This is a genomic window from Tenacibaculum sp. 190524A05c (genome assembly GCF_964036595.1).
Taxonomy (GTDB): Bacteria; Bacteroidota; Bacteroidia; order Flavobacteriales; family Flavobacteriaceae; genus Polaribacter; species Polaribacter platacis.
Window position 1 is genome coordinate 210,172 of record NZ_OZ038523.1, and the last position, 461,373, is coordinate 671,544.

The following is a 461,373-nucleotide window of genomic DNA, read 5'->3' on the forward strand; positions in this document are numbered from 1 at the left end:
AAACACCGTTTAATGCTCCGTAAACAGATTTAATTAAGCCCATTTGAACTCCTAAATCCATTACAGATTCTGGTGAAGGAACTTCATTTAATTCTATAGTTAAATTTGGTTCTAATGAAGCGAATTCTGCTTTAATTTCATTAATCAACTCGTTTAATTCAAATAAAAACGGTTCTTTCGAAACTTGATCAATAACAACGGTAGCAAAACTTTCTCTTGGAATAGCATTTCTTAAACTCCCTCCATTAATTTCTGAAATACGTAAACCATAGTTTGTGAATCCATCAAATAATAAACGATTCATGATTTTATTCGCATTTCCTAAACCTTTATGAATATCCATTCCAGAGTGACCTCCATTTAATCCTGTAACAGAAAGTTCGAAAGCGATTGTATTTTCAGGAGTATTTTCACTTTCATAAGTTCTAGAAGCAGTGATGTCAACACCACCAGCACAACCAATTCCAATCTCATCATCTTCCTCTGTGTCTAGGTTTAGTAAAATCTCACCAGTTAAAATACCACCTTCAAGTCCCATAGCACCAGTCATACCAGTTTCTTCGTCAATTGTAAATAAAGCTTCAATAGCAGGATGAGCAATATCTGATGAAGATAAAACAGCCATAATTGAAGCAACTCCTAATCCATTATCTGCTCCAAGAGTTGTTCCTTCTGCTTTTACCCAATCTCCTTCAATAAACATTTTAATTCCTTCGGTATCGAAATCAAAATTAGTATCTGCATTTTTTTGATGTACCATATCAAGATGACTTTGCATCACGATAGTTTTTCTATTTTCCATTCCAGCTGTAGCAGGCTTTCTTATGATAACATTACCAACCTTATCTACAAAAGTTTCTAAATTTAACTCTTTACCAAAGTCAACCATAAACTGGATAACACGTTCTTCTTTTTTTGAAGCACGAGGAACAGCATTTAAATCAGCAAAGTGATTCCATACAGTTTTAGGTTCAATATTTCTAATTTCTAAGCTCATCTTGTTAAGTTTGTTTGATGACTCAAAGGTACATTTTAAGATAGTAAGAAACAAAGACAACTCAACTTGTTTTATCTTTCCTTTTATTACAGATTGTTGTAATTTCGCAATATGGATTTTTCATCAAAACTTCTCGAAAATGCAGTTAATGAAGTAAGCAGATTACCTGGGATAGGAAAGAGAACTGCATTACGGTTGGTACTTCACTTATTAAAACAACCAAAGGAGAATACAAAGTATTTAGCGGATGCTATTATGCAATTAAGAAATGATGTGAAATCATGCAAAAAGTGTCATAATATTTCGGATACTATTCTTTGTGATATTTGTAGCAATCCTAATAGAAAAGAAGAATTGGTTTGTGTAGTTGAAGATATTAGAGATGTAATGGCTATTGAAAATACAGGTCAGTTTAGAGGATTGTATCATGTTTTAGGAGGAAAAATATCTCCAATTGAAGGAGTAGGACCACAAAACTTAAATATAGAATCTTTGGTAGATAAAGTAAAAAGTGGTGAAATAAAAGAATTGATTTTTGCTTTGAGTTCTACAATGGAAGGTGATACTACCAATTTCTATATTTATAAACAGATTGAAAAATATAATATTACAACTTCAACAATTGCTAGAGGAATATCAGTAGGGGATGAGTTAGAATATGCGGATGAGGTTACTTTAGGAAGAAGTATTATTAATCGTATACCATTTATACAATCAATAAAAGGATAAAAATTACTAGAATCTTTATCCTTTTGTCAATGTTATATTAATTGTAGCAGAATCTACTGTTTAGCCCAAGTAAATCTTCCGATAATCATATCTCGATTGTTATTTTCAAAACTAATCGGTGCATCTGTTCCTGAAGTGAAACCATGTCTTTTAATATAGTAAGTTCCATCATCATTGTTGGTCCACTCACCATTATACGAGTTCTGAGAATCTAATGTACATTGATTATTAATTGTACTGTACTGCGTAAATGTAAACTTTCCGTCGTTAGTAAAAACATACGTGCTTTGTCCTGTACATGCGTCCACATTAAAACCATTATCCTTTTCCAAATTCCAGGTTCCGATGATTGGATCTTGAGTTTGAACTGGATCTTGAGTTTCTCCGTCTGAAGAATTATCCGATGAACATGAAATAAAAGAAATAATAACGAATGAAAGTAAAATTACTCGTTTCATAATAGGGGATTTAAAAATTAGAAGCGAAATATAGCCAATAAATATGAACTATTCCTCATTTTCTTTATTCTTTTCTAATAATGATTTTTCGTATTTATCCCAGCTTTTTTTAGCTCTAACTTTTTTATAAAGTCTAACACTCATCATTAATAGAACAGATACTAAAACAATTCCAATTACCCCCCAAATCCAATTAATCGCATTTTTTAAAACAACTAAAAAGACTACAGCGAATAAAATAATAGTTGCCACTTCATTCCAAATACGTAGTTTCAAAGAGGTGTATTTTACTTGATCTTTTTGTAATTGTTTATACATACTGTGACACTTTCCGTGATAGAAGTACAGTGCTAAAACAAAAGCTAATTTTACATGCATCCAAGGCATTTCCAGATAATAAGGATTTTTAATTAGCATCCAGAAAGCAAAAACACTTGCTAAAACAGCAGAAGGCCAGGTAATGATATACCAAAGCCTTTTCTCCATCAGTTTATATTGAGTTTGAAGTATTTCCTTTGCAGGTTCTTCTTTCTTCTCAGCTTCCGTATGGTAAATAAATAAACGAACCATGTAGAATAACCCAGCAAACCAAGTAACTACAAATATGATATGTAATGATTTGATGTAAAGGAAATCCATTCTTAATTGTTTTTAAAATTATTTATCCAACCTGCTAAAACATCTACCCATTCATCATTATCGTTAATACAAGGAACAGTGTAAAATTCTTCTCCACCTGCTTCTAAAAACTCTTCTTTACCTTCCATTGCGATTTCTTCTAAAGTTTCTAAGCAATCAGAAACAAAAGCAGGAGTAACAATAGCTAGTTTTTTAATGCCGTCTTTTTCAGCTTTCTTTACTAATGTTCTATCAGTATAAGGTTGTAGCCAAGGATCTACTCCTAAACGAGATTGAAATGTTGTTGTTACATTTTCTTCGTTTAATCCTAATTCTTTGATTACGTTTTTAGTGGTTTGAAAACATTGATGACGATAACAGAATTCATGTGCTTTTGATGGCGTGTTACAGCAACTACCATCTATTTTACAATGAGATTTTGTAATGTCAGATTTACGAATATGACGCTCAGGAACTCCATGGTAAGAGAACATGATATGGTCATAATCTTTGTCTGATAAATAATCTTTGATGCTATTTGAAAGTGCTTTTACATATTCTGGTTTGTTGTAGAATGCAGGAATATCTGTGATTTTCATATCCGAAAAGAACTCTTTTCTTAATTCTTCGGCTAAAACAACAATAGTTTCAGTTGTAGCCATTGCGAATTGAGGATATAACGGAATCATTAAAACATCTTTAACTCCCTTGTCATATAATTCTTGTAGTCCTGATTTTAATGAAGGATTTCCATAACGCATTGCCAATGCAACAGGTAAGTCTGTTTTCTCTTGAACTTTAGATTGTAGTCTTTCAGATAGAACAATTAATGGAGAACCTTCTTCCCACCAAATTTTTTGGTAAGCTGCAGCTGATTTTTTCGGACGAGTATTTAAAATAATTCCTCGTACAAGAAATGATCTTAACCAATAAGGAACGTCAATAACACGTTCGTCCATTAAAAATTCGTCTAAATATTTTTTTACATCTTTAGGATTTGTGCTGTCTGGTGATCCTAAGTTTACTAATAAAACTCCTTTCATTTTTTATATTTTATTGGATGCAGGCTTTATCTTTAAGGTTAAACCTATCTTTGCCAATCGTGTTTTTATTTAAATGTTTGATTGATAATTCTTTTGCTAGAACTAAATATTTTAAAGCTCGATTATTATAGTTTTTATAACAGTCATAATTTGTATAATCTTTTTTGTGAACTAAAACATAATTGAAATTATATTTTTGCTGTATTTTAGTATCTACTTTTGATAACTCATCTTCTTGGTAGATGTATATTTTAAGGCTGTTATTTTTCCAATCTTGACTTGCAGTTTTATTGGTTGCAGAACATGTTTCTGTGAATGAAATTGATTTTGGTCTTTTTCTTTTAAGCCAGGAATTTTTATAACTGTAACTTTTAACAACTTCGTTATCTATATAGAACTTGAGAAGATAATCAGGTTGTTCTTTTTCGATTTTAAGTTCAAATAAACCTTCTTTATCCAATAATTTTTTTTCAGACAAGCCATCTACTGAAACTAATATAAAAGGAAATTGATCCTTAAAATTTTGAGAAGTAATAAGTTTTCCTTTAATAGTATTTTGACTATTAATATTACTACTTAGAAATATGATAATGAAAAGTATGTTTTTCATGTTCCCTAACTTGTAACTTCTAATCTTGACTTAATTTGATTTGTTGCTTCATAAAGTGTAATTGCTAAACTATGAATTACATTCATGCTAGAATTACGCCCATACATTGGAATAGAAACAGTTGCATCAACTAAATCTATATTTTCTATTCCGTTTCTTTCACTACCTAAAAGTAATACCAATTTTTCATGATTTTTAAAATCAAAATCTTGAATTGTTATGCTTTCATCAGTAATTTCAATACCAATTATTGTGTTTCCTTCTTCTTTTAATGTACTCATCAAGTTATTGAAATCATTGTATTGTTCTGATTCAATTTGATTCAAAGTATTGCGAGCAGTTTTTTTTACAATTCTGTTGTCCATTGAAGGAGAACTTTCATGTAAATATATTTTAGAGACACCAAAGCTTTCAGCAATGCGAAAACACATACCGATGTTTTCTGGTGTTCTTATGGCATCACAAACAATTGTAATAGGAAATTGTTGTGCTTTGTTTTCTATTTCGTAATGCGTTAGTTGTTTCATTTATACTTCTAAATCTAATAAGAATTCATTCCATAGACTATCCTTGAATTTTGATTTGAAAAATCCAAAATGACCTATAGTTTTAACATTGTACTCTTTCGGAACTAAATGTTTTCTTGTAATCTTAGCGTTAAAATATTTTTTTGTCATCCAATCAATCGCTTTTCTTGGAGCGAAATGATCATTATCTGTACTGTAGGAAGTAATTTTTCCATTTAGTTGATGATGATATAATTCTTCTTTTTTCTTGTAATGAAATAGGTAATTTCGCTTTCGTCCCCAACTAGCAAATTCTTGTGCCATAGATTTTGGTAAATTTTCCATGCCTGTAATTTTTTTACTTGGCAAGTAGCCAAATAAAGAAGTAAGCACAGGGAAAAGAATGTGCCAATTGAAAAACATTTCTAGTTTTCCAAATCCGTTCCAGAATTTAAAATATCCAGACTGACTAGCGACTAGTAAAATATTGGTGATGTATTTATTTGATGGTGTTAAGCCTAAAATTTGACCGCCAATACTATGACATACACAATCAATTTGTGATTGAGGATGGTTTTCTTTTATAAAGTTTAATACACTATTAATGTCGTTAACTGCCCAATTTGTTAAAGAAACATCAAAATCTTTTAGGTTTTCTTTTTTAGAACCTCCGATTCCAGCATAATCAAAAGTGTATACGGTTCTACCTTTAGAACTTAAGAAAGTTGCAAAGTTTTGATAATAGCCTTGTAAAACTCCTGTTGCTGAGCAAATGATTACCACTTTATTGTTTGAATCAATTGGTGAGTATTTTGTTAAACTTAAAGAATAACCAAGAGGTGTTGTTAATTCTATAGTTTCCATTCTTATGAGTTTAACGATAATACATATTGTTTTGGAGTGGTTCCAAATTTCTTTTTGAAAGCCGCAATAAAATGACTTGCTGTACTATATCCAACTTGAATTCCAACTTCATTCACATTGTATTGATTGCTTTCTAATAGTTTTCTGGCATGTTCCATTTTATAATCAAAAAGAAAACTATAAACAGTGTCTCCGTAAACTTGCTTGAATCCTTCTTTTAATTTCTTTAGATTCAGTCCTGTTTCGTTTGATAATTCTTGTAATGTTGGCGGTTCTGCCATTCTTGAAATAATGATGTCTTTTGCTTTTCTGATTTTAGAAACATCTCTTTCATCAACTAAAAACGGACAGTATTCACCCTCAATAGATTCATCTTTTTGAAAGTGTAAACTCAGTAATTCATATATTTTACCTTTAATGTATAAACTACGTAAAGAGCTATTCACATTTGCGTTGATTATTTGTTTTAAGACAATTAAAACAGTTGGTTTTATAGTTGCGTTATCATAGTATTTTCTATTCTTATTTTCATCACTTAAAAAAGGAATATATCCAGCTTCGCTAGAAAATAAAGAGTGGAACTTTTTAATAGAAACTAATAAAGAAACTAAAGAGCTCTTAGGTTGAATTTCTAAATTTAAAGGTAAATCTTGTTGCGGATTATAAAGTAAAATAGAGTGCTCTTCAAGAACATCAAAAGTGTAGTTTCCATTATTAAAATGAAACTTTGCATTTCCGTGTATACAAAAATGTAATTGTATGAAAGAGTTATCTATGTCTCGTTCAAAGCGTTGGCTTTCCATGGTGTCGTTAGAGAACTCAAGTAATAAAAAACCATTTTCGAGATTCGTTTCTAAAAAAGTGCTTTCAGCGATATTTTTCAAAAGTCAATATGTTTACGAATTTGATGTTTTTATTTAGAATAATTCTAGATAATAAACTCTGTAATCCTTGCTATTAGTGCAAAAGTAAAGAAAATCAGTGGTTTTTAGAAAAAATGACGTAGAAAAACCAAAAACGACATTTTAAGTTCCTCTAGCGATATTTTTATCTAAAGTAACTTTCTATTTTTGTCGAGGTTTTATGTAAAATAAGAATATTGGAAGATACTAAACATAAGAATTTCTACAGCATTGGAGTGAGCTATATAAAAGCTGACGCTCAAACGCGTGGGAAGTTTTCATTGTCTGCTGAGGATAAAAAAGCTTTATTAGAGGAAGCGAAGTCAAATAATTTTGACGGTGTTTTTGTATTATCAACATGTAATAGAACAGAAATTATTGGTTTTGCTGAGCATCCATTTCAACTAATAAGTATGTTATGTAAACATTCTAATGGATCAGTAGAAGAGTTTGCGAAAATATCTTATGTACATAAAAATCAAGAAGCAATACAGCACCTTTTTAATATTGGTACTGGTTTAGATAGTCAGATTTTAGGTGATTACGAAATTGTTGGCCAATTAAGAACTGCATTTAAACTTGCTAAAGAACACGGAACTACCAATGCTTATTTGGAGAGATTACTAAATAACGTAATGCAGGCGAGTAAGCGAGTAAAGAACGAAACGAAATTAAGTTCTGGTACAACTTCTGTTTCATATGCAGCAGTGCAATACCTAATTGATAATCTTCAAGATTACAATACCAAGAATATTTTGGTGTATGGTTTAGGTAAAATGGGTAAACATACTTGTAAGAATTTAGCTGAGTATACACAGAATAAACAAGTTACTTTAATAAATAGAACAGAACAAAAAGTTGATGAATTTATTAAAGAACATCCTTCAATTAACAAATCTAAAATTGAAAATTTAACACAAGAGATTGATAAATCAGATGTGATAATCGTTTCAACAGGAGCGTCTGAAGCTACAGTTACTTTAGAAAATATTCCTTTAGATAAAAATTTATTGATTTTAGATTTATCTGTACCGGCAAATGTTGATCCAAGTATTAAGAATTTAAACAACGTTAAGTTGGTTAATGTTGACGAGTTGTCTAAAGTTACTGATGAGACTTTAGCTATTCGTAAACAAGAGATTCCATTTGCAAAAGAGATCATTGAAGAACATAAGCAGGAGTTTAATGAATGGTTAAATCACCGTCGTTTTACTCCAGCAATTAATGCCTTAAAACAATCATTAGAGGCAATTCAAAGAGACGAAATCAATTTTCACAAAAAGAAAATAAATAACTTTGATGTAGATCAGGCGGAAGCCATTACATCGAGATTCATACAAAAGATAACTACACAGTTTGTGAAACACTTAAAAACCGAAGAAACTTCTGTAAATCAGAGTATTCAAGTAATGGCGAAAGTGTTTGGAACGAATTTAGAAAAAATCGATGCAGAAAATCATTAGAATCGGTACTCGTGATAGCGAGTTGGCTTTATGGCAAGCCACAAAAGTTCAAAAACTTTTAGAAGAATTAGAATACAATACAGAAATTGTACCTATTAAATCAACAGGAGATATCGTTCTAGATAAGCCTCTTTATGAATTAGGAATCACAGGAATTTTTACTAAGAATTTAGATATAGCAATGTTAAATGGTGACATTGATATTGCTGTGCATTCTATGAAAGATGTTCCAACAGTATTACCAGAAGGCATAGTTCAGGCAGCTGTTTTAAAGCGTGCAAACTATAATGATATTCTAGTTTTAAAAGATAACGAGGAGTTTCTTGCACAACCTGAAGGAGTAATTGCCACAAGTAGTTTGCGTAGAAAAGCTCAATGGTTAAATAGATATCCTACTCATAATGTTGAAGACTTAAGAGGAAACGTAAATACGCGTTTACAAAAGGTAAAAGATAATGAGTGGAACGGAGCTATTTTTGCTGCAGCTGGTTTAGAACGTATTGGAAAAAGACCTAAAGGAGCCGTGAATTTATCATGGATGATTCCTGCACCTGCACAAGGAGCAATTATGGTTACAGCTTTAGCAGAAGATGATTTTTCTGTAGATGCTTGTAATCAATTAAATGATGTTGATACGGAAACATGTACATCAATTGAAAGAGAATTCTTAAATAGATTAGAAGGAGGTTGTACTGCACCAATTGGAGCATTAGCCTACATTAATGAAGTTGATAAAGAGTTAGTGTTTAAAGGAGTTTTGTTGAGTAGAGATGGAAAAAAGAAAATTGAAGTAAGTAAAAAAGTTCCTGTAGGTAGACATAAATATGTAGCTAAAGATTGTGCCAACTATATTATCGAAAGAGGAGGAAAGATTTTAATGATGGAAGACCTTGGAGTTGAAAAAGAGTTTTCAATTTTTTCAACTAAAACATTATCTGAAGCACAAAAGAAATTGTTGCCAACTACAGTAAAGGTTGAGGACAGCGATTTTATTAAAATTCGTTTCAATCGTATTCCACCAAAAGTAGTTAAGCAAGAAATAGATAATGTAATCATCACAAGTAAAAATGGAGTAGAGTCTATTCTAAATAGTTTTACCGTCGATGAATTACAATTTAAAAATATATACTGTGTAGGAAGAAGAACTAAGAAATTAATTGAGCAAAAAATTGGTAAAGTAGCTTTTTCTGCAAGAAACGCAGACAAACTTTCTCAGTACTTAGCTGAAAATATTTCAGGTCAGGAAGTTACTTATTTCTGTAGTGATTTACGATTAGATAATTTACCTACCAAATTAGCTCAAAATAATATTTCTGTTAACGAGGTAGAAGCATATAAAACCATGTATAGTCCATCAAAAGTTGATGATAAAGTAAATGGTGTTTTATTTTATAGTCCTTCTACTGTTGAAAGTTATATGAAAGAAAATACAGCTGACAAAATCGCATTTTGTATTGGAGATACAACAGCTAAAGAAGCGGCTAAGTTTTTTAAAGAAGTAAAAACGGCTAAGTTGCCAACTGTTGAAAGTGTGATTGAGTTAGTAAATACGCATTTTGTAAAAGCTTAAGAGATGTTAAGAAGACCAAGAAGAAATAGAAAATCTGCCGCAATTAGAGCAATGGTTGAAGAAACGACCTTATCTGTAAATGATTTTATTTATCCTGTATTTTTAATAGAAGGTACAGGTAAAAAAGAAGAGATTGTTTCTATGCCAGGTATTTATCGCTATTCTCTTGATTTATTATTGGATGAGATTCGGGAATGTGTTGATCTAGGAATTAAAGGTTTTTGCGTTTTCCCTTCTTTAGGAGATGATAAGAAAGATAAGTATGCAACGGAAGGTCATAATCCAGCAAGTTTATACAATACAGCATTAAAGGAGATTAAAACTAAATTTCCAAACATTGCAGTTATGACGGATATTGCTATGGATCCATATTCAAGTGATGGTCATGACGGAATTGTTGAGAATGGAGAAATTCTTAATGATGAAACTCTAGAAATTTTAGGTAAAATGGCTTTAGCACAAGTAGAGGCTGGTGCAGATATTCTTGGACCATCAGATATGATGGACGGAAGAGTAGGATATATCAGAAATATTCTTGATGAAGCTGGGTTCACTAATGTTTCAATTATGTCATACACCGCTAAGTATGCGAGTGCTTTTTATGGTCCATTTCGTGATGCTTTAGATTCAGCGCCGAAATTTGGAGATAAAAAAACATATCAGATGAATCCTGCAAATAAAAATGAGGCTTTAATTGAGGCTGATTTGGATATAGCAGAAGGAGCAGATATGATAATGGTTAAACCGGCTTTAGCGTATTTAGATATAATCAAGTTATTGAAAGATAATTATGACGTGCCGATTACCGCATATAATGTAAGTGGAGAGTATGCAATGTTAAAAGCAGCATCTGAAAAAGGATGGCTTGATGGTGAAAAAGTAATGATGGAAAGTTTATTGAGCATTAAAAGAGCAGGAGCAGACATCATTCTTACTTATTTCGCAAAAGAGGCAGCAAGGATTTTGGCTTAGAAATAAAATGAATAAAATAGCTGTAGCTGGAAATATTGTTCCGCCTGTGTATCATTTAATTTTAGAAAAAGGATACAGAATTAAGTTTAAGGATAACTATATTGTGGCTACAAAAAATAATACAGAACTAATCGCTCAAAACTTTGTTGAATTGGGAGGATTAGTTTTTCTCTTTGAAAGCAAAGGTGAAAATTGGAAAGTTAGCGATGATAAAATTGATGATTGTTTAACTTTTATAGAACAAAACCAATAGAAAATGGAATTTAAAAAATCACAAAAACTATATAACAAAGGACTAGTAAATTTAGTTGGAGCAGTAAATTCTCCAGTTCGTGCTTTTGCATCGGTAGGAGGAAATCCTCTATTTATTGAAAAGGCAAAAGGAAGTAAGATAAAAGATGTTGATGGGAATTCTTACATTGATTTAGTGTTGTCTTATGGACCAATGATTTTAGGTCATCGTCATAAAAAAGTTCAAAAAGCAATAACAAAAGCTTTAAAAAATGGATATTCTTTTGGAGCTTCTACAGCGAACGAAATTAAACTAGCAAAAATTGTTTGTGATGCTTTTCCAGGAATGGATAAAGTTCGTTTTGTGAATTCTGGAACAGAAGCCGTTTTAAGTGGAACGCGTTTAGCTAGAGCTTACACAGGTAAGGATAAGATTATCAAGTTCGCTGGATGTTACCATGGGCATCAAGATTCTCTATTAGTAGCAGCAGGATCAGGTTTGGCGACGTTAAGTTTACCAGGAAGTAAAGGTGTTCCTGAAGGAGCTGTTAAAAATACCCTAATCGCAAACTATAATGATTTGGATAGCGTAAAAGCTCATTTCGAAAAGCATGACGATATTGCTGGTGTTATTTTAGAACCAGTTGCTGGAAACATGGGAGTGGTAATTCCTCAGAATGGATTTTTAAAGGAGTTAAAGGCGTTTTTAGAATCAAAAGGAGCATTATTAATTGTTGATGAGGTAATGACTGGATTCCGTTCTAAATTCGGTGGAGCGCAAGAGTTATTAGGTGTTGAAGCAGATATTACTTGTTTAGGTAAAGTAATTGGTGGAGGATTCCCAGTTGGAGCATATGGTGCTCGTAATGAAATTATGGAAAATGTAGCTCCTCTAGGAGGAATGTATCAAGCAGGAACTTTAAGTGGAAATCCAATTGCAATGGCTGCAGGTATTTCAACATTAACAGAGTTGAAAAAACAAAATCCTTATGATTTATTCAATGATATCGCTGCACAAATAGAAGAATACTTGTTAGCATCTGCTAAAAAATATGGAATTGAGTTATCTGTAAACAGATTCGGGTCAATGATAAACCCTTTCTTTACAAGTACTCACGTAACTAATTTTGAAGAAGCTCAAAGTTCAGATACTAAGAAATTTGCCGTATTTTTCTGGGAAATGATTAGAAATGGAGTATTCTTACCTCCATCTCAATTTGAAGCATGGTTCTTATCAAGTGCAATAAGCAAAAAAGATCTTAATAAGATTGAGAATGCAATTGATAAATCGATGGAAGCTGTTTCTAAAATGTAAATAAAAAATTAATGAGATTTGTAATTATAATATTCGTTTCACTGCTAACCTTGTCATGCGCAAATAGAACTATGGGACAAACTGATCGAGAAAATAAGATCGTGAATCTTTATGAAGGTACTCTTAATGGAGCAGGAGCCGAAGGTTTTGAAAAAGGAAATATTATAATTCAATCACAAGAAGCATGGCAATCAATTGTAAATAAATTGAATAGCGTAAATGAAGTTACGAGTCAATTTAATTCAACAATAGATTTTTCAAAAAATAATGTAATAATTGCAGTAGATCGTGTAAGGAGTACTAGTGGTTTTTCGATTAAGCTAAGTAAGGCTCAAGAGCAAAAAGATATGCTAGAACTTAATGTTCTTACAAAAGGTCCTGGACCAACGGATATGGTTGCTACAGTAATTACACAACCAATTCATATAATATTAATTAATAAAACAGACAAAAAGATAATTTTTGTAGAGAAATAAAATGATAAAGAACGATTTATTTTTAAGAGCCTTAAAAGGAGAAACAGTAGATAGACCACCGGTGTGGATGATGAGACAAGCAGGTAGATATTTACCTGAGTTTATGGAAATTCGTGAAAAGTATGATTTCTTTACAAGATGTAGAACTCCTGAATTAGCTTCTGAAATTACAGTTCAACCAATTAGAAGATATGGTATGGATGCTGCTATTTTGTTTTCAGATATTTTAGTAGTACCACAAGCTATGAATGTTGAGGTTGAAATGAAACCTAATTTTGGACCATATTTACCTAATCCAATTCGTGATAAAAAATCATTAGATCAAGTAATTATTCCTGATGTAAATGAAGAATTAGGTTATGTTATGGATGCTATTAAAGCAACCAAAGAGAAATTAAATGATGAAATTCCATTAATAGGATTTGCGGGGTCTCCATGGACAATTTTATGTTACATGGTGCAAGGTCAAGGTTCTAAAAACTTTGATAAAGCAAAAGAATTTTGTTTTACACAGCCAGTTTTGGCACACCAATTGCTTACTAAGATTACAGATACCACAATTGCTTATTTAAAAGCAAAGGTAAAAGCAGGTGTTAATGCTGTTCAAATTTTTGATTCTTGGGGCGGAATGCTATCACCAACCGACTATCAAGAATTTTCATGGCAATACATCAACAGAATCATTGAGGCGTTAAAAGATGATGCACCAGTAATAGCATTTGGTAAAGGTTGTTGGTTTGCTTTACAAGAAATGTCAAAATCGAATGCATCAGCATTAGGAGTAGATTGGACTTGTTCTCCAAGAAATGCAAGATATTTGACCGGTGGAAATATAACTTTACAAGGTAATTTTGATCCTTCAAGACTACTTTCTCCACCAGCTGAAATTAAAAAAATGGTCACTGAAATGATCAACAATTTTGGAAAGGACAAATATATTGTTAACTTAGGGCACGGGATTTTACCGAATATTCCTGTTGAAAATGCAAAAGCATTCATTGATGCGGTAAAAGAGTACAAAGTTGAATAAATAAAAAACAAATAATAATTCCCATGAAAAGATTAGTTTCATTTCTGTTAATTATTCTTGCGACAAGTGCATTTGCGCAAAAGAAATACTATAACCAAGCGGTGAATAGTTGTGCGGGTAAATCTTCAGAAGAATTAATAAATAAATGTATTAAAGATAGTTACTTGTTGAACTATGATTTTACAACAGATGAAGGTAAAGTTATTAGTACAAAGAGTATAAAAAAGCCTATCGTTATATTGGCCGCTGCAGGTTGGTCTGCACCATGTATTGGTCAAATTCCAGCATTAAATGAAATCGTTGATATATATCACAACGATGTTCAGTTTATCATGATTTTTTGGGATAAAAAAGATAGAATAGGAAGATTCAAGAGTAAAGTTGATTCTAGAGTTATTCTTGTTCCAGCAGGAGAAAATGATAAAGTAGCTAAAGGAAATTTAGATATCAGTGGATTCGTTCATAAATTAGATTATCCAACTGCTTATTTAATTGATAAAACAAAAAAGTTTGTTGCTGTTAAAAGAGGAGCCGCAATTCCTTCAAAAACGGTAACACGTGAACAAGCTAATGAAACAAACGCTTCTGAATTAGAAGATTTTGTAAAGCAAGTATTGAATTAATACTTAATAATATTTATAATATTCAAACCTCTTTCTTACTTTTGAAAGAGGTTTTATTTTTTAGCTATGATACAATCAACCATTAACGCCGTGAAAGCATATTTTGATGCTTTAGCAATTATCAAAAAATTAAAGTTGTGGAATTACTTTTTAATTCCTGTAATTATTAGTGCAGTTACAGCATTAATAATTGGATCATTAACTTATTTTTTATCAGATGATTTAGGTTATTATGTTGCTAAGCTGTGGCCATGGGAGTTTGGAAAACAAACGTTTACTTCTATTGGTAATTTTTTGAGTGGTGTTGCAATTGTTGCTGTTGGATTTATATTGTATAAACACATTGTTTTAGCATTATCATCTCCCTTTATGAGTCCGGTTTCTTTAAAAATAGAACAGCACTTTTATGGAAATCAGCATGAACATAAAAAGAATACATTTTCACAAGCCTTAGCTAGAGGAATAAGACTTAGCCTTCGAAATTTAGGAAGAGAATTGGGTTTAACTTTAGTTATTTTAGTTTTAGGATTAATTCCTTTAATAGGCCTTTTTTCATCGGTGTTATTATTTCTAACTCAAGCATATTATGCAGGTTTCGGTAATATGGATTATACTTTGGAGCGTCACTACAGTTATAAAGATAGTATCACTTTCGTAAGAAGAAACAGAGGAACTGCAATTGGAAACGGAATCATCTTTATGTTGTTCTTACTAATTCCTGTAATTGGGGTAGTTTTAGTTTTACCATTTTCGGTTACTGCGGCTACTACAGAAACAATGAAAAAAATTAAATAAAAAATACTATAATCTTTACATTTGCCGAATAATTAATATAGAATGAAAGATCAGTTTTACGCATATATTGAAAAATTACAAGACACGATAACGAGTAAGTTAGAACAAATAGATGGAAAAGCTACTTTCAAAGAAGATCTATGGAAAAGACCTGAAGGCGGTGGAGGAAGAACTCGTGTTATTGAAAATGGTAATGTTTTTGAAAAAGGAGGTGTAAATATTTCTGCAGTTCATGGAGAACTTCCTGAAGTTTTAAGAAAACAGTTTAAAGTTGAAACTGGTGATTTTTTTGCTTGTGGTTTAAGCTTGGTATTACATCCAATAAATCCTTTTGTGCCAACAGTTCATGCCAATTGGCGTTATTTTGAAATGTATAATGAAAAAGGAGAAATTGTAACCCAATGGTTTGGCGGAGGACAAGATTTAACGCCGTATTATCTTTTTGATGAAGATGCCGTTCATTTTCATTCTGTATGTAAAGAAGCGTGTGATAAGCACAATGAAACCTTTTATCCAAAATTTAAAGAAACTTGCGATAACTATTTCTGGAATGCACATAGAAATGAGGCTAGAGGAGTAGGTGGTTTATTCTTCGATTATTTAAAAGAAACTGAAGAGTTTTCAATGCAGAATCGTTTTGATTTTGTTACAGAGGTAGGAAATAGTTTTTTAAACAGTTATGTTCCTATTGTAGAAAAAAGAAAAGATACACGTTATGCTAAAGAACATAAAGATTGGCAAGAAGTAAGAAGAGGAAGGTATGTTGAGTTTAATCTGGTTCATGATAGAGGTACTTTATTCGGATTAAAAACAAATGGAAGAATAGAAAGTATTCTAATGAGTTTACCACCAACAGTGCAATGGAAATATAATCATGTACCAGAAAAAGGAACCGAAGAATCGAAATTATTAGAAGTGTTGGCTAATCCAAAAACTTGGGTTTAAGTTATTTCCAAATTATATTTTTTTGAACTACGGTTCTGTTTCTATTTTTAATTTTCTGAAGTCTTGCTTTCAGTAATTGTTTTCTACCATCTAAACTGCGGGTATAAACGAGATTTGCCATATCAACTCGCTTATTCCAAAATTCGAGAAATACATTAGCATTTTTCTTATTTGTACTAAATAGTTCTGGAACAGTTGTGTATTTGTACTTTTTGAATTTACTCGTTACCCAAGATTTTTTATATTCTCGAATTAAATATTTAGGATTTTCAATGGATTGTAAAATTTCATTTAATAGGTTTACGAATGTTTTACTTTCATATCTATTAGCACCATAAATAGTGATACCAACTTCTCCTTTACCTTTAAGTTTAGTTTTAAGTTTTACGCCTTTAGGATTGCTAGTAATAATATCGAGTTTAATCATAGTATCTAAAACAGCTAAGGCTATTTTATGAACTCTTGTGTCAACTAATCCATATTTAACATAGCTTCTCACATTTTGAAATAAGCTGAACAAAAACCAAATAAATAGACTGGCAATTGAAAAGTATAAAATGGTTAAAATCTTATCATCTTCTATATAAAAACTTAACCCGATATATGCGATTAACATAAAAATGACTAGAGCTGTTTCTCCAAAACTGTACAGAATTGCATTCACATAATCTAATGCTGTAGATTTTGTCTTTTTAATTTTAGGATTAACGAGAGTTAATTCATCGTATATTTTCTTTCCGTTAAAAATGGAGTTCTTCCATTTATTGGCAATATGATTTCTGTTTTCGGAAAGAAGAACGGTTTTTAAGTTAAGACTTTCAACATCATTCGGAAAAATCTTTTCGGGTAAATCTAATCTAGAAATTCCATTTTTAATAGTAACTTCATTGTTGTTTGAAACCCCTAAAAAAGAACCAAATCTTCTTGATAATAATTCAAGATCTTTTCCTCCAGTTTCATCTGTTGGATCAACACAAGCTAAATGCCAAATTAACCCCACTTTATTTGGGTTTTCTGGGTTTATTCGAATTGCTCTTCCTCTCATTTGATTTGAAGTAACGAAAGAACCTACAAAGGAAGCCAGAATTAGACTATTAATTGATGGAGCATCCCAACCTTCACCTAAGAGTGATTTTGTTCCAATAAGCACTTTAATATGCCCTAGTTCAAAAAGCTTGGTAATAATTTCAACTATGTTTTTAGAAGATGAAGATTTACTTTGTACAATAACATAATTTTCATCTGATTCTAAATAGGTGAACTTATAATTATTAATATCGTCCAAAGCTTCTATTTGTTCTATTTGCGATTGATGAATAATTACAATGGAACCGGATAAAACTGCCAGAGCTTTGGGATAGAAAATGAAATTTTTAAGTTGAAGAAAAATTGGAATGACTCCAATTTTATCCATCACATCAATTTTATCTTTTGGTGTATTTAAATACTCTTTTCGAATGTAATCTGTAAGAATAACACAGCTTAAATCTTCTTTTAAGTTTTTCTGTTCTTGTCTTACAATTTCTATAATGCTTTTTAGCTTACTCGGACTATTACTTAACGATTTATATAAAAGTTCATCTCCTTTAAGGTTAACTTTATTTCTACTAAATACAGAAAGCTTTCTGAGTTTTTTCTCAATTTCAGATAATAAAGGTTCGTATTCTTCATTTTCTTCTCTGTCAGTTACTAATAAACCTTGAAGTAATATTTGAATCCATTCATTAGAGGCTTCAGGAAAATCTACAAGTTCTTCTTCTTGAAATCCCAGTGTGTCTAGTTTATCTTTTCCAATCGGGATGTTTAAAGAGTTTAAGAATATTAAGATCGAAGAGAAAAAGTCGGGATGTTTATATAATTCTTCTAAATAACTCGATGTGAACTTAAAATACCTATGATTTTCTACTAAACTTATAAATTCTTCATTGTGAAATAAAGAATCTACAAATCGGTTGACATTTTCTTTGAAATTGGTAATGTAAATAGATTCATCTGACTCTGGTTTTGAAAGATAGATGAGATCTTGATGCGGAGCTAAGTTTTTTTCTTTTACTAAATCCGGTATAACAATTTCATCGTCTATTTCACCACAAAGATTAAAGTATTTAATAATTTCAGATTTATCGCTGTCATAAGGCGGAGTTGCTGTTAAGGCGACAACAGTTTGTAAATGTTGTTCCTTTAAGTCAAATAAACATTTCCACCAAGCATTTTTTAAATGATGAGCTTCATCTAATAGTAAAACCTCAATTTGATGTTTTTTAAAAAAAGCATAATACTCTTCTTTGTTTTCAAATGTTTTAAAGAACGTATATAAAGCTTGATATGTAGTAAATGTAATATCTGAAGGTTCTTTTAAATTAAAGGAGTACTTATTAAAATCATTCTGAGCTGTAAAGAAAGATTGTAACCTGTTTTCCCATTGATTTCGTATCGTTAAAGTTGGGGCAAGAACCAATGTTTTTTTATGTAATCGTCGCACAATTTCAATACCTAAGATTGTTTTACCAGATCCTGGAGGAGCAACAATATGAAAATGGTTATCTTCAATATGATCAGAGAAATTTTCAAGAACTTTTGCTTGATAAGGTCTCCATTGTAACTTAAATCTCAATTTTTCAAATATCATAGCAGTGTATTTTTGAATGGATTTAAAATCCTAATGTAATCTATTATGAATAGCTTTTAAAATAGTGGTTATGCTTTCTTCAATTGAACTTGTTTCCTCTATTTGTATAAAAGGATTTTTAGGAGTTTCATAAGGAGAATCAATTCCGGTCATATTTTGTATTTCTCCTTTTTCGGCTTTAGCGTATAAACCTTTTACATCTCTTTCCTTACAAGTCTTTAAGCTTGTGTTTATAAAGATTTCTAGATAGTTTTCAGGCCCAACAATTTCTTTTATTTGATGTCTACTTTCTTCTAAAGGAGCTATAAAAGCCGAAAGTACAATTGTTCCTGAATCTAAAAACAGAGAAGCGATTTCAGCCATTCGTCTTAAGTTTTCTTTACGATCTTCAATTGAAAATGACAGATCTTTATTTATTCCCTTTCTCAATACATCTCCGTCCAATACATAATTTGGAATATTTTGTTCACTAAGCTTCTGTTTTAATTCGTTTGCTAAAGTGGATTTACCTGCACCAGATAATCCTGTAAAAAGTATAAAAAAAGGACAAATAGTAGTTATTTCTTTCAAATGTTTAAACGCTTATAAAGTGTCAAATATATTAAATCAAACATTCAGTTTTTTATGTTAATGCAAGGTTAATGGAGAATATAACCTCCTAAATATTAAAAAGTCGCCTTATTTTTGAAAGATGTCCAGAAAAATAATACTTCTTATAATAGCTTCGATAATTGGATTAATTGCCTTGTCCTATATTCAAGCCCGATTAATTAAAAATACGTATTCCTTACGAAAAGAAGCATTTACCGATAATGCGAGCAATACTGTTAGCAAAATAGGAAGCTATGGTTCTCCAATTGATTCAATCTTTGATGCAATTTCGGATACATTTGTTAAAGATCTTGATCGATATAATTTAAATAAAATATCAAGTGAACAATTATTGAATAGATTACGAACTATTTCAGATTCGCTAAATCCAAGATTTATAAAAGAGTATGAGAAAGAAATAGACTTTAATGATTTAGGCTATAATCTAAAATATCACCGTCAACTTAAAAACTTAGTTATTTTAGATAGTTTAAAAACAGATACTATTTTCAAGAGAAAAAAAAGGGAAAAAGGACTAAAGTTAATTGGGTACGATTTTGAAAGTAATTCAGATTTACATTTGGGAACATCTACCTGGGAAACCAATAGAACTTTTGAAGAAATAAATGAAGGCAAAACAGAAAAAATCAGTTACCATATTATTTTTGAAACATCTAATTATATTAACATTGATGACTGGGAGAAAATAATACTAAATGAAATGAGAAGTTTACTCATATTTTCATTTTGTATATTCCTATTTGTAATTGGATTGTTTTATTATTCCATAAAGAACCTGATCACTCAAAAGAAGATTGCAGACATTAAAACAGATTTTGTCAATAATATTACTCACGAATTAAAAACTCCTTTATCGACCTTAGCTCTTGCAACAAAAATTTTAAAAAATGAAGAACATCTATCTCCAATGGTTGTGAGTACTATAGGAACAATAGAGCGACAAAACATTCGTTTGCAAAAATTAATCGATCAAGTACTAAATAATAGTTTAGGTTACAAGGAACTATCATTGGAAAAGCAACCTGTACAAAGTGTTGATTTTATTTCAGAAATTTTAAATGATTTTGAAGTGAGTCATAAAGAAGAAGTAAGTCTAGGTAAGTCGATTTCAAATGAAAATTTAGAATTAAGTATAGATAAGTTTTATACAACAACGGCCATTGTAAACATATTGGAAAATGCAGTGAAATATGGTGCGAATAAGATTGAAGTAACTGCAAAGAATGATAGAGATTACTGGAAGATTAACATTAAGGATAATGGAATAGGAATCTCGAAGAAGAATCAAAAGCTAATTTTCAATAAATTTTACAGAGCAGAAAATAAGGATGTTCACAATGTAAAAGGTTTAGGTTTAGGGTTGTATTACAGTCATCAAATAATAAAAGCACATAACGGCTCTATTAAAGTTGAAAGTGAGAAAGGAAAAGGAACTACATTTACGATAGCATTACCATTGAAATAGGCATAAACATGGAAAAGTATCATATTTTATTAGCAGAAGATGATCCAGATTTTGGAAATTTGCTACAGCAATATTTACAAATGTCAGGTTACCGAGTAACATGGGTTAAAGATGGCGAAGAGGCTTTAAAAGTATTTACGCAAAATTCATTTGATATTTGTGTTTTAGATGTAATGATGCCTAAGAAAGATGGTTTTACCTTGGCCGAGGATATCATAAACGAAAATCCAGAAATTCCTTTCGTGTTCTTAACGGCTAGAAAGTTAAAAGAAGATAAGTTAAAAGGATTGAAATTAGGAGCTGACGATTATATCGTTAAACCTTTTGATGCAGATGAATTAGTACTTCGTTTGAAAAATATCATTAAAAGGTCGAGTAATACAGTTACTAAGGTGATCAAAGAAGAAACTATTCAAATCGGAAAGTATACGTTTAATCAAAGAAGGTTAGAACTAATTTTTGATGGAGAAGTTCAGCAACTAACCGAAAAGGAAGCCAATCTTATTCTGTTTTTATTTGAGCATAAAAATCAAATGTTGAAGAGAGAAGAAATATTAAAAGAAGTTTGGAAAAATGAAGACTATTTTTCTGGAAGAAGTATGGATGTTTTTATTAGTAGACTACGTAAATATTTCAAAAAAGACTCAGCTATTTCAATAGAAAGTTCTAGAGGAATAGGTTTAGAATTTAAGGTAAGTTAATAGGGTTGTATTAACGGTTAATCCTAGGTTAACGCATTGAAAAATATCGTTTTAAATTAATTTTCGAAGTAATTTTGAGGTATAAATTTTAAAAATAGATATCATGAATTTACTAAGATTAACAATTGCTTTAGTTTTAATTGCTTTAACTGCATGTGCACAATCACCAAGAGTGCCAACTCCACCTCAAACTCCTAATAACTCACATACCGAAGTTGTAACATCTGGATCAAGAGTTAGCAGTTCTACCAGTGTTTCTGATTCCAATGGAAGTTATAAATTCCGTTCAAAGTTTCATTCTTCAAAAAGAGATGGTGTAGAAAACATTTTATCAGACGCTTTAGATGGAATTAAATTGTACAGAAAGAATAATAAACTAGAATGGGAAATTCTGCAAGGTGGAGAAGTGTTGTTCGAGTGTAGTTTGAATAAAAACAGATTATCAATTTTTGTTGATAAAGAATTATCTACTGGAAAATTTAATAAGCGAATTAAAAACTTAGGAGAAGAATTACAAGCTTATATTTCTTCACATAAACGTCATAGTTTTAATAGAAGAGCAAACACAATTGCACGTGCCGAAAATAGATTGGAAAGAGCTAAACGTGAGTTACAAGAGTCTATAAAAAACCTAGAAGAAGTAAAAAGAGCTAACGAGCAGTAAGCGTTATGAAATTCAGAATAGTAATAATATTTCTACTCTTAAGCGGTTCAATTTTAGCACAGTGCGACAATTTTAAAATGTTCGAACATTTCAAAATTGAAGATAAATATGATACGGTAAACTATCATGTTTATGCACCTGGTGGATTGACAAGTAAGAAGAATATTCTATTTTTTATTCATGGTTCAAATTCAAGACCGTTTTATGAATTCTTTGAAAAAGATGGAAAAAAGTTTAGAGGAAGCAGTGTTCCTTTCAATCTAAAATCAATTCCAGATTCTTACGCTTTTGTAATAATATCCAAAAAAGGAGTTGTTTTTTGCCATGACGAGAAAAAAGAATTTGAACCTTCCGATGAATATTTTGATAATCTATCACTGAAATACAGAGCGCAGCAAGTTGATAGAGTAATTCGAGATATTACTTTAAATCATCTCGTAAGTCCCAAAAAAGTAGTGGTAATTGGGCACTCAGAAGGAAGTGATGTCGTAGCTAAATTAGGTACGATAAATAAACAAATTACTAATATTGGATTTTGGTCTGGCAGTGGAAATTCTCAATTATATGATTTTCCATTATTCATTAGAAAAGAAGTTTTAGCGGGAAAATTAACAGAAGAAGAAGGATTAGAAGAGATAGAATCTTTGTTTAATAAGTATAAAGATATAATGAAAAACAAAGAAGATTTGACTAAATCTTGGTACGGACATCCATATAAACGATGGGCTAATTTTTCAGAGCCTCCAATTGAAAATTTATTACAAATATCAATTCCGTTATATGTGGCAATGGGAGCTAAAGACACTTCGGTGCCTGTAGAGTCTACATATTTAATTCCCGTTGAGTTTATTAGGAACAGTAAAGAGAACTTAACCTTTAAAGTATATCCGAATCTAGATCATAGTTTTAATGAAAAATTAAAAGATGGAAGTATAAAAAGGAATTGGAACAAAGTATTCTCTGAGTTTATGGAATGGGTAAGCTTAAATTAATTGCATATTGAAAGAATTCGATGTAAACTTCTAATAACGAAGTAGGTAAAAGTAGTTGTTGTTCTCAATTTGTTGTATATGAATACATTAAAAAACTGCTTTTTCTTGAACAATACATAAAAAAAGGATGTTGAAAATAGTGTTTTTTATGGTTTTCATAAAAAAAACATCGATTCATGATTGATTTCATAATAAATAAATGAATTAAATTTACTATTTTTGCACTGCAAAAGAAATCAATCAATATTATGGCAAGATTTGAATTAAAACTTCCTAAAATGGGTGAGAGCGTTGCTGAAGCAACAATTACTTCTTGGATTAAAGAGGTAGGAGATATGGTGGAAATGGATGATACCGTTGTGGAAGTTGCTACTGATAAAGTAGATAGTGAAGTACCTAGTGAAGTTGAAGGAAAACTTGTTGAGATTTTATTTGAAAAGGATGATGTTGTACAAGTTGGACAAACTATTGCTATTATAGAAACTGAAGGTGAAGGAGCCGAGGTAGTTGCTCAAGAACCAGCAGCTGAGCCTGTAAAAGAATCTACAGAGGTTGCTGCTAAAGAAATAGAAAGCACTATTGAAGAAGTAAAAACTTCAGTTAATGGAATAGATACTTCGTCAAGTGATCGTTTTTATTCTCCATTGGTCAAGAGTATAGCTAAGACAGAAGGAATTTCTTTGGAAGAGCTAGAAGGGATTAATGGAACAGGAAAAGAAGGAAGAGTAACTAAAAGTGATATTTTATCATATTTAGAAAATAGAAGTAATCAGCCTAAACAAGCTGCTAGTAATAATTCGATTCAATTTGATATTGAAAAACCTAAGAAAGTGGAAGCTGCTCCAGCTCCAGTTTCAATTTCAGGTAAAGATGAGATTATTGAAATGAGCAGAATGGGGAAACTTATTTCTAAGCACATGGTTGCTTCAGTTCAAACTTCAGCTCACGTACAATCATTTATCGAAATTGATGTTACAAATGTTGTAAACTGGAGAAATAAAGTTAAAAACGCATTCCAACAGAGAGAAGGAGATAAGTTAACATTTACTCCAATCTTTATGCAAGCTGTTGCACAAACCATAAAGAAACATCCATTAATTAACATTTCAGTTGATGGTGATAAAATCATCAAAAGAGGAAATATTAATTTAGGAATGGCTGCGGCATTACCTGATGGAAATTTAATTGTACCTGTAATTAAAAATGCAGATCAGTTAAGTTTAGTGGGAATGACAAAACAGGTGAACGACTTAGCGCAAAGATCTAGAGCTAATAAATTAAAGCCAGATGAGATTCAAGGAGGAACGTATACAGTAACTAACGTTGGTAGTTTTGGAAGTATTACTGGAACTCCAATTATCAATCAACCTCAAGTAGCTATTTTAGCTTTAGGAGCAATTGTTAAGAAACCAGCAGTTATTGAAACTCCAGAAGGTGATTTAATCGGAATCCGTCACAAAATGATTGTATCTCATTCTTACGATCATAGAGTTGTGAATGGTGCCTTAGGAGGAATGTTTATTAAAACGTTTAAAGACATTATTGAAGCTTGGGATGTAAATCAAGATTTTTAATATAAAAGATGATATTATTATAAAAGGCTCAAGAATTTCTTGAGCTTTTTGTTTATCATATATTTGCACAAATTTTTAAAATCAACAAAAAATGAAAAAAATAGCAATTGCTTTATTATTGTTAGTATCAACAATAACTTTTGGACAAGAAAAAGTTTTATTAAGACTTAACTATAAAAAAGGAGATAAGTACCAAACTCATATGAAAATGAAACAAGATATGGGAGTTATGGTTATGGATATGGAAATGACGATGGAGATGTTTGTTGAAGCTGTGAAAGACAAGAAATATGATCTAAAAAATAATTTTACTTTCTTTTCTACTGTTATGGAACAAGGTGGAGAAAAAATGGTCTATAATTCAAAAATGAAAGATGAAGAGCTAAGTGGTGAAGCTAAAAAAATGGCTAGTACTATGAAACCTTTATTAGAAACAACTATCTTTTTAAATATGGATGATTTAGGAAATAGTAAACTCATAAAATTGGTTCCTGAAGTAGCTGGTGTTACTCAATTAAAAGATCAAATGAGTTCAGTCCAATATCCAAAGGAACAAGTATCTGTAGGTTCAACATGGGTAAATGTTCAAAAGACTAATAATATTGGAATGGAAATGACATATACAGTTACTGAGATTACAAAAGATTACGTTTTAGCTGATATTACAGGGAAGGTAAGTTTAATGCCAGGAGCGAAAATTGGAGGAAAGTTAAAAATTGATCGAACAACTGGAATTCCAAGTTATATGAATATGAAATTGGAAGCGGAGATGATGGGAGTTACAATGAAAATGGATTCTGAAGTTAACATGAAGAAAATATAAATAATAAGTGTTGTAATAAAAAAGACCCAGAACTATTCTGGGTCTTTTTTATTTATAAATATGATGTAAAGCTTTTTTCAAATCTTCAAATTCAAAATTGTAGTGTTGTTCTACTTTTTTAGATGAAACTCTACTTCCGGCTAATACAATAACTGCAAGTTCACCTAAAACAGTTTTTAATACAAATCCAGGAACATTAATAGGCGTAACTAGTTTCTTAAGTACTTGTCCTAAGGTTTTGGTAAAGGATGAGTTGGTTTGATGATTTGGTGCAACACCATTATAAATTCCCTTAAAGTTTTCATCTTCTACAGCCTTAACATATAAATTACATAAATCTTCAATATGAATCCAAGGAACATATTGTTTACCATTTCCTAAAGCTGATAAAAATAGGGGAGTGTTCATTTTTTGTAATGCTCCACCATCTTTACTTAGTACAACTCCCGTTCGTAAAATTGTAACTGGAACATTGTTGTTTTGGAATTGATGCGCTGCATTTTCCCATTCAATGCAAATTTTTGCAATAAAATCATTTGCTGGTTCATCTTCTTCAGAGTAAACTTTTTCGGATGTTATAGCTCCATAATATCCAATTCCCGAAGAACTAATAAATCCTTTTAAAGGCACGTTTAATTCTTTAACTTTTGAATATAGAAGATTCGCTGACTCAACGCGACTATTGATTAATTCTACTTTTCTCGATTTTGTCCATTTTTTATCCGCTATTCCTGCACCTGCTAAATGAATAATATAATCGAGATTCTCAAAGGCGTTATCGTCAATAAAACTTTCTTTAATATCCCATTTAAAATGATTTTCCTTTCTAGGATTTCTAGTCAAAATTTGTACTTGATGATTCTTTTGTATTAGTTTTTTTTCTAGAACTTTTCCAATCAATCCTGTACCTCCAGTTAGTAAGATTTTTGCCATACTATAAAAATAAAAAAACCGTGATGAAATAGCATCACGGTTTTTAAAGTATTTATGTTAAAAAAGCTTATTTCACGTCTTTTAAAGTATTCGTGATTAAAGTTTTTAGTTGGTTTTTATGTGCTTTAGTAATTACATCTCCCGTTCCATTACTAACCCAAGATTTAATTCTTTTTAAGTTATATAAAGCCATGGCTTTAGAAGCATTAGTAAATCGAGATTTTCTCTTACCATTAACCATATTTAAAAGCATTTTAGTGTACTCTGTTTGTAGGTTTTGACGGAAAGAATTCACCGAGCTATAGATGTCATTTTTGAAAATTGCATTATTCAAATCTGTCATAAACTCAGATAATTTGTACTTATTACCATATAATTCTGAATCAGAAATTCTTTGTAATGTATTTGGATGTAGAATATGAGCTAAAACTCTTCTTTGATATCCTAACACTTGAGCATGTATTTTAGGGTCTTCAGGTCCACCAAAGAAATTATACCCTCTTCTTTGTCTTGCTAAATAATTATATAAATCTCTTGGTGCTTTGAAAGCATTTGGAGCAAAGATATAAGTCTTTAAAGCATTCATTGCTCTTTTTTGATCAGCATAACTTACAGGAGTATAAGGTTGAGTTTCTCCTTGTTGACCTTGCATAGCTCTATCTACGTAAACTCCACCAACGAATCTAGAAATCACATCACCAGCTCTTGCTGCTTGTCCGTTTAAAATGTAGTATGCTGTGCGCATTTCCTCGTAAGACTCACCTGGTTTAGACATTCCTGATTTCAGTTTTCTAATCATGTTATTAGCCAACTTAATTCTGTCTATAGAATATGCAATTTGATCATTAGATAAATCACCTGTCATTACTCGTGGATCAATTGCTTTTCCTGGTGATCTCATATCATCTGCATCATTACCAAATATTAATTCTGGTTTTGTTGATTGAGCTAATAGTGCATCCATTTCAGTTTGATTTTTAAATGGAGTGTAACCGAATTGAATCGCCCAAATATCATATGGTCCAACAGCCATATCGTAGTATTGACCTTGCTTAGTTCTATCTAAAGTTAAGTTGATAGCTGCATAGTCCATAACAGAACCTGTTAAACACTTACCTTCAATGAAATTTGCATCTGCAAGTTGAGCAGGACTAAATAATTGACTGGCTTTCATGTTATGATTTAAACCTAAAGTATGACCTACTTCATGCATGATCAAAGATTTCATTGCTTCTTTTTTCATTCCTTCCATCTCCATGTCAGAAGCTCCAGTTGCAGCTAAAACCGCTTTACCAAACATTGTGTTTTCATGCATTAAATGTCCTGCAGAACAATACATGTGATTATCTTTATTATGAAATGCATGCTTTCTTGCTTCTTCTTCATTATCAAAGCTAGAAATGCTACTAAATATATTATCTAATCGTACACGATTTGTAAAGTGTACATATTCTAACATAATATCTGCACCTAAAATTTCTCCTGTTCTAGGATTAACAAAACTTGGTCCATAACCACCAAAAGGAGGATTTGGAGAAGAAGTCCAACGTAATACATTATAACGAACGTCTCCAGCATCCCAGTCTGCATCATCTGGTTGAACTTTAACAACCATTGCATTTTTAAATCCAGCTTTTTCAAAAGCTTCATTCCAAGCTAAAACTCCTTCTGTAATGGTTTGTCTCCATTCTAATGGAGTAGAGTTTTCAATCCACCATGTAATTGGTGTAACTGGCTCTGAAACCGCAGCATTTGGATCTTTTTTTACTAGTTTCCATCTGTGTACTAAATCTCTGTAATTAATAGTTTCAGTACTCGTCATGTCATTTACTTGAGTAGTAAAGAATCCTACTCTTGGATCATCAAAACGAACTTCATAACCATCTTCTGGCATACTCATAAACGTATGGAATACTTTAATAGAAACGTATCTTCCATCTTTAATTGCTCGAGACCCTCCATTTAAAACAGTTGGATTGTTGTATACATATTCTGTTTTAATGTTAGTGTTTTCAGGGTAATTTTTGATTGAATTTATCTTAGATTTATTCTTGTCAAAACGACCTAATTTGAAAGAAAATGGAGATCTTCCTGGAAAACTTGGTTGCTTAACTCTTGTTAATGCTTCAGATAAAAATAAACCATTAGCATTAATTAAATATTCACCTTTTTCATCGTCTGAAGCTAAAACCTTAGAGCTTTCAATAATAGCGTCACTTGTGTTCGCTTCAGAAGATTTAGATATAGCATTGTCTTTATCGAAATAGAAAGATGTATTTGGAGCTACAAATTCGATTTTATTGAAATGTTTTTTAATGTGAAAAACAGTTGCTCCTCTATATGATCCTCTAAACGCATTTGCTTCTGTTACACCATCTGCAATTTGAGAGAAGTAAATAAAATCTTTATTTAATTGATCTTTTTTTACTAATAACTTAACATCACCAGTTATAGAATCTTGGTAAATTGTAAAAAGCCCTTCAATTTTATTACTCTTTTTAGTTAAACTAGCAATAGTCTTTTTAGGCTTTTCCTTCTTTTTAGGCATTTCAGTTTTTGCCTTAGAATCTTTATCTTTTTTCTTCTTTCTTCTTTGCGCATTAATATCAGTAACACTAATCAAGAAAAGCGCTAAAAATGCAGTTAAGACCAGTCTTGGTCGTTTTGTAAACATGTTAAATGGTTTTAAATAATATTTAATAAAATGTGAAGTTATTATTATTTTACCATGAAAAATGTTAATGATTTTATAAATAAATGCTAAGGTCTTTGCTTTTTGTTATTCCTACAAAGCTGAATAATTTCTTCAATTCTTTTTAGTCTGGTAGATTCTCTTTTAGCACTATGGAGCCAATACAAGTAATTTTTTCTGTAGGAAGGAGCAAAGTTATTGTAATTTTCAAAAGCTTCAGGATTTTGGTCAAATACAAGTTTTAAATCCTCTGGAATAATTAGATTTTCAACATTATCTAAATCTGTCCAAGAACCATTTTCTTTAGCTATTTGAATTGATTTTAATCCACTTTCTTGCATTAAGTTTTTTGCTGATAATTCATCAATGTAGGATTTGTTTAGTTTACTCCACACACTTTTCGGTCTCCTTGGACAAAAATATTGTTGTCTTTTTCCGTTTCCTAAGCTTTTAACTGTTGAGTCAATCCAACCAAAACATAATGCAACTTTTACAGCTTCTTCCCAAGTCATTGAAGGAATGGTCATTTCTTTTTTATAAAAAATTAAATAAACCCCGTCATACTTATCGTGATTGGAAATCAACCAATCATACCATTCAACATCTCGTTCAAAATATAAAGTAGGTTTAGTTGTTAAGCGCATATTTTCCTTTTACATATTTTCTTGAAGGAATTGAATCTAATATATATGGAATAGAGGCAAAACCTTTTTTGGTAATTTTAAATACACCAAAATGTAAGTGAGGTTCAGTACTATATCCAGTATTTCCTGAATATCCAATAGGTTGATTTTTTTTTACTGAATCTCCTTTTTTAACCAGAACTCCATCTTTTTTTAAATGGACATATTGAGTATAAAGACCATCTTCATGATAAAGAAGTATGTAATTTCCGTCGTTTTTAAACTTTTTGCTTCTGCCTCCTTTATTCGAATCCTTTTTTAATCCTACAACAACGCCATCTCTCATAGCACAAATAGTTTGGCCAACATTCATTCTAAAATCAATTGCATATCGAGATAAGCCTTTATGTGTAAAATTTGTGTTATTTCCTTGAATAATTTTATAACGTTTCCCTTTTAAAAAAGGCAAGGCGTAGTTATACAAGGTGTCGTATTTTTTTATAAAATATGATGTTCCATATTTTATACTGAATTTATAATTCTTTAAAATGGATATCGTATCCATTTCAGTAAGAGTTAAAACAAGTTTCTTTTCGTAAGCTTTAATATCTGAGGTGTAAACCTCTTTTGTTGTTGTGTTTAATATTTTTAAATGAGTAGGGCATCCTAAAGTATTATGAGCATATACTGCAGTTTGCACCTTATCTTGTTTAAATGATATGTATCTCGGTTTGTCCTGGGCAATCGCAAAGGAAATACTGAGTAAAGCAATAAGTAAAAACACAAATCGCATTTAACGTATTATTCTTGAAGGAAAACTTACGATACTTTCATGACCATTTGGTCCAACAGCACTTACTCCAAAGAAAAAATTGTCAATAACAATTCCTTCAAGCTTAGCCTCCGTAACATTTTCTACGTATTTAAAATTATCCCAAGTAGGGGAAGTAGTGTCGCGCCAATATATTTTGTAACCTTTTGCACCATCAACTTTATTCCATGAAAATTTCGCTGAAGCTTCTACAATTCCTCCTATACCAACGTTTTTTGGAGATAAAGGAGCAGACGCAATACTCGCAAGATTGATGGCGTTTACAGCAGTTAATTTTTTTGCATAACCAAAATTCACGAACTTAAGTTTATCACCATACTCAATTCCATTTTCAGTTCGAATATCTTGATGTTGTTGCGTGTAATTTTCATGAGCTTCCATAATTCTAATTCCAGCAAATCCTGCATCATTAAATGGTCTATGATGTCCTCCACGGCCAAAACGATCTAATCTGTAAATCATTTTAGGATTCATTTCAGGCATATATGTTTTTGTTGTTTTATAGATATATCGAGCTAATTGTCTTGAAATTCCATCTACTTCGCCACCATAAAATCTACGAGCTCTTCTTTGTCTTTCTGTTTCGGTAGGTGGAGTTGGTTCAGAGAAAATTCGAAATGTACGGTTATCAATTACACCATCTACACCAGTAATATTTCCAATCATATCATTGTTCATAATACCAATAATATCCCAACCTTTTTCTTTCGCATAATTTGCTAATCCTTTTCCTCCGAATAATCCTTGTTCCTCTCCAGATAAGCCAACATAAATTATGCTGTTTTCAAATTTATATTTACTTAAAACTCTTGCTGCTTCCAATGCTCCTGCCATACCAGTAGCATTATCGTTAGCTCCAGGAGCATCATCAGTATAATTGTTAGGGTCTGAAATTCTTGAGTCAATATCACCACTCATAGCCACGAAACTATTTGGATTTCTAGTTCCACGTTGAATTGCAACTACATTTACAACCCAAACATCTTTCGTAATTCTTTTATTTGTTCCTTTTTTCACTAAATCTCTCTGGTAGAATACTTCCAAGCAATTATTACAATCCTTAGATATTTTTTCGAATTCTTTCTTTATCCATCTTCTTGCAGCTCCAATTCCTCTAGTTTCAGATATAGTGTCACTCAACGTATGTCTTGTTCCGAAGTTCGCAAGTTTAGTAATGTCTTTTTCAATTCTTTCAGCAGAAACAGCATTTACGATATCGTAAATTTTAGGATCTGTTTGACTATAACTGATATAGGCAAAGGATAATAAGAATATGATTAATGTAGCTCGTTTCATAAAGTGATAATTTGGTTTATGGTCTTTGGACGTAAGAAGTGATTAAACATTTCAAAAAGGATTAATCTTTATAATACCAAAAAGGAATAACGACATCAATACTTTTTAGAGTGTCTTTCTTTTTGTTAATATATTTTCTTTTAAGTCTTAGAATATGTTTTCCGTCAGTTAAATTTTTAGTTGGGATAAAAGTTTGAAATCCAGTTTGATTTTTGGTGTTTTTTCCAATTAAAAAATCAGATTTGAAATTAATGGTGTCAATATTAACTTCATACATCTCATTAAAAACTTCAACATATTTTCTAGCGAGACTATCTCTCTTTTTTCGTGAAATTCTATTTGAATTTCCATTGGTAAAACTCATACCCGTTTGAAATCCCCTTCTATCATTTTCTGGTTTAAGTGATGGATGGTACTTATAAATTCTATCTTCAACGCTTTCCGAAAAAACCTTAAAGAAATTGATATATGGAGTAGTTATAACTTTAGATTGAATACTTGCAGTTTTAACTAAATCATTTTTTTCAACTAACATATCCTCATATTCCTTAGTGTTCAAGTAAATGTTAGAATTCAGTTTAGTGCTTTCTAAATAATTTGAAGTTTGAAATTTAAATGAACTTAAAAAGGTGATTGCGATATAAATCGGAACCAATAAAAAGCTTATCCTTTTAGTGAACTTATTGTCTAAGAAATTATATACTAATGGTCGATATAAGAATGAAAGTGTAATAAAACTAAAAACCCAATAAAAAGGAAAGTAAAGTTTTGAAAGCCATTTCTTCTTTTTTAAATAGCCCTGAGTAATAAAATCAATAAAAACTAATATGGAACCAATCGAAAGAAATATGAGTATGATAACTCCTGTAGTAATTCGTACTTCTTTTGATATTTGCTCATTACTTATTAAAAATGTAGAAATAAATACAATTGATAAAATGGTTATTGTAATCGAAATCACGTAAAAAATCAAAAGAAAAGAAACAGCAAATAGAACACTGCAATAATTTTCTAGAATAGCCACATAACGATCAAAAGAAACAATCTTTTTCTTTAAGTAATTTTTGAATCGATCTTGATAGTTTAGAGTTTCAAAATCAATATCACCAGAAACATAACGTAATCCTAAAGCTCCAATCCATAACCCTCTTAAGGTAACATGTAATAATAAATTAAATATAAGAATGTAGCAGGCGATCAAAGCAACTATGGCAACCACAAAGGTTACAAATTGTTTTTCTGTTTCTGAAATTGTTAAAGCTAATTGGATTTCTGGTAGTGCAGTAAATAAACCAAAAATTGCGAACCCCGAGATAATTAATTCTAGTTGCCAACTATCTTGTTGTAATCGATCTAATAATTCTTGAAATTTCCTATTCTTAAAATTATCACTCATGTTTGGATGTAAAGTTTAACTAAAAGTACTGAGATTTTTTATAAAAACAACAAAACCATTTCTAATTTGAAATGGTTTTGTTGTTTCTTAGTTGTAAGTAAGATTAATTTTCGTTTTCTAATTTCTTTGTTAAAAAGAAACCTGAGAATAAACCAAAACCTCCCATTAAGAATATCATTGCTGGGTAAACTGCTTCTTCTTCTAATCTTGTATATGTTGTTAATAATAATGCTAAGAATACACCTAAACCAATTCCCATAAGTAATAATGATAAGTTCAAAACAATCATTCTACCAGTTAATGTTGATTTTTTTCTTTCTCCTTGCATAAAAATCTTTGCATCCGCTCCTTTTTCAATTAAAGCCAGTCTTTCTTTATTTCTTGTTGAATAGAATAAATAAAAGATTCCGAAAATTACTGCGAATAAGAACATAAATACTATTGCTACTTCCATATTATTGTTTTTTAAATATTATTTTTAATGTGTTTGCAGGTATGACGAAAACTTTTCAAATGAGGTTACAGATTTTTCAAAAAAAAGTTTTTTTAATTTTTTTGTAACCTTTTTTAGAAATAGCCTGTCATAACAAAAGTGGCTATTATCAACGATCAAACATACATAGAAAAAACCTTAAACGGAGATACTAATGCTTTTGCTTTTTTAGTAAATAACTATAAAGTAATGGTGTTTAGTTTAGCAATGAAAATGCTTAAGAGTAGAGAAGAGGCAGAAGAAATTTCTCAAGATACTTTTATCAAAGCATATAAAAACTTGTCCAAATTTAAGGGCGATTCTAAATTTTCTACTTGGCTATATAAAATAGCTTATAGAAGTTGTTTAGATAGTTTGAAGAAGAATAGAGAAAAATATCATACAGATACTATTGATGAAATCACGATTAATAAAATTAATAGTACAGATAATATTTTAGAAGAAATATCAAGAAAAGAAAGAGCTGTTATAATAAAGGAATGCTTAGATAAGTTACCAGAAGAAGAACGAACTATATTGTGGATGTTCTATTATGACGAATTGAGTTTGAAGGAAATTTTAGAGATTACAGATTTGTCAGAATCAAACTTAAAGGTAAAATTACATCGAGCACGAAAAAGATTATTAACAGTAGTAAAAAATAATGTAGAACCTGAAATAATTAATCATTATGGGAGAAAATAAGCATATTGAAGAATTGGATGCGTTTGCGAAAAAATATGTTCAGGAAGTTGAGCAAGAAATTCCCTCGTTAGATTTTACATCTAATGTGATGAACACTATTATGGAAACAAAAAGTAGCGAAGTATTTAAAGCTACTCCGTTAATATCTAAGAAAGTTTGGTTTTTATTGTTTTCAATTTTAACCGTATGTATAATTTACGTTTCTAAAGGAAAATCTATTTTAGAAACTTGGACGTTATCGAATAAATTTAAGTTTAAACCAAATCTCGGCTTTGAGTTTCCAAATTTATTTCAAAGTATATCCGTTTCAAATACCATGTTAATGGCGTGCTTCTTTTTTACGTTATTAATTTTTATTCAGTTCTATTTCTTTAAAACGAGATTCGAAAAAGATATTGATTCTTAATGCTTTAATTAGATAAAGGGGTTTTGCTATTTTCTTAAAATCTGTATCTTGTAAGAAACTTTAAAAACATGTCCCTTATGAAAAACACAATTTTTGCACTTTTTGCGGTTTGTTTTATCACACTTGCTTGTGTAGATAAAAAAGCAGAAGAAAAGAAGAAAGAAGCAGCTGAACTTGAACAGAAAATAGAAGCTGTTGATAAAGAGGTAAATCAAGATGTAGACTCTTTAGAAAAAGAAGCTAAAGAGATTGAAGAGGAGTTAAAAGAATTAGATAACCTATAAAACCCAAAATCATGAAATTATTTAAATATGTATTAGTGATAATGCTTGTTAGTTTTGTAGGTGTTGCAAGTGCCCAAGAATCTAAAGAAGCAAAGAAAGAGAGAAAAGAAAAGAGAAAAGAGCTTAAAAAGGAGATGAAGGAGAAAAACAAAGAAATGAAGGAGAAGAAAAAGGAACTTAAGGAAAAGAAAGCAGAGCTTAAAGAAGTTAAAAAAGAATTGAAAGAAGGAAGAAATGAGATTTTAGGAGCGCATAAAGAAAAAATGAAAGGTATGTCTAAAGAAGAAAAGAAGGCATATTTAGAAGCGAATCCTGATCTTAAGGAAAAACTAGAAGCTTATAAAGAAGAAACAAAGGATAAAAGAAAAGAGCTAAAAGCTAAAAAGAAAGAGTATAAGAATGCTAAGGCTAACGCAGTTCAACAAAAAATAGAGAACAAGAAGAAGAAAATATCATTATACGAAAGTAGAAATGCTGCTGCTATTAATAAAGTTACAAAAACCAAAGAACGTTTAGCTGCTCAAAAAGAATCAGGAGAAATCACTGAAGAAGAGTATAACAAGAAAATGGAAAAAGTGGCTAAAATAGATGCTCGTATTCTTAAACACAACGAGAAGCTTTTTAAAATGAGAGTTAAGCTCGGTCAATCAGAAGAAAAATTATTTAAAATGCAGAAACTTGATAAACCAGTTCAAGAATAATTGTAAACATTACAAATAAATAAACACCGAATAAAACTAACTTATTCGGTGTTTTCATTTTATCTAAAAAAATATACGCTGCTTATTTTTCCGTTGGTAATTTCATAAAGAGCTAGAGCTTTAAAACTAGTTCCATTAGCCGTAACGTATTCTTCATCAATTACTTTATTTCCATTTACTATTCTTTTTAAGACCTTGCAGTGTAAATCTGGAGTATTTTTAAAAAATGGAGTGTATCGCTTTCTCATTTCATCAATACCTTCGTAATTCAACGTATTTGGAAATGTGTAAACTTTTACATTTTTAGCGTAAGGTTTTAAGAAAGCTTCAATATCTCTATTATTATATCCTTTAAGTTGTTCCTCTGCTAAAATACGAGGAGATACTTCGGCAGTTATAGCTAGTTTATTAGCTGCCTTATTTACTGTAATTCTAGAAATATTATTAATGTTTTCATCTTGGAATTGATGAAAAATCGACCAAGTTTTATCTGTTTTAGGATTAAACTTATAAATAACATTTTTAAATGGTATTAAAATTGTTCCATTTGGTAACCAACAAATGTCTTGTGCTGTAGCAGTTGAAGTAATTTTTTTAGTTTCCTTGGATTTCGGATTTAAAGACCAAACTTCCCAATTTTCTCCATTTTTTTTCATAAAACTTACTAATGTTGAATTCGGAATTTTATGAAATGATCTTCCAACATTTTTAGAAATCATTGTGTTCGTTTTCTTCTTAATATCACTAACAAACAGCTGTAGACTATCATTTACAATTGCGGAACAAATCAAAGTGTTTTTATCATACCACATTGGATAAGCTACAACTAAATCTTCTATTAACTCTGTGTCTTTTCCAGTTTTAAAGTCATACTTATAAAAACGTTGTTTTCCATCTTTATCTAATCGAACTGCAGAAACATTTTTAGAATTAGGAATTTTTTGAGGAGAATATTCACCTCCTTGTGGTGTACTATTGATATAACTTAATTTATTGTCGGTTAAATTGTATTTGGCAATATCAGTTTGTCCGTCTCGTGTAGAAGCAAATAATACTAGGTTATCATTATAAAAATGAGGTTGGCTGTCATATCCATCATTATTGGAAATGTTTTTGCCATTTATCAATTTCTGTTTCCCGTTTTCTGTGACTATATCAAATAAATGAATTTCGGTATTCATTTGAGAATAAGATATAATAGGAATTAGAAGTGCTATTAGTTTTTTCATTTGTTTTGGTTTGATAAAACTAAAATACTAAAACTCCTTTGAAGGTTCTTCATTTTAACATACCAATAGTTGAGTTGTTTATAAAAACTGAAACCATCGTATAAATTTAATGTAAAGTCGCTGTATTTTTACCTGAATAAAAATTGAGGGTAATCATGAGAGTAATTAAAATAATGACTGTATTGGTCATTGGTAGTATTGGATTTTTTTGTTGTAAAACAAAAGACAATACATCTGGTCAACAACAGGCAAAGGAGAAACAAATATCAGCAAATGAAAAGAAGTTCATTACTTCATTTGAGCAATGGAACCAAACATTGGAACCATTGGTTAGTGCGCATAGAGGTGGACCTTATCCTGGATTTCCAGAAAATGCAATTGAAACATTCCAGAATATTGTAAACCAAACACCAACAGTGATTGAGTGTGATGTTTCTATGACAAAGGATAGTGTTTTGGTTTTAATGCACGATCGAAATTTAAATAGAACTACTACTGGTGAAGGAGCAATTAAAGAAGCTACTTTTACGGAACTTCAACAATTAACTTTAGTGGACAATGATGGTAATAAAACAAATTTTAAAATACCAACGTTAGATGAAGTTTTAGCTTGGGGGAAAGGAAAAGTTTTATTCACATTAGATATAAAAAGAGGTGTGCCATACGATAAAGTAATTGAGGCTGTAGAAAAGCATAATGCAGTTTCTTATGCTGCTGTAATTACTTATAGAGTACAGGATGCTGTGGAAGTACATAAATTAAATAAGGATGTAATTATATCAGTTTCTGCCGGAAGTGATGGTGCCTTGGAACAAATTGAAAAAGCTGAATTGCCTGTAGATAAATTATTAGGTTTTGTAGGAACTAGACAACCAGAAAAATCACATTACGAGAAATTAAAGAAATTTGGAATTAGAACTATTTTAGGAACTTTAGGAAACTTGGATAAAAGCGCCGTAGCCAAAGGTGATGATAATGTGTATTTGACTTATATTGAGAATGGAGCAAATATTATAGCAACAGATAGACCATTGGAAGTTGCAAAGGTTTTGGCTGAAGCCAATAAGTAACTTCAAGTTGAATATTTGTAAATATAAAAAGCCGCTTAGTGTTATACTAAAGCGGCTTTGAATTAAAAAAATATATCTAAACAAATGCTTATTCTAAACCAGTAATTCTGAATTCGGCATAATCTAATTCTTCACCACCTGTATCCGAAATAGTAATTGAACTAAGATATTCCATATCAACAACATTATCACTTTCGATAAATTCTATATATTGATTTTCAAAAATGAAAAGTCCTTCTTCATTCTGTCCCATATATTGAAGAGATATGGCATCTTCAACTGTTTCAGATCCTCCATCATCTGGAATTAATAAAGATGAAATCCTAGCGTCTTTAAGTTCAATAGTAAAGAAATGATCTTTTGGATCTGTTTTTAATGCTACTGTCATAGTAAAAGTTTCACCGTCTTTATTTAATCTTAGTTCAGGCTGTTCAATGGTAATTTTATTTCCATTTGTATCTTCTTTTGTTTCTATAATTTGAACAACAGGAACACCAATTCGTTCTCCTTTTTCGTTTTTATCAACTGAAACTATTTTTAACTTTTTACCGATAAATTCATTTAAGGAATTGACTTTTTTACTTTTGAATTTGATGAATTTTTTATTCTTCTTTCTAGGTGTTTGAATTAAGGATATTGTATTACCATCATCCTTACCTTCAATGCTAATTGTAGTTTCAATAAAAGCAACAGTTGAGTTTATCTCATTATTTGAAATACTAGTAATAACTTTCCAATTACCTTTTCTATTACGCTTAATACTTAATCTTCTTTTTCCTTTAAAATCTCCAGTTTCAGCACTGTATTTTATTTTAGTGCTACTTCTTGTGGATAATTTTTTCTCAATAGTTTCTTCTTGATCATTTATCAATTCTTCATTTTTGTCCTCATTACAACCAATACATACGAATAGTAATAAGAAGTAAGAGATAAATTTTATAATAGTTTTCATAATAAAAATATTGCATTAACACTACAAATATGATTTGATTTGGTTAATGCAATATTTAATTTTTGCTGAACTATACTTTTCAACTTATAAGTATAGATTTCTGATTGCTAAATAGATTTATTTGCTTGCCGCAATCCATTTATCAATTTTATCTTCTAATAAAGCCAAAGGAATACATCCCGTTTCTAATACTTGATTATGAAACTCTCTGATATCGAAATTCTCTCCTAATTGGTCTTTTGCCTTCTTGCGTAGTTCTCTTATCTTTAATTGTCCGATTTTATAAGATAAAGCTTGCCCAGGGTTCGCCATATAACGTTCAATCTCAGAAATAATACTAGCTTCACTTTCTGCTTCATTATCTAATGAATATTGAATAGCTTTTTCACGACTCCAACCTTTAGCATGTAATCCAGTATCAACAACTAAACGAATAGCTCTGTGCATCTCCATTCCTAACATTCCAAAATATTGATAAGGATCAGTATATAAACCTAATTCTTTACCTAAATTCTCTGTATATAAAGCCCATCCTTCCCCATATGCACTATACCAAAGTGTTTTTCTAAAATCAGGTAAATCTGTATTTTCTTGTGTTAGTGAAATTTGATAATGATGCCCTGGAATTGCCTCATGTAGGAATAAAGCTTCATCTGAAAACACATTATACTTCGAAGCATCTGGAATTGGAGTATAAAATACACCCGGACGAGTTCCGTCTAAAGAACCTGGATTGTATTCTGCACTCGCAGAAGCTTCTCTAAACTTCTCAGTCTGTTTAACTACAAAAGGAGTTTTTGGCTTATTACCAAATAACTTTTCTAACTGAGGCTTCATTTTTTCATGAATGGCATTGAAGTTATCGATAATTTGTTTTGGTTCAGTATATGGCATTAAATCTTTGTTGTTTCTAACAAAATCAAAGAACGCTTTTAAATCACCTTCAAATCCAACTTCTTGTTTAACCTTCTCCATTTCAGATAAAATTCGAGCAACTTCTTTTAAACCAAGCTCATGAATTTCATCAGCTGTCATTTTTGTAGTTGTATAATTTTTAATGGCATGTTGATAATACTTTTTTCCATCTGGAATTGCATCAATTCCACTAGCTTCTAGTCCAGCATTTAAATAATCTGATTGTAAAAACTCAGATAAAGCTTTAAAAGAAGGAAGTAACTTTTTATCTAAGATCTCAGTATATTTTTGAGTTAATTCTTTTTTCTCAATAGCTGTAAATTCAGTCGGCATTTTCTTGATAGGAGAGAAGAATAAGTGATCTTCAAGTTTAGTTTCAGCTAATCCTTTGAATTGAGGAATCACTTTATTTATTAAAGATTTAGGTAACACGTATCCTGCTTTAATTCCTTCTTGCATTCTAATTTTCGCTGATTGTAACCAAGTATTAAACTTATCTAATCGACTTAACCAATTCTCATAATCTTTAACCGTTTTAAAAGGCTGAGCGCTGCTTCCGCTTGCCAATTGTCCCATTACTAAGTTAACGGTCCACATTTGATTAATCGGTAATAATTGATCATTCTTAAAACTTCCTTGTGCTAAAGACATATCGCAATCCCAAGCCAATACAGCTTTACTCATTTGTTGACTTTCTGAAAGTTTATCATCAGAAAAGTCTTGAAGTTTTGCTTTATAGTTAGTAAAGAAGTCTTTAGATTCTAAAGCATATTCATCAGATAAAAAATTAGGAAATTCATTGTTATATCTATTATCACCAGCAAAAGTAGCATTCAATGGATTTAACTTTAATTTTCCTTCGTTATAATCTTTTAAAAGTTGATTAAATTCTTGATTTGGTTCTACTTCTTTTTTGGGTTGTTCTTGTTTACAAGAAACTAGTATTGTAGTAGCAGCTACAATAGATAAAATGGTTTTTTTCATGTTAAGGCTTATTGTATAAAAACAAATATACCAAAAAGAAAAGATGAGATTTTGTTAAAAGATATAGCTGTTATTACTGTATTTGAATCATGTAAGATGCTATAAAATCATTTTCAAATTTCAAGTGAACATCAAAATTTCCTTTTTTAATAATATTAGTATGGAATTTAATAATTCCTTCATGATATAGAATATTGGAAAGAGGTAGTGAAACTTCTTGATCATTTTTGTCAAAATAGATTAAGGAAATTTTATTTAAATCCAATTGTCTTTCAGCGCGATATTCAAAATTAATATTTTGAGATGATTCATATTGAAGAAATAATTCATCTGGAAAAGTAGGAGAGATGTTATGTTGAAATGTAGTATCGTAGACTATTGGTTTTGATACAAAAGAAGTATTACTTAGAGGAACATCTAATAAAGTCCATTTTTTATTTATAGGTTGATGATTCCTTGAAAAAAGTTTTGGTTTAGTTAAAAAGTATCCATCGTTATATAAATGAATGAATTCAGATTCTTCATTTAAAAATCCGCTTGACCAAGTCGGATCACATAAATACCATTTGTTATTTAACTTAACTGCATTCCATGTATGATTAGGATAATTGATTTCATTGGTATTAATTGATGAGTTTCTGCCATATCCATTAATCAATTTACATTCTATTCCTGCTATAAAAGCCATTTGTTGCAACAAATAAGCATATCCAGTGCAAACAGTTTTTTTGTTTTCTCGTAATTGTTTAAAGATAGTTTTTCTGTAATCCATATTCCATTTGATGAATTTTTCGGGGTTGGTTTTATATTCATCTCTCTTTTTTGAAATACGTTGCTTTATTTCAAAATCGTAATCTACATTCTTACATATCCAAAGGTAAATTGCGCGAAATTTTTCAACATCGGTTTGAAGTTCGTTTGTTAATTTGTGAGTTAAAGTTGAAATGTTTTTCAAGCTTTCACCATTGTGAAGTCTGGCGATTTTATTAGCTTTTTTAAAACTAATATGTTTAAAGTCGGAAACTTGAGCTCCAACTTTAAACATTATTAGAAAAACTACTATGGTTATTTTATTATTCATTTTTTATCTAATTCTTTTTCCAAAACTTCTTTTTTGATTTAAAAGGCTTTTTCACAGTAACTTCTCCTAAAAATACACATCCTGCCATTTCAATATTTACTTTTAGTTCAATATTGGAAACAGATGTGTCATTTTCAATTTTAATTTTTTGAGTATCCATTCCAACAAAACTAAAGATTAATACATCTCCTTTTTTTAGCTTTTGTGGGAAAACAAATTTTCCATCAAAATCAGATTCAGTTCCTACGATGGAGTTTTCTAGTTGTATAGAAACACCTGGTAAAGGTCCCGCTTCATCAGATACGACTCCTTTAACAACAAATGTGTTTTGAGGTTTGGTATTTTTTTGGTTTTTTAATTTTTGTGCGACTATTTCGGTAGGAGTATTTTCTTTTTGAGCGTTAGAGATTCCAAAAGAAAATAATGCTAAACAAGCAACTCCAATTCCTTTAAAATAATTTAATCGATTTGGTTTTGTAGGCTCAACATATGATCCCAACTGATAATCATTGAATCGACCACAGGTTTTTTGGTTGCTATTATTATTGAAGTAATTAATAATTTCTTGAGAACTCCAACCTGTAAAATCTATGACTTCCTTTTGGCAAGAATCACAAAATCCACCAAGTTCAGTTTTTTTAAAACCGCTAAACTTTTCAGAGCATGGTTTGTTAATTTCTAGAGTAAATTTACTTTTCATAATTTAATTTTTGATGTTGATTTGATTCAAACATACGAGGTAATGAAAAGTTATAAAATCCAGAATGAGTTATTGGGTTGTATTAATGAGTGAATGAGTAGAATAAAAAAACCTCTCTGTTTCCACAAAGAGGTTTTATAAGATATTTTACAAACTATAACTTAATTAAGTCCGAAAAAGGATTAAAGTAGATTTTTATTCTTTAAAAAATAGTTTAATGTATTCATAGCTTTATGCGTACATAGCAGTATGATTTTTACAATTTGTACTAGTTTTTTAGTAATTTCCGAGAATATAACTTATTGTCAATAGTTTTAATTGTAACTAAATATATACCTTTTGAAAGGTTAGATATATCAATGTAATTATTTTTTGATGTTAGGATATTTTTACCAAGTAAGTTTGAAACTTTAATAGTTTTAAATAGTTTATTATCCAGGTTAATATTTATAAAATCTCTTGAGGGATTTGGATAAAATAATTGTTTATTCTCTAGATTATATAGGTCAATACTTAATGTATTATCAATGTAGTTAGCAGTTAGAGTTTTATTCTTATTGATTTGAATTGTTAAAGGGTTTTCATTACCATTTGCATCACCAGACCATTTATCAAAAGTAAATCCATTATTAGGAGTTACAGAAACTGTAACTTCTGTACCGAATTCATAAAGTCCGTCAGGTGAATTTGGTTCAAATGTAACGTTACCATTTTCGGAGTTTACTTTTAATTCATATTTTAATTTATTAAAAACAGCTGAAATTTGAGTATCTCTTGTAATTGTAAAAATAAAAGGATTTGAAGTTCCGAAAGCGTCATTCGTCCAATTGACAAATTCATAACCCAAATTAGGGGAAGGAGTAATTGTAATTTCCGTCCCTTCTGCATAAAAGTTGCTTTCAAAATTAGGGGAAGGATCAACTATAAAAAATCCATTATCAGCTGATGTTGATATTGTGTAGTAATTAGGACAGTTAGTGCTAAAACTACTATGATTATCAACAACCCCTTTCCAATTAGTATTACTGTAGTTAACATTGTCAACATTAATACAATTTAGATTTGGGTTATCTTTAGTAAATAAAAAACTGAAATTTGTGTTATTCCCATTTGCTAAATTTAATGATATCAGATCGTTTGCATCACAAACTACCTCTGTAATATTTGGGTTTTTTGAAATGTCCAATCGTTTTAGTTGATTAAATCTTGCAAATAAACTTTTTAATTCTAAGTTATTGGAAATGTCAATATTAGAGATTTTATTTCCAGAAAAATCTAACTCATAAAGCTTACTTTGATTTGTAACGTCTATTTCTGAAAGTAAATTTGAATAACAATTTAACCTCAATATTTCTTTATTATTAGATAAATTTAATTCCGAAATTTGATTTGACCCACAATGTAAATATGTTAATAATGGACAACTAGGAATATCTAAACTTTTAATTTTATTTACTCCACAACTTAAATAATTTAAATTATTGTTCTTTGAGATATCAAGTGTTTCTATATTGTTTGATAAGCATTCTAGCCTCTCTAACTTTACATTATTTGTAACATTTAAAACTTGAATTTTATTAAATGACGTAATCAGCCATGTCAGCTCTGTATTTTTTGTTACATCCAATGAACTCAATTCATTTGAACTGGAAATAAAACGAATCAATTTAGTATTATTTGAAATGTCCAATTCAGAAATATTATTATTACCACAATATAATGTTCTAACAATTGAATTATTAGATACATCTAAATTGTTAATTTCATTATTTGAACAAGAAATAAAATCAAGTAAAGGATTATGGGTAATATCTAAATTGGTCAATTTATTTGAACTAACATCTAAAGAGGCAAGTTCAGTATTTAATGATAAATCGATAGTGGTAATTTCATTTGAAGCACATAGAATTTGTCCAATTTTTAAATTCTTAGTTGTATTTAAGGTCTTAATATTATTATTATTAATTTGAAACAAACTAAGTTCTGTATTGTTTTCAATATTAATTTCTTCAAGATTGTTGTCGTTCAAAAATAACTGAGTCAATTTGGTATTCTTTGAAACATCTATTACGCCAAGGGAATTGTTATTACAATTTAAAACTCTCAAATGAATAAAGTGCTCGATTCCTGTTAGATCAGAAATATTTTTGTTATTAACATCAATTTTAGCAGAAAAGGATGGATCTAGTGTATCTCCAAACCCCTGAGCTTCCGAAACTTGTATTTCACCATCGTTATTGGTATCTATTTTCGGTGAATTTGCTAATAGTGCTGCTTTAAAATTAGCATCGGGTATATCTAAAATTTGTGCATTAATGCATAATGAATAGCTTAATAAAAGCCACAAGATGTAGTTTTTTTTCATAATACTTTTTTTTTGCAAATTTATTAATTTAAATGAATAGATCATTTGAAAATAATAAAAGTTTAAGGATAACTTAAGACGAACAAAAACCTCTCTGTTTTCACAAAGAGGTTTTATAAAATATTGTTACATACTTATTATTTAATCAAATCGTAAGAACGCTTAATAAAGTTTGTTAAATCTTCACCATGAAGTAAGTTTTGAGATAATTTAGCTAAGTCAAAAGCTTGAGAAATTAATTGCTTTTGTTTATCCTCATTAGCATTTAAAATGTCAGAAACTAATTCGTGGTTTGTATTAACAACAAGATTATACATTTCTGGTATACTACCCATTCCCATCATTCCGCCGCCAGTAGCTTGCATTTCTTTCATTCTACGCATAAATTCTGGAACTGTTATCAAGAATGGAGAACTAGAAGAATCCATTGCTTCTAATTGAACTGTGTAACTAGAGTTGTTTACAGCTCCTTCAATAACTGGTTTTAGTTTTTCTTTCTCTTCTTCAGAAAGTTTAGAAATAACCGTGTCATCTTTCTTAATTAGATTGTCAATATGATCAGCGTCAACACGTTTGAATTGAATTTTAGCATCACCAGATTCCATTTCTAATTTTTGCATTAAGTGAGGAACGATTGGTGTATCTAGCAACAATACTTCATATCCTTTTGCTTTAGCGTCTTCAATATAACTGTGTTGTGCATCTTTATTCGCTGCATACAAAATCACATGGTTTCCATCTTTATCTGTTTGTGCTTCCTTAGTTTTTTCAACTAATTCATCAAACGTAAAGAAAGTGTCGTTCACAGTTGGATATAAAGCGAATTTTTTAGCTTTATCAAAGAATTTCTCTTCAGATAACATTCCATATTCAATAATCACTTTAATATCATTCCATTTTTGCTCAAAGTCAGCACGATCTTTTTTGAATAAAGAAGCTAATTTATCAGCCACTTTTTTAGTGATGTATCCTGATATTTTCTTTACAGCTCCATCGGCTTGTAAATAAGAACGTGAAACGTTTAATGGAATGTCTGGAGAATCAATAACACCCTTAAGCATTTGTAAGAAGTCAGGAACAATTCCCTCTACATTATCAGTTACAAAAACTTGGTTTTGGTATAATTGGATTTTATCCTTTTGAATATCCATGTTTTGAGTTAAACGAGGGAAATATAAAATTCCTGTTAAGTTAAATGGATAATCAACATTTAAATGAATGTGAAATAAAGGCTCTTCAAATTGCGTTGGATACAATTCTCTGTAGAATGTTTTATAATCTTCACTTTCTAAATCAGCTGGTTTTTTAGTCCAAGCCGGAACAGTATTATTAATAATATTATCTACTTCCTTTGTTTCTGGTTTTGCATCTTCTGCCGCATCTTCAGGAAGAGGTAATGTTTCTGTTTTTGTTCCGAATTTAATCGGAATTTGATTAAAACGATTGTATTTAGATAATAATCCAGAAATTTTAGAATCTTCTAAGAAATCTTTTTCATCTTCTGAAATATGTAAAATAATCTCTGTTCCTCTTTCTGTTTTATCGTGGGCCTCTAGTGTGTATTCAGGAGAACCATCACAAGTCCAATGTGCCGCAGCTTCATCTTTGTATGATTTCGTTATGATCTCAACTTTATCAGCAACCATGAATGCAGAGTAAAAACCTAATCCAAAGTGACCAATAACACCTGTTTCATTGTTAGAATCTTTATATTTTTCTAAGAACTCTTCTGCTCCAGAAAAGGCAATTTGATTGATATATTTTTCAACTTCTTCTGCCGTCATACCTAAACCTTGGTCTTTGATATGAAGCGTTTTGTTGTCTTTATCAATTTTAATTTCAATTTGAGGATTACCATACTCAACTTTTGCTTCACCAATAGAAATTAAGTGCTTTAATTTGGTAGTGGCATCTGTAGCATTTGAAATTAATTCACGAAGAAATATCTCGTGATCGGAATACAAGAATTTTTTAATTAGTGGAAAAATATTTTCAACCGATACATTAATACTTCCTTTACTCATAATATTATATTTATAATTTTAGTCAAAGTTTTCATGCTTGACTAGTCAAAAAAAGTACCAAAAGTTTAAAAGTGTCAGGTTGGCAGTAGACTATTTTTAGATTTAACAGAATTGTTAAATACTATCGAGGCCAGTAAACCAATTAGAGAACTGACTAAAAAGAAGATGAATAAGTATTGATAACCAAGTGCACCGCCAACTTCATCTAAATAGTAACCTTCTATTGGTCCTAAGAAAATATCTGGAGAAAATCCTACTACGGAAACTATTCCAACAACAGTTCCTGTCATTGTTATTGGTATTTTGGCTTGTTCTAATACTGTGAAATATAATACTCGTAAAGTGTAAGCTCCAATAAGAGAACTAATAAGAGGTAATAATAGAGAAAAATGTAAAAGATTCTTATTGAATACAAAAAGTAAACTTCCTAAAGACATAATTGAGAAGCCAATAATTAACCATTTCGAAGGATTGGTATTTTTGGCAAAGAATATTACCAACAAACAAATAACAGGCCTCATGTAAGAAAAGTAAGTTCCTAATTCTGCAGACTCTGTTGAACTGTAACCGTAAATTTCACTAGCATATTGTGTAAATATATCAGCAACTCTATATCCGATATAAGAAGTAAGAATGATAATCATTAATATCCATACTACAGGATATCTGAAGGCTTTAGATATATTATATCGGTGTCTATTATTCGAATTTATTTTTGAAGATTCTCCAAATTTTGGTAATAATAATATTAAGAAAGCAATAACCATTGTGAGTATTGAAGTAACTAGGTATACTTTGTTCATTGCGCTTTGCACAACAATTTTTGAAGAATCAACATTATTTGTAATAGAAGAAATTATATATACACCAATTGTTCCAATAATTGCAGCTACTAATCCTCTTCCCCCTTCAAGTAAACCAAAAGCGTAAACTTGTTTTTCTTTTCCTCCCCATAATCGTGTCGCTTTAACTAACGGAGACCAAAAAAGCATTATTGTAGTAAAGCCCCAATACACATATAATATATATAAAGTAGAAAGTGATGGGTACATTACCCAAAAAAATCCACCAAGACTTGTTAAAAATAGAGCAATACTCATTAAGTACTTTAATTGGAATTTATCAGCGATTAATCCACCTAAAAAATATGAAACCATTGCGGTAACACCGTATAAAGTATAACAGAAGCCAATATCTTTATTGGTAATTTCAAAAGCACTTAGAAATGTAGGTCTGAATATTCTGACCAATACAAAAGGCAACGCATAAACCACCTCTGCTGCTAAAATCAAAAAAGTAATTTGGAGGGCTCTTTTGTAATTCATGTAGCCAGTTTGTAAATAGTTTAGTTAGAATTATTAAGGGGTTAATTAATATTATTAAAGGATAAAAGGTAAGTATTTTTACGTAAGATTTAAAAAATATTTTATCCTTTTTAAATTTCAGTCTAAAAAAACACTTGTATATCAGTTGATTATAAATACGAAAAGGTTTCGTTAATTTGACTAGCTGTCATCATGGCATCGAAAGGATTTTATTATAGCCCATTTTTGTACAAAAATGATAAAATTCATACTTTTACAGGCTTTTAATTTGAAAACAACTAAATTATAACCAATATATATTATGTATAGTTCAAAAATTACTGGTTTAGGATATTATGTTCCTGAAAATGTGGTTACTAATGATGATTTAACCCAATGGATGGAAACTAGTGACGAATGGATTCAGGAAAGAACTGGAATCAAAGAACGTCGTTGGATAGATCCTAAAACAGAAGATACTACTGCTGTAATGGGAGCTAAAGCTGCTAGAATAGCTATTGAAAGAGCTGGATTAACAAAGGATGATATTGACTTTATTGTTTTTGCAACATTAAGTCCAGACATGTACTTTCCAGGAGGAGGAGTACAAATTCAAGATATGTTAGACATGCCTACTATTGGAGCATTAGATGTACGTAATCAATGTTCTGGTTTTATATATTCTTTATCTGTTGCAGATCAATTTATCAAAACAGGAATGTATAAGAATATCTTGGTAATTGGTGCTGAAAACCATTCAGGAGGATTAGAAAGATCAACTCGAGGTAGAGGTGTAACTGTAATTTTTGGAGATGGGGCAGGAGCAGCTGTACTTTCAAGATGTGAAGAAGAAGGAAAAGGTATTTTATCTTCTCACTTACACTCAGAAGGAAAACACGCCGAGGAATTAGCGTTAATTGGACCATCAACTAATCGTTGGGTTCCTGAAATTATTGAAGCAAATGATCCTGAGGATACTTCTTATTTCCCACATATGAACGGTCAGTTCGTATTCAAACATGCGGTAGTTCGTTTTTCAGAGGCGATTGTAGAAGGTTTACAAGCTAATGGACTTGAGAAGGATGATATTGATATGTTAATTCCACATCAAGCGAATTTAAGGATTGCACAATTCATTCAAAAGAAATTCCAATTACCTAATGAAAAGGTTTACAACAATATTATGCGTTATGGTAATACTACTGCAGCATCAATAATTATTGCGTTAACTGAAGCATGGGAAGAAGGAAAAATAAAAGATAATGATTTAGTTGTATTAGCAGCGTTTGGTAGTGGATTCACTTGGGGATCTGTAGTGATTCGTTGGTAATAAAAACAATAGGAAATATAAAAAAAGCCGAAGAATTTATCTTCGGCTTTTTTTATTCAAATATTGCTACAGCTCTTACGGGAGAACCTGTTCCGCCTCTAATTTTTAGCGGTAAACCGATAAATCTGAATCTTCCACGACCAATTAGTTTATATAAATTAATCATATTTTCATAATGTGTGAATCCTAATTCTCCACAAATATGATGAACTTCTTTATTTGAAATTTTAGGAACACCTGGAGACATGGTTTCCACTCCAAATGCTGCAATTTTTTGCTTTCCTAACCATCTTGCACATTCTACTGTTATTCCAGGTCCTTTGCTCCAATTATCAGTATTAAATGCTTTTCTGTAATGATCTGTATATATTAAAATAGTATCACCTTTTTTTATATGTAGCTTATCTTTACGAAGTGCTTCTTTTAAATCATCTGAAGAAATCAATTCTTGAAATTTTTTATGTGATAAATCTAAACAAATGCCTTCTGTGTAAAACATAGACAATGGCATGGTATCAATAGATTGCCCCTCATATTCCTTTGCCATATGATTCATCGCATCAACATGAGTTCCTGTGTGTTCGCCCATCTGTATTTTGTAAACTGCAGGTGTTTGGGTGGTTGGATTGATTTCATTGTCCCACTCTTCGTGAGTATTATGAACTTCCATAGTTACTTGAGGCAAACTTTTGTATACAGGCATGCCCTCATATATTTCTTGGCTTAAATCAATTATTTCAGCCATTTAATTCAATTTTTACATTTTGATTTTCTAATTCTTTTAAATACATCTCAGGAGTAAAATCATCTCCGTCAAATTCATCCGTTCTTTTTCTTTTCATTTCCAATCTTTTTATTGCTTTTAGAAAACGTCTAATTTCTAAATCATTGGTAACAATTAACCCCGGAACAGGAACAGATTTACCACCTTCATTTTTAGCAACCATTGTAAAATAAGAGGAATTGCAATGATTTATTTTTCCTGTTTGAATATTTTGTGATTCCACTCTAATACCCACTACCATAGAAGTTCTACCCACATAATTTACTGAAGCTTTCATGGTAACCAATTCTCCAACTTCAATAGGATTTAAAAAATCAACAGTATCAACTGAAGCTGTAACGCAGTAGGTTCCTGAATGTTTAGAAGCACAAGCAAAAGCTATTTGGTCCATTAAATTTAGAATGTATCCACCATGAATTTTTCCGCTAAAATTAGCATGAGAAGGAAGCATTAATTCAGAAATAGTAATGATTGTATCTTCTACTTTTTTAAATTTATTTGTCATCTTTTTTAGATCTTAATCCATTGAAATGAGGTGAGTTTTCCTCTTCAACTTTAGTAATAAAATATCTTGTGTCACCTAACCAAAAGAATTTCCCGAATCGTTCAATGTAGGTAAGTTTAACATAACGTCCTTGGAACTCTTTTAGGTTTTTTATTACTTGTTCTTCTTTATCTTCTACCGAGAATTTGAAAATTTGAGCTCCAGAAATCCCTTGACTAATTTCTCCCTCCCAGGTTTTTACAACTAATCCTTTTCTACTGAATTTAATTAATTCACCAGATCTTTCTCCTTCACTATAAGTAGCATAATAAATGAATACGTAATACGCTGTTGCTATCAAGAAAATTCCTAATAAAATAAATGCTAGTATTTTTTTCATACAAACAAAATTACAATTTAATTGGTTGTTTTCATCTTTAGGGATTTCAAAATCACTTTAAAGTCTTATTTGTTGTATTTTTCAAGTCCTTTTTTTCCCTTTCAGTAGTTTTTTTTCCCTATTCAATAAGTTTAACTACTGATTTCACAGGGATTATAATGTTCTTTGTTGTAAACGTAACCGCTTTAAAATGAAAATTATGACTCCAAAAAAAATGACTTTATTGCTGTTGTTTATTTCCGTTTCTGGTTTAACTCAAGAAAATACGGCGAACGAAATATTCAACATTGCAAGAAACGGATCCTTACAAGAATTGAAAGAATTACTAGCTATTCACCCAATGTCAATCGATATGCCAAATGAAGCGGGATATAACGCATTAACATTAGCATGTTATAATAGTAACAATGAAGTAGCTAAATATATTGTAGAAAATACAAAAAGCATAAATGCCAATAATGGTTATGGAACGGCTTTAATGGCTGCTACGGTGAAAGGGAATGTTGAGTTGGTAGAATACTTGGTTCAGCACAATGCGGATATGGATATTTCAGATGCTAATGGTAAAACAGCTTTGCATTATGCAGTTGTTTTCAATTCTTATGAGATTGTCGAATTTTTAATTAAGTCAGGAGCAAAGTTCGATTTGAAGGACAATAGAGGAAACACGGCAAAAGATTATGCCAAACTTAAGAGCAATAAGAAAATTCTAACCCTATTTAAAGTCTAATTATTATGAAGAAAAAACTACTATTAGTTTTTGTGTTTGCGAGTTTATATTTGTCAGCACAGGTATTTTCAACAGGAACTCAAACCTTAAAAGATGATTTAAGTGTTAATCTAGAGATCGATGGAACAACAACTACCTTAACCTTGAATGGTCCTGCCAATGCTTGGTTTGCCGTTGGTTTTGATAACAATGCAACTAACATGTTTAGTAGTTCTGATGTTTTTAGAACAGATGGTTCTACAATTACAGATGCAACCACAGCAGGAAATCAATTACCACCAGCAGATGCAAGTCAAGATTGGAATTTAGTATCAAATACCGTTGCCGGAAATATCAGAACTATAATCGCAACAAGACCTAATAATTCTGGAGATTCTAGCGATTTTGTGTTCAGTAATTCGGCAGGAAGTATAGATGTGATTTGGGCTTTTGGTAGTTCTACAAGTTATGCTTATCATGGAGGAATAAATCGAGGAGCAACTACTTTAGGAGTAACGTTAAGCAATAAAAAGTTTGATACTTTAGATTTTGATATTTTCCCAAACCCAATTTCTAGTAAAATTAAAGTTCAATTACCAACATCTATAGAGAGTGCTGATATTGCTTTTTATGATGTGTCTGGTAGATTATTAAGAAGGGAGCAAGCTACAATTTTTGGTAATAATGAGTATATAATTGATGAATTAGGAAGTGGAGTTTATTTTATTAAAGTAAGTGCAGATGGAAAAATTGGGAGTAAAATGATTGTAAAAAGATAAGCCCCATATTATAAATTTTCTATAACCGATTGCCTCATGGTAATCGGTTTTTTGTTGTATGTTTGTTATGCTTCAAAAAGATCTAAAATGAACTATATTTTATTTGACGGAGATGTAAGAACATCTCTTTTACCTTTTACATATACAAGACCAGTTGCTGATATTAGAGTAGGAATTTTAACTATTCGTGAGAAATGGGAAAAATACTTAGGATTAACAACTACAACCATTACAGAAGAGTATTTAGAAGAGAAATATCCTATGGTTGAAATGGAAGAAAACATTATGCTAAATGCTTCATTTCTTCCAATTCCTGAATTGGTTGAAATGATCAAAGGATTAAAGAAGAATGAAGCTATTTTTAAAGGGGAGGATGTTATTGCTTTTTATACTTCTCAAGATCAGGAAGAAGTAGATTTTGATTCTTATAATCAAATAGAATTTGAGGAAGAGATTATTCAAATAAAGAATACATGGGATATTTTTTCTAAAAATGATGAAGCTATTCGTCAAGATTTTAATTTTTTAACAGAAGGTAGAACTTCACAACCCATTCCCGAAACAGTAAATTGTGTTGGTAGAGAAAATATATTTCTAGAAGAAGGAGCAAAACTTACGTTCGCTACATTAAATGCTACAACGGGACCTATATATATTGGTAAGAATGCAGAAATTATGGAAGGCGTTGTTGTACGAGGAGCGTTAGCAATGTGTGAAAATTCTGTACTGAAGTTGGGAGCGAAAATTTATGGAGCAACTACTTTAGGACCTTATTGTAAAGTGGGAGGAGAAGTGAATAATTCTGTATTATTTGGGTATTCAAATAAAGGACATGATGGATTCTTAGGAAATTCAGTTTTAGGAGAATGGTGTAATTTGGGTGCAGATACCAATAATTCTAATTTAAAAAATAATTATGCAGAGGTAAGATTATGGAATTATGAGACTGGAAGGTTTGCTAAAACTGGTTTACAATTTTGTGGATTAATGATGGGAGATCATTCTAAATGTGGTATTAATACTATGTTTAATACAGGAACAGTTATTGGAGTTTCATCCAACATTTTTGGAAGTGGATTTCCTAGAAACTTTGTTCCATCATTCAGTTGGGGAGGAGCATCTGGCTTTACAGAATATAAAATGAACAAAGTAAATGAAGTTGCCGAAGTTGTTATGAAAAGAAGAAATGTAGTTTATAACGAGTTAGAAGAAAAAATTCTGTCCGCTATTTTTGAAGAAACAAAGAAATACAGAAATTATTAAAATCAAAAAATATATAAAGTTATCTAATAGAGAATGAGATTTTACATATTAGTAATAGTTTTATTATCCAGTTTTAAACTATTTTCTCAAAACGAAAAGTATAAAGATGTAATTAGAAATGTCATAGAGAATTATAATTATAGCAAAATAGATAGTTTAGCTAGAATTGCGGGGTATGCTAAAGGAGATAGTCTTAAAAGTGTTGTAGTTTTCAAGGTAAATCATAAAGGGAAAACATTTGATGTAAAGGCAACAGGTTCTTATGTATTATTCAATGAGTTAAGTGAAAAGATTTTTAACTCTATGCCAAAGTTATATTTCGATGTAAAGTTAAAAGAAGGTCAACACTTTATGTTTGAGATGCCTTTGGTTTATAGAATTAGGTAGTTGAAATTTAATGTTAAATAACAGAAACTTGTAGGTTTTGTTTTTTGATTTTGAAGATTACTAACGAAACAGTAATTAACTAAAATTAGGCCTAAGTTGTAACTCCCTAAATTAGAGAAACAACTAATACACGATTGAATTGAGAATTACACTATACTTATAAAAAAGAAAAATAATTAGAATATTTAACGATAAAATTGAGGGAGGGAAGAAGTCTTCAAAAAATAGCTACATATACGCTAATCATACATAAATTGGTTTGTAACAAATTCTGAAAATTATAACTGTAATAGTGCTGAATATTTTATCGATTCTCATCCAATTCTAGGATAAGTAAATTAGGGTTTAAAATATTATTAAAAAAAAATTCGGGTTTGTATTATAAGAGATTATAGAATCAATAATTTAGATATGGGAAGTATTTTTTATACTTATTTGGTTACGAAATTAGTTTTTACAGCATTTTTTGGTGTTGGGTTATATGCATATCTAAAAAAGGAGACTCCATATTTTATACCTCATTTAATCATTTTGATTGGTGTATCAGGTTTGATTTATGATTTTATAGCACCATCGATTTTTAGTAATGTGGATTTATATCAAACAACTCAACTTTTAGAAAAGGAAGATGTGGATAAAGTATTCATATTTGATGAGAGAGGTACTGTACTACTCAAATTTAGATCTGAAAATGATATATCTAAAGTTCTTGATTTTATTAAAAGAGCAGAAAGTTATTCATCTAATATTGGGCACATCCAAAAGAGTTATGAAATGGAAATTTTATTATCAAATAATGAAGTTATAAAGTATGAAATAGTAAAAACTAGAAGTAATGGTATTGTAATATTTTTAAAAAATAAGTTTAAGGATAGATATTATCATATCGGTAGATATAGAAACATGGATGTTTCTTTATTGAGTTTTTAATAGTTATAAGTCAAATTAGAATTAAATATTACTATTAGTATAATAGATGGTAATTCGTAGTTATTTGAAAGAAAACGAATGTAAAGCATTACAAATTCATTAAAAAGTCATTCTTTTACTTTACCATGCATTTCAAAGATAGAATAAGATGAAAAAACCGTTACTACTTTTACTAAAACTTTATGCAGTTCTATTAGTAATATTTTTTTTGGGTATTGCAATAACAAAATTTATTTCTAATAAAGATTCAGATTATTTAAGAGAGTTCAATTTAAAAATTGAAGGTATTGTAGAATCGAGAAAAGAATTAAACATTGGAGGTAACTTTGGAATTATAAAGATTAGGATACTTAAAAGTAATAAGAAGTTTTATGATGGTAGAAATGAAAAACGAACAAGACATATGGGATATATTGATAAGGAAATGGCGATTATCCCTGTTTCGGGTGTATCAAATATTCAAGTAGGAGATTTAATTAATATAAATGTGACACACATTAGTGTTTTAAAATTAGAAGAAGTTATTTACAAAAACCATTTGGCTTTACCGACTAATTCATATGCGTATTCTGAGATTAATTCATATATCTATGATAATAAAAATTTAAAGTAATATTTACTGAAAACCAAAAAACCAAAAAACCAAAAAACCGAAACTAGCACGTTTCGGTTTTTTTGGTTTTGTAACCTTCCTTTTTCACTTATAGCAACTTCCCCATCAACTTCAATTTAATAGTAATTGATAATTGCATAATAGTAGTTTTTTCGTTGAATAGTTAATAACAAGAATGATGCCGAAAAAGGTTTTTTCTATTTTATTATCAGTAAAACTTATAATTTATTTAAATAAATGTTTTTAAAGTATTGATAATGTTGTTTTTATTGTAAAACTGAACTGATTTTTTAATAGAAATGAATAATTTAACTTAAGTAATAAAAAATTTCAAATCCTTTTTAATATTTAAAATAAGATTCTTAATTTTAAAGAGTATTTTTTAAAATATACCAAATAAAAAATCTAAAAATTTATTATTATGTTAAAAAACATTGAAAATTTAGGAAAGTCCCTTAGTAAAAAAGAACAAAAACAAGTAAGCGGTGGATGGGGAACCATTCGTTGTAACACAAACAGAGATTGCTGGGATGCATATCCTTTCTTAGGTCCTGGAGATGTTTCTTGTAGAGATAGTCTTTATGGGTTTGGAGGAAGAGTTTGTATCTTCAATTAATGGATAGTCCTCAAAATTTAAAAACCTCGCAAATTGCGAGGTTTTTTTATATAGAGTAGTGTAGTTTTAAACGATATACTATAGATTCGGAATTACCAATTCTTGACCTGGATGAATTAGATCAGCTGATTTTAGGATATTCGTGTTCGCTGCGAAAATTTCTTTATACTTCATTGCATCACCATAATAGTGTTTTGCAATTTTACCTAAAGTTTCTCCACTTTTAACCGTGTGGTTTGCAAATACAGAAGTATCCTCAACTGTAATATCAGCTACAATATCAGTTGGGTTATCACCACCTACCTTTTTAATTTCATCCCATAAAAGGTTTTTCTCATACTGATTCTTTGCAGTTCCAGAGATATGTAAAACTCCATTTTCTTCTTTTACATCTCCGTTTTGAATTTCTAATTGTTCACCTAGGTTTAAAACACTTTGATATTTTGCTTTCATATTGTAAAAATTTTATTTGTCTTAAATATATTAAAAAACCTCGCAATTTGCGAGGTTTTTTTGTTTCTTCTTGGTTGTGATTTTTAAAATCTATAGGATAAAGATAGTTGAGCAGGATTGTTACCAAAACCAAAGGCATAAGATGAAATGTCACCATTGATAACATTAGTTCCTGTAGTTTCTGTAAAATCTCCAGTTGTATAACTAAATCTAGGTAATAATTCTACTCCAAAAGCCAAATTATCATTAAATACATAGTTAACACCTATAACACCTGCTAAAGATGGAGTATACGTAGTTCTTTCAGTTTCAAAGAATGTTGTTGCATCTCTAGTAAATTTATTGTTGTTGTATGCAAAAGCAACATCAAATCCATAACGAAATTCAAGATTTTTAGTAATGTCTTTTCTAAATTCTTTACCAATACTAACTTGAGCCCCAATATTAAATTGTTCATCATCACCTCTTACAGGATCATCAGTTTCTGATTCTGTATTATTTAGGTTTAAAGCCAAGACACTAAAACGCCATAAATTTTTGGATGTACCGGTTTTGTAGTTCAATCCAAATGAATTTAACGAAGAGAAGTTAATTCCAACTTCTTGTCTTTTTTCTCCTTCTTGAGCAACTGTTGTGCTAATTGTAGCACATAATAGCAATAGACTTAATAATGTTTTTTTCATAATTTTTGGTTTTAAATTTATTTATATGGTTAAGTCTACAATGTCGCAAGAATGATACCAAAAACATCAGTTTTAGTGAAGTGATTGTATAATTAACAATAGATTATAATTGGATGTTTTTTATGTGGTTTATTATAAGGTTGTTACGTTCCAATTTTAGAGGACTTCATTACGAAAAAATTTTATCCCGAAAAATATGGAGAAGTAAACATTTTAATAGATTCCTTCATTTCATTCGGAATGACCATAACACAATTCTTTTTTTAATTTAGAATAACAAAAAAAGGCCATCATTTTTATGATGGCCTTTAAATTTATATATGTTATGTTCTATAGGTGAATCACTTCATCGTAAGCATCAGCAACTGCTTCCATAACCGCTTCACTCATTGTTGGGTGAGGGTGAATTGCTTTTAAGACTTCATGTCCAGTAGTTTCTAATTTTCTACCTAACACAGCTTCTGCAATCATATCTGTAACACCAGCTCCAATCATATGGCAACCTAACCATTCACCATATTTTGCATCAAAAATTACTTTTACAAATCCTTCTGGAGTTCCAGCAGCTTTTGCTTTACCTGAAGCAGAGAATGGGAATTTACCAACTTTGATATCATAACCAGCTTCTTTTGCTTTTTCTTCTGTTAATCCTACAGAAGCAATTTCTGGAGTAGCATAGGTACAACCAGGAATGTTTCCGTAATCAATAGATTCTGTATGTAATCCAGCGATTTTTTCAACACAAGTAATTCCTTCAGCAGAAGCAACGTGTGCTAAAGCTGGACCAGGAGTTACATCTCCAATTGCATAATATCCTGGGATATTTGTTTGATACCAATCGTTTACTAAAATCTTATCTCTATCAGTTACAATTCCAACATCTTCTAATCCGATGTTTTCAATGTTTGTTTTAATTCCTACTGCTGATAATACGATATCTGCTTCTAAAATTTGTTCTCCTTTTTTAGTTTTAACAGTAGCTTTAACGCCATCTCCAGAAGTATCAACAGATTCAACAGAAGAGTTAGTCATTATTTTGATTCCAGCTTTTTTGAAAGAACGTTCCATTTGTTTAGAAACATCTTTATCTTCAACAGGAACAATATTCGGCATATATTCTACAATAGTAACCTCAGTTCCCATAGCGTTATAGAAATGAGCGAATTCTACTCCAATGGCACCAGAACCAACAACAATCATTGATTTTGGTTGAGTAGGTAACGTCATTGCTTCACGATATCCAATTACTTTTTTACCATCCTGTGGTAAACTTGGTAATACACGAGAACGTGCTCCAGTTGCAATTACAATATGATCTGCTGAGTATTCTGTTACTTTTCCGTCCTCTCCAGTTACGTCAACTTTTTTACCAGTTTTTATTTTTCCGAAACCATTGATTACGTCAATTTTGTTTTTCTTCATTAAGAATTGAACACCTTTGCTCATTCCATCAGCAACACCACGACTTCTTTTGATTACAGCGTCAAAATCTTTGTCAATAGCTTCTGCTTTTAAACCATACTCATCAACATGCTTTAAATAATCATATACTTGAGCAGATTTTAAAAGTGCTTTTGTAGGAATACATCCCCAGTTTAAGCATATTCCACCTAAACTTTCTTTCTCAACTACAGCTGTTTTAAAACCTAATTGAGAAGCTCTAATAGCTGTAACATATCCTCCAGGTCCTGAACCAATTACTATGATGTCGTATTTCATAATTTATATTTATCTATTAGTTGTTTATTTACATTTTTTGTGGATTAAAAACCATGTCTTTAATTCCAAATTTTTTGCTCGTAAAACCTAATAAGGCATTTACCGAACTGTGAATTATTATTAATGCTACAATTGCAGCAAAGGGTACTCCTAAAATTTGATAAGGAACATAATACGTCCACGTCCCCAAATTTATGGCAATTATTTCACCTAACGTAGGAAAAAAGGCTACCATAAATAATGTTAAGTATTTTTTTGAATTCTCAGAGAGGGTAGGAGTAGCTTGATAAACTTGATTTTCAATTTGGTACATCAAAATAAAAGCGGCTCCCCAAGCAAAGAAAATCCATAATGGAACTTGTCTAGAAATATCATGATATTCCCAGTATCCATATGATGTACCTGCATGTTCAACAGCAATTCCAATAATTCCAGTAATTACAAAACCAATGACTAAGGCAATGCTAAAGGTTTGTTTTTTTATGTTTTTGTAGAATGAGTGTACAATCTTTAGGGCCAATAATATGGCTAATACTAAATCATATTGGTGTAATAATCCTATGGCTATTCCGCCAATAATTAATTTGATTGTATTTTTAATTAAGATTCTTTGCACTATTTACAGTTTTCGTTATAAAACTTAACTGCGTTTATCATTCCACCTAAAGCAGCTCTATCTTCCATACTTAAATCAGTATATTTTTTGCAATCAGAAAAGAACTCTTTATAGATTTTTTTATCATCTTTTTCGGATAAAAGTCCCAAAACCTGGTCTCCTCCGTGTTTTCCGAAATAATAGATTGTTTGTTTATTATTACCTAAAGATTTAGGAGTATTACCAGTAAAATCAAATAAATGATCAACTTTATTTTTAACGTAGAGACTTATTTTTCCGTTAACTAATTCTTCAAGAAGTATAATTTTCCTCTTCGTCATTTTGAAAACGAAAGTCTTACCATTATCAAAAACTACCTTTTTTACTTTCTTATAGTTTAAAGTTTCTTTTTTAAAATTCTCTAACTTTTTAAATCGAATTTTATTCCCTGATATTTTAGCTAACCCTTTAACTTCTTCATTATTTCGAAGAAAGATGTTGGCTTTGTCAAATTCATCTTGAGCAAAAACAGATAGTTGAATAAAAAAGAATAGAATAAATTGTTTTTTCAAAGTAATCATAACTATATATTTACTTTACATTCTCTCAGGAACATTAATCCCTAACAAACTAAATGCTGATTTAATAGTATCCGCCACCTTTTTAGATAGCTGAACTCTAAATACTTTTTTATCTTGATTCTCTTCACCTAAAATTGAAACATTTTGATAAAACGAGTTGAATTCTTTTACTAAATCGTACGTGTAATTTGCAACCACAGCAGGAGAATAGTTCTTAGCTGCTTGTTGAATTACTTCTGGATATAATTCTAATTGCTTAATTAATTCTTTCTCCTTATCATGTAAATCAATAGATGAAACAGAAGAATTGTAATCAAAATCAGCTTTTCTTAAAATAGACTGGATTCGAGCATACGTATATTGTACGAAAGGTCCAGTATTTCCTTGGAAATCTACAGAAGCTTGAGGATCGAATAAGATTCTCTTTTTAGGATCAACTTTTAAAATGAAATATTTTAAAGCACCTAATCCAATAATTTTATATAAAGACTCCTTTTCTTCATCAGAGTACCCTTCTAATTTTCCTAACTCTTGAGAAATCTCACGAGCAGTATTCGTCATTTCATCCATTAAATCATCAGCATCTACAACTGTTCCTTCACGTGATTTCATTTTTCCAGAAGGTAAATCTACCATTCCGTAACTTAAATGATATAATTGATCAGCCCAGTTATAGCCTAACTTCTTTAAGATTAAGAATAATACTTTAAAGTGATAATCTTGTTCATTACCTACAGTATAAACCATTCCGTTTAAATCTGTAAAGTCTTTAGCACGTTGAATAGCCGTTCCAATATCTTGAGTCATATATACTGCAGTACCATCTGAACGCAATACTAATTTCTCATCTAAACCATCTTCAGTTAAATCACACCAAACAGATCCATCTTCTTTTTTGAAGAAAACTCCATCTTTTAATCCTTGCTCAATAACGTCCTTACCTAATAAATAGGTATCACTTTCATAGTATAACTTATCGAAGTTTACACCAATATATTCGTATGTTACGTCAAATCCTTCATAAACCCAACCATTCATTGTTTTCCAGAGGTCAACGACCTCAGGTGAGCCTTTTTCCCATTTACGTAACATTTCTTGAGCTTCTACAAAAATTGGAGCTTGCTTTTTAGCATCATCCTCAGAAATTCCTTGTTCAACTAATTCTGAAATTTCTTTCTTGTATTCTTGATCGAACTTTACGTAGTAATTACCAACTAATTTATCTCCTTTTAAACCTGTAGATTCTGGAGTTTCTCCGTTTCCAAAACGTTTCCAAGCCAACATTGACTTACAAATATGAATTCCACGGTCGTTAATAATTTGTGTTTTATATACTTTGTGACCCGCCGCTTTTAGAATTTCAGAAACTGAATACCCTAATAAAACGTTTCTTACGTGTCCTAAGTGTAATGGCTTATTTGTATTCGGAGAAGAATACTCAACCATTCTCGCATCCGAGTCTGAGCTTACAAATCCGTATGATTCGTTTGATGAAATTTCATTGAAGAAGTTGATGTAAAAACTATCATCAATAACTAAGTTTAAGAATCCTTTTACCACATTAAATTTAGACACTTCTTGAATGTTTTCTACCAAGTAGTTTCCTAAATCTTCACCAATTTGTACTGGATTTCCTTTCTTATATCGAAGTAGTGGAAAAATTACCACAGTAATATCTCCTTCGAAATCTTTTCTTGTTGCTTGAAATTCTACAGATGGGATTTCTGTATCGTATAACTTTTTAAACCCTTCTTTAACGTTCGCTTCTAGTAACGATTGTATGCTCATTAGTTGACTTATTTCATTTAAATCGAGTAGCAAAATTACATAATTTTATTGGTTTATGTAGCCGAATTCTATTCATATTGCCGTAGCTTTGCAATATGGATAAAGACCTTGAAAATCTTAAAGAATTATCACAAGAGAAACTTGCTGAAAACAAGAAATATTTTCAAAAACTGAAAAAGCGCACACCAAAGCGTCTTGATTTAATAGTGCAGGAGATTCATGAAGAGGAATTTGAACGAACAGATTGCTTGAATTGTGGGAATTGTTGTAAAACTACAAGCCCTATGTTTACTTATAAAGATATTGAGCGTATTTCGAAGCATTTAAAAATGAAGGTTGCAGATTTTGTGTCTCAATATTTACGTATTGATGAAGATGATTTTCACGTATTAAAAACTTCTCCATGTCCGTTTTTAGACTTGAATGATAATTCGTGTTTCATTTATGATGTGCGTCCTAAGGCTTGTGCTGAATATCCACATACGAACAGAAAGAAATTTATTCAGCTGGCGAACTTAACTATTAAAAATACAGAAATTTGCCCGGCAACTTATAGAATTGTTGAGGAATTGAAGAAAAAATTACCAATTTCTTAATTTTATTAACGTAGTTATAGTAACAATACGTCCATTTTTTAGTAAACTTGTTATGTAAATCAAACATAACATGGAAGTAATTAAGACCTATTTTGAAAACATGCCAACGCTGCATAGAAGTATGCTTTTGGTTGGTGGAATTTCATTTTTCTGGCTCCTTGAAAGTGGAATGCCTTTATTTAAATTTGGTTACAACAAATGGAAACATGCTTGGCCGAATTTATTTTTTACAGGAACTACAGTAATAATCAATTTTGCTCTTGCATTTCTTTTATTACAAACTTCTTTTTGGGTAGATGAAAATCAATTTGGATTGATCAATTGGTTGCCAGAAATGCCATTATGGGCTTATATTATATTAGGTGTTTTATTTCTAGATTTTTTTGGAGCATACTTAGCACATTTGGTAGAACACAAGTTTATTCCCTTGTGGATGGTACATTTAGTTCATCATACCGATCATAAAGTAGATACTACAACAGCAAATAGACATCACCCAATAGAAAGTGTAATTCGTTTTGCGTTTACATTATTAGGTGTGTTTGTAGTAGGAACACCGTTTTACATCATAATGTTATATCAATCATTATCATTGGTGTTTACGCAGTTTAATCATGCGAATTTGAAAATGCCAAGGAAATTAGATAAGATATTGAGTTATGTAATCGTTTCTCCGGATATGCATAAGGTTCATCATCATAATTTGTTGCCTTACACAGATTCAAACTTTGGTAATATCTTTTCTATTTGGGATCGATTATTAGGAACTTATATGGAATTAGATAGAGATGAAATTGTATATGGAGTAGATACCTTTCCAGATGAAGTCAAGAATTCAAACTTAACAGAATTGTTAAAACAACCGTTTCAAGGATATCGAAAACCTACGAATCTTGAAGAATTAAAATAAAAGAAAAGGTAAATTCAATTGAATTTACCTTTTTTATTGTGTTACATACGGATTCCATCTTGAGGGTAGAATAATTCTTCTTTTTCTGCTTCAACAACGGCAATTGGAACACAGTGAACTCCATTTCCAGAAACATCAGTACTTGAATTAAAATTCCCGTTGTTATCCCAACAGTAATATTCATTTGCACCACCGTTAATTTGAATTAAACTACTTTTTTCTAGTTTTTCCACTCCCTTTAAGTTTAAAATACTTTTTTTCATTATTCGATTTTTTAATTAATACTGGTTGCAAATTACAATGACGAAAAAGAGTATGAGTAAGGGGATTGCCTTAATTATATTAAGTATTTACCACTAAAAATTAAGGTGTAAAAAATGAATTTAAAGGAGGATTAACTCTGTTCTTATATTAAATTTTTCCTTTTTGCGAAGTGTATTAATTTTTTGGTTTAAATGTAAATATTCCTCAATAGGTAAATCTAAGTCTATACTTATTAAATAATTTAAATCAGTTTTTAGAGTATCAAGTTTTGCGAAATCTTCTTTCGATTTTATAACGACGTTTTCTGGTTTGAATTTTTTAATATAATCTGTTCTAGTGACATTTAATTCTCTTGGAGGTGGTGCATTTTTTAGTAGTTGTTCCTTAAATAACTCTATTCTAATGTCGTAATAGTGCAATTTTCTAGATTTGAATTCATATTTAGATAATACGCTAATTAAAGGAAAGTTTACTGAGTCAAAATTAGAATATAATCGAGTTAATTCTTTTAAAGTAATTCCTTTTCCTAATAGAATAAAAGGCTTTTTGTATTTATTAGGAATTTTACAGCTTAAAAGAAAACCAGGAATCATGCTAATATCTGCTTTCTTATCATTTAATATTAATTGTGTCGTTTTTAAATTCGATTTACTCAACTTGATAAAGTTGGTACTATTTTTTATAGTGTCAAAATGAATTGTTTTTTTCGATTTTATATCTATAAAATGAAATGTTTTATCAACTTCTATAGCAGATAAAGGCGATTTAAAATATCTACTATTATTAAAAATCAGTAAGGAATCTCCAGGCTTATATTTCAAATATTCTTTATGAGTTTTATTATTAACAGTTATTGAAATAGAATCTTTTTCTAAATTAAATGTACCATAAAGAGTAATACCGAAACCATTATTAATGGCAATGGAATCTCCTTTAAAGATAATTTCAAAATCTCCAGTTTCAGCTGTATTCCACCAAGTACCTTGTAAATCTTTTTTGGAAACAGAATTAGAACAAGAAGACAAAATAATAACTAGTAGAAAGAGATTTAGCCGTTTTATCATAGCCTTTTTTCTTTTAAATATACGAATTCACAATAAAAAAGCGAGCATTTGCTCGCTTCCTTCCTTTAAATTCTAAAACACTTGTATCTTTTATCTGTTAAACTTAAATCCGTTTCAGATTTAAAATATTGAACGTGATTGTAAGACGCTGTACTAGCCGAGTAACACATAAACTGCCAATTCGGTGATGGCGGTCCATCAGGATCTTCTGGTACTAATGGTGTTGAGTTTAATGGATTACCAAATCCGTTTCCTCCTTGAATCGTTTTTTGGTCAGATGTTGAGATTTTTTCCACTCCCTTTACATTTAAAATGCTTTTTTTCATGATTTAATTTTTTAATTAATACTGGTTGCAAGTTACATTGAGTAAAGAGAGTTTGATTAAGGTGTTTACCTTAATATAGGTTGGATAAAGCTCCAGATTTTATGGAGTTAATCAAATAAATTAAAAGTTGATTAACTCTATTCTATTTCTAACTTTTTTCTTTTTATGAAACCAGTTTATTTTCTGATTTAAATAACCTTTTACTGATAAATCTAAGTCAATACTTATTAAATAGTTCAGATTAGTTTTTAGCGAATTTAACTTATTAAATTCTCTTTTGATTGCATGGTAATGATTTGCGGATTGAACTTACCTTGGTGATTTATTCTATAAATACCTTTTTTGACGAAGGAAAAAGATTAAAGCTTTCTTTAAAAAAGCAAATTTTATTTAAAAATGATGTAGCAATTATAAGAAAACATATAAAAGAAGGCTGTACTAAAAGACTGCCTTCTTAATAATATTATAGAGGATAGCAAACAGTATAAAAATCAGTATTATCTGTATAAGAACGATATCCTGGATCATTTAATGCATTTCTTCTGTAGCATAAGAATTTCCATTCATGGTCACTATAATTATCATCATCTTCACCATAATCAATTGGTGAATTAGTAGGATTACCAAATCCATTTAAAAAACCACCACCACCATCAATTTTTCGTAGTTCTTTAGTGGTTAACGTTTTTACATTATTAATATTTGAAATATTTTTTTTCATGATTATTTTTGATTTAGAAGGTTAATGTTTTTACTATACAGGATCAACAGGTCCATTATTGTTTCCTCCACTAGTGTTATTACTTCCACCTGAAGTGTTTGTGTTACAGTTACAAAATAGAGGTTTAGGAATAGTGCTTTGAAAATAAGAATCTAATGCACACCATTCAAAACAGGGAATGGCTCTTCCTCCTCCGTTAATGGTTTTTTGCTCTATTTTGTTTAGAGCTTTTCCAAAGTTTAAAATGTTTTTTTTCATGATTAATATTATTTAATTTATACATGAATGTAAAAAGGTTTAGAAGCTTTTTTATTAGAATGTTTCCGAACTTATTGTTATAATTTGTAAATGATATGGTCTTACCATTTAAAAATAAAAAAAGCGAACTTTGGAAAGTTCGCTTAGGTCTTAGAATATTATTTTAGGAATTAATATGGCCAACAGATATAAACACTACCAGTTTCGTCATAATTAGAAATATGACTAAAACTATTTGGATTTTGATACCTTGTGTAACAAGCAAATTTTCCACCAGGAGTCCAATAATCTTTATCGCCCTCACTTAATGTTGAACCTTTTGATCCTGTTGAACCTGAACCTGCTCCAATTCCACCTTTACCTTGAATAGCTTCAGTTTCATTTTTAGTTAATTCTTTAACTCCATCTAACTTTAAAATTCTTTTTAACATGATTGATCTTATTTTATGGTTAATACTTTAAAGTTATCTAAATGAGAAATGCAGAAGTCTTAGAATTTTCCGAAACAGTTGTTTTAGTGTATAAAAGGACATATTTATTTTTTAAGTGTAGAAATAAAAAAGGCGAACTATGTAGTTCGCCTAAATTTTAATTTAATACTGGTCCTAATGGATCAGAAATTGAATCGTCAAATTGATAGTTTGCATCAAAAGGAAAACAAACGGTAGTTGCAGAGCTTAAATCTATTGGTGAAATAAAAAAGCGATTTCCTGAATTGTTACGATAACATTTAAAAGAAACATTCGGATTATCATCTCCAATTCCAGATAAATGCCCTCCGCTAATTTTTTTTTGCTCTTCTTTTCCTAATAATTTTACATTTTTAAAATCTAACATGATTGATTATATTTTTTGGTTAATACCTTAAAATTAAATCAACGTTAAAAGGATAATTAGAAAGATTTTCTGAAATGTAGGTTATAGTTTCTGATTTGTAGAATTTCAAGAGTTAGTGTGTTTTGCTAACAATTGTAAAATTTTCTTACCTCTTGCTGTACATCCTTTACTTTCGTGTATAACTTTCGTCCTTATAATATGTTCAAGTTCAGGGTGAACCCAGTCTCTATGTTTACCAAACAAATACAAAGTATTCATAGTATAGGCTTTTACCGCAATCTTTTGTTCGGTTATCAACCAATCAAATCCAGTTTCTATAATTAAAGTTATCTGTTCGCTAGTTATAGTTTCTTTGGTTTTATTATTTGATGTATTGGTGTAAGCAGTAGCTAAATGTTCACAAATTTTTGCACAAGTTCTAAGAGCTCCGTCAAATTGTAAATTTTGTAGACCTTTTGTAAAGGTATCTAAATGAGGTAAAACATGGTTAATTCCATGATGTGTACAAATCCATTCTAAAATCCAAGCAGCTTTAATTGACAATTTATTATTTACATCAAATGTTAAATCTACTAGAGGTTTAATCAATTCAGGCTGTTCTAATACAATATTTGCAGCATTATTTCGATTTACTCTTTTAGGATTTTCCATACTGTGTAGTACAGAAATTAAAAAATCAATACTCATATTGGTATGGTTTATGTACTTTTACATTATAATTACTAAATATAAGGACAAAAGAAAGAAAGAATGATAAAAGTTAATTTGTTAATTGTCTTAAGTTTTGTAGTAACTTCATTCACTGCATTTTGCCAAAAAACAAATCAGTTCGATGCTAATGGAGAACGTGATGGACTTTGGCGTAAATATTATAATAATGGAGATTTACGTTATGAAGGTGAATTTAAAAATGGGAAGGAAATAGGAACATTTACTTTTTATAACAGAGGATCTTCTTATCCTGCTATTGTAAAAGTGTTTTCAAGTAAAACAGATACAGCTTCAGTAAAATTCTACAATAAAAGTAGAATTAAAACTACTGGGAAAATGATTGGAAAGAAAAGAGTAGGGAAGTGGATCTATTATTTTTCTGATGGTAAACGTGTATTCTCTGAAGAAAATTATGATAATGGTATTTTAAACGGAGTTGTTAAAAACTATTACGACAACGGAAATGTAACAGAAGAAACGTATTATAAAGAAGGTAAAAAGCACGGAACATCTAAAATTTATACCGAAAACGGAGTTTTAATTGAAGATGTGAACTACGAAAATGGAAAACTGAATGGGGAAGGAAAATACTTCGATATAAAAGGTGTTATTAAGGAGAAAGGAATGTTTAAGGATGGTGAGCGATTTGGAAAATGGGAGTATTACATTGATGGAGAAGTTTCTAAAAAAGGTCGTCCTAGAAAGAATTTATTGAAAGATGATGCTGAACCTGAAGAGGAAGAAGAGTAAAACTTTTCTATAAATTCAATTTATCACCCTATCAATATTACTCATATTAAAAAACAGATTCTTATTCGTAAATTTGCAGCCTAAATTTAGCAATATATGAAAAGAGTAGTGGTTGGACTTTCAGGAGGAGTAGATAGTAGTGTTACCGCTTATTTATTAAAAGAACAAGGATACGATGTAATCGGATTGTTCATGAAGAATTGGCATGATGATTCTGTTACCATTTCTGATGAATGTCCTTGGTTAGAAGATAGCAACGATGCTATGATTGTTGCTGAGAAATTGGGTATACCTTTTCAAACGGTTGATTTAAGTGAACAATACAAAGAACGTATTGTTGATTATATGTTCGACGAGTACGAGAAAGGAAGAACACCTAACCCTGATGTTTTATGTAATAGAGAGATAAAGTTTGATGTTTTTATGGATATTGCATTAAGCTTGGGAGCAGATTATGTTGCTACAGGTCACTATTGCAGAAAAGATGAGGAAATTATAGATGGAAAACCAGTATACAAACTTTTAGCAGGAAAAGATGGTAATAAAGATCAATCTTATTTCTTGTGTCAATTATCTCAAGAGCAATTATCCAAAGCATTATTCCCAATAGGAGAACTTACAAAACCAGAAGTAAGAGAAATTGCTAAAGAAGCAGATTTAATTACTGCTGAAAAGAAAGATTCTCAAGGTTTATGTTTTATTGGTAAAGTCAGATTACCTGATTTTTTACAGCAAAAGCTACAACCAAAAGAAGGTGTAATTGTACAAGTTCCAAATTCTTTTGAGCCTTATAATAAGCCATTACCAAGATTCGAAAATAAAGAGGCAGAGCTAACTTATAAATCAAAGAAATATGAATACGCTATAGCTGATGGAAAAGTTGTGGGTAAACATCAAGGAGCTCATTATTTTACAAAAGGACAACGTAAAGGGTTAGCCGTTGGTGGTACTAAAGAACCATTGTTTGTGATTGAAACAGATGTAGAGGAAAATGTAATCTTTACTGGAGAAGGTAAAAACCATAAAGGCTTATACAGAAATGTTTTATTTGTTTCTAATGAAGAATTGCATTGGGTTCGAGAAGATTTAGCACTAGCTACAGATGAAACTATGGAAGTTGAAGCAAGAATTCGTTATCGTCAGGCTTTAGAAAAAGCAAAATTGTATAAAGTTGAAAACGGATTGTTTGTAGAATTTGAAAATCCACAATCTGCAATTCAAGAAGGACAATTCGTAGCTTGGTATAAGAATGAAGAACTATTAGGTTCAGGAGTTATTTCCTAATCTATTTTGAATATAAAATTAAATAAAAACAGTAACTTACAATCATGAAGAAGTTACTGTTTTTTTTATCACTAATTTTTAGTTGTAGTTTATTTGGGCAAGAGCATGCTTGGGTATATTTTAAAGATAAACCAAGCGAAGCTACTTTTATGTCATCTCCATTAACAATGCTTACACAAAGAGCATTAGATCGTAGAACAAAACAAGGAATTGCTTTAGATAGTAAAGATGTTCCAATTGAAACTTCCTATTACGATCAAATTAAAGCGGCAACGGGAATATCTGTAAAAGCGAAATCAAAATGGCTAAATGCGGTTCATGTTCTTGGATCAGTTTCAGATATTAACGCTTTAACTACGAGTTTTACTTTTGTAGACCGAATTGAATTTGCGAACAGATCATTAAATACGAGCAGTACTGTAGTAGCAAAATCGGCGAAAGTCATAAATAATCATAAGAATAAACTTGAAACTAAAAAACCTACCTATAACTACGGAGATGCAACTAACCAAATTGAAATGTTAGGTGGAGATTTTTTACATGAGAATGGATTTACAGGAAATGGAATACATATAGCAGTAATTGATGCAGGATTTCCAAACGTAAATACATTACCGGCTTTTTCTAGAATAAGAACCAATAATCAAATTTTAGGAGGTTATGATTTTGTGAATAGAAGTGATAATTTTTATACAGGAAATTCGCATGGAACTCATGTGTTATCTGATATAGCAGCTTATAAAGATGGAGATTTTATAGGAACAGCTCCAGATGCTTCATTTTATTTGTTTAGAACAGAAGATGCTGCAAATGAAACTCCTTTAGAAGAATCGTTATGGGTTGAAGCTGCAGAAAGAGCAGATAGTTTGGGAGTTGATATTGTCAATACATCTTTAGGATATTCTACATTTGACAATTCGAATTATAATTATAGCTATAGCGATATGGATGGGCAAACCACTTTCATAACTCGTGGTGCTGAAATTGGAGCTTCTAGAGGAATGCTAATGGTTACTTCGGCCGGTAATTCTGGTAATAGTCCATGGAAATATATTAGCGCCCCAGCGGATGCAAATTCAGTATTTACAATTGGTGCAGTTAACCAATTAGAAGTTATTGCAAACTTTAGTTCTTATGGTCCTACTTCAGATGGAAGAGTAAAGCCAGACGTTTTAGCACAAGGTCAGAACGTTTATATTGTAAATTATTTCACTGGTAATAATGCTACTTCAAATGGTACATCATTTTCTTCTCCAGTAATTGCTGGGGTTTTGGCTTGTTTTTGGCAAGCTTTGCCTGATAAAACTAATTTTGAAATCATGACATTAATAAGAGAGTCTGCCGATAAATTTAGAAATCCTACGGATCATCATGGGTACGGAGTTCCAGATTTTAATGCTGCATATAATTTAACTTTATCGGTTGACGAAGATTCTTTTGATAATTTTAAAGTATTTCCTAATCCTATAGACGATTTAGTTACTCTAAATGGAATTGATGGAGATTTAAAGGAATATTCGCTAAAAATATATAGTGTCTTAGGGAAGCAGATTCTTCATAAACAGGAATTGACTTCGAATAGCATAAACTTATCAAATTTAAAAACTGGAATTTACTTTTTGAATTTAAGTAATGGTAATAAAAGTAAAGTTATCAAACTAATAAAGAAATAGAATTTCTAAGGTTTACGCTTCGGAATTAGAAGACCAATTACTAAGATACTTCATTACATTATTAATGGCTTTGTTTAACACAAAAGCTAGTTGAAGTTGGAATCAAGATTAATTGATGAAATAAGCATTGAAATGAAAATAAGAACTAAAAAAGATGTTCAGAAATTAGACGAAAAAATTAAAACTGAATTAGGAATAGATGTAAGCGAATATAAAAACGAAGATGTTGCAGAGAATTTTGCAGAATTACTAATGTTACCTTCATATATGGTATCATGGGTAATAAGACCAATTATCTTTTCATTTATTCTTTATGTCATTGGATTTTATACATTGAATTTAGTTCATGTAGAATATCTGTTATATGCGTTACTTGGGTTCTTGTTTTTTATGTTATCAGGTGTAGCTTTTGGTTTTCTGTTATTAATGTTTAAGATGAAAAAGGATATTTGGAGTATTGCAGATTACTCTTTGGATATTTTAAAGCTTTCAGTGGAAGATTTATCAAGTGTGAATAATCAAATTACTGAAGAGAATAAAAAGGATGTACTCTCCCTTTTATTTAAAGGAATCATTCATATTGTTACCATTCCTATGCTTTCCCAGTCTGTTGCGAAAAAAGTTCCTGTTTTAGGGAATCTTGCTGGAGGAATTATTAAGAGAGTATTAGTGGCGATATCCGATAAGTTAGAGTTTGAAGAAGATAATATTGACGATTTTGCAGAAGAAACAACTCAAGGCGATAGTAAAATTTTAAGTTCCTATATTTTTACAATTACCAAAGTATCAGAAGGTTTAGAGAAATTTGTGAATTTTACATTCAAGGTTGCAAGATTTCCTATAATCATTTTTGCTCTTTTTTCCTTTGTGTTATTGTTTCTCTTCTTATATTTAATTCACTAAAAGATCAATTTTGACAAATAAAATCACACAACTTTTTAATATACAATATCCTGTTATTCAAGGTGGAATGATTTGGGTATCTGGCTGGAAATTAGCTTCAGCAGTTTCAAATGCAGGAGGATTAGGTTTAATTGGTGCGGGATCGATGTATCCTGATGTTTTAAGAGAACATATTCAAAAATGTAAGAAAGCTACCGATAAACCATTTGGAGTAAATGTTCCAATGCTGTATCCAGATATTGAACAAATCATGGATATAATTGTAGAAGAAGGAGTAAAAATAGTTTTCACTTCTGCGGGTAATCCTAAAACTTGGACGAGTTTCTTAAAGGAAAAAGGAATTACTGTAGTTCATGTAGTAAGTTCTGTAAAGTTTGCTTTAAAATCTGAAGCCGCGGGAGTAGACGCTGTAGTTTGCGAAGGATTTGAAGCTGGAGGACATAACGGTAGAGAAGAAACTACGACGTTTACTTTAATACCTATGGTAAAAGAACAAGTAAAAATTCCAGTTATTGCGGCTGGTGGAATAGGATCGGGTAGAGGAATGTTAGCAGCAATGGTTTTAGGTGCAGATGGTGTGCAAATTGGAAGTAGGTTTGCAGCCACAAAAGAATCATCAGCGCATAATCATTTTAAGGATACTATTGTTAACGTTAAAGATGGAGATACATACTTAACTTTAAAAGAATTGGCTCCCGTACGTTTAGTACGTAATAAATTTTTTAACGATGTACAGGAATTGTATCAAAAAGGACCTACAGTAGAAGAGTTGAAAACGTTACTAGGTAGAGCTAGAGCAAAACGAGGAATGTTTGAAGGAGATTTAGAAGAAGGAGAATTAGAGATTGGACAAGTAGCTGGATTAATTCATGAAATAAAACCAGCGAAACAAGTGTTAGATGAAATTATAGCGGAATACACGCAAGTAAAAAATAATCTATAAAAAAGAGCTTCTTTATGAAGCTCTTTTTTATAATTTTAATCTATTCCAGAATGACTTTTTGGGAATTAAATTATTTCGATTATTATCAAATGTCTCTTTCATATTTGACTTAATTAACAAATCAAATAATGCTGAGTATCCATTTTTAATTTTGTACTTAATCTCATTTTTAAAAAGAGGAAAAAAAGTATATAAATTAATAATAGTACCTTCTCTTTTTATCTTTGTGAAATCTTCATCAAAAGTTACAGAAGGTAAAAGTACACCGCCAACAAAATTCGTTTCATTACTATATGGACCGTAGTTTTCGTCAGCACAAATAGTATGTCCAATGCCCATCCAAGTTTCATTAAAGTGTGGGAATTTCGCAGAATGCTTTAACATTGAAATTAAGTAATCGTTTTTGCTTTCACCTGTATAGACTTCAGAAAATGTAATGTCTTTTGGAATTAACATCATTAGTTCGCTAAACTCGAGTTCCTTTTTATTTTCAACTTCATCAGGAACGTTCATTTTTAATGAACTCATACCTGAACTTAATAAGATATTAAAGGAATACTTTTTAGGCTGTATAAAGTAAATATGTACTTTAAAATCGAATGCTATAAATTCGTGAAAAACGGAAATTTCTTCACTTTGAAAGTATTTATCCAAATGCTCAGAAATCCAATCATCATGATCATCAAAATATTCTTTATTCGCGAAATAGTCAAAGATATCTTGATTCATTATAGAAATTTCTATTTAAAAGTTTACGTAATCTACAATCTCCAATCCGTAACCGATCATACCAACACGTTTCTCTTGTTTGGTATTCGATACTAATCGAAGTTTATGAATATTTAAGTCATGTAATATTTGAGCTCCAATCCCAAAATCTTTATTGTCAAAAGCAATTCCAGGAGCTTTCATTTCACCTTGCTCTTGGTTTTCTTTTAATCCCTTTAAACGATTTAATAAGTTTAAAGATTGATTTTGTTGATTAATGAATAAAATAGCTCCACGTCCATCTTCATTAACTACATTAAACATTCTATCTAACTTTTTATCTGCATCATTAGTTAATGTTCCTAAAATGTCATTATTCACAAGGTTTGAGTTTACACGAGTTAAAATAGGCTCGTTTTTACTCCAAGTTCCTTTAGTTAATGCAATATGGATTTGGTTATTCGTTGTTTGTTGATAAGCTCTAAGTCTAAATTCTCCAAAACGAGTTTGAACTGTGAAGTCTTCTTTCTTTTCAATTAAAGAATCATGCTCCATTCTATAGGCAACTAAATCTTCAATCGAAACAATTTTCAAATCAAACTTTTTAGCAACTTCTATTAACTGTGGTAAACGTGCCATTGTTCCATCTTCATTCATGATTTCCACAATTACCCCAGCAGGTTGTAAGCCAGCTAGACGTGCAAAATCAATCGCAGCCTCAGTATGTCCTGTTCTTCTTAAAACACCACCTTCTTTTGCTTTTAAAGGAAAAATATGTCCTGGTCTAGCTAAATCAAATGGTTTAGTGTCTTTATTAATTAATGCTTCAATAGTTTTTGATCTATCTGAAGCTGAAATTCCTGTAGTAACTCCATTACCTCTTAAATCAACAGAAACAGTAAATGCAGTTTCCATAGGATCGGTATTGTTATTTACCATCATTCCTAACTCTAATTCTTTACACCTATTTTCAGTTAACGGAGTACAAATTAATCCTCTACCGTGCGTAGCCATAAAGTTGATCATCTCAGGAGTTACTTTCTCAGCAGCTGCTAAAAAGTCTCCCTCATTTTCTCGATCCTCGTCATCAACTACAATAATTACCTTTCCGGCTCTTATATCGTTAATGGCTTCTTCAATGGTGTTTAATTGAATTTTATGAGTAGTTTGTGTTGCCATGTTGTGTTATGATGTTTTCTTCTTAAAAGAGAATATTTTTATGAAAAAGTTTTTAATTCGAGCAAATAATCCGTTGATATCAAACAAGCCTTTATCTTGGGTTGCACGAACTGTTAAAATAATAGCCAAAGGTAACATAATACTTACAGCTAGCCAAGAACCTGCAACAGCAGAAAGCGTACTTTCTTCTGCCATATTTCTTCCAAATGTATTGGTAAAGAAATATAAAACGTAGATGGCAATTGCAAGAATCATAGGTAATCCCATTCCTCCTTTACGGATAATTGAACCTAAAGGAGCACCAATAAAGAAGAGTATTAAACAGGATAAAGAGAATGCTACACGATTATAGAATTCAATATCATAAAGGTTCAGTACTTTTCTTCGATATTTGAACGAGTTTTTATTAGCGGTAAAATTATTAATAGTACGATCTACTTTTGAAATTGCCGAATTAATAATATCTCTTTGCTTTTCAATTTCAAAGTTTTCTAAAATTGAACTCGATAATTCTTTATTCACTAATGAATCAGGAAGTTGGTATAAATCTTCTGCCTGACTATTTCTAAACAAACTTTTAGCTCTTGACACTACATAATCGTCATATCCAACTTTTAAGTCTGGCAAGGTATCTTTAAGCTGTTTTAAACTAAGCATATTAAAGTTTTTAGTATGCTTAATCTGATCTAAGTCATCATCAGAGAAGGAGGAAATATCAATATTTAGAATATACTCGTCAAAATCGGCATAGGAAGCTTTCATCCTAAATCGATCTCTATATGAAGTTTTAGTATCTACATGATGTTCATAGAAGTGTCCATTATTCAATTTTAATGTCATGTAACGACTTCCTTCTTCAGATATTAACTCTCCATCTTTGGCAGATATAATTTTATTATTTCCTTTTTTAGCAGATAAGTCATAGATCAAAACATTTTTCAGAAGATTATCTTCCTTACCATATTTCTCATCAAACTTAATTTGATAATTGGGAATATCAGAATTAAAACTTCCAGGAACTAAAGCAAGTGCTGGTTGCTTTTTTCGAATATTAATTTTTAGGTTGATTTGCTTAAGAATGGCGTATGGATACACATAATTCAAAAACACAAAGTTCAATCCACTCATTAATATGGCAAAAAACACTAATGGACGTACCATTCTTTGTAAAGAAACACCAGCGGATTTTGCGGCTGCGAATTCATAGTTCTCCGATAAACTTCCTAAGGTCATTATGGAAGAAAGTAATACACCAATTGGCAGCGCTTGTGGAGCAACAATAAGAGTGGTGTACCATAAAAATTTGAAGATAATTCCGATACTAATTCCTTTACCAGCTAAATCATCAAAAGCCAGCCATAAAGCCTGCATTACCAAAACAAATAGAATGATAAAGAAGGTTGCCAGAAACGGGATTAAAAAACTTTTTAATATATACTTATCTAGTTTTTTCACGAATACAAAGGTAATGAGCTTAATTATAATAAACACAAAAGTTTTGTTAATTGCCAAACAAGCTATCAACAAAACTTTGTTAAAGTATATATGTTAGATTTAATCGATCAAATAACCTTGTTTTTCGTATTTCGCTTTGTCAAACGAAAATAAATTTTCCGAAATAGGTTGATCACTTTTGAACTTATTTATAGTAAATGTTGTCACGGCTCCATTAGATCCAATTTGTACTAATTTATAGATATGCTTTGTCTTTGCATCAATACCTAATTGTACCTTGATAATATCAGAGTTACTATCGATTGGAGTTAAATCTACATATTGAACTTTACGTCCTTTATTATTTTTAACGGTTCCCATTGCATAGTTATATCCTTCTTTGTAGAAAGTCAATAACTTCGAAGGATAAATAAATCCGTCTTCTTCTTCTAAATCACCGTCAGTAATAGTAACTTCTTTTTCTTCTGTATTGATAACAACCAATTTTTTACCATTGAAAACAAAATTGTTTCCTAAATAGTTTAGATTGTATTTTTCTCCAGCAATTGTAATGTTACCTCTAATTGGCGGATCGTTTGTAATACCAGCCTCTTCATTAACTAGGGTAGAGGTAAAACCAATGGTCATATTTTTATATGCACCCATTTTAGAAGATACTTCATCTAACAAGCTTTTAGCCTGAGTAGAAGAATCTTGTGCCGTAACACTTGTACCAATTAATAATGCTATTAATAATAATCCTAATTTTCTCATACGATTTGTTCTTTCTTTAAAATGGTCTAATTACTTTTCTCGTTTTCTAATAATTGTTCAAGAGCTATAAAATCAGGAACAAGAACCTGTCTAGCTTTACTACCTTCAAAAGGTCCAACAATACCCGCAGCTTCTAATTGATCAATTATTCTACCAGCTCTGTTGTACCCAAGTTTTAATTTTCTTTGTAATAAAGATGCTGATCCTTGTTGTGCTGTTACAATGATTTCGGCAGCTTCTTTAAACAATTTATCTCTGTCTGCGATATCTATATCAAGATTTGTGCCACCGTCTTCACCAACGTATTCAGGTAACATATGAGCTTCAGGATAAGCTCTTTGAGAACCGATAAAATCGGTAATTTTTTCAACTTCTGGTGTGTCAACGAAAGCACATTGAATACGTGTAATATCATTACCTCCAGAATATAGCATATCTCCACGACCAATTAATTGATCGGCACCAGGAGCATCCAAAATTGTTCTACTATCAATTTTAGAAGTAACTCTAAATGCTATTCTTGCAGGGAAGTTCGCTTTAATAATACCTGTAATCACATTAACAGACGGACGTTGAGTTGCAACAATTAAGTGAATACCAATCGCTCTGGCTAACTGAGCTAAACGAGCAATAGGCGTTTCTACTTCTTTACCAGCCGTCATAATTAAATCCGCAAATTCATCAATAACAAGTACAATGTACGGTAAAAATTGGTGACCGTTTTCTGGATTCAGTTTTCTAGCTTTAAACTTCGCATTATATTCTTTTATGTTTCTAACCATTGCTGATTTCAATAAATCATAACGGTTATCCATTTCAATACAAAGTGAATTTAACGTATTTACTACTTTTGAAGTATCTGTGATAATAGCTTCTTCGCTATCTGGAAGCTTTGCTAAGTAATGACGTTCTATTTTATTGAATAAAGTAAGTTCTACTTTTTTAGGATCAACAAGAACGAATTTTACTTCCGCAGGATGTTTTCTATATAATAATGAAGTTAAAATAGCATTTAATCCAACCGATTTTCCTTGTCCAGTTGCACCGGCCATTAGTAAGTGAGGCATTTTCGCTAAATCAACAACAAATGTTTCATTCGAAATGGTTTTACCTAAAGCTAAAGGTAATTGCATCTGACTTTCTTGGAATTTCTTAGAAGTAATTGCCGAATACATAGATACAATAGTTGCCTTTTTATTTGGAACTTCAATACCAATGGTTCCTTTTCCAGGAATTGGAGCAATAATACGAATACCTAAAGCGGATAATGAAAGCGCAATATCATCTTCTAAGTTTTTAATCTTAGAAATTCTTACACCAGCCTCAGGTACGATTTCATATAAAGTAATTGTTGGTCCAACAGTTGCTTTAATTTGGGCAATACCAATTTTATAGTTTTTTAGTGTTTCAACAATCTGATTTTTATTAGCCTCTAATTCTTCAGGATCAATTGAAATACTATCGTTGTATTGTTTTAATAAGTTAAACGTTGGAAATCTAAATTGACCTAACTCTAAAGTAGGATCAAACTCTCCAAAGTCTTTAACAAGTTTATCAGATAAGTTTTCAGTAACACTCTTTTCTTCAGCTACTTTCTCAATAGCAATTTCAACTTCATTTTCTTCTTCTTGAGGTTTTACTGTTTTTTTAATATCTAACAACGCTTCTTCTTCCTTAGATTCTTCTTCACTAGGAATACTTGAATGATTACTAATTGTAGGCTGAAGGTTTTCTACAGATAATTCAAACTCAGATTTATCATCTTTTACAGGTTCAGGAGTAACAACTGAAGGTTCTTCTTTAATTACTTCTGAATTCTCAATAGGATTATCAGTAACATTTTCTGGTTTATCTGCACGTTTTAATTTTTCTCCAATTCGTTCAGGAGTTAATTTAAATCGAACTACCAAATAAGATATTAAGAAAAAAGCTAAAACAATTGCCAAACCAGTTCTTCCAATAAAGGTTCTGATATATTCATTTAATTCAAAACCAACAACTCCAGATAAAAGCGCATATTTTTTCTCAACAAAACCAATGGCAATTGAGATCCAAAGCATATTGAAAAGTCCCCAATTCCATTTAGAAACCATACTTTTTATTCCTTTTTGTAATAAAAAGCTCATTCCTGTCAGAAAAATTAAAAAAGGAAGTACAAAGGCAGCTAAACCAAAACCGTTATAAATAAAAATATGACTCAGTTTAGAACCAATTTTACCTAAAAGGTTCTTTGCTTGAATCTGTTTATTTGAAAATTCTGTTAGAATACTCTGATCATCTTCCCATGAAAAGAAAAAAGAAATAAAAGCAATACACAAGAAAGCAGCAAATAAAACGAAAAATGCTCCTAGAATGGTTTGTGTTTGTCTGTTTTTAAAGAAATCTGAAATTTGCTTAAAAACAGAAGGTTTACTTACTTTTTTTGTCTTTTTAGAAACGCTTTTTTTAGCCATTTAATTGAAAAAAATTAGACTGGTAAATATAGAAATATTACAAAAATAACTCGATTATTTTTGGAACGTATATTATAGAACCCACAATTAAAGAAATTATTGCCGCAAATCCTGCAGCTCCTGCAGCCACATCTTTAATGGTTCCGATTTTATTATGATACTCAGGATGAATGAAATCAGCAATTTTTTCTACTGCTGTATTTAAAGCTTCTGCCACAAGCACAAGTCCAGTTACCGCAAGTTGAATCATCCATTCTGTTGCAGATATATTAAAGGTAAAACCCAAGATAACGGCAAAAAGCCCAATAAAAAATTGGGCCTTTATACTATCTTCAGTGGTTGCAAGAATAAGAATACCTTTTAGAGCATAACGAACTCCTTTTAGTCTTCTTTTAATAAAACCATCTTTGTTTTTTTTCATTTATAAAGCCTTTAAAGCTTCATTATAATTTGGTTCGTCAACTATTTCAGGAACTTGTTCCGTATAGGTAATTTCTCCATTTTCATTAATTACAACAATACAACGAGAATGTAATCCATTTAATGGGCCATCAACGAATTCTAAACCGTAATCTTTTCCGAAATCTCCAGATACAAAGTCAGATAACATTTCAACATTTTCAATACCTTCTGCACCGCAAAAACGACCTTGTGCAAATGGTAAGTCTCTTGAAATACATAATACTTTAGTGTTTTCTAATTGAGCCGCTTCTTTATTAAAATTACGAACCGATGTAGCACATGTTCCAGTGTCTACACTTGGGAAAATATTTAGAATTAATTTTTTTCCTTTATAATCGCTTAATGATTTTACCGATAAATCAGTTGCAACTAATTTAAAATCTGGTGCCTGAGAATTTACATTTGGTAAAGTTCCATTTGTGTTTATTTCGCCTCCTTTTAAAGTTACTGTAGCCATGTTTTCGTTTTTTTATTCCAATCAAAAATAACTAAAATCTACCAACTTTAAACTATCTTCGCTTACTTATTAAAAGGAAAGATTTATTCAGTGAAATTATCAAATTACACATCTGAATTTAAGTACAATTGGAAGTTAGCAGCTCCCGTTATGCTAGGAATGTTAGGACATACTTTTGTGAGTTTTGTCGATAACATTATGGTAGGACAATTAGGAACAGCGGAATTAGCAGCAGTTTCATTGGGTAATAGTTTTATGTTCATTGCAATGTCACTTGGTATTGGGTTTTCAACAGCTATTACTCCGTTAATTGCAGAGGCAGATGCTGCCGAAAATTTCAATAAAGCGAAATCTACATTTAAGCATGGTTTGTTTTTATGTACAACTTTAGGAATTCTAATGTTTTTAATGGTTTTCTTTTCTAAACCATTATTGTATTTCATGAAGCAACCCGTTGAGGTGGTAGAATTGGCTATTCCATATTTAGATTTAGTTGCTTTTTCCTTAATTCCGTTGATTGTATTCCAGGCTTTTAAACAATTTAGTGATGGAATGTCTATGACTAGATATCCCATGTATGCTACAATTGTTGCAAACGTGGCGAATGTTCTGTTAAACTATTTATTAATTTTTGGAAAGTTTGGTTTTCCTAAGATGGGTATAATTGGAGCTGCTTACGGAACTTTACTTTCACGATTTATAATGGTAATCTATTTATGGTGGTTATTAACTCAAAAAGACAGAACTAAAAAGCTAGTAACAAATATTAAATTATTTGTTTTAGATAGTGTAATGTTGAAGAAAATTATAGGATTAGGAGCTCCGAGTGCAATGCAAATGTTTTTTGAAGTTGCGATTTTCACAGCAGCGATCTGGTTAAGTGGTTTGTTAGGGAAAAATCCACAAGCGGCAAATCAAATTGCATTGAATTTATCATCAATGACATTTATGGTTGCCATGGGATTAAGTGTTGCAGCTATGGTTAGAGTAGGAAATCAGAAAGGATTAAAAAATTATATAGAGTTACGAAGAATTGCTTTTTCAATATTTTTATTGGGAGTCCTATTGGCAATCGGATTTGCAATTATCTTCTTTCTATTCCACAAAAGTTTACCAAACATTTATGTGGATTTAAACGATGCGAAGAACTATGCGGATAATATGGAAGTAATTAAGATAGCTTCTACATTATTAATTGCTGCAGCGTTTTTCCAAATAAGCGATAGTATTCAAGTAATGGTTCTAGGAGCTTTAAGAGGATTGCAAGATGTAGCTATTCCAACATTAATAACTTTTATAGCCTATTGGTTAATTGGTTTCCCGGTAAGTTATTTTCTAGGAAAGGAAGAAGCTTATGGAAGCTTTGGAATTTGGTTAGGCCTTTTAGCAGGTTTAACTTCTGCATCAATATTACTATTTTTGCGATTCAATTACTTAACACAAAAATTGATTAAAACAAAACATAATGAACTTACCTAAATTTTTATTAGCGGATAATAGTAATCACCCAGAAGATATTTTCGTATTACATACTGAATATCCTCGTTTTTTAATCAATTTGAAAGATGATGAAGTAGAATGGTTTGAGGATTTAGAAGGGGAGAATGAACAAGAACTTGCAAATGAATTGGAAAGTCTAATAGAACAAGCAGGAGAATTCTATGATTCTGAAATGGAAGGATTAGAATAAAATATAAAGGTTCGATTGTAGTTAATCGAACCTTTTTTTTGCAATTTAACGTCTTCCCCCAATGAAGTTAAATGCATATAATATGTTTATAGATTTTCCACAATATTGAAAGCTCTTCTTACAGCTCCTTCCATATATCCTCCAAACTCTTTTGATGTTTCACTTCCGGAAATAAGTAATTGTCCATTTAAAAATGATTTTTGATATATGCTATGTCCATTATGTTGATGTGGCATTATAAATTGATTATCAGGAAAAGTTGATAATTCTTCATTTCTCCAAACCTTTTCTTCATAAGAGATATGTTGAGTTGCTTCTTCACCAAAGAATTTTATCAACTGATCTATTACTTTTTGTTTTCTTTGTTCTAGGCTTAAAGGAGCTAGAGCTCCATTTAGGAATCCCATTAAAGCAAAACCATTATCCGAAGCATTGCTATGATCGTATAGTTCAGTAAAGGGACCAACATTACTAAACGCAACTCCAGAAAGACCATTTTTTCTCCAAAAAGGTGTGTCATAAACAACAGAAAACTTAATCGAATCTCTCATCCAAGTATGCGTTTTATTGGCAATTTGAATTACATCACTAGGTAATTCAGGAGAGAATTGAATAGAATTCACCAATAATTTTGGAGGCAAGGTTGAAATTACGGTATCGCAGTAATAAGTTGAATTTGTTGTTTTAACTAGAATTTTATCACCTGAGCTATTAATGTCTGAGACCTTCTCATTTAAAAGAATGCATCTTTGTAATTCATTCGAAAGTTTATCGAGTAGAGCAGAAGTACCTCCATCAATTCTATAACTAATTTCCTGATTTGGTGGTAATTTGAATCTTTGTGGTGGATTGGCACTCATGGCTTCAAATAATGCATCACCCTCCATTTGCTGCTCAAATAGGTTTGCATTTAATTCTTTACATAAATTGAGAAGGAATGTATTATATTTCCATAACCATGTTGCACCTAGCTCAATAGGAGCAGACCCAATTTTTTTAGTATATATTCTTCCACCAAGTCTTGAGTTGGCTTCAAGAATTTTAATTGAATAGTTTCCTTTCTTTTTTAATAGATAGCCAGTAACTAATCCAGATAATCCTCCGCCAATTATTAGAATCTCTTTTTTCATATGTTTAAAAAAAGTAAAGTCAATAGTACAAATATTGACTTTACCTAAAATTGTATTAATCTATAGTATGAGTTCCATGAGTAACCGCAGCTCCTGCTCTTAGTGCAGCTGCTACAAAGGTAGCTTCAGCTATTTCCTCTTGTGTTGCTCCAGCTTTTAATGCTTTTTGTTTATGAATCTCTAAACAATAAACACATTGTGTGCTTAATGCAACACCCAAAGCTATAAGTTCTTTATATTTTGCTGGAATCGCTCCGTCTTCCATAGCTATTTTATCGAACTGCTGAAAAGCCTCCATTGGTTTCGGGGCTTTTTTACCAAGGTTACCTAACTTTGAAAAAAGCTCTTTAATTGTTAAATGCATTGACTTACTATTTTTAGTTTCTTCCTGCAATTACACCACCATCAACATCCCAGATAGCTCCTGTTACCCAAGAAGACTTATCAGATAATAAGAATGTAATACTATTGGCAACATCATCAGCTAATCCGTTCCTTCCTATTGGATGGAAAGCATTAAATCCTTCTAAGGCTTCATCAGCTGCACTTTTACTTCCGAATACTCCATGATATACTGGTGTTTGAACAACAGCAGGAGATACAGCGTTTACACGAATATTGTAGTCTGCCAATTCCATAGCTAAATGTTGAGTTAATGAATGTAAACCTGCTTTTTGCATAGAATAGGCAGAAGAAGGAGTTGCCTTAACAGCTTGTTTTGCCCACATAGAACCAACATTTACAATTGCACCTCCATTTGTTTCTTTCATTTTTTTAGACGCGGCTTGCGTAATAAAAAAGAAACCTCTGTTCAAATCTAAATAAGAATCATAGTCCTTTACGGTGTGATCTAAGAAAGGTTTAGGCCCAAAAATTCCTGAAGCGTTAACTAGAAAGTCAACATTATCAAGTTCATTAATTTTCGTTACTAGTTGAGAAACCTCTGTTCTATTCGTAATATCAACTTTATGTTTTACTAAGTTATTTTGATCTTCCACTTTATCAATACTTCTTCCTACAATATGTACCGTAGCGCCGTCATTAAGTAATTGTTGAGTAGTTGCATAACCAATTCCGCTTGTACCACCCACAACGATGGCTACTTTATTTTTAAAATTATTCATGTGTTTGTATTTAATTATTAAATGAACAGACAAGTCTGTATTTTTTGTTGTAAAATTTTTTAAATTATTTTTTCGCAAATTCCTTTAGCTTGGTCTATAGGCCATTGATCTTGGTGTAAATGACTTTCTGCCACAGCACTTTCGTATAATAAATAGATTTGTTTAGCTAATGTTTCTGTTTCAATTTTAGAAAGGTCTAGATTATCAGCAATTAAGTCAGCAATAAAATCAATAAGCTGATTTTTTTGAGTTTGAATCTCAGTTCTTATTCTTTCATTCTCTTTAGGAATTTCAGAAACTGTTTTAATACACCAACATCCGTTAAAATCCTTTTCTTTAAAGAATAAACCTAAAAAATCAAATACTGCCAATACTTGATCTTGACCTTTAGTTTTTGATAAACAAAATTCTTTAATATCATATGTGAACTTTGCATGTTTATACCTTAAGTAAGCAAGACAGATATCTTCTTTAGATTTGAAATGATTATACAAAGTAGCCTTAGCTATTCCTGATTCAGAAATAATTTCATTAATACCTGTTGAATTATATCCATTTCTATAAAATAGAGTAGAAGCTGTTATAATAATATGTTGTCGTACATCCCGTTTCACAATACAAAGATATAATAAAAATAGACAACTCTGTCTATTTTTCTAAAAAAAACGGAAAACTCCAATTAAAGAGATTACCTTTCTTAACAGAAATATTGTTTTTACCAGGTTTTAAATTAGAAGTATTAATGTATGCGATTACTCCTTGTTGCCTGGTTTTTTCATGGTTTCTCCTCACGATTTCTGGGTTAATAATAGTATCGTTAACTTTTATAGAAATGTAATTTTTATAACATTGATCTAAAAGCTTACTTTTTTCTTCTTCTTTTAATCCTTTTGATTTATAATTACAAAGCTCTTTTGCTTTATTTCTTTCGTGAAGAAAAAGCGGTATAAAGACTTTCATTATCTGTTTATTAATAATATCAGATTCTATTTCTGGATTTATTAGAAAGGTGTTCTCTTCATTATTTATTTTATAGTATCCCGCACTTGCAATACTTTTTGACATATATTTCTTAGGATTACTCAAGAAGATAATGTTGGTATTCTTATAATGATAGAATACAACAAATCCACCACCAATTAGTAAAATAAACATAAATTGAAGTACTCTTTTTGTTCTTTTTACCCTTGAAGTCAATACCATATTAACTTGTAATATTGATTTATATAAAGGACCAAACATTATTGTAGAAACTAATTTATTTACTTTAAATGCAAATATTTGGAGTTTATATTTTTCATGGTTCATTTTAAGGTTAGCCAAGAATCCACTAATCATCTGTAGAATTAAGAGGAAACCAAAAACCCAAATTGGTAAAACCAAAATGAAATGTGGTATTATATCTAAAAAACCATTATAAAATAACAAGTAAATACTAAATATAATTGCGGCATTAGCATATATTAAAAGGAAAACAAAGGCTACTGAGAAAATAACACTACAAAGTTTATCAACCTTTTCTATAGAATCTTTTATAGTTGGTAGTATCGATACTAATCTCTTGGCATAAATCTTAGAAAAAAGACTATCCTTAATACTATAATCAGGATAAACAGAATTTAATCCCACTAAACCAATCCAATATGCTCTCAGCGCAAAATGGATTAAAAAAAGAGAAACTAAAAGGCTTACTGCCAATAAACCTAAATAAATAATTATATAAGAAGGTCTGTACAAATCAGGATTTAAAATATTAATAAAAGTATTCGTAACCCAACCCACAATATCAAATAGTTTGAATGTACCAAATATGGCAACAGCAGAGACCAATAGTTCGGCTTCCCAGCTTTCATCTTTTAGACGTTGTAGCCAATGTTTAGAAGAGTCTTTTTTCGTTTCGTTAGCTTCCATTTCTGTAGTATTTTCTGCGAATATAAAATTTTAGAATGAGATAAGTTTCATATTTGCTGTATCTTGCGCTGCATTATGTTATACTATATCGAGATGAGAAAACTACTGTTTTGTACTTTGATATTCCCATTAGTGCTCTTGGCTCAAATTAATGAGAGCGATACGTTAAATTTTAAGGCTAAGCTTGCATTAACAGGTTTCTGGCAAGGAGGTAATGTTGAAACTTTAATTTTCAGAGCAAAATCGGATTTAAGCTTTAAACCATGGGGAAATACTGTGTTTAAAACTCAAAACTCATATGTATATCAAGAGTTTGGAAAGGAGAAGGCCGATGAAGATATTTTAAGTCTTAACTTTTTGTATTTTAATCCTAAAAGAAAGATTTATCCTCTATTACTTGGTTTTGTCAGTACAAATTTCAGAAGAGAGATTAACCTAAGGTATTTGTTTGGAGGTGGAGTTACGTTTCAATTATTGAATAAAAAGAAGAATTGGTTAAAAATGTCTTTATCTAGTGAGTATGAACGAACCAATTTTAAAGAAACAAGTTTTAATACAACTCGTTATAATGGTGAAAAGTCTATTAATACCTTAAGAGGAACTATTTGGTTAAATGGAAGGTATGAGCTGGTTCAAAATAAGATGATTCTTACACATGAGAGTTATTTTCAACCATCTCTAATAAGAGGAGACAATTATCGATGGCAGGCTGATTTTGGTTTAGAATTTCCAATTTGGAAGTTTTTAAGTATAAAGGGGAACTACCTACATACTTTTGAAAGTATTGTTGTAGCTGATCAAAAAGAAGAAGATCAATTTTTAACATTAGGTTTTACACTCAAGACGTTTTAAGCTCTATTAGAAATACATAACTCGTGTTTTAAGAATATTTTAAGAAGCAAAAAACAATTCTGTTTAGTTAATTTGTATATTTGTTAAACAAAACTAACAAAATATGAGATCAACTATTCTAAAATTTCTAGGAATCATAATAATAATGGCATTTACTAAGCCAGAAGAAGTTCAACAATTTCAAGGAAAAGCAATTTATTTTTCTAAATCTAAAATGGAATTAGGAAGATGGGGAGCAAGAATGAGTGAAGCTCAGAAAAAACAAATCAAAGCTCGTTTAAAGAATAGATTAGAGAAAGAATATGTCTTAAACTTCAATAAGAAAGAGTCGTATTTCATGGAAGAGGAGAAGATAGATGCTATTTCAGGAGCTACAGATTCTTGGGGTAAAAACTTTTCTCAAGGTAACCAATACAAGAATGTACAAGACAATGAATTGGTGCAGAGTCAAGAATTTTATGGGAAACGTTTCTTAGTTAAAGATAAACTTCAAAAAATCGATTGGAAGATTGAGAAAGAATCGAAGAAAATCGGAAACTATTTATGTTTTAAAGCAACAGCTACTATACCTTCTAAAGAATTAACATGGTATGATTTCGCTTGGAGTGATTTAAGGAAGGCTGAGAAAAAGAAGGATTCTTTAGGAAATGATATTGAGCCACAAATTGAAATGACTAAAGTAGAAGCTTGGTATACTCCACAAATTCCAGTAAGTCACGGACCTGGAGAATACTGGGGGTTACCAGGATTAATTTTAGAAGTTACTACAGGAAATAGAGTAATGTTGTGTTCTAAAGTAGTAATTAACCCAAAAGATAAAATTGAGATTGAAGCTCCTGAAAAAGGAAAGGAAATAACAAAATTAGCTTACCAAGAAGTTATTAAAGGAAAGATGATAGAGATGAGAAATAACCGAGGAAGAAGAAGACGCTAATTCTTCATTCACATAAATTTCGATCAAACTATTCATCATGAAGAAAATTACTTTTCTATTTTTCTTATTTGCCCTTACCAGTGTTTTTAGTCAAATCACAATGAAAGGTGTAGTTAGAGATACTTTAAAATCACCTTTAGATTTAGCTAATATTATTGCAATAAATCAAGAAACTAATGTTTTAGAATCTTATGGTATCACAGATGCTAAAGGTGCTTATTCACTCAAATTAAAAAAGAATAAATCGTATAAAATTCAAATAAGCTATATCGGAATGAAAACTTTTGAAGAAGTTATTTCGGTAAAAGAAGCTAATGTTACTAAGGACTTTATATTACAACCTGATAATTCATTAGACGAGGTTGAAATTACCTATGAAATGCCTGTAACAATAAAAGGCGATACATTAATTTACAATGCAGATTCTTTTAAAAACGGAACGGAAAGAAAGCTTGAAGATGTTCTTGAAAAACTACCTGGAGTTGAAATTAATGAAGACGGACAAGTTGAGGTAGAAGGGAAGGTTGTAAATAAACTAATGGTCAACGGAAAAGACTTTTTTGATGGTGATACGAAGTTGGCAACAAAAAATATTCCTTCAAACGCAGTAGATAAAATTCAAGTACTTCGAAATTATGCTGAAGTTGGACAATTAAGTAGCGTAAGAAATAATCAGGACAATGTTGCCTTAAATATCAAGTTGAAAAAAGGAAAAGAGAACTTCTGGTTTGGTAATGTTACCGTTGGTGGAGGTTCTTCACCCGATGAAGGCCTATACTTGGTACAACCTAAACTTTTCTATTACAGTCCGAAATACAGTATTAATTTTATTGGAGATGTAAATAATATTGGGGAAGTAGCTTTAAACAGACGTGATATTCGAGGATTCGGTGGTGGATTTAGAGCTCCGAGTAGAAGTAGCGGAACAAGCATAAATTTAGGTGATAACAGCCTTAATTTCTTAACAAACCAAAACAATGCTTTAAAGATTGAGAATAACCTAGCAACAGCAAATTTTAGTTATTCTCCAAAATCAACTCTTGATTTAAGTGGATTTCTTATCTATAATAAAAGCAGAATTTTATCTAAAGAAACGAGTTTTGTTCAATATACGAATGAAGAATTAGGTATTCCAGATGAAGCAACGGAACAATCGAGTACAGAACGTTCAGATCAAGGATTATTAAAATTAAGTGCCTCTTATAAACCAAACGTAAATAATCAAGTGGATTATGACGTAATTGCCAGAATTTCAAAAGACACACAAGATCAGGATTTATTTTCTTCTGTAATTGGAAATACCAACCAGTTTGATGAAGTTACTCCATATAGTGTTAATCAGAATTTGAACTATTACTACACTTTAGACGATACTAATATATTCGCTTTTGAAGCGCAACATTTGTTCAAAAACGAAGATCCTTTTTATAACGCTGTGTTAACTAATACAGCAGGGAATACAGATCCTTTCGATTCTACAGCCGATGCTTTAGGATTGGATACAACACAGGATAATTATAACATTAATCAAAATAGAAGGATAAAGTCAAACCAATTGGATGCGAAGTTAGATTACTATAATTTGATTAATACAAAGAGTAATATCAACTTAACATTCGGAACCATTATTAGTAGTCAAAAGTTCAATTCGAATATATTTCAGTTTTTGAATGATGGAACCACTTTTAATCCAACTCCGACTATCAATGATTCTAAAATTGTTAATGATGTTGAATATAATTTCAGCGATATTTATTTAGGAGTTCATTATCGAGTAAAAGCTGGTAAATTCACATTAACACCAGGATTTTCGTTACATGCATACGGAAATACTAATACTCAATTCGGTCAAGAATTTGGAGAAGATTTCTTTAGAATACTTCCAGATTTTGAAACAAGAATTCAATTTAAGAAAAGCGAAGCGTTAACGTTCAGATATGAAATGAGAAACCAATTTACTGATGTGACTCGTTTAGCAGAGGCTTTAGTATTTAATAACTTCAATAATATTCAGTTTGGAGAGCCAGAATTACAAAATGCTTTATCACATAATTTGAGCTTATTTTATAGTAGTTTTAATTTATTCAACTATACAAACGTATTTGCTAGAGCATCTTATTCGAGTAATATAGATCAAATTCGAAGCTTAACTACATTCGAAAATGTAATTAGAACGAGTACATTTTTCAATTCAAACTTCGCAGATGAGAATGTGAATTTATTTGGTAGAGTTCAACGAACATTTGGAAAGTTTAGAACGAGTTTGAATGTTAATTTAAATTACAGTAAAATCAACCAGTTTATTCAGGGAATTCAATCGTTGAATGAAGGATTTACACAAACCTATACACCTGGTGTTAGAACAAACTATTTAGAAGCTCCAAATGTTAGTTTACGTTATAGATATAGCGTAACAACTAATAACCAGGGAAGTAGAAAAACAACATTTACAACAAATGCTCCATCTATAGAATTTGATGCGTATTTATGGAAAGCGGTTACGTTTAGAACCAATTATACCTATACAAATCAAGATTTAGGAGATGGAAATTCTCAGTCATTCCAAAATTGGGATGCAACCATATCGTACAGAAAAGATAGAGACGCGAAATGGGAATATGAAATCAAAGCGACCAACTTATTAGATATTGATTCTCAAGTGCGAAACAGTGCGAACAACATTTCAGTATTTAATTCTGAAACATTCATCCAACCCCGATTTATAACATTTAGGTTTGTTTATAACTTATAAACTAAAAATATTGGTTTATTTATTTGAATTAATGAAAATCAGGCCTAAGTAGCTGCCCAAAAAGGGCAGCTTTTTTTTATGCTTTATAGTAAAGTTATTTTGCTCTTTGAACTAGCTCTAATTTTTCAATAGAAGTTTTTGTTGTAAACAATCCGTAGTTAATAAAGGCATTCTTCTTTTCAATTTTATCAATAGTTCCTACAGCATTACCATCAACTAATCGAACACGATCACCAGTTTTAAAAATATATTCAGCTTTTGCTTTAGCAATCTTTTTCTCTTCTTCTTTTTTCTCTTTTCTAACCTTAACTACTTTTTGTAAAACTTCTTGTTCCACTTTTTTAATCGCTTCTTTTTGTTTTTCAGCGATTTCTTTTTCTTTTACTTTTTCTGTCTTTGTCTTCTTTTTAGGCGGATTACGCTTTGTGTATTTTGTTTTTTCAGAAGCCACCCATTTAAAGAAGTTTGCGGATAACTCTTTCTTATTATTAGTTTGGAAATATTTATTTAATAACTCATTTAGTCTTCTTCCCAAAGATAACATTCGTTGGTTATTATCATACAATTCCTGGAAACCTTCGAGTTTTTCTCTAATCTTTAATTCTTTCTCTTGTAAACTTTCTAAATGTTCTTGTTCTTTTGATTTTTGTTTCTCAAGAGTATCAGAAGTCTTTTGTAATCTATTTCGCTCTTTTTGAAGCTTGGAAATGGTCTTGTCTAAACGAACCTTTTCGCTTTCTACTCGTTTTTTAGCTCTATTAATTAAGCTATACGGAATTCCATTCTTTTGCGCTACTTCAAAAGTAAATGAACTACCAGCCTGACCAATAAATAGCTTATACATTGGTTCTAATGTACGTTCATTAAATTGCATATTCGCATTAGTAACATTCTCTAATTCGTTAGCTAATACTTTTAAATTCGCATAATGCGTAGTTATAATTCCGAAAGACTTTTGCTTGTAGAATTCTTCTAAAAATATTTCAGCTAAAGCTCCACCCAATTCTGGATCAGAACCTGTTCCGAACTCATCAATTAAAAATAATGTTCTATCGTTACATTTTCTCAAGAAGTAACGCATGTTTTTCAATCGATAGCTGTATGTACTTAATTGATTTTCTATAGATTGATTATCTCCAATATCTGTAAGAATTGTATTGAAAATAGCTGTTTCACTTCGCTCATGCACTGGGATTAACAATCCACTTTGTAGCATTACTTGCAACAACCCAATGGTTTTTAATGTAATACTTTTTCCTCCTGCATTCGGACCAGAAATAACAATGATTTGTTGCTTCTCATTTAGAGATAAGGTCTGAGAAATAGTCTCAATTCCTTGTTCAGCATTTTTCCTCCAAAGTATTGGATGAATAGCATCTCTAAAATAGATTTTCTTCTCTTTAGAAATTTTTGGCAATAAACCATTTATAGCTCTCGCGTATTTAGCTTTTGCAGCCGTAAGATCTAAATGTGTTAAAAAGGAAATATATTGTTCTAATAACGGAGTGTACGGTCTGATTTCCTCTGCTAAAGCTCTCAGAATTTTTACAACTTCCTGTTTTTCTTCGTACAGTAAATTTTGTAATTCTCTGCTAAATGAAAGTGTTGCTTGTGGAGCGATATAAACGATATTCCCTGATTTAGAAGAACCAAGAAGACTTCCTTTAACTTTACGTCTGTGCATTGCTAAAACCGCTAAAACACGTTGGTTGTCAACAATAGTTTCTTTAATGTCATCTAAGTATCCACTAGCTAAACTGCTACTTAAAGCTTTAGAAAAACTTCCAGAAATCTTTCCCCTAACAGAATTAATATCTTTTCTAATTTGCTTAAGTGTTGGAGAAGCATTATCCGCAATTTCTCCATATGAAGTAACAATTTTCTGAATTGCATCAGAAACATAAGTTGTAAACTCTAATTCTTCGCTAAGTTTAAATAGTGTAGGGTAGTAGTCTTTAAATTTCTTTAAAAACTTCTTTTGTTCATTTACAGTTTCTGTAACTGAGGCGATTTTCAAAAAAGCATCCGGTTCTAGATAACTATTTTCAATTGTTAATCTTTTTATAGATTCTGTTATGTTATCAAAACCGTGATTAGGAATTCTATTTTCGTTCTCAAAAGAAGCTAAATATTCATTGACCAGATGTAACTCAAAAAATAATTCTTCAGTATCACCAATAGGTTGAATGTTAGAAACAGCATTTCTACCTAATTCTGAAATACAAAACTCACTTACTTGTTCTAAAACCGTTGCGAACTCTAAATCTTGTAATGTTTTTTCTGATATATTTTTTTTCAATTTCCTATTTTTGAGAACAACAAAAATAACAAGAATGCAAGTAAATATAGCTGAAAGTTGGAAACATATTTTACAACCTGAATTTGAACAAGATTATTTTAAAAACTTAGTTCAATTTGTTAAAGAAGAGTACAATGAGTTTACTTGCTACCCTAAAGGCTCAGACATTTTTGCCGCATTTGATTATTGTGCTTTTGATGATGTAAAAGTTGTTATAATTGGACAAGATCCATATCATGGAGTTGGTCAGGCAAACGGTTTATGTTTTTCGGTTCATGATGGAATTTCTCATCCACCTTCTTTAATAAATATTTTCAAAGAAATTGAAACAGATCTTGGAATTACATATCCAGAATCAGGAGATTTATCACGTTGGGCAAAACAAGGAGTTTTGTTACTTAATGCAACTTTAACTGTAAGAGCTCATGAGGCTGGAAGTCATCAAAAGAAAGGTTGGGAGCAATTTACAGATGCTGTAATCGCTTCTATTTCTCAACAAAAAGAAGATGTTGTGTTTTTACTTTGGGGAGGATATGCAAAGAAAAAAGGAGCGAAGATTGACAAGAAAAAACACCATGTGTTAACTTCAGGTCATCCTTCGCCTTTAAGTGCAAATCGAGGATACTGGTTTGGAAATAAACATTTTTCACAAACCAATGAGTTCTTGACTCGCAAAAATTTATCGGTTATAAATTGGTAAAGAATTAGTGTTTTTTAGCTTTTGGTGGTAAACATCCACATGGTGGTTTTTTTCGTTTTACAACTTTTAGAACAATCTTCTTTTTACCATACTTTTTGTAGTATTCATTCAAGTAGATAGTTTCTCTTTTTTTACCATCAATCATAAAGAAGATTTTATGATCTAAAAGAATGTCATTCAAAATAGATACTTTGAATTGTAAATGCCTCTTTTCTTTATTGATGTAATTATACGGTAAGAATAATTTATTAATGCTATCTCTTTTGTTCAATGCACCAATACCTGAAGCTCCTTTGGCGTTTTTAATAACTTTTGTGTCTTTCCAAGGGAAATCTGGAGATTCGACTTTAAACGGAATTAAATAGACGTTTAATTTATCAAAAGACTTGTCGTAGTGTACAGGAATGTAATCGATATAAGTTTCTTTGAGAATCGAATAATCAAGATAAACAAGTTGATTTGGTTTTACACCGTCAAAAACAAAATTATCAGGAGTAATTAAACCAATGTCATACAAATTGTCATCTTTGTTACCATTCTTTGATTTTTGTACAACTGGAGGTGAAGCAATATAGTATTTAGAAACATAAAAGTTTTTAAACTTTTTATTGTTCGTTTTATTTTTTTGATGACCAAAAGGAATTCCTGAAACCTCTTGATTTGCTGTATTCCAGCTAAAACCATTAGGTCTTTTTACAGAATATGATCCATTACTATATTTCGGACTTACAACTTTACCACTATCGATGATAATACTTGTATTACAACCATATAATGAAATTTGTTGTTTGCTTTTATGAGGTAATGTACTATTAGCAATACTGAAACTTATATATCCAGTATTTTTAACATCGTAATTATTTTGTGATTGTCCTTTAAAACTGATCAAAAAGAAAAGCGCTAATACCTTAATAATTTGAGTAGTTGATTTCATCTTGAATAACTTTTTAATTCAATCAAACTTATTGATTTCAAGAAAAAAGTTAGTTTTAAAAACTACGAGAGTGTGTTTTTTGGGTATAAGAAATGTTATTTTGGTTATAAGAAAATTTAGTTTTGAATATTATTCCATTGCTATTCGAGGTAAAATAGTTTCGTTATAGTAAGGTAGCGTAATTGCATCTAAAATATCTTCGGTTACATCTGGATAATTTACTTCAACAATTTTATCAGAGCTTAACCACTTTTTAATTTTAGGTAATTGTTTCTTATTAAACTTCTTTAAAACTGGAACTCCCATTTCTTTTAAAGCTAAAGCGTTACATTGTTGTTCATATTGGTTTTTCATAGGAACTACCATTAGTTTCTTACCTAGAAATAAAGCTTCTGCCGGAGTTTCAAATCCTGCACCACATAAAACGCCTTTTGAGGAAGCAATGCTTTTTATGAATTCCTTTCCGTCAATTGGACGAATAACTACATTATTATGTAATTGAAATTGATTGGTGTGTTTTGAAAACACTTCCCATTTTACCTTTTTAAACTGAGATAAAATCTTGATTAGTTTTTTATCTCCATAAGCTGGTAAATACACCGTGTAATGACTTTTTTTTGTCACATTTTTATACCGAATTTCTTTTCTGATAATTGGTAAGAATGTAGCAGAGGAGTAGGTTTTAAAATGAAAACCAAACTTGTTTTTGGCAGGTGCATAATATTTTAAGATCAATCTTTCAAACTTGAAACTTCCATATTTCGGAGCTTTGTCATCTGCAACTGCATTTTGATGACTTAATGAGATGATCGGTACATTTCTTAATTTACATGCCCAAGCAGACACAGGTTCAAAATCATTGATGATTAAATCGTAATCTCGAACAGGTAGATTTTTTATCTCTTTCCAAAGTTTACCAAATTTGGTTTTTTTCAAAGTTTCCCATAAGTCAATTCCTCCTTTTTTACCAAAAATGAAGCTTAAACCATATAGTTTGTATTTTACCTCAAAAGGAAATTTTAATTCACATTGATAACCACTTACTAAAATATCTACTTCAGCTCTTTTTTGTAAGTAAGGTACAACTTCTAATGCTCTACTAGCATGACCGTTTCCAGTTCCTTGGATTGCGTAAAGTATTTTCATATTATTTGGTTGATTTTTTAATATTGAACTCTAACAATAAATCTTCAAAAAGCTGACTGTTGGATTGTTCTGCTTTTACAAGTTCTACATCAGATACTTCAATGGTTTCAGGGACTTTTTGTGCGATATCATCTTTTTCGTATTCATATAATTTCCATTCTTTATTCACATACTCAAGAGCTGTAAGATTTTCTATCCAATCTCCAGAGTTTAAATACATAGTTTCTCCTTTTTCATTTTGAATCACCTTCATTTCAGGTTGATGAATATGTCCACATACTACATATTCATAATTATTATCAATTGCGATTTCAGAAGCAGTTGTTTCGAAGTTATTAATAAATTTAACGGCACTTTTAACGCTGTTTTTTATCTTTTTACTGAATGATAATCTATTGTAGCCTAAAGCTTCACTAATGCAATTTACGGCTGTATTCAGCATAATTAGAAAGTCATAACCAATGCCACCTAATTTTGCTAACCATTTTGAGTGTTGCATAGTAACATCAAAAACATCACCATGGAAAAACCATCCCTTTTTACCATCAATGTCTAAAACCACTTTGTTTACGATTTCAAAACTACCTAAGCGAAAACCTTTAAATTTTCTAAGCATTTCATCATGGTTTCCAGTGATATAATAGACTTTAGTTCCAGAAGTAATAAAAGTCATCAATTGCTTTATAACTTTCATGTGTGCTTTTGGAAAATAACGTTTATTGAATTGCCAGATATCGATTATATCTCCATTCAAAATAAGTGTTTTAGGATTTATGGTTTTAAGATAGTTATGAAGTTCAGCAGCTCTACAACCAAAAGTTCCTAAATGTACATCTGATATTACAACAATATCCAGTTTACGTTTCTTACTTTTTTTCATTCTTAAGTTTGATAGGTTTCATTCTGAATTAAGTTTGATTGAGAATGAATTGAGGGTTTCGTAATTAATTTGTACCAAGTTATGTTTTAACTGTTTTGATATGGTAAAAACTTAATTAATAGATTGTTATAAAAACTTGAAGAGAAAGTAATAATTGTAAACTTTGTGTAAATAAAAAAGCTCGAGTTTTAACTCGAGCTTTTTTATTATTATTTAGAATAGGGTTTATTTGTTATATAAAACCCATGTTCCTTGTTCTATTAAAGGAATTGCTTGTTTGTATTTAACTTCTTTTTCCTCACCTGACATAACATTCTTGATAGTTACGCGCTCATTACGACCAATTTTTGGTTGTTCTCTTACAACAGTCTCAACAATTTGTTGCTCTTGAGTTTGTTGGTTACGCGCATTACTAAATGCTTGTTGAGTTGAGTTTTGAACTTCATCTTTACGTAAGTCTAACTTTTCTCTTTGTTGCTCACGTGCTTCAGAAATTTGAGACTCATCTTCTGTAGGTAGTTTTCCTTTAAATAAGAAAGAAAGTACTTCTTTATTGATCTTATCAATAGTTTCTTGGAAAAGTTCGAAAGCTTCAAACTTATAAACTAATAAAGGATCTTTCTGCTCATATGTTGCATTTTGAACTGTTTGTTTTAACTCATCCATTCTACGTAAATGGTCTTTCCAGTTCTCATCAATAATTGCTAAAGTGATGTTCTTTTCAAAGTCATTTACTAATGATTTTGCTTCACTTTCATAAGCTTCTTTTAAGTTTGTAACTACGCGAATTGTTTTTGTACCATCAGTAAAAGGCACTACAATTCTTTCATAACGATCTCCTTCGTTTTCAAATACATTCTTGATAACTGGGAATGCTTGAGTAGCATTTCTTCCTGCGTCATTTTTGTAGTTTTCTGAAACGATTTTGTATAGTTCATCTACTAAGTCTTGTTCTGCTTTAGTATTGAATTCTTCTTCTGAAAAAGGAGAAGTCATTGATGAAAAACGAATCAATTCAAATTCAAAATTTTGGAAATCCTTATTCAATTTATTTTGACGTACAACTGCATCACAAGTATCATAAATCATATTTGCGATATCTAATTGTAATTTCTTACCATCTAAAGCATGACGACGACGTTTGTATACAAACTCACGTTGAGAGTTCATTACATCATCATATTCTAATAAACGTTTACGAATTCCGAAGTTGTTTTCCTCAACTTTCTTTTGTGCTCTTTCAATAGACTTTGTAATTAAACGATCCTGAATTACTTCTCCTTCTTTTAATCCTAATCTATCCATCATCTTCGCAATTCTATCAGAACCAAATAAACGCATTAAGTTATCATCTAAGGCTACGAAGAATTGAGAAGAACCAACATCTCCTTGACGACCAGCACGTCCACGTAACTGACGGTCAACACGACGAGAATCATGACGTTCTGTACCAATGATTGCTAAACCACCAGCCGCTTTAACTTCATCAGATAATTTAATATCGGTACCACGACCTGCCATGTTTGTTGCAATAGTTACCTGTCCTGGTTTTCCTGCTTCAGCAACAACATCAGCTTCTTTCTTGTGTAATTTCGCATTTAAGATGTTATGAGGAATTTTGCGCATTGCTAACATTCTTCCTAGTAATTCTGAAATTTCAACAGAGGTTGTACCTACTAAAACAGGTCTATTTTCACCAACTAGCTTAACAATCTCATCAATTACAGCATTATACTTTTCTCTGGTAGTTTTGTATAATAAATCCTCTCTGTCATCTCTTGCAATTGGTTTATTCGTAGGAATTTCAATTACATCTAATTTGTAGATTTCCCAGAATTCACCAGCTTCAGTTACAGCTGTACCCGTCATTCCTGAAAGTTTACGATACATTCTGAAATAATTCTGTAATGTTACAGTTGCAAAAGTTTGCGTAGCATCCTCAATTTTTACATTTTCTTTTGCCTCGATTGCTTGGTGTAAACCATCAGAGTAACGACGACCGTCCATAATACGACCAGTTTGCTCATCAACAATCATTACTTTATTTTCAACTACAACGTACTCAACATCCTTTTCAAATAAAGAGTATGCTTTTAAAAGCTGATTCATTGTGTGAATTCTTTCGCTCTTTACGCTAAAGTCTCGATATAATTCTTCTTTTAATTCAGCTTTTTGCTCTGGTGTGCTATCTGCATTTTCAATTTCAGCAACCTTAATACTAATATCTGGTAATACGAAGAACGTATCATTTTGTGTTTTCTCAGAAAGGTGAGCAACACCTTTATCAGTTAAGTTGATCTGATTATTTTTTTCTTCAATAGTAAACCATAATTCTGCATCTACTTCAGGCATCAACTTGTTGTTATCTTGCATGTAGAAGTTTTCAGTTTTTTGAAGAACTTGTTTAATACCTTCTTGAGATAAGAATTTAATTAAAGCTTTATTTTTCGGAAGACCTCTGTACACTCTTAATAATAAGAATCCACCGTCTTTGGTATTTCCTTCTTTTAATAATTTCTTAGCTTCAGCTAAAACACCTACTAAATATTTGTTTTGTAGAGAAACTAAATCAGCAACTAATGGTTTTAATTCATTAAACTCATGAAGATCTCCTTGAGGTACAGGACCAGAAATAATTAATGGAGTACGAGCATCATCAATTAAAACAGAATCTACCTCATCAATAATAGCATAATTTGGTTCACGTTGAACTAAATCTTCTTTTGAAGAAGCCATGTTATCTCTTAAGTAGTCAAAACCGAATTCGTTATTCGTTCCGTATGTAATATCGGCGTTATAAGCTTTTCTTCTTTCTTCTGAATTTGGTTGGTGAAAATCAATACAGTCTGTTGATAATCCATGGAATTCAAAAATAGGAGCCATCCAAGCGCGGTCACGTTTTGCTAAGTAATCATTTACTGTTACTACGTGAACACCTTTTCCACTTAGAGCATTTAAGTATACTGGTAATGTAGAAACTAATGTTTTTCCTTCACCAGTCATCATTTCAGCAATTTTACCTTGATGTAAAACAGAACCACCAATTAACTGAACATCATAATGAATCATATCCCAAGTCACTTCTTTTCCAGAAGCATCCCATGAATTTGCCCAGTACGCCTTATCGTTTTCTAAAGTAATATGTGGTCTTGATCCAGATAACTCACGATCAAAAGGAGTTGCAGTTACCTCAATTTCTTCGTTGTTTGCAAAACGCTTAGCTGTTTCTTTTACTAAAGCAAAAGCTTCTGGCATAATCTCAGCTAAAACACCTTCTGAAGCAGTATAAGCTTCATCCTTTAGTTTATCTATTTCAGCATAAATTTCTTCCTGACGATCAATATCAGCTGTTTTTACTTCATTTTCTAATGTTGAAATTGCGTCATCAAATTGCTTTGTTGCTTCTTTGATTTTAGACTTAAATTCAATAGTTTTTTCTCTTAGTTGATCGTTTGTAAGGTTAGCAATAACAGTTTCAAAAGATTTTACTTTATCAACAATAGGTTGTAAAGACTTTAGATCTTTTTGTTGTTTATCTCCTACAAAAATTTTTATAATCGAGTTTAAAATGCTCATTTTGTGTGAGTTTTATTCTGAATTAAATTCAGAGTATAAATTAGTTATTTGGTGCTTAAAAGTAAGCAAAAAAAAAGCCTCTAAAAGAGACTCTTTGTATTTATGTTTTAATATTCATCTTCGTTCCAAAGATAATCCTCCTCTGTAGGATAATCTGGCCAAATTTCAATGATAGAATCATAAATCTCACCTTCATCTTCGATATCCTGTAGATTTTCTACCACTTCCAAAGGAGCACCAGTACGAATAGCGTAATCAATTAATTCGTCTTTGGTAGCCGGCCAAGGTGCATCTGCTAAATAAGATGCTAATTCTAGTGTCCAATACATTTCTAAATCTGTTTTTAGTGTTTTGCAAAAATAAAATTTAAACTGAAAAAGTCAAGTTTTTTTTTGAAAATGTAAAAAATAGTATAAAAAGAACTTATTTAAAGCTTTTTAGGTACCCATTTTACCTCTTCAGCTTTCAATAGGAAAGTCAACTTTCGTGCCAACACAAAAAGGTAGTCAGAAAGTCGGTTTAGATACATTAAAATACTATTATCTATTGGTTCTTCCTCATTCAAAGCAACGCTTAAACGCTCGGCTCTTCTACATACACAGCGTGCTATGTGACAGAATGACACGGTTTGGTGTCCGCCTGGTAAAACAAAATGCGTCATTTGAGGAAGATGTTCATTCATAGTATCCATTTCCTGCTCAAGAAACTCGATTGATTCATTATTAATTTTAGGTATATTTAATCTTTCTTTTCCGTTTTTTAAAACCTCTTTTTCCAGAGGAGTAGCTAACATTGCCCCAAGAGTGAATAATTCATCTTGTATTTTAATTAGGGCATTCTTGGAGATATCATCAATATCTTGATCTCTAATAAGACCAATATATGAGTTTAATTCATCTACAGTACCATAACTTTCAATTCGTAGATGATATTTTGGAACTCGAGTTCCTCCAAATAGAGCAGTAGTTCCTTTATCTCCAGTTTTAGTATATATTTTCATTTATTTGGTTTGTGCAATAATTTGAATGAAGATATTAAAAATCTATCTTTTATTAATGTTAAATCAGGAAACTTTTAATTTTTCTAAAATGTATTCCGGACAACGAATTGGACGCATAGATTTACTATCAATAAATGCTAATGTTGTACTTCCTGTACATATCAATTCCTGATGCTGATTTTTGATTTCATAGTCAAATTCTATTTTAACACTTGGAGCCTTTTTAAGTATGGTATGAATAGTTAATTCATCATCGTAATAGGCCGATTTTTTAAAGTTACAATTAAGGGAAATAACTGGGAGAATTATTCCTGTTTTTTCCATATATTTGTACGTAATCCCAAGGGAACGAAGCCATTCTGTTCGACCAATCTCAAAATATTGAGCGTAATTTCCATGATAAACTACCCCCATCTGATCAGTTTCGCCGTATCGTACTCTTACAATTGAACTGTGATTAATAATCATTAGGTTTTTTTATTTCGAATCTTACGTAAAAAAAAAATAATAATCAATACCAATTTGATTTTTTTTTACTGAAATTTATTCACACTTTTGTTCGCCCGTAGGGAGGGTAATTAAACATATTTTTTTTCGCAATTTTTTAATTGCGAGCGTAATTTTTTTTCTGAAAAACTTAAATGAATAAATCTGCTGAATTAGTTTGGTTAAATTGCTTGTCTTTCATAAAAGACAATATTAAGCCTCAGGCATACAAGACATGGTTCGAACCGATAAAACCTGTTAAGTTGTCTGGAGAGGCATTAACTGTACAAGTTCCCAGTAAGTTTTTTTACGAATGGTTAGAGGAGCATTATATTAAATTATTACGTGTTGCACTTATTAAAGAGTTAGGTGAGCATGCAAAGTTAATATATGACGTACGTATGGAAAATACGTATAGTAGTAACAGTCCTCAAACTGTTAAAATCCCAAGCGCAAATAGAAACCCTTTAAAACCACAAAAGGTTACAGTTCCGTTAGAATCTAAAAGAGAACTTAAAAACCCTTTTATTATTCCTGGTTTACAAAAGGTAAAAATAGAATCTCAACTTAATCCTAATTATAACTTCGAAAACTTCGTTGAAGGAGATTCAAACAGGTTAGCTCGTTCGGCAGGTATCGCTGTGGCTAATAAACCTGGAGGAACATCTTTCAATCCGTTGTTAATTTATGGTGGAGTAGGATTAGGAAAAACACATTTAGCTCATGCTATTGGTGTTGATATAAAAGATAAATATCCAGATAAGACAGTTTTATATATTTCATCAGAAAAATTTACTCAACAGTTCATTGATTCTGTTAAGTCTAATACTAGAAATGATTTTATTCATTTTTATCAGATGATCGATGTGTTGATTATTGATGATGTTCAGTTTTTATCGGGAAAAGCAGGTACACAGGATGTTTTCTTCCATATTTTCAATCATTTACATCAAAATGGAAAACAGGTTATTTTAACTTCTGATAAAGCGCCTGTTGATATGCAAGATATTGAACAGCGATTATTGTCTCGTTTCAAATGGGGATTATCTGCTGAATTGCAAAATCCTGATTACGAAACAAGAATTTCTATTCTTCAAAGAAAACTATTTAGAGATGGTGTGGAAATGCCAGAAGATATAGTTGAATATATTGCTAAGAATGTGAAATCTAACGTTAGAGAATTAGAAGGCGTAATTATTTCTATGATTGCCCAAGCTTCTTTTAACAGAAAAGAATTTACTTTAGAATTAGCAAGACAAATTGTAGATAAGTTTGTTAAGAATACGAAGAAGGAAGTTTCTATAGATTACATTCAAAAGGTAGTTTCGAAATATTTCGATATGGATGTTGCTACATTACAATCTAAAACTAGAAAAAGACATGTTGTTCAAGCACGTCAGTTAGCGATGTATTTTGCAAAACGTATGACGAAGTCTTCTTTAGCTAGTATCGGAAGTCAAATCGGACAAAGAGACCATGCAACTGTTCTTCATGCTTGTAAAACTGTTGATAACTTAACAGAAACAGATAAGCAATTTAGAAAGTACGTTGAAGACTTGACTAAAAAACTAACATTCTAAAACCACTTTTTATATGAGGGTACTTATGGTTTGTTTGGGGAATATATGTCGTTCGCCATTGGCTGAAGGTATTCTTAGATCTAAAGTGTTTTCAGACTCTATTTTAGTTGATTCGGCTGGAACTTCAGGATTTCATCAAGGTGAATTACCAGATCCAAGATCTATTGCAATAGCAAAAGTTAAAGGAATTGATATTACGGATCAAAGGTCGAGAAAATTTGTTGTTGAAGATTTTGATAATTTTGATTTGATTTATGCAATGGATCAAAGTAATTTCAATAATATTTTAGATTTAGCAAGAAACAGTGAAGATGAATCTAAAGTTAAAATGATTTTAAACGAATCAAATCCTAATCAGAACTTAAATGTTCCGGATCCTTATTATGGAGGAGATCAAGGATTTGAAAATGTATACAATATGTTAGATGAAGCATGTGATGTAATTGCTTCAAAAATCCAATAGTATTTTTATGTTAGGTAAGTTATATTTAATTCCTACAACTTTAGGAGATACAGAGCCTTTAGAGGTAATGCCTATTTCTGTTAAGAAAGTAATTGAAACTCTAGATTATTTTATTGTTGAAAATGAAAAAACAGCAAGAAGATTTATTAAGAGAATAACACCTGCTAAAGTTCAATCAGAACTTCATTTCATGAAAATAGATAAGTTTTCTCATGAATTGGAAACTAGAAATTACTTGGATGTTTGTCAGCAGGGAATTTCTGTTGGAGTATTGTCTGAGGCTGGAGTTCCTGGTGTTGCAGATCCTGGAGCAACAATTGTAAAACAAGCTCATGAAAAGGGAATTCAAGTGATTCCATTGGTAGGTCCTTCATCAATATTGTTAGCAATGATGGCTTCCGGAATGAATGGACAAAACTTTGCTTTTAATGGATATTTACCGATTGATAAATCGGATAAAAGAAAAGCTTTAAAGGAATTAGAAAGACTTTCAAGAGATAAGAACCAATCTCAGATTTTTATAGAAACTCCATACAGAAATGGTAAAATGTTAGATGACATAAGAGCAACATTACATCAAAATACTAGATTATGTGTTGCATGTGATATTTCTTTACCTACAGAGTATATAAAAACGTTTACAGTAGGTAAATGGAAATCAGAAAACCCTGATTTACACAAAAGGCCTGCAATTTTCATTATACAGGCCTAATAGTTATTAATTTATAAAAGTGTTTTTTAAATTACACAGTAGCTTTTTTATCTGCTATAATGTGAGAAACATCATATCCAGCAAACTTCTTTAAATACGATTCAATAGACGTTCCATAAGAATCTTTAAATTTAAAGTTACCGTAAGAACGTAAAAACTTTTTTACGTTACCTGCTCCAGCTAAATGGGCTGCAGCTAAAATTCCAGACTCCGTAATAACAATACCGTTAATACGTTTTCCTACAAAACGGGAAATATCCCTTCTTAAAATCCATTTATTCACCTTACATAAGGCAGTGAAAGCCCTCTCTTGTAATTCAGGGTTTTTCAGGAATTTTTGTGTATCATAAATTTTAAAACGACGTAATGTCCCTTTTCCAAATTGATACTTTCCTAAATATCCTAATGTATTTACAACGGTGTATTTACCTTGAGATTCTTTAAAAGCTAAAGCTTCTTTAAATCCTATAAAGTTTTTCTCTAGGATTAATAAGTCCTCTGTAGTAGTGTAGTTAATTGGCTTAGTTTCGTTTAATAAAATCCCCTTTTTATTTGTAAAACTAAATAGCATAATAACAATTAAAATTGCCCCTAATTTTCTGATAATTAATATACTTTCTGTTTAGCGGGCGCAAATATATGACAAAATTATACTTCAAAACAAAACTTCAGATTTTGTATATTTTGCTGTTTTATCAAAAATTTATTTTTCTGGATGTATTTTTTATAAATTAATAATTCACCCTTTTGATTAATTGTTAAATTATCTAAAAAGGGGGTAACGAATTATGAATAATTTTTTGTTAAAATTATCTCTTAATTCCTTGATTACTAATCCATCGCTGATATTTTGCTGCATTTCTGTTGTGTTGAGACAGTGTTTTAGCAAACTCATGAAAACCAATATTGTCTATACTAGCACACATAAAAAAGTAGTCGTGCTTCGCAGGATTTAAAACTGCATCAATTGATGAAATATCAGGCATTGCTATTAAAGAAGGAGGTAAGCCTGCATTTTTATACGTGTTATAGGGAGAGTTTTTAGTGTTCTCAATATCTCTGAATAAAACACGTTTAACGATAAAATCTTGACCATTAACTTCTCTTAAAGCATAAATAATTGTTGGATCTGCTTCTAAAGGCCATTTATTCTTATATCTATTTAAGTATAATCCAGCTACTTTTGGTCGTTCCGATATTTGAGCAGTTTCTTTTTGAACAATAGAAGCTAATGTAATTACTTGATCTTCATTTAATCCAAGTTTACTTGCTTTGTCTAATCGGCTTTTGTTCCAAAATTGATTGTACTGCTTCAACATTTTGTCTCTAAACCTTTCAGCCGATGTGTTCCAGTAAAATTCATACTGGTTAGGAATATACATTCCTAAAACTGATTTCTCTGTAAAATCATTCTCTTGAAGAAATTTAGGATCTTTAAAGGCATTTAATAAAGATATACTGTCCGTTTCAAGTTGCTGTGCAACTCTTCCAGCTAATTTTTCTAAAGTATCTTGATTGTTAAAGGTTACTTTAACTGCTGTTTGATTTCCAGAACGAAATAAATTTACCAAGTCATTTAAGTTCATTCCTTTTTTTACAACATACATTCCACCTTTAGGAGTTTTGAACTTCTTTTTATCGGCAACCCAAAGAAAATCTTCATAACTAGGAATAACATCGTTTAATGAGTTCTTAAAAGTATCCATTTCACTATTAGAGGAAACATAAATAGTGGTGTTTGCAGTTACAACAGGTGAAAAGATTTTATTGTAAAAATAGAATCCTACTGCACCAACAGCTACAAGTAGAATACTTATTGTTATTAAGATTTTATTTTTCATTTATTAATTGAAATAAAATTTCATCTTTAAAACTTCCTTTTGAGAGTAACCAGTCTTTTTTAATGCCAATCTCTTGAAAATGATGTTTTGTAAATAATGAAATGCTTTTGTGATTGTCTGAAGCAATATTAGCAAATAATTGGTGTAAATTAAGAATTGAGAAGCTATAATTTATGAGTAATTCCAGTGCTTCTGAAGCGAAACCATTTTGTTGATGGTTTTGGTCAATAAGAATGCCAATTCCTGCTCTTCTATGTTGTGGGTTAAAGTCGAACAAATCAATCAATCCAATTTCCTTTTGAGTTTCTATTTCCTCAATTACCAGTCTTAACTGTTTGGCTTCATAAATATCTAAATGACAATTCTCAACATATTGTTTCAATAAGTATTTTGAGAAAGGTGTTTGCGTATGACTTACTTCCCAAAAGAGCTCATTATTTTCTATGTTAAAAAGAAATTCTAAATCTTCTGGTTCAATTGCTCTAAGTCGAATATGTTTGCCAACTAGTGTTTCCATTAAATTTCAATTTGTCCTTTAAATACAAATTGAGCCGGTCCAGTTAAAAAGATATTTCTATAAGATTCTCCTTCAACATCAAATGAAATAGATAGTTTTCCTCCTTCAACTTCAATATTGATATCCTTATCTTCAGTTTTATCAATGGTATGCATTGCAATTGCAGCAGCTGTTGCACCAGTACCACAAGCCAAAGTTTCATTTTCAACTCCTCGTTCGTATGTTCTTATTCTAAATGAATTAGAATTTAACTGTTCAACAAAATTGACATTGCTTCCTTCAGTACCATATACGTCATTTCTGATTTGCTTTCCTTTATTATAAACATCAAAAGATTCTATGTTTTCTACCAATTCTACATGATGTGGAGATCCAGTATCTGTAAACACATACCCATTTTTTTGTTGTACTTCATTAACATCAATCATTTGTAATGAAACAATACCATCATTTATAGTTGCATGGTGAAGGCCATCTATTGCATTAAACGTAGTTTTATGTTCTATAACATTTAATTGGTGTGCAAAAGCAACAATACAACGACCACCATTACCGCACATTGTACTTTCGTTTCCATCTGCATTAAAATACACCATTTTAAAATCGGTAGTTTCATCATTTTCTAGTAAGATTAAACCATCTGCTCCGACTCCAAAATTACGATCACATAAAGTATTAATTATCTCACGATTTTCTTTTGGAAAAAAAGATGTTCGATTATCAATTAAAACAAAATCGTTTCCTGTTCCTTGGTATTTGTAAAACTCTAAATTCATTAGGACAAATATACATATTTACTGAGTAAAATAAGGTTGTTAAATAGCGGTTAAAGTCCGTTAAAGAGAAGTTAAACAGATTGTGTTAAAATGTTAAAATTGTATATTTGAGTAGCTTAAAAATTTAATAAACATGAAAAGAGTTTTAGGAATATTGACTATTGCATTTTTGGGAGGAGTTTCTTCAATAGGAGTTTATAAACTATTTGTAGAAAAACCACAAATTATAGTAGAGAAAACAGTTGAACCAGCATTATCAACTATGAATGCTAGTTACACACCAGCTGTATTAAATACATCTTCAGTACCATCTGATTTTACAGAAGCAGCTGAAAAAACCGTGAATACAGTGGTGCACGTTAAAAATACCGCAGTAAAAGAGGTGTATAACCCATTTGAAGAATTCTTTGGTTCTGGAAACGGAAAAAGGAAACAAGAAAGAGTAGGAACAGGTAGTGGAGTAATTATTTCTTCTGATGGTTATATCGTAACGAATAATCATGTTATTGAAGGAGCTACAGAATTAGAAGTTACTTTAAATAATAAGAAAAAATATAAAGCTGAGTTAATTGGAGCAGATACAAAAAATGATATCGCTTTGTTAAAGATAAACTCAGATATTGATTTACCATACATCACTTTCGGTAATTCAGATAATGCAAAAATCGGAGAATGGGTACTTGCAGTTGGTAACCCATATAATTTAAATTCTACGGTTACTGCTGGTATTGTAAGTGCTAAAGGAAGAGATTTACAAGGAAATACTAATATTGATGCGTTTATCCAAACAGATGCAGCTGTAAATCCAGGAAATAGTGGAGGAGCATTAGTAAATACAAGAGGAGAATTAATAGGTATTAACACAGCAATAAGTTCAAGAACAGGTTCGTTTATAGGATATTCTTTTGCTGTTCCATCTAATATTACAAAGAAAATAATAGACGATTTGTTGGAGTTTGGGAATGTTCAAGAAGCAGTTATAGGATTTAGTTTTAGACCTGATAGAGATGAAGTAGAAGGAGTAGAGATTGTTTCAGTAACTCCTGGTGAAGGAGCAGCTCTTGCGGGACTTCAGGCAGGTGATGTTATTACTAAAATTAATGACGTAAAAATCAGTAAGATTTCAGATTTAAAAGGACAGTTAAATGCAAAAAGACCAGGACAATCTGTTAATGTAACTATTGATAGAAACGGATCTGATTTAGTAAAAACTGTTACACTTACTAAAAGAACTGTTTTTGAATCAAGAAGTTTTCAAATACAACTTAAAGATTTATCTGAAAAGGACAAAAAGGATAGAAACTTAGAAAATGGAGCTAAAATTGTAAGAACAACTAATCCTGCATTTGTAGAATTTAATGTTGGAAAAGACTATGTAATTACGAAGATCAACGGGAAAAAAGTATACTCAGCTTCTGAAGCAGCAACTTTATTAGATAGCTATTCTCCAAGAAGCAGTAGAAGACTAATTCTTGAAATGGTAAGTCCAGATGGACAAGTTGAAAGATACGGTCTGTAAAAAATATTTTAAGTAAATTAAAACTCGATATTTTTAATATCGAGTTTTTTGTTTTTTTCGGTTACGAAATCGTTTGAAATAACTACTTTTGCACCAAATTTTTAAAAATTTAGTTAACACAACTATGTCAACAATAACAAATTACGAAAAAGAAGTGGTAAATCAGGCTCAAGTTAGAAGAGCTACTACTGAATTTATCAATATTGTAAACGATTTATGGTATGATAAATCAATTGAATTAGTATTGTTTAGAAACCCTTTAGTAGATAAAAGAGCTAGTGAGGTTTTAAACTTAATTAACTATGCGAAGGAATTCGTTACTAAGCCAATTTCTATTCAAGATGCATTAGCTATTGCTAAAGCAATTCAAAGTATAGAATTACCAGCTTCTAAATTAGATATAGGTAAATTAGCTTATGAGTATCACTTAGTTGATGATGCTAGTGCTGATACTGTTGATTTCGTAAAAAATCAATTAAAAGACGCTACTGATGCAAATGCTATCCAACCTAAAGATGTTGTTCTTTATGGATTTGGACGTATCGGTCGTTTATTAGCAAGAGAATTAAGTTCTAAAATGGGTAAAGGTTCTCAATTACGTTTGAGAGCTATCGTTACTCGAGGTAAAATTGATCAATCAGTATTAGAAAAAAGAGCTTCTCTTTTAAGTATTGATTCTGTGCACGGAGATTTCTTAGGAACTGTTCAAATTGATGCAGAAAACAATGCATTAATCATCAACGGAACTACGGTAAATATGATTTCTGCTTCTGGACCAGAAGAGATTGATTATACGGCATATGGAATTAATGATGCTTTAGTAATTGATAATACAGGAGCTTTCAGAGATAAAGAAGCTTTAAGTCGTCATTTACAAGCTAAAGGAGCAAGCAAAGTATTATTAACAGCACCAGGAAAAGGAATTCCAAATATTGTTCATGGTGTAAACCATTTAGAAAACAATCCAGATTCAATCGATATTTTCTCTGCTGCATCTTGTACTACAAATGCAATTACACCAGTATTAAAGGTGTTAGAGGATAACTTCGGAATTAAAAAAGGACATTTAGAAACTATTCATGCATATACTAACGATCAAAACTTGGTAGATAATATGCATAAAAAATACCGTAGAGGTAGAGCTGCAGCTTTAAACATGGTAATTACTGAAACAGGAGCTGGAAAAGCAGTTTCTAAGGCATTACCGGCATTAGAAGGAAAATTAACTTCAAATGCAATTAGAGTACCTGTACCTAATGGATCATTAGCTGTTTTGAATTTACAATTAAATTCAGAAACTACTGTTGAAGCAGTTAATGCAATTATGAAGCAATATGCTTTAGAAGGAGATTTAGTTGAGCAAATTAAGTACTCATTAAGTAACGAATTAGTATCTACTGATATCGTTGGAACTACAGCTCCTTCAATTTTTGATAGTAAAGCTACAATTGCAGATGGAGATACAATTGTAATTTACGTTTGGTATGATAACGAATATGGTTATTCTCACCAAGTAATGCGTTTGGCTAAGCACATAGCAAAAGTTCGTCGATATACTTATTATTAGTAGACAACTACTATTTCAACTTTAAAAATCCGAGGTAATTACTTCGGATTTTTTTTGTTTAAAAATAGTAAATTGCAAAACCAATTTTATAAACCATTACGAATGAAGTCTATTATTTCACTTATGCTACTATTTACTATGATACATCAAGTTAATTCTCAAGAATTACCATATTATGAAATACCTGAAAATTCAGAAAGCTATACCGCAGGGGCAGTTGCAAGCAGAATGATTGACGGCTTAGGATTCAGGTTTTATTGGGCTTCAGAAGGATTAACACAAAAAGATTTAGAGTTTAAACCAACTCCAGAATCGAGAACATCAGGAGAAACAATTGATCATATTTTAGGATTGTCTCAAGTGATATTAAATGCTGCAGAGAATAAACCAAATGATGGTAAACAGCCAGAAATGTCTTTCAAAGAAAAAAGAGCAAAGATTTTAAATAACTTGAAAAAAGCTAGTGATATTTTAAAGGATAAATCAGATTTATCTGAGTTCAAAATTATTTTTGGTGATAAGAAGTATCCGTTTTGGAATGCTATAAATGGCCCAATTGCTGATGCTTTATGGCATTGTGGACAAATTGTTTCATTTAGACGTTCGTCAGGAAATCCATTTCCAAAAGGAGTTAGTGTATTTACAGGTAAAGTAAGAAAATAATGACGATTAAAGAGAAAATAGAATCTTTAAGAGAAGAGTTGAACAAGCACAACTATAATTATTATGTGCTTGATAATGCTACAGTTTCTGATTACGAGTTTGATATAAAATTAAAAGAACTTGAAAAATTAGAAGAGCAGCATCCAGAGTTTTTTGATGAGAATTCACCTACACAAAGAGTAGGTGGGCAAATCACTAAAAACTTTAATACGATTACGCATAAAAACAGAATGTATTCTTTGGATAATTCTTATTCTAAGGAAGATTTATTAGATTGGGAAAAGCGTATTCAAAAAATGTTAGGAACTACAGAAATTGAATATACATGTGAATTGAAGTACGATGGAGCTTCAATTAATTTAACTTTTGAAAACGGAAAGTTCGTAAGAGCTGTAACAAGAGGAGATGGTGTTCAAGGTGATGAAGTAACTGCAAATATTAGAACTATTAAATCAATTCCATTAGTTTTATCAGAGGATTTTGTTTCAGATTTTGAAATGAGAGGAGAGATTATTTTACCTCTTGAAGGATTCAATTTAATGAACGAAGAAAGAGTAGCTAATGGAGAAGAACCATATAGAAATCCAAGGAATACTGCTAGTGGTAGTTTGAAACTACAAGACAGCGGAGAGGTTGCAAAACGTCCGTTAGATTGTTTGCTGTATCAAGTAGTAACGAATGAAAGAAAGTATAAAACTCATTTTGAGAGTTTAGAAGCTGCTAGAAAAGCTGGCTTTAAAGTTCCGCATACGATTGAATTAGCTAAATCTATTGAAGAAGTTTTAGAGTTTGTAAATAGTTGGGATGAAAAGCGTCATGATTTACCTTATGAAACGGATGGTGTAGTAATTAAAGTAAATTCATTAGAACAACAAGATGAACTAGGCTACACATCAAAATCTCCAAGATGGGCAATTGCATATAAGTTTAAAGCAGAACAAGTTTCTACGGTTTTAAATGAAATAACATATCAAGTAGGAAGAACCGGAGCAATAACACCAGTAGCTAATTTAGAGCCTGTATATTTGGCTGGAACAATTGTAAAAAGAGCATCACTTCATAATTCAGATCAGATTGAAAAACTAGATGTTAGGGTTGGTGATACGGTTTATGTAGAAAAAGGAGGAGAAATTATTCCAAAAATAATCGGAGTTGATTTGTCAATGAGGCCTTCAGATTCTGAGCCGACTCGATATGCAACTCATTGTCCAGAGTGTGGAACTGAATTAGTTCGTACAGATGGAGATGCTAAACATTATTGTCCGAATGAGTTTGGTTGCGCTCCGCAAATTACTGGGAGAATCCAGCATTACATTAGTAGAAAAGCAATGGATATTGATGGCTTAGGTGCTGAGACTGTAGATTTATTGTATAAAGAAGGGTTAATTGAAAATTATGCTGATTTGTATGAGTTAACTATAGATCAAATTATTCCGTTAGAGCGAATGGCAGAAAAGTCCGCTCAAAATATGGTTGAAGGAATTGCGAAATCTAAGGAAATAGCTTTTGAAAAAGTATTATTCGCATTGGGAATTCGATTTGTTGGGGAAACTGTTGCAAAGAAGTTAGCAAAGCATTTTAAATCAATAGACAATCTAATTAGTGCTGATTTTGATACGTTAATTAATGTAGATGAAATCGGAGAGAAAATAGCCGAAAGTGTAATTAATTTCTCTAAAGACGAGAAAAACTTAGCTACTATTTCTAGATTGAAAAGTTATGGAGTTCAGCTAGAGATCTCTCAAGAAGAATTGGAAAATCAATCTACTAAGTTAGAAGGAAAAATAATTGTTGTTTCAGGAGTGTTCCATCAAATGAGTAGAAATGAACTGAAGAAAGCTATTGAGGATAATGGAGGTAAAGTAAGTAGTTCTATTTCTAAAAAAACTTCGTTTATTGTTGCAGGAGATAATATGGGACCGAGTAAATTAACGAAAGCTCAAGATCTTGGAGTATCAATAATTACAGAACAGGATTTTATAAATATGATTAATTAAGATATTTGTCGAAACTAAAAAAAATAAAGTTCTCACTATTTGTGGTTTACGCAATTATATGTGCTATTAGCGTGTATTTAATTGTTGTAAACCATAAGTATAAGTTTGAAATTAAACCTTTTCCAACTTTAGTTTTAGTAACCTTGTTTTTAATTGAAACAAAAAAGTATACTAAAACTTTTATCGCCTACTTGTTATTAAGTTTAGTAGGAGATGTCCTAACCTCAATTCCATATGGATTTAACCCAGGAATAATTTCATACGGACTATCATATTTAGTTTTGGTGAATTTCCTTCGGAAATATTTGAGTAAAGAAACCTATAAATTACTGATTATTTACTTGTTACTATTTGGGTTTCTGTTCACGGTAATATATGTGTTTGTATTGAATGATCCAGGGAACTCGATGTTGCCCATTCTTTTTTATGGTGTTTGTATTTGTTTAGTAACATCTTTCATTTTAATGAACTATATAGAGAGTATGGAGCATGGAAACTTTATTCTGTTAGTTGCAATTGGATTTAGAATTATTTCTGATTCCATTTATGCTATTGTTCTTTTTAGTGAAACAGATATGTATTTCGATATCTTTTCATTGAGTACATTGTTAGTTTCAAATTTCTTGTTTTACAAGGGGTTTTTGTTTAACGAACAGCAGGTTTCGGATTTTTTTAGTAGAATTGATAGACAATAAAGAATTTCTTACATATTGAATTTAATTACTAAAATAGTATTACTTCTAGGTTTTATTGGATCTAGTGCATTGTATTTATACATGATTGGTACGGTGGATCCTAGTAATGATGTCCTAAGAAATTCAACGAAACCACTTCCTGTTATTTTTCTATTACTACTTTACAGCTTCGAAAGCAAAAAAATAGATCCTTTTATTATTTCAATGTTTTTGTTGATTATGATTGCTGATATTGTGAGCTCTGCATTAGATATGTTTTGGCTCGCTATTGTAATATACGGCGTTGCCAATATGATGTTGGTGAAAATGATGTATGAAACATTGTCTAATAAAGGGAAAAAAGAAATACCCGTTTATTTTGGTGTATCAGTAATTCTATTTTTAATTGTTTTTGTATTTGTAATTCAAGACAAAGGAGATTGTTATTTTTCAATCTTGTTTTATGGGCTAACTGTATCCTTATTATTTACGATTGCCTTGCTGAATTATAAGTATAAAATGATCTTCGCAAATGGATTATTATTTTTTACAATAGGAGTAAGGGTAATTTCTGATTGTATTTATGCAGTTGTTATTTTTAATATTTCAAATGTGTATTACGATTTAGTTTCTCTTTCGATATGGGTAATATCCTGTTTTCTCTTTTATAAATCTTTTATATTAAGAGAGAAATATTTCAATTTTAATCAATCTTTAAATGAATAATCAAAACAAAAAGGCATTAGTAATTTCTTTATTATTTATAGTTATCTCAGTATTTGAGATATATGGTACAATTCAGAATAGCAAGTTACTTGAGTTTATTTTTAAACCGTTAATTACGGTTTCATTGGCTTTACTCTATATCGTTTCAGTTAAAAAGCCAAGTTTTTTATTTATTTCAGCCTTGTTCTTTTCATTTTGGGGAGATGTATTGTTACTTTTTCCTGAGAAGTATTTTGTATTAGGATTAGTTTCTTTTCTATTAACTCATCTCATTTTTATTAAAATTATAAGAGGTTTTATTTCTAATGTAGATTCGAAATTATTTCTAAAATCAGCTATTTTCTTCGTAGCTTATTTTGGAGGGATCATTTATTTAATATTTGAAAACTTAAATGAGCTTTTAATTCCAGTTTTAGTTTATGGATTAGTCATTTCAACCTTCGGAACTTTTGCTACAGTAAATTATATAAAAAACAAAGCAACCGAAAATTTATGGTTGCTTGTTGGTGCTTTAATCTTTATTCTGTCCGATAGTATTATCGCGATTAATAAGTTTTATATGGAAAATGCTTTGTTAGGAAGTTTAATCATGATAACCTATATAGTAGCGCAATATTTTATTTGCAAAGCAATGATTGCAAAGTCTATCCAATAATAGTATTTATAAATTTAAAAAAGGAATATCTTTTTTATTCAGGAATAATAAAATACCTCCTGAAATTAAAGTAATTATGGCCATTATAAATAATGTTCCTCCATCGTTGTTATGTTCGATTCCTATTTTAGTCAAATGAGAAAATATTGCTCCTCCCATTAATCCTACAGTTAATCCAGCTCCAAGCCAAACTCGTTTTGGTAAAAAGAGTAAAATAGATGCTATCAATTCAAGAACTCCAGTTCCAATTCTCATTAATTGTTCATTTTCTCCGGCTACTTTGGTAAATAAATCAATACTCTCTTGAGCACCAGAAAATTTAAAAAATAATGTTTGAAGCATAATTACAGCCGCGACTAACTTAAGTACTAATGGTAAATATTTTTTCATGTTGTTATAGTTTAACCATTTAGACGGCGAAACTTGTTTAACTTACACGATAATAACTTTTCCATTTGCCGATTTGTTTTTATCAGCATCAAAATAAAAGTCAACTCTACCTAAATTAACTCCGTAAGCTCCAACTTGATTTACCAAAACATTTTCATCATTTAAATTCTTTACTAAAGTAGGTTTAGGTAAAAAAGTATGCGTATGTCCACCAATAATTAAATCGATGTCTTTGGTCGCTTTTGCTAAGTTTAAATCAGAAATTTTATTAGGATTTCTTTTGTAATAATATCCCAAATGAGAAAGACAAATAATTAAATCACAATATTCCTCTTCTTTTAGAATTCTTGTAGTGTCTTGAGCAATTTCAACAGGATCTAAATACTTTGTTTCTTTAAACATTTTTGGATCAACCAATCCAGTTAGTTCAATACCAAGTCCGAAAATACCAATTTTAATTCCATCTTTTACAAAAGTTGTATAAGGTTTTACATGAGTATCTAAAACTGTGTTTTTAAAGTCATAGTTGGCAGAGACAAAACTGAATTTGGCATGTGGTAATTGCTTGTATAAACCATCAATACTATTATCAAAGTCATGATTACCAATTGTCGCTGCATCATATTTTAGCATACTCATTAGCTTGAATTCTAATTCGCCACCAAAATAATTGAAATAAGGAGTTCCTTGAAAGATATCTCCAGCATCCAATAACAATGTATTCGGATTTTCTTTTCTTATTTCAGTTACTACAGATGCTCTTCTTGCAACACCTCCTTGATTGGCATACTTATAATGAGTTGCTTCAAAAGGATCAATATGACTGTGAGTGTCATTTGTATGTAAAATGGTGATTTTAGTTTCTTTTTTAGTTGTGAAACTAGGTAATGTTAATCCGCCTAAAGCTGTAAAGGCAGAAGCAGCTGAGGTTTGTTTTATAAATTTTCTTCTATCCATTTTTACAGTTTTTTAAAGCGTCCATCTAAATTACTCACTAATGTATCTTTACTTTTAAAATAATCGATAATAGCATCTCTTACTTTATAATCTAGTTTATACAAGTTCACTGGATTTTTAAAGAAGTTCATTTTGTCACCACCACTTTGCAAATAATCAGATGTTAATACAAAGTACGTTTTTGAATTATCAATCGGTTTATCATTCACTAATAAATTCGATGACTCATTCTTAACGGTTAACTTAACTTGTTTCGATAATGGATGAGCTTTGTTATTTTCAACTAAATAAGTAACTAACTCTTTAATTTTGTCTGCAGTAAGTTCTACTACAACTAAACTATTTTCAAAAGGCATTAATTCAAATGCGTGCTTATTTGTAATTTCTCCGGCCGGAATTCCAGCTCTAATTCCACCATAATTAAACATGGCGAAATCAATATTCTTTTCAGTTAGTTTATGGAATAACGGATTCGCTCTCTCAAATGATAAATCAGCCATTAAATTACCCAGACTACTTTCAAGTTCTCCATCTGTTCTAACCAAATCTTTCGGAGTATAGGAAATAACAGTATTTATAGAAGCTACCATTTTTTCTCTAAAAGGAGCTATAACTTCTTCAATGTTTTGATTTCCAGATAAGGTAGAATCAACTTTAATGGTTTTAGCGGTGATTTTCACCAAAGATTTTTGTTCTTCTTTACAGTTGAATAGTAAAACTAAAGAACATAAAAGCAATAGTCTTTTCATTTATATAAACAGATTAATTGAAACTTAACTGGGCTAAAGTACGATTTAAAAGACTAAAAAATGTTAATATTATTTTTAGACAAAAGCGTGAAAACTTTAAAATTTAACACCATTAAGAAAATTTGTATATTCTGCATACAAACCCTTTTTGGTATGAAATAAAGCAGTAATTTTATACTCAAATTTAAAAAGAGTAATGCAAAAATTTATAGGAACGGGAGTCGCATTAGTTACTCCTTTTTTTGAAGATGGTTCTGTTGATTTTGATGGATTAGAAAGATTAGTGAATTTTCAAATCGATAATGGTATAAATTATTTAGTTGTATTAGGGACAACAGGAGAACCTGCTACTTTATCTTCGGAAGAGAAGGAAGCGGTTAAGTCAAAAATTATAGAGGTTAATAATGGTAGATTACCTTTAGTTTTAGGTATCGGAGGAAATAATACAGCCGCTGTAGTTGATGAGATTAAAAATACGGATTTAACAAGTTTTGATGCTATTCTTTCTGTATCACCTTATTATAATAAGCCTACTCAAGAAGGAATTTATCAGCATTTTAAAGCAGTTGCAGAGTCTACGGATAAACCGATCATACTTTATAATGTACCAGGAAGGACTTCTTCTAATATGTCTTCAGAAGTAGTAGTTCGTTTAGCGAATGACTTCGATAACGTTATAGCTGTAAAAGAGGCTAAAGGAGACATGGTGCAAGCCATGCGAATTATACAACATGCTCCTAAAGATTTCTTAGTGATTTCTGGAGATGACATGATTGCATTGCCAATGGTTTTAGCTGGTGGAGCAGGAGTTATTAGTGTAATTGGTCAAGGTTTGCCTAAGATGTTTTCAGATTTAATCCAATTAGGATTAGATGGAAAACCTCAAGAAGCTTATGAATTACAATATAAAGTAGCGGATAGTATTGATTTAATTTTTGAAGAAGGAAATCCAGCAGGAATTAAAGCCATGCTTCAAAAACTTGGAGTGAGCGAAGATGCAGTAAGATTACCTTTAGTTAAAGCATCTGAGAGTTTGCAAACACGAATTTCAGATTTTATCGATCACGTATAAATCTACTTCTACATAAAATTTTATGAAACAAAACCATACGCTTGTACCTAAAGTTTATGGTTTTGTGCCATAAAAAGGTTGGTTATCTATGATATTGAGGATATTTAATCTCGGGAACATTAAATATACTAACGATCATGAAACTAACTAAAACTTTAATCTTACTTGTATTTTCTATCTATTTATACAGTTGTAAGTCTACAGATTTGCCTAAAGCAGAGACTTTAGGAGAAGAAAACTCATCTTTTTCATACATTCCTTTAGATCCATTACCAATTTCTACAGTAATGGGGAATAGTTGCAAACCTTGTGATCCAGGAAAATCAATTCCATTTAAATCATTATTGAATTCCTTTCCAGACCAAACGGTACGTTTATCAATTGCTAAGATTGAAGCCGACGGATCTGTAAGCTACGGAAGTGCTGTAAAGGCGAATGCTTCAGGAGAAACGTATGAGGTTACATTAGATTATATTAATGTTGATGTCACACGAATTCCATTTTTTTACAGAAAAAAACAAGTAAATAGGCCATCATCAGGTGATAGTTCTGATGGAAAATCAAAAGATATTAAAAAAACTATTTATGAAGTTGCACCGAACGTTCGTTTTCCACAAGAACATTATGGAAATAGTGAAGGAGTTATGTACTCTTTAAATACTAAAATAAAAAAGCAGAGAGACAGCATTAAAAACCAATTAGAAGTTAATGGTGGTAACTGGGAGGAAAAAGTTGTGCCTGTTTATATAGGTGTTGGGTTACGTGTTGTTGCAAGAGTAACAACTTTAGAATCAGGTGTTAATCTTTCAGGTTTAGGAGTGATTGCAAGCGAAGCAAAAGCAGGTAGATTAAAAGGTAGTTTAAGTGTTCAAACATTAGGGATTACAGGGAAAACTGTTGCTTCTTCTTTACCATTACCAAGTGAAATAAATGAAACTACAATTCAAAATGCAATCCTTGCAATTGGCACAATTAAAGCACAATTATACTCCAATCCTATTGAAGCGGGTTCAGGAAATGATACAAATGAAAATAAGGATATTGTAATCACACCAAGAGTAGTTGGAATTTACAAACCATTTAAAGGAGGACAAGATGTGGTTAATTCAATTATATCAGAATTGGCTAACGATCGAGTACTATGGTATCGCCCGTGTAAAAAGCAGCCTTTATATCCAACAAGTTGTTCATCTTCAAGTCAGAATTAATTAGAAAATATATACTGTTCAATATCAATAACGGTTATACTTTAATAAGAAAATAAACTAAGTCCATGGTCTAGAATTATGGGCTTTTTTGCATCTTTGTTATATAAACAGAGAAATTATGTTATCAAAGAAAATAGAATCAGCATTAAACAGACAAGTACAGATAGAAGCACAGTCTTCTCAAGTATATTTAGCAATGGCGTCTTGGGCGGAAGTTCAAGGTTTTGAAGGAGTATCGCAATTTATGTATGCGCATTCAGATGAAGAGCGTATGCACATGTTAAAGTTAGTAAAGTTTATTAACGAAAGAGGAGGACATGCAATGGTTCCTGCTTTAGAAGCTCCGTCTCCAAAGTTTGGTTCATTTAAAGATATGTTTCAAACATTATTTGATCATGAAGTTATGGTTTCACAATCAATAAACGATTTAGTTCATATTACTTTAGAAGAAAGAGATTACGCTACACATAACTTTTTACAGTGGTATGTTGCAGAGCAAATAGAAGAAGAAGCTTTGGCAAGAACAATTTTAGATAAGATAAATCTTATTGGAGACGATAAAGGAGGTTTATACTTATTTGACAATGATGTTAAACAATTAGTAGGGCAGGAAAATACTCCTGAATAAAATTTTTTAATAAAATTTTATATACAGGTTTTAATATGTTTTATATATTGGACCAAATTATTAATATAAAAATATGTTAGAAAAGATTTTAAAACTCAAGGGAGTTGAAGTGTTAACAAAAAATGCACAGAAAGACCTTTCAGGTGGAGTTTCTTTCACTCATGCAGGTAACGGAGGTTCATGTCCTGAATCAAATTGTAAATCAGATTCGGATTGTAGAGTTGGTCGTAGCTATTGCAGAAGTGTTGGAAGCGGAAATTGTTATTGGAAAGAATGTTCTCCAGGATAGGCCAAAAAAATGTTAAAAAGTTCACCTTTTTTAGGTGAACTTTTATTTTAATAGTTTATTAGATTTTTAATTATTAATTTTGCCAAATGCAAAAAATGAACAGGAAGATATTTTTCGTTTTCACGTTATTATTACTCGTTTCTTGTGGAGAGTATCAAAAAGTATTAAATAGAGGTACAATTGAAGAGCAGTATAAAATGGCTGTGAAAATGTATGAAGCTAAAAAATACAGTAGGGCTTTACGTTTATTTGAGAAGGTAACCCCAGCATATAGAAATAAACCTCAAATGGAGAGAATTCAATATATGGTTGCTAACTCTAATTTTAATGAAGAGAATTTTAGTATTGCCGGATATTATTTCAACCGTTTCTCTCAGAACTATCCAAAAAGTTCGAAAAGAGAAGATGCTGACTTTTTATCAGCACTAAGTTATTACAATGCAGCTCCTGTTTACAGTAAAGATCCTACAGATACAAATAAAGCTTTAGAGTCTTTCCAATCGTTTATCGATAAGTATCCAAATTCTTTACGCTTAGACGAGGCAAATAAATATTACAACGAGTTACGTTTCAAGTTAGAAACAAAAGCCTTTGAAATAGCAAAAGGATATTACATGACAGCTGAAACTGATTCTAGAAATTACAGAGCAGCAATTACAGCCTTTGATAATCTGATTTCTGATTATTTAGGAACACGATACAAAGAAGAGGCTCTATATTTAAGATTTAGATCGTCTCGCGATTTAGCAATGAAGAGTAAAATCAAAAGCAAACCAAGACGTATAAAAAACGCAATTAAATCATACGAAAAGTTTAAACGCAATTTTGCTGAATCTAAATTTGACAAAGAGTTGAATGAATTGTATGATGAATTAATAAAAGAACAACAAAGAATAGAGCAATTAATAGTTAATAGTAAAAGTTAAATATGAATTATAAAGAAACGAAAGCGGCTGTTAGTACAGTAACGTATGACAGAGAAGCAGTAGAGGCTCAAACAGATAACATTTACGAAGCGATTTCTATTATAGCAAAGAGAGCAACGCAAATTAATTCTGATTTAAAAAAGGAATTAGTTGATAAGCTTGACGAGTTTGCTACATATAACGATAGCTTAGAAGAAGTTTTCGAAAATAAAGAGCAAATAGAAGTTTCTAAATTTTATGAGCGTTTACCAAAACCAACTGCAATTGCAGTAGAGGAGTGGTTAAACGACAGAGTTTACCATAGATCTCCAGACGCTAAATAATGTCTGTACTTCAAGGTAAAAAAGTACTACTAGGAATAACGGCTGGTATTGCAGCATATAAAACTGCAGGTCTAGTACGTTTGTTTATAAAATCAGGCGCAGAAGTCAAAGTTATTATGACTCCTGCGTCTAAAGATTTTATAACACCTCTAACTCTTTCTACACTTTCTAAAAATCCAGTTCACTCCACTTTTTACGATCAAGAAGATGAGAATGAATTATGGAATAACCATGTTGAATTAGGACTTTGGGCCGATTTAATGATTATAGCTCCTGCTACGGCTAATACATTATCAAAAATGACCAATGGCGTTTGTGATAATTTATTACTGGCAACCTATTTATCTGCAAAATGCCCTGTTTATTTCGCACCAGCTATGGATTTAGACATGTATAAGCATCAGTCTACTAAAAATAGCTTAGAAAGTTTACAGAGTTTTGGTAATATCATGATTCCAGCTACTTCAGGTGAGTTAGCAAGTGGTTTGGTTGGAGAAGGAAGAATGGCAGAACCAGAAGATATTGTAAAGTTCATTGAACAGGATATCATGGATAAATTGCCTTTAAAAGGGAAAAAGTTATTATTAACTGCGGGTCCAACTTATGAAGCAATTGACCCGGTTCGTTTTATAGGAAATCATTCTTCAGGTAAAATGGGATTTGAAATAGCTAAAGCTGCTGCTAATTTAGGAGCAGAGGTGTTTTTAGTTTCAGGTCCGTCACATCAAAAAGTGAACCACTCTTTGATTCATAGGATAGATGTTACATCAGCTCAGCAAATGTATGATGCTTGCCATAACCATTATATGGATGTGGATATAGCTATTCTTTCTGCTGCAGTTGCAGATTATCGTCCAAAAAATGTGGTAGACAAAAAAATAAAAAAGAAAGATGCTTCGTTAGTAATAGAGCTAGAACCAACTCAGGATATTTTAAAATCTCTTGGTGCGGCAAAAAAGAATCAATTTTTAGTTGGTTTTGCCTTGGAAACGAATGATGAAGTTTCAAATGCAAAAAAGAAAATTGAAAGTAAAAACCTAAACTTAATAGTGTTAAATTCTTTACGAGATAAAGGAGCAGGTTTTGCTGGTGATACAAATAAAATTACTATTATTGATTCTGATTTTAATCAAACAGAGTATGATTTAAAATCGAAGAGTGAAGTGGCTGTTGATATTATTAACGAAATTATTACAAGAATTAATGCGTAAAATTGTCTTTCTTATTCTATTGTCTATCGGGATTGTTCAACCCATTCTTGCTCAGGAAGAATTAAATGCAATTGTAGTTGTGAACTCTGATAAAATTCAGAGTAGTAACAAACAAGTGTTTTCAACTTTGGAACAATCGGTAACAGAGTTTATCAATCAAACAAGATGGACAAACAAGAAAGTACTTCCACAAGAAAGAATCAATTGTGCTTTTACAATTATAATTAACGAGCAAAACGGAAATAACTTTACTGCGAGTATTCAAGTGCAATCTGCGCGTCCAGTTTACAATGCTTCTTATGAAACTACTTTATTGAATATTAATGATACTAGTTTCAATTTTCAGTATAATGAATTTGAACCGTTAATCTATAATCCAAATAGTTTCGAATCTAATTTAGTTTCTGTAATTGTATTTTATGTGTATACTATTTTAGGAGTTGATGCTGATACATTTGCATTAAAGGGAGGAGATAATTACTTAAAGCAAGCTCAAAATGTTATGCTACAGGCTCAACAAAGTGGTGATGCTGCTTGGCAAAACGAAGTTGGAGAGCAAAATAGGTTTACACTTATTGATAATTTGTTATCGTCTAAATTCAGTGTATTAAGAACTATTTATTACGAGTACCACAGAAAAGGATTTGATCTTTTTATAGAGAAAGAACTTGAGGCCAAAAATGCAATAGCTGAAAGTATTATGGATCTAGAAAAATTATTCAATATCACTGTAGGAAATTATATGATTCGAATTTTTATAGATGCTAAATCAGATGAAATAGTTAATGTGTTTTCAACTGGAAAAGCAACTGGAAAAGAGTTGAAGCTTAAAGAAACATTAGAAAGAATTTCTCCTACGCAAAACAGTAAATGGCAAGAAATTAAGCTTTAATTCTATATTTCTTCATTGAATGGAACAATTCTACAAATGGATTTCTGAAATTGATCAAAAGGAAGGATTCAATAAAGAAATCCAAGCATTTCATTTTGGTATTATTGAAGGAGAAAATGGTTATTTTTTATATTTAACAGGTTCAAAAGAATATTCTTTAGATAATGACGACTGGGCTTGTAATGATGATTTTGAACCTGAAGAGAAGTATTTTGCTTTACCCGGAGATCTTACCAAAGATAAAAACTGGCAGGATATTTTGAAAATCTCATCCGATTTCCTTTATAATTACACTCAATCTAAAGAGTTTTCGAATTCTATTTTTAAAAATGCTGTTGCAATAACAACTGGATTTGATGATGGAGGTTTACATAGAATTGTGTAATAATTAGTGAACGAATTACTCATTTAGAAGCAAGGTTAAATTGTTATGTTGTTGTTTTAAAATTCCTTATTTTTATCGGCTATAAAAGTTAGCTTTTGTTACATCATTTATCAATACAAAATTACGCGTTAATAGATGAGTTATCCATCAATTTTTCTGATGGTTTGTCTATTATCACAGGAGAAACAGGGTCTGGAAAATCAATACTCTTAGGGGCACTTGGATTAGTTCTTGGAAATAGAGCTGATTTAAGTTCTTTAAAGAATAACGAATCAAAATGTATTATTGAAGCTGAATTCGATCTTACAGCTTATGCATTGCAAGTATTTTTTGAGAAGAGCGATCTAGACTATGAAGACAAAACCATAATCAGAAGGGAAATTTTACCTTCAGGGAAATCTCGTGCTTTTGTAAATGATACTCCTGTTATTTTAAGTGTCTTAGGAGAGTTAAAGTCTAAACTTGTAGATATTCATTCTCAACATCAGACTTTACAATTATCTGATAGTTTATTTCAGTTTTCTGTAATTGATGCTTTAGCCAAGAATGATAAACGTATTGCTTCTTATAAAAGAGGATTAAGAAAGTATAATTTACTTGCAAAAGAACTTCGAGCGTTACAAGAAAATCAGGAAAATGAAAATCAGCAATATGAATACAATTTACATCTATTCAAAGAGTTGGAGGAGGCAGATTTTCAAGAGAACGAACAACAAGACTTAGAAGCTAAGCTTGATGTTTTAAACAACGTAGAAGATATAAAAACAAGTCTTTCTGAGGCTCTACAAATAACAACAAGCGAAGAGGTTGGTGCGCAGAACCTACTATATTCTTTAGAGAATGCTTTACAGAAAATAAGTGCGTTTTCGAAAGAATATGAAGACTTGCATAATCGAGTTGCAAGTATAAAAATTGAATTAGATGATGTTGCTGCAGAGTTAGAACGTTCAAATGAATCGATTGAGTTTAATCCGAATGAACTTGAAATCGTTAATGAGCGTTTACAGTTAATGTATTCATTGCAAAAGAAACATCAAGTTGGTTCGTTAGAAGAGTTGGCTGTAATTCATCAACAATTAGCTGAAAAGGTAGGTGGAGTTGAGAATGCTTCAGAAATTATAGATAAGAAGCAACAGGAAGTAAATGATGTAGCTAAAAAGTTAGATGAAGTTGCTTTACTAATTTCAAATCAACGTAATAAAGCAATTCCAAAACTAAAGAAAGAATTAGAGTTTTTACTTTCAGAATTAGGTATGCCAAATGCTCGTTTTTCGATAGAAATAAAACCATCAGAGAATTACTTATCTAATGGTAAAGACGAGTTAGCATTTTTATTCTCGGCAAATAAAGGAGGAAACTTTGGTGAATTAAAGAAGGTTGCTTCAGGAGGAGAATTATCTAGAATAATGCTTTCTATCAAGAAAATTCTTTCTGAAAACACGAAATTACCAACTATAATTTTTGATGAAATTGATACTGGAGTTTCTGGTGAAGTTTCTAATAAAATAGCATACATAATGCAGGAAATGAGTAAGTACATGCAAGTAATTGCAATAACTCACTTACCACAAATTGCCTCAAAAGGTCAAGCACATTACAAAGTGTTTAAAGAAGATAAAAACGGTAAAACAGCATCGAATTTAAAATTACTTTCTAATGATGAGAGAGTTGTTGAAATTGCAGAGATGTTAAGCGGAAAAGATATTTCAGAAAGTGCATTAACACATGCGAAAGAACTATTAAATTAAGGAGTATGAGTGATAATAGAGCAGAGGATTTATTTTTCGAAGCGGATCAAATGATCGAAGAGAATCAAATAGTTGAAGCTAAAGAAAGATTATATGATTTATTAGAAGAGTTTCCTGATTATGGAAGAGCTCACAATCATTTAGGTTGGTTGTATAACTTAAAGTTTAATAACTATCCAAAAGCGAAAAAACATTTGGAATTAGCAATTAAGTTTGCACCAGATTACCATGCGGCTTATAGTAATTATTCATATTTGTTAATAGATATGAATCTTAATGATGAAATGATTACTTTTGGCAACAAGGTCATTACAAATTCTGTTGTTGATAAGTCTACAATTTATAATAAAATGGGACAAGCATTTGAATTAAAAAAGGATTTAATGAATGCGCATAAATATTATAAATTAGCTATCGGAGAAACATTAAACAACAAAACTTTAGACTCAATATATGCGTCTGTAACAAGGGTAAAAAGAAAAATGAGCCTTATGCAACGCTTAAAATTAATTAACCAATAGGAAAATAAACACTAAAACATGTATAACTTATTAAAAGGTAAGAAAGGAATTATTTTCGGAGCTTTAGATGAGAACTCTATTGCTTGGAAAGTTGCAGAAAGAGCTCACGAAGAAGGAGCTGAGTTTGTATTAACTAATGCACCAATTGCTCTTAGAATGGGGCAATTAAATGAATTAGCTGAGAAAACTGGATCGCAAGTTATTCCTGCTGATGCGACTTCTATGGAGGATTTAACGAACTTAGTTGAAAAATCTATGGAAATTTTAGGTGGTAAATTAGACTTTGTTTTACATTCAATCGGGATGTCAGTTAACGTTCGTAAAGGAAAGCATTATACAGATCCTAAGTATGATTTCACAACTAAAGGTTGGGATGTATCTGCTGTATCTTTTCATAAAACAATGAACGTTTTATATAACAAGCAAGCTATGAATGAATGGGGAAGTATTGTTGCTTTAACTTACATGGCAGCTCAAAGAGTATTCCCAGATTATAATGATATGGCTGATAATAAAGCGTATTTAGAATCTATTGCACGTAGTTTCGGATACTTCTTCGGAAGAGATCACAAAGTTCGTGTAAATACAATTTCACAATCGCCAACAGTAACAACTGCTGGTAGTGGAGTAAAAGGATTCGATGGATTCTTAGCATATGCAGAAAAAATGTCTCCATTAGGAAATGCTACTGCATTAGAGTGTGCTGATTATACAATCTCATTGTTCTCTGATTTAACAAAGAAAGTTACATTACAAAACTTATTCCATGATGGAGGATTCTCTAACATGGGTGTGAGTGATGCAGTAATGGAACGATTTACTGAAGAATAGATTTTTCTTATTACAAGAATTGAAATACAAGAATGCAAATCTTTAGATTTGCATTTTTTATTGTTTATAGTTTATGAGTAACATTTCGTTCATAGAAAAAGAATTAGAAGGACTTAGAAAAGAATTAAATCAACACGAGTTATATACATCTCTTAAAAATATAGATGATGTAAAAACTTTTATGGAATCTCATGTATTTGCAGTTTGGGATTTTATGTCGTTGCTAAAGGCATTACAACAAGAGTTAACGTGTACAACATTACCTTGGTTTCCTAAAGTAAATACAAAAACAGCTCGTTTTATAAACGAAATTGTTTTGGGAGAGGAAACAGATGTAAATGAATTGGGAGAGCCTAGAAGTCATTTCGAAATGTATGTAGATGCAATGAAGCAAGCTGGAGCGAGTACTTCAACCATAGCCAATTTTATTTCTGAAGTATATGACGGAACGAGTATTGAAAACGCTTTAGGGAAGAGTGAAGTATCTAAAGAGGTTTTAGAATTTGTAAAATTCACTTTTGATGTTATAAATACCAGAGAACCACATTTAATTGGATCTGTATTTACATTTGGTAGAGAAGATGTAATTCCTGATATGTTTATTGAAATTGTTAAGAATACAGAAGAAGAGAAAAATACCAATTATAGTAAGTTAACATATTACTTAAATAGACACATTGAACTAGATGGAGATGAACACGGACCTTTATCATTAGAAATGATAGAAGAATTATGTGGTGATGACCAACAAAAATGGGATGATGTGTTGTTTTATGCCAAAGAAGCGCTTAGAAAGAGAATTCAGCTTTGGGATGGTATAGTAAAAGAAATAAACGCTTCAGTATTAGCTTAAATGAAATTGAATTTCTCCATAATTATTCCGGTATATAATCGTCCAAATGAAATCGATGAATTACTTGAAAGCTTTATTAAACAAGATTTTAGTGATGCTTATGAAATTATAATTGTGGAAGATGGTTCTGATAATTCTTCAGAAGAAATAGTAGATAAGTATACTTCAAATCTGAATATCAAATATTATTACAAAGAGAATTCAGGAGCTGGAATGTCGCGAAATTTCGGTATGGAAAGAGCAACAGGAAACTACTTCATTATTTTAGATTCTGATGTTATTTTACCAAATACTTATTTGAGTAGTGTGAAGAAGGCTTTGATACAGAACTTTACGGATGCTTTTGGCGGACCGGATAAAGCTCATGAGAGTTTTACTCCTTTACAAAAGGCAATCAATTATTCTATGACTTCTGTTTTTACTACAGGAGGAATTAGAGGAAAAAAGAAAAGTGTTGGTAAATTCCAACCTAGAAGCTTTAATATGGGGATTTCCAAGGAAGCTTTCGATACAACAAAAGGATTTAATCATTACAAAGTAGGAGAGGATATTGACTTATCTTTTCGATTATGGGGAGAAGGTTACGAAACGCAATTAATTTCTGATGCTTATGTGTATCATAAGCGAAGAACAAGTATCAAACAATTTTTCAAGCAAACCTTTTCTTTTGGAACAGCGCGTCCAGAATTAAACAGGAGATTTCCAAGTACAAAGAAAATTACCTTCTGGTTTCCAAGTGTTTTTATTTTAGGATTAGATCTATTTTTAATCTTAGCCATATTCGGATACTGGCAATTTTTAATATGTTACGTTTTGTATTTTGTAGTTTTGTTTTTAGATTCTTTACTACAAAATAAAAGTATTAAAGTTGCTTATTTGAGTATTATAACCACACTTACTCAATTTTATGGTTACGGTTTAGGATTCTTAAAATCTTTTCTATTTAAGAGTTCTGAATAATTTTTAAAGAATTTTCAAATCATTACAATACGTCATTACGAGGAACTAACGACGAAGTAATCTCACTTTTGATTGATAGATTGCTTCATTTCCTTGTACTTCATTCGCAATGACGATAAAATATCTTTGCAGCAATGACATTTTATTAATAGGAATTTTATGAAGAAGTTATAATATTTAAAATTCTTTTTATTTCTTCTGAGTCAGAGACTGTTTGAGGTATTTCATCAAAATTCAAGGCAGGACTTTCTTCAATTGTAATTGAAGCAGAAGCATGAACCTCGGTAAAACCCGCATTTTTGAATTCAGCAACGTTTTTCGAGTTGAGTCCAGATCCAGGTAGAATGATAATCTGATTACTAAATTTCTCCTTTAGATCTTTTAATAACATTATTCCTTCTAAAGCTTTGTTTTTTTGACCAGAAGTTAAAACTCGATTTACTTTTAAATCAATTAATTGCTGTATTCCTTCGATAGGATTCGTAACCAAATCAAAAGCTCTATGAAATGTAAAAGGAAGAGGATAAGCTAATGAAATTAATTCTTTAGTTCTTTCTAAGTCAATAGTATTATCTTTCATTAAAACACCTGAAACAATCCCATTTGCACCTAATGATTTACATTTTATAATGTCTTGTTTCATAATGTCGAATTCGGCTTCGGAGTACACAAAATTCCCGCTTCTTGGTCGAATAAGAACAAAGGTTTCTATGGATAATTCCGAAATTACCTTTTGAATCAATCCATAAGAAGGCGTAATTCCACCAGAATTCAATTCAGAACACAACTCTATTCGATGAGCTCCAGCTTGTTCTGCATTTAATGCCGATTGATATGAATTTGCACAAATCTCTAATTTCATTATTCAATAAGTATTTCATCAATAAAGGTCCAAGCTCGGTAACCACCACCTTGTCTTCCTTTAGGGATAACACCAAAATTAGGAATCTCAATTTTAATCGTTTTGGCTTTTGCATTTTTTAACTTTGCTTGGAAATCCACTAATAATCCTTCATTATTGATATTGAATGTTTGTTTTTCGGTATTGTCAAATTTTATTGACAGCTTTTGAGGTGCATAAATCCACTGACCATTACCATTATAAAATCTTGTTTTAATTGAGTTGATTGTCGTTATACTATCTAAATCTATAGTTATAGTTATATCATCACCAAAGAAACCTAACCATTCTTTATCCCCGTAGCGTTTATTACTTCCAGAAATTCCATTAATTAAAGCTTGTTTTCCTCCCGCGTTATAAGATTCGTTTGGTTCTACACTTAGTGTAATGTTTTTTCCAACGGCTTTGTGTAAGTTAATTCTGTTTTGATGGATATTACTTATTTTATTGGCTCCCTTAAAACTAGCAGCTTTTATTGTAGTTGTTTCATTGATATCTATTGGCTTTGTATATACATTGGAGTTTTCTGTTGGATTGTTACCATTTAAAGTATATCTAATTTGTGCGTCTTTGGTAGCAGATGAAAGAGAATACATAAGCTTGTTATCTTCATTTCTTCCAAGATTTCCAGATACTTCATATAAATGATTAGCGAAATTTACTTTTTTAGATGTTAGTCTATCTTGAAATTGAATTAACCTATTTTTAAAATCTTCAAAATTTTTATGGTCAGGTTTAGACCATAGCACTTCTGCTAGTGCAATTGCTCTCGGAAAAGCCATATATTCAACTTTTTCAGGAGTTTTCATATACTCTGTCCAAACGTTTCCTTGAGCACCTAAAACATATTTAGATTCTTCTTTAGTCAATTCTTCTGGAATAGGATTAAAACTATAAACTTTTTCAAGTGGTAAAAAACCACCAATAGCTAAAGGTTCATTTTCATTTTCTGATTGATAATAATCAAAATAACAATGAGACAATGGAGTTAATATCACATTATGATGTTCTTTTGCTCCTTTAATTGCACCTTCATTTCCACGCCAAGACATTACTGTTGCATTAGGAGCTAAGCCTCCTTCTAAAATTTCATCCCAACCAATAATTTGTTTCCCCTTGGAGTTGATATATTTTTCCATTCTAGAGATAAAATAGCTTTGTAAACCATTTTCATCTTTTAGGTTTTTCTCTTTGATTAATTCTTGACAGAAAGTAGAGTTTTTCCATTTTGTTTTGGGAGTTTCATCTCCGCCAATATGAATGTATTTGCCAGGAAATAGTTCAATAACTTCGTCAATTACATCTTCAAGAAACTTAAAGGTTGTTTCCGAAGGACAATATACTTCATCAAAAACTCCCCATTTTGTGGCTACTTCAACTTTTTCTCCAGTACATCCTAATTCTGGATAAGCGGCAATTGCAGCTTGGGAATGTCCAGGCATTTCTATTTCGGGAATAATTTCTACAAAGCGTTCAGATGCATATTGTACAATCTCCTTTATCTCTTTTTGCGTATAATAACCGCCATATCTTATTCCATCATATTCTTGTGGTTGATCATTATAGTGCCCAATTAAAGTTTCATCTCTAAATGCGGCTATTTCTTGTAGCTTAGGATATTTCTTTATTTCAATTCTCCAACCTTGATCTTCCGTTAAATGCCAATGAAAAGTATTGTATTTCAATGATGCAATAACGTCAATGTATTTTTTAATGAATGATATAGAAAACATATGTCTCGCAACGTCTAAATGCATTCCTCTATAAGCAAATTCAGGTTTATCTTTAATTTCTAAACATTGTATTGCAATTTCTTTTGTATCATTATTTGTTGGTAATAATTGTATTAACGATTGTACCGCATAAAAAGCTCCTTTAGCGGTTTTGGACTTTATTTGAATATCTTTTTCAGTTATTGATAAATGATATTCTTCGTCATTATTAATTTTTTCGTCAATTGAAAAAAGTACTTGAGTTTTCTTTTGAAGTGAGTTTGGAGAAATTCGAAGATTTGTTTTTAAATATGATTGAAAGTAATCGATCACTAAAGATAATTCTTGATCACCAGTAATATGTGTGTTATTAGAAAGTAAAAAAACTCCTTCAGTTATGTTTTGAAAATTAGGCAAAGGAATTATACTTGGTTGAATTGGTTTCTCAATCTTTTTTGCGCACTGTGTAAATGTTAATAGAAGAAGAATGAAGTACTTTAAAATTTTCATTTTAGTATATTAGAATCCTAAAAATAAGAATCTAAACCAAATGAAACCTAAAACAATTCTCCTTTTCTTGATAGGATTATTAGTAACGAATTGTAAAAACAAACCAATTACTCCCGCTAAAATTACCAAACCTTTAATTTCTTATGTGAATCCGTTTATTGGAACGGGTGGTCACGGACATACATATCCTGGAGCAACAATGCCATTTGGAATGATGCAATTAAGTCCTGATACTCGATTAGATGGATGGGATGGATGTTCTGGTTATCATTATTCCGATGAATATATTTATGGATTTTCTCATACACATTTAAGTGGTACGGGTGTTTCAGATTATGGTGATGTTTTATTAATGCCAACAAATGATATTCTTTTTAATAATGGTTCGGATAGTAAAAAAGGGTATCGATCTAAGTTCTCTCATAAAAAAGAAGTTGCAGAGGCTGGTTATTATAAAGTTCATTTAGATGATACAAATATTGATGTTGAATTAACAGTTTCAGAACGAAGTGGTATGCATAAATATCAGTTTCCTTCTAGTGAAAACCAAGTGGTAATTCTCGATTTAATTCATCGTGATGAATTATTAGATGGAGTTATTAATATGGTTTCTGATAAAGAAATATCTGGATATCGATTTTCAAAAGCATGGGCTACCGATCAGAAATTATTCTTCTATATTAAATTTTCGCATTCAATTGAAGGTAAACTAGATCACTTAGTTCCAAAGAATAGAGAACAAATTGCTGGTTTTGTTTTTGAAAACCCAAAGAACGAACCAGTTTATGTTAAAATTGGAATCTCTGCTGTAGATATTGAAGGAGCGAAAAAGAATTTAGATCAAGAAATCGGTAACAAGTCTTTTGAAGAAGTTAGGAATGATGCACAACAAGCTTGGACAAAACAATTAGAGAAAATTGTAGTAGAAGGTGATAATGAAGATTATAAAACTAATTTCTATACGAGCATGTATCATGCAATGGTTGCTCCAAATATATATCAAGATGTAGATGGAAGATATAGAGGAATGGATTTAAAAGTTCATGAAACTAAAGCCTTTGATTATTATACAGTATTTTCTCTTTGGGATACGTACAGAGCTACACATCCTTTGTACACTATTATTGAACAAGAACGCACGAATGATTTTATTAATACTTTTTTAGCGAAGTATGACGAAGGAGGAATTATGCCAATTTGGGATTTATCTGCAAATTATACAGGTTGTATGATTGGTTATCATGCTGTTCCTGTAATTGCTGATGCTTATTTGAAAGAAATTCAAGGATATGATGCAGAGAAAGCTTTACAAGCTATGAAACACTCAGCAACTAGAGACAAATTGGGATTAGCATCGTATAAAAGTCTTGGATATATTCCTGTGGAAAAAGAAAGTGAATCCGTTTCTAAAACCTTAGAATATGCTTATGATGATTGGACGATTGCTCAAATGGCTAAAGTCATGAATAAGTCTGATGATTATAAAACTTACACAGAAAGAGCTCAAAATTATAAGAATATTTTCGATCCGAAATCTCAATTTATGAGAGGTCGTTTTAGAAATACTTGGTTTGCTCCATTTGATCCTTATGAAGTAAACTTTAATTATACAGAGGCTAATGCTTGGCAGTATAGTAATTATGTTCCTCAAGATATTTCAGGATATATGAAGTTGCTAGGAGGTAAGTCAGTTTTAGAGAAGAATCTGGATACACTATTTAAAGCGGAAGCAGAAACTTCTGGTCGTCATCAAGTTGATATTACAGGATTAATTGGTCAGTATGCACATGGAAATGAACCAAGTCACCACATGGCATATTTGTACAATTTTGTTGGTAAACCTCATAAAACTCAAGAAAAGATTCAGCAAATTTTAACTGAACAGTACACAAATTCACCAGATGGAATTTCAGGAAATGAAGATTGTGGGCAAATGAGTGCTTGGTATATTTTTAGCTCTTTAGGATTTTATCCTGTAACACCAGGATCGAATCAGTATATCATAGGAAAACCTTTATTTGATAAAGCTTCCATCAATTTAGAAAATGGTAAAGTATTCACCATTCAAGCCAACAATCTCAATGATAATAATAGTTACATAAAAGAAGCATTCTTAAATGGAGCATCGTTGAATAGAACGTATATCACTCATGAAGAAATTATGAATGGAGGAACTTTAGTTTTTGAAATGACAAATACTCCTTCAGATTGGGGAACAAAAGAAGAAGAACTACCTATAACTAAGATTGACGAACATGTAATAGTTCCTGCACCTTTCATAGAAAAAGGAGATGTAGCCTTTAAAGGAAGTACCGAAGTTGTATTGTCAAATGTTGAAAAAGATGTAAGTACTTATTATTCATTAAACGGAAATACATTTCAGGAATATAAGAGTCCTTTTACCATTGAAGAAAAGTCGACATTACAAGTTTATTCTCAAAAAGGAGAAATTAAAAGCTCCGTCATTACTACAGATTTCTATAAAATTGATCCAAATATTAAAATCGAATTAAAAACTAAATATGCGAATCAATATAATGCAGGAGGAGATAACGCTTTAATTGATGGAATTTTAGGAACAGAAGATTTTAGAACAGGAACATGGCAAGGATACTGGAATGAAAATGTTGAGGCCATAGTAGATCTTGGTAAAATTAAAACAATTTCAAATGTGCAAGTCAACTTTTTGAGAGACCAACGTTCTTGGATTTTCTTACCAACCAATGTTGAAATCCATCATTCTGTAGATGGAAAAAGATTTCGAAAAATTAAAGATTGGAAAGCACCAAAATCTTTTAATACGGATGATGTGGAAATATCAAGTGTTATTGCTTCTCAAAAAATTAAAGCAAAATATATTAAGGTAGTTGCAAAGAAACTTGGAAAGTTACCAGAATGGCACTTGGGATATCCTCATGATGGACGATCATGGATTTTTATAGACGAAATAATGATAAAATAATAGGATGAAAGGAAAAAATAGAATAAAAAATACGATGATTTTTACAGTAGGTTTGTTTGCTATTACATTCTTACAGAGTTGTAATTCGAATACTGTTTCAAATAAAGAAGTAGTAAATGAGATTCTAAACACAGAGAAAATAACACCAGTTGTTATCGGAACTTGGAATTTTCCAAAAGCTATTGAAGCAGCAAGTCAAGTTCTTAAAAATGGTGGATCTGCATTAGATGCCGTTGAACAAGGATGTAGAGCGGAGGAGGCAAATGCAGAGAATCAAACCGTTGGAATTGGAGGATTACCTGATAGAGATGGAAATGTAACTCTTGATGCTTGTGTGATGAATGAAAAAGGAGATTACGGAGCCGTGGTTGGAGTTCAAAATATAAAGCATGTAGTTTCTTTAGCCAGAAAAGTTATGGAAGATACACCACATGCATTGTTATCTGGTAGAGGTGCAGAGCAATTTGCTGAATCTATAGGTTTTGAACAGGAAGAATTATTAACGGAGTCTTCTAAAAAAGCTTGGGAAGAGTGGAAGATAAAATCGGAATATAAACCGATTATTAATATAGAAAATCACGATACGATTGGAATGCTAGCAATGGATGCTGAAGGAAATATTTCGGGAGCTTGTACCACAAGTGGATTGGCTTATAAAATGGCAGGCCGAATCGGAGATTCTCCAGTTGTTGGAGCAGGATTATTTGTGGATAATGAAGTAGGAGCAGCAGTAGCAACAGGATTAGGGGAAGAGGTATTAAAAACCGTTGGAAGTTTTTTAATTGTAGAGCTAATGCGACAAGGGAAATCCCCACAAGAAGCATGTGAGGAAGCCATTAAAAGAATTGTAAATAAACCGAATAGTAATTATAAAGATTTCCAAGTATGTTATATCGCCATGAATAAAAAAGGAGAAGTAGGAAGTTATGCAATTCATGAATGGTTTAGTTATAACATTTATACAAACGGAGAAAGTAAAAACGTAAAGTCAGATTTTTATCTGAAACCATAATTAATAATATATGTCTACAACCAATAAATCTTACAAAACAGCTTTTATTTTTTTAACAACATTATTTTTCCTTTGGGGGTTTATCACTGTTTTAGTTGATAGTTTAGTACCTCGTTTGAAAGATGTTTTTGAAATGTCTTATGCAAAAACAGTTCTAGTTCAATTTGCCTTCTTTACGGCATTTTTTATAGTATCTGTTCCAGCAGGAAAATTGTTAAGTAGAATAGGCTATAAGAAAGGAATAGTTTTAGGATTAACAATTATGGCAATTGGTTGTTTATTATTTTATCCGGCTTCATCTTACAGAAGTTTCTTAGTGTTTTTAACAGGATATTTTACCTTGGCTGGAGGAATTACAGTTTTGCAAGTTGCGGCTAATCCATATGTGGCTTTATTAGGAAGTGAAGATGGAGCTTCTAGCCGTTTAAATTTATCACAAGCCTTTAACTCATTAGGTACAACTATTGCTCCAATTGTAGGTGCATTATTTTTGTTAAGTGATACAGTTAAAACATCTGAAGAAATAGAGCAATTATCTGAAGCAGCGAAATTAGACTATTATGCAGCTGAGGCAGCTACAGTGCAAACACCGTTTCTTTTTATAGCTGGTTTTATTGGAGTCTTAGCTTTAGTTTTTTCATTTATTAAGTTGCCAAAAGTAATGGAAGAAAGTCCAAAAGGAGGATATCTTTCATTATTAAAGAATAAGGTAATGCTTCTAGGAGCGTTAGGAATTTTTGTTTATGTTGGAGCAGAGGTTTCTATTGGTAGTTTTTTAGTAAACTATTTTCAGGATATGGATTTGGCAGTAATCATTTCTCAAAACGAAACAATGATGAATATTGCAAACACAATTGCTAGTGTTTTTAATAAAACCTTTTCAAATTCAGATCCTAAGTCTTTGTTAGGAATATTTGTAATATTTTATTGGGGTGGAGCAATGATAGGACGATTTATAGGAGCCTATTTAACAAAAATTATTTCACCAGGAAAAGTACTTGCCATCTTTGCAATTTTAGCTGTAGTTATGATCGTGATTTCTATTGCTACAACTGGTTTAATTTCAATGTGGTCTATATTAGCAGTCGGATTATTTAACTCTATAATGTTCCCAACAATTTTCACATTGAGTTTAGAAGGTTTAGGCGATTTAAAAGCTCAAGCTTCAGGATTATTATGTATGGCCATTGTAGGAGGTGCTATTGTGCCTTTTGTATTTGGAGGACTAATTGATAATTTCGGATTCAAAACAGCATTTATACTTACGCTTTTATGTTACGCATATATTTGGTATTTTGGTCGAACTAAGTCACTTAAATAAGAATATATAAAAAAAGCTCGCAAATTTGCGAGCTTTTCTTTTTATATAGAGATTTAATCTTATTTCTCTGGATTCATAATTCCTAAGATATATCCACTAGATAGATACTTCTTAGCTAATTTTTGAATGTCTTTAGCTGTTACAGCATTTACTCTTTCTTCAAAAGTAAAGATGTCATCTGGATTGTTTTTAGAAAAATCAATTCCTTGTAATGTATTTAACCAGAATCTGTTTTTCTTCATATCTTCTTTATGATCATTAATCATAGCTTTTTTAGCTTTCGATACATCTTCCGCAGATGGACCGTTTTTAATTAACGACTCCACTTCAGCAATTGAAATATTCTTTAATTTTTCTACATTTTCTGGAGCACATGGGAATGAAATAGACATGCTATATCTTCCATATGGTAATTTTCTCATATTACTTCTGGCTCCAGCAGAATATACTCCACCTTCTTTTTCGCGTAATTTTTCAATTAACTTAATACTTACTACTTCTCCAATAAAATCAAAAGTTAAAGCATCTTTATCATTGTAATCAGCTTCTCCTTGGTACATAATTCTTACCATACTTTTAGGATCTTTTCCTTTTTCAACAACTTTCTTGTGCATTCCGGTTAATGGACGGAAAGAACTTACTTTATATGATTCATTAGAGTTTTTACCCGGTAAACTTGCAATATAAGTAGTAGCAAACTTGGTTAATTGTGCTTCGTCAATATTTCCAACAAAGTAGAAGTTGAAATCTCCAGCATCTGCAAAACGCTCTTGATATTTCTTATAAGCTAAGTTGTAATCCGCTTTCTCATATTTTTCAGGAGAAGGGAATCCAGTATAACGAGGATTTCCAGCATTAGTGAAATCACTCATTTCTTTTTGGAAGAAGAAATTAGGATTTGCTAATAAATTTCCTAAGAAACTTTTTTGCTTATTTACATAAGAATTAAATGCCTTCTCATCTTTATTTAACGCTGTAAAGTATAAGTGGACTAATTGGAATAATTCTTCTAGATATTTAGGAGCTGCAGATCCTGAAAATCCTTCGCTTAATCCACCGATATATGGATTAACTCGGGCAATTTTACCAGACATCATTTTGTTCATATCATTTAATCCAAAACCATTAACACCAGCCTCTGATAATCCTCTATTCGCAAAAGATGTTGCTTGTAATTCTGCATCTGTATATAAAGAAGTACCTCCATAACTGAATGATGTAAATAAAATTTCATCATTTTTAAAGTCAGTCTTTTTGAAAGTTACTTTAGCACCATTGCTTAACTCAAGAGTTTTTGTTCCTAGCTTTTCATTAGTTGTAACCTTTACTACTTTTCCAGGAGTTGGCATTTTAGTAATCATAGAAGCAGCAACAACTTTGTCTTCATATGGTTTTAAATCCATCGTTTTAACGTCGTTTAACGCCTTAGTTACTTGTGCTTCTGTTACTATCTTTTTTGGTCCAGTAATTACTACAACGCGGTTGTCATCATGTAAAAAGTTTTTAATTAAACCATTTACTTCATCAATTTTAATTGAAGGTAATAAACCTAAAGTAGCTTTATAATTCCATTCTACACTTGGAACAGGACGGTTATTTAAAAATCCTGATACCATTCCTCTTGTGATTCTTGCTGATTCTCTTTTGTCTTTATCTTTAAATGATTTTTCAATACGAGAAATAATATTCTTTTTAGCTCTTTCGAACTCTCCAGGTTGGAAACCATATCTCTTTACTCTTTCATTTTCTGTTAATAAAGCTTCTAATCCTTTCAATTGTCCATCTGCACTTGTACTAGCTACAGATTGAAAAGCCATTCTATCTTTAGCCCATGTTCCACCATAATAGCTGTAACCGTAAACAAAAGGGGGATTTTCATCATTTGCTAGTTCTTCAAATCTGTTATTAATCATTTGATCAAATAAATTATTGATTAATGAATTTCTGAAGTCAGCAACAGTAGTACGAGGTTTTTTATCTTCATAATCTTTGTACATTAATTGTACTCTAGAAAATGCAGCTTCTTTATCAGCTTCAATAGCGATAAAAGTTTCTTTGTGATTTTTTAAAGTGTATTTTGGAACTTTTCTAGGGTTTGTAGCCGCAGGAATTTTTCCAAAATGATCTTTAATCTTCTTTTCAAGAGTGGCAACATCAACATCTCCAACAGCAATTACTGCCATTAAATCTGGACGATACCAATCTTTATGAAAACGACGAATACTTTCATATTTAAAGTTTTCAATGCTTTCTTTTGTTCCAATTGGAAGTCTTTTTGCATATTTAGAACCGTAAGCAACTTTGTCTAAATAGTTTTCTAACATTCGAGAGTTTGCATCTCTACGAGAACGGAATTCTTCAAGAACAACTCCACGTTCTTCGTCAATATCCTTGTCTAATAATGAAGCAGCATGTGCCCAGTCTTCAATAATTTGAAAACCTTTCTCTAGTTTTGCTTCATCGTCACTCGGAATTGGTAAAATGTATACTGTTTGATCAAAACCAGTATAAGCATTTAAATGTGCACCAAATTTTACACCAATTGATTGTAAATAGTCAACTAATTCGTTTTTCTTAAAGTTTTTGGTTCCATTAAAGTTCATGTGCTCCATAAAGTGAGCTAAACCTAATTGATCTTCATCTTCAAGAACAGATCCCGCTTTAATTGCTAAACGTAATTCAACTTTATCCGCTGGTTTAGGATTTTGCTTGATAAAGTAGGTTAAACCATTCGAAAGTACTCCTGTTTTAACGGAAGGGTCATTTGGAATGTTTTTGGTTTTTTGTGCTATCGTAACTTGAGATACGAATAGCGCGATAGTTAATAATTTTAGGATATTTTTCATAGTAAATTAAAAGTTTTAACAATGGCGAATATACATTGAAAGTTATTTAACAAATAACTTTCAATGTTAATAAGTGTTAATGGTTCAACAATTTTATAAAATTGAAGTGATGTTTTCTGGAGGTCTTCCTACGATAGCCTTTGATTTATTGACTACTATAGGTCTTTCGATAAGTTTTGGATTTTCTATCATAGCGGTAATAATTTCTGAATCACTTAAGTCTTTCCCTTTATAATTTTCCTTCCAAATTTTCTCGTTTTTACGAACAAGTTCCAATGGAGAAATAGAAAGCAATTGAATTATTTCAGTTAATTCTTCTTTTGTTAACTGGTCGTCTAAATATTTAACTACGGTAAAATCTTTACCGCTTTCTTCCAAAATGGCTAATCCTTGTCTAGATTTAGAGCATCTAGGATTATGGTATATTTTTATCATAATATAGTTTTAGTCTAATTTTCTTTTTGTCCCATCATCATTAAATATGCTTTTAAAAACGGATTTATATTTCCATCCATAACAGCATCAACATTTCCAGTTTCGTGAGCAGTTCGCACATCCTTTACTAATTTATAAGGATGCATTACATAATTTCTAATTTGGCTTCCCCACTCATTCTTCATTTTGTTTGCTTCAATATCGGCACGAGCTGCTTGTCGTTTTTGTAGTTCTATTTCATATAATTGAGATTTCAACATTTGTAATGCTGTAGCTCTATTATCATGTTGAGATCTAGAATTAGAACACTGAATTTGAATTCCAGTAGGTTTATGGTGTAATTGAACTTTAGTTTCTACTTTATTTACATTTTGTCCACCAGCACCGCTAGATCTTGCAGTTGTAATTTCTATATCTGCTGGGTTAATTTCAATTTCGATAGAATCATCTGCAACAGGATAAACATATACAGAAGAAAAAGAAGTGTGACGTTTTGCATTACTATCGAAAGGAGAAATTCTAACCAATCTATGTACTCCATTTTCCCCTTTTAGCCATCCGAAAGCATAGTCTCCATCCACTTCAATAGTCACTGTTTTTATACCAGCCGTATCACCACTTTGATAGTTTAGGGTTTTTAATTTAAATCCATGTTTTTCTGCCCACATCGTGTACATACGCATTAGCATTTCAGTCCAATCACAACTTTCAGTTCCTCCGGCTCCAGCAGTAATTTGAATAACAGCACTTAAACTATCACCTTCTTCAGAAAGCATGTTTTTAAATTCAATGTCTTCTAAAATTGTACTTGTTTTTTCAAACTGTTCAGCAATTTCTTTCTCATCTACATCACCTTCTTTGTAGAAGTCATAAAGCACATTTAAATCTTCGCTAAGCGTAACTATTTCATTATAATCATTAACCCACTTTTTCTTTAATCGTAATGATTTCATAAGCGTTTCAGCCTCCTTCGGGTTATTCCAAAAATCAGGATTAGCAGTTTTTTCTTCCTCATTCGAAATCTCTATAAGTTTTTGATCAATGTCTAAATAATCTCTAAGCTTTTCTACTCGATTTTTAATGTTTTTTAATTGGTCGAATGTAATCATGAGAGCAAAAATAAGGTAAAAAAAAGATTTACTATTTTTATCTTTCTTTAAATCTAAACCAAAAAATTATATGAGATTTTCACTATACATTTTATGTTGTTTTTTTTCATTTACTTCATATGCTCAATTTTTTCAAGGGAAAAAGGAAGTGAAGAAAAGTAATGGATTTATCCCATTTTACTACAATGAAAAAACAGACGAAATCTTTTTAGAAATAGATAAATTAGATACCGAAATTTTATATGTAAATGCGTTATCAGAAGGTGTTGGGTCTAATGATATTGGTTTAGATAGAGGTCAACTGGGTAGTGGAGTAGTCGTAAAATTTAAAAAAGCAGGAAATAAGTTGTTGTTAATACAACCTAATCAAGATTTTAGAGCAGTAACTAATAATGTAGAAGAAAAAAAATCTGTAAAAGAAGCTTTCGCAAAATCGGTATTGCATGGTTTTAAAATACTAAAAGAAAAGAATAATAAATATTTAATAAATGCTACTAATTTTCTAGTAAGAGATGCACATAAAGTAGCAGCGAGATTAGCTTCAAATAATCAGGGTAAATATCGTTTAGATAAGAGTAAAAGCGCATTTCATTTGGAAAGAACTAAAGCTTTTCCAAAGAACGTAGAATTCGACGTTATGCTAACCTTTTCTGGAAATGCAAAAGGATATAATATTAGAAGCGTTACACCAAATCCTTCTCTGGTTACAGTTCATCAACACCATTCTTTTGTTGAATTACCCGATAATAATTATAAACCACGTGTTTATGACCCTCGTTGTGGTTCATGGCAGATGACATATTTAGATTATGCAACTCCAGTAGATCAATCGATAAGAAAACGCTTTATTTATAGACACAGATTGGAAAAGAAAAATCCTAATGCCCAAGTTAGTGAAGCAGTTGAGCCAATCATTTATTATTTGGATAGAGGAACTCCTGAACCTATTCGTTCTGCTTTGTTAGAAGGCGGTAGATGGTGGAATCAAGCTTTTACCGCTATTGGTTATAAAGATGCTTTTCAGCTGAAGATGTTGCCTAAAGATGCTGATCCTTTAGATGTGCGATATAATGTAATTCAATGGGTACATCGTTCTACAAGGGGTTGGAGTTATGGAGGGAGTATTTCAGATCCTAGAACTGGTGAAATTTTAAAAGGTCATGTAAGTTTAGGTTCTTTACGAATTCGTCAAGATTTTTTAATTGCTCAGGCATTGCAAACACCTTATAAAAATGGTAATTCTGATGATAAATTTGCTCTTGAAATGGCTTTAGCTAGAATTCGCCAATTGTCTGCACATGAAATTGGTCATACTTTAGGTTTTGCTCATAATTTTGCCGCTAGCACAAATAACAGATCTTCAGTTATGGATTATCCTCATCCACAACTTAAAATTAAAGATGGGAAAATTGATTTTTCTAATGCTTATGACATCAAAATTGGAACTTGGGATAAAGTTACTGTTGCTTATGCGTATCAAGATTTTCCAAATAATGAAGAGGAAGGATTAACTAATATTCTAAATGATGCTTCAAAAAAAGGATTACGATTTATTTCTGATGCAGATGCAAGACCAAAGGGAAGCGCACATGCTTATGCTCATTTATGGGATAATGGAAAAGACGCTTCTGAAGAGTTAATAAATGTGCTTAATATTAGAAGAGTGGCGATTAAAAACTTTTCAATAGATAATATTAAAACAAAGCAACCTTATTCTGTATTAGAAGATGTTTTTGTACCGCTATATTTTTTCCACAGATATCAAACGGATGCAGCTTCAAAGTTAATAGGAGGTTTAGATTATTCTTATGCTGTTAAAGGCCAAAAAGAAACTGTAGTTGAGAGAATAGAAGGAAAGACCGAAAGAAGAGCATTACAAGCACTTTTAAAAACCATTGATGTAAAAGAAATAGCAATTCCAAAACGTTTATTAAAACTTTTTCCGCCAAGAGCATATGGATATGGAAGAACAAGAGAAAGTTTTAAAAGTAAAACAGGAGTCGCATTTGATCCTTATGGTGCGGTTCAAACTAACGTAGCATTTACATTAAGTTATCTGTTGCATCCTGAACGTGTAAATCGTGTTATTCAACATTATAGTATTGATAATACTCAGTTAAGTCTTAGTGAAATACTTAACAGTTTAATTGACGTTTCTTTAAAGAAAAATTATAAAGATTCTTATTATCAATCATTGAATACAATTGTATTGAAAGAAATTATTTTAAATTTATTTTATTTGCAGAATAGTTCAGTTTATTTCGAAGGAAAGGCAATTGTCAATGAAAAAATTAATGACATAAAATTGTATTTAGAGAAAAATAGAAATACAATAAACAATCAATTTATAGTATTGATTAATGATTTCAATAAAAATCCTTCAAAATATAAAAAGAAACCTGAGGCATTAAAAATGCCTGATGGTTCTCCAATTGGATCAAAATAATTTTCTATAAACTAAAATATACTCTACGAATGGAAATAAACTTAATAAGCGATACTGTAACAAAGCCAACTGAAGGAATGCTAAAAGCAATGATGAACGCGAAGGTGGGAGATGATGTTTTTAAAGGAGATCCAACAGTAAATTTATTACAGGAAAAAGTTGCAGATATGTTTGGGATGGAAGATGCTTTATTTTTTCCATCAGGAACAATGGCAAATCAAACCGCTATTAAGTTACATACCCAGCCAGGAGATAAGTTGTTTTGCGATAAATGGGCTCATGTATATAATTATGAAGGAGGAGGAGCAGCTTTCAATGCTGGAGTTTCATGTAAATTGATTGATGGTGATAGAGGAATGTTTACAGCAGATCAATTACGTTATGCAGCAGAAGGTAGATCAGATATTCATGTACCATATTCAAGGTTAGTTTGTATTGAGAATACTACGAATAAAGGAGGAGGAGCTTGTTGGGATTTTGAAGAATTAAAAAAAGTTGAACAGGTTTCAAGAGAATTTGATTTAGCTTATCATTTAGATGGAGCAAGATTATTTAATGCTTTAGTTGCAAAGGATGAAACTCCAAAACAGTATGGCGAATTATTCGATACCATTTCAATTTGTTTATCAAAAGGACTTGGAGCTCCAATAGGTTCAATATTAGTTGGAAGCAAAGATCATATTTCAAAAGCGCTAAGAATTAGAAAATTATTCGGAGGTGCGATGCGTCAGGTAGGATATTTAGCAGAGGCTGCAAATTATGCTTTAGACAACCATGTAGAACGTTTAGCAGAGGATCATAAAAAGGCAAAAGAAATAGAAACTACATTAAGTGAACTTCATTATGTAAAGAAAGTAGAGCCTGTTGAAACGAATATCGTAATCTTCTATGTAAAAGATAACTTAGATCCAATACAATTTATTGATTCAATGAAAAGTAAAGGGATTTTATTAACTCCAATGGGTGAAGGAAAAATTAGAATTGTTACCCATTTAGATTACACTGATACAATGCACGATAAACTTCTAAAAGAGTTAAGAAACTTTTAAAAGAACACTCGAACAATAGGAGAGAAGGCAGAACCGTAAATACTCTTATTGTTATCATATAAAACATCATAACGCATACCAATTGCAAAATTGTTGCTTATTTGGTATGCTCCTCCTAAATAAAGAGAAGGATAGTTGTAACTATCTTTAATATCACCAAAAGTACTGTTGACAAATAATTGTTCGAATTCAGCAGAAAGCTGTATTTCATAAATTGGGTTGAAGAAACTTAATATTCCTGCACTATACACGTTTGATTTTACATCATTTCGTTTTGAGTATTGATATCCAAGATTTACACCTAATGCTACAGACTCGTTGAATTGGTATATTGCTGTGGGTAATACAGCTATGTTAGTAGTATTATTTCCGAAGTTTAATCCAACAGCACCACCAAATCGTACATTCTCCCAAAAGCTACTTTCGTCATTTTCTTGAGAAAAACCGATGATACTAAAAGAAAGTATAGCGAGTAAAAAAAGTTTTTTCATTAGGCATCTAGTTTAGCTAAATCTTTATAATTCTTCTTTAATTTACGTAGTAAAATTCCGTAAAGAAGGTAATAAAAAAGTGCTAAGAATGCAAGAGTTATTGTAATTACAATAGTTTGAGAAACGATAAACATTGTAATTAATTTAGAACGATCTGTTATGTTAACTGCTTCTTCTGGCATCAACATTTCAATTCCGTTTGGCGTATTAAAGATGATAATATTGAAAATAACCATTAATAAAATTCCACCAATAATGTTATAAGCAACGTAGTATTTTACCGTTTTACGCGTTTTAATGATTTTGGTCATTAGACTTTTGGTGTTATCCGTAGTGTTAATGGATATGTAGTTTTTATAGAAAAGATAAAGGAAAACAATTACAACAAGAATATTCACATAATATGAATAATTCAATAACGTCAACATATTCAATTCACTGTAAACATCAATATATTTTGTTTTTGAAACAAGAATATTAAGAATTGCCAGAAAAACAAATTCTAATAATCCAATAATAAATATCCATTTTACGATTGATGATGATCGTAATTTGGTCATTCTATAAATATCAACTTTTGATACTTTTTTGTCATCCTCAGGTTGATTATCCCAAGCTTGTTTATATTTATCTAATACATCCATATGGTTATGGGTTTAGTATTTTTTTTAATTTATCTTTTGCTCTGTTCATTTTAACACGAGCATTAACTTCACTAATACCTAGAGTTTCTGATATATCTCTGTAAGATTTGTCTTCTAAATACAGAAAAACTAACGCCTTGTCGATATCATTTAAATTTTGAATGGCTTTGTACAAGGATTTTAATTGTCGTTCTTCTGTATCATCATAATCAACAGATTTAATCTTAAACGCAATATCAGAAATATCCTGTGTTTTAACGGATTTTGTAGACTTACGATATAATGAAATAGCAGTATTTAAAGCTACTCTGTACATCCAAGTACTAAATTTTGCATCCCCTCTAAATTTGGAATAATTTTTCCAAACTTGAATTGTAATTTCCTGAAACAAATCATTATGATCATTTGAATTTGTAGTATAAATTCTACATATCTTATGAACTATATTTTGATTCGATTCGAAATCGTTTAAAAATTTGTCTTCAAGACTTTCTGACACTATTTTCTCAGGTTAGTTTAAACAATAAGTAGGCCGAATATATAAAATGTTACACATTAACAATTAAAATTTATGATAAAGCTAGAAATTTCTTATCTTTGTTTAATAAAAGCCTTGTAAAGTTGAACAATATAAAGACAGTTTTTACCATCAAAGACCTTGAAAATATCTCAGGAATCAAGGCCCATACGATACGTATATGGGAAAAACGATATAATTTATTGGAGCCAAATAGAACGGATACTAACATTCGTTATTATTCTACTGAAAGCTTGCTGAAATTGTTAAATGTTGCGCTTTTGAATAAGCATAATTTCAAGATTTCGAAAATCGCTGAAATGTCAGAAGAGCAAATTGTAACAAATGCTAGAGAATTAGCTTTTAAGTATGCAGTGAATGATGAAGCAATTAATGCTTTTAAAATGTCGATGTTCCAGTTTGATAAGGTGCTATTCAATAACACTTACAATAAATTATTACACAAAAAGACATTTAGACAAATATTTAAAGAGGTTTTTCTACCTTTTTTAAACCATATTGGATTGTTATGGCAAACAAATACGTTAATGCCAGCGCATGAACATTTCATTTCTAATTTAATTATTCAAAAAATACAATTGAATACGGAGAAATTAGAATATGCCGCTACTAATGAAGATTACACTTATGTTTTATTCTTGCCAGACGGAGAGATTCATGAAATTGGTTTAATGTACTTAAATTACGAATTGGTTTTAAGAGGGTGTCAAACTATTTACTTAGGTCAGAGTTTACCGTTAGACAATTTAAATTACTTTTTTGAAGGCGAGTTAAAGGTTTGTTTTATTACTTCAATGACTGTTAAACCATATGACGATAAGTTACATGATTACTTTAAAGAAATAGATGATATCTTAAAAGGAACAGATCATAGACTTATTGCTGTAGGTAAAAAGGCTGAACAGGTAAAAACTCTTGATTTCAATTCTAATATTTCATTATATCCTTCTGTTATAGAGATGCTTGAGGAATTTTAATTTTTTTGTTTAAATATTTCTTAAAAAGATTAAACATTTAATTTTTTTTTATACTTTTATACAAACAAAATTTATCCTCTTGAATAAAAAAATTTCAATAATTGGTTCAGGTTTTTCGTCCTTAGCGGCTGCCAGTTACATGGCAAAAGCTGGATATGAGGTTACTGTTTTTGAAAAGAACAATACCTTCGGAGGAAGAGCAAGTCAGTATTTAACTCAAGGTTTCACGTTCGATATGGGACCAACATGGTACTGGATGCCAGATGTATTTGAAAAGTTCTTTGCAGATTTTGGTAAAAAACCTTCAGATTACTACCAACTCGAAAGATTAGACCCAGCTTATCAAGTATACTTCGGAGAAAACGATAGTATTACCATTCCAGGAAACTTTGAAGAAATCTGCCAGATTTTTGAACAAGAAGAAAAGGGGAGTTCTAAACATTTAAGAAAGTTTATAAAAGCGGCAAAAGATAATTATGACATTGCCGTAAAAGACATTGTTTACAGACCCGGTGTTTCCCCCTTAGAACTAGTAACTCCAAAAACAGCGGTAAGAGTTGGACAATTCTTTTCAACCATTAGGAAAGAAGTTCGAAAGAATATCAAAAGTCAAAAACTAATTCAAATATTAGAATTCCCCGTTTTATTTTTAGGTGCTAAACCTAGTAATACTCCTGCTTTTTATAATTTTATGAACTATGCTGATTTCGGCTTAGGAACATGGCATCCAAAAGGCGGAATGTATAAGGTTGTAGAAGGAATGGTTACTCTAGCAGAACAACTTGGAGTAAGTTTTGTAAGTAATGCAAATGTTGAAGAAATCGTTCTAGATTCTAATAATAAAGTAGAAGCCATTATTATTAACGGTAAAAGATTAGAAACAAATTTAGTTTTAAGTGGAGCAGACTATGCACATACAGAAACACTTTTACCTAAAGCTGTAAGACAATATTCCACAAATTATTGGAACAAAAGAGTTTTTGCTCCTTCTTCATTATTATTTTATGTAGGATTCGATAAAAAATTAAAAAATGTAGAACATCATACTTTATTTTTTGATACTGACTTTGATGTTCATGCTGAATCTATTTATGACACGATAACTTGGCCTGAAAAGCCATTGTTTTATGCTAGTTTTCCAAGTATAACTGATGGCGCTTTAGCTCCTGAAGGAAAAGAAGCAGCAACATTTTTAATTCCGTTGGCTCCGGGTTTAGAAGATACTCCTAAATTAAGAGAAAAGTATTTTAATATCATCATGGAAAGATTAGAGCAATTAACTGGACAAGATGTAAAAGAAAATATTATCTTTAAAGAGAGTTATTGCGTAAATGATTTTATTAAGGATTATAATTCCTTTAAAGGAAATGCTTACGGATTAGCTAATATTCTGACACAGACAGCCTTTTTAAGACCAAAGATTAAAAGTAAAAAGGTTAAAAATTTATATTTCACAGGACAATTAACGGTTCCCGGACCGGGTGTACCCCCGTCATTAATTTCGGGTAAAATAGCTTCAGACTTAATTCTAAAAACTTCCCTTTCATGAAAAGTATTTTTGACAATGTTTCCTACAAGTGTAGCAAATTAGTAACTAATAGTTATAGTACTTCTTTTTCATTGGCAACAAGAATGTTATCTCCTTCAATACGAGAACATGTTTATAACATATATGGTTTCGTTCGATTCGCAGATGAAATCGTTGACACCTTTCATGATTATGATAAAGAAGGATTGTTAAATAGGTTTGAAAAGGACTATTATCTTTCAATGCACCAAGGAATTAGTTTGAATCCGATTTTGAATGCATTTATTCATACCGTTAAAAATAATAATATTACAGATGATTTGGTTCAAGCTTTCCTTAAAAGTATGCGAGCTGATTTATCGAAGACAGAATATAAAACCGAAGAAGAATATAACGAATACATTTATGGTTCGGCAGATGTTGTTGGGTTAATGTGTTTAAGAGTATTTGTAAAGGGAGACGAAGAAAAATATAACAAATTAAAAGAACCAGCTATGCGACTTGGTTCAGCTTTTCAGAAAGTAAATTTCTTGAGAGATTTAAAGGATGATGTAGAGCTATTAAATCGTTCGTATTTTCCAAACGTCAATTTAAAACAATTAGATAATAAGTCTAAAGAAGAGATTATCAAAGAAATAGAAGCAGATTTTGAATTTGCTTTTTCTAATGGTATTCTTCAATTACCTGTTGAGGCAAAATTTGGGGTATATATGGCTTATAGATATTATAGAAAGTTGTTGAAAAAGTTAAAAGCAACTCCATCCGCTAAGATTATGGATACCAGAATTAGGATTTCTAATCCAATGAAGATAAATTTGTTGGCAAGAAGTTATGTGAAATATAAACTAAACCTTATTTAATGATATTTGCGTTAGTTACTTTAGGTACATTTTTATTGATGGAAGGTATTACTTGGTGCACACATAAATATGTGATGCACGGTTTTGGGTGGTATTTACACGAAGATCATCACCAACCTGGTTATCCACATGTTTTTGAGAAAAATGATGCTTTTTTCGTAGTTTTTGCTATTCCGAGTATGATGTTATTTTTCTTTGGAATTAGACCAGAGCTGAACTTCTTGTTTTTTATTGGTTTAGGTATTTTATGTTATGGTATTGCTTACTTTTTAATTCACGATGTATTGATTCATCGTAGATTTAAGTGGTTTGATAAAACAGATAACTGGTATTTTAAAGCGTTACGTAAGGCGCATAAAATTCATCATAAAAAAATGGGTAAGCAGGAAGGTGAATGTTTCGGAATGCTTTTCGTACCATTTAAGTATTTCAGAGAATATTTAAAATAGTGATATACTTATATTTACTTCTGAATTTAGGATCATTGAGTATTCCTTTACTGTATTCTTTTGAAAAGAATATGAGATTTATAAAACATTGGAAAGCCGTTTTATTATCACTTACCATTGTAGCTACAATTTTTTTAATTTGGGACGCTATTTTCACCCAAAATGGAGTTTGGGGATTTAATCCTGATTATCATTTACCTTTTTTACTTTTCGGAATGCCAATAGAGGAGTGGATGTTCTTTTTTTGTATTCCATACGCTAGTATATTCATCCATTATTCATTAGAATATTTCAAACCAAATCTTTTAATTCCACAATCAATTACAAGAGCAATTACAATAACAATAGTCGTAATACTTATTCCAATTTTGATCTACAACTTTGGAAAAGCATATACTACGGTGAATTATTTGTTTCTTATTGCTTTATTAGTAGTAAGCTTCTTTTATGGAATTGAACATTTAAGACGATTCTATATTGCATTCTTAATCATATTAATTCCGTTTTTCATAGTAAATGGAATCTTAACTGGAACTGGATTGGAAGAGCCTGTTGTTTGGTACAATAATGATGAGAATTTAGGAATTCGTTTGTTAACTATTCCTGTTGAAGATATTGGATATGCATTTACAATGCTATTTGGGAATGTATTTTTAATCGAAAAATTTAAGAAAAAGGAATAATAAAAAAAGCCTTCCAAGATTGAAAGGCTTTTACAAAACTCCGATATTGGTTTTAATAACGGGCAATTGAGTTAATTTTTCTTGATAAATTGTTTAACACCTTTAGGTCTTTTCACAAAATAGAACCCTGATTGTAAATTACTTATTGGAATTGATAATTCTTTAGTCTCTTTAATTTTTCTCCCATTTATATCATATATTGTAATTGTTGTGCCTAGTTCAACTCCTCTAATATTTATAATCTTATCAGAAGGGTTAGGGTAGATTACAAAGTTGTTATTATTACTTCCTATGGTTTCATTTGTATCGAAAGTGTTACTAACTCTTCTAGCAGTACCATTATTTAATAATACCATGTTTAATGAGGAGCTACCATGCAACCAAATTGGTTTCGATATTTCAGAATTCCATCTAGAAGATATTCCAGAGTTAGATTGAACTCTTGCATCTCCCCAATATCCTTCTGCATATCCGCTCCCAGGACCAAATTTAGAGGTATCTTCATCCCAATTCACATTTATATAGTCTACAGCTCTAATAACATCTTTATTTGCATAAACATATTCGAACATCGGTGTATACCATTCATTCCATATTTGATTATGTGATTTATTCTGACAACCAGTGTTTGCTGTACCATCAATAAATCCGATATTACAATTTGTTCCTGAGCTTACGTCATATCCTTGAGGAGACGTTTCCGATAGTTTTACAGGTTTATTTTTTCTTCTAGCTAAATTCACTATCTCATCAGCTAATTGTCTTTGTGTTGCAGCTTGATAGCCATTTCTTTCATATACTCGATCTGGTACTAAAAACCAAGAGTATCCTAACCAATCCACATAGTCATCTCCAGGCCAAAAATCCTCTATATTTTCTCTTCTTCTATCAATCAAATCATCTACAGGAGAAGCACAAGCTTGCCAAACGTAAGCTACATTTGTTACTCCTTCAGCTCGCATTACATCAACAAATCGTCTCCAAGCTCTTTTAAATTGGTCACTATTATATCTATTCCAAGCACCATCGAATTCAAATCCTAATCTTAAATATATAGCAATATCACTATGATCTTTAGCAAACTTTGCGAAACGCTTAATATTTGCATCCCAGCCACCATTTCCTAGTTCATTTAAACAACCGGCACACCAAGTTTCTGATTCATTCCCTTCTGCAATACTCATTCCAATAGATAAACTAGAATTAGGAAACCCTACTGCACCACTATGACTATTTAAAGGACCAGCTCCCCAGTTAATATCGATGTTAGTTGGTGTTCCATTTGGATCTTCTCCTAAAGCACCATATTGAGGATTACTAGAATTTAGCAAACTGTAAAAAGCCACATATTGTGTAACACCTCCCATTGTTGGATATAAACCAGAGTCTTTATATTCTGCTACTGTTTTTAAATCTTGTCCTACTGTCAATAGGATTTGTTCATTAGGTGGTAATAGTTTTGCTACTAAACCAGATGGAGGATTTGTATCACAAGAATTGGAACAAGAACCACCACAATCAATGCCTGTTTCACTTTCGTTTTGTATTCCATCATTACATGTTGGAGTATTACTTGTGTCACAATTATTAGTGCATGATCCACCACAGTCAATACCAGTTTCGTCACCATTTTGAATTCCGTCGTCATAGGTTGGTGTATCAGGATTAGTTGTACTACAGGTTTCAGTACAACCTCCAGATTGTGCTTGTTGTTCATCTACCCAACATTGTCGACAAGCATAAAAATTATATCCATCCGGACAATCACCTGAACACTCTCCAGTTGGAGGAGGAGTTGTATCACATGGTTGACAATCTCCACCACAGTCTATTCCAGTTTCATTACCATTTTGAACTCCATCATTACAAGTTGCACTAGGAGGATTGTTATCTGAACTACATGTTTCGGTACATCCATCAGATTGCGCTTGTTGCTGATCTGTCCAGCATTGCCCACAAGCGTAATAGTTATATCCATCCGGACAATTACCAGAGCAGTCTCCAGTTGGAGGAGGAGTTGTATCGCATGGTTCGCAATTCCCGCCACAATCTATTCCAGTTTCATTACCGTTTTGAATTCCATCATCACAAGTTGCAGGAGTTGGATTTATCGAAGTTGATGAAGCGTGAATATACCTTGTATTATCTCCAAATTTAGAGATCCAATGATTACGCACAGAGGTATTTACTTCAACTCGAGAATCCCCCCATTCTGGTCCCCAACCATGAATAGGCCAGTTTGAATTTATATAAGCTAAAACACGAACATCATTGTCTTTAACTACTTTATCCAGTAAATTTAGATAGTTATTAAAATCTGATGAAGAACCTGTAGCTGGAGCTTGAGCTGCAGCTTCAGCAATCATTATTGGATGGCCATTTTCTTTTGCAAAATCAATACTTGACTGTAAACTTGGATCAATAGTAGAGCCTTCACAATTTGTTGTTCCGTTAACTTCAATACAAACATCATTATTAAAAACAGAAAAAGCTACCCAATCTACATATTGACTTCCAGGATATAGCCATTTTGTATCGTTTAAACCTCTTACAGGATGATAAACAAAGTCAACATTAGTTACTCCATTAACATTTCTAATTCTACTAGCAATGTAATTATAGGCGTTTATATATTCTTGTCTATCTAATTCTGAAATTGAATCTGGATTATCAAATACATTTACACCATTATCTGCTTGTTCAGTTAGCCAGTCTACAACATATTGTTGATTGTTGTTATAAGCGAATAAAAGCAAACTTACCTCATATCCAATTCTTAAATAAAACTTAGTATCAGGACGACTCTTCATCGTTTGAGAGAAATTATCAATTTGTTCATCCCATTTTCCAGAATTTACATCAGATAAAGCATCCCACACGGCGTTGGTATTTAGTGGTTTACTGTCGTCCGTCATTTGACCATATCCTCCAGCAGCAGTATTATCTTTAAAACTTAAAGCCACTAATGCATAAGGATTTTCTTGAGTATTTCTAACATGATCTAAGAATAGCGCATTTGGATCATCATCTCCTTGTTCAATTCTGCCTAAGTATAAAGTAGCATAATGAGAAGATCCAGCAGGCGTTAATCCAGTTCCAGACTTGTATCCGTCATATTCATTTTGAAACGTTTGCCCGATCAGCATTAAAGTTTTTCCTTGTCCAGGATCGTACTGCTGTGAAAAAATAGGTGTTTGTATTATTAATGATAACATTAATAATGTTAAAAGAAGGGGGGACTTAAACATAATTTAAAAAATTTATAGGTTAATATTTGATGTGAAATTAACATTAACACATGATTAAAATTATGTATGTCTTTAAATTAAGTTAATAAATTACGAATAATGTAATTTTTTAAGATTAACCTGAACCCTTGATTTTAGTACTAAATCGATAGAAATGAATTTTAACGTAAACGTTTAAGTAGTTTTAGGTTTGTCTTAGAGAATTTAATGTCTGTTGCATTATGTATTTTTTTTAAAAGTTAAACAAAAAGCTTTAGAATTATTAAATTAGATTTATGGTTAAAAGAATAACATGGTTTTTATTAATATGTTTTATGAGCATGTCTTGTAAAAATGATAATGAAAAAAATAAAATATTATTAGAGTCAAACAACTTATCTAATAAGTTTTATGAAAAGGAAATAAGTCAATTAAGAACATATTTTGAAAATAAAAGTATAGAACAACCTAATGCTTTTAAGGAAGATTATGATAAAATTAAAATAATAGAGAAAAGTATAATCGTAATAAATGGACTTAAAACGGTTTCTGATAAAAAAGGGTGTATTCGTAAATTAAAGAAAAAAGTTCAAGAGTTAATAGAAATAGATACTTTAACCTTTGTTTGTTTGAAAATAAATGAAAAGGATGAATTTTTGTTCGATTCAGTTTTGAAGAATGATTGTAATAGAATACTTTACAGAGTGTACAAAGAATTCTATAGACTAAATTATGCCGTCTTCTAAAATTGTATTATTTCAGGCTAGATAGCTTCATTTTCACTTTATAAATTCTACTTTGTCCATTCATATAACTTTCTGCCATTTCTTGAAAGCTTTTGAAATCAGAAGTTTTAATATCCTTCGTATTATCTCTTTTACTGGTAAAGTAGAGTATTCCTGAAGATGTATCATAAAAAGGAGAATAATCCATTCGAGAAGAATTGATGGATTTACCAAGGTTTTGTCTTTTAGTAAAATCTCCGTTTTTATCCTTGAAGCTTACATATAAATCACCACTGCCGAAGCCGTCTTCAGCTTTATAAACTGTATAAATCAAGAAATCTTCATTAGGAGAAATAAAGGCATTGAATTCATATCCTTTTCCATTAACATTTTCATTTAGTTTTAATGGCTCTACGTAGTTTGAGATATTCCACTTTGCAAAAAGAATATCGTCTTTTGTTGTAGCTGTAAATTGATCTGAAGTGTAGTATAGATTGTTATTCTTACTTAATGATGGATAGAACTCGTTGTGTTTCGTATTTACTGGAGCTCCAATATTCTTGGGTTGAGACCATTTTGAGTGAATCGATGTTCGTTCGACATACCAAATATCATAATCGGTAGCTTCATTATCTTTTCCATGAGGACGATTCGAAGAAAAATATAATCTTAGGTTATCTGGAGAAAGAAATGGTTCAATATCTCTATAAGTTCCAGAGAAAGAAACAATTTCAAAATTGGTCCAAGTATTATTTATTTTTTTAGCTTTTACAATCGCTCCTTTGCTTTCATTTAAATTTTGAACTGTGAAGTAGGCTTCATTACCATTTGATGAAAGTGTAAAATCTCTACAGCTTATAAATTGCTTAAAAGACTCGTCTATAGGAAGAACCTTTTCTGTTTGAGAAAAGCATATGAATGAGAATAAAAAAATGTACCCTGAGATTATCGATTTCATGATTGTTGATTTTTCCCAAAGTACATTTAAATATGTTTACTAAATATTCAGATAAATAACTTTAACTAAAATTTAGCAGCTAACTTTTCCTTTATTTTATCTAAAGATAAATTATGAATACTACCTACATGGCTGTGATCTTTTGAAGCATCTGACACATAAGTTCCATTTTCTACTTCACTGCTTATTTTTAAATAAGCATCTCTAAAAGACATGCCATTTGTAACTAATGTATTGATATTATCTACGGTGTAAAGATATTTGTATTTCTCATCATTCATATCAACATCTTTCACAATTACTTGATTAATACTATAATTGAAAATCTTTAAAATAGTCTTCAAATTTTCAAAAGCCTTAATCATATTTTCCTTTAACAATTGATAATCTCTGTGATAACCACTTGGTAAACTATTAGTAAGTAACAGCATTTCTGTTTGTAAAGCTTGAATTTGATTACATTTACCTCTTACCAATTCAAATACATCAGGATTTTTCTTGTGAGGCATAATACTACTACCAGTAGTTAACTCATCAGGGAATGTAATAAAGCCAAAATTCTGACTCATATACAAACAAATATCCATAGAAAATTTACTCAACGTATTCCCTAAATTTCCTAAAGAACTAGCAATAATTCTTTCGTTTTTTCCTCTTGCCATTTGAGCGGCAATTACGTTATATTTTAACGTTGCAAATTCAAGTTCTTCTGTCGTCATTAGTCTATCAATAGGAAAAGAACTACCATAACCAGCAGCTGAACCTAACGGATTTTGATCGACAATTTTAAGTGAAGATGAAAGTAACTCTATGTCATCTAACAGCGTTTCTGCATATCCTGAAAACCATAATCCAAAAGAAGACGGCATTGCTACTTGTAAATGAGTATAACCAGGAAGTAACTTATCTTTATATTGTTCTGCTAATGAAATAAGTGTATTGAAAAGTGTTTTGACTTGTTCAATAATAGTCAATAATTCATTTTTATAATATAATTGTAAAGCCACTAAAACTTGATCATTTCTTGATCTTGCCGTATGAATTTTTTTACCGGTTTCTCCAAGTTTTTTAGTGAGTTCAAATTCAATTTTAGAATGAACATCTTCAAAATCTTGTTCTATGATAAATTCATTGTTTTCAATCTGTTGTAAAATCAAATCAAGTTCTTTAATTAGAGCTTCTGATTCTTCCGATGAAATAATACCTACGGATGCTAACATCATTGCATGAGCTTTTGAAGCTATTACATCGTATTTTGCAATATGGATATCGATTTCTCTATCGTTTCCAACAGTAAAATTTTCAATGGCTTTGTCCAAAGAAAATTCTTTTTTCCAAAGTTTCATCTTTATTTTTTTAGGTAATTACTTGTTCTAAAATTTTGATATAAATATCAATTCCTTCTTTAATTTCATCTACATAAATGAATTCATCAGCAGTATGTGAACGTGTGCTATCTCCTGGACCTAATTTTACAGATTGACAACTTAATACCGATTGATCCGAAAGAGTAGGAGAACCATAAGTTGTTCTACCAATTGCCATTCCAGCTTCAATTAATGGATGATTCTTGTCTATTGATGATGAATTTAATCGTAGACTCCTAGGCTTCATTTCACAAGGTGCTTCCTTTTCTAGAATGTCGGCGATTTCTTTATTCGAATATTTATCATTTACTCGAACATCTATAACTAAATCAACAGCAGAAGGAACTGCATTGTGCTGTTTTCCAGCATTAATTTGAGTAACTGTCATTTTAACATCACCTAAAACTTCTGAAGTTTTATCAAACTGATAATTTTTGAACCATTCTAAAACTTCAATAGCATTGTAAATTGGATTATCAGAATTTGGATGAGCAGCATGACTAGGAGTTCCCTTAACTTTTCCATCAAAAACGATTAATCCTTTTTCTGCAATAGCGAGTTGCATTTGCGTTGGCTCACCAACTATTGCAACATCAATTTTAGGAATAATTGATAACATACTATTTAAACCATCAGGCCCGCTACTTTCTTCTTCAGCAGAACCAACAAACACTAAATTGTATTTTAAATTTTCTTGATGATAGAAATAACTAAACGTTGCCAAAAGAGCAACTAAACATCCTCCAGCATCATTACTTCCTAATCCATATAATTTTCCATCTTCAACAATGGCTTTAAAAGGGTCTTTAGTATATCCATTATTTGGATACACTGTGTCATGATGCGAGTTTAAAAGAATTGTGGGTTTACTTTCATCAAAGTATTTATTTACTGCCCAAACATTATTCTTAGTTCTGTTATATTCAATATTATGAATAGTACACCAATAGGCTAATAAATCACCTGTTTTATCTTCTTCCGAAGAAAATGAAGGAATCTCTATGAGTTTCTTCAGTAAATCAATAGCACTATAGGTAAGTTCTTTCTGTGTCATTATTGTTGAAATGTTGTACATTTTATATCCTGTTCAAAAGGCATTTTATTGTTTCCAATGTGTACAGTTGCCACACCTTTTTGTATGGATTGTAAGCAATTGTGTATTTTTGGTAACATTCCGTCATGTATAATACCTTCTTTTTTTAGTTGTTCAAATTTTTGACTGTTAATGTGTTTGATAACCGAATCATCATCTTCAATATTTTTTAAAACTCCATTTTTCTCAAAGCAGTAATAAAGTGAAACTTTATAGTCTTTGGATAGAGCAATAGCCAATTCCGATGCAATAGTGTCTGCATTCGTATTTAATAATTGTCCGTTTTGATTATGAGTAATTGCACAAAAAATAGGTGAAATATCGTTTTGTAATAAAACATTTATTGTTTGCGTATTTACATGAGTAACATCACCTGCAAAACCATAGTCAATATCTTTAATTGGACGTTTAATCGCAACTATACTGTTTCCATCAGCACCTGAAAAACCAACTGAATTTGAATTTCTTGCTTGTAATTGAGCAACGATGTTTTTATTGATTTTTCCACCATAAACCATTGTGATTATGTCCAATGTTTCGTCATCAGTAATCCGCCTACCATTTTTCATTTTAGGTTCAATTCCCATTCTAATGGAAAGTTCTGAGGCTGATTTTCCTCCTCCATGAACCAATAATTTTGGAGAATCGAGTCTCGCAAAGTCATCCAAAAATTCATTCAAGAGAATTTTATTGTTGATGATATTTCCACCAATTTTTATAATTTTTAGAGACTTCATATTATAAGTTTTCAAGAATGTTTTTCAAAACTACTTGTGCTGCGTAAGTTCTATTATTCGCTTGATCAATAACAATTGAGTTTTCTGAATCTAAAACAGCATCCTCAACAACTACATTTCTTCTTACAGGCAAACAATGCATAAACTTAGCATCATTCAGTTTTTTTTTGGTAATCATCCAATTATTATCTTGAGTAAGTATTTTACCATAATCGCCATAAGCACTCCAGTTTTTTACATACACAAAATCGGCATCTTTTAAAGCTTCTTCTTGATTGTAATTTACCGTTGTATTCTTAGTAATATCTGAATGTAGTTCGTAACCTTCAGGGTGTGTTATGGAAAAATCAACAGGCAATTGTTGCATCATATTTACAAACGAATTCGCAACTGATTGAGGCAATGCTTTCGGATGTGGTGCCCAAGAAAGAACTACTTTAGGTTTCTTGTCTTTAGCAAATTCGTTAATAGTAATTGCATCTGCCAAGGCTTGTAAAGGATGAGCTGTTGCGCTTTCTAAATTCACTACAGGAATCTCAGAATACTTCGTAAAACTTGTAATGATGGTTTCTGCGTAGTCTTGATCTTTATTTTTTAAGGTAGGAAAAGCTCTTACAGCAATAATGTCTGCGTATTGAGCAATAACTTTTGCAGCTTCTTTAATATGTTCAGAAGTCGTAAGATTCATAATAGTTCCGTCTTCAAATTCTAAATTCCAAGAATTATTTATTTGCAAACACATTACATCCATTCCAAGATTTTTAGCTGCTTTTTCTGTGCTCAGTCTAGTTCTTAAACTGGCATTGAAAAATAACATTACTAGTGTTTTATTAACTCCTAAACCTTTATGTTTAAAAGGAGTTTTTTTAATTTGAATTGCTTCGTTTATAGTTTGAGATATGTTGGTTATATCATTTATATCAGTATATTTTTTCACGGTTTTGAGTTTTAGTATAATGTCATCCTGTCCCGATGTTTCGGGAGTTTCAGGATCTCAAGAGAATTTGAATTATCATTAATGAGATGCTGAAATAAATTCAGCATGACGACATTAATTCTATACTTTCTGTAACTCTAATGCTTTTATTAATGCATTGATAAATACATCTACATGTTCTTTCTTAACTGTTAATGAAGGAAGAATACGTAGTAGGTTCGGGTTTTTTGAGCTTCCAGTGAAGATATGATGATTAAAAATCAAATCTTTCCGTAGTTCCGCTATTGGAAAGTCAAACTCCAATCCAAGCATTAATCCCCGACCTTTTATGTTTCTGATTTCTGATATTTGTTGAGCCTTATTTATGAAATAAGATGAAACTTCTTTTACATTATCTAATAAGTTTTCTTTTTCTATGGTTTCTAAAACGCTTAAAGCAGCAGTACATGCTAAATGGTTTCCACCGAAAGTTGTTCCTAACAAACCAAAAGAGGCTTTAATTTTTGGATGAATAAGTATTCCTCCAACAGGAAATCCGTTCCCCATTCCTTTAGCCATAGAAATAATGTCTGGTTCAATTCCGTGCTTTTGAAAAGCGAAGAAATCTCCAGTTCTTCCGAATCCAGATTGAACTTCATCTGCAATGAATAAACTTCCGTATGTATTACATAAAGTTGTTACTGTCTTATAGAATTCAGTAGTTGCCTCATCTAATCCACCAACACCTTGAATGATTTCGGTAATTACAGCACAAACATCTCCTTTAGCCAATACATCATGTAGAGAAGCGACATCTCCATATTCAATAAATTCGACGGCTTGTTGCGCATTTACTGGTGCTACAATTTTAGCATTATCAGTTGCGGCAACTGCAGCAGAAGTTCTACCATGAAACGCATTTTTAAAAGCAACTATTTTGTGTTTTCCTGTATGAAAAGAAGCTAGTTTAATCGCATTTTCGTTTGCTTCGGCACCTGAATTACACAAGAATAATTCGTACGATTCACAATTAGAAAGTGTAGTTAACTTATTAGCTAGTTCCTGTTGTAAAGGGTTTTGAATTGAATTACTATAGAAACCAATATTGGAAAGTTGTTTGGTTAGCTTTTCAACATAAGTAGGATGTGAATGACCAATTGAAATTACTGCATGTCCACCATATAAGTCTAAATACTGTGTTCCGTTTTCATCGTACACGTAAACATCATTAGCTTTTACAGGTGTAATATCGAATAATGGGTAAACATTAAATAAACTCATATTTGTTCTTTTTTAATCGTGTTAATTTTGTTGTATGAGGCTACCATTCCTTGAATTAATGAGGAACTTAAACCTTTGTGTTCCATTTCATTTAGTCCTTCAATAGTACATCCTTTAGGAGTTGTAACTCTATCTATTTCCTGTTCTGGATGATTTCCAGATTCTATAAGTAAATTAGCTGCACCTTCACTCGTAAACATGGCCAATTCTTGAGCTTCTTTCGCGTCAAAACCTAGTTGGATTGCGGCTTGTGTTGTGGCTCTTATTAAACGCATCCAGAAAGCTATTCCACTCGCACAAACCACAGTTGCCGATTGCATTAAGTTTTCTGAGATTGCCATGGAATTCCCGAGTCTATTAAAAATAGCTTTTGCCAATTCAATACGATCATTTCCTTTTATATTTGCACATAAACAAGTCATTGACTTTCCAACTGCAATAGCAGTATTTGGCATTGCTCTAATGATATGATGATCTTGTCCTACAACAGCTTCAATCTTTTCAATTGAAAATCCAGTAATTGTAGAAATAATAACATGTTTATCCGTTAGCGAATCTTTGATGCTATTTAAAATACTTTCAAAGTGTTTTGGCTGAACGGCAAAGATTAAAATATCTGAATTTTGAACTGCTTCCAGATTATCAGTTGTTACCGTTACATTTCCATATCCATTGAATTCCTCTATTTCTTGAAGATTCCTTTTTGTTAGATATAGGGTTGTAATAGCATTATTAATAATTAAACCTTTCGCTATTGATTTTCCTAAGTTCCCTGTTCCTATGATTGCTATTTTCATAATTAAATAGTTTAGAAAAAGTTAGCTTTTAGTTGTAATCCTTCTGATTCCTCAAACCCAAACATCAAATTCATGTTTTGAATCGCCTGTCCAGAGGCACCTTTTAATAAATTATCAATACAACTTGTAATTAATAATTGATCTTCATGTTTGTGTAAATGAATTAAGCATTTATTGGTATTTACAACCTGTTTGAGATGAAGAAAATCATCACTAATAAAAGTAAAAGCGGCATCTTTATAAAAGTCTTTGTAGAGTTCAATTGCTGTATCTAAAGAATCATCAAATTTGGTGTAAACTGTAGCAAATATTCCTCTTGAAAAGTTTCCTCTATTTGGTAAGAAATGGACCTTGTTGTTACTGTTTCCATTTAGATGTTCAATAGTTTGATAAATCTCACCTAAATGTTGATGTGTAAAAGGTTTGTAATATGAAAAATTATTATCTCTCCAAGTATAATGTGTTGTTTTAGATAAACTTGTTCCAGCGCCCGTTGCTCCTGTAACCGCATTTACATGAACGTCAGTTTTGATTAACTTGTGATGAGCTAATGGAATAATAGCCAGTTGAATTGCAGTAGCGAAACAACCAGGATTCGCAATATACTTTGCTTGTTGAATTGCAGTTTTATGAATTTCTGGTAAACCATAGATATATGAATTTCCTTGAAATACCGAATCGTTTTCCAATCTGAACTCATTACTCAAATCAATGATTTTAGTGTTGTTCGAAAATTCATATTGTGCTAAGAATTTTCCTGAATTTCCATGTCCTAAACATAGGAAAACAACATCTACTTTTGTATTTACTGAATCTGTGAACTTTTGATCTGTAGTTCCCACTAAATCTTGATGTATGTGGCTAATTTTATTTCCGGCATTGGAAGTACTAAAAACAAAATCTATTTCCACTTCTTTGTGATGTATTAATAATCTTATTAATTCTCCAGCTGTATAGCCAGCACCACCTATAATTCCAACTTTAATCATGATTTACAGTGTTTTGAAAGATTTTAGTTTGATTTCCATAGATGTTTATGAATCCTTTAGCATCTTCAGCAGTCCAAGCATTATTAATTTCACCATAACTTCCGAATTTTGATTGTAATAAATCGTTTTGAGACGTAATTCCATCCAGAGAAAAATGATATGGTTTTAAGGTAATAAATACTTCACCTGTAACATGTTTCTGACTACTACTTAATAAGGCTTCTAAATCTCTCATAACAGGATCTAAATATAATCCTTCATGAAGATGAGTTCCATACCAATTCGCGATATAATCTTTATGCTGCAATTGCCATTTTGTTAGTACGTGTTTTTCTAATAAATGATGTGCTTTTATAAGTACTAACGCTCCAGGAGCTTCAAAACCAACTCTACCTTTTATTCCAAGAATAGTATCTCCAACATGAATATCTCTACCAATTGCGAATTTAGAAGCGAGTTTATTTAGTTCTTCAATAATTATTGATGGATTTCCTTCTTTATCATTTAAAGCAGTTGGTTCTCCATTTTTAAATCTAATTGAAATGGATTGTTCAGTTCTAGTTTCTAGTTGAGATGGAAAAGCTTCGTTTGGTAACGGTAGGTGAGAGGTTAAGGTTTCATCTCCGCCAACACTAGTTCCCCATAAACCTTTATTAATAGAATATTTTGCTTTTTCCCATTTCATGTCAACACCATGACCTTTTAAGTATTCAATTTCTGCTTGTCTACTTAATTTTTGATCTCTAATTGGTGTAATGATTTCAATTACTGGAGCTAGTGTGTTGAAAATTAAATCGAATCTAACTTGATCATTTCCTGCACCTGTACTTCCATGAGCAATATATTCAGCTCCAATACTTTTTGCATAATTGATGATTTCAATGGCTTGAATAATTCTTTCTGCACTTACAGATAAAGGGTAGGTGTTATTTTTTAGAACATTACCAAAGATTAAATATTTAATTACTTTCTCGTAGTAATTATCAATAGCATTTATGTTTTTATAGGTTTTCACACCTAATTCATAAGCTTTATTTTCTATGTTTTGTATTTCGTTTTGAGTAAATCCTCCTGTATTTACACTAACCGCATGCACTTCAAAGTTTTTATCTTTTGATAAATGAACAGCGCAATATGAGGTATCTAATCCTCCACTATATGCTAATACTAATTTTTTCATTTTTTCTCTTTTTTTAAGAATAAATGTTGTTTGATGCTTTTCAACCTGGTGAATGTTTTTTCTTTAATTCTCCTTTTAGGCTGACTATTATTTTCTGTAGCTGGATCATATAACATTCCAGTACATAAACACATTTTTTGATTCGTTCTTTGTAAAACATCGTAATTCACACAAGTTTTGCATCCATTCCAAAAGGTTTCATCTGTTGTAAGTTCTGAGAAGGTAACAGGTTTGTAACCTAAATTGCTATTCAGTTTCATCACAGCTAATCCTGTTGTGATACTAAATATTTTAGCTTCAGGGAATTTCATCCTAGAATGATCAAAAATCTTTTGTTTGATTTTCTTAGATAAACCGTAACCTCTGTAATTCGGATGAACAATTAATCCTGAATTGGCTACAAATTTTCCATGACTCCAAGATTCGATATAACAAAATCCGGCAAAGGTTTTATCATCTAAAGCGATGACAGCATTTCCTTCTTTCATTTTCGAAATAACATACTCTGGTTTTCTTTTGGCAATACCGGTTCCTCTAATTTTAGCGGCATTTTCAATAGTTTCGCAGATTTCCTGTGCATAAACACTATGTGAAATATCGGCAATAATGATTTCCATTATTTTGATGTTTTATTATTTTGTTTGTCTTAATTGTGTATTTGAAAGAGAACCGGACTCACCTAAGTTCTAAGAGTAGAATTGCCCTTACGGGCGCGGGAAAAAGCGTCGTACAACAATGCGGTTATCTGTTGTGATAACTTCTAAAGGTAAAATGTAAGATGTTGTTGTAAAATGCATAATAGGATTAATAAGATGGTTCAAATATTACTTGATTCTTGAGCAAGAATGACTAGCTACGTCGCGCGGGGCGGCGTCGGCGAATGTAAATTTGATTTGTCTTATTGTTTGAATGCATGGGTCAAATGTATAAAAAAATTGGATACACAAAACTTTATTTTGAAAAAAATACAGTTCGTCATGAAAAAATTACAACTCGGTAATGTTTAGTTTTAAAATAAACAATGTGTATGCACCTTTGTAGTGTAATTAATCTTAAAAACAACACATTATGAAAATTTTAGCAGTTTTAATAGTCTCATTAACTACATTCTTAAGTGCCTATGCTCAAGATGCTCAAACTATCACAGTAACAGTATCTAATGCTACTTCGAATACAGGAACAATTAAATTTGGATTACATAATAAAGATACATTCATGAGGAAAAATCCAATTCAAGTTGCAGAAAGTAAAATAGAAGATGGAAAGTGTAAAATAGTTTTTGAAAATGTACCAGCAGGTGAGTATGCCATAACTTGTTTCCATGATAAGAATAGTAACGGTAAAATGGATTTTCAATCGAATGGAATGCCATTAGAAGATTACGGAGCTTCAAACAATGTTATGAACTTTGGACCACCACAATATGACGATGCAAAATTTACAATTACTGATAAAGATGTATCTTTAGATATTAAGTTATAAATTACGCCAATCAGGTGGATAATCTGAGGAAATTAATTAAGAATTACAACTCGTAATATGAAATCAAAAGAAGAACTTTTTTCAATCAATTATTTTAAAAAAGAAATAGGACATACTTTAAAATTAACCTTTGGTTTTGGTTTCTTCTTTTGGCTAGTTGGTGGAGATTATACGGTAAGACTATTATTAATTTCCATCGGGATTTCAGCTATGTATTCATTTGTACTCGCACTTACCCAAGGAGTTGTAAATGATTATTTGAGTAGTAAATGGGATTGGATTAAACAAACAAATCAAAGAATTTGGTCAGGAATTTTATTCACAGTTTTATATACAATTCCTGTTATTCTAGCCATCAATTATATACTCTTTGTGAAGATTCAAGGAATGCCTTCTGAGGATTTTTTTAAAAGAGGGATGATTTGGACACACCTGTTTTGGATTCAGTTTTCTTTCGGAGTATCAGCTTTTCTTCATGCTCGTGATTTCATGTTTAATTGGAAAAGAGCTGCAACACATGAGTCTAAACAACAACAAATTGTAGCTAAGACGGAAACGGCAAAATTTGAAACATTAAAAAGTCAAATAGATCCACATTTTCTTTTCAATAGCTTAAATGTATTGACTTCATTAATAGGTGAAAACCCATTGCAAGCAGAAAGATTTACAACAAAACTTTCTAAAGTTTATCGCTATGTTCTAGAACAAAGAAATAAGGAGCTAATACCAATCACAGAAGAATTAAAATTTGCGAAAACTTATATGGAATTATTACAAATGAGATTTGAAGATGCTCTGGAATTTGAGGTTCCAAGTTCTGTGAGCAATAGTGATTTGAAAATAGTTCCATTGTCTTTACAACTGTTATTAGAAAATGCTGTAAAGCATAATGTGGTATCAAGTTCCAAACCATTGAGAATTTCAATATTTGAAGATGGAGGATATTTAAAGATTCAAAATAATATTAACCCTAAAGAAGCTATCGGTAAAAAAAGCACCAAAGTTGGATTACAAAACATTGCTGATAGATACGGATTAATATCTGAAGAAGAGGTGCATATAGAAAATGATAACAAAACATTTACAGTGAGTTTACCACTGTTAATAAAAACAAACAACACGATGAAAAGGATAGACGATTTTGAAAATAATAGATATATAAAGGCAGTAGAGAAAGTTGAAAAAATTAAGGAATTCTATCAGAATTTAATTACATACTTGATTTTTGTTCCAATATTCATATTTATTAACCTGCGTTTTTCACCACAGTTTCACTGGTTTTATTTTCCAATAATTGGATGGGGAATTGGAGTTTTATTCCATGGTTTAGAAGCTTATAACTACAGTCTTTTCTTAGGTAAAGATTGGGAAGATCGAAAGATTAGAGAGTTAATGGATAAAGAAAAATTTTAAGCTATGAGAACTGAAGAGGATCAATTAAAATATATAAAAGCAAAGAAGAAAGTTCAACAAATAAAAGAGTTTTACAGTCACTTATTGGTCTACGTAATTATTATACCGATACTGATATTTATAAACTTAAAATTTACACCAGATTACCAATGGTTTTGGTTTTCGATGGTAGGATGGGGAATAGGCTTAGGCTTACATGCACTTCAAGCATTTGAAGGATACAAAATCTTTTTAGGTAAAGATTGGGAAGAAAGGAAGATTAAAGAATTCATGAAAGAAAAATAAAATGCAAAACGATTATAAACAAGAACATAAATATTTAAAGGCAAAAAAGAAGGTAAAAGAAATTAAAGGATTCTATATTCACTTAACATTGTTTCTTTTAAACACTCCTATAATTATTGCGGTTAATTTACTTACATCACCTCAATTTCAATGGTTTTGGTTTTCAGTGTTAGGATGGGGTGCTGCTGTTGGAATCCATGGATTTCTAGCTTTTAATGAAAATCTTTTAGGAAAGGATTGGGAGGAGCGAAAGATTAAGGAATTAATGAGTAAAGAAGATTAGAAATGGAAAAAAGATATTTAGAAGAGGAACGCTATTTAAAAGCAAAGAAGAGAGTAAAAGATATTAAAGGATTTTACGGCCATTTGACGGCATATGTTGGCGTAAACATTTTTTTAACAGCTATTATTGTTTTCGGAATGATGAACGATGGACGTAGCTTTATTAATTCAATTACACATTTTGGCGCTTATTCAACCTGGTTATTCTGGGGAATTGGAATATTTTTTCACTGGTTAGGAGTTTTTGGTTTTGGAAACGTAGTTTCTAAAGAATGGGAAGAAAGAAAAATCAAGGAGCTTATGGAAAAAGAAGATAAAAGAGATCGTAGAATGATTAATAAATAGATTGAGTTATGTTTATAGATGATAGAAAAGATGAGGCTCAATATATAGCCGCAAAGAAAAGAGTAGAAGAATTAAAGAAGTTTTACAAGCATCTAACTGTTTATATAGTTATTAATTTATTTATTTCAGTTATGAAGGTTCGTAGAAACTTAGGAAATGGAGAAACTTTAGAGGAAGCAATATTTGATTTTGGAACATTTGCTATTTGGATTTTTTGGGGAATTGCTATCGTAATACAAGCGTTTAAATTATTTGGATTGAACGTTATGTTTGGTAGAGATTGGGAAGAAAAACAAATTAGAAAATATATAGATAGAGATAATTTAAAATCTGATAAATTCAGATAATTCAACTAAATCATTTAGCAATATGAGTTTTAAAGTAAAAGAAAGTAAATTAGCTCGAGTTCAAGAGAAAGTAGGGAGAATTAGATCTTTTTATAATCACTTAATTCTGTATACAGTTGTCAATTTGATTTTTGCATTTTCAGCGAATTTCTCAGAAATAAATATTCATATCTATAATGGATTTAAAATTAGCAATCAATGGGCGAATTTTGATTCGTATAAAATCTATCCATTATGGCTGATATGGGGAGTAGTATTAGTTATAAATGCTGTGACTACATTCGGTATTCCAATAGTGTTTGGAAGTAGGTGGGAAGAAAAAAAGATTGAAGAATATATGAAAGAAGATAAAACCAAAATCAATAATATTTAAGTAATAAAATAAAGTTTAGCTACTAATGAATGTACTTATCATAGAAGATGAAAAACCAGCTGCAAGAAGATTAAATAGAATGTTGAATGCATTAGATATTCAAGTAAATACAATGCTACATTCTGTTGAAGAAGCACTAAATTGGTTTCAATCAAATACACATCCTGATTTAATTTTTCTTGATATTCAATTATCTGACGGATTGTCTTTCGAGATTTTTGAGGAGATTCCGGTTAAATCAGCCATTATTTTTACTACAGCTTATGATGAGTATGCCTTAAAAGCATTTAAATTAAATTCAATTGACTATTTATTAAAGCCGATTGATGATGATGAGTTAAAAGTTGCCGTTGATAAGTATAAGCAGCAACAGCCTGCTGAAAGTAGTTTACAAGTAAACATTGACGAAATTCGTAAGCTATTAATAAACCCAATTGATAGAAAGTATAAGAAACGATTTACCATTAAAATTGGTCAGCATATTAAAATCATTCATACCGATAATATCGAATGTTTATACTCAGAAAATAAGTCTACTTACATTCACACTAATGAAAATAGAAACTATTTAATAGATCATTCTTTAGAACATTGGCATGATCAATTAAATCCTGAGTTATTCTTTAGAGTAAACAGAACTTACATAGTCCATATCAATGCTATCAAAGATATTGTTGCTTACAGTAATTCAAGATTAAAACTTGTTTTACATTCATATGATGAGCAAGAAATTATTGTAAGTAGAGAAAGAGTAAAGGACTTTAAAAATTGGATTGATTAACTATGTTTTCTTTGTTGTAAAGCTAATAGGCCAAAAATCGGACCTAAAGCCAAAATAGTAAAGAGGTGTTCTTTATTTATGTAAGTGCTTGCCAAATTAATGGTTTGTAAGCTAATTATAGTTAATGAAAAACCAATACAGTTTACAATAGTTAAGGCAGTTCCTTTAATTTCAGGATCGGCGTTTTTTGCAACCAAAGTTGAGAATAAAGGAGAATCCATAATAACAGTGTAACCCCAAATCAGTAAGAATAATAGTAATAATTCCTTATTAAGATGAAAAAGAGTAGGAGATAGCAAACAGCAAATTCCTGATATGCTTAAGGCTATCATTGCAATTCTTTTTTCTTTCCATTTTAAAGACAAATATCCTGCACTAACACAAGCAATACTACCAATTGAAATGATTATAAATGCCCACAAGGAAGTATTAATTGAATCATTGGCATGTGAATCATTATACATCTTAAGAATTACAGGAACAAAAGTCCAGAAGGTATATAACTCCCACATATGACCGAAATAACCAAAAGCTGCAGATCTAAAAGGTTTGTTTTTAAAAACATCAATAATTGCGCTTAATTTTAACTTTGAACTTTTCTTTCGATGTGGTCCATCAGGAACAAAAGCTAAAATAGCACCACCTCCTAAAACGGCAAGAATTGAAGTACTTGCAATTACAGATTCCCAAGGGAAAGAGGTTTTTAAAACAGATAATAAATGAGGAAAAGCGGTTCCTAATACTAATGCTCCAACTAAATACCCTAAAGATTTTCCTAGATGTTTCTTAAAATGATCTGCTGCAATTTTCATCCCAATTGGATAAATTCCGGCTAAAAAGAACCCCGTAAAAAAGCGCAATACGATTAAGCTAACAATTGTATTAGAATTAACCATAATACCTAAATTAAATAGGGCGCCAATTAATGCACAAAAGAAAAATACTTTAGAAGGAGAAAAACGATCTGCAATATTTAGTAATGCAAAAATCAAGGTTCCTGAAATAAACCCAAGTTGTACTGCTGAAGTTAAATTTGCTAAAGAGTTTTCTGATAAATGAAATTCATCTATTAAATAACTCATCACTCCATTACCTGCAAACCATAATGAGGTACATAGAAACTGAGCAGTAACTATTATAATTAAAAAAAAGACTTTCCTATGCAAAGGTTGAATTTTAGGGAAAAAACTTACCACTTTAAATATAGTAAGCTTTTTTTTAATTATGCTTAAGTATTATAGTTTTTTTGATTTAATAGTGACAAAATTATTATTGATAATCAAAATTAACTTCAAAAGAAGAACTTTTTAAAATTTTGACATTCAGTAAACTATTTATTTTGTTTAAAGTTTGTTGCTTTAATAAAATCTGTAATTAAGTAACTTATAAATTTCCCAACTTGAGTTGTGGCTGTATTTTCATTAGAAACAGTTGGAGCTCCTTCACAAATATGTAAATAAGATGCGTTTTCATGTTTTGCAAAGTAATTTACAAACTGTCTTGTTTGTTGTGGAGTAAAACCACTTGGAGTCATTGCGCTACTTGGAAAGTATTGGATACAATCTAAATCTATTTCAATACCAAATGATTTTTCAGAAACAAAATTCAAAGCTCGTTGCAATTCACTGTTGAAAGATGTAGTTTGATATACTTCCATTTCTTCATACATGTTATATTCTATATTAATATGATCATGTATGTATTCGAATATATATTGTGGAGTATAATTTTCATGTAAACCAAACATGAAATACTTATCTAGAAATTGATTTTTTAAAGCATACGAAAACCCATTTCCACTATGTCGTTCTTCTAACTTTCTTAAATCAGTATGTGCGTCAAGATTCACCACATTGATGGCATCTTTTTTTGCTTCAGATAAACCTTTTAAATTACCATAAGCATTGTTATGTCCACCTCCTATAATAATTGGTGTTTTTCCGCTTGAAGAAATTATTCTAATCCATTTCGAAAGTTCAATATCTATGGCTTCAACAAGTTCATTCCCTTTTTCTCGATCAGAAGGATTGAAATTCACAACTTCATCCAAGAAATCTAAATACCCTAGAACCAAGATCTCAGTTCCATTTATAAACTGATTTTGTTGCGTGTTTAATAAAGCTTTTAAAGCAGGAATAAACGCTGTATGAGCACCAGGATTTCCATAATTCATTTGTACACCGATATCTTCAGGAACACCAATAATAACGAACTTAGCATTTGAGCTGTTCAATTCATCTTCAATGTTCTTATGATCAGAAATACATTGAACACATTCACCCAATTTTGTTTCACCATTTCTAGTGGAAACAAACTCATTAATATTTTCTTGAGAAAATGTTTGTAACATGATTAGATACGTTTTCCGTTAAGATATACAGATTCAATTACATTAGAACCGAAGCTGTACGGTAAATATCCATATGAAGGAATTTCTTTCGTGATAAAGAAATTTGCTTTTTTACCCTTAGTAATAGAACCAACTTCGTCAGATAAATCCATTGCATAAGCTCCGTTTATAGTTGCTGCATTAATTGCTTCTTCTGGAGTCATTTTCATTTTTATACAAGCCGTAGAAACTACAAAATTCATATTTCCAGAAGGAGTTGAACCAGGATTATAATCTGTTGCTAAAGCCAATGGTAAATCAGCATTAATTATATCTCTAGCAGGAGTATAAGGAATACTAAGAAAGTAAGAACAAGAAGGCAACGCTACGGGCATTGTATCACTTCCTTTTAAGGCATCAATATCACTTTCAGTCATTATTTCTAAATGATCCACAGATAAAGCTCCTTTAGCAACACTTGCTTGTAATCCTCCAATAGAGGTAAACTGATTCACATGAATTTTTGGAACTAATCCATATTTTTTACCTGCATCAATTACTCTTTCTGTTTGTTCAACAGAAAAATAACCAGTTTCGCAAAATGCATCAATAAAATCGGCTAAATGTTCTTTACCGATTTGTGGAAGCATTTCGTTGATGATTACATCAATATAGGCTTCTTTATTTTCTTTATATTCTGAAGGAAAAGCGTGTGCTCCTAAAAACGTTGCTTTAATTGGTATAGAAAAAGTTTCTTTTAACTTTCTAATTACACGAAGCATTTTTAGTTCAGCTTCAACAGTTAAACCATAACCAGATTTAATTTCAACTGCACCAGTTCCTAAACTTATGATTTCTTTTAATCTTTTACTTGATTGCTCATACAATTCTTCCTCTGAGGTTTGTTGTAATTTTTTTGCTGAATTTAAAATTCCACCACCACGATTGGCAATTTCTTCATAAGTCAAACCATTAATTCTATCTACAAACTCCTGTTCTCTATTACCAGCATAAACAATATGTGTATGACTATCACACCAAGAAGGGAAAACCATTTTTCCTTTACAATCAATTAGCATTGCACTTTGATAAGAAGGAATTTTGTCCATTGTGCCATAATCGATAATTCTTTCATTTTCAATGGCTAAAAAAGCATTTTTAAGCGTTGGTAGAATTGCCATATCCTTACCAGATACTTTTTTAATGTTTCTTTCTCGTACTTGTATTAATTCCTTGATATTTATCAATATTGTTACCATAAAAGCTTTTTAACTTTGAGTAAAACAAACATACATTAAAAAACCAATTATTATGTTATTTTTTCTAGGGATTACAAGCGGATTAATATTTTTAGCACTTTCACTTTTACACATATATTGGGCTTTTGGAGGAGTTTATGCTTTAGGCGGCGTAATTCCAACAAAATCAAATGAGAGTAGAGTTTTCAAAGCACCACCTTTCTTAACTTTTTTAGTAGCTCTATTTCTTTTGTTAGTGGCTATGGTGTATTTAAATGCCGCTGAGGTTTATGGTATTACTTTTCTCCCAAAGTTTTTACAAGAATTTGGTGTACTTATTTTTGCTTCAATTTTTATCATTAGAGCAATAGGTGATTTTAAATATGTGGGTTTCTTTAAAAAAATAAAAGGAACACAATTCGCAAAGAATGATTCAAAGTACTTTTCGCCTTTATGCGTATTTCTAGGAATAGCTGGAATTTTAATTGTAATCTTGGGAAATTGATTAATTTAGTTGGAACAAATATTTTTAAATGATACCAACTACAGAATACGTACCGTACTACACACCATTTATTTCATTATTACCAGAAGAAAATTCAATTATAGAGAATTTAGAAGCAGCACAAACTGATTTTGAAAACACACTTAGAAACATTTCAAAAGAAAAAGAGAACTTTTCTTATGCTGAGGGAAAATGGACTATAAAAGAACTCATTCAGCATATTATAGATACCGAACGTGTTTTTTGTTATCGTGCACTAAGTTTTGCAAGGAATGATCAACAAGATTTACCAGGTTTTGATCAAGACTTATTTGTTGTGAATTCTGTTGCACAGCAAAGAGATTATAACGAATTGTTAGATGAAATGGTTGTTTTGAGAAAAGGAACTATTCAATTATTCAAAAGTTTTACTCCTGAGGATTTATTAAAAATAGGAACTGGTTCTGGAAATAAGATTTCTGTAAGAGCTTTAGGAATGGTTATGGCTGGTCATCAACAACACCATTTAAACGTTGTAAAAGAGCGTTATTTATAATTAAGGGATTTATGACAACGGATTTAATCGATACAAATTATGTTTACAATCATAGGTTTTTTAGAATTTGGAAAGAACTATTGTTGCTTTATGGAGCTTTATTGATTGGATTGACAATGTTTGATGGAGCAGAGATTATAAAAAAATATGAGTTTTACATAAGTATATTTTCAAAATTCTTTGCGTTTTCAGCAATGATTTTAGGCCTTATGAATGGTTGGTTATTTTTAAGAATTGGAGAAGTATCTGTTACAAATGAAGAATTAGTTTTTGAGTTAAAGGACTCAAAAAAAGTAATCGAATTAAAATCAATTAACGAAGTAATATTCGGTAAAGAATATGGGAAATTCTATTATTTGAAAATCCAGAAATCTGAGTTAACAGTTGAACTTGATAAAAATCAATTGGAGGAATTAAAAAGTATTTTTGAAGAATTAGATATAGAAATAAAACACAGACACTATATGGATAAGATATCGCAATGGTTTAGAAACTTAACTTCTCGAATCAAATTACCATAGTAATTTCTGTGGAAATATTACTTTTAAAACATTTCATTTTAATAAATTTCAACAGCATAATGCTGCTTAAATTCATTATTTACAGGTAATTCAATAATTCCGTCTTTAGTGGTGAAATCTTGATTTGTAGTTTCTAAATCAGCTGCTCCCATCCAAGGCTCAAAACAAATAAACGGCGCATCTTTTTTTGTCCAAAAAGCAAAGTATTCCCAGTTTAAGGAATGAAAGTTAATTCCATGATTATGTTTCGAAGATTGTAATGAAATGATATTCGATTTGATATTCTTATAGATTAAAGCATCATCTTCAAATAAAGTGTAATCAAGAGAAAGCTTGGTAGGTAATTCGACTGTTGATGGCTTTTCTATTCGTAGTCCATTTTCTTTGTTTAATGAATATTGAAGAGGTTTTTCTTGATGTTGAAATGCTATATAATAATCAGCAAATGAAGTGTTATTTACTAAAGGACATTTAAACGCAGGATGCGCTCCGATTGAAAAGAATATAGACTGATTATCAACATTTATAACTTGATAGGTTATTTCCAAAATATTCGCCTTCAATTCATAGGTAATTTGCAGCTTAAATTTATAAGGATATATTTCTAAGGTTTTTTCAGAAGAAGCTAATTCGAATAAAACCTTATTCTCAGACTGAGAAATAATTACAAATTCGTTATCGCGAGCAAATCCATGTTGCGGTAAATTATATTCTTTATCTGCAACATAATAAGTATGATCTTTTAATTTTCCAACAATAGGAAATAGAATAGGAGCGTGGCGTTTCCAAAACTTAGGATCCCCATTCCATAGATAATCTAATTGAGTTTCTTTTGAATAGAGTTTAGTTAATTCTGCCCCAAATAAGGCGATATTCGCCTTGATTTTATCGTTTTCTAGTACAATCATTTCTTTTTCTTTGAAATAAAAAATCCTTACCAACAAGGTAAGGATTATAAATTTTAATATTCGATTTTATCGTCTTTTTCTGACCACTTTTGAAATGGCTCTAATGCGATATCTCTTCCTACTTGTTCAAAAGGAATACTTCTTTTTTCATAAGGCAAAGGAATCTCTTTATAAATGAATTCATCATCAAACCCAATATTTGCAGCATCCACTTGATTGCTTCCGTAATAAACTTTATCTGGTCTTGCCCAATAAATTGCCCCTAAACACATCGGACATGGTTCACAAGAAGTATATACAATACAACCATCCAATTGAAAAGTTCCTAAATTTTTACAAGCATCTCTAATGGCAGTAACTTCTGCATGTGCTGTAGGATCATTTGTTGAGGTAACTTTATTATTTCCACGACCAACAATTTCTCCGTCTTTAACAATAATACATCCAAACGGACCACCTTCATTGTTTTGCATTCCTCTTAAAGCAGCTTTTACTGCTTCGCTCATATATTCTTCGTGTGTATTCATGTTTTTATTTTAAAGAAAAAAGGGCAACAAAAATAGTAGATTTTATAATACGAAAGCATTTTCAAGCCTTCTTTTCCAAAAAATAGATTTATTCCAACGAGTTTCGGCTCCATAAAAAAGGTTCTTATGCTTTACATAATGCGCCCAAACGGATTCTATTTGTGAAGTATATTGTTTTGAAAATTGATTCATTTTTTCAGGATCCGTTAAATCCGAAAGTTGAGATGTTTTCAGTAATTCAGAAACTTGCATGGCATTAGCCATGGCATTAAAAATTCCTTGAGAAGATAAGGGATCAAAACTTAAAGCAGCATCACCTAATGCTAACCATTGTTGACCAACTGCCGTATTTAGTTTTGTAGAATTAGCACTAACCACACCATGAAAGTCCACTTCGTCAGTATGATGCTCTACTAGTTTATTTATAGTACTGTTCTTATGTAATAGCTGTGAGAATGAGGTAAAGTTTTTGAACACTTTTTTGTCAAATATATCTGAATCTGTTTGATAAGAAATTACCCGTTTGTTTTCTGGTAAAACCGCAGAATACCACCAGCCAAATTCATCACTTATAATAGAACTCATGGTGTTTTTAGATGTATTTGGTACCGTTAACCAACAAGATATTAAAGAATCAAAATGTGTTCTTTTTATACCTAAACTTCTAGCAAAATGAGAATTTCTGCCTGTAGCATCAATAACAAAGTCAGTATCAATAGTAATTGATGTTCTGTTTTTAGGATTATCCTTTTTACTAATAGTCTTCCATTTTCCACTCGAATAATCACTGTTGAATAATCGATATCCCCAAAATCCTTTTACACCTTTTTCTAAGGCTTTTTCTCTTAGAAATAAACCTAATTTTTTTCGATTAACACTTTTTGATAATCCATCTGGGTTTCTCAAATGATCAAGTATTTGTAATTGATCACTTCCCCAGTAGGATTGCATTCCTAAATTATTTAGAAATAAGTTTTCATATTGATCATCATTTAAAGATAATCCAAGAGCGTTAAAAACACGTTTTGTAGCTGGAGCCAATGATTCTCCAACTTTATCTACGGGTTCTTCTAGTTTATCTATTAAGGTTACATTATAGGTTTCAGATAAAGAAATGGCAGCAATGCAACCTGCAATGCCGCCACCTATAATTAATATTTCTGTATTATGATTTGTATTCATAGTACAATAGCTCATTATTTTGGAATAAACCTAGAGAAACGAGTCATTTTCTCAGGAATACCAACTTCTGTTTTCTTAAGAGGTACATCTTGATGAGACTTATTCTTGGTTTTATTAATTCCATGTAATTTCGAAGCTAATAAATTTACTGTATGAATCACATTTGGAGTAGGTGCATAATCTTTAGTTAATTCATCCTCAACTAAAGTTAATAATTCTCCTTTAGCTCCTTCCAGTAAAAGTTCTTCGTTTAATAAATCTTTATGAGATAATTTTTCAACTGCCGATAATAATAAACCTTTGGTTTCAGTATTTAAAGCATCAACATCTAAAGTTACGGCTAAATCATCTAAAGTAGCTCTAAGTAAAGCTTGTTCTTGTTCTGGAGTAGGCGTAATTCCAACTTGCATTTCTTTTGGGAAATTAGGATCATTTAAAACTCCAGGTCGCTTTTGGACAACAGCTAGTTTATCAAAATACTTAACCATGCTGTTAATTTGATTCGTGTAGTTTGGAGCAGCACCATCCAATGGAAGATCACTTAGCCAGTCGGCTCTATCAGCAAAAGCTTCCATACGAGTTTCTTCCGCTAAGCTTTTATCTACAGTTTGATCGTATCGTTTTTCATTTAAAATATTATTAGGAACTCTTGCAGGCCAAAACGTAGGTAAATACGGATCATAAGTTGTGGTATATCCATCTCTACAACTTGCTGTATCCGTTTGCCATGGAATTGCCATCCAACGTGTGATTCCACCAGCAACTTGTCCGCCTAATATTGGACCTTTAGCTAAGGTTAACGTATCACTATTCATTGTTGGTCCGTAATAAACATTATTTACTGGAGGAGTAGCTTTTGCGTGTTTTACTCTAAAAGGAGCCATGTACATTCCAGAAGAACGCATAGGCCAAGTCATTTCACATCCTGGATGGAATGCATCAGCTAAACAAAAATCCATTGCAGCTTTAGTTAGCATATCAGGCTGTTCATGAATAGGTAAATCATCAATGGTTTTTTGTTGTTCATGAAACGGACAACCTTCTGTATCCATATAATCAGCATCAAAATCTCCAGTTACCCATTGATCTAGAAACTCTAATTGTAATTCTGATAAAGTAGCATGTTGGCGCACAGATCCTGTTGAAGGAATACTAATTGCATCTCCATATAACCAAGGCCATAATTGAGGAGCTTCAGCACCAGTAACATCAATTCTTCTAAAATTATTAGAAATAGTTCTTCTCATTTCTAAAAAAGCCGGAGAAGGATTACCTAGTTTCTTGATCCATTGTTTAGAAGTGTAATTGAATTGTCCTCCCCAACCAAAAGCTCCAGCGAATCCAGCATTTACCCATTGTAAATCTGTCATACGTTGAAATATTGGTAATATGTCTTTTGTAAAAGAAGGACGTTGTGGTCTTGTTAACATTCCAGATTTTACAGCAACACTTCTCATTAAATCCCACATTGTTCTCACCGATTTTTGCATTGGAGCATAATCTGGTGGAGCACAAACAACCCAAGCAGGATCAACCTTTAATTTTGTTCCATTATATTCAACTTCGGCAGTAATTGGTCCATCCGAAGTATCATCATACCAACCTTCATTATTGGCAAAAGTAATTGCGATATCACCGTCTATGTTTTCAGATTTTCCATGACCTCCCAACATGATTAGTCTTCCTTTTTCGTCAGTTCTCATTTCACCTAAATACACTTTCTTAGATAAAAACTCACCTTCGAAAATTGGTCCATCTTGAATATTTGTTCCAGAAATAGATTGCGCACCACCATCAATTAATAAGGTTTCACGATTTGGAACATTTATATTTCTTAAAAATGAAGGCGGAGCATCAGCAGCTTCAGGTATATCTAATGCCAATTGAAATTGATACCAAGAAGCTTTTTGATTCGCTAAATGTGAATGCCATGTGATATTTGCATTTTCAGCAGTTAATTCTTTTATAGCTTTTCCAGCAGCATTAAAACCATAGATTCTAAATTGTGCTGCTTGTCTTTTTAAAGCCCCTAATTCATCTCTATACGCATAAGGATCTTCTTGTGCGATAGGTTCGTCAGTTAATGGTCCTAGGAAATATTCGTTTTGACTATTTCCAACTCTCATTATTCCTATTGGTGGATAAATACCAGCAGTTACAATGCAATCATCATCCTCATCCGTATTTCCTTGAAACTCCGGATTTCGCTCTTTTGGTTCTTCTAAAAGTTCTCCATTCGCTTGATGACGAGCTTCTGCGCTTGCTGCATAAACTAATTTTCTAACTTCAGCGATTGATCCTAATGGCTTATGTTGAGATAAAGTTCTCCAAATATTAAAGGCTAAATTACTACCGAATTCTGCCTGACCGATTGCAGCAACATTTTGTTGAGGTAAATGAAGTTTAGCTATACAGATGTATGGACTTTCTTCAGTACTCCAAACTACTTGAGCATCATCAATAGGCATTGTTTCAGGATTTGTTCTTAACTGAATTTCAAATCTGAATGTAGCATCGCCTTGTAGTAAACGTTTTTCAAGATCGATTTTTAAGTAATCATTTTCATTAAACGGAGTTCCTTTATATGTGTTTTCGGGAACCAAACGATATTTTACAATTTGGTTATCTCCTAATTTAAAAGGAAGTATCGCCCAATAACTTGCACTTAAAACACTTGCTTCTTCTTTAGTCATTGCTTGAAGAATTGCAGCAAGCTCAGGATGTTTTTCGATATAAGAATCATAATCTCTATCAATTACACCGGCCGTTGTGAAACTACACATTTGTTGGGCGTCTCTTGCAAAAAAGCGATCAATATTTTGCATGATGAAATCCGCATTTGTTCCACCATCTAAAATATTTTCACCATCCACTCCAAAAAGTTTAAGTCCAACACCCAAAGTAGAATGTAAATCTGGTGAAGTAGGAGTAGTGTCACTTGAAAATCGAACAGCACATTCGTAAGAATCTCCAGCAAATATTCCTAGTTTGAAGCGTTCTTCAATATCTTTATTAACAACAAAATTACCATAAGCAATTCCATGTTGTTTTCTAAAAACAGCTCTTTCTGCAGGTTTTTGTCCTCGTTCAATTCGTGTTTTTTGTCCCATTTCAACAAACATCTCTTTTAGACGTTGTGTTACAATTTCAATATCACCATCACAGTTCCAGCATGATGATGATTTATCATTTTTAGAATTTTCCATTGATTTTGGAGTTTAAAGTTTTGAGATTAATTAGTCTTAAAAGTAAATTTAAAAGGTGATTTTTATAAGGAATTATCCCCAAACGTATCCATTTTAGTAATGGGTGTCTCCTTTTTAGGATTTAATGTAAATCGTGATTAGTAAAGCTTATGTTATTTAACATTTAGGTGCCTTTTTAATACTCTTTTTTAACAGTTTTATAAGATTTTGATTTAGGTTGTTTTGTAGATTCGCTGGTTAACGACAAAGAGTTAATTGTCCATAAGATTATGATAAAATAGTAAGTGAGTGTCCTATAGTAATCATGATTTTTAAGGGATGTTTTCTCTAGTTATTACTAACCAATTATTATCTGAAAATGAAAACAATAGTATTCACGATTGTATCGTGTTTTTTCTCACTTACACTCATAGCTCAAACTATTAAAGGAAAGGTTGTAAATAATCAAAATCAACCTCTTCAAGAAGTAAACATTTTAAATAAAAAAACAGATAAGCATACACATTCTGATGAATTTGGGAATTTTATGCTTGAAAACGTTTCCATAGGTGATACGTTGTATTTTTCTCATATAGGATTTGAAAGCAGATCATATGTTGTAAAAAGCTTGACGGAAGAATTAGTAATTAAATTAAAGTTGAAATCAATTGCTCTTGAAGAAGTAGTATTAGCACCAAGAGTAGATATTTTAAATTTAATTACAGATATAGATATTCAAACAAATCCTGTCAATTCTTCTCAGGATATTTTAAATAAAGTTCCAGGGTTATTTATTGGTCAACATGCAGGTGGAGGTAAAGCTGAACAGATTTTTTTACGTGGTTTTGATATAGACCATGGTACGGATATTAATCTTTCAGTAGATGGTTTACCTGTAAATATGGTTTCTCATGCGCATGGACAAGGTTATTCTGATTTACATTTTGTAATTCCCGAAACTGTGGATAAAATTGATTTTGGAAAAGGATCATATTATGAAGACAAAGGAAATTTTGCAACAGCAGGTTATGTACAATTTCAAACCAAAGAAAGATTAGACAAAAGCTCTATTAAACTAGAAGGAGGGCAATTTGATACTTTTCGTTTGTTAGGCATGTTTAATGTGCTAAATGAGGCTAAGCATAACGCATATATTTCTACAGAATATTTAGCTACAGATGGAGCGTTTGAAAGTCCTCAGAATTTTAGTAGAATAAATGTTTTCGGGAAGTATACAGGGTATTTAAATCCAACAGATGAATTAGGAGTTACACTTTCTCACTTTACTAGTAAATGGGATGCTTCTGGACAGATTCCGCAAAGAGCAGTTGACAGTGGATTAATTACCCGTTTTGGAGCAATTGATGATACTGAAGGAGGAAATACATCAAGAAGTAATATCTTAATTAATTACGATAAAATGATAAGCGATTCTGAAACGTTGAAGAGTTTTGGATACATCAGTAAGTATGATTTTGAGTTATTCTCTAATTTCACCTTTTTCCTTGAAGATCCTGTAAATGGAGATCAAATAAAACAAAAGGAGGATCGAACAATTTTTGGAGTTTCGAGTGAATATAAAAAAGTGTTTTCGGGAGATAAATTTAATGGACATTGGAATGCGGGAATTAGTTTAAGAAATGACAGAAGTTTCAGTAACGAATTATCTAGAACATTGAATCGTCGTCAAACACTTCAGAGAATACAATTTGGAGATATTAACGAAACAAACTTAGGTGGTTTTATTGGTTCAACTATAGAATTTGGTAAATGGACATTTAATCCATCTGTTCGATTAGACTATTTTAATTTCCAATATAACGATACCTTGCAAACACAATATGAAACTCAGAAAGAATCAAAAGCAATCGTTAGTCCTAAGTTTAATGTTATTTATGATTATTCAGATAATTTACAATTTTATGTAAAAACTGGTAAAGGATTTCATTCAAATGATACTAGGGTAGTAGTAGCTGAAGAAGGTAGAGAGATTTTACCAGCAACTTATGGTTTTGATACTGGTTTAGTGTGGAAACCAACATCGAAAATGTTTTTCAATTTAGCTTACTGGTACTTATATGTAGAACAAGAATTTGTTTACGTTGGGGATGCGGGAATTGTAGAACCAAGTGGAGAAACAAGACGTCAAGGAATTGATATAAGTTATCGTTATCAGCCATTATCGTGGCTATATTGGAGCGTTGATGCGAATTATACACATGCAAGATCAATTAATGATCCTGATGGACAAAATTTTATTCCATTAGCTCCAGATTTTACTTTAGTTAGTGGATTAAACATAAACTTTAAAGATGGGTTTTACGGAGGAATAAATGTTCGTCATATTGATAATCGTCCAGCAAATGAAGATAATTCTATTGTAGCTGAAGGTTATACTGTTGCAGATTTAAATGTGGGTTACCGTTGGAAAGATGTTAGTTTTGGAGTTCAAGTTCAGAATCTATTTGATGTAGATTGGAATGAAACTCAATTCGCAACCGAATCAAGATTACAGAATGAAGTAAATCCAGTAGAAGAGATTCACTTTACGCCAGGAACACCGTTTTTCTTAAAAGCCTCCATTCAATATAATTTTTAAGAACTAAGATTACATAATTTAAAAATCTCTCTAGAGAAATCATTTATGATTCTTTTAGAGAGATTTTTTAGTTAATAATTATTCATTAATGCATAGATGTAAATACTCCGAGACTAGCTTTATAACCATGAAACCAAAAACCACTTTTAAACCTATAAACATTTAAAGCTATGTCTCAGAGAAATTTACTTTATTTGAATATCAATCACGTTACTGTAAATCAATGTTATTTACGGCTTCAGCAATTTCATATCCCAATCGCAACCCTTCAATTGCATCTTGTTCTATATGTACACCTAATGGTACACGAGAGTATGCATTTTCTCTTGCCATTTCTGTAAAAGAAGTGAAACTTCTTGGTGAACCATTAAATGATATGTTTACAGCGTTGGTGTATGTATTGTCAGTAAAACTGATATTATCTGTACCAAAAAAGTTGATGAAAACTCCCGCTGCGGCAGCTGCAAATGTTGCATGGCCTGACGGATAGCTTGGAAAAGCTGGATTTTCTTCCTGTATAAATCTTGATAAATTAGTTGTAAAACTTTCGTCAATGTATTCTGTTATATAATTACTTGGACGTTCAATATTGTAGGTGTATTTGTCATCCCAAGCTGAAACAGCAGCATCGTTTATTGAAAAACCTAACCTTAATAAAAGCTCAAGTGCCTTATCAAAACTTAAATCATAATTTTTAATTAATTGATTTGCAATGGAAAATTGTCTTCCTGGAGGACTAATCATCAGTCCTTCTACATCATCAGCCCAAAATTCTGCAATCCATAAATCTTCATTGTTTTCAGAATTAGCTGTAATGGTTGTTTGATATACATTATTCATTTGCTGATAATAATCACTGGATGTAGAGGTGCTATATTGAAGAACATCATCAAGTGCAACACTAGTAGATTCTTGTGGAGTAATAGCAAAAGTTCTTACTTCTCTCCAATATGGAAACCAAGCATCTTCACTTTCTTTAGCTTCCCATAAACCTACACCAACCGGAGCAATATAACTTTGTGGAGTAGGATTATCTATTTGCCATTCCGCATCTCTATCACTTTTACTAAAATCAATTACACGTTGTGCTACATATTTTCCCCAGTTTTCAGAGTTTTCTATTTGAGATGAAGACAGTCCATCCGATAATGAAGATGTCTTTGTGTTTTCAAACTCTGAAATACGTTGTCTTACACCAGATTCAAGATTAATCATAAAATGATCTATAACTTCTGCATAAGCTGTGTTTAAAGCCAAGTTCAGATTTACGTTGTCTTCTAAATTAGAGGAATTGATATTAAAATTAGAATAACGCTCTGAATTTGAAGAATAGTCATTCATAAACGGAACAGCGGTTTCGTAACCAGTTAAATGAATATAAGCGAGAGCTCTAGTAACACTATTAGGTCTCATATTCTCTGTGTGTTGATCTATAGAAACCCAGAAATTATTCCATTCTGTAATTAATGTAGTTGTATCGTCAGACACCGAGATAGCCGTATCTGTATCTATAATATCGGTATCTGTATCAGTATTACAAGACTGAAATATTGTAATGCTTAGGGATATTAATACTATCCATTTTAAAGATTTTACTTTCATAATTTTAGCGTTTTTTAAAAACTTAAATTCGTTTAATTCAAGTTTATAATTCGTAAAAATGTATTCTTCTCTCGTTTTTTAGGCCGTAAACAATTTTGAAAAGTGTAGTTGTATCGTCAATAATTTTAATTTTTGTTTTTAATACTTTTTATTAACCTAAGTTCGATTGTACTAGAAAGACAAATTCCCATAAATACCAATCCCCTAGTTTGTCAAGGAATATTATTTTTATTAGTAGCTAATTGATCGAACCTAGGTTTTAATAAAAACTAAATTGTATCCATTTGCTTATAGTACGTTTGAATTGTTTTTTACCCAACCTCTTTCTATGGAAAAAAGCAGATTATTTACTTACACCTCAATTTATTGAGTTTAAGTCATTGTTTATCAGTTGTATAGGATTGTATGGTTTTTTAAAAAAAAGAGTCTGATTGTAATTTATTTCGGGTAAGATGAAGTGTCAACTTCGTTAAAATGATAGATTAACTTGAAGGTTAGGAGCAAAGCCGCTCGTTTTTCGAAATGTATTTGCTGTAGGATTTTGAAAAATATTTACAGTATTATCTTGATCATAAACATTTAAGATAGATAAACCAATTACGGTTTTAAAGCTTTTAGAAGTGCTATAAAAAGTATAAGAAGAAGAAAAATCAAGTTGGTGTGATCCGTCAAAACGATCTGAAAGTGATAAGTTAGAAGTATCAATAGTAGGATCATCAGGATAAATCACAGGCATTCCTGAGAAATAGCGCCAAGAAAGTGCGAATTTCCATCGGTCAACATTTATCAAGTTTGTTAAGTTTAAAATATGGCGTTGGTCAAAAAAGGCATCTGAAGTAATGTTTCGAAAAGTCGTTTCTGTTTTACTTAAAGAATAACTTGCCCAAGCTTCAATATTATTCCATTTCTTTTTTACAAATAAATCCGCGCCTATACTTGAAATATTCCCGCGAATATCTTCTATTTTCAATGTTATATCGTTCGATCTTTTCTTGAAAAATTCTAAATCAATTAACCATTCTTTTTGATTCAACACAGCTCCAACCATAAACTGTGTTCCTTTTAACGGAGCAATTTCTCTATTAGGTAAAAACCAAAATTGATTGGTAATATTAAAATCATCAAAATCATTTACGAATTTCTTTTGTATAAACTGATTTGAAGTTCCAAAAGAAGATTTAATATATAATTTGTTATTTACGGCATAACTAGCTGTAAGTCTTGGATTCATAAAGAATTCACCAGTGGGAGCATAGTAATTATTGTGAATTCCTAAATTAATATCTAGTTTGTCGCTCCAGTTTTTGTGTAATGATAGGTAAGTTGAATGAATTGTTGCTTTTTGATCTCTTCTTGCATCCAAGTTATTTTCTTGCTCCAATTCATTACTAGTCAATTCATGGTTAATCACATTATAACCTGCATCTAGTTTTGTATTCGGATTAAACTGATAGCTAGCTTCAGCAATAAAACGTGTATCTGCGATTATGTTTTCGTATTTAAGAAAACTATTACGTTGATCTCTATTAAATCCTTCACTAACATTGTTAATGCGCATATTCGATTTACTAAATCGTAATTCGGTATTGAATTTATCAGAGAACTGTGCTTTCCATTTACCAGTGATTCCCCAGTTGTCTAAGTCTAAATCTATAAAATCAGTTTGATCAGGATTTTGCATTTCTCGAACTTCAGCAAATAAATCATTTTCAATATTTATAAAACTTACCGTTGCAGAATGTCGCTCATTGATCTTATAATTCAGTGCAATGTTCATATCTGAAAAACCAATATCAAGATTTGTAGAACCTACTACATTTTCAATTCGACTACCTTGAAATATTAATGTTGAAATGGTTTCTAACTTAGGAGAATTAAATCCTGGATAACTTCTTCTGTATGCCGCTAAAAGAGAAAGTTTATTTTCTATTAGTTTTGCATTCACCGCAAGACCTGCAAATAAAGTATTCCCTATAATTTCATAACTATTTTTATTAGGAATTCTATTCTTAGTTTTCATATTGATTAAACCACCAACACGACCACCGAATTTGGTAGGAAGCATATTTCTTTGAACTTCAATATTGTCTATAACGGCAGCACTATAAGGAGAAATGGCACCTAAAAAATGACCTGAATGGTAAATTGGAATATCATCTATTTGAACTAAATTTTGATCATAAGTATTACCTCTAAAATTCAAATTTCCTGATTTTCCACTCGGTGAATGTATACCAGGAATATTACTAATGACATTAAAAATATCACCATCTGTTTCTCCCGCTAACAATCCCAACCTTTTGGTTTGAATTTGAATGCTATGGTCACCAATTTTTGAGTCAATTCCTTTGGTTAAGTAGTTCGTTAAAACAATTTCATTTAAACGAAACTGTTTAGTGTAAAACTTCAAAGGAGTACTTCTTTCTAAATCTTTCGCTTGTAAATGAATAGTTACATGAAAGTAGGATTCTAAATGAATCGAATCTAAAGGAAATACATTTTTAAGTGTAAAAACTCCATTAGAAAGGTCTAAATTTTGTTTTGGTTTGTCCTGGATTTGATAGACTAAAGAAGTTATAGGTTCATTTGTTTCATCTTCAATGATTGCAAAACTAAAATCTTTACGTAGAGGAAGGACTAAATAATTAGTGCCTTTTTTCTTAAATTTTACGGGAATTTTCTCTTCAATTATAGTAATACATTCTGAAATACTTGCACAGTTAAAATCATTCTCTAAAAGAATAGTATTAAAGAAGGTATGGTTATAAGAAAGGTTTATATTGAATTTTTTTTCAATTTGATTCAGTTTATCTGAAAGCGAAATGCGATTACTCTTCTGAGCAGATAGAGGAGTAGTTAACAAACAAATAAAAAAAAGTAATTGATAAGAGAAAAATCTCAAATTCATTTATTCAAAAATTACGGTATTATCTTCACCAATAACATACTTTATTTCCATAGTAACAAATAAAGTTTGTAATGCCGTATCTAAGTTTTTATGAGTTAAAGTTCCTGAGAATTCTAAATGTTCGTACTTTTTAGGTAATTGAATTTTAATAGTATAGTATTTTTTTAAATCTGAAATAACTTCAGGTAAGCTAGTTTTATTGTATTTACTATAACCATTCGTCCAGTTTGGAGCAGTGTTAATATGTGTTGTTTCTTGTAGTTCGTTTTGCTGAACTATTGCAGATTTTCCTTTGGTTAAGATTAACTCATCATTTTGATAAGCAACTTTAACTTTACCTTCATAGCAGATTACTTCAAAAACAGTATTAGAAGTATTTACATTGAACTGTGTACCCAATACATTAATATTTCCTCTATCTGTAATTACCTTGAAAGAAGATCCTTTAGTAACATCGAAAAATGCTTGTCCTTTTAAATGTATTGTTCGATCGTTATTCCAATTTTTTTCTTTGTAAGAAATTTCAGAGGCGGCGTCTAGTTTTATTGTGGAACCACTAGGTAATTCAATAGTTTTATTCTCTGCAATTTGTGTATTTATTGTAATGGTTTGATTAAACAACAGATTCCATGAAAAATATCCCGCACTAACTAAAATTAGGATGCTTGCAGCAATTTGTAACCAACGATTACTATTGCTAGTTTTCTTTGATGGTGGAGTAGGAGCAATGACTAGTTTTCTTCTTTTCTTAAGTTCCGCTAAACCGTTTTCAGTATCGAATTTTTTAACTTTCCAAGTATCAATTTCATCCAAAACAACCTTAAGCTCATCTAATTCGCCAGAGTTTTCTAGTTCCTTTTTTTGCTCATCGCTTAAACTATTATCGAGCCATTTAGCAATTAAATTATCTTTAAGTAATTTTTTATTCACGCTTAAACATTTTACTATTCAGTTACTTAACGTTTTACTAGTTGTATTACCCAACCTTATATGGAACGTTTTTGTAATTCAGTTATTTCTTTAAGTTTAATTAATGCTTTGGAAATACGTTTTTCAACAGCAGTTTGACTAATTTCAAGTCGTTCAGCTATTTCTTTATAAGTCAGTTTTTCAATTCTATTTAATAAAAATGCTTCTCTTTGTTTTTCAGGTAATTCAGAAATTACAGTTTCTAATTTTTGCTGAAATTCTTTAGTTCTTAAATGAAAATAAGGATCTTCAATATCATGTGAAGGCATGCTATTCTTTTCGAATTTTAAGGCTACTTTTTTAGATCGTATCACATCAATAAATAAGTTTTTAGAAACGGTATATAAAAAAGCTGCTGCTTTTTCATAAATAATACTGCTACATTTTTGCCAAAGTTTAATAAAAGCTTCTTGTACAATATCTTCAGCTTGATTTAAATCTCCAAACTTAAAATATAAATGGTTTCTCAAACTTTCAGCATGAGTATTATATAACTGATCATAAACATGTTCCTCGCAAACAGAGAAATTGCCTTCCATTGTGTCCTAATTAATTAAAGTAAATATAGAATAATTTTAAAGATTGCTGTTTTTGAATCAGACAAATTCATAAGGAAATATTCAGTCTTTAAAAACTATACTTAGGCTTAAAACAAGAAAACTCCACTTTATTCTTTTAATTATTGATAAAGTGAAGTAATCTATGGATTTCAAATTAAGGACAATTAATTTTTAGAATATCTTTTGATTCTACTGGAAGTAATAATCCTTCTAGATAGAAATCGTATAATTTTATTGATTAAAAGGATCGCCATATTTCTCGTCGGTAATAAAATTGTTATCCGTAAGTGTTAATAGAAAATCTACTAGAGATTGTTTTTCTGCCTCCGTCAAGTTTAAACGACGAACGTTGTTTCCTTGTCTTAATCTATTATCTAGGTTAGGACTATTTTGCACACCACTGTTATAATGTTCAATTACTTGTCCTAAGTTGGCGAATCGACCATCATGCATATATGGTGCCGTTAATTCAATATTTCTAAGCGAAGGAACTTTAAATCTTCCTCCACCAGCACCTTCATCTGTAATGGTTGCATCCAGACCAATGTTTCTTGGAGCATCTCCAACAAATACATTAGTGTTATGACATTCAAAACAACGTGTTCGGTTGCTTATAAAAAGTGCTTTTCCTCTATTTTCTGATTCCGTAAAATTTGGAAAATTGTTTTCGATATTATTTACCTGCGCTAAACCTTCATCAAATTTAGATTCATAAGAAACCATTGAACGTATAAATTGAGATAATGCTAAAGCAACCCTTTCACTAGATATTGTCGCATCACCAAAAGCATTGATGAATAGTGATGTATAATGATCTTCTTGTGATATTTTATCTTCAAGTTCTGTAAGTGTTAAACCCATTTCTACTAAATCTTGTACAGGCATTAAGGTTTGGTCTTCTAAACTTTCAGCTCTTTCATCCCAGAAAAAACGACCATTATCATAAAATCGAGCATTTGCTAATCCCATTGAATTTCTAGCAGTTAGGCCACCTTCAAATCCAGTACTAAATTGGTTTGGATCTGAGAATCCGTTTGACTGTATATGACATGAGGCACAAGAAATCGTATTATTTTTAGAGAGATTCGTGTCATAAAATAAAACTCTACCTAAAGTGGCACCATGATCTGTAATAGGATTGTTATTAGGTGTATTATCTTCATTTTCTACATCATTATCTAGAAAAGAATTTGGTAATTCAATATTTGCATAGTTGAAAGGTGTTGCAGGTAGGTTTAAAAGATTAGTATCAATAATGATATCCTCTGTTGGATTATCAGTAGTAATATCAATATAGTCATTCTCGTCATCGTTCGAGCAAGATGCAAATGCAACCGAATAAATTAAAAGAGGGATAAGAAATTTTTTCATGTACTTAGGTAAATTAATCTGTTAGTTTTTATCTGTAATTTCTTGTATTACGTATAGACTATAGAATTACCCAACCTTTAGAATTGATTTTATCTCATATTTTTAAATTTCTATGAAGAAGTTTAAAGTTTGATATTAATTTTGATTCTTTTAAATCATTGGTTTACATAGGGTAGGGGTTCCTGAAATGAAACTACATTTGGTTCGAAAAAATAATATTGCTTTGATAGATATATTATTTACATAAAAAGAAAACCACAGCATTTTGCTGTGGTTTCTTTATTTAAAAAGTAAAACTTTGGAATATTAGCGATTCAATAAAAATTGATCAAATTCTCTTTTATGTCTTGAGAAACTTAGTGTTTCTTTTAGTTTATAAAATTGTTCCTTATTTGGACAGTTTTGATAACTCAACTTTAAAAGTTCTAATTTATCCTTATCAAAGCTAAATTCTTTCACAATTGCTCTAATTCTTTTAACTGAAAAACAATTACGTTCAATGTGTTGTTTAGCTAATTTTAATCTTTCTTTAGAAAATCTCTCATCTTGAATAGATTTTAATACATAGTCGTATTCACTTTGAGATAATGGTCTACAATCGTTAAATCCAGAATTATTATTCATTTGAGCGATTTCACGATCTATAAATCTAATTAATCTTTGCTTTAAAAAGTTATCATTTATTAATTGTTCAGTATAGTAAAAGTTCTCTAAATCATATGAATAAGGAAAAGCAAATTGTAATAATTCAAATCTATCTCTATCAGATTGTAATGTTTCCGTTAACTTCATAATTTGCCTTGTACTTAAACAGTTATTTGAGATAAATTGCTTTATTGAACGGATGCTATAATTTCTTCTATTATGCACCTCATTATACATGTTTCTAAACTGAAAATTAGCCATTGGTCTATTACAAGCATTTGTTGTTAATCCGTGATAATAATCCGCATTAGGATAATTTATTTGAGAAATAGCACTTTGATTTGCCTGTGTATTATGATATAACTTCATGGCAAAAGAAAAACTATTGAATAGATCATAAACTTGAAAGAAGTTTCTTTTATCAATTACTCTAGGATACGCATTTACGCAAATTCTATATTTTCTTCTATCACTAGAGAAAAAACGACAAGCATCAATAAGTTCTGAAACGTAAATATCGTTATGAGAAGAATAATTTAAAGCTTTATCTAAGACTACTTCTGATGAATATTTCTTTTGTGAAAGCTCATTTTTAAAAGATTCGTACTTCGTCTTCTTTTGTCCGAAAGAAGAAACAACGAGGCATAAAGCCGATAATAATAGTATTCTTAGTTTCATAAGTTTTATTTTTAAGTTATGGTTATACTATTTTCAAACAGCATGCCAATAATTTAAAATCATAAAATCGAAAGATCTTTTCTTAGTGTAAGTGTTTTATAATCAGTTGTTTTTATAAGGTAAAAAAAACCACAACAAAATGTTGTGGCTTTATCAATATATTTAACTTTTAAGGATGTTTTTATTTTAAACTTCCTGTCATGTCTTCTGGTTTTACCCATTCGTCATATTCTTCGGCAGTAACGTAACCTAAATTAATCGCCTCTTCTTTTAATGTAGTTCCGTTTGCATGAGCCGTATTTGCAATTTCTGCAGCTTTATAATATCCAATTTTAGTATTTAAAGCTGTAACTAACATTAATGAATTGTTTACCAATTCTGTAATTCTTCCGTGGTTAGGCTCAATTCCAGCAGCACAATTTACATCGAAAGAAACACAAGCATCTCCAATTAATTGCGCAGACTGTAAAACATTAGCAGCCATCATAGGTTTAAATACGTTTAATTCGTAGTGACCTTGAGTTCCTCCAACAGTTACTGCTACATCATTACCCATTACTTGTGCACAAACCATTGTCATTGCTTCTGCTTGAGTTGGGTTTACTTTTCCAGGCATAATAGAAGATCCTGGCTCATTTGCAGGAATAATTAATTCTCCAATTCCTGAACGTGGTCCAGAAGCCATTAAACGAATGTCGTTTGCGATTTTATTTAAAGAAACAGCTAATTGTTTTAATGCAGCATGAGTTTCAACTAAAGCATCGTGAGCAGCTAAAGCTTCAAATTTATTTTCAGCAGTAATAAATGGTAAACCAGTAAAGTCAGCAATATATTTCGCAACTAAAACATCATATCCAGCAGGAGTATTTAATCCAGTTCCTACTGCAGTTCCTCCTAATGCTAATTGACTTAAATGCGCTAATGAATTTTTTAATGCTTTTAAACCAAAGTTTAATTGAGCTACATATCCAGAAAATTCTTGACCCAAAGTAAGTGGAGTAGCATCCATTAAGTGCGTACGTCCTATTTTTACAACATTAGCAAAATCTTCAGATTTCTTTTGTAAAGTATCTCTTAATTGCTCTACACCAGGAATAGTAACTTCAACTATTTTCTTGTAAGCAGCAATGTGCATTCCAGTTGGGAAAGTATCGTTAGATGATTGTGATTTGTTTACATCATCGTTTGGTTGAATCGTTTTTTCACCTTCACCAATTTTCTTTCCAGCAATTTCATGAGCTCTGTTTGCAACAACTTCGTTTACATTCATGTTACTTTGAGTACCAGAACCCGTTTGCCAAATAACTAATGGGAATTGATCATCGTGTTTACCAGCTAAAATCTCATCACATACTTGTGCAATTAAATCACGTTTTTCTTGAGCTAAAACACCTAATTCACAATTGGTATAAGCAGCAGCTTTTTTCAAGTAAGCAAATCCGTAAACAACTTCTAAAGGCATTGTTCCAGCAGGACCAATTTTAAAGTTGTTTCTAGAGCGCTCAGTTTGTGCTCCCCAATATTTATCGGCAGGTACTTTTACCTCACCCATTGTGTCTTTTTCAATTCTATATTCCATTATTATATTATTAATTTTAAAAGAGTTCCCAAAGTTAAGAAAACTACTAGAATTGTTACTTTAAATAATTGTTGAAATATTTTATGAAATGATAGAAAATAAAGAAAATATATCCTATTTTTGCAATCAGTAATTATTTATCAAAGAATAAGATGTTAAATTTTTCAGAGTTTTCAGGATTAGTATTATTTATGTTCATATTTACAACTGGTTTTTGGTTGTTAATTTTTTTATTAACTTTTGTGGTTCCTTACTGGATTGGTGGAACTATTTGGGAAAACTTAAAATTAAAGAGAGAAGCTAAAAAAGCTGCTGAAGGAAAGTAGTTTTAAAGATATATTTTTCAAAAGCCCGCAATTTTGCGGGCTTTTTTTATTTTTAAGAAATTAAAATCAAGATTTTACTATGAAAAATATATTGCTATGCTTAATTAGTTTCATAATTATAAGTTGCCAAACTCCAAAGTCAGAAAAGAAAGAAAATATAAACAGTCAATCCGATTTCACTAAGCAAGAACGATTTATTGATAATTATGCAAATGAAACGCTGAAGAAAGGAAATGTAAATTCCATTTCTCTCGCAGTGTATAAGAATGGAGAAACTTATCATAACTATTATGGTAAGATCAAAGAAAATCTAGGAAAACCTAACGATAATACCCATTTTGAAATAGCTTCAATTTCAAAAGTATTTGCAGGATCTCTTGTTGCAAAAGCGGTTATTGAGAGGAAGATTCAATTAGATGATGATATTAGAAACTTTTTAAAAGGAGATTATCCGAATCTAGAATTTGAAGGAACACCAATTACGATAAAAAACTTATTAACTCATACTCTCGGCTTTAAGGAAAGGAGACCTCCAAAACTAGATAAGATTTGGAAGGATATATCTGAAGGTAAATACGAAAATAATTCAATTGAGTATTCTGTAGATGAATTTCTTGAAGAATTAAAAACAGTAGAACTTGACAAGAAGCCAGGAACGTTTTATACCTATAATTCTGTAGGTTCTGAGTTATTAGCATACATTTTAGAACAGGTTTATAATGATTCTTTTGAGAACATATTGGAATCTTTTTTGAAAAGTTTAGATATGAATGATACATATTTAGAAGGTTGCCGAGAAGAAAGCAAGTTTTTAATAACAGGTTATAATGAAAAAGGAATACAAGCTCCAAAAACTAGAAACATACTTTTAGGTGCAGGAGGGGCAATGATTTCGACATTACCTGACTTAGTTAAGTTTATGAAATTTCAATTAGAAAGTGAAGATCCATTAATCAAAGAATCAACAAAAGAGTTGTATTTAGATAGAGAAGGAGATAAAACAGGTTATTTATGGGATGTTGATTCAGCAGAAGAGGAAGGCTTTTATTATAAGAAAACTGGAACTTCAGATGGAGTTCAAAGTGTTATACTTATTTGTCCTGATGCAAATTACGGATTGATTTTAATCGTTAATAATACTTCGGAAAAAGCTTTTTATGATTGGGCAACTTTATATGACAGAATAGAGTCCGATTTGATAAAATTCCCTAGAATGAATTTAGTTTCTACTTTGAAAAATGATTTTATTGAAAAAACTGATAAAGCAATAGCGACCTATAAAAGTGAAATTATGAATAGTTCAACGTATTATGCGAAAGCAAGAGATTTGAATGTTATCGGTTATCAATTAATACGCGAAAATAGAGTAGAAGATGCTATTAAAGTATTTGAGTTAATGACATCTGAATTTTCTGATAATCCTTATGTATATGATAGTCTAGGCGAAGGGTATTTTAAGAATGAAAACTATAAAAAAGCATTAGAAAATTATGAAAAATCTTTTGCTTTAGATTCTACCAATACAAATGCTAAAGAGTATATTTCAAGGATAAGAAAAATATTAGAATAAATAAAAAGGCTCACAATTTGTGAGCCTTTTTATTTTTAAAAATCTATATATTATCCACCAAATCCTTCACCACCGCCATCGTATTCTCTTTGTGGACGTTCTCTTTTTTTCTTTTGATTAAATCTATATGTAAAATTTAACGATATTTGACGTTCTCTCCATTGGAAATCTCCTTCTGAAATTGTAGAAGGATTTTCTCTTCCTCCAAAGAAAGTAGTATTTTCTCTTCTTCTAGAGTTGAATAAGTCACTTACGTTAAAAACTAAAGTAGCTTTATCATTAAATAGATCTTTACTAAAAGCTAAGTTTGCTACGAAAATTCCTTCTCTATCACTTTGAGCATTTGATTGTGGTCCACGATATCTTAATCTTGTTTGCCACTGAATATTAGCTGGTAATGTGATTCTAGCATTTAATCTTGCAAACCAAGTACTTTCATTTACCTCATCCAATTTTTCCGTTCTTGATTGTAAGTTTGAATTTTCATCTAAATACGTGTAAGTAAATTCAAATGGATCAGTTTGAAATTTAAAAATATTAAAAGATCCAGAAAGTTTTATTTTTTTGGAAACATTGTAATTACTAGTAAACTCAAAACCATAACGTTTTTCATCATTTTGATTTACAGGTTGCCTAACAAAAACGTTTGTAGTCCCTCTAATTTCATTGATTGCAACAGGTCGAATGATATCAGTAGAAATTTGATAATATAATGAAGCTCCTAATGTAAATTTTCTGATTTTTGTGTTGTATCCTAAATCAAATGAACTAGTAAATGTCGGTGTTAAGGCAGGATTTCCTCTGAATATATTCGTGGCAGAACTACGCGTTTCAAATGGATTTAAAAACCAAAAACGAGGTCTTTGTAAACGTCTGCTATACCCTAAAGTCAAATTATCGTTGTCGTTTAACTCATATCCTAAATTAATTGTTGGAAATAACTCTGTAAAGTTGATGTCTGAAAATTGATCAGTAGTAAATACAGTTAAATCAATATCAGTACTTTCAGAACGCAGACCAAGTAAGTATGAGAACTTATCTATTTTACTTCCAAATTGAGCGTAAAACGCATAAATATTCTGCTTAAAGTTGATAGCATTCGACGGATCAAAAGTGTTGTTAGGATCTAGAATTTGTACTCTAAAGTCTGAGTCTAAATCTTGAAATGTAGATTTGTGTCCAGCTTCAAATTGACTATTTTCTCCAATTGGTAGAACGTAATCTATTTGAATTAATTTATCCACTGAACTAGTGATTTGAGAGTTTTGTTCAGATAAAGCTCCATTCACAGTAATTGGAGAGTCTTCAACTTCATTGTTCTCGCTATATTGTAAATCAATATTTAATTTTTGACCATTACCATCAAAGTTATTCGTGTAGTTTATCGCGTACTGTTTGTCTGTTCCATCTTCTTCCTCATTTTCAACACGATCTTCTTGAAGTAAAATTTGAGTTGGATCTGTATTTAAAAAACGATCTGTATCATTGGTAGCAATATCATCACCTAATGATTTTCTGTAAAAGAAAGTACCTGTAATAGAGCTATTTTTACTTAAATAATACTCTAAACCAACAGATGAATTAAAATTATTACTTTTTCTATCAAAAGTTCGATCTTCAATTTGAGTACTGTCAATTTCACGTGTAGTATCATTGATGTAAGAAAACTTTGTGAAAGAGTTTCCTGGGCCTCTTCGATGTCTGTATCCTAAATTTGAAAATATATTGAACTTCTTTGTTCTATAGTTTACATTTCCGCCTAATTGAAATAAATCAGGGTTTCCAATAGTTGTGTTTACAGATCCGTTAAAACCAGTAACTTTTCCTTTTCGTAGAATAATATTCAAAATACCAGCTGTTCCTTCAGCATCATATCTAGCAGATGGAGAAGTGATTACTTCTACTTTTTCAATGGCATCGGCAGGTAAATTTCTCAAAGCGTCTGTTCCATTTAAACCAACTAAAGCAGAAGGTTTACCATCAATTAAAATTCTGACGTTTTCATTTCCTCGCAGACTTACAGCTCCTTCTGCATCAACATTTACAGATGGTACATTATCCAACACATCTGAAGCATTACCTCCTTTAAGTGTCATGTCTTTACCAACATTGTAAATCTTTTTATCTAAACGTATTTCAACTGTAGATTTTTCAGCTATAATTTCAACTTCATCCAGAGCTTCGGCATCCTCAGAAAGTGTTATAGTTCCTAAATTAATATTTTCTGATACTTGTTTTTGAGCAAGTTGTTTGGTTTTAAACCCAATGAACTCAACTTTCATATCGTAAAGTCCTTTAGGGATAGTAACAAGAAAATTACCTTGTAAATCAGTTACTCCACCAGTAACTTTTTTCGTTTTTACATTGGTTAGAATTAATGTGGCGTATTCTAAAGGTTGTTTTGAAGAAGCTTCAATGATTTTTCCGCTAACACTTACTTTAGGTCCTTTTTGGGCGTATAAGGCGCAAGTTAACAGTAAGAATAGGGTAGTGATTTTTTTCATTTTGGTAATGATAATTGATTAACTACATTTAGACAGCGAAGTTCTATAATGGTTTAATCACATAATGTTAAAAGACTGTTAAACAAAAAAGCTGCATCGTTAAACATAACAGATGCAGCTTTTTAGTTGTAAATATTAACTTTTTACTTCTTTTTTTTCTGTGCAGCTCTCTTTTGAGCTTCTTGTTGTTCTTGAGCTTGTTTCATTGCAGCATCTAAACGCTCTCTAAACTTACTTTTCTTAACAGGCTTCTTTTTGTTCTCTTCAATTTGAGCATGAATCTTAGCCTCATCAATTACGTAGTTCTTAATTACGAACATAATTGTAATTGTAAGTAAATTCGAAATGAAATAGTATAAACTTAATCCACTTGCATAGTTGTTAAAGAAGAATAACATCATGATAGGAGAGAAGTAAATCATATACTTCATCATTTTGCTCATATCTGGCATACCTTCTTGAGGTGGAGCCTGCATAGCTGATTGTTGACTTTGGTTCATCTTCATGTAGAAGAAAATAGCAACAGAAGCTAAAATTGGGAATAAACTTATGTGATCTCCATAGAAAGGAATCTCAAATGGTAACTTCGCTACGATATCATAAGAAGATAAATCATCAGCCCATAAAAATGCTTTTTGTCTGAAATCAATATTTGTTGGGAAAAACTTGAATAATGCAAAGAATACTGGCATTTGTAATAATGCTGGTATACAACCAGACATCATACTTACTCCAGCTTTTCGTTGAACCGCCATAATTTCTTGTTGGCGTTTCATTGCATTTTCATTTCCTGGATATTTCTTGTTGATTTCCTCCATTTCTGGACGAATTACCTTCATTTTAGCACTTGATAAGTAAGACTTATATAGCACTGGAGATAAGATAATTCGGGTAACAATCGTCATTAAAATTATGATTAAACCATAATTTCCAATGAAACCTTTTAATAAATTAAATACTGGATAAAAAACAGTTCTGTTTAAGAACCCGAAAATTCCCCAACCTAAATCTGAAATTTCTTTTAAGTCAGTTCCTTCGTAAGTTTTTAGTAAATTATACTCAGTTGGTCCGTAGAACCACTCCATGTTATAATTAAGTTCTCCATTTTGTAATGCTAAAGGAGTATTTAAACTATACGTTTTAGTGAATACAGAATCTTTATCTGCTCCTAAATAATCAACTGATTTTAATTTAGCATCATTAAAAGGTGTATCTGTAGATAAAACAGCAGAGAAAAAGTGTTGTTTATAAGCAACCCAATCTACATCATTTGCAACTTCATCATCCTTCATTTGTAAATACTCTACATCTCCATCTTCTTTATAGTAGTAGTATGAGTACATGTTTTCTGTACGCATACTTTTTTCTTTACGTAAGGCTTTTAAATCCCAAGTTAAATTGATTTGTTGTGCGCTATTAATAACATTGCTTAATCCTTGTGATCGAACAGCGAATCCAACTCTGTAATCGTCAGGTTTAATTTCATAACGATATTCTAAAAATTGAGTTTCAGATACTTTCAGTTTCATAGAAAGTACTGTGTTTTCTCCATTTTTAGATAATTCAGGATTAAATAGTAATTCTTTAGTATTTAAAATTCTATTGTCTGTAGTTCCGAAATTAATATTAAAAGATGCGTTTTGATCTTTTACAATATGTAATGGTAGAGAATCATAAGTCTTATAATTCTTAATTAAAGCTTCTTTAATTTGTCCACCTTTATTACTAACAGTTAATTTTACTAATTCATTTTCTATAACAGTATCACCTTCTTTTGATGCAGTAGCACCATAAGCGAAAGCACCTAATTGATTTTGTAAAGCAATTTGCTTTAGCGAATCGTTTACGATAGTATTATCAGTAAGGGCTGGAGTTGTGTTTTCTTTTTGAGTTGTTTGCTCAGTTTTGGTTGTGTTAGATTGATTTTCTTCAATCTCAGGCTTATTAGAGTTCATCCACCAAAGTAGGATTCCACCTAATAATAACATTCCTATAAAAGAGTTGAAGTCAAATTTTTTTTCTTCCATTGATAAATTTTAAATGTCAACTTGTCATTCCTCAAAATAATTGCCTGAGAAAAACGCGACAAATGTAGCAAAACTACACCGTTTTTTAGTTGTTTCGTTAGAATTAATTTATTTCACCTATATAGCTCAATTGGTGTTCCATTTTCTATTTTTGTTACATCTATTTTCTTTATTTATGAAAAAATATACTATTCAAAAGTCACCATTTGTAGTTCCAACAACAGATGGGAAATTAATAGAAGAGCATTTTGGAAATGCTACTACGAAAGAACCTAAAATAAGTATTGCACATATGGTTGCTCCCCCAGGATGGAGTGAACCTTTTCAAACTCCAGAATTTGAAGAGTATACTTATATTATTAAAGGTAAAAAGCAATTTATTGTGGATGGTGATACCATTGTTCTGGAAGCAGGACAATCAATCAAGATTGAGAAAAATGTAAGAGTGCAATATTCCAACCCTTTTAAAAAAGAATGCGAGTATATAGCTATTTGCTTACCCGCATTTTCTATAGATTTGGTACATAGAGAAGAGGAATAATTTATTCCTCTTCATCATCACCTTGTATTTTATCTACAATGGCATCTTTGATTTTATCTTTATTGTCATTATATAATTTTAACCACTTATCCCATGTTTTCTTTCGAGCATTTACTTCGTTCACGGTTAATTGTATTGATTCAATTTGATATTTTGTTGGAATAAATCTGTAAATATCATCTTTTGTAGGAGTAAATTTAGCTTTTGGTCCTTCAGGTGTTATTTTATTTAATTCGATTGTTTTTAAATCCATGCTTTGTAGAAATCCATCTTCGTCAAAATAGTTAACTTTAAAATTTAGAAGTAAATTTACTTTATGGTGTTTCTTTTTTAATTTAACACCAGTGTATTTATATAAATAACCATCAAATTTTAAAATTTTGAATTTATCATTAATAGGGTTCTTATAAATTGAAAACTCAAAGGTTTGATTCATAGAGTCAATAACTACCTTCTTACTATCTGGTTTTTCGCTATAATTGAAATAGTAGAGTTTTTCATTATGCAACTTTTTAAAGTCAGTAGTTGTTTTTAAAGAAATAAATTTTTGTTCTGCACTATTTTCTTTAGCAAATTTTTCAGGCTTATATATGACAGAACCAATATGATTAATTACTTGCTTTATAATAATAATAGCTGCTTGAGTTCCTATGCTTTCAATACCAACACTATCTATCTCCTTTAATTTTATTTTAGATCCTAGTACTAAAGTTGATTTTGGTTTTATTCGACCTATTTCGCCTATACCATTAGAATCTTTATAATAATAAGTTGTTGTTTTTTTTGGTTTCTTTTTTCTAGTATCTGTTGAAGTTTGACTAAATGTACTTATTGAGAAAAAGATTAGAAATGAAAGTAAAAGTTTACTTGAATTCATAGAAAATTAGATTAGTTAGTAATGCTTAAAAATAAAATATTTTTCAGTACAAAGTGTACCTAATAATGGGTAAATAAAAAAGGATTGCAAGAAGAAATTCTTACAATCCTTTAATTATTTGGTTGATTTTTTTGAACTTAGATATTAAGCTTCGTTATATCCTCCTCTACCATCACAAACTAAAATTCCACAGTGATCGTATTGACAAGTTTCTCCGTTCATTGCTGTTTTACAAAAGTTAATACAAGCTTGTCTTGGATCTACTAGAGTTAATCTTCCTCCGCCGATTTCTTGTTGAGCAACTTTACTTAATGTCTTTCCTAAGTTTAAAATGTTTTTTTTCATTTTAGAATAATTTATTTTGTTAATTACGGTAAAGATTGTGAAGATTAAAGCCAGTTACAATAGTGATTGTAAAAGCGTATCTCTTTTTTTCAAATTCGTTGGAGTTATTTTTTAGGGTAATTATTATGACATCATTTATGAACTGATAGCATCAAAAAAAGCTACCAATGGTAGCTTTTTAATATTGTTTTTCTGGATTAAGTTTAGGGTAAAAAACTCAAGAAATTCACGTTATATTCAGCATATGTACAATTACTACCAGTACGTAATGGTCTTGCAACGATAACAAAATCTCTCGGAGTATTTAGATACGATGCATTTATAGTACTAATTGCAGTTACACCATCAATATCAGTATCATCTGTAATAATTGTATTGTGTTTAAATCCATTATTAAAGTTATTTGTATTTAGTGGATGGGCAGTTGATGTAATAGAATTATTATCAACAGTTGAAATTAAAGGACTAAATCCTTTTGGGAAATACAATTCTATACAATGATCAACCAATATTTCATTCCAGAAAGTATTGAAAATTTGATCTCCTGGATATGGAGAAGAACAAATTTGAGAATTGTCTTCACAAGTTTTTATCGGTCGAGGAGGAGTTTGAATTCCAGGAAGAGTATTGTTTACAGCTTGATTCGAACTGCTAGATCCTGAATAGTTTTCTAATTCTTGAATAAATTTTGTTTTAAAGTTAGAACTAACATCAGGTCCTAATAACTCTTGTATAGAGACAGCATTCCTTCCTTGAAGAATTGAATACATTTCCATTCGCATCATTGGATTATTCATTATCACTCGAGTACTAATAAAAGAAACCCATTGAAGCGTTTTTTCAAAATTATCATGTACTTGTGATGTAGGTTGCACTAAACCACGAGTAACTGATTCTTGTTTGGAGTTGAAGCTGTTTTCAGGTTCAATTAATTCGGTTTCATTATTACAACTTAAGGCAATAAATAGGAGGATTAATAAAGGTTTTTTAAGATTCATTTGTACGACATTTTATCTATTTGGTAGAACGAAAATAAACGTAGAACAGAAGTGAAAAATGCTAGTGTAACCTAAAATTTCATATTCGTAATTGAAATTTTCATTTCTGTAAATGAATTTAAAAAATTTTTTGAAGCGTATATTCTTTTCTCCTTGCTGCTACTGGAATTTTTTCTCCTGTTTTTAGTATTAAAAACCCTTGTTTTTGATACTTAACAACTTTGTTCTTATTCACTATATAAGATTGGTGACAGCGCACAAATGTGTTTTCTGATAGTAATTCTTCTGTTTTCATCATAGATTTTGAAACCACAACCTTTTCAGATACATTGGTATAAAAAGTGGTGTAGTTTCCATCAGATTTACAATAAAGAATATCATCTTCATTAATTGCGAATACAGCATTTGAAGTTCTAAGAATTATACGTTTGTTGATGCCGTTGTAATAGTCGTTTGATACTTTTATAAGTTGTTCGATGTTATTGTCAGAACTCGTATTGTCAATAGCTTTTTGAACTGCTGTATTGAATTCTTCATCGTCTACAGGTTTTAGAATATAATCTAAAGCCCCAACTTTTATAGCTTTTATGGCATGAGTATCAAATCCCGTAATAAAAATTACTTGAATATTTTTGTTACTAATTTGCTTCAAAACATCGAAACCTGTTCCATCTCCTAAATCAACGTCTAATAATAATAAATCGGGATTATGTTTTTCTATTTCAACTTTAGCTTCCGCAACACTAGAGGCTTCAGAAACGATTTTAATTTCCTGAGGAAAGTTTGAGGTTAACCGATCAATTACATCTGATCTTACAAGTTTTTCATCATCAATAACAATAACGTTAATCATTCTTAGTCAATTTAAATGGGATTTTAAAAGATACTATTACACCTGTTTCATTAATGTCTAGCGAATCTTTATCTGTAATTTGTATTCCTTTTCCTGTTGATTTTTTTAAATAATCATGTATTAATTCCAACGAAGTCGATTTTTTAATATCTGAACTTTCGGATTGTAAACCACGACCATTATCTTCAATTTTACATTCAAGAAAACTTTTCTTTTGTGTAAGAGTTAATACAAGTTTCCCTTTATAATTAATGCCATTAAAACCATGTTCTATGCTGTTTTCTATCATAGGTTGAATTAGCATTGGAGGAATAAAAATAAAACTATCTTCTTCTAAATTATTCAGTTGAATATAAAATTCGAATTTATCAGGAAAACGTACTTGTTGTAATGCATAATATTCTTTTAAAGCTTTCAATTCATCTTTAAATAACACATAGTTTTGAGTTGAATTCTCCAAAATTAAGCGCAATAATCTAGAAAACTTAATCAGGTAATTTTTAGCCTTTAAAGGAGTGTCTTTAATTAAATTTTGAATGGTGTACAACGTGTTAAATGTAAAATGCGGATTCATTTGAGATCGTAACAAACGTTGTTGCATTTGCAAACTTTGTTTTTTGACTTTATACATTCGTTGTCTGTAAAAGAATATGCTTAAAATAATGAGAATTGAAACAATTATAATTAAGGTGAATAATCGTGTAATACTTTTAATTTCAATATCTTTTTTTTCGGCTAAAATTTCATTTTCCTTTTTTAGAGCTTTCTCTAAAGCAACTAAATCTTCTTTATATTTTTTTGTGTATTGATCTTTTTGGTAATTAAAGATACTATCCAGACTATTACTTAGTTTTGTTGGGTCTTTATCTGTTACAACTGCCAATTCTAATTGTTTTTGTAAGATGCTCCTTAATACAGTTTCATTACCGTTTTTAGAATTTAGATAAAAGGCAGAATCTAAATACGTGTAGGCTTTATTATATTTTTTTAAAGCAAAGTAAGCCTCAGATATATTATAGTATAATCGAGCTTTTTGATCTGCTGAAGTTCTATTTTTAGGAACTTTTTTAAGATGAGATAAACTTCTAATGAAGAAGTCTAATGAACTCTTGAATTTTTTTTCATCGAAAGTTTGAATACCATATCTGTTGTACAAATTATACTTCGTAGTTTCATTTAAACGACTCTCAATATTTAGTAAACTATCTAGTAATTTGTAAGCCCTCTTTTTATTTTTTAATTGATATTCATATTCTGATTGAAATATGACAGCTTCTCTAATAGAAGGAACTGTATTAGGAATATTACTATATGCGTTTATTTGTTTTTTATTGTATAAAATAGCCTGTTTGAAGTCTTCATTGGCTTTATATGTGTTTTCATATAGATAGTTAACAAACACTTGATTATTATAATCTTTATCATCCAATAAGCTCTCTAATTTGTCGACTATGGAAATGCAGTCGCCATATTTTCCTTGAGAATAATATACATACCAACTTTGGTAGAAATAATCTATCTCACGATCGTATTGTAAAGAATCAGCACTAAAATCAGTAGCTTTATGAGAATAATGAGCGGCACTATCCATAACACCTTTAGCATAAAAGTAAGATCCTAAGGCATAATTATTTTCTGCTTTTAAAGAGTCGGACAATTCAGGGAAAAGCTTGATGAGTTCAATTCCTTTCTTTAAAAAGTAATAGGTAGAGTCTTGATTTTTAGTTGATTTTTGTTGGAGTTCTATTAAATTAGATTTAGCTTGACTACTATCTTTTACTTGATCATTACAAGCTAAACAAAGAAGAATAAAAACTACGAAGAAAAATCTTTTCGACATCAATAAAAATAATAATGTACTAATGTATAAAATTAATAATTGATGATTTAATTCTTATTGGAGACAAATAGAGTAGAGAAGAAGAAGATATTTTAGAATTGATATTTCATGTCAATTGCATATTTAACCAACTCATTACCATTTTTTAAATTCAATTTGCGAATCATGTTTTTGCGATGAGTATCTACAGTGGTTTTGGCAATAAATAAAGTTTCAGCTATCTCTTTTGAAGTTTTTCCATTAGCGATTAAACTTAATATTTCCTTTTCTCTGTTAGATAACACAACCTTATCAGATTTCCCGATGGTGACTTTTTTGTCGATATAATCATTCATAAAATTGAAAGCAACATTAGGATCGAAGAAAGTGTCTCCTTCTGCAACTGTAACAATTGCTTTTGATAGCATTTTTATTCCAGAGTTCTTTAATAAATAACCCGATGCACCTGCATCTAACATTTGTTTAATTGCATCAGGTTGATCAAACATAGTTAAAGCTAATACTCTAATGTGTGGAAGTTTAGTTTTGATAAGTTTAGTTGCTTCAATTCCATCCATTTTTGGCATGCGGATGTCTGTAATAACCAATTTGGGTTGTTTTAGTAATACGAGTTTTACAAGATCCTCTCCATTATTAACTGTTCCAATAATATTTACATTCTCATCATATTCGAAGAAAGATTTTACACCATCAATAAGCATTTGATGATCTTCAGCCATAGCTATTGTTATCATAATTATGTAGTCTTTTTATCAAAAATAGAAAATTGCAGCTCACGTTTTCTACTTATTGATAGGTATTATATCGGAATGTTCAGAATAATAGAAGTGCCTCGATTCAGAGCAGAATCAATTTGAAATGTACCATTACAATGTTCTATTCTTTTTTTAATAGAACCTAATCCCATTCCGTTTTTAAAGTCAATTTCACTTTCTTTAAACCCTTTACCATTATCTTCTATAATAATATTTAAATTTTCATCAAAAAGAGACAAATTGATAGTTGCTTCAGATGCTTCTGCGTGTTTTATAACATTAGTTATCAATTCTTGAATTATTCTAAAAACCATTATTTCAGTATTAGTATCTAGTTTTTTTTCCAAACCAAAATCTACAATTTCAATCTTTAGTTTGTTTGCTGAAGATACTTTTTCCGTCATGTGTTTTACCGCGACTAATAATCCTTCATTAGCTATAACTCCTGCATTTTTAGCATGAGCAATGTTTCTAACTTTTAAATAGGTTTCATCAATTAACTTTTCGGTTTTATTATATAAATCTTCTTGATTAAAATGTTTTTTTTCTCTATTCAGTTTTAAGTTTTCAAAATGTAGCTTTAAGGTAGCTAAAACGCTACCAATATTATCATGTAAATCTTCTGCAATTCGAATTCGTTCTTTTTCCTGACCTTCAACCATGGCATTAATCGTGGTTATTTCTTGTTCCTTTAAAAGCGTTAAATTCTTTTGCTTTTCTAATTCCTTTTGTTTTTCGGCTAACAGTTGTTTTTTTCTTGAGTTTTTAATGTTTAGATAAGCAATTAAAGTACCTAATAAAAGAAATACCAGTGTAATGTATAGAAAGTTTTGAGTTTGTTTTTTTTCTAATTCGGTTTCCTTTCTTTCTTGTTCACTTACTAAATTTTGTTGTTTTAATTCAAGGTTTTCTTTTTCTTTTTCTAAAGTTTTTATTTGAACTTTTGTTTTGGATATTATTGTGTTATGTTGAAGAAATTTATATTGATAACCCAAAAAACGAACTTTTCTAGCGTAATAATATGCAGAATCGTATTGTTTCAGTTTAGCGTGCAAATCAGCTAAAAATGCTTTCTGATTATATAAATATCTCAGCGAATCATTAATGTTAATATATTTTGAAGATTGATGAAGATAATTAACTCCTTTTTGATAATTTCCATTTAAAGATGCAACTCTAGCTAAATTAAGTAGAGCTTTAAACTTGGTCACGAGGAAGTAATTTGAGTTGTCAATATATTTTAAGCTATTCTTATAGAATTTCTTGGCATAATTAGGATTGTCTCTTATGAAATAATTTCCCTTATCCATAAAATATATTGACTTTAACTTATAACTTGGTTCATTTTGAAATATGGAATCATAGGATTTAAAAATCACATCATATTTTGATTTTAATTTTGTTTTTTTCTCATTATATAATGTTGTTTGACCCAATAAATTAAATGAGAAGGAATAATAGTGTAACCAATCATTTACATTTCTACAATAACTTTTATATAAATTTAAATATTCGAGATAATCATTATCGTTTTGTAGTGAAGAACGAGAATAAAAAGTAAGTAAAGATTTTAAACAAAAATTAATCAAGAGCTGATAATCAGTTTTTCTTGCTTCGGTATAAGCGGTAAGAAAATACTGATAGCTGTTAGTACGTTCACTATTATATAACAAGTCGTGGTATCCGAAAATTAAATTAATAATGGAATTGTCAAAGTTATTTCTTGTTAGTTCTAATTCAGGGCGTGTAACTATTATTTCTCCATTATTAGATACCAAATAATTTAAAAGTAGTAAATTCTTTATTCTAGATGTTGATTCTTCCAATAAACCTTTATTCGAGGGATTATTTTCAAAATTTAAGGTGTTAATATTTCTGAAAAAAGAATCGAATAAACTAAAATCTTCAGAGTTTGCTTTAACCGGCAAACTCTGAAGAATAAATATTATTAACAGTAAAATTCTATATTTCACGAGTAACTCTTAAATTAGAGGTAAAGCAATGATCTCCAGTTGCTTTGTTTGAAAAGTCAACTTGGTCATTTATCCAGTGGTCCATTGAAAGGTATAAACCAATTGGAGGAATATGATTATCGTCGTTGTATCTATCATCTTCCGTCTTACCATCTCTGTAAGAAAATTCCTCATCAAAAATATTATCCATTTTATTTTGATTTTTAACTAAACCTCTAAATACTCTTACACCATGAATGTTGTCAACGTTTATCTCTTCATTTTCAATTATGTTTGTTGTGGTAATATTAGTTTTGGTGTTCTTTTCGAATCCAATCAGAGGTATTTCAATAAATAAAATGTTATTTCCCAAATTATCAGTAGTAGTTGAAACACGAATCTGATTATGATTGTTATGATTTACAAAGCCTAAATTACAAGTCCCTTTATAGTTAAGTAATTCAAGTTCAACATAACTCAATATACTGCTGTTTTCTTTCAAATGAAATTTTCCATAAACACAGTAAAAAGTACCGTAATTTTGACTGGCAATTAAGAATTGATGCCTACTGCTATCCTTTAAATTAATACTAGTAGTTAAATTTGACATAATATAAATTTTAAATTTGGTTAAAGGTATATCTTGAATTATCCAATATGTCTACCTATAAATAGGTAATTTAATCTCCTTAAATATAGGGAGATAAATTTAATGTAAAGTAAAAATGGTAAGAAGTATACCTAAAAGGATAGCCGTAAACTTTTGAAAATTGAATTTATGGTTTTCGGAACTTTCAAAAAGTATAATAGTGGAGATATGTAGAAATACTCCAATAATTAATGCTGTAATTTCTTGATGATAATGTTGTAACCAATCTAAATTTTCACCTAAAAAGTACCCTGCAGGACTCATTAAACTAAATAAGAAAAGAAAAGAGAAGGTCCTTATTTTAGAGATTCCTGAATGTAGAAAGAATGTGGTTAAAATAATGGCAATTGGTATTTTATGTACAACAATTGCCCATAATAAATTATCATTAGCGTTATGAATAGGTAACCCTTCAGAAAAAGCATGTAAGGATAAACTTGTAAATAATAGCCAAGGAAATGTATTTGAGTTGGAATGCAAATGAACATGACCATGTTCAGCACCTTTAGAAAATGATTCTAAAATGGATTGAAATAAAATTCCTACTAATATTAATATACCTAAAGTGTGTAAATCATGTTCGTCATGACTATGGCCATAAACTTCAGGTAATAAATGTAAAACCGTAACAGATAATAAATATGCACCACTAAAGGCTAATAGTAGCCTAGTGTAAAGTTTATTAGGTTTCTTGTATAATACAAATGCTCCACCTAATAAAACAGCTCCAATTAAGAGTAAGTAACTCATTTAGCAATTAATATTAATCGACTTGAATTTTCCTCGTCAAATTCATTTAAATTATAATCTCCAAAAGTATTTATAATTGTTAAACCTGCATTATGAAAATAGGATTTCATTTTGTCTAAATCTAAAAATTTAACTTTTTCTGTGTATGAATGTTGCTTTTCATCAGCAAAAAAAGAAATATGCTTTAAAATGAATCCGTCTTTAATTTCTCTCTTAATAGTAAAGGTTATACCGTCAATTTCCTTTACTTCACTAGTAACTAGGTTATTTTTAATTTTCTGAACATTTAAAAAGTCTAGGACTAAAACTCCTGAACTCTTAAGTCCAGCTTTCATCCCTTCTAAAACTTTTAAATCTTCTATATCATCATCAAAATAACCAAAGCTTGTAAATAAGTTAAAAACAGCATCATACTTATTTTCTAAAGATTTACGCATATCCCAAACCTCAAAATGTAAGTTCTCATTTTCAAATTGTTTAGCGTAATCAATACTGTTTTTACTTAAATCACCACCTGTAACTTTGTAACCTAAAGAATTTAAATAAATAGAATGTCTTCCTTTACCACATGGTAAATCAGCTATATGAGAGTCTTTAGGAAGTTCTAAATAATTTGTGATATTTTGCATAAATAATTGTGCATCATTATCATCTCTGTGCTTGTAAAGTATATGATAGTATGGTGTGTCAAACCAGGAAGTAAACCAATCTTTTGTCTTCATAAGGATAAGTTGGACGCAAAAGTAATGAAAACTTACAGTTTTAAATGTATTTTTGTAGCCTTAAATAGTCTAGATGGATAAAGATTTTAAAATGGTAGCTACTACCATTTCCGGATTAGAAGGAGTTTTAGCTGAAGAGCTTAAAAAATTAGGAGCAAGAGATGTTAATGAAGCAATCCGAAGTGTATATTTTAGAGGAGATAAAGGTTTTATGTATAAAGCAAATATTGCTTTAAGAACTGCTATTCGAATTTTAAAACCTATTAAAAGAAGTAAAGTTTTTGATGAAGAGGATTTATATGAAGCAATTCAACGCGTAAAATGGGACAGAATTTTAGATGTTGAAGGAACTTTTGCAGTTGATGCTGTAGTTTATTCTAGAAACTTTACATCGAATTCACATTATATCTCTTTAAAGTCAAAAGATGCAATTGCGGATTACTTTATGTTTAAGTATAAGAAGCGTCCGAATGTAGATTTAAAGGATCCTGATATTAAAATTCATATTCATATCCATAAAGAATGGCTTACTATTTCATTAGATAGTTCAGGAAATTCTTTACATAAAAGAGGATATAGAAGTGCAACCAATATAGCACCGATAAATGAAGTTTTAGCTGCTGGTTTAGTTTTATTATCTGGATATAGAGGAGAGGAGAACTTTATAGACCCAATGTGTGGTTCTGGAACTTTATTGATAGAAGCAGCAATGATCGCCAATAATATTCCGGCAAATATTAATAGAAAGCATTTTGCTTTTGAAAACTGGAAAGATTATGATGAAGATCTGTATTTCGTAATCCAGGATTCGTTGCTTAAGAAAATTAGAAATTCTCATTTCAAAATAATGGGATTTGATAAAGCTCCTTCTGCAGTTAAAAAGGCTAGACAGAATATTATTAATGCCAACTTAGAAGAGTTTATAGGTGTGCACCACGTAAATTTCTTTAATTCGAAAAAAGAAGTATTTGGAAAAACAACAATATTGTTTAATCCACCTTATGGAGAGCGTTTAAATATTAATGTTGAAGATTTTTACAGAAGTATTGGTGATACATTGAAACATGGATATCCAAATTCTACAGCATGGTTAATTACATCTGATATTTCAGCGTTAAAACATGTTGGATTAAGAACTTCCAAAAGAATACCAATCAAAAACGCAGATTTAGATTGTCGTTTCGTTAAATACGAATTATACGAAGGAAGTAAAAAACAAAAAAAAGAAGTGCCTAATTAAGCACTTCTTTTTTTTCTAATTCAAACTATCTATTTGCTTATCTGCTTTTTAATAAATATTTATTAAAGCTTTTTCCGTTGATTTTTGTGTATTTTGAATCAATATCATAACCAACTTCCATATTTTTTATATCAAATTTACCATCAACTTCAGTGTATTTGATATTTAAATCTTCTTCAAATTTTACATTATTAAAAGAAACTCCGTTTTTAAATTTTGTGTACTTGAAAATAGCCGTTTCCTTGAATACTGAATTAGCAAAGCTTACGAATCTTCTGAAGTCTGCATATTTAAACGTTGCAGGTTCATCAAATAAAGTGTTCTCAAAAGTGATGTTTCTTGAAAATTCAGCATATTTAAACGTACTATCTTCTAAGAATTTAGTTCCACTAAAGTCTGCATTTTCATCAAAGTCAGAGTATTTAAACATTGCTTTTCTTTCGAATGTACAATCTCTAAAAGTAACATCGTTTTCAAAGTTTGCAATAAAAGTGTATCCACTGTCTTCATGAGGAATGTATGCTAAGACATCATCTTTAAATTTACAGTTAACAAAAGAAATTTTTCCGGAAATGTCTTTTTCAACGGTATTTGATCCTCCGCTATTCCACCATCTTCGTCTTTTTGGTAAAGAAGGTAAAGCATCATCCATATAAGTAAGGTCTAAAACACCTTCTATTGTTGCGTTACTAATTGTTACGTCCTTTCCGTTTTTTATATCATTTAAAATATCTGAAGCGTCTACTGTTTTTTGAGAGAAAAGTACAGTAGCAAAGAATAAGGTTACTATTGTAGTTATGTATTTCATGATGTTAAATTTAATTCGTTTTTATTATAAAGACACACCAACTTTTGAAATGTTACACAAAAAAAAAACACTCGATAAAAATCGAGCGTTTTATATAATGTTCTTAAACTAAGTCTTAGTTTACAGAATCGCTTAACCCAGCACCAGCTTTAAACTTAACAACGTTCTTAGCAGCGATTTGGATTTCTTTACCAGTTTGAGGGTTTCTTCCTGTTCTAGCAGCTCTTTTAGAAACTGACCAAGTTCCCCATCCAACTAAAGCAACCTTATCACCTTTCTTTAAAGCTCCAGTTACGTTGTTTGTTAAAGAATCTAAAGCAGCTTTAGCAGCAGCTTTTGAAATTCCTGCGTCAGCAGCCATCGCGTCGATTAAATCAGACTTGTTCATAATTTATAGATTTTTAAAATTAATTAATGTTTTTTGCATTAATGCTTAACAAATATAGATTTAATGCGGTATTGCGCAAGTTTAGGGGGGTAAAAACCAAGGATTTGTTAATAAGTTGTATCAATTTGTTAATAACCCCAATAAAAAAGAGGTTGAAATCACCTATCCCACGTGAATAGTGGGCTACAGCATGATGGCATCTTTCTCAAAGGTATATCCATTTAATAAACTAGGAATATCTAACATTTTTTTACCAGATAATTTAATCTCATTTATAATTAAATATCCATCCTTAACAGCAACTTTGAGTTCCTTTTTGGTGGTAACAATTGTTCCTGCTTTTAAATTATGATCAGAAAGCTCTTTATCAACACCATAAATTTTTGCTGAAATTTCATTTTCACCATTCTTTATATTCGTCCAAGCGGCAGGATATGGATTTAACCCTCTAATATGATTATATATTTCAGAAACAGATTTAGTCCAATCTACTTTGCAATTATGCGGGAATAATTTTGGTGCAGCTTTTTCCTCTAATTCTGGTTGCTTTGTTGTTTTAACTTCACCTGAAGAAATAAGATCAACTGTTTTCGTAACTAAATCAGCACCTAAATACATTAATCGATCGTGTAATTCACCTACAATTTCATCTTCTTTAATTTCAATCTCACTTTTTAAAATAATTTCTCCAGTATCTATTTTATCATCAATAAAGAAAGTAGTTACTCCGGTTTTTGTTTCACCATTTATAATAGCCCAATTGATTGGCGCAGCTCCTCTATACTCAGGTAGGAGAGAGGCGTGTAAATTAAATGTACCTTCTTTTGGCATTTTCCAAACAACCGTTGGTAACATTCTAAACGCAACAACAATTTGCAAGTCTACATTCAAATCTTTCAATTCCGCCAAGAAATCTTCACTTTTTAAGTTCGTCGGTTGTAGTATTGGTAAATCTTGTGTTAACGCATATTTCTTAACTGCAGATTGATTTAACTTTCTTCCTCTTCCAGCTGGTTTATCAGGAGCTGTTATAACACCTACAACATTATATTTATCTTCAATAAGTTTCTTTAAAATGGTTACTGCAAAATCTGGAGTTCCCATAAAAACAATTCGTAAGTCTTTCATCTATTTTATAAAGTAAGTATTTGAGTTTGTAATTCCTATTATTTCTTCAGCCAATAGTTTTCGCAAATGTATTAAAATATCCTGCTCAGGATAAGAAAGTTCATGCTGTAGTTCTTTTAAAGATATATTCTCTTTTTTACTAATAATTTTAAGTAGCAATGGAGATAAATTATCCTTTGTTCTAATTCGATTTTTACAAACATCACACTTTCCACAATTGGTATTTGATATTTGTCCAAAGTAATTTAAAACCTGAATATTTCGACAGATAGTATCATTTTCAATATAGTTTATAATGTTTTCAAGTTTCTTGTATTTGTACTTTAAAAACTTTGATATCTCTTTACTATACCTATTAATTGCTTTGTTGTCTTCTCTTGGTAATAAAAATGTTATTTCACTATCGGAGTCAGATTTATGATAATCAAGAATTTCTTCCGACTCGAGCTTTTTTAATAACTCTATTACCTTAAAAGAAGTAATCCCTAGTTTTTTAGCTATTGAAAATTCATTAATCTTTACTTCAGCTTCAAATAATCCTGTATACATTCGAAGAATAGTATCTAATAATTTAGATTTTAGATTTTGATTTTCCTTATAACTAATTAATTGATTAGAACTAACCTTAAATTGAACGGTGGAAGTCTTTTGTTTTCCTTGTTGAAAATCTAGAATGCCATAATTGTTCAATAATTGTAATGCATTGAAAGTTTTACTTGGTGAAAAACCATATTTATTACAAAATTGTAAAATATTAAAGCTATAATTTTCATCTGTTATTTCGCCTAAAGCAATTTGAAAATGCTGATATAGCTTTTTATGAATTTCTTTTATTTCTAATATTGACGGTTGAGATTGTGCGAAAATACTTTTGGCATTTTCTATATCTGAAGGATTAGTTAATAATATAGCAAAAGCCTTTTCTTTATCTCTTCCAGCTCTTCCTGCTTCTTGAACATAATTTTCTACGGAAGAAGGTATATTATAATGTATAACTGTTTTTACATTTCCTTTATCTATTCCCATTCCAAAGGCATTTGTAGCCACCATTATGGGTGTTTGTTCTGTCATCCAATTTTCAAAAGCTTCATTTTTTTCTGTTAAAGATAAACCACCATGATAATAGCTGCTTTTAAAACCGTTGTAATTTAAATAATTGGAAAGTTCTTTCGTCTTTTTTCTAGAGTTAACATAAATAATACTCGGGTTATTATATTTCCCGAAAATTTGTTGAAGCTTTGAAAGTTTGTCATTAGTTTTAATGACGGTGTAAGAAAGATTATCGCGATTAAAAGATTGTTTTAAAATTTTTGGATTATCTAATTCTAAAATATCTTCAATATCCTTTAGTACCTTTTTAGTAGCGGTAGCTGTTAAAGCCGCAACATTAGTATCAGGAGCAATTTCTCTTAAAACATTTAGTTTGGTGTAGGAAGGCCTAAAATCATGTCCCCATTCAGAAATACAATGTGCTTCATCTATAACAAAAAAAGAAATTGTTAATTCTTTAAGTTTTTCTTGAATAAGTTTTGATTGTAATCTTTCAGGAGAAAGGTATAGGAATTTATATCTACCATATTTAATATTATCAAATAAGGTTACAATTTCATCAACTGAAGATCCAGAGGGAATATTAAGAGCTTTTATTCCCTTATTTTTTAAATTATTGACTTGATCTTCAATTAAAGCAATTAATGGAGAAATTACGATACAAACACCATCTACAAGCATAGCTGGTACTTGAAAAGAAATTGATTTTCCTCCACCAGTAGGTAATAAAGCAATGGTATCTTTCTTTTCTAGAATTGTATGTACAATTTCTTGTTGTTTAGCTCTAAAAGAAGAAAATCCCCAATAGGATTTTAATATTTCTAATGGATTTGACATTTACATGTGGCTCAATATAAAATTACAACGGTTCCTAACAGTATCAAAAGGTACATTTATAATTTCATAACCGAGCTCTGAATATGCTTCATTTAAAAATTTACTTATGGTCTCAGATTGCTCAAAAGTTTCGTAGCGTTCGTTGTCTGACCTGTAAATTTCTTTCCAAGGAAGAAATTGAAAAACTTTTGTGTATTTATATTTTTCACTTTTTTCTAAAAATACAGAAGGAAATTCTGTATCAAAATATCTCATATAGGCATGAATACTTGGAATTCCTCGATCGAAAAAAACTATTCTCTGATTAGAGTTTTCAGCATCAATAAATTGTTGTTCCCTTCCTTCTAATAGCTTGGTACTAAATAAAATAGGGTCTGTTAAGAATAATTGTTCTATTCCTTCTTCCTGTGCTTTCTTAGTCACTTCCCTTGAAATTTCAGGCATACATTTAAATCCCTGACGTTTTAAAAACCTTAACACAGAAGACTTCCCTGTACCTGGTCCACCAATAAAAACAATTTTTTCTTGCATGTGGCAAAAATAAAAGTTTCGTTAATTATATGTAATAAATAGTGTAATTTTGTTCTCCTGTAAATTTTTAGGATATATTTTTAGCTAAAAAAACAGTTAAATTAACAATCAAAAAGAATCACATGTCGGACAGAGATGCTTTTTATATTAAATTAAAAACCAAATTAGAGGAAACAACTACGTTTCCTACAAAATACTTATATAAATTTATCGTTCCTTCTAATGGAGATCAAGTACAACAAGTAAAGGATCTTTTTGATAAGGGAGGAGCAGTTATCAATACAAAAAAATCGAGGACAGGAAAATATGTTAGTGTTTCTATTCACTTAAACATGAAAAGTGCAGATGAAATTATAGCATATTATAAGGAGGCTGAGAAAATCGAAGGAATCATATCATTGTAATTTTATGAAAAACAGCATCATCACATTTATTTCTTTGTTTTTAGTACTAGTTAGTTACGGTCAAAAAGACAAAGTATTACTTACTATTAATGAAGAACCAGTTTACGTTTCTGAGTTTAAAAGAGTTTATGAAAAAAATCTAGATCAGATTAACGATAGTGAAAAAGGTATCGATAAAAATTTAGATCTTTTTATTAACTACAAACTTAAGTTAATTGAGGCTTACAAGCTTAAATTAGATACTTCTAGAAACTACAAAAGCGAATATAGAAGTTATAAAAATCAGTTGATGACTCCTTATCTTCAAGATGAAGATTTTAAGAAGAGTCTTGTTCAACAAGCTTACAATAGAACAAAAGAAGAAGTAAGAGCAAGTCATATTCTTATTTCATATTCTAAAAAAACAGCAAAAAGAGACACAACTGAAATTTTAAATGTCTTAGATTCAATTCGAACAAGAATTGATAAAGGAGATGACTTTGGTGAGTTGGCAAAAGAATTTTCTGATGATCCTTCTGCTCAAATGAATGGAGGTGATTTGGGGTATTTTTCTGCATTTAGAATGGTATATCCTTTTGAAGAAGCTGCATACGCTACAGAAGTGGGTAAAGTTTCTAAACCATTTAAAACAAGATTTGGATATCACATATTAAAAGTTACAGATAAGAGAAACTCAAAAGGAGCTTATGAAGTAGCACATATTTTAGCCAGAGATAAAAGTATCATAGGAAAGGTGAAAATTGATTCTTTGTATAAGAAAATTCAAAACGGAGAGTCATTTGGAGACATAGCTAAAAAATATTCAGAAGATAAAGGGTCTGCAACTAATGGAGGTGTTTTACCAAGATTTTCTTCAGGAAGAATGGTACCTTCTTTTGAAAATGAGGTTTTCAATTTAACTAAGGAAGGAGAAGTAAGTAAGCCTTTTAAAACTAGATATGGTTGGCATATTGTAAAGTTGATTAAAAATTATCCAATAAAATCTTTTCAAGAACTGAAACCAGAATTAGAGGCTAGAATTAGAACAAGTAACAGAGGTAAACTATCTCTTCAGAAATTAGTTTCAGATTTAAAATTAAAGTATAAAATCGTTAAAAACACTGATTTATTGAATCGTGTAATTAAAGATAGAGACTTTGAATTTCCAGAATCAGATGAAAATACTGCTATTATAACAGTTGAAAAACAAGGAGCTACATTAAAAGAATTTTTGGATTACATTAAGAATAAGAAGTATTTAAGTGTAGAAAACCTTTGGAGTAAGTTCGAGGATGAAAAAGTTCTGAATTATTACAAAGAAGACTTAGTTAATTTGTATCCTGAATACAAGAATACACTTCAAGAATACAAGGATGGATTGTTGTTATTTGATTTAATGAAATCTAAAATTTGGGACGCTTCTCAAAATGACGATGAAGGATTAACGAATTATTTTGAAAATAATAAAAAGAATTATAGCTCAGAAGATATTTCAAAAGTAAAAGGGGAGGTAATTAATGATTACCAGAAGTATCTTGAAGAGCAGTGGTTAGCTACTTTAAAGAAGGAAAATAAAATTAAAATTAATAAGAAAGTTTTAAAGAAGCTTAAAAAGCGTTACAACCAATAAATTAAAGTGAAAAAATTAGTTCTACTTTTTTCAGTACTCCTTTCTGTGAGTTCTTGTGACAAGATAAAGTCGTTTGATATATTCACAAAAAAAGAGGAGAAGAAAGAGCCTGTAGTAGCTTCTGTCGGGGAAACAAATTTGTATTTATCTGAGTTAGAAAGTGTCATTCCAAAAGGCATTTCAGATAATGATAGTATTGTTTTAGCGAAAAGTTATATCAATACATGGGCTAAACAGCAATTGTTGTTGCAACGAGCTGAAGAAAATATATCTGAAGTAAATAGTAATAAAATTGACGAACTGATTAAAGCTTATCGTCAAAGTTTATATATAAATGGTTACAAGGAAACTTTAATCAAACAACAACTTGACACAATTATAAGTGAAGCTTCAATAGAGGATTATTACCAAAAAAATAAGGACAATTTCAAGCTCAATGAAGAGTTACTTCAAATTAAGTATGTATACTTTGGTAATGATTTCTTAGATAAGGACGAAGCTATTGAAAAGTTTAAGTCTACAGAAGAAGAAGATTTAGAAGATCTTGAATCTTTAACAATTAACTTTAAAGATTATCAATTAAGAGATTCTACTTGGATCACATATGATAAACTACTTCAAAAAATTCCTCCATTTCGATACGAAACGAAAGAAAAATTGTTAAAAATATCAAAATTCATTAAGAAGGAAGATAGTTTAGGAGTATATTTGGTGGCTGTGAACAATGTGCTAATGAGAAACGACATTGCTCCACTAAGTTATATTGAGAATAATATTAAACAATTAATCTTACACAATCGTAAGATAGAATTAGTTAGAGATATAGAAAAAACGTTGATTAATGATGCAATTAAGAATAATGAATTTAAAGAGTATTAGTCTTTCACTTTTTGTAATGTGTGCAAGTTTAAATGTTTTTGCACAAAAGGTAAAAATAGATGGTGTAGCAGTTGTAGTTGGAAAGAATATTGTTTTAGATTCTGATATCGCTAAGTTTAAGCAAGAAGTTGAATTACGAAGTGAGGGAAAAGTGAAAATTTCTGACTGCGAAATGTTAGAAGAATTAATGCAACAAAAGCTTTTAGCGCATCATGCAGTTGTTGATAGTGTTACAGTTTCTAAATCAGAAATAGATTCTAGAGTAGATAGAAGTATTCAGTTTTTTACACAGGAATATGGTGATGTTGATGCTGTTGTTAAAGCTTATGGATTTAACGATTTAGAGGATTTAAAAAAGGAATTATCTCGTGTTCAAAAAGAAAATGCTTTAATTGAAAAAGAACAAGTAAAGGTAACAGAAGATGTCGATGTAACTCCAGAAGAAGTACGATTGTATTTTAATGGATTAGAAGCAAAAGGAGAATTACCTGAGTTTCCAGCTGAAGTTCAATTGGCTCAAATTGTTTTAAAAGCTGAACCTACAAAAGAAGAGGAGCAGAGAGTTATAGATAAGTTAACTGAAATTAGAAGACAAATAGTTGAAGATGGAGCAAGTTTTAAGTTAAAGGCAATTATTAATTCAGAGGAGCCAAGTGTTGGGCAAACCGGAGGTTTCTTAGGCGCTGTAACAAAAGATACTCCTTTTATCAAAGAATTTAAAGAAGTTGTTTTTACTCTTGATGAAGGCCAGATTTCGGAACCTTTTAAGACAGATTTCGGATATCATATCGTTTTATTACACAAGATTAAAGGTAAAGGAAGAGAAGTTTCTCATATTTTAATGAGACCAGAAGTGTCTGACAATAAGTTGAAAGAAACGAAAGAAGAATTAGAAAAAATCAGAAAAGATTTAGAAGAGAAGAAAATTACGTTTGAAGAAGCAGTTAAAAAATATTCAGAAGATAAAGAAACTAAGAATTTTGGAGGATTATATTTAAACCCATATACAGGTGAACCAACATGGGAGTTAACTAGAATGGATCCTGCGTTATATGGACGTGTTAATGAATTGCAAACAGGAGAATATTCTGAAGTTTTCTATGAGGAAACAAAAACACAAGAGAAGATGTATATGTTGATTTTGATGAAATCAAGAACTAACACTCATACTGCAGATTTAGTAAAAGATTATGTGAAAGTTCAACAGTTAGCATTAACGAAAAAGAAAGAGGAAACTATTGAAAAATGGTCTAAGGATAAAATATCAGAAACTTATATTAAGCTTGGAGATGACTATAAAAAGTGTACTTTTAAAGCTAATTGGAAAAAAGAAAACTAAAAACGTATGTCTGAAGTTGCAGCAGTAGATAATCTTGTTAAAAAGTACGCTCAGTTACAACAAGAAATAGGTAAGGTAATTATAGGGCAAAAAGAAGCTGTAAATTTCACTTTATTATCCATTTTTTGTGGAGGGCATTCGCTTTTAATTGGTGTTCCTGGTTTGGCAAAAACTTTATTAGTCAACACGATCTCTAACTCTTTAGGTTTAGGATTTAATAGAATCCAGTTTACTCCAGATTTAATGCCTTCAGATATTTTAGGAAGTGAGATTTTAGATGAAACTAGAAAATTTAATTTCATTAAAGGACCTATATTCTCTAATATTATTCTTGCGGATGAGATTAACAGAACTCCTCCTAAAACACAGGCTGCACTTTTAGAAGCAATGCAAGAGAGATCTGTAACCATTGCTGGAAATCAATACAATTTAGACCTGCCGTTTTTTGTTTTAGCAACTCAGAATCCAATTGAACAAGAAGGAACTTACCCTTTACCAGAAGCTCAATTAGATCGTTTTATGTTTTCTATCAATTTAGATTATCCATCTTTTGAGGAAGAAGTAGAAGTTGTAAAAAGTACAACATCTTTAAACGAACAGAAAGTAAATGCTTTGTTTAATGCAACTGAAATTGTTGAAATACAAAAGCTAATTCGTAAAATTCCAGTTGCGGATAATGTTATTGAATATGCGGTTTCATTAGTTGGTAAAACAAGACCAAATTCAGATTTGGCTACTGATTTAGTAAAAAGTTATATCGATTGGGGAGCTGGACCTAGAGCTTCACAAAATTTAATTTTAGCGGCCAAAGCCCATGCTGCTGTGAATGGAAAGTATTCTCCAGATATTGAAGATGTGCAGGCAATTGCAGTTCCTATTCTATCGCACAGGGTTGTGAAGAACTATAAAGCTGAAGCTGAAGGAATCACAATTAAAGAAATTATTACTTCTCTTTTCTAGAATTCTTATAATTTGAAATTTTATGATTATACTTATATCCTCTAGAGATATTAAGTATGAAAAATTATTTGGACACCTCAGATGATGAATTTGAATTAAATTTCATCAATTGTAGAGTAAATCCTGGAGATTTTACTCATGAAGCACATCTAAGACTTGCATGGATAAATATTGTGAAATATGGTGCTGAAAAAGGTCAGATTAATATACTTAACCAATTGAAAAATTTTGTTATTCATGTTGGTGCTAAAGATAAGTTTCATACAACTTTAACTGTTGCTTCTTTTAATGTGATAAATCATTTTATTCAAAAATCAACTAGCCATAGTTTTACCGATTTTATTGAAGAATTTCCTTTGTTGAAATTTGATTTTAAAAAGTTTATCTATGCACATTATTCACTAGAGTTGATTAATTCAGAACTGGCCAGAAGAAAATATGTATATCCAGATTTAATACCATTTGAGTAATTGAACAAACAAAAAAAACTCGAAACAATGCTGTTCCGAGTTTTAAGTTTTATAAATAGTGATAGATTATTTTTTCACAATTCTTTTTGTAAATGATCTTTGTCCATCGCTTACTTCTAAAATATATACACCAGTCTGTAAATTAGTAAGATCAATTCTTCTTTCAACAGAACCACTTTCTAACGTTTGACCGATATAGTTTACGATTCTATATGTCGCATCTCTATCGTCACGTAAATTAATGTTCACAAAATTTACTGCTGGATTTGGATAAACAGTAGCGTCAAAAATTGGTTCTTCATTTCCAAGCTCACCATCAATTTCAATAGCAGCTAAAGGATTGAATTCTATTCTAGCAGAACTTCCAATATTTACTGTATAATCTTCAACTTCACCGTAAGAGAAAGTCTCACAAGCTGTTGGAGCTCCATTCCATTTCATAGAAACTCTCATTCTTGTTGCTCCTACATTAGCAGAAGTTGGTACATTAAATGTGTATGATAAATTACCAGAACTAGAAGAAGATCCAGAAACAACTTCTTCGCTAGTTTCGAAAGTACCATTTTGATTAAAGTCAATCCAAACTTTCCAATTTTCTGTATAAGATGATCCAGTGAATCCTGCACTTACAACAATTGTATTGCTACCGTAAGATAAGTTACCAGTTTGACTTGTAAAGTTTCCGTATCCTCCATTAGCACTTGTACTGTTAGAAATTCCACCGATGGCAACATTATCGATATATTCATAGTTGACGTTGTTTCCTATTGAAGCACAATAAGAAACACTTGATGGTAAAGTGGTTACACTTACAGAATTACTAGAATTAGATACATTACCAGCAGCATCTAAAGCTCTTACTGTAAATGAATATGTTGTATTCGCTGTTAAACCAGATACATTATAACTTGTAGTTGTTACCGTAGCTAATTTAGTCGATCCTCTATAAACATCGTATCCTGTAACTCCAGTATTATCTGTTGATGAACTCCAAGCTAAACTAACAGATGTTTGAGTCGTGTTAGATGCAATTAATCCTGTTGGAGTAGAAGGTGCTTGTGTATCAGGAGTAGGTAATGTAGTTACATTTACTGAATTACTAGAATTTGAAACATTTCCTGCAGCATCAAAAGCTCTAACAGTAAATGAGTATGTAGTATTTGCAGATAAGCTAGTTGCATTATAACTTGTTGAAGTTACTGTTGCGATTTTAGTAGATCCTCTGTAAACATCATATCCTGTTACTGCTGTATTATCTGAAGAAGCACTCCAAGCTAAATTTACCGTAGTTTGAGTTGTATTTGAAGCAACTAAACTAGATGGAATTGTTGGAGCTTGCGTATCTGGAGTTGGTTCTGTTCCGCCATCTATAGAATGTGTTCCTAAACCAGATGAAGTATTACTTGCGAATGTATCCCATTCAGAAGTGGCATAAGTTGTGTTTGGAGAAGTAACCGAAGATTTTCTTCTTAATGTTACATCTTTTCCAAAGTTTGAAGTACTACTAGGAGTTCCGACAACGTCAATTAAAGAGCTGTTTTTGAATAGAGCTACGGCATCGTTTCCGTTAAAATTTGTAACTCCATTATTTGTGATGTTAGCAGCTTCAGTAATCGCTGTACTAGCACTTCCATGAGCAACAACATAGACTTGTCCATTTGCTAATTGTCCAGAAAGATTTAAAGTACTACTCCATGAATTATTTCCATTCGTAGTCTTTCTTAAAGAGTATGAAGATAAATCAACTGTTGATCCTGTAAAGTTTGCAATTTCAATCGCTTTATTATAAGATGATCCTTCAACATATTCCGAAATAATTAATTCAGTTGCAGTTCCAGAACCACTTCCACCTCCAGTAGTTGTGGTAACATTTGCTCCATTACTATTTCCTGAAGTATTAGCTGCAGCATCAAAAGCTCTTACATAAAATGTATATGTTGTACCTGCTGTTAATCCTGTAACATTATAAGAAGTAGATGTTGAAGTTCCTATTTGAGTTGATCCATTGTATATTGTATATCCAGTAACACCTACATTATCTGTTGAAGCAGACCAAGCTAAATCAACTGAAGTTGATGTAATATTAGATGCAATTAAAGCTGATGGGTTAGAAGGAGCTTGAGTATCACTCCCACCTGTGCTTCCGAATAGATCTTCAGCTTGTGGACCTCCCCAAATTTGAGTCGCTAAGGCTGGATTATCAATAAAAGGATTTCTATTTCCTTGCTCTGTTTCTAAAACAGGATTTCTTTGTTTTTCTAAATCAGAAACTGGATCTTCGGCATTCCATTGTAAGAATAAATCGATCATATTTGGATCGGTAACAACCGCATTTCCAACTCCAACATTAGTTGGTAACGTTTGATTTCCGTATCTCAAATACATATACATCATCATTCTTGCAACATCACCTTTCCATTCGTCACCAGGAAACCAATGTCCTTGTGCTGTAATGTAAGAAGGAGTTCCACTTCCAGCCGCAAATTTTCTATTGCTTCTAGAAGAGTTTCTCTGTGCATCGCATGGTCTCAAGTTATGAGCATCTGCACCAGGGCCAGAAGTTCCTAAATTTGGACTTGCAAGAGATTTTGAATACACATGTTCTCTGTTCCAAACACCAGATCCTCCACCATTATCGTCTCTTCCTCTTGTTCTATCATTTGTGATGTCAGAATCTGTGTCATTCCATCCATAAATTAATAGTACTCTAGAAGAGTTTGTTGGATCCAAATCTGTTTGTTTTAATGCATTCCAAACACCTGGAGTATAACTTAAAAAGTTAGTGTGTGTTGAAATGATTTTTGTAGCTAGTTCGTCTTTTAAAGCAGATCCGCTTAAGTTCAAATTTACATCGTTGTAGTACGACGGAATTTGAGCTTCTATTGATAGAGACACTATCAATAAAAGTAAGGGTAGTAATTTTTTCATTTATTTATTTATTAAAACCGAGCAAATTTCCCGATCCTATGTTAACAAAATATTAACAAAACATTATGAATATAGAAGTTATCAACAAAGTTATTAGCAAATCAATGAAAATCAACTTATAAGAGTATATGTAAGGAAAATTAGACGTTATTTCTATAGAAAAGTGTAAATTTGCAAGCCAAAAGAGGAAAAAACAAAATGAAGATATCATATAACTGGCTACAACAATTTTTACAATTAGACTGGTCTCCTGAAAAAACAGGAGAATTACTAACTGATCTTGGGTTAGAAGTTGAGGGTATTGAGTTAAAAGAAAGTATTAAAGGTAGCTTAAAAGGTGTAGTAGTAGGAGAGGTGTTAACATGTAAAAAACACCCAAATGCGGATAAGTTAAAAGTAACTACTGTAAATCTTGGTCAAGGTGAACCTGTACAAATAGTTTGTGGAGCTCCAAATGTTGATGCTGGACAAAAAGTACCTGTAGCGACAATTGGTACAATGTTATATGATGAGAAAGGAGAAGGTTTCAAAATCAAGAAAGGTAAAATTAGAGGTGAGGAAAGTCATGGAATGATTTGTGCTGAGGATGAACTTGGTCTAGGAAATAGTCATGATGGTATTATGATTTTAAAGGAAGATTTGGTACCAGGAACTCCATGTGCTGATGTGTTTAAAATTGAAACGGATCATGTCTTTGAAATCGGATTAACACCAAACCGTGCCGATGCTATGAGTCATTATGGTGTTGCTCGTGATTTAAGAGCAGGTTTAATGCAAAAAGATGTAAACCTTGAATTAATTTCTCCTTCTGTTTCAGATTTTCATGTTGATGAAAGACGATTAAAGATCGACATTGAAGTTGAAAATAAAGAGCTAATTCCTAGATATTGTGGAATTACAATTACAGATGTTGAAGTTAAAGAATCTCCAGAGTGGATTAAAAATAGATTAAAAGCCATTGGAATTGCACCAAAGAATAATGTAGTTGATATTACGAACTACGTATTACATGAACTTGGTCAGCCTTTACATGCTTTTGATGCTTCTAAAATTAGAGGAAATAAAGTTGTAGTCAAAACTTTAGAAGAGGGAACTAAATTTGTGACTTTAGATGAAGTTGAAAGAGAGTTATCTGCTGAAGATATTATGATTTGTGATGCTGAAGATAACCCGTTATGTATTGGTGGAGTTTTTGGGGGATTAAAATCTGGAGTTACGGAAAATACGACAACAGTTTTCTTAGAAAGTGCATATTTTAATCCGGTTGCTATTCGTAAAACAGCTAAACGTCATGGATTAAATACTGATGCTTCTTTCCGTTTTGAAAGAGGAATTGATATCAATCAAACAAAGTATGCATTAAAAAGAGCAGCTTTATTGATTGAAGAATACGCTGGTGGAAAATTGTCTTCTGATATTTTAGATTTCTTTCCTGAAAAAGTGAAGGATTTTGAAGTATTCTTATCTTTTGATAGTGTGTACAGATTAATCGGTCAAGAAATTCCAAAAGAAACAATAAAGAATATTTTAGCATCTTTAGAAATTAAAATTAATAGTGTTACTGAAGCTGGTTTAGGTTTAGTAATTCCTTCTTATAGAGTTGATGTTCAAAGAGAAGCTGATATTATTGAAGAAATCTTAAGAGTTTACGGATATAATAACATTGAATTCTCACACAAATTGAATGCATCAATTTCTTTTGATGATGATAAACAAGTTAAAGTTGAGAATACCATTGCAAACCAATTAGTATCAATTGGTTTCAATGAAACTATGTCAAATTCTTTAACTAAAGAAGATTATATCTCTTTATCTGAAGACTTAAATGCTAACTTTAATGTAGAAATGTTGAATCCTTTAAGTAGTGATTTAAAGGTAATGAGACAGTCTTTATTATTTAGCGGATTAGAGAGCATCGCATATAATATTAACAGAAAGAATAATGCTTTAAAATTCTTTGAATTTGGTAAAACATACCACAAATTTGAAAGTGGATATGAAGAACAAAAGCATTTAACTTTATTTGTTACGGGAAGCAGAGTAAAAGATTCTTGGAAAGTAGCGAATACAGCTTCTGATTTCTTCTATTTAAAAGGAGTAATCTCAAGTTTATTCGAAAGAGTTGGACTAACAAACTTAAAAACATCTCCAAGTAAATCTGATGTATTCTCGGAAGGACTTACCCTTAGTTTAGGAAAAACGAAGTTGGTAGATTTTGGAGTTGTTAAACGTTCTATTTTAAAGGAATTCTCAATTAAACAAGAAGTGTTATTTGCAGATATTAAATGGGATGTAATTCTACCATTAGTTGGTAAAAAGAAAATTAAAGTAGCAGATTTACCTAAGTTCCCAGCAGTAAAGAGAGATTTAGCTTTATTGTTAGATCAAAAGGTAGAATTTAAAGAATTATATAATTTAGCTTTCCAATCAGAACGTAAATTATTGAAAGAAGTAGATTTATTCGATGTTTATGAAGGAAAGAATTTACCAGAAGGTAAAAAGTCATATGCAGTAAGTTTTGTGTTACAAGATGAAAACAAAACACTTAACGATAAGCAGATTGATAAAATAATGCAAAAATTACAGCAAACATTCGAAAAGAATGTTGGTGCAGAATTAAGATAGTATAAGCTCCTTTTGGGAGCTTTTTTTATAAAATAAAAGTAAGTAATGTATAAATTAATTATTCGTCCTATTTTTTTTCTTTTCGATCCTGAAAAGATTCATCATTTTACATTTTCATTAGTTAAGTTTCTTTCACGGATTCCATTTGTGAGTGGAATTTTTAGAGGGTTATATCAAGTTAATGATAAAAAATTAGAACGTAATTTATTTGGGTTAACATTTAAGAATCCGGTAGGATTAGCTGCGGGTTTTGATAAAAATGCTGTATTATATAATGAGTTAGCTGATTTTGGTTTTGGTTTTATAGAAATCGGAACGGTAACTCCAAAAGGTCAAGTTGGGAATCCTAAACAACGCTTATTTAGATTAAAAGATGATAAAGGAATTATCAATCGAATGGGATTTAATAATGAAGGATTAGAAGCTGCGATACAACAGTTAAAAAAGAATAAAGGAAAGGTAATTATTGGAGGTAATATTGGTAAGAATACAGCCACTAAACCAGAAGACTACACTGCGGATTATACTTTATGTTTTGAAGAATTACACCCACATGTAGATTATTTTGTGTTGAATGTAAGCTGTCCGAATGTTTCGAGTCATGCCAAATTGGAAGATGCTGATTATTTAAAAGAGTTAATTACGGAAGTTCAAAAAATTAATAATACAAAATCTGTTCAAAAACCAATTCTATTAAAAATTGCACCAGATTTAAATACAAATCAGTTAGATGAGATTATTACTCTAGTTGCTGATACTAAAATCGATGGTGTAATTGCGTCTAATACTTCAGTAGATAGAAAAGGATTAAAAGCTTCTGATGAGAGATTAAAAGAAATTGGAAATGGAGGATTAAGTGGTCAACCGATAAAAGATAAAAGCACGAAGGTTATTAAATATTTATCGGATAATTCAAATAAATCATTCCCAATTATTGGAGTAGGTGGTATCCATTCTGAAAAAGATGCATTAGAAAAAATAGATGCAGGAGCGGATTTAGTTCAAATTTATACTGGATTTATATACGAAGGACCAGCTTTAATAAAACGTATAAATAAGGCTATTTTAAAAAGAGCTTAATACATGTTAGAAATATTAATCTCTTTCGCGTTATCTACTGGTGCTTTAGCTATATCTCCTGGTCCTGACAATATTTTTGTATTAACTCAAAGTATTGTAAATGGAAGGAAGTTTGGAATTGCAACAGTTTTAGGACTTATGACAGGTTGTATAATTCATACTACTTTAATAGCGTTTGGTGTTTCAGAAATTATACGAACTAATGAGAATATTTTCTTTATTATAAAGTTATTCGGAGCAGCTTATTTGCTGTATTTGTCTTATAAAGTCTATAAAAGTGATGCAAAAATTGCTTTTTCTACAGAGAATGTAGAGAAGAAATCGACATTCGAATTGTTTAAAACTGGATTTTGGATGAATATTTTGAATCCAAAAGTTACTATATTTTTCTTAGCGTTCTTTCCACAGTTTTTATTTTCAAAAACAATCTCTACTGTTATACAATTCTATGTGTTAGGTGGGATTTTTATTTTGGTTTCATTTATTGTATTTTCTTTAATAGCCATTTTAGCAGGCTCTATTTCTGAGTTCATTAAGAGAAACCAAAATGTGGGTGTATTCCTAAAGTGGTTACAAATTATAGTGTTTGTGGGAATTGCAATTTTTATTTTAATTCCAGATTAAATCACCATTCCATTCGTTTTACTAAATTTTCTATATGAGCGAAATGATGGTTACAATGCCAAGCATAAATACCGATATTTTCTTTTAAGGTTACTTTTTCATTTCCATCAGGATGAATAAAATATTGCTCTAATTCTTCTGGTTTTAATAGTTTTAGAAAGTAAACCCATTTGGCATGTAAAGTTTTTAGCGAGTTTAATGAAAGCTCTATTGGTCCATTTTTAGAATCTGGAAGTTCTGCCCACCTTTCTTCATAATACGCCTTAATAACAGGTTTGTCTTCGGTTAAAGTCCACTTAAAACGCGTGTAGGAATTATGATGACTATCAGCACAATGATGTACTACTTGACGAATAGTCCAACCTTCATCACGATAAGGAGTATCCAATTGATCTTGATTAAGATTGGAAACTAATTTTTGAAGTCTATCAGGAAAATCTTCAATTACTTGAATCCAATTTTCAATATGTTCTGTAAGTATTTCTGAGGGTATTTCTGGCTTTCCAATTGGATATTTTAGATGTTCCATGCTATTACTTATTTGTTAGTCGTTCTAGGTTTCTTTTAGAACTTCTATTTTCAGGATTTATACTAAGTGCTTTTTTATAACTTTCTATAGCCTTTGCAGTATCTTTTTGCTTCTTATAGGCATCTCCGAGACTATCAAATGTATTAGAACTTCTAGGATATAATTCGGTATTAATTTTAAAAATATAAATAGCTTTTTCCATATCGTCATTTCTTAAATAACTATAACCTGTTCGATTTAGATTTCTTTCTCTAATTACAGGATTTAAACTATCTCTTTCTTTAATTTGTTTGTATCCTTTTAATGCGAGTTCATAATTGTTTTCTTCAAGGTATTCACTAGGAGTTTTTTCTCCGTCTTTTAACTTTAAAAAAGTAAATTTTTCACCTTCATGTTCTCTTTTCTCAGCTAAAACAATCTTACTTTCCTTAGTGTTGAAAATGAGTTTTTCATTTAATTCCTTGGCATAGAATACACTATCATTAACTTTTAATGGCTTTAAATCAGAGTTTCGCCATTTTAAGTATAATTCTTGATCTTTAAACAATACTTCAATTACTTCATCAGCATTAAAGAAGTATCTACCAGAAGCATTATTGATAAAGTCTTGGTCATTTTTTTTAGAGGTACAATTTATCAATAAAATTGCGCATAGAAGTGAGAAAAAAAGTTTAGCTTTCATAGAGTTCATTTAAGTATTAAAAATAAGACGAAATTTTTTATTTGATGTTACAGCTTTAAGACTTAAATTCATTTGGTTGGCATAACTATTGACTTACTATAGTAGAATAGATAACTGTTTTAATATTAATTCACTGTATATAAGTGTTTTGTGGTTTTTTATTCTGATATATAAAAATTGAAGTAAGATATTTAATGTCATATTGACAGATATAAAAGATATGAGTAGATCAAAAATTATACATTTGGACAACTTGTCTTTACAAGATATGTTGAATGAAGATTCAGAGTTAATTCCTTTATTAACTCCAGAAGACGAGGAGATTATCAATAAAGAAGAAGTACCAAGTGAGTTACCAATACTACCTTTAAGAAATACCGTTTTATTTCCAGGAGTAGTAATTCCAATTACTGCAGGTAGAGATAAATCTATCCAATTAATAAAAGACGCTAACAAAGGGAATAAAACATTAGGTGTAGTTGCTCAAAGAAATAGTGAAGTAGAAGATCCAACGTTAGATGATATCTATCACACTGGAGTTGTTGCTCAGATTTTAAGAGTGTTAAAAATGCCTGATGGAAATACAACTGTTATTATTCAGGGTAAAAAACGCTTTGAAATTAATGAGTTGATTCAGCAAGAGCCTTACATGAAAGCAAAAGTTTCTGAAGCTATTGAAGAAAGAACTATTGATGATCAGAAGGAGTTTGATGCAATTATTGAATCCATCAAGGAATTAGCTTTAGATGTAATTAAGGAAAATCCAATGTTACCATCAGAAGCTTCTTTCGCTATCAAGAATATTCAGTCGAATTCGTTTTTAGTAAACTTTATTTCCTCTAATATGGATTTAAGTGTTGCTCAAAAGCAAGTTTTACTTGAAAAAGATAGTTTAAAAGAAAGAGCGCTTTTAACATTAAAAAATCTTGATAAAGAATTACAAAAGTTACAATTACGTAATGATATTCAATCTAAAACTAGATCAGACTTAGACAAACAACAAAGAGAATATTATTTACATCAGCAATTAAAAACCATTCAAGAAGAGTTAGGCGGTGTTTCTCATGATCAAGAACTTGAGGAAATGAGAGCACAGGCTAAAAAGAAAAAATGGTCAAAAGAAGTAGGAGAGACCTTCGATAAAGAAGTGAATAGACTTCGAAGAATGAATCCTCAAATGGCTGAATATGGTGTACAACGTAATTATTTAGAGTTATTACTAGAATTACCTTGGGGAGAATATTCTGAAGATAAGTTCGATTTAAAAAAGGCACAGAAAATATTGGATCGTGACCATTTTGGTTTAGAAAAGGTAAAAGAACGTATCATAGAACACTTAGCTGTATTAAAGCTACGTGGAGATATGAAATCTCCAATAATATGTTTATACGGACCTCCAGGTGTGGGTAAAACTTCTTTAGGTAAATCTGTTGCAGAGGCATTAGGAAGAAAATATGTACGAATGTCTTTAGGTGGATTGAGAGATGAAGCAGAGATTAGAGGACATAGAAAAACATATATAGGTGCGATGCCTGGTCGTTTAATTCAGAATTTAAAAAAGGCTGGTACTTCAAATCCTGTTTTTGTATTAGATGAAATTGATAAATTAGGACAAAGTCATCAAGGAGATCCGTCTTCAGCAATGTTAGAAGTTTTAGATCCAGAGCAAAATACTGAGTTCTACGATAATTATTTAGAAGTTGGTTATGACCTTTCAAAGGTATTATTTATAGCAACAGCAAATAATATTAATCAAATTCCTTGGGCATTAAGAGATCGTATGGAGATTATTAATGTAACTGGATATACTATTGAAGAAAAGGTAGAAATAGCCAAGAAATACTTGTTACCTAAACAATTAAAAGAACACGGATTAAAAGATGAGCATTTAAAGTTAGGAAAATCTCAAATCGAGAAAATTGTAGAAGGATATACTAGAGAGTCTGGAGTTCGTGGATTAGAGAAACAAGTTGCGAAAGTAGTACGTTATGCTGCCAAGTCAATTGCAATGGAAGATGAGTATAATGTGGCATTGACAAATGAAGATATTGAAACAATTTTAGGCCCAGCAAGATTAGAACGTGATAAATATGAAAATAACGATACAGCAGGTGTTGTTACTGGTTTAGCATGGACAAGTGTTGGTGGAGATATTTTATTTATAGAATCTATTTTATCTAAAGGAAAAGGGAATCTTTCTATTACGGGTAATTTAGGAACTGTAATGAAAGAATCTTCAACAATTGCAATGAAGTATATAAAATCAAATGCGGAAGAGTTTGGTATCAAACCAGAGGTTTTAGACAATTATGATGTTCATATTCATGTTCCTGAAGGAGCAACTCCTAAAGATGGACCAAGTGCGGGGGTTACCATGTTAACTTCTTTAGTTTCTGTATTCACGCAGCGTAAGGTGAAGAATAAAATAGCGATGACTGGAGAGATTACGTTAAGAGGTAAAGTGTTACCAGTAGGTGGAATTAAAGAAAAAATATTAGCTGCTAAAAGAGCAAATATTAAAGAGATAATTCTTTGTGCAGATAATAAGAAAGATATTGATGAAATTAAGGAGAGTTACTTAAAAGGATTGAAATTCCATTATGTAACAGAAATGAGTGATGTTATTGATATTGCTCTTACAAAGCAAAAAGTAAAGAATGCTAAAAAGTTATAAAAAAAACTCCCGAATGGGAGTTTTTTTGTAGAGTAAAGTTATGTCATAGGCTGTATTATTTGCTAGAGTAATAGTATTCATTATTTGCTTTATGGAAAGAGTTGGCAATCATATGTAATTGTTTATCGGACATTTTAGAAGTTTTCTCTAGAATCTTAACATATTTATCTACCATTTTTTTAGATGTTGGATATCCTATATTATTTCCATTCATATCAATAGAGATATCAATAAAGTTTCCATTCTCATCTAAAATATACCAAAAAGGAAAACTGTTATTTCGTATGCTTTTAGTCTCTAAGTAATTTTCAGCTTCCTCTTTAGAGAGTTCAACGTTTACAATTACGTAGCTTTTATCGTATAGTTCTTTACAAACATCTTTTTGGATTTGCTCTTTAAATTTATCGCTGAGTTCACAGGATTTCGAGGTATAATTGACAAATACATATTTGTTTTCTTCTTTAGCCTTTACAATAGCTTTTTCAATTCGTTCTTTACTATTTTGTGCAAATAAAGAATTTAGTGGAGTGATAATTAGAACTAGTAATAGAGTAATTAATTTATACATATGTAATATAATTTTGAGGATTAGTATGTATTAAATTTAGCTAAAAATATGATTTTTAGTACGTTAGCTCATCTATACTTTATAACGGTTAATCGAAAGAAACTTGCCTTAGAACGTAGCATTTTTAAAGGCTATTTTTTGAGTTTATTTTGTTGTAAAACAGGTAGTTGTTTTGTTGTTGTAAATAAAAAAGGCCTCCGATTGGAAGCCTATTTTTGATAGTTAATTGTAAGGAAAATTATTTACTAGTGTAAAGTTGTTGGTTATTCTTATTGAAAAAAGAATTACTAATTAGTTTCAAATTTGATTCAGTAAAATTTGATGTGTTTTTAATAATGGCTAGAAAACTATCCATATTTTCCTTGTTAGGATAACCTATGTTTTGCTCACCGTCTACAAAAGAGGTAGCTACAAAATTTCCAGACTTATCTAGTACATACCAAAATGGAAATTGTACAGAATCACAATTACTTTCTCCAAAAGCTTTAACTGGATTTGAGCAGTGCACAAAATCTGATGTTTCTTCTTTCGATACAGTAATGTTCACAACAACATAATTAGAAGCAAAAACCTGTTTAAAAGAGTCTGTATTCATTAAAGATTTCATCTTTTCACTTACTTTGCAAGAAGATGATAAATAATTAATAAATACATGTTTGTTTTCTTTCTGAGCTTTTACTAAAGCATTCTCAATAAGATCTGAGTTAGAATTTTGCTGTTGAGCGTTAGAAAAATTGAATGAAATGATAACTAGAAGTATAAAAATATTTCTATACATAATTTAGGGGAATAAGGGATTTACCCCACGAAAGTATGTAAAATTCTGTATGCTAACAAATTAATTTATCAACAATTTGTGAATATGCTATTTTTTTAACTATAAAAATAAACATATGTTAATTTGTTTTAATTAAACTACTGACTTGTTTACTATTTAATATTATTCATTACATCTTTTAATGCTTTTAAGAATACTGAATTTCTTACTATAGTTTCTCCATAGCAATTATTTTTGTTTGGACATTCAGTAATACAACCCGTAGTACCACAAGTATTAACTATTCTACAAGTTTGACTTTTGTCTTTAAATTTATAATCTTGACCACCAGATAGTAAAAATCCTTCCACTTCATGAGTATTCCTATTGAAAACTGGACCTCCAGAATTTCCAGCGAAAGTATCAAGATTAGCATTAAATATATATGGGTTGTTGTTTTTTGTTACCCAAGCTTTATCGGCTAATTTTTGTGGCAATCCCAGAGGATGACCTATCGTGTATAAAGCTTGGTTAACCTCTATTTTCGAGTTCCAATTTAAATTTAAAATTCTAGATTTATCCATTTCTTCATTCGTTCTAATTATGGCATAATCTAAACCTTTTTTATTTTTACCAACTCTTTGAACCTTTTTACCTGTAATTATTTGAGATTTTTTGATTACAATATTTTTAGATTCATCATTATTTAGTCTATAGTCTAAAATAAAGGCTTTATTCATAAGATCAGCATTTGATAATATACAATGTCCCGCAGTAATTAATACATTCTTGCCAACAATAAATCCCGTACATGTTGTATGTTTATAAGCAATAGATGGCTGTTTTACAAACCTTTCAGAGTCGCAAGATTTAATCATTGGGTCATCAACCAAATTAGTTGTTTCTAGCTTAAATGAATTATTAGTACTTTTTTTTAATAAAGAATTATTCACGATTAGTACAATTCCATTAGAGTTTTTTCGTATTGTATCGTTATTTGTAAATTGTACTTCCGTTCTATTGTCTTTACTATATTTTATATCAATACCATATATATCTCTAGACGTTTTGTTGTAGAAGTAAAGATTTTTAAGTAATGCAGCTTTAAAAATATCTTCTAGTTTGGAGTTTTCTATATAATTATTAAAACTTTTATCTCTGGTAAACTCATCTCTGTTAAGTTTATCAGTCTTAATAAGGTAAAGCAGTTTTAATTCTTGTGGCGATAACTTTTTAGATAATTCTTGAGGAGTAACTTCTATTTGACTAAAAGTATTAAAGTATGAAATTAGAAAAATAATAAGTAGAGTAATTTTTTTCATGATTAAAATTATTTAAGATTTTACAATTTTAATATGTATTACATTTTTAAATCTACCTATAATTAGGTAATTATTAAGTTACTTCCACTTGATATTACAGCCTATACTTGGTTTTTGAATTTCTAAAGGTGATGCGTTTTGTAACAATAGTTCTATAGCATATCTGAAGTCTTTACCTGTTACTGATGTATCATTACCTGGACGAGAATCATCTAGTTGTCCGTGATACACCGATTTTAAGTCATGATCAAAAAGATACAAATCAGGAGTACAAGCTGCGTCGTATGCTTTTGCTACTTCTTGAGATTCATCATATAAATAGGGGAAAGGATAATTTAGATTTTCTGCTGTTTTCTTCATTAGTAACGGCCCATCTTGCGGATAGTTTACAGCATCATTACTACTAATCGCAATAAATGAAATTCCTTGTTCTGCATAATCATTGGCCATTTTCACTAGCTCTTCATTAATATGAATTACAAAAGGACAATGATTACAAATAAAGAATATAGCTGTGCCTTTTTCACCTTTTACATTTACTAATTCAACGAAGCTATCGTCTACTGTATTTAACAACTTAAAGTTTGGAGCTACTGATCCTATTTTAAATTCATTTGATTCTGTAAGTGCCATGTTCTTTGTATAATGATTATAAATCTCTTAAATCTACTGTTAAACCGTTTTTCAAGCTACCTTTTGTATCCAGCTCAAAAATTTTAGAAGCAACATATTCAGGAGTATATAATTCTTTATTTTCCTTTAAATCAATAAAACGTTGCACATTTCTAAAATCAGAACTATTTGTTGTTCGTATCTGAGATTGCATATTTGTATCTACAACACCAGGGCGAATTCCAAAAGCCTTGGTAGGATTATCAACATACTCTTGTTCTTGAGCTATAGTTGCAGTCATCATATCAATGGCAGCTTTTGAACTACAATAAACACTCCATCCAGTGTATGCTTTTTTAGCCGCACCGGAAGAAATAGTTATGATTTGCTTCAAACAGTTTATTGACGAAAGTTCTTTAATAAATATACTTGAAAAGGACAACGGAATTGTGGTATTCAGAACAATTGATTTATGAATGTCTTCAGGAGAAATATGTTCTAAGTTTGCTATTTGACCTAATCTACCTGCATTATTGATTAAAGTAATGGATTCAATAGGTGTAGATTTAAGTTTTTGGATGAGATTTTCAAATAATAGAACCGAGTCGTTTAGATTTGAAAGATCAACTTTAATTTCATTTATAATTTCACTATTATTTGTAGTTCTCGATAAAGAATAAACCTCATAACCGTTATTGGAGTAGTGGTTGGCAAGGGCTTTACCAATTCCTTTACTTCCGCCAGTTATAATTAAGATTTTACTCATGTAATAGTTTTTTATATAAAGATAAGGTTTCGTTTACAGTTCTTTGAATACTGTATACATTAAGTATGCGCTCTTTGGCATTGACACCCATTTTAGCGCATAGTTCTCTATCATTTGCTAATTTTGAGATGGCTTTTCCTAATCCTTTTGAGTCTTTTAAAGGAACTACAATTCCAGAGTTTTCTTCGATAAGCTCAGTGCATCCTCCGGCATCTGTCATAATAACAGCTTTACCAATACTCATGGCTTCACTAATTGCTCGCCCAAAGCCTTCACTTAATGAAGATTGAACATACATGTCACTTCCAGCAAGTAAGTTAGGTACGTCGTTTCTCTTACCTAAAACATGTATTCTATCTTTGATTTTACTGTTATTTCTAATTTTATCTAAATGAGGTACATCTGTATTTTCACCAATTAATACGTAATGAATTTTCTCATTAGAATCTAGAAAATTGGATGATTCTAAGAAGTACTTTGTTCCTTTTACTTTTCTATGATTTCCAATTGAACAAACCACAATAGCTTCTTTTGGAATTCCTATTGTCGTATAATCAAAAGGCGTAACATCTGAGAACCATTCCGAACTATATCCTTTAAAAATACGAACAGCTTTCTTTTTATGCTTTCCGAAAAGTTGCTTTTTAACGTGATTATATACAAAGTTGCTATTGCCAATTATAGCGTCGATTCTCGGATTTAAATAGGTTAAATATGAACTAGGATCATACCAGTGTAAACTAACAGAACCAAAATAAATAACAGCTTTTACTTTTGGAAACTTGCGAAGTGTAATTAAACCACTTCTAGCTGCTTTTCCGCTAATAAAATGAACAATATTAATATTGTATGTTGTAATAAGATCAGCAATTTTGTCTTGATATTCTGAATCTATTTTCTTTTCAGGGTGAAGTTTTAAAAAGAAAGCACTTTCATCTTGAGATTTAATATAATCACTTACTTCTTCATTAATAGCCCCAATTAAATAGGCATTTACACCTTCTTTTTTAAGGCCTAAAAATAGGGCGACTTGTGCAATTTGAGTGTTTAAATTCCCTCCACCTAAAACAAAAAGTACATTCATCTTAATTACTTATAAAACGTTTTGGCTTCATTCCAAAAAACATCCATTTCAGCCAAACTCATATCAGATAACTCTTTTCCTAATTCTTTAGCTTTCTGTTCTAAATATTGAAAGCGATTAATGAACTTTTTATTAGTTCGTTCTAGTGCATTTTCAGGATTTACTTTGATGAATCGAGCGTAGTTAATCATAGAAAATAAAACATCTCCAAACTCTTTTTCAATATTTTGTTGATTTCCATTTTCAATTTCTTCGTTTAACTCATTAAGTTCTTCTTGAACTTTTTCCCATACTTGATGCGGTTCTTCCCAATCAAATCCAACTCCAGCAACTTTGTCCTGAATTCTATTGGCTTTTACCAAAGCAGGTAAGCTTCGAGGTACGCCTTCTAAAACTGATTCTTTACCTTCTTTAAGTTTTAGTTTTTCCCAGTTTTGTTTTACCTCTTCTTCATTTTCAACAGAAACGTCACCATAAATGTGTGGATGTCGTTCTATTAATTTATCTGAAATAGAATTTGCAATATCAGCTATATCAAAAGCCTTTTTTTCACTTCCAATTTTAGCATAAAAAACGATGTGCAAAAGCACATCGCCTAATTCTTTTTTAAGCTCTTCTAGATCGTTATCTAAAATAGCATCTCCTAATTCGTAAACTTCTTCAATAGTTAAATGTCTTAAACTCTCTAGAGTTTGTTTTTTATCCCAAGGACATTTTTCTCGAAGCTCATCCATAATGTCTAAAAGACGATTAAAGGCTTCTAATTGTTGTTCACGAGTATTTGACATATGTCTATTCTTCTTCGTCTGTAGTAACTTCTTCTTGTGCTAATGTCGAGAAATCAAAATTCGCTTTAGCTAAGATATTGTACCACTGAATTACTTTCTTAATGTTTGAAGTATATACTCTTTCATCATCATAATCAGGTAATACTTCTGAAAAATATGCAGTTAATTTGTTTGCACTTTCTTTATGAGAAATAGCTTCTTTACCATCTTCTTTATCTGCTATATTCTTAAAAACGTCAGCTAATGGAATATCATCAGCATAAGTAAAAATTGCGATGTTCTCTAATAAACTAACATTATGAGTTGCTGTAATCGGCATACGTTTTTCATCTAATAATGACTTAACGATTACACCACTTTTAGTTTGTGATAAAATTTCAAATAAACCTGGTTTTCCAGATACAGCTATAATTTTACTAAATTCCATGTATTTAATTATCTTTTTAATTTAGGAAAGCGCATTCTATAATCAGATCTAATCTTTCCTTTTGAAATATTTTCTAGTTTTTTCTTAATTAATCTTTTCTTTAATGAAGACAATTTATCCGTAAATAAAACCCCTTCAATATGATCATATTCGTGTTGGAAAACTCTTGCAGCAAGTCCAGATAAAACTTCTGTCTTTTTTTCAAAGTTCTCGTCATGATATTCAATAGAAACGGTAGGTTTTCTCCAAACATCTTCTCGTACATCAGGAATACTTAAACATCCTTCATTAAAAACCCACTCTTCACCTTCTTCTTCAACAATTTTAGCATTGATAAAAACACGATTAAATCCTTCAAGAACCTTGCGGTCTTCATCGCTTAAATCTTCATCAGCTGCAAAAGGAGAAGCGTCGATTACGAATAAACGAATATCTTTTCCAATTTGTGGAGCAGCCAAACCAACACCAGAGGCATTGTACATTGTTTCTTTCATGTTGGCAATTAACTCTGTAAGATTAGGATAATCTTTGTCAATTTCTTTCCCAACTTTTCTTAAAACAGGATCACCATATGCGACAATCGGTAAAATCATATACAATTAAGTTTTAAAATGCACGCAAAAGTACAAATAACGTTTTTTACTTTAAATTATTTGCTATATAAATATGATTGAAGAATTATAGTAGCACTAATTTCATCAACTAAGGCCTTATTTCTTCGTTGTTTCTTTTTCAAACCACTATCGATCATTGTTTGAAAAGCCATCTTCGAAGTAAAACGCTCATCAACTCGTACAATAGGAATTGAAGGAATATTTTTCTTCAGTTTTTCTAGAAATGGAACTATAAGTTGTTCACTTTCACTATCGGTATTGTCCATTTGTTTAGGTTTACCAACTAAGAAAAGTTCAACAGTTTCTTTAGAGGTATAATCTTTAAGGAAAGGAACTAATTCTTCCGTTGGAACCGTAGTTAACCCTGATGCAATTATTTGTAACTCATCAGTAACAGCTATTCCTGTTCTTTTTAATCCAAAATCTATAGCAAGTATACGCGCCAAATTATTTTATTTTTGGCAAAAATACTCATTTTAAACAAGGAAACGATTTCTGTTTAAAAAATGTATTTTCGCTATTCAATTTAGATACTGATTTATATTTGCATAAAATATTTTACAATGACAGAAATTCGTTCAATTATAGAAAAAGCTTGGGATAATAGAGAGCTTTTAAAAGAAGAAGAAACCGTAAACGCTATAAGAAAAGTAGTTGATTTATTAGATTTAGGAGAGTTACGTGTAGCGGAACCAACTGCAGACGGATGGCAAGTAAACGAATGGGTTAAAAAAGCAGTTGTTTTATATTTCCCAATTCAAAAAATGGAAACTTTAGAGGCTGGTATTTTTGAATATCATGATAAAATTCCTTTAAAAAGAAATTATAAAGAAAAAGGAATTAGAGTAGTACCAAATGCAGTTGCACGTCATGGAGCGTATATTTCTGCCGGAACTATTTTAATGCCAAGTTATGTGAATATTGGAGCTTACGTAGATGAAGGAACAATGGTGGATACTTGGGCAACTGTAGGTTCTTGTGCTCAGATTGGTAAAAACGTTCACTTATCAGGAGGTGTCGGTATTGGAGGTGTTTTAGAGCCTTTACAAGCTGCTCCAGTAATCATAGAAGATAATGCTTTTATTGGATCGCGTTGTATTGTTGTGGAAGGAGTTAGAGTAGAGAAAGAAGCTGTTTTAGGGGCAAACGTTGTATTAACAGCATCTACTAAAATTATTGACGTAACAGGAGATGAGCCAGTTGAAATGAAAGGTAGAGTCCCTGCTCGTTCTGTAGTAATTCCAGGAAGTTATACGAAGAAATTTGCAGCTGGAGAGTATAATGTTCCATGTGCTTTAATTATTGGAAAACGTAAAGAAAGTACAAATAAGAAAACATCGTTAAACGATGCACTTAGAGAATATGATGTAGCTGTATAAAAATTACATATTTTTTTTTAAGTTTGCCTTAATTAAAAATTACAATAATGAAAAGAAAAATTTTAACGGCGATTACAATATCGACCGTGTTATTTTCTTGTACAGAGAATACAAGTAAATTGCTAGAAAAAGATTATGAGAAAAATGAACGTGATCAGTTACGTAATAGTAGTAGCTTTATTACAAATAGTGATGATTTAGTATCAATAGACCCAAATGGATCAACATCATCCTTGTCTCAAGATTTAATTATTGAAGTTCACAGAGATAAAGATCTAGATGATGATAGATTGTATTACAGAGTAGGAGAACTTGATGCAAGTAATACTATAGAGTGGAAAAGTATTGAGTATTACACGGCAGGTAACCATCCTAGCATAGGGTATAATGGTCATAATATTTTTGAAGTACATAGAGATAAAGATACTTATGACGATCTACTGTATTACAGATACGGAACATTAAGTAACGATTTGAAGATTTCCTGGTCAAATATTCAATTTATGACGGCGGGAAATCAGCCGTCCGTTGATATCAATAATTCCAATAATGTAGTCGAAGTACACAGAGGTAAGACGGATAATGATTTATATTTCAGAACAGGAACTATTACATCTCCAACTAGCTTTAGTTGGAAAAATATTTCATTTCTAACGACAGGGAAGTATCCTGATGTTTCTATAAATGACAGTAATATTGTTGTTGAAGTTCACGAAGATAAAGATGAAAGTGATGATGATATGTATATTTGGATTGGAGAATTAGCATCTAATGGTTCTATTTCTTGGAAAACTAAGCAAAGATATACTGATGGTATTAGACCTTCCGTAAGTGTAAACAACAGTAATATAATAGTGGAAGTTCATCAAGATCCAGATTTCTTTGATAGTGGAATGTACATATGGATTGGAAGAATTAATTCCGATTTCTCAATTACTTGGTTAAGTAAATCTAGATATACAGATGGTAATGAGCCTACAGTGTCAGTTAAAGGAAATAAAATAATTGAGATGCATAGAGCTGATGGAGGAAGGTTTTCGACTCAAATGTATTACAGAGTAGGAGAAATCTTATCAAATAATACTGTAAGTTGGAAAAATAATGTGCCTTACACGCGTGGTAGACTTCCAAGCGTGTCATTTTAGAGAGAATAAGATTTAATAATTTTAATATAGATCAAGTATAATATTTATATTGTACTTGATTTTTTTATGAACAGAATAGTAATATATACAGGAGCCTTTGGCAAGAATTATGGAATGGTTCCTCAAAAAAAAATAAAAGGAGTAGACTTTTTCTGTTTTACAGATGATAAGAAAAAAGTAAATTCTCCTTGGAAATCTATTGAATTGAAAAGTGAACATATTGATGAAGGTAGAAAAAATAGACATCCAAAAATTCTTCCTCATCTTTATTTTAGCGATTATGAAATAAGTATTTATTTAGACTCTAATTTTCTAATTGTAGGTGATATTCATAAGTTATTGGAGAGTCTAGGTAATTTTAAAATGGGAATTTTTGATCATAATCAATGTAGTGATAATAGAGATTGTATTTATGATGAATATGATGTTTTATTGAAGTTAGGAGCGGATAGAGGCTGGTATAAAGATGATCCAATGGTAATGAAAAATCAGATTGAATTTCTAAAGAAAGAAGGATATCCTAAAAACAATGGATTGATTTCTTCGGGGGTTTTAGTAAGAAAGCATAACGATCCTGAAGTTATTAAAGTAATGGAAGATTGGTGGAATATTGTATCTACTATGAGTAAAAGAGATCAATTGAGTTTCGATTACGCTGCTTGGAAAAATAAGTTCAAACCAACTATAATTAAAGGAGATTTAAGAAGAGGAAATCCTTATTTTTACTTCGTTTCTATGGCTCAACGAAGCTATACTTTTAAGGTTTTAAAATATAGAATTAAACGATTCTTCGGTATTAAAAAGCACCCATAAATGATTAAAATTTCAATAATCATATCATATTACAAGGCATTAGATAACTTAAAATTAATTCTAGAAGCCTTGAATCATCAAAGTTCTCGTGATTTTGAAGCAATTATTTCTGAAGATGATAATAACGACGAGACAATTCAATTTCTTAAAGAACATAGAAAAGATTATAACTTTTCTATTTTACATGTAAATCAGGAGGTTGACGATGGTTTTAGAAAAAATCAAATGTTAAATAAATCGATAAAAGCTTCCAACGCAGAAACATTAGTTTTTATTGATGGAGATTGTATTCCACATAAACATTTTGTTAAAGCATATATTGAAAATGTTCAAGATAATGTAATGCTAAAGGGAAGAAGAGTAATGCTTGGTGAAAAGATTACGGAGAATATTCAACAGAATAAAACTATAGAACCACTAAAAGGATTATCTGTATTTTTCTCTGATTCTGGTAAAAAGAAAGAAGCAATTTATTTAGGAAACAAGAGTTTACTTTTAACCATGAAAGATAAAGGTCTGCTGGGCTGTAATTGGGGAATTCAAAAGAAACATTTAATAGATGTAAATGGTTTTGATGAAGATTATATTAGAGCTGCTGTTGGAGAAGATACAGATATTGAGTGGAGATTAAAGAGAAACGGTATTGGAAGTAAATCAATGAAAAACAAAGCAATTGTTTATCATCTACATCATGAAAGAAGCTATTCAAATGAAGGTGTAGAGAAGAATAGAGTATTGTTAAGAGAGAAACTAAAATCAGACAATTTTGTTTGTTTAAATGGTTTGGAAAAACGTTAAATTATGAAATTAGGTTTTGATGCCAAGAGGGCATATCATAATACTACGGGATTGGGAAATTATAGTAGAGATCTATTAAAAATATTAGCTGCTTTTTATCCAGATAATAGTTATGTATTGTACAATCCAAAACCTAAAAAAGTAGATCGTTTAAGTGATTATAAGAACTTAATAGAAAAATTACCTCACTCTTTTTTAAATAAAAAGTTTTCTTCTTTTTGGAGACAGGGAGCTATTGTAAATCAATTAAAACAAGATAAAATTGATTTATATCATGGGTTATCTGGTGAGATTCCAAGAAATATTAAAAAAGAAGGAATACCTTCCGTTGTTACTATTCATGATTTAATCTTTGAAAGATATCCAGAACTGTATTCTTTTTTTGATAGAAAAATTCACTTTAACAAGTTTAAGTATGCAGCTCAAAATGCTGATAAAGTTATAGCAATAAGTGAACAAACAAAAAATGACATTGTTGAATTCTTAGCTATTGATGCATCTAAAATTGAAGTAATTTACCAAGGTTGTCACTCTGTTTTTAAGGAGATTGCAACAAGTAGCGAGATTGAAAAAGTTAAGAGTAAATTCAATTTACCCGAAAAATTCATACTTAATGTTGGTACAATAGAAGAAAGAAAGAATTTACTAAGTATTGTTAAATCTATAAAGAACTTAGATGTTCATCTTGTTGTTGTTGGACGAAAAACCAAATACTATAATCGAGTTTTGGAGTATATTAAGACAAATCAATTAACGAATAGAGTTCATTTTTTAGAGGGAGTTGATTTAAAAGAATTGTCAGTATTATATCAAAGTGCAGAGATTTTTGTTTATCCTAGTATTTTTGAAGGCTTTGGTATTCCAATTATAGAGGCTTTATATAGTAGAACACCTGTAATTACATCAAAAGACGGCGTTTTTCCTGAAGCTGGAGGTCCTGATTCGTGCTATGTTGATCCTAATAATATCGATGAATTTACAAAAGCTATTGATCTTTTATTAAAAGATGAAACTAAGCGCAATGATATGATTGAAAAAGGTCATAAATTTGTTCAGAAATTTAATGATGAAGTAATTGCCAACGCTATTATGAAACTATATAAAACGGTTTTAAATGAAAACTAATAAAACCATTTGTTTTTTTAATTCAACCAAAACTTGGGGAGGTGGAGAAAAGTGGCACTACGAAATGGCTACGTACTTGCATACACAAGGATTTAAAGTTTTGGTAATAGTTTCTCCAAATAGCGAACTAAGTCAGAAACTTAATAAAATAGTAGTTCCGAAAGAAGAAATCAAAGTATCGAATTTTAGTTATTTAAGTTCTTCCAAGATTAAAAAAGTAGTGAACTTCTACGAAAAGCACAATGTAGGAACTGTGGTCATGAACTCTTCTGAAGATATGAAATTAGGAGGGATTTCTGCAAAAAGAGGAGGAGTTGAGAGAGTAATTTACAGGAGAGGGAGTGCAATACCGATTAAGAATTCATTTATCAATAGATATTTCTTTAAAAAGGTTTTAAATGAGGTTTTAGCCAATTCTGAAGCTACTAAAACTACTATAAATGCTAAAAATCCAGGTTTATTTCCAAAAGATAATATTACTGTAATTCCTAACGCTATAGATGTAAATGGTTTTGATGCATTAGATTCAAAAGCATTATATCAAAAAGAAGGTAATGAAATCGTTCTTGGTAATTTAGGAAGAATGGTTTTTCAGAAAAATCAAGAGTTTTTAATAGATGTTGCCTTAGAGCTTAAAAAGAGAAATTTAGATTTTAAAATCTTAATTGGTGGAGATGGTAAGCTTGAAAATGTTATTAAAGAAAAAATTCAGCAGCATAATTTAGAAGAAAATATAAAGCTACTTGGTTTTATAGATAATCCAAAGAGCTTCATGAATAGTATAGATGTGTTTTTACTACCATCTAGATGGGAAGGTTTTGGATATGTTTTAGCTGAAGCAATGTTATGTGAAAAACCATGTGTAGCCTTTGAAATTAGTAGTAATTCTCAAATAGTAGATGATAAAGAAAATGGGTTTTTAGTCCCTTTTGAGGATGTGATAACGTTTTGTGATAAAATTCAAATCTTTGCTAAAAACAAAGACCTTATCAGTAAAATGGGAGCACAAGGAAGATTGAAAATTGAAAATGAATTCAATAGCGAACTTATACAAAATAAAGTAAAAGAGTATTTACTTTCCTAGTTTAGATTGTTTATTACGTTCTCTGAGCTTAAGGTATTTTAAGACGCTATATTCAGCAATATATGTACTCCATACATATCCTTCATAACCATTTAAAATGTTACCTCTAACAAAATATTCTTTGATAAATGCCAAAGGGTATTTAAAAATTAGTAATAATAAATTAACGCGTTTTTTCTTCTTAAAATATTCTTCAGAAACTAAAGTAGCATATCTGTTTTTCTTATAATTAATTTGTTCTACAGTATTCGCTGTGAAGTGATAGAATGCATTTTTAAAACGTCCCTTTTTACCTTTAAACTCTACAGTTTCGTGTACTTTTTTATTTGAGAAGTTAGCGAATGTTCTATTAAACAATCTTAGAACAGGCGTATTCCTTAAGTATCCATATTTGAATATTTTTCCTAAATAAACATGTTTTCTATTTAGGTAATAGGCTTTATGAGAAATTGACTCTTTTGAAAATTCAGATTGAATTTCTTCGATAAGTTCATCGGTTAATACTTCATCTGCGTCAATAGATAAAACCCAGTCAAAACTACATTGTTCAACAAGATATCTTTTCTGTTCTCCATAACCATTAAATTTCTTAGTAAAAACTTTCGCGCCAAAAGAAGAACAAATCTCGACGGTTTTATCTGTACTGTTAGAATCAACAATTACAATTTCATCACACCAAGTAAGTTTTTCTAAAGTACGAGCAATATTACTTTCTTCATTAAAAGTAATAAGAGCGGCACTTATTTGGTGTTTATTCATTCTGTAATAATTTTATGAAACAAACATAATGTAATTTCATCATTTTCTAGGATTCTAATTTGTGAATAGTACAAATTAGTTTTTAAACCTTCTGTTTTACATTTTAAAAGGTATTAATAGAACAGATATATGTAAATTTGCCCTACATTTTTATGAAAAAAAAATACTTAAAAATGATTCAGGATACATTACTATACTTAGAACAAGGAAAGACAATATTATATCCAACTGATACAGTTTGGGGATTAGGTTGTGATGCAACTAATAACGATGCTGTTAAAGAAATTTATAAGCTTAAAAACAGAGCAGAAAGCAAAAGCTTAATTGTCTTAGTGAATTCTTTGGAAATGCTAAAGAAGTATGTTTCAGTCCCGAAAGCTGCAGTAGAAATTCTTTCAAAAACGAATAAACCCACAACTATTATTTATAGTAATCCAACTGGAATTGCTTCAAATATTATAAACAAAGAGGATAATACATTAGCAATTCGTATTGTTCAACATGATTTTTGTCAAGAACTCATAGAAGCTTTCGGTAAGCCAATTGTATCTACATCTGCCAATGTTAGTGGAAACCCTACACCAAAATCATTTTCTGAAGTAGAAAAAGCAATTTTGGATAGCGTAGATTATATAGTAAATTTGCAGCAAGATAAAGTATCAGAAAAATCTTCAACTATATTAAAAATTGAAGGAGAAGAAATAATTGTGATTCGAGAATAGAGTATATGCAAGAGAAGTATTATAAAGAAGCCATTACGAATAAAATATTTGAATACATTACAAAAGCTACTGAAGAACTTCAACTAGAGAGTTATGTTATTGGTGGTTTTGTACGTGATTTTATTTTAAAAAGAGGTAATGCAAAAGATATTGATATAGTAACTGTAGGAAGTGGAATTGAACTGGCGAAAAAAGTGGCTAGTTTATTACCGAATACTCCTAAAGTACAAGTTTTTAAAACGTATGGTACAGCAATGTTACGTTTTCAGGATATTGAAGTAGAATTTGTTGGTGCTAGAAAAGAGTCATATACAGAAGATAGTAGAAACCCTGAAGTATCAGAAGGGTCGTTGCAAGATGATCAAAATAGAAGAGATTTTACCATTAATGCTTTAGCTTTAAGTCTGAACGCCTCTTCTTTAGGAAAGTTATTAGATCCATTTGGAGGAATAGCTGACTTAGAACACAAAATTATACGAACTCCGTTGGATCCAGATATTACCTATTCTGATGATCCTCTTAGAATGATGCGTGCAGTTCGATTTGCTTCTCAACTAAATTTTGAAATCGAAGAAAAGTCGTTAGCAGCAATAACTAGTAATGTTAAGAGAATTGACATTATTACTAGAGAACGTATTGTTGATGAGTTGAATAAAATTATTGCTTCTCCAAAACCTTCGGTAGGATTTTTATTGATGGAGAAAACTGGATTATTAAAGAGAATAATTCCTGAATTAATTGCTTTGAAAGGAGTAGAGGAAGTAGAAGGTCAAAAACATAAAGATAATTTCTATCACACTTTAGAAGTAGTTGATAATATTTCACTTCATACCAATGATGTCTGGTTACGTTGGGCAGCTTTATTACATGATATTGGTAAAGCTCCAACAAAGCGTTTTGATAAAAAAGTCGGTTGGACATTCCATTCACATGAATTTGTTGGTTCTAAGATGGTTTACAAGCTTTTTAAGAGACTAAAAATGCCATTGAATAACAAAATGAAGTTTGTTCAGAAAATGGTTATGTTGAGTTCGAGACCAATTGTACTAGCATCAGAAGTTACAGATTCTGCTGTTCGTAGATTAATTTTCGATACTGGAGATGATATTGATAGTTTAATGACGCTTTGTGAGGCTGATATTACAACTAAAAACCCAAAGAAATTTAAGCGTTACCACAAGAACTTTGAAATAGTTAGACAGAAAATTAAAGAAGTAGAAGAGCGAGATAGAGTTCGTAATTTTCAACCACCAATTTCAGGTGAAGAAATTATGAAAACCTTTAACTTAAAACCTTGTCGTGAAATAGGTCAGATTAAGGAAGCGATAAAGGAAGCTATATTAGAAGGTATTATACCAAACGAATATGAAGCTTCCTATAATTTTATGCTAAAAAAGGCTGAGAGTTTAGGATTAGAATCTAAACTAATGAAATAGTATTAGTTAGATAGTATTCTCCATTCATTTCCTTCTTTGTCATCAAAACCAATGAGTCCCTTATTTATATCAAAATACATATAATCTAATGAAGGTGTTTGCCAATTTGGACTTATTGAATCTTTATCTGTTAAATCGACTTTAATGACCCTATCAAAGACTTGGTTGTTAAACGAAAGTGTTATTTGTTCTGAATAATCTATATCAATTAACTGACCAAGGTTATTGAAACTAGAATACTCAATAGTCGTTCTTAAGTAGGATTCTTCAGAAACTTCTCCGGTGGTTTGATTGAATACCTTTGGCCATTTCCTAACATGAAATTCTAAATAACTGGTAAAATCATTTGGATGAAATAAAGTCGACTGTAAGAATAGTTGTTGTCCATCGAAGTAAAAATATTTTTTCACTCCTACAGGCATTGTAGGTCTTTGATGTAAGTGTTTATCGTTTATACTTTTTATTACATTGAACTTAAGAAGTTCATCATTGCCTTGATTCTTAAAAATAAGTTGATCATTTAATTCAGGAAGTTCAAGTAATAAATCTTGATCTTCTGATTGATATTGAAAATAAGATAGTTCTAAGGTACTATCATTACCGAAACTAACATTTTGATAACAAGATGTAATAAAAAAAAGTGAGGTTAAAAAAAGAATAAAAGATTTTTTCATAGTTGTTAGTATATACAATTATTGAATAAAACTAACGGATTTAGACTTTCAAGTGTCCAAAATCGTGTAACTTGGATTATTTAGGACAAACTTTAATAAAGTATAGAACGATTTCCTAGTAAGAATCGTTTATGGGTTTTAAGTTTTCATAACTTAAAATACGAGTAAACTCTTCTAAGTCATTTTTTAATTGATTAAAAGATAATTTAGCTATATCCTTTGTATTGTAGTCTTTAGAAGCTTCTAAAAAATTTACGGTAATGTTTTTACTTTTAAGCCTTTCATCTTTTTGATAAACAAATTTTTGAAAGTCTACCAAAGTTTTGAAAGAAATAGTTTTAAAAGATTTCTCATTTAAATCGAGTGTGATAAAATAATTTGAAATGTATCCTGCTTTAATGGTTTCTGTGAAAAACCATTTAGTTTTTTCGTTTTTCAAATAATCTTGAAACCCAATTTCACTTAGTTTATTTAGTGGATATTTTTGGAGTAGCTTAGTTCTTTTTCTATTTCTCAAAAACCAAGAAAAAAAAGCGAGAATAGAAACCCAAAAAGTAAGACTTACAGTACCAATGAATCCAAATAAATAATTGTTGTAATTTAAAGTTTCTATATTGAAATAAGTCAAAATTAACGTCATACTGAAGAATAAAGTACCAAAAACAATAAAGCAAAATTTAATCATAAAAATTGCTTTAGTTTTATTGAGTTCAATAAACTTTTTCATTGGTTAACTATTTAAAAACAGTTGGTCTATTTTCTTAGAGCAGTTTTCCCAAGAATATTCCAAAGCGGTTTCTCGAATATCTATTTTTATGTTATCCGCTTTTTCTATGAGTGGTATTACATCCTCATAAGTGGCATCAATATCAAATAGAAATCCATTTTCTCCATGTTTTATGATGTCTGGACAAAATCCTGTTTTAGAAGCTACAGGAACACAATTAGATAACATTGATTCTAATATTGGTACCGGACCTCCTTCTAAAATTGATGGAGATACAAATGTGTCAATTTTCGAATATAAATCAGGGAATTCAGAATAATCTCTATTATTGTGGTAAGTGAAATTCTGCAAGCCTGATAATTCGTTGAACTTCTCAAATTTCTCCCAGTTTTTACCAAAAATATGGAAGTGCTTTTGAGGCATGTTTTTGATGATTTGAAAGACTAATTCCGGGTTTTTTCGTTCACCAAAATTTGAACAAAATCCAACATCACCACTTTTTCTTTCGTGTGAATAAAAGAACTCTGGATCAGAAGCAATATGAATAACCTCCAACTTTTCAGGTTTTATACCAATACCAATTAAGTCTTGTTTTACTTGAGAGTTTAAACAAATAACCTTGTCTGCTAAATTTAAACACCAAGCTATATGTGTTTTTGAATACGATGTTGTGTAATGTGCATGTGTAAACATTACGATATTCTTTTTCCTTAAAATTTGAGGGTTATGGCGCATCGCCCTACAGAAATAGTGCGGATAAATAAAGTAATATCCATCTGCTTCAGGTAAATTTCTAAGTTTCGCATGAAAATATGGAGATGCATTTAATCCTGAATGTTCTGATAATCTTCGAACTTTGGTTCCAAAAATCCAGTTTTTATCTGCTTCACGAGCTACATAAACTAAATTATCAATTGTAGATTTTTTATCTACTTTGATGAATTTAGATTTTAATATAGCCAGAAGGTATTTCCATTTATAAATGATATTGAAAATTAGAAATTCCTTCATTTTTATGAATCAATATTTTGCATGGTAACAAGTTTGAAGTATTCTCCTTTTTTAGATAATAATTCATCATGTTTTCCTTGTTCTACAATTTTACCCTTGTGTAAAACAACAATATTATCTGCATTTTGAATTGTGGAAAGTCTGTGCGCAATAACCATAGAGGTTCTATTTTGCATCATATTTTCTAAAGCAGATTGTACTAGTTTCTCAGATTCAGTATCTAAAGCAGAAGTAGCCTCGTCTAAAATCATAATTGGAGGATTCTTTAGAACGGCTCTGGCAATAGATAAACGCTGTTTTTGACCACCAGAAAGTTTGTTTCCACTGTCACCAATATTGGTTTCAAATTGTTCTGGTTGATCTTTAATGAACTCATAAGCATTAGCGATTTCAGAAGCTTTAAAAACCTCTTCATCACTAGCATTTTGATTACCAATCTTTATGTTTTCTTTGATAGTATCATTGAAAAGAATAGAATCTTGCGTTACAATCCCCATTAAGTTTAAAAGAGATTTCTTAGTCAAAGATTTGATGTTTACTCCATCAATTAGAATTTCACCTTTAGTAACATCATAAAAACGGGTAATTAGATTCGCTAAAGTAGATTTTCCACTTCCAGATTGCCCAACAAGAGCAACAGATTTACCTTTTGGGATTTTAAGTGAGAAATCCTCTAAAACATAATCATCTTGATATTTAAACCATACATTTTTAAATTCAATATCATGATCAAAACTTGTTTTATTAGTTGCATCAGGCGCATCTTTTAATTCATCTTCAGTCTCTAATATTTGTAAGATACGCTCGGCAGCAGCATTTCCTTTTTTAATGGTATAACTTGCTTTAGAGATAGACTTTGCAGGAGTGATAATATTATATGCAAAACCTAGAAAACCTATTAATGTTCCCCCAGCAATTGTTTTATCAATCAGAACAATTTTACCTCCGTACCAAATAATTACACAAAACACTAGAATTCCTAATATCTCACTAACTGGTCCAGCCAATTGAGTTTTGATCATCAATTTATTTGATAATTTTTCGAACTTACTAGTAGAGTTTTGAAATTTTCTATTGAATAATGTATCCGCATTAAACGCTTTAATTACTTTAAGTCCACCTAGCGTTTCATCAAGTATAGACAGAAAAATACCTTGTTCTTTTTGAACCTTATCAGATGTTTTCTTTAAGTTTTTTCCAATTACATTAATAATGAAACCTGAGACAGGTATAAATATAAAAATGAAGACTGTCAGTTTTACACTAATAAATAACATTACTGCAATTGAAATTAGTATCATTAATGGATCTCTGAAAATAAGTTCAAGTATTGATAAAAATGAGTAATGAACTTCAATTACATCATTTCCTATTCTTGCCATTACGTCACCTTTTCTTCTTTCCGAGAAAAAAGACACAGGTAAGGATACCGTTTTAGCGTATAAATCGTTTCTAAGATCTTTTAAAACACCGTTTTTAAGAAACGTGATTGAGTAAAATGCTAAGTAACTAAATAAATTCTTGAAAATAGTTGTAACTATCATTAAAGCAATAACAATCATTAATGCTTTTCCTGGATCGGATTGTACCAATTGATAGGTGTAATAGCTTAAATTACCGTTTACATACTCGTTTAAGCTCATAATGCCATTGTAAACGGGTTTAGCTATTTCTTGGGCATTTTCCTTCTCTCCAAACAACACATTTATAAGTGGCATTATAATAATGAATGTTAAAGCAGAAAATACCGCGTAAAGTATATTAAAAAATATATTTAAATACGCGAATCTTTTATAGGGATTCGCGTATTTTAAAATTTTCTTGAAGTATTCCATTTAAACTCCTAATTGTTTTTTTATTCTAGATATTCGTTCGTCCAATAATTGTTCCACTTTATCTGTACTGTCAATATTGGTCAAATCGTCTTGAACACTAATGTAAAACTTAATTTTTGGTTCAGTTCCACTTGGTCTACAAGCTACTTTTGTTCCCTTTTCTGTTTCATAAATTAAAACATTGGATTTAGGGATGTCAATTGTAGATTCTTCACCTGTTATAATGTTTTTTCTAATAGATGATTTATAATCATTTACAAATGTTACTTTTTCACCATCTATTGTTGCTAGAGGAGTATTTCTTAAATCCACTAACATTTGTTTAATTTCTTCTGCACCATCCATTCCTTTTTTAACCAAAGCAACAAGATGTTCTTTATAGAAACGATTATTAATGTAAATATTCAATAACTCGTTATAAAAAGAGCTGTCATTACTTTTAGCGTCTGCAGCAATTTCACAAGCTAATAGGGTAGAGGTAACAGCATCTTTATCTCTTACAAAATCACCAACCATAAACCCAAAACTTTCTTCGCCACCACCAATAAACTCTTGTTTTGGATGGTCTTTAATCATTTTAGCAATCCATTTAAAACCGGTCAAACCAACTTTTGTTTCAACACCATAACTTGCTGCAATATCATTAACAAGGTGAGTAGATACAATAGTAGATCCAACAAATTGATTACCATTTAATTTCCCTTGGTTTTTCCATTGTTTAATTAAGAAATCAGTCATAACACTCATAGTTTGATTTCCGTTTAACAATTTCATTTTTCCATTTAAATCTCTAATAGCAATTCCTAATCGATCGCTGTCAGGATCAGTACCAATTACGATGTCGGCATTAATTTTATCAGCATATTCCATTGCCATTGCCAATGCTTCTGGCTCTTCTGGATTTGGAGATTTTACTGTAGGGAAGTCTCCATTTGGTTCAGCTTGCTCTTCAACAACATGAACATTGGTGTATCCTGCACGTTTTAAAACTTCAGGAATAAGTTTAATAGAAGTTCCATGAAGTGAGGTGAAAACAATTTTTAAATCTTCTCTCCCTGAAACATCAAACGTTCCATTTTTTACAGATGCATTCCAAAAGGCTTCATCAACTTCTTCACCTATATAGGAAATTAAACTTTCGTTTTTATCAAATTTAATATCACTATAATCTAAAGAATTAACTTCAGTAATAATTCCTTTGTCTTGTGGAGGAACTATTTGTCCACCATCCGTCCAATACACTTTATAACCGTTGTATTCAGGAGGGTTGTGTGATGCCGTTAAAACGATTCCAGCATGACAGTTTAAGTGATTTACTGAAAAAGATAATTCAGGTGTAGGTCTTAAATCTTCAAAGACGTAAGACTTTATATTGTTAGCAGATAAAATTTCTGCAACTAATGTTGCGAATTCTTTACTGTTATGTCTACAATCGTAAGCAATGGCAACCTTTAATTCTGTGTTTGGATAAGATTGATGTAAATAATTACTTAATCCTTGAGTTGCTTTTCCTAAAGTATATTTATTAATTCTATTTGTACCAGCTCCCATAATTCCTCTCATTCCTCCGGTACCAAACTCAGCATCTTTATAAAAACGATCGGGTAAATCATCCGCATTTGATGCTATAAGTTCTTTAATTTCATTTTGAGTTTCTTGGTCAAAAGTAGGAGACAACCAAAGTTTTGCTTTCTGTAGAATTTCTTCCATTTTAAATTTTGTTTGGTAGTGGTTTATAAATTTTGTTCTTCTTTAACTTTATAGTGCTTTTGTAGAGGATTACTTTTTATGATTAATTCCCCTAAGAATCCTGCTAAGAATAATAGTGTTCCTAAGATCATTGAGGTTAAAGCGATATAAAACCAAGGGTTTTGAGTTACTAATATAGAAGGAATATTATTAAAAACTCTATATAATTTTATAACTCCTACATAAAAAGCCATTGTAGTCCCTACAATAAACATTAAAGTTCCCCATAAACCGAAAAAGTGCATGGGTCTTTTCCCAAATTTAGATAAAAAAGAAATAGTAATTAAGTCTAAAAAGCCATTTACAAATCTATCCATACCAAATTTTGTCTCACCGTACTTTCTAGCTTGATGTTGAACAACTTTTTCTCCTATTTTTGTAAAACCTTCATTTTTAGCTAAAACAGGGATGTAGCGATGCATTTCGCCACTAACTTTAACTGCTTTTGCTACATCTTTTTTGTAGGCTTTTAAACCACAATTAAAATCATTTAGTTCTAATCCTGAGGTTTTTCTAGCTGCCCAATTAAATAATTTAGAAGGTATATTTTTGGTTAATACATTGTCGTATCGTTTCTTTTTCCAACCAGAGATTAAATCATAATCTTCTTTCATGATAAGATCATATAATTCAGGGATTTCTTCTGGATTGTCCTGTAAATCTGCATCCATAGTAATAATAACATTACCATTTGCAGCACCAAAACCTGCATCTAAAGCCTGCGATTTACCATAATTTCGTTGAAAACGTATACCTTTTACTTGGGGATTTTTTTTAGATAATTCTTGAATGATATTCCAAGAAGTGTCAGTACTTCCATCATCAATAAAAATTACCTCATATAAAAACTGATTGGATTGCATAACTTTTGCAATCCAATCATATAATTCTTGTAAAGATTCTTCTTCGTTTAAAAGTGGTATTACTACCGATATATCCATAATAAATTTAATGTCTATTATAACGGAGTAAAGTTACAATATTATTGTTGTTAAAAAGTATCTTCCTCTCTTTTTTGCATAATAGCTCCAGTAATAGCTGAGATAATAAACCCAAAGAAAGCAGAAATAACAATAGATAAAGGAATTGTAATTGCTGGGCTTTGGAATTTTTTAGTCATAGATTCAGCTGATTCAATTTGCTCATCAGTCATTCCAGCATCAATCCAAGCTTGTCTTGTAACTTCCATAACTTGATCTTGGAAACCAGGTTCAATTACTTTAGTAAAAATTAATGAGTACACCGTTGAGACTAAAACACTTACTACAGCAATTCCAACTCCAACCTTTAATGCTTGTCCAAATGAAAGAAATCCACCATTATCATGCTTGAATTTTTTTATTCCAAGTACAATTAATGCAATCATAGGAATAATTCCAATGTAACCAACGGTTTGAAGGTTCTCAAGTAAATTTCCTGATGCATAAAATGCTAAGTGAATAAAAACTCCTGCGATTCCTAAATAAAGACCATAATTTAAGATTATGTTCTTGCTGTTTGCTTGATTTTCCATGTGTTCTTGATTTGATTAGTTTAAATTATTAAAAAATTACGTAAAACATCTTGTTAGTATTCAATGTTTTAAAAATGTTACAAAAAAATCATGTAAATTTATTGTTAATGATTAAAAAAATGATTGTAAATTTGCCTCGGCAAGTTCTACACAACCAGCTCCCTTTGAATCCCCCAGGGCGGGAACGCAGCAAGGGTATTAGGTCGTAGCGGTGTGATGTAGGTAGCTTGCCATTTTTTGTTTCATCAAATTTCTTTTCTCGGATGAAACTTTTCAACAACTTCTTTTAAATAACTATTGTCTAAATGAACATAAATTTCAGTTGTGGTAATACTTTCATGACCTAATAATTGTTGAATTGCTCTAAGATCTACACCTTCCTTCAATAAGTATGTGGCAAATGAATGGCGTAATGTATGTGGTCCAACACTTTTATTAATGTTAGCTTTTGCACATAAATCTTTAAGAATTATAAATATCATTTGTCTTGTTAAACGCTTTCCACGTCTATTTAAAAATAATATGTCAGAGTCTTCTTTTTTAGGAGTAATTAGACTTCTAATATGTGATATATATAAATTAATAAATTTCATGGTTGATGTATGTATAGGTACAAAACGCACTTTATCTCCTTTTCCTGTTACTTTTATGAATCCTTCATCAAAGAACAAGTCAGAGATTTTGAGATTAATTAGTTCACTTACACGCAAACCACAACCATAAATGGTTTCTAAAATAGTTCGGTTTCGTTCTCCTTGAGGATGACTTAAATCAATAGATCCAATAATTTTATTTATTTCTTCATTGGAAAGTACATCTGGTAGTTTTCGTCCAATCTTAGGAGATTGTATTAAATCCAGAGGATTATCTTCTCTATATCCTTCAAAAACCAAATAATCAAAAAAACTTCTAAGCCCTGAAATAATTCTGGCTTGAGTTCTTGGACTTATAATTTTTGAAACTTCATAAATGAATTGTTTAATTTGATCTTTATCTATAGTAATTGGACTAACATTTATTTCATAAGTTTCTATATAGTTAACCAGTTTTAAAATGTCTCTAGTGTAGTTTTCGATAGAGTTTTCAGATAACGCTCTTTCGATTTTTAAGTAGCTCTTATAATCAGTAATCTTAACTTGCCAACCCATTGAAAATTGTAAAAAAAACTTTGATATTTGAAAAATAAAGTTACATTTGTTAAGCAAACTTATAATTATAAAATTAAAAATTATGAAAAAATTTCTTTTAACAATTGCTATGGTAGCTTTTGGATTTGCTGCCAATGCTCAAAAAGCAGGATTTAACGTAGGTGCTGATGTAACTTATAATTTTGATGCAGAAGTATTCGGTTTAATGGGAGAAGCAAATTATTTATTTGAAGTGTCTGATGAGTTTAGAGTTGGACCGGCTATATCTTATCAATACGCTTTTGGTAAAGATATAGAAACTGCTTTAGGAACTATTTCAGTTGATGGAAGCGGTGATTTTACAGCTGCTGGTGCTGCACGATATGATATATCTGAACAGTTTATAATTGGAGCTGATTTAGGTTATTATTTTGATGCTTCTTCATTTTATTACAGACCTTTAGTTGGTTACAGATTAAATGAAAATACTGTAATTCAATTAGCGTTACCATCTAGTGATGCTTCTAATAGCTTATCATTAGGAGTTATGTTTGGGTTATAATATTTAATCACATTATAATTTAAAAAGGAGCTTTCGAGCTCCTTTTTTTTATGCAAAAAAAGTAACTACTTGTCCTATAATACTTAAGCTTTTTTAATATAAAAAAAGTAAAAAAAAGCTTTACTGAAGAAATAAATCCACCTACTTTCGCGCTCCTAAAATTATAATTACAATTAAAATTTATGAAAAAAATTCTTTTAACAATTGCTATCGCAGTATTCGGATTTGCTGCTAATGCACAGGACGGTACTTTAAATGTAGGAGGTAATATCGCTTTACCAATCGGAGATGCAGGAGATAATTATTCTTTTTCTTATGGAGGAGAAGTAAATTACTTATTTAACTTATCTGAAGATTTTAACTTAGGTGCTTCATTTTCTTACATTCAGTATTTAGGAAAAGAAGTAAATGGTTTTGATGTACCAAGTGTTGCATTTTTACCAGTTGCTGCTGCAGGTCGCTATAACCTTTCTGAAAAATTCGTAGTAGGAGCTGATTTAGGTTTTGCTATTGGTGTTGATGAAGGAAATGATGGTGGATTTTATTACAGACCTATGGTAGGTTATAAAGTTATGGAGAACATAACTGTACAAGCTACTTATGCTGGTATTAGCTTAGACGGTGGAACTGCTGCTAACATCGGATTAGGTGCTTATTATTCTTTCTAATAAGATTAATAGAAATAATTAAAATAAGAAAAGGAGCTGATAAGCTCCTTTTTTTTGTTTACAGATTAAGTATATTCGCATTTTAAAAGTTTTATTATGAGAAAATTTTTTATCATTTATTTGTTCTTGTTTTCCATTAATTATAATCTAACAGCTCAAGAAAATGAGTTTAACGTGGGAATTAATGGTGGAGTAACAATTGGAAATATTGAAGGAGTATCGAGTATGGCTTTAGGATTCGATGCAAATTATCTTTTTGATGTATTTGAAGGTGTTAAATTTGGTCCATCTTTAAATTTTATTTACTTCGTAACTCAAGAGGAGAATGGAATTAATCCTGATGCATTTATTTATTTACCAATCGGTGGATCAGTTAAATTTCACAGTGAAGGTGATGATTTTTATGTAGCCTTAGATGGTGGTTATGCTATCGGAATATCACCAGAAGGTGATAATGGTGGTGTATTTATTAAACCGATGGTTGGTTACAATATCAATGAAAACTTTAATGTAAACCTTTTCTATTCTGGCGTGAAAAAGAGCGGACCAACTTTTGGTTATATCGGATTAGGAGTAGCCTTTAATATTTTTGGAGGTAATAGTTATTATAGTTTATAAGAAACCATATCATGAAAATTATCATAATCAACGGACCAAATTTAAATCTATTAGGAAAAAGAGAACCGGAAATTTATGGTTCTAAAACTTTTAACGACTATTTCAAAGAATTGAAAAATAGATTCTCTGAGATAGAATTAGATTATTTTCAATCAAATATAGAGGGAGAAATAATAGATAAACTTCACGAGGTTGGTTTTGATTATGATGGCGTAGTTTTAAATGCAGCGGCATATACACATACTTCTGTTGGTATTGGTGATGCTGTAAAAGGAATAACAACTCCTGTTGTAGAAGTACATATTTCTAATGTACATTCTCGCGAAGATTTTAGACATGTAAGTTACATTGCAGGTAATGCCAAAGGCGTTATTACAGGCTTTGGATTGGATAGCTATATTTTAGCCATTCAAAGTTTTATGAAGTAACTCTTAGGAATTACATCCCCCCATTTTTCATTGTAAGATCTATTTTTGAGTTGATATTTTGTACAAAAATAAATACCTCAAGAAAAGTAATGCTATAAACGGAATTATAGAGTACGTAAACTTTTGAATTCCGGTAAAATGAATAATTGGTATTAAGGCTAATAGTATAATTAGAATTAGGAAATACTTCTTAATCCAAGTTTTTTGAGTTTTACCCAATAAAAAGAATGAAACCACAAAATTTGGAGCAAAAGCCCATAGGAAATTGAAATTATTTGGCGCGGTTGAATGATTGGTGAAAAACCATAAAAAGACAATTAAAACACCAACGAGTCCAGTACTAAAAAGCAAAATAAAATCTAAAATCTTAGTCTGCTTTTTCTTTTTGTAATCTTTGTAAGTAATTATCGCTACAATGATTAATAATAATGTGAAAACTAGCAAAGGACTAGGAAAGTCTGCATTTACAGATTTAGTTTCAAAATCTAATAGTGTTTCGGTTTTTTTAATTAAGGATTCTCCATTACTTATTTTACTGACTTCGTAAGCCTCATATAAATATTCAGGTAGATATAAATATTCTTCCGCAGATGCTATTTTATCCAATCGATTACCTAAGGCTATATTTATTCCAAAACTTCCCCAAGAATTAGGATGAATTTTTTCATTCATCAAAGTCCTAATAGATTTATCTTCTGTTATAAAACCTTCACTTAAATTAAGTTTCTCCTTAAGAATTGATTTAGTAATATCTCTAGGTCGAGTAGCACAGTTGTCAAAAAAAGGATCATAAAAATAACTTGCGTTTTCTGGTTTAACGTTTTGCTCTAAAAACTGAAAGAATTCATTTCTCTCTTTTATATTTAGATTCAATACTTGCTGCTTCACCCATCGTTCGTCTTGTTGTGCAGATTTTAAAGCATAATGAAATGGATATCTAGCCAGTTTATATTTCATGAAACCTCTAACGAAGTTTGCATAAAAGTTAGGATCGTTAAAATCAAATATCCCATAGTTATACAATAAATCAAGATTTAAAACGGGATCTTTAACTCGAATGGCTGTATGACCAAACTTTTCATACAAGTTAACTCCAGGTCCAGAAGTAACAATGCTAATTTCAGAATAAACAGAAAGTTGAACGGTTTGAGCAAAATTAAATTGAGAAACTAATAGAAGAAGTAAAACGTATTTTTTAAGCATAACTATCGGTAAAAACTGTAATCAATTTTAAGTGAAAATATGTTCGAGAATAAAGCATTTCCAACACTTCCAATATTGGTTAACGCATAATCGATTTGTATTCCTCGATATCTAAAACCTAAACCAAAATTCGGTTGAACAGATAAAGATTCACTATTATCAAACTCTCTTACATTTTGGAAATTTCCAGCACCAACTCTTAAGAAGACAAGATTATCATAATCTAATTGAAAACCAAAAGCAGGATCAACACTTAAAAAACCAGTTGAGATGATATCATTAGTTTCTGCAAATCTCATATTTAAATCCAAAGCTGTTAGCAAATGAAAATACCTTCCAATATTAAAATTTTTAGCCATTCCAACTTGTAACTTAGGCTTTGTAATTTCAGTTGTTTCTGGTAATTCTTGATTTTGCCCAGGAATGGCATTTCTTATCTTTTCAAATTCAGCTTCGTTTATAGCCCAAGTATTGAAGGTAGTTGTAATATCTCTAGCCATGATTCCAAACTTCCAATCATTTTTCTGAAACTGAATTCCTAAATCGAAACCGAATCCCCAAGAAGTGGCAAAATCACCAATAATTCGTCTAATTATTTTAGCATTTCCACCAATGGTAAAGCCATCTAAAGGCATTTTACGAGCATAACTTACATTGAAAGCATAATCTGCTGCAGAGAACAAGTTAATTCGATTAAAATCAATATTTCCTTGACTATCGATTAATTCTGTAGTATTCAATATATCATCTACACCAAATCTTATAATTGATAATCCTATCGAACTTTCTTTATTAATTGGCATTGCAAATCCAGCAAAATTATACGTTGCAATTCCTGAAAAATAGGAGGCATGCATTAGAGATCCTTGGTAATCTTCTATTCCTACTAAACCTGCAGGATTCCAATATGTTGAATTTACATCATTAGAAGTTGCCACTACGGCTTTACTCATTCCTAATGCAGCTGCATCAACACCAATATTTAAAAATTCATTAGAATAGTTTCTAAACTGCCCGTAAGACAATGAAGAAATAAGTAGTGAAAAATATAGTAACTTGATTTTCAAGATCTCAATTTATTTAAATAACAAATATCTTAATTCCTTGTGAAATAACAGATAATTTAACTAGTTATTGTTCTAAGAATATATATTTAACTTATCCTGAATAAAGTTTACAATTTGATTTTCAATCCAAAACGCTTCATCATTAAATGTGGTAACAAATCCTACATGACCACCATATTTAGGAGTCATTAAGTAGAAATTATCTGAGTTTTCAGCAATGTCATACGGAAAACAATCTAAAGATAGAAATGAGTCATCTTTAGCGTTTATAAGTAATGTTTTTCTATCTATATTAGGTATGTATGGTTTACTGCTCGCTTTAGCCCAATAATCTTCAGGTCCATCAAAACCAAAAACCGGAGCTGTGTATATTTCTTCGAAATCTCTAAAAGAAGAAGCTTTTGCGATACGCTTTTTATCTGGATTGAATTCAGGGAATTTAGAAGCCTTTAAAACTACTTTAGATTTTAATGTTCTTAGGAATTCTTTCATATAAATTTTATTCTTCAGCTTACTTAATTCAACTTGTGCTGAAGCCAAATCAATAGGAACAGAGACCGCGATTCCGCCTTTAACCGTTTCTGGAACACCAACATTGAATTCTCCCAAATATTTTAAAATAAGATTACCTCCTAAACTAAAACCACATAAAACAATATCTCTGTAATTATAATTTTCGATTAAATAGTTTATTACGAATTCTACATCATCTGTTTTACCAGCGTGATAAGTTTTTAAAATATTGTTATCCTCTCCGCTACAACTTCTTAAATTCATTGAAATTACATCGTAACCATGATCTTTTAAAAAATTAGCTGTAGAAGCCATATAACTAGATTCAGAACTTCCTTCTAGTCCATGAATTAATAATACTGCTGAAAATGAGTTTGAAGTTAAAAAGTCTAAATCGATAAAATCATTATCCCAAGTTGTAATTCTTTTTCTTTCATAGTTTGGTTTTTCTTTATTTGCAAAAAATTTATAAAGCGTGTTAATATGCGGGTTTCTAAAAGGAAACTTAGTGGTTAGTTGACTTTTCAGTAATGGCATTTTAAATCTATTAGTTGAATTAATTGTTAAAAAAAATCTATTTCATATTTTAGTCAAAAATCTATCAAAAACATGAACATTAAAAAGCACATTCCAAATATAATCACTTTAGGTAACTTACTTTGTGGTACCATAGCAACAATTTATGCAGTAAGAGGTGATTTTTATACAACAGCAATTTTAGTTGGAATTGGAATAGTCTTTGATTTCTTTGACGGTTTTGTAGCAAGATTGTTACAAGTTCAAGGAGAATTTGGAAAGCAATTGGATAGTTTAGCTGATATGGTAACAAGTGGAGTAGTACCAGGAATTGTAATGGTTCAATTTATGCTGAGTAGTACATTATATAATCAGCTAGGAGTTTCTTCTTGGGATGCAGCCTTAGATATGGGATTGAATATTGATAATTGGTTTTCCTATGAAGTTCTTGGATTATTACTTACACTTTTTGCTGGTTACAGATTAGCAAAGTTTAATATTGATGAAAGACAATCAAATAGTTTTATAGGATTACCAACTCCAGCAATGAATTTATTTGTACTGTCATTACCCTTAATTTCAGAGTACACTACAAACATCTTAATTCAAGATATAATTCACAATAAATATGTATTGATTATAATAACAATACTATTAAGTGTATTAATGGTTTCAGAAGTAAAGTTATTTTCTTTGAAGTTTAAGAATTATGCTTTTAACAAAAACATCTTTAAATACACATTTTTGTTATTGTCTATAGCGCTTTTAATTACGTTAAAATTCGTTGCGATTCCAGTAATTATTTTGCTATATATTCTATTATCTCTATTTAAGAATTTAAAGAAAGAGGCAGTTAAAAATTAAGAAGAATTAAAACTTCTTCTTTTTTAATTCGAAGTCTTTACCAAGATAAACTTTTCTCACGGTTTCATCCGCAGCTAATTCCTCTGGAGTTCCTTCTTTTAGGATACTTCCGTTGTACATTAAGTATGTTCTATCGGTAATAGCTAAAGTTTCTTGTACGTTATGATCGGTAATAAGAATTCCGATATTTTTATTTTTTAAGTGAGCTACAATACTCTGAATATCTTCTACAGCAATAGGATCTACACCAGCAAAAGGCTCATCTAATAAGATAAACTTAGGATCTGAAGCTAAACAACGTGCAATTTCAGTTCTTCTTCGTTCACCACCAGAAAGTAAATCTCCTCGGTTTTTACGAACATGACCAAGACTAAATTCTTCAATTAGCTCTTCTAATCGTTCTTTTCTTTCTTCTTTAGTACGATCAGTAAATTCCAAAACAGATAGAATATTATCTTCAACTGATAATTTTCTGAAAACAGAAGCTTCTTGTGCCAAGTATCCGATACCTTTTTGTGCGCGTTTGTACATTGCATCTTCGGTGATTTCGTCACTATCTAAAAAAATCTGACCAAAATTTGGTTTAACCATACCAACAATCATGTAAAAAGAAGTGGTTTTTCCAGCTCCATTCGGACCTAGTAATCCAATAATTTCACCTTGTTCTACTTCAAGGGAAATTCCTTTAACTACTTTACGACTACCGTAAATTTTCTGGATATTATCAGCTCTTAATTTCATGATTGTATGGCTATATATTTTTTCTAAAAGTGCTTAAATTTTACGAATACTCTTCTTAAAAAGTTATTAAACTTCTTCTTCTAAAGCTTCCCAGAACTCTACAGCTCTGCGTAAATGAGGAATAACAATTGTTCCACCAACTAAAGTAGCAATCGACATGGTTTCCATCATTTCTTCCTTAGTAACACCGTTTTTATGAGCAGTTTCTAAATGATAAGCGATACAATCATCACAACGTAAAACTGCTGAAGCTACTAAACCTAATAATTCTTTTGTTTTTACTGATAAATGACCTTCTGCGTAAGCATTAGTGTCTAAATTGAATATTCTTTTAATTACTTTATTATCTGAAGATAAAATCTTTTCGTTCATTTTAGAACGATAATCATTGAACTCTTGGACTTTTTTCGACATTTTTCTGTTGTTTTTTTATTACAAATTTTGAAATGTGAATACTTATTTCATATAAAATCATGATTGGTACTGATACGATTACCTGACTAGCAATATCCGGAGGAGTAATGATAGCAGCTAGTATTAATACTAGAACCAACGCATGTTTTCTGTATCGTTTTAAAAATTCTGGAGTAATTAAACCAACTCTTGATAAAAAGAAGATGATAATTGGCAATTCAAAGAAAACCGCAACCCCAATTAATGTATTTGTTACCAATCCTATGTAAGCATCTAGTTTGAAGTTATTAACTACAGCATCACCAATTGTGAAATTATAGAAGAAATAAACTGACATTGGAATGATTACATAATAACTAAATAGTATACCTAAGAAGAATAGGAAGGAAGCCCAAAAAATAAAACCTCTTGATTTTTTACGTTCATTATCTAATAAACCAGGAGAAATGAACCTCCAAATTTCCCATAATACATATGGGAAAGAGATGATAAATCCTAAAATTAAAGAAGACCAAATAGCCGTCATTAATTGTTGTGTTGGATTTAATGCTTGAAGTGTTTGCTTGAATTGAATGTCACAGAAACTACTTTCCATTCCTAATCCCGTAAATACTTTACAGAAGAACTGATAGGTATCGAAGTCTGGTTTTAAATGGGCTAGTAGAACTTTATCAAAAATCGTTTTGATATAAATGAACACCATTATGGCAACAATAAAAATTGCTGAAATACTTCGTATTACATGCCATCTAAGTTCTTCTAGATGATCTAAGAAAGACATTTCCTTTTCTGCCATGACTAAAAAATACCTTCTTTAATTAAATCATGAAGGTGAACTACACCAACATAAGTATCATTATCGTCTGAAACTAAAATTTGAGTAATACTATTCGATTCTAATGTATCTAAAGCATCAATTGCCATAGCATCTATGTGAATCGTTTTTGGGTTCTTACTCATTATATCAGAAGCCGTCAAATTCTCAATATCTGTCGTTTTACTCAACATACGCCTAATATCACCATCAGTAATAATACCAGTGATTTTATCATTATTATCTACAACAGCAGTTACACCAAGTCTTTTTTCTGAGATTTCAACAATAACTTTAGTCAATTTATCCGATGGAAGAACTTTTGGTAGTTCGTTATTCTTAATTAAATCAGAAACTCTTAAATATAAACGCTTTCCTAATGCTCCACCGGGATGATACTTTGCAAAATCATTATTTGTAAAACCTCTTAAATCTAGTAAACAAACGGCTAACGCATCACCTAAAACTAACTGAGCGGTTGTGCTATTAGTAGGAGCCAAGTTATTTGGATCAGCTTCCTTTTCAACATAAGAGTTCAGCAAGAAATCTGCATTTTTCCCTAAAAAAGAATCTGGATTTCCGGTGATTGCTATGATTTTGTTTTTTGAATTTCTAATTAATGGAACTAATACTTTTATTTCTGGAGTATTACCACTTTTCGAAATACAAATTACTACATCATCTTCCTGAATATTACCTAAATCACCATGAATTGCATCTGCAGCATGCATAAATACGGCAGGTGTTCCTGTAGAATTTAAAGTAGCTACAATTTTATTTGCAATGTTGGCGCTTTTACCAATTCCAGTAATGATTACTCTTCCTTTTGAATTTAATATGAAGTTAACTGCATCAGCAAACGAATTGTCCAAAAAATTAGTTAAATTAGCTATACTATTACTTTGAAGAACAATAGTTTCTTTTGCTTTGGCTATTATTAAGTCTGTATTTTTCAAGTAAAACAAGGTTTAATTTGAAGATGTAAAAATAGGAATATTTTAGCTACTAGAACTTTCATTTTATAAGAAACTTATATGTAACTTTAATGTAATTATGTTTTGTGTATTAGTTTGAATTTTTAATTTTACCTTCTGGGAACAATATGAAAATGAATTTATACGATGCTTTAAAAAAGTTCTTTGGTTTTAATCAATTCAAAGGACTTCAAGAGGATGTGGTAAAAAGCATTTTAGACGATAAGAATACGTTCGTTATAATGCCAACCGGAGGAGGTAAGTCTTTATGCTACCAATTGCCAGCTTTAATGAAGGAAGGTACAGCAATTGTAGTATCCCCACTTATTGCCTTAATGAAGAATCAGGTAGATGCCATTAGAGGTATATCTGAAACTCATGGGATTGCTCATGTGTTAAACTCATCCCTGAATAAATCTGAGATAGCTCAGGTAAAATCTGATATTTCCACAGGTGTTACAAAATTACTTTATGTAGCTCCAGAATCTTTGATTAAAGAAGAATATGTTGATTTTTTAAAACAACAGAAAATTTCTTTTGTAGCTATTGATGAAGCTCACTGTATCTCAGAATGGGGACATGATTTTAGACCAGAGTACAGAAACTTAAGAAACATTATCAAACAAATTGATAATGTTCCCGTAATTGGTCTTACTGCCACAGCTACCGAAAAGGTACAGGAAGACATTTTGAAAACATTAGGTATGACAGACGCTAATGTATTTAAAGCGTCATTTAATCGACCTAATTTATTTTACGAAGTACGTCCTAAGACTAAAGAGGTCGAGAAAGATATTATACGATTTATAAAACAGCGAGAAGGTAAGTCTGGTATTATTTATTGTTTAAGTAGAAAGAAAGTAGAAGAAATAGCACAGGTTCTTCAGGTAAATGGAGTAAATGCACTTCCTTATCATGCTGGTTTTGATGCTAAAACAAGAGCGAAACATCAAGATATGTTCTTAATGGAAGATTGTGACGTAGTTGTTGCAACAATTGCATTCGGAATGGGAATTGATAAACCAGATGTGCGTTATGTAATTCACCATGATATACCAAAAAGTTTAGAGAGTTACTATCAAGAAACAGGTAGAGCTGGGAGAGATGGAGGAGAAGGGCATTGTTTAACTTTCTATGCTTATAAGGATATTGAGAAGTTAGAAAAGTTTATGGCTAATAAACCAGTTGCAGAACAAGAGGTTGGTCATGCTTTACTACAAGAAGTTGTGGGTTATGCCGAAACTTCTATGAACCGAAGAAAGTATATTTTACATTATTTCGGTGAGGAGTTTGATGAAGTGAATGGAGAAGGTGCGGATATGGATGACAATATGCGTAATCCTAAGAAAAAACACGAAGCAAAAGAAGAAGTAGCTACAGTTTTAAAAGTAATAAAAGAAACGAACGAGATGTACAAAGCAAAAGATATTGTAAGTACACTTGTGGGTAAAGAAAATGCACTTTTAAAATCTCATAAAACTACGGATCAACCATTTTTTGGAGTAGGAAAAGATAAAACTTCAAGTTATTGGATGGCGTTAATTCGTCAAATTCTTGTAGTTGACTTAATTCGCAAAGAAATTGAGCAATACGGAGTTATTAAAATAACTAAAGAAGGGAAAGAGTATTTAGAAAATCCGCAGTCATTTATGATGACTGAAGATCATGAATATAAGAGAGGTGATGATGGATCTATAATTACAAATGCAAAAGCTAATAACGCAGGAACAGATCAAAGATTAGTCGGAATTTTAAAGGATTTACGTAAACAAGTTGGTAAGAAGCTTGGAGTACCTCCTTTTGCAGTTTTTCAAGATCCTTCTATTAATGATATGGCTTTAAAATATCCAATTACGTTAGATGAATTAGCTACAGTTCATGGAGTTGGAGAAGGAAAAGCAAAAAAATACGGTAAAGATTTTATTAGTGTTATTTCGCAGTACGTAGAGGATAACGATATAATACGACCAGATGATTTAGTAGTTAAAAGTACTGGAGTTAATTCTGGATTAAAACTGTACATTATTCAGAATACAGATAGAAAATTGCCATTAGATGATATTGCAAAATCGAAAGGTTTAGAAATGAATGAGCTGATTAAAGAAATGGAGGCCATTGTATTTTCTGGAACTAAGTTGAATATTGATTATGCAATTGAAGATCTTTTGGATGAAGATCAGCAAGAAGAAATTTATGATTATTTCATGGAAGCAGAAACTGATAAGATTCAAGAAGCATTAGATGAATTTGATGGAGATTATGACGATGAAGAGTTACGTCTAATGAGAATCAAGTTTACAAGCGACGTAGCAAATTAAAAATATAATTTGATGAACGATAAAGTCACAACATATATTGTGAATCAAGAAAAATGGGCGCAAGAATTACAACTTTTGCGCTCTTTTTTGTTAGAATTAGATTTAGTAGAAGATATAAAATGGGGAATGCCTGCATATATCTATAAAAACAAGAATATCATCGGTATTTCTGCGTTTAAAAATTATTTCGGAATGTGGTTTCATCAAGGTGTTTTCCTAAAAGATGAAAAGAAGCTTTTAATAAATGCTCAAGAAGGAAAAACAAAGGCAATGCGTCAGTGGAGATTTAATTCTATTGATGAGTTGGATAAAAAAACGCTACAGGAATATGTTTTAGAAGCTATGAAGAATGTTGAGCTAGGTAAAGAAATCAAGCCTCAGAGAAATAAAAAACCTCTTATAATTCCTCCTCAGTTGCTAGCTGTTCTAGATAATAATAACCAACTCAAAGAAAAGTTTGAATCACTTTCATTAACCAAAAAACGTGAGTTTACAGAATATATATCTGAAGCAAAAAGAGAAGCTACAAAAGAAAGTAGATTACAAAAGATTATACCTATGATTCAATCGGGTATAGGCTTAAATGATAAATATAGAAAGTAAGGTTATTATTTAACGTACACCTTATCTATTGTTGAAGTACTATCGCAGCGAATTACATATAAATCTAGTTTTTCACTAGTAACATAATACTCAGCACAAGGTTTTAAACGAGGTTTACTTTTCCCAAAGTTAACATCTCCCTTTTTTAAAATATAAGATATTTGAGCAGTGTCAATTTTATGAAGTTCAATCGTTTTAATTGCATCTTCTGAGAATAATCTTTTCTTGATTCGTATACTCTTTAAAGTACGAGCGTCCATTCCGTAATCAAAAGTTACTTTTTTGTTTTTCCAGAAGAAAGAAACAGCTAAAGTTCCTAAGGCTACGCCAATCATATAAAATCCAACTCTCTTTAATAATTGCATGGTTCAAATTTAGACCGCAAAAATACTTAAAAAAGTAGAAATTTATAAAATCAAAAGGTTAATATCTCTATAAGGAAGATCAAACCAATCTGCAACCGTTCTATTTGTGAGCACACCATGATAAAAATACATACCATTTCGTAAGCTTTTATCAAATCTAGCAGCATTTTCAAAACCACCTTCTTCAGCAATATTTAATAAATATGGAGTTAAAATATTACTTATAGAAACAGATGCAGTTCTTGAATACCTAGAAGGAATATTAGGTACGCAATAATGAATTACATCATGTCGTAGAAAAGTAGGTTTACTATGCGTTGTAACTTCAGAAGTTTCAAAACATCCACCACGATCGATACAAACATCAACAATAACTGAACCTGCTTTCATTTGCTCAATCATTACTTCTGTTACAATAATAGGTGATCTGTCAATACCTCGAATAGCACCAATAGCAACATCACAGCGCATTAATGCTTTTAGTAATGATTTAGGTTGAACAGTTGAAGTATAAATTGGTCCTGGTACAGCTTCTTGTAAACGTCTTAATTTTGTAATAGAATTATCAAAAACCTTAATTCTTGCTCCTAAACCAATTGCAGCTTTTGCCGCACATTTACCAACAGTTCCTGCTCCTAAAATAACAACATCTGTTGGAGGAACTCCACTAATATTTCCGAGTAATAAACCATTACCACCACCTACAGTTGTCATATGTTCAGCAGCAATATGCATAGCTGCAGCACCAGCAATTTCACTTAATGATTTTAAGATAGGAAAAACTCCATCTTCATCTTTAATATAATCATATGCGATTGCAGTTATTCGCTTTTTGGCTAAAGCTTTAAAATATTGTTTATCCTGAGTTTTTAATTGTAAAGCAGAAATCAAAAAAGCTTGAGGATTCATTAATTTAATTTCATCCAAAGATGGCGGTTCCACTTTTACAATTAAATTACAACTGAATACTTCCTTAATATCATAAGATATTTTCGCTCCAGCTTCCGAATATTCTTTATCTGAATAATTAGCGCCTTCTCCAGCAGAAGTTTCTACTACAACTCGATGTCCGTGTGCAACTAAGGCAGCAACAGCATCAGGTGTAAGACTTATCCTTTTTTCTTCAAAATGTGTTTCTTTAGGTAAGCCAATAAATAATTCACCTTTTTGCTTTTTAATTTCAAGCATTTCAGGTTGCGGTAGTAATTGTTCTTTGGTAAAAGGAGATAAGCCCATTAATTTTATTTCAGTTGAATATTTCTTTGATTATCGGAGTTTAACTCGATATGGATGTTAACAGAATTTAAAGGTAATAAATTTTTAATATTCTGAGGCCATTCAACTAAACACCAATTGTCATTATAGAAATAATCTTCAATCCCCATATCTAAAGCTTCTTCTTCATCTTTTATTCTATAAAAATCAAAATGATAAACTGTTTCGTTTTTATCCGTAACATATTCATTTACCAAAGAGAAAGTAGGGGAGCTAATCGTGTCTTGAACACCCAAAATAGAACAGATTTCTTTAATAAGAGTAGTTTTACCAACTCCCATTTCTCCATTAAATAATAGAATCTTATGTTTTGAAGAAGCAATAACTTCCTGAGCAATTTCTCGTAATTGATCTAAAGAATAATCCTTATTCATAAAAAACACGCTTATTTTGTATTATATACGGCGCAAGGTATAATAATTTCTTCTAAAGAAATACCTCCGTGTTGATACGTATTTTTATAATATTTTACGAAATGATTGTAATTATTTGGGTATGCAAAGAATAAATCTTCTTTGGCAAATATAAACGGACTGTTAATTGTTATGCTTGGTAAGAAAATATCCTTTGGATTTTTAACTGCGTACACATCTTTGTCTTCATAAGAAAGACTTCTACCTGTTTTATATCTTAGGTTCGCACTAATATTTTTGTCACCAATTACTTTGGTTGGGTTATTACAGTTAATTGTTCCGTGATCGGTTGTAATGATTAATTTTTGACCTAATTCTTTTGCCTTTTGAATAATTGAAAGTAAAGGTGAGTTTTTGAACCAGCTCACTGTTAGTGATCGATACGCTTTATCATCACCAACTAATTCTTTAATTACTTCCATTTCGGTTTTAGCATGAGAAAGCATATCCACGAAGTTGTATACAACAACAGTTAAGTCGTTTTGTTTAGTTCCGTTATAGTTTTCTTCTAAATCTTTTCCATTCTTTAAAGACGTTATTTTGTAGTATTCATGCTTAAGGTTTAAGTTCATTCGTTTGATTTGTTCAGATAAGAACTCAGCTTCGAATAAATTTTTACCTCCTTCATCGGTATCATTCTTCCAGTAGTTAGGATAACGTTTCTCCATTTCAGAAGGCATTAAACCAGAAAAGATTGCATTTCTTGCATATTGAGTCGCTGTAGGAAGAATACTATAAAAAGAATATTCATTTTCCTTTTTGTAGAACTCGTTAATGTAAGGTTCTAAAACTCTAAATTGATCGTATCTTAAGTTATCAATAACTACCCATAAAGTTCCATTTTCCTTATCAATATTAGGTGCAACATAATCCTTAAATAATGTATGAGACATTGTTGGTTTATCTTCACTCGTTAACCAATCTTGGTAGTTCTTTTTTATAAACTTAAAAAACTGAGAGTTTGCTTCAGACTTTTGGCTTTCCAAAATTTCAAGCATACCAGAATCATTAATATCCTCAAGTTCTAATTCCCAATGAACAAGTCTTTTGTATAAGTCTACCCATTCTTCATAAGTATTTACCATAGATAAATCCATGGCAATTTTCCTGAATTCTTGTTGATAGTTGTGCGTAGTCTTTTCAGAAACAAGTCTAGAATGATCTAAATTTTTCTTTAGACTTAACAATATTTGGTTTGGATTAACAGGTTTTATTAAGTAATCCGCAATTTTAGAACCAATCGCTTCTTCCATTATAAACTCTTCTTCACTTTTGGTAATCATTACCACTGGAAGATTAGGCTGTTTTTGTTTGATTTGATTTAATGTTTCTAGTCCAGAAATTCCTGGCATATTTTCATCTAAAAAAACGATGTCAAAACTAGCGTCATTAACTAGGTCTACTGCATCTGCGCCATTGGTACAAGTTTCAATATTGTAGTTTTTCTGTTCTAAAAAAAGTATATGTGGTTTTAATAAATCGATTTCGTCATCGACCCAAAGGATGTCTATTTTTCTCATATGATTCAGTTACTAAAAATCAACGAATAAAAAATTCGTTTAGTGTAAAAGAACAAAAAATTAGCCTCTTATTTTCTAAAGAAAATATTAAAGTTAGCCATATCTGTTCGTTTGCTCTAAAATAAATCAAACAAACTTAAAAAGCCTTTTTTTATTTAATTACTTTTGCTTTAAGTAAATATCATAAAAAAATACGATTGACGACCTCTAAAACGAATAAACTTAAAATTCTAAATGATCCTATTTATGGATTAGTTTCAATACCAAATTCTTTAATTTTTGATATCATTGAGCATCGCTATTTTCAGCGATTACGTAGAGTAACACAAATGGGTTTAACCAATTTGGTTTATCCTGGTGCAAATCATACTCGATTTCATCATGCCATTGGTTGCATGCATTTGATGCAGAAGGCCATTCAAATTTTAAGAACAAAAAATGTTGCTATTTCAGAAGATGAAGCAACTGCACTAAGTATTGCAATTTTGTTACATGATATCGGTCACGGAGCTTTTTCTCATGCTCTGGAATATAGTATAGTTAATGGTATTACTCATGAAGAGATTTCTTTAAAGTTTATGAAGAAATTAAATGAGGAGTTTGATGGACAATTAAGTTTAGCTATTGAAATTTTTGAAGGAAAGTATAAACGAAAGTTTTTCAGTCAATTGATATCAAGTCAACTTGATGTTGATCGATTAGATTATTTGAAGAGAGATAGTTTCTATACCGGAGTTACTGAAGGAAATATTTCCTCAGATAGATTAATAACAATGATGAATGTAAAGGATGATGAACTTGTTATTGAACGAAAAGGAATATACTCTGTGGAGAAGTTTTTAATAGCAAGAAGGTTAATGTACTGGCAAGTATATTTACATAAAACATCGTTATCAGCAGAAACACTTTTGGTTAAAGTTTTACAACGAGCGAAAGAGTTAGCTAAGCAAGGAATAGAGTTAGCATCTACAGAATCTTTAAAGTACTTCTTATATAAAACAATAACAGAGGAGAATTTTAATGATGAAGCATTGGAGGTTTTTTCAAGATTAGACGATTATGATGTATTTACATCAATAAAACAATGGTGTTTTCACGAAGACTTTGTGCTTTCAAGGCTTTCTAAGATGATAATTGAAAGAAAGTTATTTGGAATAGAGTTACAGGATAAACCATTTTCTGAGAAAAAAATCAATAAATTAAAAAGCCAATTAAAAGAAGCATTTGATATTCCAGAAGAGTATATAGATTATTTTATCTTTTTAGATACGGCATCAAATCAAGCGTATAATATTGAAAAGCCGATAAAAATATTAAATAAGAAAGGTAAAGTAAAAGACATAGTAAAAGCTTCAGACCATCTTAACTTAAAGAGTTTATCTAAACCAGTAGTGAAATATTACTGCTGTTATCCTAAGAATTTTTAGTACACTATTTTATCAATAGTAACCTTAAACAAAAAAAATAATTACTTTTGCAGGTAATGAAATTCACAGCAAAACAGATAGCAGAGATCTTACAAGGAGAAGTAGTAGGAAACCAGGAGGAGTTAGTATCTAAATTATCTAAAATAGAAGAAGGCGAAAAAGGTTCTTTAACATTTTTAGCTAATCCTAAGTATAATTCATATATATATACTACAAAGGCTTCTATTACAATAGTAAATAAGAGTTTTATTCCTGAGAAGGAAATAGAAACCACTTTAATTAAAGTAGAAGATGCATACAAATCGTTTTCTACCTTATTGGAGTATTACAATCAGGTTAAGAATAATAAAGTAGGTAGAGAAGAACCACATTATATATCAAAAACTGCCAATATTGGTAGTAATGAATATATTGGTGCTTTCTCTTATATCGGTGAGAATGTAGTAGTCGGAGAAAATGTAAAAATTTATCCTAATTCTTATATCGGAGATAATGTAACTATTGGAGACAACTGTGTGATTTTTGCAGGCGTTAAAATTTATTCAGAAACCGTAATTGGAAAGAATTGTAAGATTCATTCAGGAAGTATTATCGGATCTGATGGTTTTGGTTTCGCTCCTGATGAAAACGGCGAATATAAGGCAGTTCCTCAAACAGGAAACGTAATTATTGAAGACAATGTAGATATTGGTTCTAATTCAACTATAGATAGAGCTACTTTAGGTTCAACTATTATTAGAAAAGGTGTAAAGTTGGATAATCAAATTCAAATTGCACATAATGTTGAAGTAGGAAAAAATACTGTTATTGCTTCTCAATCTGGAATTGCTGGATCAACTAAGGTTGGTGAGAATTGTATGATTGGTGGTCAAGTAGGAATTGTAGGACATATTTCTATTGGAAATAATGTTAAGATTCAGGCACAATCTGGAATTGGAAGAAATTTGAAAGATGGAGATGTAGTTCAAGGTTCACCAGCATTTGGATATTCTGATTGGAATAAATCATATGTCCATTTTAAAAATTTACCGAAAACAATAACAACACTAAATAGAATAGAGAAGGAATTGAATTCTCTTAAAAACCGAAATGAGTAAGAAACAAAACACTATTAAAAATGAAATTACATTATCAGGTGTAGGATTGCACACTGGTAACGAAGTTGTAATGACATTTAAACCGGCACCTATAAATCATGGTTTCGCGTTCAAACGTGTAGATTTAGAAGGACAGCCAATTATTGAAGCCAAAGCTGAGTATGTAACAGATACTCAACGTGGAACTAATATGGAGAAAAATGGAGTTCAAATTAACACTTCAGAACACGTATTAGCCGCAGCAGTTGGATTGAACATTGACAACTTATTAATTGAAATAAACGCATCTGAACCACCAATTATGGATGGTTCTTCTAAGTTTTTTATAGAAGCTCTAGAAAAAGCTGGTATTGAAGAACAAGATGCAGAAATTGAAGAATATATTGTAAAAGAAATCATCTCTTATAAAGATGAAACAACTGGTAGTGAAATTATTTTAATGCCTTCTGATGAATACCAAGTAACAACAATGGTTGACTTTGGTACTAAGGTATTAGGAACTCAGAATGCTACTCTAAATTCAATATCTGAATTCAAAGAAGAAATTTCTAAAGCAAGAACATTTAGTTTCTTACATGAAATTGAAATGCTTTTAGAGCATAATTTAATTAAAGGAGGAGACTTAAATAATGCAATTGTATATGTTGATAAGGAATTATCAGAAAGTACAACAGAGAAGCTTAAAAAGGCTTTTAAGAAAGATGATATTAAAATAAAACCTAATGGAATTTTAGATAACCTAGAATTACATTGGGCAAATGAAGCAGCAAGACATAAATTATTAGATGTAATTGGGGATTTAGCTTTAGTTGGAACTCGTATTAGAGGGAAAGTAATTGCAAATAAACCAGGACATTTAGTAAATACTACTTTTGCTAAAAAGTTGGCGAAAATCATTAAAAAGGAAAAAAGAAATAACGTTCCTACATATGATTTGAATCAACCACCATTAATGGACATTCATCAAATTATGGATGTACTTCCTCACAGACCTCCATTTTTATTAGTAGATCGAATTTTAGAGCTTACTGATAAGCATGTTGTTGGTATGAAGAATGTAACTATGAATGAAGATTTCTTCGTAGGACATTTCCCTGGAGCTCCTGTAATGCCTGGAGTATTACAAATTGAAGCAATGGCACAAGCAGGTGGAGTATTGGTGTTAAAGTCAGTTCCAGATCCTGAGAACTACCTAACGTATTTCATGAAGATTGATAAAGTGAAGTTCAAACAAAAGGTTTTACCTGGAGATACGTTAATATTTAAAAGTGAATTAATAACGCCAATTAGAAGAGGTATTGCACACATGCAAGCTTATGCTTATGCAAATGGAAAACTTGTTGCAGAAGCAGAATTAATGGCGCAAATAAGTAAAGTAAAATAGTATGAATCAACCCCTAGCTTACGTACATCCACAAGCAAAAATTGCTCGAAATGTAGTAATTGAACCGTTTACAACAATTCATGCTAATGTAGAAATTGGTTCTGGTACATGGATAGGATCTAACGTAACTATTATGGAAGGTGCTAAAATTGGAGAAAATTGTAGAATTTTTCCAGGTGCCGTAATTTCTGCCATTCCTCAAGATTTAAAGTTTAATGATGAGGAAACAGTAGTAGAAATTGGTAATAATGTTACGATTAGAGAATGTGTTACTATAAATAGAGGTACTTCAGACAGACATAAAACGGTTATTGGAGATAATTGTTTAATTATGGCGTATTGTCATATTGCTCATGACTGTATTGTGGGAAGTAATTGTATTTTTTCTAATAATTCTACTTTAGCAGGACATGTTACTATTGGAGATAACGTAGTATTAGCAGGAATGGTAGCAGTGCATCAGTTCGCATCAGTTGGTAATCATGCATTTGTAACTGGTGGTTCATTAGTTAGAAAGGATGTTCCTCCATATGTAAAAGCAGCAAGAGAACCTTTATCTTATGTAGGAATTAACTCTATTGGATTACGTAGAAGAGGTTTTACAACCGAAAAAATCAGAGAAATTCAAGATATTTACAGAATATTATTCCAGAAGAACTACAATAATTCGCAAGCAATTGCAATTATTGAAGCAGAAATGGAAGCAACCTCAGAGAGAGATGAAATCGTTCAGTTTATAAAAGACTCTCACCGAGGAATAATGAAAGGATATTACAAGACAAATTAATCAATAAAAAATGGCATCAACTTCAGATATTAAAAAAGGGCTATGTATTAAGTACAACAGCGATATTTTTAAAATTATAGAATTTTTACACGTAAAACCAGGGAAAGGTCCTGCTTTTGTAAGAACAAAACTTAAAAGTGTAACAACAGGAAAGGTAATTGATAATACGTTTTCTGCTGGACACAAAATTGAGGATGTTCGTGTAGAAACACATAAATTTCAATATTTATACGCAGAAGGAGATGATTTACACTTCATGAATACAGATGATTATAACCAAATTACACTTCAAAGAAAAGTTGTAGATGGATCTGAATTTATGAAAGAAGGAGAAGTTGTAACAATCTTAATTAATACAGAAGACGGTTTACCTTTGTCAGTTGAAATGCCTTCTCACGTAATTTTAGAAGTTACACATACAGAACCTGGTGTAAAAGGAAATACAGCTACTAACGCTACAAAACCAGCAACAGTTGAAACTGGAGCAAGAGTAAATGTTCCTTTATTTATAAATGAAGGAGATAAAATAAAAATTGATACAGAAAAAGGATCTTATTCAGAAAGAATTAAAGCATAACCTTTTTAAAATAATGAATCCCGCTAAAGCGGGATTTTTTCTGTCATGAAATTTAAACAAACACAAACATTACAAGGAATAGCTGATTTATTAAGTTTAAACTATGTAGGTGATCCAAATTTTGAAATTACTGGTTTAAATGAAATTCATGTTGTTCAAAAAGGAGAAATTGTTTTTGTAGATCATCCGAAGTATTATGACAAAGCTTTGGAATCTAACGCAACCACAGTTCTTATAAACAAAGAAGTTAATTGTCCCGAAGGTAAAACGTTATTAATCTCTGATGATCCATTTAGAGATTTTAATAAGTTAACAAAGCATTTCAATCCGTTTATAGCTTCAAAAGAGAGTATTTCAGAGTCTTCAATTATTGGAGAGAATACCATAATTCAGCCTAATGTATTTATTGGAGAAAATGTGAAAATTGGTAAAAACTGTATTATTCATGCCAATGTCTCGATTAATAATGATTGTATTATTGGAGATAATGTTACTATTCATTCCAATACGGTTCTTGGAAGTAATGCATTTTACTATAAGAAAAGACCAGAAGGATTTGATCCATTAGTATCTGGTGGTAGAGTGGTTATTGAAGATAATGTAGATTTAGGAGCTTCTTGTACAATTGATAGAGGAGTTACTGGTGATACTACTATTGGGCAAGGAACTAAAATTGATAATCAAGTTCATGTAGGTCATGATACCTTAATTGGAAAGAAATGTTTGATTGCCGCCCAAACAGGAATCGCAGGTTGTACAGTAATTGAAGATGAGGTTACAATTTGGGGGCAAGTAGGAGTTGTGAGCGGTTTAAGAATAGAAAAAGGCACAGTTTTAATGGCACAAACAGGTGTTATGAAATCATTGAAAAAAGGTGTTTATTTCGGAACTCCACAAAGAGAATATCGCCAAACCATGCGAGAATTAATATATTTAAAAAACGAAGTAAATAAAGATAAAAAGTAACGGAAATTTAATTGGTAATACTCAATTAAAAAACTATTTTTGCTACACTTAAATTAAAAATGAACCAATGAGCGTTTTAGTAAATAAAGATTCAAAAATTATTGTACAAGGTTTTACAGGAAGTGAAGGTACTTTCCATGCTGGTCAAATGATCGATTATGGTACCAACATTGTTGGTGGTGTAACACCTGGTAAAGGAGGACAAGAACATTTAGGTAAGCCTGTATTTAATACTGTTGATGAAGCAGTGCAAAAAGCAGGAGCAGATACATCTATTATTTTTGTACCACCAGCATTTGCTGCTGATGCAATTATGGAATCTGCTGAAGCTGGAATTAAAGTAATCATTTGTATTACTGAAGGAATTCCTACTGCAGATATGGTAAAAGTGAAATCTTATATTGATGCTAAAGAAGATTGTACTTTAGTTGGACCTAACTGTCCAGGAGTAATTACTCCAGAAGAAGCTAAAGTTGGAATTATGCCAGGTTTTATCTTTAAGAAAGGTAAAGTAGGTATTGTATCTAAATCAGGAACATTAACTTACGAAGCTGCTGATCAAGTTGTAAAGCAAGGTTACGGAGTTACTACAGCAATCGGAATTGGAGGAGATCCTATCATTGGAACTACAACTAAAGAAGCTGTAGAGTTATTAATGAACGATGACGAAACTGAAGCTATCGTAATGATTGGTGAAATTGGAGGTCAGTTAGAAGCAGAGGCTGCTCGTTGGATTAAAGCTGATGGTAACCGTAAGCCAGTTGTTGGATTCATCGCTGGACAAACTGCACCTGCTGGAAGAACAATGGGACACGCTGGAGCTATCGTTGGTGGAGCTGATGATACTGCACAAGCAAAAATGAAAATTTTAGCTGAAAACGGAGTTCACGTTGTAGAATCTCCTGCTAAAATTGGAGAAATGGTTGCTAAGGTTTTAGGATAAGCCATTAAAATTTTCAGATAATATAAATTCCCGTTTTTTAGCGGGAATTCTTTTTATATTTACAAACAACTAATTAAATAGAATGAAACTTTTAGAAAACAAAACAGCTATTGTTACTGGTGCTACTAGAGGAATTGGTAGAGGTATAGCAGTAGAATTTGCAAAGCAAGGTGCTAATGTGGCTTTTACGTACAGTTCATCTGTGGATGCAGCTAAAGCTTTAGAAAATGAATTAATTGAGTTAGGTGTAAAAGCTAAAGGATATCAATCAAACGCAGCTGATTTTGATGCTGCTCAGGAATTAGCTAAAACTGTTTTAGAAGAATTTGGCACAATCGACGTATTAGTTAATAATGCCGGAATTACTAAAGATAACTTGTTAATGCGTATTTCTGAAGACGATTTTGATAAGGTTATTCAAGTAAACTTAAAGTCGGTTTTTAACTTAACGAAAGCTGTAATTAGACCAATGATGAAGCAACGTAAAGGTTCTATCATCAATATGAGTTCTGTAGTTGGTTTAAAAGGAAATGCTGGACAAGCAAATTATGCAGCTTCTAAAGCAGGAATTTTAGGATTTTCAAAGTCAGTAGCTTTAGAGTTAGGATCTAGAAATATTCGTAGTAACGTAGTTGCTCCAGGATTTATAGAAACTGAAATGACAGCTAAATTAGATGAGAAAGTAGTTGAAGGATGGAGAAATGAAATTCCTTTAAAAAGAGGAGGAACACCTGAAGATATTGCTAATGCATGCGTGTTTTTAGCTTCTGATATGAGTGCTTATATCACTGGACAAACATTATCTGTTGACGGTGGTATGTTAACTTAATCATTGGATTTATTACAATATAAAAACGCACTATCATTGATAGTGCGTTTTTTATTTATACTGCTTTTACTTTTAAAAACTTACTCTGAAACTAGCATTTGGCGTTACTCGTAAAGAAGTATTCTCTATTTGATTAATTACGTTATTATCTAGATCAAAATAAGTGTTTAATATGTTTCTTTTGTCTAATACACTCCATACAGAAACTCCGGCTGCGGCATTTGCTTTTCCAATTTTAAATTGATATTGAAGAGAAGCATCAAATCTAATATAATCAGCTAATCTAGAGCTGTTTGGGTTATCAAAATTAATAGTTCTAATAATTGTGTTATCAGACTGTAAAGGCTTTGTAAAAGGACGTCCTGTGTGCCAATTTAGACCTAAAGCTAGCTTTATATCATTATAGGTATAATTTGCAGCCAAATTAATAACACTTCTAACATCAACATTATTAGGAAAGCTTTCTGCATTATTCAAACTAGCAAAATCATAATTATTAACATTATAACTATAGCTTAACCAGGTATTAAAGTTTTTAAAACGCTGATTAATTAAAAAATCGAATCCTTTAACATTGTAGTTTCCAATATCGTTTACAAATTGAAATTGATTTTGGAATCCTTGACTTCTAGCACTTATATCATTTACATTTTTAATGTAAAATTCTCCACTTATAAGTAGATTGTTCTTCTTGTAAAACACACCTAAACTAGCTTGTTTGCTCGTTATAATCGGAATATCCTTTTCATCAGATAAAACCCAACGACGTTTTTCAATCCCTAAGAAATCTTCTTGTAAATCAATTATTTGTGATACAGATTGACTTTTTAATTCTCCTGTAGCTAATAAACTAAAGTTATTTAAGAACTTATAATTAAATGTAATTCTAGGTTCTATTAAGAATCGATTAAACTTCTCAAAATAATTCAATCGCGCACCAGCTTTTAATTGAATTCTATCTGTTGTATAATCAAATTGACCATAAGCAGAATGGGAGAGAAGCACTTGTTTAATATATCGTCTAAATTCCGGATTATCAACATCCTCTAAGTTACTAATAGCAACTTGCGAGAATTGGTAACCAGATAGAAAGGAAACAGATTCATTGTAATTATAACAAGCATCAATTTTTAATCCATTGTCCTGAACAACATTCTCCTGAATTAAATTCTGACTATTTAAAATGTCAGCATTAGTCGATGATAAATCGTAATGCGTAAAATATTTTTGAGCACTAATTTTAAAATCATCATGAATTTGTTTTTCATAGGTTATTCCTGTAGTAAAACTTTGTTGATTCAAATTACTTTCTAACTCTAAATCTCCAGTAGATCCCGTTAATTTTTGATCGTAAGATAACTCATTTTCAATATTTAAGAATACTAATTTTAATTTGTCATCTCTACTAATATCCCAAATAAACTTCGAATATATATCGTGGAAACTAAACCTTTCATCTTTTACCAAAACGCTATTATTGTTGAGTAAAGCACTTAAGTCAGAATCCTGAAAAGCTCTTTTAAAATATTGGTTATAGGTTGGAGTATTAATAAAATCTGTAATTGATCTTCGGGCGGCTAACTGTAATTCCGTAGTTTCTGATATGGGAATTCTAGTTAAAAAATCAGCACTAATCATATTTAAACCAAACTGTGTTTTGGTTCCAGTACTAACTTCATCAGGTAATTTCATGTCAATTACACTAGAAATACTTTCTCCATATTTAGAACTACTTCCACTTTTAGATAAGTTAATATCATAATCTAAATATGGGTTAAATGCAGAGATTAATCCAAAAAAGTGCCCAGATTTATACATTCTTATTCCATCAAAAAGAATAAGATTTTGATCATGAGTTCCGCCTCGAACATTGATATTTGAGATACTTTCATCTACTGTGATAACGCCCGGAAAAGAGTTGATAATTTGCAGAACATCAGGTTCAATTAATCCTGGTAAAATCCCGAGTTTATCTGTTTCTAAATCAATAGATCCGTCACTATTTTTTGAAATTCCAGATGTTAAATATCCTTGAACCAAAACTTCATCTAAAGGCTCAAATTCGGAATAACTTGACTTTGATTTTAGTTTTGTCTTTTGCTTTTTACGAATTACAATCAACGAGCCATTCAAAATTTCGAATTGTAGGCTCGTTTTTTGCTGTAATTGCGTTATAACTTCTGAGAGTGTTAGAGAATCATCAGGAACTGTAATGAATTGATTTTTAACAGAATTGTCTGCATATGAAAAACTAACATTAAACTTCTTTTGTAAAATTTCTAAGACCTCTCTAAGAGGTTTTTTCTCTTGATTCGAATCTTGAGAATAAATAGAAAAGAAGTTGAATGTTAGTAAATAAATTAAGAAAAATAACCTATTTCGTATGTTCACTTTTTAAAATAATAGCGTTTTCGTTTTGTTCAAAAACTATATTGAAAGGTAAAGTTAATGTCTTTAATGCAATATCAATATCGTTATGAACAAATTTTCCTGTGAATAATAAAGATGTATCTACATTTTCAGTGGTTACTTTTACATTGTATTGTCTCTCAAATTCTTGAATTACATTACTGTAAGGTTCACTAATAAACGTACTTTCGTTGTTAATCCAAGTAGGTGATACGTTTTCGAATTTTTTTCGAGTAACAACTCCTGATCTGAAGTAATCTCCAGGAGCTAGTCTTTCTTCTTTATTATTATAAGTTACAAGCACAGATCCTTCATAACAGGTAACTTCAAAACTATTATTTCTATTTTTTACGTTAAACTCTGTTCCTAAAACACTTACAGTACCAGAATTGGTAACAACATCAAATTTAGAACCTTTAGCCACTTTAAAAAATGCTTCTCCTTTTAGTTTCACCTGTCTTTTATTACTCCAACTTTTTTTATTGTAAGTAATTGAAGAAGATGCATTTACAGTTACCATAGAATTATCAGGTAATGTTGTATTTACCTTATTTGCTGCAATAGCGTTAACTGTTGTATCTGTGTTATTTAGAAAGTAAAGTAAGCTCAATCCAATTACAAATACTGCTGCAATTTTACTCATTACATTAAATGAGATTAACTTACTCTTTTTAGTTTTCTTTTGTTCAAGAATATGTTCTAAAACTCCATCTGATTTATAATCAGGAGCCTTAAATTGTTTTAATTTATCTGATAATTGAACCAATTCATTATAATCCTCGAGAGCTTCAAAAGCTTTTTGCTCTTCGGGATTCAAATTGTTATCCAACCACTTTTTTATTAATTCTGCTTTTTCCATACTACTAATACTCATATATAGAACAGATTAGTTTTAAAAATTCCTACCCTGTATGTTATTATAATCCTTTTATATCTTCTCTTAATTTCTTCAAAGCCCCATAAATTCTCTTCTCAACAGCTTTTACAGATATCCCTAAAATCTCAGCGATTTCCTTAAAACGCTTGCCTTCAATACGATTCATCATAAATGCAACACGTTGTGCTTCAGTTAAATTAGAAAGCGCATTTTGTATTTTATCTAAGTATTCATTTTCCTCCATAACGAATTCAGGAGATTCGTTGGTATGACTTTTTTGGGGAATTTCAGCATATTTTAATTTTACTTTTTCATGATTAGCCTGATTAATCATTAAATTATTAGCTGTGGTATATAAAAAACTCTTCGCTTTGTCTGGGGTAATTTTATGACAGTTTTGCCAAACTTTTAAAAATGCCTCTTGTACCTTATCTTCGGGATTCAATTTTTCTCCAAACTTATAATAGAGGAAAGTATAAAGTGATTTAGAGTATTTATTAAAGAAAGACGAGAAAAGTGTTTCATTACAAATGTCTTTGTCTATAGGTTTTTCCATTAAAATTTTAAAAATTTCTCTAAAATTAAAAAAAAATGAATAGCAGGGTAGGAATTTTTAAAAGAGAATTGTTTCAGAATAAAGAAGGCCTCATTTAATAATTTAAACCTAAAAAAAATAAATGATAATCATGAAAACTTCAAACAATCCTAAACTGTTAAAATTTTTAGCGATATCAGCTTTTATGTTGATGAGTTTTTTCTCTTGTCAGAAAGAAGCTGTTGATATTTCGCAACCTAATGATAATCAAACGTTTCAAGCAAGTTCAGAAATTAGTCAATTAATGTCAAGAACTGCCACTAATGATGGTTCAGTAGATAATATTATTGATAAAGCGAACTGTTTAGAGGTAAAATTACCTGTAACTGTAGTAGTTAATAATATTGAAATCATCATTGATTCTCAAGATGACTTCCAAGAAATTGAAGATATTTTCGATCAATTCGATAATGATATTGATCAGTTAGATATTCAATATCCAATTACAATTATTTCAGGAGATTTTACTGAAACTACAATTAATAGCCAAGCAGAATTAGAAGAGTTAATTCAATCATGTGCTGGTGAAAATGAAACAGATGATGATATCGAATGTATTGATTTTCAGTACCCTATTTCAATTTCAATTTTTAATACTTCTTTTGATGTAATTGAAACTAAGAAGATAAATAACGATCAAGAATTATATGTATTTATTGAAAACTTAGATGATAATACATTGGCAAGTTTAAATTTCCCAGTTACTATGGTATTAGCTGATGGTTCTACAGTAGCGGTGAATAATAATGAAGAATTAATCAGTACAATTAATCAAGCAAAAGATTCTTGTGATGAAGATGATGACTATGATTATGGAGATGATGATCTAGATTGTGATGTGAATTCTATCAAGAGAAATTTAAAAGAATGTTTCTGGGAAATCAGAAATGATAACGGAGCTTCAGGTTTCAAAGCTAAATTTAATGAAGACTTTACTTTCGTAGTTACGAATCCAAATGGAGTTGAAGAAGCGAGTGGAGCTTGGACGGTTACACAAGATGGAGATTACGCTTATGTTCAGTTAGATTCTAATTTCCAAGACTTTAACGGAAGCTGGAAAGTTGTTGAATGTGGAGATAACTTCTTAGAAATGACTGACGCTGCAGGTAACTTCACTAAGTTGGTTAAAGATTGTCCAGATAATTCTAATTTACCAGCGGTAAAAGAATTTATCAAAGAATGTAAGTGGTATATGTACTATTTAAAAGTAGGAGGTGAAGATTTAACTGCTCAATATCACGACTATCACTTTGATTTTAAGGAAGATGGAACGTTTATAATGACTACTGGTAATGATCAAGATTTACATGAAGGTACTTGGGTAGCACAAGAAATTGCTACTGGAGGAATTGCAATTACGTTATCGTCGCCAACTTTAACTAGTGATATTAATGATTACTACTTATTAGCAAGATTAGATGATGATAAAATGGTGCTTCAAGGTGAGCAAGAGCATACTTTAAAATTAGAAAGAGTTTGTGATGATAATTCAGGATCTGGAAATCAAGTTGCAAGAGTTAAAAATGCGATGAAAGAATGTACTTGGTCTGTGTATTACTTTGATTTAGATGGAGTTGACGTAACTCAAGAATTTCCAATTTACTTTTCATTTAACGAAGATGGAACATTTGCAGCTGAAGGAAACGGAGCTAACTATAGCGGTGAATGGGAAGTTATGATGTTAAACGACGGATCTACTGGAGTTGTAATTAGCTCTTCGGATTTACCATCTCAATTAGTTGATGAATATGTTGTTACGTTTGATGACAATGATAAAATTCATTTAGTAGATGCTCAGCAAAATACTCTTAAAATTAAAAAGGAGTGTAACTAAAAAAGAATTAAAAAGAAAATCGATTGTGCTATAATAGGGAGGTTTGCTTTAATCGATTTTATTATCCCCCATAATTTTTAATTATTTATTACTGCAACAAATAGGTCTGTATTTTCATACAGACCTATTTTTTTGGAATATAACTTTAGATATATTTTGGTAAAAGTTTAGGTGAAGTTGGAAAGAGATAATTAATTAGTGTGTCATATGATTTTTTAAAGTTCTTCAAATACTAAAAAGTAGCGTTTTTTTGACCTCTCTGAGAATCGCGTATTTGATTTTAATCTGTACATTTTCCCGAATACGAGATTTTGAACGCACCAGAAATTTTACAGATTTAGTTAGAATTTTTAGGGATTGTTAATTCTCTAATCAATTATATAAAATAAATAAGTCTGTATTTTCATACAGACTTACTTTTTCTATGGGGATTATTAAAATAATGATTTTCACGAGAAATCATTTTTCAAATTCATCAAAAGTTCCATCGCTATATAAAAGGATAACTTTTATAAGAGTTTTTAAATCATCAGCAGGAACTTTGTGTTCTTTACTTGTTGGCTCAGATTCGCGTATTTCGTTTTGAGTTTCATTTTTTATCGTCTGCGTGAATAATGATGGAGAAGTAGAATCTTCATTGTTTTTCGGAAAACTACCTTTACCATATAACAGCCAATCTAAATTAACTTCTTCAAAAGCTTTGTCTACTTTTAAAATAAAATCTAAGCTTGGTTTATTTCTACCAGATAATAGGTGAGAAATACTAGAGCGGGGAACATCAATTTTTTCTGCAAAATTTGATGAAGTCAAATTATAATAATCCAATATTACTTTTAAACGTTCAATCATGCTACAATTGTAAACAAATATTTAGTTTACGATTGTAAACATAATGTATTTTTCAATTGTAAACAAGAAAAATCAAGTATTTCTTCAATAAACCATGTTAGTAGATTAAAGTTTTACATCAATTAAAGACACATAAAAGACTCAAAAACAGATAATTAAAATCATAAAATAAAGAAAAACTATAAAGAAGTGGTTTTTAATGGTTTACAAATGGAATTTTGGGATTTTAAGAATAATAAGAGGTTTATTTACGTGTTACAAATGTAAATAGTTGATTATATTGGCCAGATTGAGAGAATTGAAGCTTTATTTTTGAATAAAATGAAGACATTATGGAAGAGATGTGCTCGATATCTCTTATTTAATGGGTAATTGTCCTTAAAAGACTGTTTACAACGACTTATAAACACTATTGTGTACCATAAATATAATTATATAGTCTATTTTAGATATTCTTATAGAAAATTAATGGTTATTTAGTATAATAAACACTTGTTTACATACGTAAACCTTTTATTTATGGAATAAAAAAAGCACCCAACAAAGTGAGTGCTTAATTATGTTTAAGATTGTAAACAGTTCAGTTTACTTCTCATTTTTTTTATCTATCCATTGTTTCGCATTTACAAATGCTTCCAACCATGGAGAAACTTCATCTTTTCTATTTTCAGGATAGTAAGGCCAGTTCCATTGGAATGTAGATCTTTCGATATGTGGCATAGTTACCAAATGTCTACCTGACTTATCACACATCATTGCAGTATTGAAATCTGATCCGTTTGGATTATGTGGATATCCTTCATAAGCGTACTTCGCGACAATGTCGTATTCAGATTCTTCTTTTGGTAAATTGAATTTACCTTCACCATGAGAAATCCAAACTCCCAAAGTAGTACCTTCTAATGAAGATAACATTACAGAGTTATTCTTTTGAACTTTTACAGATGTAAATGAACTTTCGTGTTTATGAGAATCATTATGAACCATTTTTCCATGTTCATCATGATCTGGATTTATTAATTCTAATTCCATCCATAATTGACACCCGTTACAAATACCAACAGATAACGTATCTTCTCTATTGAAGAAGTTCTTTAAAGCGGTATTTGCTTTTTCATTATATAAGAAAGCTCCAGCCCAACCTTTAGCAGAACCTAAAACATCTGAATTAGAAAAACCTCCAACTGCTCCAATAAATTGAATGTCCTCTAGAGTTTCTCTTCCAGATATTAAATCAGTCATATGAACATCCTTCACATCAAATCCTGCTAAATACATTGCATTAGCCATTTCACGTTCAGAGTTAGATCCTTTTTCTCTAATAATTGCAGCTTTAGGTCTAGGCAATGAACTATCAACTTTGGGAAGTTTTCCTGTAAAGTTTTGTGGGAAAGTGTACTCTAAAGGTTGATTTTTATAATTATTAAATCTGTCTTCTGCTAAATTATTAGCGGTCTGTTTCTGATCTAATAAATAAGAAGTTTTGTACCAAGTATCTCTTAATTCACTTACAGACAATGAATATAAATCATCGTTATTCTTGATATTCAATCTATCAGCTTCTACAACTGAACCAATTTTAAAGAATTCAATTGTGTTTTCATTTAAGATAGATTCTATAGAATCATCTTTAGATTGAATGATGATTCCGTTATTCTCAGAGAATAATAATTTAATAGAATCTTCTTCATTTAATCCAGATAAGTCGATGTTGGCTCCAGTATTCGTATTAGCGAAACATAATTCAAGTAATGTAGTAATGAAACCACCAGAAGCGATATCATGACCAGCAACAATTTTGTCATCTTTTATTAATTGTTGAATTACATTGAATGCTTTCTTAAAAAATAAAGCGTCTTTAATTGTAGGAGCTTCATTTCCTATTTTATTAATTACTTGTCCGAAAGAACTTCCTCCTAATTTGAAAGTATCTTGAGATAAGTTGATGTAGTAGATATTTCCTGCATTTTGTTGGAAAACAGGTTCTACTACTTTTGTAATATCATTACAATTTGCAGCTGCAGAAATAACAACAGTACCTGGAGAAATTACATCTTCATTTGGATACTTTTGTTTCATTGATAAAGAATCTTTTCCAGTAGGAACGTTAATTCCTAAATCAATAGAAAACTCAGAAACTGCTTTTACTGCTTTATACAATCTTGCATCTTCACCTTCATTTTTGCAAGGCCACATCCAGTTAGCAGATAAAGAAACTGATTGTAAACCATCTTTTAACGGAGCCCAAACAATATTAGTTAATGCTTCTCCAATTGAGTTTAAACTTCCTGCTGTAGAATCAATTAAACCAGAAATAGGAGAGTGGCCAATAGAAGTAGCAATTCCTTCTTTTCCTTTAAAATCTAAAGCCATTACACCAAGATTGTTTAAAGGAATTTGTAATTGACCCACACACTGTTGTTTAGCAACTTTACCACCAACACAACGATCTACCTTATTCGTTAACCAATCTTTACAAGCAACTGCTTCTAATTGTAGTACTTGGTTTAAATAATCGTAGAAATTTTCTTTAGAATAATTTACTTCGCTATAGTTTCTAGAAACTGTTACGTCGTTCATTATAGTTTTTGGTGAGCTTCCAAACATATCGTTCAGTGCCAAGTCCATTGGTTTATTACCTTTTGTTTGAGATTCGAATGTAAATCTATGATCATTAGTAACATCACCAACAGTATACATAGGAGATCTTTCTCTTTCAGCAATTCTCTCTAATGTATTTATATTTTCTTCAGAAATAACTAATCCCATTCTTTCTTGAGATTCATTTCCGATAATTTCTTTGTCAGATAAAGTTGGATCACCAACAGGTAACTGATCTAAATCAATTTTACCACCAGTATCTTCAACTAATTCAGATAAACAGTTTAGATGTCCACCTGCTCCATGATCGTGAATAGAAACGATTAAGTTTTCTTCACTTTCTACCATTCCACGTACTGCATTTGCTGCACGTTTTTGCATTTCAGGATTAGAACGTTGAACTGCATTTAATTCAATTCCAGTAGAAAACTCACCAGTATCTGCAGAAGAAACAGCTGCTCCTCCCATACCAATTCTATAATTTTCACCACCAAGAATTACAATTTTATCACCATCTTTTGGAGTATCTTTTAATGCTTGCTCAGCTTTACCATATCCGATTCCTCCGGCTTGCATTATTACTTTATCGAAACCTAATTTTCGTGCTTCTTCTTCATGTTCAAAAGTTAGCACAGATCCACAAATTAAAGGTTGTCCGAATTTATTACCAAAATCAGAAGCTCCATTTGAAGCTTTGATTAAAATATCAATTGGAGTTTGATACAACCAATCACGCTCATTCATTCCTTTTTCCCAAGGACGATTTTCTTCTAAGCGAGAATATGATGTCATATAAACCGCTGTTCCTGCTAAAGGAATAGAACCTTTTCCTCCAGCTAAACGATCTCTAATTTCTCCACCTGAACCTGTTGCTGCACCATTGAAAGGTTCAACAGTAGTAGGGAAGTTATGCGTTTCTGCTTTTAATGAAATAACAGATTCAAATTCTTTAGTTTCGTAATAATCTGGTTTATCTGCAGACTTAGGAGCAAATTGCTCAACTTTTGGTCCTTTAATAAACGCAACATTATCTTTATAAGCTGAAACAATATCATTAGGATTTTGTTTTGATGTTTCCTTAATCATTTTGAATAGGGAAGTAGGTTGTTCCTTTCCATCAATAACAAAAGTTCCATTAAATATCTTGTGACGACAGTGCTCTGAGTTTACTTGAGAAAATCCAAACACTTCTGAATCAGTTAATTTTCTTCCGATTCTTTCAGAAACTTCATTTAAATAATCAATTTCTTCATCACTCAATGCTAAACCTTCTTGTTCGTTATAAGATTTAATATCTTCAATTTCTAAGATAGGTTCTGGTGTAATATTTATAGTAAAAACTTCTTGATTAAGAGCATTGAATTTTTGAGAAATCATCGGGTCGAAATCTGTAAAATCTTCATTTACAGCATCAAATTCTTCGATACGGATAATTCCTTCAATCCCCATATTTTGCGTAATCTCCACAGCGTTAGTACTCCAAGGAGTAATCATAGCTGCTCTAGGCCCAACAAAAAAGGCGTCAATAGACGCCATATCAAGTTTAGGTTTATTCGCAAATAACCATGTAAGTTTTGAAATATCTTCAGTTGTTAATTCTTTTGATGTTTGAACAGCAAAGACTTTACTGTTTATGTTTCCAAAGAAATGAATCATTATGTGTTATTTAGGTTGTGTTGTTAAAAGCTACAAATTTACTTTTTTAATTGAATTATGAGTGTAAAAAAAGCAGCAAAATTTGCTGCTTTTATTTTCTACTTTACAAGTAGTTTTTTTGTCGTATTTCCGAGGTTACTTTTCATCTTAAGAAAGTAGGTTCCTGGACTTAATGTTTTTACTTTTATTCCTTCATCAGGATTGAATTTTGAAGATTTAAATACTTCTTTTCCGCTTACTGAGTAAATAACAATTTCTTCGATATCAATATTTACATTGTTCTTAATATATATAGTGTTATTAGAAATTGGGTTTGGGTAAATAGAAATTTTATTTAGTAATTCTTCAGATACACTTGCTGTTGCTGCATCATGAGTTCCGATGTTATCTACAACATCTTGAGCAAATTCATCCCATTCATTAGCTTTATCGAAAGTAGTGTTCGGATTTACCACGCTACTTTTACGTCTTAATGTTACATCCTTAGCAAAATTTCCTGATCCACCATTAAATACTCCGATGATATCAATTAATACATCATTCTTAAACAATCCAACAGGATCATTTCCATTGAAGTTAATTGGTTCGCCGTTGTTAGTACTACTGTTATTTGGATGAACGTAATCTGCTTCATCAATTAATTTTTGAAGTGCAGCACTACCATTAATAATAACATACACATCACCAGCGGCAATTGTTCCTGTTAAATTTAGAGGAGCAGACCAAGTTGATCCACCATTACCATTTCTTTTGATACTATAAACACTTAAATCAATCGGACTAGAAGTAACATTTGCAATTTCTAAAGCTTTGTTATTACTAGACCCTTCAACATATTCAGAGAAGAATAATTCGTTAGCACTTCCCGTACCTCCATCTGTTGTTGTTCCATTTACTGCTGTACTTAAAGCTGATTTATTATTAACAGCGTCTTTTGCTAAAACTTGGATAGTATATGTAGTTGAGGCTGTAAGTGAATTTATGGTATACGTATTAGTTGTTGGTTCTGCATTTAAGTTCCCATCAACGTAAACTTCATAGGCTGTCACGGCTGTGTTATCAGTAGAAGCAGTCCATGTAACTTTTAACGTTGTATCAGTTTCATTACTGATGACAATATTCGTTGGTACAGAAGGAGCTTGAGTATCTTCTAAAGTTTTAGGAGTAATTGCTGTACTTTGAGAAGATTCATTTCCAACAGCATCCTTAGCCAAAACAGTAATTGAATATGTTGTATTAGAATTTAAGTTATTTAATGTTGTGCTATTTGTAGTTACATTAGTTGTTAAGTTCCCATCAACAAACACATCATAACTAGTTACCGCAACATTATCTGTAGATGCGGTCCAAGACAAATCAATTGAAAATGTTGTAATATTCGAAGCTATTACATTTGTTGGAGTAGAAGGTGCTTCAGTATCTGTACTAGAATAAATTCCCCAAATATCTTCGGCATCTGGGCCTCCCCAAATTCTTGTAGCAAGTCTTGGATTATCTATAAAAGGATTTCTATTTCCTTGAGCGTAAGTGTTGCTTGTATTTTCGTGGAATGGATTTCTTTGTTTTTCAACGTCAGAAACAGGATCTTCAGCATTCCATTGTAAAAATAAATCAATCATATCATCAGGAGTTTGTGAAGAATCACCAACACCAACAAAAGTTGGTTTACACTGATTTCCATATCTCAAGTACATGTACATGATAATTCTTGCTACATCTCCTTTCCATTCATCACCAGGATACCATCCATTTGTAACAGAACCTGAATTTCCAGATCCAGTTGCGAATTTTTTATTTCCTCTTGATGAATTTCGTTGAGTATCTGAAGGTCTTAAATTATGAGCGTCTGCGTATGGTGGTCCATTTGTTCCTGCTGCATCTAAATCAGGACTTCCTAAAGAATTTGCAAAAACGTGCTCACGATTCCATTGTCCATTGTTACCTCCGTTTTCATTTATACCTCTAGTTCTAGCAGTTGTTCCAGAAGCGCTATAACCATAAATAAGTAATACCTCAGTACTATTTTCAGGGTTTACATCCGTAACTTTTGACGCATTCCAAATATCTGGAGTATAGTCTAGTGCATTTGTATGTGTGTTAATAATTTTTGTTGCTAATGCGTTTTTTAAAGCAACACCTGTAAGATTTAAATCTACGTCGTTGTAATAAGATTCTTGAGCGTATGCTGTTGAAATTGCAATACAGCTAACAAGAGTAAAGAGTAATTTTTTCATCATATAGAAATAATGATTTAATAAAAAGAATAGTTTATGTCTAATATTCAATCAGACTTAGTTTTTATCAGGAATCCTGTCTCGATCTATCTTTCCCTTTTTAATAGCTTTGTATTTTTCGTAGCAATTTAATACAGCTTCAATCATTTGTAAATCACTAGCTTTTTTGATAAAATATTCAGAATAGTTACAATCTCCTAATAACTTAGAAAGTTGTTGTTTGTCCATTTCTAAATATTCCATCATAACTTCTCGATCGAATTTACCAGCTAGCATTTTACGTAAATCGTCTTCTTTTTTAAGTTTTTGTAACTTTTTAAGTTGTTTGGGTTTCTTACCAAATAAACCATATACCAAATCAACAGGATTGAGGAGTTTAGCAATAGGAGAGGAGACCTTTTGTGGACGACCAACTTCATAGGTTTGTGGTAAACCATTCAGATGAATTCTAGTGAATCTATCTTTAGGTACTTGTTTAACATCCACTTCTAAAACTCCAATAAGTTTAGTTGAGTTAATCACAATTTCTTTTACTTCTTCAGGTTTTTCATTTAAGGAGATAACTAATTCGTTTCCTTTTAATAAGTCGTTAGTTACTTTTAATTTAATGGATTCAAAACCTAAATAAGAAACTAAAACGGTATCATTGGCTTTTGCCGTTAACTCAAAAAGTCCTTTCTCATTAGTTATAGTTCCAACTACTGAATTTAAGTTTAATATATGTGCAGCACTTAGTGCTTTTTTGGTATCAGAATGAATAATTTGTCCTTTTAATTTGTTTTGAGCCAAAACAGAAATAGAACAAAATAATAAAGAGATTATAAAAATACATTTACGCATATGCAATAATACGGATATTTACTATGATTATAGTTAATTATATGTAAAAGTAATTCCAAAAACTATTCCATAAAAAAATAAAGCCTTTCAGAATCGAAAGGCCTTATTGATCTCCTGTTGAGATCTCGAGGGAAGGAGGATAATTGTTAGTTGAAAGATACAAAATTAAGTTTTTAAAAAGGTGTTTTTTTTAATTAAGTTTTCGAAAAACTTTCCTTTAAAAAATGAAAAAACCATTAATAAATTGACTATTAATGGTTTGCTTTAATTTAATATTGTTTTTGTGCGCATAAGAAGATTCGAACTTCCACATTCATAAGAATACTGCCCCCTCAAGGCAGCGCGTCTACCAATTCCGCCATATGCGCGTAAACTAAAAAAGTTAAGCAATCTGCTTAACTTTTTGTGACCGGGCTGGGGCTCGAACCCAGGACCCTCTCCTTAAAAGGGAGATGCTCTACCAACTGAGCTACCCGGTCTTAAACTTTTTTCAAAGCGAGTGCAAATATACATGTACTATTTAAATGAAAAAACCTTTTTTAATCTTTTTTTATAGATATTTGCTTTTTTTCTGATTATGAGGATAGTTTTATTAGGATATATGGCTAGTGGAAAGTCTACAATAGGTAAAATTCTAGCTAAAAATCAAAATTTACCGTTTATTGACCTTGATGATTACATTGAAAGTAAGTTTGAAAAATCAATAAGTGATATTTTTAAAGATGAAGGAGAAATCTTTTTTAGGCTTCAAGAACATGAGGCTATAAAAGAAATTTTCGAAAAGCAAGATAAGTTTGTTTTGTCTTTAGGAGGAGGAACACCTTGTTATGCTAATAATATGGATTTAATTAATGGATTTGAAAACACCAATTCTCTTTATATAAAATTATCAATACCTACATTATATAAAAGATTACTCTCACAGAAACAAAACAGACCTTTGGTGGCAAATATTCCGGAGGAAGAACTTCAAGAATTTATTGCTAAACATTTATTTGAAAGAAGTTATTTCTATGAAATGGCAAAGTACAAAGTGAGAACTGATAACCAGAAAGTAGAGGACACCATAAATGAAATACAGCAACTGCTATTCTAAATAGGCAGTAATTTCATCATTTTTGAAATCAACTACAACATGTTCCTTGATAGAAGTTGATAAAGAAATTCCTTTAAAGTCAGCTTTTACTGGATATTTTTTATGATTACGATTTACTAAAACAGCAGTCTTAAACTTTTTTAATGGTACATCTAAGAAATGTTTAATTGCATATATTAAAGTAGTTCCAGAATGAAGTACATCATCTACTAATACCACTGATTTATTCATATAATCATCGGTGCTAATATCTGTAGTAACCGTATCTAAAGGACTTTTCTTATTCATACTAACTTTACATAAAGTCACTTTTAAGTCAGAGATCTCATTAATAATAGAAACAATTTTTTCCGCTAAAAAGAAGCCATTATCCGCAATTCCTGCTATTATTATTTCAGATTCTTTATAATTAACTTCATAAATCTGATAAGCGATTCTTCTAATTTTCTGAGCGATCTCAGTATTATTTAAAATAATATTATTCGTTTCTATCATACCACAAATTTAATCATCTTCTTCATTAGTTTCATAATAATCTTCAATATCTCTTCTATCTTTTTTTGTTGGTCTTCCAGTACCTTTTTTTCTATAGTAATCCTTGGCGAATTTTAATAATTCCGTTCTTTCGAACTCTTCCTTTGGAGTAAGGTCTTTTCGATACAAATCAACCAATTTTGCTCCAACACGACTTTCGGGAATGTCAATTACTTTTATTTTATAATTAATTTGGTTTTTACGAACGGTAATAATTTCACCTCCATAAACTTCTCGAGAAGGCTTTAAATTATTTTCTTCAATTTTCACTTGTCCTTTTTTACAAGCATTAGTAGCTATAGATCTTGTCTTAAATAATCTAATACACCACAAATATTTATCAATCCTCATACAAAAAGTTAATTTTTTTGCGTTTACTTTTTACAAAGTTATAAAAATGGTAAATTGCGCGACAAAATTACGATTAATGATAAAATTTAGACATCTTTTTTTAATAGGAATTATTTCACTCTTAGTTTACGCATGTGGAAGTGATGGAGGAGTAGCTGTAGACAATTTTGATCATTCTGGTCAAGCCTTAAAGGATAATGATACCCTTATCAAATTTTTTAAGAATCATTATTATGATGCAGTTGCAGGAGTAGTTAAACCGCTTGAAACTGGAGAAACAGCGCTTTTTGATGATCCTAAATTAAATTCAGAAATTGTTAAAGAGACTATTAATGATGTAGAAATTGATTATACATTATATAGTTATGTTATTGAACAAGGTACTTCTACTAAAGATTTCCCTACGGTAGTAGATTCTGTATTGGTTAATTATTCAGGTAGAAGAATAATCAATGGAGAAACATTAAATGATGAAGATTTTGATAGTAATATAAATACGTGGTTTGTTTTAGGTGCTGGAGTGATTAGAGGATGGACGTATGGGATTCCTAATGTAAAAGGAGGAACTAATAATACTTTACCTAATGAACCATTATCATTTACAGGTACAGGAAAAATTATATTATTCATTCCTTCTGGTTTAGCTTATAGAAATGTTGGAAGAGGGACAATTCTAGCAAATGAAAGCTTATTATTCTATGTTGAATTAAATGATAATATTGAGAATACCGATTCAGATAATGATGGTGTTCCTAATATTTTTGAAGATATTGATGGTGATGGATTACCTTGGAATGATGACACGGATGAAAATGGTATCGTGAATTTTGCCGATCCAGATGATGATGGTGATGGGATTCTAACAATTTTTGAAGATGCAAACAATGATGGAGATCCAACAAATGACTTTAGTGATCCGGATAATCCAACTTTACCAGATTATTTAAATCCTAAAATTAGAGTATCTAATCAATAATTAAGGAGTTTTTAAAAGACATATATCATAAAAAAGCAACACGAATGTGTTGCTTTTTTTTGCGGTAAATTCAAATTCATGCATGTTGATATTGATTTGTATTTAGGATACATTAATGTCAGAAGGTCTTCTAAGCAAACAAATAAGATTTCAGAATTCTTCTACTATAATAATACGAGTAAAGTAAACGGTTGAAATAAAACAGTTAAGGAATAGGCAGAATAGAGTGATGTAAATACGATAAGAATCCCTTATTTAGGGATTGCTTATTTCAGAGAATCAATGACTGTTTAATTATAGAGTTAATGACATAAAAAAAGCAACACTCAAGAGTATTGCTTTTGTATATATCGAAATGATTATTTCTTTAAAACCTGTAAGATAAACCAACTACGATTTGATTTACTCTTGTATCAAAGTTTGAGGTATCGGTACCAGTTAATCCAACCAATTCTGATTCAACATCAGAAAAAGCTCTATCCCAACGTGCTTCTATACCAAATTTACCTAATTCGATACCAGCTCCTATATTCATACCAACAGTAAAACCGTCTACATTAGTTTTTGAAATTAATTGACTAAAGCTTAAATCACCATCAAGTATGTATTGAAAAGATGGTCCAAGGTGAAAATATGCCACCTTAAAAAATTTCTTACCAATTAGAACGGGGATATCTATTTTTTGAAAATCATATCTAGCTGGTTCAGGAATATTTGTACCGGTAACAATATTTATATTATTAACATCAACTTGACTTTTTAAAGAAGTATATACTAATTCAGGACGAATATACCAACCTACCATTGGTAATTTAAAGCGTAACCAAATACCTGCATGATATCCAGTTCTACTTTCTGCATTTCCATCGATAATATCATCTGCGACTTCTAAAAAAGAATCGGAGTTGTAGTTAATACCTCCTTTAATACCAAAATGAATTTGTGCATCTGCAAATTGAGTAGAAGCAACAAATAAGCATAATACTAAAATTAGTTTTTTCATATTCTTGTAATTTAAGTGTTTGTACTAAACGTTTTTTAAGAATTATTATTTCCTTTTCAATACTTTCTTAACAGCTTCAACTACAGCTTCATCATTAATTTTATACTTTTTCATTAATTCGGCAGGAGTAGCTGATTCTCCAAAGCTATCGTTTACTGCAACGAATTCTTGTGGAGTAGGAGTGTTTTGTGCTAAACAACGAGCAACACTTTCTCCAAGTCCACCAAATTTATTGTGCTCTTCAGCAGTTACAATACATTTAGTTTTAGCAACAGATGCTAAGATAGCTTCTTCGTCTAATGGTTTAATTGTATGAATATTGATTACTTCAGCAGAGATTCCTTCTTCTTCTAATTTTTCTGCTGCTTGTAAAGATTCCCATACTAAATGACCAGTAGCAACAATAGTTACGTCAGTTCCTTCTGTTAATTTAACTGCTTTACCAATTTCGAATTTTTCATCGGTTGGCATAAATACTGGTACTTTTGGTCTACCAAAACGTAAATAAACAGGACCATCATGCTCTGCAATAGCAATAGTTGCAGCTTTAGTTTGATTATAATCACATGTGTTAATTACAGTCATCCCAGGTAACATTTTCATCAAACCAATATCTTCTAAGATTTGGTGAGTAGCACCATCTTCTCCTAGTGTTAATCCGGCATGAGAAGCACAAATCTTTACATTCTTATGAGAATATGCGATTGATTGACGAATTTGATCATAAACACGTCCAGTAGAAAAGTTAGCGAATGTTCCGGTAAATGGAATTTTACCACCAATTGTTAATCCAGCAGCTATTCCCATCATGTTAGCTTCAGCAATTCCTACTTGAAAAAAACGTTCTGGATGATTTTTTTCAAATTCATTCATTTTTAATGAACCTGTTAAATCAGCACATAATGCAACAACATCAGGATTCGTCTTTCCTAATTCCGTTAAACCATCTCCAAAACCAGATCTAGTATCTTTTTTCTCTGTGTATGTATATTTTTTCATTGTTGTGTTGTAAATTCGGGTCAAAAATAAACTTTTAATAAAGACAACGATTATAAATTCATCAATTCTTTATATAATTTATGAACAGGTAATCCCATAACATTAAAGTAGCTTCCTTCAATTTTATCTATGCCTACTTTTCCAATCCATTCTTGAATTCCGTAAGCACCTGCTTTATCAAAAGGTTTAAAAGTAGTTATGTAATAATGTATCTCTTCATCGGTTAAATCTCTAAAAAACACTGTAGTAGAGTCATTAATGATTCTTTGAAAACTCTTGTTTTTTAAACTAACTGATGTTATTACTCGATGCGTATTTCCAGATAAGCGTTTAAGTATATCAAATGCTTCGTTATAATCTTTCGGCTTTCCTAAGGCTTGATCGTTAAGCCAGACTATTGTATCAGACGTTATTAACAAATCTTTCTCACTTAATTCATCATGAAAAGGTTGTGCTTTTAGGTCGGCTAAATAGTCAGTTATCTGTTCTGCTTTTAGATGTTCAGGATATATTTCGTCTACACTCTTCAATCTGATTTCAAAATTTAAATCTAAATCTTTAAAGAATTGTTGTCTACGTGGCGATCCTGAAGCAAGAATTATATTGTAGTTTGCTAATTTTTCTTTTAGCATTTTAGAAGCTTTTTTTAAGTCTAGCTAAATCTCTTTTGCTATCTCTATCCTTAATTGTTTGACGTTTGTCATGAGTCTTTTTACCTTTTGCTAGGGCAATTTCAAGTTTTGCCCAACCATTTTCATTAATAAACAAACGTAAAGGAACAATTGTATTTCCTTTAGCTTCAACCTCACGAGCTAATTTTTTTAATTCTTGTTTGTTTAATAACAATCGTCGTTCACTTTTTGGATTATGATTGTAATGATGACCAAAGGCGTATTCTTCAATATACATATTGATCACAAATAATTCTCCACGTTCATTAAATTCACAAAAACTTTCTGTGATTCTAGCTTTACTTTGGCGAATTGATTTGATTTCAGTTCCTGTAAGTTGAATTCCAGCCGTATACTTATCTAAAATCTCGTATTCAAAACGAGCTTTTTTATTCTGTATGTTTATATTTTTCTGCATAAATCAATCTCAGCAATTATGATACAAAGATAGAGGAATTAATACTCTTATTTTGTAGTTAAAAACGAAAGGTTGTATGATAATCCAAAATTACCATAAACACTACTTAAAGATCCGCCTCTAGCTTTTACGTAACCAATTCCACCTCTTAAATTTAAAGTATTCGTTAATTTGTAATTAAGACCAAAACTAGGTTTAACAATTAATCCTTCTCCAGTACTTATTCCGCCACCACCAGCAGCTCCTCCAAGTACTTGAGCAAATACACTAACTTTATTGTTAAAAAATGTATTTGATTCAACTCCAAGACCAACGATTCCTTCGGCATAAGCACCAGCATCTCCAAAGTTGGCAAATGAAGTTTGACCCGCACCATAAATGTATTTATTTAGGAATACATTAATTTGAAGTGAAATTTGGTGCATGTCTTGTTCAAATCCACCATTTCTACTAGCATCTAGATACCAATCTTGTTTTAGAATGGTTTGAACTCCTTTTAAGACTGTTTTCCCAGAATTGTTATGACTAGTTTCAATTCCGTCTTTTTCAACATAATACTTTAACCCAAATCCTAGAGTAGAGGATAGGAAATGACTATCTGGACTCATTAAATATCCTTTATTGATAGACACATACATATTGTCGAATACTTTTTGTTCAATGGAAAGATCAGGGTAAATTAAAAATCCTCCTTTTGTATCAACTCCGCCACCTCCTCCGGCACCTACACCGAATTTAGCTTGGATATTTGTTCTGTTTTTATTCATTGATAAGTGATAACCACCACCAACAAAAATATCCATATACCCAGCAGGAATACCACTGTACGCTCCATCTGCTTTTATAAAATAGAACCAGTCATCACTTAAAAAAGAAGAGAATTCAAATCCAGCTAACCTAATTGTTCTACCATTCATTGAACTTCCATCCACGAATTTAGAATCACCTTTAACAGATAAGTTGTTCAAATGAACCATTGCACTTATCCTATGGCTTTTAGAATTCCATTTGGTTTCTTTCAAATTGTCAGTATCAAATTTATCTTGTCTTTTTTCAAAATCTGTATAATCGAAAGATAGAGGAATTTGAGCGCTAGCATATAACTGATTACTAGTAATGGTTCCACCATCAAAGAAATCAATGTAACTCCAACCTGCAGAAAGAGAAAAATACTTAAAGTCATAACCTAAATTCACATGAGGAAGAATAAAAGCACCACCACCATCAGGAGCACTGGCACCACCACCGCCTCCGAAATGTAAACCTGCATCGACGAAGACATTTCTATATATTTCTTTTTTTATTCCAAGATTTAAACCTAAAGTGAAAAAACCACCTCTAATTCCACCAACAGCTCCGTAAAAACCAAGACCTGCATAACTCCAGTCGTTTAACATTGCATTGTAGTGAATTCCTGTAAAATCCATGTTTGACTCGTTACCATCTGGCATATCAATAGATAAGAAATCTAATTGAGCAAACCCAATTTGGGTTTTCTTTTCAGGAGTTTCATTTTGCGCGTAAAAAAAATGAACGCTAAATGTTAATACTAACAATAGCGTTCTTGGTATATTATTTACCATTAGTAAGTTTTAGTAAGGTTTATGAATTTCTTTTCTTTTGCCGTTTACATAAGAAGCTACGAATGCATCACCGAATCCAATTTTAAGCAATTGACGTCTAAAGTTTTGAGCTTCTTTTAAAGTTGAAAATAATCCAATTGAATATCTTAAATATTCTTCATTAGATAATGTTCCTGCGATAGTTTTAGAAAGTAAAGGATATCTTTTCTCACTAAAAGCTCCTATTTGTACAGAGTAAACAACTTCGTTTTTAATATTATTCTTGATTTTACTAATTCCACTTTCTAATCCAGTTGAACCCTCTTCAGAAGAGTCATAGTCATCTGATTCAGAATCAGAATAATCAGAATTTTCAGTAATATCACCAATGCTATCAAGTACTCTTGTAGCTTCGGCTCTTTTTATTTCATCGATATTTACACTAGAAGGTGATTGGTTTTGAAAGAAGTAAACAGCAGCTGCAATTGAAACACCTGATAAAAAACTTAATAAAATGTTTCTGTTTCTAGCAGTACTTTTTACATCGCCTATCTCTTCTTCTTTCTCAGATAACTCAGATGTTAAATCCTCGTTTTTCGAATTAAGATTTTTAATTTCTTGTTGTAAATCTTCGTATTCTTGATCGTTTAAAAAAGGCATGTTTATCGGCTAGTTTAAAAATTCTTACATAGCTAAAATACAAATCTTTTCGAAATAGCATAATTATGGGAAGTAAAAGGGGACGGAAGCCTTAAATTTTATTAAGGCTTCCACGTGTTTCCCCCTTAAAACACTTATAGTAGTTACTCTTTATAAAAGTTGTAACCATTCCAAATATACTAAAATCTAGTGAATCTTATGGCTGATAATCATAACTTTAGAGTTGTTCTCTAAGGTCGTCAGGAATAAAAACAGATTCCCTCCATCTTTAATTTTCGTTTCTTTCCTGATTTGCGCAACTGTTTTTGGGAAGTTTCTTATTGTAATATTGGCTTTTTTATCAGGTATATTTTTTTTGATTTCCTTCTTATTGTATGGAATTACTTTATCGATTATAAATGTTCTTCCAGGAAAGGTAACCAAGTCTTCAGATGTATATAAATGTGAATGTTGATGTAATTTGTTTACATCAAATTGCTGTGTGATTTCTTTAAAACCACCAGCTTTTAAAATTGCAGCATTAGGCTCATATAAATATTTAAGAGGTAAAGAATATTTAGGCTCGTCTAATTGATTACTATGCAAATAGAAATTAAACTCTTCAATTGTATCTTTTTTAAAGTTTACAGTTTTTAATAAAGTTTCTTCCTTATGGTCTTTTTTAAGAATGAATAATAATTCTTTAACCTCATTATTTATGGCAACAACATGTACCTCTTTAGTAAACTTTAATTCTCTAATGGTATTTGATATATCTAAAATAGGAGAGACTTTAATCAGAATGTTGTCTGACTTTGAGAATAATATATCTATTTCTTCTGGAATATTAGGAGAACAATCTTTTAATAAAAAGACTTTGTTTTTTGAATCGTCTCTTCTTGATGGATCGGTGTAAATCCAATCGAAATGATCAGTATTATTACTTTTTAAATATTCAATTCCGTTGCAGGCTTTTGTTTGAATATTATTAGCTTCTAATTTTTTATAATTATGGTTAACTATAGTCGATAGTTCTTCATTTATTTCACAATGAATTACACTATTCACGTTTTTTGAAAAATAATATGAATCTACACCAAATCCACCACTAATATCAATTAGCGTTTCACCTTTAACCAAATTAGCTTTGTATTTAGCTGTAATTTCAGATGAAGTTTGTTCAATAGAAACTTTGGGCGGATAATAAATGTCCTCCGTATTAAACCAACTTGGTAATTTGTGTTGACTTTTTTTCTTTGCGACTATCTGATTTGCGAGTTCCTGAACTGAAATTTCATCAAAAGGACTCCCTTTAAATAAGATTTTAGAGATGTCTTCATTCAAATTCGAATCTATAAAAGATTGTACTTCAGTATTTAAAATTTTTAAGTTCAAAAAAAGAAAAAATTAATGCTATTTAACACCAAAAATACTCATAATTTTTAGGAATTTCGCGCGCTCATTGCAAACAAATATTATATATGAAAAAAACATTTTTAGCTGTATTTGCATTATTTGCTAGTTCTGCAATACAAGCGCAATTTTATGTTTCTGCTAGTGGAGGATATGCTGTAGGAGCTAATGAAAAAGTCTTAGGGTCTAATGTTTCGGCAACAGGAGTTTCTGAGTTAGAAGGAAGTTATGGAGAAGGATTACATACGCAAATTAGAGGTGGTTATTTCTTTAATGATAAAATTGGAGTAGAAGTAGGAGTTGGTTATGTTTTTGGTTTGGATCAAGATATTAGTAAAACTTCTGGTGTTCCAACATTACCAGAATCAATGGTTGCTGGACGAGGAAGAGCTTTTGGAGCATCTTTAGTTGGTATTTATAATTTTACTGATAACATTTATGTTAGAGCTGGTTTACTAACAAAATTAGGTGGGAAAACAGAGGCGACTGGAAGTGTAAATACAGCATTACCTGTTTATGATGCTGCTGGAAATGTTATAGCCGCACCTGCACCAACTAGTATTGATTTTACTACTAACTTTAGAGGGGAGTTTCCAATTGGTTTTGTAGGTGCAATTGGTTATAAGTTTGAACTTTCAGAAAAGATTTGGTTATTTACTGAATTGGAATACATGAATATTGATGTAACTAGAGATACTTCTGATTTAGGAAGCTTTTCAGCTGTAAGAACAGATGGTAGAGTTGTAACTAGAGATGAGTTAACCAATACAATTACAGTATTAACGTCTCCACTTTCTACATTACCTGATTCAACAAAAGCAAGCTTAACTTCTCTATCATACTTAATCCGAGATGAGTTTACTTGGGGAACAGAAGGAACTGTAAAACCTGATGCTCCGTATTCTTCATTTGGAATAAATATTGGAATCATGTACGAATTCTAAATAAAAAAAGCGACTGAAATCAGTCGCTTTTTTTATTTATTTCAATCCTTTTGTTTTGGATATATCGGAAAGGTTAAAGCTCGTATCATCAACATCGGCGTTTGTAAAGTCCGCACCAGTTAAATCTTTAGCTTTCGTAAATTTTGCTCCAGTTAAATTAGCTTCTCTAAAAGATGTATTTTTCGCTCTACCATTAGAAAACTGTACGTTTTTCAAATTAGCATAAGATAAATCTGCATCATTTAATATAGCAGTATTCATTTCGCAATTTTCTAAATTCGAATGAGATAAGTTGATTCCTGCTAAATATTTTCCAGATAAATTAGTGTTTCTTAAATCGCAATATGAAAAGTCAATATTATCAAACAAAGCGCCTAATTGATTGTTGCTCATTTCCGAATCAATAAGGTATAGTAATACTTGAGTTCTTTCTGGACTATAATACACAGTTGATTTCCCATCTTCATCTAAGTATCGATATGGTTTTAAGGCATTACATAAAGAAACAATCCTATTTCTAGTTTTTTTAGAATAACCGTTATCAATAGCATCAAATAATTTTGTTAATTGATAACTATAAGAAGATCGTCTAGATCCTTCAACTAATAAGTTTTGAGTCTTAATTAGTTCATTTTGCTTAATTAAAATGTATAATGAAATTAATGAAGGAACTAAAGAGAAGAGCAATAGAATTACACTTAATAATCGTACTCGAACAAATCTCTTAACCAATGAAGTTAATAAGCTTGCCGAAGTATTTGGAGATACTTTTTCTTGTGTATGAAATTCTGTAAACCACTGATTAAAGTTATTTTTTAAAGATGCACCTGCAAACATACTCCAGGTCCAAGAAAGTGTTTTTTTAGTTCTTTCTTGCTTTTTTCTTTTTTTTAGAGCCGCTTTATCTTGTTCTTCGCGTAGAATTTCGTTTTCTTTTCTAAGTTTTTCTAATTCTTCTTGAAAATTATCTTCCATATTACGAGTATATTTTTAATAATTAGCTTTTATCATTCTATCGTTACCGAATAAATCTTTCTTTAAAACTACATTTTTAAATCCTTTATCGAGTAACATTTGTTTAGTTTCTTCACCTAAATATTGATTGATCTCAAAAAACAATGAACCATCTTTTCTAAGATTGTCTTTTGCAAAATCTCCTATTCGTTTATAAAATATGAGTGGATTATCGTCTTCAACAAATAACGCTAAATGTGGCTCATTATTTAAAACATTGTTTTTAATTTCTTCCTTTTCTAGATTTCTAACATATGGAGGATTAGATACAATCACATCAAAAGTATCTTGAATGCTATTCGTAGATAGTATATCGTGTTGAATGAAATTAACAACTACATTGTTTAAAGAAGCATTTTTCGTTGCTGTTTTAATAGCTTTTTCTGAAATATCCATAGCTGAAACTTCAGCAGTTGCAATTTCTTTTTTCAACGTAATTGCGATGCAACCTGATCCCGTTCCTATATCTAGAATTGAAAGTCTTTCTGAATTATTTGGATATGTTTCCTTAATCCAACTTATCAACTCTTCAGTTTCTGGTCTGGGAATTAACACTCCAGGATTTACATTAAAGGTATATCCATAGAATTCGGTTGTTCCTAGAATATATTGAATAGGTTCTTCAAGTTTTAAACGCCCTATAATAATTTGTAAAACAGCAAGATTTTCCTTTTCAATATTGGTGTTCTCTTTCATGAAAACATCCATTATTTGTAAATCTAGAATAGCTTCAACACTTCGAAAGAAAAAAGCATCTATTTCTTTTTTAGGATATAATTCTGAAAGTTCGTTGTTAAAAAAGGTTCTGAAGTCTTTTAGCTTCATATAATCAATGTAAAAATGGTATTTTTGACATATCAAATGTATAGAAAACAAATGAAGAACATACTATATTTAGTACTTATATCTGTTTTTTTACTGAATTGTTCAGTTAAGAAGAAACCTACATTTATTAAAGTTGATGAAATAAAGTTTTTATCGCTACGAAGTGATACTGTAAGACTTCAAGCCAAAGCTTTTTTTAAAAATGAAAATGATATTGGTGGAAAATTATCAACGGATGAAATAAAAGTTATTGTGAATGGGGCAGAAGTAGCACAAGTATCTTCTGAAGAATTTAAAGTTCCAGCGAATAAAGAATTTTCAATTCCGTTAAATGTTGTAATTCCAGCAAATAAGGTGTTTGATAATAAAAAAGGTGGGATTTTAGGTGGATTATTAAGTTCATTGATTAATAAAAAAGTTGATGTTCAATTTAAAGGAGATATTAAATATAAAGTGTTAGGTTTTTCAAACACTTATACTATTGATAAAACTCAAGAAGTTAAAATTAAATTCTAGCCATTGAATTTCGAAGAAAAATATATGCGTCGTTGTCTTGAATTAGGACAAAGAGGTATTGGTACTACACGTCCAAATCCTTCAGTAGGAGCTGTAATTGTTAATAATGGAGTTATTATCGGAGAAGGATTTACAGATCCTTATGGTGGTCCTCATGCAGAAGTTAATGCTGTTACTTCAGTTAAGGATGAATCATTATTTGAATCATCTACAATGTATGTTACATTAGAACCTTGTTCTCATCATGGAAAAACTCCACCTTGTTCTGATTTAATTATTAGAAAAAAAATCCCAAATGTTGTTATTGGAACTATTGACACCCACAGTGTAGTTGCGGGAAGAGGAATAAAAAGGCTTAAAGATAATGGGGTAAATGTTGTAGTTGGAGTTTTGGAAGAAGAGTGTAAACAACATCATAAACGGTTCTTTACTTTTCAAAATAAAAAAAGGCCATTTATTATCTTAAAATGGGCTGAAACTAAAGATGGTTTTATTGCTCCAAGTCAAAAAGATGCTCAAGAACCTGTTTGGATTTCTAATGAATACTCAAAACAGCTAGTTCACAAATGGAGAGCTCAAGAACACGCTATTTTAGTAGGAACAAATACAGTTCTTGCTGATAATCCGAAATTAAATGTAAGATCTTGGACAGGTAATAATCCAGTTCGTGTAGTTTTAGATAAATCTTTGAAGATTTCAGAGAACCTATCTGTTTTGGATAAAACAGTAAAGACTATTGTTGTAACTGAAGTTGAAAAGGAAAGTTCTACTGAAAATCTAATTTATGAAACAATTGATTTTTCTAAGCCTATTGTAGGACAGATAATTGAGGTTTTAGTTCAACATAAAATCCAATCTATAATAATTGAAGGAGGAGCGCAAACATTACAAACATTTATTGACAATAATATTTGGGATGAAGCCAGAGTTTTTATTGGAGAGAATGAATTTGGAAATGGAGTTAAAGCTCCTGAATTAAAGGCTAAACTGGAGAGAGAAGAGAAATTACAAAACGATACGTTAAGAATATATTTAAATGATTAAAAATATCATTTTCGATTTTGGTGATGTGTTCATCAATTTAGATAAGGAAGCCACTTATAAAGAGTTATATAAGTTAGGAGTTGAGCATATTTCGGAAGAAATGATGCAAGTGTATTATAATTATGAAATGGGATTAATGTCCACTGAAGAGTTTATAGAATATTTTCATAATGAATTTAAAATTAACAAAGAAGATTTGGTAAAAGCTTGGAATGCCATTCTATTAGATTTCCCTTTACATCGATTATCATTTTTAAAGGAATTAGCTGAATCAAAAAAATATAGATTATTCTTACTAAGTAATACAAACGATTTACATATTTCTTGGATTCAAAATGATTGGGGAGAAGAATTGTATTCTGAGTTTAAAAACTGTTTTGAGAAATTTTATTTATCTCATGAAATTAATTTTAGAAAACCAAATCATAATATTTATGAGTTTGTGTTAAATGAGAATAACTTAAAACCAGAAGAAACAATTTTTATTGATGATACTAGTGATAATACCAATGCAGCAAAAGAATTGGGGATTCATGTTTGGAACAATGAGCCAGGAAAAGATGATGTAGTTGAATTATTGAAAAGAGAGGAGTTTACAATATGATTTATTTAGTTCTTAGTATTTTAATTTCGAGTAGTTTATATGTTATTTTTAAATTGTTTGAAGTGTATAAAGTAAATACCTTTCAAGCGATTGTTGTAAATTATATTGTTGCTTTTGTTATCGGTTATATATATTCAGATGTAAAAATTCCAATTTCAACAATTCCGCAGCAAGATTGGTTTTATGGAGCTTTGTTTCTGGGTTTTTTATTCATTACTATCTTTAATGTAATGGCAATTACATCGCAACGAAACGGTTTGTCTGTGGCTTCTGTTTCTGGAAGAATGGCTGTTGTTATTCCTATTGTTTTTGGAGTTGTATTATATAATGAATCAGTTGGGGTTATTAAGATTTTTGGAATTTTAATGGCTTTAGTTGCTGTGTATCTTACTTCGGTAAAAAGTAATGACTCTAAAGGATTTCAAAGTGGTTCTTTATTGCTTCCAGCACTATTATTCTTAGGATCAGGTGCAATAGATACCTTATTGAAGTATACCGAGATCAATTATGTACCAACCGAAAAGGTTTCGATTTTCTCTGCATCAATTTTTGGTGTTGCCTTTGTATTTGGAGTAATCTTTTTACTATTTCAAATGTTGACTAAAAAAGTAGAGCTTTCTATAAAAAATATAATTGCAGGTATTGCTTTAGGAATTCCTAATTATTTCTCTATTGAATTTTTAATTAGAGCACTTAAAATAGAAGGAATAGAAAGTTCAGTTTTATTTACAATAAACAATGTAAGTATTGTATTGTTAACAACGTTGTTCGGTTTGTTTTTATTTAAAGAACGATTGGAAAATAGAAATTGGATAGGTGTTGCTATTGCAATTGTAAGTATAGTTTTAATAACTGCTTTTTAACCTATGGAAGAAAAAGATACGTTCAAAACAATAGTCAAGCCTTCTGAAGAAACGCTTTTTAAAGATAGAAATAGTAAGTTTTTTGGTTATGCTTTTCCAGTAAATTCTGATGATGACATAAAACAATCTCTTGAAGATCTAAAGAAAATTCACCCAAATGCTGGCCACCATTGTTATGCTTGGCAGTTAGGAACTGAAAATATTCGTTTTAGAGCAAATGATGATGGCGAGCCTAGTAATTCAGCAGGTCAGCCTATTTACGGACAAATTCAAGCATTTGACGTTACCAATGTTTTAATTGTATCTGTTCGTTATTTTGGGGGAACAAAATTAGGAGTTGGAGGATTAATTAATGCGTATAGAACTTCGGCTAAATTAGCTTTAGAAGCTTCTGAAATTATAGAGAAAACCATTGATGTGCATTATAAATTAACATTTGGTTACGACATGATGAATAAAGTACAGCAAATAATTAAGAAGCAACAGCTCGAAATTATTAGTCAGAAATTAGAGTTAAATTGCGAATATGTTATTTCGGTACGAAAGAATGATGCCGAAAATCTATATCAATTAATAGATAACTTGTATAAAGTTGAAATTACAATTCAAGAATGATTAAACTTTAATAGATTGTAATAGTCTAATACGTATGAATTGTAAAGCTGTAAGTTTTAAATAATAGTAAGAATCAATAATTATGAAAATAAAATCACTAGTAGTCGTATTGTTTTTAAGTATACTATGTGTTCATTCTCAAAGAAGGAGAAATATGAACAATAATAATAGTTTAAATGCTATTCGAAATGGCGTGTCTCCTCAAAAAATGATGACCTTATATGATAAGAATAATGATGGAGCAATAGATCGAGAAGAAGCTACTGCCATAGATATTAGAGGTTTTATGGATAAGTTTGATGAAATTGATAGTAATAATGATGATGAGATTGATATAGATGAATTAAGAAAGATTAGAAAACGACGAAGAAAAAAGAAGAAAGGACAAAATGTTAAGAGACTTATTAAGGAAATGGATGTGAATGAAGATGGAAAATTAGATGAGTTTGAAATCGCTTTAAAAGAAAACATTAAACTTCGAAGTAATTTTAAGAAGATAGATACTAATTCCGATGGATTCATAGATTTTGAAGAGTTAGATACATTTCTTAAAAACGAGTAATTCAAAATCAGAAAAATAAGAGATAACCTATTGTTTAATAGGTTTTAAATTCGTAAATTTGCACTCCTTTTTACGAGAACAGATTTAAAAAAGGTTATAAATTATATTTTTTAAGTTTAATATCTCTTGGAGTTAGTATCGTTAAAAATCTGACTAACAAAAAGATACAAAATTATTCTCAGACATGTCTGAAGAAACAAAAAAAGCTGCTGAGGCAGTAAACCCAGAAGAATTTTTAGCAAACTTTAACTGGCATAAATACGAAGAAGGTATTGATGAAGTTGATGAGTCTAAATTAAAAGAATTCGAAAAAGCGTTAGAAGGAACTGTAGGTTTCGTTAATGAGCGTGACGTAATTGAAGGTGAAGTAGTTCGTGTAACTGATCGTGATGCTATCATCGATATTAACTCTAAATCAGAAGGAGTTATTTCATTAAACGAATTCCGTTACAACCCTAACTTAGCTGTGGGTGACAAAGTAGAAGTATTAGTTGACAAAAGAGAAGATTCTTCAGGTCAATTAGTATTATCTCACAAAAAAGCACGTGTAATTAAAGCTTGGGATAGAGTTAACAATGCACACGAAACTGGAGAAATCGTTAACGGTTTTGTTAAGTGTAGAACTAGAGGTGGTATGATTGTAGATGTTTTCGGAATCGAAGCATTCTTACCAGGATCTCAAATTGATGTTAAGCCTATCCGTGATTACGATCAATACGTTGAGAAAACTATGGAATTCAAGGTTGTTAAAATTAACCACGAATTTAAGAACGTAGTTGTATCTCATAAAGCATTAATCGAAGCTGATTTAGAAGAGCAAAAACGTGAAATCATCGGTCAATTAGAAAAAGGACAAGTATTAGAAGGAGTTGTTAAAAACGTAACTTCTTATGGTGTATTTGTTGACTTAGGAGGTGTTGACGGATTAATTCACATTACAGATTTATCTTGGTCTCGTATCAACCACCCAAGTGAAGTTGTTGAGTTAGATCAAAAATTAAATGTTGTAATCTTAGACTTTGATGATAACAAATCTAGAATCCAATTAGGATTAAAGCAATTATCTGCTCATCCTTGGGAAGCTTTAGATGGTAACTTAAAAGTTGGAGATAAAGTTAAAGGTAAAGTAGTTGTATTAGCTGACTATGGTGCGTTTGTAGAAGTAGAAGATGGAGTAGAAGGATTAATCCACGTATCTGAAATGTCATGGTCTACACACTTACGTTCAGCTCAAGATTTCGTACAAGTAGGAGATCAAGTTGAAGCTCAAATCTTAACATTAGATAGAGAAGAGCGTAAGATGTCTTTAGGTATGAAGCAATTACACCCAGATCCTTGGACAGATATTACTACTAAATATCCTGTTGGTTCTCAACACGAAGGAACTGTTCGTAACTATACTAACTTCGGTGTATTCGTAGAATTAGAAGAAGGTATTGACGGATTAGTTTATATTTCTGATTTATCTTGGACTAAGAAAGTTAAGCACCCATCAGAGTTTGTAACTGTTGGAGATAAGTTAGCTGTTCAAGTATTAGAATTAGACGTTGAAAACCGTAAGTTAAACTTAGGTCACAAGCAAACTCAAGATAACCCTTGGGATGCTCACGAAGCTAAGTATGCTATCGGATCTAAATTTGAAGGAACTATTTCTGCTAAGAATGATAAAGGAGCTACGGTTACTTTTGAAGACGGAGTTGAGGCATTTGCACCATCTCGTTTCTTAGAGAAAGAAGACGGAGGTAAGTTAGCTAAAGGAGATACTGTAGAGTTTATGGTAACTGAATTTAGTAAAGAATACCGCAAGATCGTTGTTTCTCACACTTCAATCTTCAGAGAAGAAGAGCAAAGAAATGTGAAAGCAGCTGCTAAGAAAGCTCAAGAATCTGAAAAAACTACTTTAGGTGATATCGGAGGATTAGCTGAATTAAAGAAGAAAATGGAGCAAGGAAAATAATCCTTAATTCATAAGAATATTAAAACCGTTACAATTTTGTAACGGTTTTTTTTATAAATAATTCTGAGAGATAAAATAAAATAGTTGATCTTCTGTTTTAATCATAGTTCAAATTATAATTCTATTTTTGGTATTATATTTGTTTATAATCACTGAATTTAAAAATCTAAAAAGATGAAAAAAATTTTATGCGTTTTAGCTTTTATAGCTATTTCATTAAATGTAAATGCTCAAGATGGGCAATTAAGAATTGGTGCGAATCTTGGTTTTACTACAGGTAGTGGTGATTCTTCTTTTGTAATCGGTGGAGATGTTGATTACTTATTTGATGTTGATAGTAGATTTGAAGTTGGTGCAGCTACAGGTTTAGCTGTTGTCACAACCGGTAACTCAATTATTTTACCTTTAGCAGGTGCTGGTAGATTCCATGCTACAAATAAAATAGATTTAGGATTAGATATGGGATATGCTATTGGAATTAATAATGCAGGTAACGGCTTTTATTTCCGACCAATTTTTGAATATAAACTTGATAGAAATATTGCGTTGAGAGCTTCATATTCAGGTGTAGATTCTGGAGGTTTCCTAAATGCTGGTGTAATGTTTAGATTATAATCTAAATTTTATATAAAATCTTAAAGCTGTTGTTCATCACAACAGCTTTTTTTATTTATAAATAGTTAGGAGATGATTATATTTGCCTAAATCAAAAAATAAGCATGACATTAATTAAATCTATTTCAGGGATTAGAGGAACGATAGGAGGAGGAACAGGAGATAATCTTACACCAATTGATGCAGTTAAATTTGCTGCGGCATATGGTACATTTATAAAAAATAAGAACACAGGTAAAGAACAAATTACAATAGTTATTGGTAGAGATGCACGTATCTCAGGAAAGATGATTAGCGGATTAGTTTCTGATACTTTAGTTGGTTTGGGAATAAATGTAATCGATTTAGGATTATCAACTACGCCAACTGTTGAAGTTGCAGTTCCTATTGAAAAGGCAGATGGAGGAATTATCTTAACTGCTTCTCATAACCCTAAACAATGGAATGCTTTAAAATTGTTAAACGAGAAAGGTGAATTCTTAAATGGTGAAGATGGAAAAGAAATTCTAGCTATTGTTGAAAAAGAGGATTTCGATTTTGCTGAAGTTGATGATTTAGGAAAGGTTAAGAAAAAGAAGAATTACATTAAAAAGCATATTAAGGAAGTTTTAAAGCTGAAGTTAGTTGATAAAAAAGCGATCAAAAAAGCTAAATTTAAAGTTGTTGTTGATGGTGTAAATTCTACAGGTGGAATTGCAATCCCAGCTTTATTGAAAGAACTTGGTGTGAAATGTGTTGAGTTATATTGTGAACCAAACGGACATTTCCCTCATAATCCAGAACCTTTAAAAGAACACTTAACAGATATTTCTGAACTAGTTGTTAAAAAGAAAGCGGATTTAGGAATTGTTGTTGATCCAGATGTAGATCGATTAGCTTTAATTTGTGAAGATGGTTCTATGTTTGGAGAAGAGTATACTTTAGTTGCTTGTGCTGATTATGTTTTAGGAGAATTAAAAGGAGGAAATACTGTTTCGAATCTATCTTCGTCTAGAGCATTAAGAGATGTTACTGAAAGTCATGGAGGATCTTATGCCGCAAGTGCAGTTGGAGAAGTGAACGTTGTTCAAATGATGAAAGATACAAACACAGTTATTGGAGGTGAAGGTAATGGAGGGATTATTTATCCAGATTCACACTATGGTAGAGATTCTTTAGTAGGTGTGGCGTTATTTTTATCACATTTAGCGAAAAAGAAAATCTCTTGTAAAGAATTGAGAAATTCGTATCCAAGTTATTTCATGAGTAAGAATAAAATTCAATTAACTCCAGAGATTGACGTTGATAAGATTTTAGCAACAATGGCCGATAAGTATAAAAATGAAGATGTGAATACTATTGACGGTGTAAAGATAGATTTCGCAGAAGAATGGATTCATTTACGTAAATCAAATACGGAGCCAATTATTAGAATATATACGGAAGCAAAATCACAGCAAAAAGCAGATGATTTAGCTGAACGCTTTATAACAGAAATAAAAGAAATTATTTAATAAAAAATCCCGCAACAATTGCGGGATTTTTTATTACCATACAAATTTACTAGGGTTGTTAAATATAAAACAAGCTAGCTTACAATTAAAAATTTTTACAGAAATTCGTAAAATTAGAACAAGATGGATATGAGTTTAGAGGAATATTTCCAACAGTTTAGAAAACATATTATCGGAATCGATCAAGAGTTTACAACACCATACGGAGTTAAAAAATTAGTATATACCGATTGGACTGCTAGTGGTCGTTTATACAGACCTATTGAGGAAAAATTAATAAATGAATTTGGTCCTTTTGTAGCTAATACACATACTGAAACATCAACTTCTGGAGCAGCAATGACTCTAGCTTATCATGAAGCTAGAAATATTATAAAACGTCATGTTAATGCATCTAAAGACGATGTTTTAATTACTGAAGGTTCTGGTATGACTGGAGTGGTAAATAAGTTTCAAAGAATTTTAGGTTTAAAAGTTTCAGAAAATTTAAAAGATTATACAACCATTCCAGATGAAAAGCGTCCAATAGTATTCGTTAGTCATATGGAGCATCACTCTAATCAAACATCTTGGTTAGAAACAATAGCAGACGTTGAAGTAGTTCCTTGTAATGAAGAAGGATTGGTTTGTTTGGAAATGTTTGAAGAAGTTATTCAAAAGTATGAAAACAGGCCAATTAAAATCGCTTCAATAATAGGAGGGTCAAATGTAACAGGTATTAAAACTGATTATCATAAAGTAGCAGCATTAATTCATAAATACAATGGTTTATGTTTTGTTGATTTTGCTTGCTCTGCACCATATGTAGATATTGATATGCATCCAGAGAACGAAGATGAGTATTTAGATGCCGTTTTCTTTTCTCCTCATAAATTTCTTGGTGGACCAGGAAGTTCTGGTGTATTGATTTTTAATAAGAAGTTATATAAAAATGTAATTCCAGATAACCCAGGTGGAGGAACTGTAACCTACACAAACCCTTGGGGAGAACATGATTATATTGATGATGTTGAAACTAGGGAAGATGGTGGAACTCCAGCGTTCTTACAAACAATTCGTATCGCTTTATCAATGCAATTGAAAGATCAAATGGGAACGAAAAACATGAAGAATAGAGAAGATGAGATCAATGAAGTGATGTTTGAGTGTTTAGATGCTTTAGATAATGTTCATATTCTTGCTCCAGATCATAGAGATCGATTAAGTATATTTTCTTTCTATTTTGAAAAGTATCACTTTAATCTAGTGGTTAAATTATTGAATGATCGTTTCGGTATTCAAACAAGAGGAGGATGTTCATGTGCAGGAACTTATGGTCATTTCTTATTGAACGTAGATAGAGAAACTTCTAAATCAATTTCAAATCAAATTTTAGAAGGATGTAATTTAGAAAAACCAGGTTGGGTTCGATTATCAATTCATCCAACTATCACAAATCAAGAATTAGAATTTATCTGTAATTCTTTGAGAGAGTTACATAAAAATATAGAAGAATGGTCTGCTGATTATGATTATGATCCGATTAAAAATGATTATGTACATAAATCAGTGGAAGCCATAGAAAAGAAACTAGTTAAAGACTGGTTTTCATACTAAAAATTGTATTGTATACACATGAGTTCAATTAATTTAGAATTTTTACAAGAGTCTTATTTAGAAATAAAAGAAAAAGATCTTTTTGGAAAATGGATTACTTTGGAAGATATTCTTCCGTTGTTTGAAAAATTTCACAGTTCTATTTCGAAAGAATTTCTTGGAAAATCTGAAGAAGGAAGAGATATTTTCAAACTAAAATTCGGTAACGGAAAAAAGAAGATTTTAATTTGGAGTCAAATGCATGGGAATGAAAGTACAGGTACAAAAGCCGTATTCGATTTTCTTAATTTTTATGCAACCTATCATGATAATGACATAGTTCAAGACATCATTAAGAATTGTACTATTGAAATTATTCCAATGTTGAACCCAGATGGAGCAGTAGCGTATACTCGAATTAATGCAAAGAAAGTTGATTTAAATAGAGACGCTGTAGATCAAAATGCTTGTGAAAGTAAGATTCTAAGAAGTGTTTTAGATAAATTCAATCCTAAGTTTTGTTTTAATCTACATGACCAAAGAACGATTTTTGGAGTAGAAGGAACTAAAAATCCAGCAACAATCTCATTTTTGGCACCATCAGAAGAGGAAACAAGAAAAGTTACTAAAGGAAGAATAGAGACAATGAATGTAATTGTTTCTATGAATAACTTATTGCAAAAAATGATTCCTAACTATATAGGAAGATATACAGATGAATTTTATCCTACAGCAACTGGGGATAATTTTCAAAAGTTAGGTCACAATACTATTTTAATTGAAGCAGGACATTATCCAAACGATTATAATAGAGAAGAAACTAGAAAATATAATTACTTTTCGTTAATTCAAGGTATATATCATATAGCCGTAAGTAATGATTTTACTGCTTATGAGCCTTATTTTGATATTCCGAATAATGAAAAATCATTTTTTGATGTAATTCATAGAAATGGTAATGGTAAAGATGTAGGTTTTCTTTACGTAGATGAAATTAATGATAACAGACTTACTTCTAGATTAAAAAAGGAGAAAGAAGGTGACTTAAATGCATACTTTGGACACCACGAAATCGTTTTCGAACATTAAATTTTTATTAAATATTAAATTTTATACCGCTCGGTATTGTGGTTTTTTAATAATAATTCATATTTTTGTCGAATACTATGAATAAAATTTAAAAATGAAGAAATTTGTATTAGATGAAATCGATCATCAAATTTTAGATATCCTAATTGAAAATGCTCGAACTCCATTTACAGACATCGCGAAAAAATTATTAGTATCTGCAGGTACTATTCACGTACGTGTTAAGAAGATGGAAGATGAAGGAATTATTCAAGGATCTACGTTAACGTTAGATTATGAAAAAATGGGATATTCTTTTATTGCTCATGTTGGTGTATACTTAGAAAAGACTTCTATGACGCAGCATGTGATCGATAATTTACGTCACATTCCTAACGTTACTGTAGCTTATGTTACAGCAGGAAAGTATAATATCTTCTGTAAAGTTCGTGCTAAAGATACTAACGACGCAAAGGATATTATTTATCAAATTGATGAAATTCATGGAGTAAGTAGAACTGAAACTATGATTTCATTAGAAGAAAGCATCAATGACAAAAAGCGTATGATGCATGCAATATTTCAAGACTTTTAATTTACAAAGTTTATAAATGTGTATAAAGAAAGGAGTAATATGAACTATTACTCCTTTTTTTTGCATAAAAAAAAGACTCTTTAATTAAAGAGCCTTTTCAAAGTTTAACAGAATTTATCTTACTAGCAATTTAAGTGAAAACAAATTATTTTCTGTTTTACCTCTCACAAAATATAATCCAGTTGCAAGAGATTCTATTTTAAAACTGTGATTTTTAATGTAACTTCCTTTATAATCAAGTACTTTTTTACCTGAGATATTATAAATTGCCACATCTTCAACATCTTTATTAATTTTTATAATGCTATTACTTGGGTTAGGGTAAAAGCTAATATCAGTTGTATTTTTTATAATGTCTTCATTAGATAGCGTTACTGCAGAGTTTCCGTATATTCTTACTTCTCCTGGCTGTAATAACATACTTTGATTCACATTCGTTACGGTTGTTGTATTAGACGGATCTAATAAATCATACCAGGTTCCAGTCTGTTGGAATGCAGGAATTATGGCTTGTTCCGTAATCCCAAAGTTTCCTATAATAGTAACATGTTGTAAATCGTCAGAAGCGTTATCATTTGTTAAATGAATTGTTTTAAGTCCAGTTGCATTATCTACATCTAAAGTGAAATCACTTGTTCTAAAAATATCTTCTTGTTTTTTAAGAGCAATTAATTTAGACCAAAGATCATATACAGCTTTACGATCTGCATCGTTCACGTATTCCCAACGAATAGGTTTATTTCCTGTTCTCCCATTAAAATCGATACTAACATCATAACCAAGTTCGCCAAATTGCCAAATCATTTTTGGACCAGGAACGGTGAAATAGAACATTCCCGCTTTACCAACTCTATCAAGTCCTGTAGCTAGTGTTTTAGTACTATAAGATGCATTTTCATTTCCAAAGTTTATATTTCTGTACATCATTCTTTCTTCATCATGACTTTCCATATAAGCAATATTAGCAGGAGTAGTCCAACCTCTATTTTTATAAGAAATCCAAGAGAAGTTAGATTTGTTGCTATCATGATATCCCATAGTAGTTTCGCTATAGTTAGGATTTAAATTACTCCACATCATAATTCCTTTACCTTCTGAAAGTCTATAGTTTACCCATTCAGTCTCTTCTTGGTTTGTTCCTAAATGTTCAAATATAACATAGAAATCAGGGTCAACATCCCATTGATAATCTGCATATTCTTTCAAAACAGCAACTCTATCAGCTTGCATTGCACTAGTACAACTCTCGTCGGAAGCAGTACAATTTTGAGTAAATCCTTTAGTTAAATCCCATCTAAAACCGTCTATTTTATATTCTTCAATCCAATATTGAGTAGTTCTTTTTACATAATCCTTTGTTGCTTGTTGACTATGGTTAAAGTCATTGAATACATTAAATGAATGTCTTGGTGTTTGATTGAAAAAAGGACTATCAGCAGAAGCTTGCCCGCCGTAATTACCATTGTCTGTATTCCACATTCTATAATATGGATTTTGACCTGTTGCGTGATTATACACAATATCTAATATTACTGCAATTCCTCTTTTATGACATTCGTCTACTAATTGTTTAAAAGCAGTTTTCGTACCATAATATTTATCTAACGCCATGTGGAATGAAGGGTTGTATCCCCAAGATTCATTTCCATCAAATTCACTTACTGGCATTAATTCAATTGCATTAATTCCCAATGTTTGTAAGTAGTCTAATCTAGCTTTTAAAGCATCAAAACTGTGAAGAGCATCAAAATCTCTAAGTAATAATTCATAGATGACTAAATCAGTTTTTGCTGGTCTATTGAAATTAGTTACTTCCCAATTAAATGGAGTATCGCCAGTTCTTAATAAAGTAACTGCATGATTTGTTTTACCTGTTGGATATCCAGGTAAATTAGGATATGTAGTAGCGTCAATAAATTGATCGTTACTTTCCGTTAGCACAACAGTTGAATATGGATCCGCAACTCGTAAATCGGCATCAATTAAAAATTGATACATATGATCAGTTTGAGCTGTTAAACCTGATAGTTCAATCCAAAATCGATCTTTAGAACTGTCCTTCTTCATTAAATAGTTATTGTCTAATTTCCAATCGTTGAAATCTCCAATAACATGTACGAAATTCTTACCCGGAGCGTATAAAACTAAAGTAGCTTTAGTAGCATCCGTGCTGTTTAAGTTTAAACCATCTTTTAAACCTGATGGTAAAGCTTCTTCAACAACAGTTGGTCTTACGATGATTTCAAAAGTTTCTGTTTGTGTTTCTGTTCCATCAGTAGCTTCTAATTCGAAAGTAGTATTTTCCGTTACTGCTGTGTTGTAAGAATAACTAGTAATTCCATTTTGAGTATCAACAGATGTATTATTAGCCTTTAAATTGAAATTTGCAGCTAATGAAGTTGTAGCTGTAATCGCTACATTGTCTCCAGAATCAATTAAAGTAACACTAGCAGTTGGAGCTGTTAATGTCAATTGAAATTTACCTACTTCAAATAATTGATCTTGTGATTTTTTATCTCCAGTTCCGTCTTTAGCTTTAATTAACATTCCAATTCTACCGATTCCTGTGCGGTTATAAAATGTAGTAGGAGTGAAGCTAATAGAATACGTTCCATCTCCGTTATTGGTTAGTTTTTGAGCTTCGTTTGAATTCGTCCAAGATCCATTAGTAGGAGAATCCATGATGTTAGCATCGTTACTATCAAATGACCAAGCCCATAAATAAATATCTGAAACTCCCCAAGTAGCTGGATTCACGTTGGAAACAGTAATTGTAATTTGTTCATCCTCATTAAATGCACTCGGACTTACTGAAAATGTAACATTTTGTTGCTGTGCAAGAATAACCGTACAAGCAAATAATGTAAAGAGTAGAAAGATTTTTTTCATTTTCGATTTAATTAAAAACAAAAACTATCCACAACTATAGAAGTAGTATATGGATAGTTTTAGTACATATATGTTTTACTGTTTTAAGGTTGCTTAGTATATGTTGGGTTTGCAGGGTCAGAGAAATCAAGAACAAATGTAAATGTTCCTGCAGTAGTAGATAAATTAGCTCCACCTTCTTCTAAAACTCCATCACCACCATTATCACCATAGTTCACAGCCCAATCATTATTTGATCTGAACTTATATTCACCATCAATTAAAGTAACATCTCTTAAGATCCAAATATCATCAAATGGACGAGACCAATCTCTAGTGAATTGAGCATCTGGAGTTGCACCCCAATCATTATACGCTCCACCAACTAATCCCCAAATATTATCTATTTGTTCTAAAGTATACGTTTTATTGTTTAAATCAACAGTTACAATATAGTTTCCAGCTGTAGTTGTAATGTTAGCACTTCCATCTTCTAAAGTTCCATCAGCACCATCATCACCGTAATTAACAGCCCAATCATTGTTCATTCTGAACTTCATTTCACCATCTAATAAAGTAACGATTCCTCTAAATACATCAGAATATTGATCGTACTCTAACATGAAATCTGGAGTAGCTCCCCAATCGTTATAAGCAGAACCTACAATTCCTAAAGAGAAAGATTCAAGGCTATAAGTATTATCATTGAAGTTTAAAGTAACTTTATAAGAACCTGCTGTTACAGCAATATTTGCTCCACCAGCTTCAATAGTTCCATCTGCACCATTATCTCCAAAGTTATTTGCCCAGTCGTTATTTTCTCTGAACTTTATTTCACCGTCTAATAAAGTAACGTATGCTACTAAAACTCCGTCTACATCAGTTTTAAAGAATGGTAAATCAGGAGTAGCTCCCCAATCGTTAGCAGCTGAACCTACAATTCCCCAAGTAGTAGAAAGATCTAAAACTGTTAAATATGTAGTTACTGTAACTGTCATAGGATCTCCAATTCTCTCTAAAGTTTCATTAGTAGAGTTTGTAATAACTGATCTAATACGTAATTGAATTTTACCAGTGCTATCAGGAGCAATACCTAATCCTTGTGCTACTGAATTTAATTTAGCGTGCGTAACATTAATTGATTTACTATTTGTTACCATAGCAACTTCAACAGGACTATCAAAAGTTCCAGTTTCTGTATCTGCTTCTAAGTAATATTCAATTGTAACACCTAAGTTCGAATCGAATATAGGATCATTAATTGCTATTTCTATAGCATTATCGTCATTTTGATCTAATGATAACGTAAAAGTATCTCCATCTGCTAATCCGCTTTCAATTGAAGCAGGGTTTACTGGATACGTTGTAACTAATAATAATACTTGGTTACTAATACTTTCACCAGCTTTAACTCTTAAATAGACTGGAACATCAGAGAAATTGGTAATTCCAGCTTCGTTAATTGCATTATTAAAGGCAGTCACTGTCATAGAAAAAGACTTTTCCGTAGCAGTTCCTAAATTTCTAGGAGAAGTAAAAGCCTCATCAGTAGCCATTTCAACTTCGTAAGTTGTACTACTTGTTACTTCGTCTTTCCAAGTAATTGTAAATGCTGGGTTATCGGGTAAAGAGTAATTTAAAAATACACTTGAAATACCTGGCATGTCTAACTCAAATACTGGGTCAGATTGAGTTAAATTTAAACTTTCTTCAGTTTCACAAGAAACTAATAAGAAAACGGTAGCGATTAATGCTAAACCAATTTTATTTATAATTTTTTTCATCTTTCCGTTGAATTAAGTTATAGATTTAATGGAATAAGAATGTACTGTCCGGTTAAATCATTAAACCAGATATCATAATCATCTTCTACAATTACAGGAATACTAGCTCCTCCATTAGTGGCTACACCAGAGAATGAAGTATCACTTCCCCAAAGAGCTCCAGAGTCAGTTACGAATTGTAAATCACCAGGCTTTAAACGTACAGCACTAGCATACCAAATATGTCCGTCAAAAGTTAATGCTGATAATGAAGTAGCAGAATCTAAAGAAGATCCTTGAACAGATAATGTTGCTGGACTTGTGCTTCCTGATGCATCAAAAGATTCAAAAGAGAAAGATTTCGTTGCAAAGTTTATCGTAAAAGTGTAAAAACCAGGTGTAATATTAGCAGCTCCAGCAGTTGGGAATCTCTCAGGATCATCACCACCTCCAGGGTTTACTTCAATGCTTGAACCATCATTAGTTCCCCATTGTGGCTGCCAAAGTCCTTTTGTTTCTAATACTTTGAACATTCCATTACTGAAGTATCCTGTATATGTAAATAAATTTTCATCAGCTGAATCTCTAAATAAAGCAGGATTATTATTGTTGTTATCCCATCCTGGAGAAGTTCCATCTCCAACTAAGTAATAATCGCTAAATACATAGTTGAAATAAGGATAAACATTCATGCTAATCGTATTTGAAGTTGTAGGTACTCCATTTTGCGTTCCTAAAGAAGAAACTATCCTAGCGTATAAATTAGCCCATTCAAATGGGTTTAATCCAGCGTTTCCAGCAGCTGAATTTAATTCAGCCATAGAAAATGTAATTGCATTTTCTCCAGTTACAGAAGAAGCAATAATAGGATTTGTAAAGTTTTCGTCGTTCGCAAACTCAATGTTATAAACAACTGAAGCTTGCTGACCATAATCTGCATCCTGCCAATTTAATGTAACAGCAGGAGTTGTCGTATTTACAGGATCTAATTGTATATCTGTTATACTTAAACTCTGTAAAACTGGTGCGGTTGGATTATCTGTTACAGTAAATGTATCAGAAGTATCATCACAACCAACTAAACCTACAAATACTGTAAGTAAAGTGATATATGTTAATTTAAATATATTTTTCATTTTTTAGTTCTGTATTATTAATACCCAGGGTTAGGTGTTAAATTAGGATTCGAAGCCATACTATTAGATGGAATAGGGTATAGGTTAAAGTGTGCAGGTATTGAAATACCATTACTTGCATTACCTTTCCAAGCCCAGTTATAGTTTCCTCCTGTAAATTTGTTGAAACGAATTAAATCTTGTCTTCTGTGAGCTTCCCAGTGTAATTCTCTAGCTCTCTCATCTAAGATAAAATCTTCAGTTAAGTCCGTTACTGTAATTTCCTGAGGGTTATTAGCTCTTGTTCTTAATGCATTGATATAAGTAACAGCTTGACCAATTGTTCCTCCAGATCCTCCTTTTAAAACAGATTCAGCATACATTAAATAAACATCAGCTAATCTGAATAAAGGGAAATCAGTATCTACAAAAGTTTGATCAACTCCAGGAGTTCCAGTAGAACTTACATTCGAGTATTTTGCGATAATAAATCCTTCGTCTCTATCAGAAATATCAGTAATTATATCGTTTCTATCTTGCGTGATTAATGTGTTTCTTGTATCAGTTAAGAAAGCTCCTCCGTTAAATAAGTCAGCAAATTGCTTTCTTACACGTAGGGCACCTCCCCATCCACCTTCACCAACACCTAAAGAAACTCCGTTCTTTTCTAAACTTCCAACAGCTCCATTTACCATAACAGTAGTTGGTCCGAAGTTTTGTGTTGATAATCCATCAGAAATTAGTGGGAAAATAATTTCATTAGTAGCAGCACTTACATTGTTATCTGCTTTAAATAAATCTAAATAATTAGGTGCTAAAGAGTATCCACCACCAATAATCTTATTACAGTATTCAATACAGTCTGTATATCGATCAGTTCCTAAATAAACTTCAGCATTTAAGTATAACTTAGCTAAAATCATCCAAGCAACACCCTTATCAGCTCTTCCATATTCATTAGCCATTGGAGCAGCTAAATCATTTTCGATAGCTTTTAATTCTGTTTCAATAAACTCAAATAATTGAGCTCTTTCAGCTTGAGGAGGATTAAAGTTTGTTACAGGATCGTTTTCAGTTACTAAACCTGCTTTACCAAATAAATCCATTAAGTGATAATAAGCTAAAGCTCTTAATAATCTTGCTTCAGCTCTATAGGTTACAATATCACTTCTTACAGCAGCAGAAACATTACGAGCATCTAATTTTTCGTCAGTTGTTTCTCTTAAAAAGTTATTAGCGAATCCAACTGAAACACTAGCTCTACCAAACATACCATAAAGTAATGGATTTCCTGCTGTCCAGATATTCCTTTGAATTTCTCTAACACCTGGATCGTTTTCGTAAGACCAAATCATTTGATCTGCAGAAAGTGTTTGAAGGTATACTAATACACGTCCGTATTGGCTTGTACCTGCATCTAATCCTTGAATATTTGAACTACCCGCACCATCAACTCCTGTTAATGATAGGTTTGCATACACACCAGCTAGTACTTCTTTGTAAGCACTTTCGTCTTTAAACAGTTCCTCACTTAAAACTGTTTGATCGTCTTCTGGAGTAATATTTAAATCATCAGTACATGAAGAAATAAATGTTAATCCTATGAAGGTTAATAATACTGTGAAAATTCTATTATTATATTTTTTCATTTTTCCTACTGAATTAAAATTTAACATTAGCACCAACCATGAAATTTCTAGATCTTGGATAAATTGTGTTGTCAATTCCTCCAAAAACTTCTGGATCTAAACCACTGTAGTTTGTAATTACAAATACGTTTTGTACACCAGCCCAGATTCTTAAAGAATTCTTGTTGAATTTTCTAATTGGTCTATCAAAAGTATACCCTAAGGTAATGTTATCCATTCTTAAGAATGAAGCATTCTCAAGATAAATGTCCGAATTAATTACATCAGACGTATTTACAAAGTTAGTTCCTAAGACAGAAGAAGGTATGTTTCCTAATACTTCGTTGTCTTGTAATAATGCTAATTGAGCTCTAGAAGAGTTTACATTATTATATACATAGTTTCCAAGGTTTGCTCTTAAGTTAAAAGATAAATCAAAGTTTTTATAGTTAAAGTTTGATTGGAATCCTAAGCTTACATCAGCTGCAGGATCTTCTTTTAAATAACGGTCATCATCATTGATTACACCATCATCATTTAAATCTGCATATGCACCTTCAATCGGGTTTCCAGAACTATCATATAACTGCTTGAATACGTGGAAAGAGTTTGGAGCAAACCCTTCTCTTAAGATTTGAATTGTATTTCCAGTTCCTCCTGCAGTACCACCAGTTCTAACATCTTGTCCGTTAGCTAATTTAGTAATTTCTCTATCTAAATAAGTAGCGTTAAAGTTAAAGTTCCAATTGATATCTTCAGTATTTAAGATGTCTCCATTTAAAGAGAATTCAATACCGTTAATTTCTAATTGACCAATATTTTGAATAACACTGTTAGCGAAGTTTACACCATCTGGTAAAGCAGCGTTGAATAATAAATCATCAGATACTTTATTGAACCAGTTGATAGAACCTGCAAACTTGTTATTGAATAATCCATAGTCTAAACCAAATTCTAACGTTGTAGTCTCTTCCCACTTTAAGTCTGGGTTAATTACAGATGGGATAATGGCTCTAATTGGATTATTAGCAAATTGGAATAAAGAGTTTTGGTTTCCAAAACGATATCTACTTAAGTAAACATCATTTACATTTGGTAAGTTTTGCTGACCTGTTAATCCGTAACTTACACGTAATTTTAAATCAGAGAAAACATCTGAATCTTTTAAGAAATCTTCATTTGTTAATTTCCACGCAAATGCTGCTCCACCAAAGTTACCCCAACGATTGTTAGTACTGAAACGAGATGTTCCATCTCTTCTGTAGTTTAACGTTAATAAGTATTTGTTTAAAAAATCAACATTTAATCTTCCGAAGAAACCGATATTAACAACATCTGTTGCAGCAAAAGTATCTGCAAAAGAAGCAGGATCTAAAATATTTCCTGAAGTACCACCAAATTCTTCAAATTTTTGATATGAATATCCAGCAGTAGCATCTAATGTTAATTTGTCAAATTCTTTTTTATAGTTTAAATATCCATCCAATAATCTGTTACTTCTTTCAGAAAATCCTGAAGAATTTACACCAGCGAATAGTAATGCTAAATCAGCTGCTCTTCCGTAATTGAAACTACTTGTGAATTTAGTTTCTCCTTCAGCTTTATCAAAACCTAAGTTTAACACAGCTCTTAACTCAGGTAAGAAGTGAAATTTATAATCGAAATTTAAATTTCCAAAATGTCTGAATACTTTACCTGTACTATTAGCTAATAACAAAGCAGCTACAGGGTTTTTTGTAGTATTTAATAAATTACTTCCATTTCTATGTTCGAAGAATCCTCCGAAAGGAGAGCTAGCATCTCTTACCGGTTGAGTAGGATCAAAACGTAAAGCTGCACCAATTTGTCCAGTATCAGCGAATCTACTATCCTCAAAGTTTCTGTTATAGTTTAAGTTAATCTTTAAATGATCCTCAAAGAATGATGGGTTCATAGATAAAGACACGTTTTTTCTATCAAATTGAGAAGTTAATAATGATCCTTCCTGAGATGTAAAACCAACAGAAAGACGAGTAGGGATGAAACCTAATATTCCACCTTTAACAGTTGCATTGATTAAGTTAGATCCTGTAGTTCTGAAAATTTGATCTTGCCAGTTTGTATTTGCTGTACCTAAAAGACCAACATCTCCAGGACGTTGTTGTTGTACAATGTTTCTGAAATCATTAGCAGAAAATACGTTAACTCTATCTAATACTTCTCCGAATGTATATTGGTAATCAACATCTAATGTATAGTTTGATTTACCTTTTTTAGTTGTAATGATAATTACACCATTAGAGGCTCTAGAACCATAAATAGCAGTAGCTGAAGCATCTTTTAATACCGAAAAAGATTCAATATCATTTGGATTAATGTTAGCTAAAACACCACGTGATCCAGCAACACTGTTTTCTTCAATAGGTAAACCGTCAATTACAATTAATGGACTGTTAGATGCACTAATTGATGATCCACCACGAATTGTGATTTGTGATCCTGAACCAGGAGCACCACTCGTACGAATCTCAACACCCGAAACTCTACCACTAAGTAAGTTTTCAGGAGTAACGATGTTACCTTTGGTGAATTCTTTTTCTGTAATAGCTTCAACAGATCCAGTAGCATCTTTTACAGTAGTAGTACCATATCCTACAACTACAACTTCATCTAATACTTGTGCTGAATCTTCTAATTCTACATTAATAGTAGTATTGTTCCCCACAGAAACCTCTTGTGTTTGTAATCCGATGAAAGAAAAAACAAGAATATCAGAAGACTTCACATTTTTAATTTCATAATTTCCATCGAAATCAGTTTCTGTACCCTTTACTTGACCTTTAATGATAATAGAAACACCAGGTAAAGGTTCTCCAGTAGACTTCTCAGTAACCTTTCCTTTTACACTCTGTTGGGCATATCCAATCAGGCATAAAAAGAACAGTGTTAAACTGAGTAATTGTTTAGTTTTATTCATGTGTAAATTCTTAAATAAATAAGTAAAATTTGAATTGTTTGTTATATCAATAACCTTTGTTCTGCGATGTGAATATAGCTATTAAAACGTAGCTATAACCATTGAAAACGCTACGAAAACGATTTCGTGTTGATAACTTTTTAACTTTAACTTAACGTATTAATAATATTATCTAAAATTTTTATGAGTTTTGTAAAATAATAAGGAGAAAATTAGAGTTAAATCAACCAAAAACCATATCCTTAAAATATTAATAGTTTTTTTGGCTTTTTGATAGATTATTTATGGTGATTTTAGGATTGTAATAAACACTAACTTTCCATCTCATATTAACCTCTATTTAGTTATTTAATTTATGAAACCTAAGATTACAATCAAAATAATTGCAAAGGAATTAGGTGTTTCTACTTCAACAGTTTCAAAGGCATTGCGTGATAGCCATGAAATTAGTCATGAAACTAAAGAAAGAATAAAAGCCTATGCAAATTATTATAATTACAGACCTAATAATTTAGCATTACAATTACGTAGTCAAAAGACCAAAGTAATTGGAATAATATTGCCCAAAATTGTTCACCATTTCTTCTCAACTGTAATTAGTGGAATTGAAAAAGTGGCTAATGAACGTGGTTATAATATTATGGTTTGTTTCTCTAACGAAGATCAGGAGAAAGAAATTGAGACTATTAACGTATTAACCAATGGAAGTGTTGATGGTTTAATTGTTTCTATCGCTAAGGAAACGTTAAGAAACAAGGAGTTAAGTCATTTTTATCAACTTATTAGTAATGAAGTTCCTTTGGTGTTGTTTGATAGAGTTCATGATTCTATTAGATGTGATAAAGTTATTGTGGATGATATTGGAGCAGGGTATAAGGCGACAAGACATTTATTAAATACAAAATGTAATAAAATAGGAATCGTTACTACTCCAGAGCATGTTACAGTAGGTTTAGATAGATATCAAGGTTATGAGAGAGCGTTGAAAGAAGCTGGGATTAAAGTGGATTCTAATTTGGTCATTAATGTGGATGAGGAAGAAGATATTTACTCGCAAATTAAAGTTTTATTTGATCAAGATATCGATGCGATTTTTGCCGTTAATGAAATTTATGCAGCAATTGCTATTAGAATTGCAAAGGAAAAAGGAAAGCAAATTCCAGAAGATATTTCTATAATAGGTTTTACAGACGGATTAATATCTGAGTATTCTTCGCCTTCAATTACAACTGTAGTTCAGCATGGTTTAACTATGGGTGAACAAGCTGCTGAATTATTAATTGATCAAATTGAAAACTCTGAAAATCAGAGAGCACCACAAACAAAAGTAATCTCAAGTAACATTAAAATCAGGGAATCTAGTAAATCGTTGTAGTAAAAAATTATACTAGACATAAAGATTTTTTTATATATTTGACGACATAAGGACTTATCAATAACCTTTTCTGCAAAAAAGATAAGTCTTAGCGCTTATCGTACTATCAACTAATATATACGATATGAACAAGCGTAAACTAAGTTTCTTAGAAATTTGGAACATGAGTTTCGGATTTTTAGGAATTCAAATGGGTTTTGCCCTACAAAATGCTAACGCCAGTCGAATTTTACAGATTTTTGGAGCCGATGTGCACCAGCTATCTTGGTTTTGGTTAATTGCACCTTTTATGGGGTTAATAGTGCAGCCAATTATTGGGCATTATAGCGATAATACCTGGACAAGATTCGGTAGACGTAAGCCATTTTTCTTATTAGGAGCAGTCTTAGCTTCAATTGGAATGATCTTAATTCCACAAGCTGATTTCATGATTGCATTACTACCAGCACTTTGGGTAGGAGCAGGAATGTTAATGATTATGGATGCTTCTTTTAATATTGCAATGGAGCCATTTAGAGCTTTAGTTGCAGATAATCTCTCAGATGAACAAGCCACTCAAGGTTTTAGTATACAAACAGCACTTATTGGTATAGGAGCAGTTGTTGGTTCATGGTTACCATGGGTTTTAACAAATTGGTTTGGTTTAGCTAAAACTTCTGGAGAAGGTACAGTCCCTCAAAACTTATTATGGTCTTTTATTATTGGAGCAGTTGTTTTAATTGGTTCAATCCTAGTAACCATTTTTACCACGAAAGAATATTCACCTGAGGAGTTAGCTCAATTTGAAAAAAATAATACAGATAATACTGAAGAGTCAGTAGAAGAGCAAAAGGAAGCAAGATTATTAGATATTTTCGATGACTTTAAAAAAATGCCTGAAACAATGCGCCAATTAAGTTGGGTTCAATTCTTTTCATGGTTTGCTCTTTTTGGAATGTGGGTATTCTCTGTACCAGCAATAGCTCAACATATTTATGGTTTACCTTTCGATGATTCTAGCAGTGAAACTTACCAGGAAGCTGGAAATTGGGTAGGGATTTTATTTGGTATTTATAATGGTGTATCAGCCATATTTGCCTTTTTATTACCATCAATAGCAAAAAAGTTTAGTAGAAAGAAAACACATGCATATTCATTATTCATTGGAGGTATAGGTTTGATAATGATTTATTTCTTATCAGATCCAATGTCTTTAATTCTTCCAATGATATTTTTAGGAATTGCATGGGCAAGTATATTATCAATGCCTTACGCAATGTTGTCAGGTTCAATTTCTCCAAAGAAAATGGGAGTATACATGGGAATATTCAATTTCTTTATTGTGATACCTCAAATCGTAAATGGAATTATTGGAGGACCATTAGTAAAATATGCATATGGTAATCAAGCAATTTTTGCATTAGTAGTCAGCGGTATATCATTCTTAATCGCTGGAGCACTTTCATTTAAAATTAACGATAAAACTGATGTAGCGCATCAATAACTATGAATAAAAGAGGATTCATATTTGATTTGGACGGTGTTATAGTTGACACTGCGAAGTACCATTTTTTAGCTTGGAAAAAATTGGCTAATGATTTAGGAATTGATTTTACAGAACACCAGAATGAACAGTTAAAAGGTGTAAGTAGAGTAAAATCACTAGAGAAGATTTTAGATTGGGGAGGAATATCTCTTTCTGAGGATGCTTTTCAAGATCAAATGAACAAAAAGAATACAGATTATTTGTCTTACATAGAGACGATGAAAGAAGATGAAATTCTTATTGATGTTCCTAAAGTTTTGGATTATCTAAAAAACGAAAAACAGCCTTTAGCATTAGGTTCAGCCAGTAAAAATGCTAGAAAAATTTTGAAGAAAGTTTCACTTTATGATTCTTTCGATGCTATTGTAGATGGTACTAACGTAACTAAAGCAAAACCAGATCCTGAAGTTTTTTTAAAAGCAGCAGAAGAATTAGAAATTCATCCTGAACAATGTGTAGTATTTGAAGATTCTATTGCAGGAGTACAGGCGGCAAATAAAGCAAACATGATATCAATAGGTATCGGAGAGCAAGATGTTTTATCTGAGGCAGACTTTGTATTTAAAGATTTCTCAGAAATATCTATAGATTTTTTAACACAATTAATAAACAAACAATAATTCCCCAAACAACAAACAAACTAGAGAGAGATGAACCAAGATTATATAATACCAAATGAATGGTCGATTATCGAAGAAGGATATAATGATAGTAGAATAAAATCTTCTGAAAGTTTATTTAGTATCGGTAATGGTGCCATGGGGCAACGTGCAAATTTTGAAGAAAAGTATTCAGGTGAAACTTTTCAAGGAAGCTATATAGCTGGAGTTTATTATCCAGATAAAACCAGAGTTGGATGGTGGAAAAATGGTTATCCAGAGTATTTCGCAAAAGTATTAAATGCGCCAAATTGGATTGGAATTAACGTATTTGTAAACGATATCCAATTGGATTTATTTACGTGTAAAAAGGTTGTTGATTTCCGTCGTGAATTGAACATGAAGGAAGGTTGGTTATCAAGAAGTTTTAAAGCAACTTTAATCAATGACATTATAGTAAAAGTAGAAACAAAACGTTTTTTAAGTATTGATTTAGATGAAGTTGGAGCGATTGAGTACAATGTAACTCCAATTTCTGGTGATGTAGAGATTACATTTCAACCTTATTTAGATAGCGGAATTCATAATGAAGATAGTAATTGGGACGATCAGTTTTGGAACACAACTAATGTAACTGAAAACTCTAGTCAAGCTTTCATAGAAGCACATACGATGAAAACCAATTTTCATACTTGTACTTTTATGGAATCTAAGCTTTTCATAAACGGTAAAGAACAAAACTCAATTCCAAAAACTGAATCTTCTGAAACTAAAGTATCGTTTTATTATCCAGCGCACATAAAAGCCAATGAAACATATACAATTCACAAGTTCGGTGGTTATGTAGTGGATAGAAATCATGATACGAATCAATTAGTCACTGCAGCAAAAAATACATTAAAGTTAGCTGTAGATTTAGGTTTCTCTAATTTATTAGATCAACAAAAACAAGCATGGGCTAATATCTGGGAAATGGCTGATATTACCATTGATGGTGATGTAAAAGCTCAACAAGGTATTCGTTTTAATATCATGCAATTAAACCATACATATTTAGGTAAAGACGCACGATTAAATATCGGACCAAAAGGATTTACTGGAGAGAAATATGGAGGAAGTACATATTGGGATACAGAAGCGTACTGTTTACCATTTTATATGGCAACAAAGAACCAAGAGGTTGCAAAAAGTCTTTTAACGTACAGATATAACCAACTAGATAAAGCTATTGAAAATGCTGAAAGTTTAGGATTTACTAACGGAGCGGCATTGTATCCAATGGTAACTATGAATGGTGAAGAGTGTCATAATGAATGGGAAATTACTTTTGAAGAAATCCATAGAAATGGTGCTATAGCCTTTGCCATTTTTAATTATTATAGGTTCACAAATGACTACAGTTATATTCCAGAAAAAGGATTAGAAGTTCTTATTGGTATTGCACGTTTTTGGCATCAAAGAGTTAATTTCTCTGAAGACAAGCAAAAATACGTAATGCTTGGTGTTACTGGGCCTAACGAATATGAAAACAATATAAATAATAACTGGTATACGAACTACATCGCAAAATGGTGTATTGATTATGCCTTAGAAAATATTGAAAAGGTTAAAGAAGAATATGTTTCTGATTTTAAACGAATAGTTGAAAAAGTAAATATTTCTGAAGCGGAATTATCTAGCTGGAGAAAAGTTGCTGAGAACATGTATTTTCCTTATTCTGAGAAGCATGAAGTCTTCTTACAACAAGATGGTTTCTTAGATAAAGATTTAGTAACTGTTGAAAATCTAGATAAATCACAACGTCCAATTAATCAAAAATGGAGTTGGGATCGCATACTTCGTTCACCTTATATTAAGCAAGCAGATGTTTTACAAGGGTTTTATTTCTTTGAAGATCATTTCTCTACTGAGGAGCTTGAAAAACATTTTGATTTCTATGAACCATTCACAGTTCATGAAAGTTCACTTTCTCCTTGTGTTCACAGTATTCAAGCTGCGAAACTTGGAAGAATGGAGCAGGCTTATACTTTCTATTTAAGAACATCACGTTTAGATTTAGATGATTACAATAAAGAAGTTGAAGAAGGTCTTCATATTACCTCAATGGCAGGTACTTGGATGAGTATTGTTGAAGGATTTGGAGGAATGAGAATTCAAGATGATAAATTAAGTTTTACTCCGCAAATTCCAAGTCAGTGGGAAGGATATTCGTTTAAAGTAAACTTTAGAAATCAAGTATTAAAAGTAATTGTTAACCAAGGAAAAACACATTTTGAGGTTGATGGTAATAAAGAATTACAAATCATTGTAAATGGTGAAAAAGTTACTATTTCCCCGAATAATTTAGTAACTGTATAATAGTTTGAATGTACAAGAGTAAAATATAAAATCATGAAAAAACATTTAGTATTAATCACGTTATTTTCAATTCTTTTAGTTAGCTCTTGTAAAGAAAAATCAAAAGAATCTTTAAGTAAAGATTCAAATGAACCAATAGTTGAAGTTAATGATGTAAGAAGGGTAGAACCTCCATTTTGGTGGACTGGTTTTAAAAACACATCGCTTCAACTTTTGGTTAAACATTCAGGTATTGGTAGTTATAATGCTGAAATATCATATCCGGGAGTTACAATAGAAAAAGTTCATACAGCAGATAGTCCAAATTATTTGTTTTTGGATTTAAAAATTTCTGAAACGGTTCAACCAGGAAAATTCAATATAGTTTTTAGTAAAGATTCGACCTCTAAGTTATTTCAAACGTATGAGTTAAAAGCTCGTGAACAAAAAGCGGAGGATGTTATTGGTTTCAATAGTTCTGACGCAATTTATTTAATCACTCCAGATCGCTTTGCGAATTCAAATCCAAATAACGATTCTTTTGAACAATTAAATGAAAAAGGAATTGATAGAAAGAATAATTATGCTCGTCATGGTGGCGATATTGAGGGAATTGCATCTCATGTAGATTATATTAAAAATCTAGGGTTTACAGCAGTTTGGCCAAGTCCGTTATTAACTAATGATATGCCTAGTGGATCTTATCATGGATACGCTATTACAGATTATTATCAGGTTGATCCGAGATTTGGAACTTTAGAAGAATACAAAGAATTAGCATCAAAATTGGAAAGTAATAATATGAAACTTATTATGGACCAAGTTGCAAATCATTGTGGACTAGAACATTGGTGGATGAAAGATTTACCTTTTAAAGATTGGGTAAATTATCAAGAACATTATGAGCAAAACAAGGCAAACTGGAGTAGTGAAATTGTAAAAAGATCTTCTCACAGAAGAACAACTAACCAAGATATTTATGCGTCAAAGACCGATAAAAAGGAAATGACTGATGGCTGGTTTGTAAAAGGAATGCCTGATTTAAATCAGAGAAATCCTTTTATGGCCAAGTATCTCATCCAAAATAGTATTTGGTGGATTGAATATTTAAAGTTAGGTGGAATTCGTCAAGATACATATCCATATCCAGATAAAGATTTTATGAGTGATTGGGCTGGTGCAATTATGAAAGAATATCCCAATTTTAATATTGTAGGAGAGGAGTGGTCTTCAAATCCATTATTAATTGGATATTGGCAAGATGGTCAAAAGAATACCGATGGATACGATTCTAATCTACGATCTACAATGGATTTTGCCATGCAAGAAAAAATTGTTGCTGGTTTAAAGAATAAAGAGACTTGGGGAACTGGATTAAAAGAGATTTATGTTGCCTTAGCAAATGATTTTCATTACAAAAGACCACTTGATATTTTAGTATTTCCAGATAACCATGATATGAGTAGAATCTTTACTCAATTAAATGGGAATATTGTAGATACGAAAATGGCGTTAAGTTATCTAGCTACAATTCCTAGAACATTTCAGATGTATTACGGAACTGAAATTCTAATGAATGATTTTGATAAGCCTGGTGATCATGGTTTAATTAGAACCGATTTCCCTGGTGGTTGGAATGGTGATGCGGTTAATGCATTCACAGGTGAAAACTTGTCTATAGAGAAAAAAGAAATGCAAAATTATATTTCTAAACTAATGAATTTTAGAAAGCATTCTAAGGCAATTCATGATGGGAAAACAATGCATTTTGCACCTGAAAAAAACACTTACGTGTTGTCAAGATTTTCAGATGATGAAACTATAGTTCATATTTTAAATAAAAACGAGCAACCTTTTGATTTAAAACTCGATAGGTTCAATGAATTAGGTTTAGATGGCAAAACATTAAAAAATGTTTTTACAGGAGAAACAATAACTTGGTCAAATACACTAACTTTAAATCATAAAGGAAGTTATTTATTTACAACTAAATTATAATCTATGAAACTAATAAAATTAGGTATTTGTTTAAGTCTGTTATTTGCATCGTGTAAAAGTGAATCAACTAAAAAATTAAACGATGAAGAAGCAGTAATTAATCCAAAAACAGAAATAAATTTTAAACCTGTTACAGGTGTAGAATTGTCTGGAGGTAAATTACTTAGAGCAGAGAATTTTCCATCATCTTATATAAAACAAAGACCTGTTGATATCTGGTTGCCAGATAACTATTCTGCAGATAAAAAGTATAGTGTTTTATATATGCATGACGGACAAATGTTGTTTGATGCTAAAACTACTTGGAATAAACAAGAATGGAAAGTAGACGAATGGGCAACACAACTTCAAAAAGATGGAAAAGTTCAAGATTTTATAGTTGTGGCAATTCATAATATTAGTGACTTACGCTGGTTAGATTTATTTCCAGAAAAAGCGTTCAATTTTATTGATCCTCAAACACAACAGGAGTTAAGGAATATTCCAATGGCTGTTGAATTTAAATTTAGTGGAGATAATTATTTGAAATTTATCATAAATGAAGTAAAACCATTTATTGATAGCAATTATTCAGTTTATACAGATAAAGCGCACACTTTTGTAATGGGATCAAGTATGGGCGGATTAATGTCTATGTATGCTATTAGTGAATATCCAGATATTTTTGGTGGAGCTGCTTGTATTTCTACACACTGGCTTGGTTCTATGCCAATGGCAAACAATCCGTATCCTAAGGCACTTTTCGAGTATATGAATGCAAATTTCCCACAGTCTCAGGATCAAAAAGTTTATTTTGATTATGGAGATAAAACTTTAGACGCTCACTATCCGCAATATGCGAAACAAGTTGATGATGTTTTAGAAGCTAAAGGATATAACGATACAAATTCTAAAAACATATTTTTTGAAGGAGCAGACCATTCGGAAAACTCTTGGAACATTAGGTTAGATCAACCACTAGTTTTTCTTTTAGGTAAGTAAAGCTAGAAATATTAAACTACACTATGAAACACCTCTTTTTATATATTTTAACTTTTGTTTGTTTAATTTCTTTAAATGCTCAAAATACAAAGCGGAAATATAAATCTCATAATGAAAAAGATGGTGTTTTTACTGTAGTTACTGATGATGGAGAATATAAAATACAGTTTTATACTTCAGAAATTGTAGAAACAACTTTTATTCCTAAAGGAGAAACTAAATCAAATGATTCTCATGCTGTTGTCCTAGCACCATCGGAAGTAAAAACTAAATATTCTTATGTAGGAAATGATATTTCATTTGCATCTAAGGATGTTTCAGTAAGAGTTACAACAGATCCTTTTCAAATTTCATACTACCATAACGGGAAACCAATAATCTCTGAAAAAAGAGGGTATTTTAAAAGTAAACATGAATCTATGGAGATGGTAAGTGGTAATATTATCGCGGACCAAACAGAGAAAATAGAGTTCAATATTTCCAAGGATGAAGTTTTATATGGAGGTGGAGCCCGAGCTTTGGGAATGAATAGAAGAGGAAACCGATTACCGTTGTTTAACAGAGCACATTACGGATATGAAACGGATTCTAAATTAATGAACTATACAATGCCGGTTGTTGCTTCATCAAAACAGTATATAATTCATTTTGATAATGCTCCGGTTGGATATTTAGATTTAGATAGCAATCAAACAAATACACTTACCTACGAAACAATTTCTGGTAGAAAAACCTATCAAATCATTGTTGGAAATTCATGGTTAGATGTTATCGATAATTACACAGATTTAACAGGAAAACAACCCATGCCACCACGTTGGGTTTTAGGTAATTTTTCAAGTAGATTCGGATATCATTCTCAAAAAGAAACAGAAAATACTATTCAAAAGTTTAAAGAAGAAAATATTCCAGTTGACGGAGTTATCCTAGATTTATATTGGTTTGGAAAAGATATCAAAGGAACCATGGGGAATTTAGAGGTGTATAAAGACTCTTTTCCTAATATGAAGCAAATGGTTTCAGATTTGAAAAAAGATGGTGTAAAAACGATATTAATAACAGAACCATTTGTATTAACAACTTCAAAACGTTGGGATGAAGCCGTGACTAAGGATATTTTAGCTAAAGACAGTGTTGGAAATCCTTATAAATTCGATTTCTACTTTGGAAACACTGGACTAATTGATATTTATAATCCGAAAGGAAAAGATTGGTTTTGGAATATTTATAAAGATATTGCCAATCTTGGTGTTAAAGGTTTGTGGGGAGATTTAGGAGAACCTGAAGTTCATCCACATCAGTTATTACATAAAACAGGAACTGCAAATGAAGTTCATAATATATACGGGCACGATTGGGCACGATTAATTTATGAAGGATACGCCAAAGAATTCCCAAACGAAAGACCATTTATACTAATGCGAGCTGGATACTCTGGTTCTCAACGTTTTGGTTTAATTCCATGGTCGGGTGATGTAAACAGAACTTGGGGAGGATTACAAAGTCAGCCTGAAATTAGTTTACAAATGGGAATACAAGGATTAGGTTATATGCATTCTGACTTAGGTGGCTTTGCGGGAAATAATTTGGATGATGAATTGTATGTTCGTTGGTTACAATATGGTGTTTTCCAACCAATATTTAGACCACATGCTCAGGAAGAAGTTCCTAGTGAACCTGTATTTCGATCAGAGAACGCAAAACAGTTAGCTAAAAAAGCTATAGAACTGCGCTATAAATTATTACCATATAATTATCATTTAGTTTTTGAGAATCATATTCATGGGAAACCATTAATGAGACCTTTGTTTTTTGAAGATGATAGCCGAGAATTATTGGAGAATTCTTCAAGTTATCTATGGGGAAATGATTTTCTTATCACGCCAGTTCTAAAACCAAAAGCTACAAAAGTTGATGTTTATTTTCCTAAGAACACTACATGGTTTAATTTTTATACAGATGAAATCATAACGAATAAAGCTTCACAAACGGAAAAAACTGAGGAAAGTTCAATTCCTACATTTGTAAGAGCAGGTAGTTTTATTCCAACCGTAAATGTTGTTCAAAGTACTGACAATTATAATTTAAAGGCTTTTACATTACATTACTATCATCATAATTCAATTGAAAAAAGTAAAAGACTCTTATATAACGATGATGGGTTAACAAACAACGCATTAGAAAATGAAGCTTATGAATTGCTTGAATTTCATTCTAATGCGTCTAAGCATAAGCTAAACTTCACATTTAAAATAAACACAGGTAAAAATTTCAATTCTACTTCAAAACAAATAGAATTTGTAATTCACAACATCACAACACAGCCTAAAAAAGTTAAAGTTCAGGGCAAAACCGTGAATTTTAACTGGAATCGAGATACAAAACAATTAGTTATTCCATTGGTATTGAACAACAACAGACAAACTAAATTAACTATTAAATTATAGTATGAAAAGAATTTTATTAATAGCATTATCAGCTTTCTTCTTACAAAACTGTAAAAGTCAAAAAGAAGAAGTAGTAGTAGAAAAGAAAGAAACACCTTTTTATTGGGAGGCTGCAAATGTGTATTTTTTATTAACAGATAGATTTAATAACGGAGATAAAACAAACGATATAAATTTTGACAGAACTAAGGAAACTGGAAAGTTACGTGGTTTTGAAGGTGGTGATTTAAAAGGAATTACGGAAAAAATAAATCAAGGTTATTTTACCGATTTAGGAATCAATGCCATTTGGATGACTCCAATTGTTGAGCAAATACATGGTGGAACTGATGAAGGTACAGGAGTTACCTACGGTTTTCACGGATATTGGACCAAAGATTGGACTGCTATTGATCCAAACTATGGAACAAAGGAAGACTTGAAAAATCTTGTTGAAGCTGCTCACAGCAAAGGAATCAGAATATTGTTAGATGCCGTAATAAATCACACAGGTCCAGTTACAGAGAAAGATCCTGTTTGGACTTCTGAATGGGTTAGAACTGAACCTCAATGTAAATACGACAACTACGAAAATACAGTTACTTGTACGTTGGTAAAGAATTTACCAGATATTAAGACTGAGAGTAATGAAGAAGTTCAATTACCACCTCAATTAGTTGAAAAATGGAAAGCTGAGGGAAGATATGAGCAGGAAGTGGCAGAATTGGATGAATTCTTTAAAAGAACTGGTCATCCAAGAGCTCCTCGTTTTTATATCATGAAATGGTTAACAGACTATATTACAGAATTTGGAATTGACGGTTATCGTGTAGATACGGTTAAACATACGGAAGAATCTGTTTGGCAAGAATTTAGAAAAGAGTGTGATTATGCATTCGAAGCTTGGAAGAAAAATAATACTGACAAAGTATTAGATAGTAACGACTTCTATTTAGTTGGAGAAGTTTATAACTACGGAATTAGCTCAGGTAAGGCATTTGATTTTGGTGATAGAAAAGTAAATTATTTCGATAAAAGTTTTAATAGTTTAATCAATTTTGAGATTAAGTGGAATGCCAAGCAAATGGCTTTAGCAGATGTTTTTCAACGTTATGATAGTCTTCTAAACACGAATTTAAAGGAGTATAGCATATTGAATTATTTGTCTTCTCATGATGACGGTCAACCTTTCGACCCGAAGCGTGAATCGCCATATAAAACAGGAACAATATTATTATTAACTCCAGGAGCTTCACAAGTGTATTATGGAGATGAATCAGCGAGAAGTCTTGTTGTTGAAGGAACTATTGGAGATGCTACTTTACGTTCTAATATGAATTGGCAGGAGTTAAGAGATGAGCAAGAAAAGCAGAAAGTTTTGGTGCATTGGATGAAATTAGGACGATTCAGAAAAAATCATCCATCAGTTGGTGCTGGTAGCCATAAAGTGATTTCAAAAATTCCTCATGTTTTTTCTAGATCTTTTGAAAAAGGTGATTATTCTGACCAAGTTGTTATTGGTTTAGAATTACCATCAGGAGAAAAAACTATCGATGTTTCTTCTGTATTTAAAGATGGTGATGTACTTCGTGATACATATTCAAATAAGGAAGCAGAAGTTAAAGATGGAAAAGTGAATCTATCGACTACATTTTCAATTGTTTTATTAGAAAAGAAATAGAGAATGAGATTTGTATTTAAAACACTGCTTATCTGTTTTGTAACAGTTTTAATTTCCTGTCAAAATGAAGTTGTAGAGAAAAGTGTTAGTTCACCAAATTCTGAATTGAATGTTGAGTTTAATATTAATGAATCAGGACAACCGCAGTATACTGTTTCTTTTAATGGAAAAATAGTGGTAAAACCATCTTCACTTGGTTTTGATGTAAAGGATCAAAAAGCATTGGATAAAGATTTTACTATTGTTAAAACGTCTACAAGATCTTTCAATGAAACATGGCGAATGCCTTGGGGAGAACAGTTAAATGTTGAGAATAATTATAACGAACTAAAAGTTGAATTAGAAGAGAGTTCTGAGTTAAAAAGAAAACTAAATATCGTTTTTAGAGTGTATGACGATGGAATCGGATTTAGATATGAATTTCCAGAACAAGATAACCTAAAAGATATTTATATCACTGAAGAACATACGAATTTCAATCTTACCGAAGACTATAAAACATTTTGGATTCCAGGAGATTGGGATATTTATGAGCACTTATATAGTACAACGAAACTTTCAGAAATTGATACTGAAAATTATAAGGTGAATAGTGCCTTAGCTCAGACTTCAATTCCGAATAAAGCAGTAAACACACCAGTAACTATGGTAGGTTCAGATGGAACGCATTTGAGTTTTCATGAAGCTGGTTTATTAAATTATTCAGGAATGACTTTAGGAGTAGATGCTAATGAACTTTCGTTAAAAAGTATATTAGTTGGCTCTGATAATCGTGATTATAAAGTGAAACAAACCGTTCCTTTTAATACACCTTGGAGAACTATCCAAATTACAAAAAGTGCACCGGAATTAATCGAATCTAATCTGATAGTGAACTTAAACGAACCTAATAAAATAGGTGATGTTTCTTGGTTTACTCCTATGAAATATACAGGTGTATGGTGGGAAATGCATTTAGGAAAATCTTCATGGGATTATGGTATGGAGAAAGTTAATGGGAAATGGACTGACACCGGAAAAGCTCACGGAAAGCATGGCGCAACGACAGAAAATGTAAAACGTTTTATCGATTTTTCTGCTAAGAATAATATCAAAGGAGTTCTTGTAGAAGGTTGGAATACAGGTTGGGAAGAATGGATTGGTTTTGAAGATAGGGAAGGAGTATTCGATTTTGTAACTCCATATCCAGATTATGATTTAGATGAAGTGACGAAATACGCCAAAGAAAAAGGTGTAGAAATCATTATGCATCATGAAACTTCTGCAGCAACTCAAACCTACGAGAAACAACAGGATACGGCATATGCGTTAATGAAAAAGTATGGGATGCATGCTGTGAAATCAGGATACGTTGGAAAAATTATTCCAAAAGGAGAATATCATCACGGACAGTACATGGTAAATCAGTACAATGAAGCAGCAATCAAAGCGGCAAATTATCAAGTGGCCGTAAATGCTCATGAACCAATAAAAGCAACAGGTTTAAGAAGGACTTATCCTAATATAATTTCTAGAGAAGGTTTACGTGGACAAGAGTTTAATGCTTGGTCACCGGATGGTGGAAATCCACCTGAACATTTGCCAATTGTAGCTTTTACAAGAATGTTAGCTGGACCAATTGATTTCACTCCTGGTATTTTTAACATTAAGTTTGATGAGTATAGAAAAACAAATCAAGTAAATACAACACTTGCTCAACAATTGGCCTTGTATGTGGTCATTTATAGTCCAGTGCAAATGGCGGCAGACTTAGTTGAGCATTATGAAGCAAATCCTGAACCACTTCAATTTATTAAAGATGTTGGTGTTGATTGGGAAAAAACTAGAGTTTTAAATGGTGAAGTTGGAGATTTTGTAACTATTGCTCGTAAAGAGAGAAATACAGAAAACTGGTTTGTAGGAAGTATTACTGATGAAAACTCAAGAGAAATCACAGTAGATTTCAAATTTCTAGATGAAGGAGCAACTTATAATGCAGTAATTTATAAAGATGGAAATGATGCACATTGGAATGATAATCCAACTGCAATTGATATAGAAAAACAAACAATAACTAAAGATTCTAAACTTACGATTAAACTTGCCGAAGGTGGTGGTTTTGCTATAAGTTTATTAAAACAATAACTACAATTCAAATGAAAAAACTTCTTGCAATGGCGGTTGTGGCTGCCATGATTTCTTGTAAACAAGAAACTAAGGAAACTGATAAAACAACAGCACAAGTTGAGAATAAAACCAAGGATAATAAGGTAATTCAACCTATTTCAAATGAGGTGCTAGAAACAGCAGTTATTTACGAAGCTAATATTCGTCAATATTCAAAAGAAGGAACTTTTGATGCGTTTACTAAAGATATTCCTCAGTTAAAGGAATTAGGAGTCAAAATAATATGGTTAATGCCGGTATTTCCAATTTCTGAAACAAAGCGCAAAGCAACTGGAGGAAAAGACAGTAAGTTCGCTTCTGAATTTCCAGAAGAAGAAAGAGCGAAGTATTTAGGAAGTTATTATGCTGTTTCTGACTTCAAAAAAATCAATCCAGAGTTCGGAACAATTGAAGATTTCCGAAAACTTGTTAAAACAGCTCATGATAACGGTATTTATGTAATCTTAGATTGGGTGCCAAATCATACAGGTTGGGATCATACTTGGTTAACAACGAATTCTGATTTTTATACTAAGAATGATAAAGGAGAAGTTATTCATCCGGAAGGAACTGATTGGACAGATGTTGCTGATTTAAATTATGATAATCCTGAATTAAGAAAAGAAATGATCAGCGATATGTCATATTGGATTACTAAAGAGAATATTGATGGTTTCCGTTGTGATGTTGCAGGTTCTGTACCAACGGCATTTTGGCAAGAAGCTGTTCCTCAATTAAGAAAATTGAAAGATATTTTCATGTTAGCGGAAGCTTGGGAACCTGAATTATTAGAAGGTAACTTATTTGATATGGGATATGGTTGGGATCGTCACCACACCATGAATCATATTGCAAAAGGAGAAGAGAATGTTATGGCTTGGCATAAAAACTCTTCTAAGGATGTGGCTAGATACGAGAAGGATGATATTCTAATGACTTTCGTAACAAATCATGATGAAAATTCTTGGAATGGTACAATTGAAGAGAGAATGGGAGAAAGTGCTGGTTTATTTACAACATTAAGTTACTTAGTTCCAGGAATGCCATTAATTTATTCGGGTCAAGAATATGGTTTAAATCACAGATTAAAGTTCTTTGAAAAGGACTCAATTCCAAAAACAAAAGGGAAGGAATGGAGTTTATTAAAGAAACTAGCAGAATTAAAACAAAGTAATAAAGCATTACATGGAGGTAAAGAGAAAGCGAGATATACAGTAATGATAGTAGAAAGTGATGATATTTTAGCATTTCGTAAAGAAAAAGAAGAGGATGAAGTTGTATTTATAGGAAATCTATCTAAAGAAAAACAATCCCTTAAAATAGGAATAGATGGTGATTATGTAGATTATTTTTCGGGAAAAGTTTTTAATTTTAAGACTAATTATAAATTTAATTTGTCACCATGGCAGTTTCATGTATTGGTAAAAAAATAACATATGACTTAAAGTTAAGAAAATAATACTTTAAAAAGAGAACGTAATTCACGTTCTCTTTTTTATTTTATTATAATTTCTTCTGACGGAATTATCATTTCGTCAGTGTTTATGGGAGTTTATAACGTATTTCGTTAAAAATTTAAAATAGACGAAAGATGTTTAAAAAATACCGATTCTTAAAAATTTCACTACTAAGTATTCTAAGTTTAGTACTTATTATCTTCTTGTTTGGTTACTGGTTTATCAATTTACTTCCAGCAAGAGACAAAACGTTGATGAGTAAAACAGTAAAGGAAATACCTTACTTGAGTGAAAATGTGATTTCAAATAGGGGAAAGGTTTTAGTGGTTGTGACGAGTACTTCAATGATTGAAAAAAATCAGAAAAAAACAGGATACGAATTGACTGAACTTTCGCGTGCTTATTATGTTTTTCAAGCTAATGGGTTTGAAGTAGATATTGCGAGTCCGAAAGGAGGAAAACCTCCAGTTGTAATTGATGATGAAGATATGGGAGTATATGATTATGCTTTTCTAAATGATAAAGAAGCACAATACAAATCAGAGAATACAATTCCACTTGATCAAATTAATTCTAGTGATTATTCGGCAGTTTATATTGTAGGAGGAAAGGGAGCAATGTTTGATTTTCCAAATCATAAGAAACTACAATCATTAATTAAATCATTGTATCAATCAGATAAAGTGGTAGGAGCGGTATGTCATGGTCCAGCGGCTTTAATTAACGTTAAATTAGATAATGGTGATTATCTTCTTAAAAATAAGAATGTGAGTAGCTTTACTTCAAAGGAAGAATTATTTCTTATTCCAGAAGCTAAAACTGTTTTCCCGTTTCTTTTACAAGAAGAACTATCTTCAAAAGGAGCGAAGTTTAATGAAGGAACCATGTATTTAGAACAAGTAAGTCATGATGATAATTTAATAACAGGTCAAAATCCATGGTCAACTTGGAAAGTTGCAGAGACTATGATTGCACAAATGGGATATACTCCGAAAGATAGAAAGATTACTGAGGATGAATTGGCTATTAATGTGTTAAGCAAATACAATTCTCATGGAAAAAGTGAAGCAAAAAAACTGATTGGTAAAATTACCAAAGAAAGTAATTCTGTAAATAGAACTCTAATTGCTCAGCATGCTGTAATTGCTGCAATGAAGGGTGAAATTTCTACATTTTATGATTTAGTAACTCTAGTTTCTTTTTTAAAGAACATTGATAAAGATTAGATGAAAAACAATTAAATTTGATAAAAATACGTGATTGAATTACTCTGATATATTTCTTATTATTTTAAGTAGTGCAGGTTTGTTGCACGGTGTATTATTTGCCTTTTATTTATTGTTTTTTAAAAAGAAAAAAACAATTTCCAATACGATATTAGGTTTTGTTTTAATATTTATGGCGTTTAGAATTGGAAAATCAATTCTATTAAACTTTAGTCACGATTTAGAACCAATTTTTATATGTATTGGACTGGCATTTATACTTTTAATTGGTCCATTTTTAAGATGGTATTTTAAAGGAATGACCACGGCTAACTTCAAATTATTAAAAATACATATTCCAGAAATTATTCCTTTTGTAATTGTATTCGGACTTAGTTTTTTGATAGCAGAATATTGGTTGCAACCTGATAACAAAGTCGCCATAATCATTTTTGCAAGTGTGTTGATATTTAGTTATTTACATTTTTTGGTGTACATTTTTTTATGTTACAGAATATTAAGAAAGTCTAAAAAAAGTATAGATAATAGTAATTATACAAAATCACAAAAATCAATTTTAAATTGGTTAATATTATTGATCGTTAGTAGTTTAGTGATTTGGGTTTCGTATTTCTTAAACATTATTGAAAACTCTGTTCCATATATTATCGGACCTATTTTATACAGTATTGTTATTTATTTTCTAACCTTTAAAGCTTTTCAATTAAACATAACCGAGGTTTCTGGAAGTGCTTTTAAAAAGAATGATGATTATGCACTTTTTGAGCGAATATCAAGTTTAGTTATTGAAGAAGATTTGTATTTAGAATCAGATATTTCCTTGGCAAAATTGAGCAAGTTAATTGGTGTTACAGCTCAGAAAACTTCGGAGGTTATCAATGAATATAGTATCGGTAATTTTAATGATTTTATTAATTATAAAAGAGTTCAGAAAGCGAAAGAAATATTAAGTTCAGAACAAGGTCAAAATTACACAATCGCTTCTGTAGCTTTTGATGTAGGTTTCAATAGTTTGTCTTCATTCAATGCATCTTTTAAAAAGTTTGAAGGAATTACTCCATCTATCTTCAAGAAAAACAGTGTTTTATAGAAGTAATGCGCTTATTTTAACAGTTAGTTATCAGTGTTTTACCTACTTTTTTAGTAATTTTAAAGAAAATAGTGAATTATGAGGACAGCATTTCTATACATATCGGTAGTTTTTTTAGTTATTGGATGTTCTTCAGCTAAAAAAACAGTTTCTCCAGAGCAACTAAAAAAGGTAGAAACAATTGTAACGAACAAATCATTTAAAATTGACTCTGATTGGGCATTTCCTATGGTTACTAGCTCACTAATTAGTTTACAAAATGCTGGTTTTTTTCCAAACACTAGTACAGCTAGTATGATTGATATTACGAGTCATAATCAATATTTTATTTTTAATAAAGATTCTGTAAACGCTAGCTTACCGTATTATGGAGAAAGACAAATGGGAGCGGCTTATGATAGATCAAATAATGGAGGAATAGAATTCAATGGTGTTCCGGAAAATTACACGATGAATAAAACAAAGAGAGGAGACTACAGAATTAAATTTAAAATAAAAGATAAAAATGCATTAACTGAAACCTACAGAGTGGATGTTATGATTTATAAGAATATGTCAACCAAAATCAATGTATTCAGCTCACATAGATTTAAAATCGAGTATAGAGGAAAATTGAAAGAGCTAGACAAGGATGCAGAAATTTAATCTAAAATTTAATTAAAAGTTTTATTATATGACCAGGCGATAAGTCTGGTTTTTTTATTTCCATGTTCCATTGGAATTATAGTATAGCTTAATTTTAGATTGAATATTTTTATTTCTAATCTCACAATAAATTTAGGCGTCATTCCGAATTTATTTCGGAATCTCATAAAGTTACTAAAGAAACATTTATAATGAGAACCTGAAATAAATTCAGGTTGACGTTTCGTTATAAATTATGTAAAGTCATGATTGAAAACTTTTTATAAAAGACCAGGCGATAAGTCTGGTTTTTTTATTTCCATGCTCCATTGGAATTATAGTATACTTTGCCTTTAGTTTTTTCAATTGTTTCTCAAGTTTTGGCAAATTTTCTTTTCTTGAAACTAAGCTTGTAAAATAACCTACTTGTGATTTAAAATCAACACTCTGCTTAATCATACGCTTTAAAAACAGGGCTTCTCCGCCATTACACCACAATTCGCTATGTTGACCACCAAAATTTAATTCTGAGGCTCCTTTACCTAAATTTTTAAGCTTCTGACTGGCATTTTTCGAAGCATCTTCTTCCGAAGTATAAAATGGAGGATTACACATCGTAAAATGGAAATAATCATCTTGCTGAATAATTCCTTTGAAAATATTAGCATTATCCATTTGTTGAATGATTTTTACTTTGTCCTTTAAATTAGTTGTAAAATCGATGTTTTTCCTTGCTGCTTCAATACTTTGAGCATTAATATCGCAACCTACCATGTGCCAATTATAAACTTGAACACCCAAAATAGTATAAATAGCATTGGCACCAACACCAACATCTAGTCCTTTTACAGGTTCTTGTTCTTTGGCAATTATATCCGCAACATAATGAATATAATCTACCCGACTAGGAATGGGCGGACATAAAAATCCATCAGGAAGTTCCCAGTTTTCCAATTCATAATGATGAATTAATAGCGATTTGTTTAATTCTATAACTGCTTTAGGATTAGAAAAGTCAATCGTTAGAGAATTTGTATGTTTATTTAACGTCACAAACTCCTGTAAAGTGGTATTAACTTTGATTAAACTATCAAAATTGTAAGATGAATTCTTATGTATATTTCTTGGATGCATGAGAATTCAAAAGTATAAAAAAGGAAAATTGTTTCATTAATTTAAAGAGAAAAGAGTTTTTGTGTTTAATCTTTTTTTAAATTTGTTAAACATGGAAATCATCAAATTCACAAATAAAGGTATTTATTGTATTCCGGGTAAGTTCTATTTGGATCCTTGGTATCCTGTGGATTATGCTATTATTTCACACGGACACGCAGATCACGCACGTTGGGGAATGAAACATTATTTGTGTCATACGCTGACGAAAAACATTATAAAACACAGAATTGGCGCGGATATATCTGTAGAAACTCTGAATTATAATGAACCTAAAACGATAAATGGTGTACAAGTTAGTTTTCATCCAGCAGGACATATTATTGGTTCTTGTCAAATTCGCTTAGAATATAAAGGTAAAGTTGTGGTGTTTTCTGGAGATTATAAAATTAAAGAAGATGGACTAACGACGCCTTTTGAATCCGTAAAATGTCATGAATTTATCACTGAAAGTACCTTTGGTTTACCGATTTATAAATGGCAACCAGAGCATCTTTTAAAAGCTCAAATTCACGATTGGATTCAGACCAATCTTTCTAACAATAGAACCAGTGTCTTTTTTGGTTATTCTTTGGGTAAATCTCAAAGAATCATGAAACTCTTGGAAGATTTTGATGAAATCTATGTACACAATGCCATTCATCATATTAATAATGCGATAGAAACATCAGGAGTTGCTTTGCCAAAAACAATTCGACTAGATGGTAATTTTAAGAAAGACGATATGAAAAATAAGATTGTTATCATGCCACCAGCATTATTAGGAAGTAAATTATTGAAAAGGATTCCCAACTCGGCAACGGCTATTTGTTCTGGTTGGATGCAAATTCGTGGAAATAGACGCTGGCGCGGTGTTGATGCAGGATTCGTTGTTAGTGATCATGCAGATTGGGATGGTTTATTACTAGCGGTTAAAGCTTCAGAAGCAGAAAAAGTGTATGTGACTCATGGTTCACAAGCTTCATTTTCTCGATATTTAAATGAAATCGGAATTGAATCTGAAGAAGTAATTACGGAATACGGAGAAGAACAGATCAATTCAGAAGAAAAAAAGACTGTAGAAACAGCAGCATCAAAATAAATGAAGGCATTTACGCAACTTATCAATAGTATCGAAATAACGAATAAAACCAATGCTAAAATTGAAGCTTTGGTTCGTTACTTTGAAACTGCTGAGGATAAAGATAAGTTGTGGATGATTGCCTTATTTACTGGTAAACGTCCTTCCAGACCCGTAAAATCTTCCTTAATGAAAGAATGGTGTATGGAAATTTCTAAAATTCCAGAATGGCTTTTTTTAGAGAGTTACAGTACTGTTGGAGATTTGGGTGAAACTTTGGCTTTATTATTACCTGATCCATTAAACACTATAGAAAAACCGGTATATGAATGGATGGACGAATTGGTAGCATTAAAACCTAAAACAGAAGAAGAGAAAAAGGAGTATGTGCTCAAAGCTTGGAACGGATTACAACCGCAGGAACGTTTGATTTTCAATAAGTTGATTGGTGGAAGTTTTAGAATTGGTGTATCTAAAAAAACATTAGTTAATGCTTTAGCGAAACTTACCAATACAGATGTAAATCAATTGATGCATAGTATTATAGGGAATTGGGATATCAACACTATTACTTTTGATGAATTGCTTTCTGGAGCGCATATTAATTATGATAATTCAAAACCTTATCCGTTTGCCTTGGCTTATAGTTTAGAGAAAGCATTGAACGAATTAGGAACAATTGAGGATTGGCAAATAGAGTATAAATGGGATGGAATTCGTGGACAAATTGTTAAGCGAAATAACGAAATATTCATTTGGAGTAGAGGAGAAGAGTTGGTTACGAATCAGTTTCCTGAGTTAATTGAAGCATTTCAAACTTGGGAAGGAGATTTTGTAATTGATGGTGAAATTTTGGCGATAAAGGATTCAAGTGTATTGCTATTTAATGATTTACAAAAGCGATTGAATCGTAAAAACATCAGTAAAAAGTTATTACAGGAAGTTCCTATTGGATTTTATGCCTATGATATTATGGAATTGAATCAAGAAGATCTGAGGGAAACTCCTTTAGCATCGAGAAGAACCCAATTAGAAAATCTTTTTGAACATAATACTTCAGCGAATGTAAAATTGTCCGAAACCATCAATGTTCAAGATTGGAATGAATTGAATGCCATTCGAAATGAGTCTCGAAAGTTGAATTCCGAAGGTTTAATGCTCAAGCAAAAGAGTTCTACCTATCATATTGGAAGGAAAAAAGGAACTTGGTGGAAATGGAAAGTAGATCCGTTAACTATTGATGTTGTGATGATTTATGCACAAAAGGGTAGTGGACGAAGAAGTTCAAAGTATACAGATTATACGTTTGCTGTTAAAAAAGAGGATCAATTGGTTACCATTGCAAAAGCATATTCAGGATTAACAGATGCAGAAATTACTGAAATTAGTAGATGGGTAACGAAGAATGCAACTGAAAAATTTGGACCAGTACGAACTGTAAAACCTGAGTTAGTGTTTGAAATTGCATTTGAAGGAATTGCCTTGAGCAAACGACATAAATCTGGAGTTGCCTTACGTTTTCCAAGAATAAAACGTTGGAGAAGAGATAAAAAAGTAGATGAAATCGATACGATTGAATCTGTAAAAGATTTAATTTTCAAGCAATGAGAAAATTAGAAGAAACCAACGGTTACCAAATTATCGAAGATTGGATGGCTTCAAAATCTTTTTCACCTTTTGATTTTCAATTGAAAGCTTGGAAAAAGTATGCCCATAATTATAGTGGTCTGGTCGTTGCTCCAACAGGTTTCGGAAAAACATATTCAATGTTTTTGGCTGTTGTTATTGATTATTTAAATAATCCAAATTCCTATAAAAAAGGATGTAAATTACTGTGGATTAGTCCGCTTCGTTCTCTAGCAAAAGATTTACAAAAAGCGATGCAAACTGCGATTGATGAGATTGGTTTGGATTGGGTAGCTTCAGTAAGAAATGGCGATACACCTCAAAATATACGTAGACAGCAAGAACGAAAAATGCCAGATATTCTGTTGACTACACCAGAAACCATGCATTTATTGTTTACGCAGAAAAACAACTCAAGATGGTTTAAAAATGTACAGTGTGTCGTTGTGGACGAATGGCACGAGTTATTATCTACAAAGCGTGGCGTTTTAACCGAATTAGCAGTGGCTAGAATACGATCATTGTCGAAAAATGTTCGTATTTGGGGAATTTCTGCTACGATTGGAAATTTGGAAGAAGCGAAAGAAGTATTGATTCCATATTCGGATGTAAAAACAACCATCATAACCTCTAAAGAAAAGAAAAAGCTAAAAATTGTTTCGCTATTGCCAGATGAAGTGGAAGTTTTGCCTTGGGCAGGACATTTAGGAGCACATATGATTAAAAAAGTATTGCCCATAATTTATGAGAATACCACCACTTTAATTTTTACCAATACACGAAGTCAATCAGAATTGTGGTATCAATTGTTATTAGATTCCGATCCTGATTTAGCTGGACAAATTGCAATTCATCATGGTTCTATTGATAAAAAACTGAGAAATTGGATTGAAGACGCGATTAATGATCAACTACTCAAAGCAGTTGTTTGTACATCTTCCTTAGATTTAGGTGTCGATTTTAAACCTGTGGATTGTGTAATTCAAATTGGCTCTGCAAAAGGAATCGCAAGATTTATACAAAGAGCGGGGAGAAGCGGTCATTCTCCTTATGAAGTTTCAAAAGTATATTGTTTACCAACACATTCTTTACAATTAATTGAAGTTTCTGCATTAAAAGAAGCCGTAAAACGAAAAGACGTAGAATCCAGAACTCCAGTAGTTTTATCGTACGATGTTTTGGTTCAGTTTTTAGTGTCATTAGCCGTTGGAGAAGGATTTGACGATACAAAAACCTTTGAATTATTGCGGCAAACACATGCGTATTCACAATTATCGATAGAAGATTTTAAATGGGCAATGTTGTTTATTACCAAAGGTGGAAATACGTTAAAAACCTATGAAGAATTTCATAAAGTGGTCTTTGATGAAGAAAGTCAGTTATACAAAGTAACAAGTAGACGAATTAGTATGTTACACCGCATGAATGTTGGTGCTATTGTAAGTGATGCGATGTTAAAAGTTCGATTTATGAAAGGTGGTTTTGTTGGAATGATTGAAGAATATTTCATTTCAAAACTAAAAAACGGAACTCCATTTGTACTAGCAGGTAGAGTTTTAGAGATTGTTCATATCAAAGAAATGACTGTTTTTGTGCGTAAAAGTTCATCTAAAAAAGCAATTACTCCAAGTTGGAAAGGAGGGAGGCTACCATTAACGTCCTACTTAAGTCATTATTTACGATTAAAATTAAATGATGCTCTAGAACCAGGAATTCGAGAACGAGAATTAAAATTTTTAAATCCTTTATTAACAGCACAAAATAGTAATTCTCATATTCCAAAATCTAATGAGTTTTTAGTAGAAAAGATTAAAACTCGAGAAGGATTTCATTTGTTTTTTTATCCGTTTGAAGGTAGATTAGTACATGAAATTATGGCGTCTTTAATTGCCTATAGAATTAGTAAAATAAAACCGATTACTTTTACTATTGCCATGAACGATTATGGTTTTGATTTGTTAAGCGATCAAGAAATTCCTGTGGATGAATTGAATATTAAAGAGATCCTTTCCAAAGAAAACCTGATGCAAGATGCAATTGCCAGTGTAAATGCATCAGAAATGGCGAATCGGAAATTTAGAGATATTGCTGTTATTGCTGGGTTAGTGGTACAATCACAACCCGGAAAAAGAAAGACGAATAAAAGTTTACAATCATCTTCTGGTTTGATATTTAGAGTTTTAGAAGATCACGAACCTAATAATTTGTTAGTACGACAAGCATATACCGAAGTATTTAATGAACAATTAGAAGAAGCCAGATTACAAGAAGCTTTTCAGCGAATTGGGAAGAGTAACATCATTTTAAAAGAGGCGAGTGGCTATACACCATTGAGTTTCCCAATAAAAGTAGACAGTTTACGAGACACCATGAGTAATGAGAAGTTAATAGATCGTGTAAAAAGACTTCAAAATCAGCATTATAAGTTAATTCAATGAACATTTTAACAGAGGAAATTCAATTTGGTGGAGCGAGTTTAACGCTAACAAATCAACGAGTAATCTATTGGAAATCAGAAGAAACATTGATTTTGTCGGATGTTCATATTGGTAAAACAGCACATTTCAGACAACACGGAATTGCTATATCAGATAAGGTTTTACATGAAGACTTAAAACGATTAGCAGTATTAATAGATTATTTTTCACCTAAAAAGTTAGTTGTAGTTGGTGATTTATTTCATGCAGAATATAATTCTAATATTACCGAATTTAAAGAATGGCTAACAGATTATACGGATTTGGATAAGGTTTTAGTGAAAGGAAATCATGATAGAATTCATTCCATGGTTTCTGAGGAATTGAATTTTACGGTAGTAAACAAATTAAAGATTCAGAATATCACGTTTAAACATGATGTGGATGACGCAGATGTAAATGAATTTATAATTTCTGGACATATTCATCCTGGCGTGAAATTAAAAACTCGCGGGAAACAATATTTAAAATTGCCATGTTATTATGTGAACAGTTCAGAAGTGATTTTACCAGCATTTAGCTTGTTCACTGGATTAAATACAAACTTTGATATCGAAAAGGGGAATATTTACGCATTTGATGACGAAATCATTTTTAAAGCAAAATAACCCCAGAATAGTTGTTTTAAAACATTCTATTTAACATAATATAAATTATAGTTCATATTTGTTTAAGAGAATTATATTGTCATATTAAAGTTTCTATTAAGCTTTGGGTGATTTCTGTAAGATTGTCAAATTCCTTTCTATAGGATTTTTCATTTTTAATTTCATTTATTGGTTTAAGATTTTCAATGTATTTTACCTGTAGTAATATTTGATTATACTCTTTAGGAAATAATCTTAATAAAACATCTTTAGTAATGAATATACATCCTAATAAGAGCTTGTAATCATAAAACGAATTAGGACAATTTAGATTCCTTGATAAATTAAAAATAGCTAAAGAGTTATTTTCTTTTTTTATTCGATGATTATGTGCTAACACATTATTTCTAAACTCCTTCATATCTTTCCACTCATTGATTCTATCCATGACTGGTTTAGTGATCTTGCGAAGTATGATTATTTTCGACTCTTGCTCTTCTTTAATTAGTCTAGCAAAGTATTCCCATTCATCCAAATATGAACAGGAAGTAATAATTATTTGACTTGTAATTATTGAATAAATAATAGAATTTGTATTATTTTCCTCTTTTGACAAGCATTTTAAGTATTCATCTAGTAATGCTTGAAGTGTACATAAAACAAGAATAGATTCTTGTGTTTTAGTTAGGTTGTTTTTCATAGTTATGTTATTCTTTTTCTTTATAAAGAGGAAACAAAAAAGCCAAGACTCAATAATCTCGAAGATTGGGTATAGAAACAATTAACGGTTCGTTATCTATATTATAGGAAGCATTATAACTAAGGAAAACTACTTAAGAAAGTGCTTTAAAATGTAGAATACCAATAAAAATAGTAACTACTGCCCCTAAAATATGATAGCTCCACTCACCTATTGTTTGAGCTAAAGTTCTATGAGTTTAATGATAATATCGAGATTCTATTTTAGATAAACAATTAAATTATTCTTCTTTTCCTTTCTCATTATCCGCTTTTTTAACCGGAATAACCAATTTAGTTTGTTCAAAAATAGAATTTATAATTTTAGGTTCAATCAGCTCTTGTTCTCCAGCCAAATTAAACATCTCTGATAAATCTTGATTATAAAGTCCTTTTGATGAATTAAGGATTTCAATTAGTTTTTCTAAATGGCTTTGTATTATGAAAATAAATAAGTCGTCATCATCTTTGAAATGAAGAATAATTTTTCTACAAACCTCGTCAGCTTTAGAAACAATATTTGATGAGTATTTAAAAAGGCCTAATGCAAAAAATTTGATATGATTAGAAGAAACTTCTGTTTGGTTTATTATTATATCTAAAATGTCATTAAATATCCTATTTAATTTTCTTCCGTCAAGATAATCATTTTCTAATAAATTATTCCAAAAATCAACATCGTCTGGAATACTCTTTTCAATTTTAGCGATTGATTCAAAATACTGATCATAAGCACTCATAAAGACAGTATTTTTAGTGATTTTTTTATCTAAAAGTTCATTTTCGATAAGACCTTTAAAAGCAAAATTTAAATTATTATCTGTGCCAAAGTTTTCTAGCCAAACTTCTTTTGAAGTTTTATTTAGCTCACTTATTATTTTATTATGTAAGTGCTTAATAGAATTAAAACTATGATTGTCTTTCGAGAAAGTTAATTCAATGATCGATGTTCTTAAATAAAAAACATCCTTTTCTTTAAAGTTTTCTTCAAAATATTTACTCCAACTATCAAACCTATTTAGGAAATCGTTAAAATTATTTTTGAAAATTTTAGTTTTTATTTTGTCTAAATTTTCAAAAATCCATTTAATATTTAATGATTGTGTGAATCCGAATTGATTTAGTGTTACTAAATTAATTACTTTATTAAGTAAAAGATGATTTTTTCCTTCGTCAATAACTAATTTAAGTAATGAACCATAATCTATATAATAATGAATAACTTGAGCAATTTGTTCTGCATTATCTATTTTATCAAGCTCTGTCGTGAAATATGAACTTCTAGATACAGAAGTTTCTAAATGAGCAATTTGATTAGCAATTATATCAAAATAAGGACTCCTATCACTACTTCCATTATGGTTTAGATAATTAGTTGCGGTAGCTTCAGGTATTAATTTTAAAGGTTTTTTCCCCGTCAGTGTCTTGATGATTTCTATTAAATATTTAATGTCATCTTCCGAAGTATAACTTACAGCTTGTAGTTTTGTTTCAATATGTTTTCTGAATTCTTCAAAATTATAAGACTTATCATTTTCAATTAAAAACTTTATCACGTGTAACCATTTATGGTTCATAGGTATTCCGTCTTTATTTTCAATATAATATTTGTTTAACTCTTTTGAATTCGAGTAGATTTTTAAATCTTTAAAAGTACATTTGCCTTCTTTAAAAAGGTTTTCCATATCATCTATGAAATAAACAAATTGGTCAGATGTAAACTCAACTTTATCTAACTCTATATTTATCGAAATTGAATTTTCATTTATATATTCAATTAAATCAAATACAGTTAAGTAATAATCACTTCCTTTTTCGGATTTTTTAAACTTTTGTTTACTATTATAAACAATTTTGTCAGCAAGTTTCTTTGATGTTTCCTTTGATGTCTTTGCTAATATATTTTTGTGCCAATCGGTTAATAATTGGAATTCCTCTTCTGGTCTTCTATCTAAATTTTTACCAAATTTTTCCCAATAAGAAGATAAAGACTTGGAAGAGACTACATCTTTAATTTCTTCCAATATTTTTGCAGTATTTTCTGGTCTTGAACTTGGAAAATCACCTTTTTGAATTACATTATCAAAATATGTTTTAAACTCACTGTGCTTTTTAACTTCTTTCAAAACATCCAAATTAGCTTTAAAAAATATATCTTCAATATTATTTTTTAGTAGAATTTCGCTTGATTTTTCCTTATTAACATTATATACTATAGCAGCTAAACTTTCTTCTAATTCAGCATTGTCGCTAAACAGATATGATTCTTGCTTTAGAAATTGTTTACTTGAAATAGTAGTTAGAGGATTTGATAAAATCTCTTTTTCTCTTAAAGAAAAAAGCGCTAAATATTTTATGTCAATTGAGTTATTATGTTGTAAGTAAAGAGAGGTTAAGTTGTTAACAAATGTTATAATATCTCTAGGCCCTCTATTATTTGTATCAGTAATTATTTCATAAAGAGATGAAATAAAATCAATATCATCATCATTAATAATATCCTTAAAGGCTTCTTTAAACTTTAAAGTAAAGAATTTTTTCCAATCGGATAAAACAGGTGGAGAAATTCTAAAAATTGTTGAAAATGTTTTCCCGATAAAATTATCAACTTTATTGTCATTTTTTTCATCAAAATGTTTTGCCAAATGTTCTTTGTCATAAGGAATTATGACCCAAACATTATCAATTTTTTCTTCAGCAAAAAAAGTATGTATTGATGACCAAAGAGATAAAACTTTATCACTTTTAGAAAGCCTGTCCATATTATCAAAGACAATAATAAGACCATCAGATTTTAAGTCAGATGTAATATTCTCAAAATATTCTTTAAAGCTTTTAACTGTTGGTTCATTTTCAAGAGTGTGTTCTAATTCTTCAGATTCTAAATCTGAACCACTGAATATGTATAATAGTCTTTTAAGTCTTTCTTTATAGTCAAAATCTTGTGTTTCTTTTTTATTATCAAAGGCTTTATACTCTTTTTTTAATTCTTTTAAACCCCTACCAAAAAGGAGCATAGGTAAAAAGTACTTAGATAAAAACAATTTCAAGTATGGAAGGTTATAATTCGGAATTATATCGATTTTAACTAAAAAATCGGCATAAAGGATATTTAAAAATGAAAACAATAAAATTGAAGCCATTACAAGAATCCAATAAAATTTGATTTTTGGAAATTTAGTAGTATTCGTTATAGATTTTTTAGCAAGTAACTTATTAAGTTCTTGTGTCCAATCAATATTCCCTTTAAACTTTTTTTCAGTCTTTAACGAAGAAATCAATTCATCAAGAAATGTTCTTCTGGTTAAATCTTCTTGATGCCCCCAAGCATCATAAGTAAAAAAGAAATAGTCAGATTTTATCTCATCAAATCTTTTATTTAAAATACTTACAACATTTGACTTTCCAGAACCCCATTTTCCCTCAATACCAACTACATTATTTGGCAATGACTTATCTTTTATTAATTCAAAAATTGTATTAGAAGTTTTTTCATGAGATTTACCTTCAAATAAATCTTCTCCAGATGGAGAGCTTGCAATGTAGTTTGGTTTTTTGAATGATTCGCTCATAAATACAATTTTATAAATGTTAAAATTTTATTAATTCAAGAGTTGTACCATTCTGTAATTTGCTCTTTTTGAAATAAATAATTGACATATTATCAAATTAAATATTACAAATATGACAATAAGTCACTTTATTATCATTCTACACAGATTACTACTTCCATCCTATGTTGTCAAATAAAAAGTGTTCTATCAACATTGGTACTTTCTGGGAGTTTATCTTAATTGAAAAATATAATGAATTATTTATTTTTAGTTGATTTACTAGGTTTTAATGAAGGCTTGTTACCCGGCGTGTTTTTGTTATCTCTTCTTCTTTTATCAAGGGTTCCGTCTTTCTTTTTAGGTTTTGGCCCTCGTTTAATTGCTTTAATTTTCATTTTATTCTTAGTTCTAATTATTAATTATAATTCAAAAATAATTAACGCCACAGGTAATGTTTTACGGAAATCCATAAGTAATAGAAAATTGACCCAAAAACTTCATTTCCTCTACTCTACTATTAACACTTCGGACAAAGCTTATACCATTACAATTTAAAAGAAATATTTTAAGAATTGGTTTTGATTTTACCAACGAAAAGTTATTCTACAACTTCATTGAGAATATATAAATTATCTCTCTTTCTTCTTCGGTTTCTTCTTCATGGAAACTTTAAAATCATCCACAGTTCCATGTAATTTTAAGTTTAAGTATCTTACTTTTTTGTTGGGATCGACTTCTATAATTTCGTCCTCTTCTTCTTTAGTTCCGCTATTTTTTTTGTTTTTAAATAATTTATACCAAACAGCTTTCCTAACGGTTTTCCATGGAATTCTTAAGTAATATTCAATATTATTATTCAAATCTTGTGTACCAGATAACTCCATATGTCCTAATGTGGATTCAATGGTCATATTAGGAATCGTTATTCGTCCATTATGTATATCAATATGATTTTGAATGGTATCAAATTTAATATTGTTCAGGTTTTTATCGCCCATGTAACTAGACAACAATTTCATCGGTTCATAATTCTGTAATTTTCCATTAAAAACTTTTACATCCATATGAACTTCAGATTGATCTAAATCAGGAACTAAATCAGGATAGATTCTAATTTTTCCAGTTATGTTGGAAGAAACATGTCCTTTTAAATTATCTGAAACCAAATGATCTTGTCCAAAATTTTCAAACTTAAATAAGAACTTATCCAGATCAATTTTAGTGGTTTTTATATTCGGTTTCAGGTAAATTTTCTTTGGATTACTACCGTTAAAATACCCCGACATATTAAAATTACCTCCAGCTGCATTCATATGTAAGGTATCTACATAGATATAATGATTCTTAGTTGTACGTAATTTTGCTTTTATGTCTTGTAAATGAATCCGTTGATACATAAAATAATCTACATCTACATCAAATTTCATATCCGTAAAAGGGAGCTCATATAAATTAAAAGCATCTGCATGTGCTGGAACATCTGCAGTTTTTGATTTTACAGTTATGGTTGCCTTTCCAGTTGATTTATCAGGAGGAAATAACTGATCATAATCAATATAATTGGCTTTGAAACTTAGGTAATTGTCTCGTTTTTTAATCGCTTCATCATCTCCCAAATAATAGTTCAAGCCGATATTAAAAGAAGTTCTTCCTATTTTACCAATAAAATCTTTTACAACAATATGGTCATCTTCATAATGAAAATCACCTGTAAAGTATTCAAATCGTAATGGATGCACATGCATTTTGGTATTCAGTTTGTCCAATTCTAAGTCTATAGAATGCAATGCTGATGCTTTATAATGCATACTAGAATTTACATGCAACTCTAGTTTTTCAAATTCTTCATGTCTATATTCTTCAGGAACATAATTTTCACCTTGATACGAGAAAATGTCTTCCAAACGCAATAAGTCTGAAGTTAACGTAATATCTAAATCTACATCACCATTCAATTCTTTTTGCATCCAAAAACCATAATTATGTACCAATCCGTTAAAATGAAAATCAGAATCATCAATAAAACCTGTAAAATCTTTGATTTTAAGATCTTTATCGTCGATTAATACATCTACATGAAAATCGTGAAATTTATGTGGATAATGCTTTAGTTTCGCGTTAAGACTGTCTACAAAGAACTCTCCTTTCGGTAAATATTTGCTTTCGGTAAAAGCCTTTGCTGAGGATTTGAATGAAAATCCAGCAGTTACATCTTTAATTTGCTCATCTATACCTGTTTTTATACTATCCGTAGCAGAAAACCGTGTAAGTTCAGCAATATCTAATAGCTTCGATTGAATATCTAAATGTGTAACCACAAGTGTATCTGTATGATGCACAATAGCAGGAAGGTCTGACAAATATCCAGTTATTGAAATATCAGAGTTTCCTAAAAGCATATCAAATTGATTGATAGTCGCTTTTTTCCCTTTCATTTCTATATGTGCATTCAGTTTTTTTAATGGCGCAGGAAGATCTTTAGAAGATAAACTGAGGCTATCAATCTTTAACTCGCTATAATACGCCTGATTCAACCTGCTGAGCGCTAGTTCTGGGTTATTAATATCCACAATATCATGAAAATTCATTTTTAAGGAAACATTCCCAGATGCAATATCTACGTCACTTAAGTTTAAAAAATCAGCTATAAATTCAAGATTAAAATCTGTATTCAGTCTCATATCTATCTCTGGCTTATCAAAATTATTGATCACAACATTTCCTAGAATTTTTCCTTTTCCAAGTTTGGCGGTCATATCTTCTAGAGAGAAAGTTGTAGTGCGAGAACTTCGTTCCTTACCATTCGTAAAATGCCCTTTAAAACCAATGTTTTTAACGCGTTTACCTTTGTTGGTGTTTTCTAAAAACGCTTCACTTACTCCGAAGTTTACATCAAAAAAAGGGACTTGTTGATTTAAGGTAGGTCCTTGAACGACTGCATTAAAATAGATTTTCCCAGCATTTTTATATCGTTCTAAAACAGGAATAAGATCCTCAGGGGCAAAGGCAATAAGCATATCAAAATTAGGCTTCGCTCCTTTTATGATAAGATCAAGATCAAAATCATTTTTTGTATCTATTTTTCCTTCCAACTCAAAATCACCGTGCTCCATAGTTACTCCTGAAGGTTCGATAGTAAGCAATCCAGTATCTTTATTTAAACTAACATCCGTATGAACATCAAAGTGTTTGTGTTTTACATACGTAGTATCGCCATTACTGATTAAATTCATTTCAAACTTGGTATCAATATGTCCTGAAATAACTTCATTATCAATATTGAAACCACCATCAGCTTCATAAATAAATGTTTCTAAGTCTGTATTTTGACCTTCATCTTTTTTGTGGATGTCTAAATTATGTAATTTGACTTTTTTGAGTTTAAAATCTATCGGCTCTTCACTTTGTGTTTCATCAAAGGATTTTAAAGCGTTTAAAAGGTTTAAACTTTTATCTTCATGAATTACAATGTCAAAGAAACCTTCCTCTACAATTAGTGATTTAATAGTATAATTTCCATCTAAAATATCCCATAAATTAAATCCTACGTAGATATCTTTAACGTCCATAATAACTGGTGAGTTATCACTTTTAGTTTCATTTATTGTTAGATCGTCTACTTTAAAAGAAATATTAGGAAAATTACTAAAGAGTGATAAATGCGTATCACCAATATCAATAAAACCTTTGTGGGTTTTGTTTAGCTCAGCTATATGATCTTTAATAATACTATTTTGTTTCGTATTGATATATAATACGGTAACAATAAGAAATAGTATAGGTAAAAGTATTACGCAAGCAATAAATCGCAACCAGAATTTTCTTTTTTTAAAGGTTTCAAATTTCATAATACTTTTGGTTATTATAGCAGTATAAGCTTATTAATAAATACCTGTTGTCATTTGTAGTAAAATTATGTCAATTCGAGTGATTTTTCGAAATAAAATGTAGAAAAATTTTACTGAATCAAGTTCAGCAGAGCTATCGAGAAAAAGAATTTTATTTATCCATTAGTTTTCGATACTCTTTTTTTTAGCAATAATATGTATCGAAATAAAAATAAATAAATTATAAAGATTCGTACTTTCTTTGTAGTTTTTCTGTTCATTTTTTTGCTTGTCCAAAAAAAACGAACCAAAAAAAGGACACTTCTTCAATGAATTTTTTAGCCAAGGCTCAAAACCAAATTTCATTCCTAAAATCTCTCCAAGGCTTCGAGATTTTTTAACGAAATGAAATCTTATTCTGCGAAGAAGATTTGAAAAGCGCTGCTTTTAATCGCTTTATATGCCCGTGAAACCTATCTATCTACTTCTTTTTAGAGTTCTCCTTTAATTTATCTTTAGCAGTTTCCGCCAAATGATAGGCTAAAACTTTCTCAATTAATTCATCTTTAGTCAAATGATGAAATACACTCTTAATTTTATCTTTAAAATCCTCTGAAACGGTTCTATTGGGCTTGGTTTTAAATATTTTCTTTGCCCATAACAAGGTGTTATTTTCTTCTATACTTTGTGCATCGGCCTTTTTAAATTGACGAAAAGTAATACCTAATTCTTCTTCAAAATCAGGAATTTCTTCAATTTCTTCTTCTTGTATAACACTTAATGAAAGTCCCTTCCCTCCTGCTCTTGCTGTTCGTCCGCTTCTATGGACATAGGTTTCATAAGTGTCTGGTAAATGATAATTAACAACGTAAGAAACTTCTTTTACATCTATACCACGTGCAGCTAAATCTGTAGCAACTAAAATATTGATGTGTCCTGCTCTAAATTGCTCCATTATTCGATCACGAATTCCTTGTGTTAAACTTCCGTGAATTGCACCTGAAGAGAATTTATTAATCGCTAATTTTTTCGCTAGTTTATTTACAGCAGCTTTAGTTTTACAAAATATAATTCCTCTTTCTCTTTCTTTAGAAGCTAAAAAATGTAATAAAACTTCTAGTTTTTCTATGGGTTTTACAACTACATATTGATGTTTTATTCCTTGATGTCCAACAGTTTCCATATCGGCTTCAATTTGAATAACATCTTTAGACATGTAGTTGTTTATCAGTTGTTTGATTGCTCCAGAAAGTGTTGCTGTAAATAATAACGTCCTCCTTTTCTTAGGTATTTCTTTAATTATTGTATCTAGTCCATCTTTTAAAGCACTGACCATTTCATCGGCTTCATCTAGAATAAAATATTGGATGTTTTTAATATTAATCGCCTCACGTTTTATCAAATCTGCTAATCTTCCTGGTGTCGCCACAACTATATGCGTATCTTCTTGTAATCGTTCAATTTGTGGTTTTATTGGCGTTCCACCACAAATGGCTGCAATAGCTATTGAAGGAATATGTGAAGCGAAAGAGCTTAAGTTTGTATGAATTTGCTGACCTAATTCTCTCGTTGGTGCCAATATAATTGCTTGAATATTGGAGTTATTCGTGTCAATTAATTGAAGTAATGGTAATCCAAAAGCTGCAGTTTTACCAGTTCCTGTTTTTGCTAAAGCGACTATATCTTCATTTTTGTTTAAAATGTTGGGTATCGCTTTTTCTTGTATATCTGTTGGGACAGAGATTTTTAAATCATTTAAACTCTGTTGGATTTCAGGAATAATTCCTAAGTCGGTAAAACTTTTAGACATGAATGTATTTTTTTGCAAAGGTAACCAGTGTTAGCTTAGCAATTAGTGTTTATTTACATAATAAGTGTAATAAAGATTTTAAGAGTATATAAAATACTCAATATCATACTAAATTTCAGTAAACCAACTTAATACTGGTAAGAAGGTTTACTGAAATCTTATTTAAAATGGTGCAAAAGTATCTTTAGGTGTTGTTGGGATATTCCAACGTTCACGTGCAGTTATTTCTTTCGAAATATTATCAGTGGTTTCTGAGCTATTAGAATTGCCATAACTACTTGTATTTCCTCTTGGAACTTGCATACGATCACCATATAACCACATGACTAAATTATTACGTTGTCCGCTTATTATTGAATGTGTTGCATGCGGTACGTTACCACGATGAATTATTGCTTTACCAGGTTCAAAAATAGTCTGTACTGTTTTTCCTGTTGTTTTATCGAAAAAATCAACCTGAGAACCTGTAAACTCTTCATCTGGCAAATTGATGTTTACATTTAAGGTTGCAGCTGAAGCATCGGTATGCGGTTGTAAATCTTTGTCCTTATCAGGGTTATATTGAATTGAAAAACCAAATGTTTGAGTATCATATCCATAAGTTCCTAATAATAATCGAGCTACAGGGCGCATGTAACGATCCATAATATCATTATAAAATGCTTGAAAATTAGGAGCTGCTAGATGACCTTCTGAACGCGGATCTAACATTACTCCATAACGGTTTAATTGAATACCATAAGGTGCTCTTTTAGGAATTTGTGAGGTAGCTACTGCTTCTAAATATTCACGAAATTCTGCTAAACGTTCCACATCAAAAAATTGCGTACTGTAAACTCCAGGGATGATTTCTTCCCATAAATTGGCAACATCAACTTCTTTATCTGGATTTTCCCAAGCAGATTTAATTGCTTTTCGTAAATGAGGATCAAGTAGTGTTTCATCTGGGATTAACAAATTTTCTTTGTTTTCAACTTCCCATTCTGTCCATGCTTGTTCTAATAAAATTCTATTGTTATTCCAAAAAGCTGAAACAGACTTTTCACGATGTAAAGATGCTTGTCTTGAAGGTAGTTCAAGTGAACGAGCTTCTGTAAGTGCTTTATTATTTGTCATTTTTACTGTTTTGTGTTGAATGATGAATAAATTCCTCCTAAAACCGTATTGACCTATACATCAAATTTATAAGTCATTACATAATAGTGAATTTACAATCATGCTTATTATTATAAAATTACAATACAAATTTACCCCAGAGCCTCAAGTTAGCATTAGTAATAAAAAAAGAGGTTTTAGTAAAAAACAAGGAATAGGAAATAATTAGAAACTATTGTTAAGATAATTAATAGTACAATCTAAAATCAAGGATTTTACACATTTTGTAGTGTTTACGGTGCAGTTGCTCAACAACTTCGAACATATTATCGTCTTCATTAAATAGATTGAAGAATACCTTATCTAAGTTTGAGCTCGCAATTCCATTAAACTGATTTCCATAACCGGAAATGGCTTTTGCTCCTGTAATATCCAGGAAATATTGAGCTTCGTCTTCATCTAAATCCAAAACTTTTGAATTTGCGAAATGTAAAATTTTATCATTCAAACGTCCTTCAAAGATTTCAGCAATTTCTTGTAGATTGTATAAATAACCATTTAAACAAACACTGTTCGCTTCACCAGTCATTACCAAGTAAATGATTTCATAATTTTTAAAATTATGATCGTCTAAGACCAAAGTATTTAAGCTTTCTTCTAAGCCTTCAATAGTATCACAAGTTTGATAAATACTTGCAATACCGAAATCCATTGTTAGTTCTTCTAGTTTTTGTTGAGTTGGCGTAACATTTTCAACTTCAACATCTAAAACTGATTCTAAACAGAAAATGAAATAATCTGGATCTACAACTTGGCTTTGTGGTAATTGACGTCTTTTTTCTAACAAATTTCGGGATTTAAATAAGTCGGTAGCAAAAATAAGATATAGCTACGTTTTATTTTATTTAAATATGTTAAACAAGTTTTATTTGGAGACTATTTAAATAAGAGAATATTGCTATGAAAATAACCTTCCCATATAGGAAAGGTTATCATTTTTTATCTAATCTATTTTGTCTTTCGATTCAAAAAGTTTTGAGATTTGTTCATATTTATCTAAACGACTATAAAGTTTGAAATAAGAAATCAAATCTTTGGATGTGGCATAACGGTTTGTTGTACTTTTAATTTCTCCAGAATAACTTCTCCAATCCGCTATAAATTGTCGAAGCGCTTTATTTACTTGCTCCTCTCCTATTAGTTTCTGTAATTCGTACATTACTACTACACCTTTGTAGTAATACACATAATCTTCATTTTCAACAAGAGCTAAAGTCGGTTCATCAATAGCTTTTCTACTTTCTTTTAAGTATCGTTCTTTTTGCAACTCAAGAAATTGTTGCACTTTTTCTTCAGAGAATTCTTGTTGTAAAACCATAATGGCTCCATATTGTGCTAATGTTTCTAAAACAAAATTTTGTCCTTTCACATTTGCAGCTTCTATTTGCATTCCAAACCACTGATGTGCAATTTCATGTGCTGTGATATAAAATGCCATATCCACATCTTTTTCATCATCAATATCTAATACAAATCCCATAGCTTCTGAGAATGGTATTACGTTTGGTAAAGATTGTGCGAAATCAGCATATCTAGGGAATTCCATAATTCTTAATTGTTGATATTGATAAGGACTAAAATTCGAACTGAAATAATCTAAAGAAGCTTTCATACCATGAAGCATTCGATCTGTATTATAAGTATGATTTTGATGATGATAAATTTCTAAATCCACCTTAGTGTTATTAGATTTCCAAACATCTTTTTTAACTTTATATTTAGCAGAGACTATAGGAAAAAAGTTAATAATTGGACTCTCATTTGTATAGTGAAAATAATTACGGTTATTGGCTTTCCAATGTTTTACTAATTTACCTGACGTAACAGCAGTTTGTGTGTTTGAAGTTCCTATTGTAATATCAAGTGTAATTCCGTCTGAATCACTTCCAGTTCGGGCATTTACAAGTTCATTTATATCGTTTATTTCAGCTTCTCTTTGTCTTTTAGGTAAATCATAACTTGTTCGTATATCGTCATCAGAAAGCTCATACTTTTTATTATAGCCTAAAGTTGGAAATACATTGTTATTAAAGAATGTTCCGTTATAAATTACATCTCCTTTTGAACCATCTTCTTCAAATCCCTTTGGATAATAGGTTTGGGTAAATTTCATCTGTATAGAATCACCTACGTTCAAAGGTTTTTGTAATTGATAGATTATATAATCAAACTTTTGATATTTCGAATTGATAACTACTTCTCTATTGAATTTTACATTTTTCAATTTTAAATGAGAAGCAATTCTTTTTTGAATATGAATTTCGCTAATTGTTTTAGTGGAAGTGTTTTTCAGCGTATAACTTCCATCTACTTCATAACTTCTCGTTTCAGGATATAACTCTAGATTCAATGTAACATCAGTTATTTTCGGTTGAGGTTTGTATTCAAATTGTTTCAGTTCTTTTTCATACGAAGCGCGAAATGTTTGCTCTTCTTCATTAGTCCAATATTCATTTAAAACGTTGGTGTTGTAAAAAATGTATGACCCAAGTAGAATAAACAGCGTTGTCAATGAAATCAGAAGGATTTGTATAGATTTTGTGGTTTCTGATTTCATGTTTTTAATACGCTTCCATAAACTAATTTCAGTTCCTCTGTTCATTACTAAAGAACTTAGAATTAAAATTAGTCCGGCAAAAATGATCCAATAGGTTTTAATCCATAAATAAGGTTTTAAGAAATGTCCGTAACCATTCATTTCTGAATATATTCCTAATGTTTTTCCACCGTACTTGTATAAACTATGATTAAAACCAAAGTATTCAGAAGCGATATTACCAATGAAAAACAGTAAGGTTAGGAAAATTCCAATGAACTTATTCTTACTTGTGATTTGAAAGAAGAAGGTTATAACGGTGTATAAAAACAGATAAGGTAAAATTTCAATAAAGAATCCAGTAAAATATACATGTAAATCTAACTGATAATACCCTTGACTTATTTGAAACAGAATACCAGTACAAATCAAGCTTAGCATAAGAACAATATAAATAGCATTTAAAGCTAAAAGTTTGGAAACAACTGTTATTAGATTATGAATTGGAGTGGCATCACTCAAAACATTTTGTTTGATGGTTCGTTCTTTCCAAATGATTTCCCCCGAATAAAAAAGTAAAATAATTATGAAGAAATACATTGACATTTCTTGTAATTCTGCGATTATAAAATGAGTAGCCGGATAACTATCAACATCATAAACAGTTCCTAAACTGATTGAGTTTATCAGAATAATTATAATTCCGCAAATTACAATCGCCCAAAATGCTGTTTCTTTAAGAATAGATAGCGAATAAAATTTGGTCAATTCTTTTAATTGAATCAATCTAGACTTCAAGCTAAACTGTAATGAAATACTCGGAATTACAGTAGTTACAGCTGATTTACTCGCGTGAATTTCTCTTTTCTTTTGCTTCTTTTTCGTCTTTCTAACTAATTGACTAAAAGAGAACTTTCTATAACCATAAATAGCAACTAAAATTCCAATTAAGCTCCAAAAAACCTTGTTATGCAATAAAATACCGTTAAAACCTAATGACATCGTATTTCGTTCAGCGTTAATCCATTCTTTAGAATATTGTGTTAAAGTTGTTAGTGAAAACGGATCGAAAATTCCTTGTAAATATTCATTTGTAATGGCCTTAGTTAGTAAGAAAATTACAAATAATACAATTCCCTGTGTGTATACAACCATTAGTTTTTTGCTCAACATTCCTGTTACAAAAAAGGTACAAGCGCCAAAAAATAACGTAGGTAAAACGACTACTATAAATGATTGTATGTAGATCCATGAATCAAACGCTAACATTTCAGAAGCTTTGTGCCATGGCATTTGAGATCCTATCATCATTCCAAATAGAACTCCACTGAAAATGAAAAGTAATATGACAAAAGAACCCAAAAATCTACCAAGTAAATAATCTCTTTTTGAAATTGGATTTACAAATAAAATGGATTCAGTATTATATTTGAAATCCCTCAATACAGGAACTCCCATAATCATTGATACAAGAATCATAAATATTCCAGTAATTGCTCCCATAGTTTTTCCAATGACTAATGGAGCGTTTTTTTTCATAATTCCTAAATCAACACCTTGAAAAATAAAATCTACACCTACGATGGAAAACAATAGTAGAAACACAAAAAACACATATGTTTCAGGTCTTTTAACTCTATATTTTAATTCAAATTTGAATATTTCGTACCACATAATTAGAAAAGATTAATTGTTGATTTTTGAAAAGTACAGGTCTTCTAAAGTTGCTTTTATAGGAGTAAAACCGTTTCCTGGATGCACTTCACTGAATACATGAATTATTGGTTTTCCTAGAAATAGTTTATCATTTATCACATGATATTCCTGTTTGTAGTGTTCCAATTCTTCTCTTTTAATACTCTTTTGGTATACTTTTCCTTCTAATTGCTGAATCAGTTCTAATGGCTTTCCTTTAAGTACTACTTCTCCTCTATTCATAATGGCCATATTTGAGCACAATTCTTTTATATCATCCACAATATGAGTTGAAAAAATAACGACAATATTTTCCGCAATTTCACTTAACAAATTATAGAACCTGTTTCGTTCTTTTGGATCTAAACCCGCTGTGGGCTCATCTACAATTAATAATTTCGGATTGTTCAGTAAAGCTTGCGCAATTCCAAATCTTTGTTTCATTCCACCAGAAAATCCTTCTAAGTTTTGTTTTCGTACCTCATACAAGTTGGTTTTATACAGTAATGCGTCAACAATTGCTTTGCGTTCTTTTTTAATGGTAATTCCTTTCAAAACAGCGAGGTGATTCAATAAAATTTCTGCTGACATTTTAGGATACACTCCAAATTGCTGAGGTAAATACCCAAGTACTTTTCGAAGTGAGTGTTTATCCTTTTGAATGTTAATGTTGTTAAATGATAATTCTCCTTGATCAGCATCTTGTAATGTGGCTATCGTTCGCATTAAAGTAGATTTTCCAGCTCCATTGGGGCCTAATAATCCGAACATTCCTTTTGGAATTTCTAGAGATATATTCTGCAACGCTTTTACACCATTATCATAGGTTTTACTTAAGTTTTTTATAATGAGTTCCATAAGTTGACTTTTAAAATTATATGCCAAACCTATTTGGAATCTTAAATTCTTTAAAGTTTTAGGGAGGAATTAGAAAGAGTTGAATGTGAAATGTTATGAAGAAGGTTTAAAGTTCGTTTGTCACAGTTCTAAGGAGTTTTATAACTGATTTTTGATAGTTTATCAACTTATTTGTCTGCACTAGATTTATTACCTAATATTGAATTGTGATTACAAAAATTAAACATATCAAAAAGCTATTTACAGTACGAAACATACGTTTTCTACTGTTAGTAATTGGAGTTATAATTGTCCTATTTAACGATGTATTCGGTAAAATCGAAGGATTCATAGAATTTTTGTTTTTATACTTTATTTCTGTTTGTATTGCAGTAGCACATTGGTTGTTTGTGAATATAAAATTCATTATCAATCTTAAGAATGAAAAGGCAAAAACGGAATTAATGCATTTGCAATCTCAAGTAAATCCGCACTTTTTCTTTAATATGTTGAATAATCTTTATGGATTGGTAGATAAAGACAGTGAAAAAGCTAAAGCATTGATTTTAAAGTTGTCTGATATGATGCGTTACAGTATTTATGAAGGACAAAAAGAGTATGTAACTTTAGCTAAGGAAATAGATTTTATTCAGAATTATATTGAACTTCATAAAATGCGTTATCACAAAAACATTGATTTGAAATTCGAAATTGATGTTGATTATGATCAATTGAAAATAATGCCATTATTGTTTATCATTTTAGTTGAAAATGCCTTTAAACACGGAGTTGAAGTATTACGTAATGATGCTTTTGTAACTATTGCTATTAAAACTATTCAGAATAAGGTTACCTTTAGTATTCAAAATAACTTTGATTCCGAAGAAAAATCGGTGCAAGGAATTGGATTAGAAAATTTAAAAAGAAGGTTAGAATTAGCATACCCGAAAAAGAATGAATACTCAACTTTGATTGAAAATGAAGTGTACTCAGCAAAACTTTCGATACAATTATGATTAGATATATAATAATTGATGATGAACATATTGCCCATGATATTATAAAAGGATATTGTGATGCTTTACCAAACCTTTCGTTTGTGCAACATTGTTATGATGCTATAGAAGCTATGGAATGTTTACGAAACCATCAGGTGGATTTAATCTTTTTGGATCTGAATATGCCTAAACTAAAAGGATTTGAGTTTCTACGCACCTTACAAAACCCTCCTAAAGTAATTGTAACAACCGCGTATCAAGAATATGCTTTAGAAGGTTATGAACTTAATATTATTGATTATTTGTTAAAGCCATTTGGTTTTGATCGATTTGTAAAAGCTATTAATAAAATAGAAGCGTTAACTACAACAGTTTCTAATGTAAATGTTAGTAAAGAAACAAACAGTTTGTTTTTACGATCGAATAAGAAATTAGTTCAGGTAAAAACAGAAGAAATTCTTTTTATTGAAGCCACTGGTAATTATGTAAATGTTACAACTACTGAACAAGAAATTAAAGTTAGAGAGAAGATTTCAGACATATTAGATGTATTACCTGATGATGCGTTTTTTCAAGTTCATAAATCCTTTATTGTAGCAAAGAAACATATAAATGAAATTGAAGGAAATCGAATTTTAATTCGAGATTTTGTGATTCCTATCGGGAAAACCTACAAGTTAAATTTGAATAAATTATTGAGCTAAAACATAAAAAAAACCGATTCATTTGAATCGGTTTATCTTTTTTTATTCTTCTGATAATTCGTGAGATTTCCAATTGAGTATTTCTTTAATTAAAATCACATTGGCAACTGCCATTAAAAGCAATATTAAAATCTCTGAAATATTCGAAGGTTCATAAATTAAGGCTGTTATAAAATGATAAACATTAAATAAACCTAACAAGCAAGCCCAAATTAAAGAAGTCCATTTAAACCAGTTTTGTGAAAGAGAAACGGTTAAAACAGCAAATAAAAATGCCATTCCTTCCAATATAATTCTCCATTGATGTGCCCAACCTGGTATTTCCCCGTTAGATCCTTCTAATACTAAGGATTCTTGAAAATAAACATTGGCAATTCCGTAAACGTGATGAAGTATGAATCCAATGACTAATAAAGTCCATAATAGAATAACTTTTGTTCTCATAGGTATAAAATTTTTATCTTTTTTGATTTGTAAATTTTGGTTTGTTATAGTTTGGTTTTCCTCTTGCTTTAAGAGAGTTTTTAAGTTTTTATAGTCAATCGGGTTTTTCGAATAACTACTTTGTTCTTTTATAGATGGTTTAATTTTGAAGTAAATTAATAATGCTGTTATAGATAAAAACAACCATAAAACATCAATAGTAAAGATTTCAAATTGTTTATTGGCATAGGTTTTCCAGATCCAGTTGTTAGAAACTAATCCACTAACTACAGGAACTATAAAACCAAGAATTCCACCAATTAAAAGTGTAGTTTTATTAGTGAAATAATTATTCCTTTTAAATCGATAGTATAAAATCAGAATAAACCAAATACCAAAAAACCAAGTATATAGAATACTCATTTTTTGAGTTTGATACACCTCTGGAAGTATTTTGACAATAATAAAAAATAAAGCTGTAACGGGAAATAAGGCTAAGCAAATAGCAAGATAAATATGTCCGACTTTCGTAGTGTATAATCTTTGTCTTAGTGTTTTACTTTTTTTATTTCTGGCTTCAATCCAAATTAAGACTCCAGTTATAATTACAAAACATGTAATTAACGCTAGAATAAAATATATAATTTTAACACGAGCTCCACCATAAGTAGCAAAATGTAGTCTACTCATCACAAATTGAGAATCCACCAAATAATCTAATTCATTTGGAATTTTCTGATTTAAAATTTGACCTGAATACCCATCAATTACCATTCTTCCAATACCAACGAAACGATCTTTATCTTCTAATTCACCAGTAATTACATATTGCATATTCTTTCCTCCATAGTTTTTTATAAAACATTGCGAAATATGGAAGTTTTCCCATGTATTTGAAACTTGATTTAATGCAGTATTAAAATGTATAGCATTTTGATCATCCTCCTTCTCTCCTATCCATTCTATAACTTTTCTTTCAGGACGCATATCTCCAATAAGTTTATCCTGATCTCCACCATATAAAAAGTTTGCTGGAAGTAAAACAAGTATACTAAGTGCGAAATAAGCTCCAGTTACTGCAAAAATAAACTGATACGGTAAACCAATGATTCCTAATGCTGTATGTGCATCGGTCCAAACCCTTTTTAAAGCTATTTTAGGATTGAAATGGTAGAAATTTGGAATAATCTTTTTCCAATGAACAATAACACCCGTAACAATAGCAAATAAAAAGAAAAGCGCTACAAATCCAGCTAAATAAACACCGATATAAGGTATTTGAGCAAAAAAGTGCAATCTATATAAGAATTCTCCTAGGCTATAATTTTCTTCATAGGTTCTCTCTTCTAAAGTTTTGGTATTGATGTATAAAAACTCACCATGAACTTCCTTTTTAGCAACCGTTGAATCTTTTACTTCGCCTAAAAAGGTATAAATTGTATTTCCCTTAACATCAAGATTTAACTGAATATCTCTTCCAGTTAAACTATATTTTTTATCAAGATGATTTAGAACCCCATCAACATTAAAGTCAGCTTTAGAAGTATGTGTCTCGATTTTAGGAGCTTCCCATATTTCTATTTCTTCCTTAAATAGTGAAAATGCACCAGCGAAAAATATAACATAAAGAGCAACACTAATTACAATACCACTTACTGTATGTGTATTGAAAAACACATTATAATTTCTTTTACTCATTATAAGAACGGATTATTTTGATTTCCAAAATGATAAATCAGGTACAAGACAATCATAATTAAGAGGTATAAACCCCAAACTTTCCAACCATTTCGAAACAAGAAAGGAACAATGAGTAGAATTGTCCACAGAATAAATACAGTAAAAACTGAACTGATTAGAATTTCTTTTGGATATGGAAACCATAATGGCAAACACATATGAAACAGAGCAGTAATAAGATAACCACCTAAAATTCCTGCTGAAATCTTAGCAAATTGCTGCCAAGGTGATGGATTTAAATATTTTGAATTAGCTGGCATACGTAAATGTTAGTTCTGTAAAAAAAAGAATCACGAATAGAATTAAAACCTTGTTTAGATTAATTATCCGCATGGGTACAAATAGTATAGTGCAACTTAAAATTGAGATTAAAAGCATTAACCAGATTAGAATTCCACTTGTAAAACCAAATGAAATAATAGAGCATATTAGTCCAATAAAAAGTAGAACTATACCTGCTAATTTTGAAAGTACTGTGTTGGATTGCAGCCAACTCTCCAAAAATGAAGAACTATTAATAAGTGTTCTTTTGGATGTATTATAAAGAGTAAAACAAGCTAATGAAATAATAAAAGTGATTGATGTTATCATCTCTAAATTGTAAAACCATAAAACTCTGAAGGTAGGTCAGAGTTCTATGGTGGTTAACACATTATATAATTCAAATTATTGAATACAGTACATTAAAATTTATAGCTAATAGAACCTAAATATGCTCTAGATGGTTGTGCATTTACGGTACTCCAACCTTTATAATACACTTTATCAGTTAGGTTATTAATTTTAAATCCAATTCTGAACTTTTCAGCTTCATAGTAAGCTCCCGTATTATAAACTGTATAACTTGGTAATTCAAAAGTTCCAGAGATTGCATTATTAATTGTTAGATGTTCAGACGCTCCATTAAATCCAGCTCCAATTCCGAAGTTTTCTAAGAATGTACCTTCTCCAAATCTGTAATCTACCCAGAAATTATAGTTATGTTGAGGACCAGCTTCTTCAGGTCTTCTATTTAATAATTCAGTAATTTCATTTCCTTGTTGAACTACTGGTTGTCCAGAACCATCTAGTACTGTTCGTTCTGCAATACTACTAAACGCATCAGTAATTTTACTATCGTTGTATGCATATGAACCTCTAATATTTAATCCACTAAAAGGATTTGCATTCATTTCAACCTCAATACCTTTACTTACAACTTCTTTAATATCAATTTGAGCAGTTGTTAAAAATGCCATAGGATCAGTTGTTGTAATATTATTAGCAATAATATGGTAGTAAGAAGCTCCTAAATTGAATCTGTTATTAAATAAGTTTGTTTTAATTCCTCCTTCGAATTGATTTGCTTTAACAGGTTGAAAGTTCTGAACTTCTACATTCGTTTCTGGCTGACCAGTTGTAGGATTTATTGTTGTAATTGTTGCAACTACAGGATCTTTATTTACAAAACCAGTTTGATAGTTACCGAATACAGATAATTCATTTGGAATTACTTGATATACTAATCCAGCTTTTGGAGATAACGTTGTTTTTGTATAATCGTCATTAGAAGTTGAAGTATCTCCATCTTGATCGAAATGATCTACACGTAAACCTAAGTTAACTGTTAATTCAGGAGTTACATTTATTACATTAGAAACATATGCTGCATAAGTTCTAGAATTTGTTTTAAAATCATTTACTGGAACATTTTTAAAAACATTTTCTAAATCAGAAGCAGAAATATCATAATTCGCATTCGGTGTAAATATAGGAGAAACTATATCACCTTGTGCGTTTAAAAATGCATCAAAATATGGAAACCCAGCAAAACCGCCTCTAATTTGTCCTCCAACTCCATTTAAAAAGGCTGCTGTTGTTGCATCAACTGGCGCAAAAACTTGTGGATTTTCTAGAAAGAATAAAACATTACCTAAATTAGAACTTTGATCAATAATTGGACTTCCATTTTGATTTCTTGAATGTTGAGATCTATCTACAAAATCTATACCTCCTACGAATCTATTTCTAAAATCACCAATTCTAAAATCACCAATAAAGTTTTGTTGTAAGTTTAAATTTGTTGCATTTGCGTTTCTCTTATCAAATATTCTTGCAAATGACGGTGTTGCAGTTAAAGCTACAGATTCATTAATTAAAGGTGTTATTGTTGATCCTAAGACAGCATTTAAAGTTGGATCTGCTAATAATTGACCTAAAGCTCCTGAAATTTGTAATAATCCAGCTGCTCCTCCATCAATATTATATTGATAAAATCCTCTTGTAGAAGCATAACTACTTGCAAAAATAGTTTGAGATGTCCATTGATCAGAAAGTTTGTAATCAACAATTGATCTTGTATTAAAGTTCAATGTATTTAATTCTACGTCATCTGATGTAAAAGACTTTGTAGGATCAACATTTAATTCTTCTACGTTTGTTGGAACTTGAGCTGTAACTCCAAATGGAGCAAGAATTGCGTTCAAACGATCTTGACCTAATCTATTAACGAATAACATTGAAGGATTGGTCTGAGAAGTTTGTGCGAACTCAAATCCAAAAGATAAATTTAAACGATTATTTACTTTATGAGTAATAGATGGAGCAACGAAGAAGGTCTTTTTAAATCCTGCATCTTGAAAGCTATCTTGAGTCAAATAAGTTGCATTTACTCTTAAATACGTTTTGTCACTATTTACCATTGGCGTATTAAAATCAATGGAGAATCTATTTAATCCAAATGATCCAGCAGTGTAAGATAAACTTCCTCCTTCTCCTTTAAATGGTTTTTTAGTAACGATATTGATTAAACCACCTAATGAAGTTTCTGTACTTCCGAATAATGTAGCAGATGGACCTTTTACAACTTCTATTCTTTCAATATATGAAGGATCTAATGCACTTAAAGTAAATCCAGGCATTCCATCAACTAATTTTGGTTGTGTTGCAAATCCTCTAACAGAGAAATATCCTGTTCCTTCTCCTGGAGCACGTCCAGTAGCTTCCCATAATTTACTAATCCCTGTAGAATTATTTAACGCATCCTCTAGGTTGGTTACAATTTGAGATTCTAATAAATCTGAAGTAATTGTTGAATAAACCTGAGCATTTTCCAAGTCGTTTAAAGGAAGTTTTGATACATAAGCAGTTTTCTTTCTTGAGAATTTGTTCGTTCTACCTGCAACCACTACTTCTTGTAGTATTTCGTTTCCTTGGAATAATACAATTGACACTGAATTAATTGGCGCAGAAATCGTGATCTCTTTTGTTTTATATCCGATTGAAGAAATAACTAAAGTTTGTTGACCAGATATGTTATCAATCTTAAAATTTCCATCAATATCAGTATCTGTTCCATTAGATGTTCCTTTAATTAAAACAGTTGCGCCTACTAATGGTTCATTGTTATTATCAATTACATTACCACTAATTTGGGCGTAAGTAATTAAGCTATAAAAACATAGCAAAGATGAAAGTATAAATCGTTTCATTTATTTTTATTTAGACTTATTATATATTATTTTTGTCGCAATTATGTTCCCCACGAACTTTAATTATTTAGAATTAGTATAAATAATTGATTTTGCAAGTGCAAAACTACCAACTATCGTGATTACAAAATGACGTAATTGGGATAAAAAATGACGAGCTATGTATACTATTGATATTGATATTAGTATCGATAATAAATATGTTTTAGATGAGATTTTAATACTTAAAAGTATTAACGATCACTGTGGTTTAGAAACTAAAGAATACACCGTAAAAGAAAGCTTTGGTTCTGGCTTTGTAAAGAGTTGGAATTTTGATGGTTTAATGATACGGCATCGAGAGGTTTTATTTTCTTCTGACATTAAAGTTAGAGGTGAACAGAAAACCAATGCTCTTATTTTTTCCATATTACTAAATGGCGAGAAAATGATTTCTCTACCTCAATCTAATATTGAATTGATACAGGAAGAATCAGAGAGTTGTATTTCATTTATAAACTTAGCCAATGGTTGTGTAGTTTACCCAAAAGGAAAACTGATAAGAGAAATTGTTATTAAAATGTCTGATGCTTTTATTCAAAAACATCAGTTAGACAAGGACTTTCCAATTTACGAGGATTATGACGTAAGTAACTTAAAAAATAATTTTTCTAATCAATTAGATTATAAAACACAGCAAATCGTAAATGAATTATTAGAAGATAATAGAAACGGATTGTTAAAAAGATTGTTCTTAGAATCTAAAGTCTTAGAATTACTAATGTTACGTTTTGATAGTAAAAACTCTGGAATTAAGAATTCTACTACTTTAAAAAAGGTTCATTTAGCCAAAGATTTTATCATAAATAATTTAGATGTTCAAATTTCTATTCAAGAACTTTCTAAGAAGGTGTTTTTAAATGAGTTTCAATTAAAAAAAGAGTTTAAGTCGAATTTTGGAACTACTATTTTTGATTTTGCTTTACAGCAAAGAATGGTTGAGGCGAAGAAATTACTCTCTAACACCTCAAAACCCATCTATGAAATTGCCGAATTAGTCGGATATAAGAATCCAACCCATTTTTCAGCAGCCTTTAAAAAAATTGTAAAACAGACTCCGAAACAATATCGAAATACCGTTTAGTTCTTTACTCCTCTTCTTTCCCAAGCTTCTTCTCTATAACTTTCAGCTCTTTTACCACCATCAATGTGATTCCATCCTGGAGGCATTACTACGTACTTAATTTTATCGATAATGGTTGGAGCATTTTTAACATCGAACCACAGCTCTTTCCACATTAAAAATTGAACATGCCAAAAGCTCTCACTATTTAGTTCGTCATGCATTACTCCATATTCAATCTTTTCATTGTCGACTTCTTTCTGAAATGTTTTAAATATTCGATCCCAGATACTAAAGGTTTCACCGTAGTTTCTATCTAAATAAATATGATTTTTTGCATGATGAACACGATGAACTGAAGGTGTAATAAAAATATATTCTAACCACTTATGTTTACCTACATATTTTTCACTGATATGAGTTAAAGTAGCATATAATCTCGCAATTGGCTCAATTACAAATATCATAAATGGATGAAAACCTAAAATCGGTAACCAAATGAAATTAAATGGAGTGAAAAACACATCAAAAATAGATCCTCTTGCCACCACAGTTAAATTCATTTCTTCTGCTGTATGATGAACTCCATGAATGCACCAAAGGAATCTTACTTTATGTCCTAGGAAATGGATGAAAAATACAGTAAAGTCATACAATAAGTAGGCTATAATCCAGTAATACCATTCAAATCCAAGTTCAAATATTCGAAAATTATATAATCCGAACATTACACCAACAATTAGCACTTTAGAAAGTAAAAAGTAAGGAATGCTTTGTACTAAATAAGATACAATACTAACAACACCTTCTTTTTTACTTTCAATATAATTAGAGAAGATAAGTATCCCCCACTCTAATAGCATTAGAACTAATACAATCAAACTCATATGAGCTAATGATACCGAAAGGTTTTCTATTGTTTGTAAATCCATTTTAATTAACTGAAAAAGTTGTTTTTAAAAAATCACATATTTGATTTAGTGCAGCCTTAGAAGGATTGGTGTCTTTCAATGCATTTAATACAACAAAATCATGAATAGTTCCGCCATATCTTGTTGAAATTACTTGAACTTTAGCCATTCTTAATTTCTTTGCATACGCTTCACCTTCATCTCTTAGAACGTCATATTCGGCGGTAATCAATAATGTTTGAGGTAAGTTTGTTAGCTCTTCATTTGTAGCTTTCAAAGGAGCAATTTTACTCGAATAATGCTTACTTTTATCTGGAGCATACATATTCCAAAACCAGATCATAATATCTCTAGAGAGATAATGTCCTTTCGAAAATTGTTCGTATGATTTTGTATTCGTATTCGTATCCGTAACTGGGTTGATTAGAATTTGAGATACTAATTCAAATTCTTGTCTTTCTTTGGCCATTAAGGCAATTACAGCCGCCATGTTCCCTCCTGCACTATCTCCTCCAACACTTATTTTATTTGGATCCAATCCATGTTTTTTTCCATGTTTAGAGAGATATAAAGCGGTTAAATATCCTTCCTCATTGGCAATTGGAAATTTAGCCTCAGGTGCTCTTGAATACTCAACAAATACAATTCCAATATTTGCTCTAAGTGCAATATCACGCATTAATCGTTTATGAGTTTCAAAACTATTGTAAACCCAGCCACCGCCGTGGAAATAAATCAAAACAGGTAATATTTTTTTCTTAGATTTTTTAGGTTTTACAACAATAGTTTGAACTGTTTTTTTATTCAAATTGAATGTCTCATTTTCAATAATTACTTCATCATAGTTTAGAGTAGAGTCTTTCTGCATTTCTACCATTGCATTTCGACCAATTTCTAAAGATAAGTCTTGTAAAGATGGCCCATCGTATGAGTGAATAGCGTTTAAAAACTCTTGAACATCAGGATCTAAACCATAGCTTCCAGCCAAATTGGTTTGTGCAATTCCTTTTAAATGAAAGATAATTGCTAATAGTATAATTAGTTTTCTCATTTATTAAATACCAGGTTGTACGGTTTTTAATTCTCGGTTTTTACGACTAGCAAGCATTTTATTTATGAAATGTAGCACTGTAAAAGTTCCCACATTAATTCCTAAAATGATAATTAAAACCGTTATCTCGTTGTATGCTGAAAAGTTTGTAAAAGCTAATGTCCAGTAAATTAATACCCATTGAATTAAATAGAACGGAGTTACATTTTTACTGCAGTAAAAAAATAGCTTAGAGATATAATTATCTCTTGGTAATAAGCGTTCAATATGATAGTAAAACCAAAAAAGAACTAACAATATTCCCATTAACCCCATGGTTCCGCCAGGACCTAAATGATAATAATCTCCAAAGTGATATTGATAATCATAATCACAAAGTAGCTTTCCTGAAATTAAAAACACAATTCCAAGAATCAACATAGGTCGAAATAATGATTTTTCTGGATTATCTTGATTTTCAAGATAACTAAGACCTAAATACAATCCTATTAAAATAAAGGATAACCAAGGGAATAATGGAAAGTATACATCAAAGTTATTTCCCCATAAGAGATTTAAAACGTAATCAACTCCAGGAATTCCCAATTGTAAACCGCTTACTACTTTTGATAGCCACATAATAACCAAAGCAGCTACTAATGTTATGTGTTTGTTTTTTACTAAAAATTTGAATGATAATCCAATAATAAAAAGTGAAATACCAACTAATTGAAACATATCTCCTTTCAAGAAGTAATTTAACATTCTTACAGGATTATTAATTGAAAGTTCACTCGCTTGTACGAAAGCTTCAGGGAAGCCTCCAAAGAGTAAAAGCGGAACTATAAAGCGCAGAAAATTTAGAACATAACCTAAACCAATTATTAAAAGTGCCTTTTTTAAAATTCCGTTTTTATTTGCATTTCTAGAGAATGCGAAAGAAATTCCCATTACAATTAAAAATATAGGAGAACCTCTTTCTAATAATTGCACAAAGTTACCTGTAATGCTATTTTCCCAAGTATCCATAGTTGCGAAAAGCATTAATACATGTACTGGTATCATCATTAATACACTAAAACCTCGAGCAAAATCAACTGCTCGTACTCTATTTTGTTTTTTCATTTTATTTGTAGTTGTTGAGAAGGTTTATAAGTTTTGCCAGCTTAATTTTTTAGATAAAGGCTTTCTTCGTCTGTTTCCTAATTCTATATCTTCTTTTAGATGTCCCATAAAGAAAATTCCAAGAAACCTTTCTCCTTCTTCTAATTGTATGCGTTTACCATATTCCATTGTTGCTTCTGCGGTATCCCAATAACAACCTAAGTTCATAGCAGTGCAACTCAACCACATGTTTTGAATAGCACATGATATGGCTGCAATTTCTTCCCATTCAGGAAGCTGAGCTCTTTTACTAGGCTGAAATACTAAAGCTAATAGCGTGGCATTTTCAGCATATGATTTTGTAGTTTCATAGCGTTCGTTAGAAAATTCTTTTTCTGTATATAACTTTCTATAATAGTCCGCCATATATCGGCCTAAATCTTGTTGATGTTGGCCTTCCAGAACAACAAACCTCCATGGTTGAGTAAGTTTGTGTGTTGGAGCCCACAGACCATTAGTTACAACAGCTTCTATGGTTTCTTTACTAACTTTTTGCTCTGAAAAATCATATGCGTAAGTCGTTCTTCTCTCTTTAATCAATTGTGTAAATTCCTCAAAATTCATATTATACAGATACTGAAATAGTGTTAGTAATTATTCTTTCTTTTCTGAATTTAGCTAAAGGATTTTCAAGTGTTCCAACTAATTTTAAACTTTCAATAGGATCGGCTAAATCTAACATTTGCTTGGTGTTACCTAATTGTAATCTATTCAAACAACAACGATCAAACTCATCAACAAATAAATCATAACGCTCATATTTTTCTTTGAATTGAGGGAATTCGTCTTGATATTCATAAATACATTCTGCTACCAACTGCCAGAAATTATGTTCAGAAAATCCGATTTGAGTATCCAGTTGTGCTGCCATAAATCGAAAGAAACAATCAAAAACATCAGTAAAAATTGATAATACCTTCATTGTATCTGTAGTCTCTGTAAATAAGCGATCAACATGTTCAGGTAATTCCATTTTGGTATTAAATACAATTACTTCTTCTGTAATATCTTTCATTAATACATAGACAGGAGTATGTTCTTCAAGAACCATTATTAAATTTTCTCCATGCGGCATAAACACAAATTCGTATTGATAAAAGCAGTGTAATAATGGTGATAAATACGCCCTTAAATAATGTTTAATCCAAGTTGTAGCACCGTAAGGAGAATTTTCAATTAAAGATGCTAATAGTGAATTGTCTTCAGAGTCAAGATGTAATAATGCAGCCATTGTTAATACTCTTTGATTCGAAGATATTTTGGTAAATGGACTTTCTCTCCATAATGCCGAAAGCATTTTATTATGAGGATTTGTTTTACCTAATACTTCATAATAATGATTTTGATATCCTATCGTTGCCACCTCACCAAGCATTGTAAATCCATTGTTCAACAAATATGAATCTTCCGATAGAAGATTAGTAATCCAAGTGGTAATTGGTGGAGTACTTTTCATATAGTAAGGAGACAAACCTCTCATGAATCCCATATTTAGAATGGATAAAGCTCCTTTTGTATATAATTTTTCTGGATTTGTGACATTAAAAAGTGTTCTTATAGATTGTTGTGCTGAATATTCATCTTCACTTTCTCCAACAAAAACTATATTCTTTTGTGCAATGTCTGCGGCAAATACATGGGTAATTTTATTTGTCCATTGCCAAGGATGAACAGGCATGAATAGATAATTATTTATATCTAAATCCATGTCTTTAATTATTTGAGAGAATTCATAAACTTTTTCCTCTCCCAATTCACTGCGTAATAGATTGTCGTAATCATAATCTTTGATGCCTGTGAAAGAAGCATAATTTTTATGGACTCCAATCCAAACTATGTGAAAAGGTTTGTTTGCTTCAGGTGCGTATAATTGATAATCATTGGTGTTAAATCCTATTCTACCATTATTGGCAACAAAACAAGGATGACCTTCAGTCATTGCATGTTCAATATCTTGGAAACTTTTATTGTAAAGTTCATTGGCTAAAAATTTCTCATTAGCCAATTTATAAGCTGCTCCAAATAATGTACTTGTTATTTCTTCTAAATACGTTCCTAAAAACTGATCTGGAATACCAAGTGTTTTTCTGAATTCTGTTATAAAAGATAAAGCATCTAAAGATCCGTTATATGTATTTCCGTCACGTTTAGTAATACTTTTAGTATCGATGTACCAATGATCTAACAGGTATTTTTTAGCGTTAAATTCATAAGTAAATTGCTTACAATCAGAAGTAATTCTGTAACGATTCCAACCATTCTCAGATTTTAAAAATTCTGGTGTAAGAATCAGTTCATGAGAAAACTCGCTAAGCGCTTTCTTTATTAAATTACGATTTACAATTTCCCAAATATGAGGTTGTAAATGTGATATATTCCTATCAAACATTTTAAATTTTCTTAATTGCTTCTTGGTATAATTTCTTAGTACAAAAAGCTAATGATGCTACTTTATGTGGCAATTCTATTTCTTTCTGGTATACAAAACCTGCTTTCTTGTTTAACAAATGAATTTTATCATTGTTTTTGTCAGGTTCCACTACTACTCTATTTACAAAGGATAAACTGAAGAAATATTCCATTACAGTTCTGAATACTTCCCAAGTAAATTTTGGTATTCTTTTTTCAACAGGAGCAACTAAAATGTGCATTCCATAATCGTTATCCAGAGCTTCATAATGAGATGAAATGATGTCTTCAGAAGCTTTATATCTCTCCATTAGAAAAATAGGTGTATCGTTTAATAATCCGATATAGGTATGATGATGATTGTTATCCTCAATTTCTTGATATGATTGTTTTACTTCATCTCTAGTTTGTCCTAACATTCCCCAATATTTTGCATAGGGTTTTGTTACCCAACTAAAAAGTGTATCTATATCAGAATCTAATTGAATAGGTCTTATGCTCATTGTACCTATTCCCTCAATTTCCCTACTAAAAACTATTTGATTCGTTGAAATCATATTATACTTCTTGAGTTTTAAATTGAGCTATCGGATTTGTAAGTTTTCCTGCAAATTGTAACAGTGCTACTGGATCGTCTAAATCAATCATTTGTTTATGATTATTTAGTTGTAATCTATTTAAGCATGATAGTTTGAAATCATCGGCAAACAAGTCATACTGTCTAAATTTCTGCTCTAATTGAGGAAATTTAGCTTGATATTCAGAAATATTTTCTGCAACTAATTCCCAAAATCTATTTTCACTATAGTTTGCATGTTCTTCTAAAATTGGTGCTAAAAAGCGGAAGAAACCATCGAACATGTCTGTAAAAATTGATAGTAATTTTACATCTTCAGGAACGGGCGCATACATTCGTTTTAAATGCTCTGGTAATTCTACATCTGGGCTTAAAATACAGGCTTCTTCAGTAATATCTTTTAATAAAGCATATGCAGGAATATTATCTTCTAAAACAAGAATTATATTTTCTCCATGAGGCATAAATACTAAGTCATAATAGTAGAAACAATGTAACATTGGACTTAGATATGCATTTAAATATTTACGAATCCAATCATCTATTGATAGACCTGAATCCTTAATCATTTCTGGTAATAAAGCATTACCATGATGATCAATATGCAATAAAGCGGCCATGGTAATTGGCTTTTGATTATTCTTAACAATAGAGTATGGACTTTCTCTCCATAATGAAGCTAACATTTTGTTATAATCATTATGTGGACCAAACTCTTCAAAATATGGATTCACATAACTTACTGACCCAATTTCACTGAGCATTCTAAATCCGTTCTCTTGAATATAAGAATCGTTATATAGTAAATTCTCCAACCAAACTGCCATCTTAGGAGCTGTTCCGAGATAATACAGCGGCAACCCTCTCATGAAGCCCATATTTAAGATTGATAAGGCAGATTTGGTGTAGAATTTTTGGGGATTACTAGTATTAAATAATGTTCGAATTGATTGTTGAGCTAAATATTGATCAGGTCCATAACCTAAACAGATTAAACCTCCTTTAGCAACTTCTGGGGCAAATATGTTCGCAAGTTTATTAAACCATTGCCAAGGGTGAATTGGTAAAAACAAATAATCTTCAGGATTATATCCTTTTTCTTTGATGGTTTCATTGAACTTCTCAATTGTTACGGTAGCTAACTCTTGACGGATTAACTTTTCATACGGTAAACTTTCAATTGCAGCATAAACAGCTTTACTTTTATGACCAGCTAACCATAGTAATGAAAATGAGTTTCCTGCCTCTGGTGCATAAGAACGATAATCAGTACTGTCAAATCCAATTCTTCCATTATTAGCTACAAAACCTGGGTGACCTTCTGTCATTGATTGTTCAATGGTTTGAAAATCAGCAGTAGCTAATTCTTTGGCAGTTGGATTTCCTTTGGTTATTTTGAAAGCACTACCATATAAAGTACTGATGATTTCTTCCAAATAAACAGGCATTTTTTCGTCTGCAATTCCCAATACTTTTCTGAATTCTTTGATAAAGAAAATAGCATCTAATTCTGCTACTTGATTATTAATAGTTTTTCTAATCGAATTTTCATCGATCATATAATGGTTTAATGCTAAGGGTTTTGCATTAAAAAAATAAATGACGTTACTATCGTCAGCCTTTATTACGTATTCTTTGTAACCATTTTCTAAATCATTTTGAATTTCTGGCTCAATTAATAACTCGTGAGAAAATTCACACAATGCTTTTTTGATTAATAAACGATTAGCTTGTTCCCAAACAGCAGGCTGTATATGTTGAGTTGATTGTTGTGGAGAAACCACATTATCTATTGTGTTCATAGTACTTCTCTTTGAAGGTAAAGGAGATTTAATTTTTTGTTGGTAATTTTCTTTAGTTAAAAATGTGAGCTGTGCTGTTTTGTGTGGTAATTCAACGATTTTATCTAATTGAAAACCTATTCTTTGGCACAAGGCAAACATCTTTTTATTTCTTATGTCTGGCTCTACTAAAATTCTATAGACCATCAAATCACAGAAAACAAAATCCATAATGGCTCTAAACATGAACCAAGTGAAGTTGTCTACTTTATTTTCTTTTGGAGGAGCAACTATAATATGAATTCCAGTGTCTGAATATTTAGCATCGTAATATTTACCTATTTCGTCCTTTCTGGGATCATATTGTTCTAAAACAAAAGCAGGTTCATTTTTATAATAACCTACAAATGCATTGTAATGATCTGGTTTAGTTAATTTCTTATACTCGTCCTTAACATCATCAAGTGTTGAGTTTTGCATTCCCCAAAACACAGCATATTCTTTATTTACCCAAGAATGTAAGAATTCTGAATCTTTTTCAATTTGAAAAGGACGAATATCAATGGTTCCAAAACTTCTATACTTTTTACTGAAAACTATATTCTCTGACATTTTCTTAGGTTTTAGCTAGTTGTTTATGATGTACTCGAACAGATTTAAACACGAAGAAGTATAATACTAGTGTTATAATGAATCCTATAAACGCGATAGTAAACGGAATTTGAAGTCCAAAGTCTTCTACAACAATCCCTACACTCAAAGAAGCTAATAAAACGCCTAAGTTTTGGAAAAAGTGAATTTTACTATAGTCAACAGCATAAGATTCTGGGGAACTTAATTCAAACAACAACACATCGAATTTTACTACACCTTGAAAAATTGCCCAACCATAAATGATTCTTCCTGTAACTACAAATAACTCTGAAGGTATTCCTTGTAAAAACAGTCCGATTAAAGCAATACATAAGGCATTTATAATTCCTTTATAACCATCATTTGTATTTCTTTTATTGTTTATCCAAAGCGCAATTAAAGCAACAAAACCTGGGATTGCATAAATTGTACCCGAAACGAGTTTCGTTTTAAAGCTTGAAAAACTTTCCCAATACATTGAGAAAAATGGTCTAATTAGAAAGTCACTGAAATATAAAATCAGCGTAATAATTCCTAATTTTAGAATAAACCCTTTAGGTAAAAAACGCTCTTCTTTTGGACCTGATTCTTCAGAAACTATTAAACCTGTTGCATACTTTTTACTTCTTAATAAATAGGCACTCATTCCCATTTGAACGAAATCTCCTAATGCCATTATTAAAAATATATTTCGAGGATCGATTAGGTCAACAGTTAAACCACCAATCACAGCACCCAAAATTCCACCAAGATGTACAACTACAGATAAAAGGCCAATTGTACTTGGATGTTCTTCTTTGGTTATAATTTTTAAAATGTATGGATACACCAATAAGTAACTTCCTTTAAAAATCACCATGGTTAAAGAAATTACCCAAAAAGCTATATATGATTCTGTGTAGAAGCAAAGTAAAGCTAGTATTCCAGCTACAAACTGAGTATAGACTAAAATGTTTAATTCTGATACTTTTTTTGAAACATATGCCCAGAATGGAAATGCAATCATAACCATGAAACATATTGCTGCGAAATAATATCCGACCAATTCAGGATTCTTTATACCGAAACGTAATTCAAAGAATTGTGGATAAAATGGATGCAATAGATAATCACTAACTACCGCAACTAACGTCATAACTATTAAAAAAGTTTTAAGCTTCATATTCATTTATAATAGTTACAGGTATTTCCTCGTCTTCGTGTACTTCAAATTGTTGAAATGCAATTTTTTGTTCGATTGGGTAATGTTCAATCCCAGTCATTTCTTTAATGATATAAGAATTTCTATATGCCGCCATTCCTAAATCTGGAGTTACAAAACCGTGTGTATGCAGTTCAGCATTTTGAACAAATATTTCATTATTTGAAATGTCTATACTATAGTTTCTTCCTACATCAAAACGTTCTTTTGCGTCCCATTTAATTCTATCTGAGATTCCATCAACAAAATCAGGAAGTTGATAAGCATATCCAGTTGCTAAAACTAAACCTTGAGTTGTATGTCTGAAATACTTGTCTTGCTCAATTTGATGTAAATCTAACTGAATTGAATCCTCTAATACTTGCGTGTTAATTAATTCAGAATTTGTACGAAGAGATACTTTAATTGGGGCTTTAGCTGTAACTCTTTTTGTATATAAAGTATCATGAATTGCAGCAATTAAATCGCTGTTAATTCCTTTGTATAAATGCTTTTGATTTTTAATTAAATCATCTCTTTTCGATTCAGGTAAATTATAGAAATAGTCAACATATTCTGGAGATGTCATTTCTAGTGTTAACTTAGAATATTCAAGTGGGAAAAACCTAGGAGAACGGGTGATCCAATTTAGTTCATATCCAATAGAATCAGCTTCTTGTAATAAATCATAAAATATTTCTGCTGCGCTTTGTCCACTTCCTAAAACTGTAATTTTCTCTTGCTTGTGTAGCTCTTCTTTATAGTTTAAATATTGAGAAGAATGAATAGCTTTATCTTTTAATTTCTTACAAGATTCCGGAATGTACGGTGGAGTTCCGGTTCCAAAAACTAGTTTCTTCGCCTTATATATTTTAATCTCTTGTGTTTTTGTACAAGTACTAGTCACAATATATAAACCACTTTCTTCCTCGTAATCAATATGCGTTACCTCTGTATTGAAATAGATATTAGATAGCTTTTCAATAGCCCATTGACAATATTGATTGTATTCATTACGCAATAACAAAAAGTTCTCACGGATATAAAAAGAATACATTCTCCCCTGCTCTTTGATATAGTTTAAAAAACTGAATTGATTTGTAGGATCAGCTAAGGTTACCAAATCAGCCATAAATGGAATTTGTAACGTTGTGTCTTCTAACAACATTCCTGGATGCCAATCAAAACTTTCTTTTTTATCTAGAAAAATTCCATTTACGTTTTCAATTGGTTCTGTTAAACAAGCTAATCCTAAGTTAAATGGACCAACTCCTATTGCAATAAAATCTGCTACATTGCTCTGCTTCATAATGCTTCTGTTTTAGGTTGATAAAGTTTACCTGTTTCTTCAATCATATCTACGATGTTCAACAAGTTATTTATGGTGTTTTTTGGGTTTAAGAGTGTGAATTTTAAATAGATGTTTCCATTTAATTTAGTACTTGCAATTGATGCTTTTCCGGCTTTGTATAAGGTGTTTTTAATATGAAGATTCACTTCATCATGCGTTGGTTCATGATCAGCTTCAGAGTTTTTATATCTGAATACAACTGTACTTAATTCAGGAACATGCGCCAATTCAAAATTCGGATTAGTAAGCATGCTATTATATACCTGTTTTGCCAAATGATGTACTTCTTCTAAATAAGAAGCAATAGTTTTTGTTCCTAAGGTTTTTAAGGTTAACCAAACTTTTAAAGCGTCGAATCTTCTTGTGGTTTGAATAGACTTTTCAATCAAATTCGGTCTTTCAGAATCTTTATCTTCTATAGGATTTAAATAGTCTGCATAGTAAGAAACGTACTGAAAATGTTTTCTGTTTCTGGCTAAAAATGCGCTACAACTTACGGGTTGGAATAGTGTTTTATGAAAATCTATAGTAATTGAATCTGCATATTCAACTCCATCAAAATAGTGATTATGAGTTTCTGTTAACACATAACATCCACCATATGCTCCATCCACATGTAGCCAAAGTTCTTGCTCTTTTGCAATTTTCCCTATTGTTTTTATGGGATCGAAACTTCCATAATCTGTAGTTCCTAATGTAGCTACAACTGCAATTGGAATATTCCCTTCTTGTTTAGTTTTTTCAATTGCAAGAACTAATTCTTCTGTGTCCATGCACATTCTATTATCAACTTTTACAGAAACAACAGCGTCATATCCCATACCAAGAAGAGCGGCGTTTTTCTTTATACTAAAATGCGATTTTTCCGAACAGAAGATTCTAAATTTACTAACCTGATCAGACCATCCATTTTGTTTGATGTTGATTCCGAATTTCTCGAAAGCATAATGATCTCTGGCCATTAATAAAGCCATGAAGTTTGATTGTGTTCCACCACTAGTGAAAACACCATCAGAATAATCATTAAATTTAAATTCGTTGCAAATCCAACGAATTACTTCTTGTTCAATAAAGGTTGCTGAAGTACTTTGATCCCACGTCTCAACTGCCGTATTTACAGTTGTAGCAATTAGTTCGGCAACAATAGATGGCAATGTAATTGGACAATTTAAGTGGGCTACGTAGGTTGGATTGTGAAATGCAATTGCATTTTCTATATAGAGTTCATTTAGTTCTTCTAACGCTTTATGAATCGGGTTTGAAGAGTTTATATCGATTAATCGTGCTTTTTGCTTATTAATTTTAATCTCTTCAATATCGTCACCTTTGTAAAATTTGCGATTCGCTAAAAATTTTTGAATATATACAAATGTTTTGGCTAGGTAGTCTTCATATAATGCTAACGATTCATCATTAAATAAATAACTGTTTAATGACAATTCTTTAAAAGGAGGAGCTTCGTTTACAATCATTATTTTTATTTAGTCTTAATAATGACGCAAAATTATAACGAGATAAAAGATCTCTAATGACGTATATTGGATAAAAAAAGACGCTGAAGAAACTATGTTTAAGATTTATTAAACAATCATGAGCTTAATTCATAATATTTAATGGATTGAGATTTTAATGAATTTGTAGACCAATCTGTCCATTGTCCGGTTTCAGGATTATAACCACATTTTAAAGGCTTACTATATATATATTCAGGTTTATCTAAAAAGGCACGACAGTCTGTGCATATATATCGAAATTCACAGGTTTTACAAACATCAACACTATCTTTGGTAATACTCCAAAGTTTAGTGAATTCCTTATTTTCTATAACTTCACTCAATGAAGTAAATTTAATATTGCCAAAATCTTTTTTCATTGATGGGCAATTCCTTATTAAACCATCCGTATCTATGGAAATTTTTCTATTTAGACATGAATTGAAATTTTTAGCTTCTGTATATTCTTTGATTCCAGATACATTGAAATTCTTAAAATTAATAATACCACAGGATTTATTTGAAACTATATTTTGTTCAGTAGCTATTATATAACCTATGCTTTCATTATGACGTTTAACTTTTCTTACTTTATTATTTGGAGCATTATAAAAAGTAATTCGTTCTACTATGTAATTACTTCTCATTATAGATAACAATTCATCAATCAAATTTTCATTTTCGTATTTTAGAATAAGCTCAATAGAATTTAAATAATACTTATTTGCTTCTGTAATAATATTAGAAATGAAAGAATAATCTGATTCAGAATACGCTCTAAACTCAACATGCTGACAATTTAATAATGATAATTGTCGTAATATATCATTAACGTCGTATTTAGATTCATTAAAATCTATTATTGCATTTGTAATTTGATGTGGACTATCCCATTCGGTACTCATATCAGGGAATAGAGAGATGTCATCAACATATTCACCTAATTCATTTTCAACTAAAAAATCCATTAACAATTTGAAATTTGATAGATCTTCTTTAGTCATTAAATTCTCTATATCCGATATTTTATGTGTCTTTAATTTTTGAAAAATAGTATAATATCCTTGTGGTAATTTATAAATATCATGACGGGTTAAATCGTGAATTAAACATTCTTTAACACCACTTACAATAACACAATCTGTATATATTAAAAAGTAATTATTTTTCATTTTCATCATCAAAATTTATGTTCGAGTAATCAATTATTTTAGAAATAGGTTTGTTGAATCTAGTGTATAAATGATATCCACCTAACTCAATATTATCCTTGCCATCTAGTAGCTCTTTTTCACTTGACTGCATTTCATTGTATAATATGAAATTATACCATAGTGGTAGGTTTTTTGTCAAGGATTTATTTGTTATTAATTTTTTGATTTTAAGTTCCATACTTGTGTTAAAGTTCCTTTGCTAATTCTCTTTCTAAATAGAAATTGCATGGCGTTGATACCATACTAAATTGTCCAACTGGATTTATTTCTAGGAATATGTAATTTCCGTTTTTATCTACCATTATATCAGCTGATCCAGTATTTAAATCTAATTCATTAAATAGTGTTTTTAAATTTTGTTCAATTTTTTCAGGTAACTTAAAAGGAATATTTCTATTAGGTTTTGAATTATTATACTTTCGAAAATCTAATTCCGTTTGTTTATCATTCTGGGAAAAAACACACATAGAGTAAAATTTACCTTTTAAATAGAATACTCTCAATTCATAACGTTTTTCAACTAAATTTTGAAATAAAGTAGGAGAAAAAATATCCGGAAAAGAATTGATATTATCCAGATTAACCTTTTCTGTATAAGTATAGTAACCGTGATTTTCTGTGAAATGATATAAATTATCTTTAATTGATTTGGTGATTAATTCATTTTCTGATTTTAAAATTTCACGAAGTTGCTTTTTAGTTGTGGCAATGAATGTTTTTGGTGTTTTTAACCCAATTTCTTTAGCTAACTCTAGTACTTCTAGTTTATTTAAATTTGCATTGTACTGTTTACCTACACTTTTCTTTTTTTCTAACTTTTTATGTATAAATTTAATAAGAGTTCTATTTTCCTCTTTAACTATATTTTTTAATTCATTTCCATCTTCCAATAAAATTTCTTTGTCTTTTATTCCGTAGTTTGCCTTAAAGTGTTTGAAGCCTAATCCAGCTTTTCTATACCATACACCGTTAGCACTATTCAAATCGTATATTTTATTATTTTTTTGAAAAATAATGGTGTTATCAAATGTATTTAGTTCTAAAAACTGAGTGTCATTAGAGTCACCGTTAATTCTTAAGTATGGTTTGTGAAGAAAATTTAACCACTTACATACTAATGTGGTTGTGAAGTCTCCTTTTATGGAAAAAATTAATTTCATTATAATTAGTTTTAAAATAATAAGCTAGAAATTCTAGCTTATTATTCGTAAATAGAAAATTTGGGATTAACTATAGAATAGTTATAGTTTCCTCTATTTCATTAGTTTTGATCTTCAATTTCCTTATCTGTATCTGCTGATGTCCCACCAGAGTCAGTATCTTTATCCCACCCCATACTATTTGTAGCAGCTGTACCACAATTGGTATCTGTGTTAAATAATCGTCCTCCATAAAGGTTTGATAATGATTCTTTTTCAATTTTTTTTCCAAAAAACTTTTCTAATGACATAATAAATTAATTTAATGATTACTTACTCTATTTAGGCTTTTCAGTATTCGCCTTGGTTACAACTAAGAACTCATTATCATGTTTCTATTTACACATATTTGTTACTATGCTAGTTTTATTTATTTTATAAATAGTCATATTTTTCATTTTTAAAACGTCCATTAAATCCTGAAAATGATTTACTTAAAGTATTTCGTTATATTTTATATTAAGTCGGGTATAATAGCTTTTTCTTTATAATTGACGTTTTTAGACAAGTTTCTGTGATTTTCTTCAAGTATATTTAGACTATGGAAAATCATACAATGAAATATATTCAGTCAGGAGAACTTCAGATTGCGGCCTCTTGTGAAACCACTTGTAATAGAATTACTGAGGTTTATCATCCTAGCTCCCTCCTGCTCTATACTCAAATAGGAAAACTTCATGTAATTGTAGGTGAAGATGAGTTTGAAATTCCTAGAGGTAATTTTGCCTTACTACGAAAATATACAGAAGCAAAGATGTTTAAAACGTGGTCTGAAGATGAAGGTCTTGCTAAAACCTATGGTTTTGGATTAACCAATGATTTTATAAATAAAGTAATTCATAAAATAGAATTACCTAAAAAAAACTACATAAATGATTCGTTTTTCGATATTCCGAATACCAAGAAATTAAGTGACTTGATGAACTCTCTAATTGTTTTTATTGATGATGAAAAATCCATTGATATTAATACTGTTGAAGTTAAGACACTTGAAGCATTACGAGCATTAGCGGAAGCTGATAATGGAATTTTAAATATTTTCAAAGAGTTTTCGAATAACGAGCGAGCTAGTATTGAAAAGCTGATGAGACACAATTTTTTGTATAATATTCCATTAGAAACTTTAGCAAAACAATCCGGTAGAAGTTTATCAACATTCAATCGAGAGTTCAAAACAATTTTTAATGAAACTCCTCATCGATGGATTATGAAAGAGCGACTGTATCACGCAAGAAACTTGATGAAATCAAATAAGCATAAACCGTCTAAAGTTTATTTAGAATCTGGATTCGAAGATTTATCACATTTCAGTAAAGCTTTCAAAAAACAATTCAATATTACTCCATCTGAATTTTATAAGTCTTTACAAGAGCTCTAAACTAAATTGACGTTTTAAGACAAGTTATATCTATTTGATTTTATTAACTTTATAAGAAACTAACAAACCACTTACCTATGAAGATGTCTTCAAAGCTTTTAGTGATTCCTATACTTTTAGTGGCCGGAATACTCTTAGCATCTAATTTAAATAACTCACCTAGTTATTCACCTGTAACAAAAGATTTGAAATCTGCGAATAGCGAAGATAATTTCAATAAAATGATGGATGTATTAATGAGTCCACGTTGTATTAATTGTCACCCTAATGACAATATACCAAAGCAAGGAGATGATTCACATCCACATTATTTTGGAATGTCAAGAGGTGAAAATAATTTAGGTTATCAAGCAACAAAATGTACTACTTGTCATCAATCAGAAAATAATAATTATTCAGGTGTGCCAGGAGCTCCGGAGTGGTCTTTAGCTCCAGAAAGTATGAAGTGGGAAGGATTAACAAGAAATGAAATAGCAGAATCGATGCTAGATCCTAAGCGAAATGGAGGAAGAAATCATGAAGAATTGATGCATCATTTAACTGAGCATGAGTTGGTACTTTGGGCTTGGGAACCTGGAGTTAGAGCTGATGGATCACAACGAAATCCGCCTCCAGTTCCTGTAGATGAGTATATCAAAGCAGTAAAAGAATGGTTCGAAGATGGAGCCAAAATTCCTTCTAATAATAATTAACCACAAAAAAGCTTTTTATGAAAATTTCATTTGAAATAAATAATAAACCAACAACAGTAGATATTGAGGATGGTAATACGCCTTTACTTTGGGTGATTCGTGATATTTTGGATTTAAAAGGAACAAAATTTGGATGTGGTAAAGCCGCTTGTGGTGCTTGTACAATTATGGTTGATAATGAAGAAGTTCGTTCTTGTTCTTACTCAGTTAAGTTTGCTGAAGGAAAAAAAGTAACAACTATAGAAGGTTTAGGAACTCCTGAAAAGCCTCATCCTGTGCAACAAGCGTGGATTGAAGAAGTAGTTCCTCAATGTGGTTATTGTCAACCTGGTTTTATGATGGCTACCGCTGCTTTGTTAGAAAAAGTACCAAACCCTACGGATGAAGATATAGACCAGAATATTATTAATGTTTGTCGTTGTGCTACGTATTATAGAATGAGAAAGGCAATTCATCGTGCAGCTGAACTAAAAAATACTAACAGTTAAATTTTCCATTATGAGTACGAATAAAGGTAAAAAAGGAATATCACGTCGTAAATTTTTAGTGAGAGGTGGATTAGGAACTTTAGGTGTTTTAGCTGTTGGAACGTATGCGTTTAGAAATCCTTTAAGAAGATCTATTCTTGAAATGACCGAAACCATGGCTCCTGCCTATATGGGAAGCGGAACAGAACCAAATTTATGGTTCGAATTGACTAAAGAGAATAAAGTTATTTTTCACTCTCCAAAAGTTGAAATGGGACAAGGATCTTTTACAAGTTTTGCCCAAATGATTGCTGATGAAATGGATTTGAAAATACAACAAATTGAAGTTATTGGAGCAGCAACTAAAACTGGTGTTGTTGATGGAATGAGTACAGGAGGAAGTTTATCTGTAGGTGGACTTTGGAAACCATTACGAGAATTATCTGCAACGATGAGGGAAATGCTGAAAAATGAAGCAGCTAAGAAATTAAATGTAGATGCTTCTTCTCTATCAACAAAAGATGGAATAATTTCAGGTGGAGGAAAAACCATGACTTATGCCGAAGCCGCAGATGGTGTAACAGAATGGAATGTTCCGCAGACACCTAAATTAAAGTCTATTAAAGATTATAAGTTTATAGGAAAACCGGTTGCCAGAATTGATTTAAATGCCAAAGTTTTTGGAGATCCAATTTTTGGATTAGATGCCCAATTACCTAATATGCTTCACGCTGCTATTATAAGACCTAGTAAAGTTGGTGCTGCATTTAAAAGTGCAAATACAACTGAAGCGGAAAAAATGCCTGGTGTGGTAAAAGTGGTTCAAATGGACAATTGGGTTGGTGTAGTCGCAAAATCATATCCTCAAGCCTTAGCAGCAAAATTTAAAATAAAGGTAGACTGGGAAGTATCTAAAAAATGGACTGAAGATGAAATTAGAGGTTTGCTTCAAGTGGGTAAAGGAGATGAAATGATAACTCAAAAAGAAGGAAATGAATTGGATACCAATGATGAAGATGTAGTTTCAATGACATTTACAAGTCCAATTGGCGCACATGCACAAATAGAACCTAATGGAGCTGTAGCGGATTATAACAATGGTGATATTACTGTAATTTTATCTACACAAGTTCCTGGTAAAACACAAGAACATGTAGCAGAAGCATTAGGAGTTGATGTTGACAAGGTAAATATTGTTCCTACGTATTTAGGTGGAGGGTTCGGAAGGCGATTAAATACTAATCATGCAATTCAAGCAGTTCAATTATCTAAAGCTGTTGGGAAACCTGTGAAATATATTTTTACAAGAAAAGAAGAATTTCAACATGATTTATTTCGTCCGCCTACACAACACATAATGAAGGGTAAATTGAGTTCAGATGGCTATTTAGATAGTTTAGAACATCATTATGCGAGTGGAGATGTCGCGATCGGATCTATTCTATTTCCAAATGTATTGAATGATGTTTTAGGAACTGATGTTGGCGCTATGCGTGGAGGAAATATTATGTATGATAAAATTCCTAATTACCGAGCTGTACAATGGCACACAACATTACCGTTTGCAACGAGTTGGTGGCGTAGTTTAGGATTATTGGCAAATACTTTTGCTATAGAAAGTTTTGTTGATGAATTGGCCATTAAAGCTGGTAAAGATCCCGTTGAATTTCGTCTAGCGAGTATTAGTAATAAAGGGAATAAAAAACGTTTATATGATGTTATTCAGCTAGCTGCTGAAAAAGGTAATTATCAAGATAAACCAGTAAATGGAATAGCCAAAGGATTCGCAGCTTCAACGGATGCGAACTCTCCTGCAGCACATGTAGTTGAAGTTTCTATTGTTGATAATGGGATAAAAGTTCACAAAGTTACCTGTGCTTTTGATTGTGGTGTTACTGTAAATCCAGATCAAGTTAAAGCGCAATGTGAAGGTTCGATTATTATGGGAATGAGTGGCGCTATGTTTGAAAAGATGACTTTGGAAGATGGCGAATTGTCACCAACAATATATGGTCCATATGACATGGCATTGATGAAACATGCTCCTAAAGAGATAGATATTCATTTTATTCAAGGTGTAGATATTCCATTACCAGTAGGAGAACCACCAATGGGACCAATTGGAGCTGCAATAGCCAATGCCCTAAGACGACTTACTGGGAAAAGATTAACAGATCTTCCACTTAAATTAAGTTAGAATTATGTATTTTATGGCTTAAATTAAACGGTAACCAACTACTGAATTAACTATTATTTTGACACACGAATTTAAAGACATTGTACTTCAGGCGAAACTCAATCAAGAAAAAGGAATCAAAAATGTATTAGCCACAATTGTTGATCTTCAAGGTTCTTCTTATAGAAAACCTGGGGTTAGAATGTTATTGTCTTCCGATGGTAAAATGGTTGGCGCTGTAAGTGGTGGTTGTGTGGAGAAAGAAGTACAAAGACGTGCTCAATCTGTTTTTGAAAGTGGAGTTTCCAAAATAATGACTTATGACGGTCGTTATCGTTTAGGATGTGAAGGTATTTTATATATTCTTTTAGAACCTTTTATAATTGAAGATACTTTTTTAAAGGATTTTTATTCATGTTTACAACATAGAGAAACATTTACCATAACATCATCATATAAAAAAGAAGATGAGTTTATTGGAAATATAGGTTCTCTAATTAAGTTTACTAGAACGGAGTATAGCTTCTCTCCTAACCTAGATAGATCAACTTTTGAATCTCATGAAGTTTTTAATCAGAAATTACAACCTTGTTTTCGCTTACTCATTATCGGTGGAGAACACGATGCAGTTAAACTATGTAAAGCTGCTAGTTTATTAGGTTGGGAAGTTGATGTAATTACTTCAGCTAAAGACCCCAAGAAATTATCTGATTTTCCAGGCGCAAAGTCAGTTATTGGAGCGTCACCAGAATTAGTTGATTTGTCTATTGATAATGATACGGCAGTTGTTTTAATGAATCATAATTACGTTCAAGATTTAAAATACCTTTTAAAACTTAAAGAGTTAGAGCCATTTTATATTGGAATTTTAGGTTCATCTAAACGTAGAGAGCAACTTCAAAACGAACTACTACATTATGTTCCGGATTTAACGGAAGAATTTTTAGATACTATTTATAGTCCTGCTGGACTAAATATTGGAGCGATAACCCCTGAAGAAATAGCATTGTCTATTCTATCTGAAATATTAGCTGAAACTAGAAAGAAAGAACCAATTTCATTAAGAAAGATTACTGGTAAAATAAATGCATAAACTCATGAAAGTTGCAACATTGGTTTTGGCTGCTGGTAAATCCTCAAGAATGGGTTCTCCAAAACAATTACTTAAACTAGGTAATACTACATTATTAGGAATAGTTATTGAATCGGTGTGCTCAATTCCAAATAATTCAGTTTTTTGTGTTTTGGGAGCTAACGCCGATTTGATCGAAAAATCAATTGAGTTTTACGATATAAGTATTGTAAGAAACATAAATTACGATCAGGGATTGTCATCAAGTATTGTAGCTGGTATTCAACATGTTTCTGAGTTAGATGTTGATTTAGTTTTGATTGTTTTAGGAGATCAACCTAAAATTGAATCAGAATATTTAAAACTAATGATACAATTGGCTTTAGAAAAGAAGGATTCAATTATTACTTCGAGATATCAGAATAGAAATGGTGTTCCAGCAATTTTTCCAAAAAAATATTTTAAAAACTTACTGAATTTACAAGGTGATAAGGGAGCCTCTAAACTATTGAATAACGAAGAATTTCCAATTTATTCTATGAGCGAATCAGTTGATTTGGTAGATATTGATACTCAGGATGATTATCAACATTTACTGAGTAAAAGCTAAATACGATATAGTTTTTCTGCTGCTTCAAGTAACGTTTCATCTGTTTTTGCGAAACAAAAGCGTAACATATGTTTATCCGTAGCATCTTCGTAAAAAACTGAAATAGGAATTGCAGCAACTCCATGCTCAGTAATTAACTCTTTAGCAAAATCTAAATCGTTCTTAGTGCTAATATCTTTATAATTCACAATTTGAAAGTATGTACCTTCAGATGGCAGTATTTCAAAACGACTCTCCTTTAAAGCTTCTTGAAATAAAGTTCTCTTATTAGAATACATTTTTGCAACCTCATCAAAATTTACGACGTCTAAATACTCAGAAATTACATGTTGTGAAATACTATTCACACTGAAAACTAAAAACTGATGTACCTTTTTAATTTCTTTCATAAGGTGTTCAGGAGCAATTAAATATCCAACTTTCCACCCTGTAACATGCAAAGACTTTCCAAATGAAGAAGCCACAACCGCTCTTTCTCTTAATTTAGGTCTGCTATTAACTGAAACATGAGCATGTTTAAACGAAATGTATTCATACACCTCATCACTTAATAAGATAACATTGGGATGTTTCTCAAGTATTAATTCTAATTTTTCAGAATCACTTTCTGACCAAATTTTCCCCGTTGGATTATGTGGATTGTTTACTACAATCAGTTTCGTTTTTGATGTCATTGCATCCTCAATTCTATTGAAATTCGGAGAATAATCGTCATTTAAAGAAATTCTTATGGGCTTCCCTCCTGCTACCAATACAGATGGTTCATAACTATCATAACTTGGATCTAAGATAATAACTTCATCTCCAGATGTAACTAATGCATTAATTGCTGTGTAAATACCTTGTGTAGCTCCAGAGGTTATTAATAATTCTGAGGAAGTATTAATGGCTCTTCCATAATTATTTAAAGTTAACTCAGCTATTTTATCTAATAACGATGGTAAACCCGCCATTGGAGTATACTGGTGAATATTTTCTTTCAGTAAACGTTTAGAGATTTCGAGTAACCTATTATCTACTGGAAAGTTCGGAAAACCTTGAGATAAATTAATTGCATTATGCTGATTTGCCAATTGAGACATTACAGAAAATATACTAGCTGAAGTATTAGGAAGTTTAGACATATGAAATTGAAAATCTGGTTTTACGAAAATAATATTTTGAATTAGAAAATGATAAAAAAATGGATGTATACCTAAGAAACCAAAATGTGTAATTCTAATACCAAAATGTATAATTCTTAGGCTTTATTCTGACACTAACTTTGTAATCAAATAATTAGAACTAAATTTTAAAACACATATTATGAAATTACAAGAAGGAAAAAACAGTGTAAATTTTACATCATTTGGAGTTCAATTAGCAGGAGATTTATACCTTCCTGAAGGTTTTGATCCAAGTAAAAAGTATAAAGCAATTGTTGGAGCAAGTCCATTTCCACAAGTAAAAGGACAAATTCCAGCTATATATGGTCCAGAAATGGCAGCACGAGGATTCATCTATTTAGGATTTGATTACCTAGGAATGGGAGATTCTCCTGCATTACCTGGAGAATTCAAAAAAACTAGATATATGTTTAGGTTAATTGAAAACACATGGGACGCAGTTTCATATTTGGGAACACTTCCATTTGTTGATGAAATTTATGGTTTAGGTGTTTGTCAAGGAGGTTCTATTGTTGCATCGGCCGCAGTAACTGATCATAGAATTAAGAAAATTGCTACCGTTTCAGGTATGATGGCTGCAGATGCCTTTCAATGGGGAAATAAAGATATAGCAAATATGATGATTGCTGGAGCGAACACTTCGAAACAAAAAATGTATGAAACAGGTGAAGCAGATTACACTTGGCCAATTGTTCTTCAAGATCATATGACTAGAGAAGAATTTGTTGCAACAGGAACTCCAATGGCAGAAGACACCTACAATTTCTATGGTAAAGATGGTGTAGCTGGACCAGGAAAAGTCGAACATTTTACTTGCGAACATATTGGTGACCAGGCTATGCAATCACTTATTTCTATTGCTGAACATTATGCTGATAAAATTGCACAACCTACTCTTGTGATATATGGGAAGAATGCATCAACAGCTATTTGCTCAACAGCTTTTATTGACAAACTTGCAAACGAACATGAAGTACTTGCATTTGATAAGTTCAGCCATGTTGATTTTTACTGGAAACCCGAAGCAGTGAAAGTGTCTACAGATGCCGTTGCGGATTTCTTTAATAAATAAGTAATAATAAACTACAATTCAAATTAGAATCTCTTGTCAATTAGCTACAAGAGGTTCTTTTACATAAAAGATGATAATAAAAGAAGACTTAGTAAAAAAAGTACAAGGAGAAAGAGTCCATCAAATTAGAGTCGGTAAAACTCATAGATATATCGATATTACAATTGTAAGTACAGAAAATAGATTTTTCGTTCGTAGATATAAATTTGGAAATAAAAGTTGGTATGAAGCTTTTATTGATAATCCTGAAGGACAAATGAAAATCGGCGGTACTATTATAGATGTTCAAGGAAGAATACCAAAAGATTTAGAAAAGATAAACCCTTTAGTGAATAAAGCTTATCGCAATTTATTAGGATTTATCTATCCATTAATGAGATTAACTTTCAATTCAAAGAGACATGAAAACTCAACTTTGGAGTTGATACCAATTGATATGGATAAATAATATTAACTAAGAATTAATTGTAAATTTATAAGGAAATCGCGGAGTAATGAGAAAATTAAATTTTAAAGATATTACAGAATACCATAATTACTTTGATCTGGGCGAACCTGAAAATCCTTTATTCAGTATTGTTCATACACATCTTAAAAATGGAGAGTTATCTAATTGCGAGACTAACGAAACTGCAGAACCTATAGAATTAACTTGTGATTTTTTTAGTATTAGTTTCAAGAAGATCATTTCTGGTGAATTAATTTACGGTAGAACAAAGTATGATTGCACAAATGGAACACTTCTTTTTACAGCACCGAATCAAAGCATGATGTTTAAAGACATGGTTTTTAGTTCAGAGTCATATCATATTGCTTTTCATAAAGATTATATACGCTCATTAGATATTTATGAAAAAATAAAAAAGTATAATTTTTTCAATTACAATGTTAACGAAGCGTTGCATTTATCTCCCAAAGAAGAACAAATAATAAAGGATCTGTTCCATAATATTAAAATAGAATATGAAACAAATCAAGATGAGTTCAGTAAAGAGATTATCATTTCTCAATTAGAGACGTTACTAAAGTATGCTGATCGATTTTATAAAAGACAATTTTTAAATAGAACAGATTCTAATAAGCAGTTAATTACTAGGTTTAAAGATGTTCTAAATACTTATTTTGATCAAAATTTATTTGCGGAAGAAGGAATTCCAACTGTGGAATGGATGGCTGAACAATTGAATGTTAGTCATCGTTACATGAGCGATACTATTAAAATAGAAACAGGTAAAACAGCGATAGATCAGATTAATTTATTTTTAGTTGAAGAAGCTAAAGGATTATTACTTAATCCAGAATTATCAATATCCGAAACAGCTTATAAATTGGGATTTGAGTATCCACAGTATTTCACGAGAGTTTTTAAGAAAAAGGTTGGATTAACTCCAAAACAATACATTAAATCTCACTCCTTGAATTAATCAGATATTTTATTATTTATTGATAGTTGTGTAGTATTAAACATTTTCTATACAGCCTGTTATATCTTGTTTGTTTAATCAAAACCTTAACATTTCTTTCACGAATAAGGCCTCAGGTTATCCGTAAATTTGATAGAAATAAATCAAACCATGAGAAAATTAATACTAACACTACTAGTAGGGTTGTTTTGTTTACCTTCATTTGCAAACGACTCATTAACAAAAGATTTTACAACTGGTAATCCAGAAATTGGTTCAATAAACGCCATGACTTTTGGTCCAGAGGGAATATTATTTTTAGGAGACAGTAAAAATTCACAAATTGTTGCAGTTGATATGAGTTCAGCAAAGAAGGCGACAAACAAGAAGTTATACTTAAAAGATATTGAATCACTTTTAAGTGATTTATTGGGTGCTGATAGCGATCAATTACAAATTATAGATATGGTTGTGAATCCTGTGAATCAAAACGTTTATATAGGTGCGCAACATAGTTCAGGGAAATCATTTCTTTTTCTTGTAAATAATAATACTTTAGAAAATGTTCCTTTAGGTTCTGTTTCATTTTCAAAAACAGCAGTTACAAATGTAATTAATGCTGATGCTAAAGACAGACGTGGAAGACCTTTGCGCAGATTAGCAATTACGGATATTCAATATGGTAATGGACAAATAATGGTTTCAGGATTAAATAATGCTGAATTTGCGTCTACATTTAGATCAATTCCATTTCCATTCACTAATAATCAAAAAGATAGTTCATTAGAAATTTATCATGCCGCTCATGGAAAGTACGAAACTCATGCTCCAATTAAGACATTTATGACGACAACGATAAACAATCAACCACATATTATCGCAAGTTATACCTGTACTCCATTGGTTGTTTTTCCTATGAATAGCTTAAATCCTGGTGCTCATACAAAAGGAAGAACAGTTGCGGAATTAGGAAACTGGAATACACCTTTAGATATTATTGAAATGACTAAAGATGGAAAACGTTACATTTTAATGGCAAACTCCAATAGAGCTTTAATGAAGATTAAAGTTTCAGATATTGAAGCGTTTAATACTTCTTTAAACACTCGTGTAAAAGAACGTGCAGGAACTAGCGGTGTTGATTTTATCAATTTACCATTTGTAAACGTTCAACAACTAGATAAACTTAATGATAAAGAATTTGTATTTATCCAGAGAGAAGCTAATGGCAAATTAGCGTTAAAAACAAGTTCTAATCGTTGGTTATAATCTTTTAATTACCGCAATTTAATGCGATTAATAACAATATTATTTTTTATAATGACTTTGGAGTTGTTCTCGCAATCTCCAAAGTTTTCTTTTTCTAAAACAGCTATAGAAGTTGTAGCTAACGATTCACAAAATGTGATAAAAGTCTATAAAGGCACTTTTAAAAATTCACAAGAAATCAATAATAGAAAATCTATTATAGGAAATTTAAGTACAAAAGGAGATCAGATAATTTTTTCACCTTTACTTCCATTTCAAGTAGAAACTATCTATACCGTAGTTTTTAATAACATGTATTATGAATTTTCTATTCCGTTAGAATCAAACTATAAGATTCTTAATGTTGAAAATTTGTATCCTAATTCTTCTGAAGTTCCATCAAATTTATTGAAATGGTATGTAGAGTTTTCAAAACCGGTAAACCCAACGAATATCTACGATCATATTTCCTTAATAGATAATAGAACTCAAAAAAAGGTAGATAGAGCATTATTACCATTGGAAACTCCCCTACTTTCAAATGATGGAAAGCTTCTTACATTGTGGGTTGAACCGGGAAGACAAAAAAGAGAGTTAGGTCCGAATAAACGATTAGGAAAAGTTCTAGAAATTGGCGAATCATACACATTAATCATTGATGGAAATTTAAAGGATGCTAAAGGAATTCCAATGAAGTCTGATTTTAGGTTTACTTTTAAAGTTTCTGAAGCTGATAGAACTCAACCGAATATAAATAATTGGAAATTCGATCTTCCAAAACCAAAAACTAAAGATGCATTAATCATTCATTTAAATGATAATTTAGATTATGGTAGTTTAACTCATAATCTTAAAATTTATGATGATGAAAATAATCATGTTGAAGGTGTTTTTACTGTAGACAGCAATAACAAAGAAGTTATGTTTTCACCACTTAATCAATGGAAATCAAAATCATACGTTCTAAAGTGTAATAAATTAATTGAAGATGTTGCTGGTAATAATTTAGAACGCTTGTTTGATAGAGATGTCCAAAAGGAAAGCCTTTCTCCTACTTTAGAGCGTATATTTTCTCTACAGAATTAACTATTTTAAAATTCAACTTTCTTCAATACCATCTTCTTTCATTAACTCAAAACCGTAATCTCTTAATGAAGAGATTATAGCTATTGAACGTTTACCTTTTTCAGTTATACTATAAAGTGTTTTTACAGGCACTTCAGGAATTATTTCTTTTTGAATAAAACCATCTAAAACAAGTTCTTTAAGAGTTTTACTTAACATTCTATCAGAAGCTCTATTAATACTCTTTTTTAGTTCAGAAAATCGCCAAGATCTATCTTTTACACGCCAAAGCACTGGCATTTTATACAGTCCTCCTATTTTATCAAAAACATATTCTACAGGTGTGTAATAGCGTTTTTTATCTTTTAAAAAGTCAGGCATACTTACATTAATGTTAGTTACTTACAAATATAGGTATTTGTAAAACCTATTCAACTGTAAAATAACTTTGTAAGAGTAATTAATAAAAATAAATATGTTATCACAAATAAAAGAAACTCAGAACTATGTTCATTTTCATGGTGCGGAGTATAAAGGGAAAATAGCAATGGTTGTTAGTAGTCCAACGGTATCAAACCAAACTGGCTGGCCTATTGGTTTTTGGGCTGCAGAATTAACTCATCCTCTCCATGTATTTCAAGAAGCTGGTTACGAAGTAGAGATAGTTTCTACAGAAGGAGGCAAAATTGAAATGGATGGATATTCAAATCCTACGGATGAAAGTGGTTATTCTGCTCATGATGTAATTACACTAGGTTACATGCAACAGGACTCATTTAAAGAAATACTTAGTAATACCAAAAGTATTTCTGAAATAAATCAAAATGAATATGATGCAATATTTTTAGTTGGTGGTCAAGCACCGATGTATACTTTCAGAGGTAATGAAGAGTTGGCTAAACTTTTTGCAGCATTTTATGAAGCCAATAAACCGAGTGCAGCCGTTTGTCATTCAACAACTTTATTGTTAGAAGCAAAAACATCTGATGGTGAATTGTTAGTCAAAGGAAAAACATGGACTGGATTTGCTAATTCAGAAGAAGATTTTGCTGATAGCGCAGTGGGTATGAAAATACAACCTTATCGCATTGAAGATGAAGCTAGAAAATTATTAAATACAACTTTTAAAGTAGCCGATCCTTTCACTTCCTATGTTATACAAGATGGTAATCTTATTACTGGTCAACAACAAAATTCAGGTTTTGTTGCAGCAAAAACAATTGTTAACGTATTGAATAATAGATGAAAACATTAGCGTTTATAGGAATAGGAAATGTGGGTTTTGCACTTGCAAATAACTTACAGAGTAAAGGTTACAACATAATTATTACATCAGATAATCCCGATTCAAATAGTGTAAGAGAAGCATTAAAAAAGAACGTAAATTTTAGTGTAGAAAAAGTTCAAAATGCAATTAATTTATCAGACATCGTTTTTTTGGCAACTCCTTTTAAGGTAAATGAAATCCTTTTAGGTAATCTAGATTTTCAAGGTAAAACACTTGTGGATTGTACAAATCCTGTAGGAATTGGAATTTCACATGGATTAAAAAGTGAGATTTCCGGTTCAGAGAAAATTCAGGAATGGGCTTCTTCGGCTAAAGTGGTAAAAGCATTTACAATCTATGGATTTGAAAATTTTAATGATCCATCTTATTTAGATTCTGATTATAAACCTGTTATGCTTTTTGCAGGGAGCGATTCAAATTCAAAGCTTGAAATATCGGAGATAATTAAAGATTCTGGTTTTTATCCAAAAGATGTTGGGAATTTAGATCAAGCACTGCATTTAGAACATATGACATTACTTTGGGTAAAAATGGTTAGAAGAGATGGACATCATCCTAATTTTATGTGGTCTTATTTTGAAAAGTAGTATATAGATAGAAGTAAAAAAGCGAGAATATCTAATTCTCGCTTTTTAATACAGTTATCGTAAATATTTATGAAAGAAAGCACTTGTTTTTTCAACTGCTAGGTTCACTTCTTTTTCTTGATCATAAAAGGCGAATTGATGCATAGGTGAAGGTAAATCTGTTTCTACCCAAACCAATTCTTTATCTTTTGAAGGCACAGTATTAAAGTATTTCTTGGTATAATCTGGTAACACACTTCCATCCGAATGAATCATTAATAAAGGTTTTTCTAAGTTTTTAGCAGATGGAAATGGATTAAGAGTTAACCAATCTTCCCAAGTAGCAACCGCAAATTGATCTGCATTCCATTGTGGAATTGCTCCTCTTTCTGGATTTAAGTAATAATCAAACTCTCCAAACATAGCCGCGGTTTCATCCGTTGTAGAAATGGCTTTGATATAAGAGAATTCTCCAGTCTCTGCATATTTCTTTTTAGCATCTTTGGCTTGTTTAATTTTCGTTTGAACACCTTCTTCACCTCCATAAAATAACTTTACTGCTTCAGCATCATGCAACCAAGAAGCTGTAGTTGCCACGGCTTTAATATCTGTATCTTCTGAAGCTGCCATAAGTGTATACATAGAACCTGCGCAAACTCCAAATGCACCGATATTATCACTATCCACTTCTGGTAAGGTTTTTAAATAATCAATAGCATTTTTAATATCCTGAATTTTCATGGTAGGATTTTCCCAACTTCTAGGAACACCTTCACTCTCACCATAATTTCTAAAATCAAAGGCAAATGTTATAAATCCGTTTTCTGCTAACTGCTTAGCATATAATCCTGCCATTTGTTCTTTTACAGTTGTCCAACTTCCTGATGAAACAATGGTTGGGTATTTTTTCTCTTCTTCATAATTTGATGGATAATATAAGTTTCCTACTAAATTTAATCCTTCACTTTTAAATGTTACTCTTTTCATGGTTTTTTGTTTTTGTGTTGTTTCTATGATTTTGTTTTGATCTTTTTTTGTTGAGGGTTTACATGATATTACTATCAATAAAACCGTTAGAATTCCTATACATAATTTGTTCATGATTATTGAATTTTATCTATTAATCCGAAAGCTTTAGCCGCTACAATTGGATTAAAAATTTCTACATATTCTGTTATTTTTCCCTGATCATTAAACTTGAAGGTTGAGTAATAATCATTACTATAAATTCCTGAATTGTTTTTCAGTTGAATATTTCCAGTATACTTCACGTAAACAATGTTTGGATCTTCCATGGCGTATATTTCTTGAATCGGAAAAGTCATTCCATCAAAGTTTGGAAACACGGGTTTCCAATAGTTTCTAATTTCTTCTTTACCATTGGCTCCTTTAGGAAATAGTTTAGAGTGATAGGGATTTATTTGTTTTCCATTTTCAGCAAATAATTCGGCAATAGATTCTGCATTTTCTGATGTTAAAGCTTTGAAAAATGATTTTACGGTATTCTTATTTCTTGTTGCTAAATCTTCAGAACTAGTGCTGTTCTGAGTTATTTCTTGAATAAGTTTTGTATTACCATCTTGATATTTAAAGTTAAACTTCATACCAGAGATTTTCCATTTTTCATTTACTTTAAGAAGATCAAAATCATAAGTTCCAACTACAGTCCAAACATTGCCGTTTTCATTTTCTAAGTAATGTGTAGCTGTGCCATAACAAAAGCTCTTGGCAGTATTTCCATTTACTTCTGTAATGAAATTCCCAATTTGATGATGTGTAAATGTGAATCCAGGTAAAATAGTTTTCCATCCACCAGTAATTTCTTGTGGTGATAATTTGGTTGCTGGATTTCCTGACATTGAAGAATAATCAAGAGTTACCTTGTTGTTAAATTGAGCTTCTACTCCACTCCAATCTCTTTTATCAGTATTGATAAATAGTTTGGTTATTGTTTCTTGAATATTAGTTGAATCGTCCATAATCTTTGAATTTGTTTGTTTTGATTGACATCCTATTACAGATGAAATCACAAGTACAATGGTTATTAATCTCATGTTGTTAATTTTAACACTACAAAGATCAATTAGTTATGGAAGGAAAGATTTATGAAATCAAATCAAGAAGTATAAAAATCAAAGACTATTGATTTTTTCTAAAATTAGATGGAGTTTGATTGGTATGTTTCTTAAAGAAACTATTAAAGTTATTTGGAGCATTAAAATGCAATGAATAAGCAATTTCTTTAATTGTCATATCTGTTTGTAACAATTTAGACTTCGCTAATTGAATGATATGCGTGTTGATTTGACTTTTTGCAGTATTCCCAGTAATTTGTTTAACAGTTGCATTCAAATGATTAGGATGAATAGCTAACAATTCTGCATAATAGCTAGGAGAATGTGACTTTTTATGAGCTAACGAACTTTCATAAAAACTAGTTTCAATTAGGGTTTGAAATCTAGAAAGTAAATTAACATCAGCTTTTCTAAACGCAGTTTCTGCTTCTTTTGGATGAACTTGATTTGTGAAGAATCGATTAATGAAATTTAGTAATACAAGTACATGTGCTTCAATTATCTTAGAAGAGTCTTCTTTTAAATTTTGCTGCTCTGCATAAATTTCTTCATACACTCGTAGAAGTTTTGAAACTTCCTCAGGCTGAACTTCAAATGGTATAGATTGATCTATTTTCAGGAATGGAAAATCAGTCAATAAATTCTGAAGGTATTTTGATTTTGAAATGAATTCTTTAGAAAACATTAAATAATAACCTTCCCAATCTGGCAAAATATCCCAAGATATTAATTGAAAGGGAGAATTAAAGAATACTGTTGCACCATCAGGAAAATTTGTATGATGTCCAGATATAGCTTTTCCAGAACCTTCAACTTTTATGGCAATTGCATAAAATTCATGCTTAAAGGTTGGCATTTTAGAAACTACGGTTGGCATATTTTCCTCAAAACTCCTGATATCAAAGTATGGTTGTTTTGATTCAGGAATTTGTATTGCTTTACAATAATCAGATATGGTTTTAAAATGATGCATTACTCAAATGTACGTTTTCTTGCAGATATGATTCTTATGATTAAAAAATCAGCACAAGAATATGATATCCTAAATGCTGATTTTATATAAAGATTAGATTAGCTCTAAATTTTTAAGTCCATTGGCACTTCTATGAGTAAAACTTTGCTATTGGTTTTAGATGTCAAATTAAAACGTTCAATATCCCATAATCCGAAACCATCTCTTTTTTCTAAAGACTGACCTTCTATTTCTACTTCTCCATCAAGTACAAAAGCGTAAACACCATTCTTCTTATCATTTATGGTATAGGTTGTATTCGAATTAGAATCAAAGTCTCCTAAATACATCCAAGCATTTTGATGAATCCAAACTCCTTGATCATCAGGATTTGGAGATAAAACTTGGTAAAATGAATTCTTTGTTGCTAGATCTTTAATTGAAATTTGATCATATCTTGGAGTTACATTTTGTTGATTTGGTACAATCCAAATTTGTAAAAACTTTACATCTGTTTCCTGATTCTTATTGAATTCACTGTGATAAATACCTTTTCCAGCGCTCATGGCTTGAACATCTCCTTGTTTTATAACAGCATTATTTCCCATGCTATCTTTATGTTCTAAATCACCTTCTAATGGAATTGAAATGATTTCCATGTCTCTATGCGGATGAGTACCAAAACCTTTTCCACCTTGAACAATATCATCATTTAGTACCCGAAGCACACCAAAATTCATTCGTTCTGGATTGTAATAATTTGCAAAACTGAAAGAATGATGTGAATCTAACCAACCATGATTAGCATGTCCTCTTGTATTTGCTTTATGTAAAACTGTTTTCATTGTTTTAATCTCCATATTCGGAATATGATTAAATCCGATTTGATTATTAATTTTTTCAGGATTATTAGTATTTGTACTACTTAATTTTGGTACAAAAGCCGTAAAAAATCCTGCTAATAATGAGTTTTTTAAAAACTTTTTTCTATCCATAAGATTTGTTATTATCCATTAAAACCTGATTTAATATGCGCACCATCACAATAAGGTTTATTATTTGAATGTCCACATCTACAAAATGCTGTGGTTTTATTTTTTGTTTCTGTATTCCCATCTTTGTCAGTTACTTTCAGTGTTCCATAAACTAACAACGGACCATTTTCAAGTACTTCAACTTTGGTTTCTAACGTTTCGGCTTCTTTATCATCCTCATCATTCATGTAATAGCTTAAAGCACCAGAAGGGCAATTTTTAATTTGAGCCTTTAGCTCTTCAGTTGTTGCATTTTCAATTTTCAACCAAGGCCTAGCTTTAGGATTATAAACTTTTGGTAATGCTTTTACACATTCTGCAGCATGAATACATGTTTTAGGTTTCCATACAATGGTTAATTCACCATTTGAATACTCTTTGATAATTTCTTTGTCCATGGTTGGTTGTTTTAAATGATTAAATATTAATTCCCTTTGAAAGAATTTGTTTCCATTCTGGATGGTTTTTAATGTAATGTGCTACGAAAGGACATAGCGGAACAAGCTTTAAATCTTTTTCTTTAATATCGTTCAGAACGGCTTTTACTAAAGCAGAACCAATGCCTTTACCTTCAAGAGCTTTTGGAACTTCTGTGTGTGTCAAATATATTTGACCTTGAACGTTTATTTTATATTCAATTTTGGCAATATGATTTTCCACATGAAATTCATATTGCTCATAGGTTTCATTGTTTTTTAATTCAAAATTCATGATGTAAAGTGGTTTCTTAAATTTACTAATTAAATTAGTTTTTTGCTAATTGTATTATTTTGTAATTCAGTTATTTGATGTTGAATTTTAATTCTTGAATTTTTCCTTCTTGACGATATTTTAAACTCCCAATTTTATGATCAAATAATCCATTTAAGTTGTTTCCAGAAGGATCTGATAATCTTGAATTGATTTTAAGTGTGTAATCTCCTTTTGTCCATTTTTGGTTAGGAATAAATTTCCAAGACTTTTCATTATTACTAAATTCAATTTTACCGTCAATTCTATCATCATTGGATGTAAAAACAAACAATCTGTTTTGTAAAGACATGATATCAATACTTTCTTTAAAATCAATATTTAAACTTTCGACTGTATTCGCTCTAGGAGATGTTACTCTCCATAATTGATGATTTGGTGATTGAGTATCTTCTTCCGTCACATAAAAATGTTTAGTGTAAGAATTCTTTAGTTTTTGACCGTAAATATCTTCTAAGTTAAAAACAACAATTATATAGTTTTCACCTGCCTGTAACGCACGCCCCATGTTTTTATTAATCTTCAATCCCGTTTTAACTCTCGATGGATCAAATATTATAGTTAACTGAGTTTGTGCTTCATTCCAAAGTTCATAAACGTTATTAAATATGGCTCCCTTCACTTCTACTCCTTTTGAATCATACAACTTGATGTTTTTTAAGTTTCCAGTTGTTTTCATTGGATTAGAAAACTGAATATACATGCGTAGTATATTTTCAGGAATTTTGTTCTTAGTAGGATATATTTCAGTTACTTCTGGTTTATTATTTACGCTTTTAGGAACGAAAAACTCTTTTTGATAATCATTCGTTTTAATGGTATAAGTTTTGCCTTGTAGAAAAGGAAATCTTGGTATAAAAATCATGGAATTAGTTTGTGCTACAAATGACCCAGCGATCTCTGTTTTCGTTTGCTCGTGGTTTGATGAATCCAATAAATAAACTTTTGTATGTTTCTTTTGAAAATTCCAGTTTTTCAAAATCAGTTTATCTTTTTTAACGATAAGTTTTGAGTCTTGACTGGTTAATAAAATGCTTCTGAAGAAACAGAATACAAAAAGGAGGTAATAAACGCATAGCATATGAATAATGGATTGAAAATCACAGGTAATGACACCTGTGATTTTAGTATTGAAAAATTACTTTTCTTTGACTAATTCAGGAAATCCTTCTATTGGTTTTAGCATGTTATGGAAGCTTTTCCAAGGATCTTTTTCTCCATATTTGAAATCTGGAAATTCATATTCACTATCAAAATTGCTTAATCTGAAATAAGCTCCTTTTAACTCAGATAATAAGTTTACTTGACCAGTATCCATATCGCGTTGTAAGGCGGTAATCATCATTTGATTTTGTTCTGAAACATGCATTGTACCCGACATAGGAACTGGAAATATTTTTACACCTTCTGGTCCCATTGAAAATCCTGAAGTCATTCCTTCACCTTTATTAGCTTCTGCGAAATCTTTCAATGAAATTAAACTCGCACTTCTCTCTTTGTGTATTATTAATAACTTTTTGTCAAAACTTCCTTCCCTTTCTTGTGCGGTAAATGTGATCATATCAATTGGCGTATTTCCAAAACCAAGTTCAGCTACAGTTTTACCTTTGATATGATTTCCTTTTTTAATTTCTGAAGTTGGAATACTTACTAGAGGTGTACAAGTATAAGCTGCAATTAATGTTGATTCTCCATTAATTTCTTCAAAAGCCATCGTTCTAATTGGAGCTCTGGTTTCTTTTTGCGTATGAACTGCATGATAAATTTCAATTCCAGATACAGATTCTTGAGTGCTATTAAAAGGATATGCAATTTTCCTTAAGTTGGATGCAAATTCTCCGTTGGTTAAACCAGCAACATATACAAATCCATCATGATAGTCGATATCTGTAATATTTAAACGAACTGAACTTCTACCGTATAATTCAAATTCATCTGTCCTTATATTTTTTACCTTTACGCTTGTTCTCTTGCTAACATCAACCAATCTCAAACTCTCTCCTGTTGGATTAATTGCTACGATTACGGTTTCAGCATCAGGAGAAAATCCTCTTTTTACAGCAATATATGCTTCTTGACTTACAGGATGAATTTGCATGTCATTAAAAATTAAATCCGACGGAGTCACTCCAAGTAATTTGGCAATTTTTCGGTCCACTCCTTTTAAATTAAATGCAGTAGGTTCTTTAAGTTCCTTTGCAGTTGTTGGAATTGCGTAAAGCATACCTGATTTACTATCACCAACAAAAAGCACATTATCTGGTCCAAAGGACATTACTGTAGCACCAGGTAATTTGTTTGGTGAGTTGTTAGTTTGAGTAACCAATTCTTCCTTAGGATTTGGTCCTTTTGTTTGTTGAGCATTACAACATACAAGTAATGTTAAAACAAACAGCTTTGTAATATTATTTAAGATTCTCATTTATGAAGTATTTAATAGTTATTGTATTTAAAATTTATAATTCAGTGTTGGTGCAAAATGAAAGATGTTTTCACTGTTTCCATTATTCTCTTGAAAAGTACCAGCGATGAAGTAACTTAAGTCTAAATCAAAAGATAAATGACGATTGAATTCGTAAGAAGCTTTGAATCCAAATTGGCTACCTAAATCTCTTGCTGTAATTCCATTGGAAAGTCTATTTATAAAACGTGGTGGTTGGTATAAACCATCATTTTCAGAAGCTCTCCAAAAGAATGCCCATTCAGCGTAAATGTTAAGTTTTTCCATTGGTTTAGCCGATATTGATGGATGTAATGATATTAAGTTGACAGGAGCAATTGATGCAGCAAGACTATAATATGCTGGATTAACAAATAGCGGATTGAATGTGTTTATTTTTCCATCACCAATATTCTTATCACCACTCGTATATTCTAATTTCAATCCTGGATTCCATAACCAATTTGTATTGATAAGTTTATAATGCCAATCGCTTTCTAAATTGAACGCACTAACATCATTTGTTCCTAATTCTCCAAATTGATAGATGAGTTCGGTGTTGTATTGAAATCGTTTACCAATTTTTCCAAAACGGCGTAAACCAAGTGTATGCCTTTTTTCTTCTCCTGTAACATCATTAAATGTTGCATTATTATTTTGATAACCTAAATAATAGATTTCGTTCATTCCATTAAAACCAGGTATTTTAAATTGGCTATATAATCCCCATAATTTGGGATTATTCGAATTATTATTAAACAATGTAAATTCATTGTCAAATGCAGAAAAAGTTGGTCTTACTTCTTTACCGTAGAAAGCTTGTATATTCGTTTTACCTTTTGAAAAAATGATTCGAGAAGCATCGAAAGCTCTTCTAATATTTGGACCTTCTCTAAATCCTATTAATCTCCCAGCGCCAAATCCAAGTTCTTGTCTTCCCAGAATTACAGATAATTTGCTGTGATTTTTAAATGGAATTATAAATTCAGCAAAGAGTTGATGAAAGTCTAATTCATCATATTCTACAAATTCTCTTTCATGACTGGTATATCCGTGATATAACTCACTAAAAATTCTAAAATATTTTCCAAGAACTAAATTGGTGTGAAAAGACAATCTTTGTGAATAAAAATCTTGATCTTCTTCTCCGTTCCAAAGTCTATTTGAATAGTGTTCGAAACGAGGTCGTATTTGACCACCCAATGATAAATAGATATCTTTATTCTCATTTAAAGGAATGAATTTTATGGGATCGAAAAAGTCCTTTTTATACTTTTCATGTTCCTTTAAGTACTCATAGTTTTCGCTAGCTCTAAAAAGACTGAATTTTGGTTGTTCTTTTAACTCAATATTTTGAGCTATTGAAATTTTGGTAAATAAGAGTAATACAAAATAGGTTATTCTTTTCATTATAAAGTGACTGATTAGTTTATTGAGTATAATTAGAAGCGTTAATCAATTGATTTACAGTTCTTTTTTTACACTTACAAAGTTCAGCCAGATTATTCTAAAAAAAAATAAGTTACATTAACAAAAGATATTAAGATAGCTTAATATTTAATGTATATTTAGTCTTCTCCTCGTAATAAGAAGCTTGTTTATGAAGTTATTAAAGTTGTTTTTTTATAGAACTTAAAAATTCTTTGGTAATTCCTAAGTAAGAAGCAATCATATATTGTGGTACCTGATTTACAATTTCAGGATATTCTTCAGTAAATAAAACATATCTATCTATTGCGGGCATTGAATGATTTCTAACGAGTCTTTTTGTAGTATTTCCATATGCTTTTTCGAGTGTTAATCGAAAATATTTTTCTAACTGTGGTATTTCGTTATACAAGAATTCCATAGCTTCATATGAGATTTGAGCAACCAAAGTTTCTTCAAGACAAACGGTGTTAAACATAGCTGGAGTTTGTGTTGTAAAACTACAAATGTCACCAACCCACCAATTGTCTAAACCAAAAGCAATAACATGTTCATTCCCGTCTTCTGCCATATAGAAGGTTTTAACCTTTCCTTTTACAATGAATGTTTGATACTTGTACACATCTTCTTCCTGAATGATGTATTGTCCTTTTAAATAACGTTTACTTCTCAGTTTAGAAATGATTAATTCTTCCTCAGCTTCTGATAAGGAAATCTTATTTTTAAAATGTAGGATTAACGATTCAAATTGTTTTGGTTCCAATGTTGTAAAGTATTAAGAAGAAATTTAATTCGATTAAAATGTGAACCAATATAGCAATTTAGAGATATATGAAATAAAAAATACGATTATCCATTGTGGATAATCGTATTCTTTAAAATTTTAGGATATCTTTTTGATCTAGTTTTTTGGTTCGTAACCTCTTCCAGGTGTGTAAGGAACTCCTAAATCAATTAATTTTTTCTCTAATGTTTTGATATCAATATTATAAATCTGCTCTACTCTCTTTTTAAGTACAATAATTTCATCTTTAGCTATTTCGTAATTATCACGATGCGTTTTTGTTGGAGTTGCAGTTGAATATTTTTGCTCATATCCAATTGCTCCTAAACGGTTAGCTACAGGTAAAGGTTGATCTATATCTAATCTACGTTTAACAGCATCACCATATAAAGAAAGTCTTACTTCTTTTAATTGTTTTTCAATATTTAATACATCTGTCATTAATGATCCAATTGGTTGTTCAGACTTTTTAATTCCTACCTTGATGTAACGCAATTTATTACTTGATTCAGACATTAAATTTCTAATGATTCCCATATCAGCTTGTAACTTCGCTAAATCCTTTTGGAAAGCTACTTTCTCAGCACGGTTTTTAGCAGGCATTTCTACGTTGTTTAATCCTTTAACTTCAAAACGTACTGGATCAGTTAACTTAGTCATTGTTCCGTTTTTGTATAAAGACATTTCAACTGTATACTGTCCAGGAGCAACCAATGTTCCTTCATCTTTACCACTGAAAGGGTTATAAAAAGATGATTTTCTTAAATTAATAGGATTTTGCGGCGTATATCTTAAATCCCAGTGAAATCTTTGCACTCCTTTTACCGCAGATTTAAATTGTTTCTTAATTACTTTTCCGTTTGAATCTTTGATAACAAAAACTAATTCATCTTTGGTTTCGTCAGTTTCAGCTTTTAATGCTTCGTAAGATGGATAAGGAGTGTCTGAACCAGCTTTAGTAAGCTCTTTCTCTTTCTTTTGACGCTTACTTTTTAAGGTTTTGTAGCTTGAATCGTAGTAATACGTGATTAAAGCTTCAGGACCTAAATTATCAGCAGTATAGAAATTATCACCTTGGAAAGATTTTCCAGGTAAACCTAAAGGACTACTTTGCTCCCACATTAATGCAGTTCTGATTGGATATATTTTAGCTTTCTCAGTCGGTTTAGCATTTTCAATAGTTCTAAGAACAGAGTAATCGTCTAAAACATAAAATCCACGTCCGAATGTACCTAGAACTAAGTCATTCTCGCGTTCTTGAATGGCTATATCTCTAACGGCAATTGTAGGTAATCCTTTTTTCAACTGCTTCCAGTTTGCTCCTTGATTGGGTGAAAAGAACACACCGAATTCAGTTCCTACGAATAATAAGTTTTTATCTATATGATCCTCCTCGATAGCATAAACACTTCCTCTTTCTGGCAAATTAGATTGAATCTGATTCCAGCTTCTACCTTTATCTGTTGATTTAAATATGTAAGGTTTAAAATCTCCATATTTATGATGATTAAAAGCCGCATAAATTACATTCTCATTATGTCTAGATAAGAATACGCTATTCACGTAAGATTGTTCGGGTGCTCCAGAAATCTTAGAAATTTTACGCCAGTTTTGTCCACCATCTTCAGAAATGTGAATTAATCCATCATCAGTTCCAGCGGCTAATAAGTCTTTATTTATTGGAGATTCAGAAAAGGCAACGATACTTCCGTAAAGCGAAGTCGATCCATTTTTCATCACAGCGTCCATGCTTACTACTCTGTCGTATACTTTTAAGGTATTTCTATCAATCTGTTGAGATAAATCATCGCTTATTACTTCCCAACTATTTCCGTAATCATCTGATTTAAATACTTTATTTGCTGAAAAATACAATCTTCCAGGAACATGTCTACTCACAACTAAAGGTGCGTCCCAGTTAAAACGATAGGCATTTTCACCTTTTCTTGCTTTAGGCTTGATTCCTACTGTTTCACCACTTTTTTTATCGTAACGCACTAATCCTCCATATTGAGATTGTGCATATACAATGTTTGGATTATTTGGATCTATTTGAGATTCAAAACCATCTCCTCCATTTGTAATAAACCATTCCGAATTACGAATACCGTGATTAGTTAATACTCTTGATGGTCCTCCTAAACTGAAATTGTCTTGAGTTCCACCATAAATATTATAAAACGGAGCATCGTTATCTACAGCAACTTTATAAAATTGTGTAACAGGAAGGTTCTTTTTAAAACCCCATGTTTTAGCAGCGTCAAAAGTTTCATAAATTCCTCCGTCACATCCTACTAACCAATGTTTATTGTTGTTCGGATTAATCCACATACAATGATTATCCACATGCTTCGTATCTTCTCCAACTAACTCAAAACTCTTTCCTCCATTGTGAGTTACTGACATCCAAGTATCCATTGAATACACTGTGTTTTCATCTACAGGGTCTGCAATTATTTCTTGGTAATAATTACCACTTGTTACATGCGAACTGCGTTTTTCCCAGCTTGCTCCTCTATTTGTAGAAGCGTAAAAACCACCTTTACGGTTAGCAGCCTCTACAATTGCATAAATGATCTCAGGATTTGCTGGAGAAATTGCTAATCCAATTCTTCCTAATTCAACACCAGGTAATCCTTTGTTAATTTTGGTCCAAGTTTCTCCGCCATCTTCACTTTTGTGCATTCCAGATCCTGGTCCACCACCAACATAAGTGTAAACATGACGTCTTCTTTGTAATGTTGATGCATATAAAACATTCGGATCTCTAGGATCCATAACAACATCGTTCACTCCTGTATGTTCATCTACTTTAATAACAGATTTCCAAGTTTTACCACCGTCTTCAGTTTTATATAAACCTCTGTCTCCGCCTTTACTCCATAACGGACCAATTGCAGCAACATAGACAATATTGGAGTTTTCCGGATGAACTATAATCTTTCCAATGTGTTCAGAGTTTTTAAGTCCCATATGTTTCCAAGACTTTCCGCCATCAAGAGATCTATAAACTCCATCACCATAAGCAACAGAACGTTGATTGTTATTTTCTCCTGTACCGACCCAAATTACATTTGGATTGTTCGGATCAATTGTAATACATCCAATAGAATAAGATCCTTGCGAATCAAAAATTGGTTCGTATGTAACTCCTGAGTTTACAGTTTTCCAAACTCCTCCAGAAGCGGTTGCTACATAATATTCAAATGGATTTTTAGGATTGAAAGCAAAATCGGCTATACGTCCTGAAGTTAAAGCCGGACCAACATTACGCCATTTTAATCCAGAAATACTGATTTTACTTAATTCAGATTTTTTGGTTTTGTTCTTTTGAGCATTACTAAAAAGATTCGTACTCAAAAAAATACTCAAAAAGATAATGAGTGTTTTTCTCATGAATAAAAGATTCTTAAAACTGTTTGATTAATAAAAATTAGTTGGTAAAAACATCTTTTAATAATTGCTGTAAACTTTCCCAAGATTTTTGGTCAGCTTCAGCATTATAGGCAAGTGGAAGTTTGAATTTTTCTCCATTTGCATCTGCTTCTTTAGATGTAAAACTATGTTTTGCTCCAGGATAAGAAACATATTCATACTTTTTTCCTAAAGAATCTAATGCAGAAGTAAATGCTTTTACAGCTTCAGGGCTTATAAATGGATCTTCAGCTCCGTTACATACTAAAACTCGAGCTTTTAATTCTTCATTTGGCATTACAGGTAATTGTACTCCGCTATGAAAAGCAGCAACAGCATCTAAATCTTCTCCAGTATTAGCCATTGTTAATGCTACGCTGCCACCAAAGCAATATCCTATAGCTGCAATTTTATCTGCATCCACAGATTCATGTTTTTTTAATAGATCTAATGCGGCTTTAAAACGAGCTTTTGCAACAGGAAGATTAGACATTACGCTTTGCGCAAATTTACCAGCATCACTTGGATGATTGGCTTGTTTTCCATCTCCATACATATCAATAGCAATCGCCGTGTATCCTAATTCGGCTAACATGTCTGCACGTTTTCTTACATAATCATTATGTCCCCACCATTCATGTACAATAATTACACCAGGTCTTTTTCCTTTTTTATTTTCATCAAAAGAAATGTATCCTTTTAAATTCGTAGAATCAGAAGCATAGATTACTTCTTCGCCTTTAACGTTTACTATTTCTTGTTTTGAAGTTGAAGTATTTTCTTCCTTTGGTTTGTTTTCATTTTTACATGAAAATAGTACAGTAAATGCAATTAGTACTGTAAAAATTTTAATTAGTTTCATTTAGGTTAGATTTTTGGTGTTATAAAGATAGTAATTGTCGTTTTAAAACTTGAATGGTTACAACGACTTACACTTATAATTATGATTTTCTTAAGATTTAAAAAACATTAGTTCATTTAGTACTATTATCTTTGCTCAATTACTTAATTAACTAGTTAAACATATATAGATGATAAAGAAGATATTTTTTGTAGCTATTCTATTCATGAACAGTTTTATGATGTTAGCTCAAGATTTGGTTCAATCTGGACCAATGGTTGGTTATTCGTCAATGAAGGAAGCTTTATTATGGGTGCAAACTACAAAAGCAGCCGAAGTACATTTTGAGTATTTTGATAAAGAAAACCCTAAAAAGAGATTTAAAACAGAAAAATATACTACTGAAAAGAATTTAGGTTATGTAGCAAAATTAGTTGCAGATGACATTCAACCAGGAAAGAAATATATGTATGAGGTATTCGTGAATGGTAGAAGGATAAAACGAGATTATCCAATGGAATTTCAAGCGCAAACGCTTTGGCAATGGAGAACAGATCCACCTGAGGTTAACTTTGCCGTTGGAAGCTGTAATTATGTAAATGAAAAAGAAGTTGATAGACCAGGAAGGCCTTACGGAAGCGAATATGAAATATTCACTTCTATTCATAAAAAAGATCCTGATTTTATGCTTTGGTTAGGTGATAACACGTATTTAAGAGAAGTGGATTGGGATTCTAGAAAAGGATTTTTACATCGTTATACACATACGCGTTCATTACCAGAATTACAACCTTTATTAGCATCTACGCATCATTATGCAATTTGGGACGACCATGATTTTGGTCCTAATAATTCGAACGGAAGCTATGCAATGAAAGATACAGCTTCAGAAATATTTAAATTATTCTGGGGGAATCCTAATTACGATGTAATTAAAAAAGGTGGAATTACAGGACATTTTCAGTGGGCCGATTTAGAGTTTTTCTTATTAGATAATCGTTATTACAGAACTGCTAATAACAATTACACTGGAGAAAGACAAATGTTAGGTAAAGAGCAAATAGATTGGTTAATCAACGCTTTAGCATCAAGTAGGTCACCTTTTAAATTTATCGCTATTGGTGGTCAGTTTATTAGTTCAGAAGCGATGTATGAAAACCATGCTTTATTTCAGAAAGAACGTAATTATATTATTCAAAAAATTCGTGAGGCTAGAATTGAAGGTGTAATTTTCTTAGATGGAGACAGACATCATACTGGATTGAGTAAAATGCAAGAAAGTGATAGAGTGTATCCATTATACGATTTAACTTGTTCTTCATTAACAGCAGGTGCACATAAAAACAAAGAAGAATTGAATGTATACAAGCTACAAGAAACTTTGGTTGGTGTTCATAACTTCGGAATATTAAACGTTAGCGGTCCAAGAAAAGACAGAGTATTAACAATGAAGATATTCGATAAAGACGGTAAAGAACTTTGGACTAAAGCTATTAAAGCTCAAGATTTAAGATACAGATCTAGAAGAAGATAATAGATAAGATTTGCTTTTAGAATAAATGGAATTATAAATTAAAAAGACCTTAGTAATAAGGTCTTTTTTGGTTGTATTATTTAAGTAAGTACTTAAACGGTATTAGTAACCAGCAGCTTGTCCGTCTTTACGACTTTCAGAAGCTCCATGATATACTTTATTTTTATCGTCCCACATAATTCCTTGGTATCCTCCATACACACCTCTAACGGTTCCAATTCGATGACCTCTATCAATCAATCCTCGTATCGTTGTATATGGAATTCCAGATTCTGTACGAATTGTTCCAGTATTCGTAGTTGTTTCTCCCATTGGGCTTGCTCCACCGGTATGATCAAATCTTGGTGCATCTCCGGCTTCTTGCAAATTCATTCCGAAATCTACTAAATTCATAACAATTTGTGTATGCCCCATCGGTTGAAAATCTCCACCCATGACTCCAAAGCTAACAAAAGGTTTTCCATTTTTGGTAATAAAAGCAGGAATAATTGTATGAAATGGACGTTTATTAGGCTCATAAGTATTTGCTTGACCCTTTTTTAAACTAAATAATTCTCCCCTATCTTGGAGCATAAATCCTAATCCTGGAGGAACCATTCCCGATCCCATTCCTCTATAATTACTTTGAATTAATGAGATCATTGTTCCATTTTTATCTGCTACCGTCATATAAATAGTTTCACCCGCAGAAATTTTACCAGCATTATATTTCCCTGCTCTTTTCCCAATTTGAGCTCTTCTTTTTGAAGCATATGAATCTGAAAGTAATTCTGTAACAGGTACTTTAAAGAAATCCATATCAGCATAATATTTCGCTCTATCTTCAAAAGCAAGCTTTTTGGCTTCAGTAAAAAGATGTAAGTGTTCAGCACTACCAAATTCAATATTTGAAAAATCGTATCCTTTTAGAATTTGTAACATCTGTAAAGCAGCAATTCCTTGTCCGTTTGGAGGTAACTCCCATACATCATAACCTCTATAGTTTACAGAAACAGGCTCTACCCATTCAGATTTATGATTACTTAAATCTTTTGCAGATAAAAATCCTCCTTGTTCTTTTATAAACTTACCGATAGTTTTAGCAATATCTCCTTTGTAAAAAGCATCTCTACCACCTTTGGCAATTTTTCTATATGTGTTTGCTAAATATGGATTCTTATAAATTTCACCTTCATTAGGCAATTTACCTCCGTTTTGTGAAATATAGGTTTCAGTAATGTTTGGGAAATTCTTTGATTGATAAAAAGGAATGCTTCTTTGTAAATACCATGCAATTAGTTCAGTTAAAGGAAAACCTTTTTCAGCATAATCAATAGCAGGAGCTAATATTTCAGACATTGGTTTAGATCCAAACTTTTTATGCAATTCAAACCATCCATCAACAGCACCAGGAACGCTCACTGGTATTGGTCCATGTGATGGAATTTTAGTCATGTTATTCTTCTCAAAATATTCCAAAGTCAATTTTTGAGGAGAACGTCCACTTGCATTTAAACCATATATTTTTTGGGTTTTGCCATCCCAAACTATAGCAAATAAGTCACCTCCTATTCCACAACCTGTTGGTTCCATTAAACCTAATGCAGCATTAGCCGCAATAGCCGCGTCAATTGCATTTCCACCATTTTTCAATATATCTAAACCAATTTGGGTAGCTAAAGGATGACTTGTAGCAACCATTCCATTCTGTCCTAAAACCTCAGAACGAGTCGCAAATGGTTCACCTGTGATTCTATCTTGAGCTTCTGTGTATTGAAAATTCATTGTAATACAAAAAGCCAAAAGAAGTAATTTTCTCATAATTATGTGCCTTCAGATTTGATTTGTGCCTCTAAAATACTAAAGAATATATTCTTAATTCAAAACAAAGAAGTATTTAACAGGACCATTTAAATTGTTATATATTACTTTCTAAAATAAAATACCTTTTATTATTAGTACATTTGAATAGTATCCTTAAAACCAAATAAATCATGTTTAGCAATTTAGCAACGAATAGAATTCTAGTCCTTTCAATCCTATCTATTTCTATTTTTTATTCTTGTAAACAAGAAAAGAAAGAAGCAAATGGAAATGAAGAAAAAGCAGTTGATACAACAAATTTAGAATTAAAGAAAGCTTTGACTTTTTATGCTTCTTTTGATAACGGTGTTAAAGCTGATTTTGCTTTGGGAGATGCTGAAATGTATACAGTTCCTAATCGTAAAGCAGTTGATTCTGCGAAAGTAGGACTGCACAAACCAGATATTAAACTTGAAGAAAATAAAGGGAAATTTGGTTCTGGGTTAGTTTTTACTGAACGAAGTAAAGGATATATCTATTATCCTAGTACAAAAAATATTGCTTATGATTCAATTAATTGGAATGGAACAATTTCATTTTGGTTAAGTTTAGATCCAGCTAAAGATTTAGAACCAGGCTATTGTGATCCTATTCAAATCACAGATGTAAGTTATAACGATGCTGCGATTTGGGTTGATTTCACAAAAGAAAACCCACGTGATTTTAGATTAGGAGTAATTGGAGATAGAAATGTTTGGAACCCAAATCCAGAAGGACCAGATAATGAAAATCCTATTTTTAATAAGCGATTAACTGGAGTTAAAAATCCTCCTTTTGGAACTGGTCAATGGACTCATATTTTAATTAATTTTTCTGGTTTAAATACTAAAGAAGGAAAAGCATCTTTATATATGAATGGTGAGTTGAAAGGAACAAGAGAAAATATTGATACTCCTTTTACTTGGGAGCTCGATAAGTCTAACATCTATTTAGGATTAGGATATATTGGTTTAATGGATGAATTATCAATTTATAACAGAAGTCTTACCGATAAAGAGATAACAGCTTTATATCAATTAGAAAATGGTGTTCATTCAATTTTAAAGTAAGATTGATTGTTAGTTCTTTTTAAAATCAAGAGTTCAACCATTGTTTAAAATCACTAGTTTTTTGTCTACTTACAATAAACTCTTGATCTCTAGGATTAGTGATTGATAGCTTGACTCTATGATTAAAGTGTGCATTTAATTTTTCAACTGAAGATTTCGAAACAATCTGACCTCGGTTAATCTTATAGAATTGAGAATGATTTAGAGAAGAATACAATTGATCAATTGTTTCATCTATTATAAATCGTTTGTGATGTGTAACTCCAAATGTGATACTATTTTCAGAATACGCATATAATATTTCTGATATTTTGATTTGAACAAAGCCACTACCCTCTTTTACCAAAATTCCAGATCTATATTGCGGTTCTTGCATGGAATCAAGAAGTTGTTTTAAAATTGCTGGCTGAATAGAATTAGAAGAGTTTGTTTTATTGAATTTAGTTAAAGCAGCATCTAAATCTTCTCGCTGAATTGGTTTTAACAAATAATCTATACTATTTACTTTAAACGCTTGAATTGCATACTGATCAAAAGCAGTCGTAAAAATTATTGGTGATTCTACTTCTATATGCTGAAATATCTCAAAACTTAAGCCATCCGCTAATTGAATATCCATAAATATTAGATCTGGATTCTTATTGATTTTAAACCAAGAAATAGCATCCTCTACAGAATCAATTATTTCCAATACATTGAAGTTTAAACCACTTTTATTAAGTAAGTTTTCTAATTGTCGAGCAGCTCTTGGTTCGTCTTCAATAATAAGTAAATTCATAACTATTTCTTTAGATCAGATGACTGTAGTAAAGGTAAAAATACTTTAAAAGAATCATTATCCTTTTCGATTTGTATCGGAGTATTAGAAATTAAACTGTATCGTTTTTCTATATTTTTCAATCCAATTTTGGTTGAAGGAAGTTTAGTAGACTTCAATTGTATATTATTTGAAACTAATATTTTATCATCTATAAGTTCAATAGAAATTTCAAGAGGTTTTGATTTTGATACCACGTTATGCTTTATAGCATTTTCAGTTAAAAGCTGTAAACTCATTGGAACAATTAGTTTATTCAAATATTGAGAAGGAATATTCCAATGTACTTTTAAGTTATCACCAAATCTTTCTTTTTGAATATGAATATAAGCCTTCACGAACTTCATTTCTTTTTCCAATGATATAAGATTTGAATCTCCAGATTCTATAATAAAACGGTATACGTTCGATAAATTATCTACAAATGTTTTAGCGTTTTCCTTAGGGTCTTGATCTATGATATCTCTTAAAGTATTCAAACTATTAAAAAGAAAATGCGGTTGTGCTTGATTTCTAAGCGTATCGAGTTGTGCTTGTATAATTATTTGTTTCGTCTGTTCTTCTTCACGAATAGATTTTTTCAATCGAACATAGTAATATATGGCTTCATAAATAGCCATTGTCATAGTTGTAATAATGGTTACTGGAAGTAAAATTCTTAATTGTGTGGTATGATTTACATTATCTCCTAATAATGAAAAGAAGAATTTAATAAACTTACCTCCTAAGTAATCTACCAGAGTAACCACAATAATTATTGATGATATAAAGATGACAATTCTCTTAGTATCATCTTTAAAATTTGGATATTTTTTTCTCAATAGAATTAATATTCCCCTAAGAATCATCCAATCACAAATGGTATAAAACAACGAAACACTCCAACTCCAAATTGCAATAGAAAATGGTAACCTGATAAAAGATTTACTGAATAAATAATCGGTAATAAAACTTAGCATTAGAATTCCAATTAAACTAAACCAGAAGTCATTAAAACCTAGATATTGTATTCGCTTTTTTCTATTGAATATGAACATGATTTAAAATCTTAAGAATGGAATTCCCTGCTTAGCTTGATAAAATGTAAAACCAATCCAACTAGCATATAACAATCCGAAAAGTAAAACTAATAGCACTTGTTTTTTATTCGTAAAATTTAATTTTTTAGAGAGTGCATATGCGAATAAAGGAATAATTTGAATAGCATGCAAACCAAAGAAGTGAGCAACTCTTAAATCACCAGCGATTGTACTCCAATTTACTAAAGGTAAGCCTTCTCCTCCATCTGCAACTCCAATATTATGTGACATTTGACTGATCATTTGTCCACCGATCCAACTTCCAAATATAATGATGGCCCATCCTAAAACAATTCCTATTTGAATCGATTTCGAGGTATTTAATTTAAGTCGTATCGAATCAAATAACATTAATACCATAATTAAAACATTGATTCCAATTAATAATCCCATCATACCAAATAAAACTCCGTCTACTAAAGAAGATTGATTGTAATGCGATTGAACGCCTCTAGCTCCTTGCATTACAATTATTGCAGTTTCAAAGAAAATAGTGAAAGAAACAATATTATTTATAATATTCCTTTTCTTTTTTGAATAGGGATAGAAGGTAATTAAATATCCAGAAGTCATTAAAAAAATAGCATCTGATATCAGAAATTTTAAGGGTTTTATCCATACGTTTACTCCCAACAACGTTCGTTCATCAACAAATAATCCGATAATAGCTACAACAGCAAATAGTAAATGAATTATTACAATACTAAACAGTATAGGACTTTGTTTTTTTACCGTATTAATTACTTCATTAAGATATTTCATTTTCAGTCTTTTTAAAAGATTTCATAATCATAAATAATAGAAAACCAATTGGTCCAAACATAAAAGTTCCCAATAAACAAGGTGCAATTAGAAGTTGATGAATATTATATTTTTTATTCTGATTAACAATCCACATTCCAACTAGTAAATCAAAAGCTAAGTAATGAACCCAACCCGCTAAAACAGCATTCTCTTTTGTGAAAAGTTCCATTACAGAATTTAATCTTCCAAAATCCATCATTCCTTCTGTAGCTAAATACTGGATGACATAAACAGCATAAACTAGAGATAAGAGTATAGGAATTAACTTATAATCAATAAGAAACCTTGTTACTTTCCATTTCGGGACAAAGAGTAATAAGATCCACATTGGCATTGCTATAAAATTTGCAATCGAAAATATTTCTGATGTTGTCATAGTAATACGTTTTAAGAGTTGGTTATGACTCAAATCTCTGCATAATTAGAGAATAATAGAAGCTAATACTTTTGAATTGTCGTTATTTCATGTTGAATTGATACATTATATCTAATATTGGTTCTGGTTAATATTATCTTGTAACATAAAGCTAATAAAGTGTTTAGGAAAAACACCTATACCGTTAAGAGGTAAATACCTAATAATTTGGATATTATTCCCTTAGAAAATACAAGTCTTCTCCTTTATTCTACACTTTTCATTCCGAATAAATTCGTAAAGCATTAAAAACCAGTTGTTTTATGAAGTGTTTTCAATTTCTATTCGTGTTTTTACCATTGTTAATTCTAGCAGATTGTAAATCATACTCTTTACAGTCTAGAAGTAACGAATTAGAACATGTACAAACTTCACAAAATGATTCTGTAGTTTTTTTTAAAAAAGGTTTTTCAATAAGGTTACCCGATTCATTTTCAATTATAAATGCCGTTGAAGATGATACTCATTTTTTTGAGACTAGAAATATAAATCAATCTATAATTATGTCTTATGAATATGGCGCAGGAAAAGCTAAAATTAACCCTTCGAATTATTTGGGTAAGAAAAACCTTAAAAAATTCACCTTAAGAACAACTCAAAAAAAAGAATTGAACATTTATTACGAAGAGCAAAATGCATCTTTCAGAACTATTCAAGGAAAGGTATTTATGACAAAGGAAGCAAAAGAAGAACACATACTGGATTTCAATACAACTAAAGATCAATTCGAAAAATTTAAATCAATTATAAAAACCATAACTAAAAACTAAATAATATGAAAACCAAACTATTACTAGCATTTGGCCTAGGAATTTCTTGTTTGTTGTTAAATGCACAAGAAATAGGCTGTGCTGCAAAACCATCACAACTACATGTAAGAGCATGGAAAAATCAAAATTCTGTTTTTAACAAACGACTGAAGTTTGTAAAAACTTATTCTTTAGAGAATTTAAAAAACATTAAGAAGATTCAATTAAAGAATAATAATTTTAAACTTATTGAAAACAAGTTTACAAAAATAAAAACACCTAGTAGTGGAGAGTTATTTGGAAGCGTTAGAGAAATTCCTATTGTAGCTCATATATTAAGAAAGAATGATGGTACAGGAGGAACAAATAGAGCAACAATTCAGGCATCTATAGATAGAGCAAATACAGCATATGCTCCTTTAAATATGAGTTTTTACATTCATAGTATAAAGTATATAAATTCTACAAGTGCCTACAATACCACATTTGACGTTCATGAAGAAAGAACTGGATTATCGGTAACCACAAGAAATGTAAAAAGGAAACTAAATATTTATTTTGTTCAAAATTCTACAACGTCTTGGGCAAATTTTCCGAGTACTGATGCTAAAAAGCAACATATTTTAATGAAAAATAGTCATGTCACAAATGAGTCTACTTTAGCTCATGAAATTGGACATTGGTTCGATTTATGGCATACACATGAAACTGTTGCTGGTTCTGAATTGGTAAATGGTAGCAATTGTAGTTCTGCAGGAGATTTAATTTGTGATACTGCTGCTGATCCAAGTTTGTCTGGAAGAGTTAATAATTCTTGTGGATATACAGGAACGGCAAGAGATGCTAATAGAGATTTATATACGCCGGATCCTAGAAATTTAATGAGTTATTCTCTTAAAAAATGTAGAACACGTTTTTCTAGAGGACAAATTTTTAGAATTCAATCTGCTTATTTAGGAATGGAAACAGATAGAGGTTATACATTCGATGGAGCAACAAATGGAGTAATTAAAGGATTTGGAAGTGCCTTTGCTACAGGTGATTTTAATGGTGATGGATTGCTTGATTATGCAATTGGAGCGAAAAACAGTAACGATAACGAAGGAAGAGTTTTTATTTATAAAGGAAGAAGATTTGGATTTCCTGTTTACTCTCAAACCTTAGATCAAAGAGGTTTAGGAATTAATGAAAAGGGAGATTTATTCGGTTATAGCTTAGCTGCTGGCGATTTCAATGGAGATGGCAAAGATGATTTAGCGGTAGGATTACCTGGTGAATCTCCAGCAAGTGATCCAAAATCAGGGTTTGTAATGACTTTTAAAGGAACTTCAGGTGATTTAAGACCATGGCAAGGTATTGGACAAAAAGGTTTGGGAGTAAATGAAGGTGGAGATTTATTTGGAGCGAGCTTAGCTGCTGGTGATTTTAATGGCGATGGTAAAGATGATTTAGCAGTTGGTTTACCTGGAGAAGCACCTGCTAGTGATCCAAAATCAGGATTCGTAATGACGTTTAAAGGAAGTAGTTCGAAACTAAATCCATGGCAAGGTATTGGTCAAAAAGGATTAGGAATGAACGAACGTGGAGATAAATTTGGAGCAAGTTTAGCCTCAGGAGATTTTAATGGAGATGGAAAAGATGATTTAGCGGTTGGGGTTCCTGGTGAATCCCCAGGAAGAGATCCAAGATCTGGAGTGGTAATGACTTTTAAAGGAAGTAGCACAAAATTAAACCCTTGGCAAAGTATTGATCAAAAAGGAATTGGAGCAAATGAAAATGGAGACGAATTTGGTGCAGCTTTAGCTGTGGGTGATTTTAATGGAGATGGTAAAGATGATTTGGCAGTTGGTTTACCTGGAGAAGCTCCTGGCAGATATCCAAAATCAGGTTATGTAATGACGTTTAAAGGTAGTAGCACAAGATTAAATCCATGGCATGGAATAGATCAACAAGGAATTGGTTCAAATGAACGTGGAGATCAGTTTGGTGCTGCATTAACGGCTGGAGACTTTAATGGCGATGGCAAAGATGATTTAGCAGTTGGTTTACCTGGAGAAGCTCCTGGAAGAGATCCAAAATCAGGGTTTGTAATGACGTTTAAGGGTGGAACATCGAGATTAACTGCTTGGCAAGGTGTTGATCAAAAAGGCTTAGGAGCAAATGAACAAGGAGACTTATTTGGTCGCGCTTTAATTGCTGGAGACTTTAATGGAGATAATAAATATGATTTAATCATTGGTGCTCCATCTGAAAAACCAGGGAATAGTCCAATTCAAAGTGGATTTTCATTTTTATTTAAAGGAGGCTTGGCCGGAGTTGTAAAACTAAAAGGAATTAAACCATAATTTTTTGTATACGTTTGAATTAATGCTCAAATACTATCAGTGTTTGAGCATTTTTTATGAATAGATATATTTATATCGATGAATTAAAAAATACTGTGGTCTAGTAATTTTTCAAAGTCATTATTATTAAGTACATTGGTGAATTGATTGTAAATTATACAAATTTTTATACCAGATTTTCCCCGATGTATAGATTAAACTATCATTTTTTGAAGTTTATTCTCAGTTCTGTTTTGTTATTATTTTCCTTGAATTCAAGTTTTGGTTTTGTTGAAGCTAATAATGATCCGGTACGAATAGATATTCAAAATATAAGTATTGACTCTAATTCTGAAATTAATCTTAGTTCGGGATGGGAATTCTATTGGAATAAATTATTAGAACCAACACAATTTAATGCAGACATAAAACCTGACAGTATCATTAGTTTACATAACTGGACAGGATTTGTGCTAAACAATAAAAAGTTGTCATCATTTGGTTATGCAACTTATCGTCTAAAATTCTCAATTCCAATTGAGAGACCTAATCTTTCTGTTTTTATTCCACCTGCCTACTCTTCTTCCAAAACTTGGATTAATGGTAAATTAATTTCTGAATTTGGTAAAGTTGCTACAACTCAAGCAAAGACAATGCATAGAAGGTATCCTCAAACTATTCCTTTGGATATTCATGAGTCTGAATTTGAAATCGTAATTCAAGTAGCTAATTTTTATCATAACAAAGCAGGATTAGACAAACCATTAGTACTAGCAAGTAGTACTCATATGAAATCTAAGAATAGAAAAAAGATAATGGCAGATATGCTTTTTATTGGATGTTTAGGTTTCATCGGTTTTTTCTTTTTATTATTCTATTTCTTTTATTGGAATAAAGACAAGGCTATCTTATTATTAGGTATAGCTTGTGTTTGTTTGTCGTACATGGCTATTAGTAGTAGATATGCTCCTTTAGCAGAAATATTTCGTAATGCTAGTTGGGCATTTTTAACAAGAATAGAATACGTTTCACTTTTTTGTGCCGGCACAGCAGCAAGCTTATTTTTCAATCAAATTTTTAAAAGGTTTACTCATGCCCCTTATCCTAAAATATTAATTTATGGATTTTATATTTTAAGTTTTCTGGTAATTGTTTTACCAGCACCTTATTTCACACAATTTGTGTTTCCTTTCTTGGTTTATATGATTGTTAATATTCTTTATGTGTTTTTCATTATTGCTAAATCGATAAAAGAAAAAAGACATGATTCAGTTTTATTATTGGTAAGTGTGCTTTTAGGAACAATTGTGTTTTTCCTGCATATTTTTGTATTCTTAGGAAAACTAGAGAACGCAATTATCTATGTGAATTTTGGCTATGTTTTGGTTTTTTTATTGTTGTCAATGCTTTTAATGGTAAGGTTTTCTACTTCATTCAAACAACTAGAAAGGGCAAAAGAATTAGCTGTAAGTCAAAGAAGAGAAATTTCCACTAAATCCAATGAACTTTCTAAAATGAATCTCGAGTTAAAGGAGAATCTTAGACAATTGGAAAGTTACAATGCAGAATTAGATAGTTTTAATCATATCGTTTCTCACGATTTAAAAGCTCCACTAGTGGCAATGCATACTTTAATAACATTCATTGAAGAGGATTTATCGCTTGAACTTGATGAAACATCTAAATCTCATTTTGACTTGTTGAAAGGAAGAATTTCAAAAATGGATGCATTAATTAATGGATTGTTAGAATATTCGAAAGTTGCTAAAGGTGATAAAGTAAAAGAATTGTTTAGCTTGAATAGTTTATTAAAAGAAATTGTAGATATTCTTGACTTTGGAAATACTAATACCATTCTATTTCCTGATGAAGATATTCAGGTTTATGCGAGTAAAATTGAGTTAGAGCACGTTTTCCAGAATTTAATAAGTAATGCCATTAAATATTGTGATAAGGAAAAGGTGATAATTGAAATTTCTGCACTTATTACTGATGAAAAATATGTGTTTTCAGTAAAAGATAATGGTCCAGGAATAGACCAAAAATATCATTCTAAAATATTCGAGATGTTTGGTCAATTAGATAAAGATGACGAAACAAGCACAGGTATTGGTTTAACGATTGTTCAAAAAATCGTAAAAGAAAATTATGGTGAAATTACTGTAGATTCAGAAAATGGAAAAGGAACTAACTTTAAATTTACGTGGAAGATTTAATTGAATTCTGTAAATAAAAGTTGGCTCAGAGAGTAATAGTTTATCCACATAAATAAACGTTTTAGTACTCTTGGAACCAACTTTTTACTTTGAAACTAAAATGTTTTAGTTTTTAAGTATTTTCTTTTGAATAGCTATTTTTGTGTTTCCAATAGTTAAATAATAAACTCCTTTAGAAAGCATACTAACATCTATAACATTATCATTTCCTTTCTTACTAATGACAAGTTTACCTGAAACATCATAGATTTTCAGATATTCAAATTCAATAACATTAGGATTATCGATGTGCAAAATATCTTTTGTTGGTAAAGGATAAATGTTGATATTCCTTAATATATAATCACTAATAGATAAGTTATTTTCAACAATTTCAGTAGTTACTGTATTAGTAATAATTGGCTCATTAAAATCAAAAAAGATACTTGCATAACCATCGATTACATCACCAATATCAACAGTTTGTTTTGGTTTTATTCTAAAAGCTACGAAACCATTACTTCCTTGAGCATCATTATTTTCTGAGGGTAAATTAATATTAGAAAAAATAAATTTAACCTTATTATCATTTGTAATAGCAATGTTATAATCGTGACTCGCCGATATAGGTACAAAAGTACTCCAATCTAGCTTCTCATTTAAAACATCAAGAATTTCGACGTTAATCGCACTTGCTGAACCTGTATTCTGAAATCGTATTACATAGTTTAAATCATTTCCAACTTTACTAATTTCAAGTTTATCACCTTCTAGTACGTTTTTGTCGTTCGGATCAAATGAATTTATTACGTTTTGTTTTAATTCAAATAAATTATTCTCTAAATCAATATTTTCATCATTTATATTAAGATAAGCTGAAAACTCAAGAATGTCTCCATCATTTACTGTAGGTGGTAGAATAATGTTAGTGTAAATTTCTATAGTTCTTTTTTCAAAAGGCTTTAAATCAGAAAAAATATAGGTCAATTCGTTTATTGTCTTTGAATTTTCTTCAGGTAAAGAAGATAACACGGTAAGAGATGAATTATCAAATTTAAAAGATATATTACCGTTTAAAACAGTCGTACCTAAATTTTGATATACAATTTGATAGTTACTATCAAAGCCAGGTCTTGCTTCGGTTTTTGGAATAATAGTTATTAATACATCGTTAATAGTTTCTGTTGAACTCAAGCAAAAATCTTTAACATCAGAAGTAACACTAGTTGTGTTTGCAAAAGTAGATTCTTGTGGATCTGTAGTTAATATATTATCTGTAGAATTAAAACTAACTGATGTTGTGAATATTCCCTCATCGACAAAAAGATGATACTCACCATTTGCATTTGTAAAAGTACTGTACGTGTTATTCCCATCAGTACTCATTATCTTGGCATTTTCTATTTTAAAATCTGTACTTGTACATCCATCATTGTCAGTATCAAAAGTTACAACACCATTAATGGAATACTTATTTGAATTACAATTTGATATGATTTCTTCAAAAGAGTTACAACCAATAGCATTATTTTCAATTCTGTAGTTAGAATTGGTATTCAGATAATTACAAATATTAACTTCCTCACAAATCGCTAATAAAGGATTATTTTGTATGGTTAAAAAAGAAGTATTATCTAAATTTAAACCACTAATATCACTGATACTAGATAGTTTATCATTACTCGAAATGGATAAAAGACTACTTATAGTAAACTCTTCTATTTTGTGTAATCCTAGTAAGTTCTCTAGCTTATCATTATCGGAAATTACCAATCCTCCAACGTAAGCAAGACTGGATAAATTAGTTAAAGTTTCTAAACTATCATTACTTGTCAAAGAAAATCTTCCTGCTACTGATGTTAAATTCTCCAATCCTTCTAGTGTTGTTAATAATGAGTTATCTTGAATAGAAAGAATAGCATCAGTTTCTATACCAACTTTTTGTAGTCCGTTTAACCCTACTAAATTTAATAAACTAGAATTACCTCTAATTGAAGTAAACCCATCTATTTCTGAGATGTTGTTTAAGCCTGATAAACTCTCTAAAGCATCATTAGATTCAATATAAAAACCTTCATTTACATGCGTTATCGAAGTAAAATCTCCTAGTGAAGTTAATCCTTCGTTGTGAGAAATAGTGAAGCTCCCATTAATCTTTTCATTTTCAATACTATCTAAACCAGTTAGAGAAATTAATACTCTTGTTCGCGTAATTCGTATATCTTTTCCTATCGTTTTTAATGATTCTAACGCTTCTAAACTAGTCAATTTTTGAGCATCTATAATTTGAAAATCACCTCCAACATAAGCTAATTTATTTAACCCTGATAAACTTTCTAAAGTCGGATTTCCATCATCATCAACTAATCCTCTACCAATGCGTAAATCATCTCCAATATATTCTAAGTTATCAAGTCCCGTAAGATTTTGTAATGACAGATTATCCGTTATAATTACAAACCCCTCAACTCTTCTTAATGCTTCTAATCCTTTGAGGTCAATCAAACTTGTACCATAATTTACATTTCCTATTATAAGATTCCCTGTTGATGCCATAACAGTATTTAAACCGTTCAAATTATTGACTTTATTTCCACCAACAACCAAACCTTTTGGAACAGTACAGTTTGGATAATTTGTTTTAAAATTATCAATATCTTCTTGGGTTTGGAGAATTATTTCTGTATTTGGACATAAAGAACTACATGAAATAATAATTTCTAATTCCTCGCTACAAGTATTACCATTATTTGAGATTAATACTTTTTCCGGGTTAGAAGAAATATAGTTACATACAAGCGCAATATCACAATTAGTTAAATGTGGGTTATCTATAATTTTAAGTAATTGTATTTCAAATCCATCTACATTTTGAATGGCTCTAATATTTGAAAGATTTTCATTATTAACTAAAGATATGTTTCCACTAACCATTCTTAATGCTTCCAACCCGTTCAAATTAATAAGATTAGAACAATTATTAATGGTCAAACTTCCAGTTATATCAGTAATTATTGATAAACCATTTAAATTGGTGATATCATTTCCAGCAATTGTAATGTTAACTTCTGGTTTTGTACAAAAAGGAAAGTTTGTTGAATAATTATCAATCTCATTTTGAGTAGTCAATACTAAATCTTCAGTAGGGCAAACAGGATCTGGATTGCATAAAATTGCTAGTTCTTGTTTATCTGAACAATTTATTCCATTATCAGACAAACTAATAGAATTAGGTCTATCACTTAAGGTGTTACAAACAGATTGTATATTACAGGTGTTTAAAATAGGATTTTTAAGAATATTTATACTTGAAAAATTCCAATTTGTTACAGCCGAAATATCGTTTAAGCTAGCATTATCATTTAAAATTAAGGATGATGTATTAGTAGCATTGACATTTTCCAATCCATTTAAATTGACCAGCTTTGGATTTTTTCTAAAAAACAAACTACCAAACTGGGCTTGTGTTACATTAATTAAGGCTTCAATACTAGTAAGATTTTCATTAAAAGATACCGATATTCCTTCTTTGATTTCTTTCAATGTTTCTATTCCTTCCATTGAAGAAAAAAGATCATTTCCGCTAAGGTCTATTCTATTTACTGATGTTAAAGAAGATAACCCCTTGAAATTAGTGATTTTGTCATTCGATTGTATTCGAAAATCACTATGGATATGAGATAACTTTTCTAAACCTGCAAAGCTAGATAACTCATTGTTCTCCGATATTTCAAATCGTCCTCCAATACTTGTGAGGTTTTCTAAGCCTTGAAAACTTGTAATTTCTGTTCTATCAACTCTGAATTCATCATTAATTGTAGTCAAAGAAGATAATCCTGCAAAATTTGTTAATGCTACACCTAGTTCACTGATATAAAAATCTCCTAGTATTTCTAAATTCTCTAAACCATTAAAACTACTTAGTTTAGAATTATTTCCCATATATATTCCACCAGATTTTGGGTTATCGAAATCGACAATGGCAGTAACTCCTTCTAAACCTTCAAAATTCAAAAGAGAATCGTTTTGATCTAAACTTAAATTACCTCCCAATATGGTCAATGAATTAAAACCTTTAAAGTTTTTTAAACCGTTACATCTGTAAAAACTTATACCAGTATTTACATATTCTAATTTATCAAAACCTGAAGCATCAACAATACTTTCATTTTCAACTACCAATTGGTTTTCAATCGATTTTAAATTATTAAAACCTGAAAATGTTGTTATTTTATTATCTGATATAACTAAATTACTATAGATTTTCTCTAAGGCTGTAAAATCACCTAAATCTGATAGTTCTCTATTCTCTTTAATTACTAAACCTGTTCCTAAATTTTTAGAGAATAATTGAATTCCTATTGATTCTAAAGTACTTAAGCCAACTAAACTAGTTAATTTGTTATTGTCCGAAATTTCTAATGTACCTCCTACAATTGATAAACTACTTAGAGCTTGAATACTGATTAGATCACGGTTATTTTTTATTTTTAAATCACCATTTACTGTAGTTAAGGATTCTAGACCATTAAGGTTAATTAAACCTGTAGGATTGAATGTATCACCAATAAGTAAATCTGTATTTACTTTTGTAATATGACTTAATCCACTTAAATCTGTGATTTGGTTACTAAGTATTTGTAGACTAAAAGGAATTTCTGTACAATCTGGATAGTTATTTTTTAAATTGTCAATATCCTCTTGAGTCTTTAATACTACGTTTCCATCAGGGCATTGAGCATAAAAATTTAATTGACAAAATAATACGAGAAGTACAAATAAAGATTGTAATTTTAGTTTCATAGTTTTTTTTAAATTTTAATAGCGTAAAAGTATATATTATATATTTATACGTTTCATTAAAATAAAAAATGTTAATATGAACTTTAAGAAAAACTATAGAATGGAGATATAATCTATTTCAAGTTTGAAATTTTCATCTCTTTTATTTCCAATCAGAATGGCGACTTCCTCTATCCTATTCCAATTAAAATTAGCTTTATTCAGCTTATATCCTCTGTAAGAAGGATAGAAATCTTCAAGTTTTAATTCTAAAATTTCCCAATCACCATTTGTCTTAAGAGGATGAACATACCAATAGCGTTGGTAAGATTTTGATTTGATTCGTAACTGATAATTCTTTTTATCTCCTTTTATTCTTAAAACAATTTTCATTGTGTCTTCATTTAAGTCAACAGAAACTGGAAGTCTTGTCATTGCAAAACCTCCATTATTTTCTGTAGAAACATTACCATAAAATATTCCGTTACCATCAGTGTTCAGAGAAATTTTCGATGTAGAAATACCTCCCATAACATCGTCATTGGTAATTCTCCAATCGGATATATTACAGGTTTTAGTAAAGTCGAATAGCATTGTTTCTACTTTTAGTAAGCTTATTAAACATAAAAAGGTAAGGGCATATTTCATATTATAATTTTAAGCTTACAATTCCTGCATCAATCGGAAAAACCTGTCCAGAAATAGCACTTGAACTATCAGATAGTAAATAAGTAGCTAAACTTGCAACTTCTTCCGCTTTTAAATATTTCCTTAAAGGATGACGGTTTTCCATATTCTCCTTTTGCTTATCATTTCGTAATAGTTTTTCAGCTAATGAAGTATCTGTAACTGTTGGAGCAATGCAATTAAACCTAACTTTTGTGGCAAACTCACCTGCTAAAGATTTAGTTAATCCTTCTACTGCTGATTTACTAGCAGCTACACTAGCGTGAAAAGGCATTCCTAATTTAGTGGCCACTGTACTAAAAAGAACAACGCTGGCGTTAGAGTTTCTAAGTTGCTTTATATAACTTTGAATTACTTTTACTGCGCCAATTACATTAATTTCAAAATCATTTCTAAAATCATCTAATGAAAGTCTATTAATAGGTTTTAAGTTTATACTACCCGGACAATACACTAAGCCATTAATTTCTTGATTTAATTCTGGTAAATCATCTGTATTCACATCAATTGAATAATGTGTGATATTTGGATGAGGTTCAACTTCACTCCTACTAAAATTTATAATACGGAATGAATCTTTTAATTGATTAATAATAGCATTACCAATTCCTTTACTACCTCCTATAACTAGAATGGTTTTCATATGAGTTTATCTTTTTGATATTTTGTTATTTGAAATATTTCTTTGTCTTGTACACTTGAATCGCCCTTTTGGGAATTCTCTTTTAGCTTGATGTTTTGTTGCTCTTCCTGATACTCGTTTCCTCCACATTCTAAAGCTAGATGGCTTCATTTCTTTTCGCATGAGTTCAATTACTTCTTGTTCTTTTAAACCAAATTGGAACTTAATTGCATCAAAAGTTGTTCTATCTTCCCAAGCCATTTCGATAATACGGTCTATTTGTCTATCCGTCATAATAATCGAGTTTTAAAAATTCATTTTTTAGATCAATCATCTTATCAATGAATTTTCGATTTTCTACATAATTTTTGTTCTTCATAAACTTTATAAAGCTTCCTTCAGCATGAATACTAAAAAAATTAGCATTATATACTACCAAACGGTAATAGGGAATGCACCAAGAATAGCGTTCTAATCTATTTGTAAAATGAACTAAAATTCCATTTGGTCTTAATTCAATATTTCCATAGTCTAATTCTGAAAATTGCTTTTGAGTAGGTTGTAATTTATCACTAAGCTCTTTAATGATAAATCGCCCCGATCCTACACCTTTCATTTTAATTCTATCGAGTAATGAAAAAGGCTTACCAACCAGTTCATCACTGTGAATTCTAAAATCTTCGTTGTTATATGTGGTATTAAAAATCATTCGTCTCTTAACATTCTACTTCTATTATTAATCGTATGCTTTTTAAGTATTCGAATACTCTCTCTCAATACATCTTTATCTTTCTTCATATTCCACAAAATATCACTCGCGCGTTTACGATTCTCTTTAATATTTACAATGGGTTCAGGATAATCCTCACCTATGATACAATTATTAAATTGTTGATCTAAAGGAGTCATTAAATACGGTTCATGAATAAATGGAGTTGGTAAATGAGCTAACTCTGGAACCCATTTTTTGATAAAAGTTGCATCCGGATCATGTTCCTGTCCGTTTTTTACAGGATTATATATTCTTAAATTGTTTATACCAGTTTCTCCAGCTTGCATTTGTAATTGCGGAAAATGTATACCGGGTTCAAAATCTAAAAAACATCTAGATAAATGATGCGTAGCTTCTTGCCATGGCTGCCACAGAATATGAGTGAAAAAAGAAACCAACATAGCACGCATTCGAAAGTTTATATATCCCGTTGTGTTTAAACAACGCATCGATGCATCTACCAACGGAAATCCGGTTTGACCAGTTTCCCAGGCTTCTATGTAAGATTTGGATATTGATTTCTTAAGTTTATGGTACCCTTTATTTACACTAGCATTTTCCATTGTGCATTCCATTTCAAATTTTTGAATGAAATGCGCTTGCCAACGTAATCTCGAAATAAAAGCACCAAGATGTCGTTCTCCCTTTGCATTTTGTTTTACTTCTTTTGCTTTTTGAAATACTTCTCTTATTGACACATTTCCCCAAGCTATATAAGGAGATAATCTACTACAACTAGATCTTGAAGCTTCTGGCTGAGATATATGAAACATGTAGTTCTCATATCTGTTATTAAAAAATGAATCCGCGTATTTCCAAGCTACAGTTCTTCCTCCTTCTTGGAAATTAGAACTATTTTCTGTTTTTAAATCAGTCGTATGGAAATATTCAGAAAGAGAATTTATTTCGGATAAAGTAATAAAATCTTCAGGTTTAGCTTCAAATTCGATTAAGGGTTGATACATGTAACTTTCCCATTTATCAAACCAATCTTCTCTATTTAATAATCCACGGAGCACTCCGTTATTAATGTTTTCTGTCCATTCAATAGAATTATTTCTACAATACCTTGCAAACTCTTTATCTCTATTAAATGTGACTAATAAACCCGTTTCTTGATGCGAGAATACTTCTTTGATAGTATACTTAGTCTGCAACTGGTTGAATACCGCAAAAATGTCTCCAGTGACACTAAGTACCTTTGTATTGTATTTAGATAAATCCTCGTTAATGTCAACTATAGATTGTTTGATGAAATTCCAGTGGCGTTCACTATAATGAGCATCTTCAAGAAGTAGATTTTCAAAAACATATACAATTAATACTCTATTTTTTGAATTTAGAGCATTAAATAAAGCTTCATTATCTGGCAAACGTAAATCACGTTTTAACCAAACTATTGATATGTTCTCTTTATTCTTCATGAAATTTTAAACTATAATTTGCTATTTCTTTATCTTCTTCTAATTGAGTTAAAAACTGTTCAGCTTTTGTAAATAATTGATTTCTCTTTTCTAAATTCATTTTATCAAGATTAGAAATCAACATTCTTAAACGTGGATTTTTAGATAGTACCTCTCTGTTCTTATCCATAAATCTCCAGAACAATCCATCCCAAACTTGTTGCCAATCTCCATTAGGATAATCGCTCATTTTCTTGATATAGTTACTACTACTTATGTATGGTTTGGTAGACATCAATCCTCCATCGGAAAATAAGCTCATTCCGTATACATTAGGAACCATTACCCAATCATAAGCATCAATAAATAACTCCATAAACCATTGGTAAACATCATCAGGATCGAACTCACACAATAGCATGAAGTTTCCAAGTATCATTAGTCGTTCAATATGATGTGTATAAGAAGTTTTTAGTATTCTTTTAATGGTTTTATCAATAGGAAGTATTCCTGTAGTTCCATTGTAAAAAGAAGCGGGAATTTTTCTGTTATGATTCCAGAAATTACGTGTCCTCTCCTCTGTTCCTTTTACTTCATAAACACCTCGTATAAATTCTCTCCATCCTAATATTTGTCGTACAAAGCCTTCTAAAGAATTTATTGGAATATCATTTTTCGCAGCATAATTAGTTGCTTCATTTATAACATATAAAGGTGATAATAAACCAACATTAATTAACGGAGATAAAATACTATGATGCAGGAAGTTTCTATCCTGTAATATAGCATCTTCATAATCACCAAACTCATGAAAACGTACCTCAAAAAACTCTTTTAGCCAATTTTCAGCTTCTTCAAAAGTTGTTGGATAAATTTGAAAATCATGCAACTCTCCTAAGTTCTCTTGAAAGCATTCTTGAATATATTCCTTAGCCTCAGAGAAATATTGGTTGTTATCGGGGAACATTACAACAGGAGTAATTTTATTCTTTGGATATTTTTTCCTGTTATCGACATCAAAAGTCCATTTACCACCTACGGGATCGCCATTTTGAACTAATATATTTCGCTTTATACGTTGTTCCTTATAAAAAGAAGTCTGAAAAAACTTCTTTTTTGATACTTTAAAAAAACCTTGTAAATCTGATTTTGTGTTGATGAACAAAGGATTATCGAACCAATGGATTTCAATATTCGTAGTTACATTATGAATTCTCTTTTCCAACCAGTTATCTGTAGGATTATATATGTAAACCTTAGTATAACCTTCTTTTTCAATATGTGGGATTAAATTTCTCACATCAGAATACTCAGAATTAGCCTCAATGTATAAGACAGAATAACCTAAGGAATTCAAATAACTCTCGTAAAACTTCATGGAAGCTCTATGAAATACTAATTTTTGTTTGTGAAAATTATATTGATTAAAATAAAGAGTTTCCTCAACTAAATAGATAACGGTATCTAGAGATAAATAATCTCTTACATTTCTAATCAGTTGATGCGGAAATATGATACTTGCTTTATTCATTTAAAATAACATTGGTTGTAACCACGTTTGCTGAAATTTACGGTTTGAATCATAGCGTTCAGCTTGTAGTTTTACGTTAAACTTTCTATCTCTGGGATCATTTCCTACTCCTGCCACATATTGCCAATTACCATAGTTACTATGTACATCATAATCAATCAACATGCTTTCAAAATAGGCAGCTCCTATTCTCCAATCCAGTAATAATTCCTTAGCGAAATATGATGCAACATTCTGTCTACCTCTGTTACTCATCCAGCCCGTTTGTTTCAGTTCGATCATATTCGCATTAACAAATGGTTCTTCTGTTTCACCATTTATCCATTTATTAATGAGGTCTTGTTTATTCTTCCATTCGTATTCAACCTTTTTAATACCGCTTTGTTTGAATAAACTATTACCATGTTTTAATGACAAATACTTAAAGAAATCTCTCCAAATTAGCTCAAAAATCAACCAATATGTAGATTGATTTTTTGTAATAGTTTTTTCATATTTCTTTATTTGCCAGTAAATAGTTTTGGCTGATATACAACCATTAGATAACCAAGAAGAGAATTTTGAACTATAATCTTTACCTAATAAACCGTTACGAGTTTTCTTGTAAAATGATAATTTCTCAGTTTCAAAGAAATACTCCTGCAATCTTTGGTTAGCAGCTGTTTCGCCACCTTTAAAAGGAAAAGCTGAATATGCTAGCACTTCGAAATCTTCAAATCCTAAATCTTTTAGCGTATAGAATTTAGTTGTTTGTTGAATAAGGTTAGACTCCTCTTTTTTTATCGGGATAATTACTTCGTTAATTGTGCCGTACTTCTCTACTTTTTTTCTGAAATCAGTAAAAATTTGAGGTGTTTGATGAATTTTGAATGGAATATTTTCCGGTTCAAATAATAACTGGTCATAGTACTCAAACACCTCAATCTGCTCTGGAATTGATGATCTTAAATGTTGTATTTCAGTTGTTTCTTCACTTGTAAATTCTCTTTGAAAAAAAAGAGCATCCGCGTTATGCGTCAGACAAAATTGTGGCAAAAATAGTTGCGGATGCTCATAACATAAGAAGAGAGAAATGTTTAACGATTTTAAATTTTTATATAAATCTTCAACAGATTCAATTGTAAATTTTGCTCTATATTTTTCTGTTTTTTTAAAACCAAATTGATCCGTTTTATAATGTCTTGGGTTGTAACAATAAACACCAATAACTTTATCATAGTTAGCACATGCTTCTGAAAGCACTTTATTATCATAAATTCTTAAATTGTTTGTAAACCAAACTACTGCTGTTTTTGACTTCTGCATTTCTTACTACAATATTTAACATGTTCCCAATCTCTTTCCCATTTCTTTCTCCAAGTAAAAGGTCTATTACAAGTGAGACAAATTTTTGTGGGCAAATGTTGTTTTTTTTCTCCTCTCATTTATCAGACACTAAAGCATCTATCATTCCATTAAATACAAATGCGTGAAATGGTAATACGGCATACCAGTATAGTCGCCCCCAAATACCTTTTGGTCTAAAAACCGCTCTTTGAAACAATTGATTTTTAACAATCTTAAATTCCAACCAAGCTTCTCCCGGTAATTTCATTTCAGCAAATAGTAATAATCGCTTCTCTTCTTTATCAGCTAATAATACGCGCCAAAAGTCTAGTGGATCACCGGGTTCTAAATAGGTGCTATGGGTACGTCCTCTTCTAAGACCGACTCCACCAACCAATTTATCTACATAACCTCTAATTTTCCAGAGCCATGTAAAACTATACCATCCAGTATCTCCACCTATCGACCAAATTTTATCTATAGTGATATCTTCGTTTATAATTTGTCTTGATCGAACATCTTTAAAACATCCAAACTGAGGCATTCTAATATGCTTACTCAACTGATCTCTAAACACACCACTACTTATGGCATCTTTCCAACTTGATATTACTGCATTCTGTTCTATTTTTTGAAAAGCCAATGATACTGCTTCTTTGTAAGTAATTGGATCTATTCCAAGTATCTTATTAATATTACTGGGCTTAGCAATAACTTCTACCTTCATACTATCCACTAAGGCTTTCGCTAAATTGAAAGAAGTGGATGTTACAAAATAGAGCCAATAGGATGACAATCGAGGTGTTAAGACAGGAAGCGTTAATATGTAACGTTTAAGTCCTCGTACTTTTCCAAATTCTAAAAGCATTTCCTTGTATGTTAATACTTCTGGACCACAGATATCAAAGGATTTATTCAACACTTTTTCGTTACCAAGTGCCTTGACTAAAAAACTCAACACATCTCGAATAGCTATGGGTTGCGTTTTGGTATTCAGCCATTTTGGTGTAACCATTACAGGTAACTTTTCTACAATATCTCGTATAATTTCAAAAGAAGCGCTTCCACTTCCTACAATAATTCCTGCTCTAAATGTGGTTAAGGCATAGGATTGAGATTTTAATAATTGTTCAACCTGTAATCGAGATTGTAAATGTTTAGATAAGGAACTATCATTAACAATTCCACTTAAGTAAACTACTTGTTTACAATTGGTCTTTTCAATTAATTCTTTGAATTTAGAAGCACACTTCTTTTCTAGACTTTCAAAATTCTCAGAACTTGTAGACATTGAATGGATTAAATAATAAGCCGCGTCAATATCCTCTGGAAATGATATTGTTTCGTCTTCTAGAAAATCAATCTTTAAGAATTCAATATTCTCCTTATTCTCGATTTCATCTGGTATTCTATTTAAATCACGGACACAACATATTAGTTCATGATTGTCTTCTAACAATCTTAGAACTAGTCGTTTGGCAATATAGCCAGTTGTTCCTGTGATTAAAATTTTCATACTTTATCTGTTACTTTTTTAGGTCTTTGATATTCATATCTTGTATTTGACTCTGGTACTGCATAAGCGTCTAAACCGTTTATTGTTGCAACATTACCTTTGGCTAAATCTAGAAAACCGTCTTGTTCAGAATACATGTCATCATTCACATAAAAAAACTGAATTTCACCAACTACCATAATGGTATCATTGGCTTTGATATAGTATTCTTCTAAATATTTCATTCCTATTTGAACAGGACATTCCTTTACAAAAGGTGCATAAAAATCATTTTTATATTCAGGGGTTAAATTGGTCATATCAAACTCAGAAATACTTTTGTCGTACTTAGCCGAAGTATGATGAGCTTGTGCTGTTATTTCCTTACAAATATGATTGACAGTATAAAATCCTGTGTTTTTAATGTTTTCATAGGTATTTCTTGGAACTGTTGTAGGTCTAAGAATGAATCCTAATACTGGTGGATTAGATCCTAAATGAACAATTGAACTAAATACAGCAACATTTTCTTGTCCATCTTCAGATACCGTACCCAATAAATTAGCAGATTTATAGCCTGAAAGACTATTCATTAGATTAATTCTGTGAATTCTGTCAAAATTCGATATGCTATGTTGGTCAAAAAACTTCATTAATACTGTGTGAAATTGTTGATTTTAATATTCGTTGCCTTTAAATCATGCATAAGATTATATAAGCCAAAGAATGTTCTGTTGATATAAATAAAATGTTTTGAACCTCTATTACCATTCATATTCCTTAATTCAGTACTCTTGGCATATTTTGTTCCTAATTCAGTAATTTTCCCAAAGAAATCCGCATCTGAAAAATCGAATACTTCTTGGTGAAATGGCTGTGTAAAAAGACTTAACATTTCATGAAACATGTCTTTGAAGAAAATAATTTCTTCTTGAGAATCATCTTCTCTAAGTATTTCCAATTCATATAATTTCTTTTCAAAAAACTCAGGATTAGAAATGTTTTCTTTTTTAGCCAACTCGAAATATGGAATGTAAAATTCTTCAGGAACTTCTTTCATACAACCAAAATCTAAAACAATAAGGTCGTTATCCTTTGAAACTAAAAAGTTACCTGGATGTGGATCGGCGTGAACCTTACGCAGCTTATGCATTTGGAACATATAAAAGTCCCATAGAGCTTGACCTAATTTTGTAGCTACTGCTGAATCGGAGTTTTTAGCTGTAAACTCCGAAAGATGAATTCCTTCCATCCAATCCATTGTAATGATGCGATCAGAAGAATATTCTTTATAATAATTAGGAAATTTAAGGTTTGCGATATGCTTACATGAATCAACTATATCTTGGCTTTGAGAGACTTCTAAAATATAATTTGTTTCTTCAATCAGTTTATTTTCAACTTCTTTAAAGTATTTATCACTATCCTTTCCTCTGATATTAAACATCTTGATAGCAATTGGCTTAACTAAAGATAAATCAGACGAGATACTTTCTGCTACTCCAGGGTATTGAATTTTAACAGCGTATCTTTTATCGTCCTTTTTTGCTAAATGAACTTGACCAATACTTGCCCCACTAACAGCTTCTAAGTCGAACTTGTCAAATAATTCATCAGGATTTTTACCAAAATATTTTTTAAATGTTTTTTTAACTAATGGTGCAGATAATGGTGGAACTGAGAATTGCGATAATGAAAACTGCTCAACATATGCTTGAGGAAGTATTCCTTTTTCCATACTTAACATTTGAGCTACTTTTAAAGCACTTCCTTTTAGCTGCTTTAAGCCATTATAAATATCTTCAGCATTATCTTTATTTAATTGTTCTTTTGCCTCTTCTTCTCCGTTAACAATTTTGTTTCCGTAATATTTAATGTAGTTCACACCAACTTTAGCTCCAGTTTGAACTAATTTAGATGCTCTCTGTATTTTTGAAGTTGGTATATTATCTATCGTTTTCATTTGCCTACAGCTTCCTTGTATAAAAATTTACCTAAATCAATAACACTCTTGACAGGTGCTATATCTAAAATATCAAAACTTGTATTTACTGATTTTTCAATGAAAATATCTGTTTTGTCAAATCCTGGTGATGTATCTTCTAACCAAAACTTTAATGTCAAAATCAATTGTAACCAAGCACTTTCACTAATTGCCTTATCTTGAATTTTTTCTATGCGCTCTTGCTTAAAATCAAGTTTAGGGATATCTAAGCTGTGAATAAAGTTTTTGAAATGCTCTTTAAATTTATTTAGCGATTTGACTTTTTTCAACATATTCTTTTGATGTTGTAAAGCATAAACTACATAACTCCTATTTGCAGTAAAGTTTTCAAATAGTGTGTAGTAATAGCTTAACAACTTGCTTTTTGCATCATAATTAGCATAGTCTTCGCTTTTCTCAAGTAGAGCTAACGTGTTGCTGTGAAATGCTTCGAAAATTGATGATTGGATTACTTCAAACGAAGAAAAGTTTGCATAAAACAATTGCTCATCAAAGTTATTCTCCTTACTGAATAGGTATACTGATTTTGGCTCTTCATTATGTGTTAAGACATAATCCATATACATACTTAAAATATCGTTTTGTGTGATGTTCTTTTTTTTAGCCATTAGTGTGAAAATTTTCTCTATCAAAGATACGAATTTTTTGTTTAAGAAATAATTAAAAAAGTAAAACAAAATTAAATTTTAACTTTTTATTAATAGTAATACTATTATCTTTGCATAAAAAACAATTAATAATGGATGAGTTACTTTCAAATATAAAGATCGAAGTACCTGAAGGAGTTTATATTAAGAACCCTGAATCCTCGGAATTAGGAAAGAAAATAGTACAGAATAGTATTGTGATAATAGACGAAATAGGCTTTGAAAACTTTACATTTAAAAAATTGGGAAAGCTTATTGGATCTAATGAAAGTTCTATTTATAGATATTTTGAAAGCAAACATATGCTTTTGATTTACCTAAGTTCTTGGTATTGGAGATGGATCGAGTATCAACTAGTAATAGAAACATTCAGTATTAAAGACACAAAAGAGAAATTAATTCAAGCTATTGAAGTAGTAACGAGAACGACTAAAGAAGATAAGAATTTCTCACATATTAACGAAATACTATTAAATAAGATTATTATTAATGAAAATTCGAAATCTTATTTAACCAAAAGTGTTGATTCTGAAAATAAACAGGGATATTTTCTTCCCTATAAAAGAGTTGTGCGAAGGTTAGCAAGCATTATATCTGATCATAATAGTGATTATGAATTTCCATTGACTTTAGCTAGTTCAATTACAGAAGGAGCACTACATCAACAATTTTTAAAACTACATTTTACTACAATTACCAACTGTAACAATGATGTTACACCAACTAAATTTTACACAGATTTAATTCTAAAAACTTTATCTAATGAATAATAGTTTATTAACACCTTGGAAGCGATTTTTAGGGTTATTAAAATTAGAGCGTAAAGATATTTTTCAAATTTCTTATTACGCCATCTTCGAAGGATTGGTGTCGTTATCATTACCTTTAGGAATTCAAGCAATTATCAACTTAATTCAAGGAGCACAGGTTTCTGCTTCATGGATTGTTTTGGTGGTATTAGTAACGGCCGGTGTAATATTCTCAGGAGTTTTAAAATTAATGCAATTAAGAATTATTGAAACCATTCAACAGCGAATCTTCACGAGAGCATCTTTTGAATTGAGTTATCGTTTTCCTAAGATTAAAATGAAGGAATTACGTAATTATTATTTACCTGAATTAGCGAATAGATTCTTTGATACACTTACAATACAGAAAGGATTATCTAAAATATTAATTGATGTACCTTCTGCTTTCTTACAAATCGTCTTTGCACTTTTACTTTTATCGTTTTATCATCCGTTTTTCATTCTTTTTGGAATACTATTGGTAGTATTAATATATGGTGTATTCAAATTAACATCACAACGAGGAATTGAAACGAGTTTAGATGAATCAAAAAACAAATATAAAGTAGCACACTGGTTACAAGAAGTAGCTAGATCTGTTGTTAGTTTCAAGCTTTCAGGAAAAACAAGTTTAGCTTTAGATAAAAACGACAACCTAGTTCATAAATATTTAGAATCAAGAGAAAGTCACTTTAAGATTTTAGTGATTCAATTTATTCAAATGATCAGTTTTAAAGTTCTAGTAACAGCCGGATTATTATTAATTGGTGGTTTCTTGGTACTGAATCAAAAAATGAATATTGGACAATTCGTGGCGGCAGAAATTATTGTTTTATTAGTAATCAATTCCGTTGAAAAACTAATTCTAGGTTTAGAATCTTTTTACGACGTATTGACGTCAATTGAAAAATTAGGTCAAGTTGTAGATAAGCCAATAGAATCGCAATCAGGTGAAATAATTGAAGGACATTGTACAATTCAATTACAAGATGTATCCTATGAAGTTTCAAATAGAATCTCTCCTATTCTATCGAACATTAATTTGGAAATCAACAAACAAGATAGAGTTTTGGTACAAGGAGAAAGTGGTTCTGGTAAATCTAGTTTATTACAATTAATCGCAGGAGTTAATGAACCTACTTCAGGATATTTATATGTAAATAATTTATCTATTACAAGTTTACATATTAATGCTTATCGATCTAGTTTAGGATTGTCTTTATCAGAAGAAACACCTTTTGAAGGAACGTTTAGAGAAAATATAACCTTTGGGAACACTGAAATTACAGATCAAGAGATTTATGATGTTTTAGAAATTGTTGGATTAACAGACTTCTTAAAAATTCAACCGAAAGGATTAAATACAATTATTAAACCTGAAGGAAAGCAAATGGCATATACCATTGCTAAGAAAATAATTTTAGCGAGAGCTATTGTAAAGAAACCGGAGTTATTAATTCTTGAAGACCCACTAGATCAATTTCAACAAAAAGAAACACAGGCTATTATTGATTACTTAACAAGTTCAGAAAGACCTTGGAGTCTAATTGTTGTAAGTAGTAATGACAACTGGAAATCTAGATGTAACAAACATATTGTATTAGAAAAAGGTCAAATTAAATCGTAATAAAAATGCTTAATATTTCAAATAATTCGATTTCAAAAAATATTGATTTGACTAAGTTCAAATCTGGTGAAGATATATTTACTAAAGAATATCACAAAAGATTTAGACAATTCTTAATGGGGTTTTCTATAATGATTTTGGTTATTTTATTCTTGCCTTGGACACAGAACATTTCAAGTAAAGGAAACGTAACAACATTACAACCTAATCAAAGACCACAAACTTTACAATCACAAATTCCAGGTAGAATTGAAGAATGGTTTGTACGTGAGGGAGATTTTGTAAAAAAAGGAGATACAATTCTTAGAATTTCTGAGATCAAAAGTGATTATTTTGATAACAGATTAACTGAAAGAACTCAAGAGCAGCTTGATGTAAAAAGTCAATCTGTAGATGCTTATAACAATAAAGTACAAGCTTTAGAACGTCAAATTAATGCATTAGAGCGAGAGAAAAGGTTAAAACTTCAGCAAGCAAATAATAAGTTGTTGCAAGCAAACCTACAGGTACGAAGTGATAGCATCGATTTAAAAGCTGTAGAAACTAAAAATACCATTGCTAAAACTCAATTTGATCGTGTTATAAATCTTCAAAAAGAAGGATTAAAAGCAGTAAAAGACGTTGAAGAAAAGCGAGCGAAATTTCAAGAAGCGGCTGCTAAATTAATCTCACAGCAAAACAAATATTTATCGTCACAGAACAAAGTAATTAATGCAAGATTGGATATTTCGACCATTAATGCTAGTTATGATGACAAAATTGCGAAAGCAAATAGTAACCTTTTTACCGCGAAATCTGCTGCTTTAGATACAAGAGCTCAAGTTTCTAAATTGGAAACTAATGTTGCTAACTACAGTAGAAGAAATAGTTTACTATATATAACTGCACCACAAGACGGATTTATCAACAAAGCTATTAAATCAGGTATTGGTGAAACATTTAAAGAAGGAGAAGAATTGGTTGGAATAATGCCAGCTAATTATGAGTTAGCGGTAGAAATGTATGTAAGACCAATTGATTTACCGTTAATTCATATAAATGAAGATGTGCGTGTACAATTTGATGGTTGGCCTGCTATTGTATTTAGTGGATGGCCAAATGTATCTTATGGTACTTATGGGGCTAAAGTTGTAGCAATTGAAAACTTTATTAGTGAAAATGGAATGTATAGAGTATTGTTAGCACCGAATAAAGATGATCATCCTTGGCCTACAGCAATTCGAGTTGGTTCTGGAGCTAAAACAATTGCCTTATTAGATAATGTTCCGATTTGGTTTGAAATGTGGAGACAGATTAACAGCTTCCCTCCTAACTTTTACCAACCAGAAAGAAAAATTGATAATTCTTCTAAAAAGAAAAAGTAATGAAGAAATTTCTAAGTTATTTTTTAATATTCAGTGTTTATTTAGGTTTTTCGCAAACTGAGATAGATTCAACACTTACACTAAGTGAGTATATTGGATATGTAAAAAAGTTTCATCCTATTCTAAAACAGGCGCAACTGAAAACTACAGAAGGAGAAATAAAGTTGATGAAAGCTCGTGGAGCTTTTGATCCTAAGATTGAAGTTGATTACGACAAAAAGAAGTTTAAGAATACTAATTATTTTGATAAGCTTAATACTACGTTTAAAATACCAACTTGGTATGGATTAGAGTTTAAAGGGAATTATGAGAAGAATTCTGGAGCATTTCTAAATCCCGAATTTACAGTTCCAGATGAAGGTTTGTATAGTGCTGGTGTTTCTGCTTCTTTAGCTAGAGGATTATTAACCAACGAAAGAATGGCCACGCTTAAAAAAGCAAAAATTTACAGATCACAAGCTAGAGCAGATCAGCAAATTTTAGTCAATGAAATTTTATATAAGGCGATACTCACCTATTTCGATTGGTTGAAAGAATATCAAAAGCGTAACACATATAGAAACTTTTTAAAGAATGCTAGCGATCGTTTTTCTAATGTTAAGCGAAGTTTTGAAGAAGGTGATAAACCTGCTGTTGACACCTTAGAAGCTTCTATTAATTTAAAAAATAGAATTTTAGATTTAGAAAAGGCTAAGCTAAAGTATGTTAAATCAAAATTGAAATTGGCCAACTTTTTATGGTTGGAAGATAATTTACCTCTAGAATTAGAAGAACAAATTATTCCGGATATGAATACACTTGCCTCTATTGATAATACGCTTGATACAAGCACATTAAATAATAATCAGGCAATTGTGAATAACCACGCTAAAATTCGATCATTAGAATACAAAAAGGAAAATTTAATAATAGATAAAAGATTAAGATTGAATAATCTTTTACCAAAAGTAGATGTAGAGTATAATTTCCTGACGTCTAAATTTGGAGATCTTTCTAATCTGGATACCGATAATTATAAGGCTGGATTAAATGTGAGTATTCCATTATTTCTTAGGAAAGAACGTTCAGATTTAAAACTTGCAAGATTGAAGTTACAAGATATTGACTTTGTTATTTCTTCTAATAAAGCCAATTTATCAAATAAAATTGATGCTGTTCAAAATGAAATAAATTCTTACCTAGAACAAAATAGAATTCTAAATGATTTGGTAGAGGACTATCAAGTATTGGTAAAAGCTGAAGAAAAAATGTTTTTACTTGGAGAAGGATCTTTATTCAGAATAAATTACAGAGAAGTAAAGTTGATTGAAACTCAATTAAAAGCAATTGATAATTTTAATAAATATTTTGGAGCAAAAGCTTCATTATATCAGTTGATTAATAATCAATTGATAAATTAAAAAAAGCTGTACTACAATTAGTACAGCTTTTTTCATATGGTTAAAGTTAAAAAGTATATAAAGTTCTTCTCTTAATTTAATTTAAATTCTACAGGGAATGAGTATCTAGTGTTTACCTTCTTACCACTCTTCTCTGCTGCATTAAATACTGGTAATTTTTGTACTAATTCTTTCGCTGCTTTTTCTAACACTTCTCCATTTGCTGGACCCTTAGCTTCTATATTAACAACTTCTCCTTTAGCGTTAACAACAAATAATACAAATACTTTTCCTTCTATATTCTTGTCGATTGCTTCAGTTGGATATGCAAAATTATCTTGAATATGCTCTACTAAGTTTTTGTTAAAACATCCTATAGAAGTATCTCCTGAAACATTACAAGCTTTGAATTGAGGAATTTTCTCAACATCTTTGAAATCATATACAGTGTTCACAACTGCTTTTTTAGGAGCTTTTCTAATATTAGTTGGCTTTACACCAGGAATTCTGAACGTAATTGGTAAACCATACTTCACAGTTACTGGAGTTCCAGATTGCTTTCCTGGCTTAAACTTAGGTAACTTCTTCATAATTCTTTCCGCTTCCTTACCTAACTCTTCTCCTTTATATGGAGATACAATTTTCATTTTATCTACATTACCATCTCTGTCGATGATAAAGTGAACAAATACTCTTCCTTGAATTCCTTTATCATAAGAACTCTCTGGATATCTTAAATGTCTCTTGATATGGCTTGCTAATTCTGACTTAAAACACTTTTCTTGCTTATATGCAGCAACACCTTCACAATTTTTGAATAATGGAATCTCATCTACGTAATTAAAAGGAATTACTTTCATTCCTGTATTCTTATCTACTGTAATACTATTCACAATTTCAGCTTTCTTTTTAATCTTAGCTAATTTGTGTGAATAATCATTTGTCATTAATCCTGTAGCTTCATCTCTTTTTCTTACTACTCTTCTTCTTGAAGTTACTTGAACAGCCACTTTAGCTTCTTTAGTTTTTTCGTCTGCCTTTTCAATTGAGCATTTCGTTATACTATTTAAGTCTAAAACTGCCTCTTCTTTTTTATCACATGTTTTCGATGATTGTGCAAAACTCTGTACTGAACAGATTAATAGGATTGCAAGTAAAGTATTTTTAACCATAATTCTAGGGGTCTTAAAGTTACACCCTAAAATTACAGAACTAATACAAAATCAATGAGTTTTGATATTTTTTTGGCTATAGAGTTTCGTTAAATTGCTTAATTTCTTCGACGAATGGTTCAATTGTTGTTATTGCGAAATATTCATTTTAACAACTAAAACGTTATAGAAAAGTTAAAAAAATATAATTTCTATTTAATTTTTAATACTTGACCGGTAAAAATATTGTCAGATTCTAAATTATTAGTTTTTCTTATTGAGTGTATTGAAGTTTTATATTTTCTTGAAATACTAAATAAGGTTTCTCCTGATTGTACTATATGCTTCTTTTTAGAAACATTTTCAATAGAAGTTTCTTTACGATTCAATGTATTATTTGACGTCTTTTTCTTTTCATCTTCATAACCAATAACTATTTCATCACCGATTTCAATACTATCAAAATCTTGTAAACTATTTAATCGGTAGAGTTGAGCCAAACTCATTTCATATTTTCTAGCAATTGTACTTAATGTTTCTCCTTTTACAACTTTATGTGTAATTGTAGGATCATACTCTACAACTGGCTCCGGTTTTTTTGCTGCTTTTTTAGGAAAGGTTTCAGATACTTCTCCTGTAATTAAATTCATGTAGGCAGTTTTACCTTCCAGTAAAATTTTATCCCAACCTTCAGGTAATTTCTTTTCTTGAGAGAATATAGATATACTTAAAAATAAACTAAAAAGTAAAAATCTTTTTTTCATATAAACGTGTATATCCCACAAGTTAAGAACTAATTATTTATTACTAAAGACATTATCTTTAATTTTTGGTAATTCTAATTTGTAAACAACAGAAACGGTTCTAATTACTATGATTACAATTGCAGAAATAATAAAGTTCAAATTATCATTTATAGGAGTTTGTCTTAGCAATAAGTATATCAAACCACCTGACAAACAAGCTGAAGCATAAATTTCCTTTTTAAATATTAATGGAACTTCCCTTGAAAGAACATCTCTTATCACTCCACCAAACACAGCAGAAACCATTCCCATTATAATAGCAACAATAGCAGGTAAATTAAAACTTAACCCTTTTTGTAATCCTAAAAGTGTAAAAACACTTATTCCAATGGTGTCAAAAAGAAAGAAGGTTTTTCTTAATGGAGCAATTTTACTCTTGAATAGGAAAGTAAATACAACAGCACTTAAAATGGTATAGATATAATTTAAATCACCAATCCAATTTATAGGATGTGCATCGATAAGAATATCTCTCAACATTCCTCCTCCTACAGCTGTAACAAATGCGAGAATAATTACACCGAAAAGATCGAATTCTTTTTTGGATGCAACTAAGGCTCCACTAATAGCAAAAGCAAATGTTCCTAGAATATCAATTACATATACTATGTCCATAAT

At 30.9% G+C, this 461,373-nt stretch carries 422 protein-coding genes, 2 tRNA genes and 1 other RNA gene (1 of these 425 only partly in view); 186 read left to right on the forward strand and 239 right to left on the reverse strand.

The window, feature by feature from the left end; all coding sequences use genetic code 11:
* Positions 1-997: the 5' portion of an aminoacyl-histidine dipeptidase gene (locus ABNT61_RS00825; RefSeq protein ID WP_348744463.1), read on the reverse strand. 467 nt of this gene lie to the left of the window's left edge; only the first 997 of its 1,464 coding nucleotides appear in the window; its start codon is at positions 995-997; its stop codon lies off the left edge, out of view.
* A 111-nt stretch (positions 998-1,108) separates the two neighbouring features.
* Here ABNT61_RS00825 and recR point away from each other — a divergent pair, with 111 nt between their 5' ends.
* On the forward strand, positions 1,109-1,726 hold the full coding sequence (recR, locus tag ABNT61_RS00830) for a recombination mediator RecR (protein ID WP_348741569.1): 618 nt from the start codon (positions 1,109-1,111) through the stop codon (positions 1,724-1,726).
* A 53-nt stretch (positions 1,727-1,779) separates the two neighbouring features.
* Here recR and ABNT61_RS00835 read toward each other — a convergent pair whose 3' ends face one another.
* Genes ABNT61_RS00835 through ABNT61_RS00865 form a run of 7 tightly spaced genes read right to left on the reverse strand, consistent with a single transcriptional unit; the run spans position 1,780 to position 6,709 of the window.
* On the reverse strand, positions 1,780-2,184 hold the full coding sequence (locus ABNT61_RS00835) for a lipocalin family protein (protein WP_348744464.1): 405 nt from the start codon (positions 2,182-2,184) through the stop codon (positions 1,780-1,782).
* A 48-nt stretch (positions 2,185-2,232) separates the two neighbouring features.
* A complete protein-coding gene (locus ABNT61_RS00840; RefSeq protein ID WP_348711397.1) occupies positions 2,233-2,823 on the reverse strand; it encodes a CopD family protein in 591 nt (196 codons plus the stop codon).
* A 2-nt stretch (positions 2,824-2,825) separates the two neighbouring features.
* Positions 2,826-3,845, reverse strand: a complete 1,020-nt coding sequence (gene hemH / locus ABNT61_RS00845; protein ID WP_348711399.1) for a ferrochelatase — start codon at positions 3,843-3,845, stop codon at positions 2,826-2,828.
* 10 nt (positions 3,846-3,855) lie between these two features.
* Positions 3,856-4,455, reverse strand: coding sequence for a hypothetical protein (locus ABNT61_RS00850; protein WP_348744465.1), 600 nt, complete (start codon positions 4,453-4,455; stop codon positions 3,856-3,858).
* Between the two features lie 5 nt (positions 4,456-4,460).
* Complete coding sequence (locus ABNT61_RS00855) at positions 4,461-4,982, reverse strand: TrmH family RNA methyltransferase (RefSeq protein WP_348741573.1); 522 nt, start codon at positions 4,980-4,982, stop codon at positions 4,461-4,463.
* A complete protein-coding gene (locus tag ABNT61_RS00860) occupies positions 4,983-5,825 on the reverse strand; it encodes an alpha/beta fold hydrolase (RefSeq protein WP_348744466.1) in 843 nt (280 codons plus the stop codon).
* 2 nt (positions 5,826-5,827) lie between these two features.
* Positions 5,828-6,709: an AraC family transcriptional regulator gene (locus ABNT61_RS00865; protein ID WP_348711403.1), complete on the reverse strand. Its 882-nt coding sequence runs from the start codon at positions 6,707-6,709 to the stop codon at positions 5,828-5,830.
* Positions 6,710-6,924: 215 nt separating this feature from the next.
* On the opposite strand from ABNT61_RS00865, the gene hemA reads away from it, so the two are divergent.
* From hemA to hemF, 10 genes are all read left to right on the forward strand, one after another.
* A complete protein-coding gene (hemA, locus tag ABNT61_RS00870; protein WP_412766927.1) occupies positions 6,925-8,190 on the forward strand; it encodes a glutamyl-tRNA reductase in 1,266 nt (421 codons plus the stop codon).
* Positions 8,174-9,760 (forward strand): hydroxymethylbilane synthase, encoded by a 1,587-nt coding sequence (hemC, locus tag ABNT61_RS00875; RefSeq protein ID WP_348744467.1) that lies wholly within the window; start codon positions 8,174-8,176, stop codon positions 9,758-9,760. The genes hemA and hemC overlap by 17 nt, the downstream gene beginning before the upstream one ends.
* A gap of 3 nt (positions 9,761-9,763) precedes the next feature.
* Complete coding sequence (gene hemB, locus ABNT61_RS00880) at positions 9,764-10,732, forward strand: porphobilinogen synthase (RefSeq protein WP_348744468.1); 969 nt, start codon at positions 9,764-9,766, stop codon at positions 10,730-10,732.
* 7 nt (positions 10,733-10,739) lie between these two features.
* Positions 10,740-10,985 (forward strand): hypothetical protein, encoded by a 246-nt coding sequence (locus tag ABNT61_RS00885; protein ID WP_348744469.1) that lies wholly within the window; start codon positions 10,740-10,742, stop codon positions 10,983-10,985.
* 3 nt (positions 10,986-10,988) lie between these two features.
* Positions 10,989-12,278: a glutamate-1-semialdehyde 2,1-aminomutase gene (hemL, locus tag ABNT61_RS00890; RefSeq protein WP_348741578.1), complete on the forward strand. Its 1,290-nt coding sequence runs from the start codon at positions 10,989-10,991 to the stop codon at positions 12,276-12,278.
* A gap of 11 nt (positions 12,279-12,289) precedes the next feature.
* On the forward strand, positions 12,290-12,754 hold the full coding sequence (locus tag ABNT61_RS00895; RefSeq protein ID WP_348744470.1) for a protease complex subunit PrcB family protein: 465 nt from the start codon (positions 12,290-12,292) through the stop codon (positions 12,752-12,754).
* Between the two features lies 1 nt (position 12,755).
* The gene (hemE, locus tag ABNT61_RS00900; RefSeq protein WP_348711411.1) at positions 12,756-13,784 is read left to right on the forward strand and encodes a uroporphyrinogen decarboxylase; all 1,029 of its coding nucleotides are present in this window, start codon (positions 12,756-12,758) and stop codon (positions 13,782-13,784) included.
* 23 nt (positions 13,785-13,807) lie between these two features.
* On the forward strand, positions 13,808-14,407 hold the full coding sequence (locus ABNT61_RS00905; RefSeq protein WP_348744471.1) for a hypothetical protein: 600 nt from the start codon (positions 13,808-13,810) through the stop codon (positions 14,405-14,407).
* Positions 14,408-14,473: 66 nt separating this feature from the next.
* A complete protein-coding gene (locus tag ABNT61_RS00910) occupies positions 14,474-15,202 on the forward strand; it encodes an EI24 domain-containing protein (RefSeq protein ID WP_348744472.1) in 729 nt (242 codons plus the stop codon).
* Positions 15,203-15,244: 42 nt separating this feature from the next.
* A complete protein-coding gene (gene hemF, locus ABNT61_RS00915; protein ID WP_348744473.1) occupies positions 15,245-16,147 on the forward strand; it encodes an oxygen-dependent coproporphyrinogen oxidase in 903 nt (300 codons plus the stop codon).
* 1 nt (position 16,148) lies between these two features.
* On the opposite strand, the gene ABNT61_RS00920 is transcribed toward hemF, so the two are convergent.
* Together ABNT61_RS00920 and cysC are read right to left on the reverse strand one after the other, a co-directional pair.
* The gene (locus ABNT61_RS00920) at positions 16,149-18,776 is read right to left on the reverse strand and encodes a DEAD/DEAH box helicase family protein (protein WP_348744474.1); all 2,628 of its coding nucleotides are present in this window, start codon (positions 18,774-18,776) and stop codon (positions 16,149-16,151) included.
* 30 nt (positions 18,777-18,806) lie between these two features.
* Complete coding sequence (gene cysC / locus ABNT61_RS00925; protein WP_348744475.1) at positions 18,807-19,346, reverse strand: adenylyl-sulfate kinase; 540 nt, start codon at positions 19,344-19,346, stop codon at positions 18,807-18,809.
* 121 nt (positions 19,347-19,467) lie between these two features.
* Here cysC and ABNT61_RS00930 point away from each other — a divergent pair, with 121 nt between their 5' ends.
* The 6 genes from ABNT61_RS00930 (at position 19,468) to ABNT61_RS00955 (ending at position 25,607) form a co-directional block, all read left to right on the forward strand.
* Positions 19,468-20,853: a HAMP domain-containing sensor histidine kinase gene (locus ABNT61_RS00930; RefSeq protein ID WP_348744476.1), complete on the forward strand. Its 1,386-nt coding sequence runs from the start codon at positions 19,468-19,470 to the stop codon at positions 20,851-20,853.
* An 8-nt stretch (positions 20,854-20,861) separates the two neighbouring features.
* Positions 20,862-21,554: a response regulator transcription factor gene (locus ABNT61_RS00935; protein ID WP_348744477.1), complete on the forward strand. Its 693-nt coding sequence runs from the start codon at positions 20,862-20,864 to the stop codon at positions 21,552-21,554.
* Between the two features lie 103 nt (positions 21,555-21,657).
* The gene (locus ABNT61_RS00940) at positions 21,658-22,218 is read left to right on the forward strand and encodes a hypothetical protein (RefSeq protein ID WP_348744478.1); all 561 of its coding nucleotides are present in this window, start codon (positions 21,658-21,660) and stop codon (positions 22,216-22,218) included.
* A 77-nt stretch (positions 22,219-22,295) separates the two neighbouring features.
* Positions 22,296-23,210, forward strand: a complete 915-nt coding sequence (locus ABNT61_RS00945; RefSeq protein ID WP_348744479.1) for a dienelactone hydrolase family protein — start codon at positions 22,296-22,298, stop codon at positions 23,208-23,210.
* A gap of 248 nt (positions 23,211-23,458) precedes the next feature.
* Positions 23,459-24,784 (forward strand): dihydrolipoamide acetyltransferase family protein, encoded by a 1,326-nt coding sequence (locus ABNT61_RS00950; protein ID WP_348744480.1) that lies wholly within the window; start codon positions 23,459-23,461, stop codon positions 24,782-24,784.
* 91 nt (positions 24,785-24,875) lie between these two features.
* A complete protein-coding gene (locus ABNT61_RS00955; RefSeq protein ID WP_348744481.1) occupies positions 24,876-25,607 on the forward strand; it encodes a hypothetical protein in 732 nt (243 codons plus the stop codon).
* 48 nt (positions 25,608-25,655) lie between these two features.
* On the opposite strand, the gene ABNT61_RS00960 is transcribed toward ABNT61_RS00955, so the two are convergent.
* From ABNT61_RS00960 to ABNT61_RS00990, 7 genes are all read right to left on the reverse strand, one after another.
* Entirely contained in the window at positions 25,656-26,540 is an 885-nt protein-coding gene (locus ABNT61_RS00960; protein WP_348744482.1) for a TIGR01777 family oxidoreductase, read from the reverse strand.
* Between the two features lie 67 nt (positions 26,541-26,607).
* Positions 26,608-29,214 (reverse strand): zinc-dependent metalloprotease, encoded by a 2,607-nt coding sequence (locus tag ABNT61_RS00965; RefSeq protein WP_348744483.1) that lies wholly within the window; start codon positions 29,212-29,214, stop codon positions 26,608-26,610.
* Between the two features lie 86 nt (positions 29,215-29,300).
* Positions 29,301-29,876, reverse strand: a complete 576-nt coding sequence (locus tag ABNT61_RS00970) for a YdeI/OmpD-associated family protein (RefSeq protein WP_348744484.1) — start codon at positions 29,874-29,876, stop codon at positions 29,301-29,303.
* Positions 29,860-30,555: a M23 family metallopeptidase gene (locus ABNT61_RS00975; RefSeq protein ID WP_348744485.1), complete on the reverse strand. Its 696-nt coding sequence runs from the start codon at positions 30,553-30,555 to the stop codon at positions 29,860-29,862. The genes ABNT61_RS00970 and ABNT61_RS00975 overlap by 17 nt, the downstream gene beginning before the upstream one ends.
* A 93-nt stretch (positions 30,556-30,648) precedes the next feature.
* The gene (locus tag ABNT61_RS00980; RefSeq protein ID WP_348711435.1) at positions 30,649-31,983 is read right to left on the reverse strand and encodes a M28 family peptidase; all 1,335 of its coding nucleotides are present in this window, start codon (positions 31,981-31,983) and stop codon (positions 30,649-30,651) included.
* A gap of 61 nt (positions 31,984-32,044) precedes the next feature.
* Complete coding sequence (locus ABNT61_RS00985) at positions 32,045-33,379, reverse strand: hypothetical protein (protein ID WP_348744486.1); 1,335 nt, start codon at positions 33,377-33,379, stop codon at positions 32,045-32,047.
* A 103-nt stretch (positions 33,380-33,482) separates the two neighbouring features.
* A complete protein-coding gene (locus tag ABNT61_RS00990) occupies positions 33,483-33,833 on the reverse strand; it encodes a DUF6249 domain-containing protein (protein WP_348711438.1) in 351 nt (116 codons plus the stop codon).
* 138 nt (positions 33,834-33,971) lie between these two features.
* Between ABNT61_RS00990 and ABNT61_RS00995 the strand changes: the two genes are divergently transcribed.
* The 4 genes from ABNT61_RS00995 (at position 33,972) to ABNT61_RS01010 (ending at position 35,947) form a co-directional block, all read left to right on the forward strand.
* A complete protein-coding gene (locus tag ABNT61_RS00995; protein ID WP_348744487.1) occupies positions 33,972-34,556 on the forward strand; it encodes a sigma-70 family RNA polymerase sigma factor in 585 nt (194 codons plus the stop codon).
* On the forward strand, positions 34,543-34,962 hold the full coding sequence (locus ABNT61_RS01000; RefSeq protein ID WP_348744488.1) for a hypothetical protein: 420 nt from the start codon (positions 34,543-34,545) through the stop codon (positions 34,960-34,962). Before ABNT61_RS00995 ends, ABNT61_RS01000 begins: the two co-directional genes overlap by 14 nt.
* Before the next feature lie 77 nt (positions 34,963-35,039).
* A complete protein-coding gene (locus tag ABNT61_RS01005) occupies positions 35,040-35,246 on the forward strand; it encodes a hypothetical protein (RefSeq protein WP_348711443.1) in 207 nt (68 codons plus the stop codon).
* A gap of 11 nt (positions 35,247-35,257) precedes the next feature.
* The gene (locus tag ABNT61_RS01010) at positions 35,258-35,947 is read left to right on the forward strand and encodes a hypothetical protein (protein WP_348725994.1); all 690 of its coding nucleotides are present in this window, start codon (positions 35,258-35,260) and stop codon (positions 35,945-35,947) included.
* A gap of 59 nt (positions 35,948-36,006) precedes the next feature.
* On the opposite strand, the gene ABNT61_RS01015 is transcribed toward ABNT61_RS01010, so the two are convergent.
* Complete coding sequence (locus tag ABNT61_RS01015) at positions 36,007-37,176, reverse strand: nuclear transport factor 2 family protein (RefSeq protein ID WP_348744489.1); 1,170 nt, start codon at positions 37,174-37,176, stop codon at positions 36,007-36,009.
* A 155-nt stretch (positions 37,177-37,331) separates the two neighbouring features.
* Here ABNT61_RS01015 and ABNT61_RS01020 point away from each other — a divergent pair, with 155 nt between their 5' ends.
* A complete protein-coding gene (locus ABNT61_RS01020; RefSeq protein ID WP_348744490.1) occupies positions 37,332-38,246 on the forward strand; it encodes a glycerophosphodiester phosphodiesterase family protein in 915 nt (304 codons plus the stop codon).
* Between the two features lie 88 nt (positions 38,247-38,334).
* Here ABNT61_RS01020 and ABNT61_RS01025 read toward each other — a convergent pair whose 3' ends face one another.
* From ABNT61_RS01025 to ABNT61_RS01055, 7 genes are all read right to left on the reverse strand, one after another.
* On the reverse strand, positions 38,335-39,198 hold the full coding sequence (locus ABNT61_RS01025; RefSeq protein WP_348744491.1) for a hypothetical protein: 864 nt from the start codon (positions 39,196-39,198) through the stop codon (positions 38,335-38,337).
* Positions 39,199-39,315: 117 nt separating this feature from the next.
* Complete coding sequence (locus ABNT61_RS01030; protein ID WP_348744492.1) at positions 39,316-41,097, reverse strand: DUF885 domain-containing protein; 1,782 nt, start codon at positions 41,095-41,097, stop codon at positions 39,316-39,318.
* 73 nt (positions 41,098-41,170) lie between these two features.
* Entirely contained in the window at positions 41,171-42,178 is a 1,008-nt protein-coding gene (locus ABNT61_RS01035; RefSeq protein WP_348744493.1) for a transglutaminase domain-containing protein, read from the reverse strand.
* A 7-nt stretch (positions 42,179-42,185) separates the two neighbouring features.
* Positions 42,186-42,878: a carboxypeptidase-like regulatory domain-containing protein gene (locus ABNT61_RS01040; RefSeq protein ID WP_348744494.1), complete on the reverse strand. Its 693-nt coding sequence runs from the start codon at positions 42,876-42,878 to the stop codon at positions 42,186-42,188.
* Between the two features lie 268 nt (positions 42,879-43,146).
* Complete coding sequence (locus ABNT61_RS01045; RefSeq protein WP_348744495.1) at positions 43,147-45,243, reverse strand: InlB B-repeat-containing protein; 2,097 nt, start codon at positions 45,241-45,243, stop codon at positions 43,147-43,149.
* Between the two features lie 137 nt (positions 45,244-45,380).
* Complete coding sequence (htpG, locus tag ABNT61_RS01050) at positions 45,381-47,267, reverse strand: molecular chaperone HtpG (protein WP_348744496.1); 1,887 nt, start codon at positions 47,265-47,267, stop codon at positions 45,381-45,383.
* Between the two features lie 74 nt (positions 47,268-47,341).
* Positions 47,342-48,592: an MFS transporter gene (locus tag ABNT61_RS01055; RefSeq protein WP_348744497.1), complete on the reverse strand. Its 1,251-nt coding sequence runs from the start codon at positions 48,590-48,592 to the stop codon at positions 47,342-47,344.
* A 301-nt stretch (positions 48,593-48,893) separates the two neighbouring features.
* Between ABNT61_RS01055 and ABNT61_RS01060 the strand changes: the two genes are divergently transcribed.
* Positions 48,894-49,901, forward strand: coding sequence for a beta-ketoacyl-ACP synthase III (locus tag ABNT61_RS01060; RefSeq protein WP_348711456.1), 1,008 nt, complete (start codon positions 48,894-48,896; stop codon positions 49,899-49,901).
* 52 nt (positions 49,902-49,953) lie between these two features.
* Here ABNT61_RS01060 and ABNT61_RS01065 read toward each other — a convergent pair whose 3' ends face one another.
* Genes ABNT61_RS01065 through ABNT61_RS01075 form a run of 3 tightly spaced genes read right to left on the reverse strand, consistent with a single transcriptional unit; the run spans position 49,954 to position 51,569 of the window.
* Positions 49,954-50,646 carry a cyclase family protein gene (locus ABNT61_RS01065; protein WP_348744498.1) on the reverse strand — a complete coding sequence of 231 codons (693 nt, stop codon included), beginning with the start codon at positions 50,644-50,646 and terminating at the stop codon, positions 49,954-49,956.
* Positions 50,639-51,190 carry an acyl-CoA thioesterase gene (locus ABNT61_RS01070; protein WP_348711458.1) on the reverse strand — a complete coding sequence of 184 codons (552 nt, stop codon included), beginning with the start codon at positions 51,188-51,190 and terminating at the stop codon, positions 50,639-50,641. Before ABNT61_RS01070 ends, ABNT61_RS01065 begins: the two co-directional genes overlap by 8 nt.
* Positions 51,180-51,569, reverse strand: a complete 390-nt coding sequence (locus ABNT61_RS01075) for a 6-phosphogluconate dehydrogenase (protein WP_348744499.1) — start codon at positions 51,567-51,569, stop codon at positions 51,180-51,182. The genes ABNT61_RS01070 and ABNT61_RS01075 overlap by 11 nt, the downstream gene beginning before the upstream one ends.
* A 199-nt stretch (positions 51,570-51,768) precedes the next feature.
* On the opposite strand from ABNT61_RS01075, the gene ABNT61_RS01080 reads away from it, so the two are divergent.
* The 7 genes from ABNT61_RS01080 (at position 51,769) to ABNT61_RS01110 (ending at position 56,866) form a co-directional block, all read left to right on the forward strand.
* Positions 51,769-52,299 (forward strand): ankyrin repeat domain-containing protein, encoded by a 531-nt coding sequence (locus tag ABNT61_RS01080; protein WP_348711460.1) that lies wholly within the window; start codon positions 51,769-51,771, stop codon positions 52,297-52,299.
* 5 nt (positions 52,300-52,304) lie between these two features.
* Positions 52,305-53,057, forward strand: a complete 753-nt coding sequence (locus ABNT61_RS01085; RefSeq protein WP_348744500.1) for a T9SS type A sorting domain-containing protein — start codon at positions 52,305-52,307, stop codon at positions 53,055-53,057.
* An 87-nt stretch (positions 53,058-53,144) separates the two neighbouring features.
* Positions 53,145-54,320: a GlmU family protein gene (locus tag ABNT61_RS01090; protein ID WP_348744501.1), complete on the forward strand. Its 1,176-nt coding sequence runs from the start codon at positions 53,145-53,147 to the stop codon at positions 54,318-54,320.
* Positions 54,321-54,353: 33 nt separating this feature from the next.
* Positions 54,354-54,707 (forward strand): hypothetical protein, encoded by a 354-nt coding sequence (locus ABNT61_RS01095; RefSeq protein WP_348744502.1) that lies wholly within the window; start codon positions 54,354-54,356, stop codon positions 54,705-54,707.
* Positions 54,708-55,118: 411 nt separating this feature from the next.
* The gene (locus ABNT61_RS01100) at positions 55,119-55,637 is read left to right on the forward strand and encodes a hypothetical protein (RefSeq protein ID WP_348744503.1); all 519 of its coding nucleotides are present in this window, start codon (positions 55,119-55,121) and stop codon (positions 55,635-55,637) included.
* Between the two features lie 148 nt (positions 55,638-55,785).
* Positions 55,786-56,250 (forward strand): hypothetical protein, encoded by a 465-nt coding sequence (locus ABNT61_RS01105; RefSeq protein ID WP_348744504.1) that lies wholly within the window; start codon positions 55,786-55,788, stop codon positions 56,248-56,250.
* Positions 56,251-56,671: 421 nt separating this feature from the next.
* Positions 56,672-56,866 (forward strand): hypothetical protein, encoded by a 195-nt coding sequence (locus ABNT61_RS01110; protein WP_348721736.1) that lies wholly within the window; start codon positions 56,672-56,674, stop codon positions 56,864-56,866.
* A 78-nt stretch (positions 56,867-56,944) separates the two neighbouring features.
* On the opposite strand, the gene ABNT61_RS01115 is transcribed toward ABNT61_RS01110, so the two are convergent.
* From ABNT61_RS01115 to argS, 6 genes are all read right to left on the reverse strand, one after another.
* Positions 56,945-57,319: a LysM peptidoglycan-binding domain-containing protein gene (locus tag ABNT61_RS01115; RefSeq protein WP_348711477.1), complete on the reverse strand. Its 375-nt coding sequence runs from the start codon at positions 57,317-57,319 to the stop codon at positions 56,945-56,947.
* An 83-nt stretch (positions 57,320-57,402) separates the two neighbouring features.
* Positions 57,403-58,002 carry a hypothetical protein gene (locus ABNT61_RS01120; protein WP_348744505.1) on the reverse strand — a complete coding sequence of 200 codons (600 nt, stop codon included), beginning with the start codon at positions 58,000-58,002 and terminating at the stop codon, positions 57,403-57,405.
* Positions 58,003-58,332: 330 nt separating this feature from the next.
* Positions 58,333-59,721, reverse strand: coding sequence for a dihydrolipoyl dehydrogenase (lpdA, locus tag ABNT61_RS01125; protein WP_348711479.1), 1,389 nt, complete (start codon positions 59,719-59,721; stop codon positions 58,333-58,335).
* Between the two features lie 28 nt (positions 59,722-59,749).
* On the reverse strand, positions 59,750-60,337 hold the full coding sequence (locus ABNT61_RS01130; RefSeq protein ID WP_348744506.1) for a hypothetical protein: 588 nt from the start codon (positions 60,335-60,337) through the stop codon (positions 59,750-59,752).
* A complete protein-coding gene (locus ABNT61_RS01135) occupies positions 60,337-60,897 on the reverse strand; it encodes a hypothetical protein (protein ID WP_348744507.1) in 561 nt (186 codons plus the stop codon). Before ABNT61_RS01135 ends, ABNT61_RS01130 begins: the two co-directional genes overlap by 1 nt.
* Positions 60,898-60,912: 15 nt before the next feature.
* Entirely contained in the window at positions 60,913-62,685 is a 1,773-nt protein-coding gene (argS, locus tag ABNT61_RS01140; RefSeq protein WP_348744508.1) for an arginine--tRNA ligase, read from the reverse strand.
* A 95-nt stretch (positions 62,686-62,780) separates the two neighbouring features.
* On the opposite strand from argS, the gene ABNT61_RS01145 reads away from it, so the two are divergent.
* On the forward strand, positions 62,781-63,281 hold the full coding sequence (locus tag ABNT61_RS01145) for a YkgJ family cysteine cluster protein (protein ID WP_348711482.1): 501 nt from the start codon (positions 62,781-62,783) through the stop codon (positions 63,279-63,281).
* A gap of 70 nt (positions 63,282-63,351) precedes the next feature.
* Complete coding sequence (locus ABNT61_RS01150) at positions 63,352-64,191, forward strand: sterol desaturase family protein (protein WP_348744509.1); 840 nt, start codon at positions 63,352-63,354, stop codon at positions 64,189-64,191.
* Positions 64,192-64,232: 41 nt separating this feature from the next.
* On the opposite strand, the gene ABNT61_RS01155 is transcribed toward ABNT61_RS01150, so the two are convergent.
* From ABNT61_RS01155 to ABNT61_RS01190, 8 genes are all read right to left on the reverse strand, one after another.
* On the reverse strand, positions 64,233-64,454 hold the full coding sequence (locus ABNT61_RS01155) for a hypothetical protein (protein ID WP_348721741.1): 222 nt from the start codon (positions 64,452-64,454) through the stop codon (positions 64,233-64,235).
* A 120-nt stretch (positions 64,455-64,574) separates the two neighbouring features.
* Entirely contained in the window at positions 64,575-65,519 is a 945-nt protein-coding gene (locus tag ABNT61_RS01160) for a hypothetical protein (protein ID WP_348744510.1), read from the reverse strand.
* Positions 65,520-65,584: 65 nt separating this feature from the next.
* Entirely contained in the window at positions 65,585-65,845 is a 261-nt protein-coding gene (locus ABNT61_RS01165; protein ID WP_348744511.1) for a hypothetical protein, read from the reverse strand.
* A gap of 463 nt (positions 65,846-66,308) precedes the next feature.
* On the reverse strand, positions 66,309-66,566 hold the full coding sequence (locus ABNT61_RS01170) for a ComC/BlpC family leader-containing pheromone/bacteriocin (protein ID WP_348744512.1): 258 nt from the start codon (positions 66,564-66,566) through the stop codon (positions 66,309-66,311).
* A 33-nt stretch (positions 66,567-66,599) separates the two neighbouring features.
* A complete protein-coding gene (locus tag ABNT61_RS01175; protein WP_348744513.1) occupies positions 66,600-66,824 on the reverse strand; it encodes a hypothetical protein in 225 nt (74 codons plus the stop codon).
* Positions 66,825-66,994: 170 nt separating this feature from the next.
* On the reverse strand, positions 66,995-67,255 hold the full coding sequence (locus ABNT61_RS01180; RefSeq protein ID WP_348744514.1) for a hypothetical protein: 261 nt from the start codon (positions 67,253-67,255) through the stop codon (positions 66,995-66,997).
* 157 nt (positions 67,256-67,412) lie between these two features.
* Entirely contained in the window at positions 67,413-67,661 is a 249-nt protein-coding gene (locus ABNT61_RS01185) for a hypothetical protein (protein WP_348744515.1), read from the reverse strand.
* A 105-nt stretch (positions 67,662-67,766) separates the two neighbouring features.
* Positions 67,767-68,348: an adenylosuccinate lyase gene (locus ABNT61_RS01190; protein ID WP_348744516.1), complete on the reverse strand. Its 582-nt coding sequence runs from the start codon at positions 68,346-68,348 to the stop codon at positions 67,767-67,769.
* A gap of 63 nt (positions 68,349-68,411) precedes the next feature.
* Between ABNT61_RS01190 and ABNT61_RS01195 the strand changes: the two genes are divergently transcribed.
* The 5 genes from ABNT61_RS01195 to ABNT61_RS01215 all read left to right on the forward strand — a co-directional run bounded on the left by ABNT61_RS01195 (position 68,412) and on the right by ABNT61_RS01215 (position 73,925).
* Positions 68,412-69,122 carry a toxin-antitoxin system YwqK family antitoxin gene (locus ABNT61_RS01195; protein WP_348744517.1) on the forward strand — a complete coding sequence of 237 codons (711 nt, stop codon included), beginning with the start codon at positions 68,412-68,414 and terminating at the stop codon, positions 69,120-69,122.
* 96 nt (positions 69,123-69,218) lie between these two features.
* Positions 69,219-70,406 (forward strand): tRNA 2-thiouridine(34) synthase MnmA, encoded by a 1,188-nt coding sequence (gene mnmA / locus ABNT61_RS01200; protein WP_348744518.1) that lies wholly within the window; start codon positions 69,219-69,221, stop codon positions 70,404-70,406.
* Positions 70,407-70,450: 44 nt separating this feature from the next.
* Positions 70,451-72,079, forward strand: a complete 1,629-nt coding sequence (locus ABNT61_RS01205) for a S8 family serine peptidase (protein WP_348744519.1) — start codon at positions 70,451-70,453, stop codon at positions 72,077-72,079.
* 96 nt (positions 72,080-72,175) lie between these two features.
* Positions 72,176-72,982: a hypothetical protein gene (locus ABNT61_RS01210; RefSeq protein WP_348744520.1), complete on the forward strand. Its 807-nt coding sequence runs from the start codon at positions 72,176-72,178 to the stop codon at positions 72,980-72,982.
* A gap of 10 nt (positions 72,983-72,992) precedes the next feature.
* The gene (locus ABNT61_RS01215; RefSeq protein WP_348744521.1) at positions 72,993-73,925 is read left to right on the forward strand and encodes an NAD(P)H-dependent flavin oxidoreductase; all 933 of its coding nucleotides are present in this window, start codon (positions 72,993-72,995) and stop codon (positions 73,923-73,925) included.
* A gap of 27 nt (positions 73,926-73,952) precedes the next feature.
* Here the strand turns inward: ABNT61_RS01215 and ABNT61_RS01220 are convergent, their stop codons facing one another.
* The 7 genes from ABNT61_RS01220 to tpx form a co-directional block, all read right to left on the reverse strand.
* The gene (locus ABNT61_RS01220; RefSeq protein ID WP_348744522.1) at positions 73,953-74,654 is read right to left on the reverse strand and encodes a suppressor of fused domain protein; all 702 of its coding nucleotides are present in this window, start codon (positions 74,652-74,654) and stop codon (positions 73,953-73,955) included.
* A 15-nt stretch (positions 74,655-74,669) separates the two neighbouring features.
* On the reverse strand, positions 74,670-75,812 hold the full coding sequence (gene ribB, locus ABNT61_RS01225; protein WP_348721751.1) for a 3,4-dihydroxy-2-butanone-4-phosphate synthase: 1,143 nt from the start codon (positions 75,810-75,812) through the stop codon (positions 74,670-74,672).
* Positions 75,813-75,818: 6 nt separating this feature from the next.
* Positions 75,819-77,267, reverse strand: coding sequence for an LptF/LptG family permease (locus ABNT61_RS01230; RefSeq protein ID WP_348711500.1), 1,449 nt, complete (start codon positions 77,265-77,267; stop codon positions 75,819-75,821).
* 99 nt (positions 77,268-77,366) lie between these two features.
* Positions 77,367-78,020, reverse strand: coding sequence for an outer membrane lipoprotein carrier protein LolA (locus ABNT61_RS01235; RefSeq protein WP_348744523.1), 654 nt, complete (start codon positions 78,018-78,020; stop codon positions 77,367-77,369).
* 26 nt (positions 78,021-78,046) lie between these two features.
* Positions 78,047-80,473 carry an FtsK/SpoIIIE family DNA translocase gene (locus tag ABNT61_RS01240; RefSeq protein ID WP_348744524.1) on the reverse strand — a complete coding sequence of 809 codons (2,427 nt, stop codon included), beginning with the start codon at positions 80,471-80,473 and terminating at the stop codon, positions 78,047-78,049.
* Positions 80,474-80,510: 37 nt separating this feature from the next.
* A complete protein-coding gene (locus tag ABNT61_RS01245) occupies positions 80,511-80,894 on the reverse strand; it encodes a diacylglycerol kinase family protein (RefSeq protein ID WP_348741632.1) in 384 nt (127 codons plus the stop codon).
* Positions 80,895-81,392, reverse strand: a complete 498-nt coding sequence (gene tpx / locus ABNT61_RS01250; protein WP_348711506.1) for a thiol peroxidase — start codon at positions 81,390-81,392, stop codon at positions 80,895-80,897. It abuts the gene before it with no gap.
* 90 nt (positions 81,393-81,482) lie between these two features.
* On the opposite strand from tpx, the gene ABNT61_RS01255 reads away from it, so the two are divergent.
* Complete coding sequence (locus tag ABNT61_RS01255; protein WP_348744525.1) at positions 81,483-82,871, forward strand: MATE family efflux transporter; 1,389 nt, start codon at positions 81,483-81,485, stop codon at positions 82,869-82,871.
* The gene (locus tag ABNT61_RS01260; protein ID WP_348721757.1) at positions 82,858-83,082 is read left to right on the forward strand and encodes a hypothetical protein; all 225 of its coding nucleotides are present in this window, start codon (positions 82,858-82,860) and stop codon (positions 83,080-83,082) included. The genes ABNT61_RS01255 and ABNT61_RS01260 overlap by 14 nt, the downstream gene beginning before the upstream one ends.
* An 86-nt stretch (positions 83,083-83,168) precedes the next feature.
* On the opposite strand, the gene ABNT61_RS01265 is transcribed toward ABNT61_RS01260, so the two are convergent.
* Genes ABNT61_RS01265 through ABNT61_RS01285 form a run of 5 tightly spaced genes read right to left on the reverse strand, consistent with a single transcriptional unit; the run spans position 83,169 to position 87,247 of the window.
* A complete protein-coding gene (locus ABNT61_RS01265) occupies positions 83,169-84,212 on the reverse strand; it encodes a flavin monoamine oxidase family protein (RefSeq protein WP_348744526.1) in 1,044 nt (347 codons plus the stop codon).
* Between the two features lie 55 nt (positions 84,213-84,267).
* Positions 84,268-84,576 carry a carboxymuconolactone decarboxylase family protein gene (locus ABNT61_RS01270; RefSeq protein WP_348744527.1) on the reverse strand — a complete coding sequence of 103 codons (309 nt, stop codon included), beginning with the start codon at positions 84,574-84,576 and terminating at the stop codon, positions 84,268-84,270.
* A 13-nt stretch (positions 84,577-84,589) separates the two neighbouring features.
* The gene (locus ABNT61_RS01275) at positions 84,590-85,336 is read right to left on the reverse strand and encodes an SDR family oxidoreductase (RefSeq protein ID WP_348744528.1); all 747 of its coding nucleotides are present in this window, start codon (positions 85,334-85,336) and stop codon (positions 84,590-84,592) included.
* Between the two features lie 59 nt (positions 85,337-85,395).
* The gene (locus tag ABNT61_RS01280; RefSeq protein WP_348744529.1) at positions 85,396-85,950 is read right to left on the reverse strand and encodes a TetR/AcrR family transcriptional regulator; all 555 of its coding nucleotides are present in this window, start codon (positions 85,948-85,950) and stop codon (positions 85,396-85,398) included.
* A gap of 34 nt (positions 85,951-85,984) precedes the next feature.
* Complete coding sequence (locus ABNT61_RS01285; RefSeq protein ID WP_348744530.1) at positions 85,985-87,247, reverse strand: hypothetical protein; 1,263 nt, start codon at positions 87,245-87,247, stop codon at positions 85,985-85,987.
* A 93-nt stretch (positions 87,248-87,340) separates the two neighbouring features.
* On the opposite strand from ABNT61_RS01285, the gene ABNT61_RS01290 reads away from it, so the two are divergent.
* The 3 genes from ABNT61_RS01290 to ABNT61_RS01300 all read left to right on the forward strand — a co-directional run bounded on the left by ABNT61_RS01290 (position 87,341) and on the right by ABNT61_RS01300 (position 91,785).
* Positions 87,341-88,099, forward strand: a complete 759-nt coding sequence (locus ABNT61_RS01290; RefSeq protein ID WP_348744531.1) for a DUF481 domain-containing protein — start codon at positions 87,341-87,343, stop codon at positions 88,097-88,099.
* A gap of 103 nt (positions 88,100-88,202) precedes the next feature.
* On the forward strand, positions 88,203-89,033 hold the full coding sequence (locus ABNT61_RS01295) for a GLPGLI family protein (protein ID WP_348744532.1): 831 nt from the start codon (positions 88,203-88,205) through the stop codon (positions 89,031-89,033).
* A 37-nt stretch (positions 89,034-89,070) separates the two neighbouring features.
* Positions 89,071-91,785: a carboxypeptidase-like regulatory domain-containing protein gene (locus tag ABNT61_RS01300; RefSeq protein WP_348744533.1), complete on the forward strand. Its 2,715-nt coding sequence runs from the start codon at positions 89,071-89,073 to the stop codon at positions 91,783-91,785.
* A 94-nt stretch (positions 91,786-91,879) separates the two neighbouring features.
* Here the strand turns inward: ABNT61_RS01300 and ABNT61_RS01305 are convergent, their stop codons facing one another.
* Positions 91,880-94,084 carry an endonuclease MutS2 gene (locus ABNT61_RS01305; protein WP_348744534.1) on the reverse strand — a complete coding sequence of 735 codons (2,205 nt, stop codon included), beginning with the start codon at positions 94,082-94,084 and terminating at the stop codon, positions 91,880-91,882.
* Between the two features lie 34 nt (positions 94,085-94,118).
* On the opposite strand from ABNT61_RS01305, the gene ung reads away from it, so the two are divergent.
* The gene (gene ung / locus ABNT61_RS01310) at positions 94,119-94,784 is read left to right on the forward strand and encodes a uracil-DNA glycosylase (protein WP_348711525.1); all 666 of its coding nucleotides are present in this window, start codon (positions 94,119-94,121) and stop codon (positions 94,782-94,784) included.
* A gap of 4 nt (positions 94,785-94,788) precedes the next feature.
* Here ung and ABNT61_RS01315 read toward each other — a convergent pair whose 3' ends face one another.
* The 7 genes from ABNT61_RS01315 to ABNT61_RS01345 form a co-directional block, all read right to left on the reverse strand.
* Positions 94,789-95,718: a hypothetical protein gene (locus tag ABNT61_RS01315; protein WP_348744535.1), complete on the reverse strand. Its 930-nt coding sequence runs from the start codon at positions 95,716-95,718 to the stop codon at positions 94,789-94,791.
* Between the two features lie 129 nt (positions 95,719-95,847).
* Positions 95,848-96,864 carry a glycosyltransferase family protein gene (locus ABNT61_RS01320; RefSeq protein WP_348744536.1) on the reverse strand — a complete coding sequence of 339 codons (1,017 nt, stop codon included), beginning with the start codon at positions 96,862-96,864 and terminating at the stop codon, positions 95,848-95,850.
* Position 96,865: 1 nt separating this feature from the next.
* The gene (locus ABNT61_RS01325) at positions 96,866-97,744 is read right to left on the reverse strand and encodes a UDP-2,3-diacylglucosamine diphosphatase (protein WP_348744537.1); all 879 of its coding nucleotides are present in this window, start codon (positions 97,742-97,744) and stop codon (positions 96,866-96,868) included.
* Between the two features lie 225 nt (positions 97,745-97,969).
* Positions 97,970-101,320, reverse strand: coding sequence for a preprotein translocase subunit SecA (gene secA, locus ABNT61_RS01330; protein WP_348744538.1), 3,351 nt, complete (start codon positions 101,318-101,320; stop codon positions 97,970-97,972).
* A gap of 107 nt (positions 101,321-101,427) precedes the next feature.
* Positions 101,428-101,649 carry a DUF2795 domain-containing protein gene (locus ABNT61_RS01335; protein ID WP_100924424.1) on the reverse strand — a complete coding sequence of 74 codons (222 nt, stop codon included), beginning with the start codon at positions 101,647-101,649 and terminating at the stop codon, positions 101,428-101,430.
* 98 nt (positions 101,650-101,747) lie between these two features.
* Entirely contained in the window at positions 101,748-102,320 is a 573-nt protein-coding gene (locus ABNT61_RS01340) for a cob(I)yrinic acid a,c-diamide adenosyltransferase (protein WP_348744539.1), read from the reverse strand.
* 63 nt (positions 102,321-102,383) lie between these two features.
* Positions 102,384-102,788 carry a thioesterase family protein gene (locus ABNT61_RS01345; protein ID WP_348721769.1) on the reverse strand — a complete coding sequence of 135 codons (405 nt, stop codon included), beginning with the start codon at positions 102,786-102,788 and terminating at the stop codon, positions 102,384-102,386.
* A 173-nt stretch (positions 102,789-102,961) separates the two neighbouring features.
* Between ABNT61_RS01345 and dnaA the strand changes: the two genes are divergently transcribed.
* Genes dnaA through ABNT61_RS01360 form a run of 3 tightly spaced genes read left to right on the forward strand, consistent with a single transcriptional unit; the run spans position 102,962 to position 105,561 of the window.
* Entirely contained in the window at positions 102,962-104,386 is a 1,425-nt protein-coding gene (gene dnaA / locus ABNT61_RS01350) for a chromosomal replication initiator protein DnaA (RefSeq protein WP_348711535.1), read from the forward strand.
* 13 nt (positions 104,387-104,399) lie between these two features.
* The gene (locus ABNT61_RS01355; RefSeq protein WP_348744540.1) at positions 104,400-104,849 is read left to right on the forward strand and encodes a low molecular weight protein-tyrosine-phosphatase; all 450 of its coding nucleotides are present in this window, start codon (positions 104,400-104,402) and stop codon (positions 104,847-104,849) included.
* A gap of 7 nt (positions 104,850-104,856) precedes the next feature.
* Positions 104,857-105,561 (forward strand): SAM-dependent methyltransferase, encoded by a 705-nt coding sequence (locus ABNT61_RS01360; protein ID WP_348711537.1) that lies wholly within the window; start codon positions 104,857-104,859, stop codon positions 105,559-105,561.
* Between the two features lie 31 nt (positions 105,562-105,592).
* Here the strand turns inward: ABNT61_RS01360 and ABNT61_RS01365 are convergent, their stop codons facing one another.
* The 4 genes from ABNT61_RS01365 to dapF form a co-directional block, all read right to left on the reverse strand.
* Positions 105,593-106,132 carry a peptidoglycan-binding protein LysM gene (locus tag ABNT61_RS01365; protein WP_348721771.1) on the reverse strand — a complete coding sequence of 180 codons (540 nt, stop codon included), beginning with the start codon at positions 106,130-106,132 and terminating at the stop codon, positions 105,593-105,595.
* A 238-nt stretch (positions 106,133-106,370) separates the two neighbouring features.
* A complete protein-coding gene (gene mltG / locus ABNT61_RS01370) occupies positions 106,371-107,402 on the reverse strand; it encodes an endolytic transglycosylase MltG (protein ID WP_348744541.1) in 1,032 nt (343 codons plus the stop codon).
* Positions 107,392-107,919, reverse strand: coding sequence for a GNAT family protein (locus tag ABNT61_RS01375; RefSeq protein ID WP_348744542.1), 528 nt, complete (start codon positions 107,917-107,919; stop codon positions 107,392-107,394). Before ABNT61_RS01375 ends, mltG begins: the two co-directional genes overlap by 11 nt.
* Complete coding sequence (gene dapF, locus ABNT61_RS01380; protein WP_348744543.1) at positions 107,919-108,695, reverse strand: diaminopimelate epimerase; 777 nt, start codon at positions 108,693-108,695, stop codon at positions 107,919-107,921. Before dapF ends, ABNT61_RS01375 begins: the two co-directional genes overlap by 1 nt.
* 133 nt (positions 108,696-108,828) lie before the next feature.
* Between dapF and ABNT61_RS01385 the strand changes: the two genes are divergently transcribed.
* From ABNT61_RS01385 to ABNT61_RS01415, 7 genes are all read left to right on the forward strand, one after another.
* Entirely contained in the window at positions 108,829-110,214 is a 1,386-nt protein-coding gene (locus ABNT61_RS01385) for a S1C family serine protease (protein WP_348744544.1), read from the forward strand.
* Positions 110,215-110,338: 124 nt separating this feature from the next.
* Positions 110,339-111,781 carry a glyceraldehyde-3-phosphate dehydrogenase gene (locus ABNT61_RS01390; RefSeq protein ID WP_348721776.1) on the forward strand — a complete coding sequence of 481 codons (1,443 nt, stop codon included), beginning with the start codon at positions 110,339-110,341 and terminating at the stop codon, positions 111,779-111,781.
* Between the two features lie 102 nt (positions 111,782-111,883).
* Positions 111,884-112,444 carry a hypothetical protein gene (locus tag ABNT61_RS01395; protein WP_348744545.1) on the forward strand — a complete coding sequence of 187 codons (561 nt, stop codon included), beginning with the start codon at positions 111,884-111,886 and terminating at the stop codon, positions 112,442-112,444.
* Entirely contained in the window at positions 112,444-114,441 is a 1,998-nt protein-coding gene (gene ligA, locus ABNT61_RS01400) for an NAD-dependent DNA ligase LigA (RefSeq protein ID WP_348744546.1), read from the forward strand. Before ABNT61_RS01395 ends, ligA begins: the two co-directional genes overlap by 1 nt.
* A 5-nt stretch (positions 114,442-114,446) precedes the next feature.
* Positions 114,447-115,136 (forward strand): lysoplasmalogenase family protein, encoded by a 690-nt coding sequence (locus ABNT61_RS01405; protein ID WP_348711552.1) that lies wholly within the window; start codon positions 114,447-114,449, stop codon positions 115,134-115,136.
* 15 nt (positions 115,137-115,151) lie between these two features.
* Positions 115,152-115,841, forward strand: a complete 690-nt coding sequence (locus tag ABNT61_RS01410) for a hypothetical protein (RefSeq protein ID WP_348744547.1) — start codon at positions 115,152-115,154, stop codon at positions 115,839-115,841.
* The gene (locus ABNT61_RS01415; protein ID WP_348744548.1) at positions 115,834-116,496 is read left to right on the forward strand and encodes a lysoplasmalogenase; all 663 of its coding nucleotides are present in this window, start codon (positions 115,834-115,836) and stop codon (positions 116,494-116,496) included. Before ABNT61_RS01410 ends, ABNT61_RS01415 begins: the two co-directional genes overlap by 8 nt.
* Positions 116,497-116,502: 6 nt before the next feature.
* Here the strand turns inward: ABNT61_RS01415 and ABNT61_RS01420 are convergent, their stop codons facing one another.
* From ABNT61_RS01420 to ABNT61_RS01430, 3 genes are read right to left on the reverse strand one after another with little or no spacing between them, the layout of a single operon-like run.
* Positions 116,503-116,886, reverse strand: a complete 384-nt coding sequence (locus ABNT61_RS01420; protein WP_348744549.1) for a DoxX family membrane protein — start codon at positions 116,884-116,886, stop codon at positions 116,503-116,505.
* A gap of 42 nt (positions 116,887-116,928) precedes the next feature.
* Complete coding sequence (locus tag ABNT61_RS01425) at positions 116,929-117,843, reverse strand: metallophosphatase (protein ID WP_348744550.1); 915 nt, start codon at positions 117,841-117,843, stop codon at positions 116,929-116,931.
* Between the two features lie 2 nt (positions 117,844-117,845).
* A complete protein-coding gene (locus tag ABNT61_RS01430; protein WP_348744551.1) occupies positions 117,846-118,592 on the reverse strand; it encodes a 5'-nucleotidase in 747 nt (248 codons plus the stop codon).
* A gap of 196 nt (positions 118,593-118,788) precedes the next feature.
* Between ABNT61_RS01430 and dapA the strand changes: the two genes are divergently transcribed.
* From dapA to ABNT61_RS01500, 14 genes are all read left to right on the forward strand, one after another.
* Positions 118,789-119,664 carry a 4-hydroxy-tetrahydrodipicolinate synthase gene (dapA, locus tag ABNT61_RS01435; protein ID WP_348744552.1) on the forward strand — a complete coding sequence of 292 codons (876 nt, stop codon included), beginning with the start codon at positions 118,789-118,791 and terminating at the stop codon, positions 119,662-119,664.
* A gap of 137 nt (positions 119,665-119,801) precedes the next feature.
* Positions 119,802-120,872: a hypothetical protein gene (locus ABNT61_RS01440; RefSeq protein ID WP_348744553.1), complete on the forward strand. Its 1,071-nt coding sequence runs from the start codon at positions 119,802-119,804 to the stop codon at positions 120,870-120,872.
* Between the two features lie 118 nt (positions 120,873-120,990).
* Positions 120,991-121,500: a ferritin gene (locus tag ABNT61_RS01445; protein ID WP_348744554.1), complete on the forward strand. Its 510-nt coding sequence runs from the start codon at positions 120,991-120,993 to the stop codon at positions 121,498-121,500.
* Positions 121,501-121,573: 73 nt separating this feature from the next.
* Positions 121,574-121,789, forward strand: a complete 216-nt coding sequence (locus ABNT61_RS01450; RefSeq protein ID WP_348744555.1) for a hypothetical protein — start codon at positions 121,574-121,576, stop codon at positions 121,787-121,789.
* Positions 121,790-121,884: 95 nt separating this feature from the next.
* Positions 121,885-122,715, forward strand: coding sequence for an outer membrane protein assembly factor BamD (locus tag ABNT61_RS01455; RefSeq protein WP_348744556.1), 831 nt, complete (start codon positions 121,885-121,887; stop codon positions 122,713-122,715).
* A gap of 2 nt (positions 122,716-122,717) precedes the next feature.
* Entirely contained in the window at positions 122,718-123,038 is a 321-nt protein-coding gene (locus tag ABNT61_RS01460) for a DNA-directed RNA polymerase subunit omega (protein WP_348711568.1), read from the forward strand.
* Entirely contained in the window at positions 123,038-124,249 is a 1,212-nt protein-coding gene (gene coaBC, locus ABNT61_RS01465; RefSeq protein WP_348744557.1) for a bifunctional phosphopantothenoylcysteine decarboxylase/phosphopantothenate--cysteine ligase CoaBC, read from the forward strand. Before ABNT61_RS01460 ends, coaBC begins: the two co-directional genes overlap by 1 nt.
* Positions 124,242-125,141, forward strand: a complete 900-nt coding sequence (locus tag ABNT61_RS01470) for a DUF4835 family protein (protein WP_348744558.1) — start codon at positions 124,242-124,244, stop codon at positions 125,139-125,141. Before coaBC ends, ABNT61_RS01470 begins: the two co-directional genes overlap by 8 nt.
* Before the next feature lie 19 nt (positions 125,142-125,160).
* Positions 125,161-125,526 (forward strand): hypothetical protein, encoded by a 366-nt coding sequence (locus ABNT61_RS01475; protein WP_348744559.1) that lies wholly within the window; start codon positions 125,161-125,163, stop codon positions 125,524-125,526.
* Between the two features lie 95 nt (positions 125,527-125,621).
* Positions 125,622-127,274 carry a DNA repair protein RecN gene (gene recN / locus ABNT61_RS01480; RefSeq protein ID WP_348744560.1) on the forward strand — a complete coding sequence of 551 codons (1,653 nt, stop codon included), beginning with the start codon at positions 125,622-125,624 and terminating at the stop codon, positions 127,272-127,274.
* A gap of 5 nt (positions 127,275-127,279) precedes the next feature.
* Complete coding sequence (locus ABNT61_RS01485) at positions 127,280-127,795, forward strand: tetratricopeptide repeat protein (RefSeq protein WP_348744561.1); 516 nt, start codon at positions 127,280-127,282, stop codon at positions 127,793-127,795.
* 18 nt (positions 127,796-127,813) lie between these two features.
* A complete protein-coding gene (locus tag ABNT61_RS01490) occupies positions 127,814-128,626 on the forward strand; it encodes an enoyl-ACP reductase (protein ID WP_348711574.1) in 813 nt (270 codons plus the stop codon).
* 73 nt (positions 128,627-128,699) lie between these two features.
* The gene (locus ABNT61_RS01495; protein ID WP_348744562.1) at positions 128,700-129,479 is read left to right on the forward strand and encodes a DUF3050 domain-containing protein; all 780 of its coding nucleotides are present in this window, start codon (positions 128,700-128,702) and stop codon (positions 129,477-129,479) included.
* Entirely contained in the window at positions 129,480-130,439 is a 960-nt protein-coding gene (locus tag ABNT61_RS01500) for a glycosyltransferase (protein ID WP_348744563.1), read from the forward strand. It begins immediately after the preceding gene.
* A gap of 157 nt (positions 130,440-130,596) precedes the next feature.
* On the opposite strand, the gene ABNT61_RS01505 is transcribed toward ABNT61_RS01500, so the two are convergent.
* A complete protein-coding gene (locus tag ABNT61_RS01505; protein ID WP_348744564.1) occupies positions 130,597-131,301 on the reverse strand; it encodes a copper homeostasis protein CutC in 705 nt (234 codons plus the stop codon).
* Positions 131,301-133,562, reverse strand: a complete 2,262-nt coding sequence (locus tag ABNT61_RS01510) for a beta-N-acetylhexosaminidase (RefSeq protein WP_348744565.1) — start codon at positions 133,560-133,562, stop codon at positions 131,301-131,303. The genes ABNT61_RS01505 and ABNT61_RS01510 overlap by 1 nt, the downstream gene beginning before the upstream one ends.
* Before the next feature lie 40 nt (positions 133,563-133,602).
* On the opposite strand from ABNT61_RS01510, the gene ABNT61_RS01515 reads away from it, so the two are divergent.
* The 3 genes from ABNT61_RS01515 to ABNT61_RS01525 are packed head-to-tail and all read left to right on the forward strand — an operon-like array spanning position 133,603 to position 138,857.
* The gene (locus ABNT61_RS01515) at positions 133,603-136,524 is read left to right on the forward strand and encodes a GH92 family glycosyl hydrolase (RefSeq protein ID WP_348744566.1); all 2,922 of its coding nucleotides are present in this window, start codon (positions 133,603-133,605) and stop codon (positions 136,522-136,524) included.
* Positions 136,525-136,528: 4 nt separating this feature from the next.
* Positions 136,529-137,536 carry a N(4)-(beta-N-acetylglucosaminyl)-L-asparaginase gene (locus ABNT61_RS01520; protein ID WP_348744567.1) on the forward strand — a complete coding sequence of 336 codons (1,008 nt, stop codon included), beginning with the start codon at positions 136,529-136,531 and terminating at the stop codon, positions 137,534-137,536.
* 10 nt (positions 137,537-137,546) lie between these two features.
* Positions 137,547-138,857, forward strand: coding sequence for a sugar MFS transporter (locus ABNT61_RS01525; RefSeq protein WP_348744568.1), 1,311 nt, complete (start codon positions 137,547-137,549; stop codon positions 138,855-138,857).
* Between the two features lie 59 nt (positions 138,858-138,916).
* Here ABNT61_RS01525 and ABNT61_RS01530 read toward each other — a convergent pair whose 3' ends face one another.
* The 3 genes from ABNT61_RS01530 to prfB all read right to left on the reverse strand — a co-directional run bounded on the left by ABNT61_RS01530 (position 138,917) and on the right by prfB (position 143,247).
* Complete coding sequence (locus ABNT61_RS01530) at positions 138,917-141,703, reverse strand: insulinase family protein (protein ID WP_348744569.1); 2,787 nt, start codon at positions 141,701-141,703, stop codon at positions 138,917-138,919.
* 93 nt (positions 141,704-141,796) lie between these two features.
* Positions 141,797-142,138, reverse strand: coding sequence for an arsenate reductase (glutaredoxin) (gene arsC, locus ABNT61_RS01535; RefSeq protein ID WP_348744570.1), 342 nt, complete (start codon positions 142,136-142,138; stop codon positions 141,797-141,799).
* Between the two features lie 14 nt (positions 142,139-142,152).
* Positions 142,153-143,247 (reverse strand): peptide chain release factor 2, encoded by a 1,095-nt coding sequence (gene prfB / locus ABNT61_RS01540; protein ID WP_348744571.1) that lies wholly within the window; start codon positions 143,245-143,247, stop codon positions 142,153-142,155.
* 70 nt (positions 143,248-143,317) lie between these two features.
* On the opposite strand from prfB, the gene ABNT61_RS01545 reads away from it, so the two are divergent.
* The gene (locus ABNT61_RS01545) at positions 143,318-145,693 is read left to right on the forward strand and encodes a zinc-dependent metalloprotease (RefSeq protein ID WP_348744572.1); all 2,376 of its coding nucleotides are present in this window, start codon (positions 143,318-143,320) and stop codon (positions 145,691-145,693) included.
* A 29-nt stretch (positions 145,694-145,722) separates the two neighbouring features.
* Positions 145,723-146,742 (forward strand): GntG family PLP-dependent aldolase, encoded by a 1,020-nt coding sequence (locus ABNT61_RS01550; RefSeq protein ID WP_348744573.1) that lies wholly within the window; start codon positions 145,723-145,725, stop codon positions 146,740-146,742.
* On the opposite strand, the gene ABNT61_RS01555 is transcribed toward ABNT61_RS01550, so the two are convergent.
* From ABNT61_RS01555 to ABNT61_RS01565, 3 genes are read right to left on the reverse strand one after another with little or no spacing between them, the layout of a single operon-like run.
* Positions 146,739-147,233, reverse strand: a complete 495-nt coding sequence (locus tag ABNT61_RS01555) for a hypothetical protein (protein ID WP_348744574.1) — start codon at positions 147,231-147,233, stop codon at positions 146,739-146,741. The genes ABNT61_RS01550 and ABNT61_RS01555 overlap by 4 nt on opposite strands.
* Complete coding sequence (locus tag ABNT61_RS01560) at positions 147,233-147,877, reverse strand: hypothetical protein (RefSeq protein WP_348744575.1); 645 nt, start codon at positions 147,875-147,877, stop codon at positions 147,233-147,235. The genes ABNT61_RS01555 and ABNT61_RS01560 overlap by 1 nt, the downstream gene beginning before the upstream one ends.
* A gap of 4 nt (positions 147,878-147,881) precedes the next feature.
* On the reverse strand, positions 147,882-148,376 hold the full coding sequence (locus ABNT61_RS01565) for an RNA polymerase sigma factor (RefSeq protein ID WP_348711600.1): 495 nt from the start codon (positions 148,374-148,376) through the stop codon (positions 147,882-147,884).
* A 122-nt stretch (positions 148,377-148,498) separates the two neighbouring features.
* Between ABNT61_RS01565 and ABNT61_RS01570 the strand changes: the two genes are divergently transcribed.
* The 5 genes from ABNT61_RS01570 (at position 148,499) to ABNT61_RS01590 (ending at position 152,912) form a co-directional block, all read left to right on the forward strand.
* Complete coding sequence (locus ABNT61_RS01570) at positions 148,499-149,392, forward strand: MerR family transcriptional regulator (protein ID WP_348711602.1); 894 nt, start codon at positions 148,499-148,501, stop codon at positions 149,390-149,392.
* Positions 149,393-149,471: 79 nt separating this feature from the next.
* Positions 149,472-150,941: a phytoene desaturase family protein gene (locus tag ABNT61_RS01575; protein WP_348744576.1), complete on the forward strand. Its 1,470-nt coding sequence runs from the start codon at positions 149,472-149,474 to the stop codon at positions 150,939-150,941.
* Entirely contained in the window at positions 150,938-151,780 is an 843-nt protein-coding gene (locus ABNT61_RS01580; RefSeq protein ID WP_348711604.1) for a phytoene/squalene synthase family protein, read from the forward strand. Before ABNT61_RS01575 ends, ABNT61_RS01580 begins: the two co-directional genes overlap by 4 nt.
* Complete coding sequence (locus ABNT61_RS01585; RefSeq protein WP_348711605.1) at positions 151,780-152,229, forward strand: beta-carotene hydroxylase; 450 nt, start codon at positions 151,780-151,782, stop codon at positions 152,227-152,229. Before ABNT61_RS01580 ends, ABNT61_RS01585 begins: the two co-directional genes overlap by 1 nt.
* Complete coding sequence (locus tag ABNT61_RS01590; RefSeq protein WP_348744577.1) at positions 152,229-152,912, forward strand: lycopene cyclase domain-containing protein; 684 nt, start codon at positions 152,229-152,231, stop codon at positions 152,910-152,912. The genes ABNT61_RS01585 and ABNT61_RS01590 overlap by 1 nt, the downstream gene beginning before the upstream one ends.
* Before the next feature lie 71 nt (positions 152,913-152,983).
* Here the strand turns inward: ABNT61_RS01590 and ABNT61_RS01595 are convergent, their stop codons facing one another.
* Positions 152,984-156,127: a glycosyl hydrolase gene (locus ABNT61_RS01595; RefSeq protein ID WP_348744578.1), complete on the reverse strand. Its 3,144-nt coding sequence runs from the start codon at positions 156,125-156,127 to the stop codon at positions 152,984-152,986.
* 308 nt (positions 156,128-156,435) lie between these two features.
* Between ABNT61_RS01595 and ABNT61_RS01600 the strand changes: the two genes are divergently transcribed.
* Positions 156,436-156,885, forward strand: coding sequence for a hypothetical protein (locus ABNT61_RS01600; protein WP_348744579.1), 450 nt, complete (start codon positions 156,436-156,438; stop codon positions 156,883-156,885).
* A gap of 7 nt (positions 156,886-156,892) precedes the next feature.
* Here ABNT61_RS01600 and ABNT61_RS01605 read toward each other — a convergent pair whose 3' ends face one another.
* The 10 genes from ABNT61_RS01605 to ABNT61_RS01650 form a co-directional block, all read right to left on the reverse strand.
* Positions 156,893-157,822: a hypothetical protein gene (locus ABNT61_RS01605; RefSeq protein ID WP_348744580.1), complete on the reverse strand. Its 930-nt coding sequence runs from the start codon at positions 157,820-157,822 to the stop codon at positions 156,893-156,895.
* A 65-nt stretch (positions 157,823-157,887) separates the two neighbouring features.
* The gene (gene argH, locus ABNT61_RS01610; protein ID WP_348744581.1) at positions 157,888-159,168 is read right to left on the reverse strand and encodes an argininosuccinate lyase; all 1,281 of its coding nucleotides are present in this window, start codon (positions 159,166-159,168) and stop codon (positions 157,888-157,890) included.
* A 10-nt stretch (positions 159,169-159,178) separates the two neighbouring features.
* Positions 159,179-160,243 carry a M20 family metallo-hydrolase gene (locus ABNT61_RS01615; RefSeq protein WP_348744582.1) on the reverse strand — a complete coding sequence of 355 codons (1,065 nt, stop codon included), beginning with the start codon at positions 160,241-160,243 and terminating at the stop codon, positions 159,179-159,181.
* The gene (gene argB / locus ABNT61_RS01620) at positions 160,243-161,019 is read right to left on the reverse strand and encodes an acetylglutamate kinase (protein ID WP_348744583.1); all 777 of its coding nucleotides are present in this window, start codon (positions 161,017-161,019) and stop codon (positions 160,243-160,245) included. The genes ABNT61_RS01615 and argB overlap by 1 nt, the downstream gene beginning before the upstream one ends.
* A 1-nt stretch (position 161,020) precedes the next feature.
* On the reverse strand, positions 161,021-161,956 hold the full coding sequence (locus tag ABNT61_RS01625) for an acetylornithine carbamoyltransferase (protein ID WP_348744584.1): 936 nt from the start codon (positions 161,954-161,956) through the stop codon (positions 161,021-161,023).
* Positions 161,957-162,076: 120 nt separating this feature from the next.
* A complete protein-coding gene (locus tag ABNT61_RS01630) occupies positions 162,077-163,216 on the reverse strand; it encodes an aspartate aminotransferase family protein (RefSeq protein ID WP_348744585.1) in 1,140 nt (379 codons plus the stop codon).
* A complete protein-coding gene (gene proC, locus ABNT61_RS01635; protein WP_348744586.1) occupies positions 163,213-164,013 on the reverse strand; it encodes a pyrroline-5-carboxylate reductase in 801 nt (266 codons plus the stop codon). Before proC ends, ABNT61_RS01630 begins: the two co-directional genes overlap by 4 nt.
* A gap of 11 nt (positions 164,014-164,024) precedes the next feature.
* Positions 164,025-165,002, reverse strand: coding sequence for an N-acetyl-gamma-glutamyl-phosphate reductase (gene argC, locus ABNT61_RS01640; protein WP_348744587.1), 978 nt, complete (start codon positions 165,000-165,002; stop codon positions 164,025-164,027).
* A complete protein-coding gene (gene argG, locus ABNT61_RS01645; protein ID WP_348744588.1) occupies positions 164,995-166,182 on the reverse strand; it encodes an argininosuccinate synthase in 1,188 nt (395 codons plus the stop codon). The genes argC and argG overlap by 8 nt, the downstream gene beginning before the upstream one ends.
* Positions 166,179-166,799: a GNAT family N-acetyltransferase gene (locus ABNT61_RS01650; protein WP_348744589.1), complete on the reverse strand. Its 621-nt coding sequence runs from the start codon at positions 166,797-166,799 to the stop codon at positions 166,179-166,181. The genes argG and ABNT61_RS01650 overlap by 4 nt, the downstream gene beginning before the upstream one ends.
* A gap of 451 nt (positions 166,800-167,250) precedes the next feature.
* Here ABNT61_RS01650 and ABNT61_RS01655 point away from each other — a divergent pair, with 451 nt between their 5' ends.
* Genes ABNT61_RS01655 through ABNT61_RS01690 form a run of 8 tightly spaced genes read left to right on the forward strand, consistent with a single transcriptional unit; the run spans position 167,251 to position 171,490 of the window.
* Positions 167,251-167,664 carry a DUF2141 domain-containing protein gene (locus ABNT61_RS01655; protein ID WP_348741688.1) on the forward strand — a complete coding sequence of 138 codons (414 nt, stop codon included), beginning with the start codon at positions 167,251-167,253 and terminating at the stop codon, positions 167,662-167,664.
* A gap of 57 nt (positions 167,665-167,721) precedes the next feature.
* Positions 167,722-169,077 (forward strand): 2TM domain-containing protein, encoded by a 1,356-nt coding sequence (locus tag ABNT61_RS01660; RefSeq protein ID WP_348744590.1) that lies wholly within the window; start codon positions 167,722-167,724, stop codon positions 169,075-169,077.
* A gap of 3 nt (positions 169,078-169,080) precedes the next feature.
* Entirely contained in the window at positions 169,081-169,362 is a 282-nt protein-coding gene (locus ABNT61_RS01665) for a 2TM domain-containing protein (RefSeq protein WP_348711624.1), read from the forward strand.
* A gap of 1 nt (position 169,363) precedes the next feature.
* Entirely contained in the window at positions 169,364-169,645 is a 282-nt protein-coding gene (locus ABNT61_RS01670) for a 2TM domain-containing protein (RefSeq protein ID WP_348711626.1), read from the forward strand.
* Positions 169,646-169,647: 2 nt separating this feature from the next.
* A complete protein-coding gene (locus tag ABNT61_RS01675; RefSeq protein ID WP_348744591.1) occupies positions 169,648-169,989 on the forward strand; it encodes a 2TM domain-containing protein in 342 nt (113 codons plus the stop codon).
* Between the two features lie 8 nt (positions 169,990-169,997).
* Positions 169,998-170,336: a 2TM domain-containing protein gene (locus ABNT61_RS01680; protein WP_348711629.1), complete on the forward strand. Its 339-nt coding sequence runs from the start codon at positions 169,998-170,000 to the stop codon at positions 170,334-170,336.
* Positions 170,337-170,358: 22 nt separating this feature from the next.
* Positions 170,359-170,709, forward strand: a complete 351-nt coding sequence (locus ABNT61_RS01685; RefSeq protein ID WP_348744592.1) for a 2TM domain-containing protein — start codon at positions 170,359-170,361, stop codon at positions 170,707-170,709.
* 25 nt (positions 170,710-170,734) lie between these two features.
* On the forward strand, positions 170,735-171,490 hold the full coding sequence (locus ABNT61_RS01690; RefSeq protein WP_348744593.1) for a LytTR family DNA-binding domain-containing protein: 756 nt from the start codon (positions 170,735-170,737) through the stop codon (positions 171,488-171,490).
* On the opposite strand, the gene ABNT61_RS01695 is transcribed toward ABNT61_RS01690, so the two are convergent.
* From ABNT61_RS01695 to hutI, 3 genes are all read right to left on the reverse strand, one after another.
* Positions 171,487-172,656 carry an MFS transporter gene (locus ABNT61_RS01695; RefSeq protein ID WP_348744594.1) on the reverse strand — a complete coding sequence of 390 codons (1,170 nt, stop codon included), beginning with the start codon at positions 172,654-172,656 and terminating at the stop codon, positions 171,487-171,489. The genes ABNT61_RS01690 and ABNT61_RS01695 overlap by 4 nt on opposite strands.
* 164 nt (positions 172,657-172,820) lie before the next feature.
* Positions 172,821-173,840 (reverse strand): formimidoylglutamase, encoded by a 1,020-nt coding sequence (locus ABNT61_RS01700; RefSeq protein WP_348744595.1) that lies wholly within the window; start codon positions 173,838-173,840, stop codon positions 172,821-172,823.
* 2 nt (positions 173,841-173,842) lie between these two features.
* Positions 173,843-175,078 (reverse strand): imidazolonepropionase, encoded by a 1,236-nt coding sequence (hutI, locus tag ABNT61_RS01705; protein WP_348744596.1) that lies wholly within the window; start codon positions 175,076-175,078, stop codon positions 173,843-173,845.
* A gap of 52 nt (positions 175,079-175,130) precedes the next feature.
* On the opposite strand from hutI, the gene ABNT61_RS01710 reads away from it, so the two are divergent.
* The 3 genes from ABNT61_RS01710 to ABNT61_RS01720 are packed head-to-tail and all read left to right on the forward strand — an operon-like array spanning position 175,131 to position 176,618.
* On the forward strand, positions 175,131-175,562 hold the full coding sequence (locus tag ABNT61_RS01710) for a DUF3995 domain-containing protein (protein ID WP_348744597.1): 432 nt from the start codon (positions 175,131-175,133) through the stop codon (positions 175,560-175,562).
* 28 nt (positions 175,563-175,590) lie between these two features.
* Positions 175,591-176,097 carry a DinB family protein gene (locus tag ABNT61_RS01715; RefSeq protein ID WP_348744598.1) on the forward strand — a complete coding sequence of 169 codons (507 nt, stop codon included), beginning with the start codon at positions 175,591-175,593 and terminating at the stop codon, positions 176,095-176,097.
* A gap of 11 nt (positions 176,098-176,108) precedes the next feature.
* Positions 176,109-176,618: a hypothetical protein gene (locus ABNT61_RS01720; RefSeq protein ID WP_348744599.1), complete on the forward strand. Its 510-nt coding sequence runs from the start codon at positions 176,109-176,111 to the stop codon at positions 176,616-176,618.
* A gap of 38 nt (positions 176,619-176,656) precedes the next feature.
* Here ABNT61_RS01720 and ABNT61_RS01725 read toward each other — a convergent pair whose 3' ends face one another.
* The 4 genes from ABNT61_RS01725 to ABNT61_RS01740 are packed head-to-tail and all read right to left on the reverse strand — an operon-like array spanning position 176,657 to position 182,441.
* Complete coding sequence (locus tag ABNT61_RS01725) at positions 176,657-177,526, reverse strand: aldose 1-epimerase family protein (protein ID WP_348744600.1); 870 nt, start codon at positions 177,524-177,526, stop codon at positions 176,657-176,659.
* Positions 177,527-177,579: 53 nt separating this feature from the next.
* A complete protein-coding gene (locus ABNT61_RS01730; RefSeq protein WP_348711642.1) occupies positions 177,580-178,053 on the reverse strand; it encodes a nucleoside deaminase in 474 nt (157 codons plus the stop codon).
* Positions 178,054-178,095: 42 nt separating this feature from the next.
* On the reverse strand, positions 178,096-179,235 hold the full coding sequence (locus tag ABNT61_RS01735) for a tryptophan 7-halogenase (RefSeq protein ID WP_348744601.1): 1,140 nt from the start codon (positions 179,233-179,235) through the stop codon (positions 178,096-178,098).
* 14 nt (positions 179,236-179,249) lie between these two features.
* The gene (locus tag ABNT61_RS01740) at positions 179,250-182,441 is read right to left on the reverse strand and encodes a LodA/GoxA family CTQ-dependent oxidase (RefSeq protein ID WP_348744602.1); all 3,192 of its coding nucleotides are present in this window, start codon (positions 182,439-182,441) and stop codon (positions 179,250-179,252) included.
* A gap of 358 nt (positions 182,442-182,799) precedes the next feature.
* On the opposite strand from ABNT61_RS01740, the gene ABNT61_RS01745 reads away from it, so the two are divergent.
* Positions 182,800-185,019, forward strand: coding sequence for a TonB-dependent receptor (locus tag ABNT61_RS01745; RefSeq protein ID WP_348744603.1), 2,220 nt, complete (start codon positions 182,800-182,802; stop codon positions 185,017-185,019).
* Positions 185,020-185,229: 210 nt separating this feature from the next.
* On the opposite strand, the gene ABNT61_RS01750 is transcribed toward ABNT61_RS01745, so the two are convergent.
* The 7 genes from ABNT61_RS01750 to fumC form a co-directional block, all read right to left on the reverse strand.
* Entirely contained in the window at positions 185,230-186,621 is a 1,392-nt protein-coding gene (locus tag ABNT61_RS01750) for a vanadium-dependent haloperoxidase (RefSeq protein ID WP_348744604.1), read from the reverse strand.
* A 469-nt stretch (positions 186,622-187,090) separates the two neighbouring features.
* Complete coding sequence (locus ABNT61_RS01755) at positions 187,091-189,529, reverse strand: TonB-dependent receptor plug domain-containing protein (RefSeq protein ID WP_348744605.1); 2,439 nt, start codon at positions 189,527-189,529, stop codon at positions 187,091-187,093.
* Positions 189,530-190,459: a FecR family protein gene (locus ABNT61_RS01760; protein ID WP_348744606.1), complete on the reverse strand. Its 930-nt coding sequence runs from the start codon at positions 190,457-190,459 to the stop codon at positions 189,530-189,532. It abuts the gene before it with no gap.
* Positions 190,460-190,515: 56 nt separating this feature from the next.
* The gene (locus ABNT61_RS01765; RefSeq protein ID WP_348725724.1) at positions 190,516-191,037 is read right to left on the reverse strand and encodes an RNA polymerase sigma factor; all 522 of its coding nucleotides are present in this window, start codon (positions 191,035-191,037) and stop codon (positions 190,516-190,518) included.
* Between the two features lie 252 nt (positions 191,038-191,289).
* Entirely contained in the window at positions 191,290-192,429 is a 1,140-nt protein-coding gene (locus ABNT61_RS01770; RefSeq protein ID WP_348744607.1) for a cytochrome-c peroxidase, read from the reverse strand.
* A 306-nt stretch (positions 192,430-192,735) separates the two neighbouring features.
* Positions 192,736-193,752, reverse strand: coding sequence for a DUF4476 domain-containing protein (locus tag ABNT61_RS01775; RefSeq protein WP_348744608.1), 1,017 nt, complete (start codon positions 193,750-193,752; stop codon positions 192,736-192,738).
* A 181-nt stretch (positions 193,753-193,933) separates the two neighbouring features.
* Positions 193,934-195,331: a class II fumarate hydratase gene (gene fumC, locus ABNT61_RS01780; RefSeq protein WP_348711655.1), complete on the reverse strand. Its 1,398-nt coding sequence runs from the start codon at positions 195,329-195,331 to the stop codon at positions 193,934-193,936.
* A 152-nt stretch (positions 195,332-195,483) separates the two neighbouring features.
* On the opposite strand from fumC, the gene ABNT61_RS01785 reads away from it, so the two are divergent.
* Entirely contained in the window at positions 195,484-195,657 is a 174-nt protein-coding gene (locus ABNT61_RS01785; protein WP_165872123.1) for a hypothetical protein, read from the forward strand.
* A 79-nt stretch (positions 195,658-195,736) separates the two neighbouring features.
* A complete protein-coding gene (locus ABNT61_RS01790) occupies positions 195,737-197,227 on the forward strand; it encodes a serine hydrolase (protein ID WP_348744609.1) in 1,491 nt (496 codons plus the stop codon).
* A 50-nt stretch (positions 197,228-197,277) separates the two neighbouring features.
* Here the strand turns inward: ABNT61_RS01790 and ABNT61_RS01795 are convergent, their stop codons facing one another.
* Positions 197,278-199,731, reverse strand: a complete 2,454-nt coding sequence (locus tag ABNT61_RS01795; protein ID WP_348744610.1) for an outer membrane beta-barrel family protein — start codon at positions 199,729-199,731, stop codon at positions 197,278-197,280.
* A gap of 143 nt (positions 199,732-199,874) precedes the next feature.
* Positions 199,875-201,758, reverse strand: a complete 1,884-nt coding sequence (gene yidC, locus ABNT61_RS01800; protein WP_348744611.1) for a membrane protein insertase YidC — start codon at positions 201,756-201,758, stop codon at positions 199,875-199,877.
* Between the two features lie 175 nt (positions 201,759-201,933).
* Here yidC and ABNT61_RS01805 point away from each other — a divergent pair, with 175 nt between their 5' ends.
* Positions 201,934-202,299 carry a cupin domain-containing protein gene (locus tag ABNT61_RS01805; protein ID WP_348744612.1) on the forward strand — a complete coding sequence of 122 codons (366 nt, stop codon included), beginning with the start codon at positions 201,934-201,936 and terminating at the stop codon, positions 202,297-202,299.
* Position 202,300: 1 nt separating this feature from the next.
* Here the strand turns inward: ABNT61_RS01805 and ABNT61_RS01810 are convergent, their stop codons facing one another.
* From ABNT61_RS01810 to ABNT61_RS01855, 10 genes are all read right to left on the reverse strand, one after another.
* Positions 202,301-203,176: a hypothetical protein gene (locus ABNT61_RS01810; protein ID WP_348744613.1), complete on the reverse strand. Its 876-nt coding sequence runs from the start codon at positions 203,174-203,176 to the stop codon at positions 202,301-202,303.
* 144 nt (positions 203,177-203,320) lie between these two features.
* The gene (locus tag ABNT61_RS01815) at positions 203,321-203,521 is read right to left on the reverse strand and encodes a hypothetical protein (protein WP_348711665.1); all 201 of its coding nucleotides are present in this window, start codon (positions 203,519-203,521) and stop codon (positions 203,321-203,323) included.
* Between the two features lie 203 nt (positions 203,522-203,724).
* Complete coding sequence (locus ABNT61_RS01820) at positions 203,725-204,519, reverse strand: hypothetical protein (protein WP_348744614.1); 795 nt, start codon at positions 204,517-204,519, stop codon at positions 203,725-203,727.
* A gap of 118 nt (positions 204,520-204,637) precedes the next feature.
* Positions 204,638-205,372, reverse strand: a complete 735-nt coding sequence (locus ABNT61_RS01825) for a LytTR family DNA-binding domain-containing protein (RefSeq protein WP_348725711.1) — start codon at positions 205,370-205,372, stop codon at positions 204,638-204,640.
* Positions 205,365-207,212, reverse strand: a complete 1,848-nt coding sequence (locus ABNT61_RS01830; RefSeq protein ID WP_348744615.1) for a histidine kinase — start codon at positions 207,210-207,212, stop codon at positions 205,365-205,367. Before ABNT61_RS01830 ends, ABNT61_RS01825 begins: the two co-directional genes overlap by 8 nt.
* 92 nt (positions 207,213-207,304) lie before the next feature.
* On the reverse strand, positions 207,305-207,946 hold the full coding sequence (locus ABNT61_RS01835; protein WP_348744616.1) for a response regulator transcription factor: 642 nt from the start codon (positions 207,944-207,946) through the stop codon (positions 207,305-207,307).
* A gap of 65 nt (positions 207,947-208,011) precedes the next feature.
* Positions 208,012-209,940: a sensor histidine kinase gene (locus ABNT61_RS01840; protein ID WP_348744617.1), complete on the reverse strand. Its 1,929-nt coding sequence runs from the start codon at positions 209,938-209,940 to the stop codon at positions 208,012-208,014.
* Positions 209,930-210,529 (reverse strand): hypothetical protein, encoded by a 600-nt coding sequence (locus tag ABNT61_RS01845; protein WP_348744618.1) that lies wholly within the window; start codon positions 210,527-210,529, stop codon positions 209,930-209,932. Before ABNT61_RS01845 ends, ABNT61_RS01840 begins: the two co-directional genes overlap by 11 nt.
* A gap of 99 nt (positions 210,530-210,628) precedes the next feature.
* A complete protein-coding gene (locus ABNT61_RS01850; protein WP_348711676.1) occupies positions 210,629-211,318 on the reverse strand; it encodes a ZIP family metal transporter in 690 nt (229 codons plus the stop codon).
* Entirely contained in the window at positions 211,315-212,040 is a 726-nt protein-coding gene (locus ABNT61_RS01855) for a class I SAM-dependent methyltransferase (protein ID WP_348744619.1), read from the reverse strand. The genes ABNT61_RS01850 and ABNT61_RS01855 overlap by 4 nt, the downstream gene beginning before the upstream one ends.
* A gap of 73 nt (positions 212,041-212,113) precedes the next feature.
* Between ABNT61_RS01855 and ABNT61_RS01860 the strand changes: the two genes are divergently transcribed.
* A complete protein-coding gene (locus ABNT61_RS01860) occupies positions 212,114-213,280 on the forward strand; it encodes a THUMP domain-containing class I SAM-dependent RNA methyltransferase (RefSeq protein WP_348725698.1) in 1,167 nt (388 codons plus the stop codon).
* A 37-nt stretch (positions 213,281-213,317) separates the two neighbouring features.
* Here ABNT61_RS01860 and ABNT61_RS01865 read toward each other — a convergent pair whose 3' ends face one another.
* From ABNT61_RS01865 to ABNT61_RS01885, 5 genes are all read right to left on the reverse strand, one after another.
* Complete coding sequence (locus ABNT61_RS01865; RefSeq protein WP_348741723.1) at positions 213,318-214,088, reverse strand: pentapeptide repeat-containing protein; 771 nt, start codon at positions 214,086-214,088, stop codon at positions 213,318-213,320.
* Between the two features lie 115 nt (positions 214,089-214,203).
* On the reverse strand, positions 214,204-214,476 hold the full coding sequence (locus ABNT61_RS01870) for an HU family DNA-binding protein (RefSeq protein WP_348711681.1): 273 nt from the start codon (positions 214,474-214,476) through the stop codon (positions 214,204-214,206).
* 183 nt (positions 214,477-214,659) lie between these two features.
* Complete coding sequence (gene fmt, locus ABNT61_RS01875) at positions 214,660-215,604, reverse strand: methionyl-tRNA formyltransferase (RefSeq protein ID WP_348744620.1); 945 nt, start codon at positions 215,602-215,604, stop codon at positions 214,660-214,662.
* Positions 215,605-217,491 (reverse strand): ATP-dependent DNA helicase RecQ, encoded by a 1,887-nt coding sequence (locus tag ABNT61_RS01880; protein ID WP_348744621.1) that lies wholly within the window; start codon positions 217,489-217,491, stop codon positions 215,605-215,607. It lies immediately after the preceding gene.
* Positions 217,492-218,022 carry an ATP-binding protein gene (locus tag ABNT61_RS01885; protein ID WP_348741726.1) on the reverse strand — a complete coding sequence of 177 codons (531 nt, stop codon included), beginning with the start codon at positions 218,020-218,022 and terminating at the stop codon, positions 217,492-217,494.
* A 122-nt stretch (positions 218,023-218,144) separates the two neighbouring features.
* On the opposite strand from ABNT61_RS01885, the gene ABNT61_RS01890 reads away from it, so the two are divergent.
* From ABNT61_RS01890 to ABNT61_RS01915, 6 genes are read left to right on the forward strand one after another with little or no spacing between them, the layout of a single operon-like run.
* Complete coding sequence (locus ABNT61_RS01890; RefSeq protein WP_348744622.1) at positions 218,145-218,426, forward strand: DUF493 family protein; 282 nt, start codon at positions 218,145-218,147, stop codon at positions 218,424-218,426.
* A 4-nt stretch (positions 218,427-218,430) separates the two neighbouring features.
* A complete protein-coding gene (locus ABNT61_RS01895) occupies positions 218,431-220,035 on the forward strand; it encodes a peptidylprolyl isomerase (RefSeq protein ID WP_348744623.1) in 1,605 nt (534 codons plus the stop codon).
* Positions 220,036-220,041: 6 nt separating this feature from the next.
* Positions 220,042-220,914: a hypothetical protein gene (locus ABNT61_RS01900; protein WP_348744624.1), complete on the forward strand. Its 873-nt coding sequence runs from the start codon at positions 220,042-220,044 to the stop codon at positions 220,912-220,914.
* Positions 220,880-222,253, forward strand: coding sequence for a peptidylprolyl isomerase (locus ABNT61_RS01905; RefSeq protein WP_348744625.1), 1,374 nt, complete (start codon positions 220,880-220,882; stop codon positions 222,251-222,253). Before ABNT61_RS01900 ends, ABNT61_RS01905 begins: the two co-directional genes overlap by 35 nt.
* Before the next feature lie 6 nt (positions 222,254-222,259).
* Positions 222,260-223,213, forward strand: a complete 954-nt coding sequence (locus ABNT61_RS01910; protein WP_348744626.1) for a MoxR family ATPase — start codon at positions 222,260-222,262, stop codon at positions 223,211-223,213.
* Positions 223,214-223,269: 56 nt separating this feature from the next.
* Complete coding sequence (locus tag ABNT61_RS01915) at positions 223,270-223,683, forward strand: hypothetical protein (protein ID WP_348744627.1); 414 nt, start codon at positions 223,270-223,272, stop codon at positions 223,681-223,683.
* A gap of 66 nt (positions 223,684-223,749) precedes the next feature.
* On the opposite strand, the gene ABNT61_RS01920 is transcribed toward ABNT61_RS01915, so the two are convergent.
* Entirely contained in the window at positions 223,750-226,611 is a 2,862-nt protein-coding gene (locus ABNT61_RS01920; RefSeq protein WP_348744628.1) for an endonuclease, read from the reverse strand.
* A 198-nt stretch (positions 226,612-226,809) separates the two neighbouring features.
* On the opposite strand from ABNT61_RS01920, the gene pheT reads away from it, so the two are divergent.
* Genes pheT through ABNT61_RS01935 form a run of 3 tightly spaced genes read left to right on the forward strand, consistent with a single transcriptional unit; the run spans position 226,810 to position 230,940 of the window.
* The gene (gene pheT / locus ABNT61_RS01925) at positions 226,810-229,236 is read left to right on the forward strand and encodes a phenylalanine--tRNA ligase subunit beta (RefSeq protein ID WP_348711696.1); all 2,427 of its coding nucleotides are present in this window, start codon (positions 226,810-226,812) and stop codon (positions 229,234-229,236) included.
* Between the two features lie 45 nt (positions 229,237-229,281).
* Positions 229,282-230,316 (forward strand): quinone-dependent dihydroorotate dehydrogenase, encoded by a 1,035-nt coding sequence (locus ABNT61_RS01930; RefSeq protein ID WP_348744629.1) that lies wholly within the window; start codon positions 229,282-229,284, stop codon positions 230,314-230,316.
* A gap of 3 nt (positions 230,317-230,319) precedes the next feature.
* On the forward strand, positions 230,320-230,940 hold the full coding sequence (locus tag ABNT61_RS01935) for a LysE family translocator (protein ID WP_348744630.1): 621 nt from the start codon (positions 230,320-230,322) through the stop codon (positions 230,938-230,940).
* Position 230,941: 1 nt separating this feature from the next.
* Here ABNT61_RS01935 and ABNT61_RS01940 read toward each other — a convergent pair whose 3' ends face one another.
* Both ABNT61_RS01940 and ABNT61_RS01945 read right to left on the reverse strand, forming a co-directional pair.
* Positions 230,942-231,469 carry a YfiT family bacillithiol transferase gene (locus ABNT61_RS01940; RefSeq protein ID WP_348744631.1) on the reverse strand — a complete coding sequence of 176 codons (528 nt, stop codon included), beginning with the start codon at positions 231,467-231,469 and terminating at the stop codon, positions 230,942-230,944.
* A 4-nt stretch (positions 231,470-231,473) separates the two neighbouring features.
* Positions 231,474-232,151 carry a tetratricopeptide repeat protein gene (locus tag ABNT61_RS01945; RefSeq protein ID WP_348744632.1) on the reverse strand — a complete coding sequence of 226 codons (678 nt, stop codon included), beginning with the start codon at positions 232,149-232,151 and terminating at the stop codon, positions 231,474-231,476.
* 220 nt (positions 232,152-232,371) lie between these two features.
* Here ABNT61_RS01945 and lon point away from each other — a divergent pair, with 220 nt between their 5' ends.
* Complete coding sequence (gene lon, locus ABNT61_RS01950) at positions 232,372-234,825, forward strand: endopeptidase La (RefSeq protein WP_348711702.1); 2,454 nt, start codon at positions 232,372-232,374, stop codon at positions 234,823-234,825.
* Positions 234,826-234,880: 55 nt separating this feature from the next.
* Here lon and ABNT61_RS01955 read toward each other — a convergent pair whose 3' ends face one another.
* From ABNT61_RS01955 to ruvX, 10 genes are all read right to left on the reverse strand, one after another.
* Positions 234,881-235,393 (reverse strand): hypothetical protein, encoded by a 513-nt coding sequence (locus tag ABNT61_RS01955; protein ID WP_348744633.1) that lies wholly within the window; start codon positions 235,391-235,393, stop codon positions 234,881-234,883.
* Positions 235,394-235,631: 238 nt separating this feature from the next.
* Complete coding sequence (locus tag ABNT61_RS01960) at positions 235,632-236,171, reverse strand: hypothetical protein (RefSeq protein ID WP_348725661.1); 540 nt, start codon at positions 236,169-236,171, stop codon at positions 235,632-235,634.
* A gap of 152 nt (positions 236,172-236,323) precedes the next feature.
* Positions 236,324-237,472, reverse strand: a complete 1,149-nt coding sequence (locus tag ABNT61_RS01965; protein ID WP_348744634.1) for a serine protease — start codon at positions 237,470-237,472, stop codon at positions 236,324-236,326.
* A 78-nt stretch (positions 237,473-237,550) separates the two neighbouring features.
* Positions 237,551-238,105: a thioredoxin family protein gene (locus tag ABNT61_RS01970; protein WP_348744635.1), complete on the reverse strand. Its 555-nt coding sequence runs from the start codon at positions 238,103-238,105 to the stop codon at positions 237,551-237,553.
* Positions 238,106-238,121: 16 nt separating this feature from the next.
* A complete protein-coding gene (locus ABNT61_RS01975) occupies positions 238,122-238,850 on the reverse strand; it encodes an SDR family NAD(P)-dependent oxidoreductase (protein ID WP_348744636.1) in 729 nt (242 codons plus the stop codon).
* A complete protein-coding gene (locus ABNT61_RS01980; RefSeq protein ID WP_348744637.1) occupies positions 238,843-239,934 on the reverse strand; it encodes a glycosyltransferase in 1,092 nt (363 codons plus the stop codon). Before ABNT61_RS01980 ends, ABNT61_RS01975 begins: the two co-directional genes overlap by 8 nt.
* 5 nt (positions 239,935-239,939) lie before the next feature.
* On the reverse strand, positions 239,940-240,722 hold the full coding sequence (gene mazG / locus ABNT61_RS01985) for a nucleoside triphosphate pyrophosphohydrolase (RefSeq protein WP_348744638.1): 783 nt from the start codon (positions 240,720-240,722) through the stop codon (positions 239,940-239,942).
* A 4-nt stretch (positions 240,723-240,726) separates the two neighbouring features.
* Positions 240,727-241,149, reverse strand: a complete 423-nt coding sequence (locus ABNT61_RS01990; protein WP_348711714.1) for a DUF5606 domain-containing protein — start codon at positions 241,147-241,149, stop codon at positions 240,727-240,729.
* 8 nt (positions 241,150-241,157) lie between these two features.
* On the reverse strand, positions 241,158-241,742 hold the full coding sequence (gene def, locus ABNT61_RS01995; protein WP_348744639.1) for a peptide deformylase: 585 nt from the start codon (positions 241,740-241,742) through the stop codon (positions 241,158-241,160).
* 56 nt (positions 241,743-241,798) lie between these two features.
* A complete protein-coding gene (gene ruvX / locus ABNT61_RS02000) occupies positions 241,799-242,209 on the reverse strand; it encodes a Holliday junction resolvase RuvX (RefSeq protein WP_348744640.1) in 411 nt (136 codons plus the stop codon).
* A 117-nt stretch (positions 242,210-242,326) separates the two neighbouring features.
* Between ruvX and ABNT61_RS02005 the strand changes: the two genes are divergently transcribed.
* From ABNT61_RS02005 to ABNT61_RS02030, 6 genes are all read left to right on the forward strand, one after another.
* Positions 242,327-243,142, forward strand: coding sequence for a 2,3,4,5-tetrahydropyridine-2,6-dicarboxylate N-succinyltransferase (locus ABNT61_RS02005; RefSeq protein ID WP_348711718.1), 816 nt, complete (start codon positions 242,327-242,329; stop codon positions 243,140-243,142).
* 47 nt (positions 243,143-243,189) lie between these two features.
* Positions 243,190-244,287 carry a hypothetical protein gene (locus ABNT61_RS02010; RefSeq protein WP_348744641.1) on the forward strand — a complete coding sequence of 366 codons (1,098 nt, stop codon included), beginning with the start codon at positions 243,190-243,192 and terminating at the stop codon, positions 244,285-244,287.
* A gap of 66 nt (positions 244,288-244,353) precedes the next feature.
* Complete coding sequence (locus ABNT61_RS02015) at positions 244,354-245,100, forward strand: glycosyltransferase domain-containing protein (RefSeq protein ID WP_348744642.1); 747 nt, start codon at positions 244,354-244,356, stop codon at positions 245,098-245,100.
* Complete coding sequence (locus ABNT61_RS02020) at positions 245,101-245,898, forward strand: glycosyltransferase (RefSeq protein ID WP_348744643.1); 798 nt, start codon at positions 245,101-245,103, stop codon at positions 245,896-245,898.
* Between the two features lie 3 nt (positions 245,899-245,901).
* Positions 245,902-247,023: a glycosyltransferase family 1 protein gene (locus tag ABNT61_RS02025; RefSeq protein ID WP_348744644.1), complete on the forward strand. Its 1,122-nt coding sequence runs from the start codon at positions 245,902-245,904 to the stop codon at positions 247,021-247,023.
* The gene (locus tag ABNT61_RS02030) at positions 247,013-248,107 is read left to right on the forward strand and encodes a glycosyltransferase (RefSeq protein WP_348744645.1); all 1,095 of its coding nucleotides are present in this window, start codon (positions 247,013-247,015) and stop codon (positions 248,105-248,107) included. Before ABNT61_RS02025 ends, ABNT61_RS02030 begins: the two co-directional genes overlap by 11 nt.
* Here the strand turns inward: ABNT61_RS02030 and ABNT61_RS02035 are convergent.
* Positions 248,096-248,866: a glycosyltransferase family 2 protein gene (locus tag ABNT61_RS02035; RefSeq protein WP_348744646.1), complete on the reverse strand. Its 771-nt coding sequence runs from the start codon at positions 248,864-248,866 to the stop codon at positions 248,096-248,098. The two genes, ABNT61_RS02030 and ABNT61_RS02035, sit on opposite strands and share 12 nt — an antisense overlap.
* Before the next feature lie 152 nt (positions 248,867-249,018).
* Between ABNT61_RS02035 and ABNT61_RS02040 the strand changes: the two genes are divergently transcribed.
* Both ABNT61_RS02040 and ABNT61_RS02045 read left to right on the forward strand, forming a co-directional pair.
* Positions 249,019-249,588, forward strand: coding sequence for an L-threonylcarbamoyladenylate synthase (locus tag ABNT61_RS02040; protein WP_348744647.1), 570 nt, complete (start codon positions 249,019-249,021; stop codon positions 249,586-249,588).
* A 5-nt stretch (positions 249,589-249,593) separates the two neighbouring features.
* Positions 249,594-251,024, forward strand: coding sequence for a CCA tRNA nucleotidyltransferase (locus ABNT61_RS02045; RefSeq protein ID WP_348744648.1), 1,431 nt, complete (start codon positions 249,594-249,596; stop codon positions 251,022-251,024).
* A gap of 2 nt (positions 251,025-251,026) precedes the next feature.
* On the opposite strand, the gene ABNT61_RS02050 is transcribed toward ABNT61_RS02045, so the two are convergent.
* The 7 genes from ABNT61_RS02050 to ABNT61_RS02080 form a co-directional block, all read right to left on the reverse strand.
* Positions 251,027-251,716 carry a hypothetical protein gene (locus ABNT61_RS02050; RefSeq protein ID WP_348744649.1) on the reverse strand — a complete coding sequence of 230 codons (690 nt, stop codon included), beginning with the start codon at positions 251,714-251,716 and terminating at the stop codon, positions 251,027-251,029.
* Positions 251,717-251,813: 97 nt separating this feature from the next.
* Positions 251,814-252,425: a hypothetical protein gene (locus tag ABNT61_RS02055; protein WP_348744650.1), complete on the reverse strand. Its 612-nt coding sequence runs from the start codon at positions 252,423-252,425 to the stop codon at positions 251,814-251,816.
* Positions 252,426-252,428: 3 nt separating this feature from the next.
* Positions 252,429-253,436 carry a glycosyltransferase family 4 protein gene (locus tag ABNT61_RS02060; RefSeq protein ID WP_348744651.1) on the reverse strand — a complete coding sequence of 336 codons (1,008 nt, stop codon included), beginning with the start codon at positions 253,434-253,436 and terminating at the stop codon, positions 252,429-252,431.
* Between the two features lie 2 nt (positions 253,437-253,438).
* Complete coding sequence (locus tag ABNT61_RS02065) at positions 253,439-255,271, reverse strand: ABC transporter ATP-binding protein (RefSeq protein WP_348744652.1); 1,833 nt, start codon at positions 255,269-255,271, stop codon at positions 253,439-253,441.
* Entirely contained in the window at positions 255,272-256,981 is a 1,710-nt protein-coding gene (locus tag ABNT61_RS02070) for a phospho-sugar mutase (RefSeq protein ID WP_348744653.1), read from the reverse strand.
* A gap of 23 nt (positions 256,982-257,004) precedes the next feature.
* Positions 257,005-257,961, reverse strand: coding sequence for a glycosyltransferase family 2 protein (locus ABNT61_RS02075; RefSeq protein WP_348744654.1), 957 nt, complete (start codon positions 257,959-257,961; stop codon positions 257,005-257,007).
* A gap of 50 nt (positions 257,962-258,011) precedes the next feature.
* Positions 258,012-258,533, reverse strand: coding sequence for a DUF4199 domain-containing protein (locus ABNT61_RS02080; RefSeq protein ID WP_348725622.1), 522 nt, complete (start codon positions 258,531-258,533; stop codon positions 258,012-258,014).
* A gap of 137 nt (positions 258,534-258,670) precedes the next feature.
* Here ABNT61_RS02080 and ffs point away from each other — a divergent pair.
* An RNA gene (ffs, locus tag ABNT61_RS02085) (signal recognition particle sRNA small type) lies at positions 258,671-258,769 on the forward strand.
* A gap of 9 nt (positions 258,770-258,778) precedes the next feature.
* Here ffs and xerA read toward each other — a convergent pair.
* Entirely contained in the window at positions 258,779-259,681 is a 903-nt protein-coding gene (gene xerA, locus ABNT61_RS02090; protein ID WP_348744655.1) for a site-specific tyrosine recombinase/integron integrase, read from the reverse strand.
* Positions 259,682-259,763: 82 nt separating this feature from the next.
* Between xerA and ABNT61_RS02095 the strand changes: the two genes are divergently transcribed.
* The 4 genes from ABNT61_RS02095 to aroQ all read left to right on the forward strand — a co-directional run bounded on the left by ABNT61_RS02095 (position 259,764) and on the right by aroQ (position 261,936).
* Positions 259,764-260,222 carry a hypothetical protein gene (locus ABNT61_RS02095; RefSeq protein ID WP_348744656.1) on the forward strand — a complete coding sequence of 153 codons (459 nt, stop codon included), beginning with the start codon at positions 259,764-259,766 and terminating at the stop codon, positions 260,220-260,222.
* A gap of 182 nt (positions 260,223-260,404) precedes the next feature.
* Positions 260,405-260,890: an outer membrane beta-barrel protein gene (locus ABNT61_RS02100; RefSeq protein WP_348744657.1), complete on the forward strand. Its 486-nt coding sequence runs from the start codon at positions 260,405-260,407 to the stop codon at positions 260,888-260,890.
* Between the two features lie 96 nt (positions 260,891-260,986).
* Entirely contained in the window at positions 260,987-261,508 is a 522-nt protein-coding gene (locus ABNT61_RS02105) for a hypothetical protein (RefSeq protein WP_348744658.1), read from the forward strand.
* Positions 261,509-261,519: 11 nt separating this feature from the next.
* Positions 261,520-261,936, forward strand: a complete 417-nt coding sequence (aroQ, locus tag ABNT61_RS02110) for a type II 3-dehydroquinate dehydratase (RefSeq protein WP_348725616.1) — start codon at positions 261,520-261,522, stop codon at positions 261,934-261,936.
* A 39-nt stretch (positions 261,937-261,975) separates the two neighbouring features.
* Here the strand turns inward: aroQ and ABNT61_RS02115 are convergent, their stop codons facing one another.
* The 3 genes from ABNT61_RS02115 to ABNT61_RS02125 all read right to left on the reverse strand — a co-directional run bounded on the left by ABNT61_RS02115 (position 261,976) and on the right by ABNT61_RS02125 (position 265,256).
* Positions 261,976-263,139, reverse strand: coding sequence for a DUF4105 domain-containing protein (locus ABNT61_RS02115; protein ID WP_348744659.1), 1,164 nt, complete (start codon positions 263,137-263,139; stop codon positions 261,976-261,978).
* A 2-nt stretch (positions 263,140-263,141) separates the two neighbouring features.
* The gene (locus ABNT61_RS02120; protein ID WP_412766928.1) at positions 263,142-264,206 is read right to left on the reverse strand and encodes a PorV/PorQ family protein; all 1,065 of its coding nucleotides are present in this window, start codon (positions 264,204-264,206) and stop codon (positions 263,142-263,144) included.
* Between the two features lie 72 nt (positions 264,207-264,278).
* The gene (locus ABNT61_RS02125; RefSeq protein ID WP_348744660.1) at positions 264,279-265,256 is read right to left on the reverse strand and encodes a YheT family hydrolase; all 978 of its coding nucleotides are present in this window, start codon (positions 265,254-265,256) and stop codon (positions 264,279-264,281) included.
* 72 nt (positions 265,257-265,328) lie between these two features.
* Between ABNT61_RS02125 and ABNT61_RS02130 the strand changes: the two genes are divergently transcribed.
* Entirely contained in the window at positions 265,329-266,099 is a 771-nt protein-coding gene (locus ABNT61_RS02130) for a CDP-alcohol phosphatidyltransferase family protein (protein WP_348744661.1), read from the forward strand.
* 6 nt (positions 266,100-266,105) lie between these two features.
* Here ABNT61_RS02130 and lptB read toward each other — a convergent pair whose 3' ends face one another.
* The 4 genes from lptB to ABNT61_RS02150 all read right to left on the reverse strand — a co-directional run bounded on the left by lptB (position 266,106) and on the right by ABNT61_RS02150 (position 269,024).
* Positions 266,106-266,840 (reverse strand): LPS export ABC transporter ATP-binding protein, encoded by a 735-nt coding sequence (gene lptB, locus ABNT61_RS02135; protein ID WP_348711752.1) that lies wholly within the window; start codon positions 266,838-266,840, stop codon positions 266,106-266,108.
* Between the two features lie 66 nt (positions 266,841-266,906).
* Positions 266,907-267,254 carry a carboxymuconolactone decarboxylase family protein gene (locus ABNT61_RS02140; RefSeq protein ID WP_348725611.1) on the reverse strand — a complete coding sequence of 116 codons (348 nt, stop codon included), beginning with the start codon at positions 267,252-267,254 and terminating at the stop codon, positions 266,907-266,909.
* Positions 267,226-268,050, reverse strand: a complete 825-nt coding sequence (tatC, locus tag ABNT61_RS02145) for a twin-arginine translocase subunit TatC (RefSeq protein WP_348725609.1) — start codon at positions 268,048-268,050, stop codon at positions 267,226-267,228. The genes ABNT61_RS02140 and tatC overlap by 29 nt, the downstream gene beginning before the upstream one ends.
* 2 nt (positions 268,051-268,052) lie before the next feature.
* The gene (locus ABNT61_RS02150) at positions 268,053-269,024 is read right to left on the reverse strand and encodes a KpsF/GutQ family sugar-phosphate isomerase (protein ID WP_348711756.1); all 972 of its coding nucleotides are present in this window, start codon (positions 269,022-269,024) and stop codon (positions 268,053-268,055) included.
* A gap of 152 nt (positions 269,025-269,176) precedes the next feature.
* Between ABNT61_RS02150 and ABNT61_RS02155 the strand changes: the two genes are divergently transcribed.
* Together ABNT61_RS02155 and ABNT61_RS02160 are read left to right on the forward strand one after the other, a co-directional pair.
* Positions 269,177-271,360 (forward strand): RecQ family ATP-dependent DNA helicase, encoded by a 2,184-nt coding sequence (locus tag ABNT61_RS02155; RefSeq protein WP_348744662.1) that lies wholly within the window; start codon positions 269,177-269,179, stop codon positions 271,358-271,360.
* 12 nt (positions 271,361-271,372) lie between these two features.
* Positions 271,373-271,963 carry a YdeI/OmpD-associated family protein gene (locus ABNT61_RS02160; RefSeq protein WP_348744663.1) on the forward strand — a complete coding sequence of 197 codons (591 nt, stop codon included), beginning with the start codon at positions 271,373-271,375 and terminating at the stop codon, positions 271,961-271,963.
* 5 nt (positions 271,964-271,968) lie between these two features.
* Here ABNT61_RS02160 and ABNT61_RS02165 read toward each other — a convergent pair whose 3' ends face one another.
* Genes ABNT61_RS02165 through ABNT61_RS02180 form a run of 4 tightly spaced genes read right to left on the reverse strand, consistent with a single transcriptional unit; the run spans position 271,969 to position 275,536 of the window.
* Entirely contained in the window at positions 271,969-272,328 is a 360-nt protein-coding gene (locus ABNT61_RS02165) for a DUF4258 domain-containing protein (RefSeq protein ID WP_348744664.1), read from the reverse strand.
* Positions 272,329-272,370: 42 nt separating this feature from the next.
* Positions 272,371-273,564 (reverse strand): alanine dehydrogenase, encoded by a 1,194-nt coding sequence (locus ABNT61_RS02170; RefSeq protein WP_348711761.1) that lies wholly within the window; start codon positions 273,562-273,564, stop codon positions 272,371-272,373.
* A gap of 5 nt (positions 273,565-273,569) precedes the next feature.
* Positions 273,570-273,977 carry a tRNA (adenosine(37)-N6)-threonylcarbamoyltransferase complex ATPase subunit type 1 TsaE gene (tsaE, locus tag ABNT61_RS02175; protein WP_348711763.1) on the reverse strand — a complete coding sequence of 136 codons (408 nt, stop codon included), beginning with the start codon at positions 273,975-273,977 and terminating at the stop codon, positions 273,570-273,572.
* An 11-nt stretch (positions 273,978-273,988) separates the two neighbouring features.
* Entirely contained in the window at positions 273,989-275,536 is a 1,548-nt protein-coding gene (locus ABNT61_RS02180; protein WP_348725605.1) for a response regulator, read from the reverse strand.
* Positions 275,537-275,733: 197 nt separating this feature from the next.
* Here ABNT61_RS02180 and ABNT61_RS02185 point away from each other — a divergent pair, with 197 nt between their 5' ends.
* The 8 genes from ABNT61_RS02185 to fabG all read left to right on the forward strand — a co-directional run bounded on the left by ABNT61_RS02185 (position 275,734) and on the right by fabG (position 283,546).
* Positions 275,734-276,963, forward strand: a complete 1,230-nt coding sequence (locus ABNT61_RS02185) for an HD domain-containing protein (RefSeq protein WP_348725603.1) — start codon at positions 275,734-275,736, stop codon at positions 276,961-276,963.
* 56 nt (positions 276,964-277,019) lie between these two features.
* Positions 277,020-278,060, forward strand: a complete 1,041-nt coding sequence (lpxD, locus tag ABNT61_RS02190) for a UDP-3-O-(3-hydroxymyristoyl)glucosamine N-acyltransferase (protein WP_348741774.1) — start codon at positions 277,020-277,022, stop codon at positions 278,058-278,060.
* Positions 278,053-279,444, forward strand: a complete 1,392-nt coding sequence (locus ABNT61_RS02195) for a bifunctional UDP-3-O-[3-hydroxymyristoyl] N-acetylglucosamine deacetylase/3-hydroxyacyl-ACP dehydratase (protein ID WP_348744665.1) — start codon at positions 278,053-278,055, stop codon at positions 279,442-279,444. The genes lpxD and ABNT61_RS02195 overlap by 8 nt, the downstream gene beginning before the upstream one ends.
* 1 nt (position 279,445) lies before the next feature.
* The gene (gene lpxA / locus ABNT61_RS02200; protein ID WP_348711771.1) at positions 279,446-280,231 is read left to right on the forward strand and encodes an acyl-ACP--UDP-N-acetylglucosamine O-acyltransferase; all 786 of its coding nucleotides are present in this window, start codon (positions 279,446-279,448) and stop codon (positions 280,229-280,231) included.
* 10 nt (positions 280,232-280,241) lie between these two features.
* On the forward strand, positions 280,242-280,808 hold the full coding sequence (efp, locus tag ABNT61_RS02205; protein ID WP_348711773.1) for an elongation factor P: 567 nt from the start codon (positions 280,242-280,244) through the stop codon (positions 280,806-280,808).
* A 45-nt stretch (positions 280,809-280,853) separates the two neighbouring features.
* Positions 280,854-281,774: a UDP-3-O-(3-hydroxymyristoyl)glucosamine N-acyltransferase gene (locus ABNT61_RS02210; protein ID WP_348744666.1), complete on the forward strand. Its 921-nt coding sequence runs from the start codon at positions 280,854-280,856 to the stop codon at positions 281,772-281,774.
* A 67-nt stretch (positions 281,775-281,841) separates the two neighbouring features.
* The gene (sucD, locus tag ABNT61_RS02215) at positions 281,842-282,717 is read left to right on the forward strand and encodes a succinate--CoA ligase subunit alpha (RefSeq protein ID WP_348711776.1); all 876 of its coding nucleotides are present in this window, start codon (positions 281,842-281,844) and stop codon (positions 282,715-282,717) included.
* Positions 282,718-282,799: 82 nt separating this feature from the next.
* Positions 282,800-283,546: a 3-oxoacyl-[acyl-carrier-protein] reductase gene (gene fabG, locus ABNT61_RS02220; RefSeq protein ID WP_348711778.1), complete on the forward strand. Its 747-nt coding sequence runs from the start codon at positions 282,800-282,802 to the stop codon at positions 283,544-283,546.
* Positions 283,547-283,618: 72 nt separating this feature from the next.
* On the opposite strand, the gene ABNT61_RS02225 is transcribed toward fabG, so the two are convergent.
* Genes ABNT61_RS02225 through ABNT61_RS02235 form a run of 3 tightly spaced genes read right to left on the reverse strand, consistent with a single transcriptional unit; the run spans position 283,619 to position 287,388 of the window.
* Positions 283,619-285,937 carry a TonB-dependent receptor plug domain-containing protein gene (locus ABNT61_RS02225; protein WP_348744667.1) on the reverse strand — a complete coding sequence of 773 codons (2,319 nt, stop codon included), beginning with the start codon at positions 285,935-285,937 and terminating at the stop codon, positions 283,619-283,621.
* Positions 285,921-286,829, reverse strand: a complete 909-nt coding sequence (locus ABNT61_RS02230; RefSeq protein ID WP_348744668.1) for a FecR family protein — start codon at positions 286,827-286,829, stop codon at positions 285,921-285,923. Before ABNT61_RS02230 ends, ABNT61_RS02225 begins: the two co-directional genes overlap by 17 nt.
* 43 nt (positions 286,830-286,872) lie before the next feature.
* Positions 286,873-287,388 (reverse strand): RNA polymerase sigma factor, encoded by a 516-nt coding sequence (locus tag ABNT61_RS02235; RefSeq protein ID WP_348711784.1) that lies wholly within the window; start codon positions 287,386-287,388, stop codon positions 286,873-286,875.
* A 130-nt stretch (positions 287,389-287,518) separates the two neighbouring features.
* Here ABNT61_RS02235 and ABNT61_RS02240 point away from each other — a divergent pair, with 130 nt between their 5' ends.
* Positions 287,519-289,261 (forward strand): hypothetical protein, encoded by a 1,743-nt coding sequence (locus ABNT61_RS02240; protein ID WP_348744669.1) that lies wholly within the window; start codon positions 287,519-287,521, stop codon positions 289,259-289,261.
* A 459-nt stretch (positions 289,262-289,720) separates the two neighbouring features.
* On the opposite strand, the gene ABNT61_RS02245 is transcribed toward ABNT61_RS02240, so the two are convergent.
* From ABNT61_RS02245 to ABNT61_RS02270, 6 genes are all read right to left on the reverse strand, one after another.
* Positions 289,721-290,110, reverse strand: a complete 390-nt coding sequence (locus ABNT61_RS02245; RefSeq protein ID WP_348744670.1) for a helix-turn-helix transcriptional regulator — start codon at positions 290,108-290,110, stop codon at positions 289,721-289,723.
* Positions 290,111-290,695: 585 nt separating this feature from the next.
* Positions 290,696-294,367, reverse strand: a complete 3,672-nt coding sequence (gene purL, locus ABNT61_RS02250; protein ID WP_348744671.1) for a phosphoribosylformylglycinamidine synthase — start codon at positions 294,365-294,367, stop codon at positions 290,696-290,698.
* Between the two features lie 98 nt (positions 294,368-294,465).
* Entirely contained in the window at positions 294,466-296,604 is a 2,139-nt protein-coding gene (locus ABNT61_RS02255; protein WP_348744672.1) for an endonuclease, read from the reverse strand.
* A 54-nt stretch (positions 296,605-296,658) separates the two neighbouring features.
* Complete coding sequence (locus ABNT61_RS02260; RefSeq protein ID WP_348744673.1) at positions 296,659-297,441, reverse strand: carboxypeptidase-like regulatory domain-containing protein; 783 nt, start codon at positions 297,439-297,441, stop codon at positions 296,659-296,661.
* Positions 297,442-297,725: 284 nt separating this feature from the next.
* Positions 297,726-297,809, reverse strand: a tRNA-Leu gene (locus ABNT61_RS02265).
* Between the two features lie 38 nt (positions 297,810-297,847).
* Positions 297,848-297,920: transfer RNA gene (locus tag ABNT61_RS02270), tRNA-Lys, on the reverse strand.
* Between the two features lie 98 nt (positions 297,921-298,018).
* On the opposite strand from ABNT61_RS02270, the gene ABNT61_RS02275 reads away from it, so the two are divergent.
* Entirely contained in the window at positions 298,019-298,537 is a 519-nt protein-coding gene (locus ABNT61_RS02275; RefSeq protein WP_348744674.1) for a shikimate kinase, read from the forward strand.
* Here ABNT61_RS02275 and ABNT61_RS02280 read toward each other — a convergent pair.
* Positions 298,529-299,032 carry a phosphoribosyltransferase family protein gene (locus ABNT61_RS02280; RefSeq protein ID WP_348711793.1) on the reverse strand — a complete coding sequence of 168 codons (504 nt, stop codon included), beginning with the start codon at positions 299,030-299,032 and terminating at the stop codon, positions 298,529-298,531. The two genes, ABNT61_RS02275 and ABNT61_RS02280, sit on opposite strands and share 9 nt — an antisense overlap.
* 9 nt (positions 299,033-299,041) lie before the next feature.
* Positions 299,042-299,422 carry an RNA-binding S4 domain-containing protein gene (locus ABNT61_RS02285; protein WP_348711794.1) on the reverse strand — a complete coding sequence of 127 codons (381 nt, stop codon included), beginning with the start codon at positions 299,420-299,422 and terminating at the stop codon, positions 299,042-299,044.
* Positions 299,423-299,498: 76 nt separating this feature from the next.
* Here ABNT61_RS02285 and ABNT61_RS02290 point away from each other — a divergent pair, with 76 nt between their 5' ends.
* The gene (locus tag ABNT61_RS02290) at positions 299,499-300,398 is read left to right on the forward strand and encodes an FKBP-type peptidyl-prolyl cis-trans isomerase (RefSeq protein WP_348744675.1); all 900 of its coding nucleotides are present in this window, start codon (positions 299,499-299,501) and stop codon (positions 300,396-300,398) included.
* Positions 300,399-300,765: 367 nt separating this feature from the next.
* Here the strand turns inward: ABNT61_RS02290 and ABNT61_RS02295 are convergent, their stop codons facing one another.
* From ABNT61_RS02295 to ABNT61_RS02325, 7 genes are all read right to left on the reverse strand, one after another.
* Positions 300,766-301,401 carry a porin family protein gene (locus tag ABNT61_RS02295; RefSeq protein WP_348744676.1) on the reverse strand — a complete coding sequence of 212 codons (636 nt, stop codon included), beginning with the start codon at positions 301,399-301,401 and terminating at the stop codon, positions 300,766-300,768.
* A 45-nt stretch (positions 301,402-301,446) separates the two neighbouring features.
* Entirely contained in the window at positions 301,447-302,400 is a 954-nt protein-coding gene (locus ABNT61_RS02300) for a transketolase family protein (RefSeq protein WP_348741783.1), read from the reverse strand.
* A 50-nt stretch (positions 302,401-302,450) separates the two neighbouring features.
* Positions 302,451-303,032 carry a Maf-like protein gene (locus ABNT61_RS02305; protein WP_348744677.1) on the reverse strand — a complete coding sequence of 194 codons (582 nt, stop codon included), beginning with the start codon at positions 303,030-303,032 and terminating at the stop codon, positions 302,451-302,453.
* A 1-nt stretch (position 303,033) separates the two neighbouring features.
* On the reverse strand, positions 303,034-303,489 hold the full coding sequence (smpB, locus tag ABNT61_RS02310; RefSeq protein WP_348711801.1) for an SsrA-binding protein SmpB: 456 nt from the start codon (positions 303,487-303,489) through the stop codon (positions 303,034-303,036).
* 47 nt (positions 303,490-303,536) lie between these two features.
* Complete coding sequence (locus tag ABNT61_RS02315) at positions 303,537-305,072, reverse strand: hypothetical protein (protein ID WP_348744678.1); 1,536 nt, start codon at positions 305,070-305,072, stop codon at positions 303,537-303,539.
* A 9-nt stretch (positions 305,073-305,081) separates the two neighbouring features.
* Complete coding sequence (locus ABNT61_RS02320) at positions 305,082-305,711, reverse strand: hypothetical protein (protein WP_348744679.1); 630 nt, start codon at positions 305,709-305,711, stop codon at positions 305,082-305,084.
* A 186-nt stretch (positions 305,712-305,897) separates the two neighbouring features.
* Positions 305,898-307,085, reverse strand: coding sequence for a THUMP-like domain-containing protein (locus tag ABNT61_RS02325; protein WP_348744680.1), 1,188 nt, complete (start codon positions 307,083-307,085; stop codon positions 305,898-305,900).
* Positions 307,086-307,171: 86 nt separating this feature from the next.
* Between ABNT61_RS02325 and ABNT61_RS02330 the strand changes: the two genes are divergently transcribed.
* Positions 307,172-308,047 carry an outer membrane beta-barrel protein gene (locus tag ABNT61_RS02330; RefSeq protein ID WP_348744681.1) on the forward strand — a complete coding sequence of 292 codons (876 nt, stop codon included), beginning with the start codon at positions 307,172-307,174 and terminating at the stop codon, positions 308,045-308,047.
* A 36-nt stretch (positions 308,048-308,083) separates the two neighbouring features.
* On the opposite strand, the gene ABNT61_RS02335 is transcribed toward ABNT61_RS02330, so the two are convergent.
* Together ABNT61_RS02335 and prmC are read right to left on the reverse strand one after the other, a co-directional pair.
* Positions 308,084-309,022, reverse strand: a complete 939-nt coding sequence (locus tag ABNT61_RS02335; protein ID WP_348744682.1) for a pentapeptide repeat-containing protein — start codon at positions 309,020-309,022, stop codon at positions 308,084-308,086.
* A 15-nt stretch (positions 309,023-309,037) separates the two neighbouring features.
* Positions 309,038-309,886: a peptide chain release factor N(5)-glutamine methyltransferase gene (gene prmC / locus ABNT61_RS02340; protein WP_348744683.1), complete on the reverse strand. Its 849-nt coding sequence runs from the start codon at positions 309,884-309,886 to the stop codon at positions 309,038-309,040.
* 51 nt (positions 309,887-309,937) lie between these two features.
* On the opposite strand from prmC, the gene ABNT61_RS02345 reads away from it, so the two are divergent.
* The 12 genes from ABNT61_RS02345 (at position 309,938) to ABNT61_RS02400 (ending at position 321,393) form a co-directional block, all read left to right on the forward strand.
* Positions 309,938-310,402 (forward strand): LEA type 2 family protein, encoded by a 465-nt coding sequence (locus ABNT61_RS02345; protein WP_348744684.1) that lies wholly within the window; start codon positions 309,938-309,940, stop codon positions 310,400-310,402.
* Between the two features lie 3 nt (positions 310,403-310,405).
* Positions 310,406-311,446 (forward strand): bifunctional diaminohydroxyphosphoribosylaminopyrimidine deaminase/5-amino-6-(5-phosphoribosylamino)uracil reductase RibD, encoded by a 1,041-nt coding sequence (gene ribD / locus ABNT61_RS02350; protein ID WP_348744685.1) that lies wholly within the window; start codon positions 310,406-310,408, stop codon positions 311,444-311,446.
* Positions 311,439-312,050 (forward strand): HAD family phosphatase, encoded by a 612-nt coding sequence (locus tag ABNT61_RS02355; protein WP_348744686.1) that lies wholly within the window; start codon positions 311,439-311,441, stop codon positions 312,048-312,050. Before ribD ends, ABNT61_RS02355 begins: the two co-directional genes overlap by 8 nt.
* Positions 312,047-312,913 (forward strand): EamA family transporter, encoded by an 867-nt coding sequence (locus tag ABNT61_RS02360; RefSeq protein ID WP_348744687.1) that lies wholly within the window; start codon positions 312,047-312,049, stop codon positions 312,911-312,913. Before ABNT61_RS02355 ends, ABNT61_RS02360 begins: the two co-directional genes overlap by 4 nt.
* A gap of 3 nt (positions 312,914-312,916) precedes the next feature.
* A complete protein-coding gene (locus ABNT61_RS02365; RefSeq protein ID WP_348744688.1) occupies positions 312,917-313,528 on the forward strand; it encodes a YigZ family protein in 612 nt (203 codons plus the stop codon).
* Positions 313,529-313,682: 154 nt separating this feature from the next.
* A complete protein-coding gene (locus tag ABNT61_RS02370) occupies positions 313,683-314,090 on the forward strand; it encodes an EF-hand domain-containing protein (protein WP_348744689.1) in 408 nt (135 codons plus the stop codon).
* Positions 314,091-314,274: 184 nt separating this feature from the next.
* Positions 314,275-316,047 carry a 30S ribosomal protein S1 gene (rpsA, locus tag ABNT61_RS02375; RefSeq protein WP_348711822.1) on the forward strand — a complete coding sequence of 591 codons (1,773 nt, stop codon included), beginning with the start codon at positions 314,275-314,277 and terminating at the stop codon, positions 316,045-316,047.
* Between the two features lie 174 nt (positions 316,048-316,221).
* A complete protein-coding gene (locus tag ABNT61_RS02380) occupies positions 316,222-316,662 on the forward strand; it encodes a hypothetical protein (RefSeq protein WP_348711824.1) in 441 nt (146 codons plus the stop codon).
* A 104-nt stretch (positions 316,663-316,766) separates the two neighbouring features.
* Positions 316,767-318,155: a phosphoglucosamine mutase gene (gene glmM, locus ABNT61_RS02385; protein ID WP_348744690.1), complete on the forward strand. Its 1,389-nt coding sequence runs from the start codon at positions 316,767-316,769 to the stop codon at positions 318,153-318,155.
* Between the two features lie 129 nt (positions 318,156-318,284).
* A complete protein-coding gene (locus tag ABNT61_RS02390) occupies positions 318,285-319,751 on the forward strand; it encodes an aminotransferase class V-fold PLP-dependent enzyme (RefSeq protein WP_348745668.1) in 1,467 nt (488 codons plus the stop codon).
* Between the two features lie 18 nt (positions 319,752-319,769).
* Complete coding sequence (locus tag ABNT61_RS02395) at positions 319,770-320,819, forward strand: M14 family zinc carboxypeptidase (protein ID WP_348744691.1); 1,050 nt, start codon at positions 319,770-319,772, stop codon at positions 320,817-320,819.
* Positions 320,820-320,913: 94 nt separating this feature from the next.
* A complete protein-coding gene (locus ABNT61_RS02400) occupies positions 320,914-321,393 on the forward strand; it encodes an Lrp/AsnC family transcriptional regulator (protein ID WP_348711830.1) in 480 nt (159 codons plus the stop codon).
* A 114-nt stretch (positions 321,394-321,507) separates the two neighbouring features.
* Here ABNT61_RS02400 and ABNT61_RS02405 read toward each other — a convergent pair whose 3' ends face one another.
* From ABNT61_RS02405 to ABNT61_RS02425, 5 genes are all read right to left on the reverse strand, one after another.
* A complete protein-coding gene (locus tag ABNT61_RS02405; protein WP_348744692.1) occupies positions 321,508-324,282 on the reverse strand; it encodes an alpha-amylase family glycosyl hydrolase in 2,775 nt (924 codons plus the stop codon).
* Between the two features lie 83 nt (positions 324,283-324,365).
* Positions 324,366-326,045 (reverse strand): SusE domain-containing protein, encoded by a 1,680-nt coding sequence (locus ABNT61_RS02410; RefSeq protein WP_348744693.1) that lies wholly within the window; start codon positions 326,043-326,045, stop codon positions 324,366-324,368.
* Positions 326,046-326,062: 17 nt separating this feature from the next.
* The gene (locus ABNT61_RS02415) at positions 326,063-327,160 is read right to left on the reverse strand and encodes a SusE domain-containing protein (protein WP_348744694.1); all 1,098 of its coding nucleotides are present in this window, start codon (positions 327,158-327,160) and stop codon (positions 326,063-326,065) included.
* A 17-nt stretch (positions 327,161-327,177) separates the two neighbouring features.
* A complete protein-coding gene (locus ABNT61_RS02420) occupies positions 327,178-328,788 on the reverse strand; it encodes a RagB/SusD family nutrient uptake outer membrane protein (RefSeq protein ID WP_348744695.1) in 1,611 nt (536 codons plus the stop codon).
* A gap of 13 nt (positions 328,789-328,801) precedes the next feature.
* Positions 328,802-331,723, reverse strand: coding sequence for a SusC/RagA family TonB-linked outer membrane protein (locus ABNT61_RS02425; RefSeq protein ID WP_348744696.1), 2,922 nt, complete (start codon positions 331,721-331,723; stop codon positions 328,802-328,804).
* 355 nt (positions 331,724-332,078) lie between these two features.
* Here ABNT61_RS02425 and ABNT61_RS02430 point away from each other — a divergent pair, with 355 nt between their 5' ends.
* The 13 genes from ABNT61_RS02430 (at position 332,079) to ABNT61_RS02490 (ending at position 351,208) form a co-directional block, all read left to right on the forward strand.
* Positions 332,079-333,098 (forward strand): LacI family DNA-binding transcriptional regulator, encoded by a 1,020-nt coding sequence (locus tag ABNT61_RS02430; RefSeq protein WP_348741805.1) that lies wholly within the window; start codon positions 332,079-332,081, stop codon positions 333,096-333,098.
* A 124-nt stretch (positions 333,099-333,222) separates the two neighbouring features.
* Positions 333,223-334,581: an MFS transporter gene (locus ABNT61_RS02435; protein WP_348744697.1), complete on the forward strand. Its 1,359-nt coding sequence runs from the start codon at positions 333,223-333,225 to the stop codon at positions 334,579-334,581.
* 2 nt (positions 334,582-334,583) lie between these two features.
* A complete protein-coding gene (pgmB, locus tag ABNT61_RS02440) occupies positions 334,584-335,243 on the forward strand; it encodes a beta-phosphoglucomutase (protein WP_348741807.1) in 660 nt (219 codons plus the stop codon).
* A gap of 30 nt (positions 335,244-335,273) precedes the next feature.
* A complete protein-coding gene (locus ABNT61_RS02445; protein ID WP_348744698.1) occupies positions 335,274-337,580 on the forward strand; it encodes a glycoside hydrolase family 65 protein in 2,307 nt (768 codons plus the stop codon).
* Positions 337,581-337,613: 33 nt separating this feature from the next.
* Complete coding sequence (locus tag ABNT61_RS02450; RefSeq protein WP_348744699.1) at positions 337,614-339,557, forward strand: glycoside hydrolase family 13 protein; 1,944 nt, start codon at positions 337,614-337,616, stop codon at positions 339,555-339,557.
* A gap of 3 nt (positions 339,558-339,560) precedes the next feature.
* A complete protein-coding gene (locus ABNT61_RS02455) occupies positions 339,561-340,538 on the forward strand; it encodes an alpha/beta hydrolase (RefSeq protein ID WP_348744700.1) in 978 nt (325 codons plus the stop codon).
* Between the two features lie 23 nt (positions 340,539-340,561).
* Positions 340,562-342,985 (forward strand): TIM-barrel domain-containing protein, encoded by a 2,424-nt coding sequence (locus ABNT61_RS02460; protein ID WP_348744701.1) that lies wholly within the window; start codon positions 340,562-340,564, stop codon positions 342,983-342,985.
* Position 342,986: 1 nt separating this feature from the next.
* Positions 342,987-344,645, forward strand: coding sequence for an alpha-amylase family glycosyl hydrolase (locus ABNT61_RS02465; RefSeq protein ID WP_348744702.1), 1,659 nt, complete (start codon positions 342,987-342,989; stop codon positions 344,643-344,645).
* 3 nt (positions 344,646-344,648) lie between these two features.
* A complete protein-coding gene (locus tag ABNT61_RS02470) occupies positions 344,649-346,769 on the forward strand; it encodes a glycoside hydrolase family 97 protein (RefSeq protein ID WP_348744703.1) in 2,121 nt (706 codons plus the stop codon).
* 11 nt (positions 346,770-346,780) lie between these two features.
* A complete protein-coding gene (locus ABNT61_RS02475; protein WP_348744704.1) occupies positions 346,781-348,223 on the forward strand; it encodes an alpha-amylase family glycosyl hydrolase in 1,443 nt (480 codons plus the stop codon).
* Positions 348,224-348,381: 158 nt separating this feature from the next.
* The gene (locus ABNT61_RS02480) at positions 348,382-349,473 is read left to right on the forward strand and encodes a type 1 glutamine amidotransferase domain-containing protein (protein ID WP_348744705.1); all 1,092 of its coding nucleotides are present in this window, start codon (positions 348,382-348,384) and stop codon (positions 349,471-349,473) included.
* A gap of 172 nt (positions 349,474-349,645) precedes the next feature.
* Entirely contained in the window at positions 349,646-350,563 is a 918-nt protein-coding gene (locus tag ABNT61_RS02485; RefSeq protein ID WP_348744706.1) for a helix-turn-helix domain-containing protein, read from the forward strand.
* Between the two features lie 78 nt (positions 350,564-350,641).
* On the forward strand, positions 350,642-351,208 hold the full coding sequence (locus ABNT61_RS02490) for a DUF4251 domain-containing protein (protein ID WP_348744707.1): 567 nt from the start codon (positions 350,642-350,644) through the stop codon (positions 351,206-351,208).
* Between the two features lie 243 nt (positions 351,209-351,451).
* Here ABNT61_RS02490 and rlmF read toward each other — a convergent pair whose 3' ends face one another.
* Positions 351,452-352,321 carry a 23S rRNA (adenine(1618)-N(6))-methyltransferase RlmF gene (gene rlmF / locus ABNT61_RS02495; protein ID WP_348744708.1) on the reverse strand — a complete coding sequence of 290 codons (870 nt, stop codon included), beginning with the start codon at positions 352,319-352,321 and terminating at the stop codon, positions 351,452-351,454.
* A gap of 91 nt (positions 352,322-352,412) precedes the next feature.
* Here rlmF and ABNT61_RS02500 point away from each other — a divergent pair, with 91 nt between their 5' ends.
* From ABNT61_RS02500 to pdeM, 4 genes are read left to right on the forward strand one after another with little or no spacing between them, the layout of a single operon-like run.
* Positions 352,413-353,441, forward strand: a complete 1,029-nt coding sequence (locus tag ABNT61_RS02500; RefSeq protein WP_348744709.1) for a ligase-associated DNA damage response exonuclease — start codon at positions 352,413-352,415, stop codon at positions 353,439-353,441.
* A complete protein-coding gene (locus tag ABNT61_RS02505) occupies positions 353,442-355,028 on the forward strand; it encodes an ATP-dependent DNA ligase (protein ID WP_348744710.1) in 1,587 nt (528 codons plus the stop codon). It begins immediately after the preceding gene.
* On the forward strand, positions 355,025-357,484 hold the full coding sequence (locus ABNT61_RS02510; RefSeq protein ID WP_348744711.1) for a ligase-associated DNA damage response DEXH box helicase: 2,460 nt from the start codon (positions 355,025-355,027) through the stop codon (positions 357,482-357,484). Before ABNT61_RS02505 ends, ABNT61_RS02510 begins: the two co-directional genes overlap by 4 nt.
* Positions 357,481-358,131: a ligase-associated DNA damage response endonuclease PdeM gene (pdeM, locus tag ABNT61_RS02515; protein ID WP_348744712.1), complete on the forward strand. Its 651-nt coding sequence runs from the start codon at positions 357,481-357,483 to the stop codon at positions 358,129-358,131. Before ABNT61_RS02510 ends, pdeM begins: the two co-directional genes overlap by 4 nt.
* Positions 358,132-358,210: 79 nt before the next feature.
* Here the strand turns inward: pdeM and ABNT61_RS02520 are convergent, their stop codons facing one another.
* The 9 genes from ABNT61_RS02520 to ABNT61_RS02560 all read right to left on the reverse strand — a co-directional run bounded on the left by ABNT61_RS02520 (position 358,211) and on the right by ABNT61_RS02560 (position 374,283).
* Positions 358,211-358,810, reverse strand: a complete 600-nt coding sequence (locus ABNT61_RS02520) for a hypothetical protein (protein ID WP_348744713.1) — start codon at positions 358,808-358,810, stop codon at positions 358,211-358,213.
* Between the two features lie 280 nt (positions 358,811-359,090).
* Positions 359,091-362,420: a P-loop NTPase fold protein gene (locus ABNT61_RS02525; RefSeq protein ID WP_348744714.1), complete on the reverse strand. Its 3,330-nt coding sequence runs from the start codon at positions 362,418-362,420 to the stop codon at positions 359,091-359,093.
* A gap of 239 nt (positions 362,421-362,659) precedes the next feature.
* Positions 362,660-362,797, reverse strand: coding sequence for a hypothetical protein (locus ABNT61_RS02530; protein ID WP_348744715.1), 138 nt, complete (start codon positions 362,795-362,797; stop codon positions 362,660-362,662).
* Between the two features lie 234 nt (positions 362,798-363,031).
* Positions 363,032-366,250 (reverse strand): AsmA-like C-terminal region-containing protein, encoded by a 3,219-nt coding sequence (locus ABNT61_RS02535; RefSeq protein ID WP_348744716.1) that lies wholly within the window; start codon positions 366,248-366,250, stop codon positions 363,032-363,034.
* A 460-nt stretch (positions 366,251-366,710) separates the two neighbouring features.
* Entirely contained in the window at positions 366,711-368,039 is a 1,329-nt protein-coding gene (locus tag ABNT61_RS02540) for a DEAD/DEAH box helicase (RefSeq protein WP_348744717.1), read from the reverse strand.
* A gap of 162 nt (positions 368,040-368,201) precedes the next feature.
* Positions 368,202-369,155 (reverse strand): 2OG-Fe(II) oxygenase, encoded by a 954-nt coding sequence (locus ABNT61_RS02545; protein ID WP_348744718.1) that lies wholly within the window; start codon positions 369,153-369,155, stop codon positions 368,202-368,204.
* Positions 369,156-369,381: 226 nt separating this feature from the next.
* Positions 369,382-369,981 (reverse strand): DUF6642 family protein, encoded by a 600-nt coding sequence (locus ABNT61_RS02550; protein WP_348744719.1) that lies wholly within the window; start codon positions 369,979-369,981, stop codon positions 369,382-369,384.
* Positions 369,982-370,137: 156 nt separating this feature from the next.
* Positions 370,138-373,404 carry an ABC transporter permease/M1 family aminopeptidase gene (locus ABNT61_RS02555; protein WP_348744720.1) on the reverse strand — a complete coding sequence of 1,089 codons (3,267 nt, stop codon included), beginning with the start codon at positions 373,402-373,404 and terminating at the stop codon, positions 370,138-370,140.
* A gap of 12 nt (positions 373,405-373,416) precedes the next feature.
* Positions 373,417-374,283, reverse strand: a complete 867-nt coding sequence (locus ABNT61_RS02560) for an ABC transporter ATP-binding protein (protein WP_348744721.1) — start codon at positions 374,281-374,283, stop codon at positions 373,417-373,419.
* Between the two features lie 206 nt (positions 374,284-374,489).
* On the opposite strand from ABNT61_RS02560, the gene ABNT61_RS02565 reads away from it, so the two are divergent.
* Together ABNT61_RS02565 and ABNT61_RS02570 are read left to right on the forward strand one after the other, a co-directional pair.
* Positions 374,490-375,278 (forward strand): sensor histidine kinase, encoded by a 789-nt coding sequence (locus ABNT61_RS02565; protein ID WP_348744722.1) that lies wholly within the window; start codon positions 374,490-374,492, stop codon positions 375,276-375,278.
* Positions 375,275-375,964 (forward strand): LytTR family DNA-binding domain-containing protein, encoded by a 690-nt coding sequence (locus ABNT61_RS02570; RefSeq protein ID WP_348744723.1) that lies wholly within the window; start codon positions 375,275-375,277, stop codon positions 375,962-375,964. Before ABNT61_RS02565 ends, ABNT61_RS02570 begins: the two co-directional genes overlap by 4 nt.
* Before the next feature lie 42 nt (positions 375,965-376,006).
* Here the strand turns inward: ABNT61_RS02570 and ABNT61_RS02575 are convergent, their stop codons facing one another.
* The 3 genes from ABNT61_RS02575 to ABNT61_RS02585 form a co-directional block, all read right to left on the reverse strand.
* Positions 376,007-378,085 (reverse strand): PepSY-associated TM helix domain-containing protein, encoded by a 2,079-nt coding sequence (locus ABNT61_RS02575; RefSeq protein WP_348744724.1) that lies wholly within the window; start codon positions 378,083-378,085, stop codon positions 376,007-376,009.
* A complete protein-coding gene (locus tag ABNT61_RS02580; protein WP_348744725.1) occupies positions 378,085-378,387 on the reverse strand; it encodes a hypothetical protein in 303 nt (100 codons plus the stop codon). The genes ABNT61_RS02575 and ABNT61_RS02580 overlap by 1 nt, the downstream gene beginning before the upstream one ends.
* A gap of 423 nt (positions 378,388-378,810) precedes the next feature.
* Entirely contained in the window at positions 378,811-381,597 is a 2,787-nt protein-coding gene (locus ABNT61_RS02585) for a TonB-dependent receptor (RefSeq protein ID WP_348744726.1), read from the reverse strand.
* 160 nt (positions 381,598-381,757) lie between these two features.
* Between ABNT61_RS02585 and ABNT61_RS02590 the strand changes: the two genes are divergently transcribed.
* On the forward strand, positions 381,758-382,720 hold the full coding sequence (locus ABNT61_RS02590) for an AraC family transcriptional regulator (RefSeq protein ID WP_348744727.1): 963 nt from the start codon (positions 381,758-381,760) through the stop codon (positions 382,718-382,720).
* On the opposite strand, the gene ABNT61_RS02595 is transcribed toward ABNT61_RS02590, so the two are convergent.
* The 14 genes from ABNT61_RS02595 to ABNT61_RS02660 all read right to left on the reverse strand — a co-directional run bounded on the left by ABNT61_RS02595 (position 382,717) and on the right by ABNT61_RS02660 (position 397,892).
* Entirely contained in the window at positions 382,717-383,631 is a 915-nt protein-coding gene (locus ABNT61_RS02595) for a sterol desaturase family protein (RefSeq protein ID WP_348744728.1), read from the reverse strand. The genes ABNT61_RS02590 and ABNT61_RS02595 overlap by 4 nt on opposite strands.
* Before the next feature lies 1 nt (position 383,632).
* Positions 383,633-384,661 carry an alpha/beta hydrolase gene (locus ABNT61_RS02600; RefSeq protein ID WP_348744729.1) on the reverse strand — a complete coding sequence of 343 codons (1,029 nt, stop codon included), beginning with the start codon at positions 384,659-384,661 and terminating at the stop codon, positions 383,633-383,635.
* A gap of 3 nt (positions 384,662-384,664) precedes the next feature.
* Positions 384,665-385,765 (reverse strand): heparan-alpha-glucosaminide N-acetyltransferase domain-containing protein, encoded by a 1,101-nt coding sequence (locus ABNT61_RS02605; RefSeq protein WP_348744730.1) that lies wholly within the window; start codon positions 385,763-385,765, stop codon positions 384,665-384,667.
* A gap of 24 nt (positions 385,766-385,789) precedes the next feature.
* Complete coding sequence (locus tag ABNT61_RS02610; protein WP_348744731.1) at positions 385,790-386,368, reverse strand: nitroreductase; 579 nt, start codon at positions 386,366-386,368, stop codon at positions 385,790-385,792.
* A 1-nt stretch (position 386,369) separates the two neighbouring features.
* A complete protein-coding gene (locus tag ABNT61_RS02615) occupies positions 386,370-388,193 on the reverse strand; it encodes an IucA/IucC family siderophore biosynthesis protein (RefSeq protein WP_348744732.1) in 1,824 nt (607 codons plus the stop codon).
* Position 388,194: 1 nt separating this feature from the next.
* Positions 388,195-388,770 carry a GNAT family N-acetyltransferase gene (locus ABNT61_RS02620; protein ID WP_348744733.1) on the reverse strand — a complete coding sequence of 192 codons (576 nt, stop codon included), beginning with the start codon at positions 388,768-388,770 and terminating at the stop codon, positions 388,195-388,197.
* 1 nt (position 388,771) lies between these two features.
* Positions 388,772-391,183 (reverse strand): GNAT family N-acetyltransferase, encoded by a 2,412-nt coding sequence (locus ABNT61_RS02625; protein WP_348744734.1) that lies wholly within the window; start codon positions 391,181-391,183, stop codon positions 388,772-388,774.
* Between the two features lie 4 nt (positions 391,184-391,187).
* Positions 391,188-392,339 (reverse strand): MFS transporter, encoded by a 1,152-nt coding sequence (locus ABNT61_RS02630; protein ID WP_348744735.1) that lies wholly within the window; start codon positions 392,337-392,339, stop codon positions 391,188-391,190.
* A gap of 16 nt (positions 392,340-392,355) precedes the next feature.
* Entirely contained in the window at positions 392,356-393,693 is a 1,338-nt protein-coding gene (locus tag ABNT61_RS02635) for a lysine N(6)-hydroxylase/L-ornithine N(5)-oxygenase family protein (RefSeq protein ID WP_348744736.1), read from the reverse strand.
* A complete protein-coding gene (locus ABNT61_RS02640; RefSeq protein ID WP_348744737.1) occupies positions 393,690-395,207 on the reverse strand; it encodes an aspartate aminotransferase family protein in 1,518 nt (505 codons plus the stop codon). Before ABNT61_RS02640 ends, ABNT61_RS02635 begins: the two co-directional genes overlap by 4 nt.
* A 116-nt stretch (positions 395,208-395,323) precedes the next feature.
* On the reverse strand, positions 395,324-396,400 hold the full coding sequence (gene gwsS, locus ABNT61_RS02645) for a grasp-with-spasm system SPASM domain peptide maturase (RefSeq protein WP_348744738.1): 1,077 nt from the start codon (positions 396,398-396,400) through the stop codon (positions 395,324-395,326).
* Positions 396,390-396,581, reverse strand: a complete 192-nt coding sequence (locus ABNT61_RS02650) for a hypothetical protein (protein ID WP_348711888.1) — start codon at positions 396,579-396,581, stop codon at positions 396,390-396,392. Before ABNT61_RS02650 ends, gwsS begins: the two co-directional genes overlap by 11 nt.
* A 46-nt stretch (positions 396,582-396,627) precedes the next feature.
* Entirely contained in the window at positions 396,628-397,602 is a 975-nt protein-coding gene (gene gwsG / locus ABNT61_RS02655; protein WP_348744739.1) for a grasp-with-spasm system ATP-grasp peptide maturase, read from the reverse strand.
* Positions 397,603-397,703: 101 nt separating this feature from the next.
* Positions 397,704-397,892 (reverse strand): hypothetical protein, encoded by a 189-nt coding sequence (locus ABNT61_RS02660; protein WP_348744740.1) that lies wholly within the window; start codon positions 397,890-397,892, stop codon positions 397,704-397,706.
* A gap of 290 nt (positions 397,893-398,182) precedes the next feature.
* On the opposite strand from ABNT61_RS02660, the gene ABNT61_RS02665 reads away from it, so the two are divergent.
* The 6 genes from ABNT61_RS02665 to ABNT61_RS02690 all read left to right on the forward strand — a co-directional run bounded on the left by ABNT61_RS02665 (position 398,183) and on the right by ABNT61_RS02690 (position 404,036).
* Positions 398,183-399,019, forward strand: a complete 837-nt coding sequence (locus tag ABNT61_RS02665) for an AraC family transcriptional regulator (protein WP_348744741.1) — start codon at positions 398,183-398,185, stop codon at positions 399,017-399,019.
* Positions 399,020-399,096: 77 nt separating this feature from the next.
* On the forward strand, positions 399,097-399,711 hold the full coding sequence (locus ABNT61_RS02670) for a hypothetical protein (protein ID WP_348744742.1): 615 nt from the start codon (positions 399,097-399,099) through the stop codon (positions 399,709-399,711).
* A 17-nt stretch (positions 399,712-399,728) separates the two neighbouring features.
* On the forward strand, positions 399,729-400,199 hold the full coding sequence (locus ABNT61_RS02675) for a (2Fe-2S)-binding protein (RefSeq protein WP_348711895.1): 471 nt from the start codon (positions 399,729-399,731) through the stop codon (positions 400,197-400,199).
* 10 nt (positions 400,200-400,209) lie between these two features.
* Positions 400,210-402,375 carry a xanthine dehydrogenase family protein molybdopterin-binding subunit gene (locus ABNT61_RS02680; RefSeq protein ID WP_348744743.1) on the forward strand — a complete coding sequence of 722 codons (2,166 nt, stop codon included), beginning with the start codon at positions 400,210-400,212 and terminating at the stop codon, positions 402,373-402,375.
* A gap of 58 nt (positions 402,376-402,433) precedes the next feature.
* The gene (locus tag ABNT61_RS02685) at positions 402,434-403,447 is read left to right on the forward strand and encodes an XdhC family protein (protein WP_348744744.1); all 1,014 of its coding nucleotides are present in this window, start codon (positions 402,434-402,436) and stop codon (positions 403,445-403,447) included.
* 4 nt (positions 403,448-403,451) lie between these two features.
* Positions 403,452-404,036, forward strand: a complete 585-nt coding sequence (locus tag ABNT61_RS02690; RefSeq protein ID WP_348744745.1) for a nucleotidyltransferase family protein — start codon at positions 403,452-403,454, stop codon at positions 404,034-404,036.
* Here the strand turns inward: ABNT61_RS02690 and ABNT61_RS02695 are convergent.
* Positions 404,033-405,160 carry a methionine aminotransferase gene (locus tag ABNT61_RS02695; protein ID WP_348744746.1) on the reverse strand — a complete coding sequence of 376 codons (1,128 nt, stop codon included), beginning with the start codon at positions 405,158-405,160 and terminating at the stop codon, positions 404,033-404,035. The genes ABNT61_RS02690 and ABNT61_RS02695 overlap by 4 nt on opposite strands.
* 181 nt (positions 405,161-405,341) lie before the next feature.
* On the opposite strand from ABNT61_RS02695, the gene ABNT61_RS02700 reads away from it, so the two are divergent.
* From ABNT61_RS02700 to ABNT61_RS02720, 5 genes are all read left to right on the forward strand, one after another.
* Positions 405,342-406,274, forward strand: a complete 933-nt coding sequence (locus ABNT61_RS02700; protein ID WP_348744747.1) for an alpha/beta hydrolase — start codon at positions 405,342-405,344, stop codon at positions 406,272-406,274.
* A 70-nt stretch (positions 406,275-406,344) separates the two neighbouring features.
* Positions 406,345-406,722 (forward strand): DUF2255 family protein, encoded by a 378-nt coding sequence (locus ABNT61_RS02705; RefSeq protein ID WP_348744748.1) that lies wholly within the window; start codon positions 406,345-406,347, stop codon positions 406,720-406,722.
* 46 nt (positions 406,723-406,768) lie between these two features.
* Complete coding sequence (locus ABNT61_RS02710; protein ID WP_348744749.1) at positions 406,769-407,698, forward strand: helix-turn-helix transcriptional regulator; 930 nt, start codon at positions 406,769-406,771, stop codon at positions 407,696-407,698.
* A gap of 150 nt (positions 407,699-407,848) precedes the next feature.
* The gene (locus ABNT61_RS02715; RefSeq protein WP_348744750.1) at positions 407,849-408,946 is read left to right on the forward strand and encodes a hypothetical protein; all 1,098 of its coding nucleotides are present in this window, start codon (positions 407,849-407,851) and stop codon (positions 408,944-408,946) included.
* A 21-nt stretch (positions 408,947-408,967) separates the two neighbouring features.
* Positions 408,968-410,011 carry a hypothetical protein gene (locus tag ABNT61_RS02720; RefSeq protein ID WP_348744751.1) on the forward strand — a complete coding sequence of 348 codons (1,044 nt, stop codon included), beginning with the start codon at positions 408,968-408,970 and terminating at the stop codon, positions 410,009-410,011.
* A gap of 12 nt (positions 410,012-410,023) precedes the next feature.
* On the opposite strand, the gene ABNT61_RS02725 is transcribed toward ABNT61_RS02720, so the two are convergent.
* Entirely contained in the window at positions 410,024-410,371 is a 348-nt protein-coding gene (locus ABNT61_RS02725) for a helix-turn-helix domain-containing protein (protein ID WP_348744752.1), read from the reverse strand.
* 94 nt (positions 410,372-410,465) lie between these two features.
* Here ABNT61_RS02725 and ABNT61_RS02730 point away from each other — a divergent pair, with 94 nt between their 5' ends.
* Complete coding sequence (locus ABNT61_RS02730; protein WP_348744753.1) at positions 410,466-411,236, forward strand: type 1 glutamine amidotransferase domain-containing protein; 771 nt, start codon at positions 410,466-410,468, stop codon at positions 411,234-411,236.
* The gene (locus ABNT61_RS02735; RefSeq protein ID WP_348744754.1) at positions 411,233-411,865 is read left to right on the forward strand and encodes an NADPH-dependent F420 reductase; all 633 of its coding nucleotides are present in this window, start codon (positions 411,233-411,235) and stop codon (positions 411,863-411,865) included. The genes ABNT61_RS02730 and ABNT61_RS02735 overlap by 4 nt, the downstream gene beginning before the upstream one ends.
* A 54-nt stretch (positions 411,866-411,919) precedes the next feature.
* On the opposite strand, the gene ABNT61_RS02740 is transcribed toward ABNT61_RS02735, so the two are convergent.
* The 12 genes from ABNT61_RS02740 to ABNT61_RS02795 form a co-directional block, all read right to left on the reverse strand.
* Positions 411,920-412,945 carry an alpha/beta hydrolase gene (locus ABNT61_RS02740; RefSeq protein ID WP_348744755.1) on the reverse strand — a complete coding sequence of 342 codons (1,026 nt, stop codon included), beginning with the start codon at positions 412,943-412,945 and terminating at the stop codon, positions 411,920-411,922.
* Between the two features lie 2 nt (positions 412,946-412,947).
* Complete coding sequence (locus ABNT61_RS02745; RefSeq protein WP_348744756.1) at positions 412,948-413,898, reverse strand: nuclear transport factor 2 family protein; 951 nt, start codon at positions 413,896-413,898, stop codon at positions 412,948-412,950.
* Positions 413,899-413,983: 85 nt separating this feature from the next.
* A complete protein-coding gene (locus ABNT61_RS02750) occupies positions 413,984-414,892 on the reverse strand; it encodes a helix-turn-helix domain-containing protein (RefSeq protein WP_348744757.1) in 909 nt (302 codons plus the stop codon).
* A 104-nt stretch (positions 414,893-414,996) separates the two neighbouring features.
* Positions 414,997-415,716 carry a pirin family protein gene (locus tag ABNT61_RS02755; RefSeq protein WP_348745669.1) on the reverse strand — a complete coding sequence of 240 codons (720 nt, stop codon included), beginning with the start codon at positions 415,714-415,716 and terminating at the stop codon, positions 414,997-414,999.
* Between the two features lie 161 nt (positions 415,717-415,877).
* Complete coding sequence (locus ABNT61_RS02760) at positions 415,878-416,303, reverse strand: (4Fe-4S)-binding protein (RefSeq protein WP_348744758.1); 426 nt, start codon at positions 416,301-416,303, stop codon at positions 415,878-415,880.
* Positions 416,304-416,322: 19 nt separating this feature from the next.
* Positions 416,323-416,616: a GNAT family N-acetyltransferase gene (locus tag ABNT61_RS02765; RefSeq protein ID WP_348744759.1), complete on the reverse strand. Its 294-nt coding sequence runs from the start codon at positions 416,614-416,616 to the stop codon at positions 416,323-416,325.
* A gap of 70 nt (positions 416,617-416,686) precedes the next feature.
* Positions 416,687-417,589: an Ig-like domain-containing protein gene (locus ABNT61_RS02770; protein WP_348744760.1), complete on the reverse strand. Its 903-nt coding sequence runs from the start codon at positions 417,587-417,589 to the stop codon at positions 416,687-416,689.
* 204 nt (positions 417,590-417,793) lie between these two features.
* The gene (locus ABNT61_RS02775) at positions 417,794-419,077 is read right to left on the reverse strand and encodes a hypothetical protein (RefSeq protein WP_348744761.1); all 1,284 of its coding nucleotides are present in this window, start codon (positions 419,075-419,077) and stop codon (positions 417,794-417,796) included.
* A gap of 27 nt (positions 419,078-419,104) precedes the next feature.
* Positions 419,105-420,505, reverse strand: a complete 1,401-nt coding sequence (locus ABNT61_RS02780; protein WP_348744762.1) for an alginate export family protein — start codon at positions 420,503-420,505, stop codon at positions 419,105-419,107.
* 199 nt (positions 420,506-420,704) lie between these two features.
* Entirely contained in the window at positions 420,705-421,286 is a 582-nt protein-coding gene (locus tag ABNT61_RS02785; RefSeq protein WP_348744763.1) for a Crp/Fnr family transcriptional regulator, read from the reverse strand.
* A 138-nt stretch (positions 421,287-421,424) separates the two neighbouring features.
* Positions 421,425-424,703 (reverse strand): VPS10 domain-containing protein, encoded by a 3,279-nt coding sequence (locus ABNT61_RS02790; RefSeq protein WP_348744764.1) that lies wholly within the window; start codon positions 424,701-424,703, stop codon positions 421,425-421,427.
* A 37-nt stretch (positions 424,704-424,740) separates the two neighbouring features.
* Positions 424,741-425,583, reverse strand: a complete 843-nt coding sequence (locus ABNT61_RS02795; RefSeq protein WP_348744765.1) for a dienelactone hydrolase family protein — start codon at positions 425,581-425,583, stop codon at positions 424,741-424,743.
* 169 nt (positions 425,584-425,752) lie between these two features.
* Here ABNT61_RS02795 and ABNT61_RS02800 point away from each other — a divergent pair, with 169 nt between their 5' ends.
* Positions 425,753-427,096: an alkaline phosphatase D family protein gene (locus ABNT61_RS02800; RefSeq protein ID WP_348744766.1), complete on the forward strand. Its 1,344-nt coding sequence runs from the start codon at positions 425,753-425,755 to the stop codon at positions 427,094-427,096.
* Positions 427,097-427,198: 102 nt separating this feature from the next.
* Here the strand turns inward: ABNT61_RS02800 and ggt are convergent, their stop codons facing one another.
* Positions 427,199-428,896: a gamma-glutamyltransferase gene (gene ggt / locus ABNT61_RS02805; protein WP_348744767.1), complete on the reverse strand. Its 1,698-nt coding sequence runs from the start codon at positions 428,894-428,896 to the stop codon at positions 427,199-427,201.
* A gap of 173 nt (positions 428,897-429,069) precedes the next feature.
* Here ggt and ABNT61_RS02810 point away from each other — a divergent pair, with 173 nt between their 5' ends.
* Positions 429,070-429,987 (forward strand): LamG-like jellyroll fold domain-containing protein, encoded by a 918-nt coding sequence (locus ABNT61_RS02810; RefSeq protein WP_348744768.1) that lies wholly within the window; start codon positions 429,070-429,072, stop codon positions 429,985-429,987.
* A gap of 25 nt (positions 429,988-430,012) precedes the next feature.
* Here ABNT61_RS02810 and ABNT61_RS02815 read toward each other — a convergent pair whose 3' ends face one another.
* Genes ABNT61_RS02815 through ABNT61_RS02830 form a run of 4 tightly spaced genes read right to left on the reverse strand, consistent with a single transcriptional unit; the run spans position 430,013 to position 433,063 of the window.
* A complete protein-coding gene (locus ABNT61_RS02815) occupies positions 430,013-430,765 on the reverse strand; it encodes a LytTR family DNA-binding domain-containing protein (protein WP_348744769.1) in 753 nt (250 codons plus the stop codon).
* 2 nt (positions 430,766-430,767) lie between these two features.
* Positions 430,768-431,841 (reverse strand): sensor histidine kinase, encoded by a 1,074-nt coding sequence (locus ABNT61_RS02820; protein WP_348744770.1) that lies wholly within the window; start codon positions 431,839-431,841, stop codon positions 430,768-430,770.
* Positions 431,842-431,844: 3 nt separating this feature from the next.
* The gene (locus ABNT61_RS02825) at positions 431,845-432,645 is read right to left on the reverse strand and encodes a hypothetical protein (RefSeq protein ID WP_348744771.1); all 801 of its coding nucleotides are present in this window, start codon (positions 432,643-432,645) and stop codon (positions 431,845-431,847) included.
* On the reverse strand, positions 432,632-433,063 hold the full coding sequence (locus ABNT61_RS02830) for an ABA4-like family protein (protein WP_348744772.1): 432 nt from the start codon (positions 433,061-433,063) through the stop codon (positions 432,632-432,634). The genes ABNT61_RS02825 and ABNT61_RS02830 overlap by 14 nt, the downstream gene beginning before the upstream one ends.
* 302 nt (positions 433,064-433,365) lie before the next feature.
* Here ABNT61_RS02830 and ABNT61_RS02835 point away from each other — a divergent pair, with 302 nt between their 5' ends.
* The 3 genes from ABNT61_RS02835 (at position 433,366) to ABNT61_RS02845 (ending at position 438,391) form a co-directional block, all read left to right on the forward strand.
* The gene (locus ABNT61_RS02835) at positions 433,366-433,872 is read left to right on the forward strand and encodes a hypothetical protein (RefSeq protein ID WP_348744773.1); all 507 of its coding nucleotides are present in this window, start codon (positions 433,366-433,368) and stop codon (positions 433,870-433,872) included.
* A gap of 5 nt (positions 433,873-433,877) precedes the next feature.
* Complete coding sequence (locus tag ABNT61_RS02840; protein ID WP_348744774.1) at positions 433,878-436,196, forward strand: FG-GAP-like repeat-containing protein; 2,319 nt, start codon at positions 433,878-433,880, stop codon at positions 436,194-436,196.
* Between the two features lie 209 nt (positions 436,197-436,405).
* Positions 436,406-438,391, forward strand: coding sequence for an ATP-binding protein (locus tag ABNT61_RS02845; RefSeq protein WP_348744775.1), 1,986 nt, complete (start codon positions 436,406-436,408; stop codon positions 438,389-438,391).
* 105 nt (positions 438,392-438,496) lie between these two features.
* On the opposite strand, the gene ABNT61_RS02850 is transcribed toward ABNT61_RS02845, so the two are convergent.
* From ABNT61_RS02850 to ABNT61_RS02910, 13 genes are all read right to left on the reverse strand, one after another.
* Complete coding sequence (locus ABNT61_RS02850; RefSeq protein WP_348744776.1) at positions 438,497-443,173, reverse strand: T9SS type A sorting domain-containing protein; 4,677 nt, start codon at positions 443,171-443,173, stop codon at positions 438,497-438,499.
* Between the two features lie 93 nt (positions 443,174-443,266).
* Entirely contained in the window at positions 443,267-443,800 is a 534-nt protein-coding gene (locus tag ABNT61_RS02855) for a CIA30 family protein (RefSeq protein WP_348744777.1), read from the reverse strand.
* 1 nt (position 443,801) lies between these two features.
* Positions 443,802-444,482, reverse strand: a complete 681-nt coding sequence (locus ABNT61_RS02860) for an SDR family oxidoreductase (RefSeq protein WP_348744778.1) — start codon at positions 444,480-444,482, stop codon at positions 443,802-443,804.
* Between the two features lie 6 nt (positions 444,483-444,488).
* Positions 444,489-444,755, reverse strand: coding sequence for a TIGR03643 family protein (locus ABNT61_RS02865; RefSeq protein WP_348711929.1), 267 nt, complete (start codon positions 444,753-444,755; stop codon positions 444,489-444,491).
* Positions 444,745-445,170, reverse strand: a complete 426-nt coding sequence (locus tag ABNT61_RS02870; protein WP_348744779.1) for a hypothetical protein — start codon at positions 445,168-445,170, stop codon at positions 444,745-444,747. Before ABNT61_RS02870 ends, ABNT61_RS02865 begins: the two co-directional genes overlap by 11 nt.
* A complete protein-coding gene (locus ABNT61_RS02875) occupies positions 445,167-446,657 on the reverse strand; it encodes a deoxyribodipyrimidine photo-lyase (RefSeq protein WP_348744780.1) in 1,491 nt (496 codons plus the stop codon). The genes ABNT61_RS02870 and ABNT61_RS02875 overlap by 4 nt, the downstream gene beginning before the upstream one ends.
* Entirely contained in the window at positions 446,647-448,167 is a 1,521-nt protein-coding gene (locus ABNT61_RS02880) for a cryptochrome/photolyase family protein (RefSeq protein ID WP_348744781.1), read from the reverse strand. The genes ABNT61_RS02875 and ABNT61_RS02880 overlap by 11 nt, the downstream gene beginning before the upstream one ends.
* Entirely contained in the window at positions 448,168-449,472 is a 1,305-nt protein-coding gene (locus tag ABNT61_RS02885) for a DASH family cryptochrome (protein ID WP_348744782.1), read from the reverse strand. It abuts the gene before it with no gap.
* On the reverse strand, positions 449,448-449,591 hold the full coding sequence (locus ABNT61_RS02890) for a DUF2256 domain-containing protein (RefSeq protein WP_348744783.1): 144 nt from the start codon (positions 449,589-449,591) through the stop codon (positions 449,448-449,450). The genes ABNT61_RS02885 and ABNT61_RS02890 overlap by 25 nt, the downstream gene beginning before the upstream one ends.
* Positions 449,588-451,009 carry an SDR family oxidoreductase gene (locus tag ABNT61_RS02895; protein ID WP_348744784.1) on the reverse strand — a complete coding sequence of 474 codons (1,422 nt, stop codon included), beginning with the start codon at positions 451,007-451,009 and terminating at the stop codon, positions 449,588-449,590. The genes ABNT61_RS02890 and ABNT61_RS02895 overlap by 4 nt, the downstream gene beginning before the upstream one ends.
* Positions 451,006-451,641, reverse strand: coding sequence for a flavin reductase family protein (locus ABNT61_RS02900; RefSeq protein WP_348725443.1), 636 nt, complete (start codon positions 451,639-451,641; stop codon positions 451,006-451,008). The genes ABNT61_RS02895 and ABNT61_RS02900 overlap by 4 nt, the downstream gene beginning before the upstream one ends.
* On the reverse strand, positions 451,641-452,951 hold the full coding sequence (locus ABNT61_RS02905) for an ABC1 kinase family protein (protein ID WP_348744785.1): 1,311 nt from the start codon (positions 452,949-452,951) through the stop codon (positions 451,641-451,643). Before ABNT61_RS02905 ends, ABNT61_RS02900 begins: the two co-directional genes overlap by 1 nt.
* Complete coding sequence (locus tag ABNT61_RS02910; RefSeq protein ID WP_348711941.1) at positions 452,948-453,601, reverse strand: TetR family transcriptional regulator C-terminal domain-containing protein; 654 nt, start codon at positions 453,599-453,601, stop codon at positions 452,948-452,950. Before ABNT61_RS02910 ends, ABNT61_RS02905 begins: the two co-directional genes overlap by 4 nt.
* Before the next feature lie 131 nt (positions 453,602-453,732).
* On the opposite strand from ABNT61_RS02910, the gene ABNT61_RS02915 reads away from it, so the two are divergent.
* From ABNT61_RS02915 to ABNT61_RS02930, 4 genes are read left to right on the forward strand one after another with little or no spacing between them, the layout of a single operon-like run.
* Entirely contained in the window at positions 453,733-454,410 is a 678-nt protein-coding gene (locus ABNT61_RS02915; RefSeq protein ID WP_348744786.1) for a TetR/AcrR family transcriptional regulator, read from the forward strand.
* Positions 454,403-456,055 (forward strand): peptidase domain-containing ABC transporter, encoded by a 1,653-nt coding sequence (locus ABNT61_RS02920; RefSeq protein ID WP_348744787.1) that lies wholly within the window; start codon positions 454,403-454,405, stop codon positions 456,053-456,055. The genes ABNT61_RS02915 and ABNT61_RS02920 overlap by 8 nt, the downstream gene beginning before the upstream one ends.
* 5 nt (positions 456,056-456,060) lie before the next feature.
* Positions 456,061-457,419 carry an HlyD family secretion protein gene (locus tag ABNT61_RS02925; protein ID WP_348725440.1) on the forward strand — a complete coding sequence of 453 codons (1,359 nt, stop codon included), beginning with the start codon at positions 456,061-456,063 and terminating at the stop codon, positions 457,417-457,419.
* Positions 457,419-458,819 (forward strand): TolC family protein, encoded by a 1,401-nt coding sequence (locus ABNT61_RS02930; protein ID WP_348744788.1) that lies wholly within the window; start codon positions 457,419-457,421, stop codon positions 458,817-458,819. The genes ABNT61_RS02925 and ABNT61_RS02930 overlap by 1 nt, the downstream gene beginning before the upstream one ends.
* A gap of 71 nt (positions 458,820-458,890) precedes the next feature.
* Here the strand turns inward: ABNT61_RS02930 and ABNT61_RS02935 are convergent, their stop codons facing one another.
* From ABNT61_RS02935 to ABNT61_RS02945, 3 genes are all read right to left on the reverse strand, one after another.
* Entirely contained in the window at positions 458,891-459,970 is a 1,080-nt protein-coding gene (locus ABNT61_RS02935; protein ID WP_348744789.1) for an energy transducer TonB, read from the reverse strand.
* A 191-nt stretch (positions 459,971-460,161) separates the two neighbouring features.
* The gene (locus tag ABNT61_RS02940) at positions 460,162-460,713 is read right to left on the reverse strand and encodes a LysM peptidoglycan-binding domain-containing protein (RefSeq protein WP_348744790.1); all 552 of its coding nucleotides are present in this window, start codon (positions 460,711-460,713) and stop codon (positions 460,162-460,164) included.
* 33 nt (positions 460,714-460,746) lie between these two features.
* Entirely contained in the window at positions 460,747-461,370 is a 624-nt protein-coding gene (locus ABNT61_RS02945; RefSeq protein ID WP_348711954.1) for a trimeric intracellular cation channel family protein, read from the reverse strand.
* Positions 461,371-461,373 lie beyond the last annotated feature (3 nt).

Excerpts from the sequence above, each read along its gene's own strand:
- ABNT61_RS02910 (WP_348711941.1), bottom strand. The coding sequence starts at position 453,601 with ATGGCTAAAAAAAAGAACATCACACAAAACGATATTTTAAGTATGTAT.
- ABNT61_RS02635 (WP_348744736.1), bottom strand. The coding sequence starts at position 393,693 with ATGAAGCAGAGCAATGTAGCAGATTTTATTGCAATAGGAGTTGGTCCA.
- argG (WP_348744588.1), bottom strand. The coding sequence starts at position 166,182 with ATGAAAAAATTAGTATTAGCATATAGTGGAGGATTAGATACCTCATAT.
- ABNT61_RS02870 (WP_348744779.1), bottom strand. The coding sequence starts at position 445,170 with ATGATTTTTAATACCACATATAACAACGAAGATTTTAGAATTCACAGT.
- ABNT61_RS01765 (WP_348725724.1), bottom strand. The coding sequence starts at position 191,037 with ATGGAAGGCAATTTCTCTGTTTGCGAGGAACATGTTTATGATCAGTTA.
- ABNT61_RS01770 (WP_348744607.1), bottom strand. The coding sequence starts at position 192,429 with ATGAAAAAATTTCTTATCCCTCTTTTAATTTATTCGGTTGCATTTGCA.
- ABNT61_RS02745 (WP_348744756.1), bottom strand. The coding sequence starts at position 413,898 with ATGAGATTAATAACCATTGTACTTGTGATTTCATCTGTAATAGGATGT.
- ABNT61_RS02430 (WP_348741805.1), top strand. The coding sequence starts at position 332,079 with ATGAAACCTAAGATTACAATCAAAATAATTGCAAAGGAATTAGGTGTT.
- ABNT61_RS02155 (WP_348744662.1), top strand. The coding sequence starts at position 269,177 with ATGAATTTATACGATGCTTTAAAAAAGTTCTTTGGTTTTAATCAATTC.
- ABNT61_RS01245 (WP_348741632.1), bottom strand. The coding sequence starts at position 80,894 with ATGAAAAAAAACAAAGATGGTTTTATTAAAAGAAGACTAAAAGGAGTT.
- ABNT61_RS02400 (WP_348711830.1), top strand. The coding sequence starts at position 320,914 with ATGAAGAAATTTGTATTAGATGAAATCGATCATCAAATTTTAGATATC.
- argB (WP_348744583.1), bottom strand. The coding sequence starts at position 161,019 with ATGAAGTCTCTAAAAATTATAAAAATTGGTGGAAATATCATCAACAAT.
- ABNT61_RS01940 (WP_348744631.1), bottom strand. The coding sequence starts at position 231,469 with ATGGAACATCTAAAATATCCAATTGGAAAGCCAGAAATACCCTCAGAA.
- ABNT61_RS01805 (WP_348744612.1), top strand. The coding sequence starts at position 201,934 with ATGAAAAAATATACTATTCAAAAGTCACCATTTGTAGTTCCAACAACA.
- pgmB (WP_348741807.1), top strand. The coding sequence starts at position 334,584 with ATGAATAAAAGAGGATTCATATTTGATTTGGACGGTGTTATAGTTGAC.
- ABNT61_RS01135 (WP_348744507.1), bottom strand. The coding sequence starts at position 60,897 with ATGATTACTTTGAAAAAACAATTTATTCTATTCTTTTTTATTCAACTA.
- ABNT61_RS02940 (WP_348744790.1), bottom strand. The coding sequence starts at position 460,713 with ATGAAAAAAAGATTTTTACTTTTTAGTTTATTTTTAAGTATATCTATA.
- lpdA (WP_348711479.1), bottom strand. The coding sequence starts at position 59,721 with ATGAAATACGACATCATAGTAATTGGTTCAGGACCTGGAGGATATGTT.
- ABNT61_RS02625 (WP_348744734.1), bottom strand. The coding sequence starts at position 391,183 with ATGTCAGAGAATATAGTTTTCAGTAAAAAGTATAGAAGTTTTGGAACC.
- ABNT61_RS01170 (WP_348744512.1), bottom strand. The coding sequence starts at position 66,566 with ATGAAAAAAAATATTTCAAATATTAATAATGTAAAAACGTTAACCACT.
- ABNT61_RS01185 (WP_348744515.1), bottom strand. The coding sequence starts at position 67,661 with ATGTTAGATTTTAAAAATGTAAAATTATTAGGAAAAGAAGAGCAAAAA.
- ABNT61_RS00855 (WP_348741573.1), bottom strand. The coding sequence starts at position 4,982 with ATGAAACAACTAACGCATTACGAAATAGAAAACAAAGCACAACAATTT.
- ABNT61_RS00920 (WP_348744474.1), bottom strand. The coding sequence starts at position 18,776 with ATGATATTTGAAAAATTGAGATTTAAGTTACAATGGAGACCTTATCAA.
- ABNT61_RS02210 (WP_348744666.1), top strand. The coding sequence starts at position 280,854 with ATGAAATTTAAACAAACACAAACATTACAAGGAATAGCTGATTTATTA.
- ABNT61_RS02060 (WP_348744651.1), bottom strand. The coding sequence starts at position 253,436 with ATGAAGGAATTTCTAATTTTCAATATCATTTATAAATGGAAATACCTT.
- ABNT61_RS02905 (WP_348744785.1), bottom strand. The coding sequence starts at position 452,951 with ATGAAAACGATAGATAATATACCAACTTCAAAAATACAGAGAGCATCT.
- smpB (WP_348711801.1), bottom strand. The coding sequence starts at position 303,489 with ATGCAGAAAAATATAAACATACAGAATAAAAAAGCTCGTTTTGAATAC.
- ABNT61_RS02015 (WP_348744642.1), top strand. The coding sequence starts at position 244,354 with ATGAACAGAATAGTAATATATACAGGAGCCTTTGGCAAGAATTATGGA.
- ABNT61_RS01365 (WP_348721771.1), bottom strand. The coding sequence starts at position 106,132 with ATGCTATTTAGTTTTACAAATAAAAAGGGGATTTTATTAAACGAAACT.
- ABNT61_RS01100 (WP_348744503.1), top strand. The coding sequence starts at position 55,119 with ATGGGAAGTATTTTTTATACTTATTTGGTTACGAAATTAGTTTTTACA.
- ABNT61_RS01385 (WP_348744544.1), top strand. The coding sequence starts at position 108,829 with ATGAAAAGAGTTTTAGGAATATTGACTATTGCATTTTTGGGAGGAGTT.
- prmC (WP_348744683.1), bottom strand. The coding sequence starts at position 309,886 with ATGAAGCTAAAAGACTTCAGAACCTTTTTTAACAACGAACTTTCAGAA.
- ABNT61_RS02665 (WP_348744741.1), top strand. The coding sequence starts at position 398,183 with ATGGAAAATCATACAATGAAATATATTCAGTCAGGAGAACTTCAGATT.
- ribB (WP_348721751.1), bottom strand. The coding sequence starts at position 75,812 with ATGGCAACACAAACTACTCATAAAATTCAATTAAACACCATTGAAGAA.
- proC (WP_348744586.1), bottom strand. The coding sequence starts at position 164,013 with ATGAAAATAGCAATCATAGGAACAGGGAACTTAGGAAAATCAATAGCG.
- ABNT61_RS01530 (WP_348744569.1), bottom strand. The coding sequence starts at position 141,703 with ATGAAAAATATCCTAAAATTATTAACTATCGCGCTATTCGTATCTCAA.
- ABNT61_RS01785 (WP_165872123.1), top strand. The coding sequence starts at position 195,484 with ATGTTAAATTTTTCAGAGTTTTCAGGATTAGTATTATTTATGTTCATA.
- ABNT61_RS01235 (WP_348744523.1), bottom strand. The coding sequence starts at position 78,020 with ATGAGAAAATTAGGATTATTATTAATAGCATTATTAATTGGTACAAGT.
- ABNT61_RS02395 (WP_348744691.1), top strand. The coding sequence starts at position 319,770 with ATGAGTTCAATTAATTTAGAATTTTTACAAGAGTCTTATTTAGAAATA.
- ABNT61_RS00990 (WP_348711438.1), bottom strand. The coding sequence starts at position 33,833 with ATGGAAGTAGCAATAGTATTTATGTTCTTATTCGCAGTAATTTTCGGA.
- ABNT61_RS02855 (WP_348744777.1), bottom strand. The coding sequence starts at position 443,800 with ATGAAATATGCCCTTACCTTTTTATGTTTAATAAGCTTACTAAAAGTA.
- ABNT61_RS02600 (WP_348744729.1), bottom strand. The coding sequence starts at position 384,661 with ATGAGAAAACTAATTATACTATTAGCAATTATCTTTCATTTAAAAGGA.
- ABNT61_RS02705 (WP_348744748.1), top strand. The coding sequence starts at position 406,345 with ATGATAATAAAAGAAGACTTAGTAAAAAAAGTACAAGGAGAAAGAGTC.
- ABNT61_RS02525 (WP_348744714.1), bottom strand. The coding sequence starts at position 362,420 with ATGAGCGAATCATTCAAAAAACCAAACTACATTGCAAGCTCTCCATCT.
- ABNT61_RS02630 (WP_348744735.1), bottom strand. The coding sequence starts at position 392,339 with ATGACGTTAGTTGCGGTAGTTAGTGATTATCTATTGCATCCATTTTAT.
- ABNT61_RS02500 (WP_348744709.1), top strand. The coding sequence starts at position 352,413 with ATGGAAATCATCAAATTCACAAATAAAGGTATTTATTGTATTCCGGGT.
- ABNT61_RS01445 (WP_348744554.1), top strand. The coding sequence starts at position 120,991 with ATGTTATCAAAGAAAATAGAATCAGCATTAAACAGACAAGTACAGATA.
- ABNT61_RS02605 (WP_348744730.1), bottom strand. The coding sequence starts at position 385,765 with ATGAAAAAACAAAATAGAGTACGAGCAGTTGATTTTGCTCGAGGTTTT.
- hutI (WP_348744596.1), bottom strand. The coding sequence starts at position 175,078 with ATGGTAACAATATTGATAAATATCAAGGAATTAATACAAGTACGAGAA.
- ABNT61_RS02165 (WP_348744664.1), bottom strand. The coding sequence starts at position 272,328 with ATGCAATTATTAAAGAGAGTTGGATTTTATATGATTGGCGTAGCCTTA.
- ABNT61_RS01220 (WP_348744522.1), bottom strand. The coding sequence starts at position 74,654 with ATGAATCAAGATATCTTTGACTATTTCGCGAATAAAGAATATTTTGAT.
- ABNT61_RS01545 (WP_348744572.1), top strand. The coding sequence starts at position 143,318 with ATGAGATTTTCACTATACATTTTATGTTGTTTTTTTTCATTTACTTCA.
- ABNT61_RS02510 (WP_348744711.1), top strand. The coding sequence starts at position 355,025 with ATGAGAAAATTAGAAGAAACCAACGGTTACCAAATTATCGAAGATTGG.
- ABNT61_RS01375 (WP_348744542.1), bottom strand. The coding sequence starts at position 107,919 with ATGGAAACACTAGTTGGCAAACATATTCGACTTAGAGCAATTGAACCA.
- htpG (WP_348744496.1), bottom strand. The coding sequence starts at position 47,267 with ATGAGTAAAGGAAGTATTAATGTATCGGTTGAAAATATTTTTCCACTA.
- def (WP_348744639.1), bottom strand. The coding sequence starts at position 241,742 with ATGATTTTACCGATTGTCGCATATGGTGATCCTGTTTTAAGAAAAGTT.
- ABNT61_RS02130 (WP_348744661.1), top strand. The coding sequence starts at position 265,329 with ATGAACATTAAAAAGCACATTCCAAATATAATCACTTTAGGTAACTTA.
- ABNT61_RS02715 (WP_348744750.1), top strand. The coding sequence starts at position 407,849 with ATGAGAAAATTAATACTAACACTACTAGTAGGGTTGTTTTGTTTACCT.
- ABNT61_RS02345 (WP_348744684.1), top strand. The coding sequence starts at position 309,938 with ATGAAGAACATACTATATTTAGTACTTATATCTGTTTTTTTACTGAAT.
- purL (WP_348744671.1), bottom strand. The coding sequence starts at position 294,367 with ATGATTCATTTCTTTGGAAACATAAACAGTAAAGTCTTTGCTGTTCAA.
- recR (WP_348741569.1), top strand. The coding sequence starts at position 1,109 with ATGGATTTTTCATCAAAACTTCTCGAAAATGCAGTTAATGAAGTAAGC.
- gwsG (WP_348744739.1), bottom strand. The coding sequence starts at position 397,602 with ATGAAATTAATTTTTTCCATAAAAGGAGACTTCACAACCACATTAGTA.
- ABNT61_RS01745 (WP_348744603.1), top strand. The coding sequence starts at position 182,800 with ATGAAAACAATAGTATTCACGATTGTATCGTGTTTTTTCTCACTTACA.
- dapF (WP_348744543.1), bottom strand. The coding sequence starts at position 108,695 with ATGAATTTAGAGTTTTACAAATACCAAGGAACAGGAAACGATTTTGTT.
- ABNT61_RS01905 (WP_348744625.1), top strand. The coding sequence starts at position 220,880 with ATGCAATTAAGAATAATGAATTTAAAGAGTATTAGTCTTTCACTTTTT.
- lpxD (WP_348741774.1), top strand. The coding sequence starts at position 277,020 with ATGAAATTCACAGCAAAACAGATAGCAGAGATCTTACAAGGAGAAGTA.
- ABNT61_RS02245 (WP_348744670.1), bottom strand. The coding sequence starts at position 290,110 with ATGATTGAACGTTTAAAAGTAATATTGGATTATTATAATTTGACTTCA.
- ABNT61_RS02930 (WP_348744788.1), top strand. The coding sequence starts at position 457,419 with ATGAAGAAATTTCTAAGTTATTTTTTAATATTCAGTGTTTATTTAGGT.
- ABNT61_RS01195 (WP_348744517.1), top strand. The coding sequence starts at position 68,412 with ATGATAAAAGTTAATTTGTTAATTGTCTTAAGTTTTGTAGTAACTTCA.
- ABNT61_RS01980 (WP_348744637.1), bottom strand. The coding sequence starts at position 239,934 with ATGAATGTACTTTTTGTTTTAGGTGGAGGGAATTTAAACACTCAAATT.
- ABNT61_RS01915 (WP_348744627.1), top strand. The coding sequence starts at position 223,270 with ATGAAAAATTATTTGGACACCTCAGATGATGAATTTGAATTAAATTTC.
- ABNT61_RS01155 (WP_348721741.1), bottom strand. The coding sequence starts at position 64,454 with ATGAAAAAAAGTATTTTAAACTTAAAGGGAGTGGAAAAACTAGAAAAA.
- ABNT61_RS02095 (WP_348744656.1), top strand. The coding sequence starts at position 259,764 with ATGAAAAAATTTCTTTTAACAATTGCTATGGTAGCTTTTGGATTTGCT.
- ABNT61_RS02105 (WP_348744658.1), top strand. The coding sequence starts at position 260,987 with ATGAGAAAATTTTTTATCATTTATTTGTTCTTGTTTTCCATTAATTAT.
- ABNT61_RS01360 (WP_348711537.1), top strand. The coding sequence starts at position 104,857 with ATGTTAGGTAAGTTATATTTAATTCCTACAACTTTAGGAGATACAGAG.
- ABNT61_RS01510 (WP_348744565.1), bottom strand. The coding sequence starts at position 133,562 with ATGAAAATTTTAAAGTACTTCATTCTTCTTCTATTAACATTTACACAG.
- ABNT61_RS02170 (WP_348711761.1), bottom strand. The coding sequence starts at position 273,564 with ATGGGCTTATCTCCTTTTACCAAAGAACAATTACTACCGCAACCTGAA.
- ABNT61_RS02830 (WP_348744772.1), bottom strand. The coding sequence starts at position 433,063 with ATGACAACATCAGAAATATTTTCGATTGCAAATTTTATAGCAATGCCA.
- ABNT61_RS02470 (WP_348744703.1), top strand. The coding sequence starts at position 344,649 with ATGAGATTTGTATTTAAAACACTGCTTATCTGTTTTGTAACAGTTTTA.
- ABNT61_RS02005 (WP_348711718.1), top strand. The coding sequence starts at position 242,327 with ATGACAGAAATTCGTTCAATTATAGAAAAAGCTTGGGATAATAGAGAG.
- ABNT61_RS02755 (WP_348745669.1), bottom strand. The coding sequence starts at position 415,716 with ATGAAAACAGTTTTACATAAAGCAAATACAAGAGGACATGCTAATCAT.
- ABNT61_RS02460 (WP_348744701.1), top strand. The coding sequence starts at position 340,562 with ATGAAACACCTCTTTTTATATATTTTAACTTTTGTTTGTTTAATTTCT.
- ABNT61_RS02045 (WP_348744648.1), top strand. The coding sequence starts at position 249,594 with ATGCAAGAGAAGTATTATAAAGAAGCCATTACGAATAAAATATTTGAA.
- hemF (WP_348744473.1), top strand. The coding sequence starts at position 15,245 with ATGAAAGATCAGTTTTACGCATATATTGAAAAATTACAAGACACGATA.
- ABNT61_RS02595 (WP_348744728.1), bottom strand. The coding sequence starts at position 383,631 with ATGGATTTACAAACAATAGAAAACCTTTCGGTATCATTAGCTCATATG.
- ABNT61_RS02540 (WP_348744717.1), bottom strand. The coding sequence starts at position 368,039 with ATGTCTAAAAGTTTTACCGACTTAGGAATTATTCCTGAAATCCAACAG.
- ABNT61_RS00940 (WP_348744478.1), top strand. The coding sequence starts at position 21,658 with ATGAATTTACTAAGATTAACAATTGCTTTAGTTTTAATTGCTTTAACT.
- ABNT61_RS01260 (WP_348721757.1), top strand. The coding sequence starts at position 82,858 with ATGAACTTACCTAAATTTTTATTAGCGGATAATAGTAATCACCCAGAA.
- secA (WP_348744538.1), bottom strand. The coding sequence starts at position 101,320 with ATGAGCATTTTAAACTCGATTATAAAAATTTTTGTAGGAGATAAACAA.
- ABNT61_RS02700 (WP_348744747.1), top strand. The coding sequence starts at position 405,342 with ATGAAATTACAAGAAGGAAAAAACAGTGTAAATTTTACATCATTTGGA.
- ABNT61_RS01010 (WP_348725994.1), top strand. The coding sequence starts at position 35,258 with ATGAAATTATTTAAATATGTATTAGTGATAATGCTTGTTAGTTTTGTA.
- ABNT61_RS02485 (WP_348744706.1), top strand. The coding sequence starts at position 349,646 with ATGGCGTTTAGAATTGGAAAATCAATTCTATTAAACTTTAGTCACGAT.
- lpxA (WP_348711771.1), top strand. The coding sequence starts at position 279,446 with ATGAATCAACCCCTAGCTTACGTACATCCACAAGCAAAAATTGCTCGA.
- ABNT61_RS01080 (WP_348711460.1), top strand. The coding sequence starts at position 51,769 with ATGACTCCAAAAAAAATGACTTTATTGCTGTTGTTTATTTCCGTTTCT.
- ABNT61_RS01790 (WP_348744609.1), top strand. The coding sequence starts at position 195,737 with ATGAAAAATATATTGCTATGCTTAATTAGTTTCATAATTATAAGTTGC.
- ABNT61_RS02415 (WP_348744694.1), bottom strand. The coding sequence starts at position 327,160 with ATGAAAAATATATTTAAATTAACATATATCACTTTACTTACAGTATTT.
- ABNT61_RS02300 (WP_348741783.1), bottom strand. The coding sequence starts at position 302,400 with ATGAAAAAATATACATACACAGAGAAAAAAGATACTAGATCTGGTTTT.
- ABNT61_RS02835 (WP_348744773.1), top strand. The coding sequence starts at position 433,366 with ATGAAGTGTTTTCAATTTCTATTCGTGTTTTTACCATTGTTAATTCTA.
- ABNT61_RS01660 (WP_348744590.1), top strand. The coding sequence starts at position 167,722 with ATGAAATCAAAAGAAGAACTTTTTTCAATCAATTATTTTAAAAAAGAA.
- ABNT61_RS02330 (WP_348744681.1), top strand. The coding sequence starts at position 307,172 with ATGAAAAAAACATTTTTAGCTGTATTTGCATTATTTGCTAGTTCTGCA.
- ABNT61_RS01675 (WP_348744591.1), top strand. The coding sequence starts at position 169,648 with ATGGAAAAAAGATATTTAGAAGAGGAACGCTATTTAAAAGCAAAGAAG.
- ABNT61_RS02730 (WP_348744753.1), top strand. The coding sequence starts at position 410,466 with ATGTTATCACAAATAAAAGAAACTCAGAACTATGTTCATTTTCATGGT.
- ABNT61_RS01495 (WP_348744562.1), top strand. The coding sequence starts at position 128,700 with ATGAGTAACATTTCGTTCATAGAAAAAGAATTAGAAGGACTTAGAAAA.
- ABNT61_RS02075 (WP_348744654.1), bottom strand. The coding sequence starts at position 257,961 with ATGGATATATCGGTAGTAATACCACTTTTAAACGAAGAAGAATCTTTA.
- ABNT61_RS01630 (WP_348744585.1), bottom strand. The coding sequence starts at position 163,216 with ATGAGTTTATTTAATGTTTACCCATTATTCGATATTACACCTGTAAAA.
- ABNT61_RS01345 (WP_348721769.1), bottom strand. The coding sequence starts at position 102,788 with ATGATTATTAATCACAGTTCAATTGTAAGAGTACGATACGGCGAAACT.
- ABNT61_RS01145 (WP_348711482.1), top strand. The coding sequence starts at position 62,781 with ATGGATAAAGACCTTGAAAATCTTAAAGAATTATCACAAGAGAAACTT.
- ABNT61_RS01860 (WP_348725698.1), top strand. The coding sequence starts at position 212,114 with ATGGATAAAGATTTTAAAATGGTAGCTACTACCATTTCCGGATTAGAA.
- ABNT61_RS01815 (WP_348711665.1), bottom strand. The coding sequence starts at position 203,521 with ATGAAAAAAAACATTTTAAACTTAGGAAAGACATTAAGTAAAGTTGCT.
- ABNT61_RS01560 (WP_348744575.1), bottom strand. The coding sequence starts at position 147,877 with ATGGATGTATTAGATAAATATAAACAAGCTTGGGATAATCAACCTGAG.
- ABNT61_RS02435 (WP_348744697.1), top strand. The coding sequence starts at position 333,223 with ATGAACAAGCGTAAACTAAGTTTCTTAGAAATTTGGAACATGAGTTTC.
- ABNT61_RS01715 (WP_348744598.1), top strand. The coding sequence starts at position 175,591 with ATGATACCAACTACAGAATACGTACCGTACTACACACCATTTATTTCA.
- ABNT61_RS02405 (WP_348744692.1), bottom strand. The coding sequence starts at position 324,282 with ATGAAAAAAATCTTTCTACTCTTTACATTATTTGCTTGTACGGTTATT.
- ABNT61_RS01045 (WP_348744495.1), bottom strand. The coding sequence starts at position 45,243 with ATGAAAAAAAACTACATCTTGTGGCTTTTATTAAGCTATTCATTATGC.
- ABNT61_RS02880 (WP_348744781.1), bottom strand. The coding sequence starts at position 448,167 with ATGAATAAAGCAAGTATCATATTTCCGCATCAACTGATTAGAAATGTA.
- ABNT61_RS01285 (WP_348744530.1), bottom strand. The coding sequence starts at position 87,247 with ATGGAAGCTAACGAAACGAAAAAAGACTCTTCTAAACATTGGCTACAA.
- ABNT61_RS02275 (WP_348744674.1), top strand. The coding sequence starts at position 298,019 with ATGAGGATAGTTTTATTAGGATATATGGCTAGTGGAAAGTCTACAATA.
- ABNT61_RS02640 (WP_348744737.1), bottom strand. The coding sequence starts at position 395,207 with ATGATTGTAAACGAAGCTCCTCCTTTTAAAGAATTGTCATTAAACAGT.
- ABNT61_RS00945 (WP_348744479.1), top strand. The coding sequence starts at position 22,296 with ATGTTCGAACATTTCAAAATTGAAGATAAATATGATACGGTAAACTAT.
- ABNT61_RS02240 (WP_348744669.1), top strand. The coding sequence starts at position 287,519 with ATGAAAACTTCAAACAATCCTAAACTGTTAAAATTTTTAGCGATATCA.
- ABNT61_RS01615 (WP_348744582.1), bottom strand. The coding sequence starts at position 160,243 with ATGACACAGAAAGAACTTACCTATAGTGCTATTGATTTACTGAAGAAA.
- ABNT61_RS01730 (WP_348711642.1), bottom strand. The coding sequence starts at position 178,053 with ATGAATACACACGAAGAATATATGAGCGAAGCAGTAAAAGCTGCTTTA.
- ABNT61_RS02490 (WP_348744707.1), top strand. The coding sequence starts at position 350,642 with ATGAGGACAGCATTTCTATACATATCGGTAGTTTTTTTAGTTATTGGA.
- ABNT61_RS00930 (WP_348744476.1), top strand. The coding sequence starts at position 19,468 with ATGTCCAGAAAAATAATACTTCTTATAATAGCTTCGATAATTGGATTA.
- ABNT61_RS01460 (WP_348711568.1), top strand. The coding sequence starts at position 122,718 with ATGAATTATAAAGAAACGAAAGCGGCTGTTAGTACAGTAACGTATGAC.
- ABNT61_RS01180 (WP_348744514.1), bottom strand. The coding sequence starts at position 67,255 with ATGTTAAAAAGAATTTTAAAGTTAGATGGAGTTAAAGAATTAACTAAA.
- ABNT61_RS02590 (WP_348744727.1), top strand. The coding sequence starts at position 381,758 with ATGTATACTATTGATATTGATATTAGTATCGATAATAAATATGTTTTA.
- ABNT61_RS01020 (WP_348744490.1), top strand. The coding sequence starts at position 37,332 with ATGAGAGTAATTAAAATAATGACTGTATTGGTCATTGGTAGTATTGGA.
- ABNT61_RS02585 (WP_348744726.1), bottom strand. The coding sequence starts at position 381,597 with ATGAAACGATTTATACTTTCATCTTTGCTATGTTTTTATAGCTTAATT.
- ABNT61_RS02735 (WP_348744754.1), top strand. The coding sequence starts at position 411,233 with ATGAAAACATTAGCGTTTATAGGAATAGGAAATGTGGGTTTTGCACTT.
- xerA (WP_348744655.1), bottom strand. The coding sequence starts at position 259,681 with ATGGGTTGGCAAGTTAAGATTACTGATTATAAGAGCTACTTAAAAATC.
- ABNT61_RS01390 (WP_348721776.1), top strand. The coding sequence starts at position 110,339 with ATGTCAACAATAACAAATTACGAAAAAGAAGTGGTAAATCAGGCTCAA.
- ABNT61_RS01655 (WP_348741688.1), top strand. The coding sequence starts at position 167,251 with ATGAAAATTTTAGCAGTTTTAATAGTCTCATTAACTACATTCTTAAGT.
- ABNT61_RS02450 (WP_348744699.1), top strand. The coding sequence starts at position 337,614 with ATGAAAAAACATTTAGTATTAATCACGTTATTTTCAATTCTTTTAGTT.
- ABNT61_RS01450 (WP_348744555.1), top strand. The coding sequence starts at position 121,574 with ATGTTAGAAAAGATTTTAAAACTCAAGGGAGTTGAAGTGTTAACAAAA.
- pdeM (WP_348744712.1), top strand. The coding sequence starts at position 357,481 with ATGAACATTTTAACAGAGGAAATTCAATTTGGTGGAGCGAGTTTAACG.
- ABNT61_RS02285 (WP_348711794.1), bottom strand. The coding sequence starts at position 299,422 with ATGAGGATTGATAAATATTTGTGGTGTATTAGATTATTTAAGACAAGA.
- ABNT61_RS01205 (WP_348744519.1), top strand. The coding sequence starts at position 70,451 with ATGAAGAAGTTACTGTTTTTTTTATCACTAATTTTTAGTTGTAGTTTA.
- ABNT61_RS01710 (WP_348744597.1), top strand. The coding sequence starts at position 175,131 with ATGTTATTTTTTCTAGGGATTACAAGCGGATTAATATTTTTAGCACTT.
- ABNT61_RS01000 (WP_348744488.1), top strand. The coding sequence starts at position 34,543 with ATGGGAGAAAATAAGCATATTGAAGAATTGGATGCGTTTGCGAAAAAA.
- ABNT61_RS02320 (WP_348744679.1), bottom strand. The coding sequence starts at position 305,711 with ATGCCTTTTTTAAACGATCAAGAATACGAAGATTTACAACAAGAAATT.
- ABNT61_RS01725 (WP_348744600.1), bottom strand. The coding sequence starts at position 177,526 with ATGATTGTACTAGAAAACGATAAAATCAAGGCGAATATCGCCTTATTT.
- ABNT61_RS00895 (WP_348744470.1), top strand. The coding sequence starts at position 12,290 with ATGAGATTTGTAATTATAATATTCGTTTCACTGCTAACCTTGTCATGC.
- ABNT61_RS02380 (WP_348711824.1), top strand. The coding sequence starts at position 316,222 with ATGAAAAAAATTTTATGCGTTTTAGCTTTTATAGCTATTTCATTAAAT.
- ABNT61_RS01490 (WP_348711574.1), top strand. The coding sequence starts at position 127,814 with ATGTATAACTTATTAAAAGGTAAGAAAGGAATTATTTTCGGAGCTTTA.
- ABNT61_RS01945 (WP_348744632.1), bottom strand. The coding sequence starts at position 232,151 with ATGAAAGCTAAACTTTTTTTCTCACTTCTATGCGCAATTTTATTGATA.
- rpsA (WP_348711822.1), top strand. The coding sequence starts at position 314,275 with ATGTCTGAAGAAACAAAAAAAGCTGCTGAGGCAGTAAACCCAGAAGAA.
- ABNT61_RS02680 (WP_348744743.1), top strand. The coding sequence starts at position 400,210 with ATGAGTACGAATAAAGGTAAAAAAGGAATATCACGTCGTAAATTTTTA.
- ABNT61_RS02795 (WP_348744765.1), bottom strand. The coding sequence starts at position 425,583 with ATGAAACTAATTAAAATTTTTACAGTACTAATTGCATTTACTGTACTA.
- ABNT61_RS01095 (WP_348744502.1), top strand. The coding sequence starts at position 54,354 with ATGAGATTTTACATATTAGTAATAGTTTTATTATCCAGTTTTAAACTA.
- ABNT61_RS01005 (WP_348711443.1), top strand. The coding sequence starts at position 35,040 with ATGAAAAACACAATTTTTGCACTTTTTGCGGTTTGTTTTATCACACTT.
- ABNT61_RS01735 (WP_348744601.1), bottom strand. The coding sequence starts at position 179,235 with ATGAATACAAATCATAATACAGAAATATTAATTATAGGTGGCGGCATT.
- tsaE (WP_348711763.1), bottom strand. The coding sequence starts at position 273,977 with ATGAATAAGGATTATTCTTTAGATCAATTACGAGAAATTGCTCAGGAA.
- ABNT61_RS02055 (WP_348744650.1), bottom strand. The coding sequence starts at position 252,425 with ATGAAAAAGTTTATTGAACTCAATAAAACTAAAGCAATTTTTATGATT.
- ABNT61_RS02885 (WP_348744782.1), bottom strand. The coding sequence starts at position 449,472 with ATGCAGAAGTCAAAAACAGCAGTAGTTTGGTTTACAAACAATTTAAGA.
- argH (WP_348744581.1), bottom strand. The coding sequence starts at position 159,168 with ATGAAACTTTGGAAAAAAGAATTTTCTTTGGACAAAGCCATTGAAAAT.
- ABNT61_RS01910 (WP_348744626.1), top strand. The coding sequence starts at position 222,260 with ATGTCTGAAGTTGCAGCAGTAGATAATCTTGTTAAAAAGTACGCTCAG.
- ABNT61_RS01415 (WP_348744548.1), top strand. The coding sequence starts at position 115,834 with ATGAATAATCAAAACAAAAAGGCATTAGTAATTTCTTTATTATTTATA.
- ABNT61_RS02620 (WP_348744733.1), bottom strand. The coding sequence starts at position 388,770 with ATGATTTCAACGAATCAAATAGTTTTTAGTAGGGAAATTGAGGGAATA.
- ABNT61_RS02920 (WP_348744787.1), top strand. The coding sequence starts at position 454,403 with ATGAATAATAGTTTATTAACACCTTGGAAGCGATTTTTAGGGTTATTA.
- ABNT61_RS02900 (WP_348725443.1), bottom strand. The coding sequence starts at position 451,641 with ATGAAGTTTTTTGACCAACATAGCATATCGAATTTTGACAGAATTCAC.
- ABNT61_RS02290 (WP_348744675.1), top strand. The coding sequence starts at position 299,499 with ATGATAAAATTTAGACATCTTTTTTTAATAGGAATTATTTCACTCTTA.
- ABNT61_RS02180 (WP_348725605.1), bottom strand. The coding sequence starts at position 275,536 with ATGAGAAAAATAGACATCCTTTGGGTCGATGACGAAATCGATTTATTA.
- ABNT61_RS02615 (WP_348744732.1), bottom strand. The coding sequence starts at position 388,193 with ATGTTTGATAGGAATATATCACATTTACAACCTCATATTTGGGAAATT.
- rlmF (WP_348744708.1), bottom strand. The coding sequence starts at position 352,321 with ATGCATCCAAGAAATATACATAAGAATTCATCTTACAATTTTGATAGT.
- ABNT61_RS01040 (WP_348744494.1), bottom strand. The coding sequence starts at position 42,878 with ATGAAAAGTAAATTTACTCTAGAAATTAACAAACCATGCTCTGAAAAG.
- ABNT61_RS00965 (WP_348744483.1), bottom strand. The coding sequence starts at position 29,214 with ATGTTTACAAAACGACCAAGACTGGTCTTAACTGCATTTTTAGCGCTT.
- ABNT61_RS01120 (WP_348744505.1), bottom strand. The coding sequence starts at position 58,002 with ATGAAAAAAACATTATTAAGTCTATTGCTATTATGTGCTACAATTAGC.
- ABNT61_RS02505 (WP_348744710.1), top strand. The coding sequence starts at position 353,442 with ATGAAGGCATTTACGCAACTTATCAATAGTATCGAAATAACGAATAAA.
- ABNT61_RS01150 (WP_348744509.1), top strand. The coding sequence starts at position 63,352 with ATGGAAGTAATTAAGACCTATTTTGAAAACATGCCAACGCTGCATAGA.
- ABNT61_RS02445 (WP_348744698.1), top strand. The coding sequence starts at position 335,274 with ATGAACCAAGATTATATAATACCAAATGAATGGTCGATTATCGAAGAA.
- ABNT61_RS01680 (WP_348711629.1), top strand. The coding sequence starts at position 169,998 with ATGTTTATAGATGATAGAAAAGATGAGGCTCAATATATAGCCGCAAAG.
- argS (WP_348744508.1), bottom strand. The coding sequence starts at position 62,685 with ATGAGCATACAATCGTTACTAGAAGCGAACGTTAAAGAAGGGTTTAAA.
- ABNT61_RS02850 (WP_348744776.1), bottom strand. The coding sequence starts at position 443,173 with ATGAAACTAAAATTACAATCTTTATTTGTACTTCTCGTATTATTTTGT.
- ABNT61_RS01855 (WP_348744619.1), bottom strand. The coding sequence starts at position 212,040 with ATGAAGACAAAAGATTGGTTTACTTCCTGGTTTGACACACCATACTAT.
- ABNT61_RS02335 (WP_348744682.1), bottom strand. The coding sequence starts at position 309,022 with ATGGAAGATAATTTTCAAGAAGAATTAGAAAAACTTAGAAAAGAAAAC.
- ABNT61_RS02390 (WP_348745668.1), top strand. The coding sequence starts at position 318,285 with ATGAGTTTAGAGGAATATTTCCAACAGTTTAGAAAACATATTATCGGA.
- ABNT61_RS01920 (WP_348744628.1), bottom strand. The coding sequence starts at position 226,611 with ATGAAAAAATTACTACCCTTACTTTTATTGATAGTGTCTCTATCAATA.
- ABNT61_RS01440 (WP_348744553.1), top strand. The coding sequence starts at position 119,802 with ATGAAACTAACTAAAACTTTAATCTTACTTGTATTTTCTATCTATTTA.
- ABNT61_RS02570 (WP_348744723.1), top strand. The coding sequence starts at position 375,275 with ATGATTAGATATATAATAATTGATGATGAACATATTGCCCATGATATT.
- ABNT61_RS01990 (WP_348711714.1), bottom strand. The coding sequence starts at position 241,149 with ATGGAATTTAGTAAAATTATAGCTGTATCTGGAAAACCAGGTTTATTT.
- ABNT61_RS01070 (WP_348711458.1), bottom strand. The coding sequence starts at position 51,190 with ATGACAAATAAATTTAAAAAAGTAGAAGATACAATCATTACTATTTCT.
- ABNT61_RS01110 (WP_348721736.1), top strand. The coding sequence starts at position 56,672 with ATGTTAAAAAACATTGAAAATTTAGGAAAGTCCCTTAGTAAAAAAGAA.
- ABNT61_RS01455 (WP_348744556.1), top strand. The coding sequence starts at position 121,885 with ATGAACAGGAAGATATTTTTCGTTTTCACGTTATTATTACTCGTTTCT.
- ABNT61_RS02725 (WP_348744752.1), bottom strand. The coding sequence starts at position 410,371 with ATGCCTGACTTTTTAAAAGATAAAAAACGCTATTACACACCTGTAGAA.
- hemL (WP_348741578.1), top strand. The coding sequence starts at position 10,989 with ATGGAATTTAAAAAATCACAAAAACTATATAACAAAGGACTAGTAAAT.
- hemE (WP_348711411.1), top strand. The coding sequence starts at position 12,756 with ATGATAAAGAACGATTTATTTTTAAGAGCCTTAAAAGGAGAAACAGTA.
- ABNT61_RS01085 (WP_348744500.1), top strand. The coding sequence starts at position 52,305 with ATGAAGAAAAAACTACTATTAGTTTTTGTGTTTGCGAGTTTATATTTG.
- ABNT61_RS01830 (WP_348744615.1), bottom strand. The coding sequence starts at position 207,212 with ATGTCGAAAAGATTTTTCTTCGTAGTTTTTATTCTTCTTTGTTTAGCT.
- sucD (WP_348711776.1), top strand. The coding sequence starts at position 281,842 with ATGAGCGTTTTAGTAAATAAAGATTCAAAAATTATTGTACAAGGTTTT.
- ABNT61_RS02125 (WP_348744660.1), bottom strand. The coding sequence starts at position 265,256 with ATGCCATTACTGAAAAGTCAACTAACCACTAAGTTTCCTTTTAGAAAC.
- ABNT61_RS01175 (WP_348744513.1), bottom strand. The coding sequence starts at position 66,824 with ATGAAAAAAAACATTTTAAACTTTGGAAAAGCTCTAAACAAAATAGAG.
- ABNT61_RS01065 (WP_348744498.1), bottom strand. The coding sequence starts at position 50,646 with ATGGCTGAAATAATTGATTTAAGCCAAGAAATATATGAGGGCATGCCT.
- ABNT61_RS02935 (WP_348744789.1), bottom strand. The coding sequence starts at position 459,970 with ATGGTTAAAAATACTTTACTTGCAATCCTATTAATCTGTTCAGTACAG.
- efp (WP_348711773.1), top strand. The coding sequence starts at position 280,242 with ATGGCATCAACTTCAGATATTAAAAAAGGGCTATGTATTAAGTACAAC.
- ABNT61_RS00935 (WP_348744477.1), top strand. The coding sequence starts at position 20,862 with ATGGAAAAGTATCATATTTTATTAGCAGAAGATGATCCAGATTTTGGA.
- ABNT61_RS01835 (WP_348744616.1), bottom strand. The coding sequence starts at position 207,946 with ATGATAACAATAGCTATGGCTGAAGATCATCAAATGCTTATTGATGGT.
- dapA (WP_348744552.1), top strand. The coding sequence starts at position 118,789 with ATGCAAAAATTTATAGGAACGGGAGTCGCATTAGTTACTCCTTTTTTT.
- ABNT61_RS01700 (WP_348744595.1), bottom strand. The coding sequence starts at position 173,840 with ATGTTACAAACATTTTCTCAAGAAAATATTAATGAGTTTGTTTCCACT.
- ABNT61_RS02810 (WP_348744768.1), top strand. The coding sequence starts at position 429,070 with ATGTTTAGCAATTTAGCAACGAATAGAATTCTAGTCCTTTCAATCCTA.
- fabG (WP_348711778.1), top strand. The coding sequence starts at position 282,800 with ATGAAACTTTTAGAAAACAAAACAGCTATTGTTACTGGTGCTACTAGA.
- ABNT61_RS01775 (WP_348744608.1), bottom strand. The coding sequence starts at position 193,752 with ATGAAACTAAGAATACTATTATTATCGGCTTTATGCCTCGTTGTTTCT.
- ABNT61_RS02410 (WP_348744693.1), bottom strand. The coding sequence starts at position 326,045 with ATGAAAAAAATTATAAATAAAATTGGTTTAGCATTAATCGCTACCGTT.
- ABNT61_RS00905 (WP_348744471.1), top strand. The coding sequence starts at position 13,808 with ATGAAAAGATTAGTTTCATTTCTGTTAATTATTCTTGCGACAAGTGCA.
- ABNT61_RS01190 (WP_348744516.1), bottom strand. The coding sequence starts at position 68,348 with ATGAGTATTGATTTTTTAATTTCTGTACTACACAGTATGGAAAATCCT.
- ABNT61_RS01060 (WP_348711456.1), top strand. The coding sequence starts at position 48,894 with ATGTATAGTTCAAAAATTACTGGTTTAGGATATTATGTTCCTGAAAAT.
- ABNT61_RS01335 (WP_100924424.1), bottom strand. The coding sequence starts at position 101,649 with ATGTATTGGACACTAGAATTAGCATCTTATTTAGCAGATGCACCTTGG.
- ABNT61_RS01650 (WP_348744589.1), bottom strand. The coding sequence starts at position 166,799 with ATGGAAATCATTATTGCCGATATTTCACATAGTGTTTATGCACAGGAA.
- hemC (WP_348744467.1), top strand. The coding sequence starts at position 8,174 with ATGCAGAAAATCATTAGAATCGGTACTCGTGATAGCGAGTTGGCTTTA.
- ABNT61_RS01600 (WP_348744579.1), top strand. The coding sequence starts at position 156,436 with ATGGTTAAAAGAATAACATGGTTTTTATTAATATGTTTTATGAGCATG.
- fmt (WP_348744620.1), bottom strand. The coding sequence starts at position 215,604 with ATGAAAGACTTACGAATTGTTTTTATGGGAACTCCAGATTTTGCAGTA.
- ABNT61_RS01670 (WP_348711626.1), top strand. The coding sequence starts at position 169,364 with ATGCAAAACGATTATAAACAAGAACATAAATATTTAAAGGCAAAAAAG.
- ABNT61_RS01865 (WP_348741723.1), bottom strand. The coding sequence starts at position 214,088 with ATGAAATACATAACTACAATAGTAACCTTATTCTTTGCTACTGTACTT.
- ABNT61_RS02925 (WP_348725440.1), top strand. The coding sequence starts at position 456,061 with ATGCTTAATATTTCAAATAATTCGATTTCAAAAAATATTGATTTGACT.
- ABNT61_RS00970 (WP_348744484.1), bottom strand. The coding sequence starts at position 29,876 with ATGCGCTTAACAACTAAACCTACTTTATATTTTGAACGAGATGTTGAA.
- tatC (WP_348725609.1), bottom strand. The coding sequence starts at position 268,050 with ATGGCAGAAAAGGAAATGTCTTTCTTAGATCATCTAGAAGAACTTAGA.
- ABNT61_RS00835 (WP_348744464.1), bottom strand. The coding sequence starts at position 2,184 with ATGAAACGAGTAATTTTACTTTCATTCGTTATTATTTCTTTTATTTCA.
- ABNT61_RS01665 (WP_348711624.1), top strand. The coding sequence starts at position 169,081 with ATGAGAACTGAAGAGGATCAATTAAAATATATAAAAGCAAAGAAGAAA.
- glmM (WP_348744690.1), top strand. The coding sequence starts at position 316,767 with ATGACATTAATTAAATCTATTTCAGGGATTAGAGGAACGATAGGAGGA.
- ABNT61_RS01270 (WP_348744527.1), bottom strand. The coding sequence starts at position 84,576 with ATGCATTTAACAATTAAAGAGCTTTTTTCAAAGTTAGGTAACCTTGGT.
- ABNT61_RS02895 (WP_348744784.1), bottom strand. The coding sequence starts at position 451,009 with ATGAAAATTTTAATCACAGGAACAACTGGCTATATTGCCAAACGACTA.
- ABNT61_RS01740 (WP_348744602.1), bottom strand. The coding sequence starts at position 182,441 with ATGGAAAATTCTAAAAATGATAAATCATCATCATGCTGGAACTGTGAT.
- ABNT61_RS02790 (WP_348744764.1), bottom strand. The coding sequence starts at position 424,703 with ATGAGAAAAACACTCATTATCTTTTTGAGTATTTTTTTGAGTACGAAT.
- ABNT61_RS01265 (WP_348744526.1), bottom strand. The coding sequence starts at position 84,212 with ATGAAAAAAGAGATTCTAATAATTGGCGGAGGATTATCTGGATTAGTT.
- ABNT61_RS01470 (WP_348744558.1), top strand. The coding sequence starts at position 124,242 with ATGCGTAAAATTGTCTTTCTTATTCTATTGTCTATCGGGATTGTTCAA.
- lon (WP_348711702.1), top strand. The coding sequence starts at position 232,372 with ATGAGTAGATCAAAAATTATACATTTGGACAACTTGTCTTTACAAGAT.
- ABNT61_RS02890 (WP_348744783.1), bottom strand. The coding sequence starts at position 449,591 with ATGAGAGGAGAAAAAAAACAACATTTGCCCACAAAAATTTGTCTCACT.
- pheT (WP_348711696.1), top strand. The coding sequence starts at position 226,810 with ATGAAGATATCATATAACTGGCTACAACAATTTTTACAATTAGACTGG.
- ligA (WP_348744546.1), top strand. The coding sequence starts at position 112,444 with ATGACGATTAAAGAGAAAATAGAATCTTTAAGAGAAGAGTTGAACAAG.
- ABNT61_RS01075 (WP_348744499.1), bottom strand. The coding sequence starts at position 51,569 with ATGAAAAAAATACTAGCATTTATTTTATTAGGAATTTTCTTGATAGCA.
- ABNT61_RS01320 (WP_348744536.1), bottom strand. The coding sequence starts at position 96,864 with ATGAAAATACTTTACGCAATCCAAGGAACTGGAAACGGTCATGCTAGT.
- ABNT61_RS01690 (WP_348744593.1), top strand. The coding sequence starts at position 170,735 with ATGAATGTACTTATCATAGAAGATGAAAAACCAGCTGCAAGAAGATTA.
- ABNT61_RS01035 (WP_348744493.1), bottom strand. The coding sequence starts at position 42,178 with ATGAATAATAAAATAACCATAGTAGTTTTTCTAATAATGTTTAAAGTT.
- ABNT61_RS00910 (WP_348744472.1), top strand. The coding sequence starts at position 14,474 with ATGATACAATCAACCATTAACGCCGTGAAAGCATATTTTGATGCTTTA.
- ABNT61_RS01810 (WP_348744613.1), bottom strand. The coding sequence starts at position 203,176 with ATGAATTCAAGTAAACTTTTACTTTCATTTCTAATCTTTTTCTCAATA.
- ABNT61_RS01505 (WP_348744564.1), bottom strand. The coding sequence starts at position 131,301 with ATGAAATTAGAGATTTGTGCAAATTCATATCAATCGGCATTAAATGCA.
- ABNT61_RS01890 (WP_348744622.1), top strand. The coding sequence starts at position 218,145 with ATGTCGGACAGAGATGCTTTTTATATTAAATTAAAAACCAAATTAGAG.
- arsC (WP_348744570.1), bottom strand. The coding sequence starts at position 142,138 with ATGATAAAAATATACCATAATCCTAGATGCTCTAAATCTAGACAAGGA.
- mnmA (WP_348744518.1), top strand. The coding sequence starts at position 69,219 with ATGAAAAGAGTAGTGGTTGGACTTTCAGGAGGAGTAGATAGTAGTGTT.
- ABNT61_RS01820 (WP_348744614.1), bottom strand. The coding sequence starts at position 204,519 with ATGAATCTTAAAAAACCTTTATTAATCCTCCTATTTATTGCCTTAAGT.
- ung (WP_348711525.1), top strand. The coding sequence starts at position 94,119 with ATGCAAGTAAATATAGCTGAAAGTTGGAAACATATTTTACAACCTGAA.
- ABNT61_RS02065 (WP_348744652.1), bottom strand. The coding sequence starts at position 255,271 with ATGGAATACTTCAAGAAAATTTTAAAATACGCGAATCCCTATAAAAGA.
- ABNT61_RS01300 (WP_348744533.1), top strand. The coding sequence starts at position 89,071 with ATGAAGAAAATTACTTTTCTATTTTTCTTATTTGCCCTTACCAGTGTT.
- ABNT61_RS01720 (WP_348744599.1), top strand. The coding sequence starts at position 176,109 with ATGACAACGGATTTAATCGATACAAATTATGTTTACAATCATAGGTTT.
- ABNT61_RS02560 (WP_348744721.1), bottom strand. The coding sequence starts at position 374,283 with ATGGAACTCATTATAAAAAACTTAAGTAAAACCTATGATAATGGTGTA.
- ABNT61_RS00950 (WP_348744480.1), top strand. The coding sequence starts at position 23,459 with ATGGCAAGATTTGAATTAAAACTTCCTAAAATGGGTGAGAGCGTTGCT.
- ABNT61_RS01340 (WP_348744539.1), bottom strand. The coding sequence starts at position 102,320 with ATGAAAATATATACTAAAACTGGAGATAAAGGAACTACTGCTCTATTT.
- ABNT61_RS01605 (WP_348744580.1), bottom strand. The coding sequence starts at position 157,822 with ATGAAATCGATAATCTCAGGGTACATTTTTTTATTCTCATTCATATGC.
- ABNT61_RS00840 (WP_348711397.1), bottom strand. The coding sequence starts at position 2,823 with ATGGATTTCCTTTACATCAAATCATTACATATCATATTTGTAGTTACT.
- gwsS (WP_348744738.1), bottom strand. The coding sequence starts at position 396,400 with ATGAAAAATAATTACTTTTTAATATATACAGATTGTGTTATTGTAAGT.
- ABNT61_RS01395 (WP_348744545.1), top strand. The coding sequence starts at position 111,884 with ATGAAGTCTATTATTTCACTTATGCTACTATTTACTATGATACATCAA.
- ABNT61_RS02280 (WP_348711793.1), bottom strand. The coding sequence starts at position 299,032 with ATGATAGAAACGAATAATATTATTTTAAATAATACTGAGATCGCTCAG.
- ABNT61_RS02555 (WP_348744720.1), bottom strand. The coding sequence starts at position 373,404 with ATGTGGTACGAAATATTCAAATTTGAATTAAAATATAGAGTTAAAAGA.
- ABNT61_RS01420 (WP_348744549.1), bottom strand. The coding sequence starts at position 116,886 with ATGAAAAAATATTTACCATTAGTACTTAAGTTAGTCGCGGCTGTAATT.
- ABNT61_RS02740 (WP_348744755.1), bottom strand. The coding sequence starts at position 412,945 with ATGAACAAATTATGTATAGGAATTCTAACGGTTTTATTGATAGTAATA.
- ABNT61_RS01550 (WP_348744573.1), top strand. The coding sequence starts at position 145,723 with ATGGAAATAAACTTAATAAGCGATACTGTAACAAAGCCAACTGAAGGA.
- ABNT61_RS02080 (WP_348725622.1), bottom strand. The coding sequence starts at position 258,533 with ATGGAAAATCAAGCAAACAGCAAGAACATAATCTTAAATTATGGTCTT.
- ABNT61_RS00955 (WP_348744481.1), top strand. The coding sequence starts at position 24,876 with ATGAAAAAAATAGCAATTGCTTTATTATTGTTAGTATCAACAATAACT.
- fumC (WP_348711655.1), bottom strand. The coding sequence starts at position 195,331 with ATGGAATATAGAATTGAAAAAGACACAATGGGTGAGGTAAAAGTACCT.
- ABNT61_RS01275 (WP_348744528.1), bottom strand. The coding sequence starts at position 85,336 with ATGAATAATTTTAAAAATAAAGTAGCCATCGTTGTGGGTGGTACAAGC.
- ABNT61_RS02140 (WP_348725611.1), bottom strand. The coding sequence starts at position 267,254 with ATGTCGAAAAAAGTCCAAGAGTTCAATGATTATCGTTCTAAAATGAAC.
- ABNT61_RS01430 (WP_348744551.1), bottom strand. The coding sequence starts at position 118,592 with ATGAAAAGACTATTGCTTTTATGTTCTTTAGTTTTACTATTCAACTGT.
- mazG (WP_348744638.1), bottom strand. The coding sequence starts at position 240,722 with ATGTCAAATACTCGTGAACAACAATTAGAAGCCTTTAATCGTCTTTTA.
- ABNT61_RS02480 (WP_348744705.1), top strand. The coding sequence starts at position 348,382 with ATGTTTAAAAAATACCGATTCTTAAAAATTTCACTACTAAGTATTCTA.
- ABNT61_RS01025 (WP_348744491.1), bottom strand. The coding sequence starts at position 39,198 with ATGAAAACTATTATAAAATTTATCTCTTACTTCTTATTACTATTCGTA.
- ABNT61_RS01895 (WP_348744623.1), top strand. The coding sequence starts at position 218,431 with ATGAAAAACAGCATCATCACATTTATTTCTTTGTTTTTAGTACTAGTT.
- mltG (WP_348744541.1), bottom strand. The coding sequence starts at position 107,402 with ATGAAAAATAAAATCTTAATAACAATAAGTATTCTACTTGTAGCTGTT.
- ABNT61_RS01885 (WP_348741726.1), bottom strand. The coding sequence starts at position 218,022 with ATGCAAGAAAAAATTGTTTTTATTGGTGGACCAGGTACAGGGAAGTCT.
- ABNT61_RS01850 (WP_348711676.1), bottom strand. The coding sequence starts at position 211,318 with ATGAGTTACTTACTCTTAATTGGAGCTGTTTTATTAGGTGGAGCATTT.
- ABNT61_RS02010 (WP_348744641.1), top strand. The coding sequence starts at position 243,190 with ATGAAAAGAAAAATTTTAACGGCGATTACAATATCGACCGTGTTATTT.
- ABNT61_RS02425 (WP_348744696.1), bottom strand. The coding sequence starts at position 331,723 with ATGAATAAAACTAAACAATTACTCAGTTTAACACTGTTCTTTTTATGC.
- ABNT61_RS02580 (WP_348744725.1), bottom strand. The coding sequence starts at position 378,387 with ATGCCAGCTAATTCAAAATATTTAAATCCATCACCTTGGCAGCAATTT.
- ABNT61_RS02230 (WP_348744668.1), bottom strand. The coding sequence starts at position 286,829 with ATGAGTATTAGTAGTATGGAAAAAGCAGAATTAATAAAAAAGTGGTTG.
- ABNT61_RS02765 (WP_348744759.1), bottom strand. The coding sequence starts at position 416,616 with ATGAATTTTGAATTAAAAAACAATGAAACCTATGAGCAATATGAATTT.
- prfB (WP_348744571.1), bottom strand. The coding sequence starts at position 143,247 with ATGATTACATTCGACCAATTAAAAAACATTAAAAATCGAGTAGAAAAG.
- ABNT61_RS02455 (WP_348744700.1), top strand. The coding sequence starts at position 339,561 with ATGAAACTAATAAAATTAGGTATTTGTTTAAGTCTGTTATTTGCATCG.
- ABNT61_RS02815 (WP_348744769.1), bottom strand. The coding sequence starts at position 430,765 with ATGAATTTACTTATTATTGAAGACGAACCAAGAGCTGCTCGACAATTA.
- ABNT61_RS02840 (WP_348744774.1), top strand. The coding sequence starts at position 433,878 with ATGAAAACCAAACTATTACTAGCATTTGGCCTAGGAATTTCTTGTTTG.
- tpx (WP_348711506.1), bottom strand. The coding sequence starts at position 81,392 with ATGGCTACAGTAACTTTAAAAGGAGGCGAAATAAACACAAATGGAACT.
- ABNT61_RS02465 (WP_348744702.1), top strand. The coding sequence starts at position 342,987 with ATGAAAAGAATTTTATTAATAGCATTATCAGCTTTCTTCTTACAAAAC.
- ABNT61_RS02235 (WP_348711784.1), bottom strand. The coding sequence starts at position 287,388 with ATGGAAAAACCTATAGACAAAGACATTTGTAATGAAACACTTTTCTCG.
- ABNT61_RS02195 (WP_348744665.1), top strand. The coding sequence starts at position 278,053 with ATGAGTAAGAAACAAAACACTATTAAAAATGAAATTACATTATCAGGT.
- ABNT61_RS02520 (WP_348744713.1), bottom strand. The coding sequence starts at position 358,810 with ATGAAAAACAACCTAACTAAAACACAAGAATCTATTCTTGTTTTATGT.
- lptB (WP_348711752.1), bottom strand. The coding sequence starts at position 266,840 with ATGAAATTAAGAGCTGATAATATCCAGAAAATTTACGGTAGTCGTAAA.
- ABNT61_RS02800 (WP_348744766.1), top strand. The coding sequence starts at position 425,753 with ATGATAAAGAAGATATTTTTTGTAGCTATTCTATTCATGAACAGTTTT.
- ABNT61_RS02610 (WP_348744731.1), bottom strand. The coding sequence starts at position 386,368 with ATGAATTTTGAGGAATTTACACAATTGATTAAAGAGAGAAGAACGACT.
- ABNT61_RS02295 (WP_348744676.1), bottom strand. The coding sequence starts at position 301,401 with ATGAAAAAACTAATTTTAGTATTATGCTTATTTGTTGCTTCTACTCAA.
- ABNT61_RS02475 (WP_348744704.1), top strand. The coding sequence starts at position 346,781 with ATGAAAAAACTTCTTGCAATGGCGGTTGTGGCTGCCATGATTTCTTGT.
- ABNT61_RS01520 (WP_348744567.1), top strand. The coding sequence starts at position 136,529 with ATGAAAGGAAAAAATAGAATAAAAAATACGATGATTTTTACAGTAGGT.
- ABNT61_RS01030 (WP_348744492.1), bottom strand. The coding sequence starts at position 41,097 with ATGAAAAAAACCATTTTATCTATTGTAGCTGCTACTACAATACTAGTT.
- ABNT61_RS02750 (WP_348744757.1), bottom strand. The coding sequence starts at position 414,892 with ATGCATCATTTTAAAACCATATCTGATTATTGTAAAGCAATACAAATT.
- ABNT61_RS01825 (WP_348725711.1), bottom strand. The coding sequence starts at position 205,372 with ATGATTAACGTTATTGTTATTGATGATGAAAAACTTGTAAGATCAGAT.
- ABNT61_RS02825 (WP_348744771.1), bottom strand. The coding sequence starts at position 432,645 with ATGAAATATCTTAATGAAGTAATTAATACGGTAAAAAAACAAAGTCCT.
- hemB (WP_348744468.1), top strand. The coding sequence starts at position 9,764 with ATGTTAAGAAGACCAAGAAGAAATAGAAAATCTGCCGCAATTAGAGCA.
- ABNT61_RS00960 (WP_348744482.1), bottom strand. The coding sequence starts at position 26,540 with ATGGCAAAAATCTTACTAACTGGAGGTACAGGATTGATTGGAAAAGTT.
- ABNT61_RS00985 (WP_348744486.1), bottom strand. The coding sequence starts at position 33,379 with ATGAGTGATAATTTTAAGAATAGGAAATTTCAAGAATTATTAGATCGA.
- ABNT61_RS02875 (WP_348744780.1), bottom strand. The coding sequence starts at position 446,657 with ATGAAGAATAAAGAGAACATATCAATAGTTTGGTTAAAACGTGATTTA.
- coaBC (WP_348744557.1), top strand. The coding sequence starts at position 123,038 with ATGTCTGTACTTCAAGGTAAAAAAGTACTACTAGGAATAACGGCTGGT.
- ABNT61_RS00860 (WP_348744466.1), bottom strand. The coding sequence starts at position 5,825 with ATGGAAACTATAGAATTAACAACACCTCTTGGTTATTCTTTAAGTTTA.
- ABNT61_RS02675 (WP_348711895.1), top strand. The coding sequence starts at position 399,729 with ATGAAAATTTCATTTGAAATAAATAATAAACCAACAACAGTAGATATT.
- argC (WP_348744587.1), bottom strand. The coding sequence starts at position 165,002 with ATGATTAAAGTTGGAATTATAGGTGGTGCTGGCTATACAGCTGGAGAA.
- ABNT61_RS01355 (WP_348744540.1), top strand. The coding sequence starts at position 104,400 with ATGAGGGTACTTATGGTTTGTTTGGGGAATATATGTCGTTCGCCATTG.
- ABNT61_RS01500 (WP_348744563.1), top strand. The coding sequence starts at position 129,480 with ATGAAATTGAATTTCTCCATAATTATTCCGGTATATAATCGTCCAAAT.
- ABNT61_RS01795 (WP_348744610.1), bottom strand. The coding sequence starts at position 199,731 with ATGAAAAAAATCACTACCCTATTCTTACTGTTAACTTGCGCCTTATAC.
- ABNT61_RS01165 (WP_348744511.1), bottom strand. The coding sequence starts at position 65,845 with ATGAAAAAAAGCATTTTAAATGTAAAGGGAGTGGAAAAAATCTCAACA.
- ABNT61_RS01485 (WP_348744561.1), top strand. The coding sequence starts at position 127,280 with ATGAGTGATAATAGAGCAGAGGATTTATTTTTCGAAGCGGATCAAATG.
- ABNT61_RS02305 (WP_348744677.1), bottom strand. The coding sequence starts at position 303,032 with ATGCTAAAAGAAAAATTAGCAAACTACAATATAATTCTTGCTTCAGGA.
- ABNT61_RS02760 (WP_348744758.1), bottom strand. The coding sequence starts at position 416,303 with ATGGACAAAGAAATTATCAAAGAGTATTCAAATGGTGAATTAACCATT.
- ABNT61_RS02945 (WP_348711954.1), bottom strand. The coding sequence starts at position 461,370 with ATGGACATAGTATATGTAATTGATATTCTAGGAACATTTGCTTTTGCT.
- ABNT61_RS01845 (WP_348744618.1), bottom strand. The coding sequence starts at position 210,529 with ATGTCAAATTTAACTACTAGTATTAATTTAAAGGATAGCAGTAGGCAT.
- ABNT61_RS02535 (WP_348744716.1), bottom strand. The coding sequence starts at position 366,250 with ATGAAATTTGAAACCTTTAAAAAAAGAAAATTCTGGTTGCGATTTATT.
- ABNT61_RS02530 (WP_348744715.1), bottom strand. The coding sequence starts at position 362,797 with ATGAAAATTAAAGCAATTAAACGAGGGCCAAAACCTAAAAAGAAAGAC.
- ABNT61_RS00885 (WP_348744469.1), top strand. The coding sequence starts at position 10,740 with ATGAATAAAATAGCTGTAGCTGGAAATATTGTTCCGCCTGTGTATCAT.
- ABNT61_RS01750 (WP_348744604.1), bottom strand. The coding sequence starts at position 186,621 with ATGAAAGTAAAATCTTTAAAATGGATAGTATTAATATCCCTAAGCATT.
- ABNT61_RS02035 (WP_348744646.1), bottom strand. The coding sequence starts at position 248,866 with ATGAATAAACACCAAATAAGTGCCGCTCTTATTACTTTTAATGAAGAA.
- ABNT61_RS01960 (WP_348725661.1), bottom strand. The coding sequence starts at position 236,171 with ATGTATAGAAATATTTTTATACTTCTAGTTATCATTTCATTCAATTTT.
- ABNT61_RS02020 (WP_348744643.1), top strand. The coding sequence starts at position 245,101 with ATGATTAAAATTTCAATAATCATATCATATTACAAGGCATTAGATAAC.
- ABNT61_RS02775 (WP_348744761.1), bottom strand. The coding sequence starts at position 419,077 with ATGAGAATCTTAAATAATATTACAAAGCTGTTTGTTTTAACATTACTT.
- ABNT61_RS02070 (WP_348744653.1), bottom strand. The coding sequence starts at position 256,981 with ATGGAAGAAATTCTACAGAAAGCAAAACTTTGGTTGTCTCCTACTTTT.
- ABNT61_RS02720 (WP_348744751.1), top strand. The coding sequence starts at position 408,968 with ATGCGATTAATAACAATATTATTTTTTATAATGACTTTGGAGTTGTTC.
- ABNT61_RS01240 (WP_348744524.1), bottom strand. The coding sequence starts at position 80,473 with ATGGCTAAAAAAAGCGTTTCTAAAAAGACAAAAAAAGTAAGTAAACCT.
- ABNT61_RS01325 (WP_348744537.1), bottom strand. The coding sequence starts at position 97,744 with ATGAAAAAAAGTAAGAAACGTAAACTGGATATTGTTGTAATATCAGAT.
- dnaA (WP_348711535.1), top strand. The coding sequence starts at position 102,962 with ATGAATAAATCTGCTGAATTAGTTTGGTTAAATTGCTTGTCTTTCATA.
- ABNT61_RS01160 (WP_348744510.1), bottom strand. The coding sequence starts at position 65,519 with ATGATAAAACGGCTAAATCTCTTTCTACTAGTTATTATTTTGTCTTCT.
- ABNT61_RS01515 (WP_348744566.1), top strand. The coding sequence starts at position 133,603 with ATGAAACCTAAAACAATTCTCCTTTTCTTGATAGGATTATTAGTAACG.
- ABNT61_RS01955 (WP_348744633.1), bottom strand. The coding sequence starts at position 235,393 with ATGTATAAATTAATTACTCTATTACTAGTTCTAATTATCACTCCACTA.
- ABNT61_RS02695 (WP_348744746.1), bottom strand. The coding sequence starts at position 405,160 with ATGTCTAAACTTCCTAATACTTCAGCTAGTATATTTTCTGTAATGTCT.
- ABNT61_RS02160 (WP_348744663.1), top strand. The coding sequence starts at position 271,373 with ATGAACGATAAAGTCACAACATATATTGTGAATCAAGAAAAATGGGCG.
- ABNT61_RS02915 (WP_348744786.1), top strand. The coding sequence starts at position 453,733 with ATGGATGAGTTACTTTCAAATATAAAGATCGAAGTACCTGAAGGAGTT.
- ABNT61_RS02545 (WP_348744718.1), bottom strand. The coding sequence starts at position 369,155 with ATGACAAATAATAAAGCACTTACAGAAGCTCGTTCACTTGAACTACCT.
- ABNT61_RS02420 (WP_348744695.1), bottom strand. The coding sequence starts at position 328,788 with ATGAAAAAATATAATAATAGAATTTTCACAGTATTATTAACCTTCATA.
- ABNT61_RS00850 (WP_348744465.1), bottom strand. The coding sequence starts at position 4,455 with ATGAAAAACATACTTTTCATTATCATATTTCTAAGTAGTAATATTAAT.
- yidC (WP_348744611.1), bottom strand. The coding sequence starts at position 201,758 with ATGGAAGAAAAAAAATTTGACTTCAACTCTTTTATAGGAATGTTATTA.
- ABNT61_RS02355 (WP_348744686.1), top strand. The coding sequence starts at position 311,439 with ATGATTAAAAATATCATTTTCGATTTTGGTGATGTGTTCATCAATTTA.
- ABNT61_RS02260 (WP_348744673.1), bottom strand. The coding sequence starts at position 297,441 with ATGCGTAAATGTATTTTTATAATCTCTTTATTATTTTGTTCTATTTCT.
- ABNT61_RS02710 (WP_348744749.1), top strand. The coding sequence starts at position 406,769 with ATGAGAAAATTAAATTTTAAAGATATTACAGAATACCATAATTACTTT.
- ABNT61_RS02365 (WP_348744688.1), top strand. The coding sequence starts at position 312,917 with ATGGAAGAAAAAGATACGTTCAAAACAATAGTCAAGCCTTCTGAAGAA.
- ABNT61_RS01975 (WP_348744636.1), bottom strand. The coding sequence starts at position 238,850 with ATGAGTAAAATCTTAATTATAACTGGCGGAAGTAAAGGAATTGGTAAA.
- ABNT61_RS01315 (WP_348744535.1), bottom strand. The coding sequence starts at position 95,718 with ATGAAATCAACTACTCAAATTATTAAGGTATTAGCGCTTTTCTTTTTG.
- ABNT61_RS01935 (WP_348744630.1), top strand. The coding sequence starts at position 230,320 with ATGTTAGAAATATTAATCTCTTTCGCGTTATCTACTGGTGCTTTAGCT.
- ABNT61_RS01105 (WP_348744504.1), top strand. The coding sequence starts at position 55,786 with ATGAAAAAACCGTTACTACTTTTACTAAAACTTTATGCAGTTCTATTA.
- ABNT61_RS01475 (WP_348744559.1), top strand. The coding sequence starts at position 125,161 with ATGGAACAATTCTACAAATGGATTTCTGAAATTGATCAAAAGGAAGGA.
- ABNT61_RS02575 (WP_348744724.1), bottom strand. The coding sequence starts at position 378,085 with ATGAGTAAAAGAAATTATAATGTGTTTTTCAATACACATACAGTAAGT.
- ABNT61_RS01015 (WP_348744489.1), bottom strand. The coding sequence starts at position 37,176 with ATGAAAAAACTAATAGCACTTCTAATTCCTATTATATCTTATTCTCAA.
- ABNT61_RS02025 (WP_348744644.1), top strand. The coding sequence starts at position 245,902 with ATGAAATTAGGTTTTGATGCCAAGAGGGCATATCATAATACTACGGGA.
- ABNT61_RS02360 (WP_348744687.1), top strand. The coding sequence starts at position 312,047 with ATGATTTATTTAGTTCTTAGTATTTTAATTTCGAGTAGTTTATATGTT.
- ABNT61_RS01685 (WP_348744592.1), top strand. The coding sequence starts at position 170,359 with ATGAGTTTTAAAGTAAAAGAAAGTAAATTAGCTCGAGTTCAAGAGAAA.
- ABNT61_RS02660 (WP_348744740.1), bottom strand. The coding sequence starts at position 397,892 with ATGTCATTAGAAAAGTTTTTTGGAAAAAAAATTGAAAAAGAATCATTA.
- ABNT61_RS01970 (WP_348744635.1), bottom strand. The coding sequence starts at position 238,105 with ATGGCACTTACAGAATCAAATGAATTTAAAATAGGATCAGTAGCTCCA.
- ABNT61_RS02690 (WP_348744745.1), top strand. The coding sequence starts at position 403,452 with ATGAAAGTTGCAACATTGGTTTTGGCTGCTGGTAAATCCTCAAGAATG.
- ABNT61_RS01090 (WP_348744501.1), top strand. The coding sequence starts at position 53,145 with ATGAACTATATTTTATTTGACGGAGATGTAAGAACATCTCTTTTACCT.
- ABNT61_RS01115 (WP_348711477.1), bottom strand. The coding sequence starts at position 57,319 with ATGAAAGCAAAATATCAAAGTGTTTTAAACCTAGGTGAACAATTAGAA.
- ABNT61_RS02865 (WP_348711929.1), bottom strand. The coding sequence starts at position 444,755 with ATGACGGATAGACAAATAGACCGTATTATCGAAATGGCTTGGGAAGAT.
- ABNT61_RS01580 (WP_348711604.1), top strand. The coding sequence starts at position 150,938 with ATGAAAAGTATTTTTGACAATGTTTCCTACAAGTGTAGCAAATTAGTA.
- ABNT61_RS01555 (WP_348744574.1), bottom strand. The coding sequence starts at position 147,233 with ATGAAAAAACTTTTTTTACTCGCTATACTTTCTTTTAGTATCATCGGT.
- ABNT61_RS01755 (WP_348744605.1), bottom strand. The coding sequence starts at position 189,529 with ATGAATTTGAGATTTTTCTCTTATCAATTACTTTTTTTTATTTGTTTG.
- aroQ (WP_348725616.1), top strand. The coding sequence starts at position 261,520 with ATGAAAATTATCATAATCAACGGACCAAATTTAAATCTATTAGGAAAA.
- ggt (WP_348744767.1), bottom strand. The coding sequence starts at position 428,896 with ATGAGAAAATTACTTCTTTTGGCTTTTTGTATTACAATGAATTTTCAA.
- hemH (WP_348711399.1), bottom strand. The coding sequence starts at position 3,845 with ATGAAAGGAGTTTTATTAGTAAACTTAGGATCACCAGACAGCACAAAT.
- ABNT61_RS01295 (WP_348744532.1), top strand. The coding sequence starts at position 88,203 with ATGAGATCAACTATTCTAAAATTTCTAGGAATCATAATAATAATGGCA.
- ABNT61_RS02820 (WP_348744770.1), bottom strand. The coding sequence starts at position 431,841 with ATGTTCATATTCAATAGAAAAAAGCGAATACAATATCTAGGTTTTAAT.
- ABNT61_RS02315 (WP_348744678.1), bottom strand. The coding sequence starts at position 305,072 with ATGGTAAATAATATACCAAGAACGCTATTGTTAGTATTAACATTTAGC.
- ABNT61_RS02860 (WP_348744778.1), bottom strand. The coding sequence starts at position 444,482 with ATGAAAACCATTCTAGTTATAGGAGGTAGTAAAGGAATTGGTAATGCT.
- ABNT61_RS00980 (WP_348711435.1), bottom strand. The coding sequence starts at position 31,983 with ATGAAACGAGCTACATTAATCATATTCTTATTATCCTTTGCCTATATC.
- ABNT61_RS02255 (WP_348744672.1), bottom strand. The coding sequence starts at position 296,604 with ATGATGAAAAAATTACTCTTTACTCTTGTTAGCTGTATTGCAATTTCA.
- ABNT61_RS02370 (WP_348744689.1), top strand. The coding sequence starts at position 313,683 with ATGAACAATAATAATAGTTTAAATGCTATTCGAAATGGCGTGTCTCCT.
- ABNT61_RS02780 (WP_348744762.1), bottom strand. The coding sequence starts at position 420,505 with ATGAAAAGAATAACCTATTTTGTATTACTCTTATTTACCAAAATTTCA.
- ABNT61_RS01585 (WP_348711605.1), top strand. The coding sequence starts at position 151,780 with ATGATATTTGCGTTAGTTACTTTAGGTACATTTTTATTGATGGAAGGT.
- ABNT61_RS01965 (WP_348744634.1), bottom strand. The coding sequence starts at position 237,472 with ATGAAAAAAATTACTCTACTTATTATTTTTCTAATTTCATACTTTAAT.
- ABNT61_RS01425 (WP_348744550.1), bottom strand. The coding sequence starts at position 117,843 with ATGGATAGAAGAAAATTTATAAAACAAACCTCAGCTGCTTCTGCCTTT.
- ABNT61_RS02115 (WP_348744659.1), bottom strand. The coding sequence starts at position 263,139 with ATGCTTAAAAAATACGTTTTACTTCTTCTATTAGTTTCTCAATTTAAT.
- ABNT61_RS02040 (WP_348744647.1), top strand. The coding sequence starts at position 249,019 with ATGAAAAAAAAATACTTAAAAATGATTCAGGATACATTACTATACTTA.
- ABNT61_RS01525 (WP_348744568.1), top strand. The coding sequence starts at position 137,547 with ATGTCTACAACCAATAAATCTTACAAAACAGCTTTTATTTTTTTAACA.
- ABNT61_RS01290 (WP_348744531.1), top strand. The coding sequence starts at position 87,341 with ATGAGAAAACTACTGTTTTGTACTTTGATATTCCCATTAGTGCTCTTG.
- ABNT61_RS02100 (WP_348744657.1), top strand. The coding sequence starts at position 260,405 with ATGAAAAAAATTCTTTTAACAATTGCTATCGCAGTATTCGGATTTGCT.
- ABNT61_RS01595 (WP_348744578.1), bottom strand. The coding sequence starts at position 156,127 with ATGTTATCATTAATAATACAAACACCTATTTTTTCACAGCAGTACGAT.
- ABNT61_RS02670 (WP_348744742.1), top strand. The coding sequence starts at position 399,097 with ATGAAGATGTCTTCAAAGCTTTTAGTGATTCCTATACTTTTAGTGGCC.
- ABNT61_RS01930 (WP_348744629.1), top strand. The coding sequence starts at position 229,282 with ATGTATAAATTAATTATTCGTCCTATTTTTTTTCTTTTCGATCCTGAA.
- ABNT61_RS01880 (WP_348744621.1), bottom strand. The coding sequence starts at position 217,491 with ATGTCAAATCCATTAGAAATATTAAAATCCTATTGGGGATTTTCTTCT.
- ABNT61_RS01055 (WP_348744497.1), bottom strand. The coding sequence starts at position 48,592 with ATGAATTACAAAAGAGCCCTCCAAATTACTTTTTTGATTTTAGCAGCA.
- ABNT61_RS02030 (WP_348744645.1), top strand. The coding sequence starts at position 247,013 with ATGAAAACTAATAAAACCATTTGTTTTTTTAATTCAACCAAAACTTGG.
- ABNT61_RS01870 (WP_348711681.1), bottom strand. The coding sequence starts at position 214,476 with ATGAACAAGTCTGATTTAATCGACGCGATGGCTGCTGACGCAGGAATT.